427 protein-coding genes, 9 tRNA genes, 1 pseudogene and 1 riboswitch (1 of these 438 cut by a window edge) are annotated in these 461,373 nt (G+C 59.6%); of the genes and pseudogenes, 213 read left to right on the top strand and 224 right to left on the bottom strand.

All coding sequences use genetic code 11. The features are described from left to right. On the bottom strand, positions 1-2,247 hold the 5' portion of the coding sequence (uvrB, locus tag PH547_RS02790; protein WP_285167341.1) for an excinuclease ABC subunit UvrB. It extends 744 nt beyond the left edge of the window; 2,247 of the gene's 2,991 nt are visible here — the first part of the coding sequence; the start codon lies at positions 2,245-2,247; its stop codon lies beyond the left edge, outside the window. Between the two features lie 284 nt (positions 2,248-2,531). Here uvrB and PH547_RS02785 point away from each other — a divergent pair, with 284 nt between their 5' ends. After that, positions 2,532-3,782 carry an MFS transporter gene (locus PH547_RS02785; protein WP_104823343.1) on the top strand — a complete coding sequence of 417 codons (1,251 nt, stop codon included), beginning with the start codon at positions 2,532-2,534 and terminating at the stop codon, positions 3,780-3,782. Positions 3,783-3,836: 54 nt separating this feature from the next. On the opposite strand, the gene PH547_RS02780 is transcribed toward PH547_RS02785, so the two are convergent. After that, complete coding sequence (locus tag PH547_RS02780; RefSeq protein WP_245463839.1) at positions 3,837-4,349, bottom strand: hypothetical protein; 513 nt, start codon at positions 4,347-4,349, stop codon at positions 3,837-3,839. Positions 4,350-4,583: 234 nt separating this feature from the next. Between PH547_RS02780 and PH547_RS02775 the strand changes: the two genes are divergently transcribed. Together PH547_RS02775 and PH547_RS02770 are read left to right on the top strand one after the other, a co-directional pair. Then, positions 4,584-4,937 carry a DMT family protein gene (locus PH547_RS02775; protein WP_104825119.1) on the top strand — a complete coding sequence of 118 codons (354 nt, stop codon included), beginning with the start codon at positions 4,584-4,586 and terminating at the stop codon, positions 4,935-4,937. 109 nt (positions 4,938-5,046) lie between these two features. Then, positions 5,047-5,982 carry a phytanoyl-CoA dioxygenase family protein gene (locus PH547_RS02770; protein ID WP_104823341.1) on the top strand — a complete coding sequence of 312 codons (936 nt, stop codon included), beginning with the start codon at positions 5,047-5,049 and terminating at the stop codon, positions 5,980-5,982. A gap of 16 nt (positions 5,983-5,998) precedes the next feature. On the opposite strand, the gene PH547_RS02765 is transcribed toward PH547_RS02770, so the two are convergent. The 5 genes from PH547_RS02765 to PH547_RS02745 all read right to left on the bottom strand — a co-directional run bounded on the left by PH547_RS02765 (position 5,999) and on the right by PH547_RS02745 (position 10,520). Beyond that, entirely contained in the window at positions 5,999-6,397 is a 399-nt protein-coding gene (locus PH547_RS02765) for a tetratricopeptide repeat protein (RefSeq protein ID WP_104823340.1), read from the bottom strand. An 84-nt stretch (positions 6,398-6,481) separates the two neighbouring features. After that, entirely contained in the window at positions 6,482-7,663 is a 1,182-nt protein-coding gene (locus PH547_RS02760; RefSeq protein ID WP_104823339.1) for an SEL1-like repeat protein, read from the bottom strand. Positions 7,664-7,755: 92 nt separating this feature from the next. Further along, positions 7,756-9,348 carry an SEL1-like repeat protein gene (locus PH547_RS02755; RefSeq protein ID WP_104823338.1) on the bottom strand — a complete coding sequence of 531 codons (1,593 nt, stop codon included), beginning with the start codon at positions 9,346-9,348 and terminating at the stop codon, positions 7,756-7,758. Positions 9,349-9,535: 187 nt separating this feature from the next. Continuing rightward, on the bottom strand, positions 9,536-10,126 hold the full coding sequence (locus PH547_RS02750) for a hypothetical protein (RefSeq protein ID WP_260303883.1): 591 nt from the start codon (positions 10,124-10,126) through the stop codon (positions 9,536-9,538). 4 nt (positions 10,127-10,130) lie between these two features. Further along, complete coding sequence (locus tag PH547_RS02745; RefSeq protein WP_104823336.1) at positions 10,131-10,520, bottom strand: acyl-CoA thioesterase; 390 nt, start codon at positions 10,518-10,520, stop codon at positions 10,131-10,133. A gap of 254 nt (positions 10,521-10,774) precedes the next feature. On the opposite strand from PH547_RS02745, the gene PH547_RS02740 reads away from it, so the two are divergent. The 8 genes from PH547_RS02740 to PH547_RS02705 all read left to right on the top strand — a co-directional run bounded on the left by PH547_RS02740 (position 10,775) and on the right by PH547_RS02705 (position 17,569). After that, positions 10,775-12,034, top strand: a complete 1,260-nt coding sequence (locus PH547_RS02740; RefSeq protein ID WP_104823335.1) for an extensin-like domain-containing protein — start codon at positions 10,775-10,777, stop codon at positions 12,032-12,034. A gap of 109 nt (positions 12,035-12,143) precedes the next feature. Beyond that, a complete protein-coding gene (locus PH547_RS02735) occupies positions 12,144-12,611 on the top strand; it encodes a DUF1801 domain-containing protein (RefSeq protein ID WP_104823334.1) in 468 nt (155 codons plus the stop codon). 45 nt (positions 12,612-12,656) lie between these two features. After that, entirely contained in the window at positions 12,657-13,091 is a 435-nt protein-coding gene (locus PH547_RS02730; protein WP_104823333.1) for a DUF1801 domain-containing protein, read from the top strand. Between the two features lie 149 nt (positions 13,092-13,240). Beyond that, positions 13,241-13,465: a hypothetical protein gene (locus tag PH547_RS02725; protein ID WP_445944994.1), complete on the top strand. Its 225-nt coding sequence runs from the start codon at positions 13,241-13,243 to the stop codon at positions 13,463-13,465. Positions 13,466-13,851: 386 nt separating this feature from the next. Next, positions 13,852-14,778, top strand: coding sequence for an ABC transporter ATP-binding protein (locus PH547_RS02720; protein WP_104823331.1), 927 nt, complete (start codon positions 13,852-13,854; stop codon positions 14,776-14,778). Then, complete coding sequence (locus PH547_RS02715; protein ID WP_283050704.1) at positions 14,775-15,536, top strand: ABC transporter permease; 762 nt, start codon at positions 14,775-14,777, stop codon at positions 15,534-15,536. The genes PH547_RS02720 and PH547_RS02715 overlap by 4 nt, the downstream gene beginning before the upstream one ends. Before the next feature lie 173 nt (positions 15,537-15,709). Beyond that, a complete protein-coding gene (locus PH547_RS02710) occupies positions 15,710-17,038 on the top strand; it encodes a bifunctional folylpolyglutamate synthase/dihydrofolate synthase (protein WP_285167340.1) in 1,329 nt (442 codons plus the stop codon). 6 nt (positions 17,039-17,044) lie between these two features. Continuing rightward, complete coding sequence (locus PH547_RS02705; RefSeq protein ID WP_285167339.1) at positions 17,045-17,569, top strand: GNAT family N-acetyltransferase; 525 nt, start codon at positions 17,045-17,047, stop codon at positions 17,567-17,569. Positions 17,570-17,574: 5 nt separating this feature from the next. On the opposite strand, the gene PH547_RS02700 is transcribed toward PH547_RS02705, so the two are convergent. From PH547_RS02700 to PH547_RS02690, 3 genes are read right to left on the bottom strand one after another with little or no spacing between them, the layout of a single operon-like run. Continuing rightward, positions 17,575-18,276 (bottom strand): TIGR02281 family clan AA aspartic protease, encoded by a 702-nt coding sequence (locus PH547_RS02700; RefSeq protein ID WP_283050698.1) that lies wholly within the window; start codon positions 18,274-18,276, stop codon positions 17,575-17,577. Then, positions 18,273-18,494, bottom strand: a complete 222-nt coding sequence (locus PH547_RS02695) for a DUF1289 domain-containing protein (protein ID WP_285167338.1) — start codon at positions 18,492-18,494, stop codon at positions 18,273-18,275. The genes PH547_RS02700 and PH547_RS02695 overlap by 4 nt, the downstream gene beginning before the upstream one ends. A gap of 21 nt (positions 18,495-18,515) precedes the next feature. Continuing rightward, a complete protein-coding gene (locus tag PH547_RS02690; RefSeq protein ID WP_285167337.1) occupies positions 18,516-19,298 on the bottom strand; it encodes an adenosylcobinamide-GDP ribazoletransferase in 783 nt (260 codons plus the stop codon). 123 nt (positions 19,299-19,421) lie between these two features. Here PH547_RS02690 and cobT point away from each other — a divergent pair, with 123 nt between their 5' ends. Then, positions 19,422-20,438 (top strand): nicotinate-nucleotide--dimethylbenzimidazole phosphoribosyltransferase, encoded by a 1,017-nt coding sequence (cobT, locus tag PH547_RS02685; protein ID WP_104823324.1) that lies wholly within the window; start codon positions 19,422-19,424, stop codon positions 20,436-20,438. A 186-nt stretch (positions 20,439-20,624) separates the two neighbouring features. After that, complete coding sequence (locus tag PH547_RS02680; RefSeq protein WP_104823323.1) at positions 20,625-21,017, top strand: diacylglycerol kinase; 393 nt, start codon at positions 20,625-20,627, stop codon at positions 21,015-21,017. 20 nt (positions 21,018-21,037) lie between these two features. On the opposite strand, the gene PH547_RS02675 is transcribed toward PH547_RS02680, so the two are convergent. Then, a complete protein-coding gene (locus PH547_RS02675) occupies positions 21,038-22,567 on the bottom strand; it encodes a sensor histidine kinase (RefSeq protein WP_285167336.1) in 1,530 nt (509 codons plus the stop codon). Positions 22,568-22,690: 123 nt separating this feature from the next. On the opposite strand from PH547_RS02675, the gene PH547_RS02670 reads away from it, so the two are divergent. The 3 genes from PH547_RS02670 to PH547_RS02660 all read left to right on the top strand — a co-directional run bounded on the left by PH547_RS02670 (position 22,691) and on the right by PH547_RS02660 (position 24,444). Beyond that, positions 22,691-23,257, top strand: a complete 567-nt coding sequence (locus PH547_RS02670; RefSeq protein ID WP_285167335.1) for a thermonuclease family protein — start codon at positions 22,691-22,693, stop codon at positions 23,255-23,257. Then, positions 23,257-23,889, top strand: a complete 633-nt coding sequence (locus PH547_RS02665) for a uracil-DNA glycosylase family protein (RefSeq protein ID WP_285167334.1) — start codon at positions 23,257-23,259, stop codon at positions 23,887-23,889. Before PH547_RS02670 ends, PH547_RS02665 begins: the two co-directional genes overlap by 1 nt. A gap of 66 nt (positions 23,890-23,955) precedes the next feature. Beyond that, the gene (locus tag PH547_RS02660) at positions 23,956-24,444 is read left to right on the top strand and encodes an Lrp/AsnC family transcriptional regulator (protein ID WP_104823319.1); all 489 of its coding nucleotides are present in this window, start codon (positions 23,956-23,958) and stop codon (positions 24,442-24,444) included. A 77-nt stretch (positions 24,445-24,521) separates the two neighbouring features. On the opposite strand, the gene PH547_RS02655 is transcribed toward PH547_RS02660, so the two are convergent. The 7 genes from PH547_RS02655 to PH547_RS02625 form a co-directional block, all read right to left on the bottom strand. Further along, positions 24,522-25,067: a YbhB/YbcL family Raf kinase inhibitor-like protein gene (locus tag PH547_RS02655; RefSeq protein WP_104823318.1), complete on the bottom strand. Its 546-nt coding sequence runs from the start codon at positions 25,065-25,067 to the stop codon at positions 24,522-24,524. Between the two features lie 51 nt (positions 25,068-25,118). Continuing rightward, a complete protein-coding gene (locus tag PH547_RS02650) occupies positions 25,119-25,940 on the bottom strand; it encodes a helix-turn-helix transcriptional regulator (protein WP_158704457.1) in 822 nt (273 codons plus the stop codon). A gap of 244 nt (positions 25,941-26,184) precedes the next feature. Beyond that, entirely contained in the window at positions 26,185-27,057 is an 873-nt protein-coding gene (locus PH547_RS02645) for an NAD(P)-dependent oxidoreductase (protein WP_260303882.1), read from the bottom strand. Positions 27,058-27,194: 137 nt separating this feature from the next. Further along, complete coding sequence (locus tag PH547_RS02640; protein ID WP_104823315.1) at positions 27,195-27,671, bottom strand: SRPBCC family protein; 477 nt, start codon at positions 27,669-27,671, stop codon at positions 27,195-27,197. Next, the gene (locus tag PH547_RS02635; RefSeq protein ID WP_104823314.1) at positions 27,668-28,012 is read right to left on the bottom strand and encodes an ArsR/SmtB family transcription factor; all 345 of its coding nucleotides are present in this window, start codon (positions 28,010-28,012) and stop codon (positions 27,668-27,670) included. Before PH547_RS02635 ends, PH547_RS02640 begins: the two co-directional genes overlap by 4 nt. Beyond that, on the bottom strand, positions 28,005-28,697 hold the full coding sequence (locus PH547_RS02630; RefSeq protein WP_104823313.1) for a glutathione S-transferase family protein: 693 nt from the start codon (positions 28,695-28,697) through the stop codon (positions 28,005-28,007). Before PH547_RS02630 ends, PH547_RS02635 begins: the two co-directional genes overlap by 8 nt. A gap of 131 nt (positions 28,698-28,828) precedes the next feature. After that, on the bottom strand, positions 28,829-29,650 hold the full coding sequence (locus PH547_RS02625) for a class I SAM-dependent methyltransferase (protein WP_104823312.1): 822 nt from the start codon (positions 29,648-29,650) through the stop codon (positions 28,829-28,831). Between the two features lie 147 nt (positions 29,651-29,797). Between PH547_RS02625 and PH547_RS02620 the strand changes: the two genes are divergently transcribed. Further along, positions 29,798-30,523, top strand: a complete 726-nt coding sequence (locus tag PH547_RS02620) for a DUF2270 domain-containing protein (RefSeq protein WP_104825118.1) — start codon at positions 29,798-29,800, stop codon at positions 30,521-30,523. Between the two features lie 122 nt (positions 30,524-30,645). Here the strand turns inward: PH547_RS02620 and PH547_RS02615 are convergent, their stop codons facing one another. The 4 genes from PH547_RS02615 to PH547_RS02600 form a co-directional block, all read right to left on the bottom strand. Beyond that, positions 30,646-30,912 carry an usg protein gene (locus PH547_RS02615; protein ID WP_104823311.1) on the bottom strand — a complete coding sequence of 89 codons (267 nt, stop codon included), beginning with the start codon at positions 30,910-30,912 and terminating at the stop codon, positions 30,646-30,648. Positions 30,913-31,114: 202 nt separating this feature from the next. After that, positions 31,115-31,945, bottom strand: a complete 831-nt coding sequence (locus tag PH547_RS02610) for an ABC transporter permease (protein WP_104823310.1) — start codon at positions 31,943-31,945, stop codon at positions 31,115-31,117. Then, the gene (locus PH547_RS02605; protein ID WP_104823309.1) at positions 31,942-32,745 is read right to left on the bottom strand and encodes an ABC transporter permease; all 804 of its coding nucleotides are present in this window, start codon (positions 32,743-32,745) and stop codon (positions 31,942-31,944) included. Before PH547_RS02605 ends, PH547_RS02610 begins: the two co-directional genes overlap by 4 nt. Before the next feature lie 117 nt (positions 32,746-32,862). Next, entirely contained in the window at positions 32,863-33,645 is a 783-nt protein-coding gene (locus PH547_RS02600) for an ABC transporter substrate-binding protein (RefSeq protein WP_260303881.1), read from the bottom strand. A gap of 371 nt (positions 33,646-34,016) precedes the next feature. On the opposite strand from PH547_RS02600, the gene PH547_RS02595 reads away from it, so the two are divergent. Further along, entirely contained in the window at positions 34,017-36,431 is a 2,415-nt protein-coding gene (locus PH547_RS02595) for an OmpA family protein (protein ID WP_104823307.1), read from the top strand. A 46-nt stretch (positions 36,432-36,477) separates the two neighbouring features. Here the strand turns inward: PH547_RS02595 and mobB are convergent, their stop codons facing one another. From mobB to PH547_RS02580, 3 genes are read right to left on the bottom strand one after another with little or no spacing between them, the layout of a single operon-like run. Further along, positions 36,478-37,011 (bottom strand): molybdopterin-guanine dinucleotide biosynthesis protein B, encoded by a 534-nt coding sequence (gene mobB / locus PH547_RS02590; RefSeq protein ID WP_104823306.1) that lies wholly within the window; start codon positions 37,009-37,011, stop codon positions 36,478-36,480. Further along, positions 37,008-37,658 carry a molybdenum cofactor guanylyltransferase MobA gene (gene mobA, locus PH547_RS02585; protein WP_104823305.1) on the bottom strand — a complete coding sequence of 217 codons (651 nt, stop codon included), beginning with the start codon at positions 37,656-37,658 and terminating at the stop codon, positions 37,008-37,010. Before mobA ends, mobB begins: the two co-directional genes overlap by 4 nt. Positions 37,659-37,669: 11 nt before the next feature. Continuing rightward, positions 37,670-38,581 (bottom strand): DMT family transporter, encoded by a 912-nt coding sequence (locus PH547_RS02580; RefSeq protein WP_104823304.1) that lies wholly within the window; start codon positions 38,579-38,581, stop codon positions 37,670-37,672. 329 nt (positions 38,582-38,910) lie between these two features. On the opposite strand from PH547_RS02580, the gene PH547_RS02575 reads away from it, so the two are divergent. Beyond that, positions 38,911-41,445, top strand: a complete 2,535-nt coding sequence (locus PH547_RS02575; RefSeq protein WP_104823303.1) for a methyl-accepting chemotaxis protein — start codon at positions 38,911-38,913, stop codon at positions 41,443-41,445. 81 nt (positions 41,446-41,526) lie between these two features. Here PH547_RS02575 and moaA read toward each other — a convergent pair whose 3' ends face one another. Continuing rightward, positions 41,527-42,576 carry a GTP 3',8-cyclase MoaA gene (moaA, locus tag PH547_RS02570; protein WP_104825117.1) on the bottom strand — a complete coding sequence of 350 codons (1,050 nt, stop codon included), beginning with the start codon at positions 42,574-42,576 and terminating at the stop codon, positions 41,527-41,529. Positions 42,577-42,711: 135 nt separating this feature from the next. On the opposite strand from moaA, the gene PH547_RS02565 reads away from it, so the two are divergent. Together PH547_RS02565 and PH547_RS02560 are read left to right on the top strand one after the other, a co-directional pair. Then, on the top strand, positions 42,712-43,086 hold the full coding sequence (locus PH547_RS02565; protein WP_104823302.1) for a gamma-butyrobetaine hydroxylase family protein: 375 nt from the start codon (positions 42,712-42,714) through the stop codon (positions 43,084-43,086). 25 nt (positions 43,087-43,111) lie between these two features. Next, the gene (locus PH547_RS02560; protein ID WP_104823301.1) at positions 43,112-44,311 is read left to right on the top strand and encodes a low temperature requirement protein A; all 1,200 of its coding nucleotides are present in this window, start codon (positions 43,112-43,114) and stop codon (positions 44,309-44,311) included. On the opposite strand, the gene PH547_RS02555 is transcribed toward PH547_RS02560, so the two are convergent. Next, positions 44,308-44,790: a MarR family winged helix-turn-helix transcriptional regulator gene (locus PH547_RS02555; protein ID WP_104823300.1), complete on the bottom strand. Its 483-nt coding sequence runs from the start codon at positions 44,788-44,790 to the stop codon at positions 44,308-44,310. The two genes, PH547_RS02560 and PH547_RS02555, sit on opposite strands and share 4 nt — an antisense overlap. 45 nt (positions 44,791-44,835) lie before the next feature. On the opposite strand from PH547_RS02555, the gene PH547_RS02550 reads away from it, so the two are divergent. Both PH547_RS02550 and PH547_RS02545 read left to right on the top strand, forming a co-directional pair. Next, the gene (locus PH547_RS02550) at positions 44,836-45,807 is read left to right on the top strand and encodes an alpha/beta hydrolase (RefSeq protein WP_285167333.1); all 972 of its coding nucleotides are present in this window, start codon (positions 44,836-44,838) and stop codon (positions 45,805-45,807) included. Between the two features lie 58 nt (positions 45,808-45,865). Continuing rightward, positions 45,866-46,474 (top strand): pyridoxamine 5'-phosphate oxidase family protein, encoded by a 609-nt coding sequence (locus PH547_RS02545; protein WP_104823298.1) that lies wholly within the window; start codon positions 45,866-45,868, stop codon positions 46,472-46,474. 67 nt (positions 46,475-46,541) lie between these two features. Here the strand turns inward: PH547_RS02545 and PH547_RS02540 are convergent, their stop codons facing one another. From PH547_RS02540 to PH547_RS02530, 3 genes are all read right to left on the bottom strand, one after another. Then, a complete protein-coding gene (locus tag PH547_RS02540) occupies positions 46,542-47,609 on the bottom strand; it encodes a GGDEF domain-containing protein (protein WP_104823297.1) in 1,068 nt (355 codons plus the stop codon). Positions 47,610-47,800: 191 nt separating this feature from the next. Beyond that, complete coding sequence (locus PH547_RS02535) at positions 47,801-49,408, bottom strand: fumarate hydratase (protein ID WP_285167332.1); 1,608 nt, start codon at positions 49,406-49,408, stop codon at positions 47,801-47,803. A 161-nt stretch (positions 49,409-49,569) separates the two neighbouring features. Next, positions 49,570-50,622, bottom strand: a complete 1,053-nt coding sequence (locus PH547_RS02530; RefSeq protein WP_285167331.1) for an AraC family transcriptional regulator — start codon at positions 50,620-50,622, stop codon at positions 49,570-49,572. 289 nt (positions 50,623-50,911) lie between these two features. On the opposite strand from PH547_RS02530, the gene PH547_RS02525 reads away from it, so the two are divergent. Then, the gene (locus tag PH547_RS02525; RefSeq protein WP_104823294.1) at positions 50,912-51,577 is read left to right on the top strand and encodes a glutathione S-transferase family protein; all 666 of its coding nucleotides are present in this window, start codon (positions 50,912-50,914) and stop codon (positions 51,575-51,577) included. Positions 51,578-51,642: 65 nt separating this feature from the next. On the opposite strand, the gene fumC is transcribed toward PH547_RS02525, so the two are convergent. Further along, the gene (gene fumC, locus PH547_RS02520; protein WP_104823293.1) at positions 51,643-53,034 is read right to left on the bottom strand and encodes a class II fumarate hydratase; all 1,392 of its coding nucleotides are present in this window, start codon (positions 53,032-53,034) and stop codon (positions 51,643-51,645) included. Between the two features lie 417 nt (positions 53,035-53,451). Between fumC and PH547_RS02515 the strand changes: the two genes are divergently transcribed. Further along, positions 53,452-55,353 carry a L,D-transpeptidase family protein gene (locus PH547_RS02515; RefSeq protein WP_104823292.1) on the top strand — a complete coding sequence of 634 codons (1,902 nt, stop codon included), beginning with the start codon at positions 53,452-53,454 and terminating at the stop codon, positions 55,351-55,353. A gap of 184 nt (positions 55,354-55,537) precedes the next feature. On the opposite strand, the gene PH547_RS02510 is transcribed toward PH547_RS02515, so the two are convergent. Together PH547_RS02510 and PH547_RS02505 are read right to left on the bottom strand one after the other, a co-directional pair. Next, complete coding sequence (locus PH547_RS02510; RefSeq protein ID WP_104823291.1) at positions 55,538-56,707, bottom strand: TIGR02281 family clan AA aspartic protease; 1,170 nt, start codon at positions 56,705-56,707, stop codon at positions 55,538-55,540. A 185-nt stretch (positions 56,708-56,892) separates the two neighbouring features. Further along, positions 56,893-57,567 carry an HAD family hydrolase gene (locus PH547_RS02505; protein ID WP_104823290.1) on the bottom strand — a complete coding sequence of 225 codons (675 nt, stop codon included), beginning with the start codon at positions 57,565-57,567 and terminating at the stop codon, positions 56,893-56,895. Between the two features lie 195 nt (positions 57,568-57,762). On the opposite strand from PH547_RS02505, the gene rpiA reads away from it, so the two are divergent. From rpiA to PH547_RS02480, 5 genes are all read left to right on the top strand, one after another. Continuing rightward, positions 57,763-58,464, top strand: coding sequence for a ribose-5-phosphate isomerase RpiA (rpiA, locus tag PH547_RS02500; RefSeq protein WP_104823289.1), 702 nt, complete (start codon positions 57,763-57,765; stop codon positions 58,462-58,464). Between the two features lie 13 nt (positions 58,465-58,477). Then, complete coding sequence (locus tag PH547_RS02495) at positions 58,478-59,047, top strand: DUF2059 domain-containing protein (RefSeq protein ID WP_104823288.1); 570 nt, start codon at positions 58,478-58,480, stop codon at positions 59,045-59,047. Positions 59,048-59,185: 138 nt separating this feature from the next. Next, positions 59,186-60,571: a glutathione-disulfide reductase gene (gene gor / locus PH547_RS02490; RefSeq protein ID WP_104823287.1), complete on the top strand. Its 1,386-nt coding sequence runs from the start codon at positions 59,186-59,188 to the stop codon at positions 60,569-60,571. A gap of 147 nt (positions 60,572-60,718) precedes the next feature. Then, positions 60,719-62,092 (top strand): class II 3-deoxy-7-phosphoheptulonate synthase, encoded by a 1,374-nt coding sequence (locus PH547_RS02485; RefSeq protein WP_283050657.1) that lies wholly within the window; start codon positions 60,719-60,721, stop codon positions 62,090-62,092. A 156-nt stretch (positions 62,093-62,248) separates the two neighbouring features. Then, positions 62,249-62,674 carry a GFA family protein gene (locus tag PH547_RS02480; RefSeq protein WP_285167330.1) on the top strand — a complete coding sequence of 142 codons (426 nt, stop codon included), beginning with the start codon at positions 62,249-62,251 and terminating at the stop codon, positions 62,672-62,674. A 90-nt stretch (positions 62,675-62,764) separates the two neighbouring features. Here PH547_RS02480 and PH547_RS02475 read toward each other — a convergent pair whose 3' ends face one another. Both PH547_RS02475 and PH547_RS02470 read right to left on the bottom strand, forming a co-directional pair. Then, positions 62,765-63,313 (bottom strand): DUF1003 domain-containing protein, encoded by a 549-nt coding sequence (locus PH547_RS02475; RefSeq protein ID WP_104823284.1) that lies wholly within the window; start codon positions 63,311-63,313, stop codon positions 62,765-62,767. 190 nt (positions 63,314-63,503) lie between these two features. Next, positions 63,504-65,432: an LTA synthase family protein gene (locus PH547_RS02470; protein ID WP_285167329.1), complete on the bottom strand. Its 1,929-nt coding sequence runs from the start codon at positions 65,430-65,432 to the stop codon at positions 63,504-63,506. 190 nt (positions 65,433-65,622) lie between these two features. Between PH547_RS02470 and PH547_RS02465 the strand changes: the two genes are divergently transcribed. The 3 genes from PH547_RS02465 (at position 65,623) to PH547_RS02455 (ending at position 70,084) form a co-directional block, all read left to right on the top strand. Continuing rightward, the gene (locus PH547_RS02465) at positions 65,623-67,302 is read left to right on the top strand and encodes an NAD+ synthase (RefSeq protein ID WP_285167328.1); all 1,680 of its coding nucleotides are present in this window, start codon (positions 65,623-65,625) and stop codon (positions 67,300-67,302) included. Between the two features lie 30 nt (positions 67,303-67,332). Next, entirely contained in the window at positions 67,333-68,160 is an 828-nt protein-coding gene (locus tag PH547_RS02460; RefSeq protein WP_285167327.1) for a TolB family protein, read from the top strand. Positions 68,161-68,326: 166 nt separating this feature from the next. Next, positions 68,327-70,084: an ankyrin repeat domain-containing protein gene (locus tag PH547_RS02455; protein WP_285167326.1), complete on the top strand. Its 1,758-nt coding sequence runs from the start codon at positions 68,327-68,329 to the stop codon at positions 70,082-70,084. Here PH547_RS02455 and PH547_RS02450 read toward each other — a convergent pair. Together PH547_RS02450 and PH547_RS02445 are read right to left on the bottom strand one after the other, a co-directional pair. Continuing rightward, on the bottom strand, positions 70,044-70,802 hold the full coding sequence (locus PH547_RS02450) for a hypothetical protein (protein ID WP_285167325.1): 759 nt from the start codon (positions 70,800-70,802) through the stop codon (positions 70,044-70,046). The two genes, PH547_RS02455 and PH547_RS02450, sit on opposite strands and share 41 nt — an antisense overlap. 229 nt (positions 70,803-71,031) lie before the next feature. Next, a complete protein-coding gene (locus PH547_RS02445) occupies positions 71,032-73,344 on the bottom strand; it encodes an NADP-dependent malic enzyme (RefSeq protein ID WP_104823278.1) in 2,313 nt (770 codons plus the stop codon). Between the two features lie 236 nt (positions 73,345-73,580). On the opposite strand from PH547_RS02445, the gene PH547_RS02440 reads away from it, so the two are divergent. The 7 genes from PH547_RS02440 to PH547_RS02410 all read left to right on the top strand — a co-directional run bounded on the left by PH547_RS02440 (position 73,581) and on the right by PH547_RS02410 (position 80,869). After that, the gene (locus PH547_RS02440; RefSeq protein WP_158704456.1) at positions 73,581-74,336 is read left to right on the top strand and encodes a glycerophosphodiester phosphodiesterase; all 756 of its coding nucleotides are present in this window, start codon (positions 73,581-73,583) and stop codon (positions 74,334-74,336) included. Positions 74,337-74,448: 112 nt separating this feature from the next. Next, positions 74,449-75,255, top strand: coding sequence for a UDP-2,3-diacylglucosamine diphosphatase (locus PH547_RS02435; protein ID WP_104823276.1), 807 nt, complete (start codon positions 74,449-74,451; stop codon positions 75,253-75,255). Positions 75,256-75,421: 166 nt separating this feature from the next. After that, positions 75,422-76,642, top strand: coding sequence for an MFS transporter (locus PH547_RS02430; RefSeq protein WP_283050640.1), 1,221 nt, complete (start codon positions 75,422-75,424; stop codon positions 76,640-76,642). 154 nt (positions 76,643-76,796) lie between these two features. Then, a complete protein-coding gene (locus tag PH547_RS02425) occupies positions 76,797-77,957 on the top strand; it encodes an ABC transporter permease (RefSeq protein ID WP_283050639.1) in 1,161 nt (386 codons plus the stop codon). 12 nt (positions 77,958-77,969) lie between these two features. Then, a complete protein-coding gene (locus tag PH547_RS02420; protein WP_104823273.1) occupies positions 77,970-78,833 on the top strand; it encodes an ABC transporter ATP-binding protein in 864 nt (287 codons plus the stop codon). Between the two features lie 9 nt (positions 78,834-78,842). Next, positions 78,843-80,213, top strand: coding sequence for an MlaD family protein (locus PH547_RS02415; RefSeq protein ID WP_104823272.1), 1,371 nt, complete (start codon positions 78,843-78,845; stop codon positions 80,211-80,213). 38 nt (positions 80,214-80,251) lie between these two features. Then, the gene (locus tag PH547_RS02410; RefSeq protein ID WP_285167324.1) at positions 80,252-80,869 is read left to right on the top strand and encodes an ABC-type transport auxiliary lipoprotein family protein; all 618 of its coding nucleotides are present in this window, start codon (positions 80,252-80,254) and stop codon (positions 80,867-80,869) included. A gap of 105 nt (positions 80,870-80,974) precedes the next feature. Here PH547_RS02410 and PH547_RS02405 read toward each other — a convergent pair whose 3' ends face one another. After that, positions 80,975-81,373 (bottom strand): SRPBCC family protein, encoded by a 399-nt coding sequence (locus PH547_RS02405; RefSeq protein ID WP_283050638.1) that lies wholly within the window; start codon positions 81,371-81,373, stop codon positions 80,975-80,977. Positions 81,374-81,672: 299 nt separating this feature from the next. On the opposite strand from PH547_RS02405, the gene gndA reads away from it, so the two are divergent. Beyond that, a complete protein-coding gene (gndA, locus tag PH547_RS02400) occupies positions 81,673-83,100 on the top strand; it encodes an NADP-dependent phosphogluconate dehydrogenase (RefSeq protein WP_104823269.1) in 1,428 nt (475 codons plus the stop codon). 64 nt (positions 83,101-83,164) lie between these two features. Here the strand turns inward: gndA and PH547_RS02395 are convergent, their stop codons facing one another. Next, positions 83,165-84,199: a LacI family transcriptional regulator gene (locus PH547_RS02395; RefSeq protein ID WP_104825116.1), complete on the bottom strand. Its 1,035-nt coding sequence runs from the start codon at positions 84,197-84,199 to the stop codon at positions 83,165-83,167. A gap of 461 nt (positions 84,200-84,660) precedes the next feature. Between PH547_RS02395 and PH547_RS02390 the strand changes: the two genes are divergently transcribed. From PH547_RS02390 to PH547_RS02345, 10 genes are all read left to right on the top strand, one after another. Then, a complete protein-coding gene (locus PH547_RS02390) occupies positions 84,661-85,896 on the top strand; it encodes an ABC transporter substrate-binding protein (RefSeq protein ID WP_104823268.1) in 1,236 nt (411 codons plus the stop codon). Positions 85,897-86,114: 218 nt separating this feature from the next. After that, positions 86,115-87,020, top strand: a complete 906-nt coding sequence (locus PH547_RS02385; protein ID WP_104823267.1) for a carbohydrate ABC transporter permease — start codon at positions 86,115-86,117, stop codon at positions 87,018-87,020. 4 nt (positions 87,021-87,024) lie between these two features. After that, entirely contained in the window at positions 87,025-87,954 is a 930-nt protein-coding gene (locus PH547_RS02380; protein WP_245463980.1) for a carbohydrate ABC transporter permease, read from the top strand. Between the two features lie 3 nt (positions 87,955-87,957). Then, positions 87,958-89,049: an ABC transporter ATP-binding protein gene (locus tag PH547_RS02375; protein WP_104823265.1), complete on the top strand. Its 1,092-nt coding sequence runs from the start codon at positions 87,958-87,960 to the stop codon at positions 89,047-89,049. A gap of 56 nt (positions 89,050-89,105) precedes the next feature. Further along, positions 89,106-91,583 (top strand): beta-mannosidase, encoded by a 2,478-nt coding sequence (locus PH547_RS02370; protein ID WP_104823264.1) that lies wholly within the window; start codon positions 89,106-89,108, stop codon positions 91,581-91,583. An 81-nt stretch (positions 91,584-91,664) separates the two neighbouring features. Then, positions 91,665-92,426 (top strand): sugar phosphate isomerase/epimerase family protein, encoded by a 762-nt coding sequence (locus tag PH547_RS02365; protein ID WP_104823263.1) that lies wholly within the window; start codon positions 91,665-91,667, stop codon positions 92,424-92,426. Positions 92,427-92,436: 10 nt separating this feature from the next. Further along, on the top strand, positions 92,437-93,570 hold the full coding sequence (locus PH547_RS02360) for a Gfo/Idh/MocA family protein (protein ID WP_104823262.1): 1,134 nt from the start codon (positions 92,437-92,439) through the stop codon (positions 93,568-93,570). A gap of 69 nt (positions 93,571-93,639) precedes the next feature. Further along, positions 93,640-94,671: an L-glyceraldehyde 3-phosphate reductase gene (mgrA, locus tag PH547_RS02355; protein ID WP_283050633.1), complete on the top strand. Its 1,032-nt coding sequence runs from the start codon at positions 93,640-93,642 to the stop codon at positions 94,669-94,671. A 135-nt stretch (positions 94,672-94,806) separates the two neighbouring features. Next, complete coding sequence (locus tag PH547_RS02350) at positions 94,807-96,417, top strand: glycoside hydrolase family 43 protein (RefSeq protein WP_285167323.1); 1,611 nt, start codon at positions 94,807-94,809, stop codon at positions 96,415-96,417. 204 nt (positions 96,418-96,621) lie between these two features. Then, complete coding sequence (locus PH547_RS02345) at positions 96,622-96,948, top strand: RcnB family protein (protein WP_285167322.1); 327 nt, start codon at positions 96,622-96,624, stop codon at positions 96,946-96,948. 135 nt (positions 96,949-97,083) lie between these two features. On the opposite strand, the gene PH547_RS02340 is transcribed toward PH547_RS02345, so the two are convergent. Next, positions 97,084-104,190, bottom strand: coding sequence for an apolipoprotein A-IV repeat region-like domain-containing protein (locus tag PH547_RS02340; RefSeq protein ID WP_285167321.1), 7,107 nt, complete (start codon positions 104,188-104,190; stop codon positions 97,084-97,086). A 492-nt stretch (positions 104,191-104,682) separates the two neighbouring features. Here PH547_RS02340 and PH547_RS02335 point away from each other — a divergent pair, with 492 nt between their 5' ends. Continuing rightward, positions 104,683-105,051 (top strand): Hpt domain-containing protein, encoded by a 369-nt coding sequence (locus tag PH547_RS02335; RefSeq protein ID WP_104823257.1) that lies wholly within the window; start codon positions 104,683-104,685, stop codon positions 105,049-105,051. A gap of 151 nt (positions 105,052-105,202) precedes the next feature. Then, positions 105,203-105,523 (top strand): 2Fe-2S iron-sulfur cluster-binding protein, encoded by a 321-nt coding sequence (locus tag PH547_RS02330; RefSeq protein WP_104823256.1) that lies wholly within the window; start codon positions 105,203-105,205, stop codon positions 105,521-105,523. Between the two features lie 425 nt (positions 105,524-105,948). Here the strand turns inward: PH547_RS02330 and PH547_RS02325 are convergent, their stop codons facing one another. Beyond that, positions 105,949-106,569: a DUF922 domain-containing Zn-dependent protease gene (locus PH547_RS02325; RefSeq protein WP_104825115.1), complete on the bottom strand. Its 621-nt coding sequence runs from the start codon at positions 106,567-106,569 to the stop codon at positions 105,949-105,951. Between the two features lie 103 nt (positions 106,570-106,672). Here PH547_RS02325 and folP point away from each other — a divergent pair, with 103 nt between their 5' ends. Genes folP through folK form a run of 3 tightly spaced genes read left to right on the top strand, consistent with a single transcriptional unit; the run spans position 106,673 to position 108,415 of the window. Continuing rightward, complete coding sequence (folP, locus tag PH547_RS02320; RefSeq protein WP_104823255.1) at positions 106,673-107,536, top strand: dihydropteroate synthase; 864 nt, start codon at positions 106,673-106,675, stop codon at positions 107,534-107,536. Between the two features lie 5 nt (positions 107,537-107,541). Further along, a complete protein-coding gene (folB, locus tag PH547_RS02315) occupies positions 107,542-107,904 on the top strand; it encodes a dihydroneopterin aldolase (protein WP_104825114.1) in 363 nt (120 codons plus the stop codon). Continuing rightward, positions 107,888-108,415, top strand: a complete 528-nt coding sequence (folK, locus tag PH547_RS02310) for a 2-amino-4-hydroxy-6-hydroxymethyldihydropteridine diphosphokinase (RefSeq protein ID WP_483315527.1) — start codon at positions 107,888-107,890, stop codon at positions 108,413-108,415. The genes folB and folK overlap by 17 nt, the downstream gene beginning before the upstream one ends. 108 nt (positions 108,416-108,523) lie before the next feature. Here the strand turns inward: folK and PH547_RS02305 are convergent, their stop codons facing one another. The 4 genes from PH547_RS02305 to PH547_RS02290 form a co-directional block, all read right to left on the bottom strand. Beyond that, complete coding sequence (locus tag PH547_RS02305; protein ID WP_104825113.1) at positions 108,524-109,078, bottom strand: hypothetical protein; 555 nt, start codon at positions 109,076-109,078, stop codon at positions 108,524-108,526. 112 nt (positions 109,079-109,190) lie between these two features. Beyond that, entirely contained in the window at positions 109,191-110,279 is a 1,089-nt protein-coding gene (locus PH547_RS02300) for a YcjF family protein (RefSeq protein WP_285167320.1), read from the bottom strand. Next, positions 110,276-111,751, bottom strand: a complete 1,476-nt coding sequence (locus tag PH547_RS02295; RefSeq protein ID WP_104825112.1) for a YcjX family GTP-binding protein — start codon at positions 111,749-111,751, stop codon at positions 110,276-110,278. The genes PH547_RS02300 and PH547_RS02295 overlap by 4 nt, the downstream gene beginning before the upstream one ends. Before the next feature lie 124 nt (positions 111,752-111,875). Beyond that, on the bottom strand, positions 111,876-112,367 hold the full coding sequence (locus PH547_RS02290; RefSeq protein WP_104823252.1) for a SixA phosphatase family protein: 492 nt from the start codon (positions 112,365-112,367) through the stop codon (positions 111,876-111,878). A gap of 280 nt (positions 112,368-112,647) precedes the next feature. Between PH547_RS02290 and dksA the strand changes: the two genes are divergently transcribed. Continuing rightward, positions 112,648-113,067: an RNA polymerase-binding protein DksA gene (gene dksA / locus PH547_RS02285; RefSeq protein ID WP_028753038.1), complete on the top strand. Its 420-nt coding sequence runs from the start codon at positions 112,648-112,650 to the stop codon at positions 113,065-113,067. Between the two features lie 92 nt (positions 113,068-113,159). On the opposite strand, the gene PH547_RS02280 is transcribed toward dksA, so the two are convergent. After that, positions 113,160-114,134: a flagellar biosynthetic protein FliO gene (locus PH547_RS02280; RefSeq protein ID WP_104823251.1), complete on the bottom strand. Its 975-nt coding sequence runs from the start codon at positions 114,132-114,134 to the stop codon at positions 113,160-113,162. A gap of 288 nt (positions 114,135-114,422) precedes the next feature. Here PH547_RS02280 and cckA point away from each other — a divergent pair, with 288 nt between their 5' ends. Beyond that, the gene (gene cckA / locus PH547_RS02275) at positions 114,423-117,041 is read left to right on the top strand and encodes a cell cycle histidine kinase CckA (protein ID WP_104823250.1); all 2,619 of its coding nucleotides are present in this window, start codon (positions 114,423-114,425) and stop codon (positions 117,039-117,041) included. A gap of 304 nt (positions 117,042-117,345) precedes the next feature. Continuing rightward, positions 117,346-118,362 carry a tryptophan--tRNA ligase gene (trpS, locus tag PH547_RS02270; RefSeq protein WP_104823249.1) on the top strand — a complete coding sequence of 339 codons (1,017 nt, stop codon included), beginning with the start codon at positions 117,346-117,348 and terminating at the stop codon, positions 118,360-118,362. Between the two features lie 47 nt (positions 118,363-118,409). Here the strand turns inward: trpS and PH547_RS02265 are convergent, their stop codons facing one another. Both PH547_RS02265 and PH547_RS02260 read right to left on the bottom strand, forming a co-directional pair. Beyond that, positions 118,410-119,336 carry a pseudouridine-5'-phosphate glycosidase gene (locus tag PH547_RS02265; protein WP_285167319.1) on the bottom strand — a complete coding sequence of 309 codons (927 nt, stop codon included), beginning with the start codon at positions 119,334-119,336 and terminating at the stop codon, positions 118,410-118,412. A 46-nt stretch (positions 119,337-119,382) separates the two neighbouring features. Next, positions 119,383-120,327 carry a carbohydrate kinase family protein gene (locus PH547_RS02260; protein ID WP_104823247.1) on the bottom strand — a complete coding sequence of 315 codons (945 nt, stop codon included), beginning with the start codon at positions 120,325-120,327 and terminating at the stop codon, positions 119,383-119,385. Positions 120,328-120,566: 239 nt separating this feature from the next. Here PH547_RS02260 and recA point away from each other — a divergent pair, with 239 nt between their 5' ends. The 3 genes from recA to PH547_RS02245 all read left to right on the top strand — a co-directional run bounded on the left by recA (position 120,567) and on the right by PH547_RS02245 (position 125,554). Beyond that, on the top strand, positions 120,567-121,652 hold the full coding sequence (gene recA / locus PH547_RS02255; RefSeq protein ID WP_104825111.1) for a recombinase RecA: 1,086 nt from the start codon (positions 120,567-120,569) through the stop codon (positions 121,650-121,652). Positions 121,653-121,906: 254 nt separating this feature from the next. Next, on the top strand, positions 121,907-124,567 hold the full coding sequence (alaS, locus tag PH547_RS02250; RefSeq protein WP_104823246.1) for an alanine--tRNA ligase: 2,661 nt from the start codon (positions 121,907-121,909) through the stop codon (positions 124,565-124,567). 135 nt (positions 124,568-124,702) lie between these two features. Further along, the gene (locus tag PH547_RS02245) at positions 124,703-125,554 is read left to right on the top strand and encodes an AraC family transcriptional regulator (RefSeq protein WP_285167318.1); all 852 of its coding nucleotides are present in this window, start codon (positions 124,703-124,705) and stop codon (positions 125,552-125,554) included. Positions 125,555-125,600: 46 nt separating this feature from the next. On the opposite strand, the gene PH547_RS02240 is transcribed toward PH547_RS02245, so the two are convergent. Both PH547_RS02240 and PH547_RS02235 read right to left on the bottom strand, forming a co-directional pair. Next, complete coding sequence (locus tag PH547_RS02240) at positions 125,601-126,227, bottom strand: glutathione S-transferase family protein (protein WP_260303879.1); 627 nt, start codon at positions 126,225-126,227, stop codon at positions 125,601-125,603. A gap of 118 nt (positions 126,228-126,345) precedes the next feature. Next, on the bottom strand, positions 126,346-127,560 hold the full coding sequence (locus PH547_RS02235) for an NADP-dependent isocitrate dehydrogenase (RefSeq protein ID WP_104823243.1): 1,215 nt from the start codon (positions 127,558-127,560) through the stop codon (positions 126,346-126,348). 235 nt (positions 127,561-127,795) lie between these two features. Between PH547_RS02235 and PH547_RS02230 the strand changes: the two genes are divergently transcribed. The 12 genes from PH547_RS02230 (at position 127,796) to PH547_RS02175 (ending at position 139,130) form a co-directional block, all read left to right on the top strand. After that, positions 127,796-128,386 (top strand): hypothetical protein, encoded by a 591-nt coding sequence (locus PH547_RS02230; RefSeq protein WP_285167317.1) that lies wholly within the window; start codon positions 127,796-127,798, stop codon positions 128,384-128,386. Between the two features lie 160 nt (positions 128,387-128,546). Continuing rightward, the gene (locus tag PH547_RS02225) at positions 128,547-129,389 is read left to right on the top strand and encodes an RNA methyltransferase (protein ID WP_104823241.1); all 843 of its coding nucleotides are present in this window, start codon (positions 128,547-128,549) and stop codon (positions 129,387-129,389) included. Then, positions 129,370-130,170 carry a glutamate racemase gene (murI, locus tag PH547_RS02220; protein WP_104823240.1) on the top strand — a complete coding sequence of 267 codons (801 nt, stop codon included), beginning with the start codon at positions 129,370-129,372 and terminating at the stop codon, positions 130,168-130,170. Before PH547_RS02225 ends, murI begins: the two co-directional genes overlap by 20 nt. Positions 130,171-130,172: 2 nt before the next feature. Next, positions 130,173-130,637, top strand: a complete 465-nt coding sequence (locus tag PH547_RS02215; protein WP_104825110.1) for a GNAT family N-acetyltransferase — start codon at positions 130,173-130,175, stop codon at positions 130,635-130,637. A gap of 88 nt (positions 130,638-130,725) precedes the next feature. After that, complete coding sequence (locus PH547_RS02210) at positions 130,726-131,871, top strand: alpha-hydroxy acid oxidase (protein WP_104825109.1); 1,146 nt, start codon at positions 130,726-130,728, stop codon at positions 131,869-131,871. A gap of 128 nt (positions 131,872-131,999) precedes the next feature. Next, positions 132,000-133,517: a helicase HerA domain-containing protein gene (locus PH547_RS02205; RefSeq protein ID WP_104823239.1), complete on the top strand. Its 1,518-nt coding sequence runs from the start codon at positions 132,000-132,002 to the stop codon at positions 133,515-133,517. 232 nt (positions 133,518-133,749) lie between these two features. Then, entirely contained in the window at positions 133,750-134,367 is a 618-nt protein-coding gene (gene rpsD, locus PH547_RS02200; RefSeq protein WP_104823238.1) for a 30S ribosomal protein S4, read from the top strand. A gap of 71 nt (positions 134,368-134,438) precedes the next feature. After that, on the top strand, positions 134,439-135,368 hold the full coding sequence (locus PH547_RS02195; protein ID WP_104823237.1) for a glutaminase: 930 nt from the start codon (positions 134,439-134,441) through the stop codon (positions 135,366-135,368). A gap of 60 nt (positions 135,369-135,428) precedes the next feature. Next, positions 135,429-136,301 carry a tRNA 2-thiocytidine(32) synthetase TtcA gene (gene ttcA / locus PH547_RS02190; RefSeq protein WP_104823236.1) on the top strand — a complete coding sequence of 291 codons (873 nt, stop codon included), beginning with the start codon at positions 135,429-135,431 and terminating at the stop codon, positions 136,299-136,301. Between the two features lie 89 nt (positions 136,302-136,390). After that, complete coding sequence (locus PH547_RS02185; protein WP_285167316.1) at positions 136,391-137,224, top strand: inositol monophosphatase family protein; 834 nt, start codon at positions 136,391-136,393, stop codon at positions 137,222-137,224. A gap of 18 nt (positions 137,225-137,242) precedes the next feature. Beyond that, complete coding sequence (locus PH547_RS02180) at positions 137,243-138,067, top strand: inositol monophosphatase family protein (protein WP_104823234.1); 825 nt, start codon at positions 137,243-137,245, stop codon at positions 138,065-138,067. Positions 138,068-138,209: 142 nt separating this feature from the next. Beyond that, positions 138,210-139,130 carry an adenylate/guanylate cyclase domain-containing protein gene (locus PH547_RS02175; protein ID WP_104823233.1) on the top strand — a complete coding sequence of 307 codons (921 nt, stop codon included), beginning with the start codon at positions 138,210-138,212 and terminating at the stop codon, positions 139,128-139,130. Between the two features lie 23 nt (positions 139,131-139,153). Here PH547_RS02175 and PH547_RS02170 read toward each other — a convergent pair whose 3' ends face one another. From PH547_RS02170 to grxD, 3 genes are all read right to left on the bottom strand, one after another. Continuing rightward, positions 139,154-140,434: a multidrug effflux MFS transporter gene (locus tag PH547_RS02170; RefSeq protein ID WP_285167315.1), complete on the bottom strand. Its 1,281-nt coding sequence runs from the start codon at positions 140,432-140,434 to the stop codon at positions 139,154-139,156. Between the two features lie 13 nt (positions 140,435-140,447). Further along, positions 140,448-141,680, bottom strand: coding sequence for a multidrug effflux MFS transporter (locus PH547_RS02165; RefSeq protein WP_104823231.1), 1,233 nt, complete (start codon positions 141,678-141,680; stop codon positions 140,448-140,450). A 140-nt stretch (positions 141,681-141,820) separates the two neighbouring features. Further along, on the bottom strand, positions 141,821-142,156 hold the full coding sequence (gene grxD, locus PH547_RS02160; RefSeq protein WP_104825108.1) for a Grx4 family monothiol glutaredoxin: 336 nt from the start codon (positions 142,154-142,156) through the stop codon (positions 141,821-141,823). A 375-nt stretch (positions 142,157-142,531) separates the two neighbouring features. Between grxD and PH547_RS02155 the strand changes: the two genes are divergently transcribed. Then, on the top strand, positions 142,532-142,831 hold the full coding sequence (locus PH547_RS02155) for a hypothetical protein (RefSeq protein WP_104823230.1): 300 nt from the start codon (positions 142,532-142,534) through the stop codon (positions 142,829-142,831). 142 nt (positions 142,832-142,973) lie between these two features. Beyond that, on the top strand, positions 142,974-144,179 hold the full coding sequence (locus tag PH547_RS02150) for a hypothetical protein (RefSeq protein WP_285167314.1): 1,206 nt from the start codon (positions 142,974-142,976) through the stop codon (positions 144,177-144,179). Here PH547_RS02150 and PH547_RS02145 read toward each other — a convergent pair. The 4 genes from PH547_RS02145 to PH547_RS02130 all read right to left on the bottom strand — a co-directional run bounded on the left by PH547_RS02145 (position 144,165) and on the right by PH547_RS02130 (position 148,991). Continuing rightward, positions 144,165-144,398, bottom strand: a complete 234-nt coding sequence (locus tag PH547_RS02145; protein WP_004108912.1) for a BolA family protein — start codon at positions 144,396-144,398, stop codon at positions 144,165-144,167. The genes PH547_RS02150 and PH547_RS02145 overlap by 15 nt on opposite strands. Before the next feature lie 17 nt (positions 144,399-144,415). Next, entirely contained in the window at positions 144,416-146,647 is a 2,232-nt protein-coding gene (gene purL, locus PH547_RS02140; RefSeq protein WP_285167313.1) for a phosphoribosylformylglycinamidine synthase subunit PurL, read from the bottom strand. Between the two features lie 155 nt (positions 146,648-146,802). Further along, positions 146,803-147,420, bottom strand: a complete 618-nt coding sequence (locus PH547_RS02135; protein ID WP_199773473.1) for an acyloxyacyl hydrolase — start codon at positions 147,418-147,420, stop codon at positions 146,803-146,805. Between the two features lie 152 nt (positions 147,421-147,572). After that, positions 147,573-148,991, bottom strand: coding sequence for an aminotransferase-like domain-containing protein (locus PH547_RS02130; RefSeq protein ID WP_104823226.1), 1,419 nt, complete (start codon positions 148,989-148,991; stop codon positions 147,573-147,575). A gap of 188 nt (positions 148,992-149,179) precedes the next feature. On the opposite strand from PH547_RS02130, the gene PH547_RS02125 reads away from it, so the two are divergent. Further along, positions 149,180-149,335 carry a DUF1127 domain-containing protein gene (locus tag PH547_RS02125; protein ID WP_445944993.1) on the top strand — a complete coding sequence of 52 codons (156 nt, stop codon included), beginning with the start codon at positions 149,180-149,182 and terminating at the stop codon, positions 149,333-149,335. A gap of 474 nt (positions 149,336-149,809) precedes the next feature. After that, complete coding sequence (locus PH547_RS02120) at positions 149,810-150,736, top strand: TlpA family protein disulfide reductase (RefSeq protein ID WP_158704455.1); 927 nt, start codon at positions 149,810-149,812, stop codon at positions 150,734-150,736. Positions 150,737-150,986: 250 nt separating this feature from the next. Here the strand turns inward: PH547_RS02120 and PH547_RS02115 are convergent, their stop codons facing one another. The 5 genes from PH547_RS02115 to PH547_RS02095 form a co-directional block, all read right to left on the bottom strand. Next, on the bottom strand, positions 150,987-151,391 hold the full coding sequence (locus tag PH547_RS02115) for a hypothetical protein (RefSeq protein ID WP_285167312.1): 405 nt from the start codon (positions 151,389-151,391) through the stop codon (positions 150,987-150,989). Positions 151,392-151,524: 133 nt separating this feature from the next. Continuing rightward, a complete protein-coding gene (purQ, locus tag PH547_RS02110; protein ID WP_104823222.1) occupies positions 151,525-152,196 on the bottom strand; it encodes a phosphoribosylformylglycinamidine synthase subunit PurQ in 672 nt (223 codons plus the stop codon). A 104-nt stretch (positions 152,197-152,300) separates the two neighbouring features. Next, positions 152,301-152,543 carry a phosphoribosylformylglycinamidine synthase subunit PurS gene (purS, locus tag PH547_RS02105; RefSeq protein ID WP_104823221.1) on the bottom strand — a complete coding sequence of 81 codons (243 nt, stop codon included), beginning with the start codon at positions 152,541-152,543 and terminating at the stop codon, positions 152,301-152,303. A 17-nt stretch (positions 152,544-152,560) separates the two neighbouring features. Beyond that, positions 152,561-153,325, bottom strand: coding sequence for a phosphoribosylaminoimidazolesuccinocarboxamide synthase (gene purC / locus PH547_RS02100; protein ID WP_015340039.1), 765 nt, complete (start codon positions 153,323-153,325; stop codon positions 152,561-152,563). Positions 153,326-153,588: 263 nt separating this feature from the next. Beyond that, positions 153,589-154,143, bottom strand: a complete 555-nt coding sequence (locus tag PH547_RS02095; RefSeq protein ID WP_104825107.1) for an RBBP9/YdeN family alpha/beta hydrolase — start codon at positions 154,141-154,143, stop codon at positions 153,589-153,591. Between the two features lie 176 nt (positions 154,144-154,319). Between PH547_RS02095 and PH547_RS02090 the strand changes: the two genes are divergently transcribed. Continuing rightward, positions 154,320-155,126: a DUF2189 domain-containing protein gene (locus tag PH547_RS02090; RefSeq protein ID WP_104823220.1), complete on the top strand. Its 807-nt coding sequence runs from the start codon at positions 154,320-154,322 to the stop codon at positions 155,124-155,126. Between the two features lie 185 nt (positions 155,127-155,311). Continuing rightward, complete coding sequence (locus PH547_RS02085) at positions 155,312-155,782, top strand: low affinity iron permease family protein (RefSeq protein WP_104825106.1); 471 nt, start codon at positions 155,312-155,314, stop codon at positions 155,780-155,782. A 5-nt stretch (positions 155,783-155,787) separates the two neighbouring features. Here PH547_RS02085 and purB read toward each other — a convergent pair whose 3' ends face one another. The 4 genes from purB to PH547_RS02065 all read right to left on the bottom strand — a co-directional run bounded on the left by purB (position 155,788) and on the right by PH547_RS02065 (position 159,561). Next, positions 155,788-157,089: an adenylosuccinate lyase gene (gene purB, locus PH547_RS02080; protein ID WP_104823219.1), complete on the bottom strand. Its 1,302-nt coding sequence runs from the start codon at positions 157,087-157,089 to the stop codon at positions 155,788-155,790. A gap of 101 nt (positions 157,090-157,190) precedes the next feature. Then, the gene (locus tag PH547_RS02075) at positions 157,191-157,712 is read right to left on the bottom strand and encodes a hypothetical protein (RefSeq protein WP_104823218.1); all 522 of its coding nucleotides are present in this window, start codon (positions 157,710-157,712) and stop codon (positions 157,191-157,193) included. Beyond that, positions 157,699-158,385 carry a ribulose-phosphate 3-epimerase gene (gene rpe / locus PH547_RS02070; protein ID WP_104823217.1) on the bottom strand — a complete coding sequence of 229 codons (687 nt, stop codon included), beginning with the start codon at positions 158,383-158,385 and terminating at the stop codon, positions 157,699-157,701. Before rpe ends, PH547_RS02075 begins: the two co-directional genes overlap by 14 nt. Before the next feature lie 93 nt (positions 158,386-158,478). Beyond that, complete coding sequence (locus tag PH547_RS02065; protein ID WP_104825105.1) at positions 158,479-159,561, bottom strand: branched-chain amino acid ABC transporter substrate-binding protein; 1,083 nt, start codon at positions 159,559-159,561, stop codon at positions 158,479-158,481. A gap of 144 nt (positions 159,562-159,705) precedes the next feature. Here PH547_RS02065 and PH547_RS02060 point away from each other — a divergent pair, with 144 nt between their 5' ends. The 7 genes from PH547_RS02060 to PH547_RS02030 are packed head-to-tail and all read left to right on the top strand — an operon-like array spanning position 159,706 to position 165,449. Further along, positions 159,706-160,224, top strand: coding sequence for a flavin reductase (locus tag PH547_RS02060; protein WP_199773472.1), 519 nt, complete (start codon positions 159,706-159,708; stop codon positions 160,222-160,224). A gap of 35 nt (positions 160,225-160,259) precedes the next feature. Continuing rightward, on the top strand, positions 160,260-161,198 hold the full coding sequence (locus PH547_RS02055) for an AAA family ATPase (RefSeq protein ID WP_104823216.1): 939 nt from the start codon (positions 160,260-160,262) through the stop codon (positions 161,196-161,198). A gap of 4 nt (positions 161,199-161,202) precedes the next feature. Then, complete coding sequence (locus PH547_RS02050) at positions 161,203-162,450, top strand: vWA domain-containing protein (RefSeq protein WP_104823215.1); 1,248 nt, start codon at positions 161,203-161,205, stop codon at positions 162,448-162,450. A 7-nt stretch (positions 162,451-162,457) separates the two neighbouring features. Then, on the top strand, positions 162,458-162,787 hold the full coding sequence (locus tag PH547_RS02045) for an XdhC family protein (protein WP_104823214.1): 330 nt from the start codon (positions 162,458-162,460) through the stop codon (positions 162,785-162,787). Beyond that, positions 162,787-163,494 carry an XdhC family protein gene (locus tag PH547_RS02040; RefSeq protein WP_104823213.1) on the top strand — a complete coding sequence of 236 codons (708 nt, stop codon included), beginning with the start codon at positions 162,787-162,789 and terminating at the stop codon, positions 163,492-163,494. Before PH547_RS02045 ends, PH547_RS02040 begins: the two co-directional genes overlap by 1 nt. Further along, positions 163,491-165,125 carry an NTP transferase domain-containing protein gene (locus PH547_RS02035; protein ID WP_104823212.1) on the top strand — a complete coding sequence of 545 codons (1,635 nt, stop codon included), beginning with the start codon at positions 163,491-163,493 and terminating at the stop codon, positions 165,123-165,125. The genes PH547_RS02040 and PH547_RS02035 overlap by 4 nt, the downstream gene beginning before the upstream one ends. A gap of 3 nt (positions 165,126-165,128) precedes the next feature. Next, positions 165,129-165,449: a TfoX/Sxy family protein gene (locus tag PH547_RS02030; protein ID WP_104823211.1), complete on the top strand. Its 321-nt coding sequence runs from the start codon at positions 165,129-165,131 to the stop codon at positions 165,447-165,449. A gap of 3 nt (positions 165,450-165,452) precedes the next feature. On the opposite strand, the gene PH547_RS02025 is transcribed toward PH547_RS02030, so the two are convergent. The 5 genes from PH547_RS02025 to PH547_RS02005 all read right to left on the bottom strand — a co-directional run bounded on the left by PH547_RS02025 (position 165,453) and on the right by PH547_RS02005 (position 170,369). Then, on the bottom strand, positions 165,453-165,875 hold the full coding sequence (locus tag PH547_RS02025; protein WP_285167307.1) for an NUDIX domain-containing protein: 423 nt from the start codon (positions 165,873-165,875) through the stop codon (positions 165,453-165,455). Positions 165,876-165,889: 14 nt separating this feature from the next. Then, complete coding sequence (locus tag PH547_RS02020; protein WP_285167305.1) at positions 165,890-167,410, bottom strand: DEAD/DEAH box helicase; 1,521 nt, start codon at positions 167,408-167,410, stop codon at positions 165,890-165,892. 198 nt (positions 167,411-167,608) lie between these two features. Continuing rightward, positions 167,609-168,940 carry a peptidoglycan DD-metalloendopeptidase family protein gene (locus PH547_RS02015; protein ID WP_285167304.1) on the bottom strand — a complete coding sequence of 444 codons (1,332 nt, stop codon included), beginning with the start codon at positions 168,938-168,940 and terminating at the stop codon, positions 167,609-167,611. A 116-nt stretch (positions 168,941-169,056) separates the two neighbouring features. Then, a complete protein-coding gene (locus tag PH547_RS02010; protein WP_104823207.1) occupies positions 169,057-169,887 on the bottom strand; it encodes a ferritin-like domain-containing protein in 831 nt (276 codons plus the stop codon). Next, positions 169,887-170,369: a peroxiredoxin gene (locus PH547_RS02005; protein ID WP_104823206.1), complete on the bottom strand. Its 483-nt coding sequence runs from the start codon at positions 170,367-170,369 to the stop codon at positions 169,887-169,889. Before PH547_RS02005 ends, PH547_RS02010 begins: the two co-directional genes overlap by 1 nt. Before the next feature lie 130 nt (positions 170,370-170,499). Between PH547_RS02005 and PH547_RS02000 the strand changes: the two genes are divergently transcribed. Beyond that, positions 170,500-173,919, top strand: coding sequence for a YhdP family protein (locus tag PH547_RS02000; RefSeq protein ID WP_104823205.1), 3,420 nt, complete (start codon positions 170,500-170,502; stop codon positions 173,917-173,919). 30 nt (positions 173,920-173,949) lie between these two features. Here PH547_RS02000 and PH547_RS01995 read toward each other — a convergent pair whose 3' ends face one another. Both PH547_RS01995 and tyrS read right to left on the bottom strand, forming a co-directional pair. Beyond that, positions 173,950-174,276: a hypothetical protein gene (locus PH547_RS01995; RefSeq protein WP_104823204.1), complete on the bottom strand. Its 327-nt coding sequence runs from the start codon at positions 174,274-174,276 to the stop codon at positions 173,950-173,952. Positions 174,277-174,424: 148 nt separating this feature from the next. Further along, positions 174,425-175,681 carry a tyrosine--tRNA ligase gene (gene tyrS, locus PH547_RS01990; RefSeq protein ID WP_104823203.1) on the bottom strand — a complete coding sequence of 419 codons (1,257 nt, stop codon included), beginning with the start codon at positions 175,679-175,681 and terminating at the stop codon, positions 174,425-174,427. 155 nt (positions 175,682-175,836) lie between these two features. Between tyrS and PH547_RS01985 the strand changes: the two genes are divergently transcribed. Beyond that, positions 175,837-176,352 carry a GNAT family N-acetyltransferase gene (locus tag PH547_RS01985; protein ID WP_104823202.1) on the top strand — a complete coding sequence of 172 codons (516 nt, stop codon included), beginning with the start codon at positions 175,837-175,839 and terminating at the stop codon, positions 176,350-176,352. A gap of 35 nt (positions 176,353-176,387) precedes the next feature. On the opposite strand, the gene PH547_RS01980 is transcribed toward PH547_RS01985, so the two are convergent. Next, positions 176,388-177,065, bottom strand: coding sequence for an alpha/beta hydrolase (locus PH547_RS01980; RefSeq protein ID WP_104823201.1), 678 nt, complete (start codon positions 177,063-177,065; stop codon positions 176,388-176,390). Positions 177,066-177,298: 233 nt separating this feature from the next. Here PH547_RS01980 and PH547_RS01975 point away from each other — a divergent pair, with 233 nt between their 5' ends. The 7 genes from PH547_RS01975 to sufA all read left to right on the top strand — a co-directional run bounded on the left by PH547_RS01975 (position 177,299) and on the right by sufA (position 184,324). Then, positions 177,299-178,465 (top strand): cysteine desulfurase family protein, encoded by a 1,167-nt coding sequence (locus tag PH547_RS01975; protein ID WP_104823200.1) that lies wholly within the window; start codon positions 177,299-177,301, stop codon positions 178,463-178,465. A gap of 148 nt (positions 178,466-178,613) precedes the next feature. Continuing rightward, on the top strand, positions 178,614-180,083 hold the full coding sequence (gene sufB, locus PH547_RS01970) for a Fe-S cluster assembly protein SufB (protein ID WP_104823199.1): 1,470 nt from the start codon (positions 178,614-178,616) through the stop codon (positions 180,081-180,083). Between the two features lie 74 nt (positions 180,084-180,157). Further along, complete coding sequence (gene sufC, locus PH547_RS01965; protein ID WP_104823198.1) at positions 180,158-180,913, top strand: Fe-S cluster assembly ATPase SufC; 756 nt, start codon at positions 180,158-180,160, stop codon at positions 180,911-180,913. A gap of 22 nt (positions 180,914-180,935) precedes the next feature. Then, complete coding sequence (gene sufD / locus PH547_RS01960; RefSeq protein ID WP_104823197.1) at positions 180,936-182,210, top strand: Fe-S cluster assembly protein SufD; 1,275 nt, start codon at positions 180,936-180,938, stop codon at positions 182,208-182,210. A 14-nt stretch (positions 182,211-182,224) separates the two neighbouring features. Then, a complete protein-coding gene (locus PH547_RS01955) occupies positions 182,225-183,466 on the top strand; it encodes a cysteine desulfurase (protein ID WP_104825103.1) in 1,242 nt (413 codons plus the stop codon). 11 nt (positions 183,467-183,477) lie between these two features. Beyond that, positions 183,478-183,858 (top strand): SUF system Fe-S cluster assembly protein, encoded by a 381-nt coding sequence (locus tag PH547_RS01950; RefSeq protein WP_104823196.1) that lies wholly within the window; start codon positions 183,478-183,480, stop codon positions 183,856-183,858. A 76-nt stretch (positions 183,859-183,934) separates the two neighbouring features. Continuing rightward, complete coding sequence (gene sufA / locus PH547_RS01945) at positions 183,935-184,324, top strand: Fe-S cluster assembly scaffold SufA (RefSeq protein WP_104823195.1); 390 nt, start codon at positions 183,935-183,937, stop codon at positions 184,322-184,324. A 23-nt stretch (positions 184,325-184,347) separates the two neighbouring features. On the opposite strand, the gene PH547_RS01940 is transcribed toward sufA, so the two are convergent. From PH547_RS01940 to gcvT, 4 genes are all read right to left on the bottom strand, one after another. Then, positions 184,348-184,632, bottom strand: coding sequence for an addiction module antidote protein (locus PH547_RS01940; protein WP_104823194.1), 285 nt, complete (start codon positions 184,630-184,632; stop codon positions 184,348-184,350). Positions 184,633-184,872: 240 nt separating this feature from the next. Further along, a complete protein-coding gene (gene gcvP, locus PH547_RS01935) occupies positions 184,873-187,737 on the bottom strand; it encodes an aminomethyl-transferring glycine dehydrogenase (protein WP_104823193.1) in 2,865 nt (954 codons plus the stop codon). Beyond that, a complete protein-coding gene (gene gcvH / locus PH547_RS01930; RefSeq protein WP_104823192.1) occupies positions 187,737-188,099 on the bottom strand; it encodes a glycine cleavage system protein GcvH in 363 nt (120 codons plus the stop codon). Before gcvH ends, gcvP begins: the two co-directional genes overlap by 1 nt. 28 nt (positions 188,100-188,127) lie before the next feature. Continuing rightward, positions 188,128-189,264 (bottom strand): glycine cleavage system aminomethyltransferase GcvT, encoded by a 1,137-nt coding sequence (gene gcvT / locus PH547_RS01925; RefSeq protein WP_104823191.1) that lies wholly within the window; start codon positions 189,262-189,264, stop codon positions 188,128-188,130. Positions 189,265-189,411: 147 nt separating this feature from the next. After that, positions 189,412-189,499: riboswitch (glycine riboswitch) on the bottom strand. Positions 189,500-189,682: 183 nt separating this feature from the next. On the opposite strand from gcvT, the gene PH547_RS01920 reads away from it, so the two are divergent. The 8 genes from PH547_RS01920 (at position 189,683) to PH547_RS01885 (ending at position 196,042) form a co-directional block, all read left to right on the top strand. Further along, entirely contained in the window at positions 189,683-190,216 is a 534-nt protein-coding gene (locus PH547_RS01920) for a copper chaperone PCu(A)C (protein ID WP_104823190.1), read from the top strand. A 206-nt stretch (positions 190,217-190,422) separates the two neighbouring features. Next, the gene (locus tag PH547_RS01915) at positions 190,423-191,421 is read left to right on the top strand and encodes an RluA family pseudouridine synthase (protein WP_104823189.1); all 999 of its coding nucleotides are present in this window, start codon (positions 190,423-190,425) and stop codon (positions 191,419-191,421) included. Then, positions 191,418-192,071: an HAD-IA family hydrolase gene (locus PH547_RS01910; protein ID WP_104823188.1), complete on the top strand. Its 654-nt coding sequence runs from the start codon at positions 191,418-191,420 to the stop codon at positions 192,069-192,071. The genes PH547_RS01915 and PH547_RS01910 overlap by 4 nt, the downstream gene beginning before the upstream one ends. Positions 192,072-192,080: 9 nt before the next feature. After that, positions 192,081-192,866, top strand: coding sequence for an ATP12 family chaperone protein (locus PH547_RS01905; RefSeq protein ID WP_104823187.1), 786 nt, complete (start codon positions 192,081-192,083; stop codon positions 192,864-192,866). 69 nt (positions 192,867-192,935) lie between these two features. After that, positions 192,936-193,412: a hypothetical protein gene (locus PH547_RS01900; RefSeq protein ID WP_104823186.1), complete on the top strand. Its 477-nt coding sequence runs from the start codon at positions 192,936-192,938 to the stop codon at positions 193,410-193,412. A gap of 62 nt (positions 193,413-193,474) precedes the next feature. Beyond that, positions 193,475-195,007 (top strand): acyl-CoA carboxylase subunit beta, encoded by a 1,533-nt coding sequence (locus PH547_RS01895; RefSeq protein ID WP_285167302.1) that lies wholly within the window; start codon positions 193,475-193,477, stop codon positions 195,005-195,007. A 120-nt stretch (positions 195,008-195,127) separates the two neighbouring features. Beyond that, complete coding sequence (locus PH547_RS01890) at positions 195,128-195,520, top strand: DoxX family protein (protein ID WP_104823184.1); 393 nt, start codon at positions 195,128-195,130, stop codon at positions 195,518-195,520. Between the two features lie 138 nt (positions 195,521-195,658). After that, positions 195,659-196,042: a DoxX family protein gene (locus PH547_RS01885; protein ID WP_104823183.1), complete on the top strand. Its 384-nt coding sequence runs from the start codon at positions 195,659-195,661 to the stop codon at positions 196,040-196,042. A 116-nt stretch (positions 196,043-196,158) separates the two neighbouring features. On the opposite strand, the gene PH547_RS01880 is transcribed toward PH547_RS01885, so the two are convergent. From PH547_RS01880 to PH547_RS01845, 8 genes are all read right to left on the bottom strand, one after another. Next, positions 196,159-196,473, bottom strand: coding sequence for a DMT family transporter (locus PH547_RS01880; RefSeq protein ID WP_104823182.1), 315 nt, complete (start codon positions 196,471-196,473; stop codon positions 196,159-196,161). A 151-nt stretch (positions 196,474-196,624) separates the two neighbouring features. Next, the gene (gene fghA, locus PH547_RS01875) at positions 196,625-197,458 is read right to left on the bottom strand and encodes an S-formylglutathione hydrolase (protein WP_104823181.1); all 834 of its coding nucleotides are present in this window, start codon (positions 197,456-197,458) and stop codon (positions 196,625-196,627) included. Then, positions 197,455-197,919, bottom strand: coding sequence for a YaiI/YqxD family protein (locus PH547_RS01870; protein WP_104823180.1), 465 nt, complete (start codon positions 197,917-197,919; stop codon positions 197,455-197,457). The genes fghA and PH547_RS01870 overlap by 4 nt, the downstream gene beginning before the upstream one ends. 89 nt (positions 197,920-198,008) lie before the next feature. Then, entirely contained in the window at positions 198,009-198,584 is a 576-nt protein-coding gene (gene gfa / locus PH547_RS01865) for an S-(hydroxymethyl)glutathione synthase (protein ID WP_104823179.1), read from the bottom strand. A 114-nt stretch (positions 198,585-198,698) separates the two neighbouring features. After that, complete coding sequence (locus PH547_RS01860) at positions 198,699-199,136, bottom strand: VOC family protein (RefSeq protein WP_104823178.1); 438 nt, start codon at positions 199,134-199,136, stop codon at positions 198,699-198,701. A 145-nt stretch (positions 199,137-199,281) separates the two neighbouring features. Beyond that, a complete protein-coding gene (locus PH547_RS01855; RefSeq protein ID WP_104823177.1) occupies positions 199,282-200,409 on the bottom strand; it encodes an S-(hydroxymethyl)glutathione dehydrogenase/class III alcohol dehydrogenase in 1,128 nt (375 codons plus the stop codon). A gap of 101 nt (positions 200,410-200,510) precedes the next feature. Further along, positions 200,511-202,520, bottom strand: a complete 2,010-nt coding sequence (locus PH547_RS01850) for an acetyl-CoA carboxylase biotin carboxylase subunit (RefSeq protein ID WP_104823176.1) — start codon at positions 202,518-202,520, stop codon at positions 200,511-200,513. A gap of 80 nt (positions 202,521-202,600) precedes the next feature. Next, positions 202,601-203,536: a DMT family transporter gene (locus PH547_RS01845; RefSeq protein ID WP_104823175.1), complete on the bottom strand. Its 936-nt coding sequence runs from the start codon at positions 203,534-203,536 to the stop codon at positions 202,601-202,603. A 218-nt stretch (positions 203,537-203,754) separates the two neighbouring features. Here PH547_RS01845 and PH547_RS01840 point away from each other — a divergent pair, with 218 nt between their 5' ends. Then, a complete protein-coding gene (locus PH547_RS01840; RefSeq protein ID WP_104823174.1) occupies positions 203,755-204,177 on the top strand; it encodes a helix-turn-helix domain-containing protein in 423 nt (140 codons plus the stop codon). A 6-nt stretch (positions 204,178-204,183) separates the two neighbouring features. Here the strand turns inward: PH547_RS01840 and lipB are convergent, their stop codons facing one another. Beyond that, on the bottom strand, positions 204,184-204,900 hold the full coding sequence (lipB, locus tag PH547_RS01835; RefSeq protein WP_104823173.1) for a lipoyl(octanoyl) transferase LipB: 717 nt from the start codon (positions 204,898-204,900) through the stop codon (positions 204,184-204,186). Between the two features lie 243 nt (positions 204,901-205,143). Here lipB and PH547_RS01830 point away from each other — a divergent pair. Then, a tRNA-Leu gene (locus PH547_RS01830) sits at positions 205,144-205,228 on the top strand. 559 nt (positions 205,229-205,787) lie between these two features. On the opposite strand, the gene PH547_RS01825 is transcribed toward PH547_RS01830, so the two are convergent. Continuing rightward, positions 205,788-205,937: a hypothetical protein gene (locus PH547_RS01825; RefSeq protein ID WP_158704454.1), complete on the bottom strand. Its 150-nt coding sequence runs from the start codon at positions 205,935-205,937 to the stop codon at positions 205,788-205,790. 187 nt (positions 205,938-206,124) lie between these two features. Here PH547_RS01825 and PH547_RS01820 point away from each other — a divergent pair, with 187 nt between their 5' ends. Next, positions 206,125-206,640 (top strand): hypothetical protein, encoded by a 516-nt coding sequence (locus tag PH547_RS01820; RefSeq protein WP_104823172.1) that lies wholly within the window; start codon positions 206,125-206,127, stop codon positions 206,638-206,640. A gap of 84 nt (positions 206,641-206,724) precedes the next feature. On the opposite strand, the gene PH547_RS01815 is transcribed toward PH547_RS01820, so the two are convergent. After that, positions 206,725-207,219 (bottom strand): peptide deformylase, encoded by a 495-nt coding sequence (locus tag PH547_RS01815; protein WP_285167300.1) that lies wholly within the window; start codon positions 207,217-207,219, stop codon positions 206,725-206,727. Positions 207,220-207,415: 196 nt separating this feature from the next. Here PH547_RS01815 and mgtE point away from each other — a divergent pair, with 196 nt between their 5' ends. The 3 genes from mgtE (at position 207,416) to PH547_RS01800 (ending at position 209,888) form a co-directional block, all read left to right on the top strand. Then, positions 207,416-208,834 (top strand): magnesium transporter, encoded by a 1,419-nt coding sequence (gene mgtE, locus PH547_RS01810; protein WP_285167299.1) that lies wholly within the window; start codon positions 207,416-207,418, stop codon positions 208,832-208,834. A gap of 122 nt (positions 208,835-208,956) precedes the next feature. Continuing rightward, complete coding sequence (locus tag PH547_RS01805) at positions 208,957-209,343, top strand: MerR family transcriptional regulator (RefSeq protein WP_104823169.1); 387 nt, start codon at positions 208,957-208,959, stop codon at positions 209,341-209,343. Positions 209,344-209,438: 95 nt separating this feature from the next. Further along, entirely contained in the window at positions 209,439-209,888 is a 450-nt protein-coding gene (locus PH547_RS01800) for a hypothetical protein (RefSeq protein ID WP_285167297.1), read from the top strand. 26 nt (positions 209,889-209,914) lie between these two features. On the opposite strand, the gene PH547_RS01795 is transcribed toward PH547_RS01800, so the two are convergent. The 3 genes from PH547_RS01795 to PH547_RS01785 form a co-directional block, all read right to left on the bottom strand. Next, positions 209,915-210,388 (bottom strand): methyltransferase family protein, encoded by a 474-nt coding sequence (locus PH547_RS01795; RefSeq protein ID WP_283050483.1) that lies wholly within the window; start codon positions 210,386-210,388, stop codon positions 209,915-209,917. Positions 210,389-210,400: 12 nt separating this feature from the next. Continuing rightward, positions 210,401-211,390, bottom strand: a complete 990-nt coding sequence (locus tag PH547_RS01790; RefSeq protein ID WP_104823166.1) for an acetyltransferase domain-containing protein — start codon at positions 211,388-211,390, stop codon at positions 210,401-210,403. Between the two features lie 67 nt (positions 211,391-211,457). Next, on the bottom strand, positions 211,458-212,150 hold the full coding sequence (locus PH547_RS01785; protein ID WP_104823165.1) for a DUF599 domain-containing protein: 693 nt from the start codon (positions 212,148-212,150) through the stop codon (positions 211,458-211,460). A 199-nt stretch (positions 212,151-212,349) separates the two neighbouring features. On the opposite strand from PH547_RS01785, the gene PH547_RS01780 reads away from it, so the two are divergent. Both PH547_RS01780 and PH547_RS01775 read left to right on the top strand, forming a co-directional pair. Then, a complete protein-coding gene (locus tag PH547_RS01780; protein ID WP_104823164.1) occupies positions 212,350-213,756 on the top strand; it encodes an L-serine ammonia-lyase in 1,407 nt (468 codons plus the stop codon). 59 nt (positions 213,757-213,815) lie between these two features. Continuing rightward, on the top strand, positions 213,816-214,253 hold the full coding sequence (locus PH547_RS01775; RefSeq protein WP_104823163.1) for a DUF1489 family protein: 438 nt from the start codon (positions 213,816-213,818) through the stop codon (positions 214,251-214,253). Positions 214,254-214,307: 54 nt separating this feature from the next. Here the strand turns inward: PH547_RS01775 and PH547_RS01770 are convergent, their stop codons facing one another. The 7 genes from PH547_RS01770 to PH547_RS01740 all read right to left on the bottom strand — a co-directional run bounded on the left by PH547_RS01770 (position 214,308) and on the right by PH547_RS01740 (position 220,958). Then, a complete protein-coding gene (locus PH547_RS01770) occupies positions 214,308-214,583 on the bottom strand; it encodes a hypothetical protein (protein WP_104823162.1) in 276 nt (91 codons plus the stop codon). A 132-nt stretch (positions 214,584-214,715) separates the two neighbouring features. Further along, positions 214,716-216,245, bottom strand: coding sequence for a serine hydrolase (locus PH547_RS01765; protein WP_104823161.1), 1,530 nt, complete (start codon positions 216,243-216,245; stop codon positions 214,716-214,718). A 129-nt stretch (positions 216,246-216,374) separates the two neighbouring features. After that, a complete protein-coding gene (locus PH547_RS01760) occupies positions 216,375-217,133 on the bottom strand; it encodes a hypothetical protein (protein ID WP_104823160.1) in 759 nt (252 codons plus the stop codon). A 440-nt stretch (positions 217,134-217,573) separates the two neighbouring features. Continuing rightward, positions 217,574-218,179, bottom strand: coding sequence for a transglutaminase-like cysteine peptidase (locus PH547_RS01755; protein ID WP_104823159.1), 606 nt, complete (start codon positions 218,177-218,179; stop codon positions 217,574-217,576). A 402-nt stretch (positions 218,180-218,581) separates the two neighbouring features. Further along, positions 218,582-219,544, bottom strand: coding sequence for a prolyl aminopeptidase (gene pip / locus PH547_RS01750; protein WP_285167296.1), 963 nt, complete (start codon positions 219,542-219,544; stop codon positions 218,582-218,584). Positions 219,545-219,614: 70 nt separating this feature from the next. Further along, positions 219,615-220,244: a PilZ domain-containing protein gene (locus PH547_RS01745; protein ID WP_260303875.1), complete on the bottom strand. Its 630-nt coding sequence runs from the start codon at positions 220,242-220,244 to the stop codon at positions 219,615-219,617. A gap of 84 nt (positions 220,245-220,328) precedes the next feature. Next, positions 220,329-220,958, bottom strand: coding sequence for a PAS domain-containing protein (locus PH547_RS01740; protein ID WP_285167295.1), 630 nt, complete (start codon positions 220,956-220,958; stop codon positions 220,329-220,331). Positions 220,959-221,280: 322 nt separating this feature from the next. Here PH547_RS01740 and PH547_RS01735 point away from each other — a divergent pair, with 322 nt between their 5' ends. Together PH547_RS01735 and PH547_RS01730 are read left to right on the top strand one after the other, a co-directional pair. After that, complete coding sequence (locus PH547_RS01735; RefSeq protein WP_104823155.1) at positions 221,281-222,042, top strand: rhomboid family intramembrane serine protease; 762 nt, start codon at positions 221,281-221,283, stop codon at positions 222,040-222,042. 173 nt (positions 222,043-222,215) lie between these two features. Beyond that, entirely contained in the window at positions 222,216-222,650 is a 435-nt protein-coding gene (locus PH547_RS01730; protein WP_285167294.1) for a CBS domain-containing protein, read from the top strand. Between the two features lie 172 nt (positions 222,651-222,822). Here the strand turns inward: PH547_RS01730 and PH547_RS01725 are convergent, their stop codons facing one another. The 3 genes from PH547_RS01725 to folE all read right to left on the bottom strand — a co-directional run bounded on the left by PH547_RS01725 (position 222,823) and on the right by folE (position 224,990). Further along, positions 222,823-223,788, bottom strand: coding sequence for a patatin-like phospholipase family protein (locus PH547_RS01725; RefSeq protein WP_104823153.1), 966 nt, complete (start codon positions 223,786-223,788; stop codon positions 222,823-222,825). A 103-nt stretch (positions 223,789-223,891) separates the two neighbouring features. Further along, the gene (hisI, locus tag PH547_RS01720) at positions 223,892-224,341 is read right to left on the bottom strand and encodes a phosphoribosyl-AMP cyclohydrolase (protein WP_260303873.1); all 450 of its coding nucleotides are present in this window, start codon (positions 224,339-224,341) and stop codon (positions 223,892-223,894) included. A 25-nt stretch (positions 224,342-224,366) separates the two neighbouring features. Further along, positions 224,367-224,990: a GTP cyclohydrolase I FolE gene (gene folE / locus PH547_RS01715; protein WP_104823151.1), complete on the bottom strand. Its 624-nt coding sequence runs from the start codon at positions 224,988-224,990 to the stop codon at positions 224,367-224,369. 293 nt (positions 224,991-225,283) lie between these two features. On the opposite strand from folE, the gene PH547_RS01710 reads away from it, so the two are divergent. From PH547_RS01710 to PH547_RS01690, 5 genes are all read left to right on the top strand, one after another. Continuing rightward, positions 225,284-225,745, top strand: coding sequence for an iron-sulfur cluster assembly scaffold protein (locus tag PH547_RS01710; protein WP_260303872.1), 462 nt, complete (start codon positions 225,284-225,286; stop codon positions 225,743-225,745). Positions 225,746-225,760: 15 nt separating this feature from the next. Next, a complete protein-coding gene (gene yidD, locus PH547_RS01705) occupies positions 225,761-226,198 on the top strand; it encodes a membrane protein insertion efficiency factor YidD (protein ID WP_260303871.1) in 438 nt (145 codons plus the stop codon). After that, on the top strand, positions 226,195-226,722 hold the full coding sequence (locus tag PH547_RS01700; RefSeq protein ID WP_260303870.1) for a DUF1697 domain-containing protein: 528 nt from the start codon (positions 226,195-226,197) through the stop codon (positions 226,720-226,722). Before yidD ends, PH547_RS01700 begins: the two co-directional genes overlap by 4 nt. Positions 226,723-226,848: 126 nt before the next feature. Beyond that, entirely contained in the window at positions 226,849-228,837 is a 1,989-nt protein-coding gene (gene thrS, locus PH547_RS01695) for a threonine--tRNA ligase (protein WP_104823147.1), read from the top strand. Between the two features lie 145 nt (positions 228,838-228,982). Beyond that, on the top strand, positions 228,983-229,822 hold the full coding sequence (locus tag PH547_RS01690; protein WP_104823146.1) for a lysophospholipid acyltransferase family protein: 840 nt from the start codon (positions 228,983-228,985) through the stop codon (positions 229,820-229,822). Positions 229,823-229,857: 35 nt separating this feature from the next. Here the strand turns inward: PH547_RS01690 and PH547_RS01685 are convergent, their stop codons facing one another. Next, on the bottom strand, positions 229,858-230,988 hold the full coding sequence (locus PH547_RS01685) for a hypothetical protein (RefSeq protein WP_104823145.1): 1,131 nt from the start codon (positions 230,986-230,988) through the stop codon (positions 229,858-229,860). 110 nt (positions 230,989-231,098) lie between these two features. Between PH547_RS01685 and PH547_RS01680 the strand changes: the two genes are divergently transcribed. The 4 genes from PH547_RS01680 to PH547_RS01665 all read left to right on the top strand — a co-directional run bounded on the left by PH547_RS01680 (position 231,099) and on the right by PH547_RS01665 (position 234,060). Next, positions 231,099-231,686: a nitroreductase family protein gene (locus PH547_RS01680; protein ID WP_104823144.1), complete on the top strand. Its 588-nt coding sequence runs from the start codon at positions 231,099-231,101 to the stop codon at positions 231,684-231,686. Then, positions 231,686-232,291: a flavin reductase family protein gene (locus PH547_RS01675; protein ID WP_104823143.1), complete on the top strand. Its 606-nt coding sequence runs from the start codon at positions 231,686-231,688 to the stop codon at positions 232,289-232,291. The genes PH547_RS01680 and PH547_RS01675 overlap by 1 nt, the downstream gene beginning before the upstream one ends. Before the next feature lie 130 nt (positions 232,292-232,421). Continuing rightward, complete coding sequence (locus PH547_RS01670) at positions 232,422-233,561, top strand: DUF2336 domain-containing protein (RefSeq protein ID WP_445944990.1); 1,140 nt, start codon at positions 232,422-232,424, stop codon at positions 233,559-233,561. Between the two features lie 34 nt (positions 233,562-233,595). Beyond that, positions 233,596-234,060: a GNAT family N-acetyltransferase gene (locus tag PH547_RS01665; protein ID WP_199773551.1), complete on the top strand. Its 465-nt coding sequence runs from the start codon at positions 233,596-233,598 to the stop codon at positions 234,058-234,060. 64 nt (positions 234,061-234,124) lie between these two features. Here the strand turns inward: PH547_RS01665 and PH547_RS01660 are convergent, their stop codons facing one another. From PH547_RS01660 to parE, 3 genes are all read right to left on the bottom strand, one after another. Continuing rightward, positions 234,125-235,303, bottom strand: coding sequence for an AI-2E family transporter (locus tag PH547_RS01660; protein ID WP_104823141.1), 1,179 nt, complete (start codon positions 235,301-235,303; stop codon positions 234,125-234,127). A gap of 139 nt (positions 235,304-235,442) precedes the next feature. Beyond that, entirely contained in the window at positions 235,443-236,576 is a 1,134-nt protein-coding gene (locus tag PH547_RS01655) for an esterase-like activity of phytase family protein (RefSeq protein ID WP_104823140.1), read from the bottom strand. Positions 236,577-236,724: 148 nt separating this feature from the next. Continuing rightward, a complete protein-coding gene (gene parE / locus PH547_RS01650) occupies positions 236,725-238,788 on the bottom strand; it encodes a DNA topoisomerase IV subunit B (RefSeq protein WP_104823139.1) in 2,064 nt (687 codons plus the stop codon). 200 nt (positions 238,789-238,988) lie between these two features. Between parE and PH547_RS01645 the strand changes: the two genes are divergently transcribed. The 4 genes from PH547_RS01645 to PH547_RS01630 all read left to right on the top strand — a co-directional run bounded on the left by PH547_RS01645 (position 238,989) and on the right by PH547_RS01630 (position 243,240). Beyond that, on the top strand, positions 238,989-239,885 hold the full coding sequence (locus tag PH547_RS01645) for a dienelactone hydrolase family protein (RefSeq protein WP_104823138.1): 897 nt from the start codon (positions 238,989-238,991) through the stop codon (positions 239,883-239,885). A 141-nt stretch (positions 239,886-240,026) separates the two neighbouring features. Further along, a complete protein-coding gene (gene tpiA, locus PH547_RS01640) occupies positions 240,027-240,797 on the top strand; it encodes a triose-phosphate isomerase (RefSeq protein WP_104823137.1) in 771 nt (256 codons plus the stop codon). Positions 240,798-240,912: 115 nt separating this feature from the next. After that, positions 240,913-241,467 carry a preprotein translocase subunit SecG gene (secG, locus tag PH547_RS01635; protein ID WP_104823136.1) on the top strand — a complete coding sequence of 185 codons (555 nt, stop codon included), beginning with the start codon at positions 240,913-240,915 and terminating at the stop codon, positions 241,465-241,467. 144 nt (positions 241,468-241,611) lie between these two features. Further along, the gene (locus PH547_RS01630) at positions 241,612-243,240 is read left to right on the top strand and encodes a CTP synthase (protein ID WP_104823134.1); all 1,629 of its coding nucleotides are present in this window, start codon (positions 241,612-241,614) and stop codon (positions 243,238-243,240) included. Here PH547_RS01630 and ftrA read toward each other — a convergent pair. Beyond that, the gene (ftrA, locus tag PH547_RS01625) at positions 243,203-244,240 is read right to left on the bottom strand and encodes a transcriptional regulator FtrA (RefSeq protein ID WP_104823133.1); all 1,038 of its coding nucleotides are present in this window, start codon (positions 244,238-244,240) and stop codon (positions 243,203-243,205) included. The genes PH547_RS01630 and ftrA overlap by 38 nt on opposite strands. Positions 244,241-244,305: 65 nt before the next feature. Between ftrA and PH547_RS01620 the strand changes: the two genes are divergently transcribed. From PH547_RS01620 to PH547_RS01605, 4 genes are all read left to right on the top strand, one after another. Next, the gene (locus PH547_RS01620; protein ID WP_104823132.1) at positions 244,306-244,698 is read left to right on the top strand and encodes a rhodanese-like domain-containing protein; all 393 of its coding nucleotides are present in this window, start codon (positions 244,306-244,308) and stop codon (positions 244,696-244,698) included. Between the two features lie 142 nt (positions 244,699-244,840). After that, the gene (locus PH547_RS01615) at positions 244,841-245,890 is read left to right on the top strand and encodes a HoxN/HupN/NixA family nickel/cobalt transporter (protein ID WP_104823131.1); all 1,050 of its coding nucleotides are present in this window, start codon (positions 244,841-244,843) and stop codon (positions 245,888-245,890) included. 87 nt (positions 245,891-245,977) lie between these two features. After that, positions 245,978-246,505 carry a FecR domain-containing protein gene (locus tag PH547_RS01610; RefSeq protein ID WP_104823130.1) on the top strand — a complete coding sequence of 176 codons (528 nt, stop codon included), beginning with the start codon at positions 245,978-245,980 and terminating at the stop codon, positions 246,503-246,505. A 13-nt stretch (positions 246,506-246,518) separates the two neighbouring features. Continuing rightward, positions 246,519-248,378 carry a CHASE2 domain-containing protein gene (locus PH547_RS01605; RefSeq protein WP_260303863.1) on the top strand — a complete coding sequence of 620 codons (1,860 nt, stop codon included), beginning with the start codon at positions 246,519-246,521 and terminating at the stop codon, positions 248,376-248,378. 18 nt (positions 248,379-248,396) lie between these two features. On the opposite strand, the gene PH547_RS01600 is transcribed toward PH547_RS01605, so the two are convergent. Beyond that, positions 248,397-250,298 carry a TPR end-of-group domain-containing protein gene (locus PH547_RS01600; protein WP_199773550.1) on the bottom strand — a complete coding sequence of 634 codons (1,902 nt, stop codon included), beginning with the start codon at positions 250,296-250,298 and terminating at the stop codon, positions 248,397-248,399. A 509-nt stretch (positions 250,299-250,807) separates the two neighbouring features. On the opposite strand from PH547_RS01600, the gene PH547_RS01595 reads away from it, so the two are divergent. Continuing rightward, entirely contained in the window at positions 250,808-251,683 is an 876-nt protein-coding gene (locus tag PH547_RS01595) for a LysR family transcriptional regulator (RefSeq protein ID WP_199773549.1), read from the top strand. A 29-nt stretch (positions 251,684-251,712) separates the two neighbouring features. Here PH547_RS01595 and PH547_RS01590 read toward each other — a convergent pair whose 3' ends face one another. Further along, positions 251,713-252,801, bottom strand: a complete 1,089-nt coding sequence (locus PH547_RS01590; protein ID WP_104823127.1) for a citrate synthase/methylcitrate synthase — start codon at positions 252,799-252,801, stop codon at positions 251,713-251,715. A gap of 84 nt (positions 252,802-252,885) precedes the next feature. Here PH547_RS01590 and PH547_RS01585 point away from each other — a divergent pair, with 84 nt between their 5' ends. Then, positions 252,886-254,019 carry a citrate synthase gene (locus PH547_RS01585; protein ID WP_104823126.1) on the top strand — a complete coding sequence of 378 codons (1,134 nt, stop codon included), beginning with the start codon at positions 252,886-252,888 and terminating at the stop codon, positions 254,017-254,019. A 47-nt stretch (positions 254,020-254,066) separates the two neighbouring features. Here PH547_RS01585 and PH547_RS01580 read toward each other — a convergent pair whose 3' ends face one another. Both PH547_RS01580 and tehA read right to left on the bottom strand, forming a co-directional pair. Further along, a complete protein-coding gene (locus tag PH547_RS01580) occupies positions 254,067-254,438 on the bottom strand; it encodes a VOC family protein (protein WP_104823125.1) in 372 nt (123 codons plus the stop codon). A 36-nt stretch (positions 254,439-254,474) separates the two neighbouring features. Further along, positions 254,475-255,476 carry a dicarboxylate transporter/tellurite-resistance protein TehA gene (gene tehA, locus PH547_RS01575; RefSeq protein ID WP_104823124.1) on the bottom strand — a complete coding sequence of 334 codons (1,002 nt, stop codon included), beginning with the start codon at positions 255,474-255,476 and terminating at the stop codon, positions 254,475-254,477. A gap of 385 nt (positions 255,477-255,861) precedes the next feature. Between tehA and gnd the strand changes: the two genes are divergently transcribed. Beyond that, positions 255,862-256,887, top strand: coding sequence for a phosphogluconate dehydrogenase (NAD(+)-dependent, decarboxylating) (gnd, locus tag PH547_RS01570; RefSeq protein ID WP_104823123.1), 1,026 nt, complete (start codon positions 255,862-255,864; stop codon positions 256,885-256,887). Between the two features lie 67 nt (positions 256,888-256,954). Here the strand turns inward: gnd and PH547_RS01565 are convergent, their stop codons facing one another. Genes PH547_RS01565 through PH547_RS01545 form a run of 5 tightly spaced genes read right to left on the bottom strand, consistent with a single transcriptional unit; the run spans position 256,955 to position 262,442 of the window. Then, positions 256,955-258,181 (bottom strand): molybdopterin molybdotransferase MoeA, encoded by a 1,227-nt coding sequence (locus tag PH547_RS01565; RefSeq protein ID WP_285167293.1) that lies wholly within the window; start codon positions 258,179-258,181, stop codon positions 256,955-256,957. A 2-nt stretch (positions 258,182-258,183) separates the two neighbouring features. Then, positions 258,184-258,678, bottom strand: coding sequence for a cyclic pyranopterin monophosphate synthase MoaC (gene moaC / locus PH547_RS01560; protein WP_104823121.1), 495 nt, complete (start codon positions 258,676-258,678; stop codon positions 258,184-258,186). A gap of 1 nt (position 258,679) precedes the next feature. Further along, positions 258,680-259,495, bottom strand: coding sequence for an indole-3-glycerol phosphate synthase TrpC (trpC, locus tag PH547_RS01555; RefSeq protein ID WP_104823120.1), 816 nt, complete (start codon positions 259,493-259,495; stop codon positions 258,680-258,682). A gap of 12 nt (positions 259,496-259,507) precedes the next feature. Further along, positions 259,508-260,524: an anthranilate phosphoribosyltransferase gene (trpD, locus tag PH547_RS01550; RefSeq protein ID WP_104823119.1), complete on the bottom strand. Its 1,017-nt coding sequence runs from the start codon at positions 260,522-260,524 to the stop codon at positions 259,508-259,510. A 25-nt stretch (positions 260,525-260,549) separates the two neighbouring features. Next, positions 260,550-262,442, bottom strand: a complete 1,893-nt coding sequence (locus PH547_RS01545; RefSeq protein WP_104823118.1) for a peptidylprolyl isomerase — start codon at positions 262,440-262,442, stop codon at positions 260,550-260,552. A gap of 180 nt (positions 262,443-262,622) precedes the next feature. Here PH547_RS01545 and PH547_RS01540 point away from each other — a divergent pair, with 180 nt between their 5' ends. Further along, positions 262,623-262,904, top strand: a complete 282-nt coding sequence (locus PH547_RS01540) for a hypothetical protein (RefSeq protein ID WP_104823117.1) — start codon at positions 262,623-262,625, stop codon at positions 262,902-262,904. Positions 262,905-262,935: 31 nt separating this feature from the next. On the opposite strand, the gene PH547_RS01535 is transcribed toward PH547_RS01540, so the two are convergent. The 5 genes from PH547_RS01535 to PH547_RS01515 form a co-directional block, all read right to left on the bottom strand. Beyond that, a complete protein-coding gene (locus tag PH547_RS01535; protein WP_104823116.1) occupies positions 262,936-263,427 on the bottom strand; it encodes a hypothetical protein in 492 nt (163 codons plus the stop codon). Positions 263,428-263,466: 39 nt separating this feature from the next. Beyond that, positions 263,467-264,828: an HlyD family type I secretion periplasmic adaptor subunit gene (locus tag PH547_RS01530; RefSeq protein WP_104825100.1), complete on the bottom strand. Its 1,362-nt coding sequence runs from the start codon at positions 264,826-264,828 to the stop codon at positions 263,467-263,469. A 5-nt stretch (positions 264,829-264,833) separates the two neighbouring features. Next, the gene (locus PH547_RS01525) at positions 264,834-267,176 is read right to left on the bottom strand and encodes a type I secretion system permease/ATPase (RefSeq protein ID WP_104825099.1); all 2,343 of its coding nucleotides are present in this window, start codon (positions 267,174-267,176) and stop codon (positions 264,834-264,836) included. Positions 267,177-267,200: 24 nt separating this feature from the next. Further along, the gene (locus tag PH547_RS01520) at positions 267,201-269,297 is read right to left on the bottom strand and encodes a hypothetical protein (RefSeq protein ID WP_285167292.1); all 2,097 of its coding nucleotides are present in this window, start codon (positions 269,295-269,297) and stop codon (positions 267,201-267,203) included. Positions 269,298-269,382: 85 nt separating this feature from the next. Then, entirely contained in the window at positions 269,383-270,312 is a 930-nt protein-coding gene (locus PH547_RS01515; protein ID WP_104823114.1) for a fibrinogen-binding protein, read from the bottom strand. A 1,046-nt stretch (positions 270,313-271,358) separates the two neighbouring features. Here PH547_RS01515 and PH547_RS01510 point away from each other — a divergent pair. From PH547_RS01510 to PH547_RS01490, 5 genes are all read left to right on the top strand, one after another. Next, entirely contained in the window at positions 271,359-272,153 is a 795-nt protein-coding gene (locus tag PH547_RS01510) for a helix-turn-helix transcriptional regulator (RefSeq protein ID WP_104823113.1), read from the top strand. A 591-nt stretch (positions 272,154-272,744) separates the two neighbouring features. Further along, a complete protein-coding gene (locus tag PH547_RS01505; RefSeq protein ID WP_245463958.1) occupies positions 272,745-274,379 on the top strand; it encodes a glycosyltransferase family 2 protein in 1,635 nt (544 codons plus the stop codon). Positions 274,380-274,540: 161 nt separating this feature from the next. Continuing rightward, positions 274,541-275,005, top strand: a complete 465-nt coding sequence (locus PH547_RS01500; protein WP_104823112.1) for a MarR family winged helix-turn-helix transcriptional regulator — start codon at positions 274,541-274,543, stop codon at positions 275,003-275,005. Continuing rightward, complete coding sequence (locus PH547_RS01495) at positions 274,998-276,236, top strand: HlyD family secretion protein (protein WP_104823111.1); 1,239 nt, start codon at positions 274,998-275,000, stop codon at positions 276,234-276,236. Before PH547_RS01500 ends, PH547_RS01495 begins: the two co-directional genes overlap by 8 nt. Continuing rightward, a complete protein-coding gene (locus tag PH547_RS01490; protein WP_285167291.1) occupies positions 276,229-277,773 on the top strand; it encodes a DHA2 family efflux MFS transporter permease subunit in 1,545 nt (514 codons plus the stop codon). Before PH547_RS01495 ends, PH547_RS01490 begins: the two co-directional genes overlap by 8 nt. A 123-nt stretch (positions 277,774-277,896) precedes the next feature. Here the strand turns inward: PH547_RS01490 and PH547_RS01485 are convergent, their stop codons facing one another. After that, positions 277,897-278,493: a DNA-3-methyladenine glycosylase gene (locus tag PH547_RS01485; RefSeq protein WP_104825097.1), complete on the bottom strand. Its 597-nt coding sequence runs from the start codon at positions 278,491-278,493 to the stop codon at positions 277,897-277,899. A 190-nt stretch (positions 278,494-278,683) separates the two neighbouring features. Between PH547_RS01485 and PH547_RS01480 the strand changes: the two genes are divergently transcribed. Both PH547_RS01480 and PH547_RS01475 read left to right on the top strand, forming a co-directional pair. Continuing rightward, positions 278,684-278,938, top strand: a complete 255-nt coding sequence (locus PH547_RS01480; RefSeq protein ID WP_104823109.1) for a hypothetical protein — start codon at positions 278,684-278,686, stop codon at positions 278,936-278,938. A 123-nt stretch (positions 278,939-279,061) separates the two neighbouring features. After that, positions 279,062-279,151: transfer RNA gene (locus tag PH547_RS01475), tRNA-Ser, on the top strand. Between the two features lie 264 nt (positions 279,152-279,415). On the opposite strand, the gene PH547_RS01470 is transcribed toward PH547_RS01475, so the two are convergent. Continuing rightward, entirely contained in the window at positions 279,416-281,083 is a 1,668-nt protein-coding gene (locus tag PH547_RS01470; protein ID WP_104823085.1) for an arylsulfatase, read from the bottom strand. Positions 281,084-281,362: 279 nt separating this feature from the next. On the opposite strand from PH547_RS01470, the gene PH547_RS01465 reads away from it, so the two are divergent. The 6 genes from PH547_RS01465 (at position 281,363) to PH547_RS01440 (ending at position 287,435) form a co-directional block, all read left to right on the top strand. Then, a complete protein-coding gene (locus PH547_RS01465; RefSeq protein ID WP_104823084.1) occupies positions 281,363-281,986 on the top strand; it encodes a flavodoxin family protein in 624 nt (207 codons plus the stop codon). Then, a complete protein-coding gene (locus PH547_RS01460; protein WP_104823083.1) occupies positions 281,979-282,851 on the top strand; it encodes a sigma-70 family RNA polymerase sigma factor in 873 nt (290 codons plus the stop codon). The genes PH547_RS01465 and PH547_RS01460 overlap by 8 nt, the downstream gene beginning before the upstream one ends. A gap of 248 nt (positions 282,852-283,099) precedes the next feature. Then, positions 283,100-284,278 (top strand): septal ring lytic transglycosylase RlpA family protein, encoded by a 1,179-nt coding sequence (locus tag PH547_RS01455; RefSeq protein WP_283050414.1) that lies wholly within the window; start codon positions 283,100-283,102, stop codon positions 284,276-284,278. A 71-nt stretch (positions 284,279-284,349) separates the two neighbouring features. Beyond that, positions 284,350-285,564, top strand: coding sequence for a D-alanyl-D-alanine carboxypeptidase family protein (locus tag PH547_RS01450; protein ID WP_104823081.1), 1,215 nt, complete (start codon positions 284,350-284,352; stop codon positions 285,562-285,564). 153 nt (positions 285,565-285,717) lie between these two features. Continuing rightward, positions 285,718-286,401: a dTMP kinase gene (gene tmk, locus PH547_RS01445; RefSeq protein WP_104823080.1), complete on the top strand. Its 684-nt coding sequence runs from the start codon at positions 285,718-285,720 to the stop codon at positions 286,399-286,401. Then, a complete protein-coding gene (locus PH547_RS01440; protein WP_104823079.1) occupies positions 286,398-287,435 on the top strand; it encodes a DNA polymerase III subunit delta' in 1,038 nt (345 codons plus the stop codon). The genes tmk and PH547_RS01440 overlap by 4 nt, the downstream gene beginning before the upstream one ends. Here the strand turns inward: PH547_RS01440 and PH547_RS01435 are convergent. Continuing rightward, entirely contained in the window at positions 287,432-288,232 is an 801-nt protein-coding gene (locus tag PH547_RS01435) for a sulfite exporter TauE/SafE family protein (protein WP_104825094.1), read from the bottom strand. The two genes, PH547_RS01440 and PH547_RS01435, sit on opposite strands and share 4 nt — an antisense overlap. 248 nt (positions 288,233-288,480) lie before the next feature. Here PH547_RS01435 and metG point away from each other — a divergent pair, with 248 nt between their 5' ends. The 4 genes from metG to PH547_RS01415 are packed head-to-tail and all read left to right on the top strand — an operon-like array spanning position 288,481 to position 292,152. After that, positions 288,481-290,034 carry a methionine--tRNA ligase gene (gene metG, locus PH547_RS01430; protein ID WP_104823078.1) on the top strand — a complete coding sequence of 518 codons (1,554 nt, stop codon included), beginning with the start codon at positions 288,481-288,483 and terminating at the stop codon, positions 290,032-290,034. 15 nt (positions 290,035-290,049) lie between these two features. Further along, complete coding sequence (locus tag PH547_RS01425; RefSeq protein WP_104823077.1) at positions 290,050-290,832, top strand: TatD family hydrolase; 783 nt, start codon at positions 290,050-290,052, stop codon at positions 290,830-290,832. Positions 290,833-290,836: 4 nt separating this feature from the next. Next, positions 290,837-291,664 (top strand): MBL fold metallo-hydrolase, encoded by an 828-nt coding sequence (locus tag PH547_RS01420; protein ID WP_104823076.1) that lies wholly within the window; start codon positions 290,837-290,839, stop codon positions 291,662-291,664. Next, on the top strand, positions 291,661-292,152 hold the full coding sequence (locus PH547_RS01415) for a YbaK/EbsC family protein (protein WP_104823075.1): 492 nt from the start codon (positions 291,661-291,663) through the stop codon (positions 292,150-292,152). The genes PH547_RS01420 and PH547_RS01415 overlap by 4 nt, the downstream gene beginning before the upstream one ends. 170 nt (positions 292,153-292,322) lie before the next feature. Here the strand turns inward: PH547_RS01415 and PH547_RS01410 are convergent, their stop codons facing one another. Together PH547_RS01410 and PH547_RS01405 are read right to left on the bottom strand one after the other, a co-directional pair. Beyond that, the gene (locus tag PH547_RS01410; protein WP_260303861.1) at positions 292,323-293,399 is read right to left on the bottom strand and encodes a D-alanine--D-alanine ligase family protein; all 1,077 of its coding nucleotides are present in this window, start codon (positions 293,397-293,399) and stop codon (positions 292,323-292,325) included. A 175-nt stretch (positions 293,400-293,574) separates the two neighbouring features. After that, positions 293,575-294,231, bottom strand: coding sequence for a dihydrofolate reductase family protein (locus tag PH547_RS01405; RefSeq protein WP_104823070.1), 657 nt, complete (start codon positions 294,229-294,231; stop codon positions 293,575-293,577). A 294-nt stretch (positions 294,232-294,525) separates the two neighbouring features. Between PH547_RS01405 and PH547_RS01400 the strand changes: the two genes are divergently transcribed. The 6 genes from PH547_RS01400 to PH547_RS01375 all read left to right on the top strand — a co-directional run bounded on the left by PH547_RS01400 (position 294,526) and on the right by PH547_RS01375 (position 301,224). Further along, entirely contained in the window at positions 294,526-296,400 is a 1,875-nt protein-coding gene (locus tag PH547_RS01400; protein ID WP_104823069.1) for an ABC transporter ATP-binding protein, read from the top strand. A 2-nt stretch (positions 296,401-296,402) separates the two neighbouring features. Beyond that, on the top strand, positions 296,403-298,304 hold the full coding sequence (locus tag PH547_RS01395; protein ID WP_104823068.1) for an ABC transporter ATP-binding protein: 1,902 nt from the start codon (positions 296,403-296,405) through the stop codon (positions 298,302-298,304). A gap of 39 nt (positions 298,305-298,343) precedes the next feature. Continuing rightward, a complete protein-coding gene (locus PH547_RS01390; protein ID WP_285167290.1) occupies positions 298,344-298,808 on the top strand; it encodes a hypothetical protein in 465 nt (154 codons plus the stop codon). A 78-nt stretch (positions 298,809-298,886) separates the two neighbouring features. After that, the gene (locus tag PH547_RS01385) at positions 298,887-299,393 is read left to right on the top strand and encodes a winged helix-turn-helix transcriptional regulator (RefSeq protein ID WP_104825093.1); all 507 of its coding nucleotides are present in this window, start codon (positions 298,887-298,889) and stop codon (positions 299,391-299,393) included. Positions 299,394-299,414: 21 nt separating this feature from the next. Beyond that, positions 299,415-300,680, top strand: coding sequence for a beta-ketoacyl-ACP synthase II (gene fabF / locus PH547_RS01380; RefSeq protein ID WP_104823066.1), 1,266 nt, complete (start codon positions 299,415-299,417; stop codon positions 300,678-300,680). A gap of 118 nt (positions 300,681-300,798) precedes the next feature. Further along, complete coding sequence (locus PH547_RS01375) at positions 300,799-301,224, top strand: DUF4864 domain-containing protein (protein WP_283050393.1); 426 nt, start codon at positions 300,799-300,801, stop codon at positions 301,222-301,224. Between the two features lie 21 nt (positions 301,225-301,245). Here PH547_RS01375 and PH547_RS01370 read toward each other — a convergent pair whose 3' ends face one another. The 7 genes from PH547_RS01370 to coaD all read right to left on the bottom strand — a co-directional run bounded on the left by PH547_RS01370 (position 301,246) and on the right by coaD (position 306,878). Continuing rightward, a complete protein-coding gene (locus tag PH547_RS01370) occupies positions 301,246-302,016 on the bottom strand; it encodes a cell wall hydrolase (RefSeq protein WP_104823065.1) in 771 nt (256 codons plus the stop codon). Between the two features lie 231 nt (positions 302,017-302,247). Continuing rightward, a complete protein-coding gene (locus PH547_RS01365) occupies positions 302,248-302,688 on the bottom strand; it encodes a VOC family protein (protein ID WP_104823064.1) in 441 nt (146 codons plus the stop codon). Positions 302,689-302,933: 245 nt separating this feature from the next. After that, positions 302,934-304,064 (bottom strand): tRNA guanosine(34) transglycosylase Tgt, encoded by a 1,131-nt coding sequence (tgt, locus tag PH547_RS01360; protein WP_285167289.1) that lies wholly within the window; start codon positions 304,062-304,064, stop codon positions 302,934-302,936. A 6-nt stretch (positions 304,065-304,070) separates the two neighbouring features. Next, complete coding sequence (gene queA / locus PH547_RS01355) at positions 304,071-305,156, bottom strand: tRNA preQ1(34) S-adenosylmethionine ribosyltransferase-isomerase QueA (RefSeq protein WP_285167288.1); 1,086 nt, start codon at positions 305,154-305,156, stop codon at positions 304,071-304,073. A gap of 73 nt (positions 305,157-305,229) precedes the next feature. Then, positions 305,230-305,739, bottom strand: coding sequence for a peptidylprolyl isomerase (locus PH547_RS01350; protein ID WP_104823061.1), 510 nt, complete (start codon positions 305,737-305,739; stop codon positions 305,230-305,232). A gap of 27 nt (positions 305,740-305,766) precedes the next feature. Beyond that, on the bottom strand, positions 305,767-306,339 hold the full coding sequence (locus PH547_RS01345; protein ID WP_285167287.1) for a peptidylprolyl isomerase: 573 nt from the start codon (positions 306,337-306,339) through the stop codon (positions 305,767-305,769). 35 nt (positions 306,340-306,374) lie between these two features. Next, on the bottom strand, positions 306,375-306,878 hold the full coding sequence (gene coaD / locus PH547_RS01340; protein ID WP_199773545.1) for a pantetheine-phosphate adenylyltransferase: 504 nt from the start codon (positions 306,876-306,878) through the stop codon (positions 306,375-306,377). Here coaD and PH547_RS01335 point away from each other — a divergent pair. The 3 genes and pseudogenes from PH547_RS01335 to PH547_RS01325 all read left to right on the top strand — a co-directional run. Continuing rightward, a complete protein-coding gene (locus PH547_RS01335; RefSeq protein WP_283051470.1) occupies positions 306,828-307,295 on the top strand; it encodes a hypothetical protein in 468 nt (155 codons plus the stop codon). The two genes, coaD and PH547_RS01335, sit on opposite strands and share 51 nt — an antisense overlap. Before the next feature lie 95 nt (positions 307,296-307,390). After that, positions 307,391-307,549 (top strand): hypothetical protein, encoded by a 159-nt coding sequence (locus PH547_RS01330; RefSeq protein WP_162950149.1) that lies wholly within the window; start codon positions 307,391-307,393, stop codon positions 307,547-307,549. A 366-nt stretch (positions 307,550-307,915) separates the two neighbouring features. Beyond that, positions 307,916-308,149: pseudogene (locus tag PH547_RS01325) on the top strand (NAD-dependent epimerase/dehydratase family protein); the annotation flags it as partial. A 68-nt stretch (positions 308,150-308,217) separates the two neighbouring features. Here PH547_RS01325 and gyrA read toward each other — a convergent pair. Continuing rightward, positions 308,218-311,022, bottom strand: a complete 2,805-nt coding sequence (gyrA, locus tag PH547_RS01320) for a DNA gyrase subunit A (RefSeq protein WP_104823058.1) — start codon at positions 311,020-311,022, stop codon at positions 308,218-308,220. Positions 311,023-311,247: 225 nt separating this feature from the next. Between gyrA and PH547_RS01315 the strand changes: the two genes are divergently transcribed. After that, on the top strand, positions 311,248-311,880 hold the full coding sequence (locus tag PH547_RS01315) for a MarC family protein (protein WP_285167286.1): 633 nt from the start codon (positions 311,248-311,250) through the stop codon (positions 311,878-311,880). Positions 311,881-311,955: 75 nt separating this feature from the next. On the opposite strand, the gene PH547_RS01310 is transcribed toward PH547_RS01315, so the two are convergent. Beyond that, positions 311,956-312,516, bottom strand: a complete 561-nt coding sequence (locus PH547_RS01310; protein ID WP_104823056.1) for a single-stranded DNA-binding protein — start codon at positions 312,514-312,516, stop codon at positions 311,956-311,958. Positions 312,517-312,818: 302 nt separating this feature from the next. Here PH547_RS01310 and uvrA point away from each other — a divergent pair, with 302 nt between their 5' ends. Together uvrA and PH547_RS01300 are read left to right on the top strand one after the other, a co-directional pair. Continuing rightward, the gene (gene uvrA, locus PH547_RS01305) at positions 312,819-315,740 is read left to right on the top strand and encodes an excinuclease ABC subunit UvrA (RefSeq protein WP_104823055.1); all 2,922 of its coding nucleotides are present in this window, start codon (positions 312,819-312,821) and stop codon (positions 315,738-315,740) included. Positions 315,741-315,873: 133 nt separating this feature from the next. After that, positions 315,874-316,680, top strand: coding sequence for a DUF72 domain-containing protein (locus PH547_RS01300; RefSeq protein ID WP_104823054.1), 807 nt, complete (start codon positions 315,874-315,876; stop codon positions 316,678-316,680). Positions 316,681-316,686: 6 nt separating this feature from the next. Here PH547_RS01300 and PH547_RS01295 read toward each other — a convergent pair whose 3' ends face one another. Beyond that, the gene (locus tag PH547_RS01295) at positions 316,687-318,162 is read right to left on the bottom strand and encodes an NAD(P)H-hydrate dehydratase (protein WP_104825090.1); all 1,476 of its coding nucleotides are present in this window, start codon (positions 318,160-318,162) and stop codon (positions 316,687-316,689) included. A gap of 350 nt (positions 318,163-318,512) precedes the next feature. Here PH547_RS01295 and PH547_RS01290 point away from each other — a divergent pair, with 350 nt between their 5' ends. From PH547_RS01290 to hspQ, 3 genes are all read left to right on the top strand, one after another. After that, positions 318,513-318,851 carry a P-II family nitrogen regulator gene (locus PH547_RS01290; protein ID WP_003539626.1) on the top strand — a complete coding sequence of 113 codons (339 nt, stop codon included), beginning with the start codon at positions 318,513-318,515 and terminating at the stop codon, positions 318,849-318,851. A 59-nt stretch (positions 318,852-318,910) separates the two neighbouring features. Next, positions 318,911-320,320 carry a type I glutamate--ammonia ligase gene (glnA, locus tag PH547_RS01285; RefSeq protein ID WP_104823053.1) on the top strand — a complete coding sequence of 470 codons (1,410 nt, stop codon included), beginning with the start codon at positions 318,911-318,913 and terminating at the stop codon, positions 320,318-320,320. 234 nt (positions 320,321-320,554) lie between these two features. After that, on the top strand, positions 320,555-320,884 hold the full coding sequence (gene hspQ, locus PH547_RS01280; protein ID WP_104823052.1) for a heat shock protein HspQ: 330 nt from the start codon (positions 320,555-320,557) through the stop codon (positions 320,882-320,884). A 135-nt stretch (positions 320,885-321,019) separates the two neighbouring features. Here hspQ and PH547_RS01275 read toward each other — a convergent pair whose 3' ends face one another. Beyond that, on the bottom strand, positions 321,020-321,679 hold the full coding sequence (locus PH547_RS01275; protein ID WP_104823051.1) for an invasion associated locus B family protein: 660 nt from the start codon (positions 321,677-321,679) through the stop codon (positions 321,020-321,022). Positions 321,680-321,945: 266 nt separating this feature from the next. On the opposite strand from PH547_RS01275, the gene PH547_RS01270 reads away from it, so the two are divergent. The 4 genes from PH547_RS01270 to PH547_RS01255 all read left to right on the top strand — a co-directional run bounded on the left by PH547_RS01270 (position 321,946) and on the right by PH547_RS01255 (position 326,544). Next, complete coding sequence (locus PH547_RS01270) at positions 321,946-323,757, top strand: extracellular solute-binding protein (RefSeq protein WP_104823050.1); 1,812 nt, start codon at positions 321,946-321,948, stop codon at positions 323,755-323,757. 112 nt (positions 323,758-323,869) lie between these two features. Further along, the gene (locus PH547_RS01265) at positions 323,870-324,541 is read left to right on the top strand and encodes a DsbA family oxidoreductase (protein ID WP_104823049.1); all 672 of its coding nucleotides are present in this window, start codon (positions 323,870-323,872) and stop codon (positions 324,539-324,541) included. Positions 324,542-324,681: 140 nt separating this feature from the next. Next, positions 324,682-325,596 carry a 4-hydroxybenzoate octaprenyltransferase gene (gene ubiA, locus PH547_RS01260; protein WP_283050354.1) on the top strand — a complete coding sequence of 305 codons (915 nt, stop codon included), beginning with the start codon at positions 324,682-324,684 and terminating at the stop codon, positions 325,594-325,596. 150 nt (positions 325,597-325,746) lie between these two features. Further along, on the top strand, positions 325,747-326,544 hold the full coding sequence (locus PH547_RS01255; RefSeq protein ID WP_285167285.1) for a class I SAM-dependent methyltransferase: 798 nt from the start codon (positions 325,747-325,749) through the stop codon (positions 326,542-326,544). Positions 326,545-326,556: 12 nt separating this feature from the next. On the opposite strand, the gene mfd is transcribed toward PH547_RS01255, so the two are convergent. Continuing rightward, positions 326,557-330,057: a transcription-repair coupling factor gene (mfd, locus tag PH547_RS01250; RefSeq protein WP_283050351.1), complete on the bottom strand. Its 3,501-nt coding sequence runs from the start codon at positions 330,055-330,057 to the stop codon at positions 326,557-326,559. Continuing rightward, complete coding sequence (locus PH547_RS01245; RefSeq protein ID WP_283050349.1) at positions 330,054-330,368, bottom strand: FAD assembly factor SdhE; 315 nt, start codon at positions 330,366-330,368, stop codon at positions 330,054-330,056. The genes mfd and PH547_RS01245 overlap by 4 nt, the downstream gene beginning before the upstream one ends. Before the next feature lie 172 nt (positions 330,369-330,540). Here PH547_RS01245 and recG point away from each other — a divergent pair, with 172 nt between their 5' ends. Next, positions 330,541-332,646, top strand: a complete 2,106-nt coding sequence (gene recG / locus PH547_RS01240) for an ATP-dependent DNA helicase RecG (RefSeq protein ID WP_285167284.1) — start codon at positions 330,541-330,543, stop codon at positions 332,644-332,646. A gap of 42 nt (positions 332,647-332,688) precedes the next feature. Here recG and PH547_RS01235 read toward each other — a convergent pair whose 3' ends face one another. From PH547_RS01235 to pcsA, 15 genes are all read right to left on the bottom strand, one after another. Then, positions 332,689-334,185: an esterase-like activity of phytase family protein gene (locus PH547_RS01235; protein ID WP_445944989.1), complete on the bottom strand. Its 1,497-nt coding sequence runs from the start codon at positions 334,183-334,185 to the stop codon at positions 332,689-332,691. A 229-nt stretch (positions 334,186-334,414) separates the two neighbouring features. After that, positions 334,415-335,119 carry a DUF502 domain-containing protein gene (locus tag PH547_RS01230; RefSeq protein ID WP_104823043.1) on the bottom strand — a complete coding sequence of 235 codons (705 nt, stop codon included), beginning with the start codon at positions 335,117-335,119 and terminating at the stop codon, positions 334,415-334,417. Between the two features lie 176 nt (positions 335,120-335,295). After that, on the bottom strand, positions 335,296-337,122 hold the full coding sequence (gene glmS, locus PH547_RS01225; RefSeq protein ID WP_104823042.1) for a glutamine--fructose-6-phosphate transaminase (isomerizing): 1,827 nt from the start codon (positions 337,120-337,122) through the stop codon (positions 335,296-335,298). A 219-nt stretch (positions 337,123-337,341) separates the two neighbouring features. After that, positions 337,342-338,703, bottom strand: coding sequence for a bifunctional UDP-N-acetylglucosamine diphosphorylase/glucosamine-1-phosphate N-acetyltransferase GlmU (glmU, locus tag PH547_RS01220; RefSeq protein WP_285167283.1), 1,362 nt, complete (start codon positions 338,701-338,703; stop codon positions 337,342-337,344). 102 nt (positions 338,704-338,805) lie between these two features. Next, the gene (locus PH547_RS01215) at positions 338,806-339,552 is read right to left on the bottom strand and encodes a FadR/GntR family transcriptional regulator (protein ID WP_104823040.1); all 747 of its coding nucleotides are present in this window, start codon (positions 339,550-339,552) and stop codon (positions 338,806-338,808) included. A 15-nt stretch (positions 339,553-339,567) separates the two neighbouring features. Then, positions 339,568-340,536, bottom strand: coding sequence for a galactofuranose ABC transporter, permease protein YjfF (yjfF, locus tag PH547_RS01210; protein WP_104823039.1), 969 nt, complete (start codon positions 340,534-340,536; stop codon positions 339,568-339,570). Beyond that, a complete protein-coding gene (locus PH547_RS01205; RefSeq protein WP_104823038.1) occupies positions 340,533-341,561 on the bottom strand; it encodes an ABC transporter permease in 1,029 nt (342 codons plus the stop codon). Before PH547_RS01205 ends, yjfF begins: the two co-directional genes overlap by 4 nt. Next, positions 341,558-343,081, bottom strand: coding sequence for a galactofuranose ABC transporter, ATP-binding protein YtfR (gene ytfR, locus PH547_RS01200; protein ID WP_260303858.1), 1,524 nt, complete (start codon positions 343,079-343,081; stop codon positions 341,558-341,560). The genes PH547_RS01205 and ytfR overlap by 4 nt, the downstream gene beginning before the upstream one ends. Positions 343,082-343,270: 189 nt before the next feature. Beyond that, positions 343,271-344,233 (bottom strand): galactofuranose ABC transporter, galactofuranose-binding protein YtfQ, encoded by a 963-nt coding sequence (gene ytfQ / locus PH547_RS01195; RefSeq protein ID WP_104823036.1) that lies wholly within the window; start codon positions 344,231-344,233, stop codon positions 343,271-343,273. A 149-nt stretch (positions 344,234-344,382) separates the two neighbouring features. Then, a complete protein-coding gene (locus tag PH547_RS01190) occupies positions 344,383-345,459 on the bottom strand; it encodes a BMP family ABC transporter substrate-binding protein (protein ID WP_260303857.1) in 1,077 nt (358 codons plus the stop codon). A gap of 49 nt (positions 345,460-345,508) precedes the next feature. Beyond that, complete coding sequence (locus tag PH547_RS01185; protein ID WP_285167491.1) at positions 345,509-346,429, bottom strand: ABC transporter permease; 921 nt, start codon at positions 346,427-346,429, stop codon at positions 345,509-345,511. Positions 346,430-346,431: 2 nt separating this feature from the next. Continuing rightward, positions 346,432-347,517, bottom strand: a complete 1,086-nt coding sequence (locus PH547_RS01180; RefSeq protein WP_104823033.1) for an ABC transporter permease — start codon at positions 347,515-347,517, stop codon at positions 346,432-346,434. Continuing rightward, the gene (locus tag PH547_RS01175) at positions 347,507-349,081 is read right to left on the bottom strand and encodes an ABC transporter ATP-binding protein (protein WP_104823032.1); all 1,575 of its coding nucleotides are present in this window, start codon (positions 349,079-349,081) and stop codon (positions 347,507-347,509) included. The genes PH547_RS01180 and PH547_RS01175 overlap by 11 nt, the downstream gene beginning before the upstream one ends. 40 nt (positions 349,082-349,121) lie before the next feature. Then, positions 349,122-350,105, bottom strand: a complete 984-nt coding sequence (locus tag PH547_RS01170; RefSeq protein ID WP_104823031.1) for a quinone oxidoreductase family protein — start codon at positions 350,103-350,105, stop codon at positions 349,122-349,124. Between the two features lie 12 nt (positions 350,106-350,117). Beyond that, positions 350,118-350,843 (bottom strand): phosphatidylcholine synthase, encoded by a 726-nt coding sequence (pcsA, locus tag PH547_RS01165; protein ID WP_104823030.1) that lies wholly within the window; start codon positions 350,841-350,843, stop codon positions 350,118-350,120. Positions 350,844-351,056: 213 nt separating this feature from the next. On the opposite strand from pcsA, the gene PH547_RS01160 reads away from it, so the two are divergent. Next, complete coding sequence (locus PH547_RS01160; protein ID WP_104823029.1) at positions 351,057-352,259, top strand: UbiH/UbiF family hydroxylase; 1,203 nt, start codon at positions 351,057-351,059, stop codon at positions 352,257-352,259. Here PH547_RS01160 and PH547_RS01155 read toward each other — a convergent pair. Beyond that, positions 352,236-353,198 carry an AEC family transporter gene (locus PH547_RS01155; protein ID WP_104823028.1) on the bottom strand — a complete coding sequence of 321 codons (963 nt, stop codon included), beginning with the start codon at positions 353,196-353,198 and terminating at the stop codon, positions 352,236-352,238. The genes PH547_RS01160 and PH547_RS01155 overlap by 24 nt on opposite strands. Before the next feature lie 46 nt (positions 353,199-353,244). Continuing rightward, positions 353,245-353,997 (bottom strand): cytochrome c biogenesis CcdA family protein, encoded by a 753-nt coding sequence (locus PH547_RS01150; protein WP_104823027.1) that lies wholly within the window; start codon positions 353,995-353,997, stop codon positions 353,245-353,247. 285 nt (positions 353,998-354,282) lie between these two features. On the opposite strand from PH547_RS01150, the gene PH547_RS01145 reads away from it, so the two are divergent. Next, positions 354,283-354,516 (top strand): helix-turn-helix domain-containing protein, encoded by a 234-nt coding sequence (locus PH547_RS01145; RefSeq protein WP_104823026.1) that lies wholly within the window; start codon positions 354,283-354,285, stop codon positions 354,514-354,516. 94 nt (positions 354,517-354,610) lie between these two features. Here PH547_RS01145 and PH547_RS01140 read toward each other — a convergent pair. Next, positions 354,611-354,686: transfer RNA gene (locus PH547_RS01140), tRNA-Lys, on the bottom strand. 462 nt (positions 354,687-355,148) lie between these two features. On the opposite strand from PH547_RS01140, the gene PH547_RS01135 reads away from it, so the two are divergent. The 4 genes from PH547_RS01135 (at position 355,149) to PH547_RS01120 (ending at position 357,028) form a co-directional block, all read left to right on the top strand. Further along, positions 355,149-355,355, top strand: a complete 207-nt coding sequence (locus PH547_RS01135; protein ID WP_158704449.1) for a hypothetical protein — start codon at positions 355,149-355,151, stop codon at positions 355,353-355,355. A gap of 136 nt (positions 355,356-355,491) precedes the next feature. Beyond that, positions 355,492-355,749, top strand: a complete 258-nt coding sequence (locus PH547_RS01130; protein ID WP_104823023.1) for a GlsB/YeaQ/YmgE family stress response membrane protein — start codon at positions 355,492-355,494, stop codon at positions 355,747-355,749. A 172-nt stretch (positions 355,750-355,921) separates the two neighbouring features. Continuing rightward, a complete protein-coding gene (locus PH547_RS01125; protein WP_104823022.1) occupies positions 355,922-356,128 on the top strand; it encodes a hypothetical protein in 207 nt (68 codons plus the stop codon). Between the two features lie 285 nt (positions 356,129-356,413). Further along, complete coding sequence (locus PH547_RS01120; protein WP_104823021.1) at positions 356,414-357,028, top strand: GntR family transcriptional regulator; 615 nt, start codon at positions 356,414-356,416, stop codon at positions 357,026-357,028. Between the two features lie 127 nt (positions 357,029-357,155). Here PH547_RS01120 and PH547_RS01115 read toward each other — a convergent pair whose 3' ends face one another. From PH547_RS01115 to cysG, 5 genes are all read right to left on the bottom strand, one after another. Further along, positions 357,156-357,968, bottom strand: coding sequence for a ferredoxin--NADP reductase (locus PH547_RS01115; protein ID WP_104823020.1), 813 nt, complete (start codon positions 357,966-357,968; stop codon positions 357,156-357,158). A 230-nt stretch (positions 357,969-358,198) separates the two neighbouring features. Further along, a complete protein-coding gene (locus tag PH547_RS01110; RefSeq protein WP_104823019.1) occupies positions 358,199-358,711 on the bottom strand; it encodes a DUF934 domain-containing protein in 513 nt (170 codons plus the stop codon). Positions 358,712-358,721: 10 nt separating this feature from the next. Then, complete coding sequence (locus PH547_RS01105; RefSeq protein WP_104823018.1) at positions 358,722-360,395, bottom strand: nitrite/sulfite reductase; 1,674 nt, start codon at positions 360,393-360,395, stop codon at positions 358,722-358,724. A gap of 7 nt (positions 360,396-360,402) precedes the next feature. After that, positions 360,403-360,717, bottom strand: coding sequence for a DUF2849 domain-containing protein (locus PH547_RS01100; protein ID WP_104823017.1), 315 nt, complete (start codon positions 360,715-360,717; stop codon positions 360,403-360,405). A 3-nt stretch (positions 360,718-360,720) separates the two neighbouring features. Next, positions 360,721-362,157 (bottom strand): siroheme synthase CysG, encoded by a 1,437-nt coding sequence (cysG, locus tag PH547_RS01095; RefSeq protein WP_104823016.1) that lies wholly within the window; start codon positions 362,155-362,157, stop codon positions 360,721-360,723. A gap of 294 nt (positions 362,158-362,451) precedes the next feature. Between cysG and PH547_RS01090 the strand changes: the two genes are divergently transcribed. Both PH547_RS01090 and mazG read left to right on the top strand, forming a co-directional pair. Continuing rightward, the gene (locus tag PH547_RS01090; RefSeq protein ID WP_285167282.1) at positions 362,452-363,039 is read left to right on the top strand and encodes a nucleoside deaminase; all 588 of its coding nucleotides are present in this window, start codon (positions 362,452-362,454) and stop codon (positions 363,037-363,039) included. Between the two features lie 25 nt (positions 363,040-363,064). After that, complete coding sequence (gene mazG / locus PH547_RS01085; protein WP_283050311.1) at positions 363,065-363,901, top strand: nucleoside triphosphate pyrophosphohydrolase; 837 nt, start codon at positions 363,065-363,067, stop codon at positions 363,899-363,901. 106 nt (positions 363,902-364,007) lie between these two features. Here the strand turns inward: mazG and hflX are convergent, their stop codons facing one another. The 8 genes from hflX to dusB all read right to left on the bottom strand — a co-directional run bounded on the left by hflX (position 364,008) and on the right by dusB (position 374,252). Further along, complete coding sequence (hflX, locus tag PH547_RS01080; protein WP_199773572.1) at positions 364,008-365,372, bottom strand: GTPase HflX; 1,365 nt, start codon at positions 365,370-365,372, stop codon at positions 364,008-364,010. Positions 365,373-365,420: 48 nt separating this feature from the next. After that, positions 365,421-365,663, bottom strand: a complete 243-nt coding sequence (gene hfq / locus PH547_RS01075) for an RNA chaperone Hfq (RefSeq protein WP_007693481.1) — start codon at positions 365,661-365,663, stop codon at positions 365,421-365,423. Positions 365,664-365,771: 108 nt separating this feature from the next. Next, a complete protein-coding gene (locus PH547_RS01070; protein WP_285167281.1) occupies positions 365,772-366,635 on the bottom strand; it encodes a D-amino-acid transaminase in 864 nt (287 codons plus the stop codon). A 74-nt stretch (positions 366,636-366,709) separates the two neighbouring features. Continuing rightward, positions 366,710-368,074, bottom strand: coding sequence for a nitrogen assimilation response regulator NtrX (gene ntrX / locus PH547_RS01065; protein WP_104823011.1), 1,365 nt, complete (start codon positions 368,072-368,074; stop codon positions 366,710-366,712). Next, the gene (locus PH547_RS01060; RefSeq protein ID WP_104823010.1) at positions 368,064-370,337 is read right to left on the bottom strand and encodes a sensor histidine kinase NtrY-like; all 2,274 of its coding nucleotides are present in this window, start codon (positions 370,335-370,337) and stop codon (positions 368,064-368,066) included. The genes ntrX and PH547_RS01060 overlap by 11 nt, the downstream gene beginning before the upstream one ends. Before the next feature lie 287 nt (positions 370,338-370,624). Next, positions 370,625-372,076, bottom strand: a complete 1,452-nt coding sequence (gene ntrC / locus PH547_RS01055) for a nitrogen regulation protein NR(I) (protein ID WP_104823009.1) — start codon at positions 372,074-372,076, stop codon at positions 370,625-370,627. Further along, a complete protein-coding gene (locus PH547_RS01050; protein ID WP_104823008.1) occupies positions 372,073-373,227 on the bottom strand; it encodes a two-component system sensor histidine kinase NtrB in 1,155 nt (384 codons plus the stop codon). The genes ntrC and PH547_RS01050 overlap by 4 nt, the downstream gene beginning before the upstream one ends. Next, positions 373,224-374,252 carry a tRNA dihydrouridine synthase DusB gene (gene dusB / locus PH547_RS01045; protein ID WP_285167277.1) on the bottom strand — a complete coding sequence of 343 codons (1,029 nt, stop codon included), beginning with the start codon at positions 374,250-374,252 and terminating at the stop codon, positions 373,224-373,226. Before dusB ends, PH547_RS01050 begins: the two co-directional genes overlap by 4 nt. A 220-nt stretch (positions 374,253-374,472) precedes the next feature. Here dusB and PH547_RS01040 point away from each other — a divergent pair, with 220 nt between their 5' ends. Both PH547_RS01040 and PH547_RS01035 read left to right on the top strand, forming a co-directional pair. Then, positions 374,473-375,693 carry a bifunctional 2-C-methyl-D-erythritol 4-phosphate cytidylyltransferase/2-C-methyl-D-erythritol 2,4-cyclodiphosphate synthase gene (locus tag PH547_RS01040; protein ID WP_104823006.1) on the top strand — a complete coding sequence of 407 codons (1,221 nt, stop codon included), beginning with the start codon at positions 374,473-374,475 and terminating at the stop codon, positions 375,691-375,693. Next, complete coding sequence (locus PH547_RS01035) at positions 375,690-376,187, top strand: CinA family protein (RefSeq protein ID WP_104823005.1); 498 nt, start codon at positions 375,690-375,692, stop codon at positions 376,185-376,187. The genes PH547_RS01040 and PH547_RS01035 overlap by 4 nt, the downstream gene beginning before the upstream one ends. A 15-nt stretch (positions 376,188-376,202) precedes the next feature. Here the strand turns inward: PH547_RS01035 and PH547_RS01030 are convergent, their stop codons facing one another. The 14 genes from PH547_RS01030 to PH547_RS00965 all read right to left on the bottom strand — a co-directional run bounded on the left by PH547_RS01030 (position 376,203) and on the right by PH547_RS00965 (position 388,892). Continuing rightward, the gene (locus PH547_RS01030) at positions 376,203-376,649 is read right to left on the bottom strand and encodes a type II toxin-antitoxin system RatA family toxin (protein ID WP_104825088.1); all 447 of its coding nucleotides are present in this window, start codon (positions 376,647-376,649) and stop codon (positions 376,203-376,205) included. A gap of 9 nt (positions 376,650-376,658) precedes the next feature. Further along, positions 376,659-377,252 carry a P-loop NTPase family protein gene (locus tag PH547_RS01025; protein ID WP_445944988.1) on the bottom strand — a complete coding sequence of 198 codons (594 nt, stop codon included), beginning with the start codon at positions 377,250-377,252 and terminating at the stop codon, positions 376,659-376,661. Positions 377,253-377,404: 152 nt separating this feature from the next. Then, positions 377,405-378,376, bottom strand: coding sequence for a lipoyl synthase (gene lipA, locus PH547_RS01020; RefSeq protein WP_104823004.1), 972 nt, complete (start codon positions 378,374-378,376; stop codon positions 377,405-377,407). A gap of 36 nt (positions 378,377-378,412) precedes the next feature. Beyond that, complete coding sequence (locus PH547_RS01015; RefSeq protein ID WP_104823003.1) at positions 378,413-378,661, bottom strand: GlsB/YeaQ/YmgE family stress response membrane protein; 249 nt, start codon at positions 378,659-378,661, stop codon at positions 378,413-378,415. A gap of 13 nt (positions 378,662-378,674) precedes the next feature. Further along, entirely contained in the window at positions 378,675-378,929 is a 255-nt protein-coding gene (locus PH547_RS01010; RefSeq protein WP_104823002.1) for a GlsB/YeaQ/YmgE family stress response membrane protein, read from the bottom strand. A 55-nt stretch (positions 378,930-378,984) separates the two neighbouring features. Continuing rightward, positions 378,985-380,430, bottom strand: coding sequence for a dihydrolipoyl dehydrogenase (gene lpdA, locus PH547_RS01005; protein WP_260303856.1), 1,446 nt, complete (start codon positions 380,428-380,430; stop codon positions 378,985-378,987). 108 nt (positions 380,431-380,538) lie between these two features. Then, a complete protein-coding gene (locus tag PH547_RS01000) occupies positions 380,539-381,180 on the bottom strand; it encodes an SGNH/GDSL hydrolase family protein (RefSeq protein ID WP_104823000.1) in 642 nt (213 codons plus the stop codon). 25 nt (positions 381,181-381,205) lie between these two features. Beyond that, a complete protein-coding gene (locus PH547_RS00995) occupies positions 381,206-382,552 on the bottom strand; it encodes a pyruvate dehydrogenase complex dihydrolipoamide acetyltransferase (protein ID WP_104822999.1) in 1,347 nt (448 codons plus the stop codon). Between the two features lie 15 nt (positions 382,553-382,567). After that, the gene (locus tag PH547_RS00990; RefSeq protein WP_104822998.1) at positions 382,568-383,938 is read right to left on the bottom strand and encodes a pyruvate dehydrogenase complex E1 component subunit beta; all 1,371 of its coding nucleotides are present in this window, start codon (positions 383,936-383,938) and stop codon (positions 382,568-382,570) included. An 18-nt stretch (positions 383,939-383,956) separates the two neighbouring features. After that, entirely contained in the window at positions 383,957-385,000 is a 1,044-nt protein-coding gene (pdhA, locus tag PH547_RS00985) for a pyruvate dehydrogenase (acetyl-transferring) E1 component subunit alpha (RefSeq protein WP_104822997.1), read from the bottom strand. A gap of 157 nt (positions 385,001-385,157) precedes the next feature. Next, the gene (locus PH547_RS00980) at positions 385,158-385,469 is read right to left on the bottom strand and encodes an FtsB family cell division protein (RefSeq protein ID WP_104822996.1); all 312 of its coding nucleotides are present in this window, start codon (positions 385,467-385,469) and stop codon (positions 385,158-385,160) included. A 274-nt stretch (positions 385,470-385,743) separates the two neighbouring features. Next, positions 385,744-387,018 (bottom strand): phosphopyruvate hydratase, encoded by a 1,275-nt coding sequence (gene eno / locus PH547_RS00975; RefSeq protein ID WP_104822995.1) that lies wholly within the window; start codon positions 387,016-387,018, stop codon positions 385,744-385,746. A 150-nt stretch (positions 387,019-387,168) separates the two neighbouring features. Beyond that, positions 387,169-388,008, bottom strand: coding sequence for a 3-deoxy-8-phosphooctulonate synthase (gene kdsA / locus PH547_RS00970; protein ID WP_285167270.1), 840 nt, complete (start codon positions 388,006-388,008; stop codon positions 387,169-387,171). Further along, positions 388,005-388,892 carry a VOC family protein gene (locus tag PH547_RS00965; RefSeq protein WP_285167268.1) on the bottom strand — a complete coding sequence of 296 codons (888 nt, stop codon included), beginning with the start codon at positions 388,890-388,892 and terminating at the stop codon, positions 388,005-388,007. Before PH547_RS00965 ends, kdsA begins: the two co-directional genes overlap by 4 nt. Before the next feature lie 538 nt (positions 388,893-389,430). On the opposite strand from PH547_RS00965, the gene PH547_RS00960 reads away from it, so the two are divergent. From PH547_RS00960 to lexA, 3 genes are all read left to right on the top strand, one after another. Then, a complete protein-coding gene (locus tag PH547_RS00960; protein WP_285167266.1) occupies positions 389,431-391,464 on the top strand; it encodes a mechanosensitive ion channel family protein in 2,034 nt (677 codons plus the stop codon). Positions 391,465-391,570: 106 nt separating this feature from the next. Continuing rightward, a complete protein-coding gene (locus PH547_RS00955) occupies positions 391,571-392,062 on the top strand; it encodes a DUF2721 domain-containing protein (protein WP_285167264.1) in 492 nt (163 codons plus the stop codon). Positions 392,063-392,455: 393 nt separating this feature from the next. Then, a complete protein-coding gene (lexA, locus tag PH547_RS00950; protein ID WP_285167262.1) occupies positions 392,456-393,178 on the top strand; it encodes a transcriptional repressor LexA in 723 nt (240 codons plus the stop codon). Here lexA and PH547_RS00945 read toward each other — a convergent pair. Then, positions 393,159-395,618 carry a ComEC/Rec2 family competence protein gene (locus PH547_RS00945; RefSeq protein ID WP_285167260.1) on the bottom strand — a complete coding sequence of 820 codons (2,460 nt, stop codon included), beginning with the start codon at positions 395,616-395,618 and terminating at the stop codon, positions 393,159-393,161. The two genes, lexA and PH547_RS00945, sit on opposite strands and share 20 nt — an antisense overlap. A gap of 280 nt (positions 395,619-395,898) precedes the next feature. Here PH547_RS00945 and gltA point away from each other — a divergent pair, with 280 nt between their 5' ends. Next, positions 395,899-397,188: a citrate synthase gene (gltA, locus tag PH547_RS00940; protein ID WP_104822989.1), complete on the top strand. Its 1,290-nt coding sequence runs from the start codon at positions 395,899-395,901 to the stop codon at positions 397,186-397,188. 31 nt (positions 397,189-397,219) lie between these two features. Here gltA and lpxB read toward each other — a convergent pair whose 3' ends face one another. The 18 genes from lpxB to PH547_RS00850 all read right to left on the bottom strand — a co-directional run bounded on the left by lpxB (position 397,220) and on the right by PH547_RS00850 (position 416,676). After that, positions 397,220-398,401, bottom strand: a complete 1,182-nt coding sequence (gene lpxB / locus PH547_RS00935) for a lipid-A-disaccharide synthase (protein WP_285167258.1) — start codon at positions 398,399-398,401, stop codon at positions 397,220-397,222. Beyond that, positions 398,398-399,279 (bottom strand): LpxI family protein, encoded by an 882-nt coding sequence (locus PH547_RS00930; protein ID WP_283050276.1) that lies wholly within the window; start codon positions 399,277-399,279, stop codon positions 398,398-398,400. Before PH547_RS00930 ends, lpxB begins: the two co-directional genes overlap by 4 nt. 1 nt (position 399,280) lies before the next feature. Continuing rightward, the gene (gene lpxA / locus PH547_RS00925; protein ID WP_104822986.1) at positions 399,281-400,096 is read right to left on the bottom strand and encodes an acyl-ACP--UDP-N-acetylglucosamine O-acyltransferase; all 816 of its coding nucleotides are present in this window, start codon (positions 400,094-400,096) and stop codon (positions 399,281-399,283) included. After that, entirely contained in the window at positions 400,093-400,566 is a 474-nt protein-coding gene (gene fabZ / locus PH547_RS00920) for a 3-hydroxyacyl-ACP dehydratase FabZ (protein WP_028755031.1), read from the bottom strand. The genes lpxA and fabZ overlap by 4 nt, the downstream gene beginning before the upstream one ends. Then, the gene (lpxD, locus tag PH547_RS00915; RefSeq protein ID WP_285167253.1) at positions 400,559-401,626 is read right to left on the bottom strand and encodes a UDP-3-O-(3-hydroxymyristoyl)glucosamine N-acyltransferase; all 1,068 of its coding nucleotides are present in this window, start codon (positions 401,624-401,626) and stop codon (positions 400,559-400,561) included. Before lpxD ends, fabZ begins: the two co-directional genes overlap by 8 nt. 50 nt (positions 401,627-401,676) lie before the next feature. After that, positions 401,677-404,010 carry an outer membrane protein assembly factor BamA gene (gene bamA / locus PH547_RS00910; RefSeq protein ID WP_104822984.1) on the bottom strand — a complete coding sequence of 778 codons (2,334 nt, stop codon included), beginning with the start codon at positions 404,008-404,010 and terminating at the stop codon, positions 401,677-401,679. A gap of 200 nt (positions 404,011-404,210) precedes the next feature. Continuing rightward, a complete protein-coding gene (rseP, locus tag PH547_RS00905) occupies positions 404,211-405,884 on the bottom strand; it encodes an RIP metalloprotease RseP (protein ID WP_104822983.1) in 1,674 nt (557 codons plus the stop codon). 24 nt (positions 405,885-405,908) lie between these two features. Then, positions 405,909-406,742, bottom strand: coding sequence for a phosphatidate cytidylyltransferase (locus tag PH547_RS00900; RefSeq protein ID WP_104822982.1), 834 nt, complete (start codon positions 406,740-406,742; stop codon positions 405,909-405,911). Further along, entirely contained in the window at positions 406,742-407,488 is a 747-nt protein-coding gene (locus PH547_RS00895) for an isoprenyl transferase (RefSeq protein ID WP_104822981.1), read from the bottom strand. Before PH547_RS00895 ends, PH547_RS00900 begins: the two co-directional genes overlap by 1 nt. A 107-nt stretch (positions 407,489-407,595) precedes the next feature. Beyond that, positions 407,596-408,156 carry a ribosome recycling factor gene (frr, locus tag PH547_RS00890; protein WP_028755025.1) on the bottom strand — a complete coding sequence of 187 codons (561 nt, stop codon included), beginning with the start codon at positions 408,154-408,156 and terminating at the stop codon, positions 407,596-407,598. Between the two features lie 56 nt (positions 408,157-408,212). Then, a complete protein-coding gene (gene pyrH, locus PH547_RS00885) occupies positions 408,213-408,932 on the bottom strand; it encodes a UMP kinase (RefSeq protein ID WP_285167249.1) in 720 nt (239 codons plus the stop codon). 156 nt (positions 408,933-409,088) lie between these two features. Continuing rightward, positions 409,089-410,015: a translation elongation factor Ts gene (tsf, locus tag PH547_RS00880; protein ID WP_104822979.1), complete on the bottom strand. Its 927-nt coding sequence runs from the start codon at positions 410,013-410,015 to the stop codon at positions 409,089-409,091. Between the two features lie 272 nt (positions 410,016-410,287). Then, entirely contained in the window at positions 410,288-411,055 is a 768-nt protein-coding gene (rpsB, locus tag PH547_RS00875; protein ID WP_104822978.1) for a 30S ribosomal protein S2, read from the bottom strand. A 189-nt stretch (positions 411,056-411,244) separates the two neighbouring features. Further along, on the bottom strand, positions 411,245-412,351 hold the full coding sequence (locus PH547_RS00870; RefSeq protein WP_285167246.1) for a substrate-binding domain-containing protein: 1,107 nt from the start codon (positions 412,349-412,351) through the stop codon (positions 411,245-411,247). Then, on the bottom strand, positions 412,351-412,968 hold the full coding sequence (locus PH547_RS00865) for a 5-bromo-4-chloroindolyl phosphate hydrolysis family protein (RefSeq protein WP_285167244.1): 618 nt from the start codon (positions 412,966-412,968) through the stop codon (positions 412,351-412,353). Before PH547_RS00865 ends, PH547_RS00870 begins: the two co-directional genes overlap by 1 nt. Positions 412,969-412,975: 7 nt before the next feature. Then, positions 412,976-414,547, bottom strand: a complete 1,572-nt coding sequence (locus PH547_RS00860; RefSeq protein ID WP_285167488.1) for a substrate-binding domain-containing protein — start codon at positions 414,545-414,547, stop codon at positions 412,976-412,978. Positions 414,548-414,552: 5 nt separating this feature from the next. Next, positions 414,553-415,632, bottom strand: coding sequence for a toxic anion resistance protein (locus tag PH547_RS00855; protein ID WP_285167242.1), 1,080 nt, complete (start codon positions 415,630-415,632; stop codon positions 414,553-414,555). A gap of 219 nt (positions 415,633-415,851) precedes the next feature. Next, the gene (locus PH547_RS00850; protein ID WP_285167241.1) at positions 415,852-416,676 is read right to left on the bottom strand and encodes a cell envelope integrity EipB family protein; all 825 of its coding nucleotides are present in this window, start codon (positions 416,674-416,676) and stop codon (positions 415,852-415,854) included. A 197-nt stretch (positions 416,677-416,873) separates the two neighbouring features. Here PH547_RS00850 and PH547_RS00845 point away from each other — a divergent pair, with 197 nt between their 5' ends. The 4 genes from PH547_RS00845 to PH547_RS00830 are packed head-to-tail and all read left to right on the top strand — an operon-like array spanning position 416,874 to position 419,742. After that, entirely contained in the window at positions 416,874-417,341 is a 468-nt protein-coding gene (locus PH547_RS00845) for a RidA family protein (RefSeq protein ID WP_104822973.1), read from the top strand. Next, complete coding sequence (locus tag PH547_RS00840; RefSeq protein WP_285167238.1) at positions 417,341-418,072, top strand: glycerophosphodiester phosphodiesterase; 732 nt, start codon at positions 417,341-417,343, stop codon at positions 418,070-418,072. The genes PH547_RS00845 and PH547_RS00840 overlap by 1 nt, the downstream gene beginning before the upstream one ends. 12 nt (positions 418,073-418,084) lie before the next feature. Further along, positions 418,085-419,272 carry a GNAT family N-acetyltransferase gene (locus PH547_RS00835; protein ID WP_104822971.1) on the top strand — a complete coding sequence of 396 codons (1,188 nt, stop codon included), beginning with the start codon at positions 418,085-418,087 and terminating at the stop codon, positions 419,270-419,272. 41 nt (positions 419,273-419,313) lie between these two features. Then, complete coding sequence (locus PH547_RS00830; protein ID WP_104822970.1) at positions 419,314-419,742, top strand: HIT family protein; 429 nt, start codon at positions 419,314-419,316, stop codon at positions 419,740-419,742. Positions 419,743-419,857: 115 nt separating this feature from the next. Here the strand turns inward: PH547_RS00830 and clpA are convergent, their stop codons facing one another. The 5 genes from clpA to cysE all read right to left on the bottom strand — a co-directional run bounded on the left by clpA (position 419,858) and on the right by cysE (position 425,012). After that, a complete protein-coding gene (gene clpA / locus PH547_RS00825; protein ID WP_104822969.1) occupies positions 419,858-422,386 on the bottom strand; it encodes an ATP-dependent Clp protease ATP-binding subunit ClpA in 2,529 nt (842 codons plus the stop codon). 10 nt (positions 422,387-422,396) lie between these two features. Further along, positions 422,397-422,750: an ATP-dependent Clp protease adapter ClpS gene (gene clpS, locus PH547_RS00820; protein WP_028755011.1), complete on the bottom strand. Its 354-nt coding sequence runs from the start codon at positions 422,748-422,750 to the stop codon at positions 422,397-422,399. Positions 422,751-423,039: 289 nt separating this feature from the next. Then, complete coding sequence (locus tag PH547_RS00815) at positions 423,040-423,408, bottom strand: phasin family protein (RefSeq protein ID WP_104822968.1); 369 nt, start codon at positions 423,406-423,408, stop codon at positions 423,040-423,042. Between the two features lie 414 nt (positions 423,409-423,822). Continuing rightward, positions 423,823-424,026 (bottom strand): DUF3126 family protein, encoded by a 204-nt coding sequence (locus tag PH547_RS00810; protein ID WP_104822967.1) that lies wholly within the window; start codon positions 424,024-424,026, stop codon positions 423,823-423,825. Between the two features lie 128 nt (positions 424,027-424,154). Next, positions 424,155-425,012 carry a serine O-acetyltransferase gene (cysE, locus tag PH547_RS00805; protein ID WP_104822966.1) on the bottom strand — a complete coding sequence of 286 codons (858 nt, stop codon included), beginning with the start codon at positions 425,010-425,012 and terminating at the stop codon, positions 424,155-424,157. A 76-nt stretch (positions 425,013-425,088) separates the two neighbouring features. Between cysE and PH547_RS00800 the strand changes: the two genes are divergently transcribed. Next, on the top strand, positions 425,089-425,889 hold the full coding sequence (locus PH547_RS00800; RefSeq protein ID WP_104825084.1) for an enoyl-CoA hydratase-related protein: 801 nt from the start codon (positions 425,089-425,091) through the stop codon (positions 425,887-425,889). 9 nt (positions 425,890-425,898) lie between these two features. Here the strand turns inward: PH547_RS00800 and PH547_RS00795 are convergent, their stop codons facing one another. Then, positions 425,899-426,681 carry an alpha/beta fold hydrolase gene (locus PH547_RS00795; protein WP_104822965.1) on the bottom strand — a complete coding sequence of 261 codons (783 nt, stop codon included), beginning with the start codon at positions 426,679-426,681 and terminating at the stop codon, positions 425,899-425,901. A 199-nt stretch (positions 426,682-426,880) separates the two neighbouring features. Between PH547_RS00795 and PH547_RS00790 the strand changes: the two genes are divergently transcribed. Together PH547_RS00790 and PH547_RS00785 are read left to right on the top strand one after the other, a co-directional pair. Continuing rightward, entirely contained in the window at positions 426,881-427,126 is a 246-nt protein-coding gene (locus tag PH547_RS00790; protein WP_028755005.1) for a zinc-finger domain-containing protein, read from the top strand. 29 nt (positions 427,127-427,155) lie between these two features. Then, positions 427,156-428,319 carry an FAD-dependent monooxygenase gene (locus PH547_RS00785; protein WP_104822964.1) on the top strand — a complete coding sequence of 388 codons (1,164 nt, stop codon included), beginning with the start codon at positions 427,156-427,158 and terminating at the stop codon, positions 428,317-428,319. Here the strand turns inward: PH547_RS00785 and PH547_RS00780 are convergent, their stop codons facing one another. Then, positions 428,320-429,510, bottom strand: a complete 1,191-nt coding sequence (locus PH547_RS00780) for a cystathionine beta-lyase (protein WP_104822963.1) — start codon at positions 429,508-429,510, stop codon at positions 428,320-428,322. It lies immediately after the preceding gene. Between the two features lie 370 nt (positions 429,511-429,880). Here PH547_RS00780 and PH547_RS00775 point away from each other — a divergent pair, with 370 nt between their 5' ends. The 8 genes from PH547_RS00775 to PH547_RS00740 all read left to right on the top strand — a co-directional run bounded on the left by PH547_RS00775 (position 429,881) and on the right by PH547_RS00740 (position 438,123). Continuing rightward, positions 429,881-430,906: an amino acid ABC transporter substrate-binding protein gene (locus PH547_RS00775; RefSeq protein WP_104822962.1), complete on the top strand. Its 1,026-nt coding sequence runs from the start codon at positions 429,881-429,883 to the stop codon at positions 430,904-430,906. 93 nt (positions 430,907-430,999) lie between these two features. Then, positions 431,000-432,190 carry an amino acid ABC transporter permease gene (locus PH547_RS00770; protein WP_104822961.1) on the top strand — a complete coding sequence of 397 codons (1,191 nt, stop codon included), beginning with the start codon at positions 431,000-431,002 and terminating at the stop codon, positions 432,188-432,190. A 1-nt stretch (position 432,191) separates the two neighbouring features. Then, positions 432,192-433,346: an amino acid ABC transporter permease gene (locus PH547_RS00765; RefSeq protein WP_104822960.1), complete on the top strand. Its 1,155-nt coding sequence runs from the start codon at positions 432,192-432,194 to the stop codon at positions 433,344-433,346. 17 nt (positions 433,347-433,363) lie between these two features. Then, positions 433,364-434,137: an amino acid ABC transporter ATP-binding protein gene (locus tag PH547_RS00760; protein ID WP_104822959.1), complete on the top strand. Its 774-nt coding sequence runs from the start codon at positions 433,364-433,366 to the stop codon at positions 434,135-434,137. 151 nt (positions 434,138-434,288) lie between these two features. Further along, a complete protein-coding gene (locus PH547_RS00755) occupies positions 434,289-434,528 on the top strand; it encodes a hypothetical protein (protein WP_104822958.1) in 240 nt (79 codons plus the stop codon). 154 nt (positions 434,529-434,682) lie between these two features. Beyond that, positions 434,683-434,847, top strand: coding sequence for a hypothetical protein (locus PH547_RS00750; protein ID WP_199773544.1), 165 nt, complete (start codon positions 434,683-434,685; stop codon positions 434,845-434,847). Positions 434,848-435,024: 177 nt separating this feature from the next. Beyond that, on the top strand, positions 435,025-436,782 hold the full coding sequence (locus tag PH547_RS00745) for an adenylate/guanylate cyclase domain-containing protein (RefSeq protein ID WP_104822957.1): 1,758 nt from the start codon (positions 435,025-435,027) through the stop codon (positions 436,780-436,782). A 153-nt stretch (positions 436,783-436,935) separates the two neighbouring features. Continuing rightward, the gene (locus PH547_RS00740) at positions 436,936-438,123 is read left to right on the top strand and encodes an IS481 family transposase (protein ID WP_104822956.1); all 1,188 of its coding nucleotides are present in this window, start codon (positions 436,936-436,938) and stop codon (positions 438,121-438,123) included. Positions 438,124-438,167: 44 nt separating this feature from the next. On the opposite strand, the gene PH547_RS00735 is transcribed toward PH547_RS00740, so the two are convergent. The 6 genes from PH547_RS00735 to PH547_RS00710 all read right to left on the bottom strand — a co-directional run bounded on the left by PH547_RS00735 (position 438,168) and on the right by PH547_RS00710 (position 441,700). Next, a tRNA-Arg gene (locus PH547_RS00735) sits at positions 438,168-438,244 on the bottom strand. A 94-nt stretch (positions 438,245-438,338) separates the two neighbouring features. Next, entirely contained in the window at positions 438,339-438,644 is a 306-nt protein-coding gene (locus PH547_RS00730) for an ETC complex I subunit (RefSeq protein ID WP_104822955.1), read from the bottom strand. 256 nt (positions 438,645-438,900) lie between these two features. Then, the gene (locus PH547_RS00725) at positions 438,901-439,839 is read right to left on the bottom strand and encodes a hypothetical protein (RefSeq protein WP_104822954.1); all 939 of its coding nucleotides are present in this window, start codon (positions 439,837-439,839) and stop codon (positions 438,901-438,903) included. A 562-nt stretch (positions 439,840-440,401) separates the two neighbouring features. Next, a tRNA-Pro gene (locus PH547_RS00720) sits at positions 440,402-440,478 on the bottom strand. 129 nt (positions 440,479-440,607) lie between these two features. Then, positions 440,608-441,120, bottom strand: a complete 513-nt coding sequence (locus PH547_RS00715) for a DUF192 domain-containing protein (RefSeq protein ID WP_104822953.1) — start codon at positions 441,118-441,120, stop codon at positions 440,608-440,610. Between the two features lies 1 nt (position 441,121). Next, positions 441,122-441,700, bottom strand: coding sequence for a cold-shock protein (locus PH547_RS00710; protein ID WP_028753855.1), 579 nt, complete (start codon positions 441,698-441,700; stop codon positions 441,122-441,124). Positions 441,701-441,896: 196 nt separating this feature from the next. Here PH547_RS00710 and PH547_RS00705 point away from each other — a divergent pair, with 196 nt between their 5' ends. The 5 genes from PH547_RS00705 to PH547_RS00685 all read left to right on the top strand — a co-directional run bounded on the left by PH547_RS00705 (position 441,897) and on the right by PH547_RS00685 (position 443,931). Further along, positions 441,897-442,337, top strand: a complete 441-nt coding sequence (locus PH547_RS00705) for a VOC family protein (protein ID WP_104822952.1) — start codon at positions 441,897-441,899, stop codon at positions 442,335-442,337. 266 nt (positions 442,338-442,603) lie between these two features. Continuing rightward, positions 442,604-443,347 carry a hypothetical protein gene (locus PH547_RS00700; RefSeq protein WP_245463955.1) on the top strand — a complete coding sequence of 248 codons (744 nt, stop codon included), beginning with the start codon at positions 442,604-442,606 and terminating at the stop codon, positions 443,345-443,347. Between the two features lie 157 nt (positions 443,348-443,504). Then, positions 443,505-443,579, top strand: a tRNA-Glu gene (locus tag PH547_RS00695). An 83-nt stretch (positions 443,580-443,662) separates the two neighbouring features. Further along, a tRNA-Glu gene (locus PH547_RS00690) sits at positions 443,663-443,737 on the top strand. Between the two features lie 119 nt (positions 443,738-443,856). After that, a tRNA-Glu gene (locus tag PH547_RS00685) sits at positions 443,857-443,931 on the top strand. A 61-nt stretch (positions 443,932-443,992) separates the two neighbouring features. Here the strand turns inward: PH547_RS00685 and recJ are convergent. From recJ to PH547_RS00665, 4 genes are all read right to left on the bottom strand, one after another. Beyond that, complete coding sequence (gene recJ, locus PH547_RS00680) at positions 443,993-445,798, bottom strand: single-stranded-DNA-specific exonuclease RecJ (protein WP_104822950.1); 1,806 nt, start codon at positions 445,796-445,798, stop codon at positions 443,993-443,995. Positions 445,799-445,856: 58 nt separating this feature from the next. Further along, positions 445,857-447,176, bottom strand: a complete 1,320-nt coding sequence (locus PH547_RS00675) for a homoserine dehydrogenase (RefSeq protein WP_104822949.1) — start codon at positions 447,174-447,176, stop codon at positions 445,857-445,859. Positions 447,177-447,236: 60 nt separating this feature from the next. Next, positions 447,237-448,457: an LL-diaminopimelate aminotransferase gene (locus tag PH547_RS00670; RefSeq protein WP_285167214.1), complete on the bottom strand. Its 1,221-nt coding sequence runs from the start codon at positions 448,455-448,457 to the stop codon at positions 447,237-447,239. Between the two features lie 223 nt (positions 448,458-448,680). Next, entirely contained in the window at positions 448,681-449,142 is a 462-nt protein-coding gene (locus PH547_RS00665; protein WP_104822948.1) for a hypothetical protein, read from the bottom strand. Positions 449,143-449,301: 159 nt separating this feature from the next. Between PH547_RS00665 and phaC the strand changes: the two genes are divergently transcribed. From phaC to sthA, 6 genes are all read left to right on the top strand, one after another. Next, positions 449,302-451,143, top strand: a complete 1,842-nt coding sequence (phaC, locus tag PH547_RS00660) for a class I poly(R)-hydroxyalkanoic acid synthase (RefSeq protein WP_285167211.1) — start codon at positions 449,302-449,304, stop codon at positions 451,141-451,143. Positions 451,144-451,156: 13 nt separating this feature from the next. Next, positions 451,157-451,906, top strand: coding sequence for a DNA/RNA nuclease SfsA (gene sfsA / locus PH547_RS00655; protein WP_260303853.1), 750 nt, complete (start codon positions 451,157-451,159; stop codon positions 451,904-451,906). A 2-nt stretch (positions 451,907-451,908) separates the two neighbouring features. Then, entirely contained in the window at positions 451,909-452,745 is an 837-nt protein-coding gene (map, locus tag PH547_RS00650; protein WP_104822945.1) for a type I methionyl aminopeptidase, read from the top strand. A 3-nt stretch (positions 452,746-452,748) separates the two neighbouring features. Further along, positions 452,749-453,600 (top strand): RadC family protein, encoded by an 852-nt coding sequence (gene radC, locus PH547_RS00645; protein WP_445944987.1) that lies wholly within the window; start codon positions 452,749-452,751, stop codon positions 453,598-453,600. A 260-nt stretch (positions 453,601-453,860) separates the two neighbouring features. Further along, positions 453,861-454,457, top strand: coding sequence for a dual specificity protein phosphatase family protein (locus tag PH547_RS00640; protein WP_104822943.1), 597 nt, complete (start codon positions 453,861-453,863; stop codon positions 454,455-454,457). Between the two features lie 104 nt (positions 454,458-454,561). After that, entirely contained in the window at positions 454,562-455,965 is a 1,404-nt protein-coding gene (gene sthA / locus PH547_RS00635) for a Si-specific NAD(P)(+) transhydrogenase (protein WP_104822942.1), read from the top strand. A 349-nt stretch (positions 455,966-456,314) separates the two neighbouring features. Here sthA and tig read toward each other — a convergent pair whose 3' ends face one another. The 4 genes from tig to PH547_RS00615 all read right to left on the bottom strand — a co-directional run bounded on the left by tig (position 456,315) and on the right by PH547_RS00615 (position 460,086). Then, on the bottom strand, positions 456,315-457,814 hold the full coding sequence (gene tig / locus PH547_RS00630) for a trigger factor (protein ID WP_104825083.1): 1,500 nt from the start codon (positions 457,812-457,814) through the stop codon (positions 456,315-456,317). Between the two features lie 274 nt (positions 457,815-458,088). Continuing rightward, a tRNA-Leu gene (locus PH547_RS00625) sits at positions 458,089-458,173 on the bottom strand. Positions 458,174-458,317: 144 nt separating this feature from the next. Beyond that, positions 458,318-458,935, bottom strand: coding sequence for a GDYXXLXY domain-containing protein (locus tag PH547_RS00620; protein ID WP_104822941.1), 618 nt, complete (start codon positions 458,933-458,935; stop codon positions 458,318-458,320). Continuing rightward, a complete protein-coding gene (locus PH547_RS00615; protein WP_104822940.1) occupies positions 458,932-460,086 on the bottom strand; it encodes a DUF2157 domain-containing protein in 1,155 nt (384 codons plus the stop codon). Before PH547_RS00615 ends, PH547_RS00620 begins: the two co-directional genes overlap by 4 nt. 905 nt (positions 460,087-460,991) lie before the next feature. Between PH547_RS00615 and PH547_RS00610 the strand changes: the two genes are divergently transcribed. Further along, entirely contained in the window at positions 460,992-461,138 is a 147-nt protein-coding gene (locus tag PH547_RS00610) for a DUF1127 domain-containing protein (RefSeq protein ID WP_007690983.1), read from the top strand. Positions 461,139-461,373 lie beyond the last annotated feature (235 nt).

Genomic DNA, 461,373 nt, shown 5'->3' with positions numbered 1-461,373 from the left:
CTCGTAGACGCTGTCGAGGATGTCGGAAATCTTCGCCTTAACCGATTCCGGCGTGATGCCGTTTTCCTCGTTATAGGCCATCTGCTTTTCGCGGCGGCGGCTGGTTTCCTCCATCGCCCGCTGCATCGAGCCGGTAACGGTGTCGGCATAGAGGATGACCTTGCCGTCGACGTTACGCGCGGCGCGGCCGATCGTCTGGATCAGCGACGTTTCCGAGCGCAGGAACCCTTCCTTGTCGGCGTCGAGGATAGCGACGAAGCCGCATTCGGGAATGTCGAGGCCTTCACGCAGCAGATTGATGCCGACGAGCACGTCGAAGGCGCCGAGGCGCAGATCGCGGATGATCTCGATGCGCTCCAGCGTGTCAATATCGGAGTGCATGTAGCGGACGCGCACGCCCTGTTCATGCAGATACTCCGTCAGGTCCTCGGCCATGCGCTTGGTCAGCACGGTGCAGAGGGTACGGTAGCCCTTGGCGGCGGTCTCGCGGATTTCGCCGAGCACGTCGTCGACCTGGGTGCGAGCGGAGCGGACTTCGACCGGCGGGTCGATCAGGCCGGTCGGGCGGATGACCTGTTCGGCGAAGACGCCGCCGGATTGCTCCATCTCCCAGCCGCCCGGCGTTGCCGACACCGCGATCGTGTCCGGGCGCATGGCGTCCCATTCCTCGAAGCGCAGCGGGCGGTTGTCCATGCAGGAGGGCAGGCGGAAGCCGTATTCGGCGAGCGTCGCCTTGCGCCGGAAGTCGCCGCGGTACATGCCGCCGATCTGCGGCACGGTGACGTGGCTTTCGTCGATGAAGATGATGGCGTTGTCGGGAATATATTCGAACAGCGTCGGCGGCGGCTCGCCGGGATTGCGGCCGGTGAGATAGCGCGAATAGTTCTCGATGCCCTGGCAGGAGCCGGTGGCTTCCAGCATCTCGACATCGTAGCGGGTGCGCTGCTCCAGGCGCTGCGCTTCCAACAAACGGCCGGCCTTTTCCAGCTCGGCGAGGCGGAGCTTCAACTCTTCCTTGATCGCCTTGATGGCGCCATTCAACGTCGGCCGGGGTGTAACATAGTGCGAATTGGCGTAGATCTTCACCGATTTCAGGTCGCCGGTCTTCTGGCCGGTCAACGGATCGAATTCGGTGATGGCGTCGATCTCGTCGCCGAACATGGAGATGCGCCAGGCGGCATCCTCCAAGTGGGCCGGGAAGATTTCGATGGTGTCGCCGCGCACGCGGAAGGAGCCGCGGATGAAATCCATGTCGCGGCGCTTGTATTGCTGCGCCACGAGGTCGGCCAGGAGCTGGCGCTGGTCCAGCCGATCGCCCACATTCATCTGGAAGGTCATGGCCGTATAGGTCTCGACCGAGCCGATACCGTAGATGCAGGAGACGGAAGCGACGATGATACAGTCGTCGCGCTCCAGCAGCGAACGCGTCGCCGAGTGGCGCATGCGGTCGATCTGCTCGTTGATCGAGGATTCCTTCTCGATATAGGTGTCCGAGCGCGGCACATAGGCTTCCGGCTGGTAGTAATCGTAGTAGGAGACGAAATACTCGACCGCATTGTCCGGGAAGAAGTTCTTGAACTCGGAATAGAGCTGCGCCGCCAGCGTCTTGTTCGGCGCCAGGATGACGGCCGGACGCTGGGTCTCCTCGATCACCTTCGCCATGGTGAAGGTCTTACCGGAGCCGGTGACGCCGAGCAGCACTTGGCTGCGATCGCCGTTTTCCAGGCCCTCGACGAGGTCGCGGATCGCCGTCGGCTGGTCGCCGGCGGGCTGGTATTCCGAGGCCATGCGGATGCTGATGCCGCCTTCGGATTTTTCCGGCCGAGCAGGGCGGTGCGGCGTCCAGATCTTGCCGTTCTTGTGCAGCGGATTGCCGCTCTCGATCAGCGCCGACAGCGCTTCGACCGTGGCAGTGACGGCCGTGCCGGCATTGACGGCCTCCTCCAGCGTTGTGTCCATGCCGGCCACCGGATTGAGCCCGGCAGCGGCACGTGTTTTCGGGTCGGTCGAACCGCCCATGGAGGTGCCGCGCGCCGATTTCGATGCAGCGATCTCCACCTTCTTCCGGTGCTTGCCTGCCTTGGAGGCGATTTCGCGCTGGCTCTCGACGCTGCTGGCTTCCGCCTCCGCCTCGAGCCGCTTGACCCAATCTGCGACGCTGCCGCTCAACGGCGCACCTTCAAACGGTGCCTGCGGCGCCTCTTCGAAACCGGTCGGGGCGGAGGAATTTTTCGGTGATTTTGCCATGGGCGGAATATGGAGGGAGTCAGCGCCGATGTGAAGGGGGAAAGAGTACAAAAGGGAAACAGACGTCGATTTTTCTACTTCCGATCACACAAAATGTGATGGAACCGAAAGGCGACGAAGGCGTTGGCGGGACGCTGCTCCAGACATCCGCCAGCTAATTTCGTAAGCGCTGGAGGAAAAGCCCGCCGCAGCGTCGAACCGCCCGGCCGGTGCCGGGCTCCCCCTTGCTTCGACGGCATCCGGAATTGCCCGCCTCGCCGCCGCCATCCGGTCGGAGGACCATGATGTCAGCATTGGATAGTTTACGCTCTTTATCCCCGCAACAACGCAACACCGTCATCGCCGCCTATCTCGGCTGGACGCTCGATGCCTTCGATTTCTTCATATTGGTCTTCGTTCTCAAATATATCGCCGAGGAGTTTCATACCGATGTTCCCGCTGTCTCGGTGGCGATCTTCCTGACGCTCGCCATGCGGGCGCTCGGGGCGCTGATCTTCGGGCTTGCCGCCGATCGCTTCGGCCGGCGCGTGACGCTAATGGCGGACGTGCTGCTCTATTCGATCTTCGAGTTCCTGACCGGCTTTTCGACCGGGCTGACGATGTTCCTGATATTGCGGGCATTCTTCGGCATCGCCATGGGCGGTGAATGGGGTGTCGGCGCGTCGCTGACGATGGAGACGGTGCCCGAGGAGTCGCGCGGCATCGTGTCCGGCATTCTGCAGGCGGGCTATCCTTCCGGCTATCTGCTGGCTTCGATCTTGTTCTTCCTGCTCTTCCCGATCATCGGTTGGCGCGGCATGTTCATGGTCGGTGCGCTGCCGGCGCTGCTGGTGCTCTATATTCGCCGCAACGTACAGGAATCGCCGGCCTTCGTGCAGCGGCGGGCGACGCCGCAAAGGCCTTTCGTCACCGTATTGCGCGAGAATATCCCACTGTTCCTGTGGGCTGTGCTGTTGATGACCGCCTTCAACTTCTTCAGCCACGGGACGCAGGATCTCTACCCGACCTTCCTCCAGACACAGCGGCAGTATGACAGCTATACCGTCGGCGCTATCGCTATCGTTTACAATATTGGTGCGATGATTGGCGGCTTGTTTTTCGGGGCCCTGTCGCAGCGCATCGGGCGGCGGCGGGCGATCGTCATCGCTTCGGTGCTGGCAATCCCGGTCGCCCCGTTATGGGTCTATGCGCCCGGACCGGTGCTGCTCGCTGTCGGCGCCTTCCTGATGCAATTCTTCGTGCAGGGCGCCTGGGGCATCGTGCCGGTGCATCTCAACGAGCTGTCGCCCGATGAAGTGCGCGGCACATTCCCCGGCTTCGCCTATCAGCTCGGCAACCTGCTCGCATCCGGCAACGCAACGATTCAGGCGGGCCTGGCGGCACGTTGGAACGGCGACTACGCTTTTGCGTTGTTGATTGTATTGGTGATCGTCGCGGCCGTGGTGGCGCTATTTTCCGGTTTCGGTTTTGAAAAGAAGGATATCCGCTTCGGCGATAAGGGGACGGAGGAACCCCAGAGCGCGATACCGATCTAATCGCCGCGCCCTCGCCGGAGCACGGCCGGCGGCTCAAAGCCGCCGGCCTCCAACCTATTTGCCGCAGATTTCGGAAATTTTCGCCTGCGCAAAGCTGCGGGCAAGCTCCTGTATCCCGCCGACCGAGGATATCAGGTCGCCGATGGGGCCGCTGACGCCGACATGGGAATCGGTGATTTTGCAGGCGCCCACATCGACCGTCACCGAAGCTTCCAACTGGCCTTTGACCGTCGCCTGGACGATGCCATGCGACTTGCAGGCGAGATCGGCGCGGGCGTTGACCTGCACACCGCCGGCCGCGCTGCAGAGGTCAAGCGACTTGACTTCGAATTTCTCCTTGTGATCGAGGCCCGGCAGTTTCTTGCAGGGATCGGCCTCGTTCACCGACTTCTCGATCTGCGGACCGAACTTGCTCTGCAGCAGCGACCAACAGGAGCCGGGCGCGCTCTGGGCCTGCGCGGATGCCATGGGCAAGGGGGACAGCGGCACGGCGAAGGCGATGGCGAATAATCCCATGCGAAGCGACGGAAGGAGCGAGGCGGGCAGTGCAGCGGATGTCTTGATCACGGCGGTCGGTTCCTTGGCAGATAGAATAGGAGAATATGCGCGCACTCTTCCATGTCTCCGGCTGGTGAAGCAATCCCCGCAATCATGTGAACGCACGACTCTCCAGCCGGCCTCAATTCGGCCCATTTCCATATTCACGTGACTGCTGCATTTAGGCGCAGCGCTCCGCTCTTGAATTTTCGGGCCTTGAGGGGTCAAAGGTGTGGGCGATTCATAATGGCCAAAGGATTTACCATGCCCTCCATCCTCAACCCGGCCGCGGTCTGGCCGGTCATCATGCTGTTTGCATCGAATATTTTCATGACCTTCGCCTGGTATGGCCATCTCAAGCACAAGAGCACGGCCATCACGATCGCCGTTCTTGGCAGTTGGGCCATAGCCTTTTTCGAATATTGCCTGGCCGTGCCCGCCAACCGCCTCGGCTCTGGCTATTATTCGACGGCGCAGTTGAAGACCATGCAGGAGGTGATCACGCTGATCGTGTTCTCCGGCTTCTCGGTCTTCTGGCTGGGCGAAAACCTGACCTGGGGCCACGCCATCGGTTTCGCGCTTATCGCTGTCGGCGCCTCCTTCATTTTCCGGGGATGAAGCGGGCATAGGCCGCTAGGCAGCGATCGCCATTCGTCCTATGATTCGCATGCCGGTTCAGTCTTTGAGGAGAGGCTGCCGGCGAGTGGCGTATTTCGGGAGGGCTGAGATGTCGGGTTCGCTGCATTCCGTGCTGGATGAAACGACGCCCGGGCGGGCGCCGCTTGAGGCGAACGGCAAGATTCTGTCGATGGCGCCAGACCGTTTCGGCTATCTCGAACCCACCGATGCCGCGACCGACATTGCGACGCTGCGCGAGCAATATCAGGAGCATGGCTATCTCTGGCTCAAGGGATTTCTGAAGCGCCAGGATGTGCTCGATTTCCGCGCCTGGGTGTTCGCGCATCTGATGGACACCGGGCTTCTGCAGCCCGGCTCGGACCCCATGGTCGGTCTTGCCGCCAAGGCGGAAGCCGACAAGTCGCTGGCCGACCGGCGGTTGATGTCGCTGGTGCGTTCGGTGACCTATGAGGGCTTCTGTACCCAGCCGCGGCTGGCCTCCTTCATGGACGAATTCCTGCAGGGCATCTCCTATCTGCACAAGCGCAAGATCATGCGTTTCACCCGGCCGGGCACCAGCGTCGTCACGCCCGCGCACTATGATCTTGTCTATCTGCGCGGTGGCACGAACCGCATCGTCACTGCCTGGATTCCGATCGGCGATATTCCGGTCGATATGGGCGGCCTCGTCTATCTCGAGGGATCGCACCGGATCGGCGCCGATATGGAGAAGGAGTTCGCGATCAAGAGCGCCTCGCTCTCGCCGGAGGAACGTATCAGCGCCTTCAACAAGAACATGACCGAAGGTGGCTGGGTCTCCAAAGACCTGCCTGACATGGCGGAGCGCTTCAAGACACGCTGGCTCGCCGCCGACTATGAGGCCGGCGATATCATGTTGCACAGTCCCTACATGATCCACGCATCCACGACCAATCGGGATCCGAAGGGCCGTCTGCGCCTGTCGACCGACATCCGGTATCAGAATGTCGAGGACGAAATCGACGTCCGCTGGGGCAATCACTGGAGCTTGGGGGATATGCTCTAAACAGGAGCGCCTCGGCTCACTTCATCTGATCGAGAATGCTCTGTGCCGGCGCATAGCCCTGGGCGGCGGCTTTCCGGAACCAGCCTATCGCCATGTTGCGGTCTCTCGTGACGCCGTCGCCGCGGAGATAAGCATAGCCGAGATGGAATTGCGCCTTGGGCAGGCCTTGATCGGCGGCTTTGGCAAACCAGGCAATGGCCTCGGCGTAATCCTGAGGAACGCCCTTTCCGAGCGCATAGAGGCTGCCGAGGCCATCCTGCGACGCCGCATCGCCTTTGTTCGCCAAAGGCTGCCAATGGGCGAGTGCACCGGCATAATCGCCTTTGTCATAGGCGGCTTGCCCGTCGTCGGCATGGGCCTGAAAGGCGATCGAGAGTGCCAGCGCCAGTCCGAAGCCTATCTGTCTGAGCCGCATCCGGCGATCTCCCATCCATGATTCCCGTTCGGGCAAGAGCTAAGCATAGCGGACCGTCGGCGCAAGGCAGGGGCCTCGGTTATCTCAAATCGGGATGGTCCTATTCTGCGGAGGCGTCTCCTCATTATCACCGGGCTCATTGTCGTTGCGGCCCATGGCTTTGGCCTTGCGGAACCATTCGAAGGATTTTGCCCAATCCACCGGCACGCCGTCGCCGTCACGATACATGACGCCAAGGTTGAAGGCAGCGTCGGCATAGTTCTGTGCGGCCGCCTTTTCGAACCAATCGACGGCTTGGCGGCCATCCTTGGCAACGCCTTCGCCGTCGCGATACATGACGCCGAGATTGTACTCGGCTTCGACGTCATTTTGATCCGCCGCCTTGCGGAACCAGACCATGGCCTCGGCGTCGTCTTCGGCAATTCCGTCGCCGTCCGCATACATGGCGCCGAGATTATATTGTGCCTCGGCATCGCCCTGGTCTGCCGCCTTGCGGAACCATGAGACGGCTTGATTGCCGTCCTTGGGCACACCTTCGCCGTCGCGATACATGACGGCGAGATTGTATTCCGCCTCGATTTTCCCTTGGTCAGCGGACTTGCGATACCAGGCTAAAGCCTGGGCGTCATCTCGGGGCACGCCGTCGCCTTCGTCATACATGATAGCGAGATTGTATTGCGCGTCGGCATTGCCCTGATCGGCGGATTTTCGGTACCAGGCAACAGCCTCGCTCTTGTCCTGATTTACGCCGTCACCGTTGTCGTACATGACCCCGACATTGAACTGCGCATCCGCGTCGCCCTGTTTGGCTGCCTTGCTGTACCAGACGAAAGCTTGCGCGCTGTCCTTCGTCACGCCCTCGCCATTGTCGTACATCAAAGCGAGATTGTATTGCGCATCGCGATAGCCTTGTTCCGCGGCCTTGCGGTACCAGACGGCGGCCTTGGCGTCGTCCGTCGCGACACCTTGGCCTTCGTCATACATGGTGCCGACGTTGAACTCAGCCTCGGCATTACCCTGGTCGGCTGCCTTGCGATACCAGCTCAGCGCCTGCGTGAGATCCTTCGCGACGCCGTCGCCTTCCTCATACATTTCGCCGAGTTTCAGTTGCGCCGCGGCGTCGCCCTTGTTTGCGAGCGGGCGCCAATAGTCAAGCGCCGCCTTGTAGTCGCCTCGGTCGTAGGCGTTCTGCCCGCGATCGGCATGCGCGACGCCGATGGATGCCAACGCAAAAAGCAATCCGACGGCCACCCTCTTGAAACGCACGATCTGCTCCTCAACCTTTGATCTCTTCATGTGTGAATACTAAAAGCGCGACGGGCGAGGGCGCAAGGCGCCTTGCACGTATAAGTTATAAATTATGGCAACAGCGTCGTCAGCAATCGGAGGACAAGCCAGCCCGGCGCTTCGCTCCGGCTGTTCGTCTTGGCGAGTTCTCCACCCTCCGGGCCAACATCCTTGATAAGACCACCGCCGTCGGCTGCCATGTCGCCCAGGCCGTGTTGCGCCTCCGGTAGCCCCTGATCCGCTGCCTTATGGAACCAATCGGAGGCCTGGTTCATATCCTTCGCCACGCCGTAGCCATTGTAATACATATGTCCCAGCCCGTATTGGGCACGGGCGTCGCCTTGCTCGGCGGCCTTGCGGAAAAGGTCAGCGGCTTGGCTATAATCCTGGGGAACACCGTCGCCATTGTAATAGAGGTAGGCAAGGGCATATTGGCCGTCCGCATTGCCCTGGTCAGCGGCTTTGCGGTACCAGGCCACCGCCTCGCTCTTGTCCGGGGCTGTGCCCTGACCATTGTCGTACATATAGCCGAGCGCATATTGCGCATCCGCGCCGCCTTGATCGGCGGACTTGCGGTACCATTGCAAGGCCTTGCCATAATCCTTCGCGAGGCCGCGACCGCAGGCATACATGAAGGCGAGAGCGTATTCGCCTTGGGCGTCGCCTTGATCGGCTGCCTTGCGATACCATTCGACCGCGACGTCATCATTGACCGGAACGCCCTGGCCATTGGCATAGAAGTAGCCGACTGCATATTGCGCATCGGCACGACCCTGGGAGGCCGATTTGCGGTACCATTGCAGCGCCTGCTTATAGTCCTGGGGAACACCGAGGCCATTGGCGAAGCTGTAACCAAGCGCATATTGCGCGTCGGCGCGGCCTTGCTCGGCGGATTTCTTATACCAGGAATAGGCCTGGGCATCGTCCTGATCGACACCGTGGCCGTTGGCATAGGCATAGCCGAGCGCATATTCGCCCTGGGCATCGCCCTGATCTGCTGATTTTTGATACCACTCTATCGCCTGGCTTTGATCTGCGGCTGTGCCGAGGCCGTTATCAAACATATAGCCGAGCGCATATTGTGCATCGCTGCGTCCCTGATCCGCCGACTTGCGATACCAGGCAAGCGCCATCGTATCGTCCTCGTGAACGCCGATGCCGTGTGCATACATATAGCCGAGGGCATACTGCGCCTGGGGTTGGCCGAGTGCGGCGGATTTCTGGTACCAGCCGGCCGCCTGCTCGTTGTCGACATCCAGCCCGCGGCCGTTGGCGAGGGAATAGCCAATGGCATATTGCGCATCCGCATTGCCCTGTTCGGCGGCTTTGCGGTACCAGGCATTTGCCTGTTGCTGGTCTTTGTCGATGCCGCGGCCATTGGAATACATGTAGGCGAGGGCGTATTCAGCCTTGGCATTCCCCTGTGCCGCCGCCTTCTGGTACCATTCGACCGCCTTCGCATCGTCGTGCTCGACGCCCTGGCCGTTGGCGTAGCGATAGCCGAGGCCATATTGGGCGGCCGGATTGCCATCCCGTGCGTATTGTATCCAATATTTCAGCGCGATCGTGGTATCGCCGGGACCTGGCGCGGGATCATCGGCATAAGCAAAGGGAGCGAGCGAAAGAGCTAGCGCCAATCCAAATGCAAGGCTGGTGATCTTCAAAAGCGCGCCTCCCGTCCGCAAGCTAATATTCGGCCGCACTGAACAATGCGGGGTAGTTCTGGTCAAGGGTTGTACAGTATGGAAATGGCAGCCGTTTTACCGACATCGTTCCGGTCGACGCCGTTGCCGTTTTCATGCGTGGTCTGCAACAAAATATCGGCGTCGCTCCCTGCATGGCTGGTGGTTTCTATCCCGGGAGCACGTCATACAGCCGGAAGATCCAGCTAATCTGATAGATCAACCCGACCGACACGAACGCCGCCTGGAAGCGGCGATTGGCAGTGATGGCGGCTACGATGCAGAGGACGATGTAAACGAGATTGCGGATCGGATATTCCCAGCCGAGCGATCTGAAATAGGTCTCGCCCTTCAACAGCGTATCGATGAGATCGACGGCGTAGGTAACGGCAAGAAGGCCGAAAAACCAGCGCCGGCGCGAGATGAAATATTCTTCGAAGCCGCCATAATCCTCGATCGACGGAGGGTTCAGCAGCACGCAGAGGAAATAGAACAGGCAGCAGAAGCAGATGAGGAAAAGATAGACGCCGAAACTGATCTCTGCCACCGACTGCAATCGATATTCCCACCACCAGAAATGAATGATGAAGAGGAACATCGACAGTATCCAGCCGAGATGGACCAGATAGACGCGGTGCTTGCCAGGCGATTGCACGAAGCCGGCGAGGCGCATCAGGAGCTGGGCGAGCGAAAGGCCGATGACCATGCTCATGACCGTCCTGATATAGACGTAAACCTCGGGCGTACGGGCAGCTTCCATCCGATCAGCTTTCCGCTGGAACCGGCTTCGGGGCCCCGGTCTCGTCCAGCGCCACCATGATGAATGTGCCGGCTATCACCTTCTCCAACTTGGCATAGCGAGAACGATGCGCCCATGCTTCGACGATGAGCGTGATCGAGGTACGGCCGACGCGTTCGATATCGGTGTAGACGCTCAACGTGTCGCCGATCTTCACGGGCAGCTCGAATGCCATTTCCTTGACGGCGGCAGTGACGACGCGACCGCGGGCCCGCTCGGCGGCGCGAATGCCGCTCGCCAAGTCCATCTGTGCCATGACCCAGCCGCCGAAGATGTCGCCGGCAGGATTGGCGTCGGCGGGCATGGCCAGCGTGCGCAGGGTCAATTCGCCTCTTGGTTTGACGCTGTCGTTCATTTACTCGCTCCAATCGATAAAGGCTTTGATTCCGGCGTTCAACCTACGCAATCGAATCTCGATGGGAAAGACGTCGTCTGTATTCGACAACAGCTCTGTCGATTGAAGAGGAGCTTTTTAGACATACTTCGCGCCTCTTCAGGCCATTCCGGATGTCCCACTTTCGTGGGGCGGTAAGCATTCATTCACCGTTTTTATTTAAGATTCGTAATAGTTGCCGACCGTGGCTGGGGCAGCAGGAGCGGATCTGGAGTATGGCGTATTTGTCCTTTCTGCGGCGGGCTGTCCTGCCGCTGCTCGTGTCGTCGGCGCTGGTCGCCTGCACGGCTGATAGCCTCATACCACCGTCGAGCATCGACAGCAGCGCCCGCGTCGGTTCGATCAAGCCCCATCGCAGCATGCCGCAGAGGCAGTTCACCTACCAGGGTGACCAAGCGCCCGTTAATTCCGCCTCGGCCAACTACGCCAACAGCTATAATCTCTCTGGCAGCCGGCAGAGCGCCGCGCCGATGCCTGCCTCTGCAGCCGCCAAACAAGGCCGCCTGCCGATGGCTGGTGCCAATGAGGCCGTAACGACCACAGATGTCCAGGAGGGCTTGGCGCAGCAGTCGGATGTGCCTTCTCAGGGCGTCAATATGGACGCGGAACTTGGTGTAGGGCCGAGCGAGGAAGCGCAGTCCGGACCGGTCGTCGGGCTGGCGCAGGAGGAAGGGCAGAACATTGCGGAGGGCGAAACCGATCAGCCCGTTGTCGACGGGATCGGCTCGGACACGCCGGTGCAGGCCAACCGCTCCATCATTCAACGCCCGGCCGCACAGGCTGAACTCAATCAGTCGCCGATCCGCCGCAAGATGCCGAATACACAGGTCGCCATGTTGCCACGCGTTGGCAATCCGATGCCGCGGATCGAACAGCAGGAGGAGGCGCCGCAATCGTCGCCTGGTGGCGCCATGCCTACCTCGGAAATTGCCTGCCGGCAGGAATTGCAGCGTATGGGGGTCGTCTACAACGACAAGCCGCCGATTAACGATGGTCCGGCCTGCCAGGTTCCTTATCCGGTTTCCCTGAGCGGGCTTTCCGGCAACATCGCTGTCAGGCCGGCGGTGACGCTGAACTGTCAGGTAACGCTTGCCTTCGCCAAATGGGTGAAGAACGAATTGGCGCCGGCGGCTCGCACGCGCTATTGGACGGGCGTCGGCACGATCGTGCCGCTCGGTGGCTATTCCTGCCGCCGGATGAACAATAGCCGGCAGCGCTACAATCCGATGTCGGAACATGCCCATGGCAATGCCATCGACGTCGGCACCTTCGTTTTGAAAAACGGCCACGTCATCGATGTGCGCAAAAAGGGGCTGTTCTCCTTCCGTGAAGGCCGGCTGCTGAAGGCAGTGCGCAGCGATAGCTGCAATTATTTCGACACAGTGCTTGGCCCGGGCAGCAACGCCGAGCACTGGAACCATTTCCACTTCGACCTCAGGGATCGCAGGGGCGGGCGTCGTTACTGCAGCCTGTGATGCCGAATTTGCCGAGCGCCAGCGGCGGCAATGTGTTGGCCGGGGAGTAGGTCGACATCACAAAATCAGCTATTCTGATAGTTGTCCGTCTATCCGTGGAGTGAACGCAATGGCTGAAAAGACGCCCGTCACGTCGCCGAAGGTGGCAAAGAAGGGAGCCAAACCGAGCAATGCAGCCCCGACCCTTCTTACGGGTGGCAACCCGCAGATCGCGAAGGGCGATGGCGACGCTCCCGTGCAAGCCTACATCGCGGCCATGCCGGGCTGGAAAAGCGACATCGGCCGCCGCCTTGACGCGCTCATCGTGCGCACGGTTCCCGAGGTCCGCAAGGCGGTCAAATGGAACTCGCCGCTCTATGGGATGGAAGGCGAAGGCTGGTTCCTGGGCATCCACTGCTTCACGAAGTACGTCAAGGTGGCCTTCTTTCGTGGTACGTCGCTGAAGCCAATCCCTTCTGGCGAGTCCAAAAGCAAGGACACGCGCTATCTCAATATCCATGAAGGTGATCCGCTCGACGAAGCTCAGCTTACCGCCTGGATAAAACAAGCCAGCCAATTGCCCGGCGAACGAATGTGAAGGCCAGTGCAGCGCAACTATAACCGTGAAGAAAGCGACACAAGCATGACCGAGAGTGAGCCGAAGGAAGGGCAGACAGAGGACTCTGCCTCTCATCTGATAGATGGGAGAATCAAGGAGCTGAACGATTGGCGGGGCCAGACGCTCGCCCGGATCCGAGCTCTCATCCAGCAGGCCGACCCTGAAGTGATCGAGGAGTGGAAGTGGCGAGGAGTTCCGGTCTGGTCGCATGCCGGGATCATCTGCACCGGCGAGACCTACAAGAATGTCGTGAAGATGACCTTCGCCAAGGGCGCCTCGTTGGAGGACCCCTCGGGCCTTTTCAACTCCAGCCTGGAAGGCAACACCAGGCGCGCCATCGATTTCCATAAGGGTGACAACATCGATGAAGAGGCATTGAAGGCACTCATTCGCGCCGCTGTGGCACTCAATACCGCTGCTCGCCCGGCCCGCTCTCAGAAGAAACCAAAGAGCGCGTAAGGAGCGTCGCGGGAATGAATGCAATGGATCATTGCGGAATCGTGTGAGCAAAAAGTTGCATTTACGCGCTTTCTTGTACTTCCCTATAACTGTGCCAGCCAAGGTGGGAGAGCTGTTCAATGGAAGAAGCCCCGAGAAGGAAGAGAGGGTTGGGGAAGGCCCTGGTTGCCGCTCTCGTTGCGATCGTTCTCGTCATCGGCGGGCGTTGGTACGCCTATGTTGCCTATGCCGATGATCCATTCGATGAGGTCGGCATCGGCCTCAACTCGATGATGCCGGGCGCGATCCGTGAAAAGGGTTGTGCGATGCTGAAGGCGCGCTTCGAAAACAAGACGCTGCCGCCGGCAGGCTGCGGCGTCAACGGCAACTGGTAGTTGGGGATCGATTGCCGGCAAAAGAAAAGCCGGCGCGGGGGCCGGCTGGAGTGGGGCACAGCAACGACAGGGGATCTTTGCTGGCCCCAGAAAAGAAACTTCATGTCGCAATGGCACTGCAATATGGATGTGAAGGCAATCAATCTGCAAATATCATCGGCGCCGACGCTGTCGCCAAGAGGCGTTGGGCGGAGTGCGACAGTCGTTGCTCACCTGGGGAAGATATGACCGAGGAAGGTCACGGTTTAATGACAGCCTGCGGTGTGGTTTCTTTCCCTCAGGCGAACACACTGTTTCATTTAGGCTGGGTGGTAAAAGCCGCTGACCAACTATATTAGCGGGCAAACGCCGCAAAACTAATCAGAAAAGCCGGACTTCGCCTCCATATGGCCCCGATCATTTCTATCCGTAATCTCACCAAAACCTATTCCAATGGGTTTCAGGCACTAAAGGGCATTGATCTCGACGTCGAGCAGGGCGAGATTCTGGCGCTGCTCGGGCCGAATGGCGCGGGCAAGACGACGATGATTTCCATCGTTTGCGGAATCACCAATCCGAGCGGGGGTACAGTGACCGTCGGCGGTCATGACGTCGTCAAGGAGTTTCGCGCCACGCGCACCATGATCGGGCTGGTGCCCCAGGAGCTGACGACCGATCAGTTCGAGACCGTGTGGAACACGGTCAGCTTTTCGCGCGGCCTGCACGGCAAGAAACCGAAGCCCGCGCATATCGAGCAGGTGCTGCGGGACCTGTCGCTCTGGGACAAGCGGGACAATATGCTCCGCCAGCTCTCCGGAGGCATGAAGCGGCGTGTCCTGATCGCCAAGGCGCTGTCGCACGAGCCGCAGATCCTCTTCCTGGACGAGCCGACGGCGGGCGTCGACGTGACGTTGCGGAAAGATATGTGGCATGTCGTTGAGCGGCTGCGGGCTTCCGGCGTCACCATCATCCTGACGACGCATTACATCGAAGAGGCCGAGGAAATCGCCGACCGCGTTGGTGTCATCAATGACGGCAAGCTGCTGCTGGTGGAGAAGAAGAAGGCGTTGATGGCCAAGCTCGGCCGCAAACAGCTCATCCTCGACCTGCTGCAGCCGCTGAACGCCGTTCCGCATTCTCTCGACGGCAATGGCCTGTCGCTGGGGCCGAATGGCACGACGTTGATCTACGATTATGACGCCGAGCACGAGCAGTCGAGCATCGCGGCCCTTTTGTCGCGTCTGGCCGCCGAGGGCATTCACTTCAAGGACCTGTCGACGCGGCAGAGCTCGCTCGAAGACATCTTCGTATCGCTGGTAGGAGAAAATAAATGAACTTCGAGGCGATCAAATCCATCTATGCGTTCGAGATGGCGCGTACGCGCCGCACGCTGCTGCAGAGCGTCGTCTCGCCGGTCATTTCCACCTCGCTTTATTTCATCGTCTTCGGCGCCGCCATCGGCTCGCGCATCCAACTGGTGGAAGGCGTTTCCTACGGCGCGTTCATCACGCCGGGCCTGATCATGCTGACGCTGCTTGGGCAGTGCATCAGTAACGGTTCCTTCGGCATCTATTTCCCGAAGTTTACTGGCACGATCTACGAGGTTCTTTCTGCACCCGTCGCCATGACGGAAATCGTTCTCGGCTATGTCGGCGCTGCCGCGACCAAGGGCATGCTGATCGGGCTGATCATCCTGCTGACGGCGAATTTCTTTGTGCATATCACCATCGAACATCCCTTCATGATGATCCTGTTCTTCGTGTTGACGGCGGTGACCTTCAGCCTGTTCGGCTTCATGATCGGCATCTGGGCGGGGAATTTCGAGCAGCTCAACCTCATTCCCATGCTGGTGGTGCCGCCGCTGACCTTCCTTGGTGGCAGCTTCTATTCCATCAACATGTTGCCGCCCTTCTGGCAGGCCGTCAGTCACCTCAATCCGGTCCTTTATCTTGTCAGCGGCTTCCGCTGGAGCTTCTATGGCATCGCCGACGTCAACCCGGCGCTGAGCCTCGCGATGATCACGCTTTTCCTCTTGATCTGCCTTGGGACCCTCGCGTGGATTTTCAAGACCGGATATCGGTTAAGGAACTGATTGGCTGGCACTTTCCCGCAAATACACCGGTTGCAATCGCTCTCCCTGCGGTTCATACATTCGATGTCCACGCCCCCCGGCCAAGCAAATTGCAAGCCATGGGGAAGCGCGGGTGAGATGACGATCAAGCCGCGCGTCTGGGCGACCGACCCGAGCCTTGTTGCAGGTGTTTCATGCCCACAGTTCCTCAGCCTCGTTCACTGTCCGATGTCCTGTCGCGCCTTGACCTGCTAACCAATTGGGAGCGCAAGCCTCGCGGAGAGATGCGTGTCGGCCTCGATCCGATGCTCGATCTCATGCAGCGGCTCGGCAATCCTCATCGAAGCTTCCGTGTCATCCATGTCGCCGGTACCAAGGGCAAGGGTTCCGTTTCTGCGCTGATCGAAGCGGCCTTGCTGCAGGCGGGGCTGGGGACCGGTCGTTATGGCTCGCCGCATGTCGATCGTGTGAATGAGCGGATCAGCGTTTCAGGCCAAGCGGTCGAAGACGAGGCGCTGGCAAGGGCATTGGAACAGACGCTGGACAGCTACGAGTCGGCAAAGCGGGAGGCGACGGCCGGCGAAGACGCCACCTGGTTCGACATGATAACGGCTGCTGCCTTTCTTGTATTCCAGCACGCCGGTCTCGACTGGGTGGTTGTGGAAGTCGGGCTTGGCGGCCGACTGGACTCCACGAATGTCGTCTTCGGCGAAGTTGCGGTCGTCACGAATATCGAGCTCGAACATACGGAAATCCTCGGCAGTACGCGCGAGGCGATCGCGGGCGAGAAGGTGGGTATATTGAAGTCCGGCGCAACTATCGCGACGACACTTCCGATCTCAGATGCTGCGGGCCGGGTTTTGCAGCAACGCGCAGATGAGCTCGGTTGTCGCGTATTGCGCACCGACTTTCCCGATGACGCCACGATAGCGGACAAGAATGCCGCGTTGGCTGGCTTGGTCCTCGACTATTTGGGACAGCATGGCGAACGTGCGCGCGAGGGTGCTCGAGCAGGCGTCGCGATCGGCGCATGGCTGCTTGACCAGGCGGTCAGGGATAGCGCGCATCTGCCGGGACGGATGGAGCGGCTTACCTTCGAACTGCCCGCAGCGCCAAATACGGCTCCGCGAATGGTGCCAATGGTGATGGACGGCGCGCATGTTCCGTTCAATATCGAGGCCGTTTTGCGGGATATCAGCCGCGACCGCGAGTTCGACAGCGGGTGTATCGCCATTGTTGCACTGGCGTCCGACAAGGATGCGCTCGGGTTCCTGACGGTGCTGTCTCACTACGCTGTCCATACGCTTTTTACGGAAGCGGCTGGCTCCGGCCGGTTTTATCCGGCCGATGAGCTGCAAGCGTTGGGATCATCCATGGGAATGGCCTGTGAAGCCGAACCTGATGTGCAAAAGGCGTTGGACCGTGCCACGGCGATGGCGTCGCAGAACAATGGCTGGGTTTTGGTGACCGGGTCGCTCTATCTCGTCGGAGCGCTGCGAAGCGCCGTGTTGAAAGGTGGCTGATCGAGGATGGATATCAATATTCGATCGGCTCTTCCCGACGATGCGGCGGCCATGGCCAATCTGCATGTTACCGTCTGGCGCGAAACCTATCGAACGCTGGCGTCTCCCGAAGCTTTTCGCAGCCTCGACGAAGCCCATCGGCAAGCCAGATGGGCGGCGACATTGGAGAAGCCCGGTCGTGATCAATTGGTGCTTCTTGCGGAGCAGGGCGATCGGTTGGTCGGCATCGGCTCGGTCGGTGCGCCATCGCAGCCCGTCTTCGAAGGGCGAGGGGAAATACGATCTCTCTACGTCGATCCCTCGCTCAAACGCCAGGGTCTCGGCCGTCGCCTGATGCGGGAACTGGCGTGCCATCTTGCCGATCTCCACTATCCCGGCGCTGCCCTCGGCGTTGTTGTCGGCAACGATCCGGCAATCGCATTTTACCGGTCGCTGGGCGGACGGATATCAGGCCGTTACGTCGATCCCGGCCCGGTTTGGCGATCGGCCAACATCATCTTCGTTTGGGACGATTTGTCGTTGTTGATGTAAAGCCTTCAATCCCGCAGCCGCAGCTCATCCGTCTGCATCTGCATCGAGCCCAGCGTTTCCAGAAAGCTCATGCCGAGCAGGCTCTGGTCGAGTTTGTCATCTTCGGCGACAGTCGCTTGGACATCGCGGCGCAGGATCGGGCCGATGGCGACGGAGCCGAGTTCGACGGGAGCGGCCCTGGCCCTGCCGTTGGCGGTGATGACCGTCATGGAATAGGTGAGGTTTTCCGGATTGATGCCGACGCGCTCGGCGTCTTTTTGCGACAAAGCGATGGTGCTGGCGCCGGTATCGACGAGCATGTCGATAGGCTGGCCGTTGATCATCACCTGTGCCTCGAAATGGCCGTTCAGCAGCTTGTGGAGAATGACTTCCTGGCCACCTTCGCTTGTCGTGACGACGACGGCGTGTCCGGGCACAAGGCCGGCCATCAACCGGTCGCCAACCTGCTGGGCATCGCGGCGGTAAATGTAGCCAGTCGCCAGCGCCATGATGATGACTAGCCAGATCAGCAGATTGCGCAATGATTGGCTCGCCGTATGGCGGCTCGCCCAAATGCCTGCCGCCATGACCAGTGCGAGCGGCACCAGATAGACGATGCCGGCAAAGTCGTCATTGTCGATTCCGAAGGTCGTGCCGCTGCTATTGTTGAAGACGAGGAGCGCGAGACCTATGCCGATAATGGCGAGGGCGACGTTCAGGCGGTTCATACTGCGCCGCGCTCCCGCGCCAGCCGCTGGCGACGGGTTTCGCGACGCGGCTTGCGTTCGACGGTGGCGAGGCGCTCCGGCAGGACCTGCATGATCTCGCGTCGCTCATCGTCACTGTAGGTCGTCCATGCGCCGATTTCTTCGCGCGTGCGTCCGCAGCCGAAGCAATAGCCGGTATTCATATCAATGGAGCAGACAAGAATGCAGGGTGTTAGCATAAGGGCATATATATCGATGCTTCAAACGCACATGGCAAGGGTACAGAGGGCGGCGATCTCGCAAATCTGCTGCGTCGCACCGATGGTGTCGCCGGTGTGACCGGAAAGCCTTTGGCGTACGCGGCGGGTGAGGAGAAATGCCGCGGCTGCGGTGACAAAGAGGTACAGGATAAAGGCGGGAAGCCTGAGGCCAGGCCAGAGCAGAAGAGCCGAAAGCACCAGCGCGGTGATGAGCGCTATTTGCATTGCGCTGTAATCCGGTTTGCCGGCCGCAGCGGCAACGCCGTCCTGCTTCGCGGGGGGCAGGATATACCAGTGCCAGACCATGGCGCCGCGGCTGAGCGCGGCGGAAGCCGGCAGAGCGAGGGCTGCGGCAAAGGGCGTAAGGCCACGGGCGATGGCGGCAAGCGCTGCGGCGCGTAGTCCGAAAGAGAGGATCAGCGCTACAGCGCCGTAGGTGCCGATGCGGCTATCCTTCATGATCGCGAGCGCCTTGTCGCGATCCTTGCCGCCGCCAAGGCCATCTGCCATGTCGCTCAGACCATCCTCATGCAGAGCGCCCGTCGTCATCGTCTGGATTGCAAGTGCCAGCAGCGCCGCCACCAATGGGTCGGCGTGGAAGGCAAGCAGCACGCCGAAGACGATTGCGGCGGGCAGGGCAATCAGCAGGCCGGCGAGGGGAAAGGTGCGCGAGACGCGGGCAAGCTTGCCGTCATAGCTCTCAAAGAAGGACGGCGGCATGGGAATGCGGCTCAAGAAAGCGACGGCGCGCGCGGTGTCGCCTGTGTATTCCCGAATATTCATCCTCTCCCCGATATTCCTGCGACAGCATCGGGCGTTTTTGGAGTTGTTCGCGCCTGTGCCGAAGACTAATAGAGTCGCACGCAAAGAACCTGATTTGAGACCAAAAGACAAGGAACGGCATTCATGAGCGTTACCGGCCTGCCATTCGACGATTTCCGCACGCTGCTGCGCGACCTTCCCGGTCCGGATTCCCGAGCGCTTGTCGCCGCTCGCGAGCGTGACGCCCAGCTCACCAAGCCGCCGGGCGCTCTCGGCCGTCTGGAAGAGATCGCCTTCTGGCTCGCCGCCTGGACGGGCCGTCAGCCGGCCGTCAACCGGCCGCTCGTGGCGATCTTTGCCGGCAATCACGGCGTCACCAAGCAGGGCATCACGCCATTTCCGCCGGCCGTGACGCAGCAGATGGTGGAGAATTTCGCCGCCGGCGGCGCTGCGATCAACCAGATTTGTGTGGCCTACGATCTCGGCCTGAAGGTTTTCGATCTGGCATTGGATTTCCCGACCGCCGACATCACCGAAGAGCCGGCTCTCAGCGAACGCGATTGCGCCGCAACCATGGCCTTCGGCATGGAAGCCATTGCCGGCGGGACGGATCTGCTCTGCGTTGGCGAAATGGGTATCGGCAACACGACGATCGCGGCTGCCATCCACTATGCGCTCTATGGCGGCACGGCGGCGGAGTGGGTTGGACCCGGCACAGGTTCGGAAGGCGAGATGCTGCAGCGCAAGATCGCTGCCGTCGAAAAGGCTGTGGCGCTGCATCGCGACCATCTTTCGGATCCGCTGGAAGTGCTGCGCCGCCTCGGCGGCCGTGAGATCGCGGCCATGGCCGGCGCCATCCTCGCCGCCCGTATGGAGCGCATCCCTGTGATTATCGATGGCTATGTCGCAACTGCCGCCGCTTCGATCCTCAAGGCTGCCAACCCCTCCGCTCTCGATCATTGTCTGATCGGTCACGTCTCGGCTGAGCCGGGGCATCTCAAGGCGATCGATAAGCTCGGCAAGACGCCGCTGCTGGCGCTCGGCATGCGGCTCGGCGAAGGCACGGGTGCAGCGCTCGCTGCTGGCATCGTCAAGGCCGCCGCTGCCTGCCATTCCGGCATGGCGACCTTCGAGAGCGCCGGCGTCGCTAACAAGCATTGACGGATAAAACGGCGGAGCGCCGCGATTAAGCGCTCCGCCTTCAAAATTCCGACCGACTTTCGACCTATGTCATAAAACTGTAATGATTTCTTTGGCCGACGCGGTTGTCGGCTTGCCTTGGGAATAGCGAAACGGTATTCGCAAGGCTGCTAATTTTGCGGTTAAGACGTTGCAAGCGGGGCAGGAATGGCCGAGTTTTCGAAATCAGCGGTAACCAAGGAAACGGGGATCCGGCATTTCTTTGCCGCCGCCGGTTATTCCTGGGGTGGCTTTCAACGCCTGCTGCAAGAATCGGCCTTCCGGCAAGAGCTGTTGTTCGCAGCCGCCGGATTGATCCTGCTCGTCGTCGTCGGGGCAACCCTTGCGGAAATCATGATTGCCGTCGTGCTGTTTCTCGGCGTTTTCGCCGTAGAGGCGATGAATACGGCGGTCGAGGAAGTCATTGACCGGATTTCGCCCGAGATTTCCAACGTCGGCAAGCATGCCAAGGATCTCGGCTCCTTCGCTGTCCTCTGCATGCTGGTCGCTTCCGGCCTTTATCTCCTTTACACGATCGCCAGCCATCTGTTTTTCCGCTGAAGCACCGTCTGGCCTAAGCGTCAGGCAAAGCTCTTCTTGCGACGCTCGACCAAAGGCGCGTCCTCGATAGCCGGCAGGCTTTGCAGCACGCGTTTGGCCGGCAGGATGGCGATGACTTCCGTACCCTCGCGCAACTTGGACTTCAAGATGAACTGGCCGTCGTGCTTGGCGAGGATCGCCTGAACGATCGGCAGGCCGAGGCCGGTACCCTGCTCGGCACTCTTGATGGCAATCGAGCCCTGGCCGAAGGCGGAAAGAACGACCGGTATCTCCTCTTCGGGAATGCCCGGACCATTGTCCTTGATCGCCACGTATTGCCCACCGCCGGCGGTCCAACCAACCTTGACAGTGATCTCTCCGCCTTGCGGCGTGAATTTTACCGCATTCGAGAGAAGATTGAGGATCACCTGGCGCATGGATTTCTCATCGGCCCAGACCGAAGGAAGCTGTGGCTCGAACTGCGACGAAATGGAGATGTTCTTGCCACGTGCGCGCAACTGCACCATGCCGATGCAATCCTCCGACACATCCAGCAGCGAGATTGCTTCCTCGCTCAGCTCATACTTGCCGGCCTCGATGCGGGATAGATCGAGGATCTCGTTGATCAGGTTGAGGAGGTGTTGCCCGGAGCGGTGGATGTCGGTGGTGTATTCGCGATAGGTGGCGTTGTTCAGCGGCCCCATGACCTCCGCCGACATGACCTCGGAGAAGCCGAGGATGGCGTTGAGCGGCGTTCTGAGCTCATGCGACATCGAGGCCAGGAAGCGCGACTTGGCGAGGTTCGCCTCTTCGGCACGCCGTCGCGCTTCATCCGACATGGATTTTGCGACTTCCAGCTCGGCGATCAGATCGTCCTTTTCCGACTGGAACGAAAGAATCTTCAGATTTGATTGAAACATGCGGTTGGTAATGAAGGTGAAGAAGGCGACCGCCACGGCAACGGTTGCGGTCAAGGCAATATCGACCGGATTGCGCGTCAGCGCCGCTTTGACGGCAAGTGCGACGATTGCCGGCGCGAAGGAGAAGGGTACGGCGCGCGGCAGCATGAAATTCGCCATCGCCGTGACGCAGATCCCCACCAGCAGCGTCGCGCCTTTATAAAGCGCGAAGCCGTCGCCGTCGCAGGTCGTGCAGCTCTGCATCGCGAAGTATGCCCAGCAAAAGCCGATGAGGAGTTGACCGAGCAACAGCATTTGGCGCCATTTTCTGGCGCTTTCGGCGGTCATTTCGCGTTTTTTTGCGCGGCGGCCGAGCAGCATGTTGAGGGCATGTGCCGACAGGGTGGGGATCGCCCAGATGAAGATTTGCGCGCCGCCGGCGAGATAGACGCCGAGCGCTGCGACGATGATGACGAAGATCGGCATAACCGAGGCGCCCTGCAAGAGGCTGTCGACATGCATCATCATGGCTTCGCGGTCGAAGCTGCGGTTGTGGCCAGATTGCAGGCGCTCGCGCGTCTGCCGCACCGTCTTCGACACAGCCCGGTTACGGTGACTGCGCGAACGGTCGACGATGATCTTATCTGTCGATGTGCTGACGCCGGTGCTCATAGATACGTTGAATTTTGGCCTGCCGAGGGCTACAGACTAGCGGCCAAACCTTAAGAAGATGCTGCTCAGAAATGATTTGTTTGCCATCTTTGCCAAGGGTTTGTTCTTTAAGGAGGCAAAAGCGTGACGCGGCCTAGCCGTCTTTTTCGTGACGGCGTGACCACATTCGCGCTGCTGGCACTGCTTGGTTTGCTGGCGTTGAAGATGAACAATCGCCCGGAACTCATTCAAACTGGAAACTTTTATGTCGTTGACGGCGATACGCTCGCCCGAAACGGTGATCGTTTGCGCCTGCTTGGTATCGATGCGCCGGAGTATCGGCAGCAATGTCAGCGCGCTCACGTGGATTGGGCCTGCGGCGAAGAGGCGCGCAAGGTTCTTGATAAATTTATGAAGACGGGTCGGGCGGAATGTCGGGGAAGCGAACATGACCGTTACGGTCGGCTGCTGGTGACCTGCAAAGCGGACGGCGTTGACATTAATGGCGCGATGGTGCGCAGCGGCATGGCGGTCTCTTATGGCGGCTATGCGAGCGAAGAGGCGGCCGCGCGTCAGGCGAAGGCAGGGCTTTGGGCGGGTGATTTCGAGCGACCGCGCGACTATCGGCGCGACGAGCATATGGCTCGCAGTGATGATCCGCTGGCCGGGCTCGGCGATTATTTGCGACAGTTTGTCGGATGGGATCGCTGATGGCGTGGAAGGAAGAGTTGCAGGCGCTGGGCAAGGCCATTGCCGCCTGCCGTATCTGCCGGGACGCGCCGCTGCGTGGGGAGGCGGACCGATTGCCGCATGAGCCGCGGCCGGTTGCCGTGTTATCGGCGACGGCGCGTATCCTGATTGCCGGGCAGGCGCCGGGGCTGCGTGTGCATGAGAGCGGCTTGCCGTTCAACGATGCCTCCGGCGACCGCCTGCGGCAATGGTTGGGTGTCAACCGCGATAGTTTCTACAATCCAGATCATTTCGCCATCGTGCCGATGGGGTTCTGCTTTCCCGGCTACGATGCCGCCGGCAGCGATTTGCCGCCGCGCCGGGAATGCGCGCCGCTCTGGCGGCAAAAGACCATCGACGCGATGCCGCAAATCGAGCTTGTCCTTACCGTCGGCCAATATGCTCAGGCGTGGCATCTCGGGCCGGCGCGTATGGCATCGATGACGGAAACCGTTTCGCAATGGCGGCGTTATCTCCTTACCAATCAGTCGCCCGCCGTCTTGCCGTTACCGCATCCGAGCTGGCGCAACAGCGGCTGGCTGAAGCGCAATCCCTGGTTCGAGATGGAGCTGCTGCCCGTGTTGCGAGAACGTGTGAAAATCCTTGTTTCGTGAAACAAGTTTCTTTTCCTCCGGCAAAAATGCGCTATAGAGAGAATATAATTCGAAAGGGCACTCGAAATGGACCGTCTTGACCGCAAAATCCTGCGCCTGCTGCAGGAGGATTCCACTCTGGCCGTGGCCGATCTCGCCAAAAAGGTCGGACTGTCGACGACACCATGCTGGCGCCGCATCCAGAAGATGGAAGAGGATGGCGTCATTCGCCGTCGTGTCGCCCTGCTCGACCCTGAGAAGGTCAACACCAAGGTCACCGTTTTCGTCTCGATCCGCACCAATAGTCACTCGATCGAATGGCTGAAGCGCTTCTCCGAAGTGATCGCCGATTTCCCGGAAGTGGTTGAATTCTATCGCATGAGCGGCGATGTCGATTATCTGCTGCGCGTCGTCGTGCCGGATATCGCCGCTTATGACGCCTTCTACAAGCGCATGATCGCCAAGATCGAAATCCGCGACGTCTCCTCGGCCTTTGCAATGGAGCAGATCAAGTATTCGACGGAGCTACCGCTGGATTACATGATCCTGGAAAACGCGAAATCGAGCGACGATTAATCGACAAGCGATATGTTTGGGCAACGCCCGCTGCGTGAACTTCGCAGTAAGGGCGTTGCGTCTTTGTCAGCGCGCCATCATTGGCCGTAAGTGGCGGTGATGGAAGCGGAGGCGAGGGCGTTTGCCTGCGTCATATAGCCGACGAGCGCCCCGCTGGCATTGCTGTCGAGGCCGAGCTTATCGACTTTCAACGCGGTTACGGTCAGCTTGTAACGATGCGCCGGGCCTGGAGGCGGGCAGGCGCCGCCGAAACCAGAGGTGCCGAAGTCGGTTCTTCCCTGGATGGCTCCGGAAGGCAGACCGGTTCCCCCAGTCGATCCCGCACCCGATGGCAGCGACTTGGCGGATGCGGGGATATCAAATACGGTCCAATGCCACCAGCCGGAGCCTGTGGGCGCATCCGGATCATAGAGCGTTACCACGAAGCTCTTGGTTCCCTCCGGTGCATCTTTCCAGCTTAGCGCGGGAGATACGTTTCCGCCCTTGCAGCCGAATACGTTGGCCACCTGTTCGATCTTGAGCGTGCCGCTGTCCTTCATGTCGGGGCTGGCGAGTTCAAAGGCTGAGGCTTGGCCCGATGCCAGCAACGTGGCAGCCAGGGCCGCGGCGATAGAATATTTCATGACAATCTCCGTTAGAGCGACGCTGTCCGCAGCGTCGACGGCGGGAGATTGTCATTCTGCGGCGATGAGCGCTGCGCTGTTTCGATCAGTCTTTGCGCCGTTTCGATCAACTTCACGCTGATGGCCGCGAATTTCGCTTGGCGCGAAATCGAACCGCGTCCGAAAGCGTGCGGTGAAGCGGGAGGCCGAGTCGTAGCCGACATCCAGAGCGATTTGCGTCACGGACTTCTCGGTCGTTTGCAAAAGGGTGAGTGCAGTCGTCATCCGGATATCAGCCAAAAGCTCAGAAAAGCTCGTTTCCGCCGCTGCCAACTTGCGCCGCAAACTGGCCTCGCTCATGCCGATAGTTTTCGCCAGCTCCGGAGCGCGCCAGGGGTAGGCCGGATCGGAATTGATGATCCGGCGCAGGCGTTCGATCGGGCCAGGGTTCGTGATCGGCGCAAACCGGTGGCCGAGCGCGCCGAGCCACAACAGGATTTCGTTGACACGAGATGCTGCGATGCTGTCCGGCAGGAGAGGGCCGCTTCGGATCGCCTCGATTGCCTTGCCATAAGCTTCTTCGAAAGCCGGCTGCATGCCGGTGAGAACCTGGATCTCCTGCACCGGCCTGGCATCGCCGACTGCGAAATCAGCGATCAAATTTGGCGCGAACTGCAGGGCGAGCGCCTGATAGCCGCCAGAGCCATCGGGCTCGTTGATGATATCGGAGGTGGCGCCTTCGGGGATCAGTACGAGATCGCCGGCGCAAGCCTTCATGTCGGCGACCCGATCGAGAATGATCTTCTGACCTTTTTGAACGAGCACCACGCCCGGAGCAGGCGACGCAAGGCGCTTGCAGAGCAGGCGCGTGCTTTGGATGATACATGCCGTCATTCCGGCTCCGTCGCGTCGGACGATATCGCGTTGGGGAAAGGCGGAATAATTATCCGAAATTTGAAACACCAGGCCTCCGCAACTCTTTTCACCGGCTTGTTCTTGTCAGCCGGCAGCAAAATGCCGCTAAACGTAGCGAAGGTTGCCGGTTTGTGAAACTGCCTTCGATCATCGTTTGCAGGAAGCAGGCGCCGCCTCGTTTGGCGAGCCGGCGGCGTCCCTCATCGAGCTGGACTAGGACGGATTATTTCCGCTCCAGTCGCGCCAACAGCGACGACGTGTCCCAGCGGTTGCCGCCCATGGCCTGGACGTCGCCGTAGAACTGATCGACCAAGGCGGTCAGCGGCAGCTTTGCCTTGTTGCGGCGGGCTTCCGACAATACGATGTCCAGATCCTTGCGCATCCAGTCGACGGCAAAGCCGAAGTCGTATTTTCCGACATTCATGGTCTTGTGGCGGTTTTCCATCTGCCAGGAACCGGCCGCACCCTTGGAGATGACTTCCACCACCTTTTCGATGTCAAGGCCGGCCTGGTTGCCGAAATGGATGCCTTCGGCCAAGCCCTGGACCACACCGGCGATGCAGATCTGGTTGATCATCTTGGTGAGCTGGCCTGCGCCGACGGCACCCATCAGGCCGACCATGCGGGCATAGGCATCGATCACGGGCTTTGCTTTTTCGAACACTGCCTCGTCACCGCCGCACATGACGGTCAGCACACCGTTTTCCGCGCCCGCCTGGCCACCGGAGACGGGAGCGTCGATAAAGTCCACGCCTTTTTCCTTGGCTGCGGCATAAAGTTCTCGGGCGACTTCGGCGCTTGCCGTCGTGTTGTCGATCAGGACTGCGCCCGCCTTCATGCCGGCGAGCACGCCGTCATGGCCGATCGTCACCGCGCGCAGGTCGTCGTCATTGCCGACGCAGGTGAAGACGAAATCGGCGCCTTCGGCCGCAGCGGCGGGGGTTGGGGCGAACTTGCCGTCGAATTGTTTGGCCCAGGCTTCGGCCTTGGCGACGGTGCGGTTATAGACGGTGACGTCATGACCGCCCTTGACCTTCAAATGCCCTGCCATGGGATAGCCCATGACGCCCATGCCGATGAAAGCGACCTTTGCCATTCGCGAGACTCCTTCCAAGAATTTGCCTGAAGGCTTAGCGGAAAGGCGAGGGGGACGAAAGACCGATTTGTCGGCGAGTGGTAGCGGCCGAGCTCGAAAGCCAGTTGTTGGCGACGATCCTGGCTGGCTCGCGCGGGCTAGTTCGGCCTGCTTTCGTCGCCTTCGACATAGAGCCGAAGGTTGTCGAAGCCGATTTCGGTGCCCATCAACCGGGAACCATTGTCGCCATAGCCGTCGAGAAAAACCATTTGCTCGGTAAAGAGCATCGTGGTGCCGCTAGGCTCCGGCGCGAAGGTGACGGTTGCCAGCGATACCGAGATGCGCTTGTCAGCGAGCATCATGTCGAAGGCATAGATGATGCGTTCGTTCGGCACGATATCGATGTAGCGAGCCTGATAGGCGTGTACCACGCCATCCGTCGAGGCGACGCGGTTGCTCTCGCTGCCGCCAGGACGAAAGTCGAGCTGAAATTCCAGCGGCGTCCAATCCCCGTGGCAGGCGAACCATTGGCGCTTGTTTTCGGCCACCGCCCAGGCGCCGAAGACGCGCTGCAGCGGCGCCTTGAAATGACGCTCTATGGTCAGCGTCGTATGTTCCGTCGTTCTCTCGGTCATTTCACCGCCGTCTCCTCGGAATTGTCGGCCAGAAACTGATCGAGCCGGTCGAAGGTCCTGTTCCACCCCGCCCTACGCTCGGCGATCCAGCGTTCGACCTGCTCCAGCGCTTCTTTCCGTAGCTGGTAAGTCCGCACCCGGCCGATCTTTTCCGAGCGCACCAGACCGCTGGTTTCCAAAACATGCAGATGTTTCATCACGGTCGGCAGTGCCATGGCGAACGGCTGGGCCAGTTCCATCACCGAGGCGGGACCGCGGCCGAGGCGGTCGATCATGCCGCGGCGGCTTTGGTCCGACAGGGCCTGGAACATTCGGTCGAGCGCTATGGAATCCTCAACCATCCGATCGTTCCGGGCGGAAACGGGCGGGCAGCTTCTGGCTATAGGGATAGAAATGGAAGTAGGGCATCGCCTCTTCGAGCACGCGTGCAAAGGACGGACGATCGAGCAGGCGTTGATAATATTGCTGCAGCCGGACTTGCTGTTCTCCAAAGGGCACGAGCGTTTCGGCGTAGAACAATGCCGGGGCGGCGGCGCAATCCGCCATCGTCAGGGCGTCACCGGCGATCCAGAGCTTTTCGCCCAGTTGCTGCTCGATCATGCCGTAGGCGGTGCGCAACAATGCCTGCGCCTGCGCGACGGCTTTGGGGTTGCGCTCATCTTCCGGACGGCGAATGTCAGCAACGATCGCCTGCATCGGTTCCTGAACGTAGAGATCGAAGAAGCGATCCCAGAGGCGGACGCAGAGCGCATCCGTCGGATCGAGCGGCAACAGCGGCGTCGCGCCGGGATAATGCCGGTCGAGATATTCGATGATGATGCTGGTTTCGGGAACGGTGCTATCGAGCGCCTCGTCGCGCAGGACAGGGAATTTGCCGATCGGCCAGAGGCGCAGCAGCGATGCGCGGGACTCTTCATTGCCGAGATCGATGACCCGGCTTTCGAAGGGCGTACCGTTCTCATAAAGCGCCATCAGGACCTTATGGCAGAAGGAGGCGAGGGGATGCTGATAAAGGATGAGAGACATACAGCGACCTTTCCTACATCGAGGCGATGCCAAAACTTACCTAAATGGCTAAGTAACAGATCGTGCCAGCGAATGCAATGAATAGTTACCCAATTGGGTAACTATTCGGATTGGCTGCAGGAGAAATCAGATCACGACGCAAGGCGCGCGATAACCAGATGGCCCGGGGTCGGATGACCCTCTTCCATGCGGACATTGATGTCGGTGATTTCGATCAGCTCGAAGCCGGTCGCGGTCAGGCGTTCGCGCACGTAGCTTTCCGAATGGGCGAAACGCTGGTGCGGACCGACCATGTAGGCGCGGCCTGCCATAGCGCTGTCGGGCAGGGTTTCCGAGGAGAAGATGAAGAGGCCGCCCGGCGTCATGTTTTCAGCGGCGCCGAAGAACAACGGCTCCAGCGCGCCGAGATAGGGCAGCACATCGGTGGCGGTGATCAGGTCGAACGGCTCTTCGTCATTATCGTCGAGGAAATCCTCAACCTCGGCGACGAACAGCGTTTCATACAGATCCTTCTCATGGGCGACTTCGACCATGTTTTCGGAAATATCGATACCCGTAATGTCCTCGGCGATGTCTCGCAGCGTACCGCCGGTCAGGCCCGTGCCGCAGCCGAGATCAAGCATGCGCTTGAAGGGGCCGAGACCAAGTGCCTGCAGCCGCTGACGCACGAGAACCGGAACATGATAGCCGAGCTGCTCGACAAGCACGTCTTCGAAAACTTCAGCATGCTGATCGAACAGGGTTTCGACATAGGCGTCCGGCGCCTTAACCGGCGTTTCGCCGCGGCCCATCGAGGCGATGCGCACGGCTGCGCCGCCATGATCCTCGGGATCGATCGCCAGCACATCCTCATAGGCCTTGACCGCGGCGTCGATATCGCCGGCTTTTTCGAGCGCAAGGGCGCGGTTGTAGGCGTCCGCCAGCGCGTCTTCGTCTATCTTTTTCTTTGCCATGAGCGATCAGTCCTTCATTCGTCAAGGAGGCATTAAGGCGCTTGAATGGCTTTTGCAATGGCTGCGTTGAAGGAGCAAAATATTCGTCTGCGGCAGCGGCGGGCCATAAGGCCGTTGCGCAAAAAAAGAGAAATGGAGGAAAAAACCATGGCCACCGAGCTCACCACGTCGCATCTCATCAACAGCGCTACGGATCGGAAGCCGCCGCCTATGCCTTCGACGACGGGGGAGATCACCAACACGTTGACCCATTACTACCGCGGCGAGCTCGCGCGGATGACCAGTTGGCGCGATCGCATCGACCGGACGTCAAACTGGGCGATCACCGTCGTTGCGGCGTTGCTTTCCGTATCGCTGTCGACGCCGACGTCGCATCATGGCGTGTTGCTGTTTGGTATGATGCTGATCACCTTGCTGCTGATGATCGAGGCGCGGCGCTATCGCTTCTTCGACGTCTATCGGGCGCGGGTGCGGCAATTGGAACGCAGCTATTTTGCGCAGATCTTGGCGCCCGAAGCCAATCTCAATCCCGATTGGGCGGTGTCGATTGCCAAAAGCCTGCGCGCACCGCGTTTTCTGCTCAATTATTCCGAAGCGATGCAGCGACGCCTGCGGCGGAATTATTGCTGGATGTATGTGATCCTGCTGCTGGCCTGGGTTTTGAAGATCTCGACGCCGAAACTGCAAGCGAATGGTGCGCCGCAAGAACTGGCGCATTCGTGGAGCTATATTGCCGACAATGCAACGCTCGGACCGATCCCCGGTTGGCCGGTGATCGCAATCGTGGCCGTGTTCTATGCCGTCATTCTCTATAGCGCATTACGTCGCGGGCCGGATGACGGCGATTTCACCCATGGCGAAGCGCATGTCTGATCGTTTGGCAAAGCCAGACTAAAGCATGTCGCGCAAAAGTGCGCAGCGGTTTTGCGATAACGACACGCGCAAAATCAAGGGCCTAAAACGCAAGGAGCGAATCCCAGAGATCGCGATGCGTTTTAGTGCAGGATGAACTCTCCCTTCACTGCCCGCCACTCGGTCGCCGAGATCAGCCGACGGTGAACATAGCGCACCGAATGTAACGGCCCGTCGAGCTTCTCCTGCCAGAATTTCAGGAAGCCGCGCATCTCCGGGAAATTCGGGGCGAGATCATAGTCCTGCCAGATGTAGGTCTGCAGAAATTGCGGATGATCGGGCAGGCGATAGAGGATCTGCGCCGTAGTGAGCCCATAGCCTTGCAACTGCTTTTGCATGTCATTGTGCATGAGGTCTCTCTTTCTGTTCCCATTGTTCTTCGTGACGCGGATGTCACAGGAAAATGGAAACACCTCATGGTAAACCCAAGCTTTACAAAAGTGTTGCAAAAAAGAAATTTCTTCTCGAAAATCAATATGATAGCAGCCTCTATAGGTGAGTGCTGCCAAGGTGCAGGCGGCAGGCGCAAGGAGACGCCTGCCATGGCAAGGGTCAACGCTTCAGATGGCGCGTCAGGTAGCCCTCGATCCAAGCCCAGCGGTTACGCATCAGCTCGACGATGGAAAGATAGAAGATCGCTGCCCAGAGATAGGTCTGGTAGTCGTAGGTCTGCGAGAAGGCATAGCGCGTCTCACCCATCAGATCGTAGACGGTGATGATCGATACGGTCGCCGAGCTCTTGATCAGGAGAATGATCTCGTTGCCGTAAGGCCGCAGCGCCACGATCAACGCTTGCGGCAAGATGATCTTGTAGAAGGTGACGAGCTTATGAAGGCCGAGCGAGGCCGCAGCCTCGCTTTGGCCGTGATGGACGCTCTGGATGGCGCCGCGGACAATCTCGGTCTGATAGGCCGCCGTGTTTAGCGTCATGGCAAACAGACCGCAATTGAAGGGATCGCGGAAGAACCACCAGAGACCGATGCTGTCAATGAAGCCGCGCGCCTGCGGAAAGCCGTAGTAGACCATGAAGATCTGCGCCAGCAGCGGCGTGCCGCGGAAGAGATAGACATAGCCATAGGTCAGGCTCTTCAAAATCCGGTTCTTCGACATTCTCGCAAAGGCGAGCGGAACGGAGAGTATCCCGCCAAGGATGAAGGAAAGCCCGACCAGCTTCACCGTGATCCAGAGGCCGTGCAGAAAGCGTGGACCGAACTTGAAGAATTTTGCGTTGTCCCAATTGGTGATCATCATCGTGATCAGCGCGATGCCTAGCAGCGCCCAGAGGGCCAGGAAGAAATAACCGGCAATGCGGGCCTTGGAGAGGCGCTTCATCGTCTCCGGTGGTGCCGGCTGCGCGGGGATCAAGACTTCTGCATAGCTCATCGGCGAAACTCCGCGCGTTTGGCCCAACGGTCGAGGTAAGACAACCCGGCCGAGGAGATGACGGCGAGCGTCAAATAGAGTCCGCAGGCAACCAAATAGAAGAAGAATGGTTCCTTGGTCGCGCGCACGGCAAGGCCCGTTTGGCGGATGATGTCAGCGAGTCCGATGACGGAAACGTAGGATGTATCCTTCAGCAAGTTCATCCAGAGGTTCCCAAGATTGGGAAGCGAGATGCGGATCAATTGCGGCAGGATGATCAGACGCATGGTGCGGGCCCGGTGAAAGCCAAGAGCGTCGCCCGCTTCATACTGGCCCTTGGGAATCGCCCTGAAGGCCGACAGCAAAACTTCCGAGCAATAGGCGGAAAAAACGATCGACAGGGCGACCATGCCGGCGACGAAGGCGTTGATCTCGACCTGTCCGGTGTAGCCCACGTAAGCGAGGGCCGTTTGCAGCAGAATCTGTATGCCGTAATAGATGATGAACAGCGTCAGGAGCTCCGGCAGGCCGCGAAAGATGGTGGTGAACACGCCGGCTGCCAGCCGCAGCGACTTTTCTTCGGATTGCTGTGCCAGCGCCACCAGAAAGCCGACGACCAAGCCGAGCGGCAATGTCAGGACGGCTACTGTTATCGTGACTTTGAGGCCGCCGGCAATCTCGTCGCCCCAGCCGGTGTCTCCACAGGCAATAGAGGTGTTCTGGAAGAACACGGTGAAGAGCCCGACGGGGCCGCACAGCGGATCGAAAGCGTTATCTATCCAGGCCCACAAGGAACCAAACGCGGAAAACAATCCGCCCATACCGTATTTCCCCTCGCAGCTTTTGCCGCGTTTCTCTTATTCTTATATTATATGTCAAACAAAAACGGCGGAAGAGCAAGCTTCCGCCGTCGTCTTTTCCCAAGGAATCGACGGCGATCACTCGCCGTAGACGTCGAAGTCGAAATACTTGTCCTGGATCTTCTTGTAGGTGCCGTCGGCACGGATCGCGGCAATCGCGGCGTTTAACTTGTCCTTAAGGGCGGTGTCACCCTTGCGGAGGCCAATGCCGGCGCCGACGCCGTTGATTTCCGGATCGACCTTCAGCGTGCCGAGCATCTTGCAGCAATTGCCGGCATCGGACTTGACCCATTCGGAGAGAACCACGACGTCGTCGATGACAGCGTCGATACGGCCGTTAGCGAGGTCGAGCTTATATTCATCCGGCGACGGATAGAGCTTCAGCTCGGCATCCTTCAGATGCGCGGTGGCGTAGTTTGCGTGCGTGGTCGAGGACTGCGCGCCGATGGTCTTGCCCTTCAGGGCCGCATCGGTTGCTTCGGTTATGGTCGAATCCTTCGGCACGGCGATGGCCGGCGGCGTATTGTAGTATTTGTTGGTGAAGTCGATGGTCTTTTGACGCTCCGGCGTGATCGACATGGACGATACGATGGCGTCGAACTTCTTGGCCTGCAGAGCCGGAATGATGCCGTCGAAATCCTGGTTCACGAAGGTGCACTTGACCTTCATCTGATCGCAAAGCGCATTGGCTATATCGATGTCGAAGCCGACGAATTTGCCGGCGGCGTCGAGCGATTCGAACGGCGGATAGGTTGCGTCGGTGCCGATGACGATCGAATCGCCGTCAGCAAGCGCTGCCCCGGCGAAAAGCGACATCGCGGCAAGCGATGCAGCGGCGAAAAGACGAGTGGAGATGCGCATTTTGATCCTCTCTGTTGGCGACCGGCGGCTATTTTTCTTCATTGGCGGCCGGCCAGAATGGAGCGGGTGCGTGGCCCGCCTGCCTTCGATAATCGTACTTTTTTTTCGCAAATTGCAACTGGAATTACGAAGCCGGTTTGCATCGCACACACTATCTCCAAAGCGCTTGCGCGATCCCGCAAAGCTGAACGGAAGCCTTCCGGCGCGTTCAGGCGGGGTTAATTTTCCGTATCTAATTCTTTGGAACATATCACCGTTTGCCGCGATTCAGCCCTATGGACACCGAAAATCGGCCGGGATCATGGGGCATCTGTTCCGCGGGCTGAGATCCGCACCTTGGCGGATAATGATAAGAAAAGGAGATCCCAACTATGGGAAAGCGATCCAGACTATTTGCCAGTGCAGCATTTCCACTGCTGTCTCTATCACTGGCATTTGAGCCGGCTGCCGCCACAGCGCTGCGCGACCAAGCCATCGCACCGTTGAGCAATGCTGCCGCCGGATCGGTCGCCGTCAACGGCAATGCAAGTTTCGAGGTTGCCCAGGAGCAGCCGGCTCCGGACGGGCAGTCCGAAGAGGAGCTGAAAAAGCGCAAGAAGCCAGGCGGTGCGGAACAGGGCGAGCCGCAGGGCCAGAAGCATCAGGCCGCACCAGCACAGCAGGGCGGAGCCGAGCCACAGCGCAAGATGAAGGAAGCCCAGCCCGAAGGGCAGCCTGAACAGCAAAAGCCCGCCAAGCAGCAGCAGGAAACACAGCAGCCCAAGGCGCTGCAGCCGCAGGCGGTACCGGAAACCCAGCAGGCTCAGCCGGAGCAAAAGAAGCACAAGCAGAATGCGGAGCAACAGCCAGCGGCGCAGCCGGAAGTAGCGCCGCAGCCGAAAGCGGCCCAGCAACAGGCTGCCCCTGAAACGCAACCGCAAGGCCAGCCCGAACTCAAGAAACGTCAGAAGAAGCAAGATCAATCGGCTGAACCGGCACAGCAGCCAGCCGAACAGAAGGCCGCGCCCGCGCAGCAACAGGCGCCGGCTGCACAGCCGACTCAGAGCGGACAGGCCCAGCCGGAAACCCCCGCCCAGCCTGAGAAGAAGAAGCATCAGAAGCTGCAGGGCCAATCGGCTGAACCGGCGCAGCAACCGGCGGAACAGAAGGTAGCCCCAGCTCAGCAACCAGCAGAACAGAAGGTAGCACCGGCCCTGCAACAGGCTCCCGCCACAGAGCAGGCCCAACCGAAGACCCAGGTTCAGCCTGGAAATCAGGTCGAGCCCGGCACGCAGCAGGGCCAGAAGCCGGCGACCGGCAAACTGCCGCAGACTGAGCAGGGCGCGCAACAGCCTGCAGCCACTCCCGAACAAAAGCCAGTTCAGAAGAACCTGGGACAGCAGGCTCAGCCGCAGAACGAGGTAGCTCCGCAGGTCGGCAAACAGCAGCAGCCGAATGTCGAAACCGGTGCTCCCGCTCAGGGTAACGCCGTGCAGGCGCCTGCCAATGGTGCCGCGCAGCAGGGCGCCCAGACAGCGGCCCCCGCCGCTGGAGGTGAGCAGGTTTCGCCGCAGGAACTGGAGCGTCGCAAGAAGATCGCTGCAAATCCTGCAGCCAGCAACGAGACGGTTATTCTGCCGGTGCAGAATGGCGCTGCCGTGCTGGATAGCGACAAGGATGCGGCGCGGCGCGGCTTCCGTCAGGGTGGCCAAGCTGCCGGCGGGCAGGCTCAGACTGGTGCCGGTCAGGCTCAGACTGGGCAAGCGCAGAACGCCCCGGTGCAACAGCCGCAGGCCTATGCTAAGGCGCCGACATCCGATGCCGAAGCTCAACGCGCGCTCGCTGGCCAGCAGCAGCAACAGCCTGTGAGGATCGAAGCCATAACCAGCGAGCAGGGGCGTCGCCTCGACCGCAGGCCGGATTTCGCGTCGCCGGAAGGCGTTGCACTCCAGCCGAACGGCAATCAGGGCGGCCGCGTCATCCTGAATATCGACAATACCTACGTCGTTCGTCACGATGATAGCGCGCGCTTCATCCGTGAGGGTGAACGTCCGATCTATGAGCAGCTTCCGCGCGACCGTTACCGCGAAACGATCGATCAGCCGGATGGCGATCGCATTATTACCGTGCGCAATCGCTATGGCGACGTCATTCAGCGCTCGCGCATCGACGCTCGCGGCCGTGAATACGTGCTGTTCTACTCCCCGGAACTGGAGGATCAGCCGGACCGCGACGACTACTTCCGCGATCCGGGCGACGAGTTGCCGCCGATGCGCCTGCGCATTCCGCTGAACCAGTACATCATCGACACGGGCACGGACCGCGAGGCGGATTATTACGACTTCCTGCGCGAACCGCCGGTCGAGCCAGTCGAGCGGGTCTATTCGCTGAACGAAGTGCGTTATTCCGCCCGCATCCGCGACAAGGTGCGCCGTATCGACCTCGATACGATCACCTTCGCGACCGGCAGTGCGGAAATCCCGATGTCGCAGGCGAGTACGCTGCGCGGCGTTGCCGACGCCATGGGCAAGATCGTCAAGAAGGACCCGACCGAGACCTTCATGATCGAAGGCCATACGGATGCCGTCGGCACTCCGGAAAGCAATCTGGTCCTTTCCGATCAGCGTGCCGAATCCGTCGCCAAGGTCCTTAGCGACGTCTATGGCATTCCGCCGGAAAACCTGGTGACCCAGGGTTACGGCGAGCAATATCTCAAGGTGAATACGCAGGGGCCCGAGCAGGAAAACCGTCGCGTTACCATCCGCCGTGTCACGGCGCTGGTGCGTCCGGTCGCTTCAACCCAGTAAGCTTTTCCTGTCTCAAACGCGTAAGGCCGTCGGGAAACCGACGGCCTTATTCTTTTGCCAGTTCGCCGAGGCCAACCGTCGCAGCGATGAAATCGGCGATCGCCAGGGTATCGTCGAGATCGAAGACGGTCAGTGCGCCGGCATCCTCCACCGGATGGTCGGTGGCTATGGCGACGATATGCGGGTCTTGCGGCGCCAAGGGCACGCGGTTGGCCGCCTCGAGGCGACGAGCTTCGATCTTGGGGATCGGCTCGCGCTTGTAGCCTTCGATCAAGACGAGGTCGCAAGGGGCAAGCCGCGCCAGGATTTCCTCGAAGCTCGGCTCCGGCTCGCCGCGTAGTTCGTGCATGATGGCATAGCGCGTGCCGGAAACGATGGTGACTTCATGCGCTCCAGCTTCGCGATGGCGAAAGCTGTCGGCGCCCACCTTGTCGATGTCGAAGTCATGGTGGGCATGTTTGATGGTCGAAATCTTGTAGCCGCGGCGGGTGAATTCGGTGACAAGCCGCACCGCAAGGCCGGTCTTGCCGGAGTTCTTCCAGCCGGCGATGCCGAAGATTTTGGGTCGCTTGGTTGTCATGATGTCTGCTCCAATGCCGCGAGCCATGTTTCTGCGGCGATCAGGTCTTCTGGTGTGTTGACGTTGAAGAAGGGATCGAGGGAACCGATCGGCGTTTGGATCATGGCAAATTCGACCGTTCGGACACTATGACGCGCGAGATAGTCCCTGACGCGTCGCTTGTCATCCTTGACAAGCCAGGTCGCGAGATCGTTGGCAATCGAGACGGGCCACACGCCGAACACCGGATGATCGCGACCCAATGATGTGGCTATCGCGATTTCGTCTCGGTCTTCGATCGTTTCGGCCAGCCGGGCGACCAGATCGATTGGAAAAAACGGGCTGTCGATCGGCGCCGTAGCGATATGCGACGCGTCCGGGTGCCTCATCACCGCATGGCGCATGGCGGTGTGCACGCCCGCCAGCGGGCCGAGCTTGCCGGGGATGGTGTCGGGAACCAACGGCAGCCCTTCCGTATCCGACCAATCGGCATCGGCATTCAACGCAACCGGCTTTCGCTGCTGCTGTCCGATGCGAGCGGCTATACGCGTCAGAAGAGTTTCGCCACCGAGAAGTGCAAGCGCCTTGTTCGCACCCATGCGGCTGGAGCGACCGCCGGCGAGCAGATAGGGCGGGATATCGGCGGGATCGGGGATGAAGCCGGGCATGTTGGGCGACCTCAGGCGGGCACACGCGGCTCGGATTCCTGGGCGACGCGCTCGACCGCTTGCCGTTTGCTCTCCCGGTAGAATGTATAGAGACCGGAGGCGATGACAATGGCGGAGCCGATCATGGTCCAGGCATCCGGCATCTCACTGAAGAACAGCAAGCCAAGCAATGCCGACCAGATGAGGCTTAGATAGCGGAACGGTGCGACGAAGGAGATCTCGCCCGTGCGCATCGCCTGGATCACCGATTGATAGCCAACGAGCACCAGGATCGATGCGAGCAGGATGTGCGAGAACGGGGTGAAAGTGATCGGCTGCCAGCCGCCGAGCGGAGCGATCGACAGGGCGCCGAAGATGGAAATCGAGACAGCGGTACAGACCGTCACCATCAGCGACGGCACATCCTTGCTGACACAACGCGTCGCCAGATCGCGGGCGGCTGTGGCGAACATACTGGCGACCACGAGCAGGGCAGCCGTCGTGAAGCCATCGGGGCCGGGGCGGATGATGATGAGCACGCCGACAAAGCCGACGACGATCGCCGTCCAACGCCGCCAGCCGACCGGTTCCTTCAGGAACAGGGCTGCGCCGAGGGTAACGGCGAGCGGCAATGCCTGCAGGATGGCGGAGGCATTGGCAATCGGCATCATGCCGAGCGCGGTGATATAGGTTGCTGCCGCAATTCCTTCGCAGACGACGCGCAGCGCGATCATCGGCTGCAGAATGACTTTCCATGAGCGCAGGGCTCCCATATTCCAGGCGAGCAGAAAGACGAAGATGCTGGTAAAAAGCCCGCGGAGAAACATGATCTCTCCTGCGTTCATGACCGCGATGACTGATTTGGAAAGTGCGTCGCTGCAGGAAAAGCCGGCCATAGCTGCGGCCATGTAGAGCGCGCCCTGCGTATTCTTCGTCCGCGGCATAAAGCGATTCCCTGGATATATCAGCTCGCTCTACTGCGGTTTTCCGCAAATTGGAATCATTGCCGGTGTAGTCGTGATCAAATTCGATTGTGCGTCGCAATGAAAACGTGAGCTGATGGCGAGTGCAATCACGCCGAAATCGCAAAATCGGGACAGCACTGTCGATTTTTGGGAGATGTGCGATCTTTTACGTTCGTGATTAATCCTTATTCAATCTAATTTCCGGACGCTCGGCTCAGTTTTGCATGAGGCAGAAGCTCTACCGCAGCGCAGCAGGGAATGACGGTCCCGCCTTCGCCGGATACCAACGAATTTCATTGGGGCGTGGCATGTTCTTCATTGATCGTCTTCTGCAAAGCCGCCGGATCGTGACCAAGGTTCTTATCTTCGTCGTACCGCTGGTGGTGCTCATCGCCGGCATCGGCCTGGTTGGCTATCACACGGCCAATATTCTCAACGGCCATATGACCGTGACGCGGGCGACGATCGAAAATATCAGCGACTTCGAGAACTTGCAGGCTGCTTTGCAGGAGTTCACCACGTCGCCATCCGATGAAACGCGCAAGACGCTTGCGGACAAGATCGATGCGCAGGCGGCCGGCGTCCAGCGTCTGAGCGGCCTGCTCAGCAATGATCAACGCGCCAAGATCTCCGCCGTCAGCGATCTGGCCGACAAGATGCGCACGCAGACGGCCGCCCTTTGGAACATCAAGCAAAAGCAGGACAGCGATGTCGACGCGATCCAGAAGGCAGTGTCGGGGCTCGAAGCCAGCGGCAAGGCGGCTGGAAAGCAGATCGACATCATCCGCAAGGAGTTCGGCGACAAGGAAACCTTCGCCAAGGAACTGCTTTACGATGCCGCTGCCTTCAAGGGCCTGTCGGACAAGATGAGCAACCTGCGCATCCAGGTGCAGATGGCCGCGGATTCCAATGAGGAAATCTCCGATGCGCGTACCTATACGGATGCGATCCTCAAGCAGGTCGCCACGTCGAAAGCTCTTGTTTCCAAGCGTGGCGTCGCGCTGGTCAACGGCGCGGCCGATGCTGCCAATAAGCTTGACGCAGTCCTGAAGGGCGGCGACACCGCCGATCTGAAGGTCCAGGCCATGGGACCGATTCTGCAGAGCTTCGTGAAGATCGAAGGGGATATGACCCTGCAATCGGCCAAGAACAGCGATACTGCCGCCGATCGCTTCGTCAGCCTCGACAAGATCATCGACGGCCAGAAAGAATTGTTGGATCACGTCGACCAGGCGCTGGGCATCATCGATCGCCTGACGCTGCATACCGCACGGATGGAGAATGTGCGCGACGCTGCCTCGCGGGACGCCGTCGTTGCCGATCTGAAGGATCTGCAAGACGCCGGCGTAAAGATCTCTGCGTTAGGCCAGACCAATTCTACGATGCGCGATTTTTCTGCTCGTACTCAGCCTTTGATCGACAGCGTGACCAAGGGTTCGGCCGATCTGTTGCAGACTGCGTCCGACTGGAAAAAGACGCGCGTCGATTCCAACAGCTTGCTGGCGGATGCGATGACGTCGCTGCGCAGCTTCGTTGCGCAAGCGCAGGAGATCGGCAAGGAAGACAGCGAGCGCTCCGCCAATGTCTCCGTCATTGCCATGATCCTCGGTACGTTGCTTGCCATCGTCGGCGGTCTAATGCTGGTCGAAACGCTGCGTGGACCTCTGAAGCGGGTTACCGAAATCATGACGCGGCTTGCCAGCGGCGATCTGGAAGTGGCGATCGACGGCCGCAATCGCGGCGACGAGATCGGCGATATGGTGCGTTCCGTCACCGTCTTCCGCGACGCTGCCGTGGAAAATGTCCGCCTGGAGCGGGAGGCCGAGAGCGCACGCGCTTTGTCGGCGGAGGATGCCGCACGCCGCGCCGCCGACCGCGCCCGCATCGAAGCCGAGCAGAAGCAGGCGCTGAATGCGCTGGCAGACGTTCTCTCCAAGCTTGCGGATGGCAATCTGGAAGAGAGCATGCGCGAAGACCTCTCCGCCGATTTCGTCGAAATGGCATTCACCTACAATCACGCTGTCGAAGCCCTGCGCGAGACGTTGACGGATGTCCGCTACACGGCCGAGGAGATCAAGGGCGGTACCGGCAATCTCGCCGCATCCGCCGACGATCTCGCACGCCGCACCGAGCAGCAGGCGGCTGCCCTCGAGGAAAGTTCGCGGGCACTCCACCGTCTGAGCGACGTCGTGCGTTCCACCGCCGACCGCGCTAAGCAGACGGCGGTCTCGGTCAACGAGACCCAGGCTTACGCAACGCAATCCGGCGAAGTCGTCGCCAAGGCCGTCGGCGCCATGAGTGAGATCAACCGCTCGTCGGAAAAGATCGTCACGATCATCGGCGTCATCGACGAAATCGCCTTCCAAACCAACCTGCTGGCGCTGAATGCCGGCGTCGAAGCCGCCCGCGCCGGCGAGGCCGGTCGAGGTTTTGCTGTCGTCGCGCAGGAAGTGCGCGAACTGGCGCAGCGCTGCGCCAACGCGGCAAAGGAGATCAAGGGCCTGATTTCGGCAAGCTCCTCGCAGGTGCAAAATGGCGTCCATCTGGTCGAGCAGACCGGTGCTGCGCTCGCCGAAATCATCGGCCATGTGACCGGCGTGCAGAAGCTCGTCGCCGACATTTCCGCGGCAACGGCCGAGCAGTCGACCGGGATCGAAGAAGTGACGCGAGCGGTCGGCGAAGTCGAGCTGATCACCCAAAGAAATGCGGCGATGGTGGAAGAAAACAACGCCGAGATTCATGGCCTGCGCCAACGCGTCGATATGCTCTCCGACAAGATCGACCGCTTCCGCACGGGCGATGGCGACGGGGCACATGAAGGCTATGGGTATCGCGCCGCCTGAGGCGTTACTTCAGAAAACAACAGCAACCAATAGAAACGCCGGACTTATCGCCCGGCGTTTTCTTGTCTTGGTATGGGAAGATCAGCCGCCGGTGACGCTCATATGGCGGGCGACAGCCGGTCTGTTGTGCGTGCGGTCGATGATAAAATCGTGACCCTTCGGCTTACGGGTGATCGCTTCGTCGATGGCGGCGTAGACGAGCGCGTCATCTTCGGTGGCGCGCAGCGCCGTGCGCAGGTCGGCGGCATCGTTCTGGCCGAGGCACATATAAAGCGTGCCGGTGCAGGTGAGGCGCACGCGGTTGCAGCTCTCGCAGAAATTATGGGTCAGCGGCGTGATGAAGCCGAGGCGGCCATCGGTTTCGGCGACTTCGACATAACGGGCCGGACCGCCGGTCTTATATGGAATGTCGGTCAGCGTGAATTGTTGTTCGAGATCGGCGCGCAATTTGGAGAGCGGCAGGTACCGGTCAGTGCGATCTTCCTCGACCTCACCCATCGGCATCGTCTCGATGACGGTCAGGTCCATGCCGCGGCCATGGGCGAAGCGCAGCAGCTCGGGTATCTCCGCCTCGTTGAAATCCTTGAGCGCCACGGCATTGAGCTTGATCTTCAGGCCCGCCTTCTGCGCGGCGTCGATACCCTCCATCACCTTCGCGAAATCGCCCCAGCGGGTGATGGCGTGGAATTTATTGGGATCGAGCGTGTCGAGCGAAACGTTGATGCGGCGCACGCCGCAATCATAGAGCTCCTCTGCATAGCGCGAGAGCTGCGACCCGTTTGTCGTCAGCGTGAGCTCCTCCAGGCCACCGTCTTGAACGCGTTTGCCGAGCTCGCGCACCAGAAACATGATGTTCTTGCGCACCAGCGGCTCGCCGCCGGTCAGGCGAATCTTACGGACGCCTTTAGCAATGAAGGCGGAACAGAGCCGGTTCAGCTCTTCCAGCGTCAGCAGATCTTTTTTCGGCAGGAAGGTCATGTTTTCCGCCATGCAATAGGTGCAGCGGAAATCGCAGCGGTCGGTCACGGAGACGCGCAGATAGGTGACCGCCCGCCCGAAAGGGTCGATCATCGGTGACGCATCCGCCACCAGCGGCGATCCGTTGCCTATCGTACCGACAATGCTGTTCACGAAAACCTCCGTTGTCATGTTAATGTGTGCATAGGCGATTGTTGCGTCAAGGGAAATGCATTTTCAAATGCACTTGCGCGTTAACGACTGGCGGCCTACTTCTCCGGGTACGCATTGAAACGCATGGGAAAATCGATGAGCGACGTCTGGCCAACCGAACTGAGAGTGTCGAAGGACCGCCATCATCTGGTGGTGAGCTTCAATGACGGCGCAAGCTTCGATCTGTCGGCGGAAATGTTGCGCGTGCTGTCGCCATCGGCCGAAGTGCAGGGACATGGGCCAGGGCAGAAGATCACCGTGCCGGGCAAACGCAATGTCGGGATCATGTCGATGACGCCGACCGGCAACTATGCCGTCCGCATCGGTTTTGACGACATGCATGATACCGGCATTTTTACGTGGGCCTATCTTCGCGAGCTCGGCGAGAAAGGTTCCGAGCTTTTCGCCGCCTATGAGGCCGAACTGAAGGAAAAGGGCTTGAGCCGCGACGTGGCGGGCAAGCCGCACTAGCACTGTCAGCAGCAAGGGGACAGGCATGGCAGGTGGGGATACGGGAAGCTGGCTGCGCGCCAAAGGTAGCAAGAACGAAAGCAAGGTCTCTTTCGTCGAGCTGTTTTTCGATCTCGTCTTCGTCTTCTCGATCTCGCAGCTTTCGCATGCGCTGGCCAGCCATTTCACTCCCCTCGGCGCTCTCGAAGCCGGCATGCTGATTTTTGCCGTCTGGTGGGTATGGATATTCACCGCCTGGGTGACGAACTGGCTCGATCCCGATCGCATGCCGGTGCGCATCATGCTCTTCGTGCTGATGTTTGCCGGGCTGGTTCTCTCAGCGTCCATTCCGGATGCCTTTGCCGGGAAAGCCATTTTCTTCGCCGGCGCCTATGTGTTCATGCAAGTGGGCCGTTCGCTATTTACCGTCTATACCCTAAAAGACGTCAGCCCGGCCAATCATCGCAATTTCGTCCGCATCACCTGCTGGCTGATCGTGTCGGGGATCTTCTGGATTGCCGGCGCCCTGATGGAGGGCGAGACGCGGGTGTCGCTGTGGCTCGCTGCGCTGGCGATCGAATATGCAGCACCCGCCTTCGGTTTCGCCGTGCCCGGCCTTGGCAAGTCGACCGCGGCGGATTGGGATGTTTCCGGTGCGCATCTTGCCGAGCGCTGCGCGCTCTTCATCATCATCTGCCTCGGCGAGGCAATCCTGCAGGCGGGCAAGACATTTGCAGAACAGCCGCTTTCGCCGCTGATCGTTGCGGTATTCGTCACGGTCTTCGTCGGCACCGTCGCCATGTGGTGGATCTATTTCCAGTTCGGCCATGAACGTGCCGCCCATCGCATCGAGCAGGACGAGACGCCCGGCAGCCTAGCGCGACAGGCTTTCACCTATGCGCATATCCCGATCCTGGCGGGCATCATTCTGAGCGTCGTCGGCGACGAATTCTTGTTCTCCCATCCCCATGACCCGGCCGACATACATATGGCGGCGGCGATCCTTGGTGGCCCGGCCGTGTTCCTTGTCGGCAATCTCTGGTTCAAGGGGGCGACGACCGGGCGGCCGCCGCTATCGCATTTCGTCGGCCTCGCCGGGCTGGCGCTGCTGGTTCTCGCGGTTTCCCAGGTCGATGTTTACCAGCTCGGCATCCTCGCCACGGCGGTCCTCATCGTCGTCGCGATATGGGAGTTCGCCTCGCTGAATCGCGCAGTGCCGTTGGCCCGCCCGCCGGGCAATCACTAATCGCCGATTGTTTCCAAAGGCTCGCGTTCTTCCTGCAGCAACAGGCTGACAATGCGTTCCATGTGGGCCGTCATGATTTCGCATTCGTCGAGTGGTGCGTCCGAGAGCATGCGGTCGATGAGGTCGGTCTGGATGGCCATGGCTTCTTCCGTCAAGCGTCGGCCTTCCGTGGTCAGATAAAGCCGCCACACGCGCTTGTCGTGTTTATCGCCGCGACGCTCGATCAGGCCGCGTTTTTCCATCTGCGGCAGGAGCATGCTCATGTTGGAGCGACCGACTAGCAGCTTGTGGGCCAATTCCTGCTGCGAGATGCCTTCGAAGCGGAAGAGATTGACGAGAATGTCGAGATGCGGCGGCTTGATGTCGAGATGCGCAAGTGCCCGGCCGAGCGATTGCTGCATGAGCTGGCAGGCGCGGGCGACGGCAATCCAGCTACGAAAACGCGGATGGTCCCAAGGTAGGGATTGATTTTTGTTCATCGTTGTACTTTATTGTTCATGATTGAACATTATTGGATTCCCACTATGCCATCCTTTGCGCTTAAGGTCACCCGGCTAGGATTGTCCAGCCTTGGCAGGATTTCGCCGCAGCTTGCCGGCAAAGCCGCCTTCAAGCTTTTCTGTCTGACACCGTCGCGCCGGCCGCAGGGCGCCAAGGCGGAGGCTGCGCATTCACAGGGCAGGGCGCGTCTGAATTCTGCCGAGCAGATCATGCTGTCTTTTCGCGGCGGACGGGCGATGGCCTATCGCTTGAACGGCGGGGCCAAGGGCCAGCGGAAACGCTTTCTTGTCGTCCATGGCTGGGGCTCGAGTAGCGAATACATGTCGGAGCTCGCCGTCTTCCTCGCAAATGCGGGTGCCGAAGTGATCTCGCTCGACCTGCCGGGCCATGGCCGCTCGCCGGGGCGCTTCCTCAATGTGCGCCTTGCGGTTTCGGCCATCGTGGCTGCGGCGGAGCGCTTCGGCGCTTTCGACGCGACCATCGGCCATTCGTTCGGCGGTGCTTCCATTGCAATGGCCGCGGCCGGCTTTCTGCCGGGCACAGAGCCGACTCTGACGGATCGCCTGGTGCTGATCGGCGCACCGAGCGCAATGGGCTGGCTGTTCACGGATTTCGGCAGGATGATGCGGCTCGATCCTAAAGTGCAGGCAGCACTTGAAGCGGAGGTCGGTCATGTCACTGGCAGGGCGCTCGATGAGTACGTTGCCGAACACAGCGTTCGCGATCTGGGCAGACCGGTATTGGTCATCCACGCCGAGGATGACAAGGAAGTCAGCGCCGATCATGCCCGCGCCTACGCCAGCGCCGGCGATCATGTTCGCCTCCTCTGGGCCAACGGCTTCGGCCATCGCCGTATCGTCAGCGCCGCTCCCGTGCTGGAGGCGATCGGCGAATTCCTGGCGGAAGCGCCGGCATCTGCTGAAGAAAATGCATTCGAAAGCGACGGCGAAACGGTTATATCCTTTCTTCGGACGTCGGTGCGGCGTGTGTCATAGCAACGTCACGCCTTGCGTCTAACCCGCCAGTATCTGGATCAAAAAGACGTGAGGCAACATGCGGATCATCACTTCCGTTGAAGAACTGAATGAGCTTTATGGCGGCACGAGCGAGGCATCGATCGCCAAGGTGACGACTGCTCTGACGCCGCTTTATCGCCGGATGATCGAGGTATCGCCCTTCATGGCGCTGGCGACGGTCGGCCCGGAGGGGCTGGATTGCTCACCGCGCGGTGATTTGGGCGGCGTCGTGCGCGTGCAGGACGACAAGACGCTGCTGCTTCCCGACTGGCGCGGCAACAATCGCGTCGACTCGCTGGCCAATATCGTCAGGGATCCCCGCATTGCACTGATGTTTCTAATTCCCGGTTCAAACACAACGATGCGCCTTAACGGTCGCGCGGTGGTCTCCATCGAGGAAAGTTTGCTTGCGAGTTTCGAGATGGAGGGCAAGCATCCGCGCAGTGTCGTGGTGATCACCATCGACGAGGTCTATTTTCAATGCGCGCGGGCCGTGATGCGTGCCGAACTCTGGAAGACGGAGACATTCGTCGATCCGGCAAGCCTGCCGACGCCCGGCATGCTACTGAAGGCGGCGAAGGGCGATTTCGATCAGGAGACCTACGATCGCGAATGGCCGGCGCGAGCCGCCAAAAGCATGTGGTAACAAAAAAATCCGCCGGCGCGCTTGGGGAAGCAGCACCGGCGGATAAGACTTTAACTCTGGTCCGATTCTAACTTTTGTAGATGAGCCAGCTCTTCGAGAAGTCTTTCTGCATGCCTTCCTGATAAATATAGCTGGAGTTGCGGCCGCCATTCTTGGCGCAATAGAGCGCAATATCGGCCTTGCTATAGAGTTCGCCGGGATCTCCGGCTTCCGAGGCCATGCAGATGCCGAGCGAGAGGGTGATCGGCCCGTAATTCACTCCTGTGCGGGAGTTCTTGAACGGCGTCGTCTCCAGTGCACGGCGGATACGCTCGCAGACCGCCATAACCTCTTCCGACGTATTGCCTTCCAGGATCAGCGCGAATTCCTCGCCGCCGGTGCGGGCGACGAAGGCGTCGCGACGGACATTGGCGCGGATGAGGGAGGCGACGGTTGCGAGGATCTTGTCGCCGACCGGATGGCCGTATGTGTCGTTGACCTTCTTGAAGTAATCGATATCGGCCAGCACCAGCGCCGTTACGGGCCGGGCCATCTGATTGTCAAAGATGGTGGCCAGGCGATCATCGAAGGCGCGGCGATTGGAGAGGCGCGTCAGAGAGTCGGTATTGGCAATGCGCTTGTATTCGTCCAGTTCCTTGCGCACCTGGTCCATTTCCTGGCTGCGCTGCGCAACATTCTCGACGGTCTTTTCGCCGTGCGCCATCGTGTCGCCGGTCGCTTCCGCCAGGATGTCGATGGCGCTGCGCAGCAGATCGACGCTATTGTTGTTCTTGGACGTGATGCGTTGGCAGGTCTCGCCGAGCAATCGATTGTAGCTTTCAAGCGACGTCTGTTCCTGTCGCAGCGTGCGCAACACGGCATCGAGTTCCGAGATCAGGCGGGCATGGGCGTCATCGAAAACGCGGCCGGCATGGTGGGAGAAATGCTGGGCGCCCAGTGCATCCAATTCTTCTTGCGTGGCGTTGCTGCCGAGTGCGGCAAGCTCGCGAGTCAAGGCAGGATTGGAACCAATATAGGCTTCGTAGAAAAGTTCGTAGTTGCGCGGGATCGGCGCGACCCCCATGGATCGCATGGCATAGGTAATCTGTCCTGCCACGTCGGGAACTTGCGCCTTGGGCGCAACCACCGTACTCATCGGCGAACTCCATTAAATGATTTCATGAAAGCACTATTTTTAGTTAGCCTAAGAATCTTTGAAAAAGATTAAGGCAATGAATGTAAAATCTTATAAGTTCGGACTTGGGTTTAGTTTTATTATAACGTGGAAATACTTACCAGGAAGGCACCGAGACGGTGCCTTCCTTCTTGTCTGACTATTGACAAAGTTCAGCCGAGGTTGAGTTCCTGGAAGAAATCGTTCCCCTTGTTGTCGATGACGATGAAAGCCGGGAAATCTTCGACTTCGATCTTCCAGACTGCTTCCATGCCAAGTTCGGGATATTCCAGCACATCGACTTTCTTGATGCAGTCCTGAGCGAGGCGGGCGGCCGGACCGCCGATCGAGCCGAGATAGAAACCACCATGCGACTTGCAGGCCTCTCGCACGGCGCGCGAGCGGTTCCCCTTGGCGAGCATCACCATGGAGCCGCCGAAGGACTGGAACTGGTCGACATAGCTGTCCATACGTCCGGCCGTCGTCGGGCCGAAGGAACCGGAGGCGTAGCCGGCAGGCGTCTTGGCCGGGCCGGCATAATAAACCGGATGATTCTTGAGGTAATCCGGCATGCCCAGGCCTTTTTCCAGGCGCTCGCGGATTTTTGCGTGCGCCAGGTCGCGGGCGACGATGATAGTGCCGGTCAGCGACAGCCGGGTCTTGACGGGATGCCGCGACAATTCCGCCAGGATCTCGGGCATCGGCCGGTTGAGATCGATGCGGACCATCGATTCGGAAAGCTTGGCCTCGTCGATTTCAGGCATGTATTTCGACGGATCAGTTTCGAGCTGCTCGATGAAGATGCCGTCGCGGGTGATCTTGCCCTTGGCCTGACGATCGGCGGAACAGGAGACGCCGAGGCCGATCGGCAGCGAAGCGCCGTGGCGAGGCAGGCGGATGACGCGGACGTCGTGGCAGAAATATTTGCCGCCGAACTGCGCGCCGACGCCGAGGCTCTGCGTCAGCTTGTGAATTTCCTTTTCCATTTCGATATCCCGGAAGGCATGTCCGCTTTCGGAGCCCTCCGTGGGAAGACAGTCGAGATAGCGTGTCGAGGCCAGCTTGACCGTCTTCAGGTTCATCTCGGCCGAAGTGCCGCCGATGACGATCGCCAGATGGTAGGGAGGACAGGCGGCCGTGCCGAGCGTCAGGATCTTCTCCTTGAGGAAATCCAGCATGCGGTCATGGGTGAGCAGCGACGGCGTGCCCTGATAGAGGAAGGTCTTGTTGGCCGAGCCGCCGCCCTTAGCGACGAAGAGGAATTCGTAGGCGTCGGTGCCTTCCTCATAGATGTCGATCTGCGCCGGCAGATTGTTCTTGGTGTTCTTTTCCTCGAACATCTTGATGGGCGCGAGCTGCGAATAGCGCAGGTTCTTTTTCTCGTAGGCGTCCAGCACGCCCTTTGCCAGAGCCGCGTTGTCGCCGCCTTCGGTCCAGACGCGACGGCCTTTCTTGCCCATGATGATCGCCGTGCCGGTGTCCTGGCACATGGGCAGCACGCCGCCGGCGGCGATATTGGCGTTCTTCAGCAGGTCGTAGGCGACGAAGCGGTCGTTGTCGGTCGCCTCCGGGTCTTCGAGGATGAAAGCGAGCTGCTGCAGGTGGCCTGGACGCAGCAGGTGGTTGATATCGGCAAAGGCGGTTTCGGCGAGCAGCCGGATACCCTCGGGATCGACGGTCAGGATGTCCTGGCCCTTGAACGTGTCGACGGAAACATAGTCTCCGGAAATCTTGCGATAGGGAGTGGCGTCGTCGCCGAGGGGAAAGAGATCGTCAGCCATGCGTGGACCTTTCAATGCCTTGATGTGGCGGAAGAGACGTTTGCGAACGGTCTAAATCCGGCAAGGTCCAAATGCAATTGGCTGGATGCGGCAACTCAATATCCCATAGACAATTGGTGCTCAAACAGGCTCTTGAGATAACGGTCAGCAAGGAGCGCATTTTACATCAGGAGGCCGGGCGAGGTGCCCAATGAGGCTGGCCAGGCCGCAAGCTCGTTGGTCTGCCGCCATCGCATCGGCGTCATACCGGTCCATGCTTTGAACGCCCGATAAAAGGAATTCGTATCTCGATATCCTAGAAACCAAGCTACCTCCTCGACCCTGATCGTGGGGTCGGCCAGCAGTTGAATGCCAAGTTTGTGGCGTGCTTCGTCGAGGAGAGATCGAAACGTCATGCCCTCCGCTGTAATTCGGCGCTGTAGCGTCCGCTTGCTCATGCCCATATCGCGCGCGACATCGTCCACTTCGGGGCGGCCGCTCGCCATAGCGCGCTTCAGCACCGACTTGACCTGATCGACGAAGCTGCTTCCCGACTCCAAATCACGCATTGCCTCCGAAAGCGCTGGCGTCAGCATATGCAATAGCTCAGGATTGTGGTCGATGAACCGGCGGTCGAGGTCGGCTGACGCAAGGATAAGTCGATTTTTGGACGCCTCGAAACGGATCGGACAGCCGAAGAAGGCATCGTGTAAATCGGTGGATGGGCCAGCCCGCTCGAATTCGATCCCGACCGGGCTAAGAGCCTGCCCTGTGCCCCGCCGTCCGAGTTCGATCAGCATCGCAAAGCTGGCGTCGACGGCGAGAGCCGGTTCCGGCTCCGTGCCCGGCGGCCACTCTATAGTGAGAACAGCCCGGCCATTCTTTTCGTCGCAGAGAAGCTCATCGGGACTGCAAAGCAGCTTGAACCGTACAAGCCGCGCAATACCGTCGCGATAGCTCTCTGCGTAGGAAGCGGCGAGGAATGCCAGTTTGTGGGTTGCGGTGCTGGTTTCGCGGACCATCTTGATGCCGAACCCCGCGTCGCCGGACAGCGCTTCGATTGCACGCCAAATCCTGAAAAGTTGTGCTGTGCTGATAATCGCCGTGGGATCGTGGTGAAGCGTGGCGGGAAGGCGCGCTTGTCTCAGTACAGTTGTCGGCTGCAAGCCTAGAAGCTCGACGGCACGCCAGAATGCTTGGGGTAGCCTGCAACGATCCGCGCGAACAACCTTCATCGTTTTCCTATTCAACAAGGGCAGCCTTTGGCTGGTAGTGTCCTGAGCCCAATCATCCATGGGACTTGGTCACTGTCGCCGCCTGGACGGGCATACCTTCTGTTTGGTTTAGGGGCAGATCCCTCCGAAATCGGACACTCGAGCACTTTGGCGTATTTCGCAAGTAAATTGGCACTCTGTGCTGATGCGGCCAAGCGGCCCGGCCTTTATCTCCACTCTACGCACCTTGCTAACTGGCCGAGTGACCGGCAGCGGCAAACATGCGGATCCGTTTCTCAGGAGATCGACCATGTCACTTACATTCTACACCAACCCCAATTCCCGCGGCCGCATCGTTCAATGGATGCTCGAAGAGGTGGGGTGCGAGTACGACACCGTTCTGCTCGATTACGAACGCTCCAGTGCCGCCGACCGATGGGGTGGCGCAGCGCTTGCGCGCCCTGGCGACGCTTCCAGCCAGCGCGGCCGCTTCTTCACGGAGGTGAACCCGATGGGCAAGGTGCCGGCGATCGTTCATGACGGCCGGGTGATAACGGAGAGCGCCGCTATCTGCGTGTACCTCGCCGAGGTCTTCGCCAGCGCCGGATTGGCGCCAACCGCGGACGAGCGGGCGGATTATTACCGGTGGATGTTCTTCGCGGCCGGACCGCTTGAACAAGCTGTGACCAATCATCGGGCCGGCTTCGTTCCCGCGCCGGAGCAGGAGTTCTTTTTCGGGCACGGCAGCTACGAGCGCACCGTGGACCAATTGGAACGCGCGGTGAGCGCGAATCCCTACATCGCAGGAAATCGTTTCACCGCGGCCGACGTCTACGTCGGATCGCATATCGGCTGGGGCCTTGGGCTCGAAACCCTCCCGAAGCGTGACGCATTCTTGGAATATCTGGGTAGGATTACGCAGCGCGACGGCTTTCGAAGGGCTATCGCCAAAGGCGAGACGAAGGTCGCTGCCTGATTGTAATCACCGTAACAGGGCGCGCTTTCGGCAGATGCCGGAAGCGCCTCCCCACTTCGCAGAGTCTACTTCGGCCCAATCATCGTCTCCGGCCGGACGATCGCATCGTAATCTTCCGCCGAAACCAGCCCGCTCGCCAAAGCCTCTTCCTTCAACGTCGTGCCGTTCTTATGCGCCGTCTTGGCGATCTTGGCGGCATTGTCGTAGCCGATCTTCGGGGCAAGTGCGGTCACCAGCATGAGCGAACGTTCGAGGCCAGCCCTGATATTCTCCTCGCGCGCCTCGATGCCGACGACGCAATTGTCGGTGAAGGAGACGGCGGCATCGCCGAGCAACTGCACCGACTGCAGGAAATTGTAGGCCATCATCGGATTGTAGACGTTGAGCTCGAAATGACCCTGGCTGTCGGCAAAGGTCAGCGCGGCATTGTTGCCGAAAATGTGGGCGCAGACCTGCGTCAGGGCTTCGCATTGCGTTGGATTGACTTTGCCCGGCATGATCGACGAGCCCGGCTCGTTTTCCGGCAGCGCCAATTCGCCGAGGCCGGAGCGGGGGCCGGAGCCGAGCAGGCGGATATCGTTGGCGATCTTGAAGAGAGCGGCAGCGGCGGCATTGATGGCACCATGGCTGAAGACCATCGAATCATGGGCCGCCAGCGCTTCGAACTTGTTTGGAGCGGTAACGAAGGGCAGGGCGGTGATTTTGGCGATCTCGTCGGCGACCTTTTCGGCAAAACCGATCGGCGCATTCAGGCCGGTGCCAACCGCGGTGCCGCCTTGGGCGAGTTCGCAAAGGCCGGGCAAGGTCAGCTCGATCCGCTTGATCGAGGACGCGACCTGTGCGGCGTAGCCGGAAAACTCCTGGCCAAGCGTCAGCGGCGTGGCATCCTGCGTGTGGGTGCGGCCGATCTTGATGATGTGGGCGAAGTCGGCGACTTTCTTTTCCAATGCCGCATGCAGATGTTTGAGGCTTGGCAGCAGATGATGAACGATCTGCTCGGCGCAGGCGATATGCATCGCGGTCGGATAGGTGTCGTTCGACGACTGGCTCATATTGACGTGATCGTTCGGATGCACCGGCTTCTTGGAGCCCATGACGCCGCCCAGCATTTCGATCGCGCGGTTCGAGATCACCTCATTGGCATTCATATTCGACTGCGTGCCGGAGCCGGTTTGCCAGACCACCAGCGGGAAATGCTCGTTGAGCTTGCCGTCGATCACTTCCTGGGCGGCCTCGACGATCGCTTTGCCGAGAGCGGGATCCAACTGGCCAAGCTCCATGTTGGCCCGTGCAGCGGCCTGCTTGACGATGCCGAGGGCACGTACGATCGACAGCGGCTGCTTCTCCCAACCGATCTTGAAGTTGCCGAGCGAGCGCTGCGCCTGCGCGCCCCAATAGCGGTCGCTAGCCACTTCGATCGGGCCAAAAGTATCGGTTTCAGTGCGGGTGGAGGTCATTATCCCTGGTCCTGCTTTTCCGTTGAAAAGGATAGTTGTCATATAGGTCCGAATGGTGCCCAAGAAAACAGAGAAGGGGGATTTCATGATAGTCTTCGTCATGTTTTCGACGCGATAAGGAAAGCCGTGTTCTTTTTAACACGCTCGATAGATATTCTTCGTGGCGTCCTTATTGCCACTCAAAAACCACGCGAAAATTCAATAAAAAATTAACTAATAATTTCATAATTTTGTGTGAACTAAATCGCGAATCCTGCTTTCGCTTTTTCACACAAAGTTGAGGCATTGAACGAAAGACGGGGTCTGGCCGTTTTCATTCTAATGGTTAAACGGTGTTTGGAACATCGCGGCCGAGTTGATTGGAAAACAGCACCGTCTGTCTCGAAGATACCGCTTGATACGGGGACTGATTAGAGAATGAAACTTGTCATGAAAGCCGCAGCATCCGTTCTGGCTCTTTCCTGCTGCCTCTCCGCCGCCGGCGCGACATCCGCGAACGCGATGACCCTCATGGATTTCATTCGCGGCGGGCAGGGGCGTCAGCAGAGCACTCAAGTTTCCGCCCCGGTCACTGCCAATCCGGCACAGACTGGTATTGGCGCCACCGCGCCAACACAGGCAAAAGAGCCGCTGCCCAGCGTCAGTGCGCCTAAATATTATACCTACAAGCCCGAGGCTATGCGCCTCGTGGCATCCAACCGTTTTGCCGATCCGGTGGTGACGGGGGCGGTCGCTGATGCGTCTTCGACGCCGGTCGCTGTCGACACCAGCGCTTCGCAGCGTCGCTATCTGACCGAAGCTCGCGTGATGGCGACGAATGATGTCGCCAAGGCGCTCGAGGCCTACTACGCCGATCAGAGCAAGCCGCTCCTTTGGGTTGCCGACAATGTCATCAACGACAAGGCCAAGGCTGCCATGGCGGTTCTGGCCGACGCGGGTTCCGTTGGCCTCGACCCGGCCGATTATGCCGTGCAGGCGCCGAGCTTCGATCCGGCAAGCGTCGACCCGACAATGCGGGACCGCGCGTTGATGCAATTCGAGCTTGCACTTTCCGGCAAGGTGCTGATGTTCGTTCAGGATACGATCCGTGGCCGTCTCGACCCGAACAAGATCTCCGGTTATCACGATTTCAAGCGCAAGGACGTCAACCTGACGCCGGTTCTCGGCCTGCTGCGTGCAAGCCCGGATGTTGCCGCCTATCTCAACAGCCGCAGCCCTTCGAACCAGGAGTTCACGGAGCTGAAGGCTGAGCTTGCCAAGCTTCACGCAGAAAGCGGCAACGACAGCACGCACATCTCCATCTCGCTGAACGGCACCCTGAAGCCGGGCGGCAGCTCGCCGGAGATGGCAAACATCGTCAAGGCTATCCAGCATCGCGGCTCGGATGCGCTGAAGGTCAAGAACGCCGTGACGCTTGCTGCCTACAAAGGCACGCCGGACTATACGCCCGAGCTCGTCTCGTTGGTCGAAGACTTCCAGAAGGAAAAAGGCCTGACGGCAGACGGCGTCATCGGCCAGTCTTCCGTTCGCGCCATGGTCGGTGAAAACAACGATACGAAGGTCCAGAAGCTGGTCATCGCCATGGAGCAGTTGCGCTGGCTGCCGAGTGAACTTGGCCCGCGCTACGTCTTCATCAACCAGCCGGCCTTCATGGTCTACTACCACAACAACAACCATGAACAACTGTCGATGCGCGTCGTCGTCGGCGGCAAGGAACATCAGACCTTCTTCTTTGAGGATCAGGTCCAGACGGTCGAGTTCAACCCGTTCTGGGGCGTTCCGCAGTCGATTATCATCAACGAAATGCTGCCGAAGCTGCGCGCCGATCCGAACTATCTCGACCGTATGGGCTACCAGGTCGAAGTCGGTGGCCATGCCGTCGCGTCATCCAGCGTCGATTGGTACGGTTCGACACAGAATGTCTCCGTGCGCCAGCCGCCGAGCAGCGACAATGCGCTGGGCGAGTTAAAGATCCTCTTCCCGAATTCGCATGCGATCTACATGCATGACACGCCGCAAAAAAGCTTCTTCAAGAAGGATATGCGTGCGCTCAGCCACGGCTGCGTCCGCCTCGCCGATCCGCGCGCCATGGCCGCTGCCGTGCTGAACACGACGGTGGACGACATCGCAAAGCAGATCGCCACCGGCCAGAACAAGGCGGTACCCGTGCCGCAGAAGTTCCCGATCTACATCGCCTATTTCACCGCCTGGCCGAACAAGGACGGCGTCGTGCAGTATTTCAACGATGTCTACGATCGCGATGCGGCAACACAGAAGGCGCTCGACGCGACCACGAAGGCGCGCACCGCACAGATCTGATTGCAGGCTCGTGTTTGAAAAAGAAAAGGCGGTCCATTCGGGCCGCCTTTTTCATGTGCTGACTTTCGTCGTCGTCGGTATGTTGCTCATTTCCGGCGCTAAATAAGGTCTGAGAAGCGCCTGGAATTGCCTCAAGGAAAATCGCGGCCGCAGGCGATGGGTGCTGTTCTTGGCCGATAGCGGATCAGTTTTTCGTCTCGATCCGCCATTCGCGGCTTCCGAATGTTACATCGAAACGTGACAGGAACGACCGACCCAGCAAGCCATCTATGTCGTCTCCCAAGGCCGCCTCGTCGCCGAGAACGATGGTGGTGACGTCGTTGGCCTCCACGTGTCCGACCTTGACCGTTGTGGATGTCGTGCGCGTACCCTGTGAGACGCCATTGGCGGTCTGCAGCGAAATGTCGCCGGCTTCGTCAAGGGGCAGCTTGGCTCGCGCCGCGAATGCCTTGGTGACGGCAATGAAGCTCGCGCCGGTATCGACGATGAATTTGCCGTCCATGCCATTGATGTTGACCTTGGTGACGATCACGTTCTTGCCCTGGGTTGGAAAGCGGTCGCTGCCCGTCGCATAGGTCGTCGCGCATTTTCCTTGCGCGGTATAATTCTTGATGATTCCGCGCACCACCGCAGTGTCGTTATGATCGGGATTGATCGATACCCAGGTCTGAAGTGGCGTGATCGCCGCGCAGTAGTCGCCGAGAGCGCGGTAGCTGTCGGAAATGCCCTGGAACACGAGACTGTTCAAGGTGGCGACGTTATCGGTAAGGCCGATAACGGAATAATAGTCGTCGATGGCATCGCTGTATTTCTTTGCGCCTTGCCGGATCTGTCCGCGCAGAAAATAGAAGTCCGGTATGCCCGGCGTCATCGCAACCAACTCGTCCGAGACCTTCATCGCTTCGCCAAAGTCGCTGAGGCCGAGAAGAATGCTTGCCGCATTTTGGAGCGCGATATTGGAAGGCGTACATTTGCGGGAAAACGCGACCAGCGCTTTCGCGGCTTCGCGGCGATACCCTTGCGTCTGCAATTCAGCGGAAAAATTATAGAGCGCATTCCAGTCGCAGGGCTCCCGGCGCAGCATGTCGAGGTAGTTGGCCATTGATTTGCGGCCGGCAACGACGTTCGGCAGCGGCTCAATTTCGTATTTTTCATAGACGGCGAGCAGTGCTGGGTCGGGCTTCGCGGCGGTTGCTTCTTCGAGATAGCCGACGACGCGGTCGCCATAGATATAGAATGCCAGTGCCGCGCATAGGGCGGCAAAGATTGTAAGTGTGCGAATGATTGGCGCGAGCCATCCTCTGCGAGAGGGCAATCTACCGCCATTGCGGTCTTCAGGATCTGCTACCAGCAAGCGCGCGCTCCGCCATCAAATTGCCCTCTGCGCTTCCTCCTTGGTGCAGACTGCTGGCTGATTTGCGTCGCAATTTCCGGCCGACATCACGTTTGTATTGAAGCGTCGATAAGTTGTGGCGTAGCAGCGTGAATCGCGCAAGGGCCGCTACAACTTTACCAACGGATTGCTGCCGATATCCGGCTCTATGCCGCTAACAGATCGCGTACGAGCGCCGGAGTCAGTTCGTCATAATGCGCGATGACTCGGCTCGGACCGAGCGTGTCGACGCTGACGTCGGAGTAGCCGAAGGGGACGGCGATGGAGGGGACGCCGGCATTGCGGGCAACCAGAATGTCGTTGATGCTGTCGCCGATCATCACCGTCCGGCGAAGGTCGCCGCCGGCGCGCTCGACGGTGCCGATCAGGTGCTCCGCATTCGGTTTGCGAACGGTGAAGGTATCGCCCCCGGTGATGGCCTCGAAATAGTGGGTAAGCCCAAGCCGGTCCAAAAGGGTGCGTGCGAGCGCCTCCATCTTGTTTGTGCAGACGGCGAACTTGTAGCCTTGCGTTTTCAATACCTCTAACGCGGCAAGCAGACCCGGATAGGGTTGCGTCAGGCCGGGCATCGTTTCGGTGTAGTGGGCGATGAATCGCTGCAATAGCGCCGGCAGTTCCTCCGGCTTCAATATATAGCCACGCAGCTTGCAGGCGCGTTCGATCATGACCTGAGCGCCGTTGCCGACGAGATAGGTCAGGTCGCCATAGCTGACCGGCGCCAATTCCAATGCGGCAATCGTGTGGTTGAGGCTTTCGACGAGATCCGCATGGGTATCGAGCAGCGTGCCGTCGAGATCGAATACGACAAGGGGAGATTTCACGAGGAATTGGCCTTTGGGTAAGAAGAAGCGGGTCTTTTGGAGTTAAAAGATCGGGCTGGCAATTGCAACCAAAGCCTCTTTAAGCCCCGCCGAATATGGCCGCGGATTTCTATGAAGCGCCGTTATTTTGGCTTTCGTTTGCAGGGAGAGCCGTGTAAACAGCACTCCAACGTAATAAACGGGAGCATGTGGCGCATGGACGCCCGCCAATTGAAGATCGAAGCTGCAAGAGCGGCTCTGGCCCATGTCGAGAGCGGCATGCGGCTCGGGATCGGCACGGGCAGCACGGCGGAAGAGTTCGTCCGGCTGCTCGCCGAAAAGGTTGTGGCAGGCCTTGTGATTGAAGGCGTTCCGACCTCCGAGCGTACCGCGCGGCTCTGTGTCGAACTCGGCGTGCCGCTGAAGTCGCTCGATGAACTTCCAGAGCTCGACCTCACCATCGACGGTGCAGACGAGGTGGATGGCGCCCTGCGGCTGATCAAAGGCGGCGGCGGTGCGTTGCTGCGCGAAAAAATCGTCGCGGGCTCGTCGGCACGGATGATCGTCATTGCCGACGAGAGCAAGGTCGTCGAGACGCTCGGCGCGTTTCCGCTGCCGATCGAGGTCAATCCCTTCGGCCTCGTTTCCACCCGTATCCAGATCGAGAAGGTGGCGTCCCGCCTCGGCCTTTCCGGCGCGCTCAGCCTGCGCCAGTCGGGTGGCGGCAACTTCGTTACCGACGGCGGGCATTTCATTATCGACGCATCTTTTGGCCGCATTCCTGATGCAGAGGCGCTGTCGATTGAGCTGAATTCGATTCCCGGTGTTGTCGAACACGGGCTCTTCATCAACATGGCGACACTTGCGATCATTGCCGGTCCCGCCGGCGCGCGCACGTTGCAGGCGAACAATACATAGGAGCACTGAACTCATGATCAAAATAGCGGGTCTTGGCCGTTTTGCCGCTGCGACCATCGTTCTTTCAGGCATCGCGCTCGGTTCCGCAAGCGCTCAGGAAGTCACGGAAGAGCAGATCAAGGCCGCACGGGCGGCGATCAACGCGCTTGGCATCACGAACCAGTTCGACAACATCCTGCCGAATCTCGCCGAGCAGTTGAAGAGCACGATGATCCAGGCGAACCCGAACTTCGGTGACGCCATCAATTCGTCCGTCGACGCAACCGCACTGGCTCTGGCGCCGCGCCGCGCCGACCTCGAGCGGGAAGCCGCTGTGACCTACGCAAAGGCTTTCAGCACCGACGAGCTGAAGGCGATCGCCGATTTCTACAACTCCCCGGCTGGCAAGAAGCTTCTCAAGGACGGCCCGATCGCAACGCGCGCGCTCTACAAGGCCGCCGATATCTGGGGTCAGGGCATTTCGCGCGATCTCGCCAACCAGAGCAGCGATGCTCTGCAGAAGGTGGTGAAGGCTCCGATCGTTTCCCCGCCGACGGATGCCACCAACAACGCTCAGCCTGCACCGACGCAGAAGCAGAAGTAAGCCTGATCCTTTCCAGGCCCTCGAATTTCAAAGCCCGGATATCGTTCCGGGCTTTTCTTTTTGCCCTTCGAAATCCTATATCAGTGCCGACCCCTTTTCGGCGCGTCGCGCGCCCTTCCATTTCTGCAGGAGTATTCGATGTCTTCCTTCGATTTCGATCTTTTCGTCATTGGCGGTGGTTCCGGTGGCGTACGCGGCGCGCGCGTCGCCGCGTCCCTCGGGAAGAAGGTCGGCATCGCGGAGGAATATCGTTATGGCGGCACCTGCGTTATCCGCGGCTGCGTTCCGAAGAAGCTCTTCGTCTATGCTTCGCAGTACAGCGAGCATTTTGAGGATGCGGCGGGATTCGGCTGGACGGTAGGCGAAAGCACCTTCGACTGGAAGAAGCTGATCGAAGCGAAGGATAAAGAAATCGCCCGCCTGGAAGGGCTCTATCGCAAGGGGCTCGACAATGCCAAGGCCGAGATCTTCGATACTCGCGCCGAGCTGGTGGATGCCCATACGATCCGTCTGCTGAAAACAGGCAGAACCGTCACCGCCGAAACGATCGTTGTCGCCACCGGCGGTACGCCGAACCTCCATGCGGCGCTGCCCGGCCACGAACTCTGCATCTCTTCCAACGAGGCTTTCCACCTGGAGGAGCTGCCGAAGTCCATCCTGATCGCCGGCGGCGGCTATATCGCCGTGGAATTCGCCAACATCTTCCACGGGCTCGGTGTCGAGACGACGTTGATCTATCGCGGCGCCGAGATCCTTTCGCGCTTCGACCAGGACCTGCGCAAGGGCCTGCATGAGGCAATGGAGGCCAAGGGCATTCGCATCCTCTGCCATGACATCATCGAGAGCGTGACGAAGACGGACGATGGCCTGAGCGTTCTGACGAAGAACGACAAGCGGCTGACGGTGGACACGGTGATGCTGGCGCTGGGTCGCACGCCGAATACGAAGAATATCGGGCTCGAAGCTGCCGGCGTAGCGATCAACGAACTCGGCGCCATCATCGTCGACGAATATTCGCGGACATCGGTGCCGAACATCTATGCGCTTGGCGATGTCACCGATCGGGTACAATTGACGCCGGTGGCGATCCACGAGGCAATGTGCTTCATCGAAACCGTCTACAAGAACAATCCGACCCGTCCGGATCATGAACTGATCCCGACTGCCGTTTTCTCGCAGCCGGAGATCGGCACGGTGGGCCTGACTGAAGAGGAAGCCGCCAAGCGTTATCCGGAACTCGAAGTCTATCGCGCCCAGTTCCGGCCGATGAAGGCGACCTTGTCGGGTCGTAGTGAGAAGATGATCATGAAGCTGATCGTCAATGCCGCCGACCGCAAGGTGATCGGAGCGCATATTCTCGGCCATGACGCCGGCGAGATGGCGCAGTTGCTTGGCATTCCCGTGAAAGCCGGCTGCACCAAGGAAGATTTCGACCGCACCATGGCCGTTCACCCGACGGCCTCCGAAGAGCTGGTGACGATGTACACGCCAAGCTATCGCATCCGCAACGGCGAGCGCGTATAAGGAATAGGCTAGTAATTCCACGGTGCATAAAAGACCTCTCGAAGAGATGGTTCGCCTTTGCAAGCGGCGGGCAAAGGTTTATAAGCGCGCGTTATTTATGGCGACGGGACACTTGGCGAAGACCGGGTGCGGAAACAGGTGAGTGAGATGGCAGACAATTGGACACCGAGCAGTTGGCGGCAAAAACCGATCCAGCAGGTGCCGGAATATCCGGATCAGGCAGCGCTGGAGGCTACCGAAGCGCAGCTTGCAAGCTATCCGCCGCTCGTTTTTGCCGGTGAAGCTCGTCGTCTGAAGGCGCATCTTGCCAACGTCGCCGAAGGCAATGGTTTTCTGCTGCAGGGTGGTGACTGCGCCGAAAGCTTCGCTGAGCATGGCGCCGACACGATCCGCGACTTCTTCCGTGCCTTCCTGCAGATGGCCGTCGTCCTCACGTTTGGTGCGCAACTGCCTGTCGTGAAGGTCGGCCGCATTGCCGGTCAGTTTGCCAAGCCGCGGTCTTCGAACATCGAAACGCAGAATGGTGTTTCGCTGCCGAGCTATCGCGGCGACATCATCAACGGCATCGAGTTCACCGAAGAAGCGCGTATCCCCAATCCGGATCGTCAGATGATGGCCTACCGCCAGTCTGCCGCGACGCTGAATCTGCTGCGTGCTTTTGCCATGGGCGGCTACGCCAACCTGGAAAACGTGCAGAAGTGGATGCTCGGCTTCGTCAAGGACAGCCCGCAGGGCGAGCGCTATCGCAAGCTTGCCGATCGTATCGGCGAGACCATGGATTTCATGAGAGCGATCGGCATCACGGCCGAGAGCAATGCGAGCCTGCGCGAGACCGATTTCTTCACCAGCCATGAGGCGCTGCTTCTGGGCTATGAAGAAGCCTTCACCCGCGTCGATTCCACGACTGGCGACTGGTATGCGACCTCGGGCCATATGCTCTGGATTGGCGACCGCACGCGCCAGGCCGATCATGCCCATGTCGAGTATTTCCGTGGCATCAAGAACCCGATCGGTCTGAAGTGCGGTCCTTCGCTGCAGGCGGACGATCTCATCAACCTGATCGATATTCTGAACCCGCAGAACGAAGCCGGCCGCCTGACGCTGATCTGCCGCTTCGGCCACGACAAGGTTGCCGACAACCTGCCGCGCCTCATCCGTGCCGTCGAGCGCGAGGGCCGCAAAGTCGTATGGTCCTGCGATCCGATGCACGGCAATACGATCACGCTCAACAACTACAAGACGCGTCCGTTCGAACGCATCCTGTCGGAAGTGGAAAGCTTCTTCCAGATCCATCGCGCCGAAGGCACGCATCCGGGCGGCATCCACATCGAGATGACCGGCAAGGATGTGACCGAATGCACGGGCGGCGCCCGCGCCGTCGGCGCCGAGGATCTTCAGGATCGTTACCACACCCATTGCGACCCGCGTCTCAATGCCGACCAGGCCCTGGAACTTGCCTTCCTGCTCGCCGAGCGCATGAAGGGCGGCCGCGACGAAAAGCGTCTGCGCGCACACGGCTGATCGAAGCTGTAAAATCATCATCTGCGAAAAGGGTCGGTTATGCCGGCCCTTTTCTTTTGTGCTCTTGCAATCAATCTCGCTGAATCCTGCTTCATTTCTTTGCATTTGACGCGAACGTCATCATCGTCAAACTTGCTGAAAAAGAGAGGGATCAGCATGAACGACGATCACACCGGTGCCTGCCTTTGCGGCAGCGTACGTTTCAAGACACATGGCCCATTGCGGGAGGTGGTCGGCTGCCACTGCTCGCAATGCCGCAAGCAGACGGGGCTCTATTACGCGGCGACTAATGTCCCCCTCGACAACATCACGATCGAAGGCGAAGACGCGATCACATGGTACCGCGCCAGCTCCTTTGCCCGTCGCGGTTTCTGCCGAACCTGCGGTTCGGCGCTTTTCTGGGTAGCTGACGAGGCCAAGGAAATCTCGATCATGGCCGGCCTCTTCGACAGCCCCAGCGATCTGAAACTGGCCTATCATATCTACTGCGCCGACAAGGGCGATTTTTACGAGATCGACGATGGATTGCCGCAATACAGACAGGGCCGGCCGGGATTGCTGACGGCGGTGCCTTCGGATTAGGTTCTTGTCGGCTGGCGCGACACTTCCAAAGCCTCGCAACTACCGCCTCGACGGGCGATCCAACTATCTGCGGCCCGAAGGTCAGCCAGCTTAGACGATCGACCCGCCGCTACTCTTGTCTTCGATCCTACTGCTCAGCCGTGCGAATTCCTCGCGCAAGGCGGATAGTTCCGTCAGAACGTGCAGGTCGATCTTCTGATGCAGGGAGAGAACTTCCAGTTCCGCCTTGAGATTGACTTCGTAGTCCTTTGCGGCCTCGAAGCGGTCGCGTTCGGCCTGGCGGTTCTGGGACATCATGATGATCGGGGCCTGGATCGCGGCGAGCATGGAGAGGACGAGGTTGAGGAAAATGAAGGGATAGGGGTCGAAGGCGCGGGTCATCAGCACGATGGTGTTGACGACGCACCAGACGACGAGGAACGCCAGGAAGGCGAGTATGAAAGACCAGGAGCCGCCGACGCGGGCAATGCTGTCGGCGAGGCGTGCGCCCGTGGATGCCTCGGCAGAAAAGGCGGCGTTGATGTCGGTGGAAACGATTTTCCGCTCATGCGCCTTTTTCAATACACGCTTTTCGATCTCGCCGAGTTCCTCGGCCGTTTTGTCGAAATGCTGATGAACGAAATTGGGTAGATTATACATGGGAACGCTCCGAAGACTTGGTCGCTTTGGCCGCAAGTATTCGACTGCCCGATGGAATTGCAATGCAAAAAGGGTTGCAGTGTAGAGCGGTTCAGCGTTTCACGGAATCGCTCTCATCCGAGAGGATCGCTTTTGGACGTACCAACAAGCTTGACTAAGACGGATACTTCGCACTTTTCCTGGAATTGCTCTAACTGCCCTGGCTGACCAGCCAGGCATGTGATGGGAAGAAGCGGTCGAGCCCATATTCATGTCCGAACATCATGTCATGCTGTAGAGAGCGGTAGTCGCGTATCAGCGGATCGAGGTTTTGCTCTTTGCGAGCCCAATCCGGAAACGCCTGATTGTCGCGCGTCGCGAGCTGATAGCGATCGATGATCGTGTATTTCTTCTGCAAGCGGCCGAGAAAGCCGGTGTAGAAAGGATGCTCGTAGCCGGCGGTCTTCAGGATATGATAGGGCAGTTGCGACGGGCTGATCGTTCCAACATCCCTGCGCACGCCCTTTTTGCTCGACCAGATGACCAGCGGTGTTTCATGCTGCCGCTTCATCACATCGAGCGACGCTTTTCGGGTCGCCACCTGTTCGGGCATGTAATTCGTATCCGGATAGACCGTGCCAAGCGGCGGCAGATGATCGCCCCAGAGGACGATAATCGTCTCGCGATCGCGCTTCGAAGCCCAATCCATCAGCGTTTTCAAGCTCTGGTCGGCTTCCCGAACGCCTTGCGCATAGGTCGCGAGCGTGTCGCGATCGGCGTCGCTCAGATCGCCTTTGATATCGACCGTATTCTCGGCGTAGCGATGCGCTTCATAGGGACCGTGACCCTGCAGGGTGACGGCGAAGAAGAAAAACGGCCGCTCCATGGCGTCGCCCTCGCGCATGATCTCCTTCATCAGCGAGTCGTCGGAGGCAAAAAGGCCGCGTTTTTCCATAGGCGGCATGGTCTCCTCGGTGCGGAACTCCTCGAAACCAAAAGCCTTGTAGACTTCGTTGCGGTTCCAGAACCAGCCGCTGAACGGATGGATGGAACGCGCTGCATAGCCTTCGCCACGGAAGAAGGTGGCAAGTGAGGGCATCGGCCGGCGGACATATTGCTGATAGGGAATGCTGCCATAGGGCAGGAAGGCGTTGGAGAAGCCGGTCAGTGCCTCGAACTCGACATTGGCGGTCATGCCGCCGAATTCGGGAGAGAAGACATAGCCCGATTGCGCCGCGCGGATGTTCGGCATGGGATCGGGCGTGAAGGTCAGATTGGAAAGCCTGGTCGGATCCCAAAAAGACTCGCTCATCAGCATGATGATGTCGGGCTTTTCGCGTGGGCCGGAAAGATAGCCATAATTGCGGGCGGGTATGGCGTCGATCGCATTTGGTCCATATCCGCCAGGCGCTTTGACGTCCGCCATCGGCAGATTGAGCGAGAAGGCGATGATGAAGCCGTTGTAAGCGTAATTTTCCTTCTGATCCCAGACGATGGGGATGATGCGCAGTTTTTCGCGGATGAACGAATTTTGCGTCGGATCCATCTGCGAGACGAAGACGGTCATGAGCGGCAGGCAGACGGAGAGCCGCGCGACCCTCTCATTGCGCGAAAGCGCTGTCGCATGTCGCCAGGCGTAGCGCCAGAGGAAGGCGAGCGCGACAATCGAGGCGATGATGCCGACGGCAACCGCAGCCGCGGTCCACGGGCGCTCACGCACGATCACCGGCATGAGTTCCAGGATCTGGTGCGCAAAAAGGAAATCCGAAGGATAAAGGGGATCGGAAAGATAATACTGTTTCTGGTTGGAGATAAGGGCCGGAACCAGCACCAGAGGCACAACCACCAAGATCGATTGATGCGCGCGGCCGAACACGGCGTCAAGCGCGAGCATCAGGAGCATGACGATGCCGATCGTAGCGAAGCCGGGATGAATAGGCGAATCGAAATAGCCGGGAAGATCCGTCAGCTCACCACGCGCAATCCACTCGACGGCGATGACGGTGAAGAGCGCAAGCAGGAAGGTCAGCGCAAGGCTCTGAAGCTGGCGTAAAACCGTCGATTGCCGGCTCGCCGCACCAAGCTTTTGCAGAATGGCAAATCTGCCAGCCAACACGGAACTGGGGATCAAGGCGACCAACGGCCCTCTCCAATTGTTACAAAACCGTCACATAATTGTCGCCTCTCTGTCATGAATGGCGGCTGAACCGCAAGGCTTACTTAGTATTTTTTGGTGGCGAAATATGTCCTCTGCGAGCAGCGCCATCTTTGGCGCTTGAAGAGGGCCGAAGGCTGTTGCGGAACGGGGTGGCGCTCGCTAAATATATGGCATGACAGAACAAAGCCCCATCACCCAGACCATCCGGATCGCTGTCGCGCAACTCAACCCGACAGTCGGCGATGTCTCCGGCAACCTTGCCAAGGCGCGGGAAGCGCGGGCCGAGGCGGCGCGCGAGGGCGCGCAGCTCGTGTTGCTGACGGAGCTGTTCATCTCCGGTTATCCGCCAGAGGATCTGGTGTTGAAACCAGCCTTTATCCGCGCCTGCCGGAAAGCTGTGGAGAGCCTTGCTGCGGATACTGCCGATGGCGGCCCGGGCGTTGTCATCGGCTTTCCCCGCCAGGACGACACCGGTCGCTACAATTCGGTCGCTGTGCTCGACGGCGGCAAGATCATCTTCATCAGAGACAAGGTCGATCTGCCGAACTATGGCGAGTTCGACGAGAAGCGGGTCTTCGATGAAGGTACCGTTGCGGGGCCGGTCAATTTTCGGGGTGTTCGCATCGGTCTCCCCATTTGCGAGGAAATCTGGAACGATCTCGGCATCTGCGAAACGCTAGCCGAAAGCGGGGCGGAAATTCTTCTGGTTCCGAACGGCTCGCCCTACTATCGCGGCAAGGTCGATGTCCGTCACCAGGTCGCGTTACGGCAAGTGATCGAGTCGGGTTTGCCGCTCATCTTTGCGGCCCAGGTTGGCGGTCAGGACGAACTGGTTTTCGACGGTGCAAGCTTCGGCTTCAACGCCGACAAAACTCTGGCCTTCCAGATGAGCCAGTTCGAAACCGCGTTGGCGGTGACGACCTGGAAGAAGAACGGCAATGGCTGGCATTGCGCCGAGGGTCCGATGGCGCATATTCCGGAAGGCGAGGAGGCCGATTATCGCGCCTGCCTGCTGGGTTTCCGCGACTATGTGAACAAGAACGGCTTCAAATCGGTCGTGCTTGGTCTTTCCGGCGGCATCGACTCGGCGATCTGCGCTGCGATTGCCGTCGATGCGCTGGGCGAGGAGCGGGTGCGCACCGTCATGCTGCCCTACCGCTATACATCGGAGGATTCCCTGAAGGATGCGGCCGATTGTGCCAAGGCACTCGGCTGCCGCTACGACATCGTGCCAATCGAGGAGCCGGTGACCGGCTTCACCTCGGCGCTTTCCGATCTATTCGAAGGGACCGACAGCGGCATTACCGAGGAAAATCTGCAGAGCCGTGCCCGCGGCACCATTCTCATGGCGATTTCCAACAAATTCGGCTCGATGGTGGTGACCACGGGCAACAAGTCGGAAATGTCTGTTGGATATGCCACGCTCTATGGCGACATGAACGGCGGCTTCAATCCGATCAAGGATCTCTACAAGATGCAGGTCTATGCGTTGTCGCGCTGGCGCAATCTGCATGTGCCGCCGGGAGCGCTTGGCCCATCGGGAGAGGTGATCCCGTTCAACATCATCGACAAGGCGCCGTCTGCCGAGCTGCGGCCGAACCAGACGGACCAGGATTCGCTACCGCCCTATCCGGTGCTCGACGACATCCTCGAGTGCCTGGTGGAAAAGGAAATGGCGGTCGAGGAGATCGTTGCGCGCGGGCATGACGTCGCAACCGTCCACCGCGTCGAGCATCTGCTTTATCTCGCCGAATACAAGCGCCGCCAGTCGGCACCGGGCGTGAAGATCACCAAGAAGAATTTCGGTCGCGATCGGCGCTATCCGATCACCAACCGGTTCCGCGATCGTTGATCGCAACGCCCCGTGGCGAATGGAGAGGCAATGCGCAGCTCGGTCGAGATCTACAATATCCGCACCGGTGAAAACCGCGTCGTCTGGCAGACCGAGCGGCTGGTCGAGGCGCCGAACTTTTCGCCGGATGGGCGCTACCTCCTGCTGAACGGCGATGGCCTGCTTTATCGGCTTCCGCTAGACGGCAAGGCCGAGGCCGTTCAGGTCGATACCGGTTTCGCGACGCTCTGCAACAACGATCACGGCATATCGCCCGACGGTTCGCTGATCGCCATTTCCGACAAGACGGAACACGGCAAGTCTTGCATCTATGTGCTGCCGGCCGAAGGCGGCACCCCGCGGCAAGTGACGCGCAATCTGCCCTCCTATTGGCATGGCTGGTCGCCCGATGGGCGGCGGTTTTCCTATTGCGGCATTCGCGACGATATCTTCGATATCTATACGATCTCGATCGACGGCGACGAAGAGACACGGCTGACGCATGGCGAGGGACGCAATGACGGCCCTGACTATTCCGCCGATGGGCAATGGATCTATTTCAACTCCAGCCGCACTGGCCTGATGCAGATATGGCGCATCCATCCCGATGGGACCGGGCTACAACAGATCACCAACGACAATTATGGCAACTGGTTCGCCCATCCGTCGCCGAAGAACGATAAGGTCGTGCTGATCTCCTACGATCCAGATGTCTTCGACCATCCGCGCGATCTCCATGTCCGGCTGCGGCTGATGGATATGGATGGCGGCAATCTGACGACGCTGTTCGAGCTCTTCGGCGGGCAGGGGACGATCAATGTGCCGAACTGGGCGCCCAATGGCGATGAGTTCGCCTATGTCCGCTACGAGCCGGCCTGATCGCTCTGGACAGGCCAGACGGCTCGCGATAAGTTCCGGATCGTTCGCAGGGCGCATCCGATCCGCGGGAAGGGCAAGGCCCACCTGATGCATAGAACGTAAGACTGCCACACCTCTTTTCAGTCTGTGGGCGCGGATACCGGACGTGAATGAAAGGAGGTCTTTCGTGACCACGCGCTCTCTGGCGGGCAATGCCACCGTCGATTCCCTGAAAAAACAGGCCAAGGCTTTTCTGAAAGCCGTTCATTCCGGTGATTCATCGGCACGCAGTCGCGTCGCACCGTATTTCGCCGATGCGCTCGAAGTCGGGCTTCAGGACATCCAGCTTGTTCTTGCCCGCGAATATGGCTTCTCAAGCTGGACGAAACTCAAGGCGCATCTGGAAAGCGCCAATCGCGAGCAAACTCCCCTAGATCAGCTTGCCAATCAATTCCTGTCGCTGGCGACGGTTTCCTATTTCTCCCATGTTCCGGCAGATCCGGCACGCTTCGAGGAGGCGCTGCAATTGCTGGAGGCTCATCCTGAAATTACCGGGGACAGCATCTACATTGCCGCGGCGCTTGGCGACGCCGCCGGTGTGGCGCGCTGGCTCGATCGCCAGCCACAGCTTCTCGATCGGAAAGGCGGGCCTTACGATTGGCCGCCCTTGCTCTATGCCGCCTATGCTCGTTTGCCCGGTCGGTCCAGCTTGTCGGCGGCGCGAGTCCTTGTCGAGCGTGGGGCCGGTCCCGACGCCTTCTTCCTCGACGGCGGCCAATATCGCTTCACGGCGTTGACCGGCGTCTTCGGAGAGGGCGAAGCCGGCAAGGTCCGGCAGCCGCCACACCCTGATTGGGAGGCTTTCGCGCGCCTATTGCTCGACGCCGGCGCGGAAGTGAATGACAGCCAGGCGCTCTATAACCGGATGTTCGAGCCCGACAATTCCTGCCTGGAATTGCTGCTTGAATACGGGCTTTCCGCCGCCGACAAGAACAATTGGCTGGTGCGCGAAGACGGTCTGATGGTGGCGAATTCGCAGACGGTGTTCGACTATCAACTGGCTTGGGCCTGTGAAAAGCGCATGGGCGCGCGCGTCAGGCTGCTGGTCGAGAATGGGGCTGACGTCAACAAGCCGGTCAATGGCCGAACGCCCTTCGAATGGGCGCGGATCGGTGGCGACAAGGATCTTGCGCTATACCTTGTACAGAAGGGCGCTGTTGCCGTTCGCTTGAAGCAGGAGGATTGGCTTTACCTTCAAATAATGACCGGCGAAATATCGATTGACCAAATGAGACGAATGGTGCCGGACCTCGACATTCCCGCGGCGATGCGGCGAACCCACCCAGCAATGCTGCACGAAGCTGCGGCGGACAATGCCTTCGAGCCCGTCCGCCGCATGCTGGCGCTCGGCCTCGACGTCAACGCCATGACCAGCCGCACGCCGCTGCATGAGGCTGCCTTGCATGGCCACATCGATATGGTGAAGCTGCTGATCGAGCATGGGGCCGACACCACCATCCGCGATGCCTATTACTATTCACCGCCGATCGATTGGGCGGAGTATAACGGCAAGGAGGAGATGGTCGAATTCCTGAAGACACAACCACTCGACATCTTTGCCGCTGCTGCCTTTGGCCAAGTTGAGCAATTGGCAGCACATCTGAATACGCATCCTGAGCGGATGAACATCCGCTTCGGCGATTTCCGTCCACACGGGCAGGCGAGTGCGGACCGCGACTGGTTGACGCCGCTCGGCTTTGCGATCCGCAATGCTCAGGTCGATGCGATGCGCCTTCTGCTGGAGCGCGGCGCGGATCGTTCGGTGAGGGATGCATCCGGCCGCTCATACAGGGATCTGGCGCGGGAGACAGGCAATGAGGCGATCGTCTCGCTGCTCAAAGCGCCTATTGTGCCGGCTGAGGACCAGCCGCCTTTGGATGTTTGAGATCGAGGCTGCCCTGGTCGGTCGCGAGGAATTGCGGCCCGACCTGGCGCACCTTTTTTGCTGAGGGATCGTAAGGCCGGTCCACCGGCATTTGTCTGGGCTGAATTTGGGTAATCGACGGTGCCGGTGTCGCCGGCATCTGCCGTTGTGGGAGTGTCGCGTCTGTCCGGGGCTTCTGCGTCTCGATGGTCGTCACCGAGCTTTCCGGTTCCGCCAGCGACTGTTCTTGTGGCGCATAGGGTTCCGGCTTCAGTCGGGTATTGATAACAGTGTCCGGCTGGGCCGACGCCGGGGCGTTGCAGCCCTGCCCTTGCATGGCAATGAGCAATTGCCGACGCTGTGCCCTTTCAGCGTCGATGCGGGTCAAGCTCAGCTCACGTTCATCCATCAGTGAACCCAGGTCCTGCTCCATGCGGTCCAGCGAGTTCTCCATTTCATCGCAGTCGCCGCTATCGCCTGAGCCGCCGATATTCACCATGCTGCTGTCGTAAGAGCAGCCCTGAATACGCATATCGCTCTTGAGCCGGCGGATCATGGTATTTTGTTGGGCGATGGCGCGCGAAAGCTGCCGTGTCTCAGTGCTGGCGCCGACGACTTCCGTGATATTAGCATACCGGCCATGCAGTTCGTCGCAGATGGTATTCGTCTGTGCAAAAGCCGGCGATGCAGCCAGCAGGGACAGTAAAAGACAAGAGACGTAATTTCTGCCGCGGTTCACGATTTTGCTCTTCGAAAGCGGTTCGACTTTGAAAAACGATACAGCGTGGAGCTTAACAACAAACCTATCAGAAATACGGTTCGGGTGGGAAAATTCTTGCGAAATGATCGCGGATGCGGCTCAGGCCGCCACTTGTCACCGCCTGGTGAGATCGCCAGGCTGTAGTTGAATCCGGCCGCCAATAGCTCGTCGGGGCCGCCTCAGAGGACGGCCGCGACGAGCTATTCGCTCAATTCGGCTGAGAAGCCTCGACCACAGCAAGGGCCGCCATGTTGACGACGCCGCGCGACGTGACGGAGGGCGACAGGATGTGCGCCGGAAGCGCCGTGCCGAGCAGGATCGGGCCGACATGCAGGCCATCGGTCATGGTCTTGACCACACCAAGCGTGATGTTGGCCGCGTCAAGATTTGGGAAGACGAGCAGGTTCGCTTCGCCGGAAAGCGTGCTGTCGGGCATGACGTGGCGGCGCAGGCTTTCGGAAATAGCGCTGTCGCCGTGCATTTCGCCGTCGACTTCCAGCTCCGGTGCCATCTCGCGGACAAGCGCCAGCGCCATGCGCATCTTGGTTGCGCTTTCCGACTCCCGCGAACCGAAGTTCGAATGCGAAACGAGGGCGGCGCGGGGCGAGATGCCGAAACGTTTGATTTCTTCGGCCGCCAGCACCGTTGACTCGGCGATCTCCTCCGCATTCGGATTAAAGTTGACATAGGTGTCGGTGTAGAACGTCGCGCCACGCTGCGAGATCAGCAGGCTGAGCGCCGAGAAGTCGCGAACATCGGAGCGTTTGCCGATGATCTGGCGGACGATGCGCAGATGGCGCTCGTAACGGCCTTCGAGGCCGCAGATCAGCGCGTCGGCTTCGCCGCGCTTTACTGCCAGGGCGCCGATGACCGTGGTGTTGGTGCGTACGATCGTTCGCGCCGCTTCCGGAATGACGCCGCTGCGGCCGACAAGCGAGAAGTAGAGGTCGACATATTCGCGGAAGCGCGGATCGTCTTCCGGATTGATGACGGCGAAATCGGTGTTCGGCCGGATCTTCAAGCCATAGCGCTTCAGACGGGTCTCGATAACGGAGGGACGTCCAATGAGGATCGGAGCAGCGGTGCCCTCTTCGAGAAGAACCTGGGCAGCGCGCAGTACGCGCTCATCCTCGCCTTCGGAGAAGACGACGCGCTTGCGCTCTGCGATCTTCGCGGCGGCGAAGATCGGCTTCATGATGAAGCCCGAGCGGAAGACGAAGCGGTTGAGTTCGTCCATATAGGCGTCGAAGTCGGCGATGGGGCGCAGGGCCACGCCGCTTTCGGCCGCAGCTCTCGCAACGGCAGGCGCAATGCGCAGGATCAGACGCGGATCGAAGGGCGAGGGGATCAGATAATTCGGCCCGAAGACCGGCGTTTCGCCGCTATAGGCGCGGGCGGCGACATCGGACGGCTCCTCGCGGGCAAGCGACGCGATGGCGCGCACTGCGGCCATCTTCATTTCCTCATTGATCGTCTTCGCGCCGCAATCGAGCGCCCCCCGGAAGATGTAGGGGAAACAGAGGACGTTGTTGACCTGGTTCGGAAAATCCGAGCGGCCGGTGCAGATCATCGCGTCCGGCCGGGCGGCACGGGCGAGATCCGGCATGATTTCGGGCGTCGGATTGGCGAGCGCCATGATCAGCGGCTTTTCCGCCATCTGCTCCAGCAGCTCGGGCTTCAGCACGCCGGCGGCGGAGAGGCCCAGAAAGACGTCGGCGCCGGGGATCGACTCAGCAAGCACGCGCTTGTCGCTCTTCTGCGCATAAATGGACTTCCATTCGTCCATCAGCTCGGTACGGCCTTCATAGACGAGGCCCTCGATATCGTGGACCCAGATGTTTTCGCGCTTGGCGCCAAGGATGACCAGCAGGTTGAGGCAGGCGAGCGCGGCGGCGCCAGCGCCCGAGGCGACGATCTTGACCTCCTCGATCTTCTTCCCGGCCAATTCCAGCCCGTTGAGAATAGCGGCGGCAACGATGATGGCAGTGCCGTGCTGGTCGTCGTGGAAGACCGGGATTTCCATCTTCTCACGCAGGCGACGTTCAACGTCGAAGCACTCGGGCGCCTTGATGTCCTCGAGATTGATGCCGCCGAAGGTCGGCTCCAGCGCCGAAATCGTGCTGACCATCTCATCGACGGTAGGCGCGGCGATTTCGACGTCGAAGACGTCGATGCCGGCAAATTTCTTGAAGAGTACGGCCTTGCCTTCCATCACCGGCTTGGAGGCAAGCGGACCGATATTGCCGAGACCGAGGACGGCCGAACCATTGGATATGACCGCGACGAGATTGCCGCGCGAGGTGTAGTCGAAAGCCGTTTCCGGATTGTCGCGGATGGCAAGGCAGGGCGCGGCAACGCCGGGAGAATAGGCAAGCGCCAGGTCACGCTGGTTGCCGAGCGGCTTCGTCGCCTGGATTTCCAGCTTGCCGGGGCGGGGATAGCGATGAAAGAAGAGAGCCTGTTCGTCGAGATTGCCGCTCGCCATGTTCTTGGCTGCCTTCGATGTGTCGTGCGTATCCATCACGCTTCTCCGTTTCTGCTTGCGCACTCGCGCTTTTTGAGTCCCTGCATACATCAATCACTCAGGGTGCACAGTATGCAATTGACGCAGAGGAAAGGTTTTTTGCAGCGCCGTTTTCACAATTGTTTTTCTTGTCCCGCAACGGTGACATTCGAGCCCGATGGTAAGCGAAAAGTGAATGCGTCATAAGGGGTTCATGGCGTGAGCCTATGAGGGCAAAAAACAGAGGAGCCCTCATGACCCTCATCGCTTCCCACCGCGGCGGTTCGCATCTTTGGCCCGAAAACACCCGGCTCGCCTTTTCCGAAACCGCTAAACTCGATGTCGATCTCGTCGAATTCGACGTGCATCAGACGCGTGACGACAAGCTCGTCGTCCATCACGACGCGCTGATCGACCGCATGACGGGCGGCAAGGGCGCGATCGCCGATTTAAGCTATGACGAACTGATGCGCCATATCGTCATCGGCAGCGGCGGCGAGACCATCCCGACACTTGCCGAAACCATCGACATCTTCGGGCCGTCCGCGGTCGACCTTCGGCTGGAGATCAAGACGAGGCTGGACGGCAAACCCTATGCCGGCATGGAAGGCCGTATTGCGGACGAGTTGCTGGCGACCGACATGCTGAAGCGGACAATGGTGACCAGTTTCGCGCTCCCGCGCCTGGAAGCCTTCAGTGCCGCGCTTGAGGAGCGTGGCCTGAATGTCGGCGAGCTTCTCGGCCTCATCTTTCTCTGTTCGCCGCAGACAGCCGCGCAAATCGGCTGGAGAGGTATTCTTGCCGCGCTTGGCCGGTTTGGCGTCCACGAGATTGCCTTGCGGGCCGACACCATCGATGCCGAAGTGATGGACCTTTTTCGGAAAAGCGGCGTGACGGTGCATGGCTGGGCGGCGCATACGAGTGAAGCGGCAAGGGCGATGTTTCGCCTCGGCGTCGCAAGTTTCACAACCGATCGGCCGGATCTCGCCATAGCTGCAAAGCGCGGCTGATCGTCCGCAACAGGCCTCTAGCACAGGATTTGTCATCATCCTGAAACACGAGTCTGATTTTGGAATAGCCAACGTAGGATAGGGCACGGACATTGAGTTCGTGAATGAAAACATGAATGTCAGGCGGTTTCGAACGCTATTCATTTCTGACGTGCACCTGGGCTCGAAAGCAGCCAAGGCGGACTATCTGATCGATTTTCTGCGTCATCACGAAGCGGACACCATCTTCCTTGTCGGTGATATCGTTGACGGCTGGCGGCTGAAGCGCACTTGGTACTGGCCGCAAGATTGCAACGACGTGGTGCAGAAACTGCTGCGCAAGGCGCGCAAGGGCACCCGCATCGTCTATATCCCCGGCAATCACGACGAATTCCTGCGTGATTTCCCCGGCATGCATTTCGGCGGCATCGAAGTGGCCGAGCGGGCGATCCACGAGACCGCCGACGGCAAGAAGTATCTCGTCCTGCATGGCGACGAATTCGACGTCGTCGTTCGCAACGCGCGCCTGCTCGCCTATCTCGGCGATTGGGCCTACGATATGGCCATCCTGATCAATGTCGGCCTTGCCGCCGTTCGCCGCCGCCTGAACATGCCCTATTGGTCGTTCTCGGCCTGGGCGAAGCTTCAGGTCAAGCATGCGGTCAATTTCATCGGCGAGTTCCAGCGTGTCGTGGTCGAAGAGGCCAAGCGCAACGATGCCGACGGCGTCATCTGTGGCCACATCCATCATGCCGTCATCGAGGACTTCGATGGCATCCGCTACATCAACACAGGCGACTGGGTCGAAAGCTGCACGGCGATCGCCGAGCATGAAGACGGCACGTTCGAGCTGATCACCTGGCAGTCGATCACCGAGGCACAGCCGGTCAGCGCCGCTGTCGAGGACGTGTCGGAAGCGCTCGGGGCACAGGCGGCGTAATTTGCGCCGCTTCACGGGTCCGATAACGGCCCGTCACAATTTTTGATCGCTGCAATCTGACGACAGCCTCATATTTTATCCGAAACGTTTCGGTTCGGCTATTTCTCGCCATAGTCGTATTCACGATGGAGTGATAGGGAACAATCAGTTTCCCTTCAGGTCTGTCATGATTCCCGCGACAAAATCTCTCCCGGGCGAGGGCGCGCCTCCGCATTTTCGTCTGCGCACCGCCTTGTCCTATTGTGCTCCGTTGCTCGTCAACGGCATTGCTCTGCCGTTTTTCCCGGTTTGGCTGACGGGACTGAATTTCGGTGACCGCGAGATCGGTCTTATCCTCGCCGTGCCGATGGTGGTGCGCGTTCTCGTCGTGCCCATTGTCGGAATACTTGCCGATCGCGTGGATGAACGCGCGAACGTGTTGTTCTGGTCGGGCGCACTGTCACTGCTGACGGCGATCGCGCTTTATTGGACGAGCGATTTCTGGCCGGTGTTGCTGGTCTACGCCATTCAGGGGGCGACATACGCGCCTTACGTCCCTGTCGTAGAATCGATTGCCATTTCCGGCGTGCGGCGCTGGGGGTTCGATTATGGCTCGATGCGCGTCTGGGGATCGATCGCCTTCATCTTCTCGACCCTTATCGGCGGTCAGATGATCGGCAAATGGGGTGCCACCATGGTTCTGCCCACCATGGTCGGGGGCTTCTTCCTGACAACCATGATGGCTTTCTTCTGTCCGCGCATCGGGCCGACACGCCGGCGCAATCAGCCGATCAACCTGCAGGCGCCGACCGGCGGTGGGCTGCGCTCGCCGCAATTGCTGATCACCATGATCGGTGTGTCGATACAGCAGTCGAGCCATGCCGTGATGTACACGTTTGCATCGATCTATTGGCGCAAACTCGGTTTTTCAGGCACGGAGATCGCCATTCTCTGGAGCGCAGGGGTAACGGCGGAGGTCATGGTTTTCTTCCTGTCGAAAACACTGAGCCGTCGCTTCAGTGCCTGGACGCTGATTTTCTTCGGTTCGAGCGTGTGCGTCCTGCGCTGGATACTGTTTCCGATCAATCTCGGTTTCGCCGGCTATCTCGTGCTGCAATGTCTTCACTCCTGCACCTATGCCTGCGTCCATACCGGCATTCAGCGCCGCATCGTTGCTTCGGTGCGGGAAACTCAGGAAGCATCGGCCCAGGGCTCCTATTTCTTTTATAACGGCATGTTCCTCGGGCTGATGACCCTGGCGTCCGGCTATCTTTACGCGTGGCTCGGTCCTTCCAGCTACTATGTCATGGCCGGTGTTGCCGCCTTCGGCCTCGCTATGGTGATCCTTGCCCGCAATCTTCAACCGCGCAGTTCCGCGTTTGGCGAAAGGGCGGGCGAGGCCTCCTGAGGCCGTGCGAAACGAATTCATTTGGATATCAAAATGCTATGGCCTATTTTGACATCGGCTTGGCATGGAAATCGCGTATGCACTCGGATATTAACCATTTGCGTCGAGCTGGGATTCCTGAGTCGGCGATTGTGACGCAAGACCTGAAAGACGCATGAGTTTGAAAGCAGCCGAACAGAAACCCGATGCACCAAGGATCGATGACGAGCCCGATGGCAACGGGCATCGCTATCGGCTGGAAGGCAATTGGCGCAGCGCCAATGTGCATGGCGTGCTGCGGCAGATCGATCAGCTTACGAAACAGCGCGGCGGCGATCAGGTGGTGATCGATCTTTCCGATCTCTCCGATGTCGATACCGCCGGTGCGCTACTGATCCGGCGCCTGAAGGAGAGCCAGGAAGGGCATGGCGCCAGCGTCAGGATCGAGGGCTCAAACCCCCATATCGATGAGCTGTTGACCGCCTTTACCGAGGAACCGGACAAAGAGGTCGCGGAGCCCAAGCCGAGGAAATCCTTGGCGGAACGGTTTTTTGCGCCGATCGGCGAAAGCGTCTACGAAATCTGGGGCAACCTCATCGCGGCCATGTACATTCTCGGTTCGGCGGTGCGCGGCGCGCAGCTCAAGTTTGGGCGCGGCAGCGGTGTGTCGCCCGCGTCGATCGTCAATCAGATCGACCACATGGCGGTGCGCGCCGTGCCGATCATCCTGCTGATGTCTTTTCTGATCGGCGCCATCATCGCGCAGCAGGGCGCATTCCAGCTTCGCTATTTCGGCGCCGAAATCTTCGTCGTCGATCTCGTCGGCATCCTGCAATTGCGTGAAATCGGCGTGCTTCTGACCGCCATCATGATCGCCGGCCGTTCGGGCAGCGCCATTACTGCCGAAATCGGATCGATGAAGATGCGCGAAGAGGTCGATGCGCTGAAGGTCATGGGTCTCAATCCGGTCGGCGTTCTGATCTTCCCGCGATTGGTGGCGTTGACCGTCGCGCTGCCCTTGCTGACGATCATTGCAAACTTCGCCTCGCTTGGCGGTGCGGCGGTGGTTGCCTGGGCCTATTCCGGTATCACCTTCGCCACTTTCGTTTCGCGCCTGCACGAAGCAATCAGTCTCTCCACCGTCATCTCGGGCATGATCAAGGCGCCGTTCATGGCGCTCGTCATCGGCATCGTTGCTGCGGTCGAAGGGCTGAAGGTGGGTGGCAGCGCCGAGTCTCTCGGTCAGCATGTGACGCAGTCCGTTGTGAAATCGATTTTCGTGGTGATCCTCATGGACGGGCTTTTTGCCATGTTCTATGCAGCGATCGATTTCTGAGGGTTGCCAAGGATGAGCGCGCTTCACTCGGAAATCCCGATGGATAAGGATGAGCAAGGCAGAGACGTCGTGCTATCGGCACGGGATGTCACCGTCGCTTTCGGATCGAAAGTCGTGCTCGATAAATTGAACCTGAATATTTACCGGGGCGAAATTCTGGGCTTCGTCGGTGCTTCCGGCGCGGGCAAATCGGTGCTGCTGCGCACGGTATTGCGGCTGCTGCCACGCCGTTCCGGCGTCATCGAGATTCTCGGCGAGGACTACGACAAGCTCTCGGAGCCGGAACGCAACGGGCTCGATATGCGCCTGGGCGTGCTTTTCCAGCAGGGGGCATTGTTTTCTTCCCTGACCGTGAAGGAAAACATTCAGGTGCCGATGCGGGAATATCTCGATCTGCCGCAGGCGCTGATGGACGAGCTGGCGCATCTGAAAATCCGCATGGTAGGGCTTGCCGCCGATGCCGCCGACAAATACCCGTCCGAGCTTTCCGGCGGCATGATCAAACGTGCCGCCCTCGCCAGGGCCTTGGCGCTCGATCCCGACCTCGTTTTCCTGGATGAGCCGACCTCCGGCCTCGATCCGATCGGCGCGGCGGAGTTCGACGAGCTGATTGCCAAGCTGCGGGATACGCTTGGCCTCACCGTCTATATGGTGACCCACGACCTCGACAGCCTTTTTTCCGTCTGCGACCGTATTGCCGTTCTCGGACAGAAACGGGTATTGGTGGAGGGTACGGTTGAGGACATGCTGGCTTGTGATGACCCGTGGGTGCAGTCCTATTTCCGAGGCAAACGTGCGCGATCAATCGTGCCGCGGGAGGACATCGGGCATCGCAACGACGACAATGGCGCAGGCGCCCACAGCCGCGGGAAGTGACTAGAGACTATGGAAACCAAAGCCAATTATACGATCGTCGGGTTCTTTACGCTGCTGGTTATCGCGGCTGCCTTCGGCTTTGTCTATTGGATGGCGGAATATGGCCGCGGCGGTCCAATGGCCGAGCTGGTCGTTCGCATTCCCGGTTCGGCAAACGGCCTCAGCGTCGGCTCGCCCGTGCGCTTTAACGGCATTCAGGTCGGCTCGGTACAAGGGCTTTCGATCGATGCCGATGATCCGAACTATTCGCTGGCCTTTACCGAGGTGCGCGCCGACGCACCGGTTTATACGTCCACCAAGGCCATTCTAGAAATCCAGGGCCTGACGGGTGCCGCCTATATCGAGCTTTCGGGCGGCCGCAAGGGTGACGAGAACATCCTCAAGCGCTCGATCGAAACCGGTAAGCGGGCGGTATTGCTCGCCGATCAGTCGAGCGTGACAAACCTTCTCACCACCGCCGACAAGATCTTGAACCGCGCCAACGACACGATCGGCGACATACAGGGTTTCATCACTGATTCCCGCGGGCCGCTGACCGATACGGTGCGCAACGCCCAGAAGTTCTCCAAGGCGCTGGCTGACAATTCCGACAATATCGACAAATTCCTCGCCAGCGTCGGACAGCTCTCCGATACCATCAAGAGCGTGTCGCCACGCGTCGAATCGACGCTGGATGCGGTCGAGAAGCTGGTGCGCGCGGTCGACGCCAATAAGATCAATGATGTCGTAAACAATGCCGACAAGATCACCGCCAATGTGGCTGACGCGACGACCGATCTGAAGGCGACGATCGCCTCCTTCAAGCAGACGGCCGATACCTACACCACCTTCGGTCAGAACGCGCAAAAGACCCTCGACCGCGTCGACGCGATCGTGGCGCAAATCGATCCGAACAAGGTGAAGGGGTCGATGGACGATATCGCAGAGGTGACCAAGGACGCCCGGAAGGCCGTCATATCCATTCGCGATGTCGCCAATTCGGTGGCGGCCCATCAGCAAGATATCGACGTGACGATCGCCAATGCCAAGGATATTTCCAACAAGCTGAATTCAGCCTCCAACAAGGTCGACGGCATTCTTACCAAGGTCGATTCGCTGCTCGGCTCCGGTGATACGAAGTCGCTGTTTGCGGAAGCCAGGGACACGCTCCAGTCCTTCAAGACGATGGCGGACAATCTCAACGCCCGGATCGGGCCTATCGCCGATAACCTGCAGAAATTTTCGAGTGGCGGCCTGCGCGACGTGCAGTCTCTCATCAATGATATGCGAGGCACGGTTGACAATCTTAATAACACAATCACTAACTTTGACCGCAATCCGCAGCGCCTGATTTTCGGCGGCGATACCGTCAAGCAATATGATGGCCGGGCGCGGCGTTGATGAATAGCGATTTTTGGGCTGCAGGGGACAGGCGGAATATGGTCGGTTGCGTTTCGCGTGAGCGTTATCATGTGTACCGGAGGGCGGCTTTTATTCTGCCATTGCTTGCAGCCTTGCTGAGCGGCTGCGGCTCTGCCGCAGTCAACGACACATATGATCTCTCCGCTTCGGTCAAGGCGAGCGGCCCCTCGGTCAAGAGCCGGCAAATTCTGATACCGCAGCCGACGGCGCTGCAGGCGCTTGACAGCAACCAGATCGTCATCCGCGTTTCGCCTTCGGAAATCCAGTATCTCAGCAAGTCGCAGTGGAGCGACAAGCTGACCCGGATAGTGCAGTCGAAGCTGGTCGAAGCCTTCGAAAATACCGGCAAGCTCGGCGGCGTCGGCGTGCCGGGGCAGGGGCTGGCGATCGATTATCAGATCGTCACAGACATCCGTTCCTTCGAGATCGATACGGCGGCGGGCCAGAAATCGGCAAGTGTCGAAATCTCGGTCAAAATCCTCAATGACCGCTCGGGCACGGTCAAGACGCAGAGTATCTTCCGCAAAGTCGTGCCGGTCAGTGGCGGCAGCAATACCGATTTCGTTCGAGGGCTCGACACGGCCTTTGCCGGCGTGACGGCAGAGATCGTCGATTGGACGCTACGCTCTATTTAGGGCAGTACCGGGTACGGCAAAAGCCGTTTTCCTGCCGTAGTTACGAGAACAAAAGACGGTGCGATTCTCCGTTCGATAAAAGGCAGAACCGTCCTCTGGGCCTGTCTATCGTTCCATCATGGACTTCAACGTGCCCAGATCCTTCTGTATATGCGCTGCGTCTGCGGCGAATTGCTCGTCAGTCATGCCCGGCAGCTTCAGCAGCAGGAACATGACCTCGCAGCCATCGCCATTCGGTGCGACCCGAAGTGCGTTATGGACCTTCAGGCCGGATTCGATCGTCACGGTATGATCGATGACGCCGAATTCGTTGCGGGGCGTGAAGCTGACGCGGACAGTGCCGAGAATGCCTTTGGCAACCCAATCCTCGCCATCCTGCTCCAATCCGGATGCGAGCCCGGAGGCCCAAAGCGGCATGTTCTCCGGACGGCCGGCAAAGCCATAGACTTCCTTCCAATGGCGATCGATGGAGATATGAACGATCCTTGCGGTCATGGTCGACATGGATGCCTCCTCCTGTATATTCGTGTTTGATGAATTGCAGAATTGGGTCGCAGGCGGCTCAATGGAAAGGCTGCAGTTTTGAAGAATCCTGGGGCATTCTTGCACGGTCCTGCAATGGAGACGATTCGAAGCTGGCAAAGGCTTGCCGTTTCACGCCCGGAGTGCAACAACATCGGACTAACGCCTGACCCAAAAATCGGAGCCGATTTTCGGGTTATGTGTCATTTCAAAGTGTTACTGCGTTCTTTGCTCGTCTCGAGGGTCGTGCAGCGCAGTAAGCAGCTCATTGGAGGATTGTCGTGGAAAAGGCAGAAATCGGACTGATCGGTCTCGCTGTCATGGGATCGAATCTGGCGCTCAACATTGCCGAAAAGGGCAATAAAATCGCGGTATTCAACCGCACGCCGCAAGTTACGGATGAGTTCTATGCGAACGCCGGTGCGCTGAAAGACAAGATCATTCCCTGCAAGACAATCGAGGAGTTCGTCGACGCGATCCGTCCGCCGCGGCCGATCATCATCATGATCAAGGCTGGCGAGCCGGTCGACCAGCAGATGGCGGCGTTGCAGCCGCATCTCGACAAGGGCGACATCATGATCGACGCCGGCAATGCCAATTTCCGCGATACGATTGCGCGTTTCGATCGCCTGAAGGATACCGGCCTGACCTTCATCGGCATGGGTGTCTCGGGTGGTGAGGAAGGCGCGCGCCATGGACCGTCGATCATGGTCGGCGGCACAGAAGAATCCTACAAGCGCGTCGAGAAAGTGCTGACGTCGATCGCCGCCAAGTACAAGGACGATCCGTGCGTCGCCTGGCTCGGCAACGATGGTGCCGGTCATTTCGTCAAGACGATCCATAACGGCATCGAATATGCCGACATGCAGATGATCGCCGAAATCTACGGCATCCTGCGCGACGGCCTCGGCAAGAGCGCGGCCGAGATCAGCGACATCTTCGGTGAATGGAACAAGGGCCGGCTCAACTCCTACCTGATCGAGATCACCGAGAAGGTTCTGGCCGCCAAGGACCCGGCGACTGGCAGCGCCATGCCCGATGTCATCCTCGACAAGGCCGGCCAGAAGGGCACCGGCAAGTGGTCGGCAATCGAGGCACAGAACATGGGCATCCCGGCGACCGCCATCGAAGCTGCCGTCGCAGCCCGCAGCCTATCGGCCATCAAGGGTCAGCGCGAAGCCGCTCAGGAGATTTTCGGCACACCGGACTATAAGTTCCCGATCGGCTTTGGTCCCGATTTGCTGAAAGACCTGGAACTGGCCCTCTTCGCCGCCAAGATCGGTGCCTATGCACAGGGCTTTGCCGTGATGGCGGAGGCCTCGAAGGAGTTCAATTGGTCGCTGCCGATGCCGGTCATCGCCAAGATCTGGCGCGCGGGCTGCATCATCCGTTCGCAGTTCCTTGACGAGATCACCAGCGCCTTCACCAAGGCGCCGGATGCAGCCAATCTGATCGTGACGCCGGCCTTCGCTGGCATGGTCAAGGAATCGATCCCGTCGCTGCGCCGCATTGTTTCGGCGGCCACGGCATCCGGCCTGCCGGTTCCGGCGCTGGCCTCGGCGCTGACCTATTTCGATGCCTATCGCCAGGCCCGCGGCACTGCAAACCTCATCCAGGCGCAGCGCGACTTCTTCGGCGCCCACGGCTTCGATCGCGTCGATGGCAAGGACATCCATCACGGCCCTTGGGGCAGCGGCGCGAACGGCTAATCGTACACTTTCGGATTGACGAGACAAAAGGGCCTGCCGGACATCCCGGTGGGCCTTTTTCCTGTCAGCTCTTCGGCCAGACGGGTGGGCTGATGCTTTGCAGCAATTCGGGCTCGACGCCGTCTATGCGCGCTATGACCGCCTTACCCAATTCCCGACCGGCCTGGCGAAAATCCTCGAGGATCGAGATGATTTCCGGGCGTATCCAGCTCAGCACATCAGTCGATTGCTTGGCGACCATATCGATATCGTGGCCGAGGCGAAGACCCGCCGCTTCGAGGCCGGCATTGACGGCGATGGCGCCGGCGCTGCTGGAGCAGACGAAGCCGTCAGGCGCATGCGAGGAGCGCATCAATTCCTCGACAGTATCCTTGATGTCCGCAAGCGCCGTGTCGGTGCTGGCTCTTAGCGGAACCTCCTGGGCGTTGCATTCACGCAGGCCCGTTTGGAAGCCGATCTGGGTGTGCAGGTAGTAGGTGAGCTTGGCCGGCGGCTGCAAAAGCGCGATGCGCCGTCGTCCCCTGCCGACCAGCGCGCGCACCGCTTCGCGTGCGAAAGCTTCGTTGTCGAAGTCGTGAAAGGGATGGGAAATCCCCATATTCGTCCGTCCATGCGTGGCGAAGGGCATCCCGCGCTCATGCATGAGTTCCACACGCGGATCGTCCGGCTCCGTGCGCGATATGATAACGCCATCGGCCGAGCCGGTGTCGAGAATGTAGCGCACGGGGACCAACGGATCCTTGCTGTGCGAGTGCGGCGTAATGACGAGGTGATATTGCGTGCCGGCCAGAACCTCGGAGATGCCGAAGACCATCTGGCTGGTGAAACCCATGATTTCCTCGTCGATGCTAAGGACCAGCGCGATAACGTTGGTCTTGCCGGTCCTCAGGCGCACGCCGGCGCGATTGGGCTGATAACCCAATTGACGGGCGACCATGCGCACCCGCTCCTTGGTTTCGGCGCCAATATCCGGGGCATCCTTTAGGGCACGCGACACGGTGGTTATTCCGAGCCCGGTCATGAAGGCGATCGTTTTGAGCGTCGGTCGTTCGTGCGTCGATTGTGTAGTGCCGCTGCCGGAAATCTTCTTACTGTCCATGTCGTGCAATGCTGCCTCCCGGCCGCCTCCCGCGACCATCCGCTTATATTGCCTGCAGCGGCGCCGCAAGCATATGCGCGATGTGGTCACTCCTCCTCCGTTTCGAAAATCTGTAACGATACAGTAGAAAAGTCGAGCGCTTTTTCTGACGTCGGGGAGGCCGGAATACCCAGTAGTTGAATCCACAGGCTCTGCCAAAAATTTTTGCAATTGCGAAAGGAGTTTAAGAAATCTTAGCGGAAAATTCTCGATATATGATAATTAAATCAAAGCTTTGTTGATTAGGATTCAGATGATTTAGCCGGTTGAATTGCCGGACATGTTGGCTTCTTCCGAAATGAGAAATGTAATCTGGAGTCGTATATTTGAATTTGCGAAAAAATTTTGCGGGCGAGCGGTTGCGCGTTTAAAATGATTGGACTACGTTTTTCCGGTAACGTTTCAGTGAGGGAGGAGAACTCATGAATATTCGTTTGATGGCTGTCGCATTGGCTGCTTCCGTCGTGTTACCATTTGGTGCGGCCAAGGCGACCGACCTGGAAGTGACCCATTGGTGGACGTCCGGCGGTGAAGCCGCCGCCGTGGCCGAATTGGCAAAGGCATTCGACGCGACCGGCAATCACTGGGTCGATGGTGCGATTGCCGGTTCCGGCAGCACGGCGCGTCCGATCATGATCAGCCGACTTACTGGAGGTGATCCGATGGGCGCCACCCAGTTCAACCATGGCCGCCAGGCCGAAGAGCTTGTGCAGGCCGGCCTCATGCGTGATCTGACCGATGTCGCTACGCAGGAGCATTGGAAGGACATCATTCGCCCATCCAGCCTGCTCGATTCCTGCACGATCGACGGCAAGATCTATTGCGCGCCGGTCAATATCCATTCCTGGCAGTGGCTCTGGCTTTCGAATGCCGCCTTCAAGAAGGCCGGCGTTCCGGTCCCGAAGAACTGGGATGAGTTCGTCGCCGCCGCTCCCGCGCTGGAGAAGGCAGGCATCGTTCCGCTCGCCGTCGGCGGCCAGCCGTGGCAGGCTGCGGGCGCTTTCGACGTCTTGATGGTCGCCATCGCCGGCAAGGACACCTTCCAGAAGGTGTTTAGCGACAAGGATGCGAAAGTGGCCGCCGGACCGGAGATCGCCAAGGTCTTCAAGGCTGCCGACGACGCCCGCAAAATGTCCAAGGGCTCCAACGTTCAGGATTGGAACCAGGCGACGAACATGGTCATCACCGCCAAGGCCGGCGGCCAGATCATGGGCGACTGGGCACAGGGCGAGTTTGCCTTGGCGGGCCAGAAGGCCGGCACGGACTATACCTGCCTCCCGGGTCTCGGCGTCAACGAAGTCATCTCGACGGGCGGTGACGCGTTCTACTTCCCATTGCTGAAGGACGAGGCCAAGTCGAAGGCTCAGGAAGCGCTCGCAAAGACGCTGCTCGATCCGAAGACGCAGGTTGCCTTCAATTTGAAGAAGGGCTCGCTGCCCGTGCGTGGCGACGTGGACCTTGCCTCCGCCAACGACTGCATGAAGAAGGGCCTGGAGATCCTGAAGAAGGGTAACGTGATCCAGGGTACGGACCAGCTTCTTTCTGCCGACAGCCAGAAGCAGAAGGAGGACCTGTTCTCCGAATTCTTCGCCAATCCTTCGATGACGCCGGAAGCGGCTCAGAAGCGCTTCGTCGAGATCATCGCTGCGGCTGATTGATCTCAATCGTCTCGCTGTAGTGATACCGGCCCCCATTATAGCGGGTCCGGTATCACGGCTGGACACATGTTGTGAGCCGGCTAGCTGCAGCGATCCTTATGGGCGGCGAACCTGCACGGATGTGATGTTCGACCGTGGACGAGGAGGGAGTGAGAGGAGCCGCGGCCACTGACCCGGTTCCCGATCACCGAAGCAGTCGCGCTTCAGAAGGAGGTACAATGACGGGTCATGCGAAAGCCGACCGGCCAAATCAATTTCTGCGCAATCTGAATTCGAAGATTGCATCCATTCCGATGATCTTAACGGCTGTCGTCATCTTTATGGGTGGCACGATCTGGACGGTCGTTTATTCCTTCACCAATTCGAAGCTGCTGCCACGTCTGAGCTTCGTCGGACTGGACCAATACTACCGCTTGTGGGCGGCGCCGCGATGGGTCGTATCCATTGAAAACCTTGCCGTTTACGGCATTTTTTCCATGATCTTCAGCCTCGTCATCGGCTTTGTGCTGGCTGCGCTGATGGATCAGAAGATCCGGTTCGAAAACACCTTCCGCACGATCTTCCTTTATCCCTTCGCCCTCTCTTTCATCGTCACCGGCCTTGTCTGGCAGTGGCTGCTCAATCCCGAATTCGGCATCCAGTCGGTGGTGCGTTCGCTGGGTTGGACGACCTTCACTTTCGATCCGCTCTATACGCCGAGCATCGTAATCTACGGCGTGCTGATCGCCGCCCTCTGGCAAGGAACGGGCCTTGTGATGTGTTTGATGCTCGCCGGCCTGCGCGGCATCGATGAAGATATCTGGAAGGCAGCGCGTGTCGATGGGATCCCCATGTGGAAGACCTATCTGTTCATTGTCATTCCGATGATGCGCCCGGTCTTCATCACTACGCTGGTCATCATCGCCAGCGGTATCGTCAAGGTCTATGACCTCGTCGTCGCGCAAACGAGCGGCGGGCCCGGCATCGCTTCGGAGGTCCCGGCGAAATACGTCTACGACTACATGTTCCAGGCGCAGAACCTCGGTCAGGGATTTGCAGCTTCAACCATGATGCTGGTCACTGTCGCGATCGTCATCATCCCTTGGGCCTATCTGGAATTCGGCGGAGGGCGCAAACGTGTCTGATACCATCACTCTCAAGAATGCGAACAGCGGTCTCGCCTCGACTGACCAGACATATTCGGAACCGCAGGGTGCCAAGCCGCGCCGCGTGATTTCCGGCCGCAACATCATGCTCTACGGCACGCTCTTCGTTGCCGCCACCTACTATCTGTTGCCGCTGTATGTGATGATCGTCACCTCACTCAAGGGGATGCCGGAAATCCGGCTTGGCAACATCTTCTCGCCGCCACTGGAGATCACATTCGAACCCTGGGTGAAAGCCTGGGCAACGGCTTGCACCGGTCTCAATTGCGACGGTCTTTCCCGCGGGTTCTGGAATTCCGTCCGCATCACCGTGCCGTCCACGATCTTCTCGATCGCTGTGGCTTCGGTCAACGGCTATGCGCTCGCCAACTGGCGGTTCAAGGGGGCGGACTTCTTCTTCTCGATCCTCATCATCGGCGCGTTCATCCCCTATCAGGTGATGATCTATCCGATCGTCATCGTGCTGCGCGAAATCGGCATCTACGGCACGCTTAGCGGGCTTATCATGGTGCACTGCATCTTCGGCATGCCGATCCTGACCTTGTTGTTCCGCAATTATTTCGCATCGCTGCCGGTGGAGCTCTTCAAGGCTGCGCGTATCGATGGTGCGGGTTTTTGGCAGATTTTCCTGCGCATCATGCTGCCCATGTCGCTGCCGATCTTCGTTGTCGCCATGATCCTGCAGATTACGGGTATCTGGAACGACTTCCTGTTCGGTGTCGTCTTCACCAGGCCGGAGTATTACCCGATGACCGTGCAGCTCAACAATATCGTCAATTCCGTCCAAGGCGTGAAGGAATACAACGTCAACATGGCGGCAACAATCCTCACGGGTCTTGTTCCGCTGGTCGTTTATTTCGTCTCCGGGCGGCTTTTCGTCCGTGGCATCGCCGCCGGCGCAGTGAAGGGGTGATCCATGAACAGCAGCGTTTCCATCAAAGACTTGTCGCTCGATTTCGGCGCGGTCACCGTTCTGAAGAACCTCAACCTTGAGATCAACGACGGTGAGTTCCTCGTGCTGCTCGGCTCGTCCGGCTGCGGCAAGTCGACATTGCTCAACTGCATCGCCGGCCTGCTTGATATCACAGAAGGAAAGATCTTCATCAAGGGCAAGAACGTCACCTGGGAAGAGCCCAAGGACCGCGGCATCGGCATGGTGTTTCAGTCCTATGCGCTTTATCCGCAGATGACGGTCGAAAAGAACCTTTCCTTCGGGCTGCACGTCGCCAAGGTGCCGCAGGCAGAGATCGACAAGCGCATTGCGCGGGCGGCCGAGATTTTGCAGATCCAGCCATTGCTTAAGCGCAAACCGGCGGAGCTTTCCGGCGGCCAGCGCCAGCGTGTGGCGATCGGCCGTGCCCTAGTGCGCGATGTCGACGTGTTCCTGTTCGATGAGCCTTTGTCGAACCTCGATGCTAAGCTGCGATCGGAGTTGCGCGTCGAAATCAAGCGTCTGCACCAGTCGCTGAAGAACACGATGATCTATGTCACCCACGACCAGATCGAGGCGCTGACGCTCGCCGACCGCATCGCCATCATGAAGAGCGGTATCATCCAGCAGCTCGATGATCCGACGACGATCTACAACAAGCCGCGCAATCTTTTCGTTGCCGGCTTCATCGGATCGCCGTCGATGAATTTCCTGCATGGCGAACTGGTGAGCCGGGAGGGCAGGATAGCTTTCGCCACCAACAATGTGATTTTCTCGCTCGGTGGCTATAATGCCGGCGAGGCGTTGGAGCCGGGCCGCAAGGTCATTCTTGGTGTCCGGCCCGAGCATATCAAGGTGAATGAGGATCTGGGTCCCGACACCGAGGTGCACAACGCAACGGTCGATATCGAAGAGCCGATGGGCGCCGACAACCTGCTCTGGCTCAAGCACGCCGGCCATACCATGTCGGTGCGCATCAACGGAGCGCGGCGTTTCAGCCCGGCGACGCCCGTGAAGCTCGGCTTCGATATGTCGCTCGCTTCGCTCTTTGACGCACAAACAGAACTCAGAATATGATCATATGAATGGAGGCGGCACTGTCGCCTCCATCTGCAGCGGGTTCCGGAGGTCCGATGTCGTCTTCATTCAATGGCACTGTTATTATCGATCTGGCTGGTCAGTGGCGGCTTACCTCGCCGGACAGCGATCATTCTCTTTCCATGCCTGTGCCGGGCGATGTCCACACCGCTCTTCATGCCGCAGACGTTATTCCGGATCCTTATTTCGGCCGAAACGAAGAAGTGGTGCAGTGGGTCGCGAAGCAGGATTGGCAAATTGAGCGCCGCTTTACGCTCGATGACGCAGACGGCGACTGGTATCTCGACATCGACTATCTCGACACGGTGGCGAGCGTTTATGTCAACGACACCCTCGTTCTCGAAGGCAATAATTGCTTCCAGCGCTATCGGCCGGATGTCTCGAAAGCCCTGAAGGCAGGCGAGAATACCATCCGCATCGTGTTGCATTCCAGCATCAAGGCGGGTGCCGAACTGCAGGCAAGGCAACCATTCTACATTCCCTACAGCACCGCCAATTCGCCGATCCCCAATGGCAATATGCTGCGCAAGCCGCAATGCCATTTCGGCTGGGACTGGAACATCGCGGTGGCACCGCTCGGCCTCTACGGCACGATCGCGCTGAAGAAGCTCGAGATCGCCCGCATCGAGAATATGGTCACCCGGCAGGAGCACAATGGCGACGGCTCGGTCGATCTCATCGTCACTGTAGCGCTGTTTGCGAAGGGTATTGGCGTTGCTCAGCTTTATTTCTCGCTCGACGACGAGCGTCTGCGGCTTGATGTCGGCGTCAATGCGGGCGAGACCTCGGTGACGCATGTCTTCCATATCGACAGGCCGAAGCTCTGGTGGCCGGCCGGCAGCGGCGAACAGACCCTCTATACTCTCTCTGTCGAGACCAATTCCGAGACTGTGACGCGGCAAATCGGCCTGCGCACCGTCGAGTTGATCACCGACAAGGACGAGGCGGGCAGCCGTTTCGCACTCAAGGTCAACGGGCGCGGGATATTCGCCCGCGGCGCCAACTGGATCCCGGCGGATGCGCTGTTTTCACGTTCGAGCCCGGCCTTGACCGAGGACTTGCTGCAATCGGCCGCGGCAGCGAACATGAACATCATCCGCATCTGGGGCGGCGGTTTTTACGAGCATGACTGGTTCTACGATATCTGCGACCGCCTGGGGCTGATGATCTGGCAGGACTTCATGTTCGCCTGCAATCTCTATCCTTCGACCGCCGATTTCCTCGGGAATGTCGAGGCTGAGGTCGGCTATCAGGTCAAGCGTCTGGCGACGCACCCGTCGATCGTGCTCTGGTGCGGCGACAACGAGCTGGTGGGGGCGCTTACCTGGTTCGAGGAATCCCGCAAAGACCGCGACCGCTATCTCGTCTCCTACGACCGCCTCAACCGGACGATCGAACAGGCCACTAAGAAAGCCGCGCCGGATGCGATCTGGTGGCCGTCGAGCCCGGCCTCCGGCTATCTCAATTTCGGCGATGCCTGGCATGCCGACGGCTCCGGCGACATGCACTACTGGTCGGTCTGGCACGAGAACAAGTCCTTCGACAATTACCGTTCCGTGCGTCCGCGCTTCTGCTCGGAATTCGGCTTCCAGTCTTATACCTCGCTGCCTGTCATCAAGACCTATGCCGACGCCAAGGATATGAATATCGCATCGCCGGTCATGGAGCTGCACCAGAAGAATGCCGGCGGCAACGAGCGCATCGCCGGCACGATGTTCCGCTATTTCCGCTTTCCGAAGGATTTTCCCAACTTCGTCTATCTGAGCCAGGTGCAGCAAGGCCTCGCCATCAAGACCGCGGTCGAATATTGGCGGTCGCTCAAGCCGCATTGCATGGGCACCATCTACTGGCAGCTCAACGACACCTGGCCGGTGGCTTCCTGGTCGAGCCTCGATTACGGCGGGCGCTGGAAGGTGATGCATTATCTGGTGCGTCGTTTCTTCCAGCCGGTTTCTGTCGCCGCCATTCCGTCCGAAGACAACAGGACCATTCGTTTCTCGCTCGTCAACGACACCAATGCGGACGTCACCGCCGACATCGCGGTGTCATTGCTCAAGCTCGATGGCGAGCGAGTCCCGCTGACGACCGCGCATGCGGTCTGCACACCGGATGCAGCCGTCACGGCGCTGTCGATCGATGCGTCCCAGGTGCCGGCCGATTGCCTGTTGGCGTGGCATTTCACCGCATCGAACGGAATGGGCGGCGAGGGGCACTATGTTCACGGCACCTATAAGGCTCTGGAGCTACGGCCTGCGGGTTTGACGGTGCTGCGGGAGGAGATCGAGGAGAACGGCACGTTGGAACTCACCGTGACGGCGAAGGGATTGGCCCTGTTCGTGATGATCGAAAGCGAGACGGAAGGGCGCTACTCCGACAATGCGTTCGATCTCGCCGCCGGCGAGAGCCGCCGCATCGTCTTCACGCCGACAAAGCCGATTGCCGGCAGCGTTCCCGATTTCCGCTTCTACGACTTGCACTCCAGTCAATCGTTGGCCAGCCAATCGGTAGACTGAGATATCCGGCCGCCTTTCGGCGGCGATTTACGGGCCTGAGGCCCAAAACAACAGGCCGCGAGGCCATTGGAGGAAATATCGATGACGAAACTTGGATTCCAGCTTTATAGCGCCCGCAATTTTCAGCCTTATTCGGATATCCTCGTAAAGCTCGGCAAGGCCGGGTATGCGGAAGTCGAAGGTTTTGGCGGCATCTATTCCGATCTGGACGAAGCTGGTTTGAAGAGCCTGCGTGCTGAGCTCGACCAAAATGGCCTTAGCATGACGAGCGGCCATTTCAGCCCGGATTTCCTCGATGGCGAAGTGCAGAAGTCGCTGACCATCGCCAAAATTCTCGGTATGGATTCGATCTATGCGCCGCATATCGGCGCCGATCAGCGCCCGAAGGATGCCGCCGGCTGGCTGGCTTTCGGCAAACGCCTGCATGAGATGAGCAAGCCCTACAAGGATGCCGGCTTCGAGTTCGGGTGGCACAATCACGACTTCGAATTCGTCAAGCAGGCCGACGGTTCGTTGCCGATCGAGCAGATCTTCGAGGGCGCTCCGGAGATATCCTGGGAAGCCGACATCGCCTGGGTGATCCGTGGCGGTGCCGATCCTTTTGCCTGGATCGAAAAGCTCGGTTCGCGCATTTCCTCCGTGCATGTCAAGGACATCGCTGCGCTCGGCGAAAACAAGGATGAAGACGGCTGGGCCGATCTCGGTCATGGGACGGTTCCGTGGCCGAAGCTGATCAAGGCGCTCGCTGGCACCAAGGCAAAGCATTATGTGCTCGAGCACGACAATCCGAGCGATATCGATCGCTTGATCACCCGTTCCATCGCATCCTTCAAGACCTACTGAGGCATCCCACATGACTAAGGAACTTGGCGTCGGCATCATCGGATGCGGCAATATTTCAACCACCTATTTCAAGCTTTCTCCGCTCTTCAAGGGCCTGAAAGTGCTCGCCTGCGCTGATATCAACATGGACGCGGCACGCTTGCGCGCCGAGGAATACAAGGTCAAAGCGCAGACCATCGACGAGTTGCTCGCCAATGATGAGCTCGACGTCATCGTCAATCTGACGATCCCGGACGCGCACTTCGCGGTTTCCAAGCGCATTCTGGAGGCCGGAAAGCACGTCTATTCCGAAAAGCCTCTGGTGCTGACGCTGGAGCAGGGCGAAGAATTGCGCCGCATCGCCAAGGAGAAGGGGCTTGCCGTCGGCTGCGCTCCCGACACCTTCCTCGGCGGCGCCCATCAGCTCGCCCGTAAGTTCGTAGACGACGGTGGCATCGGACGTATCACCTCAGGCGCGTGCTACGTCATGAGCCCAGGCATGGAAATGTGGCATCCGAACCCGGACTTCTTCTTCCTGCCGGGTGGCGGCCCGATCCTCGATCTCGGACCGTACTACATCGCCAATCTCATCAACCTGATCGGCCCGGTCAAGCGCGTCGGCGCCATGACGTCGATGGCGTCGGAAACCCGTACCATCACGAGCGAGCCGCGCAGTGGCGAGGTCATCCCCGTGAAGACGCCGACGACGATCCAGGCGCTCTTGGAATTCGTCAGCGGCGCAACGGTGACATTAACGGCAAGCTGGGATGTCTGGTCGCATCGCCATGCCAACATGGAGCTCTACGGCACCGAAGGTTCCCTCTACGTGCCCGATCCGAACTTCTTTGGCGGCACGGTCGAGGCCAGCGGTCGCAGCAAGGACATCGAGCCGCTCGGCGAATGGGCCCATCCTTTCGGCATTGTCAATCAGGAGAGCCCGAACGGCGCGCGTGCCAACTATCGCACGGCTGGTCTCGCCGACTTGGCGGCGTCGCTGATCGATGGCCGCGATGCTCGCTGCTCGCTCGACCGTACACTGCACGGCGTCGATGTCATGACCTCGATCCTGAAATCGGGTGCGGAGAACCGCTTCGTCGATCTGACCACGACCTGCACGCAGCCGGCTGCTCTCGGCATCGAAGAGGCGCAGGCGCTCTTGAAGTAAGCGCGCGAAAAGCTAGTTTGCGCGCGGGCGAGGAGTCCGCGCGCTTTTCATCTCAGAGGAATTGGAACCATGGCTTGGCAACCGGCATCCGATCGCTATGCGAACATGAAATACAACAGAACCGGCCGCTCCGGTCTGAAGCTGCCGGCGGTTTCGCTGGGGCTTTGGCATAATTTCGGCGGTGATACCCCGCACGACCGCAAGGTCGATATGTGCCGCACTGCCTTCGATCTCGGCATCACCCATTTCGACCTCGCCAACAATTACGGCCCGCCTCCCGGCAGCGCCGAGACCGCTTTCGGCGAGATCCTGCGCACCGAATTCGCCGGTCTGCGCGACGAGCTGATCATCTCTTCCAAGGCAGGCTATGATATGTGGCCGGGTCCCTATGGCGAATGGGGCAGCCGCAAATATCTGATCGCGTCCTGCGACCAGAGCCTGAAGCGCATGGGCCTCGACTATGTCGATATCTTCTATTCGCACCGCTTCGATCCGGACACGCCGCTGGAAGAGACCTGCGGCGCGCTCGACCATATTGTCCGCTCGGGCAGGGCGCTTTATGTCGGTATCTCCTCCTACAATTCGCAGCGCACCCGCGAAGCCGCCGCCATTTTGAAGGATCTCGGCACGCCTTGCCTGATCCACCAGCCGAGCTATTCCATGCTCAACCGCTGGGTCGAGGATGACGGTCTCATTGACACATTGGAAGAGCTCGGCATCGGCTCGATCGTCTTCTCGCCGCTCGCCCAGGGCATGTTGACGACGAAATATCTGAGCGGCATTCCCGAGGACAGCCGCGCCGCCCAGAACCATTTCCTGAAACGCGACTTCATCCGTCCGTCGATCACCGATAATATTCGCAAGCTCAATGGGATCGCTGAGAAGCGCGGCCAGACGCTGGCGCAAATGGCGATCGCATGGGTGTTGCGCGGCGGCCGAGTAACCTCCGCGCTGATCGGCGCCAGCCGCTCGTCGCAGATCGTCGATTGCGTCAAGGCGCTCGACAATCTCGAGTTTACCCCGGAGGAGCTGAAGGAGATCGATGTCTACGCCCGCGAGGCTGACATCAATCTCTGGGCCAAGTCGGCCGAGCGCGAATAAACATTCAAAGACGCCCGGAACCAGGTTCCGGGCGTTTTGCTTGGTCCTCGTCGTGACCGGTGCATCGTTGCCGGTGGCGTTTCCATTGCCGTACGAACGGCGCATATTGACGAGTTCTCTGAAGGAGATGGTCCCATGATCCGCAACCCGATTTTGCCGGGCTTCAACCCCGATCCATCCATCTGCCGCGTCGGCGAGGACTATTACATCGCCACGTCGACCTTCGAATGGTATCCGGGTGTGCAGATACACCATTCACGAGACCTCGTGAACTGGACGCTGGTACGCCGACCGCTGGAGCGGGCCTCGCAGCTCGACATGCGCGGCGAGCCGGATAGCTGCGGCATCTGGGCGCCATGCCTCTCCTATGCCGATGGCCTGTTCTGGCTGGTCTATACCGATGTCAAACGCTACGACGGCAATTTCAAGGATGCGCATAACTACATCGTGACGTCGTCGACGATCGAAGGCGAATGGTCCGAGCCCTCCTATGTCAATTCCTCGGGTTTCGATCCCTCACTCTTCCATGACGATGACGGCCGCAAATGGTTCGTCAACATGCAATGGAACCATCGCACCGAAAGCTACGGCGGCTCGCCGAAGACGCCCGCCTTCGATGGTATCCTGCTGCAGGAGTGGGATCCGGCTACGAAATCGTTGAAGGGGCCGATCAAAAACATCTTTGCAGGCACCGAGCTTGGCTTGGTCGAGGGGCCGCATCTCTTCAAGCGGAACGGTTGGTACTATCTGACGACGGCCGAAGGTGGAACGGGCTACGACCATGCCGTCACCATGGCGCGCTCGCGCAACATCGATGGACCTTATGAGCTGCATCCGAACAAGCATCTCATCACCTCGAAGGATCATCCGGAAGCAGCGTTGCAGCGGGCAGGGCATGGCCAATATGTCGAGACACCGGACGGACAGTTTTATCACACGCATCTCTCCGGCCGGCCGTTGTCGCCGCATCGCCGCTGTACGCTCGGCCGCGAGACCAGCCTGCAGAAATGCGTCTGGAGAGAGGACGGCTGGCTCTATCTCGAAAACGGCACGGTTGTTCCCGATGTCGAAGTACAGGGCCTGCGCAACGCCCTGCCGATCGAGAAGCCACGCCGCAGCGGCTACAATTTCGATGGAGACAAGTTGCCGATGGATTTCCAGTGGTTGCGCACGCCGCAGCCGGAACGCATCTTCAGCCTGACGGAACGGCCCGGGCATCTGCGTCTGTTTGCTCGGGAAAGCATAGGCTCATGGTTCGAACAGGCGCTCGTCGCCCGCCGGCAGGAGCACCACAGCTTTCGCGCCGAAACGGTCGTCGAGTTCCAGCCCGACACCTATCAGCAGGTCGCCGGCCTGACTCATTACTATAACAGGTTCAAACTGCATGCGATTGCCGTCACTTTGCATGAGAAACTCGGCCGCTCAGTCACCATCATGACCTGCGCCGGCGATTATCCGAATGGCCGGCTAAGCTTCCCGATCGGAGGCGGCATCTCCGTTCCGAATGGACGCATCCAGCTCGCCATGGAGATCCGCGACAACAGCCTGCAGTTCTTCTGGCAGGCCGAGGGCATGGGAGCATGGCTAGCTATCGGCCCGGTTCTCGACGCTGGCGTCATTTCGGACGAGGGCGGGCGCGGGGAACATGGCTCCTTCACGGGCGCCTTTGCCGGCATGTTCGCGTTCGATACGTCGGGTCGGACAAAGACGGCCGATTTCGACTGGTTCAATTACGACGAGCTCTGATTGTTTCGACTTTTGATCGATCATTCGCCCGCCATGCTTTGCAAGGCGTGCGAAATTTTTTGAGTTGCCAACTTTAAGCACTCACTCGATTAACAAATGCTCGCAAACATATATTTCTATTACGAAATTGTAACACTATCTTCAGTTTCGTTTCATTGCTTTTGGGGTAATTTGTCCGCAGATATAAATTGAGGAAACACTTCGATGAAAAAGTTCTTCTCGGTCCTGCTCACCGCTTCGGTTTTGGCGACTCCGCTAGCGATGACGCCTGAAGCCAATGCAGCGCCGGCGAACAAGCAGGCTGTCGTCGAGAAAAATGTCGAGAAGAAGAAGATTGTCGTGCGCAAGGGCGGCTGGGTTACCGGTCGCCGGCTATCTACCGCCGATCGTAGCCGGGCTACCCGCGTCGACTATCGTCGTCATCACCTGTCGGCTCCGCCGCGCGGCTATCATTGGGTCCGCATCCACAACAGCTTCCTGCTCGTCGGTATCACCAGCGGCTTGATCTCCAAAGTGCAAGTCGTTCACTGAGTTCAGCCCTATATCGGCAATGAGAAAGGCGGTCCGATGGGCCGCCTTTTGTGACCGATCTTCCTGTATTCCGGCTTGAATCAAAAATCCCCGGCACGATGACTGGGGATTTCTGTTTGCGCAGTATCTAAGTTATCAGCTCAAGCGTCCCGCCGCGTGGGCCAGCATGGTGTAGACCTTGCCGGTATCCGAGGTCAGGTAGGATTGCGTCACGCTGCGGTCGCGGTCGGTGCGGGCGACGTCCGCAAGCAGCTTTTCGAAATCGGCGATATAGCGATCGACAGCGGTGCGGAATTCCGGCTCGCGGTCGTACTTGCGCTTGATCTCGTCAAACGTCTGCTGGCCCTTCAGCGTATAGAGGCGGCGGGTGAAGACATCCCGCTCGCCGCGCTGATAACGGCGCCACAGATCAACCGAAGCATCGTGGTCGATAGCGCGGGCGATATCGACCGAAAGCGAGTTCAGCGATTCGACCACATGCCGCGGATTGCGCGCGACCGGCGCTGCTTCCGTCTGCGGGCGTGGTGCGGTCTGGCGAGCCGGCGGCAGGTCGGCAAGGTCGTCGCGCGATGCGCCGCGCAGGAGATCGCTGATCCAGCCACCACCTGCAGCCGTTTCCTGGCGGGCAGGAGCCGGGGTTTCGGCCGGACGCGGCTGCGGAGCAACCGGACGCTCGGCGAGGGTGCCTCGAAGGCCCAAAGCCTCGATCGGCGGCTGCTGAGGCTGAGACACCGACTGCTGTGGCTGAAGGACCGGCTGTTGCGGCGCTGGCTGCTGTGCCACCTGCTGAACGGGTGGCTGCGGTGCAGGCTGCTGAGGCCGAGGAGCCGGAGCGGGGGCGGCCGCAGCCGGAGCGGGCGCTGCCGGACGGGGACGCGGAGCCGGTTGCGCATCAGCCAGCGCACGGGCGGAAGGTTCGGAGATTTCCAACTGCTGTGTCGAGCGACCGACGATCTGCGAAATGTCCTGCAGAGCCTTGATCTGTTCGGCGACGGCGCGGCGCATGGCGGCCGCGCTTTCCTTGGCCTCTTCCGGCAGATCGAAGGCACCGCGCTTCAGTTCGCTGCGGGTCAGGTCGAGTTCCCTGCGGATATCGCCTGCCGAGCGGCGGATCTCGTCGGTTGCGCCCGAGAAGCGGCCGACGGCATCGTCAACGGCGACGCGCAGCGTCTCGCGCAATTGCTGGGCTGCGCCATCGGACGTCTTGCTAGCTTCCGTCAGCATATTCTCGATGTCGGCGATCGAAGCGGAGAGACCGCCGCGCAGACGGTTCGTCAGCTCGCCCGAGCGACGCTCGGCATTGGCGAAGGTACCGTCGATCGTCTGGTTGGCCTCTTCGCCTGCCTTCTGCAGCGCACTGCGCATGCTTTCTGCCGCCTGTTCAGCGCGGGATTCCGCATCGGAGAGCACGCGGCCGATATCGGCGAAGGAGGATTGAACGCCCTGGCGCAGATTGCCGGTGACCTGGTTGGAGCGCTGTTCGGCGCGGTCGAAGGCGCTTTCCACCATGCTGCCGAGGGCGCGCATGGTGTTCTCGATTTCCTCCGAGCGCTGAACCAGGCCGATGGATAGGTTCTGCAGCGCTGTTTCGCGCTCTTCCAGCGTCGAGACGAGGTTCGATTGCGCGGCACCCAGAAGCTGGGAGGCCTGGGACAGGACCTTGGAATGTTCGTCGAAGCGGCCGATGATGCCGCCGACCTGCGACAATGTCTTGCCGGAAATATCCGAGAGCTTGTCGACCTTGCCTTCGAGAAGCCGCGTCGAGGCGGAAACCATCTCGCCTGCCTTCGATGCGGAGTCGGCAAACCGGGCTGACGTCGCGTTGAGGCGGTTGTCGATGGTGGCGAATTCCTCGGCAGCGCCGCTCAGCATGCCAGCGATTGCAGAGTTGTTTTCCGCCAGTCGCTCGATGATGCCGTTGACGCTGGCAAGCAGATTGTTCTCCAACGCGCTGACTGCGCTGGCGGCATGTTCGGTGCGGGCCGAGATCGCCGCCAGCGTATCGTTGGTACGCGATGCGATCGCGTTGATCAAAGCGGCGTTTTCCGCGCGCAGGCGATCGCTGCTTTCCTGAGCTGCGGCCGAGATCAGCGCTGCCGCTTCCTGGCCGGTGGCCGCGTAGCGGTCGACGATCGGGCGGGCCTTCTCTTCGATCAGGCGTGACAGCTCGCTAGAGCGACCGGCAAGCATGGAGTTCAGCTCACGCGTGCGCTCGTCAAGCGAAGAGCGGATCGAGGTGCCACGGGCCTCAAGAGCCTTGTCGACATCGGCAAGCGTCGCGTTGATCTCGCGAGCGCGATCTTCCAGGCTGGTGCGGATTGCGTTGCTGCGTTCGTCGAGCGTGCGCTCGACCTGCGCCATGGTGGAGGCGATCTGTTCGCTGCCGCCGGCGAGCGTGTTGCGGATGGCAGCACCACGGGCCTCCAGCGACTGCTCTGCGGAGGACAGGGCCTGCGAGATGGCGTTGACCTGATTGCCGACGAGACCCTCGGCCTCGGCGACCTTGTTGACGATCGCGTTGCCAGCCTCCGAGAAAGTCTGAGCGACTGCAGCCGCCTGGCTCGCCAGACGGTTATGTGTTTCCGAGACGCGCGTCACGATCTCTTCGGAACGCTCGTTCATGGAGCGAGTAAAGGCATCGCTGCGATTGCCGAGATCGTCGGCGAATTGCTGGCCGGTGCGGGCGAGTAGGTCTGCCGTGCGGGTCGCCTCGCTGTCCATGCCCTGAGCGGCATCGGCAACGGCAGTGCGTAGCGTCGTGGCGAGGTTGGTGGCCTTGCCTTCGATGGTGCGGTTGACGGCTTCGAGGCCGACATTCAGGGCGCGGTCCATGGTCGACAGGCGCTCTTCGATGTGGGCGCTGCCGCTTTCGAGCGCCTGGCTCAGATTGGCGGTGCGGCTGTCGATCGCCTCTGCCATGGTTGCCAGACGGTTGTCGAGCGCGGCTGCAATGCGGGCTGCAGCGTCGTCGCCGCTGCGGTCGATCTGAGAGATACCGCTCGAAAGCGTGTCGGACAGTCGGTTGCCGGCGGCATCGACCTGGGCGGCAACGCCGCCGACGCCATCATGAATGCGGTTTTCGAGGGCGGACAGGCTGGCTTCGACCCGCGAACCGGTTTCGGCGAAGCGGCTGGTCATGCCGTCGATCGACTGGTTGAGGTTGGTCGAGAAGGTCTCTGCCGAGCGCGTGATATCGCCGGCTGCCTGCTGAATGCGACCGGCAATATCGCCGGCGCCGCCATGCAGCCGCTCTTCGAGCGCTCGCGCGCTGGCGTCGATGGTCTGGCGCAGCGAAACTTCGCGATCTTCGAGCGACATTTCCAGCATGCTGGCGCTGGTGGCGATCGAGGTGCCGATCGCGGTCGCCTGTTCGGTCAACGTGTTGTCGAGCTGGGCATGGGCATCGCGGAGCGTCAGGCTGATGGCGTTGCTGCGATCTTCCAAGGTGTTGCGCATCCGCTCATAGGCGGAGGCAAGGTTTTCATCCATCTGCGACAGGCCGACACCCAGCGTATTTTCGAGCTGGCGCGTGGTGGTGTTGAGCGCATTTTCGATGCGCTCGGCCGAGCCGCCAACGACGTTTTCGATGCGGTTGCTGCTGCTGCCGAGCAGGCCTGAGAGCGCTTCGGTATGGGCGCTGAGCGAGCGATCGAGACGATCCTGGTTTTCGGTATAGGCGGCACGGATTGCATCGGCTTTGTCGCCAAACGCGCCGGCGACGCGGGATTCCGCACCGGATACGCTGTCGAGAAGAGCATCGGCGCGTGCTTCCAGGGCACTTTCGAAACGGCTCTGATTTTCGGCGAGCGTGATGGCGAATGCCATGCTCTTGTCATCGAGCGCATCGGTTAGCGCCGCATGGCCACTGGTAACGGAGTGGGCGATCGCCTCGGCGCTGTTTGCCAGCGTTTCCTCGATGCGAGCCTGATTGTCCGACAGGGCGATGGCAAGCGCCAGCGTCTTGTCGTCGAGGCTGTTGACGATCTTGTCGTGCGTGCCGGCGACCGTCTCGGAGAGCGCGTCCAGTCGGTTGGAAAGCGAATCTTCGAGGCGCGATTGCGTATCGGACAGCGAAATGGCCAAGGCCATCGCCTTTTCGTCCAGCGTATCGGCAAGGGCGGTGTGGCTGCCCGTGAAAGCGTTGGCGATCGCTTCAGCTCGGTTGGAAAGCGTTTCCTCGAGGCGCGCCTGGCCGCTCGTCAATGCTGCCGTGAGAGCCTTGGTCTTGCCCTCCAACGTATCGGCGACGCCTTCGGCGTGGCCAGACAGGGTATCCTCCAGGCGAGACTGGCTCTCGGAGAGCGCAACGGCAAGTGCCATCGTCTTGTCGTCGAGCGTGTCGGCGAGTTTGCTATGGGTATCAGCAATGGCGCTGGTCAGACCTTCGACGCGACCGGAGAGTGTCTCTTCTATGCGAGACTGGCTCTCGGAGAGCGCAACGGCAAGTGCCATCGTCTTGTCGTCGAGCGTGTCAGCAAGTTTGCTATGGGTATCGGCAATCGCGCTTGTCAGGCCTTCGACGCGGCCGGAAAGCGTTTCTTCGATGCGGGACTGGCTGTTGCTGAGTGCGGCGGCCAGCGCTCTCGTCTTGTCATCCAAGGTACTTGCCAGCGCGTTGTGCGTATCGGCAATCGCACCGGTGAAGCCCTCGACGCGACCGGACAATGTGTCTTCCAGGCGCGCTTGGCTGTCGGAGAGAGCAATGGCCAGCGCCATCGTCTTGTCGTCGAGCGTGTCGGTGAGCTTGTTGTGGGTCTCCGCCAGCGCGCTGGTCAGGCTCTCGGCCCGGTCGCTCAAAGTGTCCTCGATGCGCGACTGTCCGTCCGACAGCGCGATGGCGAGCGCCATGACCTTGTCGTCCAGAGTGTCGGCCAGCTTGCTGTGGGTTTCGGCAACCGTGCTGGCAATCGTATCGGCGCGGCTGGCGAGCGTGTTTTCAAGGCGAAGCTGGTTTTCGGCAAGCGAAATGGCCAGCATCGAGGTGCGCTCGTCGAGAGCCGCGGTCAGATGCTCGTGGCTGCCGGTGACGGCGTTGATGATACCCTCGGAGCGATCGGCCAGCGTCTGTTCGAAGCGCGATTGGTTGTCGGAGAGCGCGCCGAACAAGGCGCTGCTGCGCTCGGCCATGACGGCGTCGATGCGCTCATGCGCGGAGCCGAGTGCCTGCGTGATTTCGCCGGTGCGGGCCGACAGCGTATTGTTAATCTCGCTGGCGCGGCCAAGGAAGGTATTGGTCAGCTCGCTCGTGCCCTTGTTCAAGGCGGAGGAGATGTCCGAGGTCGCCGTCTGCAGCGCCTTGCTGAATTCGCCGGAATGTGCCGCAAGCGTGTCCGTAAGTTCGCCGGAGCGGCCGGCAAAAGCTGATGTCAGTTCCTCGGTGCCACTTTGCAGGGCGGCGGAGACATCGCGCGTCACGCCCTGGACCGCGGACGTGAAGCTGCCGGCATGCGAGGCGAGGGCGGAGTTCAGTTCGCTGGTGCCCGAGGTCAGGGCCGAGGTGATCCCGTTTGTTGCCCCTTCGAGAGCGGAGGCGATCTCGCCGGCCTTAGAGCCGATCGCGCTTTCCAGCACTTCCTGGCTGGTGGCAAGCGTCGTCGCCAGAGCAAAGGACTGGTCGGTCAGCGAAGAGCCGAGGCGCTCGATGCTGGAATTCAGGATGCCGTCGATGGCATCCGAGCCGCCGCTCAGCGTTTCATTGATCCGTGTCAGGCTTTCCGACAGCTTGCTGTCCAGCGAGCCGGCGCGCTTGTCGAAAGCGGAGGTGAATTCCGAGACGCGCTCGTCAAAGGCGGTCGAAATCTGCGCCACGGTCGACTGCATACGCTCCTCGAAGAAGCCGGAGCGCAGGTCGATGTCCATAATGGTGTCGTCTGCGGTCGACTGCAGGCTCTGGCGGAAGCTCGCGCCCTTTTCATCGAGGGCGGTGTTGAGCTTGGAGAGTACATCATCGAGCGTGCCGGTGATCGAGCGTTCGCTACCGGTCAAGCTCTCGCTGATTTCACGCGTGCGGGCGACCAGCGTCTCGTTCAACTGACGGGCGCGATCATTGAGTGCGTTATTCAGCTTCTCGGTGTTGGCATCGAGCGTGGAGGCGCGGGTTTCGAACTGCCCCAACAGCTCCTTGCCGCGTTCCGCCAGCGTCGAGGACAGCGATTCAAGACGCGTGTCGAATTCCTGGCTCAACGCAAAGCCGGATGCATTGAGATTTTGCAGCAGGCTATCGGTCTTGGCGGCGAGGAGGGTGCCGAGCGCCTCTACGGCGGTATCCGTTTTCTCCATCAGCGTCGCAGCGCGCGTATCGATCATGGAGGCGAAAGCTTCGCCCGAGGTCGACAGCCGCACGGCAATTTCTTCGGTCGCCAGCGACAGATCTTCCTTGATCTGGTCGTGCACGCCGACGATCGACGAGCGGATGCGTTCGGCGTGGTTGACGATGGCATCGCGTTCGGAGCCGAGCTCATGCACGAGGCCGCGCACGCGCAGTTCGTTGTCGGCGTAGCTGCGCTCCAGCGCGTTGACCTCGGTATGAACGAGCGTCTCGAGTTCGGTGGCGCGAGCAATCGTCCGCTCGATGCCTTCGTTCATGGCCGAGACTTCGCGGCGCACGGCCTGACCGACCGTCATGATGCGCTCGGAAGCGACGGTTTCCGGCTCGGCGAGCCGCAGCGCCACTTCCGCCATCGAACGAGCTGCATTGCGCATATCCTGCGCGCGCGAAATCATTATGCCGAAAGCATAGAACAGAAGGACGGGAACGATGATGCCGATGATGCAGGCGATGACGCCGGGGAGGGCGGCGAGATCGGCGACCGTGCGGATATTCAAGAGTTGCGGGCCGTAAAGCAGGAAAGCGAGGCCGATGCCGCCGACGATCCAGAACAGCGAGAAGATGGTCGCGTTGCGTACGGCGCGGCTCTGAGAACCGCCATCGAGGGATTTCAGGATGCTGGCCGGGCTGACGCGATTGGCGTCATTGGCCGGAGCAAAGATCGGGCTCTTCGGCACTTCGGTCGGTCGAGCCGCTGCGGCGGCGCTCCGCGCAGCGGCTGCCTTGCGTGCCGCATCATCCTGAGTCTGTCTTGCAGGCGGATTCGATGGCTCAGACACTCTTGTCTCCGGGGTGTCAGGCGTTGAACCGCTGCGAGGCTCCAAGTTCTCGTCACTGAAATCGATCTGCAAAGCTTCGTCCAAAGCCTGAAAGGCCTTGTCCTCGATCGACTCGATGTACTTTTTGTTCGCCATACGGTTACGCCTCGTTACAACTCGATCGGGCCTGCCGTGTCTTCTCCGGAAATCCGCCAACGTCCGGAAAAGACGAACCTGCCTCCCGTTAGGTTACCCGCCTTCGGCTGAGACCGGAGATGGATTTCCCATTACATTTCATAGTGGATACCCGCTTTTTCAAACGGATGATATTAAAACATTACCACTATCCACCCCTTGGGCAAAGGCATGCGCCATGAACCCAATTTGCCAGTACCGTAGTGACACATTCCCCCAAGCGTGACAATTAATTCCACGGTTGGGACACTGTCCCATTAAGTCATTGTTAACACTTTTCGTCTGCGCAAATTCCTGAAAACCTAATAATTTAGCCATGTTTAACGCGCGTTAACCATGTCGGCAGATTTAAGGTCCAACTGTCCCAAAATTTAACTCGATCGCCATCGGCAGGCCGCAACCATACGGCAAATCCCAGAGACAGTTATAGATATAAGACGGGAGAGTTGGCATATGGCAGCATTGAATATCGCATTCGAAGCCCCGGACAATTCGCGGGGCGCAGCGCCGTCGCGGGAACGGGCGATCGATCTGGTTCACCTGGCAAAGCAGACGATGGGCGACAAGGCTCTGGAAGTGGAAGTGCTTCAGATGTTTGCCCGGCAGGCACGTTCCTGTCTGCAGGAAATCGGTTGCGGCGACCGCAAGCGCGCGATCGCCGCATCGCATCGGTTGAAGGGTGCGGCAAGTGCCGTCGGCGCGTTCAAGGTGGCCGACGCCGCCAATGCGCTTGAGAGCGATGTCGGTGACGCCGCGCGCATGGCTGCGGTCACGGCCTGCGTCATCGAGGCTGAGAATTTCATTTTGAAGTTGTCGCGTTGAGCTGACGCCGCCCGAAATCACCTAATGTTTGCCCTTGCGCTGCCAAACGGTTTCTGCCGTTTCGGCGGCGCAATTGTTGACTGCCCCCGGGAATTGTTGGAAGAAAAATTCCGGATCCTCCCTTCACTCACGAATACCGGAATTCATTCACATGACCAAACTGACCATCGTTGCTTTCGACGGCACCCGTTTTGATCTCGACGCCGACGAGGGCTCCACCGTGATGGAAAATGCCGTGCGCAATTCCGTGCCGGGCATCGAGGCGGAATGCGGCGGCGCCTGCGCTTGCGCCACCTGTCATGTCTACGTCGATGAGGACTGGGCCGAAAAGGTCGGCGGCCCGGAAGCAATGGAAGAAGACATGCTGGACTTCGCCTTCGATGTCCGTCCGACTTCGCGTCTGTCCTGTCAGATCAAGGTGACGAAGGCACTTGACGGCCTCGTCGTGCATGTTCCGGAGCGCCAGGCCTAAGTCCATCTCCCGGGAATGCGAGCCGTTTGGGACGCGTCCACAAAAAAGAAGCCCCGCTCAGCTTGTCGCAGCGAGCGAGGCAAGGCGGGCGCATCACCAACAGGCAAGGGAGGAAACACCTGCGGCTTCAGGACGCGCCAGGAGAACACTGGGCACACGCGTTAAACACTGAACTCGACAGCGCGGCGGGACGAACGAACCCGTCACGCAAAAACTTTGATCGGTCTTTGCGAAAACCCCTCTGGCTTCCGATAACAATCCGGCTGAGCGGATCGACGCGATATGCAATAGGAAAAACCTATTTCAGATTCTCGTAAAGTTCAAAAATGAGAAGTTGTGAATGATTCACAGGTATAGTGACAGTTTTCACACAGATTGTTGTGATCAGAGCGCCATTTCGCGAAAAAAGATCTGTTAGCGACCTGTCATTCACCAGTTTGCTGGCTGCGATAGGTCATCAGCCTCTGGATGCGGCTCTGAAAATTGATCGCTTCGATTTTGTCGAATCGGGCCTGATCCTCGTCATGCAACTGCGTTTCCTGCGTGGTCACTTCGTTTGCCTGGTCCTGAAGCGTGTCGCAGTCCTTTGCCGAAGGCAGGGCAAGGATCGACTTTTCCATCCGCCGCGCATGTTCGCGCGCAATTTCCGCATGCCGATCCTCGTGGCGGCGGATATCCGCCGAAAGCGTATCCCAAATCATCGATAGCTGCCGGGTCGCATGCCGACGGTCGCGCCAGCGCGGCAGAATGATTTCGGTATCGACCGTGATCTTGACGTCGGAAATATAGCAGCGGCCGTTCCGCTCCGCATATGTCGCATTGCCGCCGAAGCGAACCTTGGTTGCCCCGGGATGGCGGCTGCTGGAACCCATCGTAACCGGTCCGTGCGCATTCAATGCCGCATCGAGCGCATCGGCGCTGTCTCCTTTGATATCGAAATAAGAGACGGATTTGTGAGCAACCACCTCCGCATCGGCGCCGCTGGAAATGCCGCACAGAAGCAACAGGATAAGCGAGACCCGGATCTGTCGGGGTGCAAACGGCATTCGTGCTGCTACCAGGTTGAACTTCGGCGGAGCTTGCGGCATAGCCACTGCAAGCGCAATATCCGGCGCGAGGTTTTTTCATTTTCAATGGGATGGACGGATCGTGACAGAGCTTCGCAGCCATAGCTGGCATGTCGCGCATGGGCGCAGCCTCGATGTCGGCGAACGGAGCGCCATCATGGCGGTCGTCAACGTGACGCCGGATTCCTTTTCCGACGGCGGACACTACGAGGCCGTCGACACCGCGGTCGCACATGCTCTTGCCTGTGTGGAGGAGGGCGCTGCGATCATCGATATCGGCGGGGAATCGACCAAGCCAGACGTTGAGGTAGTCAGCGCCACGGAGGAGCAAGGTCGTGTTCTGCCCGTCATCGAGGCGTTGCGCGGCAAGACGGATGCGCTGATCTCCATCGATACCTATCGTGCCGATACCGCTAGACTGGCGATCAGCGCCGGCGCGCATATCGTCAACGATGTCTTCGGCCTGCAGCGCGAGCCTGAAATCGCGGCATTGGCAGCCAAGACCGGCGCCGGGCTTTGCATTATGCATACCGGCCGCGAACGGGCAAAGCTTCCCGATGTCATCGACGATCAGGTGCTGTTTCTCAGCCGATCGCTCGATATCGCGGCAGCCGCCGGCGTGAACAGGCAGAATATCGTCCTCGACCCCGGTTTCGGTTTCGCCAAGGATGTCGAGGAGAATCTGGAGCTGATGGCGCGCTTCACGGCACTGCTCCGCTTCGAACTGCCTTTGCTGGCCGGCACATCGCGCAAACGATTCATCGGTGCGGTGACCGGACGGGATGCGCCGGATCGGGATGTGGGAACTGCGGCGACCAGCGCTATATTGCGTTTGCAGGGTGCTGCAATTTTTCGGGTACACAATGTCGCAATCAACAGGGATGCCCTGGCGGTTGCCGATGCTATCCTCAGGACACGGGCGAAACTAGGCGGCAGGACGCCATGAGCGATATGATCTACACCATCACCCTTCAGAACTGCGCTTTCTTCGCCCGCCATGGCGTGCACGACGAAGAAGAATTCCTCGGCCAGCGTTTCTTCGTGGATGCCGAGCTCGATGTCGAAGCCGGCGGTGCATTGGAGCAGGATTCGATCGACGATACCGTCAACTACGGCATCGCCTTCAGCGTTATCGAAGAGATCGTCACCGGGCGCCGTCGCTATCTGATCGAGGCGCTGGCCCTCGATGTCGCGAAGGAATTGTGCCGGCGCTTTCCGAGCGTGCGCCGGGCGAAGATCTCGGTGCGCAAACCCAATGCCCCGGTTCCGGGCGTTCTCGATTATGTGCAGGTGAGCGTTGAGCATTTTGCCTGAGACCGGACAAACGCGCGCCACCCTCGGCCTCGGCGGCAACCTCGACAATCCCGTCAAAGCCATGGCGCTTGCCTTGCGCGCGCTTGATGTGCGCACGGACTGCCACGTCGCTGCGGTTTCCCGCCTTTATCGCACGCCACCCTGGGGCAAGACGGACCAATCCTTCTTTTACAATTCGTGCGCAGCGGTCGATACGACGCTGTCGCCGGAGGCGCTGCTCGATGTTTGCCTTGGTATCGAGCGGGATATGAAGCGGGTGCGTATCGAACGCTGGGGGCCGCGGACGATCGATATCGACATCCTAACCTATGGCGATCTTGAACGGGCCGAACCGCTGTTGGAGATCCCGCATCCGCGCATGACGGAACGCGGCTTCGTGCTGATGCCGCTCGCGGATTTCGGGGCCGATCTCGTGGTGAGTGGTCGCAAGGTGGCGGATTGGTTGAGCGAAGCGGATGTGCAGGGAATAGAAGTGGCGGACGAAAGCCGCGATTGGTGGAAACCGGCGTAACGCCAATGCTGCCGTCCCCTGCTCGATGAAGGCGTCTCGGTCGGAAACGAAAAACGCCTCCGCCTGATCACATCAGGCGGAGGCGTCATTGCCGTCAGTGCATAAACGTTACTGGATTGACCCGACAGCCATCTGATCGATATCAGCGGCCCGCTGCAGCGTCACACCGATGACGGGCACCATCTGATCGTTGACCTTGACGGAAATCGTTACGTTCATCGTCTTGTTGTCCGCGACGCGGGCGATCATGGCGCCGTTCAGCTTTTGACGATTGAGGCCGAGGACCACGGTGCCGTCGTTGACGGTGCCCGATGTGACGTCCAGTCCTTTGCCGGCCGCGCCGTCCAGGAATTTCCCGGTATAGCTGCCGCCGTTCTGGGTGATTTCCGCCGTCATCGGCTGCTGGAAGACGCCAACGCGGCAAGTTCCGTCGAGTTTAACACCGGCCGTGCCGCCGTTGAGCGCCTGGCCCGTCAGGTTGCAGGTGAATTTCGTGCCCTTGTACTTGCCGGCGACGATCTCGCCCGGGCCTCGCCATGAGCCGGCGACGGACTGAAAGAAGGCCTTGTCACGGGATGCCGCATCGGCTGAATGCACCCAAGCTCCTGCAGAGAGGGCTGCGGCGGCAAAGCCGCAAACAAGAAGAAATTGGCGCGAAAACATGGACATTCCCTAACGAAGAGGAACCGGAAACTGGTTTCCACTTTTGCCTTAGAATGGTTAATGCTTGGTTTCTTATGGAGGTAAAAGCCGCCTTTACAGGCGTTTGCTGCACTCAGCGGCCGGTCACGTTTGGCGCCAGATCCCCGACGAAATCGCCGATCCCCGGCCGTTTCAGCGCTTTGAACGACAATGGCCGGCAGAGATCCATTGCAGCGATGCCGATGCGCGCCGTCATCATGCCGTTGACAACGCCTTCACCCAGCCGGGCCGAGAGTTTCGAGGCTAAACCGTGGCCGATCAACTGCTGCACGATGCTGTCGCCGACGGCAATGGAGCCGGTAACCGCGAGGTGAGCGAGCACGTCGCGCATTAGCCTGATCATGCCGAGCGTGCCGGGCCTGCCGCCATAGAGCTCTGCCATGGCGCGCACCAGCCTGGCCGATTCGTAGAGCACGTAGAGAATGTCGACCAGCGCACGCGGGCTAACGGCCGTGACAACCGAAACGCGTTTGGACGCGCCGAGAATCAGCGCCCGGGCTCGGCGATCGAGTGGACCCAGCAGTTCCCGTTCAGCGAGGTCGATCAAATGCGGCGCGTCGATGATATCGTTTTCCGCCGCTTTCAACGTCGCGCGGCCCTTCGCCGTTTCCGGATTGGCTTCCAGAAGCGAGCAGAGGCCTTGGACCAGGGCTTTTGCGCGTGCCGGACGTGTTTCCACACTGGCGGCTTCGGCCTCGGCTTTGATCGTCTGCACGGCCGCAAGCCGCATCATGCCCGCAGTCTCGCGAATGACGATGGCGAGGACGGCGAGGATGCCGATGCCGAGCACCGCAAGGGCGGTATAGCCCAACCAGTCGGCGCGGCTGAAGAGATCGCGAATCAACTGATCGGTCCACAGACCGAAGGCGAGCGACACGAGAATGCCGAAGGCGCCGGCGGCGATTTTGCCGAAGGAGAAACCTCTGCGGCGCGGCGCGGCCACTGCGGTTTCAGTATCGGGAGCGGCGAGAGCAGGGTTGAGGAATGGATCTTCCTCATCCGGCGTCAGCACGATTTCCGTATCGAAACTCTGTGGCTTACGGCGGGGCGCCTCTGCTGCCGCTTTTGCAGCCGCATCGCCTTTCGACATTTCCGGCTCGACCGAAAAGGCGGCGGGACGGCGGGAACTGCCTCTGGGATCGTCTGCGGTCGGCTTCGTCATGCGAGGCGGTCTCCGAACAGGAACTGCATGGCGCGGTCGAGGCGGATATGCGGCACGGAAAGTTTAATGCCGGCGCCGGTCTCGTCCAGCTCCGGCGGACGGAAGCGGACGACGCTGACCTCGGGCAGATGGATGCTTGCGGCACCTGGTTCAAGCGCATCGAACAGCCATCGCGGATTTTCCGGGAGGTCGCCGGGGAAAACAGCCGTTTTGCGGTTGCCGTCGAATGTCTCGCCGGCGATGGCCTCACGATCCATCGGCGTGCCGACGATGACGGGAAGCGTATGACCGTCGCGTTTTACCGTGGCCTCACGCGTGGCACGAACAGAGGCGATCGCCATGACCTCGATGCCGGCGCCGGCCATGCCGATCCGTTCGATGGCGCGTTCCACCAGGCGGCGGGTCAGAGCCTCCAGCCGGTCGTGACTTTCGTGATGAAGATGATCGGCCTTGGTTGCGGCGACCAGTACGCGGTCGATGCGGCGGCCGAGCAGCGAGGAGAAAAAGGAATTGCTGCCAGGACGGAAGCAGGCAAGCACATCCGTCAGAGCGCGCTCCAGATCCTGAACCGCTTCCGGGCCACGATTGATGGCCTGCAATGCGTCGACGAGGACGATCTGCCGGTCGAGGCGGGCGAAATGCTCGCGGAAAAAGGGTTTTACGACGACGGACTTATAGGCCTCATAGCGGCGCTCCATCATTGCCCACAGCGAGTTCTTCTGCGCTTTGCCTTCAGGCGGAGGCACCAGCGGCGCGAAGGTCAGTGCCGGTGAACCGTCGAGATCGCCGGGCAGCAGGAAACGGCCGGGGGGCAAGGTGGACAGCGAACGTTCGTCAGATTTGCAGGCTTTGAGATAGCTGGAGAAAGCGGCGGCGAGTTCGCGCGCAATTGTCTCGTCCGCGGATGCGGAAGCATCGGTTGCCTGCGTTATCGCCAGCCATGCACGCGACAGCTCCGCGCGAATACCGGTTTTCGCCAGCATCAGTGTTTCCTCACTGAAGGCGCGGAAGTCCTTGCCGAGCAATGGCAGGTCGAGCAGCCATTCGCCGGGATAATCGACAATGTCGATGGAAAGGCGCCCCGGCGAAAACAGCCGGTTCCAGCCGCTGGCGCTCTGATAGTCCAGCGTGATGCGCAGTTCCGAGATGGCCCGCGTCGAATCCGGCCAGACACGCTCCTTCACCAGCGCGCGGATATGATCCTCATATTGGAAACGTGGGACCGCATCGTCCGGCTGCGGCTCGAGGCGTGCGGCGGAGACCCGGCCGGATTGCACCGGCTCGAACAGCGGCAGGCGACCGCCGTTCAGCAGATTGTGCACCAGGGAGGAAATGAAAACGGTCTTGCCGGAACGGGAAAGGCCGGTAACTCCGAGCCGGATCGTCGGATTGACGAGGCCTGTCGTGCGGTCGACGAGATTATCGAAGGCGATCAGGGCGTCGTCTGTGAAGGAGGTCAGGCTCGGCGGCAAGGCGAAATCCCAGAGTGACAGCGTCACGGTCAATATAGGAAGCAATGCGATAGCAGAAAAGATGATTGGGCTTTGCGGATCACGCCCTCTAAATCGTCGCTCGCCTGATATTTTTCTGCTGAACCTATTTTTTGAAGAAATCCGTGAGGACCCAGCCCGACGGCGTCGAGTCAACAACGGCGAGTCCGGCGGTCGGAAAGCCTTTGGGAATCGCGGAGACCAAGGCGTGATGGCCAATTAGTGCTTGCAGCGTACTTTCAATGATCGGGTTATGGCCGACCAACATGACGGAGTCCTCGGTCACCTGCGATGAGATGATTTCGAGATAGATCTCTGTTGTGGCGTCATACAGCGCGTCGACGTAACGGAACTTGGTAGAGGGGCTCATGGCGTGGCGAATGGCGTCGGCGGTTTGGCGGCATCGCAACGCTGTCGAGGATATCACGAGTTCCGGCTTGTAGCCTTTGTCGACGGCTTTTTTGGCGACAATTTCAGCGGCGGCATAGCCATCACTGCTAAGCGCGCGGTCGAAATCCTTCTGACCAGGAGTTGGCCGCAGGGCCTTGGCATGACGCAACAGGTAAATCCGGGACGGCGGAGGCGTGATGCGGGTCATAGCGGAATTCCCGTGCTCGATTTGCCTTTGACGTACCGCCTGATCCTATATGCCGTCAACTGCGGGGCGAACGGCAATACGGAGGGGTTGGCGGTCATTCACGCGAAGGTTATGGTTCTATCACATTTGCGTCATCGCGAATATATAATGGAAAAATAAACCTTTAGCCAACTTTTATGACAAATTTAAAAATCCATTTACCACGTCTATTTGGCTTGAATCGATACTACCGGTTGGGATATACAGCGCGCCATATGAGATGTTCTTCAGGAGAATCGCGTTGAGTGAGAAGATCGATCTTAGCAATTATGTGCCCTCGGAAGACGAGGAGTTCATGAATGGGAACCAGCGGGCTTACTTTCGCGCAAAGTTAGTCGCCTGGAAAAATGATATCCTAAGAGAAGCGCGCGAAACCCTCGACCACCTGGCCGAAGAAAGCGCAAATCATCCCGATCTCGCTGACCGGGCTTCTTCCGAAACCGACAGAGCCATCGAACTTCGGGCCCGCGACCGTCAGCGCAAGCTTATCTCGAAAATCGACGCCGCGTTGCAGCGCATCGAAGATGGCACCTACGGTTACTGCGAGGAAACCGGCGAGCCGATCGGTCTCAAGCGTCTGGACGCCCGTCCGATCGCGACCCTGTCGATCGAGGCGCAAGAACGCCACGAGCGCCGCGAGAAGGTCTATCGCGACGAATAGGTCTCGGACCCTCCGATTGGAGCGAAAAATTGAGGCACGGCGGAGATTTCCGTCGTGCCTTTTTCATGTTCGCAGGAGCGGTTGGCCGCGCCTCATTTGTCGCGGTTGACGCTCATTTCGCCGAAAATGCGGGCGACCTCTTTCTGAAGCGCGGTATCCGCCCCGGTCATCGGCGGCAGTTCCGGATCGCGGCGCTGCGCCGGGGAGGCCGCAGGCTGCTGAATCTGCCGTTGCGGCACATTCGGGATGATCCGTTCCGCGGTAAGATTGTTTGACATTTCCGCTTCCAATATGCGCTGGAAATCGGCGCCGGGCTCGCGCACTGGCGGCGGTGCCACCACGGGCGGCGCCGAAGCGACTGCGGGCGCAATCGGCTGGCGGATCGGCTGCGGAGAGGCGGCCATGGGCTGGTGGACAGGCTGTGGGGCGGCAGCGACACGCGCCGGCTCTTGCGGTAATACGTGCCGACGAGCGGCATCGAGAATATCGGCGACTTCCGCTTCCCCCAGCATCGCCACCGATTCGGGCGTGCGCTGTTGTGGCGCCAAGGCGGGTTGCGGGCGCTCGGCCGCCGGCGCGACATGAAGATGAGCCGGTTCAACGGCAGCACTGGGTTCCGGCGGCATATGGGCTTCGACCGCAGCTTTCTGGAGGACGGGTGGCTCGGAAGCGGTCGCCGGCAAATGATCGAGGCGCGGGGCCTCCTGCGCCGGTTCCAACCGGCGTTCGTAGGCCAGCGGCGTTCCGACTGGGGTCGGTGCCGGCATGCCTGCTTTGGCGGCATCGGAAATCCCCGACTCAATGACGATATCGGTCGGGCCGCCGATCATGATAAGATGTTCTATGCCATCGCGCCGTACCAGCACCAGCCGGCGGCGAGCGTCGACGGCGGCGGCGTCAAGCACCTGCAGGCGAGGCTGGCGGTTCTTGCCGCCGCGCACGAAGGGCGAGGGCGCTCGGCTGCGGAAGATCCAGAGGATGCAGATCAAGAGGAGGAGGGCAATGCCGACCCCACCGGCTGCAAGGAAGAAGCGACTGCCATAGGCCCCGGCGATTTCGTCCCACATTTCGAGATACTCCGTAATTGTTCCCCAATGCCGCAGCCTTGCCGTTAAAACGACCGGTCCCGCGTCCGCACCTTTGTCTCGATATGAGGCGATCATATGGACAGGTCCGCTCCGGAAACAAGATAGATCGTTCTTTGTCCAGCGCTCTTCCTTGTGAATACAGGCCTTTCTAGCCCCGCAAAGCTTTTTGCTGATGCGGCAAATTGCTAAAGAAGATTCGAAAGTTCCGAATCCGGCGATCCGTCAAGTGCGTGACGTGAGAGGGAAGAGGGCGGAGACGAGGGGTTTATGACGAAGCAGCGTCAGTCCGACGAGTATAGCGTGCCGCTGGTGGATCGCGGGGTTCGTTCGGGCACCGTGCTGCGCATCATCCTGCTCGCCCTGGTGCTGGTGGCCGCCGCCGCTGCTTTTGTCGTTTTCAAGGACCAGCTCGACAATGAAACCGTGCTTGGCGGGCTCGGCATTCTCGCCATGGTCGGCATCTTCTTTCTCGTCTCCTCGATTATCGGTTTCGTGGAAGTCATGCCGCAGACGCAGTCTGACAGCCTGGCGCGCTCATTCCTGAACAGCCATCCGGACGGCACGCTGATCACGGATGAAAAGGGCCGCATCGTCTACGCCAACGGCGCCTATGGCCGGTTGACGGGCGCGGCCAAGGCGACCGACGTCCAATCGCTGGAAACGCTGCTGTCCCGCAATCGCGAATCCAATGAAGCGCTTTATCGCCTTGCCAACGGGCTGCGCGACGGCAAGGAGGGTTCGGAGGAGTTCCGGCTCTTGAAGCCGCTCGGCCCCGGGGAAAGCAATGGCAACGGCGCGCATTGGTATCGCCTAAAGGCGCGTGTGCTGCCGCCTGAGCAGGGGCGCGGCAAAGCGCTACATATCTGGCAGATCACCGACATCACTTCGGAGCGGGATGATCAGGAGCGTTTCTTCAAGGAATTGCAGAACGCCATCGACTATCTTGATCATGCGCCGGCCGGCTTCTTTTCTGCCGGCCGCAAGGGCGAAATCTTCTATCTGAACGCGACGCTCGCTGAATGGCTGGGCTTCGATCTGACCAAATTCACGCCGGGCTCGATGACTATCGGCGATCTCGTGGCCGGCGAGGGTCTGACGCTGATCCAGTCGGTCCAGGCCGAACCCGGCCTGAAAAAGACGGTGACGCTCGATCTCGATCTGCGCCGCGCCAACGGCCAAAGCCTGCCGGTGCAGATCGTCCACAGTGTCACTTCGATGCGTGACGGGGCGCCTGGCGAAAGCCGCACCATCGTGCTGACACGGCAGAATGGAGGCGACAACGATCAGTCGGCCTCCGTTGCGGCGATGCGCTTCAGTCGCTTCTTCAACAACACGCCGATGGCGATCGCCTCCGTGGACGGTGCAGGTCGCATTCTGCGCACTAACGCACCCTTCCTGAAGCTCTTCTCCGATCTCGTTTCGCGCGACGATATCGAGCGTGGCGCCGCCCTCGAGAGCATCGTCTTTGACGCTGACCGGCCGCGGCTGGAACAGGCACTTGCCGCCGCCAAGGATCGGCAGGGCGATATCCCGCCGATCGATTCGCGCAATCCGAAGGACGATACACGGCATTTCCGCTTCTATATCAATGCCGTCATCGATCAGACCGACGAAGCGCCCGAAGAAGCGGCCATCGTCTACGCTGTCGAAGTGACCGAGCAGAAGGCGCTGGAAACGCAGATGGCGCAGACGCAGAAGCTGAATGCAGTCGGCACGCTCGCCGGCGGCATTGCGCATGATTTCAACAATGTGCTGACGGCGATCCTGTTGTCGTCGGATCATCTGCTGCTGCAGGCAAGGCCATCCGACGCGAGCTTCGCCGATCTGATGGAGATCAAGCGCAACGCCAACCGCGCCGCCGTGCTGGTGCGGCAGTTGCTGGCCTTCTCGCGCAAGCAGACGATGCGGCCGACGATCCTCAATCTGACGGATGTGATCGGCGACCTGCGCATGCTGGTGGACCGGCTGCTGTCGGGCACACATGTCAAACTGGATGTCGATTATGGCCGCGATCTCTGGCCGGTGAAGACCGACCTGTCGCAGTTCGAGCAGGTGCTGATCAACCTCTGCGTCAACGCCCGCGATGCCATGCCCGAGGGCGGCACGCTGACGCTGCGCACCCGCAATTTGTCGGCAACGGACGTGGCTGCCTTCAACTATGCCTATCTGCCGCATGAGGAAATGGTGCTGGTCGAGGTCAGCGACACGGGTACGGGGATCGCACCCGACATCATGGACAAGATCTTCGAGCCCTTCTTCACCACAAAGGAAGTGGGCAAGGGCACCGGGCTTGGCCTTGCCATGGTTTACGGCATCATCAAGCAATCGGGCGGCTACATCCACCCGGAATCCGAAGTCGGCAAGGGCACGACCTTCCGCATCTTCCTGCCGCGCCATATCGTCGAAATTCCGACTGTTATCGAAGGCCAGGCCTCCGAAAGCCGGGATATCTCGGCGATGGACCAGAGCGTTGCCGCTGTCGTCCCGCCGCCGGAGGAGCCTGCGGACCTCACCGGCAAATCGGCCGTCGTTCTGCTTGTCGAGGACGAGGAGGCGGTGCGCAGGGGTGGCAAGCGCATGCTCGAGACGCGTGGCTATACCGTCTATGAGGCGGGATCCGGCGTCGAAGCGCTCGATATCATGGATGAACTCGACGGACAGGTGGATGTCGTCGTTTCCGACGTCGTCATGCCGGAGATGGACGGACCGTCGCTGCTGCGTGAATTGCGCAAGAAATATCCCGATATGAAGTTCATCTTCGTATCCGGCTATGCCGAAGATGCCTTTGCCCGCAACCTGCCGGCCGATGCCAAGTTCGGCTTCCTGCCGAAGCCTTTCTCGCTGAAGCAGCTTGCCGTCGTGGTCAGGGAAACGCTGGATCGCTAAGTGAGGGAGGCCGGGTAAAGCGCTGTTTTGATGCGCTTTATCGCTCTGCGAACCAAAGAAATATGCAAGCTTTGGACGATACCGGCGTCACAAGTCCAACGTTCACCATTGCCATTCCAATCTGATCCGTGGCATCAAACCGATATGACCGACCTCGCTAACGCCAGCCTGCGGATGTGGTGGCGCTCCTTCTAGGAGCGGCAGTCGTCATTTCTTGAAATCGACCCTTGCCGCCGTGATCCGGCAGGCATGGTCATTTCCCGGCATCTTTCCGATCGCGGCGGCTCCTTAACGGAGCAACTAAATGTCACCTATCGATAATCGCCCGGTCATTCTCACAGGCGATCGGACTACAGGTCCCCTCCATCTCGGTCACTACGTCGGTTCTCTGAGGAACCGCGTGGCCCTCCAGCATACGCATCGGCAATTCCTGCTTCTGGCGGATATGCAAGCGCTGACCGACAACGCGCATGATCCGGAGAAGATTCGCCGGAACGTGCTGGAAGTCGTCTTCGACTATCTTTCCGTGGGGATCGATCCGGCCGAAACGACAATTTGCCTTCAATCCGCATTGCCGGCGCTGGCCGAACTGACGGTGCTTTATATGAACTTCGTGACCGTCGGACGGCTGGAGCGCAACCCGACCATCAAGACGGAAATTCAGCTTCGCGGCTTTGAGCGTGATGTCCCAGCGGGTTTTCTTTGCTATCCCGTCGCTCAAGCGGCTGACATCACCGCGTTCAAGGCGACGATCGTTCCGGTGGGTGAAGATCAGGCTCCGCTGATCGAGCAAACCAACGAAATCGTGCGTCGTCTCAACCGGCAGGCCGGCCGCGAGGTTCTTGCGGAAGCCAAGGCAATGATCCCGATGATCGGACGCCTGCCGGGCGTCGATGGCAAAGCCAAAATGAGCAAGTCGCAGGGCAATGCCATCCCGCTATCCGCATCGCCGGACGATATTCGGCAAGCCGTGCGCCGGATGTACACCGATCCTGCTCATCTGCGCGCCGCCGATCCGGGAAAGATCGAGGGCAATGTCGTCTTCACCTATCTCGATGCCTTTGCCGAGGATAGGACTTTCGTCGAAGAGCTAAAGGAGCGCTATCGAAGGGGCGGTCTTGGCGACATGGTCGTGAAACAGCATCTTGAAGATATTCTGCAAGCTCTGCTGGCCCCGATCCGCGAGCGCCGTGCCCACTATGCCGCCGATCCCGGTTACGCCCTGGAAGTCCTGCGGCAAGGTACGCTCAGGGCAAGGCAGCGGACGGAGGCAACCCTTGCGGAATTGCGCGCCGCGTTAGGTCTGTTCACATTGACCTAAGGCGGCTGCGCGGGTTGCCATCCGTTATCGACGCGACTCGCTTCCGATCATTCCGCCAGAGCAACGGCGATTTCCGCGGCAAGGCGCGCATTGTTTTCGACCAGCGCGATATTGGTCTTCAGGCTGCGGCCGTCGGTGATGTCGAAGATGGTGCTGAGCAGATAGGGAGTGACCGCCTTGCCGGCGATTTCGTCGCGCTCGGCGCTGTCCAAGGCGCGTTCGATGTAGATTTCCATCTCCTCACGCGGGATTTCATCGGCTTCCGGAACTGGATTGGCGATCAGCATGCCACCGTTGATGCTAAGCTGTTCACGGGTTACCTGGAAGTTGGCGATCGCGGCAGGGCTGTTCAAGGTCAGCGGGCTCGGCAGGCCGGAGGAACGCGACCAGAAGGCGGGGAATTCGGCGCTGTCGTAGGTGACGACGGGCACGCCGCGGGTTTCCAGCACTTCCAGCGTTTTCGGAATATCCAGGATGGCCTTGGCGCCGGCGCAGACCACGATGACGTCAGTGCGGGCGAGCTCTTCCAGGTCGGCCGAGATATCGAAGCTTTCCTCGGCGCCGCGATGCACGCCGCCAATGCCGCCGGTCGCGAAAACCTTGATGCCGGCCCGCGCTGCGGCGATCATCGTCGCGGCAACCGTGGTGGCGCCCGTGCGGCGCTCTGCAATGGCGAAGGCGAGGTCGGCGCGCGAAACCTTCATCGCACCAGTTGTCTGAGCGAGCGCCTCCAGCTCTTCAGGCTGCAGGCCGATATGCAGCACGCCATGAATGACGGCGATTGTCGCCGGCACGGCGCCTTCCTGCCGGATGATCGCCTCGACGCTACGCGCCATCTCGATATTGCCGGGATAGGGCATGCCATGGGTGATGATGGTCGATTCCAATGCCACCAATGGAGCGCCGCGCAATTTTGCTGAAGCAACCTCCTTCGAATAGGAGATCGGCAGCAGGGGTGAAATGGGCTTGGTCATGGTTGTGTCCGATTGGCTGAGTTGGGAAATGCGAAAATCGCGCGCTTCATGACAAAATAGCGGCTTCGGGAACAAGAGCCAGTATTGCCTTCAGAAGGTCGGGCGAAAGATCCTCCGCCGTGGCGAATGGTGATTGCACGGTGATCGCGGCGGCCGCTGCCCCATAGCGCACCGCCTCGCCGAGATCGTGACCGGCAAGCAGGGCGGCCAGAACACCGGCGGCGAGCGAATCGCCGGCACCGGTGACATCGGCAACCTCATCGATAACGGGCGGCTGCAGGCTGACGGCGGCATCGCCGGAAAAAGCGATCAGTTCGCGTTTGCCACGTGTAATGACACCACCCCTGAGGCCGAGTGCCCGCAATCCGGCGATCCAATGGCGCGGATCGTCCGGACGGCTCTCCGTCAGCGCCGCAGCTTCGGCCTCGTTCAGAAAAAGATGGTCGATGCCGGCAAGGCAGGGCTTCAGGCGCACCACTTTGGCCGGCGAAATCGCGATCGCGGCCAATGGCTTGCCGCAATCGGCTGCGCGCATTGCGATGGCGGCCAGCGTTTCGGCGGGTAGATTGGCGTCGCAAAGGATCAGGTCAGTGGCTTCGAAGGCATCGCGGATGGCGCGGATCGTCAGCCGGCGCGGCACGAACAGCTTATAGAGCTCCATGTCGGCGAGGGCGATCACCAGATTGCCGTCGCGTTCGAGGATTGCCGTATAGCTCGGCGTCTTGCGATCGAGAAAAACGAAGGGCTTGTCGTCGACGCCGGCATTGAGCGCCGCTTCCGCCACCATCTCGCCGGCCGCATCGCCGCCACGCGGCGAGATCAGCCGCACATCAAAGCCGAGACGGGCCAGATTGCGTGCCGCGTTGAAGCCGCCACCGCCCGGTTCCTCGAACCATGCGCCCGGGTTGCTGGCCCCCGGCGCCGTCTCGCCGAAGATGCGGCCGCGCCGGTCGATATGGGCACCACCCAAAACGAGAATCTTCTTCGCCATATCGATCTCCTCAGCGCTTCCAAAGGCGAATCGAGCCGGCTGATATCTCACGCAAAATGCCCGGCAAGGACACGTAAGTGCTTGCTATGAAAGAAGAAAACAAATGTAGAACGAAATTCATTTTACCTTTTTCTTTCAATTGCTTGTTGTGCTCTTGCGACATGAGAACAAATAGAGTACACAATTCTCATCAGCGGCGACATTGCTTGAGCGGCTTCAATAACCTAAAGGTGGATCGGATGTCTCAGAATTCTTTGCGGCTTGTAGAGGACAAATCGGTGGATAAAAGCAAGGCACTTGAAGCGGCACTCTCTCAAATTGAGCGGTCGTTCGGCAAGGGCTCGATCATGAAGCTCGGCTCGAACGAGAACGTGGTCGAAATCGAAACAGTTTCCACCGGCTCCCTGAGCCTCGATATCGCTCTCGGCATTGGCGGCTTGCCGAAGGGGCGCATCATCGAGATCTACGGGCCGGAAAGCTCCGGCAAGACGACGCTGGCGCTGCAGACCATCGCCGAATCCCAGAAAAAGGGCGGCATCTGCGCCTTCGTCGACGCCGAACACGCGCTCGATCCGGTCTATGCCCGCAAGCTCGGCGTCGACCTGCAGAACCTCCTGATTTCGCAGCCGGACACCGGCGAACAGGCGCTTGAAATTACCGATACACTGGTGCGTTCCGGCGCCATCGACGTTCTCGTCGTCGACTCCGTTGCCGCGCTGACGCCGCGTGCCGAAATCGAAGGCGAGATGGGCGACAGCCTGCCGGGCATGCAGGCCCGCCTGATGAGCCAGGCGCTGCGCAAGCTTACCGCTTCGATCTCGAAGTCCAACTGCATGGTCATCTTCATCAACCAGATCCGCATGAAGATCGGCGTCATGTTCGGCTCGCCGGAAACGACGACCGGCGGCAATGCGCTGAAGTTCTATGCCTCCGTCCGTCTCGATATTCGCCGTATCGGTTCCGTCAAGGAGCGCGAAGAGGTGGTCGGCAACCAGACCCGCGTCAAGGTCGTCAAGAACAAGATGGCACCGCCCTTCAAGCAGGTGGAATTCGACATCATGTATGGCGAGGGCGTTTCCAAGACTGGTGAGCTGATCGACCTCGGTGTCAAGGCTGGCATCGTCGAGAAGTCCGGCGCCTGGTTCTCCTATAACAGCCAGCGTCTGGGGCAGGGCCGCGAAAACGCAAAGCTCTTCCTGCGCGACAATCCGGATCTTGCTCGCGAGATCGAGCTGTCGCTGCGCCAGAATGCAGGTCTTATTGCCGATCGCTTCCTGCAGAATGGCGGACCAGACGCTGATGACAGCGACGCCGCGGACGCGTAATTTCCGCGACCAAGCTCAGGACTAACCAAGACTAAAATTCAAAACCGGCCGTATTGTCCAAGGGATGTACGGCCGGTTTTGCTTGTGCGGCTGGACAGGGCCGGGAGCGGACGATAAAAGCCACTGGATTTGTTAAATATTGCCAACGCGTGATCCCCAAAAGTGCGAAGCGGTTTTTGGACAAGACCATGCTAGGTGAAGGAACATGAGCGAGATGGGACATCTCGCTCGAGGCAAGGACTGAAGGGCCCAATATGAGCGGTGTGAACGAAATCCGGTCGACCTTTCTCGACTATTTTAAGAAGAACGGCCACGAGATCGTGCCGTCGAGCCCGCTTGTTCCACGCAACGATCCGACGCTGATGTTCACCAATGCCGGCATGGTGCAGTTCAAGAACGTCTTCACCGGCCTGGAGCAGCGCCCCTACAAGACTGCATCGACGGCACAGAAATGCGTGCGCGCCGGCGGCAAGCATAATGACCTCGACAATGTCGGCTATACCGCCCGTCACCATACCTTCTTTGAGATGCTCGGCAATTTCTCGTTCGGCGACTATTTCAAGGAGCGCGCCATCGAGCTTGCCTGGAACCTGATCACCAAGGAATTCGGCCTCGACGCCAAGCGCCTGCTGGTGACGGTCTATCATACCGACGATGTCGCCTATGATCTCTGGAAGAAGATCGCCGGTCTTTCGGACGACAAGATCATCCGCATCGCCACCAGCGACAATTTCTGGGCAATGGGCGATACCGGTCCTTGCGGCCCATGTTCCGAAATCTTCTATGATCACGGCGACCATATCTGGGGCGGCCCTCCCGGCTCGCCGGAAGAGGATGGCGACCGGTTCATCGAGATCTGGAATCTCGTCTTCATGCAGTTCGAGCAGATCACTAAGGAGCAGCGGGTCGACCTGCCGCGTCCGTCGATCGACACGGGCATGGGTCTCGAACGCGTTGCTGCCGTGTTGCAGGGCAAGCATGACAATTACGACATCGACCTGTTCCGCGCATTGATCGAGGCTTCGGAAGAGGCGACCGGAGTCAAGGCCGAGGGCGAACGCCGCGCCAGCCACCGCGTCATCGCCGATCACCTGCGCTCCTCCGCCTTCCTGATCGCCGACGGCGTGCTGCCGTCGAACGAAGGCCGCGGCTATGTGCTTCGCCGCATCATGCGCCGCGCCATGCGCCATGCGCAGTTGCTCGGCGCCAAGGAGCCGCTGGTCTGGAAGCTGTTGCCGACGCTCGTCCAGCAGATGGGCCGCGCCTATCCCGAGCTCGTGCGTGCCGAAGCGCTGATTTCCGAGACGCTGAAGCTGGAAGAGACCCGTTTCCGCAAGACGCTGGAGCGTGGTCTGTCGCTGCTTGCCGATGCAACCTCGACGCTTCACAAGGGCGACAGCCTTGATGGCGAGACCGCGTTCAAGCTTTATGACACCTATGGCTTCCCGCTCGACCTGACGCAGGATGCGCTGCGCGCCCGCGGCATCGGCGTCGACATATCGAGCTTCACCGACGCGATGGAACGGCAGAAGGCCGAAGCCCGCTCGCATTGGGCTGGCTCCGGCGACAAGGCAACCGAAACCATCTGGTTCGAGCTCAAGGAAAAGTTCGGCGCCACCGAATTCCTCGGCTACGACACGGAGGCCGCTGAAGGCGTTATCCAGGCAATCGTCAAGGACGGTGTTGCCGTCGACAGCGCATCTGCCGGCGACAGGGTGCAGATCATCGTCAACCAGACGCCGTTCTACGGCGAATCCGGCGGTCAGATGGGCGATACCGGCGTGGTTTCTAGCGACCACGGCAAGCTCACCGTAAGCGACACGCAGAAGAAGGGCGAAGGCCTTTTCGTTCATAGCTCGGAAGTGTCTGAAGGCAAGATCAAGATCGGCGACGCCGTCGTGCTGACGGTCGATCACAACAGGCGGTCGCGCCTGCGCGCCAACCACTCCGCGACCCATCTGCTGCATGAGGCGTTGCGCGAGGTACTTGGCACCCATGTGGCGCAGAAGGGTTCGCTGGTGGCGCCCGAGCGTCTGCGTTTCGACGTTTCGCATCCGAAGCCGATGTCGGCTGAAGAGCTGAAGGTGGTCGAGGATATGGCTAACGAAATCGTGCTGCAGAACTCGCCGGTCACGACCCGCCTGATGAGCGTCGATGACGCCATTGCCGAGGGCGCCATGGCGCTGTTCGGCGAGAAGTATGGCGACGAAGTCCGCGTCGTGTCCATGGGGCAGGGTGTGCGCGGTGCCAAGGCTGACAAGCCCTATTCCGTCGAACTGTGCGGCGGCACACATGTCTCCGCCACCGGCCAGATCGGCCTTATCCGTGTCCTTGGCGAAAGTGCCGTCGGCGCCGGTGTCCGCCGTATCGAAGCGGTGACCGGCGAATCCGCTCGCGACTATCTGACCGAGCAGGATGAGCGCGTGAAGACGCTGGCCTCGACGCTGAAGGTGCAGCCGGGCGATGTCGTGTCGCGCGTCGAGGCGCTGATGGATGAGCGTCGCAAGCTGGAGCGCGAACTGGCTGACGCCAAGCGCAAGCTCGCCATGGGCGGCGGCCAAGGCGGTTCCGCCGATGCGGTCCGTGACGTCAATGGCGTCAAGTTCCTCGGCAAGGCCATTTCCGGCGTCGACCCGAAGGATCTCAAGGGTCTTGCCGATGACGGCAAAACCAGTCTCGGTTCCGGCGTCGTGGCGCTAATCGGCGTTTCGGAAGACGGCAAGGCCAGCGCCGTCGTTGCCGTCACGGAAGACCTGACCGGCCGCTTCAGCGCTGTCGATCTCGTCCGCATTGCCTCCGCCGCGCTCGGCGGCAAGGGCGGCGGCGGCCGTCCCGACATGGCCCAGGCCGGCGGTCCGGATGGCGCCAAGGCTGATGAAGCGGTTGAGGCAGTTGCTGCCGCACTCGCCGGCTAAGAGTTTTTTATTACACTGATCAGAAGCGGCGGGAGCTGATGGCCCCGCCGCTTTTGTTTTGTCCGCCAAACTCAGCAGGATTTGTCAAATCGAGATATGGTCTTTTGAGGCCGATCGATTTGCAAGGGGTTTGACATGAGTGGCGGAACGGCATGGGCGCTTTACGAGACCCGCCTGCGGCGGGTTTCGGCCCATATCCACGAGCATCTGGATGACGAGCTCGATATGGAAAAGCTTGCCGAGATCGCCTGCATGTCCAGCTATCATTGGCACAGGATCTATCGGGCGATCTATGGCGAGACGGCGGCGGCGACCGTCAAGCGGCTGCGGCTGCACCGTGCCGCCGGCGATCTCGTCAACACCCGTCTATCTGTCAACGACATTGCAAAGCGGTCGGGCTATCCCAACCTCCAGTCGTTCAACCGCATCTTCAAATCCGTCTACGGCACCCCGCCGGCGCGATATCGGAATGAGGGAAGCCACACGATCTTCGAACCCAGTACCCAAGGAAGGATCACGGTCATGTTCGACGTTACGCTTCGCATCCTCTCGCCGATTTCGCTTATCGGTGTCGCCCATCGCGGCTCCTACATGCAGATCGGCCAGGCTTTCGAAATTCTGTTCGGCACCATCTTCGCTCGCGGTCTTGCCAGGCCCGATATGCGGATGATCGGCGTCTATCTGGATGATCCCGACCTGATCGCGGTCGACAAATTGCGCTCCTATGCCTGCGTCAATGCTGGCGACGATATTGCCGCCGAGGCGCCCTTGGAACGGCGGACAATCGACGGTGGCGAGTATGCTGTGTTACGGCACAAAGGGTCGTATGCCGATATGTACAAGGCCTATCAGTGGCTCTATGCCGAATGGCTTCCTGCCTCCGGCCGGCAACTGCGCGATGCGGTGATGTTCGAAGAATATCTCAACAATCCACGCGATGTGCCGCCGACCGAGTTGCTGACGGAAATCCATATGCCGCTGCAATAACCGTATGATGTGCTGAATGAGAAGTTGGCTCTAGTCCATTGTCTTTTCAAGCATTCGCTTGCTTTGGCATCGCCGCATTGTCCAATTCGTTGCCGCGGCGGTAGGCGTCGCGGTCGCTGATGCGGCCCCAATAATCAATGAAAGCCTGACGCTTCTCGATAGTGCCGAAATTGAGGCCCCAGCCGACATGCGAACCGACATAGACGTCGGCGGCCGTGAAACGGTCGCCAGCGATGAAGGGTGAGGCGCTAACCGCCTGTTCCAGAGTGTCGAAGACATGTTCCAGACTGCCGCAACCCGCCATGCGCAGGCGTTCGGGAGGGATTTCGAAGCCCAGCGCGCGGTTGGTCACGGCCATCTCCATCGGGCCGGCAGCAAAGAACATCCAGCGGAAGTAATTGCCGCGTTCGGCTGCTGTCGGCGCAAGACCGACTTCAGGAAAGGTTTCGGCCAAATAGGCGCAGATGGCAGCGCATTCGGTGACGATGGTATCGCCGTGCTTGATGGCAGGCACCTTGCCCATAGGGTTCACTGAGAGGTATTCGGGCGCCTTCATCGTCGTGCCGAAGTCGAGATATTCGGTGCGGTAGGGCTGGCCGATCTCCTCGAGCATCCAGCGGGCAATGCGTCCGCGCGACATCGGGTTGGTATAGAAAACGAGTTCTTCAGCCATCTGTCTCTCCCTTTGTTGGGCGCATTCTAGCCGCCGGTCGGTCAAGGCGGCAAGATTTCGGGCAAAAGAAAACCCGGCACCAAGGCCGGGTTCCCGCAGGTCTCGAAGTCGGCGAGGCTTAGGCAGCCATGGCCTTCTTGAGGTTTTCGTCGATCTTGTCGAGGAAAGCGGTGGTGGAGAGCCACGGCTGGTCGGGGCCGATCAGCAGTGCCAGGTCCTTGGTCATGTAGCCGGCTTCGACGGTGTCGACGCAGACGGTTTCGAGCGTCGCGGCGAACTTCGCGAGTTCGGCATTGTCGTCGAGCTTGGCGCGATGCGCGAGGCCGCGGGTCCAGGCGAAGATCGAGGCGATCGAGTTCGTCGAGGTTTCCTGGCCCTTCTGGTGCTGGCGGTAGTGGCGGGTGACTGTGCCGTGAGCAGCTTCGGCTTCGACCGTTTTGCCGTCCGGTGTCAGCAGAACCGAGGTCATCAGGCCGAGCGAGCCGAAGCCCTGGGCAACCGTGTCGGACTGAACGTCGCCGTCGTAGTTCTTGCAGGCCCAGACGTAGCCGCCGGACCACTTCAGCGCGGAAGCGACCATGTCGTCGATCAGGCGGTGTTCGTAGGTGATGCCGGCTTCGTCGAACTGCGCCTTGAACTCGTTCTGATAGACTTCTTCGAAGATATCCTTGAAGCGGCCGTCATAGGCCTTGAGGATGGTGTTCTTGGTCGACAGGTAGACCGGCCACTTGCGCATCAGGCCGTACATCATCGAAGCGCGGGCAAATTCGCGGATCGATTCGTCGAGGTTGTACATGGCCATGGCAACGCCGGCGCCAGGAGCGTTGAAGACTTCCTTTTCGATCACCGTGCCATCTTCGCCGACGAACTTGATGGTCAGCTTGCCCTTGCCCGGGAATTTGAAGTCGGTGGCGCGATACTGGTCGCCGAAGGCGTGACGGCCGACGACGATCGGCTGCGTCCAGCCCGGAACCAGACGCGGAACGTTCTTGCAGATGATCGGCTCGCGGAAGATGACGCCGCCGAGGATGTTGCGGATCGTGCCGTTCGGGCTCTTCCACATTTCCTTGAGGTTGAATTCCTTCACGCGGGCTTCATCCGGCGTGATCGTGGCGCACTTGATGCCGACGCCGTACTTCTTGATGGCGTTGGCGGCGTCGACGGTCACCTGATCATTGGTGGCGTCGCGGTTTTCGACCGAGAGGTCGTAATAGTCGATATCAATATCGAGGTAGGGGAAGATCAGTTTTTCTTTGATAAGCTGCCAGATGATGCGAGTCATTTCGTCGCCATCGAGATCGGCAACCGGGTTAGCGACCTTGATCTTCTTCATGCTTCTGCCTCGTTTAAGCTGATGGGGACCGGATGTCCCTGTGAGTGATATGAAGTCCCGAGGGCTATAGCACCGCAAGTCTCGAACGCAAAGCCGATAGAGGCGCCGAAACGGCGTTTTTGCCGATCACGTCCCCTTCATCGAGACGCATGCTTTTCAAGATCGAGCCATTGCCAAAGCGCCGGATGCGACTAATGTCGCGCGAATGCTTCGCCGATCATCACGGATTTTTATCATGCAAAAAATTGCCGCTGCCGCGCTTTTCGCCGTTTTCCTTCCGCTCTCGCTGGGCGCCAGCTCGGCCGGGGCGGCCGACGTGATGGCGCCGGTCAAGACGGTGATGGACGCGACCGTTTCCAATTGGGCGGGCGGTGACAGCGATTGGCAGGATATTTTCGACGATAGCAAGCTGAAGGACATCTACAGCAAGGATTTCGTTGCGAAATACCAGGCGGCGGCGCAGTTCCCCGCCGCGGATGAAGATGGCATTTCGCCCTTCGATTACGATGTCATCGTTGGCGGGCAGGATGCATGCCCGCTGCAGGAACTGAATATCGCGCCGCAACCGCCGAAGGGCGATACGACAGAGGTGATTGCCACCTTCAAGAAATCTGTCTGCATGGGCACGGATGCGGACTATCAAAAAACGACCGCTGTGCGCTTCGAAGTCATCCAGGAGGCCGGAAAGCCCGTGATCGACGACATCATCACGGTCGATGATGGCGGCCAGTCCAATTCGCTGAAATCGGTCATGCAGGACATCGTCAAACAGCAGCAACAGCAGCCATCGGATCAAACGCCGCAGCAGGATCAGCCGCAGCAGTGATCGGGTCGTGGCCGGTGGGTTCTTATCTCGCCGGGTATTGCGGCCTGCCGCTATAACCCGATCGATGCCGACAACCGACTTCGCCCTTGCCGATTGAGGCCCGCGCCGCTATTCCGGCCCTCATTAGCGCGGTATGCTTACCGCATGGGGATTTGAGTTCATGGCAGGTACCAACAGCGAGCGTCAACTTCTGGCCGAAGGGCCGGCCATTATTCTGGTCGAGCCGCAGATGGGCGAGAATATCGGCATGGTGGCCCGCGCCATGGCAAATTTCGGCCTGGCGGAATTGCGCCTGGTCAATCCGCGCGACGGCTGGCCAAATGAGAGGGCGCAGGCGACTGCCTCCAAGGCCGATCACATCATCGAGGCAACCAAAGTCTACGACACGCTGGAGCAGGCGATCGCGGATCTCAATTTCGTCTACGCAACGACCGCGCGCGAACGCGATGGCTATAAGCCCGTGCGTTCTCCCGTCGCCGCCGCCGAAACGCTGCGGGCAAAATTCACAGCCGGCGAGGGTACCGGCATTCTCTTCGGCCGCGAGCGCTGGGGTTTGACCAACGAAGAAGTGGCACTCGCCGACGAGATCGTGACCTTTCCCGTCAACCCCGCCTTCGCCTCGCTGAACATCGCACAGGCGGTGCTGCTGATGTCCTACGAATGGATGAAATCCGGCATGGAGGATCTAGCCTCCGTACCCTTCCAGGCGATGGAACAGAGGCCTTCCACCAAGGAGCAGCTCTTCGGCCTGTTCGATCAGCTCGAAGAAGCGCTGGACGCACGCAACTATTTCCATCCTGCCGGGAAAAAGCCGAAAATGGTCGACAATCTGCGCGCGGTCCTCTCGCGCCGGGCGTTTACGGAACAGGAAATCAGCGTCCTGCGCGGGGTGATCTCATCCCTCGACCGCTTCTCGCGCAAATCTCCGCGCGGCAGCGGCTCGCATCCCCGATCCCCTGCCGCGCCCAAGGAAACCACAAACGATGACAGCAACGGCGAATGAGCTGAAACCCATTCTGGTGTTCGACTCGGGCATCGGCGGCCTGACCGTGCTGCGCGAGGCGCGCGTGCTGATGCCGGAGCGCGGCTTTATCTATGTCGCCGACAGTGCCGGCTTTCCCTATGGCGGCTGGGAAGAACAGGCTTTGCGGGAGCGCATTGTCGGCCTTTTCGCGAAGCTGCTGACCGAGCATGATCCCGAAGTCTGCATCATCGCCTGCAACACGGCCTTCACGCTCGCCGGCGCCGATCTGCGCGCCGCCTTTCCGCAGATGACGTTCGTCGGCACCGTGCCGGCAATCAAGCCGGCTGCCGAGCGCACGCGCTCTGGGCTGGTTTCGGTGCTGGCGACGCCAGGCACCGTCAAACGCGCCTATACGCGCGATCTCATCCAGTCCTTTGCGACCCAATGCCATGTCCGCCTAGTCGGTTCCGAGAATCTGGCGCGCATGGCCGAAACCTATATTCGCGGCGATACCGTCTCGGACGATGCCATCCTCTCCGAAATCGCTCAGTGCTTCGTGGAGAAGGAAGGACGCAGGACCGATATCGTCGTGCTCGCCTGCACGCATTATCCTTTCATGGCCAATGTCTTTCGCCGGTTGGCTCCCTGGCCGGTCGATTGGCTCGATCCTGCGGAAGCGATCGCACGCCGCGCCCGCAGCCTGGTGCCGCTGGTGGCCGATGCCGTACATCCGGACAATTTCGATTTCGCCGTCTTCACTTCCGGTACGCCGGATTTTTCGACTCGGCGGCTAATGCAGGGTTTCGGGCTCAAGGCTTGATGATGACTGACAAAGTTTCATTTCGTAAACTCGATCTCGCGGACATGCCGGCGGCTGCGGCCGTCCATCGCGCGTCCTTCAATGAGCGGCTGCCGATGCTTGCCGGGCTTCATACCCCGGAAGAGGATGTCGGCTTCTGGAGCGCGGTGGTTTTCAAAGATTGCCAGATCTGGGGCGCGGAGGAGGGCGGTCGCCTCGTCGGCGTCATCGCCTTTCTCGAGGATTGGATCGATCAGCTCTATGTTCTGCCCGAGGCGCAGCGGCATGGTATCGGCAGCCGCCTACTTGATGTTGCCAAATCGACCTATCCGGTGCTCTCACTCTGGACATTCAAGAGAAATGAGCCCGCGCGCCGCTTTTATGAGAAGCACGGCTTCTTCGTGGTTGACGAGTCTGACGGAGCAGGCAATGAGGAGAAAGAGCCGGATGTGCTTTACAAGTGGGAAGCACGCTTGCATCGGCTGTAGTTCACGATCGGACTGAGCGGCGGGATATTGGGAGGTCGATGTTTGATGTCTTTTGGGAATGATTGCGGTGTCGTTGTCGAGGCAAGCCATGCGTCTGCGTGAATGCCACAACTTCCATGATTTTCGCCTCCTTGCGAAAAAGCGCCTTCCCGGTCCGATCTTCAACTATATCGACGGTGCCGCCGACGATGAGGTGACGCTGCGGCGTAACACGTCAAGCTTCGAAAGCTGCGATCTCGTTCCGAACGTCCTGCGCGGCGTCAGCGAGATCGACATGTCTGTCACCGTCATGGGACAAAAGCTCGCAACTCCCTTCTATTGCTCGCCGACGGCGTTGCAGCGGCTGTTCCATCACCAGGGCGAAAATGCAGTGGCCGCTGCAGCATCCTCGCTCGGCACCATGTTCGGCGTCTCCTCGCTCGGGACCGTCAGCCTTGAGGAAATCCGCAAGAAGTATCCAGGCCCGCAGGTCTACCAGTTCTATTTCCACAGGGATCGCGGGCTGAACCGGGCTATGATGGAGCGGGCGAAGGAAGCCGGCGTCAATGTGATGATGCTGACGGTCGACAGCATTACCGGCGGCAATCGCGAGCGCGATCTTCGCACCGGGTTCTCCATTCCGTTCAAGCTTAATCTGGCCGGTGTCACCCAGTTCGCCATTAAGCCGGCCTGGGCGCTCAACTATCTCACGCACGAGAAATTCCGTCTGCCGCAGCTTGATGAACATGTGGACATGAGCGGCGGCGCTATGTCGATCGGAAAGTATTTCACCGAAATGCTCGATCCGTCGATGAACTGGAACGATGTCGCCGAGATGGTGAAGTACTGGAACGGACAGTTCTGCCTGAAGGGCATCATGTCGGTCGAGGATGCCAAGCGTGCTGTCGACATCGGATGTACCGGCATCGTGCTTTCGAACCATGGCGGCCGGCAATTGGACGGCTCGCGCTCGGCATTCGATCAACTGGCGGAAATCGCTGATGCCGTCGGTGACCGCATCGATGTGATGATGGATGGCGGCATCCAACGCGGCACACATGTGCTGAAGGCCCTCTCGCTCGGCGCCAAGGCTGTCGGTATCGGCCGCTTCTACCTCTATCCGCTGGCCGCTGCCGGTCAGGCAGGTGTGGAGCGCGCATTGCGGCATTTGCGCACCGAGATCGAGCGCGACATGAAGCTGATGGGATGCACCTCCGTCAGCGAGCTGTCGCGGGCCAATCTGCGGTTCAGATAAGCCCCGCAATTGCCTGTGGGTTTTTTCAATCCACGGACGCGAAGCTTGGAAATCTTTGATAGACGGGGACGCCCTGTTTCTGAAAGATGGGCGTCTTCACATTTGAGTCTTGTCAAAGGGGTAGTGCATTGCAGGTCGGCATCGACATGGGAACGGCGTCCGGCGGGACCAGCGCCCAACTCGATATCGAGGAGCTGCTGGCGACCCGTCTCCTTGTGCAGGGCAATTCCGGCTCCGGGAAATCGCATCTGTTGCGGCGTCTGCTGGAGCAGTCGGCGCAGTGGGTACAGCAGGTCATCATCGATCCCGAAGGTGATTTCGTCACGCTGGCCGACAAGTTCGGCCATGTGGTGGTGGACGGCGAGCGCACCGAGGCCGAACTTGCCGGAATCGCCAACCGTATCCGCCAACATCGTGTTTCCTGCGTGCTGACGCTCGAAGGGCTCGATATTGAGCAGCAGATGCGCGCCGCGGCCGCTTTCCTCAACGGTATGTTCGATGCCGATCGCGAATATTGGTATCCGGTGCTCGTCGTCGTCGACGAGGCGCAGATGTTTGCCCCTTCCGTCGGCGGCGACGTCTCCGAAGACGCGCGCAAGATGTCGCTCGGCGCCATGACCAACCTGATGTGCCGTGGCCGTAAGCGCGGGCTTGCCGGCGTCATCGCCACACAACGCCTGGCGAAGCTTGCCAAGAACGTTGCGGCCGAGGCGTCCAACTTCCTGATGGGGCGTACCTTCCTTGATATTGACATGGCCCGCGCCGCCGACCTTCTCGGCATGGACCGCAGGCAGGCGGAAATGTTCCGTGACCTGAAGCGCGGCAATTTCGTCGCGCTCGGTCCGGCTCTGTCGCGCCGGCCGCTGCCGATCACCATCGGCGCGGTTGAAACGTCGGCGCGCTCCTCCAGCCCCAAGCTGATGCCGCTGCCGGATGCGCCGCAGGACGTGGAGGATTTGATCTTCACGCCGGATCCGGAGGAATTCTCACGGCCGGTCGTTCGTCGCGCTGCGCCTGCGCCACGTCCGACGACGGATATCCTGGCGGAGCTCTCCCGCTCCGCGCCTGCGGCCGGCGCCGCGCCGGCTGAACCGAAGGTCAGCCAGCCGGAATTATCGCCTGAGGACCGCGAGGCGCGGGTGAGTGCCGTGCTCTCGGAAATTCTCGATGACTCAGCCTCGGCCTTCCGCACGGATTCGGTGCTCTATCAGGAGTTCCTCGTGCGGCTGCGCATGCGTCGCGTACCGGGTGTGCCGATATCGCTGCCGGAGTTTCGCCGACGCGTCGCGATCGTGCGCTCCGGCGCCGATGAGGCGACGATGGCGACGGATGCCTGGGCAACCGCGCTGTCACTCTCCTCCAGCGTTACCGACGATCTGCAGGGTGTTTTCCTGATGCTTGCCAAGGCGGCCATCTGTGGTGAGCCATGTCCATCCGACGCCCGCATCGCCCGCGCCTACGGCACCCACTCGGCCCGCCGCGCCCGGCGCCTGCTCAGCTATTTCGAAGAACAAGGCAGCGTCGTCGTCCATACGGACTTTTCCGGCAAGCGCATCGTCGCTTTCCCGGATATGGGTTCCCAGACTGCGCCAGGCGACGCCAATGCGCCTGATCTGGATAGCAGCGAACAGGCGGCGGCGGAATAGCTGCTGTAATCTTGCACAAGCGCGTCTGGCGCTGTTGACATTTTCATGACGACCCCTTACAGACCGCGCCAACGCCGGGCAGAAATGTCCGGTGTTTCATTTGACATGTCCCGTGGTCTCGTCCGTTCGCTAACGTGAGAGACCTGTCAGAGCTCGAAAACGGAGTTCAGAGGAGGGCGTGTTTCCTTCGCGGCTTGGCAACGGGCCGCTCAACACTTTGAAAGGAAATGCGATGAGCAAGCGCGAATCGTCCAAGTACAAAATTGACCGCCGTATGGGCGAGAACATCTGGGGCCGTCCGAAGTCCCCGGTTAACCGCCGCGAATACGGCCCGGGCCAGCACGGCCAGCGTCGCAAGGGCAAGCTCTCCGACTTCGGCGTGCAGCTCCGCGCAAAGCAGAAGCTGAAGGGCTATTACGGCGACCTGCGTGAAAAGCAGTTCCGCGCCATCTTCGACGAAGCCAACCGCCGCAAGGGCGACACCTCGGAAAACCTGATCGGCCTTCTCGAATCGCGCCTCGACGCGATCGTCTACCGCGCCAAGTTCGTTCCGACTGTCTTCGCTGCCCGTCAGTTCGTCAACCATGGCCACGTCACCGTAAACGGCGTTCGCGTCAACATCGGTTCCTACCGCTGCAAGGCTGGCGACGTTATCGAAGTTCGCGAAAAGTCCAAGCAGCTCGTCACCGTTCTGGAATCGGTGGCTCTCGCTGAGCGCGACGTTCCGGACTACGTCGAAGCCGACCACAACAAGATGGTTGCGACCTTCGCTCGCGTTCCGGCTCTCGGCGACGTACCGTACCCGGTCGTCATGGAACCGCATCTGGTCGTCGAATTCTATTCGCGTTAATAGGCGGATATCTTTCTTGCGAATGCAAAAGCCGCTCTTTTCGAGCGGCTTTTTTGTCTTTGGAGCGTCCGATGAGCGATTTGCAGGCAATTCTCGACAGCATCCATGCGGAGCTTTTGCCGCGCCTCGGCGAAGGCAAGGTCGCCGACTATATTCCTGAGCTCGCCAAAGTCGATCCGAACCAGTTCGGCATGGCGATTGCGACGGTGGACGGTAATGTCCGCAGCGTCGGCAATGCCGATATTCCCTTTTCCATTCAGAGCATCTCCAAGGTCTTCATGTTGACCTTGGCGTTGGGCAAGGTGGGTGAAGGCCTATGGAAGCGGGTCGGGCGCGAACCGTCCGGTACTGCCTTCAATTCCATCGTCCAGCTCGAGCGTGAGGAGGGAATACCGCGCAATCCCTTCATCAATGCCGGGGCGATCGCCGTCAGCGATATCGTGCTCTCCGGCCATGCGCCGCGAGAGGCGATCGGCGAGCTGTTGCGCTTCGTGCGCTACGTTGCCGATGACGAGTCCATCACCATTGACGACAAGGTGGCGCGCTCGGAGACGCAGACCGGTTTCCGCAACGTCGCGCTCGCCAATTTCATGCGCGCCTACGGCAATCTCGATCATCCCGTCGAGCACGTACTTGGCGTCTATTTCCATCAATGCGCCCTGTCGATGACTTGCGAGCAACTGGCCAAGGCGGGGCTTTATCTCGCGGCCCGCGGCAGCAATCCGATCACCGGCCACTCCGTCGTTTCGCCGAAGCGGGCGCGGCGCATCAATGCGCTGATGCTGACATGCGGCCATTATGACGGTTCCGGTGATTTCGCCTATCATGTCGGCTTGCCCGGTAAGAGCGGCGTCGGCGGCGGCATTCTCGCGGTGGCGCCGGGTATCGGCTCGATTGCCGTCTGGTCGCCGGGGCTGAACAAGGTCGGCAATTCGCAGCTTGGCGCGGTGGCGCTGGAAATGCTCGCCGCCCATACCGGATGGTCGGTCTTCGGTGATTGATATGGTGTCTTCCCGCCGCGCTTTCTGGTATCAGCGTGGCGATGGCCGAGGTATGACAAGATGAATATCGCAACGACAGTGGCAGACGAGCTCGATATCGAAGCTGAGGATGGCGATGTTGCCGTCCATCCACTGTTTGCCAATGCGCCGCGGTCGGTCTCCTTTAACAAGCTGCGCAAGCGCCTGCTGCGCCAGGTGCGTCAGGCGCTCGAAGATTTCCAGATGCTGAAGGGCCAGCGGCGCTGGTTGGTCGGCCTATCCGGCGGCAAGGATTCCTATGGGTTGCTGTCGATCCTGCTCGATCTGAAATGGCGCGGCCTGCTGCCGGTGGAGCTGATCGCCTGCAATCTCGACCAGGGCCAGCCGAATTTTCCGAAGCATGTCCTGCCGGAGTATCTGACAAAAATCGGTGTTCAACACCGGATCGAATATCGCGATACCTATTCGATCGTGAAGGAAAAGGTGCCGGAGGGCGCCACCTATTGCTCACTCTGTTCACGCCTGCGCCGCGGCAATCTCTATCGCATCGCCCGTGAAGAGGGCTGTGATGCCCTGGTGCTCGGTCATCATCGTGAGGACATCCTCGAAACCTTCTTCATGAATTTCTTCCACGGCGGTCGGCTGGCCTCGATGCCGGCGAAGCTCTTGAACGACGAGGGCGACCTGATGGTGCTGCGTCCGCTCGCTTATGCTGCCGAAGACGATCTCGCCAAATTTGCCGCCGCCATGCAGTTCCCGATCATCCCTTGCGATCTCTGCGGCTCGCAGGACGGTCTCCAACGCAATGCGATGAAGGACATGCTGGCCGATATCGAACGCCGCATGCCAGGTCGCAAGGATACGATGCTGCGGGCACTGGCGCATGTGAACCCGTCGCACCTGCTCGACCCCAAGCTTTTCGATTTTGCCGCGTTGATGACGAAAAGCACCTGAGCTGCGGTCGTCGGATTTAATCGGTTTTGCCATATTGGCTTCATCGAATCGGGCATAAGAGGAGGCTTCTCTTCAGACAAAGGCCACCGATGACCTTCTCCGATACAGACTTCGAATTTCTTATGGCGACTGTAGCCGAGGCTGCGGCGCGTGAGATCCTGCCGCGCTTCCGTAATCTTGGCGTCGGCGACATTTCTGAAAAGACCTCGGCCGTCGATCCAGTGACGGAGGCCGATCTGTTGGCGGAGAGGCATATCACGGCTGCGCTGAAAGCGCGCTTTCCCGGCGCGCTCGTGGTGGGCGAGGAGGCCTATGAGGCCGACAGGTCCGTTGTCCCGGCGCTGGCGGATGCGGATTTGGCCTTTGTCATCGATCCCGTGGACGGCACCCTCAATTTCGCATCCGGATTGCCAGCCTTCGGAACGATCCTCGCCGTTGTTGCCAAGGGCGAGACCATTGCCGGGATCATCCATGATCCCGTGCTGGGCGACACGGTGACCGCCATGCGCGGCGCCGGCACTTACGAGCGGCGACGGGGAGGGCAGGTGAGCAGGCTCACGGTTGCGCCGGCAGTACCGTTGAGTGAGATGGTGGGCTCGATATCCTGGAGCTATATGGACGAGCCGGACCGCTCGCGCGTCAGCGCCAATATGGCGAAGGTGCGTATGCCCCGTTCACTGAACTGCTCGGCTTACGAATATTGGCTGGTCGCCTCGGGCAAGATTCACTTCAATGGTCACCCGAAGCTGATGCCCTGGGATCATCTTGCCGGAGTGCTGGTACATCAGGAGGCCGGTGGCTTTACGGCAAAATTCGACGGTACGCCAACGCCCTATCGTCCCGGTGAAACGACTGGCGGCATTATCTCGGCGCCGGATGAGGAAAGCTGGCGGATCATACGCCGCGAGATCATTGGTGGCTGACAGGAAAGGACCCGCATTATGACATCGTCCGTTGACGTTACGACCCTTGCCGACCTTTTGCGCCGTGCGGCGCAGACGGAAATCCTGCCGCGCTTCCGCCGGCTCGGCAGCGAAGATGTTCGCGCCAAGAGCGAGGCGACTGATCTCGTGACCGAAGCAGATGAACAGGCCGAGCGGATGATCAAGGCGGAGGTCAAACAGCTTTGGCCCGACGCGCTTTTCATCGGCGAGGAATCGGTTGCGGCCGATCCAGCGCTGCTCGACAAGATATATGGGGCGGAGTTGGCCATCATCGTCGATCCCGTCGACGGCACATTCAATTTCGCCGCTGGCGTTCCGGCATTCGGCGTCATGGCTTCGGTGATCTCCAAGGGGGAGACGGTCGCCGGCATCATCTTCGATCCGATGGGAGACGATTGGGTGCTGGCGGAAAAGGGCGGCGGAGCCTGGCTCCGGCGGCCGGACGGCGAGGCGCAGCGCCTCTCGGTGGCAACGCCGGTTGCGTTGGAAGAGATGGTCGGCATGGCCTCCACCGGCTACCTCCCGAAGGTCAAACGAGCCGAGATCATGGGCAATCTCGCCAAAGTGCGCTTTCTCACCAACTACCGCTGCGCTGCCCATGAATACCGCACCTTTGCCGGCGGGCACGTTCATTATCTCATGTACAACAAGCTGATGCCTTGGGATCATCTGGCTGGCGTACTGATCTCGGAGGAGGCGGGCGCTTACGCCAGGCGCCTCGACGGCTCGCCCTATCTGCCGCATCATGTCGAGGGCGGCGTATTGGTGACACCGGACAGAGCATCATGGGAACTCTTGAGGCAAGAGGTTTTCACCATTTGAGATAGCGGTTGTCGCAGCGTCAGGCGGATGCCGCGGCGCGGCTTCTACCTGTGATTCCCCTTGGAAAGTCGCGAGCGGAACATTATCTTCACCCACGTTATGCAACCGCCCTTCGGCGGGATTTCCGGCTGGGACAAGCGAGATGACCGAAACGAGCCGCAAGCTGACGACCATCTTTTCCGCCGACGTTCAAGACTATACGCGCTTGATGCGGAACGACGAGGAAGGCACACTCGCAACGCTGAAGCGATATCGCGACGCCATGGCGCGACTGATCGAAGCGCATGGCGGCCGGGTGATCAATACCTGGGGTGACGGGGTGTTTGCCGAATTCCCCAGCGTTGTCGAGGCCTTGCGCGCGGCAATCGACGTCCAAAACGAACTTGCCGGCTATAATGCCAACAGCGACCCCGATACGCAGATGCTTTTCCGCATAGGCCTCAATCTCGGGGACGTCATCGCCGAGGGCAACGATATCTACGGCGACGGCGTCAACATCGCTGCCCGCCTTCAGGCATGTGCGGTGGCCGGCGGCATCGTCATTTCGAATACGGTCTACGACCAGGTCCGCAACAAGGTGGCTGTTGGGTTCGATTTTCTTGGCCAACTCGAGGTCAAGAATGTCGATGGCGGCGTGCCGAGTTATGCGGTGCGGATCGGTGAACCGCAAACCGCCACGGCATCGACAAACCCTCGCAGCGTGCGCGAACAAGTGCCGAGTGCGGCCACGACCATTGTTGGAACCAGGTTACGAGGCGAGCGGAGCTACGGCGTGCTTGCGGTAATCGCTGCAGGTTTGGTCGTGCTCAACATTCTGACATGGCATGGTGAGTTTTGGGCGGCGTGGCCCGTGCTTGGTATAGCTATGGCGGCGGGGCTTCGCTGGGCGCGAACGAACACACAATTCGATCGCCGCCTTGCCATTTTCGCAGTGGTCGGCGCCGGCCTCGTGGGGATCAACCTTCTGTCATGGCACGGCACGCCCTGGGTGATATGGCCGCTCTTGGGCCTGGCAGTTCTTGCCGGTATCCACTGGGTCAAGCGCCAACGCGGCGACATTTGATCGCCGCGTTGAGAGACGGTCACTCAGACGTGACCCATGCCAGGTTCGAGCTGCGGGCTGTCGCCTGGATGGGTAAAGAGCCTGCCCTTTTCTGCCCATAGCGTTGCAACAATCGTCAAGGCACCGAAAACGGTGAAACCGGCAATCAGCGGCTGAACGGTTCCATCGAACATCTGGCCGACGATGCCGCCGAGCACGACGCCGCCGGTGGTGGAAACGGAGCTGGTAATGGCGGCGGCTGTGCCCGCCAGATGCCCCATCGGCTCCAGGCTTATGGCCATGAAATTGGTGGTGATGACCGCAAACATCATCAGCATCACCGAGATCAGCGCATAGGTGAACTGAAAGCTCGGCTGACCGGTCATGCCGACGACATAGCCGAAGGCGCCGAGGAGCGTGAAGATGATCATCGCCGCATGCGAAATGCGCCGCATGCCGAAGCTGCGAACGAAATAGCCGTTAGCGAATTGTGCGACCGCAGTACCCGCCGCCGTCGCGGCAAACGCGATCGGGAACCACTCGCCGAGCCCGTAGACCTCGCCGAATACCTGCTGAACCGACACGACATAGGCGCAGATGACGCCGGTAAAGAGCGTCAGGCCAATCATGTAGCCGCAGGTGATGCGGTCGGTCAGCACAGTCTTAAAGCCGGATATGACCGAAGTGACCGAGAGCGGCAGACGCTCATGGTCAGGCAATGTTTCCCGCATGCGAAAAAACGCGAGGAGAAAGAGAACGGCACTTGCGATACCCAAGGCGATGAAGATCCACTGCCAGTTCGAATGGGCGACGATCAACTGACCGACGGAGGGCGCTACCATCGGCATGATCATGAAAACGATGGTCACATAGGACATGACCCGCGCCATTTCGCGGCCGCCGAAGCAATCGCGCACGATCGCCAAGGTGGTGATACGAACAGCGGCGGCACCGACGCCCTGGATGAAGCGCAACACAAGCAGCGTTGTGAGACTGCCGCTCCAAGCCGCCGCGAACAGCGTTACCGTGTAGAAGATGAGGCCGCCAAGGAGAATATTCCGCCGGCCGTAGGCGTCGGACAGGCTGCCGAAAAATAGCTGGCAGATACCGAAGCCGAGGAAATAGACGCCGATGACCAATTGCGTGTCATTGGGATTGGCGACTGCCAGCGATTGGCCGATATTCGGCAGGGCCGGCAGCATGCTGTCTATGCCCATCGAGATGCTCGCCGTCATCAATGCGATGGTGATGATGAATTCGACGATGCCGAGGCCGATGCGGGCGGAGCCGGATTGCTCCGCAGGCTTGGTTTGGATCGGGTTCATGTCAATGTGCCTATCAATGCAGGGCGAGAGATGAATCGGAAGGCGGCGGTGCATTCTGCGGGCGGAAGAGGCGGCCCTTTTCGGCGACGAGCACGAAGCCGATGCCGATCAGCGAGACCGTGAAATAGCCGACGATCATCGGGGTCGCCGTTCCGTTATAGAGCTGACCGATCGCCGCGCCGATCGAGGCGCCGCCGACCGTGCTCATGAAGCCGAGCACCGAAGACGCCGTGCCGGCGACATGGCCCAATGGTTCCATGGCGAGCGAATTGAAGTTCGAGCCGATCCATCCGAACTGGAACATTGCCAGTGCGAAGAGGATCATGAACAGCGGGAAGGGCATCGGTGCCGGTCCGTTGAGCTGCACCATCAGCCACAGGAACGTGATGGTGGCGAAGCCGAGCAGGGCCGCATGCGACAGCCGTCGCATGCCGAAGCGTCCGACGAGCTGCGAATTTATGAAGGATGACAGTGCCATGAACAGCGCCACGCCGCCAAAGGCAAGGGGTGTGTAGGCGCCGAGCCCGTATATGTCGTTATAGACCTGCTGTGCCGAATTGATGAAACCGAACAGCGCTCCGAACAGGAAGGTGTTGGCAATCGTGTAGCAAAGAGCGACACGGTTCGTCAGAACCATACCGAAGCCGGAAACGACGGATTTTACGGTGAGGGGGCGGACATTCTCCCGCTTGAGCGTTTCCGGCAGCCGGAAGTACATCCAGATGCCGACAAGCGTCGCCATCGTGCCGATGAAGACGAAGATCATGTGCCAGGTGCTCATGAGCATGATGATCTGCCCGCTTCCCGGTGCGATGACGGGAACGATCATGAAGACCATCATGATCAACGACATGACCTCGGCCATCTGACGGCCGCCGAAAACGTCGCGGACGATCGAGATGGTGATGACGCGGGTTGCCGCGGAGCCCAGGCCCTGGATGAAGCGCAGGGCAAGCAGGCCGGCAAAGGACGGGATCAGCGCAATGCCGAAGGCGGAAACGATATAGACGGCAAGGCCGATCAGCAGCGGCACGCGGCGGCCGAATCGGTCAGACAGCGGGCCGTAAAAAAGCTGCGCCGAGCCGAAACCGATCAGATAAGCGGTCACGACATATTGCCGGTGGTTTTCGTTTTCCACGCCGAGACTGGAGCCGATCTGTTGAAGGGCGGGGATCATGATGTCGATGGCCAGCGAATTGACCGCCATCAGGAAGGCCGCGAGCACAATGAACTCGCGTTTGCCCATGGGTAATTGCCCATGGGCCGTAGCCTGGGATGTAGTCGTCACGGTTTTTTTCCCATAAACATATCAAGGCGCCGCCCGGTGGCAGCGCCTTATCAACTGAATTGGACTATGGAAACCGGACGATAGAGCCCGGTGACCGGTCAGGCGGCGCCGCGGACGGCGATACCATGTTCCTGGAAGTGCTGCTGCAACTCGCCCGCCTGGAACATTTCGCGCACGATGTCACAACCGCCGATAAACTCGCCCTTTACGTAGAGCTGGGGAATGGTGGGCCAATTGGAATAGTCCTTGATGCCCTGGCGAATTTCCGAATCGGCCAGAACATTGATGCCCTTATAGTCGACGCCGATATAGTCGAGGATCTGGACGACCTGGCCCGAGAAACCACATTGCGGGAACTGCGGAGTACCCTTCATGAAGAGAACGACGTCGTTGTTCTTCACTTCATTGTCGATAAATTCGTTGATGCCGCTCATGTCTCGTCCTTTCACATGCGGGTTCAAGGTCCGCAGCTTCAAATCTTTTCCTTAAATAGCAAGGTGAAGCTTCGATTTCCAGCCGCAATCATGCACTCGATATGTTTTTCATCGCATGAATGGGCTTTCGCGCAACAATGGTTCCGAATCATGGCGCGACATTGGAATTAGCAACTTTTCTTGAACAGTGCGTTTTGAAATCACTCCTTCAACGTGGAAGCTGAACAACACACATAGGGAATAAACAAGGGACGCTTAGTATCGTGTTGCCGGCCTATTTTTGCCGGTGGCGGGAAGTTTCGAGGCATGCCGCCGAAGGCGGTGTGCGGGTACCAGTCCCTTTTTTTACATTGCATTTTCGAGGGAGTGGGCACCATGAGCCATCATCACTATTCCGACGGCCAGGTCGGCGAAGAGCGCGAGTTTTATGGCGCCAGTGAGACGAGTGAGGGCGAACGGGAATATTACGAGCATGTTCGCACTCCTAGAGCATCGATATTGAACAGCACCATCACGGTCAGCATCATCGTTTTGGTTCTCAGTATCGCTTTCGGCTATCGCGCATCCACCACGCCAGCGCCGGAAGTACAATCTGCGACCGTTCAGAAGATCATGATCGCTCCGTCGAGCGATTCCTGTGCCGAACTTTCGCCGTATGCCCGCAGCGATTGCTGATGTCAGAGATTCCTTAACCATATCGTGGGAGTTTCTCGCACGGCTTTGACGATAAGCTGCCATGAAAAAGCCGACAGGTCATGGTGTCAGCAGCATCCCATGTCTTCGCGACGCCGCCAACCCGCCGGGAATTAAGAACATAATGAATAGCATAAAAAAGAGGGTGGTCCTTCACTTCCCCGGCTTCGAACCATTGGACGCCGCTGCGCACAGGGCGCGTTATCAGCGGTCCGCCAGACAAAGTGCCGCCGCGTGGGATTTTTCGGTCGCCGTCGATACGCTTCGAAATTTCGGTAGAGCGCCGTATTTCGACGTCACTGCCGAGGGAGCGGGCTGGGAAACCCAGAGCCGCATCCACATCCTCGATCATAACGATCTGGTCGCCAAGCTGAACGGCAGGCCTTTTTCCGTGCGGTTGAGGCAGGGTTATCTCGCCGCTGCCAAGGTCGCGCTGTCAGGCGGTCTAACAGGCTACTTTCGGCATGCCTGGCGGTTTGGCCTGTTCTTCATCTTTCCGTTCCTGCTGATGCTGGTCGGGCTGCTCATCAGCCTGTCCATCGCCCTCTCGCCCTTTGCGTTCGGGTTTCCCTCCTGGAGCCATATCGGCAGCATTCCCTTGGCGGTGGCCTTCTTCATCTATGTCTTCCTGCCGCAGGCTGAGCGGCTGCATACGCTGCATCTCTTTGCCGACTGGGAAATGGCCGTCGCCATGGCGGGATTGAACGGTATCGGTGCCGAACAGTGGATCGAAGCCTGCGCCATCAGTGCCCGCCAGGCGCTTGACGAGCCGGCCGACGAATATGTCATCTCGTCCCACAGCATGGGCTCGAGCGTCGCCGCGCATGTGATCGGGCTGCTGCTCGAACGGGAGCCTCAGCTATTCCAAGGCAAGCGCGTCGTGTTCACGACGCTCGGCAGCGCCATCCTGCAATGCGCATTGATGCGGCCCGCCGCCGTGCTGCGCTCGCGCGTTGGCCTATTGGCCCGCTGCCAGGAGATATTCTGGCTCGACGTCCATTGCCTGACCGATGCGATTCATTTCTACAAGACGAAGGTTGCCGTCGTCTGCGGACATGCGGACGGTCTGCAGCCCACGATCATATTCGTCCGCTTCAAGAAGATGCTGACGTCGCAGCATTACGCCAAGATCAAGCGCGATTTCCTGCGGGTGCACAGGCAATATGTGCTCGGACCGGATGTCCGAGCTTCCTTCGATTTCACGCTTTTGACGGCCAGCCCACTGCCGGCTTCCAGCTTTGCAACATTCACCCACGCCAACATGCCAGATCTGACTTTCGGCGCCGGCAATGATGGCGAAAACGCCCGGCTTTCCTCAGTCGGGCGCTGAGGTCTGTAACGCCAGGGCGTGCAGCACGCCGCCCATATTCCCTTTCAACGCGTCATAGACCATCTGGTGTTGCTGTACGCGGCTTTTGCCACGGAAGGCTTCGGCCACGACTTCGGCCGCATAGTGGTCGCCATCCCCGGCCAGGTCGCGAATCGTCACCTTGGCGCCGGGAATGCCGGCCTTGATCATGTCTTCAATATCGCCGGGATTCATTGGCATTAGTGATTTACCTCACTTTATTCGGCAGCGACGAGCGCACTGCCATCCATGAAGGCAGGAAACCACGATTCATGCGCCTCGCGCAACTGCCGAACGGAAACGGACAGCAGTCCGTCGACGGCAAGCGCATCGCCGCCGACCTCGCCGAGGCGACGGAACGGCACGCCGGCGCTTTCCGCATTGATGCAGACGAAATCGGCGACATCGGCCGGCACGGCGACGACGTACCGCGCCTGATCTTCGCCGAAGAGTACGGCGTGCGGCAAGCCCTTGCATTCAGCAAGATCGATGCGCAGACCCTTGTTCGACGCCATCGCCATTTCGGCCAGTGCCAGCGCAAGGCCGCCTGACGAAATGTCGTGGCAGGCGGTGACCTGACCATTGCGGATGGCAGAACGAACGAAATCGCCGTTGCGGCGCTCGGCAAAGAGGTCGACCTCCGGGGCCGGGCCGTCCGTGGAGCCAAGGATATCGCGCAGATAGACGGAAGAGCCGAGATGGCTGCCGTCGACGCCGAACATGATGATCCGATCGCCGTCCGAGGCCGAGCCGATACGCGCCATCGCTTTCCAGTCCGGCAGAAGCCCGACACCGGCAATCGTCGGCGTCGGCAGGATCGCGACGCCGTTGGTCTCGTTGTAAAGCGAGACATTGCCCGAGACGATCGGGAAGTCGAGTGCGCGGCAAGCTTCGCCGATGCCTTTGATGGCGCCGACGAACTGGCCCATGATTTCGGGCTTCTCCGGATTGCCGAAGTTCAGATTGTCGGTCGCGGCCAGCGGCTCGGCGCCGGTTGCCGTGATATTGCGCCAGCATTCGGCCACGGCTTGCTTGCCGCCTTCGAACGGATCGGCTTCGACATAGCGCGGGGTGACGTCGGAGGAGAAGGCGAGGGCCTTGGTCGGGTGGCCCTCGACACGGACGACGCCGGCGTCGCCGCCGGGAAGCTGCAACGAATTGCCCTGGATCAGCGTGTCGTATTGTTCGTACACCCAGCGGCGGCTGGATTGGTTGGCCGAGCCCACGAGTGTCAAAAGGGTCTGGCCATAATCCTCAGGGGCGGCGACGAGATTTGCGGGCAAGTCGGCGCGCTTGTTGGACTCACGCCACGGGCGGTCATATTCCGGCGCCTGGTCACCGAGATCCTTGATCGGCAGGTTGGCGACTTCCTGACCCTGGTGGATGATACGGAAACGCAGGTCGTCCGTGGTCTTGCCGACGATGGCGAAATCCAGTCCCCATTTGACGAAGATCGCCTTGGCGACGGCTTCCTTTTCCGGCTGCAGTACCATGAGCATGCGCTCCTGGCTTTCCGACAGCATCATCTCATAGGCCGACATCTGCTCTTCGCGCACCGGCACCTTATCGAGATCGAGCTCAATCCCGAGGTCGCCCTTGGCGCCCATTTCGACAGCGGAGCAGGTGAGGCCGGCCGCACCCATGTCCTGGATGGCGATGACAGCGCCGGTCTGCATCAATTCCAGGCAGGCTTCCAGCAGGCACTTTTCGGTAAAGGGGTCGCCGACCTGAACGGTCGGGCGCTTTTCCTCGATCGATTCATCGAATTCGGCCGACGCCATTGTCGCGCCGCCGACGCCGTCGCGGCCCGTCTTGGCACCGAGATAGACGACCGGCAGGCCGACGCCCTTGGCTTCCGACAGGAAGATAGCATTGGACTTGGCGAGACCGGCCGCAAAGGCATTGACCAGGATATTGCCGTTGTAACGCGCGTCGAACTCGACTTCGCCGCCAACGGTCGGTACGCCGAAGGAGTTGCCATAGCCGCCGACACCGGCAACGACGCCGGAAACCAGATGGCGGGTTTTCGGATGATCCGGCTCGCCGAAGCGCAGCGCATTCATGGCGGCAATCGGGCGGGCGCCCATGGTAAAGACGTCGCGCAGGATGCCGCCGACGCCGGTCGCCGCACCCTGGTAAGGTTCGATATAAGACGGGTGGTTATGGCTTTCCATCTTGAAGACGACGCAATCGCCGTCATCGATATCGACCACGCCAGCATTTTCGCCCGGGCCCTGGATGACGCGCGGCCCCTTGGTCGGCAAGGTGCGAAGCCATTTCTTCGAAGATTTGTACGAGCAGTGCTCGTTCCACATCGCCGAGAAAATGCCGAGTTCGGTAAAGGTGGGCTCGCGGCCGATCAGATCCAGAATGCGCTGATATTCGTCCGGCTTCAGGCCGTGGGCGGCAATAAGTTCCGGGGTGATCTGGATCGAATTCGAAAGGGTCATGGGCGCTCGATGGTCCTTGCCTGTAAAGGGTTTGAAGGCCGGTCAGGGGATCGAGGTCTCTTTAGCGCATGTGAACCCATCGTGCGACAGGAAAATGCCCGCGATTCACAATGGGTGAAGAGCGGGCATCGCTATTTTCAATTGCTGCCTGGCGATCAGAACTTGTAGCCGACCAGCAGCCCGGCGCGCGTCATGCCGGCATTCGGCCCATCGCAGAGATTGGCATGCGAGGAATGCGCCACTTGCGCCATCAGGCTCCAATGATTGTCGAAATTATAGCCGACCCCGGCATATTCGTGGAAAAGCAGGCGACAGCCGAGCATTGGGCCGTCTTTGGTCCAATCGTCGAGATTCCCGGTATGGACGGTGCCGCCGAAACCGGCTTCGGTGAAGATGCCGTTGCTATGGGTGAGCGTCCAGGACAGGCCGGTAAAGACTTGCGTCGCCGCTGTGTCCGTGGTGCCGATCGAGGTGCCCAAATGGATGCGGGGGCGTAAAAGCTGATCTTTCCAATTGTCCGTCGGATTGTAGCCGAATGGATTGAACAACACCTCGACTTCCGGAAAGACGCCGGCCTCATGGTCATGGCCAGTCTGGATGGAGCCGCTGGCGCCGAAGCGAAGTTCATCGAATATTTTGATCTCCGGGGCTGGTTTTGTGTCCGCAATGTCGGCGGCGGCAGCGGATTCAGCGACGATAACCGAACCAGTCATTGCCAAAGCGGTGATCGCACTCGTCCAAAACCGGCCACCAGAAATAGCGTCAAAAGCCATGCACCCAACCCCCAGATGGCAAGCGATTCGCAGTCGTTAACCAAGTGGTAGCATCCTTAAGGTCGGGGTAAAGTAGGGGTAATTATATGACAGTGCATTTGGCAAAAACTGAAGCGAAAGTGCAACAGTGCCGTCATAAATGGCCGTCAGCCTCATATGTGGCTGTCGTAACCTGCCGATCCGTTTTCCAGAAGGTGACGCAACGTCATGAAGCCGCTTGCGACGTCGTCACGCCGCTGCGGTGAAGAAAAAGCGACGCGAACGCGGTGATAGGCCCTGTCCGTGCGGGCGGCCTTGAACTCGTCCTCGTCATCGACAAGAACGCCCTCGGCGAGGGCGGCATTCTTGAATGTACCCGAAAGCCAGGGTTCCGGCAGTTTCAGCCACAGGAACGGCACGTGCGGATGCGAGGTGAATTCGAAGCCAGACAGGGCTTCCCGCGCCAATTGCTCACGGATGCGGATTTCCTCCACAGCCCGTCGGCGCAGCGTCAGCGCATGGCCGCCAAGCACCAGCCGGGCACAGGTTTCCGCCAAGATGAAGGGCAAGCCGCCAGTCGTCATCTTGTGAGTGACCTTGATGCGTTGGGCGAAATGCTGCGGGCAGGCGACCCAGCCGCCGCGCACGCCCGCGGTCACCGATTTCGACAGGCCGCTGACGAGGAAAGTGCGCTCGGGCGCAATAGCTGCCATCAGCGGATTCTGATCTTCGGTCATCCCCCCATAGAGATCGTCTTCGATCAGCCAGACGCTGTGCCGGCGCGCTATGGCGGCGATTGCCCGGCGACGCGCCTCCGGCATGGTCACCAGGGTTGGATTGTGCGCCGTCGTCATAAGGAAGGCGAGACGCGGATGCTGCTGCTGACAAAGCCGTTCGAAATCGTCAGGGATAATGCCATGCTCATCGGAGTCCACAAGTATGGAGCGGCGGCCGAGAAGACGGGTGGCGCGGCTGACCTGCGTATAGGTCAGGTTCTCGAAGACGATCTTGTCGCCCGGTGAGGTGACGGCGGAGATGACGGCGATAGCGGCGGCGTGAGCGCCGAGGGTGGGCACGATCGTTTCGATCGCCGGCTGCCAGCCGTTGCGGGCAAGCCAGACCTGTCCTGCGCGAAACCAGTTGGCCGGGAAGTTCCGTGAATAAGAGGAAATCTCCGCCCGATGCTCGCGGCTGATATCGGCAAAGAGCTGGCCGATGATCTCGCCCTGGCCAATATCGGGTGCTGCCGTCGTGTCGAAACGAATCTTGTCGCCGGGGACCTCGAGACCGCGGGTGCCAGCAAGCGCCTGCGTGATCGGGTCCACGGGCTCGATCTGCTTGCCGTTGGCGCGCTCGAGCACATAGGTGCCGCGCCCGACCTCACCGGCCACGAGGCCGCGCTCATGCACCAGCGCATAGGCACGACTGACTGTGCCGATCGTCACGCCGATATCGTAGGCGAGATTGCGTTGCGGCGGCAGCTTCGTGCCCGGCGGCAGCACGCCATGCGTAATCGCGTTCTCGATGCTGTCGGCAACGCGAATGTAAACCGGGCCGGTTCCGCTGGATATGTCAGGCAGCCAATTTGTCATAATGACAATTTCTTAGATTGCTTCGCAAAGGGAGTCAATATTATGAGTCAATTTGTGTCGTTTGGCTCGATACATTCCGATTGTCACGATCAAGCGAGCAAGAAATGGATACAATAGATACAATTCACTTCAGCAAGAGTCCCCTAGCTGACGAAAGGTCGCCGAGCATCTCCGCGCGAGTATCGCGCTTGGCGCATCGTCTTGTCGACGCTTTTGCGGTTTGGCTGCAGAAGCGGGAAAGCCGCTGGACTTTGCGGTATCTGACGGATGATGAGCTGCGCGACATCGGCCTGACCCGTGAGGAGGCGATGGACGAGGTGAACAAATCGTTTTTCTGGGACTGAGCGTGCCGGCAAGAGGCGATTGCGACGAGATCTAGCCGAGCGGCGGCGAAGATCATGCCTTCGTTCGCGGTCGGCGACATATATTTCCATTATTTCCATGCCTAGCGCTGCGGAGAGGTCGCAGAGGGTGGGTCAACGCCGATGAATGGTAGGCAGCTTTTCGCGAAGCGCCGCTGATAGTATTATATTAGTGAATACTTGACTAAGTGGGCGGCAGTGGTATCGTTCCCTCACGCGCTCAACTAGCAATGGGGGAGCCAAGTTCGATCGCCGTCTTGGCGTCTGGTCGCATCGATGCAACCGGAGGGAGCGCTGACATCGTTGTGTTTAACGCCGCGCTTCGGTCATTCGTGCGCGGCACATATTATGGCCGCAAGTCCCCCTGTGGCGTAACTCGCATGTTCAATTGACGCTACTCGGACTCGAAACATCCGCTTGTAGATGCCCAATCATTTATTATCGGGGGACACTCAAATGACAGATGCAGTTCCTATTTACGCGCAATCGAAAAGCCAGCAATTTTTCCGGTACGGCACCCAAATGACCGCGGAGAATGGATGGGATCAAAACAAGACCATTGCGTTCTACGCCTACTCTGCCCCGCAGGAAGGGACGATACCTTTTTATCGTCATCGATCGGGGGATCGCTTTGAGATAGATACGATCGAAGGAGCGCACGACGGTTGGACTGGTGGAGAAGATCCATTTTACGCCTATCCGTCGACTCAGCCGAGGACGGGAACGATACCAATCTACGTTCATCCCAACTCGAACGGACAGCGCTTCCAATACAACACCCAGATCCCCGGCGGTGCCGGCTGGGGTACCGGACAGCTGGCATTCTTCGCATTACCAACCCTAGAGGGCTATCGCGTCGGCGACAAAGCCGCTGACATCGTCGGGCAGGATCAGTCCGGCAAAACTGTCCAACTTAGCAAGTATAGCCCGAACAAGGATTGGATTTTGGTCGATATCTGCGCCCAGTGGTGCGGTCCTTGTAATTTTGCGGCTGAAAAAACCCGCGGATTTATTGACAATGTAAACGTCACCAAGGGTACGAAGCTGAAGTTGACACCTTTTACGGTGCTCGTCGATGACCGGAGTTATAGGGCTTCATCGCAGGTAACGGCGCAACAATGGGCGACAAAGTACAACTTCGATCCAAAGGAAGCGGTGGTTCATTGCGGGGGTGACCCGAAATCGGACTTGCGGTGGCTCGTTAACAAGTACACCCTTGCAAACAATATTCCGGAAGCTGCTTACCCAACATACGTGCTTATCGACTCTGACGGAGTTATTCGCCACTTCCAGCAAGGCTTCGACCTTGACCAACTCCAGCTAGATCTTTCCGCGTTGGCGGGGGTGGCATTGACAGGCGGACCTTGGATCGGTCTTACGTGACGCTGCAACTTGTTGTTTTCGCGCTATTCCTGGGAAATCACGGTGTGCTTTCCCAGGAATGTATCCAAAACGTGCCGCGTTTAATTGACCTCATAACCTGCTAAACGGCGTTTAAAGCTAGGAACACATGTGTCATAGCGATGGGACTGGTTCAGTGCGGCACAAGTGGCTGCACTGGCTCCGAAATTGCAGGCCCGTCCTTTCCGGCAACGCTGATTGTCCGCGCTATAATGACGACGTCGCCGCTGCCTCAGCAGCCCTTCGTGCCCGCGGCCCAGCGGTTGACATCCCCGGTGATGCGGCCGCCGGAGGCGCCTGACATCATCGGGCCGAAGGCCTGCAACTGCGCCGGATTGCCTTCCGCCTGAACGACGAGAGACGGCCGGCCGGTCGGGTGCTTCTTGTCAACCACGAGAATGCGCGGGCGGCCGGTGTAGGAATTGAGTTCGGGAGCGAGCTGGTAGCCAGCAAAGACCGGATCGGCCGATTTGAACCAGCAGGCATTGGCATTGAGCATGACGCGCTCCATCGTCGACAGAGCGCTATGCTGCTCAGTGGTGACAGTCGGAGCGCGCGTCGTGCAGGACGTGAAGAGCAGGCCAAGTGCTGCGAGAGTGGCGGCAGAATACAATCCGGTAACGAGGCGAGGGCGCATCAATCTCTCTTCCAATAAATCGGTTGGGCAGCTCTTAGCCGATGATGATGTGAATCGGAACCTTTCCGAGGTTCTGTTCGAGGCAAAACGTCGGCTGGTTTGGCAATCCTAATGTTGGTGCGGACGCATCGCCTCAGGCGGCGATCACGTCGAGGGCGGAGGCGAAGAGACCGCGACCGTCGGCGCCGCCGTGGGCCGCTTCGATCAGGTTCTCCGGATGCGGCATCATGCCAAGCACGTTGCCCTTGCTGTTGATAACACCGGCGATATCGTTGATGGAGCCGTTTGGATTGGTGCCTTCAGCATAGCGGAACACCACCTGACCATTGCCTTCGATCGCCGCCAGCGTTTCCGCGTCGGCAAAATAATTGCCGTCATGGTGGGCGACCGGGCAGCGGATCACCTGACCTTTGGCGTAGGCGCGGCTGAAATCCGTTTCGGCATTGGCGACCTCGAGCTTGATCTCGCGGCAGACGAATTTCAGCGAGGCATTGCGCATCAGCGCGCCGGGCAACATGCCGGCTTCCAGCAGGATCTGGAAGCCATTGCAGACGCCGAGAACCTTGACGCCCTTGTCGGCCTTTTCCTTGATCGCCTGCATGACCGGCATGCGGGCTGCGATCGCGCCGCAGCGCAGATAATCGCCATAGGAAAAGCCACCGGGAATAACGATCAGATCGACATCCGGGATCTCGGTTTCCGTCTGCCAGACCGTGATAGGCGCATTGCCGGAAATCTTGGTCAGCGCCGCGATCATGTCACGGTCGCGATTGAGGCCGGGAAGTTGAACGACTGCTGATTTCATGATTCTGCTCCCGACATAAGCGAAAGATACTGGCTAGGAATGGGATCGAAGAGCCATACTTCATTGTCTTTGACAAAGGAAGAATGGCTCTTGGAAAACGGCAATCAGTCGATCGAAATGCTGAAATTCTCGATCACCGTGTTGGCGAGGAGTTTTTCGCACATGGTTTTCAGCTCGGCTTCGGCTTTGGCCTTGTCGGAGCCGTCAAGCTCCAGGTCGAAAACCTTACCCTGGCGGACCTGATGGACGCCGTCGAAGCCGAGTGCGCCGAGCGCGCCCTCGATTGCCTTGCCCTGCGGATCGAGAACGCCGTTTTTCAGCGTGACGGTTACACGAGCCTTGATCACGATTGTCCTTCCTGCGCTTACTTGACGAGAACCGGGCCCGTGCCGCGCACGGGTTCGTTTTCATTGATGATGCCGAGCCGGCGGGCGACTTCGGAATAGGCTTCCAACAGACCGCCCATGTCGCGGCGGAAGCGATCCTTGTCCATCTTCTCGTGGGTTTCGATATCCCAGAGACGGCAGCTATCCGGCGAAATTTCATCCGCGAGGATGATCCGCATCATGTCGCCTTCGAACAGGCGACCGCATTCGATCTTGAAATCGACGAGCTGGATGCCGACGCCAAGGAAGAGGCCGGTCATGAAGTCGTTGACGCGGATGGCGAGCGCCATGATGTCATCAAGCTCAGCCGGATTGGCCCAGCCGAACGCCGTGATGTGCTCTTCGGAGACCATCGGATCTTCGAGCGCGTCGGACTTGTAGTAGAATTCGATGATCGAGCGCGGCAGCACAACGCCCTCTTCGATACCGAGGCGCTTGGCGAGCGAGCCGGCAGCGACGTTGCGCACGACGATCTCGAGCGGAATCATCTCCACTTCCTTGATCAACTGCTCGCGCATGTTGAGACGACGGATAAAGTGCGTGGGAATGCCGATCTTATTCAGATGGCTGAAAATATATTCGCAAATACGATTGTTCAGAACGCCCTTGCCATCGATAACTTCGTGTTTCTTCTTGTTGAAGGCGGTGGCGTCATCCTTAAAAAACTGGATCAGCGTGCCCGGCTCAGGCCCTTCGTAAAGGATCTTGGCCTTGCCCTCGTAAATACGGCGGCGACGGTTCATCGGTATTGTTCTCTGTCGTTAGCGCTTTGAGATAGCGCAAGTGGATCGATCTGTGGGCGTCCCCATAACGGATAAGAAGCGAATTCACAATCCGCCAGCGCCTCCTTCCTCGGAATTCCGGCTTTGGTTCTATACCAATGCGAGAATCGCGATCCTGTCCTTTCATGTTCTACAGGCTTTTATTTGACGATGGAATGAAAGCCGCCCTGTACTTCACAGGCTAGTGAGCCAGTTTGCGCCATTCTATCACGGCTCGGCCGCAATCACGGCTTGAGGTTGCCGAGAAACTTGGCAAAGACCATCGTGCCTTCCGGCCAGGGACCATGGCCGGAATCGGCGTTGATATGGCCGGCCTCGCCGGCGTCGATCAACAGCGAGCCCCAGCTCCCCGCCATTTCATCGGCATGCTCGTAGCTGCCGAAGGGATCGTTGCGGCTGGCGATGGTGATCGATGGAAAAGGCAGGGGATCGCGCGGGTAAGGACCGAACGTCATCAGATGCTTCGGCCGGATCTTCGGATTGGCGACGTCGGGCGGCGCGACGAAGAAGGCGCCAGCCACCTTGTTGCGGAAATGCGGGATCGCGTGGATCACCGAGGGCACGCCAAGCGAATGCGCCACCAGCACCACGGGCCGGGTCGAGGCGTTCACTTCTTCGGCGATGCGGGCAACCCAATCCTCGCGCACGGGCTTCGACCATTCGGCCTGCTCCACCCGCCGCGCCGTCGAGAGCTTCCGCTCCCAGCGCGTCTGCCAGTGGTCCGGGCCGGAATTGGTGTATCCGGGGATGATGAGAATATCTGCGTCGGAGGCTTTCATGATGGCGCCGATGTGGAAAAGGAAGACCGAGGTGTCAAGGGAAAAGGCGACAATTACGGCAAAATTTGCTAGGATCCCGCCTGCCGGTAGCGAATGATGATGTCGGCGCCTCTTGTTGCCCGACATTTTCGTGCCGCCAGCTAAACGCATTTTGGCTGATGAGGAGGAGGAATACTATGACGGCATTTCATGTCATGGCTGGCGCAAATCACACCTTTACGCGTCCGGCCATCCGCAAGATCGGCATTGCCGATCTCATCGACGCCCTGAAACTGGGGCTGGACGACTTCAGCGAAAAACCATCCCATTACGTATTCCTGTGTCTCATGTATCCGATCGCGGGCATAGCACTAGCGATCTGGAGTTCCGGTGCGAATCTACTGCCATTGCTGTTTCCGCTGATGTCCGGCTTCGCGCTGCTCGGGCCACTGGCAGCGATCGGGCTCTATGAGATCAGCCGGCGGCGGGAGCAAGGGCTGGACACGTCCTGGCGGCATGCTTTTGACGTCCGCTTCTCTCCGGCGTTGCCCTCCATCATTGTGGTCGGCCTTATGCTGTTTGGCTTATTCATCGTCTGGCTTGTCGTCGCGCAGACCATCTATACCGCCTATTTCGGCGATAGCGTCCCGGCAACTCTGTCATCCTTCATCTCGAACGTGCTGACGACGCCGCAGGGCATGAGCATGATGTTCTGGGGCAACCTCACCGGCTTCGTCTTTGCGCTCGTCGTACTGGCAACCACCGTCGTTACCTTCCCGCTGCTGCTCGACCGAGATGTCGGTGCCGTGGCTGCGATCGACGCAAGCATTCGCGCGACACTCATTAATCCGGTGCCGGTGGCAATCTGGGGATTGATCGTGGCGGGGCTTCTTGTTGTCGGTACGATCCCGATCTTTGCGGGGCTTGCAGTGGTCATGCCCATTCTCGGACATGCCACCTGGCATCTCTATCGCAAACTCGTGGCACCGGCCGCATTGAGCTGAATTCAGCCGCGTCATGGTTCCCGTCGCATCGAATGGAACCGGTCGTGACATTGCAACGTTGATCCGCATCAACTCGCCCACCTCTTCCGAATCCTAGCGCATTCGGGAGAGGCGTTGCGAACTAGGCTCAGATCTTCGCATGTCCGTTCCGGACATGCGGCCCTCGGCGGAAGATGTGGATCCATATGGCAAGGCTCAGGCATATTTTCTCCCGTTTTGCCACCATCGTTTCGGAATGGGCTGGAAAACCGGTCGTCTTCATACTGGCTCTGCTGTCAGTGATTGTCTGGGGCATCACCGGACCGGTCTTCGATTTCTCCGAAAACTGGCAACTGGTCATCAACACCAGCACGACCATCATCACCTTTCTGATGGTCTTCCTCTTGCAGAACGCCCAGACGCGCGACACGCGCGCCATTCAAGCCAAGCTCAACGAACTTATCCTGACCAGCGCCGCCGAAAACCGTTTCATCGGCATAGAGAACCTTGACGAAGAAGATTTGAAACATCTCGATCGCCTAGTGGCGAAGGCAGCCAAGCGCGATGGAGACAGGCCTAGCGGCAGCGGAGAAGGGGACGAGACTGCTGGGAAGCCTCCCATAAAACAGAAAGGGCGGCGCATTGTCGGCGCCGCCTCGTCAAATCTCGACCAATAGATTGATCAGCCAAATACACGCTTGAAAATCGTGTCGACATGCTTGGTGTGGTAGCCCAAGTCAAACTTTTCGCGGATATCTTCCTCCGACAGAGCGGCGCGGACTTCCTGGTCGGCAAGCAATTCTTCAAGGAAGTCCTTGCCCTGTTCCCAAACCTTCATGGCGTTGCGCTGGACGAGGCGATAGGAATCCTCGCGGGAAACGCCTGCCTGGGTCAGTGCCAGCAACACGCGCTGCGAATGAACAAGTCCGCGGAACTTATTCATATTCTTCATCATATTGTCCGGATAGACCAAAAGCTTGTCGATGACGCTGGTCAGTCGAGCCAGCGCGAAGTCGAGCGTCACCGTCGCATCCGGGCCGATCATGCGCTCGACGGAAGAGTGGGAAATATCGCGCTCATGCCAGAGCGCCACATTCTCCATCGCCGGCATGGCATAGGAGCGGACCATGCGGGCAAGGCCGGTCAGGTTTTCCGTCAGTACCGGGTTACGCTTGTGCGGCATGGCCGAAGAGCCCTTCTGCCCGGGGGAGAAATATTCCTCGGCCTCCAGCACTTCGGTACGCTGCAGATGACGAATTTCGGTGGCGAGACGTTCGATCGAGGAGGCGACGACGCCGAGCGTGGCGAAGAACATGGCGTGACGGTCGCGCGGGATAACCTGCGTGGACACCGGCTCCGGCTTCAGGCCGAGAGCGGCGGCGACATGTTCTTCGACGCGCGGGTCGATATTGGCGAAGGTGCCGACGGCGCCGGAGATCGCACAGGTGGCAACTTCCTCACGAGCCGCGATCAGGCGCTGCTTGCAGCGCTCGAATTCGGCATAGGCCAGCGCCAGCTTGACGCCGAAGGTGGTCGGTTCGGCATGGATGCCATGCGAGCGGCCGATAGTGACGGTATCCTTGTGCTCGAAGGCGCGGCGCTTCAGGGCTTCCAGCAGCTTGTCGATATCGGCCAGCAGAAGGTCGCTGGCGCGAACGAGCTGGATATTGAAGCAGGTGTCGAGCACGTCGGAGGAGGTCATGCCCTGATGCACGAAGCGGGCATCGGGACCGACGATTTCGGCAAGATGGGTGAGGAAGGCGATGACGTCGTGCTTGGTGACGGCTTCGATCTCGTCGATGCGGGCAACGTCGAAAGTCGCCTTGCCGCCTTTTTCCCAGATGGTTTCGGCCGCCGATTTCGGAATGACACCGAGCGCGGCCAGCGCGTCGCAAGCATGGGCTTCGATCTCGAACCAGATGCGGAATTTGGTTTCGGGCGACCAGATGGCGACCATTTCCGGTCGAGAGTAGCGCGGGATCATGGGCTCAAGCTTTCTTAGGTAAGGGGAAACAAATCCTCGGCGCCCCCATAACAAAGACGGGAGGCAATCTCAACATTTCTTGGCTTATTCTTTCCTTCAACTCAACGCATATGTCTGGCGAGATAAAGGCTCGCCATCACCAGGAAGATGAAGCCGAACGGCAGGAACAGGCCAAGGCCGAGGATGGCGAACTGATAGAGGGCGCTGGCGCTGGTGAAGGCAAATTGAAATGCCCAGACGAGCGTGCCGAAAGGCGCATGCCATCGGGCATAAAACCAGCGATAGTCCAGTGCGAAAAGAAAGGCGGTCATCGCGACGGTGCCCAGCGACAGCGCCAGAAAGAAAGCGGCAAAACGCGCTTCGAGCGGCCGGCGATGCGCGAGTAGACGCGCGAGCGGTAGCGTGAACGGCCAGGCAAGCGCGCCGCCGAAGAAATAGACCGCCATCAGCGCGGGCAAATGGCTCGTCAGAAGACCGTTGCGCAGGTAGAGCACCGATAGCGCCGAACTCGCCATCGCTACGCCCCAGCAGGGCGCCCCGAACAAGAGCTGTCGATAGGACGGAAAGGCGGCCCTCAGCCGCCCGGTAGTCGCGACAGTGCTGGCCGGATTAATTTGATCCAACGCGGCCTCGTTCTGCCGCAGAGCGCAGGTCGGAAACCGTCTGCCGATAGGCCTCGACGGATTCACCCTTGAAGATCGCCGAGCCGGCGACAAGGACATTGGCGCCGGCGGCGGTGACGATCGGAGCCGTATCGACGGTGACGCCGCCGTCGACCTCGAGTTCGATCGGACGGTCCCCGATCAGAAGGCGGGCATTCCGGATCTTGTCCGCCATGGCGGGAATGAACTTTTGGCCGCCGAAACCGGGATTAACCGACATAATCAGGATCAGGTCGATATCATCCAGCACGTTTTCCAGAACGGACAGGGGCGTTGCCGGATTGAGGGTGACGCCGACTTTCTTGCCGAGATGACGGATGGTCTGCAGCGAGCGATGCAGATGCGCGCCGGCTTCGGCGTGAACCGTAATGCGGTCGCAGCCGGCCTTGGCGAAGGCTTCGAGATAGGGATCGGCGGGCGAGATCATCAGATGGCAGTCGAAGGTGGCGTTGGTATAGGAACGCAGCGACTTGATGACATCGGGGCCGAACGAGATATTCGGCACGAAATGTCCATCCATGACGTCGAGATGGATCCAGTCCGCCCCGGCTTCGGTTACATCTTTGACTTCCTGTCCGAGCTTGGCGAAATCGGCCGCGAGGATGGAGGGCGCAATGCGGATCGGCAAGGTCATGAGATGGCTGAACTCCGTCTGATTTTATCGCGCTTGGCTTATCACCGGTTCGGCAGGCAAACAACCTAATCCGCCAGCCTTGCATGGACCATATCAGTTCGACGGCGGTGTCGGTGGCACAAAGGCGTTGCCGCGCCATTCCAACAGCCGGTAGGGATTTTCCATCAATTCGTGGTTCTGACCGAAGGTGATTTGGCCGATCGGCGTCTGAAAGGCCGTGCCGATCAGCTTGTCGGCAATCGATTTGTTTTCCGCTTTGGCACTTTCCGCGGCCTGGTTGGCAATCAGCACGGCGGCCGCCGCCGGCAGAATATAACCATCCGGTTCGATACCCTTGGCACGCATCGCCTGCGCGGTCGTTTGGGCAACGGGCAGGCTGGCGTAATCGGGGAGGGCGATGGCCTCCACGCCGTCTGCCAGAGGCACCGGCTGGTTGGCGGCGCGCATTGCATCACCACCCATCAACGTCAACGGGATATTCTCGCTGTGAGCATCGCGGGCAATGACCGCCACATCGCTGCGGTCGCCGCCGACGAAGACACGGGTGGCGCCGGCCTTCTTCAGCCGGCGGACAAGGGCGATCTGCTGTTCCTGGCCGGGGCGATAGGTGTCGGTGAAGACCGGCTTCAGGCCCTTCTCTTCAAGCGCATTGCGCACCGCTTCCACCAGTTCACGGCCGTGGATCGTGCCGTCTTCGATAAGCGCCATCGGCTCGGCTACCCAGCTCTTCAGGATGGTGTCGACCGCCATGGCAGCTTCGGTGCTGTCGACTGGAGCGAGACGGAAAAACGGCCAGCCGTTCTTGAACGCATCCTCCATCACGATATGGGAACGCACGGAAACGGTGATGACGGGGATACCGGCCTCCTTCAGCCGCGGCAGTGCCCCTTCCAGCGTCTCGCTGCAGAGAAAGCCGATCGCGACTTGCGCCTTGGCCGTGATCAACGACTCGGCCACTGCCCTGCCGCCATCCTCCGTGCAGGGCTCGTCGACGACGGTGGCCGAATCCTGTAGCGCCTGCACCTCAAAATTGGCGCCCGTGGTGATCTGGGCGCCGAGGGGTGCAAAGTTTCCGTTCTGCGGCGCGACGATGCCGATATTGACACCGGCGGCATAGCTGCTGCCCGCTGCCAGAAGCAGCGCAATCAGTAGCGGTGTGCGGCGCAGAACGTTCATCGACATGGTATCCCGGACAATTCTCCTGCCCTTTTATCCGCCTGAAGGTCGTCGTCAAAGAAAAAGCAGCGAAATCTCTCTGATTTCAATAATCCTATTGTAGAAAAGCTAACGTGTGCCCGCCATATTGAATGAAAACGAGAAATGACGAAAACGAGGGAAGCAATCGTGCTAGACAAGCAGCGTATGGATCCGGCTGACTATCGCGACGCCATGAGCCGTTATGCGGGGCATGTGCAGCTAGTGACCACCGCACTTGGCAATGAACGGCGCGGGGTAACGATCACGGCTGCCTGCTCGGTCTCGGACAATCCAGCCACAATCCTGATCTGCCTTAACAACAACAATGCGAAGAACGAAATCTTCTTCAAAAGCGGCATCTTTGCCCTGAACGCTCTCGGCGCCCATCATCAGGCGCTCGCCGATGCCTTCTCCGGCAAGACGAATTTGACCAATGAAGAGCGTTTCGCAACGGGCAAGTTCGATACGCTCGTGACCGGTGCGCCGGTTCTTACCGACGCGCTGGCAGCCTTCGATTGCCGCGTCACCGAAATCAAACGGGCTTCGACGCATAACATCATCTTCGGCGAAGTGGTGGCGGTGCATTTCGATGAAACAAAGCCGGCGCTGCTCTATATGAACAGGGACTATCACACGTTATAACCTCCCTAGCGCATAATCGCTTGGATCGAGAGACTATGCCTGATCATCATCATCATCGTGCACCGTCGCTGCCGAGTTCGATCGACGAAACGATCGACATGCTCGGCACTCACGACTATCTCGCGGGGCGTGCGCTCGGCACAGTGCTGTTTCTGGCGCTGAAAATGAAACGGCCGCTTTTTCTGGAAGGCGAGGCCGGCGTCGGCAAGACCGAGATCGCCAAAGTGCTGTCGAAGGCGCTCGACCGGCCGCTGATCCGCCTGCAATGTTATGAAGGGCTCGACGTTTCCTCCGCCGTCTATGAGTGGAACTATCCGGCGCAGATGCTGGAAATCCGCCTTGCCGAAGCGTCGGGTCTTACCGACCGTGACCGTATCGAGGCCGATATCTTTTCCGAGCGTTATCTCATTCGGCGGCCCGTGCTGCAGGCGCTATCGGGCACGGGAGGGCGTGCGCCGGTATTCCTGATCGATGAACTGGACCGCACCGATGAGGCGTTCGAAGCTTTTCTGCTCGAAGTGCTTTCCGATTTCCAGGTGACCGTCCCCGAGCTCGGCACCATTCGCGCCGCCGAACCGCCCATCGTCATCATCACCACCAACCGCACCCGCGAGGTGCATGATGCTCTGAAGCGGCGTTGCCTCTATCACTGGGTCGATTACCCCGAAGCGGCACAGGAGCTTGACATCATCCGCCGCAAAGTGCCGGGCTGTAACGAGGCGCTGTCGCGCCAGATCGTCGCCTATGTGCAGAAGCTACGCACGCTCGACCTCTTCAAGAATCCCGGCGTCGCCGAAACCATCGACTGGGCGACGGCGCTGACCGAGCTCGACCGGCTGGCGCTCGATCCCGAAACGATTTCCGATACGCTCGGCACCCTTCTGAAATACCAGGACGATATTGCCCGCATCCAGGGCGGCGAAGGCAACCGGGTGCTGGACGAGGTCAAATCCGAACTGCTGGCAACGGGATGAGACGATGGAATCGGCAACGCGAGATGGCGCCATCGTCCCGCCGTCACCGCTCGGTGACGGACGTCTTGCAGATAATATCGTCTTCTTCGCACGAGCTTTACGCAAGGCCGGCCTGAAGATCGGGCCGGCGGCCATTGCCGACGCCATCGAAGCGGTCGAGACGATCGGCATCGGTTCGCGCGAAGAGTTTCACGCGGCATTGTCTTCCATCTTCGTCAAACGGCATGAGGATCTTGCGGTTTTCGACGAAGCATTCCGGCTGTTCTGGCGTTCGCGCGATCTCGTGCAGAAGATGATCGCGATGATGTCGCCGGTCGCGCCCGATAATCGTGAGAAGGAAAAGCCGAAACCGGGCGAAACCCGTGTGAGCGACGCTTTGCTTGGCGACCGCGACGACCGCCGGCCACAGCGCGAGGCGCCGGATATCGAGATCGATGCCCGCTTCACGACATCGGGTAACGAACTCCTGCGCCGCATGGATTTCGCCCAGATGTCGGTTGCGGAAATTGCCGCCGCGAGGAAAGAGCTGGCGAGGCTGGAATTGCCGCTCGACAGCGTCCGCACCCGCCGCTTCGTGCCGTCTCATGTGTCCGCCAAGGTCGATCCACGGGCGACGATGCGGGTGGCACTTCGCACCGGAGGCACGCTGATCTTGCCGCGTTACCGCGAGGCCAAGGAGATGCAGCCGCCCTTGGTGGTGCTTGCCGATATTTCAGGCTCGATGAGCCAGTATACTCGGATATTCCTGCATTTCCTGCATGTGCTGACCGAGAAGCGCAGGCGCGTGCATACGTTCCTGTTCGGCACGCGGCTGACCAATGTTAGCAGGCAGATGCGCCACAAGGACCCGGACGAGGCGCTCGACGAATGCGCCGCCGCCGTCCGCGACTGGTCTGGCGGCACGCGTATCGGCGAGACCCTGAAGGAGTTCAATCGGCTCTGGGCACGGCGGGTGCTGGGGCAGGGCGCGATCGTTCTCCTCATCACCGATGGATTGGAGCGGGAGGGCGTGGAGCTTCTGCAAAGCGAAATGGACAGGCTGCACCGCTCTTGCAGGCGGCTGATCTGGCTCAATCCGCTCTTGCGCTTCGAAGGCTTCGAACCCCGCGCCCGTGGCGTTCGCGCCATGCTGCCGCATGTTGACGAATTCCGTCCGGTTCACAATCTATTATCTCTAGCCGATCTCGTATCAGCCCTGAGCGCCGGTCGTGCCAGCGCCTATGATCCACGCCGTTTTCTCGCCAAGCTGTGAGGCACCCATGACGCATACACCCGAAAGCCTGGATCCGCTTTTTGTCGCGGAGGAATGGGCCGCCGCCGGCCGCAGCGTGGCATTGGCGACCGTCGTTGATACCTGGGGTTCCGCACCGCGCCCGACCGGCAGCCATCTCGTCATCGACGACGAGGGCAATTTTCACGGCTCGGTCTCCGGCGGTTGCGTGGAAGGCGCCGTAATCACCGAGGCACTGGATGTGATCGATAGCGGCAAGGCTCGCATGCTGGAATTCGGCGTCGCGGATGAGACCGCCTGGCGCGTCGGCCTGTCCTGCGGCGGCCGCATTCGCGTCTATGTCGAGAGGCTTGGCTGATGGACCGTCAGATACTGGCGAAACTGAATGCTCTGCGGCGCGCGCGGCAAGCGGCTGTCCTTGTCACCGATCTCTCCGGTGGACCTGATCGGCTGATTGTCGAGGGCGAAGCTCTCGACGGCCCGTTTGCCGACGCGGTGGCTTCCGCCTTCCGCTCGGGAAAATCCTCGGCAGTGGATATCGCAGGGGAAAGCCTCTTCCTCAACGTACATTTGCCGCCCCCGCAAATCGTTGTCATCGGCGCCGTGCATATCAGCCAGGTTTTGGCTGGTATGGCCGAGCTGGCCGGCTTTGACATCCGCATCATTGATCCGCGCACCGCTTTTGCGACACCGGAGCGATTCGATGGCGTCGATCTCGTTGCCGACTGGCCGGTGGATGTTTTGAAGGAGCGCCCGCTAGACGCCTATACGGCGTTGGTCGCTGTCACCCACGATCCTAAGATCGATGATTTCCCGATCGCCGAGGCGCTGAAAGCAGGCTGTTTTTATGTTGGCGCGCTCGGCAGTCGCAAGACGCATGCGAGCCGCGTGGAACGATTGAAGCATGAGGGGCTGACGGACGCCGATCTTGCCCGAATTCATGCCCCAATCGGCCTTCCCATCGGCGCATCGAGCCCGGCGGAAATCGCCGTTGCCATCTTGGCCGAGATCATCGCCGCGCTGCGCGGCCGTGACGTCTCATCACCGAAGGGTGACAGGCGATGATATTCGGTGATTTTGCGACAGCGGAAGCCGAAGGCGCCGTGCTTGCGCATTCCATCCGATTGCCAGACGGCAGTCTCGCCAAGGGCCATGTCCTTGACCGCGCCGATCTCGACCGTCTCATCGCTGCCAATATCTCCCATGTCACCGCCGCCAGAATCGCGCCTGACGATCTCATGGAGGATGAGGCCGCGGCGCAATTGGCGCGGGCGATTGCCCCGGATCATCTGACGTTTTCCGAAGCGGCTACGGGGCGCGTCAATGTCCACAGCGCGGTCGATGGCCTGTTCGTCGCAAACCGCGCCGCCGTAGACCGGCTGAATCGCGTCGATCCGGCCATCACGCTTGCCTGTCTTGCCGATCATGTGCCGGTGCGTCGCGGCGATATGGTAGCGACCTTCAAGATCATTCCGCTGGCAGTTTCAGGTGAGAAGGTTGCTGCGGGCATCGACATCCTGCGGCAGACGACGGTCTTCGAGGTCAAGCCATTCCAGCCGCATGCGGTGTCGCTGATCGCGACCGAATTGCCGTCGCTGAAGACCTCCGTGATGGACAAGACGGCGCGCATCCTTGCGCAGCGGCTTCAGCTTGCCGGCAGCACTTTGGAGCGGGAAGAGCGCGTGGCGCATCGTGCGCCTGCGGTCGCGGAAGCGATCGGCAAGGCACTGCGGGCGGAGGATCAATCGCCAAAACTCGTCATCGTCTTTGGTGCGTCGGCTGTCATCGATGCCGGCGACGTCATTCCTGAGGCAATCCGGCTTGCGGAAGGCCAGGTGATCCAGGTCGGCATGCCAGTCGATCCCGGCAATCTGCTGGTGCTCGGCCGGATCGGCGATGTCTATATCGTGGGCGCGCCCGGCTGCGCTCGCAGCCCGAAAGAGAATGGTTTCGACTGGGTGCTGGATCGTATCCTTGCCGGCGAAAAGCCGACGCCGCATGAGATCAGCGGCATGGGCGTCGGGGGACTTCTCATGGAAATCCAATCGCGGCCAAGACCACGTGATATCGCCGTCAAGCCGGAGGCTCAGATCTCTGTTGCTGTTGTGCTTCTTGCGGCCGGCAAAGCACGCCGCATGGGCGAGGGCGGGCCGCACAAGCTGTTGGCGGAGTTCGATGGCATCCCCCTGGTGCGACGCTCGGCTGCGACGGCTATGGCAAGCGGGGCTTCCGCTGTCATCGTCGTTACCGGCCATCGCCGCGAGGAGATCGAGCAGGCGCTCGCCGGTCTGGCGATCGAGCGCGTGCACAATCCAGACTATGCGTCCGGCATGGCAAGCTCGCTGGTCGCCGGCATCAGCGCGCCGTTCGCGCAACGCGCCGATGGCGCATTGGTCATGCTGGCCGACATGCCGGGTGTCACCAGCGACGACCTGAAGACGCTGATTGCGGCCTTCCGGAAGGCGAACGGTCAGGCGATCGTCCGTGCGGTATCGCGCGGCAAACGTGGCAATCCCGTCATCCTGCCGCGCGCCGTGTTCGACGCTGTGATGCGGCTCGAAGGTGATGTCGGCGCCCGGCATATCATCGAAACTGCGGGGCTTGCCGTCATCGATGTCGACATTGGCGATGCCGCTCATCTCGATGTAGATACGCCCGAAGCCGTATTGGCCGCCGGTGGCATTTTGAAGGGGTAGGGAATGGATAATATCGAGATCGAGGAGATGTTCCAGGCGCTTGGGCCGGTGACGATCAAGCGCATGTTCGGCGGCAAGGGCGTCTACCACATGGGCCGTATCGTCGCCGTCGAAGTAAGCGACGAGATGCTGCTGAAAGCTGACGAAATCAGCGCTCCGGAATTCGAGGCAGCCGGCGCCCGGCGCTGGGCCTATGAAGGCAAGAAAGGCAAACCCGTCAACATGCCCTATTGGTCGATCCCGGACGATGCGTTCGACGATCCGGACATCATGGCGCGCTGGGTGAGACTGGCTTACGAGGCGGCGGTGCGGGCGGAGAAATAGAGTTCAGCGAAAATCGTCTTCGCTCAAATGGGCGATGGTTGCCTTGGCGAAATCGGAAAGTTGAGTCGGCAATTCGTTACGGCCAAACCAGCCGAAATCGGAGAGCTTGTCGGGCTCCATCAGGCGAGGCTCGCCGGAAAAGTCCCTGCAGATATAGATCAGTGAGATCCAGTGCTGGCGGTCGGCCTCGATGATGACTTCTGTCGTGCAGAGATAGTCGATCTTGCCGATGGAGAGACCGCTTTCCTCTTCCGCTTCGCGGACGGCGGCCTTGGCGGCAGGCTCCATATGATCGACCTTGCCGCCGACGATGCTCCATAAGCCGGCTTCGGGCGCCTTCAGGCGCTTATAGAGCAACAGCTTTCCGTCCCGCAAAATTGCGAGACCGGTTCCTAGTCCTGGGAAATCGATACCGGGCTTTCCCATGCGCTGCGGGCCTATCAGCCCTTGGCGTTGGCAACAATTAGCATGAAGGCGGGGATATCGTCGCCGAAGCCGACCGGGGTCGGGCCGTCGTCCTGATCGCGATAGCGATTGCGACGCTCGCGGTTGTCGTCGTTGGCAGCAGGGAAGGGCCGGTGATTGTTACGAGAACCGTTATGGGACTTGTTGTTGTTCTCAGACTTGCGCTCGTTTCTCACGCTTTCGGCCTTTGCTGGTGCTGCTTCTTCGATCACTTCGACGCCATTATCCTCGACGTCGATATCAGATTTATGACTCGAGGCACTCCGGCCCCCGCGGCCACGATCCCGGTCGCGGCCTCTGCTCTTGGAGTCACGGCGACGGGAAGAACGATCGTCGTCCCGGCCTTCTTCGACCGGGGGCAACGACGACAGGTCGCCGTTTAGCCATTCGACATCTTCGCCGATCAGCTTTTCGATCGCATCGGCATGCTTAGTATCGCGCTTTGTGACGATGGTGAAGGCGGAACCCGAGCGACCGGCACGGCCGGTGCGGCCGATGCGGTGGACATAATCTTCCGAATGGATCGGAACATCGAAGTTGAAGACGTGGCCGACATCGGGAAGATCGAGGCCGCGCGCCGCAACGTCGGAAGCGACGAGAAGCTGGATATTGCCGTCGCGGAAGTTCTGCAGCATGGTCGTGCGCGAGCGCTGATCCATATCGCCGTGCAGCGCGCCGACCGAGAAGCCATGGCGTTCCAGCGAGCGGAAGAGATCCGCGACATCTTTCTTGCGGTTGCAGAAGATGATGGCGTTCTTCAAATCGGTCTGGGAGCGGATGAGATCGCGCAACGTCGCGCGCTTCTCATAATCCTTGCCGTGGGAAGCGACGAAACGCTGCGTGACGGTCTTTGCCGTCGAAGCAGGCTTGGCGACTTCGACACGTTCCGGATTTTGCAGGAAGCGATCTGCCAGCTTCTGGATTTCGCCCGGCATGGTGGCCGAGAAGAACAGCGTCTGGCGCGTGAAAGGAATGAGCTTGGCGATGCGCTCGATATCGGGAATGAAGCCCATGTCGAGCATACGGTCGGCTTCATCGATGACGAAGATTTCGACGGCGCTCATCAGCAGCTTGCCGCGCTCGAAATGGTCGAGCAGGCGGCCTGGCGTGCAGATCAGCACATCGGCGCCGCGCTCCAGCTTGCGATCCTGATCTTCGAAAGAAACGCCACCGATCAGCAGGGCGATGTTCAGGCGATGGTTCTTGCCGTACTTCTCGAAATTCTCCGCGACCTGTGCGGCGAGTTCGCGCGTCGGCTCTAGGATCAGCGTGCGCGGCATGCGCGCGCGGGCACGACCCTTTTCGAGGAGCGTCAGCATCGGCAGAACGAAGGAGGCGGTCTTGCCGGTACCCGTCTGGGCGATCCCGCAGATATCGCGACGCTGTAGCGCAAACGGAATTGCGCCGGCTTGGATCGGAGTCGGTGTGGTGTAGCCCGCGTCAGTTACCGCGGATAGGACTTTTTGGCTCAGGCCAAGGTCAGCAAATGTTGTCAAAGGGAAAACTATTTCCGTTCCGGTTCGGTCGAACACTCGTGAGTCGACATGCCCTAGCATGCCGCAATGCAGCGCGACATAGAACCAAATACCCGCGAAGTCAAGGAAAGCAGGTGGTTCAGAAAGCTTCAGACCAATAGATAACGCAATTTTTAGATTAGCGCCACCTTTGTTGCTCGTTTGTCACAATTCTCGCGGTCAGATTGTCCCTAGTCCATTGATATAACTTGCGAGCTTCGTGCCTGCATTGATGAAATACATCGGGTCGATCGCACGGCCGTTTTCGCGCACTTCATAATGAAGATGCGTGCCGGTCGAACGTCCCGTGCTACCGGCAAGACCGAGGGCGTCGCCGGCCTTGACCGTATCGCCGATCTTGACCAGAATTTCTTCCATATGGCCGTAACGCGTCGAAATGCCGTCTCCGTGGTCGATCTCCACCATGTTGCCATAACCACCTGTCCAGCCGGCGGAGACGACCTTGCCAGGCGCCGTCGCCTTGACCTTTTCCCCAGGGCTGAAGTGGAAATCGGTGCCGGTATGAAGTGCCAGCTTGCCGAAGAAGGGATCCTTGCGATTGCCGAAGGGGCTGGTGATTAGCTTGCCCGGCGCCGGATTGCGAAAGGGCAGGCTTTCGGCTGCGCCGCGTACCGTCTCGAGGCGCGTCAATGCCGTGTCGAGATTGGCCATGGACTGATCGAATTGATCGACATTTTCCGGTGCGACATAAGGACCGCCGACGCCGCCATCATCATTTGCGACGCTCTCATCCTTGCTCGCAGCGCTGGCCATCACGGTCGGAACCTTGACGCCGACATTCTGCATGATCGACTGGATCTCATCGGCGGTCTCCGACGCGCCGGTCGTCAGATGGCGTACGCGGGTCAATTGATCCTGTTCGATATGTTTCAGTGACAATGTCACCCTGGAGAACACCCGGTCGGCACGGTCGGCGACGGTTTCAGGGGCGGGAACATAGGCGAGGGTGGAATTGTCGGGGGTCGCATCGGCGGGCTTGCCGCTCGACAGAAGCCTCTCGATCGACTTAAGCCCTCCCGTCAATTCCGCGTGGTCGCCTTTGGCCGCCGCACTGGCATCTCCAGATGCATTCTTGTTCATCAGGCCAGAACTCTCGGCGCGGTCAAGCAGCGCATCGAGCTTGCCGTGGCGCGATGACAAGGCCTGCTGCTGCTCCATCAGCTTGTCGACCTTCTCCTCGACGACCTGCTGGTCGAGAAGCTGGCGGGACGTAACGCGGTCGACTTGAGCGCGCAGCGCCGCAATGCGATCCTCATAGTCATATTGCATGCGCGCCTGCCGGGCCATGGTGGCGCCGATCAGGTCGTCGCGCAGGACGAGATAGGAGGTGGCGAGGAGATATCCGATCGAAAAGATGCCGATGAGGCACACGACAAGCGCCGCCATCCACGGGCGCACGGTCATGTGGCGCACCGTATCGCCGCTCGCCACGATAATGGTGTGCTGTCGTTTTTGTTTGCCGAAAACCCGGTTCTGAGGCTTGGCTGTCACCGAGAATCTCCCAATCGATGCGCATCGGCATCCACTGGAGACTACACGGAATTATGGTTAACGATTGCTTTCCGCCTCACCCCTAGAAAACCAAAAAACTCTTATAGTTTAGTATGTTATGCATTACTTGTAGACGTAAGGGCGCGGTACAAGGAAGGCGTCAGACCGGCCTCGGCGCGGGCGATGTCATTGAACGGCGCCTTCAGCGAACCGCGGAAATTGGCGCGCACCAAATCCTGGAAGGTGCGGGCCGGATCGCGCCTTTCGCGGGCGCAGAGGAAGCGGAACCATTTGGCGCCAACGGCGACATGCCCTTTCTCGTCATTGTAGATGACATCAAGGACGGCAGCGCTCTCCAAGTCGCCCGTTTCGCGCATTTTCGCCTGCAGCGCCGGCGTCACGTCGAGGCCGCGAGCTTCGAGAATGAGCGGAACGACGGCAAGACGTGCAGTGAGGTCGTTGCGGGTTGCGTGCGCGGCCTGCCACAGGCCGTCATGGGCGGGCAGATCGCCATAGTCGGCGCCAAGATCGCGCAGACGCGCCCGCACCATGCGGAAATGCTTGGCTTCTTCGAAAGCAACCTGCATCCAGCCGTCGAAAAAGGAATTGGGCACTGGTTCGGTGGCGAAGCGCGCGACGATGTCGAGCGCCAGATCGATGGCGTTGAGCTCGATATGGGCGATGGCATGCAGCAGCGCAATGCGACCTTTGACCGTGTGCAGCGAGCGCTTCTTCATATGCTTTGGCGGCACCAGCTCCGGCTTTTCCGGCCGGCCGGGACGATCGGCAAGAGCCGGATCGAGCGGCGAGCGCAGCGACAGCGTGCGCGCAAACCAGCGGGTCGCCGATTCCTGGGCAAGCGCCGTCTTGCGATCGAGATCGGCAGAGCAGATAGCGGCTATCGCGCCGCCGCGCAGCGAAGTGATGGTCTCGATTTCCACCGGCATCAGAGTTCCTGGACAGCAGCCAAGACCTCTTCGGCATGGCCGGCCACTTTGACCTTGCTCCAAATCTTGACGATCCTGCCGTCCGCCCCAATCAGGAAAGTCGAACGCACGACGCCCATGTAGGTCCTGCCATACATGCTCTTTTCCCGCCAGACGCCGTAAGCCTCGGCGGCGGTCTTCTCTTCATCGGAAGCGAGGGGGACGGAGAGGGCGTGCTTCTTCACAAATTTGTCATGGCTCCTGACCGAATCCGGCGACATGCCGAGGACGGCCGCGCCCGCCCTTTCGAAGTCGGCGGCAAGCGCTGTGAAGGCGATCGATTCGGTCGTGCAGGCGGTCGTATCGTCCTTGGGATAAAAGAACAGCACCAATGGCTTGCCGGCAAAATCAGCAAGGCTCACACGGCCGCCGCCATCGCGCGGAAGATCGAAATCTGGCGCTCTGTCGCCGATGCCCAATTCAACCAGAGAGATTTCGGTCACGGGAAAACCTTTCTTTTGCCGGGATTTTGGATGACACTAAATACCAGCCATATATACTGCGCCGGTATGCCGTCCACATCGGACGCAGCGTCACCAACAAAATTGCAAAAAAAGAAAGGGACGCACGGGAGTGATCCGAGGCGAAAAGATTATATTCCGCAAGAAGGATCTCGTCTCGCTCGACCACTTGCCTTCCGCTCAGGTCGACGATCCTATGATCGTGCATGTCCCCGAGCGCAAACGGCGCAAGCGCTCGCATGTCTGGCATGTCTGCCGCATCACCCTTGTCTTCATCGCCTTTCTCGCCCTGATCGCCGGCGCCGTCATCGCGACCATCGAGGGCGGCATTTTCGATGAACCCCTGTCGCAGAAGGCACAGCTTGCCCTCGATCGCGCGATCGGGCCTCGCTACAAAGCGGAGGTTGGCTCGACCGTGGTCCGCTTTACGCCCACCCTGCGGCTGGAGCTGGAAGCCCGCAACGTCAATGTGGTCGACCAGGAGAGCGGCAAGCACCTGTCGACCATGTCGGCGGTCAGCATGGTGCTCGATCCGCTGGCGCTTGTCGAAGGCCGTGTCGAAGTGGCCAATGTGGCGGCAGAGGGCATCGCGCTCGACACGTCGCTGCTGCCGCAGGGCGATCCCGTCGACCTGACGATGCTGCGCGTCGATGCGTTACCGCAAGCGCTGAAGTCAGCCTTCGACAATCTCGATTTCCTCGAGCGTTTCGTCGAACGCGGCGGCACGAACTCGGTGCGCATTTCCGGCTTTGCCGTCAAGCTGGCACGACAGGAGGGCGGCGAGCCGATCTCGCTCGTGGTCGACAGCCTCACCTTCGAGCGCAGCGGACCGACATCGCTGCATCTTTATGGACAGGTTGCGGTCAACGGCTCCGTCGCGACGCTGGATGTCACCGCCGATCAACAGGAGGCTGGGCGCAGTTCTTCCCTGACCGCAAAGGTAACCAATCTCGACCTGAAGCCGTTAACGATGGCCTATGATCAGAACGGCACGCCGCGCCAGGGCATCATGAGTTTCGCCGGAATGACGGTGACCGCCATGCGTGGTGGTTCAGGGATAGAACCAAAGCTCAGCGCCTCGATCGATGTCCAACCCGGCACGCTCTACATGGACCGCGACCCGCAGGAGCTGACAAAGGCCAACATCAATCTCGCCTACAACTTCGCCCACCACACGCTTGAGATTGCGCCGTCTAAGGCTCAATTCGTCGGCACTATTGTGCCATTCTCCGGGGCGCTGATCGACCTCGACCATATCGACGCCAATGCCGGCAAGGGCTTCGGCATCGACTTCCTGATTCGTGGCGGCACGGCAGCATCCTCCATTTCGGGCGAACAGCCGGTCAGCTTCGACGGGCAGGCGACGGGGCGTTTCCTGGCGGCGACCAAGGAACTGCAATTCGAAAATCTCGGCATCTCCACGCCGCTGGGCGCGTTGTTTGGCTCCCTGCATCTGAAACTCGGAGACAGCTCGCCGGAGATCAGCTTCGGCGGCCGCGCCGACAAGCTCGATACGACCGCGATCAAGCAGCTCTGGCCGTTCTGGATGGCCTCGAAACCTCGGGTCTGGGTGGAGAAAAACCTCTTCGGCGGCACGGTGACCAATGGGGTCATTTCGGTCTTCATCCCCGCCGGACGACTGGCGGAAGCGGCGAAAACGGGCAAGCTGCAGCTCGGAAAGAACGAATTGCACATCGCCTTCGATATCGATGAGGCGCGCCTCGACGTGCCAGGCGAGATTCCGCCAATCCGGGACACCCAGGCGCATTTCGATCTGACCGGTCCGACGATGAGCGTCGATATTGCGAGCGGCACCTCCTATTTCCCCTCAGGCCGCTCGGTGACGCTGAACGACAGCAATTTCTCGATCCCGTCGGCCTACGACAAGCCATTGATGGCCACCCTCACGCTGGAAATATCCGGCACGGGCGATTCCATCGGCGAGTTGTTGACCTATAAGCCGCTGGAAGTGCTGCAGCGAACCGAGTTCAAACCGGAGAACTTCAACGGCAAGATCGTCGCCAAGGTCGATGCGACAATCGGCCTGATCAGCGATCAGAAGCCGCCGCCGCCGGTCTGGAAGGCGAACTTGCAGCTCGATGACGTCGATCTGCTGAAGCCGATGAACAACCGCAAGATTTCCAATCTTACGGGCGAGATCGACGCCGATCCCCAATCCGTGCATCTGGATGCCCAGGCGCAGATCGACGGCATTCCAGCGCAAATCGATATGGTCGAACCGACGGACGGCAAATCAACGGCCAAACGCAGTCGCGTGATCACTGCCACGCTCACCGATGCCCAACGTAACAGCGTCATACCGGGTCTCAATGACATTATCGATGGCCCGATTAAGATAGAACTCACGCGCATCGACGACGATCGGCAGGGCGTCAAGATCGACCTCGCCAAGGCGGCCTTGACCGTTCCGTGGGTCGGCTGGTCGAAAGGCAGCGGCATTCCAGCCACCGCCCAATTCGAGGCCTCCGGGCCGGACAGCCAGACAGTGCTCAAAAATTTCGTCCTCAAAGGAGATGGCTTCGGTGTCAGCGGCGATCTCGTCGTCAGCAAGGGTGGCCTGTCTTCGGCAAATTTCGATAGCGTCAAGCTTTCCGCGCTCGATGATTTCGCGCTGTCGATCAAGCACGGCAAAAGCGGCAACTACGACATATCCGTCGCCGGCAATTCGGCCGATCTCCGGCCAGTTCTGGCGCGGCTGAAAACAGCATCCAGCGACAAAAGTGACAACAAGGATGATTCGTCCGGTGCAACGATCCGGGCCAATCTCGATAAGGTCGTCGGCTTCAACGATGAGTCGATCGGAAATCTCAAGGGCGTCTATTCCATCGTCGGCGGCCGCACGATAGCTGCGGATTTCTCCGGCCTCACGCACAGCGGCGAGGCCGTCGTCAGCCAGGTGAGCAAGGGCGGAGACGGCGGAACTATTCGCATCACCAGCGGCGATGCGGGCGCAGTGGCGCGTTTTGCCGATCTCTACAAGCATCTGCAAGGCGGCCTGCTCAATCTGTCGCTACGCTCCACGGGAACTGATGCCTGGGACGGTTCGCTCGATATCCGTAACTTCGCCATCATCGACGAAAAGAAGCTTTCGACCATCGTTTCCACACCGAGCGGCAAAAATGGGCGAAGCCTGAATTCGGCCGTCAAACAGAATATCGATACGCGATCCCAGAGTTTCGAGCGCGGTTTCGCGCGCTTGGTGCTGCGTAAGGGGACGCTTGCGGTGGAAAATGGCGTTGTCCGCGGCGTACAGGTGGGCGCGACGTTTCAAGGCACGGTGAAGGACGCGAACGGCAACATGGACCTGACGGGCACGTTCATGCCCGCCTATGGCCTCAACCGGCTGTTCGCCGAAGTGCCGATCGTCGGATTCATCCTTGGCAACGGCAGCGACCGCGGCCTGATCGGCATCACGTTCAGGCTCACCGGAAACTTTGAAAAACCGAACCTGCAGATCAACCCGCTGTCGATCATCGCACCGGGCGTGTTCCGGCAGATCTTCGAGTTCTGAGCTTCACGCCGAGCACGCAGGCCAAACCGATCATCGTTCGTTCGCCAACCGCTCGCGTATGCGTTCAGGTCCGCCGATCATGCGCCGGGCGGAAGGTCGCTCAGGATCGACCACGCGCCAGAACGGGGCAGTGCCGTCTTGACTGATTTGCACCAGATGTCGCTGGACGGTCACGGGGCAGCAGGCATCCGCTCCATATTCCCTGGCGAGCGCCCGTCTTATCTTGGCAATGTCAGATAATTCGCCAGGAGGGGCGGCCCGGAGTGCCCGAGCAACCATGTCCTTGCTGGGAATCAGCATGCTCTGCGTGAGGCTTTTACCTTTACGCCTCGTTTCGATTACCGGCAGTTCGTCCATAACTCGCCTCCAGAGTTGATCTCTACAAAAGACGAACGGAAATGCCATGGTCCGACATGACCGTGCATTAAATTGCTGCGGAGGCGCTGAAAGCGTAAAAAAGCCGGCGGGTTGCGCCGGCTTTCGTGTTTCGGTGTCAGGCAGCCTATTAAGCAGCAGGGCGGATCAGGATGTGCTTCTTCTTGCCGAGCGACAGCTTGATGACGCCATCGGCGGTGACTTCGCCGTTGCCGATCACCTTGCGTTCGTCGCTGATCGCCTGATCATTGATGCGCACGGCGCCGCCCTGGACATGACGGCGGGCTTCGCCGTTCGAGCCGGCGAGACCCGCGCGGACGATCAGCGAGAGCAGCCCGATGCCGGCGTCGAGTTCGGATGCGGGAAGATCGACGGACGGCAGGTTTTCAGAAAGCCCGCCTTCCTCAAAGGTTTTGCGCGCGGTTTCGGCGGCAAGTTCGGCGGCTTGGCGGCCATGCAGGATCGCGGTGACTTCGGTGGCGAGGATCTTCTTGACCTCGTTGATCTCCGAGCCGGCGAGGGCGGAAAGGCGGGCGATCTCGTCCATCGGCAGCGTGGTATAAAGCTTCAGGAAGCGGGAGACGTCCGCATCCTCGGTGTTGCGCCAGTATTGCCAGAAATCATAGGCCGAGAGCAGGTCGGCGTTCAGCCAGATCGCGCCGGAGGCCGACTTGCCCATTTTGGCACCCGAGGAGGTGGTCAACAGTGGCGAGGTCAGAGCAAAAAGCTGCTTGGTCCCCATGCGGTGACCGAGGTCGATACCGTTGACGATATTGCCCCATTGATCCGAACCACCCATTTGCAGGCGGCAGTCGTAACGCTTGGCCAGTTCGACGAAGTCGTAGGCCTGCAGGATCATGTAGTTGAATTCGAGGAAGGACAGCGACTGCTCGCGATCCAGGCGCGTCTTGACGCTATCGAAGGAGAGCATGCGGTTGACCGAGAAATGGCGGCCGACGTCGCGCAGGAATTCCAGGTAGTTGAGCGAACGCAGCCACTCCGCGTTGTTGATCATCAACGCATCTTTGGGGCCTTCGCCGTATGTCAGGTAGTTGGAGAAGACGCGCTTGATCGAGGCGATGTTGCTTTCAATGGTATCGATCGTCATCAACTGACGCGATTCCTCCTTGAAAGAGGGATCGCCGACCATGCCGGTACCGCCACCCATGAGCGAGACGGCACGGTGGCCGGTCGCCTGCAGCCAATGCAACATCATGATCTGGATCAGCGAGCCCGCATGCAGGCTCGGCGCCGTCGGGTCGAAGCCGATATAGGCCGTCACGGTTTCCTTGGCGAAGAGGTCGTCGAGGCCGGCTTCATCGGAAATCTGGTGGATGAAGCCGCGCTCTTGCAAGGTGCGCAGGAAATCGGATTTGAACTCAGCCATGATCTTGGTCTCTCGGGGCGCCGCAGGTGTGCCATGCGGCGAAATCGCTATTGTTGAACCGTCGCGGCGCGTTTAGCACTGATTTATCGGCTCGTCACCATTTTGGTTGACTGCCGCGTGGGAAGTTTGAGCAGGATTGGGAAGCGACGCGACCAATGAGCGACACCATTATATTGGAGACCCCGCGTCTCATTCTGACGATGTGGGACAAGTGCGACGCCGAGCTCATCAGACAATTGCATTCGACGATCGAGACGACTCGCTATCTCTCGGGCGCCGCGCCATGGACTCTTGAGAAGGCCGAGGCGCGCCTCAAAAGCTGGTTTAATGAACAGGCGCGCGATGGCGTGACCAAATACAAGATGCTCAGACGCGACGACGGCCGTTTCATCGGACGGGCTGGCTTTTCCCGGTTTGAGGAGAGCGAACGCGGCGAATTCGAACTCGGTTATTCCATCCGTCGGGAAGCCTGGGGAAATGGTTATGCCACCGAAATTGCAGGGGCGCTTGCGGACTGGTTTTTCCAACGCGGTTTCGCTCGCCAGTTCATCGCCTTCACCCATCCGGAAAACGCCGCGTCGCAGCGGGTTCTCCGTAAAATCGGCATGCAATATCGCGCGCCGATTGTGATCGACGGCGTTTCAGGTCTCAGTTTTCAGATGTCGCGGTAACGGAAAGCCTTCTCCCCGAAGGGAGAAGGGGTAAATCACCTGATCCGCTTGGCTGCCGGTTCTGGCACCAATTCGCCATTCAGACGACGATCGAGATAGTCTTCACATTCGCCGAGCAGCGTATCGACCTGGCCATTGAAGAAATGGTTGGCGCCGGGGACGATCCTGTGGGTGATGAGGATGCCCTTCTGCGTCTTCAGCTTTTCGACGAGGCCGTTGACGTCCTTTTCCGGAGCGACCTTGTCGGAATCACCGTTGATGATCAGGCCCGAGGACGGGCAGGGCGCCAGGAACGAGAAATCATAGATGTTCGGCTGTGGTGCGATCGACATGAAGCCTTCGATTTCCGGTCGGCGCATCAGAAGCTGCATGCCGATCCAGGCGCCGAAGGAATAGCCGGCGACCCAGCAGCTCTTCGAATCCGGGTGCAGGCTCTGCACCCAGTCGAGCGCCGAAGCGGCGTCAGACAATTCGCCGGCGCCATGGTCGAATTCGCCCTGGCTGCGGCCGATACCGCGGAAATTGAAGCGAAGCGTCGTGAAGCCGCGCTTCTGGAACATATAGAAGAGCTGGTAGACGACCTGATTGTTCATCGTGCCGCCGAATTGCGGATGAGGGTGCAGGATAATAGCGATCGGGGCGCTCTTTTCCTTGGATGGCTGATAGCGGCCTTCAAGGCGGCCTGCGGGGCCGTTGAAAATAACTTCGGGCATCGATACTCCGGCTCTTCTTTTTCTGCGTTCAAACTAGGCGGGACGCAGCAAGTTGACTTGACTAATGCGCTCATCTTTTCTAGAACGCAGTTTAGAACAATTCGAAACTTGGCACGATCTTCCATGCGTTGTTTGTGCAACGGTTTGTCGAACGTGTCATAAGGCATGCCCGGCTGAAATTTCAAGGAAAATGAGCCGGGCACAACAAGGCTTCGTCAGGCAGGAAGAAGATTATGGCGGCAACGCGCCTTTATCTCGACTGGAATGCCACCGCACCGCTTCATCCGGCGGCGCGCGACGCTATGTTGCACGCCTTGGACCTCTATGGAAACCCCAATTCTGTTCATGGCGAAGGGCGTGCGACGCGGGCGGCGATCGAAGCTGCGCGCCGGCAGGTCGCAAGTCTGACGGGGGCCGAACCGGCTCATGTCGTCTTTACCAGCGGCGCAACGGAAGCCGCCAACATGGTGCTGACGCCGGAATTCCGCATGGGCCGTACGCCCCTTGCGATCGGCCATCTCTATATATCGGCAATCGAGCATCCAGCCCTCAGGGAGGGTGGCCGATTCCCGAAGGAAAAGATCAGCGAAATACCGGTGACATCGGACGGTGTTGTCGATCTTGCTGCGCTGGAAGCGATGCTTTCGGCCCATGACAAGGCAAGTGGGCTGCCGATGGTGGCGATCATGCTTGCTAACAACGAAACCGGCATTCTCCAGCCCGTGCGCGAAGCGGCTGAGATCGTGCAGGCATTCGGCGGCCTCTTGGTCGTCGACGCCGTGCAGGCGGCAGGCCGGGTTCCGATCGATATCAACGAGATCGGCGCCGACTTCCTCGTCATCTCATCGCATAAGATCGGCGGACCGAAAGGGGCCGGCGCGCTCGTCTCTCGCGGCGAAGTGCTGATGCCGAAGCCGCTGATCCATGGCGGCGGACAGGAAAAAGGGCATCGTTCCGGCACGGAGAACGCATTGGCCGTCGTCGGCTTCGGCGCGGCCGCGGCCGCGGCCGCCGCCGAGTTCGACAGCCGCAATGCGGCCGCTGCGAAACTCCGTGACCGACTGGAGGAGGGCATGCGGCTTGCCGCGCCCGATGTCATCATTCACGGCGAAGGCGGCCCGCGCGTGCCGAATACCAGTTTCTTCACCCTGCCGGGGCTGAAGTCCGAAACCGGACAGATCGCCTTCGATCTCGAAGGGGTGGCGATTTCGGCAGGTTCCGCCTGCTCTTCCGGCAAGGTGGGTGAAAGCCATGTGCTGATGGCGATGGGCTGCGATCCCAAGCTCGGGGCGCTGCGCATTTCGCTTGGATTTACGACGACCGAAGAGGATGTCGAACGCGCGATTGCTGCGTTCGCCCGAATTGCGGGACGGCGTAAACTTGCCGGAGCTGCGGCCTAACGGCCACAATTTTGCGGAAACAGAAATTTCCGCTTGCCAAGCGGGCTGAAAAGTCCCTTTTGGCCGACTACATAGAGGGTAGACATTTCAGTCTGCCGCAACGTTGACAAGCTGCCGGACCTTGGATCCGGCGAGATTGGAGAACGACATGCCTGCAGTCCAGGAAACAGTCGATCAGGTTCGCTTGATCGATGTGGACCAGTATAAGTACGGTTTTGAGACCACCATCGAGGTGGAAAAGGCTCCCAAGGGTCTTTCCGAAGACATTATCCGCTTCATCTCTGCCAAGAAGCAGGAACCGGAATGGATGCTGGAATGGCGCCTCGAGGCTTATCGTCGCTGGTTGACGCTTGAAGAGCCCACATGGGCGCGCGTCGACTATCCGAAGATCGACTTCAACGATATTCACTATTACGCAGCGCCGAAGAAGTTTGCCGGTCCGAAATCGCTCGACGAAGTCGACCCGGAGCTGCTGAAGACCTATGAAAAGCTCGGCATCCCCCTGCGTGAGCAGGAGATCCTTGCTGGCGTCGAGAAGCCGAAGATCGCCGTCGATGCGGTGTTCGATTCGGTCTCGGTGGTCACCACCTTCAAGGAAGAGCTGAAGAAGGCCGGCGTGATCTTCATGTCGATTTCGGAGGCGATCCGCGAGCATCCTGATCTCGTGCGCAAATATCTCGGCTCCGTCGTTCCGACGACCGACAATTTCTATGCGACGCTGAATTCGGCCGTGTTCACCGATGGCTCCTTCGTCTTCGTGCCGAAGGGCGTGCGGTGCCCAATGGAGCTTTCCACCTATTTCCGCATCAACGAGAAGAACACCGGCCAGTTCGAGCGTACGCTGATCATCGCCGAAGAGGGAGCCTATGTCTCCTATCTCGAAGGCTGCACCGCGCCGCAGCGCGACGAAAATCAGCTGCATGCGGCTGTCGTCGAACTGATTGCCCTGGACGACGCAGAGATCAAGTATTCGACCGTTCAGAACTGGTATCCGGGCGACAAGCACGGCAAGGGCGGCATCTATAACTTCGTCACCAAGCGTGGCGATTGCCGCGGCGATCGCTCGAAGATCTCCTGGACCCAGGTCGAGACCGGCTCAGCGATCACCTGGAAATACCCGTCCTGCATCCTGCGCGGCGACGACAGCCGTGGCGAGTTCTACTCGATCGCCGTGTCCAACGGCCACCAGCAGGTCGACAGCGGCACCAAGATGATCCACCTCGGCAAGAACACGTCGAGCCGCATCATTTCGAAGGGCATCGCCGCCGGCGTATCGCAGAACACCTATCGCGGCCAGGTCTCGGCGCATCGCCGCGCGACCAACGCCCGCAACTTCACGCAATGCGACTCGCTGCTGATCGGCGACAAATGCGGTGCGCATACGGTGCCTTATATCGAGGCGAAGAACTCGTCGGCGCATTTCGAGCACGAGGCCACCACGTCGAAGATCTCCGAGGACCAGTTGTTCTATTGCCTGCAGCGCGGCATCCCGGAAGAAGCGGCGATTGCGTTGATCGTCAACGGCTTCGTCAAGGAAGTCCTGCAGGAGTTGCCGATGGAGTTCGCCGTTGAAGCGCAGAAGCTGATCGGCATCTCGCTGGAAGGCAGCGTAGGGTAAAGCCCTCGACAAGAGACATGTTTTTGGCGCGCAAGCGGCGCGCCGCACCTTCATTCCTTCGATAGGATTCTACTATGCTTGAAATCAAGAACCTGCACGCCCGCATCGCCGAAGACGGCACCGAGATCATCCGCGGCCTGGACCTGACGGTGAAGGCTGGCGAAGTGGCTGCCATCATGGGTCCGAACGGCTCCGGCAAGTCGACGCTCTCCTACATTCTTTCCGGCCGCGACGATTACGAAGTCACGGAAGGCGATATCCTCTACAATGGCGAGAGCATTCTGGAACTCGACGCCGCCGAACGCGCCGCCAAGGGCATCTTCCTGGCTTTCCAATATCCGGTCGAAATTCCCGGCGTCGCCACGATGCAGTTCCTGAAGGTGGCGATGAACGAGCAGCGCAAGGCGCGCGGCGAAGCCGAACTGACGACGCCTGACTTCATGCGCCGCGTCAAGGACGCTGCCGGCAAGCTGCAGATCAACACCGAGATGCTGAAGCGCCCGCTGAACGTCGGTTTCTCCGGCGGCGAGAAGAAGCGCGCCGAAATCCTGCAGATGGCACTCCTCGAGCCGCAGCTTTGCGTGCTGGACGAAACCGATTCCGGTCTCGATATCGATGCGCTGAAGATCGTCGCCGACGGCGTCAATGCGCTGCGTTCTCCCGATCGCGCCGTGATCGTCATCACCCACTATCAGCGCCTGCTCGACTATATCATCCCGGACACCGTGCACGTGCTCTACAAGGGCCAGGTGATCAAGTCCGGCGACAAGACGCTGGCGCATGAGCTCGAAGCCAACGGCTATGCCGACATCATCGGGGCTGCGGCCTGATCGGGGCGGAAAGGATACGTCGATGAACATTCAGACGACGAGCCGTCTGACCGCCGCTGAGACGGCGCTGATCGAGGCTTATAACAACCAGTTGGGCGATTTGCCGGGTGATGGCGACGTGCTCGCCGTCCGCGACCGTTTGCTGGACGATCTCAAGACCGCTGGCCTGCCGACGCGGCGTTTCGAAGCCTGGCATTATACCGATTTCAAGACCCTGCTGCGTTCCGTCCCGACAGACATAGGCGCCGGCAGCGTCGAGCCCTTATCGCCGACCGTTCCCGGTTCGGCCGTGCTATCGGTTCTGCAGGGCAGCACGAGCGGCAAAACCTCGGTCGATGGCCTGGTTGTCCGCCGTTATGCCGATAGTCTGGCTGACGGTACCGCCGCCGCTCGGCTGACCGCGCTAGGAAGGGATGACGCCATCGGCCGCATCAACGGCAGCTTCGTGCGCGACGGCTATGTCATCGAATTTCCGGATGGGACTGAGCTTGATGCGCCGCTCGAAATCCAGTTCATCCATGCCGGTGGCCAGATCCATAGCCGTCTGCCGGTCTCGTTCGGCGCCGATGTCAAGGCGACCGTGATCGAACGCCACCAGGCCGTGCCCGGTGCTGCGGCAATGGTCTCCTCGGTCAGCGATATCAAGATCGGCAAGGGTGCCGAAGTGACCTGGATCATCCTGCAGGAGCAGGGAACCGAGGATACGCATCTCGGCCAGATTCGCGTCGACCTCGGCGCGCAGGCTAAGCTGAAGCTGTTCGTCATCAATGCCGGCGGCAAGCTGGTGCGCCAGGAGCTGCATGTAAAAGTCACAGGCGAGGGCTCCGACCTTGTTCTGCGCGGCGTCAATTTGCTCGGTGGCGATACGCATACCGATGTGACGCTGGTGCTTGGCCACGACGTACCGCATACGGGCTCGACGGAGATCATGCGCAACGTGGTGTTCGACCGCGCTCGCGGTGTCTTCCAAGGCATGATCCGGGTCGCTCCGGATGCGCAGAAGACCGATGCCCGCATGGCCTGCAACACGCTGCTGATGTCCGACGATGCCGAGTTCTCGGTCAAGCCGGAGCTGGAAATCTTCGCCGACGATGTGCAGTGCGGCCATGGCGCCACGGTTGCCGATATCGACGAGAACCATCTCTACTACATGATGGCGCGCGGTATCCCCAGGAACAAGGCCCGCGCCATGCTGGTCAATGCCTTCGTGGCCGAGATTATCGAAGAGCTGGAAGACGAAGCCCTGGTCGAGGCGCTGGAAGGCGTTATCTCGGACTGGCTCGAAAATCACGCCTGATTGGAGCAATGCTCGTGGACAAGATCGTACCAGCCACCGCCTATGACGTCGAAGCAATCCGCCGGGATTTTCCGATCCTGTCGACGACCGTCCATGGCAAACCGCTGGTCTATCTTGACAACGGTGCATCAGCACAGAAGCCGCAGGTCGTGATCGACGCGATCTCGCATGCCTATTCTCGCGAATATGCGAACGTGCATCGCGGGCTGCATTTCCTGTCCAATGCGGCCACCGAGGCCTATGAGGCTGCGCGCGAAAAAGTGCGCCGCTTCCTGAATGCGCCGTCGGTGGATGATATCATCTTCACCAAGAATTCCACCGAAGCGATCAATACCGTCGCCTATGGCTGGGGCATGCCCAAGCTGGGCGAGGGCGACGAGATCGTCGTCTCCATTATGGAGCATCACTCCAACATAGTGCCCTGGCATTTCATCCGCGAGCGGCAGGGCGCCAAGTTGGTCTGGGTGCCGGTGGATGACGATGGGGCCTTCCATATCGAGGATTTCGAAAAGAGCCTGACGGAACGTACCAAGCTCGTTGCGATCACCCACATGTCGAATGCGCTTGGCACCATCGTTCCGGTCAAAGAAGTCTGCCGCATCGCGCATGAGCGCGGCATTCCGGTGCTGATCGACGGCTCGCAAGGCGCCGTGCACCTGCCCGTCGACGTGCAGGACATTGATTGCGACTGGTATGTCATGACCGGCCACAAGCTCTACGGCCCTTCGGGGATCGGCGTGCTCTATGGCAAGAAGGACAGGTTGCGCGAGATGCGGCCCTTCCAGGGCGGCGGCGAGATGATCTTCGACGTCACCGAGGATAACGTCACTTACAATGATCCGCCGCATCGTTTCGAAGCCGGCACTCCGCCCATCGTTCAGGCGATCGGACTTGGCGCCGCGCTCGACTATATGGAAAGCGTCGGCCGAGAGGCGATCGCCCGGCACGAGGCCGATCTCGCGGCATATGCGGCGGAGCGGCTGCGGGAGATCAATTCGCTGCGCGTTTTCGGCACGGCACCCGGCAAAGGTGGTATTTTCTCCTTCGAACTCGCGGGTATCCATTCCCACGATGTTTCGATGGTGATCGACCGGCAGGGCGTTGCCGTACGCGCGGGCACACATTGCGCCCAGCCGCTCTTGAAACGCTTCGGCGTGACCTCCACATGCCGTGCATCGTTCGGCATGTACAATACCCGTGCCGAGGTGGATGCCCTGGCCGATGCGCTGGAATATGCGCGAAAATTCTTTGCCTAAGGAGGCAAGCGATGTCACTCGATGAAAGCGAACAGAAGATCGACGTGCGCGAGGGCATCGTGCATTCCAGCATTCCCGAGGCCGAACTGGCGCGCCTCAGCGAGGATGTCATCAGCGCGCTGAAGACGGTCTATGACCCTGAAATTCCTGCCGACATCTTCGAACTCGGTCTCGTCTACAAGATCGACATCGAGGACGATCGCATGGTGAAGATCGTCATGACGCTGACCGCGCCGGGTTGCCCCGTCGCCGGCGAGATGCCTGGCTGGGTCGAAAATGCGGTCGGTGCTGTCGAAGGGGTTTCCGGCGTCGAAGTCAGCATGACCTTCGATCCGCCGTGGACGCCGGATCGCATGTCCGAAGAGGCGCAGGTGGCCGTCGGCTGGTATTGAAGCTTTAAGCCGCCCGCTTTACATTATGACTCGAAGCACCGGATCTTGACCCCGGTTGTGGAAGGAGAATGGGCCCATGGGCTTTGCAGTAATGAGCATGACGGATGACGCGGCAGCGCGCGTCAAGGCGATCGTCGAAAATTCCGGTCCCGATGCCAAGGGCGTTCGCGTCGGCATCAAGAAGGGCGGCTGCGCCGGGATGGAATATACCATCGACCTGGTGACCGAACCGAATGCCAAGGACGACCTGATCGAGCGCAACGGCGCCAAGGTCTGGGTCGAGCCGTCGGCCGTGCTTTATCTCCTTGGCACCGAGATGGGTTTCGAAACCACCACGCTGCGTTCCGGCTTCACCTTCACCAATCCCAACCAGACGTCGGCCTGCGGCTGCGGCGAATCCGTCGAGTTGAAGCCCGCCGATCTCGCGGCCCTGGCTGCGCAGCGTCAGGCCGCTCCGGCGGTCTGAACAAACCTTTCGCCGCCTTAGTATCAGGCAGCGTCCGATTTGCGGTCGGCCACCGGCACCGGCGTCAGTTTCAAGCCAAGTGCTTTCACGACCTTTAGAATCGTCGCAAATTCCGGATTTCCATCGCCACTGAGCGCCCGATAGAGCGCTGAGCGGTTCATGCTGACATCCTTGGCAAGCTTGCTCATGTTGCGCGTTCGCGCCACGGCGCCGAGGGCCCTGGCGATGTGAGAGGGATCGTCGGTTTCGAAAGCGGCTGCAATATAGCCATCCATGGCGTCCATGCTGATGAGCTTTTCCCCATCCATCCCATATGCCTTTCCGTATAAGCCAGTCGCGGATGAGCGCAGCTTCGCTCTCATGTAAGCCATGTCCGCAGGCACACATGGGCGGTGACATCCGCATGGCAGTTCTCAAATTGATTTTTTACGAGCAAAAACGCCGCGCGTCCGATCGGACACGCGGCGCTGTCATAGAGATTTTTCGCGATAGATTTATGTCGGACAGGAGTGAAGCGGCTGAACCGCTTCACTTTTTCGGAAAAGCGCTTACTCGGCAGCTTCGGCGTAGGCCTCGACCGGTGGGCAGGTGCAGATGAGATTCCGATCGCCGAAGACATTGTCCACACGGTTGACGGGCGACCAGTATTTGTCGACCCGGAATGCACCCGGCGGGAAGCAGGCTTGCTCGCGGGAATAGGGCCGGTTCCACTCGCCGACGAGGTCTTCAACCGTGTGCGGCGCATTTTTCAGCGGGTTGTCAGTCTTGTCCATCCGGCCTTCTTCGATGGCGCGGGCCTCCTCGCGGATCGCAAGCATCGCCTCGCAGAACCGGTCGAGTTCGGCCTTGGTCTCCGATTCGGTCGGTTCGATCATCAGCGTGCCGGCAACCGGCCAGCTCATGGTGGGCGCGTGGAAGCCGCAATCGATCAGGCGCTTGGCGACGTCATCGACGGTGACGCCGGCGCTGTCGACCAGCGGGCGCGTGTCGATGATGCATTCATGCGCCACGCGGCCAGTCTTCGACTTGTAGAGCACGTCGTAAGCGCCATTCAGCCGCGCTGCGATATAGTTGGCGTTGAGGATTGCGACCTTCGTCGCCTGCGTCAGCCCTTCGCCGCCCATCATCAGGCAGTAGCTCCAGGAAATCGGCAGGATCGAAGCAGAGCCGAAGGCTGCGGCGGAGACCGCACCGCTGCGGCCGTCCATCTCCGGATGGCCGGGCAGGTGCGCCGCCAGATGCGCCTTGACGCCGATCGGCCCCATGCCGGGGCCGCCGCCGCCGTGCGGAATGCAGAAGGTCTTGTGCAGGTTCAGGTGGCTGACGTCGGAGCCGATGTCGCCGGGACGAGAGAGGCCGACCATGGCGTTCATATTGGCGCCATCGAGATAGACTTGGCCACCGTGCATATGCACGACATCACAAATCTCTTTCACCGTCTCTTCGAAGACGCCGTGCGTCGACGGATAGGTGATCATGCAGCAGGAGAGATTGGCCGCATATTGCTCCGCCTTGGCGCGGAAGTCCGCCATGTCGATATCGCCGTCATCGCTGACCTTGACGACGACCACCTTCATGCCTGCCATCTGTGCAGAAGCCGGATTGGTGCCGTGGGCCGAGGTCGGGATCAGGCAGATGTCGCGATGACCCTGGCCGTTGGCGATGTGATAGTTGCGGATGGTGAGCAGGCCGGCATATTCGCCCTGCGCGCCGGAATTCGGCTGCATGGAGAAGGCGTCATAGCCCGTCACAGCGCAAAGTTTTTCCGTCAGGTCATCGATCATTTCACGATAACCGAGCGCCTGATCGGCCGGGACGAAAGGATGAATATCCGCGAATTCCGGCCAACTTATCGGCAACATCTCAGCCGTTGCATTAAGCTTCATCGTGCAGGAGCCGAGCGGGATCATCGAGCGGTCGAGCGCCAGATCACGATCGGAGAGCCGGCGGATATAGCGGGTCATCTCGCTTTCGGCACGGTTCATATGGAAGATCGGATGCGTCAGATATTCGCTGGTGCGCAGCAGGTTCTTCGGCAATCGATAGCCGGATTCGAAGTCGGCGAGGCGGAAATTGCCGCCGAAGGCACGCCAGACGGCTTCCAGCGTTGCCGGACGGCTTCGCTCGTCAAGGCTCATGCCGATCTTGGTTTCGCCCACCTTGCGCAGATTGACGCCTTCGGCGACAGCCGCGCGCAGGATCAGGCCCTGCATATGGCCGACCTCCACGGTGATCGTATCGAAGAAAGTCTCAGGCTCGATCTTGTAGCCGAGCCTTTCCAGGCCCTTTGCCATCAACACGGCTTTCTGATGCACCTGCTGGGCGATCGCCTTGATGCCCTGGGGGCCGTGGAAGACGGCATACATGGAAGCCATGACGGCGAGCAGCACCTGCGCGGTGCAGATGTTCGACGTCGCCTTTTCACGGCGAATGTGCTGCTCACGAGTCTGCAGCGACAGGCGATAGGCGCGGTTGCCGCGGGCGTCGACGGAAACGCCGACCAAGCGGCCGGGCATGGAGCGCTTATAGGCATCCTTGACGGCCATGTAGGCCGCATGGGGTCCGCCATAGCCGACTGGCACGCCAAAGCGCTGCGATGAGCCGACGGCAATGTCCGCGCCCATTTCGCCGGGCGATTTAAGTAGCGTCAAGGCCAGTGGATCGGCGGCGACCACGGCGATGGCGCCGGTCTGATGCAGCCTTGCAATCAAGCCGGTGAAGTCGTTGATGTGACCATGCGTGCCCGGATATTGGAAGATGGCGCCGAAGACATCGACCGGATCGAGATCGGTGAAGGGATTGCCGACGATGACGGTCCAGCCAAGCGGTTCGGCGCGGGTCTTGATCAATGCGATTGTCTGCGGATGGCAATCGGCATCGACGAAGAAAGCCTTGGCCTTTGATTTCGCCACGCGCTCGGCCATCGCCATGCCTTCGGCGGCAGCGGTTGCTTCGTCGAGCAGCGAGGCGTTGGCAACATCGAGGCCCGTCAGATCGCAGATCATCGTCTGGTAGTTCAGCAGCGCCTCGAGGCGGCCCTGGCTGATTTCCGGCTGATAGGGCGTATAGGCCGTGTACCAGGCGGGATTTTCCAGGATATTGCGCTGGATGACCGGAGGCGTGATCGTGCCGTAATAGCCCTGGCCGATCAGCGAGACGAGGACCTTGTTCTTGTTGGCGGTCTCGCGCAGCTTGTCGAGCGCCTCACGTTCCGTCATCGGCGCAGCCCAGGTGAGCGGCGCCTTCTGGCGGATGGTGGGCGGCAGCGTCGCATTAATCAGCCCGTCGAGGCTGTCATAGCCGATCGCCTTCAGCATATCAGCCATTTCAGACGGAGAGGGACCGATATGGCGGCGATTGGCGAAATCGTAGGGCTGGTAGTCGGTGAATGTGAATTCCGTAGGCGTATTCATTACGCAATGAACTCCTTATATCCGGATTCATCAAGTAAACCATCGGCATCAGCAATATTCTTCAGCTTCAGCTTGAAGAACCAGCCAGCGCCCATCGGATCAGAATTGACGAGCGCCGGATCGGCGGTGATGGCTTCGTTGATCTCGGTGATCTCGCCGTCGAGCGGACAATAGACTTCGGACGCCGCCTTGACGGATTCGACCGTCGCCGCATCGTCTCCCTTGGAGAAGCTGGCGCCGACCTCGGGCAATTCCACGAAAACCAGATCGCCGAGCTGTTCGGCGGCATGCGCCGTGATCCCAACGGTCGCGACATCGCCTTCGATGTTGAGCCACTCATGTTCTTCGGTGAATTTCAGCATGGAAGATCCTCTCTGGAATATGACGTTTTCAGCGTTTGTAGGTGGGAGTGATGAAGGGCAGGGAAGAGACAGCGACGGGCAGGTACTTGCCACGAACCTCGGCAAAGACCTGTGTTCCCGGTGCGGCGAAACCAACTGGCACATAGCCCATGGCAACGGGGCCTTCGACGCTCGGCCCGAAGCCGCCGGAAGTGACTTCACCGATCTCGGTCTTACCCTCGGCGTCGGCATAAAGCTGGGCGTGGCCACGCACCGGCGCCTTGCCTTCCGGCTTCAGACCGACACGGCGGCGCGAGGCACCATTGTCGAATTCAGCAAGGATGCGGCCGGCACCGGGAAAGCCGCCGGCGCGGGCACCGCCGGTCTTGCGGGCTTTCTGGACGGCCCATTCGAGCGCGGCTTCCACCGGCGTCGTCGTCTGATCGATATCGTTGCCATAGAGGCAGAGCCCGGCTTCGAGACGCAGGGAATCGCGGGCGCCGAGGCCGATCGGCTGGACATCGGGATGTTCGAGCAGCCGCTGGGCAATATCCTCAGCCTTGTCGGCCGGTACGGAAATCTCAAAGCCGTCTTCGCCGCTATAGCCGGAGCGGGAGACGAGACAGGAAACGTCATGCAGGCGGCAATGGCGGACATCCATGAATTTCATATGGGCGAGATCCGCCCAGAGTTCGGCAAGCACTGAAACGGCACGCGGCCCCTGCAGCGCGATCAAGGCGCGATCAAGTAAAGTGACTTCGCAGCTATCGCCGATATGATCTTGAAGATGCTTGAGATCTGCATCCTTACAGGCGGCGTTGACGACAACGAAGAGGTAGTCGTCCATGTGGGTGATCATCAGATCGTCGAGAATGCCACCGTTGTCATCGGTGAAGAAACCGTAGCGTTGACGGCCTTCGGCGAGCCCGAGAATATCGACCGGCACTAGGCTTTCCAGTGCAAGCGCCGCATCCTCATATCTTCCGGAACGGGCTCGGATCGTGACCTGACCCATGTGGGAGACGTCGAACACGCCGGCCGATGCGCGGGTCCAGAGATGTTCCTTGAGCACGCCCGCGGGATATTGCACCGGCATGTCATAGCCGGCGAAGGGAACCATACGGGCACCGAGCGACAGATGCAGGGCATGAAGGGGTGTCTTCTTGAGGGCAGCGGTCTCGTCCAAATGACGCCTCCGGGTTTTGCGCTTGGCTAAAAGCGCAGAGCTCAAAATTCAGGCGCGGCTGCGCCTTCGATGAGCCCCCTCTGTCTGTTTGCCTGAGATTGTTATCCCTTCGGCGAGCGCTTGCGCGCTACTCTCCAGAGTTCCGTCTGCCCCATGTTGGTCCTTTGGCCTGAGAGTTTCCGGGGCGGTTGCTCCTTCGGCACCGGCTTGCGCCGGATTCTCCCAACAGGGTTGGGTGCCATTATCTGGTAGTCGCCAGAGATGGCAAGGGGCAAATGTCGCTCTGAAACAAATTTTTGTCGTGGCGACTTGATGAGCGGAGGCCGGTACGCGCGACCGATGGATGCAGGGGACTTTGCAATCGCGCTTCGAGAAGCTATCCCATGGTGCCAATATAGGAGCCGGGCAGGAGACAATGATGAACCGCAAATTCGCCGCCGCATTGCTGATTTCGGCGACCACACTTTCATTCTCGGCTGTCGCCGTCATGGCGCAGCAGAGCGACGACATGAGCAAAATGCCCGGGATGCATATGGATGCCGGCAAAGCGCCGGCGGGTTCGGCTGCAGCCAAGCTCGGCGATCTCGACATCAGCGGCGGCTATGTCCGCGCCATGCTGCCGGGGCAGCCGGTCGGTGGCGGCTACATCACTATTCACAATGGCGGCAGCAGCGACGACAGGTTGACGTCCGTGACCTCAGCGGCCGCCGGCAAGGTGGAGCTGCACGAGATGAAGATGCAGGGCGAGGTCATGCAGATGCGGGAACTCAAAGAGGGTGTTGCCATCCCCGCTGGGGCCACGGTGACGCTTTCGCCCAACAGCCTGCACATGATGTTCAAGAAGGTGAAGACGCCGTTCAAGCAGGGCGGCACGGTGCCGGTGATGCTGATGTTCGATAAGGCGGGAATGGTCGATATCAACCTTCCTGTCGTGGCGCCGAACGCAAAATGAGGTTTACCGGGCACCATTGTCACAAAATTCCCGTCGGGCAGACAATTCAGGTTTCCACTTTTCGTCGAAATGCTCTAAAGCCACCTCAAAAGGCCGGATGACCCGGCCCTGGGGCAAGGCCGCCCCAGTCCTTTGATTTGGCATGATCTTGTCCGAAACCATTTCGCGCTTTTCGGGGTCATGTCGCGGTTCTTGAAAGAAGACGAATGGCCGGGATTGAGCATATAAAGGTCGAGCCCGACGAGGCCGGCATGCGCCTCGACCGCTGGTTCAAGGTGCATTTTCCAGGGCTGGGCTTTGGGCAATTACAGAAGCTGATGCGCTCCGGCCAGGTCCGTGTCGACGGCGGGCGCGTGAAGACAGATGCGCGTGTGCAGCCGGGACAGATGGTGCGCGTGCCGCCGCTGGATGTCGACGCCAAGGGGCCGAAAAGCGGACCGATCGCAGGCAAGGAGCTGAAGCATTCCGGCGACGCCGAGCTGCTGGCGCGCATGCTGCTGCATGAGGACGACAAGGTCTACGTGCTGAACAAGCCGGCCGGCCTCGCCGTGCAGGGCGGCTCCGGCGTCAGCCGCCATATCGACAAGATGCTGGAGGCATGGACCAGCCAGAAGGGTGAAAAGCCGCGCCTAGTGCATCGCCTCGACCGCGATACCTCCGGCGTTCTCGTCGTCGCCCGCACCCGCGGTGCCGCACAGAAGCTGACGGCCGCCTTCCGCGAGCGCGACACCAAGAAGACCTATTGGTCGCTGGTGAAGGGCGTGCCCCGCAAGCACGAGGACAAGATCTCGACCTGGCTGGTGAAGGAAGCCACCGCCGATGGCGACCGGATGCGCATCGCCAAACACGGCGAGGAGGGTGCCGATCACGCTGTCTCCTATTACCGTGTTGTCGAAACCGCCGCCCAGCGTCTCGCCTGGCTGGAAATGGAGCCTTATACCGGCCGCACGCACCAGCTCCGCGTCCATGCGCTGCATATCGGCCATCCGATCATCGGCGATCCCAAATATTTCGAGGACGACCCGAATTGGGACTTTCCCGGCGGCGTTCAGAAGCGGCTGCACCTGCATGCCCGCCATATCGATATCCCGCATCCGAGCGGCGGGCGCCTGCGCATCACCGCGCCGCTGCCGCCGCATATGGTGCAAACCTGGAACCTCCTCGGCTTTGACGAGGCATCGGCCGGGGAGCCGGACGACGAATGAAGCTGGTGCTTTTCGATTGTGACGGAACGCTGGTCGACAGCGTCCGGCTGATCCACGAGGTCATGGCGCGCACCTTCGTCGATTTCGGCCACAAGCGTCCCGATGTCGCCTCCACCAAGTCGATTATCGGTCTCTCACTCGACATCGCGATTGCCCGTATGCAGGGCAAGCCGCATGTCGATGACGAGGCAATTGCCATGACGGCGCACTACAAATCGATCTTCCCCGACGTGCGCGACGAGGGCGATATGCAGACGCCGCTTTTCGACGGGATCAAACCGTTGATCGAGACGCTCGCCGCCCGCGATGAATTGCTGATCGGCGCGGTGACCGGCAAGTCCCGCCGGGGCTTGGAGCATGTTCTTGAAGCGAACGGCTTTACGCCCTATTTCGCCGTTTCGCGCACCGCTGATGATTGCCCTTCCAAGCCGCATCCCGCGATGGTGACGGAATGCTGCAGCGAGACCGGCATGGATCCGCATGATACAATCGTTATCGGCGATGCCGTCTACGACATGCAGATGGCGAAAGCGGCCGGTGCGACCGCGATCGGTGTTGCCTGGGGCTATGCTTCGGTGGAAGAACTGCTGGCGGCAGGTGCCGACACGATTGCCCATCACCCGAACGACTTGTTGAGCCATATTCTCTGAGGTGACGCCATGCGCGACCTGTTGAACGATCTTTCCGAAGACCTGAGCCATCCCGATCCCATTCGCCGGGCTCAGATCCAGATGAAGAAGCCGCTGCCGAAGCGCTTCTACAAGGATGTAAGCGTCCGCGAGAGCGAAGACGGCCACGTGATCGAGCTCGACGGCAAGGTGGTGAAGACGCCTGCGCGCCAATCGCTCGCCGTCCCGACCGAGGCGCTCGCAAAGCTGGTTGCAGCCGAATGGACGCGGCAGGTCGAGGTCATCGATCCTGCGACCATGCCGGTGACGCGGCTGGTCAACACGGCGCTCGACGGTGTGGCGATCGATAGCCAGGCGGTATTCGAGGACATCCTGCGCTTTTCCTCCACAGATATGCTTTGCTATCGCGCCGATGGACCGGAGCGCCTGGTGGAGCGGCAATCGGAGCAGTGGAACCCGCTGATCGACTGGGCCGCAAACGAACTCGGTGCCCGTTTCATCCTGGCCGAAGGCGTCATGCATCAGGAGCAGCCGCGTGAGGCGATCGCCGCCTTTGCCGTGACGTTGCGCAAATACGACACGCCGCTGGAACTCGCCAGCCTGCATACGATCACGACGCTGACGGGTTCGGCGATCCTGGCGCTTGCTTTCGCCGAAGGCCGACTGCCGCTCGATGAAGTCTGGGCGCTCGCCCATCTCGACGAGGATTGGACGATCGAACATTGGGGCCGTGACGAAGAGGCCGAGCAGCGCCGCGCTCAGCGCTTCGAAGAGTTTCAGGCAGCCACCGATGTTTTTTCCGCGCTTCGCAGTTGAATATTGTTGATTTGCAGTCCGTTATATCGAAATCTGCATCTCAAGGGTTGGGAATTCGGGACGCGAATCATGTTGTTGTGGAGGTCGGGTGCGGTATCGGCACTCGTGGGATGTTTGGCGTTGGCTGCATGCACGAGCTGGCCGGGCACGGCGCCGCCTGCACCTCCAGCCTATGACGTGCGCAGCGCCACCGTCGTTGCCGATCAAGCCGTGCCGCCTGTCTCGCCTGTACTGCTTTCGGCGATCAACGAACGCGTCAATGCCGCCATCGCCGTGACCACCCGCGATACAGTGCTGCCGAAGGTGGCACTCACCATCCGCCTGACCGATGTCCGCAAGGCCGGAAGCTTCAACCACGATCGCAATACGGCAAAGATCAATATCGACGTCGATTCGGTCGATACCGGTGCGGTGCTTGCCATCGCCTCCTTCGATACGGCGAATTTCACACCGGACCCGAACGCAGCCGACAATCTGATGGCTGAAGATATCGCCGCCCGCATCCGTTCCATCTTCGTGCTGAAGGCACCGCCGCTGGTGAACTGAGCCTTCGGCTTCAAACTGCTGCTGCGCCATGCTAAGCCGGATAAGCGGAAAAGAGGGCCATCATGAAAGAGATCCTGCAGGAACTGGAACGTCGCCGGGAGATCGCGAGGCTCGGAGGCGGGCAGGCGCGTATCGATGCGCAGCATGCGCGCGGCAAGCTGACCGCGCGCGAGCGCATCGAAATCTTCCTCGATGAAGGCTCCTTCGAGGAATTCGACATGTTCGTCGAACACCGCTCGATCGATTTCGGCATGGACAAGACCAAGATCGCCGGCGACGGCGTGGTCACTGGCTGGGGCACGGTCAACGGCCGCACGGTCTTTCTTTTTGCCAAGGATTTCACGGTCTTCGGCGGCTCGCTTTCAGAAGCGCATGCAGAGAAGATCATGAAGGTTCAGGATATGGCGCTGAAAAACCGCGCCCCCATCATCGGCATCTATGATGCCGGCGGCGCGCGCATCCAGGAAGGCGTGGCGGCGCTTGGCGGCTATGCCGAGGTATTCCAGCGCAACGTGCTCTCTTCCGGCGTTATTCCACAGATCTCGATCATCATGGGTCCCTGCGCCGGCGGCGACGTCTATTCGCCGGCTATGACCGATTTCATCTTCATGGTGCGCGACACGTCCTACATGTTCGTCACCGGCCCGGACGTGGTGAAGACTGTCACCAACGAAACGGTGACGGCGGAGCAGCTTGGCGGTGCCTCGGTGCATACGACGAAATCCTCGATCGCCGATGCCGCCTACGACAACGACATCGATACGCTGCTGCAGGTGCGCCGGCTCATCGATTTCCTGCCTCAGTCGAATACCACTGATCTCCCGGAGATCGAGTGCTATCAATCGGTCACCGATCCCGATTCCTCGCTCGACACGCTAATCCCGGCCAATGCCAACAAGCCCTACGACATCAAGGAGCTGATCCTGAAGGTGGCGGACGAGGGCGATTTCTTCGAAATTCAGGCAAGCTTTGCCAAGAACATCGTCTGTGGCTTCGGCCGCATCGAGGGCGCGACGGTCGGCTTCGTCGCCAATCAGCCGATGGTGCTCGCGGGCGTGCTCGACAGCGACGCCTCACGCAAGGCGGCGCGTTTCGTGCGCTTCTGCGATTGCTTCAATATTCCGCTCGTCACCTTTGTCGACGTACCGGGCTTTCTGCCGGGAACCGCGCAGGAATATGGCGGGTTGATCAAGCATGGCGCCAAGCTGCTCTTTGCCTATGCGGAAGCTACCGTGCCGAAACTCACTGTCATCACTCGCAAAGCCTTCGGCGGCGCCTACGACGTCATGGCGTCGAAACATCTGCGCGGTGACCTGAACTATGCTTGGCCGACCGCGCAGATCGCCGTCATGGGTGCCAAGGGCGCGGTCGAGATCATTTTCCGCAAGGATATCGCCCATCCTGAGAAGATCGCGGCGCATACGAAGATGTATGAGGATCGCTTCCTGTCTCCTTTCGTCGCGGCCGAGCGCGGTTATATTGACGAAGTGATCATGCCGCACTCTACCCGGCGGCGGCTGGCACAGGGGCTCAGGATGCTGCGCAATAAGGATCTGACCAATCCCTGGAAAAAGCACGACAATATTCCGCTTTGAGCATGTGACAACAAGTCACGGATTCTACACGGAAAATTGATTGGGCGTCAGAAGCCGTGTCTTCACCTTCGCGTGCACACAAACTAATGGTGGCTTCAGAAACCAAAACTGGAGTACAAAATGGCACTTTCCGATCGACTGAATCAATATCAGCCTTACGCCCTGGCGGCGCTGCGCATCATGACCGGTCTACTGTTTATGGAGCACGGCACGCAGAAGCTTTTGGCTTTTCCGGCCGGCGGTCATTTCGACGGTCCGCTGCCGACCCTGATCTTGATCCAGGGCATTCTGGAAGCTGTCGGCGGCCTGGCGATTGTTCTCGGCCTGTTTACGCGGATTGTTGCTTTCATCCTTAGCGGCAACATGGCGGTCGCCTATTTCATGGCGCACATGCCGAGGAATTTTTTCCCGGTCAACAATGAAGGCGATGCGGCCATCCTGTACTGCTTTGTCTTCCTGCTGTTGGTTTTCGCAGGCCCAGGCCTCCTGGCCATCGACGGTCGCAGGAAATAATATGCAATCGCCGGGCTTGGATCGATATCCGAGCCCGGCGAATAATTTCGCCGTTCGCGTGTTGACTCCGATATCAGCGGAAAGCGACCATATCTCCTAGAGATACTGGCCGCCTTCTCAGTTAAAACGGAGATTTTCATGCCGGCTTTCGAGCGCCTGTCCCAATATCAGCCCGCCGCCCTTGCGGTTCTCAGAATTGTGACCGCGCTATTGTTCCTAGAGCATGGCACGCAAAAGCTCTTCAATTTTCCCGCCGCGCCCTTTGAAATCTCGACACTGTTTTTCGTCGCCGGGGTGATTGAGCTTGTCGGCAGCATTCTGATCCTGCTCGGGCTCTTCACCCGGCCTGTTGCCTTCATCCTCAGCGGTGAAATGGCCTTCGCCTATTTCCTAGTGCACGCGCAGATGGGCTTCTTTCCAGCCAACAACGAGGGCGACGGCCCGATCTTGTTCTGCTTCATCTTCCTGTTCCTGGTGTTTGCAGGCCCCGGCCTCTGGGCACTGGACAATCGCCAGCGTTAGAGCGGTTCAGCGTTTCACGGAATCGCTTTCCCGCTCTATCTCTTTGTTTTTACGCATTCCTGGCGGAAAACCGCCTCGCACTTTTCCTGGAAGTGCTCTAGTGACGCAAATGAGGTTCAGGCGACGAGCTTGAGCCCGGCAATGCCCGCGACGATCAGGCCGATGCAGAACAGGCGAACGACGGTCGCGGGATCACCCAGCAGCCAGATGCCAAGGAGGACGGTACCGACCGTGCCGATGCCGGTCCACACAGCGTAGGCCGTGCCCATCGGCAAGGTCTCCACCGCAAGGCCGAGCAAGACGAGGCTGACCACCATCGAAATGACGGTGAGACCGGTCGGGATCGGCCGTGTGAAGCCTTCGGTATATTTCAGGCCGACAGCCCAACCGATTTCGAACAAACCTGCGAGGAAAAGCAGGAACCAAGCCATGTTACGCTCCTTTTTAAGAGCGAGGCCGTCCCCGCGGTGCTTGCGGTCGGCAATCTATGCCGGCCGCCGCAGTCGTCTGCGCGGGGAAATATATGCCTCAGCTAAATTGGCTTTTCAAGCTGGGGACTGCATGGCTGCTATGCCACCCGTTTCATGCTAGCCGTTCGGCATGCCACTTCAGGTGATCGTCCATGAAGGTCGAGATGAAATAGTAGGAGTGATCGTAGCGCTCGTGCATGCGCAGCGTCAGGCCGATATCGGTGCCCTTGATCGACTCTTCGAACAACCAGGGCCGCAGACCGGTTTCGAGGAAACCATCGGCTTTGCCTTGGTCGATCAGAAATTCCGGGAAGCGAGCGCCATCCTCGATGAGTGCGCAGGCGTCGTATTGCCGCCAGGCCGCCTTGTCGGCGCCAAGATATTTCTCGAAAGCCGGCGCTGACCAATCGGCCGTCGAGGGCTGCACGATCGGCGCAAAGGCGGAGCAGCTCTTGAAGCGGTCCGGATTCTTCAGCGCAATCGTCATCGCGCCATGGCCGCCCATGGAATGGCCGAAAATGCCTTGCCGGCTCATATCCACGCGGAACTGCCGGCTGACGAGGGCGGGCAATTCCTCCGTGACGTAGGTGTACATCCGATAGTTCTCGGCCCAGGGCTCTTCGGTGGCGTCGAGATAGAAGCCGGCACCTTTGCCCATCTGCCAGTTGGTCAATTCATCGGGGACGTCATTGCCGCGCGGGCTGGTGTCCGGGCAGACCACGATCAGGCCGAGTTCGGCTGCCATGCGACGATATTCGCCTTTTTCCATCACATTGGCATGGGTGCAGGTCAGGCCGGAGAGATACCAGAGGACCGGGCAGGGCTCCTTGATCGCCTGCGGCGGCACGAAGACCGCGAAGGTCATCTCGCATTGGCAGGCCTCGGACTCATGTGAAAAAACACCCTGCATGCCGCCGAAAGCGGTGTTCTGGGAAATGATGTTCAAGGCTGACCTCCAGACGAATTGTGAGCTTTGGCACGCCGGCAAAGGCGATCGAAGGTTTCAAGAAAGGCGGAGCGGTCGCGTGGCGAAAAAGCGGCGTTGTAGCCTTTGCTCTCGCCGGTCTCACGCAGGTGCGCGCCGAGATCGCGCATCGCGGTGACCATGCCGATATTGGTGTTGTCGAAAACACGGCCGGTCGGTCCGGTCACCAGCGCGCCGGAGACGACGCAGCGCCCGGCCAGGGGCACATCGGCCGTCACGACGATATCGCCTGGCCCCGCATGTTCGGCGATCCAGTTGTCAGCGGCGTCGAAAGCATTGGAGACGATGACGTTCTTCACCATCGGATCGCGCGAGGGGCGGAGGCCGGAATTGGCGACCAGTGTCACCTCGATGCCGTGGCGCTCGGCCACTTTCAAAATTTCCGGCTTGACCGGACAGGCATCGGCATCGACATAGATCATAGGAACAGAACGTGCTTCATTGGAGAGCGCTGCGCGTCCGGCCGAACGCGCAGTCGCGGTTTAGCGAAGTCCGCCGTCATGGGCCAGACCTATTCCCTCAATGTGCCTGCCTTTTTCGCGACCCAGGTTGCGAGAACATCCATCAGCGTCGGGTTCAGGCAATCGTAGGGCTCAAGGCGCAGCTCCTTCAACCGGCTGCGAATGGACGCCATGGCTGATGGCGGCGTTCCCGACTCGATGATCGACGAAACGAAAGCTGCGAAGGTGGGTTCGGGCCAGCCGCTTTCCTGAAATCGCTCGGGATGAATGAAATCCAGGCCCTTGAAGGCATGGTCGCGCTCCACCGGCCCATACATGTGCACGCCGCAAGCCTTGCAGGCGTGCCGCTGGATCAGGGCGTCGGGATCCACGACCGCGAGCTTGTCGCCGTTTTCCAGAACCTTGACATTCTCATGCGCGGTGACGGCTACGATCGAAAAGGCAGCACCATTCGGCTTCCAGCATTTCGTGCAGCCACAGGCGTGGTTATGAGCAATCGCGCCGGTGATGGCGACTTTGACGGGGCGATCGGTGCAGGCGCAGACGAGCGTCCCACCACTAAAATTCGCCTGTCCCGCCTTCACTCCGCCGTCGAGCGCCGGGTGTATCGATACTTGACTTGGCATGTTCAGCTTCCTCCTCCTTCTTTGCCCGCGGCCGCCAAACCAGGATCGGTTTGCGAAAAGGCCGCGTGCCATTCAAAGTCGTGCAGCAATCTCCCGTGCCGTCTCGATTTGCGCTCAGCGGAGTTCTTGGGCAAGTCCGATGAGAATCCCTTCAGGCCCACGGATGTAGCAGAGCCGATACGCGTCTTTATACTGGACGACTTCGCCTACGAGCTGCGCGCCGCGCGTGCGGAGCCTTTCAAGCGTCTCGTCGATGTCGTCCACGGTAAACATGACGCGGAGGTAGCCCAGAGCGTTGACCGGGGCGTTCCGGTGATCTGCGACGACCGGCGGCCTGAGGAAGCGGGAGAGCTCAAGCCGGCTGTGGCCATCCGGCGTGCGCATCATGGCAATCTCGACATGCTGATCGCCCAGTCCGGTGACACGTCCGGCCCATTCTCCTTCGATCGTGGCCCGCCCTTCGAGCTCAAGGCCGAGTTCGCGAAAGAAATCAATCGCCCCTTCGAGGTCTTCGACGACGATTCCGACGTTGTCCATCCGCTTGAGCGCCATGTTCCAATCTCCAGGGTGTCGCCTAGTCTAACGGACGCTTGAGTTGCTCCAACACCGACCGCCATCCGGGGCCGATTCGCTGCTGTTCACATCAGAATCCTGAATCATGGACCGCCGCAAACCGCCCCCGTTTTCAAACGGTCTCTCAATAGACCACGACGCCGCGGATGCTTTCGCCCTTGTGCATCATGTCGAAGCCCTTGTTGATGTCCTCGAGCGGCATGGTGTGGGTGATCATCGGGTCGATCTGGATCTTGCCCTGCATGTACCAGTCGACGATCTTTGGAACATCGGTGCGGCCACGGGCGCCGCCGAAGGCCGTGCCCATCCAGTTGCGGCCGGTGACGAGCTGGAACGGACGGGTCGAGATTTCCTGGCCGGCGCCGGCAACGCCGATGATGACCGACTTGCCCCAGCCGCGATGCGACGATTCCAGCGCCTGGCGCATCACCTTGGTGTTGCCGGTGCAGTCGAACGTATAGTCGGCCCCGCCGATGAGGTCGCCATTGCGCTTCGTCAGGTTGACGAGGTAAGGCACGATGTCGTCGCCGACCTCCTTCGGATTGACGAAATGCGTCATGCCGAATTTCTCGCCCCAGGCCTTGCGGTCGTTGTTGATGTCGACACCGATGATCATGTCGGCGCCGGCAAGCTTCAGGCCCTGCAGGACGTTGAGGCCGATGCCGCCAAGACCGAAGACGATCGCCGTCGAGCCGATCTCCACCTTGGCGGTGTTGATGACCGCACCGATGCCGGTGGTGACGCCGCAGCCGATATAGCAGATCTTGTCGAAGGGAGCGTCCGGGTTGACCTTGGCAACGGCAATCTCCGGCAGCACGGTGAAATTGGCGAAGGTCGAGCAGCCCATATAGTGATGGATCTTGTCCTTGCCGATCGAAAAGCGCGAGGTGCCGTCCGGCATCAGGCCCTGGCCTTGCGTGGCGCGGATCGCGGTGCAGAGGTTGGTCTTGCGGCTGAGGCAGGAATAACATTCGCGGCATTCGGGCGTATAAAGCGGAATGACGTGGTCGCCCTTCTTGACCGAGGTCACCCCCGGGCCGACATCGACGACGATGCCGGCGCCCTCATGGCCGAGGATTGCCGGAAACAGGCCCTCCGGATCGGCGCCCGACAGGGTGAAATCGTCGGTGTGGCAGATGCCGGTCGCCTTGACCTCGATCAGCACCTCGCCGGCCTTCGGGCCATCGAGCTGAACGGTCATGACTTCCAGCGGTTTACCGGCGGCAACGGCTACGGCGGCGCGTACGTCCATCGTTTCATCCCTTCTAAATTAATGATTTGGTTAGCGCGACATTGGCATGGCCGCGCCGGATGGCTCAAGCGAAAAATCGAGCGTTTCGTAGCGAATACGGATTAGGCGAATTCCATGATCACCGCGTCGACGGCAAGACTTTCGCCCGGCTTCGCATTGATCTTGCCGACGATCAAGTCGCGCTCAGCGCGCAGGACGTTCTCCATCTTCATCGCCTCGACGATCGCCAGCGTTTCCCCCGCCTTGACCTCCTGGCCTTGCGCAACAGCAATAGCGACGACGAGCCCGGGCATGGGGCAGAGCAACAACTTTGACGTATCCGGCGGCAGTTTGACCGGCATCAGCTTGTCAAGTTCCGCCTGGCGCGGCGTAAATATCCTGGCGCGGACCGAAAGGCCCTGCCAGTCGATGCGCAGCCCGTTGAGGAAAGGACGGATTTGGGCCGTCACCTTCCGCCCACTGACCGTTCCGGCCCAGACGGCGTCGCCCGGGCGCCAATCGGTCGCGACCGCCAAAATCCCGCCGTTGATCTGCATGTCCATCTCGAATGGGATGGTGACGAGCCCGTCCTGCAGCGTCACTGGAACATAGTCCGCGCCGAGCTTGACCACCCACTCCTCACGCAACGGCCCCGTCGCCGGCCGCAACCGGTCGGCATAGCGTTCGCGGCGGTTGGCATCGACAAGGCCGCAGGAGAGTGCGACGGCGGCAAGCACCGCAGATTCGCTTTTGTCCGGCGTCATCGGCGCAAAACCGTCCGGATATTCCTCCGCGATGAAGCCCGTGGAAAGCCGGCCTTCGCGCCAGCGCGGATGCTTCATCAGTGCCGACAGGAACGGCACATTATGTTCGATGCCGTCGACAACAAAACCGTCCAGCGCTTCACCCATGGCCTCAACCGCTTCAAGCCGCGTCGGCGCCCAGGTGCAGAGCTTGGCGATCATCGGGTCATAATACATGGAGATCTCAGCGCCTTCGAAGACGCCGGTGTCGTTGCGGATCACGACATTGCCGCTCTTACCTTCATGCGGCGGACGATAGCGCGTCAGCCGGCCGATCGACGGCAGGAAGTTTCGATAGGGATCTTCGGCATAGAGGCGGCTTTCGATCGCCCAGCCGTTCAGCTTGATATCATCCTGGGCAAAGGGCAGCTCTTCGCCGGCGGCGACGCGGATCATCTGTTCGACAAGATCGATGCCGGTAACAAGTTCCGTAACGGGATGTTCGACCTGCAGGCGGGTATTCATCTCTAGGAAATAGAAATTGCGGTCGCGGTCGACGATGAATTCGACCGTCCCGGCGCTCTGATAGTCGACCGCCTTGGCAAGCGCGACGGACTGTTCGCCCATGGCTTTGCGTGTCACCTCGTCAAGGAAAGGCGAGGGCGCTTCTTCGGCGACCTTCTGATTCCGGCGCTGGATCGAGCATTCACGCTCGCCGAGATAGACGACATTGCCGTGGGAATCCGCCAGCACCTGGATTTCGATGTGCCGCGGATCGACGACGAATTTCTCGATGAAGACGCGATCGTCGCCGAAGGAGCTTTTCGCCTCGGAGCGCGCACGCTCGAAACCGTCGCGCACTTCCTCACTACTCCAGGCGATGCGCATGCCCTTGCCGCCGCCGCCCGCCGAAGCCTTGATCATGACGGGATAGCCGATCTCGGCGGCAATTGTTTCGGCATGGTCGGCATCGTCGATGACGCCGAGATAGCCGGGCACGGTGGAAACCTTGGCGTCATTGGCGAATTTCTTCGATTCGATCTTGTCGCCCATCGCCCTGATCGCCTTCGGCTTCGGACCGATGAAGATGATGCCTTCCTTCTCCAACGCCTCACAAAAAGAGGCGCGCTCGGAGAGAAAGCCATAACCGGGGTGCACCGCTTCGGCGCCGGTCTCCTTGCAGGCGGCGATGATCTTTTCGGCTACGAGATAACTCTCGGCGGCAGGGGCTGCACCGATATGCACGGCCTCATCGGCCATTTCGACGTGCAAGGCGTCACGATCGGCGTCGGAATAGACCGCGACGGTCGAGATCCCCATCCGCCGCGCAGTCTTGATCACACGACAAGCGATCTCGCCCCGGTTGGCGATCAGGATTTTCTTGAACATCAAAACTCCGCCCAATGCATAGCCCTATCAGCGTTTTAGTCATAAATTGCGCCAGCGGTCCATGCGGAAGATGAGCGTACTCAAGCCGATTTCGTCGAACGCGACTGAACGCGCTCGCGCCAGATGATGAAAAGACCCGATCCGACGATGATCAGGATGCCGATCCATTTGGAAACATTTGGAAAGTCCCCGAACAGCGCATAGCCGAGAATGGTAGCCGAAATGATCTCGAAATATTGAAAAGGCGCCAGCAGCGACAGTGGCGCCAGCCGGAAGGCGCGCACGACGAGCATATGCGCATAGCCGGAGATCGAGCCGAGAATCAGCAGCAACACGAGACCGAGCCAGGAAGCGGGCAGGGACGGTACGAAATCGGCAACGCCAGCCGATGCCCCTATCGAAAGCGCACCGGCCATGAAGATCGTGCCGCCGATGCCGGCCATCGTCTGCATGGTCAGTGGCGAATCCGCCTCGCCGACGGCACGGTTCATGAAGAGATAAAGCGCAAAGAGAAAGGCGCAGGCGACCGGCAGCAGCGCTTTCCAGCCGAAAATTTCGAAACTTGGCTGAATGACGATCATCGCGCCGCCGAAGCCGACGACGATGGCAAGCCAGCGCCTCCAGCCGACCTTGTCGCCAAGAAACAGAGCCGAAAGAGCGGCCAGCATGAAAGGTTCGACGAAATAGATGGCGAAGACATCGGCAAGCGGCATGTATTTGACCGCCACGAAAAACAGCAGGCTTGCCGCGCCGTGCAGCGCGCCGCGCAAAAGGTTCACCCAGGGGCGCTTGGCCGAAAGCGCTGCCCATCCAAAGGCGGCAAAGAGCAGCGGCATAGTACAGACGAGTTGAAAGAAGAAGCGGTAGAACGTCACCTGTCCCGGCGACATCGCCTCGAAGGTCGCCATATATTTGGCGATCGCATCCATCACCGGCAGGACGATCATGGCGCTGGCCATGATGGCCATGCCTTGCAGCGGATTCTGATGGGCGGGGACGACTGAGATTTGGGACATGCGGGAGATCAAACACAGGAATCCCGTCCGATCAAGACGGGCATCAACGCCGTTGCCAATTCATCACACCATTTGGCGCAAAAATCGCGGACTTTGCCAATTCAGACAGATCGCGGTGGTGACATGACGCCCCTAGACCTATGTCTGCTTGGAAAATCCGCTAAAAAATAAGCGCGCCGCTCAGAAATTCACCGGCGCAACCAACAAGGATCGCACCGATGTTGAAGACGGAACAAGAGACGACCGTTTTTTCGGATGAAGGCGACGATACCCTGGGCGGACGCCTTTCCATGGCCCGCGACGCCGCCGGCATCAGCCTCGAATCGCTGGCAAGCCAGTTGGGCTTAAGGCAGGAGACGATAATTGCCTGGGAATCGGACCGTTCGGAGCCGCAACCATCCGTTCTGGTCAAATTGGCCGCCATGTTCGCCGTGTCGCCGACTTGGCTGATGACCGGCTCCGGCGATGGACCGGGTGAGGACAGCGACGAACGGGCACTGGAGGCCGTCAAAATCGAGCTTTCGCGCCTACGGTCCGCCCATCAGGAAATCGGCCGGCTGATCGAGACGACAACGCGCCAGATCGAAAGGCTCGACCATCAAATCCGGCTGCGCAATGTCAGCAAGGACGTCGCGCACTAAGCCTCATCAGGGTTCATTGGTGGTTTCGCCGAATATCTCTTCGAAAGCTTCCCGCAGACGGATATCCACATCCGCTATCATCACCGGCAGGCCGAGGTCGACGAGGCTGGTGACCCCATAGGCGGAAATTCCACAGGGCACGATACCGGTGAAATGGCCGAGATCGGGATCGACGTTCAGCGACAGGCCGTGAAACGTCACCCATCTGCGCACGCGAATGCCGAGGGCGGCGATCTTGTCTTCAGCCACGGTCCCATCCGGCAGCAGCGGTTTCTCCGGACGGCGCACCCAGACGCCGACACGATCTTCACGCCGCTCACCGCGAACATTCATCGAATCGAGGGTGCGGATGATGACTTCTTCCAATGCGGCAACGAAGGCGCGGATATCCTGACGCCGGCGCTTCAGATCCAGCATGACATAGGCAACGCGCTGGCCGGGGCCATGATAGGTATATTCGCCGCCTCGCCCGGTGGCGAAGACGGGAAAACGATCGGGCTCGATGAGATCGGCCGCATTGGCGCTGGTGCCTGCTGTATATAAAGGTGGATGCTCGACCAGCCAGACAAGCTCCTGCGCTTGACCCTCGGCAATCGCCGCCACCTCCGCCTCCATGACCGCCACTGCTTCATCATAGGGCACGAGACCATCGGCGATACGCCAACGCACGGGCGGAGAGCCGGCAGGGGGAAACATTTGATGTTGGAGATCGGTGCGTAGCATCAGCCAGTCCTTTGCGCCTGTTCGGCAGACAGCTCCCTTGGAAATTTGGCGCGCCGATAGGTTATCAACATATGGAGGCATTTGGCCAGGAATTCAAACATCTACGAGACGGATGCCGTGAATCCAAAGGCGCGTTTAAGGGAGCTGTGGGCGAATGTTAAAAAAACTGACATATCGCTCTTGTGCCCCCCGAATGCTTTTGCTACATGCAGCCGCGCCGGAGCAATCCGGCCCTACCACGATGCGGTCGTGGCGGAATTGGTAGACGCGCAGCGTTGAGGTCGCTGTGGGGCAACCCGTGGAAGTTCGAGTCTTCTCGACCGCACCAAGTTGATTAAGAAAAGCCCGCCTTTGCGGGCTTTTTCTTTGCCAAGTGTCCGACGTCAGAACAGAGCCTGGGAGACCTTTTCCATCGCTCCAAGGGCAAGCTTCCAGCGTTCCGCTCCACGACTATAAACCTCGCTCGTCTTCGCTTCGGAAATGGCCCAGGATTGCCGTGATATCGTGCTGGCAACCAAGCATGGGGTGCCTTCGATTCGGCAGCCGATCCGGGCCAGCACGATGAGGTCTGTGGCCTTCCAAGGAATCGCACCGCGTCGGTCTTGCGGAGTACGTTCCGCTCCGCAATTAGCAAAATGTTTGCATCTCACTCGACTCGCACGGACACGATAACGGATCAGAGCATGTAGGAGAGCATCTCGTAAGCGTCGTCGAGAGCAGCTTCCTGCGTTCGAAATTTTCTGCTGGGCCGGCTTCTGTCCTCGTTCAAATGAATCACATAGACCCATCGACCGAGTCGCACTTCTTTTGTTTCAATTTTGTATTCGAAAGGAATTTCAATAGGGGGCATTCGTATTCCATCTCTAAGCTTGCAATCGAAAAGATGGTTACTGATCTATTAATGCGCCGGCAATCTGAACCTGCGATAATGGTTGACGGACGAGGTTAACGGGCAGCTCGGCACCAATACCCGTTTTCTTCTCGACCACACCAGAAACCCGCTTCGGCGGTTTTTTCCTTCTGGCGATCGCCGTCACCACATTCCTTTAAAAGTTGCGTCTCAGGCGAAGGTACTCTCTCTGATAGCTGTTTCCGTACAGTTACCGTTCATGTTCTCCCCCATATGGTGTCGTTGCTTGCCCGCGACTCGTGCGTCAATTGACAACCGAAGGGGCGGGGATGATTAATAGTTTCGACATTCGTCATAGAGCGGAGGATTTGCCAATGACCAGTCGTGCCATCCTGTTGATGTCTTTTGCGTCTCTTGCAGTTGTGGGCTCGATGGCCCTCTCATCGCCGGCTTCTGCGCTAACCATGAAAGAGTGCAGCACCAAGTATCAGGCGGCCAAGGCTGCCGGTACCCTGAACGGCCAGACGTGGAATGATTTCCGTGCTTCGCAGTGCGCTGCCGACGCAAGCGCTACCACCACTGCACCGGCAACCACCGCGCCGGCAAAGACCACTGCCACCGCCAAGACGACGGCGGCTGCCGATGAGCCTGATGCCACCAAGCCGCCGGCCAAGGAGCCGCCGAAGGCTACGACCGCAGCGCCGGCCGGCGTGACCTTCCCGAAGGCCGTCGATCCCAAATATTCGAGCGAAACGCCCGGCAAGGGCCGCTTCCACACCTGCGTCGACGCCTATAACGACAACAAGACCAAGAATACCCTTAACGGCCTGAAGTGGATCCAGAAGGGCGGCGGCTACTACAGCCTCTGCAACACCAAGCTGAAGGGCTGATCCGCCGCTTCATGCAGACAAACAGGCGGGCGTCTTCGAGGCGCCCGCATTTTTATGTGCGGACATTTAGACACGCAGGACCGATCACGCCTTCGCTTTTTCCCATTTCTTCACCAGCCGGTCGCGCTTCAATTTCGAGAGGCGCTGCAGCCAGAACAGACCGTCGAGCTGGTCGACTTCGTGCTGGATGCAGATAGCAAGAAAGCCTTCGGCTTCAGTTTCGTGCGCCCGACCGTCCAGATCCTGGTAGCGAAAGCGGATTGCTTTCGGCCTGGCGATCTCGTCCGTGAAACCGGGCATGGAGACACTGCCCTCCATATGCCGCATCGTCTCATCGGAAAACCAGGTGATCTCCGGATTGACATAGGTGTGCACACCATCCTCGCGGCTGAGTTCGATTACGGTTATGCGCTGAAGCACACCGATATGAGCGGCGGTGATTCCGACGCCAGGAGCGGCGCGCATGGTGTCCAGGAGATCGTTGGCGAGCCTGCGCAAGTCGTCGTCAAAGGCGGCGACGGTAGCGCAGGCTGTTTTCAATAATGGGTCGGGGAAGCGGACGATGGGACGGACTGGCACGGCTCTCTCTGTTAACGGAACGACATGTTCGCAGCCTAAGGATAGGGGTAAGACGTCGCCAGCGCCACCGTCTTACAGACACGACACAAAATGTCAGCTTTCCCTCCTATCCAATTGTTGACAATCAGCTTTTTGCCGTCATTCTCCATGACGGAATCCTAGATTTTCATAAGCAGAACGGAATGGGAGGCGGCAAATGACGACGACCGACGAAGACGAACGCGTTCGCAAGGCCTCCGAGAAGACCAATCCCGACATCTACGACGAGGACGGCGTCGTCCGCTCCGATTTCCTCGTTGAGGTCAACGACGCGATCGAGCGGCGTGATATTCCATTCCTGCAACAGAACGTCGCCCGGCTGCACGAATCCGAGCTCGGCGACCTGCTGGAATCGCTGCATCCCGACCAACGTCTGACGCTGGTGCAATTGCTCGGCGACGACTTCGACATGACGGCGCTGACGCAGGTGGACGAAGCGATCCGCATGGAGATCGTCGACCAACTGCCGAACGACCAGATCGCCGCCGCGATCGGCGAACTCGATTCGGACGATGCCGTCTACATTCTCGAAGACCTCGACCAGGAAGACCGCGACGAGATCCTGTCGCAACTGCCGTTCACCGAGCGGGTACGACTGCGGCGCGCCCTTGAATATCCGGAGCAGTCAGCCGGCCGCCGCATGCAGACGGAATTCATTGCCGTGCCGCCGTTCTGGACGGTCGGCCAGACGATCGACTACATGCGCGAAGAGGAGGAATTGCCGGAAGCCTTCACCCAGATCTTCGTCATCGACCCAACCTTCAAGCTGCTCGGCAGCGTCGATCTCGACCGCATTCTGCGCACCAAGCGACAGACGAAGGTCGAGAGCATCATGCGCGAGACCTCGCATCCGATTCCGGCCGTCATGGACCAGGAAGAGGCGGCGCAGGTCTTCGAACAATACGACCTTCTGTCCGCCGCCGTCGTCGATGAAAACGACCGCCTCGTCGGCGTATTGACCATCGACGACGTGGTCGACGTCATCCATGAAGAGGCGGACGAGGACATCAAGCGCCTCGGCGGCGTCGGCGACGAAGAGCTGTCCGACAATATCACCTCCACGGTGCGCTCACGCTTTGTCTGGCTGGCGGTCAATCTGATTACGGCGATACTGGCGTCCAGCATTATCAATGTCTTCGACGGCGCAATCGAGAAAATGGTTGCGCTTGCCGTGCTGATGCCGATCGTCGCTTCGATGGGCGGCAATGCCGGTACGCAGACGATGACGGTTACCGTGCGTGCGCTCGCAACCGGCGACCTCGATATCTACAACGCCTTCCGCGTCATCCGCAGAGAGGCAGGCGTCGGCTTCCTCAATGGCATTCTCTTTGCCATCATCATGGGCGCGATCGCCACCGTCTGGTTCCATGATTTTCAGCTCGGCATCGTCATCGCCGCCGCGATGATCATCAATCTCGTCGCGGCAGCCCTTGGCGGTATCCTGCTGCCACTGGTGCTGCATCGATTCGGCGCCGACCCGGCCATCGCCTCGTCGGCCTTCGTCACCACGGTCACGGATTGCACCGGGTATTTTGCGTTCCTGGGTCTGGCAACCTGGTGGTTTTCCATTCACTAAGGCCGCTAGGCCTTTGAATTCAGCACATCTTTGACGATCGAAAGTCCATCGCTACCCTGCTGAAATTGACTATTACGTAAAAGTCAATATTATAGGCTCTGCACCAGAGAGGCGGACTATTGTTGGACAGGTTTTATAGCATAACGGAGCTCACGCGGGAATTCGGCGTTTCCACCCGGACATTGCGTTTCTACGAGGATGAAGGTCTTATCCATCCCGAGCGCAGAGGCCGCACGCGCCTTTTCCGGCCAGCCGACCGCCGCCTGATCCAGGAAATCCTGCGCGGCCGCCGCATCGGCTTCACCATCGCCGAAATCCGCGAGATCATTCAGGTCTATAAGGAGCCGCCAGGCGAGATCGGCCAGTTGAAGCTCCTGATGAAGCGCGTCGACGAAAAGCGCGAGGAACTGCGCCAGAAGCGCAAGGATATTGAGGACACTCTGACCGAACTCGACAATGTCGAAGAAGCCTGTCTCGGCCGCCTGGCCGAAATCGGCGTGGGGACGTGACTACCACCGTCAAAGTATAAGACGCATCGTAGTCGCCGCAATTCTAACGAGAATGCTTTGTAGAAAAGCCAAGCATTCACAGAGGGTTGTGGCAAATGGCGGCAAGGTTTAGCTTCGTCTTAGCGATAGGGATCGCGCTCGTTCCGTTCAATGTCGGAAAGACTCAAGCGGCCGATAACAACAATACCGATATTCCGGTTGCCTACGCCCTTTTGCTTGACGGCAAGGATGCGATCTACGGCCAACTCAATTGCCAAATTCATGTTCGCTGCCAGCTTATCGACAATCAGGACACTCACGTTCAGCTAAGCGTTACCATCGATTCGAATCGATATTTGGCGGGCGACATCAGCGTTCAGTGCGGCGACCTCGACTGCTCTTTTCTGACCTGGAAAACGTCGACCCGGCTAGAAGGGGTTTCTGATGGGAAAAAAGTTCGTGAATTCGATCTTTATGCCGGTGAAAATGCTACTGTCGTAATGGACCTAGTGCAACGCACGAGGCCGAAGGTCGGTCGGATTTTACTCCTCGCTGAATACCGATAGGCAGCGACTGCGGGCACCTCCCGCTTTCAAATCCAGCGCCGCGTACGCTTGCAATAAAACTCGAATTCACAGCCGAAACGAGAGAGCAGGTGCATTTCCTCGCAACGGATGACCAGTGGCGTGGTCAGCGCCGCCGCTACGGCCGCCATGGCGACGAACCAGAGATTGCCGATCATCAGGCCGAGGCCTGCCGTCAGTAGCGTATATCCGAGATAGGTCGGGTTGCGGCTAAAGCGGAACGGTCCCTTGGTCACCAGATGCGCCGTGCAACGTTGCGTCAGCACGGTCGTGCGGCTTTCGAACAGCGTCTTCACCGCCCAGACATTCAATGTCACCGCGACAACTGTCAAAAGCGAGCCAATGCCCCAGGCGATCAAGGCCCCGAGGTGCGACATGCGCACGGGATAGTCCTGATTCAAATAAAGCGCCGTTATAACTGCAAGACTATAAATTAAAGGCGGCCATGGAAAACTCAGCGACTTGGAACGATAGGCATTCATAGAATAACCCTGTCATTGCGCTTGCTCCGAACACTGTAACGCGATTCGGTTTATTCGCTCATCGCTATCTGCTTTGATTGCACCGGATTCCAGGGGTGAAAACAGGTTTTGCGCTTGCAATTTATCGAGTGTGCACTGGCAGAAGCTGCGGCACATGGTTTCGCTGCCGGAGCGTACGCAGGAGGCTTGGCATTGCCTGATATAGGTGACCGTAGGATCGGGCGCCGGTGCGGGCGCGATCAGCGAAAGAAGATAGACGAGACCGATAAGCACCGGCTGGTGGACGAGGTAGAAAATCAGGCTGTGGCGCCCGACGCGGGCAATCAGATTGCGGCCGGGACCGAGCTTTGCCAATGATCTGAGCCATCCGAGCGTTGTCGTCAGTTGCGCGATGCCGAGGCCGAAAAGGAATGGCGTCAGCCAGGGGAAGACCGGCACGTAATCATTCGAACGCGGAAGGTGCTCCGACAAGCCGAGCCAATAGAGCCATGGCACGTCGAAGACGGCGGAATGCAGCGAAAACGGCGCGATGACATTATCGACGACAATGCCGATGAGGAGCAGGGCAGCGATTAGCAGCGTTGCGAAAGACGGCAGGCGCAGGAAGAGCAGACCGATGATGCTGGCGGCGGCGATAGAGTGCAGGATGCCGAAGAAGATCCAGCCGTCGCGCATGCCGATGAAGGTGACGATGGAAATCGCCGCAGCAGCGGCCACGATCATGCCAAGGCGCTTGAAATAGGGGCGCCAGCGGATTTCGGGCGTGTTGGCCAGCACGAGGCTGAAGCCGGCGAGAAACAGGAAGGTGCTGGCAATGACGCGGGCGTAGATTTTCAGCCAGCCAGTCTCCGCCGTGCCCGGTGCGAGATAGCCGAAGAACTCGAAATCCCAGGTGCAATGATAGCTCGCCATCGCCAGAAGGGCGACACCGCGGGCCGTGTCCAGAATGCCGATGCGGGGCGTTTTCTGCGGCGCATCGATGCTCTCGGCGATAACAGCCATTGGCAGGTCCTTCCAGGCATGAATTCAAATCATCGGCGCCGGTTTGATGACTGCCGACGTGGCGATGTCATGGCACATCGATATCCATGATGGCCAGACGCGCATCGGAAAAAAACTGCCGGCGGATCAGGACGATAATGATGAAGACCGTCGTCGTGATGAAAACATAGGGGCTGAGGAACCAGCCGAGATAGCCGATCGACAGGAAGATCGCTCTCAGACCCGCATTGAAGTTGCGCGCGGCGATGACATTCATGCGGATCACCCGCTCCGCGGCGCGCTCCGCCCGCACAGGGTCGAGCTCGGCATCCGCCAGCATCGGCAAGGAGCCGAAGAGGATGGTGCAATAGTTAAACAGGCGATAGGCCCAGCCGAATTTGAAGAAGGCATAGCCGAACAGGCAGGCAAGTCCCGCCACCTTGATCTCGAAGGCGGTGCGGCCGCTATTGAAGACGAAGGGCATGTCGGAGAAGAAGGCGTTGACCTTGTCAGTGGCACCGAGCAAGGCGAAGCAGCTACCGATGGCGAAGATCGAGGTAGAGGCGAAGAAACCGGTGCCGTTCTGCAGGCCAGATAGAATCTGCGTATCGATCATCTTCAAATCGCGGCGCAGCGAATTGTAAATCCATTCGCGCCGGCGCTCGTTCATGGCCAATGTCAGGCTGGTGCGATTGAAGAAGCGGGCGCTGCTGGTGATCCAGTTCAGCACGACCCAGAGAAAAACGAAGAGGGCGAGGGCGACATAGTCGGCGGTCGTCATAAAGGCAGATTCTCCAAGTCCATATGCCGCCGACTGTAACCTACGGCCATTCGGGCGCAATGGCCTTATGTTTGCGCCGCATCGTGCCTACATATAATGTCGCAGGCATGAAATCCGATGTCGGTTGATCGCCGTGCAGGGCTGTTCCGTTGGCGTAGCCTTGCCATTACGCGATTTGCCGAGGAGGCACCAAAGGTCCATGTTTCTTTCAGTTTTCGATGTTTTCAAAATCGGCGTCGGGCCTTCCAGTTCGCACACGATGGGTCCGATGTCGGCCGCCAATCGTTTCCTGGATCTCCTGCTGTCAAACGAGTGGCCACGCCCGTCCTCGAATGTGCATGTTGCTTCGATCAAGGTCAGCCTGCACGGCTCGCTCGCCCATACTGGCATCGGGCATGGCACGGGCAGGGCGGTTATCCTCGGTTTGATGGGTGAGCGGCCCGATGCGGTCGATCCCGACCGGATGGATGCCGTTATCGATGAGGTGGAGCGCACCGGGCACATCACGCCGCCGGGCCATCCGGCCTATCAATTCCAACCGAAGACCGACCTGATCTTCGACAAGAAGGTGCCGCTGCCCGGCCACGCCAACGGCATGAGCTTTTCCGCCTTCGACAAGGACGATCGCCTGCTCGTCAAGCGCATCTACTATTCCGTCGGCGGCGGCTTCGTCGTCACCGATACCGAGCTCGAGCAGATGCGTGCCGACAAGAAGAAGGCCTCTTCCGGCGAGCGAATTCCGTTCCCCTTCGCCACCGCCAAGCAGATGCTCGATATGGCCGAGCGCTCCGGTCTCTCGATTGCGCAGATGAAGCGCGCCAATGAAGAGACGCGCATGAGCAGCGAAGAGCTCGACGCCGGGCTCGATCGCATCTGGGCGGCGATGAATAGCTGCATCGATCGCGGCTTGAAGGTCGAGGGCATCATGCCGGGCGGCCTGAAGGTGCGCCGCCGGGCGCGCGCCATCCATGACAAGCTGCAGGAAGAATGGCGCAGCAACCGCATCAATCCGCTGCTCGCCAATGATTGGCTGAGCGTCTACGCCATGGCCGTCAACGAGGAAAATGCCGCGGGTGGCCGCGTCGTCACCGCGCCGACCAACGGCGCGGCCGGGGTCATTCCAGCAACGATCCGCTACTACCAGCATTTCCATGAGGATTGGGACCAGGATGGCATCCGCAACTATCTGCTGACCGCGGCTGCCGTCGGCGGCATCATCAAGCACAATGCCTCGATCTCCGGCGCTGAAGTGGGCTGTCAGGGCGAAGTGGGCTCGGCGGCTGCGATGGCGGCCGCGGGGCTTGCCGCCGTCATGGGCGCGACGCCCGAGCAGATCGAAAATGCCGCGGAGATTGCGCTGGAACACCATCTCGGCATGACCTGCGATCCCGTTGCCGGCCTCGTGCAGGTGCCTTGTATCGAGCGCAACGCACTCGGCGCCGTCAAGGCAGTGACGGCTGCATCGCTCGCGATCAAAGGCGACGGCCAGCATTTCGTGCCCCTCGATGCCTGCATCGAGACGATGCGCCAGACCGGCTACGACATGAGCGAGAAATACAAGGAAACCTCAACAGGCGGCCTCGCGGTGAATGTCGTCGAATGCTGAGTGTGGACGCTTGATTCTAAAAGCTTGACGCTGCCGGTCAAAAGGATTTCAACGGCGTCATGGCTTTGCATATCATCAAATTGTGCGTGGGCGCGGATTCGCTTGAGGATCTGCGCGAATGGGTCTCCGAGCGGGCGATGAGCGCCATCGCCGCCGGTCTGGAACCGCACACCACCCATACGACCCGCATGGTGCCGAAGCGCGTGGATGAGCTGCTGGACGGCGGCTCGCTTTACTGGGTGATCAAGGGGCAGGTACAGGCGCGGCAAAAGCTGCTCGGTATCGAGACGTTCACGGATGTCGATGGAATCCACCGCTGCCGGCTTATTCTCGATCCGAGCGTAGTCGAAACCGCCAGCCAGCCGCGTCGCGCCTTCCAGGGCTGGCGCTACTTGCCGCAGGAAGATGTGCCGCGCGATCTCGACAGCCTTGGCGGCGGCGTCAATGAGTTGCCTGCCGATCTGCGTCGCGAGCTTTCCGAATTGGGATTGCTGTAGAGCGGCGGCCGCCTCGGGAGCCGCAGCACCGCTCCATCCTTGCACTTTTCCTGATTAGCGCAGCCGCATCAATACCGGAGCTTGGCCATTCGGCGCGGTAATGTGCAGGTGGATGTGGGCTTCCGGCTGGGAATAGCGCCAGGCGCGGGCTCCGTGGCAAAGCAGGACGGAGATCAGGTCCTTCGTCTTGCTGCGCGAACGCGAACGGCTGAGGCCGAGATCGGCCAACCGCATGGCTGCCTCATGCAGCGGATGAAGAGCAAAGCCCTTCGATTTCATCTTTCCCCCGCCATCGAGCGAGAAACCCGGAAAGTTCTCGTTCATTGCCATTTTCACATCCCCGTAACACATTACAAACTCAGGGCCGGCCTCATGATCATCCAAGGCCGGAAGAACCGGATATCGCTACGCAAAATCCAGTAGATTTCTGAACGATGCGGCACGGAAAGCCGTGTCACATCCTTATTCCAAGCTCGCCCAGCACTTCACGCCGGCCTTCTTGAGAGCCTTGCAGGCGTTGACAGCCGCATTCTGGTCCTCGAAGCCGCCGAAACGGGCGCGGTAACCGCCATCAAAGGCAAGCGTATAGGCCTTGGCCGAGCGCAATGCCTTGCCGCCCTTGCTCTTGGCGGTATCGAGCAGATCGCTGGCGCCGTCCTTGCTGGAGGAGATGCCGATCTGGACGACCCAGCCGGTCGGGCCCGCCTCATCCTTGCTCGCCTTGGTAACCTTCTCAGGCTTTTCAGCCTTTTCCGTTTTCTCGACCTTCTGGGTCTTAATGATCTTGGTATCCGATCTGGAGGTCGAGGCCGTCGTGACGGCGTCGACCTCATCCGTATCGCTTTCATCCGTAGTCGCCGATGTCGGTTCGATGGAAGCCACTTCATCGGATGCGGCGCGTTGCTTCTGCTTGGTCGTGAGCAACGGATTGCTCGACTTCGGCGTGATCGCCGCAAAAGCCGCGGCGCTCGACGGCTGCTGGTCGTCGTCAGCCTCGGCGGTCTCGTCCTTGCTCATCTTCGCGCTGCCGGCAGCCGCCATGCGGGCGCTTGCAGCCTGGACGTTGGGCGTTTCCACCTTCGTCTGGGCGACGACATTGGAGTCGATATGCTTCGTGGATGCCAGCGGCAGGTAAGCGGCGATCAGCTTGCGCATCTGGTTGTCGCGGGCGGGCGTCGAGGCGCCACCGAGAACGACGCCGACGATCGAGCGGCCGTCGACCTTCACCGAAGTGGCAAGATTGTATCCGGCAGCACGCGTGTAACCCGTCTTGATGCCGTCAACACCACGGACCGAACCGAGCAGATGGTTGTGACCCGGGATCACTCTGTTGCCGAGGCGAAAGCTCGTCTCAGAGAAGAAGCCGTAATATTGCGGGAAGTGCTCGCGCAGGGCGACGCCCAGGCGGGCCTGATCGCGCGCCGTCGTCATCTGGGCGGTGTTCGGCAGGCCGTTCGGATTGCGGTAGGTCGTCCGCGTCATTCCAAGCGCACGGGCCTTGTTGTTCATCATGCGGGCGAAATTGTCTTCCGAGCCGCCAAGCATTTCGCCAAGCGCCATCGCCGCATCGTTGGCGGACTTGGTGACGATACCGAGAATCGCCTCGCGAACGGTCACCGAGCGGCCGGTACCGATGCCGAGCTTGGTCGGGGCCTGCGAGGCTGCATTTTTCGAAAAGACGACAGGAGTATCGAGTGTGATCCGACCGGCCTCAAGCGCCTCAAAGGTCAGATAGACGGTCATCATCTTGGTAAGCGAAGCGGGATAGTGAAGCGTATCCGCATTTTCGCTGTAGAGAACATTACCCGTGTTCGCGTCAATAACGATGCCCGCGTATTTCGAGCCTCCGGCTGCATTCGACACATCGACGGTAACGGTCACCGTCGCAGTCGTGATTGCAAAACCGAACAGCACCTTCGCCAAAAACTTGCCGGAGCTTGATGAGGATGCGGAAAAAATTGATCTGGACACTACTTCACTCTCTGCTTGCATTTACGTTCTCAATTATCCGGCCGCCGCCTCCATGAGCGCCCGTTGGCTCTCAAGAGTAGAGGTTTAGCGTTACCAATCGGTTTATGATGAACAGTTGGTTTCAGGATTCCGCATCATTTTAGTCACCACTTACGGAGATTCCGTCGTGCCGGCCGCATCGACAAGGCGTGTCTTCACGAAATTCTGGACAGCGGCATCCATCGTCTGCCAGTCGCCAAGCTGATGACTGGAAAACCGATAAAGCACGCTGAGATCCTTGCCGACCCTGATGTCCCGCTGGCAATCGCCGCTGGTCGCCCCAGCGGGCGAGGAGGGCAAGATGCAGCGCACGACATAATCCGGCTCGCCAGCGCGCGGCGCGGTCAGAAGCACTTCGCCACTATAGCCGGCGTCGGCGCGCAGACGATGGGCCGTCAGCCCATGTGGACCGGCGAAGGCGTCGCCTTCCATCAGATGCGAATAGATCGGCTCCAGCCGGCCGGACATGTCGCGCGACATCGTGCTCTGGCTGAGCTGTAGGAAAATCAGCGAGGAGGATTGGGAAATATCGTCAAAGCGCAAGCGGTCGGCATCGCTATAGCCCTGCATCTGCGGCCAGGTGAGGTAGAGATCGACGCGTTCCGCGACGCCGTTTACGCGTTCGCTCGGGAAACGGATGGTGTTGGCGCCAAGACGCAACGTATCCTCGCCGATCGTCACTGTGATCGGCTTGATATCGGCAGTGTGGCCGGCCAGTGAGATTTTTTCGCCGAGCCAACGGCCACCAATGGTGATGGCAACGGTAAGTGCGGCGAGTACGGCAACGCCGGCCGTGAGACGATAAACGAGGCCGCTCGATATCAGCGGCTGTTCGTCGATCGAGGAGGCGGATGACAGAGGAGGGGTCATGCTCTTGCCTTCGGTTCCATCCCGCCTTGGAAACCGTCGTCAATGACGCGTCCGCCGCGGCTCAAGACCCCTGATGAGTCTCGCTGTGGAATGATTGCCGCCACATTGGTTAATGAGCCGTTAAGAATGCGTCGGCTTGCATATTTATCGGCACAAATACCTTTGCGAAAATCGGGGCGGATTTCGGGCTGAAGGGGTTGATCGTTTCACGAAATCATGGGAGCCGATCTATCTTTTTGCCCCTTCGCAATGCCGGATGAACCGCCGGGCGTTTTTTCGGGCAATTGCCCTGGGCACACCCCGGAAACGAAAAGAGCCGTTCCCGGGACAGCGGGAACGGCTCAGAGGCGCCGGTCAGGACAGAAATGCGGGGACAGACCGGGGCCTTGACTGAGACCACCGGTGCTAGGTCACCGGTGATCACGTGGCGGAAACACGACCTACTTCAAGCTGCCGACTGCAACGGCGCGGCCATCCTGTATCTTGACCCAGCGAGCCGGATCGTCAGCGGACTGACGCTTCAGGAAGGTGTATTCGGTATCCGACCAAAGCTTCACCTTATTGCGCATATTGTCGAGAACGAAGTCGCCGCGATCGGTGCGCACCGTCAGCACGGCATGGCCTTCACCGTTCGGCTGCAGCACGACCGTCATCAGCAGGTCGGAGGCCGAAAAGCCGGCGTCGATCAGCTCCTTGCGCTTCAGCAGAGCGAAATCCTCGCAATCGCCGGCAGTGGTCGGGATCGCCCATTTTTCCTCGACGCCATAGAGATCCATATCGGTCATAGGCTTGATCGTCGTATTGACCGTGTAGTTGATCTTCAGGATGGTCTTCCAACGATCTTCGGTAAGAATAGCGGGACCGGCATCGCCGCCGGCATAGGCGCATTCCCTCGGATTTTCCTTGCAGAACTCATAGTGACCGATCGGCGGCGCGGCATCGCCGGTGATCGTCATATTGGCCGGCGTCGCATGGGCGAAGCCGAGACAGCCAAAGGTAAAAAGAGCCATTGCGGCATAACCGCGAAGAAGGAATTGAAAGCCCATGTCCGTGTCCCTGTTTTATTGGGACCAGAATGACATGCAGGCTTTTATCCGACGCAAAATTACGTAGTCAAATTAAGGACTTAGTTGATTCAAATGCGCGTAGAATTGTCATAAAATGAGCGCAAAACTTGAATCAAATTTTCGGGGAATTCGATTAAAATTCGAATGTTTTTCCGCTTGGGGTTCCGTATGGAGATTCTGCGTATCCGCTTGTTTTTAAATAATTTTGTTTTCGCCCACAAATGTCGGCGAGGAACACCGTTTGCCGGCAGCAGCGCCGAAATAGGACGGTAGCTTCGTCTCGGCACATCGCCCGAACCTCACGAATGTCGGAAATCCCCTCAGGCTGTGCCATTTTGGGAAAAGGCGTGCTCAAAAAAATTTTGAGTTTTTTCGTTGCCATCAGCCGATGACGCGAAATTCGTCCGTCGCTTCGACAATGGCTGCCGCCATCTCCGACGTCGCCGGCGAATGGGCGGAATTGGGAACCACGACCAATCTTGCCGCAGGCCATGCCCGCGACAGCTCCCACGCGGTAATGACGGGTGCCTCCAGATCGAGCCGGCCCTGGATCATCGTGCAGGGGATACCCTCGAGCCGGTTGATGTCCCGCAATATCTGGCTCTCTTCCAGCCAGCCGCGATAATGGAAGTAATGCGTGATGATGCGCGCTCTTGCAGTGAGATATCGGGGATCGGACCAGCGGCTGGGCAAAGTCGCGCTGATATCGATAAGGATCGAAGCCGATTCCCAGTCGTGCCAGTCCTTGGCGGCTTTGGCATGGACGGCCGGATCCAGATTAAGGAGCAAGTGATAATATGCGGCCACCAGATCGCCATTGCGCTCGCTCTCTGGCACGCCAGCACGGAAGCGAGCCCATTCTTCAGGAAAGAAGCGGGCAAGCCCGTTATAGAGCCAATCGATCTCAGATTGCCGCGTCATGGTGACCCCAACGACAATGAGGGCTGCGACGCGTTGCGGATGCGTCTCGGCGTAGATCAGCGCCAGAGTACAGCCCCAGGAATTGCCGTAGACCAGCCAGCGCTCGATGCCGAGGAAGAGCCGAAGCTGCTCGATGTCGCCAACCAGATGCCATGTGGTGTTGGCGGAAAGGTCTGCCTGCAGCTCCGACGCATGCGGCAAGCTTCCGCCGCAGCCGCGTTGGTCGAATTGAATGATGCGATAATGTTCCGGATCGAAAAAGCGGCGAGTACTGGCGGAACTGCCGGAACCCGGACCACCATGCAGGACGACGACTGGAACACCGTTCGGATTGCCCGATTGCGTCCAGCAAATGCGATGCGCATCGCCGACGTCAAGCATGCCCTGATCATAGGGCTCGATTTCAGGATAAAGCGTCTTCATCGGCCGTCACACAGACAGAGGGGCGAAACGCCGCTACTTCACCAGCAGGCGTGACAGCACGATGACAAAATTAGAGGAATTCGCGCAAGGTCTCACGAGATTGCAGCGAGAGAAATTCGATCGCGACGCCTTCCATGAAGTGGCGTACGACACGGCCGCGCATGTTGCCGAGGCGTACCGGCGTGCCGATCGGCGGGCGTGCCTCGACATCGACGGCCGCGCCCGAAAGCGACAGGTCCATGATGCGGCAGACATAGCGCGTGTCGTCTTCCAGCGTCAGTTCGCTGAGGGTGTTGCGCGGTGTCAGACGGTCGTGACGACGATCTTCCGGCAGACCGAGCTCATGCTTGTTGGCCAGCCAAGTGAGCTGAGCGGCGAGCTTCTCGCGCTTGCGGTCGGTGGCGTTGATCGACATGCTGAAGCCGCGCGCGTCGACGGCGACGACATGGCCCTCAACCCGGCCGAGATGGTCGATATAGGCGACGACACGCTCATTGGTGCGTGGGCGGCCCGGGCAGGTGACGTACATGTCGCCGGGCGACATATCCGTGACCAGGCATTCGAATTCTTCGTAGTTGGCCAGCATCAGGCGGCCCTGCATGTTGATCGGAACCCGCTGAAAGGTCCGCTGATCCATGCGAGGCGCATTCCCCGCCAATTGATTTGGCCGCGTCGTCTGGGCTGACTGGAATGAATGCATGAAAAGGCTTCTTCAACCGATTATGTTTCATGCAATCACTAGCCGAAACTTCTTAAGGTAAGGTTGTCTTCTCTGAGGGATAGCTCAGAGAAGACGGTTGAATCTGTATCGCGATGGATCAACCGCTCCTTGATCGCGCCCACCCGCCTTAGGATTCAGCGCGTGATGAGAGGTCAAATCGACGGGATCGAGATGCGGCGGCAATTCGACGCGCCGGGCGGGACGCTCGTACAGCAGGCGGCTGCGGTCGAGCGCCAGGAACTCCAGACGTTCGCCACCGAGCCATGACGCATGGGCAACCGGCGTCAGGCAGCCAAGCAGCCGATCGCAGATATCGCCGGCCGAACGCACCGGCATCAGCACCATTTCGAAGGCTATGTTGCGGCCGCTGATGCTGTAACCTGTCGCGTTGATCAAGGCAGGAACGACATGTGCCATCACGCCGGCGGCGATGCGCACGGGATCGTCAGGCTGGCTTCCCGCCCACAATGCTGCAAAGCTCTCGCCCCGAAGCTCGCGGCCCATGAAGCCGCAGATCGCCGTTCCGGCCAGCCGAAAACGCGGCGCCTCATCCGGCATCGACTCCAGAATGAAGAGCTGTGGCAGAATATGGCGGACCGCTGAAGGCTGTATCAAATTGCGCAGGGGAGCATCCGCGTTGCCGCGAAGCTGCTCCCAATAGGTAAATATCTCTGTGCTGGTTTTCTGCCGCATGACGCGCCTGTGTCCCATTTCAATTCAGATGCCGGGGCATTCATTGCCCTTACGTCATGCCTTGCTTATTTCGTGCCACGGCCGAGCCATTAAGGTTAACAGAGGGTTTCATTTGCCTTGCGGGGCCATGAGTGGGAAGAATAGACCATCACTTCACGAGGGTGACCTTCAGCACAAACTATTCTCGGGCGTGGGACATAACCATTGCGGCACATCCCAGCGAGGAGCGCCCGAACAAGCCGTCCAACGGGGTTGGGCGGCTTTTTTTTTGATATTCGCTGCTGTATGTCTCGAGTCCCTTCTCAAGATATCAGAGCAAATCATGGATGATGCAGAGCCGCCGCGCCACGAGCCCGAGGAAAATCGGCCGCCGAAGCGGGTTCCTGCCTTCAACCTGCCGCCCGTCATCCTCGCAAGCCTCGGCCTGCTCATCGTCGTCTTCGCTATTCAAAACCTGCCCTGGTGGTCGGACGACACGCTGAATTGGTTGTATTTCACCTTCAGCTTCATTCCCGCGCGTTACGCCTTTCCGCTGTCGCAACAGGGGCTGGAATGGCTGTGGACGCCGGTTACCTATTCGCTCCTGCATGGCAGCATCGAGCATATCGTCTTCAACGGGCTGTGGCTTATGGTCTTTGCCGCTCCCGTCGCGCGCCGGATCGGTGTTGTGCGCTACGTGATCTTCTGGGTTCTTTCAGCGGCTGCATCCGCATTCCTACATGCCGCCATCTATTGGGGCGACCAAAGCTTGCTGATCGGCGCATCGGGCGTCGTTTCAGGGCTGATGGGAGCGGCCTGCCGTTTTGCCTTTCCCGCCATGGATGGCCGTCGTGTCGGCATTCGGCAGGCCCATCTCAATCCGCGGCTGTCGATCCTGGCCTCGCTGCGCAGCCGCACGGTCGTCGCCTATATCGTGATGTGGATCGCGGGCAATGCGCTCGTCGCTTTCGGCATCACGATCGTCGGCGACAGCACGCAGCCGGTGGCCTGGGATGCCCATATCGGCGGCTTCCTTTTCGGCTTCCTGCTGTTTTCCCTGTTCGACCGGGAACCCCGCATCGAACTCGAAAACTCGGCTCCATAGGCGGATGAAGCTGTTGCTTTCTTGGCCTCACTAGCGCACCATTGACACTTATCGGCCGCGAAGGGAGGAGACCGGCGCGGATCGATGAAGGTAGCATCGGTCCAGGTCCGGAGGCGATTCGGAACAAATCCGAGGCTCATTTGTTCACTTTGCTTTCGAGATGGGAGGATCGAATGTCTGTTTCCGTTAAAGCCATACTTGATGCCAAAGGTCGCAATGTCGTCACCACCGGAGGAAATACGACCCTCGCAGAAGCCGCCAAAATTCTGAGTGAAAACCGTATCGGCGCCATCGTCGTCGTCGGGATGGCGGGTAAGATTTCCGGCATTTTCACCGAGCGTGATGTCGTCAATGCAGTCGCCAAGCATGGCCAAGACAGCCTCAATCAACCGATTGCTTCGCTGATGACGGCGAGGGTGCACCGCTGCAAGGAAGACTCCACCACCGACGAGCTGATGGAACTGATGACACACCGCCGCTTCCGCCATGTTCCGGTCGAAGACAAAGGCAAGCTCACGGGCATCATCTCAATCGGCGACGTCGTAAAATGGCGCATCCGCGAAATCGAGCTCGAGGCCGAACAGATCAAGGCTTACATCGCCGGGTGAGGAGCGGTTCGGCATCACCGAAGCAATCGACCCAGTGGGTCGATTGCCGCGACGAACGCGCTGAGCCCAAAGCAAGGCCGGATAGCGCGGCATTAGCGGAGCTATCCGGCTCGCCGGAGCCGAAATCGGCTCCGCATCGGCAGCATCCTTTCATTTCCGAATGAGTCATGCCCTATCGGGCAAAGGCTTCCTGCATGCGCCTGATTTCGGCGAGCCGGATGGAGGTCTCTTCATAGCCGCGCTCGATCGCTTCGCCGGCGCGATGAAACTCTGAGAGACCGATGTCGCTGAGGCGCGGATGCAGCGCCAGGTCCGGCGGATCGCCGGCGAGGCGTGCGCGAGAAATCCGATCCTGGATGATGTTGAAAGCCTGCACCATCACCCCGGTCATGCCGAGCTTGGTATAGGGCGCCTCATCCCGGCGTTGCGGCTCGCCATTCAATGGACCGGAATTATGTTTGACGACGGCCGAACGGCCGAAAAGATCGTAATGCAGGTTGACGGCGACCACGAGCGGCTGCTCGTAGGCACGGCAGACGGAAACGGGCACCGGATTGACCAGCGCCCCGTCGACCAGCGTGCGGCTATTGGTGCGCACCGGCTCGAAAATGCCGGGCAGGGCATAGGATGCCCGGAGTGCCGTGATCAGAGAACCGTTTGTGATCCAGACCTCGTGGCCGGTATTTAGTTCCGAAGCGACGGCCACGAAGGGACGGTCCAGATCCTCGATTGCGAAGCCTTCCAGGTGTTCCTGCATGCGCTTTGTGAGCCGCATGCCGCCAAAAAGACCGCTGCCGCCGATCGTGAGATCGAGGAGGCTGGCAATGCGGCGCATGGTCAGTGAGCGGGCAAAACCCTCAAGCTCGTCAAGCTTGCCGGCGAGGTAGCAGCCGCCGACCAGGGCGCCGATTGAGGTGCCAGCGATCATGCCGACCTCGATACCTGCCTCATTGAGGGCACGCAATACGCCGATATGCGCCCAGCCCCGGGCGGCGCCACCGCCGAGTGCCAGCGCGATCTTTACTTTCTTAGGGGGAGCGGGAACAGCGGGTGGAGGGGGTGTGTCCTGTGAGATGGTCGGACCTGAACCGGCAGGAACCTGCCCGGCGCTCTGACGAATCAACCCCCAGTTCAACATGGCTTTCCTCCGAGGCGTATACTTGCCTCTTGCTGAAATACTGTCCCTTTTTTGTTTCCAAATCGTATATTCGGCTGTTGCTGACCAAGCCGTCGGGCGGTGCTTAGTGCCCATAAACCTCGCCGGGATCGAAATGCAGATGATCGTCGACGACGTTCAGCACAGGCTTTCCATCCTCCAGCTCGACCGTGCGATAGAAGCAGGAACGTCGTCCAGTATGGCATGTTGCATCGTGACCGGCGACCTCAACTTTCAGCCAGATAGCATCCTGATCACAATCGGTACGCATCTCCTTCACCGTCTGCAGATTTCCGGAGGTTTCACCCTTTTTCCAGATTTTCCCACGCGAACGGCTGAAGTAATGCGCCGTTTTTGTCTTAATGGTCAGTGCCAGGGCCTCGGCATTCATATGCGCGACCATCAGCAATTCACCGTCATGGGCGTCGGTGACGATCGCGGTGATCAGACCGCGATCATCGAAACGGGGCGTGAAATCGCCCGCATCCTCAAGCTCAGATTTATCTTCAGAAGGCTCGTTGAATACCAGGTTCATCTCGGCTCTTTCGTGGAAAGCCCTATCAGCGGCTCCGGACCATGGTCATGAAGCGGACCTGCTCGGCCGGATCGGCCTTGAAGGCGCCGGTGAAGGTCGTCGTCAACGTCGACGAGCCCTGCTTCTGCACACCACGCATCGCCATGCACATATGCTCGGCTTCGAGCATGACGGCGACGCCGCGCGGGCGCAGCGAGTCATCGATGGCGTTGGCGATCTGGGCGGTCATGGCCTCCTGCGTCTGCAGGCGGCGGCCGAAGATTTCAACGACACGGGCGATCTTCGACAGGCCAAGAACGCGGCCATTCGGGAGATAGGCGACATGCGCCTTACCGATGATCGGTACCATGTGATGTTCGCAATGCGAGAAAAATGGAATGTCGCGCACGAGGACCATGTCATCGTAGCCGGAAACCTCCTCGAAGGTGCGGCCGAGCACGTCCTCGGGGTTCATCTCGTAGCCGGAGAAGAGTTCGCGGTAAGCCTTGGCGACGCGCGTCGGCGTATCGAGCAGGCCTTCGCGCTCCGGATCGTCACCTGCCCAGCGAAGCAGAACGCGGACAGCGTCTTCGGCTTCCTTTTGCGACGGGCGGTCCGATACCGGATTGGATTCAAGCGCTTGCGGAAAGTTCTTTACAATGGCGTCCATTACCTGTGGTCTCCTGATCCGCACCGCGGATCTCATTTTGTCGGACTCGCCACTGGTATCCTCCGGAACGTGGAGAACTATGCACCTTTGGCGGGCTCCGGGGCGTTCTGGCTGGCGGACAAGCCTGCCGTCCTGCACGGTTTCCCATCAAACTTACAGAAGACCATTGCAATTTGATGGCCTTCGAACGACATACATATAGTATGGCATTGTCCCTGTGAAAGTATCCTAACGAGACACGCTGTGTTTTTTGTTATGAAACACAAAACGGGGCGCGTCGGAGCAAAGCGATCATGGACGACATCTACAACAGCAAGATCTTGGAATTTGCCGGCAATATCGAACGCATCGGCAGCCTTTCCGACGCCGATGCAAGCGCTCAGGCCCATTCCAGACTTTGCGGCTCCCGCGTCAAGATCTGGCTCAAAATGGACGGCGACGTCGTGACCGATTTTGCCCACGACGTCAAGGCCTGCGCCCTCGGACAGGCATCTTCCTCTATCATGGCGCGCCATGTCGTCGGCGCTACCGCCTCCGAAGTACGCCAGGCACGCGAAGACATGCTCGCCATGCTGAAGGCGGACGGCGAGGGGCCAACAGGACGCTTCGAGGATATGCGCTATTTGAAGCCGGTTAAGGATTACAAGGCGCGGCATGCCTCGACGATGCTGACCTTCGATGCCGTCGTGGATGCGGTCGGCCAGATCGAGGCGGCGCGCGGCTCCAACGAGGCCATAACGGCCGAAGCCGTTTAATCGGGGCCGCACGGGATGTGCCATCTCTGCTCCATGCAAGATGACGAGGATGACGGAGGGGCGGCTGCGAGCTCCAAAAGGCTACGGCGCGACAAAATACCTCCTCACCACAATGGAAAGCCAAGCCATTCCCGCAATTATTCCGGCCCCTTCCGCAAGACGCCCGACCGGCTCCTCGGCATGGGTCTCATCCGCTTCTATCAACTGACCCTTTCCGGTTTCATCGGCAATTCTTGCCGTCATATCCCGACCTGCTCGGAATACGGCTACGAATCCGTCGCCCGTCACGGTCTATGGGCCGGCGGTTGGATGACGCTCTTCCGAGTGGCGCGCTGCGGGCCAGGAGGCACCAGCGGTCTCGATCCCGTGCCGGAGACGATGGGGACCCGCTATCATTGGTGGATGCCCTGGCGTTACTTTTTCATCGGCCGGAAACCGGCCGGAGCGGCATGAAGACTTACGTCGCATTGCTCCACAGCATCGTGCTCGGTGCCGGACGCAGGGTGGTCATGAGCGATCTCAAGGCAATGGCCGAGGGGCTTGGCTTTTCCAACGCCAGAACGCTTGTTGCGACCGGCAACCTCGTTTTCGAAGCGGAAGAACAGCCGATGGCGGAAATCGAGGCGCGTCTTGAGGCGGGATTTACCAAGGCTTTCGGCAAATCCGTCGACATTATCGGCCGCGATGCCGAGGGATGGCAGAAACTTGCCGCTGGCAATCCGTTCAAGGATGGCGAGGGCAGCGAAGTCATCGTCCGCGTCATGCGCAAGCCGCTCGATGCTTCTGTTATTGCTGGGTTCGATAAGAATCGTGGCACCGAGCGCATCACAATCGTCGATGGCGACCTCTGGATCGACTTTGGCGGCAAGGCAAGCGAGACGCGTCTGCTGCCAGCGCTGACCACCAAACGCCTCGGCGTCGGCACGTTGCGCAACTGGAACACCGTGCGCGGATTGGCCAAGATGATCGGCAAGTAAAGGCTGCTTTTCCTTTACTAAATCGCTAAATATCGCTATCAGGCGACCGCATTCAATCAAGATTGATTGACCGCATCTTTCAAAACCACCCGCATTCGTTGGCGGGACTGGACAAGGAGAATTTCGATGTCCCAATCCGTTTCCCTGACATTTCCCGATGGTTCCGTGCGCAGCTACGATGCTGGCGCAACCGGCCGGGATGTTGCCGAATCCATTTCCAAGTCGCTTGCCAAGAAGGCCGTCGCCGTTGCGATCGACGGCACCGTGCGTGACCTTTCCGATCCGATCACCGAAGGCAAGATCGAGATCATCACCCGCAACGACGACCGAGCGCTGGAACTGATCCGGCATGATGCGGCGCACGTCATGGCGGAAGCGGTGCAGGAACTGTGGCCCGGCACGCAGGTCACCATCGGCCCGGTCATCGAAAACGGCTTCTACTACGACTTTGCCAAGAACGAACCCTTCACGCCCGATGACCTGCCGGTCATCGAGAAGAAGATGCGCGAGATTATCCAGCGCAATGCGCCGTTCACCAAGCAGATCTGGTCGCGCGAAAAGGCAAAGGAAGTCTTCGCCTCCAAGGGCGAGCGCTACAAAGTTGAACTTGTCGATGCCATTCCGGAAGGGCAGGATCTCAAGATCTATTACCAGGGCGATTGGTTCGACCTTTGCCGTGGTCCTCATATGGCTTCCACCGGGCAGATCGGCTCGGCCTTCAAGCTGATGAAGGTGGCGGGCGCCTATTGGCGCGGCGACAGCAACAATCCGATGCTGACCCGCATCTACGGCACGGCCTTCGCCGAGCAGGCCGATCTCGATAACTACCTGCACATTCTTGCGGAAGCCGAGAAGCGCGATCATCGTCGTCTCGGCCGCGAAATGGACCTGTTCCATTTCCAGGAAGAGGGCCCCGGCGTCGTCTTCTGGCACGGCAAGGGCTGGCGGATGTTCCAGACGCTGGTGTCCTATATGCGCCGGCGGTTGCAGGGCGACTATCAGGAAGTCAACGCGCCGCAGGTGCTCGACAAGTCGCTTTGGGAAACCTCGGGTCACTGGGGCTGGTATCGCGACAACATGTTCAAGGTTACCGTCGCCGGTGATGACACCGATGACGATCGCGTCTTCGCGCTGAAGCCGATGAACTGCCCCGGCCACATCCAGATCTTCAAGCATGGCTTGAAGTCCTACCGCGAACTGCCGATACGGCTTGCGGAATTCGGTGCAGTGCATCGCTACGAGCCATCGGGTGCTCTGCATGGCCTGATGCGCGTGCGCGGCTTCACGCAGGACGATGCCCACATCTTCTGCACTGACGAGCAGATGGCCGCCGAGTGCTTGAAGATCAACGACCTCATCCTGTCGGTCTATGAGGACTTCGGCTTCAAGGAGATCGTCGTCAAGCTCTCGACACGCCCGGACAAGCGTGTCGGTTCCGACGACCTCTGGGACCGCGCCGAAAGCGTGATGATGGACGTGCTGAAGACCATCGAGGCGCAGTCCGAAGGACGCATCAAGACCGGCATTCTGCCGGGCGAGGGCGCTTTCTACGGGCCGAAGTTCGAATATACGCTGAAGGACGCAATCGGCCGTGAATGGCAGTGCGGCACGACGCAGGTCGACTTCAACCTGCCGGAACGCTTTGGCGCCTTCTATATCGACCAGCATTCCGAAAAGACGCAGCCGGTGATGATCCATCGCGCCATCTGCGGCTCAATGGAGCGCTTCCTCGGTATTCTGATCGAGAACTTCGCCGGCCATATGCCGCTTTGGGTCTCGCCGCTGCAGGTGGTGGTCGCGACCATCACTTCGGAAGCCGACGAATATGGCAACGAGGTTGCTGAAGCGCTGCGCGACGCCGGGCTCGATGTCGAGACCGATTTCCGCAACGAGAAAATCAACTACAAGATCCGCGAGCATTCGGTGACGAAGGTTCCAGTGATCATCGTCTGCGGTAAGAAGGAAGCCGAGGAGCGCTCGGTCAACATCCGCCGCCTCGGCAGCCAGGCACAGACGGCAATGTCGCTCGACGAAGCCATTGCCTCGCTGGCGCTCGAAGCGACGCCGCCGGATGTCTTGCGCAAACGTGAAGCCAAGCGGGCCAAGGCCGCTTGATATCAGATGTTGTCTGACGGCACCTTCAAGGAGCCGTCAGACAACTGACATGAAACTTTAATATATATGATGAATCAAACTGTTGCGCGCCTTTCCTGACATTCGGCGCAATTGAATTCAAGGAGCGGGGCAGCCCGTCGCGGATTTGGATTTCAAAGAATTATCCTACGCCAATGAACGGGATACGCGCATCAAGCGCTGGTTCATCCGCTCCATCGAGGGCCTTTCGGGGCGCGATCGCTATGCCCGGCTTTACGACATCTGGCGCAGCGATATCGTCGGCAAAAGCGAACGTGTCTTTGGCAAGATGCTCGATCTCATCGATGTGCGCTTGATTGCCAAGGGCGAATGGCCGCCGCAGGACATTCCCGATGCGCCGATCGTCATCGTCGCCAACCATCCCTTCGGTATCGGCGACGGGATCGCCGTCCTGGCACTCGCCGAACAGCTCGGCCGTCCGTTCAAAGTGCTAATCAACAACGAACTGTTGAAAGTGCCTGAGATGAACGACTATTCGCTGCCGGTTTCGTTCGAGGAAACCAAGGAGGCGATGGCGATCAATATGAAGACGCGCCACGAGGCCGTTCGCCTGCTCAAGGAAGGAACGACAATCATCGTTTTTCCCGCCGGCGGCGTCGCAACGGCCAAGAAGGGCTTTGGCCGCGCCGAGGACTTGCCGTGGAAAATCTTTCCGGCAAAGCTCATTCAGGCGGCGCGCGCCAGCGTCATTCCCATCTATTTCGAAGGGCAAAACGGCCGGCTCTTCCATCTTGCCAGCCGCGTCTCGATGACCCTGCGCATCTCGCTGCTGATCCGCGAGTTCCGCCGTCTTTCCGGCAGCACCATCACTGCTCATGTCGGCAGGCTGATGAGCTGGGAGGCACTCAGCGAAGGCAACGACCGCAAGGATTTGTTGTCGAAGCTCTACAGTGCGGTATTTTCCATGGCGCCTCCAAGGCGGGCGCTACGGAAGAAGGCCGTATAAAGACCGGCGCACGCAAATTCGAAGCCCGTCTCGCCTCAGTCCATGCTTTCGCCATCGTCGCCGCCAGCCGACGGTGCCAATTGCTCGTAGGTCGGCAACGGGTGCTGCTGGCCAGAGGCGGCCGGCTTCGTTTGCGGGGCTTGGTTTTGCTGCACCTGTGCCGACGGGATGGGAATCTGCTGCGCGGGCTGCTGCTGATCGTTGGCGTCCTGCGGCTGCTGTTCCTTCATCAGCACTTCAATATCGGTATTCTTGCCGGCCGCGACGGCAAAGTCGCGCTGATAGATCTTGTCCTTGTTGCGGGCAATGGCCGTATATTGGCCCTCCGCAAGTACCATGGTGGGGAAGGCGCTGAGGCTTTCGCCGACGATATCGCCGGAAGAAGTCAGGATCGACCAGGCCGTATCGGCGATCGCCTCACCGCCGGCGTCCGACACCAGCTTGAAGGTGATTTTCGCCGCCTTGTGCTGAATCGTCGCTTCGGTCACCTTGCCGGTTTCCACCTGGATGTCGGCACGGATGACGGCGTTGACGGCACCATATTCGGAGACGACGTGATAGGTGCCGGCGCTGAGGCCCACCAGCGTGTTCGGCTTGACACCGGACATGACGAGACCGCGCTCGCCGTCTTCCTTCGCATCGTTGGAATAGATCGAAAAACTCAGCTCATCCGGCGGGATGCGTACGTCGGAGCCGGAGACGGCGTTCAGCACCATGCCACCGGCGTCGAGGACCATGATCTGCTTCTGCAGCACGCCGCTTTCAGGCACGGTCAACTTCTTGGTGACGCCGGCGCGGCCGAAGGAGACGTTGACGAAATAATCGCCGGGCATGAGATGAAAGGACGCCGAGCCGCCTTTCGAGCTCGCAACCAGCGGCAGCTTGCCGTCGGCACCGGCAAAGGGGCTGAAGACATACCAGGAAAGGCCCTGCAATTGCGGGCCGCTGTCAGGCCCCAGCTTCGCCTCGAGCGAGACGTCGCGCAGCGTTTGAGCGGATGAATTTTCCCCGCCCGGCGCGATGAAGGCGTTGAGCTTCGGCATCTTCACGCTACCGTCGAGCTGCTTGAACTCCTTGAAGGCATCCTGCGCCGACGCAACAGTGCTCAGGCTCGCGAGTATCGCGAAAGCCGTACCCAATCGGCGAGCGGATGAAATGCCTGACATGAGTTCCTAACCGATTGACTTCCGGTAAAACACACGCCACTTCAAGACCAATGCAGTGGCAAATTCAAGACCCACTTCCTCCCGCGCATGAAAATGAAAGCAATCATTCCATGAAAACCGATATCAAGCTGGTCGATTATCTGGCGGTGCGCCGATCCATTCCCGCTTTTCAGATGATGGAACCCGGCCCGGATAAAGCCGAAATCGAAGATATTCTGCGGCTCGCCTCGCGCGTGCCGGATCACGGCAAACTCGCCCCGTGGCGCTTCATCGTCTATCGCGGCGAAGAGCGCGCGCGGATCGGCGAAGAGCTATTGAAGCTCGCGCTCGAAGCTAAGCCGGACTTGTCCGAAGAGATGATCCAGGTCGAGCGTACGCGGTTCACCCGCGCGCCGGTCGTTATTGCAGTCGTCAGCAAGGCGGGGCCGCATTTCAAGATCCCGGAATGGGAACAGTTGATGTCGGCCGGCGCGCTTTGCCTTAACCTGCTGATCGCGGCGAATGCCCATGGCTGGGTTTCGAACTGGCTGACCGAATGGTTCGCCTATGACGAACGTGCCTATCCGCTGCTCGGCGTCCAGCCGGGCGAAAAGGTAGCCGGCTTTATCCATATCGGTTCTTCCACCTTCCCATCTACCGAGCGCCCGCGCCCGGAATTGACCGAGACCGTGACCTGGGTCGGCGGCGAAGACGCGTGATGTTCTACACGACGGACACCAATCGCCATGGCTTGGCCCATGATCCCTTCAAGGCCATCGTTGCGCCGCGGCCCATCGGCTGGATCGGCAGCAAGGGCAGGGACGGTTCGCTCAATCTATCGCCTTACTCCTTCTTCAACGCAGTCAGCGACCGGCCAAAGCTGGTAATGTTCTCGTCGGCGGGCCGGAAGGACAGCGTTCGCAATGTCGAGGAAACCGGCGTTTTCACCGCCAACCTCGTCAGCCGCAACCTCATCGAAAAGATGAACCATTCCTCGATCGCCGTGCCTTACGGTATCAACGAGTTCTCCCTGGCCGGGCTGACTGCCGAACCCGGCAGGCTGGTCGACGCTCCCTATGTCGCCGAAGCCTTTGCCGTGCTCGAATGCCGGGTGACCGAGGTCATGCAGCCTAAGGGGCTGAACGGCGAGCCATCGGAAAATATCATGGTCCTCGGCCAGGTCGTCGGCATCCATATCGATGAGGCAATCATTCGGGACGGCCGGCTGGATATGGCGCTGGCGCGGCCCGTCGCACGCATGGGCTACATGGACTATAGCGAGGGCAGCGATGTCTTCGAACTGCTGCGGCCAAAAGCGCCGTGACATCAGTGCTCTGCCGGGCCTCGCATTAGTGGTTAATAAATAAGGTAAACGGCCCGTAAACCTTTCATCGTTAACGTATCCGATATGAGTTTGCGGGCCGAGAATCGTCCCGCCGATATCGAGGCGTTACGTGATCATAGAAGCATTTCTTCGCTGGGCCGAGACCGCCAAAGCAGAGGGTAGGGCGAGGGCTGCCAATGCACTCGGGCGGGCCTATCTGCAATCGGTGATGCCACGAGAAGAGCGGGCCGCCGCCGAGATGGCGATGACCTATATGCTCGACGATCCATCGCCGCGCGTGCGCCTCTCGCTGGCCGAGGCCGTAGCCCGTTCCCCGGATGCGCCGCGTAACGTCATCCTGTCGCTGGCGGAAGATCAACCCGAGATCGCGGGGCAGGTCATTCTGTTTTCCCCTGTGTTCACCGATGCAGATCTTGTCGACCTCGCGCTGCGCGGTAGCAATGTGACGCGCGTGCTGATCGCCTCGCGCGGACGGGTATCGCGGTCGGTTTCCGCAGCGCTCGCCGAAATCGGCGGTGAGACCGAAATCCTTTGCCTATTGGAAAACGACGGCGCCTCGTTGTCGCGCGCTTCGTTGAAGCGGATCGCCGAGCGCCTTGGCGATCACGCCGACATACGCGGTCTGCTTCTGGATCGAGACGCGCTGCCGTCTGACATCCGTCACCTTCTGATGCGGCATGTCAGCGAGGCGCTGGCGGGCTCAAGTCTCATTCAGGCCACGATCGGCGCGGGCAGGCTTCAGCACCTTACGCGGGAGGCCAGTGAGGCGGCGACGGTTTCCATCGCCGGCACAGTGCAGCATGAGGACATTCCCGATCTGGTCGAGCACCTCAGGCAGTCCGGCTGGTTGACGCCGGCTTTCCTGATGCATGCGCTTTGCTCCGGCAAGGTGGACTTCTTCGCCGGCGCGATCACCAATCTTTCGGCCTGCGACGAGCGGCGCGTGCGCTCCATCCTTTCCACCGGCCGCGTTTATGCCGTCCGCGCGCTTTATGAATCCGCCGGCCTGTCGCGCGATATCAGCCTGGTCTTTGTCGAGGCGACATTGATCTGGCGTGAGGCATCGCGCGCCAATGGCGGCACCATGTTGGAAAATGTTTCGGCGCGGTTGATGCGTAAGTTCCGACTTGCAGAACAATCGCCCATCGCGGCATTGCAATTGCTGGACATGGTGGAGAAGCTTGCCAATGCGGAGCGCCGGCAGACGGCGCGGACATTCGCGGCTCTGGCAGCTCTTGCCGCAGCGTGATAGTCATCGGCTATTGCAGCTTTAGGAATCTATCTTGCCGCTAACAATTGCCGTTGAATCACCGCGCCAAGACGGCGTTATCCGTCTTCTCGACATGTCCAGTGCCTATGCGCAGTCGCTCTATCCGCCGGAGAGCAACCACTTGCTCGATCTGGAATCGCTGGAGAGGCCCGAAGTGACCTTCTGGGTCGCGCGGCTCGATGGCAATGCGGTCGGCTGCTGCGCGCTGGTCGAGGCGGGGGATGGCACCGCGGAGATCAAGCGTATGTTTGTCGATCCGCTTGCCAGGGGACGCAAGGTCGCACAGATGCTGATGGAAGCGCTGGAAGAAAAAGCGACGGAAAGGACGCTGACGGCGCTACGGCTCGAAACCGGCATATATCAGCCGGAGGCAATCAGCCTCTACAGCAAGTTCGGCTATACGGAGATCGGACCGTTCGGCGGCTACGGGCTTGATCCGCTCAGCCTGTTCATGGAGAAGACTTTCCCGCAGGGATAAGACGCCCAGATTCCAGAGATTGGAGCGACCTTTTGCGCGCTCGAATGAACGTACGGCGCCCTAATCAGCCGTCCGAACCGTCCCGGATACGCAATTGCAGTTCCGGCTCCTGAGCGTGCTGTTCCTCGGTCAATTCCGCCTCGCGGATCCATTCGCGCCAGATAGCGACGATGATGGCCATGAGCACCGGGCCGATGAACAGGCCGAGGAAGCCCATGGTCTTGACCCCGCCGACAAGGCCGAAAAAGGTCGGCAGGAAAGGCAGCTTGATCGGGCCGCCGACCAGCTTCGGCCGCAGCGTCTTGTCGACGATGAAGAGTTCGACCGTCCCCCACACGAATAGCCCAGCGCCCGCCCAGGGTGAGCCGCTGGCGAGCAGATAGATGGAGACGAGCGACATGGAGAGCGGCGCGCCGCCAGGCACGAGCGCCATGACCCCCGTCAGAACGCCGAGCGTGACTGCCGATGGCGCGCCCGCGATCCAATAGGCAACGCCCAGCACGACGCCTTCGCCGATGGCGATCAACGTCATGCCCATGACCGTGGAGCTGATCGTTGCCGGGACAACGCGAGAAATGCGCTCCCAACGGTTCGGCAGGATACGTTCGCCCAAAAGATCGACCTGACGGACGAAGCTGGCTCCGTCGCGATAGATGAAAAACAGGGCGATCAGCATGAACAGCAAAGTCAACACGACGTGGAAGGCGCCGCCGCCGGCGGCAAGCACTGCCCGATAGATATTGCCGATATGGGCGCCGCTGACGAGCTGCGCCAATTCGCCGATGGAACCGGGGCTGCCGACATATTGCGTCCACTGATCGCCAAGCCAGGAGCCGATTATCGGCAGCGCCAGGATCCATTGCGGCGGTGGCGCACCATCGCGGTTGACATGTACTGCCCAGGTAAACCATTCGCGCACCTCGCCGACCATATAGATGGCCGAGAGCACGATCGGCAGCACCAGAAAGGTCACGATGAAGGCGATGGCGATGGTTGCCGCAAGCGTCGTGTTGCCGTTGGTGCGGCGCACGAGGTCACTATAAAGCGGCCAGGTGGCGAAACCGATCACCGCCGCGGCCAGCACGGGAACGAGAAAACCGTAGAAGAAATAGATGCCGGCAGCGGCAATCAGGATCAGCAGCCAACGCGCCGCCGAAATCGACGGAATAAGGGCCATGCGCGCGGGCGCGCTCGGCCCCAGCCAACGCGGCTCCCTTGGCTTATGACGTTCGAATACACCCACCGGACTTGCTTCACTCTTTTTATTAGATCAACCGGTTATGGGGTATGATCTAGGCTGTTTCAAGGGCCTCTACTTGAAAGCCTATATATTCCGTTGCCGTGACAGCCGGACGACTACCGACGCGAGAGTAGACCGCCTATTATTGCGGCCGGCGGATGACCTTGAAGGCAAAGAACTGTGTCTTCTGCGTCGGATTGAAATTGTTGTCGGCAACGAAAATCAACACATCCGTACCGTCTTTCGCCTTGCCGAAGGTGATGCCCTCGATGTTGTCAGGCGCAAGGCCGAGCGCGCGCAGATCCATGACCTGGGCCTTGCGCACGGGCACGATACGCTGATCGGTCTTCGCCAAGGACGGGATGTTCGAAACATCGGTTGCGCCTTCGAGATCGAACATATTGATGACGGCCGAATTGCCGACATCCTGCGCATAGCCGCGTTCGATCGACAGCACGTGCCGGTCGTCCAGCGCCACGAAATCCGACATGCCGAAATCATTCCAGCCGCCAGGTTTGCCAGCCGCCTGCGGGATCGGCGAGACCGGATAGACATATTGCGCCTTCTGTTCGCCGGTGGCCGCGTCATAGCGGATCAGGCGGGCAAGCGCGCCGTTGGTCAGCGTCGCTATCGGCCCGTCCTGGTAAAGCGCCGATTCCATGCCGACGAGGAGATCGCCGCCGGAGAGAAAGGTCAGGTCCTCGAAAGCCAGATTGTCGCGGATGCCGGTGCTCTTGTCGGCGGTCGGTGCAAAGCCTGCGGGTAGCGGCAGTTCGCGCACGAAGCTGCCGTCGCGATTGGCAACCCGCACGAAAGGCGGCAGCAGCGCCTTGCCGTCGCCTTCGCTGCTCCAATAGATGCCGTCCTTGCCGATGCGGATCGACTCCGAATCCACCGTGCGGGTAGCGAATGGCTGGCCGTTCTTATCTTTCAGCGTCACGTGATCGAGCACCGTCACGCCCTTGAGGCCGGCGGCGCTGACATCGATATCGAGATCGTAGAAGCGCGCTGGTGCCTTTTCGGAGCGGTCGTCGCTGATGGAGACATAATGGCCGGTCGAAGGGTCGAAATCGATGCCGGAGAGACCGCCGACCTCAACGCCGTTTTCCATGAATCCTGTCGGAATGTCGTATTCGCCGAGATAGGAGAGGCTGATACCCGCCTTGCAGTCACCGAAGGGGCAGGGGACATCGATCGTACCGATGTCGGTGGCCTGGGCAGCGGTGGAACCGAAAAAAAGGGCAGCGGCGGCAGTCATCAAAAAGGGCTTCAACATGGCGATATCGTCACATCCGGATCATGAGTTGGCGGGTTCGCAAAGATGCCGCATCTATGCATCCGCCCGTGACGCTTTCGTTACGGATATCGGTCAGTTCGATAAAAATATCGCGAAGTCGCTTTTGCCGCAGCCGGAGACGCAGCCGCTAAATATCCAGATTCTCCGCAAATGCCGCACGCTCCTGGATAAAGCGGAAACGGGCATCCGCCTTGGTGCCCATGAGATTGTCGACGGCTTCGCGCGTGCCCTCGAAATCCACCTCGTCGATCTCGACACGCAAGAGCGTACGTCTCGCCGGGTCCATCGTCGTTTCCTTGAGCTGGGCAGGAAGCATTTCGCCAAGGCCTTTAAAGCGGCTGATCTCGACCTTACCTTTGCCTTTGAACTCGGTCTCCATCAGCTCCAGCCGATGGGCGTCGTCGCGGGCGTAGATGGATTTCGACCCCTGCGTGATCTTGTAGAGCGGTGGCACGGCCAGGAAAAGGTGGCCTCCACGGATCAGCTCGGGCATTTCCTGATAGAAGAATGTAATTAGCAGCGAGGCGATATGGGCGCCGTCGACGTCGGCATCGGTCATAACGACGATGCGCTGATAACGAAGGTCCTCTTCGCGATATTTCGAGCGCGTGCCGCAGCCGAGCGCCTGGACGAGATCGGCGATCTGCTGGTTGGCGGAGAGCTTCTCGCGGCCGGCGCTGGCGACGTTGAGGATCTTGCCGCGCAGCGGCAGGATCGCCTGGTTCGTGCGGTTGCGCGCCTGCTTGGCGGAGCCGCCAGCCGAATCACCTTCGACGAGGAAGAGTTCGGCGCCTTCGGCGGTATTCTGCGAACAATCGGCGAGCTTGCCCGGCAGGCGCAGCTTGCGCACCGCCGTCTTGCGGTTGACTTCCTTCTCCTTGCGGCGGCGCAGGCGCTCCTCGGAACGCTCGATCACCCATTCCAGCAGCTTTTCGGCTTCGGCCGGATTGTCGGTGAGATAATGATCGAAGGGATCGCGCAATGCATTTTCGACTATGCGCTGCGCCTCGACGGTCGCGAGCCTGTCCTTGGTCTGGCCGACGAATTCCGGTTCGCGAATGAAGATGGAAAGCATGCCGACGCCGGAGATCATCACGTCGTCGGTGGTGATACCCGCCGCGCGCTTGTTCTGCGTCATCTCGGCATAGTTCTTCAGCCCCTTAGTGAGCGCGATGCGCAGGCCCGCTTCATGCGTGCCGCCTTCGGGGGTTGGAATGGTATTGCAATAGGAATGGATCTGCGGGTCGCCGCCGTACCAAGTGATCGCCCACTCCAGCGAACCATGGCCGCTTGCCTTCTCCGACTTGCCGGCGAAAATCTCGCGCGTGACGGTGAACTCGTTGCCCATCGTCGCCTTGAGGTAATCCTTCAGACCGCCGGGGAAGTGGAAGACGGCCTTTTCCGGAACATCGGAGCCTCCATGCACCAATTCCGGATCGCAGCTCCAGCGGATCTCTACGCCGCCGAAAAGATAGGCTTTGGACCGCGCCATACGGAAGACGCGGGCAGGATCGAACTTGGCATGCTCGCCGAAGATCTGCGGATCGGGATGGAAGCGCACGCGGGTGCCGCGACGGTTATGGACATCGCCGAGTTCTTCCAGCCCGCCCTGGGGCAGGCCACGCGAAAAGCGCTGGCGATAGAGCTTGCGATTGCGCGCCACCTCGACTTCGAGATCATCGGACAGCGCATTGACGACAGACACGCCGACGCCGTGCAGACCGCCCGAGGTCTCATAGGCCTTGCCGTCGAATTTACCGCCGGCATGCAGCTTGGTCATGATGACTTCGAGCGTCGACTTGCCCGGCACCTGCGGATGGTTTTCGACCGGAATGCCGCGGCCATTGTCGGTGACGGTCAGATAGCCCTGCTGGTCGAGATACACGTCGATGAAATCGGCATGGCCGGCGACGGCCTCGTCCATGCAATTGTCGATGACTTCGGCGAAGAGATGATGCAACGCCTTCTCGTCCGTGCCGCCGATATACATGCCGGGGCGCATGCGCACCGGCTCCAGCCCTTCGAGAACGCGGATCGAATTCGCCCCATATTCCTCGGCAGTCGAGGTGGCCGGCGCAGGGCGCGGGGCAGGGGCGGCCACAGGCTTTTCAGCCTTGACGACCGGCTTGTCCGCCGCTTCCGGTTTCGGCGAAAGGGGCAGTCCGGAGAAGAGATCGTTGCTGTTATCCATGGAACTGTTCAGATTTGTCCTTGAAGGGGTCATACCCCAAAATCACCGCATTTGCCGTCAGTTTCGCGAATCACCGTGATTCTGCCAGAAACGACGCGCGAGCGCGATGGCACCCCGGTAACGGGGCAAATTCGGAAAAAAGATTTGCGTTGCCGGGCGGCGAATGGCAAGCCCGTGGGCCTATCGAGGGAAGTGTCCGCATGCGAATGTCCACAGCTCATTTGTCGATTTTAGCAGCAATTGCGGCGTTTTTGCCGCTAGCAGCCGCGTCGGGTGCCGCCGCAGAGGCCTTGAAGCCTTTCAAGGATGACCTGTTTTCCAATCAGACGGTCCTCGAAAGCCATGACAATGGTGCTTTCCAGACGATCGACTACCAGGAAATGCGGGACATCAACGGCCGCGACGAGGTGCCGGAACGGCGCGTCAAGCCGGCCTATGTCGCCACCGGCGTGCGATGGAAAGCGCAAGAGGACGAAACTTTGCCGCTCGGCGACCGCAAGCTCGACGTGACCCGCATCGGCCCGGCATCCAAGCAGGCCTTCACAGTGATCTTCATCCACGGCCGCGGCGGCGACCGCAGGCTGGGGTCGAACGACTACACGTTCGGCGGTAATTTCAACCGGCTGAAAAACCTCGCCTATATCAGCGGCGGTACATACTACGCGCCGAGCGTAAAGAGCTTCGACAGCGACGGCGTCGCCGACATCGCGGCCCTGATCCGCTATTCCTACGAGCAATCCGGCGGCAGGCCTGTCATCCTCACCTGCGCCTCCATGGGCAGCTTCATTTGCTGGGGTATCACGCGCGACGCTGAAAGCGTCAAGCGTCTGAAAGGGATGGCGATTTTGAGCGGAGTCACCGATCCGGATTTCGTCAAAAGCGCTTTCTACAAGGCGAAGTTGCCGGTCTGGTTCACCCATGGCAGCAAGGACCCGGTCTACGCCGCTACCGACCAGGAAGCTCTGTTCGAAAAACTCTACAAGACGCATTACCCGACGCGATTCACCCTGTTTGCCACCGGCAACCATGGCACACCGGTACGCATGACCGACTGGCGGAAGGTGCTGAATTGGCTCCTTGATCCACAGCCGTCATAATTTTCTTCGAAAAAATTTCGATTTAATTTCGGAAAAGCGATTTTTTAAACGGTTTGAACTTGTTCCGGCCGCTTTCGACAACTTTTCTTTCTGCCTTAGTTTTGTTAGTGCCACAGAGAGTTGACGGGAGGGAAACGCCGAATGACGCAAAAAATACGACCGCTTCTGGCGGGAAATTGGAAGATGAACGGCACGCGGGCCAGCCTGGACCAGGTCAAGGCTATCGCGGAGGGCGTGAAAGCGCCGCTATCCGAGAAGATCGATACGCTGCTCTGCCCGCCGGCAACCCTTCTCTATGTTGCGACCGCGCTCTGCGACGACAGTCCGCTGGCAATCGGAGCGCAGGATTGCCATCAATTGGTCAGCGGCGCGCATACCGGCGACGTCTCCGCCGCGATGATCGCGGATTGCTTCGGCACACATGTGATCGTCGGCCATTCCGAGCGCCGCAGGAATCACGCTGAAAGCGACGCGCTGGTGCGCGCCAAGACGGAAGCGGCGCTTGCGGCCGAGCTCGTCACTATCATCTGCATCGGCGAAACGGCGGACGAGCGCGACAATGGCCAGACGCTGGATGTGCTCAAGCGTCAGCTTGCCGGTTCCACGCCCGATGGCGCCGTCTCGGAAACGACCGTCATCGCCTATGAGCCCGTCTGGGCGATCGGCACGGGCAAGGTTCCCACCACAGCGGATGTCGAGGAAGCACATGCCTTCATCCGCAAGGAATTGGTGGCGCGCTTCGGCGCCGATGGCGAAAAGTTTCGTCTTCTCTACGGCGGCTCGGTCAACGGCGCGAATGCGGCCGACCTGCTTGCTGTCGCCAATGTCAACGGTTTGCTCGTCGGTGGCCAAAGCTTGAAAGCCGTCGACTTCCTCGCCATTTATGGCGCATTCGAACGGCAGTTCGCCTGAAGGTTTCACTTGCCTGTATTCCGGTCTTAAAAGGACTTGGAATAGGCGAGAGCCTCATGTAAAGAGCCGCGAGCTTTTCTTTTTAATGCCCGCGCCCGCGGGCAGGACTGGACCTATGCAAACCGTACTGCTTGTCATCTATCTCATGGTTGTCATCGCTCTCATCGGCGTGGTGCTGATTCAGCGCTCGGAGGGCGGTGGCCTGGGCATTGGCGGCGGATCGGGCTTCATGTCGGCACGCGGCACGGCCAACGCGTTGACACGGACCACGGCGATCCTGGCGGCGTTGTTCTTCGTTTTGGCGCTCGGCATGAACGTGCTGTCTCGCTTCGAGGGACGTCCGACCGACATTCTCAACCGTATTCCGAGCACGGCGGGCCAGGGCAACGGCATTCTCGATTCGCTCGGCGGCCAGAAGGGCGCAGCACCGGCAGGCGGCCAGTCCCAGCCAGCCAACAATAACGGCGTTCCGAACAGCGGCGCGGTTGCTCCGCAGTCTCAGACGTCGACCCAGCCTGCTCCGACGGCAACCCAACAGGCACCGGCCGCTACGGCGACCCAGCCCACAACTACCACGACGCAGCCTGCTCCGGCCACCGGTCAGCAGACGGCTCCTGCGACGACAACAACGCCGGCCCAGGGTGGCAACGGCGTTCCGACCGGCCAGTAAGCCCGGTCAGCTACGATCATCCTCCGGCAGGTCCTTGGATCTGCCGGTTTTGTTTTGTCAACATTCCGCGTTCTGTGTCCAAAATTCCGGAAACGAATTTTAGGGCTGGCGGAATCATTTGTTAAAAGGTATCCGGTGACTCCCATGGCGCGATATGTATTCATCACTGGCGGCGTGGTTTCTTCCCTCGGAAAAGGAATTGCGGCCGCGGCTCTCGGAGCGTTGTTGCAGGCCCGCGGTTATCGGGTCCGCCTGCGCAAACTCGACCCCTATCTGAACGTGGACCCGGGCACGATGAGCCCGACCCAGCACGGCGAAGTCTTCGTCACCGACGACGGCGCGGAAACCGACCTCGATCTCGGCCATTACGAACGCTTCACCGGTCGTTCGGCCACCAAGACCGACAACATCACGACGGGTCGCATCTACAAGAACATCATCGACAAGGAACGCCGCGGCGACTATCTCGGCGCCACCGTTCAGGTCATTCCGCACGTCACCAACGAGATCAAGGATTTCGTTGTCGAGGGCAATGACGATTATGATTTCGTCATCTGCGAGATCGGCGGCACGGTTGGCGACATCGAAGCGATGCCCTTCATGGAAGCCATCCGCCAGCTCGGTAACGACCTGCCGCGCGGCACGGCGATCTATGTCCACCTGACGCTGATGCCCTACATCCCGGCTGCCGGCGAGCTGAAGACCAAGCCGACGCAGCACTCCGTCAAGGAGCTGCAGGCTCTCGGCATTCATCCGGACATCCTGCTTGTGCGTGCGGATCGCGAGATCCCGGAGGCCGAGCGCCGCAAGCTTTCGCTGTTCTGCAACGTTCGTCCGTCCGCCGTCATCCAGGCGCTCGACGTCGCCAATATCTACGATGTGCCGATGGCCTACCATAAGGAAGGCCTCGACAATGAGGTGCTCGCCGCTTTCGGCATCGAGCCGGCGCCGAAGCCGCGGCTCGAACAATGGGAAGAGGTTTGCAACCGCATCCGCACGCCGGAAGGCGAGGTAACGATCGCCATCGTCGGCAAATATACCGGTCTCAAAGATGCCTATAAGTCGCTGATCGAAGCGCTGCACCACGGCGGTATCGCCAATCGCGTCAAGGTCAAGCTTGAATGGATCGAGTCGGAGGTCTTCGAGAAGGAAGATCCGGCGCCATATCTCGAAAAGGTCCACGGCATTCTCGTACCCGGCGGCTTTGGCGAGCGGGGCTCCGAGGGCAAGATTCATGCGGCCCGCTTCGCGCGCGAGCGGAAGGTGCCGTATTTCGGCATCTGCTTCGGCATGCAGATGGCTGTCATCGAAGCGGCCCGCAATCTCGCCGGTGTCGAACACGCATCCTCCACCGAATTCGGTCCGACCAACGAACCTGTCGTCGGCCTGATGACGGAATGGCTGAAGGGCAACGAACTGCAGAAGCGCACGGCATCCGGCGATCTCGGCGGCACGATGCGGCTTGGCGCCTACAAGGCGGCGCTGAAGAAGGGCACCAAGATTTCCGAAATCTACGGCTCGACCGACATTTCCGAGCGTCATCGCCACCGCTACGAAGTCAACATCGACTACAAGGACAAGCTGGAAGATTGCGGCCTGACCTTCTCGGGCATGTCACCGGATGGCGTCCTGCCGGAAACGATCGAATATGCGGATCATCCGTGGTTCATCGGCGTCCAGTATCACCCGGAACTGAAGTCCCGACCGCTGGAACCGCACCCGCTGTTCTCGAGCTTCATCGAAGCGGCGACGGAACAGAGCCGACTGGTTTAAGGGCGGCAAATCGCTTGCGGTAGTCGCTCGGACTGACCGCAAGCCTCTCCCGAAAATGATGGCGCATGGTGGCAAGCGATCCAAATCCACTCGCCACTGCCACATCGTCAAGCGAAATGGCAGCCTGCTTTTCGAGCAGATCCCGAGCGCGCCGCAGCCTCTCGCTCAATAGCCATTCGCCCGGCGCCATGCCGGTAGTCGCCTCGAAACGACGCTGGAAGGTCCGCACACTCATTCCCGCCCGCGCTGCAAGCACAGCAATGGGCTGATCTTCCTGCAGACGCTCGCGCATCCATTCGAGCAAGGGACCCAAGCGCGCGCCCTCGCGTTGTTTCAGAACCGGGGTCTCGATATATTGCGCCTGACCGCCTTCGCGATGCGGCGGCACCACGAGACGACGGGCGACACTATTGGCTATGTCAGATCCGTAATCCCGGCGCACGACATGTAGGCAGAGATCGATAGCGGCCGCACTGCCGGCGGCGGTCAGCACGCTATCTTCATCGACATAGAGAACATCGGCGTCCACTGATATGTCCGGGTAGCGCGCGGCGATGGAATCTACGTAGCGCCAATGCGTCGTCGCCTTTCGGCCCGCGAGCAATCCGGCGGCGGCAAGGACTGCGACGCCCGAGCATAGTGACATGATCCGCACGCCGCGGCGGCTGGCTGCCTGCAGCTCGGCGAGCAGTGGGGCAGGAACGAGCGTCCCTATGCCGCGCCAACCAGGCACGACGATCAGATCGGCGTCGGCAATGATCTCAAGCCCGTGGTCGACCTGCACCGTCAGCCCGCCGGCGGCACGAAGCGGGCCATCCTCGATTGCACAGGCGGAAAACCGGTACCAGTCGTTGCCCATTTCCGGGCGTGGCAGGCCGAAGATTTCATAAGCGACGCCGAATTCGAACGTGCAAAGCCCGTCATAGACGAGGGTGACGACATGCGGGCCGAAAAGATTGGTGGTGTCTGCATTTGGCATGATGTTGACGCTATATGGCATTTCGGCCAATTTCAACTCTGGGACCGCTCAGGCATGAATGCACCGAACGGAAGAAGGAGCGTTACATGTCCCTAGTCAGTGAAATCCCTGCCGCAGCGCCGAGTGTCGTCGCAGAGCACTATGCCCGGAAGCTTGCTTTCGAAACCGATTGCTCCGACGTCTATCAGGCGATGACATCAGGCAACGCGGACTTTGTCCTGATCGACGTGCGCGGGCCGGCCCTGTTTCAGGAGCAGCATATTCCCGGCGCGATCAACCTCCCGCATGGCAAAATGACCGCGCGGAAGATGAGTGAGTGGCCCGACGAAACGCTGTTTGTCGTCTATTGCGCAGGACCGCATTGCAACGGCACTGACAAGGCGGCGTTACGTCTCGGCACGCTCGGCAAGCGCGTAAAGGTGATGATCGGCGGCATCACAGGCTGGGCGGATGAGGGCAATCCGTTCGAAGTGGGCTGACAAATCGACAAGATAAGCCCGGCCTTCGCCGGGTTTGCTCATTTTTGTGACAGTGCGGAAAAACTTGGCATATACGCTATTTGACTGTCGCGCCGTTTCCCGCTCCGTGGCACTGTGCACATAAGCATAGCGGGAAAAAAGTATGATTCTCAATCCATTTGACGATCGCGCGGAAAGATCCAGAGCCAAGATAGCTTTCACTTTCGTGCTGCTGATCGCATTCAATATTGCCGCATGGATCTGGGCCTGGGCCGCTTTCGCCGACAGGCCGTCGCTGCTGGGCACTGCGTTTCTCGCATATATGTTCGGGCTTCGCCACGCCTTCGATGCCGATCATATCGCCGCGATCGATAACGTCGTGCGCAAGCTGATGCAGGAGCCGAAACAGCCCTATGCGGTCGGTTTCTTTTTCTCGCTGGGCCACTCGACCATCGTCGTGCTTGCATCTGTTGTCATCGCCGCAACGGCGGCCGCCATGCAGAGCCAACTCGATTCCTTCCACGATATTGGCGGCGTCATCGGCACGGCGGTCTCGGCCGCGTTCCTGCTGCTGATCGGCATTGCAAATCTCTTCGTCCTCAAGGGCGTGTGGTCCGCCTTCAGACGAGCGCAAAGGGGCGGGAGGATCGCGGAGGAGGATCTTGATACGCTGCTTGCCGGCGGTGGTTTCCTGGGACGTATCTTCCGCCCGATGTTCAAGGTCGTCACCCGTTCCTGGCATATGTACCCGATCGGCTTTCTCTTCGGTCTCGGTTTCGATACGGCGACCGAGATCGGCCTGCTTGGCATTTCCGCGGCGCAGGCGGCACAGGGCATGTCCTTCTGGACCATTCTCGTCTTCCCGGCGCTTTTCACCGCCGGCATGTCGCTGATGGACACCAGCGACAGCATATTGATGACCGGCGCCTATGGCTGGGCTTTCGTCAAGCCGGTGCGCAAGCTCTGGTACAATCTGACCATCACCGCGGCCTCGGTTGTCGTTGCGATCTTCATTGGCGGTATCGAGGCCCTGGGGCTGATCTCCGACAAGCTCGGTCTTGAGGGCGGCGTCTGGAGCTTCATCGGCGATCTCAACGACAATCTCGCCAACTTCGGCTTCGCGGTCGTAGGCATCTTCCTGCTGAGCTGGCTGGTTTCGACCATCCTCTACAAAGCCAAGGGCTACGACAACTTGCAGATTAACCACTCCTGACGCATCATCACTTCTCACAGATTTATATTGCCGCGGCTGGAATTTAGTGTCCGCGACCACAATCATATTTCGTGAAGGGGCACAATCATGATCCAGACAAACCGTTTTCTCACCGCTGCCGGAATAGCCGTTCTGTGCGTGGCCGGGACCGGCTCGGCCTCTGCACAAACGACCGGCTGTTCGCTGCGAGCGGCGGTGAGTGCCGAGCGCCAGACGCTCAATTGTGAGCCGGGCCTCAGCATTACTATCGAGCGCGGAGCAAGCTACCGGCTTGCCGACCGCAATCGCGACGGCCAGGTGGACGCTGTCGTGCTCAACAGCAAGGCGGCGCTGGTCGATGTCGACAACAGCCGCATCAAGGGTGGGTTCGAAGTGGTAACACCGCAGGCGATCGCTGCGGTGCGCGGCACACGATGGGCGGTCGACGCAGGGCGCGGCAAGACATCCGTACTGGTTTTGCGCGGCCGCGTCGCCGTTAACAAGGTTTCGACCGGGCAAGGAGTTACGCTTGGACGAGGGCAGGGGGTTGATGTCGATCGCAGCCGCGGTCCCCTGCGCGTTACGAATTGGAAGCAACCACGCATAAGCGCGCTGATGGGCCGCCTCGGCCAGTGAGATCCTGATTCCCATGCGCAGACCACCGCTGCAGACGCTGATTGCGCTCGTCTTGACTGCCGTCTGGGGTGCGGGCCTTGGCATCGCTCATCTGCGCGGCGATATTCCCTTTATCGACGGTGCCGAGGCGACGCTGACCAATCTCAGGAACGTGCTCGGCGGTACCCGGCAACCGCCCGATATCGTTACCATCGTCGCCATCGATGACGAGGCGTCCCGTCAAGCGGGCCACTATCCGCTACCCCGTGCCACCCTCGCGAAAGTCGTCGATGCCATCACCGCGCTGAAGCCGAAAGCAATCGGGCTCGACATGCTTTTGGTGGATCCTGGCGCGGAGGCCGACGATGCAGCGCTGGCACAATCGCTGAGAAAGACCAACGCCGTGCTGGCCGTCGCCGGCATCTTTCCCGAAAGTCGCCAGCGTGTTGCCGACTACAGCAAGGAGCCGCTTGCGCGCGTCCCCAGCGCCCTGCAATTCCTGGAGCCGCTGCCTCGGTTTGCGCAGGCAGCGAGCTATGGTGTCGTCAACGTCCAGACCGACAAGACCGGAACGCCGCGTTTCGTGCCCATGCTGTTTCGCAGCGGCGGGCGGATCGAACCATCCTTCTCGCTGCGTGTCGTTTCCGCCGCCACCGGCGAGCCTACGACGGTCATTTCCGACCACATCAAGCTTGGCGATCGTTTGGTGCATACCGATACCGGCTATCTCTTGCCGCTCTCTTTCTACGGTCCGCGTGGCACGATCCGCACCATCGGCGCCAGTGCAGCGCTAACAGGGCAATTGCCGGAGGAGGCGATCAGGGACCACATCGTCGTTATCGGCGCGACCGTTACCGGCGGCGGCGATGTCTTTCCGACGCCTTTCGATCCGGTGCTGCCGGGCGTCGAGGTCATTTCCACTTCAATCACGCATCTGATTGCCGGGGATGGATTGGTCCGCGACCGCGACGTGCGCCTCATTGACCTCGGCTTTGCCATTGGCCTGCCGGTCGTTCTCGTCGGGTTGCTTGCCTGGCGGCGCAACACTATCGGCCTGATCATAGCGCTCTGCGTCATCCTTGCCTGGCTGTCGATCAACATCAGCGCCTTCAAGCATGGCATCTGGCTAAGTGCCGCCGTGCCGATCGCGGCTGCGATACCGCCGGCACTGTTGTTCGGTGCCGTGCAGCTCTGGCTGGGTCGCAAGCAGGCCAGGCATTTCGAGCAGCAGAGCGAACTCCTGCAGCGCATTCAGGCGCCGGGCCTTGCCGAACATCTTGCCCGCGATCCCGGCTTCCTGGCGGACCCGGTGCGCCAGGAAGCGGCCATTGTCTTCATCGATCTCAACGGGTTCACCGGCCTCAGCGAAGCGATCGGCCCAACGGCGGTGCGCGAGCTGCTGAACGGCTTCTACGATCTCGTCGACGAGGAAGTGTCAGCTTGCGGCGGTGCCATCACCAGCTTCATGGGCGATGGTGCCATGATCCTGTTCGGCCTGCCGCAGCCGAAGAGGGATGATCCCGCCAATGCGGCGTGCTGCTGCATTCGCCTGGCCGATCGAATGAGAGGCTGGTTTGGAACCCTGCCGGAGTCCATCGCCTCCCGCATCGGCTTCAAGATCGGCGCGCATTTCGGCACCGTCGTCGCCTCCAGGCTCGGCGGTCACGGCCGCCAGCAGATCACGGCGACCGGCGACACCGTCAATGTCGCCAGCCGCCTGATGGAGGTGGCTGCCCGCAGCAATGCCGAGATTGCGTTCAGCGACGACCTGCTGCAATCTGCCGGACGCGACAGCGAACCCTATACGGAAGGCCAGCTCGATGGTCCGATCGAAGCGAGCCTGCGCGGTCGTGCCGGTTCTCTTGCCGTCTGGTTATGGCGCAGCCGGGCCTGATCCCGGAAGAGTGCAGCTCTAGCAAAGAGCTTCGTCTTCGCTGGATACTCTGTGCTCCTCCGCCGGGGCATGCCCCACATTGAACCTCTCGAACATTTTGTGGAACCGCGGCGAGTCACGCAGCGAATCCAGATCAGAATCATTGCTGAACCAGAGCACCTGATAGGCAGAGCTCATCGGCAGCAATCTTTCGAGCAGGTCCAGCGCTGCTTCGCGATCCCCAAGTACGGCATAGGCGCAGGCAACATTATATTGGGTGCAAACGTCGTCCGGATCGATCGTGAGCGCACGCGCAGCCCATTCCCGGGCTCGCCCGGCCTCGCCAAGATGGGCGAGGGCGATAGCGCCGCGGTGGGCGGGGCCTGAGTTTTCCGGATTGAGATCGAGCGCTCGTTCCGCACGCTCGACGCCAATCCTTGCCCAATGCTCCAGGTCCTCCGTCTTTCCGAGCGAGCGGAAGGCACTGATGAGATGCACGGGCGACAGATAGTCATCGGTGCGGATCGTTGCCGCGCGCTCAAAATAATGCACGGCCTCCTCGAACCGGCCCTGCATGAACAGGAAGCGGCCGTAGTGGAAATTCGCTTCGTAAAGGTTCGGCTGCAGCGCCATGGCCCGAGCGAAGGCGGCCGTCGCTTCCTCGTTCTGGCCGCTTTGATGCAAAGCCAGGCCATGCGAAGCATAGGCCTCGGCCAGATTGGGATCGAGTTCCAGCGCCTTGGCGCTCATCGCCATGATGTTTTCCAGCGGAAACTCGCGCGGGCTCCAGTCCCTCAGCGCCGAGTCGCAATCGGCTATGCCGGCATAGGCGCGGGCGTAATCCGGATCGAGCTCGACGGCCTTCAGGAACATACGCCGCGCCAGCAGCAGGTATGACCGCGTCCAGGCATGCGAGAACTGCCGCCCCCGAAGATAGTAGGTATAGGCTTCGATGTTGGCGGTCGGTTCGCTTTCGATCGCCTTCTTCTCCTCCGGCTGGAGCTTGATCTTCAGTTGGTCGACGATCGCATGAGTAATCTCGTCCTGAATGGTGAAAATATCGGTCAGGTCGCGATCGAAACGGCCGGCCCAGAGATGCGCGCCGTTGCGGGCGTCGATAAGCTGGCCGGTGATACGTACGCGCTGGGCGGCCTTGCGGACGCTGCCCTGCAACACGAAATCGGCGCCTAGTTCCTGCGCTATCTGCTTCACCTTCACCGACTTGCCCTTGTAGGTGAAGACGGTGTTGCGGGCGACGACATTGAGGTCCGAAATCTGCGAGAGATCGGTGATCAGATCCTCGGTAATCCCGTCGGAGAAATATTCCTGCTCCTGATCGTCGCTCATGTTGACGAAAGGCAGCACCGCCACCAGCCGTTTGCGGCCATCCCGCCTCGGCAGAGCGATGACCGATGACGTCGTCGGCGCGCTGAGAGAAACGGTGTAGACGCGAACGCTATGGGCGATGTTCTTCAGGGAATGCTCGCCACGATCTTCGAAGGAAACGCCAAGGCGAGAGCCGACATGATCGCGCACCGAAGCGGAGACGGCGATGCCACCCGGCTCGGCAATGGCTTCTAGGCGGGCCGCCAGATTGACGCCTTCGCCAAAGATGTCGCCATCCTCGACAATGACGTCGCCGAGGTTGATGCCGATACGCAGCTCGATGCGGCGCTCCTGCTGCGCGTTTTCGTTTCGCGTCAGCATATCGCGCTGAATTTCGGCGGCGCAGGCGACTGCATTCACTACGCTCGAAAATTCGACCAGCATGCCATCGCCGGTGTGCTTGACGATGCGCCCCTTATGTTCGGTGATCCTGGGGTCCAGAACTTCGGCACGATGCTGCCTGACCGCTGCCAGCGTGCCGGCCTCGTCCATCCCCATTAAGCGGCTGTAGCCCACGATGTCCACAGCAAGAATGGCAGTCAGTCGGCGCTCCAAGTGCCCCCCGAATTCATCCCGTGGTCTAAGGCTGCAGTTTACGCCGATATTGTCACAATGTCGTGCGTAGCGTTCCATATTGCACCGTGGCAGTTGGAAAACATTTAGGGCGCGCAGATAGCACCATTCCACACCAAGAAGCGAGCGGTCTTTGTGGTTAGTCCCTTTGTGGTAAGGGCTATAGTTTCACCATTTTCGCTAGCCCGAACTACGCAAAATCCCACATATTTGGCGGTATATTCGCCATTTTTGGTTTTATCCGTGCCCCATGGGAATGATGAAAATCACAGGGAGGCAGGCGACGAAAAATTGAGAACGCGCCAAGAACTTTGGGAAGCGTCGCGGCGGTGCCTGGCGTGACAGTCGAGACGAGCGTAAAGAGAATCAGAATAGCAAGGCTTCAATGGTCACGCGGGCTGGTCTCCATTTCCAGTAGAGACATAGGTGCATGGCAGCCATCAGAAAAACGAATGTTGAAGGCCAGATGCATTAGCGTTTATGATGCGGACATGGCCAGAAACTTCGATATCGCCCTTATCAGGACTTTCGCCGCCGTTGCCGATCACAGCAGCATGACAGTTGCCGCCAAAATGCTGCACATGACGCAAGGCGCTGTCAGCCAGCAGATCAAGCGACTGGAGGAGATGCTGGGCTGTGCTCTCTTCGAGCGGGAAAATCGCGGACTGCGATTGACGGATGCGGGAGAGCGGATGCTCGGCAATGCCCGCCGGCTCCTGATCCTCAATGATGATATCTGGGCCGACATGGCGGAAACCACCGTAGAAGGCAGCGTGCGGCTCGGCGTGCCCCATGATCTCGTCGGAACGGTTCTGGCGCCGGTTCTAAGGTCCTATGCGGAACGTCATCCGCAGGTAGAGATTTCTCTGGTCTGTGGCTCATCGCCCGAGTTGATGCAGGCGCTCGACAATGGCGTGATCGATCTCGGCGTCATCGAAGAGCCGCTCGGCACGTCCAAGGGCGAATGCCTGGCGATCGACCGGCTGGTTTGGGTGGGTGCAAAAGCGGGCGGCGCCCATCGGAAGAATCCGCTGCCGATTTCGATGGTGGCCGATACCTGCGCCTTCCGACCGTCGGTATTCGCGGCGCTCCGAGACGACGGGCGACGCTGGCGCACCGTGTTCGAGAACGGCAATATCGAAGCGACGACGGCCACTGTGCGCACCGATCTTGCGATCACCGCCTGGCTTGCCTCTACCGTTCCCGCCGACCTCGATATTCTCGGCGCAGGCGATGGTCTGCCGGACCTGCCGGTCTTTTCCATCAACCTCCATTTGTCTAAAAGCGGAGCGACACCGCCGGCAACCGAACTTGCCCGCCATATCCGCGAAGGGTTGATGCGGCCGCGACAGATGGCGGCCGCTTGAGGATCATTCGGCTCGCCAGCCGCCAAATACTATGCAGCCTTCGGCAAAGGCCCGACATAGCGCGATTGCGGACGGATCAGGCGGCCATCGAGCATCTGCTCGCGCGCATGGGCGATCCAACCCACCGTCCTGCCGATCGCAAAGACGCCGGTGAAAGCGTTACGCGGGAAACCGAGAGCATCGAGCAGCAGGGCGGTATAATATTCGACATTGGTTTCCAGCGGACGGTCGGGCTTGCGCTCCTTCAACAGAGCCAGAGCCGCGGCTTCGATCGCCTCGGCGAGCGCGATGCGGCCAGCATCGGCCTGACCGCTCGCAAAGATCGGCCGCAGCGCCGTCTTCAGTGCATCGGCGCGGGGATCGCGGACGCGGTATATGCGGTGACCGAAGCCCATCAGCCGTTCTCCGTGGTCAAGCGCCTGCGACAGCCATGCGCGGGCATTAGCGGGCTCACCGACCGCATCCAGCATATCGAGCACCGGGCCGGGAGCACCGCCATGCAGCGGTCCCTTGAGAGCGCTGATCGCAGCCAATACCGAGGAGGTCAGGCCGGCATGGGTCGAGGCGATGACGCGAGAGGCGAAGGTGGAAGCATTCAATCCATGATCGGAGATCGTGACCAGATAGGCATCGAGGCCGGCGGTCTGCTGTGGCGTCGGGCGCTTGCCCGTCAGCATGCGCAGGATGTCGGCGGATTGAGATAGGGAGGCATCCGGCCTGACCGGCCGATTGCCGTTTTGAAGGCGCAGCACGGCAGGCAGGAAGACCGCTGGCGCCGCCATCAGGCGGATGACCGCGGCAAAATCATCGCCGTCTCCGATGCGAGCCAGCAGCGCCCGCATGGCTTCCACCGGCGGCAGAGCCAGCAAGACCGCATCAGCCGCTTTCACATGTGCGAACAGTTCCACGCGCGCGGCGCCCAATTGCGCCCTGATGCTTGCGGCATCGACATGTTCCTCGAACAAGCCCTCTAGCAGTAGCGCGGCGACATCCTCGAAGCGGCTGGTCGCGACCAAGTCGTCCAGCGACACACCGCGGATGATCAGGCGGCCGGCAGCACCGTCCACATCGGACAACTTGGTTTCGGCAGCAATGATATCTTCGAGACCACTTTTCATCATTTTTCTCCTTTGACTACCCACTTAGATCAGTCCTATTTTCATTGACGTCAATCTTGATGCAATTGATCAATATGAGGAACCATGAGCTGGCTGACGGCAGAGCAGGCGCTGAACCTCCTGGGCACCAAATCACAGACGCTTTACGCGAATGTCAGCCGTGGCCGCATCCGTGCGAAACCCGATCCAACCGACACGCGGCGAAGCCTTTATTTCGCCGATGACGTCAAGCGGCTGGCGGCGCGCCACGCGGGACGGCGAAAGACCGAGGCCGTTGCAGCCGATGCCATCCAGTGGGGTGATCCTGTGCTGCCTTCGGCCTTGTCGACAATTTCGCATGGCCGGCTGTTCTATCGCGGGCAGGATGCGGCGAAGCTCGCCGAATACGCGACCTTGGAGGAAGTGGCCTGTCTCCTGTGGGACATGAAACGGCCCTTGCGGCTGGAGGGGCAAGGTGGCAATTACGAGTCATCCGCCCTAGCGGCGGTCTTTTCGGCGTTGGCCGAGCGCGCCTCAACCGACCTGCCGTCGCTCGGGCGCTCGCTCCCGGCGCTGCGAAATGAAGCGGAAAGCGTATTCGGTACGGTTGCCGATGCGCTGGCACCGGGCCTATCCCATGTGCCACTGCATCTGCGCCTTGCTGAAGCATGGAACCAGCCTGATGCGGGCGAACTCATTCGCCGTTCTCTCGTGCTCTTAGCCGACCACGAACTCAATGCCTCGACCTTCACAGCGCGGATCACCGCCTCTGCTGGTGCGACACTATCGGCCGCGGCACTTTCCGGCCTGTCAACACTGACCGGGCCGCTGCATGGCGGCGCGTGGCAAAGCGTGCGCTCGCTGATGGACCTTGCTGCTTCAATCGGCGCTGAGGAGGCGGTCCGTAGCTATCTTGCCGAGGGGAGGTCGCTGGCGGCGGTCGGCCACCCGCTCTATCCCGACGGCGATGCGCGCGCCCGGGCGCTGCTTGCCTGCTTTACGCTGCCGCCTTTGTTCGCGAAGGTGCGCAAGGCGGCGGAAGAATTGATCGGCGAACCCGTCAATGTCGATTTTGCCCTGACGGCGATGACATCCGCCTGCTGTCTGCCGCAGGACGCGCCGCTGATCATCTTCGCGCTTGCCCGCACTGTCGGATGGTTGGCGCACGCCATGGAGCAATCCGCGAGCGGTCATCTCATCCGGCCACGCGCCCGTTACGTCGGTCCGCCGGTGGAGTGACCGGCAGGTGCCTCTGCCAGATCCCCGAAATCAATCTGCGGACAGATTTAGCCCACCGCCGAGCGGCAGACAGCCTCGATGTTGTGTCCGTCTGGATCGAGAACAAACGCACCGTAGTAGTCTGGGTGGTAGTGGGATCGGATGCCTGGCGGTCCATTGTCCAGCCCGCCGGCTGCCAGCGCCGCCTCATAAAACTGATCAACAATTGCTCTGCTTTCAGCGGCAAAGGCGACATGAACGCCAGTTTGCGGCGTGTCGCGATGTCCTATCCAGAAGAAGGCTCTCGGCCTGATCCCGTATCCGGCAAAAATCGCACCCTCGCCATATAGACGTTCGATCCCGAGCGGGAGCAAAGCCGCATCGTAGAAGGCCTTCGACCGTTCCACATCGCTAACTCCAATTGTAACGTGATCCAGCATATTCACTCCTGAAACTCTCCGGCAGGCCTCGGCCGGTCAACGCTGTCCGAGAGCGCCGGTGTCCTGACGCGACAGCTCGACCCAGCCGATGGTCAGTTTGCGGTTGGCAATCAGCCAGATCGTCGCGAACGCAATCAATCCCACGGCGATATTGGCGGCGATGAACAGGATCGGCGCAAGTTGTGCGACGGGGCCAATGTCGCCGCGCTCGATCAGGCGCAAGGGTGCAGTCGCCAGCGCCGTCGCACCGAAGGTGAAGGCCCAATAGGCGGGGCTAAAGGCCTCCTTCGTGATCCACGGTAGGAGGCGCAGCATGATCAAGGCCTGCAGGATGCCATAGCCGATCATGGCATGCACGATAAGGTCAGGCGCTCCCTGTGTGACGCTGATATAGGCAATCGCGCCGACGGCCGGCGGTGCAAGTTGAACGCCGAGCGTCGGGCGTAGCGGCGATGATAATGCCGGCGCTGTCAGAAGACGGTGCAGCAGCGCGGATTCGATCGCCAGCCAGGCGAAAAATCCGGCGCCGAAGAAGAGCTGACCCCAATCGGGAAAGCCGAGGGCGGCTGCGACGCTCGCAGTCACGAAACTTCCGGCCACGCTTGGCAGATAAAGCACGGCGGTCGTGGTGGTGACGTCGCGCCCGCCCTGCCAGAGACCGCCGGTGCGCCAGACCGAGAAGGCAAGCGTATATAAGGCGCCGAGGATAAACAGAGATTCGGCGCCAACGCGGGAATAGGGCAGCAAGCCACCGGCGACCAGCATGGTGGCGACCCCGACGAGGCCGATGAAGCAGCATTGCACGGGATGGACCACTTCCCTCGACGCCTCTTCACGGGCCACCGCCCATTTCAGCACGTAAAGCACGATCAGCACTGCCCAGACGGCTATCGAGACGAAGGTGATCGTCTCACCAATTGCCGCCGGCAATTGCCAGACCCGCGCCGCCACACGCCAAGCGTTGGCAAGACCGGAAAGGCCGAGCACCATGCCAAAGAATGCAGCCGGAACGAGCGGCAGTTTTAAGGGAATGGCCATGGTGCCTCCGTTGACGGACGTAACGTTAAACGCCTTCGTAGACGAGCTCTGAAGAAAACCGGATCGATCACGAAACTTACCCCATTTCGCATCGAATTTCGCCTACGCAGCTTACGACAACGAATTGTGATAGTTTTGTTGAATTAGACGTTTCTGTTCAAGCCAGCGAAGCGAAATCGGGCTATCAAAATGGTGCAGATATTCTGGCTTATTGCACCGCGAAAGCAAGGGACAGCGACGGGCAATATCACAGATGCGTGAACGCGGCGTTTTCCGCCCAATCCTGCACGCCTGCATGGCTCGCCCGTCATTTGTTCATTGGCAAAGATTGCGAAATGTCTTTATGGAGTTTTCAAACCGATTAAACTTCCCAGGAGACCGACACATGCAAATCGGAATGATTGGCCTTGGCCGTATGGGCAGCAACATGGTGCAGCGCCTGATGAAGGGCGGCCACAGCGCCGTCGTTTTCGACGCGCGTCCGGAAAGCATCACGGAGCTTGAGAAGCTCGGCGCCACCGGCAGCACGTCGCTCGAAGATTTCGTATCGAAGCTCTCCCGTCCTCGCGCCGTCTGGCTGATGCTGCCGGCTGCGATCGTCGACAAGGAGCTGGCCAAGATCGTTCCGCTGCTTGAAGACGGCGATATCGTCATCGACGGCGGCAACTCCTATTACCACGACGACATCCGCCGCGCCGAAGAGCTGAAGCCGAAAGGCATTCACTATGTCGACGTCGGCACCAGCGGCGGCGTTTTCGGCCTGCAGCGCGGCTATTGCCTGATGATCGGCGGCGAAAAGGCGACGGTGCAACACCTGTCGCCGATCTTCGCGACGCTCGCACCCGGCGTCGGCGATGTCGCTCCGTCGAAAATGCGCTCCGAAGCGGCCTCAAGCGTCAGCACCGCCGAGCAGGGCTACCTGCATTGCGGTCCGTCGGGTGCCGGCCACTTCGTCAAGATGGTTCATAACGGCATCGAATACGGCCTGATGGCCGCTTACGCCGAAGGTTTCAATGTGCTGCGTCATGCCAATGTCGGCCTGCAGACCACCGAAGCCGACGCCGAAACCGCGCCGTTGTCGCATCCGCAATATTATCAGTACAACCTCGACATCGCCGAAATCAGCGAGGTCTGGCGCCGCGGCAGCGTGATCACCTCCTGGCTGCTCGACCTCACCGCCGACGCACTACATGGCGACGCGGCCTTGTCGCAATATGCCGGCCGCGTTTCGGATTCGGGCGAGGGCCGCTGGACCATTTCGGCTGCGATCGACGAAGGCGTACCGACGCCGGTGCTAAGCGCCGCTCTCTACGGCCGTTTCGCCTCGCGCGGTAATGACGATTACGCCAACAAGGTGCTGTCTGCTATGCGCGCAGGCTTCGGCGGCCATCACGAGAAGCCGGCGAAGTAATTTTCCCTTTCGATTGGAAGACATTCGCGCCGGGCGGGTCAAACTGCCCGGCATTTTCATATCCGGCTTAGCTCATCAGCTCCGGACGCAGCAACAGAACCGGGCAGGGAGAGCCGGCCACAAGCTCGGGCGTGCGCGGCGGGCGGATAATGAGGCAATCCGAGCGGGAAAAGACCTTCATCATCGAGGAATCCTGCTTGGAAAAAGGCTCGACCAGCCAGCCGCCATCCGCGGATTTCGTCAGCGTTGCCCGGATATAGTCCTGGCGCTGATCGTTGGCGGCGAGCGTTACGGTGGTCCGCGCCATGGCTTCACGCTTCACGGGCGGCAATAAAGCGAGCTTGCGGATCAGCGGCTCCAGGAACAAGAGGCCGCAGACGAGGCTGGAAACCGGATTGCCTGGCAGCCCAAGGACGTGGGTTTCGCCGAGGCTGCCGACCATCAGCGGCTTGCCGGGACGCATGGCGATGCGCCAGAAATCAAGCTGCATGCCGACCTCGACCATGGTGGCCTGCACCAGATCATGATCACCGACCGAGGCCCCGCCGAGCGTGACGATGACATCGGCCTTCACCACCTGCGCGCGGCCAATCGCGGCGGTGATTTCCGCCTTGTCGTCCGGGACAATGCCAAGATCGAGCACATGAGCGCCGGCGTTGCGGGCGAGAGCGGCAATGCCGAATGTATTTGATGCGATGATCTGTGAGGGACCGGGCTCGCTGCCCGGCGTCACCAGCTCGTCGCCTGTCGCAAGGATCGCCACCAATGGACGCCGATACACATCGAGTGCCGGATGGTTCATGGCGGCGGCAACCGTCAGTCGCGAAAAATCCATCACCGTGTCTTTCGCGAGCACGACTTCACCTTCGGCAAAGTCCTGGCCGCGCGGGCGGATATGCTGCCCCTTACGCAGGGGATAGGTGGTGCGGATGCGGCCGTCTTCCAGCCGTAGCGCGTCCTCCTGCAACAACACAGTATCGGCTCCGGCCGGAACTAGCGCACCGGTGAAGATACGGACCGCTTCGCCCTTGCCGACCACACCCTCGAAAGCGTGACCGGCGGCGGAAGCACCGATCACGGTCAATTCCGCTCCCGGTTCGGCGGCATCCTCGAAACGCAGCGCATAGCCATCCATCGCCGAGGCATCGAAGGGCGGCTGCGTGAGGCGTGCAGCCAGATCCTTGGCGAGAACCCGGCCTTCCGCCATGTCGAGTTCAACGCTTTCGACGCGATGGAGCGGCGTTGCGCTATTCAGCAGACGTTCTTGGGCGTCGACAACGGGTAAAAGACTCATCTTCAGGCCCCTGGATGACGGAAGTCGCCGGATTTGCCGCCGGACTTCTCCAAGAGCCTGATACCGCCGATTTCCATCGTCCGGTCCACGGCCTTGGCCATATCGTAGATCGTCAGGCAGGCAACGGAAACTGCCGTCAGCGCCTCCATCTCGACGCCCGTGCGGCCGGTGAGCTTTGCGGTAGCAGTCACGCGCAGGCCGGGCAGGGCAGCATCTTCGGTGATATCGACCGTGACCTTGGTCAGCATCAGCGGATGGCAGAGCGGGATGAGATTGGCGGTCTGCTTGGCGGCCATGATGCCGGCAAGCCTGGCCGTGCCTATGACATCGCCTTTCTTGGCATTGCCTTCGCGGATCAGCGCCAGCGTCTCCGGCTTCATTTTCACATGGCCTTCAGCGGTGGCGATGCGAACCGTTTCGGCCTTGTCGCCGACATCGACCATATGCGCCTCGCCGGAGGCGCCGATATGGGTCAGGCCGGCTTTCTCCGTGCTCATTTCACTCTGCCGCCAGAACGCCGGTTTCGCCGGTAAGCAGCAGGCGCGTCGCGGACGCCACGTCGTCCTTGCGCATCAGGCTTTCGCCGACGAGGAAGGTGGTGATGCCCACGGCTTCGAGACGCTTGCAGTCGGCATGGGTGAAAATACCGCTTTCGCCGACCAGCAGCCGGCCTTCGGGAACCATGGTGGACAGGGTTTCGCTGACCGTCAGGCTGACCTCGAAGGTGCGCAGATTGCGATTGTTGATGCCGACGAGCGGCGAAGACAGCTTCAATGCCCGCTCCATTTCTTCGGCGTCGTGCACCTCGACCAGTACATCCATGCCGAGGCCGAAGGCTTCGTCCTGGAGGCGCTCGGCATCGCTGTCGGAAAGCGAGGCCATGATCAAGAGAATGCAATCGGCACCCCAGGCGCGAGCCTCATGCACCTGATAGGTTTCGAACATGAAATCCTTGCGCAATGCCGGCAAAGAGCAGGCGGCACGGGCGGCGGTCAGGAATTCCGGTGCGCCTTGGAAGCTTGGGCTGTCCGTCAGCACAGAGAGGCAGGCAGCGCCGCCCAACTCATAGGCCTTGGCAAGGGCGGGCGGATCGAAATCGGGGCGAATGAGCCCCTTGGACGGGCTTGCCTTCTTGATCTCGGCGATCAGGCCGAAGGCGCTGACATCCTTCTTGGCGACCAATGCCTTATGGAAGCCGCGCGGCGCGGACTGGCCGGCCTGCATCGCCTTGAGATCGGCAAGCGAGACCTTGGCCTTCGCGGCGGCGATCTCCTCGCGCTTGTAGGCTTCGATCTTCTGGAGGATATCGGTCATGACGTCCTAATCCTATTCTTCGGCGTTGGAGACGGCGATCAGCTTTTCCAGCGCGGCGGCGGTCGCGCCGCTGTCGAGCGACTGAGCCGCGAGCCTCATGCCATCATGAAGCGTTTCCGCCTTGCCCGCAATCACGAGGGATGCCGCGGCATTGGCGAGCGAAATATCGCGATAAGCGTTCTTCGCACCGCTGAGCACGTCGCGCAGCGCTGCCGCATTGAAGACGCCGTCGCCGCCCTTGAGGTCTGCCAGCGAGGCATGCGGCAGGCCGAAATCGGCAGGCGTCAGCTCGAAGGTGCGGATCTTGCCGTCTTCAAGCGCGGCGACATTCGTCGGGCCGGTGGTGGTGATCTCGTCGATACCGTTGCCGTACACGACCCAGACGCTTTCCGCATTCAGATCCTTCAGCACCTCGGCAAGGGGCACGACCCATTGCGGCGCGAAGACGCCGAGCAGTTGGCGGCGTGCGCCGGCCGGGTTGGACAGCGGCCCTAGCAGATTGAAGATCGTGCGCGTTCCGAGCTCGACGCGCGAAGGGCCGACATGGCGCATTGAGGAATGATGCAGTTGCGCGAACATGAAGCCGATTCCGGCTTCGCGAATGCAGCGAGCGATCGTCTCGGGGCCGACATCGAGCTTGATGCCGAGCACGGACTGCGTGTCGGCCGTGCCAGCCTTGGAGCTTTGGGCGCGATTGCCATGCTTGGCGACCGGCACACCAGCACCGGCCACGATCAGGGCGGCGAGCGTGGAGATATTATAGGTGCCAACACCGTCACCGCCGGTACCCACGATATCCATCGCATCCGCAGGTGCTTCCACCGGCAGCATCTTGGCGCGCATCGTTGTGACGGCGCCGACGATTTCATCGACCGTCTCGCCGCGCACGCGCAGCGCCATCAGGAAAGCGCCGATCTGCGAGGGCGTGGCTTCGCCCGACATCAGGATCTCGAATGCCTGACGGGCCTCATCCCGTGTCAGCACCTCGCGGTTGGCGACCTTGGCGAGGAAAGGTTTCAATTCAGCCATCGGCTATCGATCCTCCCGACCGGGCCTAGCGAGACATCGCCTGTTCGGCGAGGCTCTGGTTGACCGTGACGCTGTATTTGGATTGCAGGTCGCTGACCATCTGGTCAAGAATGTCGTCGCCGGCGGCATTGGCAATCTGAGCTGCCTGCTGATCGGCATTGTTCAGCGCATCCGTCGTCGGATTGTCGTTGACCTCGGTGACCTTCAAGAGGATCTGCGTCGTGTCGTCTGCGCCGACCGCGTTGGCGACCGTGTCGGCCGGACCAGAGAACGAGGCCGCAACGCCACCACGACCGAGAACGGGATCATCCGTCGTGCGGGTCACACCAGACTTGTTTTCGACGGCGATGCCAAGCGGCGCAGCGATGTCGGCAAGCGATTTGCCCTTCTGCGCTTCCTGCTTCAGCTCGGTTGCCTTGGCGGCGAGCGCAACCTTCTGCTGCTCGGCAGTCCAGTCGGCAACGGCCTTGTCATGCACCTCGGAAAGCGGGCGATCGTGATCAGCCGTGATGTTCAGCACATCGTACCAGACGTAACCATTGTTGCCGATGGTCAGAGGTGCAGCATTGCCGCCCTGGTCCGCCTTGAAGACTTCGGCCAGCAATTGCTGCTTGGCAGGCAGGTCCTTGATCTCGTTGCCGCTTGAGTCGAGGCCGGTGGCATCGACCGAATCAACGGTCACCAGCTTCAGTTTCATTTGCTGTGCGGCTTCCTGCAGCGACGCACCCGAGCCGCGCAAGTCTTCGAACTTGTCGTGAGCGCTGGTGATTTCATCGGCGGCATTGTTGAGCGCAATCTGCTTGCGGATGTCTTCCTTGACCTCGTCGAAGCTCTTCGCCGTCTCCGCCTTGACATTGGTTACGCGCAGGATCACCGGGCCGAATGAACCGTCGATGACAGGCGTGGTGCCGCCTTCCTTGATAACGGCAAAGGCAGCCTGGGCGATTGTCTGATCCGGAACCTGATCCTTGGTGAAGGTGCCGAGCAGCACGTCGGCGGGCTTCTTGCCTTGATCGGTGACCAACTGGTCAAATGTCGAGCCCGTCTTCAGCGCGTCGGCGGCAGCGTTGGCGAGGTCCTTGTTGGCGAAAGTGAGCTGCTCGATCGTGCGCGTTGCCGGCGTCGTGAAGCTATCCTTGCGCTTCTCGAACTCGGCGCGAACCGCATCGTCGGTCACGCTCGCGGGATTGGCAACATCTTCGGCCTGCAGCGTCACATAGGCGAACTTGCGGTATTCGGGCGCGCGGTACTTCGGCTTGACGCCATCGAACCATTTCTGCAGCACGTCTTCGGCGGGCGCCTTGATCGGGTCGATATTGGCGTTGGTCAACAGCAGATAATCGATGCTGCGGTTTTCGTCATGATATTGCTTGACGGCATCGACGAGAACCTTCGGCGCAGTAAAGCCGTTGGAGACCGCTTCTACGATCTGACTACGGATCGCAACCTTACTGCGCTCCTTGATGTAGTCGTCGGGATTGATGCTGCTGTTGCGCAGCAAGCTCTCGAATTTCTGCCGGTCGAAGCTGCCGTTCAGCGCCTTGAAGGCGGGATCGTCGCCGATAAGCTGGGCGAGGCGATCCTGCGACAGGCCAAGGTTCATATCGGCGGCAAGCTGGTCAAGCGAAGCGCCGGCAACGAGCTGGGCGACCGTTTGCTGTCCGATGCCGAAGGCGCGCGCCTGCTCCGGCGTGATCTGCATGCGCAGTTGCTGGCTGATGGCCTGGATCTGGCGACGATAGGCGAGGCGGAATTCATTGGTACCAATCTGCTGATCGCCGACCGTCACGACGGTATTGCTTCCGCCGCCGCTGATGAGCGAACGCTCAACCCCCCATATGCCGAAGGCCGCCGCCAAAATAAGCATCAAGCCCTTGGCAACCCAGGTCTGGGCGATTTTTCTCAACACGTCGAACATCGGAAGGCAAACCTCGTCATCAATACAGTCTTCGCCCGCAGGCGAAGCAATCGGAGTTCCTTAGAACAATCCGAACCGGAATTGAAGAGCCAGCAAGGAAATCACCGGGCCTAGCGCTGCAGACCCGGAACCTTTGCCTGGGATTGACGTTGAAAGCTGAGGTAAACAGAGGAGCCGACGATGGCCGAGACGAAATCCGCTTCCGCCCAAACTGCCTCAGCTCAGGTACAAGCTGAAACAGCCGTCGAAGACCTTAACCTGCAGATCGCCGCGCTTCGGGAGGATCTGACGAAACTTTCGCGCAGCATGGCCGCGGTCGGGCAAGGCGCGAAGTCCGTCGTCACCGAGGAGGCTCAGGAAATAACCGATCAACTGCGCGAAAGGGTTCGCCAGGAGCCGATCTTCATGGTCGCGGCAGCCGCCGGCATCGGTTATCTGATCGGCCTGCTCAGCCGTCGCTAGGTCAATGCTCGCTTACGGATAGCGGTTCTTTTCAAAGCTCGTCGTGAAAACGCGGGCTGGCGCGGATGAATGTCCAGAGCGCCTTGCTGATCTCGACAATCTCCTTGATCGAGCTCTCCAGCCGTTCGATTTCGCGCAGATCCAGTTGTTCCACCTTGCCGTATTTGACGTGCCGGTCGTCCTCCACCAGACGCATGAGCTGCGTGCTGGAGATTTCGCCGTTTTCGTCGAAGGAATAGATGCAGTGATTGTATTTGTTGCGCATCTTCGATTCCCGCTTCAAGCGGCTCATCAGCGCCAGCACCGCATGGCTGTCTTCCGCCGGCGTCGAGGATAGTTTTGCCAGACGTTCGACCAAATCAATGCGCGCGCGCGTGGTGTTCAGCGTCAGGAAGACGATGATGGCCGCATCCTTCTCCACCCTCAGCAGATGCGCAATGATGTAGATCAGAAGGCTTTCCGTATTGGTCCAGACATAGTTCAGGCGGCCGACGCGAAGCAGAATATCGGACATTGCAGGCATGGCGCGGTCCTATGCTCAATCAGCCAAAGTACAAATTCATCACCGCTCCCTGAAGGCGCGCGACATGCTGTCGACCACCGGCTTGGAGAGATATTCGAAAAAGGTGCGTTCGGACGTCTGGATCAAAACATCCGCGGGCATGCCAGGTACGGGCTTGAAGCCCGGAATGCGTTTGATCTCCTCACTCGGGATCTGGACGCGAACAACATAGACATCGCGCTGCGTCGAACCGGAATTGTCCTCGATCGAGTCGGCTGAGACGTAGAATACCTTACCGTTCAGCACCGGTGTCGTGCGCCGGTTGAGGGACGACAGGCGGATGGAGGCGGATTCACCTTCGCGCAACTGGTCGATGGAGGTGCGCAGCACCTGTGCCTCGATGATCAAAGGCACGTTGTTCGGCAATATCTCCATGATCGGCTTGCCCGTCGTGATGACGCCGCCGGCGGTATGATAATAGGAACGAATGACCGTGCCGCTGACCGGTGAGCGGATGACGGTGCGGTCGAGCACGCCCGCAGCCTCACGCACCTGCTCGCGCACGCTGTCCAAATCGGATTCGGCCGTTTCCAACGCGTCGAGCGCTGCCTGCTTGTTGGTGTTGATGGCAATGATCGCTTCCTGGCGGTACTTGGCGACCTGGGCTTCGTTCTCGTTCAACTCAGCATCGATGCGGGCAAGGTCGCCCATGGCATCGGCGACCGCGCGCTGCACGGCCAGAAGGTCGGAACGCCTGACAACGCCGATATTCGCAAGCTTCTCTTTCGATGCCTGTTCATCGGTCAAAAGGCCGAGCTGCGTCACGAAGGCCTGCCGCTGGCCCTGATATCCCTGGGTGCGATATTCGAGCGAACGGATGTTCTTTTCGATAAGGTTGAGCTGTTCCTGCAGCTTGGATTGTTTGCTGTGAAAAACCACAACCTGGCTTTGGATCAGAGAGGTCACATCGGGATCGTCGGCCTCCGCCGTGACGATATCGGGGACCTTGAACTCTTCATTGCCCTGGGCCTCGGCTTTCAAACGGGCGACCACAGTTTCCAACCGCAGCCGTCTCAGTTTCAGCGCCCGATCATTGGCGAGAGCCGCCGTCGGATCGAGGGTCAGCAGGATATCCCCCTCCTGCACGACCTGTCCTTCGCTCACCATCAGCTCCTTGATAATGCCGCCCTCGAGATGCTGAACGATCTTATTGTTGCCGGTCGCGACGAAACTGCCTTGAGCGATGACGGCCGAAGCGATCGGCGCGGTGGCGGCCCAATAGCCGAAGCCGCCGAAAGAAGCGAACAGGATCGCCAGACCCGAGACGCTGTAGAGCCTGATCGACCGTGGCACCTCGCTATACCATTCGAGTTGCCCCTGTTCGTTGTCTTCTTTTTTCTTATTCTTGTTTCTCCCGAACATGGCGCTCACCCTTCGATCCTTGCCGGTGGCCGATTGCCGATTTCATTGCTGGGTTTGTTGCTGAGCGTTTTCAGTACCTCGGTACGCTCTCCGAACAGCGCCACCGAGCCGTCCTTCAGAACCAGGATCTTATCGACGCATTGCAGCAGGGCAGGGCGCTGGGTGATCGTCACTGTGGTGATGCCCTGTTTTTTGGCGTGGATGAGCGCCCGGGCCAGCGCCGCCTCGCCGGCGGTGTCGAGATTGGAATTCGGCTCGTCGAGAACGACGAATTTCGGATTGCCGAAGAAGGCACGGGCAAGCGCGATACGCTGCTTCTGGCCGCCGGAAAGCGGCGCGCCATCGGCGGCAACCACCGTCTCATAGCCCTGCGGAAAAGTCGCGATCAGCTCATGCACGTCAGCAAGGACGGCCGCCTCGTAAATCAGCCGGTCTTCGACGTCGTCGCGCATGCGGCAGATATTGGCTTTGATCGTACCCGGAAAGAGCTGCACGTCCTGAGGCAGGTAGCCGATGCTCTCGCCGAATTGCCGCTGATCCCAGTTGCGCAGATCCATCAGATCGAGCCGCACATTACCGGAGGTCGGCAGGATCGAGCCCACCAGCATCTTGCCGAGCGTCGTCTTGCCGGACCCGGAATTGCCGATGACGGCAAGCGATTCCCCCTTCTTCAAGGAAAAGGAGATGCCGTTCAAAACGACCCGTTTCTGCGGCGGCGGGACGAAGAGAATGCGCTCCACATCGAGCCGTCCTTCCGGGTTGGGCAGGCGCAGCCGCGGGAAGTTCAGCGGCGAATTCAGCAATAGCTGCTTGATGCGGCCGTATGCGGCGCGGGAATGATTGAACTGATTCCAGCCCTCAATCGCCCCTTCGACCGGCGCCAATGCTCGGCCGGAGATGATCGAGGCCGCAATCACCATGCCGCCGGTCAACTGGCCGGAGAGCGAGAGATGCGCGCCCCAGCCGAGCAGGGTGACCTGGGTGATCAGGCGGCAAGCCTTGGTGAGACCGGAAAAGACGATATTGCGGTCCTGGGCGGCCACCTGCGATTTCAACGATCCAGCAGTTTCACGGCCCCACATCTTCACGGCTTCGGGGATCATCGCAAGGGCATTGATGATCTGCGAATTACGCGCCATGGAATCCAAATGGAAATTGGCGCGGGTAACGAAGGCGTTGGCTTCGGCAAACTGTTTCGCCGTCATCTTTTGATTGAGATAGGCGATTACGAACAGGACGGCGCAGCACGTCATGACGATCACGCCGAGATGCGGATGCACGAGATAGACAACGACGACGAAGAGCGGCATCAATGGCGCGTCGAGGAAGGCAAGCAGCGTGCCCGAGGTCAAAAAGGACCGGAGTAGCTGCAGATCGGCAAGCGTCTGGTAGTCGCGGCCGTTGCCGTTCAAGGACGCACGGGCAGCCGCGCTCAGGATCGGCGCGCCGAGCTGCACTTCCAATTCGACGGCTGTGCGCATCAGGATGAAACGGCGCACGGAATCCATGATGACCTGCAGGAGAATGGCGCCGACGACAGCGATCGTGAGCATGACCAGCGTATCGATCGAGCGGCTAGTCAGAACGCGGTCGGAAATCTGAAACAGATAGATCGGGATTGCCAGCACCAGGACATTGATGGCCAGGGTGAAGATCATGACGATCAGCATGTTGCGCTGAACGACCGAAATACCCTTGCGCAGACTGGCGGCGAAATTGATCGGCTGGGCGCTGCGTTTGTGGAAGATGCCGCCGTCATTGCCTCCGCCACCTCCGCCTTTGCCGCTCTCGTTATTGCCACCGTGACCGCCACCGCCGGCAAGCGACCGGCGCTCGTTCTCACGCAACGGGCCGGAGTCGTTGTCGATCGTCCGAGGCAAAGGCTGCGATTGATTCACCTTCATCTCAGGCTTTGGCATCTCAGGCCTGGGCATTTCGGGCTTTGGCATTTCCGCTTCCGGCAGCCGGGGCGCCGGTTCGATCACAGGCTCCGGAGCGACCTCTGGAGCGGGCGATATCAGCCGCATCTCGATCTCGGTCGTCGAGGTGGCGGCCCCTTCATCAACCTTCGTCACAACGGAAAACTCCGCAGGGGCGGGAACCGTCTCAGTTTCCACGGCAGCCACAGTCGTCACGTCCAGTATCGACGGTTGGGGAGAAAGGGGGGAGGGAACCACGGCGGCCTTAGGCTCGCGCCGCAACCGTTTCAAGCTTTCCACAGCGTCTTCTATGGCCGCCATATAGGAGGCGGTGTCGCGCTCGGCCGTCCGCTCCTCCTCGCCCGACGCCAGCGACGTGAGGTGCAATGTCCGGCTTTCCGCCATGCTCAGCTTTGAAATCTGGTTCATCAGGAGCATCCCCTATGTCTCTGGCTAAGTGACGGTCTGCATGACGTCGCCGACAGGGCCGTTGTGCCAGGACATGTCGTGGCCGAGATCGATGGTTTCATTCTGCGCGGGCTGTTGATCGTGATCACCGAGGAAAGCGATCGCTTCATTGGCCAGCGGTTGGCTTTGCTGGTTTGCATTGGTCGTATTGGTCTGATCGTGATCGACCAGGCCGCCTTGGATGAGGACGGTATCGGAATAGAGATTGCCGGCGAGATAGGTCGTATGACCGACGCTGTCGTAATCGGTAATATTGGCGATATTGACCAGGGCATTGCTGCCGGTGTCGATCGATACCGTGGCGTTCTGATTGTTCGCCACCACATCGCTTGCGACTTGATGCACGATATCGGAATCGCCGACGATATTGATCTGCTTGATGACGTTGACGTCGAAGAAGTTGCCGGTGATGTAAAGAACATTCAGCGCCTCGTGACCGGCGAAGTTGGAGTCGTGGGCAAGCCCGTCCGGTATCTCGTCGGTGTGGTCCTGGATATTCTTGACCGTGTCGTTGATGAAATCGGGCATCGTCGTGAAACGATCGGACAGCCCGACATTGTTGATCGAGGCGAGGTTCCAGAGCAGGTTGCCGCCGGTCTGAACATGTTCGCCGCCTTGAAGGGTCGACACCACGTCATTGTCGTAGAGCACCGAGATCTGGCTGATCGAATTGATGTCGAACGCGTGGCCGCCGACGATCATCAGATCGTACTGCATGCCAAGACTGAAAAAGGAGGCAAGGTCGACCAATGTATTGCCGCCGGTCAGCAGCATCGTCTCGGCGCCGGTGGTCGTCACCCGCATCGTGTCGTTGTCGGAGAGGAAATTATATTGCTCCGTCCAGTGCAGGAACGAGACGTCGCCCTCGATGACGCTGACGCGCCAGAAGCTCGGGAAAACCGGATTGCCGTCGTCGGTATGGTCTGATGTCGAGCTCACCTGAAACTGGGTGTGCTCGAAAACCGCGATATTCCTGCCGATCGTCAAGGCGCTTTGCGAAGACTGGTCGTTATCGCCTGAGGTGCAATCGACTTTATCGTTGTCGCTGTAAACATAGCTCTGTGAGATCGCGTCGATGGAATGATAGTCGCCCATCACTGCCATCACATGCGCGATCACATTTGTGTCGATGATGTTGACGAGGTTTGCGACGACATTGCCGCCGGCCTCGATGTTGAGGGAGTTCGGCCCTAGTCCCGTCTGATGAACGGTTTCATCCGTTCCTTCGATCACCGCTTTTTGCGCGGCAAGGCCGCGATCGGGCATGGAATCTTCGAGATCCGGGACGCTGCTGACCTGCTCACCGTTGACAAAGATGCCGTCGAGCTGATTGCCGGCAATCGCAAAGTAATGGCTGCCGTCGGGGCCTTGTATGTCGGCGCCGCCGTTCGCCTCGATGGTTTTGATAAATGCGTGCAGATCGTCGCTGAGCTTCATCATCCCCTCGGTGCTCTCCGTCCGCTGGAGGGAGTCAAGGGGCGATAGTTCCTCGGCTTTCACCGTCGCTTGGCCCAGCCAATCGTAGACATCGGAGACATCGCGAACGAGATGATGGGAAGAATTCGTCATGTCCAGCACGTCGTCATCGCGCAAGACATTGGCCTGCACCACATGAGCGGTCTCCGAACCCGGCCCTACGTGGACGTCGAGTTTATACGGCAGAGCAGCAGGCTGGAATTGGATGTCGGAGGGGCGGTGGACGACAGGGATCTCCACCGGCGCAACGCCATCGGGACCGTTTATGCGCACATGGTAGGGATCATCATGCAGGCGTACATAGCCATAACGGAAGTCGTAAGGCGAGGAGATGTATTTCACGTCGGGAGCGTAGTCGACCATCGTCAGCCCCGATGCAAAGTCGTCCTTTGCCAGGGTCGGGTCTGTCTGTTCCGACGGACTGTCCTCCGTCGATGTCCCATCCGTGTAGCCCAGCCGCAGACGCAGATCCTCGATCTGCGTGTCGAAGAGCCCGATAAAGTGGGCTATGATCTCCGATATTTTTTCCGCGTGCATGACGAACCCCCAATTTTCGGAAACGCCTGGTCTATCCGAACCGAAGCCGTCGCTACCGACGGCTGTCATTTCAGCGAAATCCAGGTTCAAGCCACATATGTGCGCCGGCCGGTCCTCCGGACGGCGCACAAAAGGCGTGGCTCTCGCTTCGAAATCAGGTGTCGCCAGTTGTCACGTGATGATCGCCGCCGACAACGGCAATATCCGCAGAGTTGGTGAGCAGGTTCGCCCCCTGTACCACTTCCTGATGGAAGCCGGAGTTGGCGATGATAGCGGAAGAATCCGCCGACGCCGTACCGGTCATGTCGTGGCCCACGCTCGGCACCCCGTTCCAATTCAGGGTCGGGTCGAGATCGAGGCCATCCGCATGGGAATGACCACCGTCTGCTGTCAGGTTAATGCTGGCATCCTGGTTCTGCATCCGCAGATCATAGGCCTGATCCTGGTCGGCGAGATTGTTGGCCTGAACCAGGCTAAAGCCTGTGTCATTGCCGCCGCCGCCCAGCGCATTGTTGAGCACGCCATCGATATTGAGGTTGAAGGAGTAATCGTCTCCGAGATTGAAGGTCAGATCGCCACCGGCTACGCCGAGATTTCCGACATCATGGACATCCTTGATCGTTCCAAAATCGTAATCGGAATGAGTGCTGGAGTCGCTGTAGTTGTCGCGATTGTCACCGTTGTTGTTGGCTTCGGTGTGGACGTCGGTATCCGTCTTGGTAATGGCCTTGTAGTCATAATCGTAACTGTTGTCGCGATTATCGCCATTATCCTTGATGTTGATGTCCGTATCCGTGTCGGTCTTGGTGATTACCTTATTGTCGTAATCCCAGTTATAGCTGTTATCACGATTGTCGCCGTTGTTGGTGTTGTCGCGATTGTCGCCGTTGTTTTTGACGTCGACATCCGTATCGGTGGTGTTGGTATTGTTGCTGTTATTGGTGTTGGCGACGCCGACAAGACCGGTCGAACCGTCATCCACTTCCGTCGAATTGACGGCGCTGGTCGCGAGACCATCCGCCAACGCGCCAACTTTCAGGTCGTCATCGGCGCTGATGTTGGCGATATCAGAATCAGGAGACATCATACATTTCCTCCAAATGAGGAGGCCGTCTCGGGGAATCCCTCTCATCTAAACGGGATTGACTCGCGGCGGCCCCAACTCTGTTAACGTTGCGGCAGGTGTACGCACTACAGGACTACCGTCAAAACCGGCCTGTTGGTTCAGACCTGGCCTCTTGGGATTTGCAGCTACGCAAAACAAAGTACGCAAATCCGCCCTGGCGCTCAGTTAGAGCGTCCAACGCCTTCTGCTTTCTGTTGTCTCTAAGAAGTTAGGGGAGGAGGAGGTTGTCCGGGACGCGAGACAAAGGACCGGAATGCCATTTTCCCCAAGCTCCGCGGTTGGTGCGGAACAGTGGGACTTTGACCGAAAACAACACAAGCTCATAGATACCAATTCGGGCTACCGCCCTGTTTCGGTTTCGTAAATCGGATTTCATCCGATGAGTGCGCAGGATTTAAAGCGCTGTTGTCACTCGTCTTTTCCAGATTTTGTGAGCTATCGACCGCCTGATTGGCATCAATGAGCGTTACCGTTCGCTTACGCAGTCTTAATCCGTCCGACTTAAGGGATCAGAAATTGTGGCGGTGCATCCAAGTAATATATTTCAAAAATCTAACTAAGTCTGCGGTCGTTGCAAAAACGGACCACGTCAATGAAATTTCAAATTGTAATAAAAAGTATATCGACGCTTACTATGCTTTAAGCCAGTCTTCGGCTCACCCGAGTCGGTCTACCGATTTCGGTCGATTTGGGCTATTGTCAGTCGCCAGGTGACCTCCACCTTAGGTTAGCTGATTAAACAGAAATGCCCGGAAATGTGCAAAACTGAGCACAAATACGGCACCCAATTTGGCCAAATTCCCACATTTGTGATAATTTTTAAAGTTTTTGCGGCAAAACTAACCCCTTTGGGCAATTTCCAAGTACGATCGCATGGATTAATATAGTTTTATATTAATTAAGAAGACTGCATAAACAGTCCTATCAGGGCACCGTGCTCATAAAAAACATTCCGGCAAAAAGCGGGTTAACACACATGGCTGCGAGCTTTGGGGGATGCACAAATGTACATCGCAAGCGTAAGAACAGGGGATGCTGAGGACAATCATAACATCATAAACTTGAGAGAGACTATCGTCGTACTGGCGGATGCCGATCTCTTTTCTGAATGCCTGGTGCAGACTTTAGGCACCAGATTTGCAGCATATGACATCATTAGCATTACCGACCCGAAGGCACTTCAGGGCAAAGTTCTGGAGGGCGTTAAACTGATCCTGCTGTACCATCTTCAATCTGAGGAAATGCAGGACACTTTACATGCAATAAGGGCGAATTCGCCCGGAATATCGATCGGGCTGGTCGTTGAAACGATCGATCTGCACGATCCATACGTGGCCAGACTTGTCGAAGGACGGAATATACACGGCGTTCTGCCGCTCAATCTGCGCCTCGACGTGTTCATGGCAGCGATCGACCTGCTGATGAAAGGTGGCGAACACTTCCCCTCGGCGCTTCTACGCCGGCTCTCTGGGGACACGCCGCATCTCAGTCAGCCGCTCTATCAGGCACAGACGCGTTTTGCCACGAGCCATAGACCCTATGAGGATGCTATCGCCATGCGCAACGGCAGTCTGCAGGCACTGACCACGCGCGAGGTCCAAATATTGGATCTCATCTGCAAGGGGACACAGAACAAGATCATAGCGGACCAGCTCAGCCTGTCCGAAAATACGGTCAAGGTTCACGTCCGCAACATCTACAAGAAAATGAATGTCCGCAATCGAACGGAAGCGGCCTCACGCTTCTTCAATTCGGACAACGGGCTGGATCGGGATCCATCGCGTCGCTGGAGAAACTGATCCACGGATAGGAATTGAGAGGGGACGGCCGTTCGCGACATCGTGGGCGGCCGTTTTCTGTCTTCACCGGTTCCGGGCCGAAATATCTTATCGCTCGAAACGAAGGCCCGACCCAGGCCGCCCCGTATTTCCACTGCCGTTGCGTTAATCCCGCCGCTTAGGTCACTCCTGAAAGCGGACTATATTCCATGCACGACGCAGCCAATATCTCACCTGTGAAATAGCTATTTAGTATAGTTTGCCTAATCATTCATCAGATTTCCGTTGACGTAGCGTAAAGTAGTTTTATCATTGTCTCATTCACCAAGTTAACGTCCGATTCGATACTGGTGAAAATTGTAAATATGCACGAATTGTTACTGTAAATAAATTTACGTTACTCCTCTCAATCAATGTATTTTAAGTACAGCATGCGGCCTATAGGAGCCGTTATTTGATACGGGGAGGGAGGTGTAGTGCGTAGATTTGTTCCCATGGATGGCGGTCCTTTCTCCTCAAAAGGGTTGCCATCCACCCTTACACATCAAGCTGAAACGGCTCTTGTCAGCGGCGCAACACCGCCACCCTCTCTTTCGTTCTGAAGGTGACACGATGGGCAAGATCCCTGCCGTCAAAGCCGCTGTAATCCACGCCATGCTTCAGCCTTCCGTCGAACCCGCCGATATTGGTCCGGCGACGGAGCGGGTGTTCGAAGGCAGGATGCGCTTTGCCAATCTGATCGGCATCACCGTCTGGACGGCAACCATGACCTTCTTCTGGCTGTGGTGGCTGCGCAGCGATCACATCATCGGCTGGCCATCCTATCTGCTGGTGACGCTCGTTCTTGCCTGGATCACCGGCTTGCCCGCCTATTTCATCGTCATCGTCCATGATGCGCGGCGGATGCCGCAAGCTGGCGGACCGTTGCCAGCAGGGCGCATCGCCATGGTCGTTACCAGAGCATCATCCGACCCTCTTTCCCTCGTGCAAACGACCTTGCGGGCAATGCTCGATCAAACGGGCTGCGATTTCGATGTCTGGTTGGCGGAGGAAAAACCCAGCCTGGAAATGATGAAATGGTGCATGGAACACGGCGTCTTCACCTCCACGACGCGCGGGAGCGCCGGGGCTGACGCTCCCGATCTTTCGCCGCATTGCAAGCAAGGCAATCTCAGGTCTTTCTACGATCACTTCGGCTATGAAAGATATGATTTCGTCGTGCAAATCGATGCCGGCCATGTGCCCGAAAGGATCTATCTCCGCGAAATTGTTCGGCCATTCCGCGATCCCTCCGTTGGCTATGTGTCGGCGCCGAGTATCTCAGACGCCGATGCGGCATCGAGCTGGGCGGCGAGGGGCAGGCTCTCTGCCGACGCCGGCATTCAGGGGGTGCTGCAGTCCGGCTACAACAATGGCTGGGCACCGCTCTGTATGGGCACGCACTATGCTGTGCGCACCGCGGCTTTGAAGGAAATCGGTGGCCCCGGGCCGGAACCGGCGGAAGATCTTTCGACGACACTGGCGATGAATGCCAGCGGCTGGCGCGGTACCCATGCGCTGGATGCGATCGCCCATGGCGACGGTCCGGCGACCTTCGCAGATCTCATGATGCAGGAATTTGACCGGTCGCGCAGCCGAATGACCACCCTGTTGCGGTATTCGACGGCCTATATGCCGAAACTGCCTGGATGGTTGAAATTCCAGTTGTTATTCTCCGAGCTTTGGTATCCGCTGTTTTCCTTGGGCTTGGCTATCATCTTCATGCTGCCGATCGTCGCGCTTCTGACCGGCCACAGCTTTGCCGATGTCACCTATCCCGCTTTCCTGCTGCATTTCCTGCCGATCGCTGGCGCGATGATCGCGATCGCTTTCATCTGGCGCGCCACCGGTGCATTCCGACCCGCCGATGCCAGGATCATAAGCTGGGAGAGCATGGCATTTCTGCTCCTGCGCTGGCCCTGGTCGCTGATGGGCTGCGCAGCCGCAATTCGCGATCGTCTCACGCGTTCTCCGAGCGATTCCCGCGTCGCGCCCGAGAGGATCGCAGAAGCACGTGCGCTGCCGCTTCGCGTCTTGGCGCCCTATATCGCGATCAGCCTTGCTTCCGCGCTGGCGATGGTCTTTGCTGCGGATCGGGAGGCTGCCCAAGGCCTCTTTATCTTTGCCGCGATCAATACGTTGATCTATGCGGCGCTGATCGGTCTGATCATCGCCCGGCATAGAACGGAAAGCATGCCTTCCCGTTAAGCGCTCGCCTAACCCCGCGAGCCTGCGACATCTTTGCGACACCTCCTGCGACATTTTTGACGATCTGCACAAGATCGTGCGTTGGCCCCTTGTATCGCATGCTTACTTACTATACGTGACAGCATTATAAGGTTGCTTATGAATAGCAGGCTTCTTATCCCATGAATTCGACACCAACTCTCGGCTTTCTCCTGCATGACGTTGCCCGGCTTCTTCGGAAGCGGTTCGAGCAGCGTGCGAAAGATATGGGACTGACGCGTTCGCAGTGGCAAACGCTCGCCTATCTCTCGAACAATGAAGGGATCCACCAGGCGGGTCTTGCCGAGATGTTGGAAATCGAGCCGATCACGCTGGTGCGCATCCTCGACAAGCTGGCCGAACGCGGCCTGGTCGAACGCCGCCAGCACCCGAACGATCGGCGAAGCTGGATGCTTTACATGCGCGAGGAAGCGCGGCCGTTGCTCGACACCATGCGCAGCATAGGCGACCAAACCCGCAAGGAGGCCCTGGATGGGGTCTCTTCCGAAGATCATGAGCGCCTTTATCAGTTGCTCACCCTTATGAAATCGAACCTGGTCCAGGCCTGCCGCGCAACGGTGGGCGACAAAGAGACAAATCATGGCTGACGCATCTTCTTCGCTTCGCGTTCCCGCAAACGTGAACTCCGCCAACGAACAGACCGCAATCGAGCAGAACCAAGCCGCAGTCGCCGAGGCGCCGTCTTCCAATCCCGCTCCGGCACCCGCCGCTGCCGGCACCGCCGCTCCGGTTGCTCCTCCCGAAAAGCCGCGCAAGCGCCGCAGCCCGACGCGGCCGATCCTCTTCGCGCTGCTGCCGGTCGCCCTTGTCATCGGCGGCTATTACTACGTCACCGGCGGGCAGATAATGTCCACCGACAATGCCTATATTCAGGCCGATATGGTCGGTGTTTCCACCGACGTTTCCGGCACGGTGATTTCGGTCGACGTGCATGAAAACGAGGTGGTGAAGAAGGGGCAGGTGCTCTTCCGCCTGAAGCCCGACTCCTTCCGTATTGCGCTGGAAGGCGCTGAGGCGCAGCTTGGCAATGCCCGCAACCAGATCCTGAACCTGCAGGCTAGCTACAAGCAATCGCTGGCGGAAATCGCCCAGGCGCAGGCCGATATTCCCTATTTCCAGACCGAATACGACCGCCAGCAGAACCTGATCAATAGCTCGGTCGCCTCCAAGGCCGCCTATGATCAGGCCAAGCACAATCTCGATGCGGCACAGCAAAAGGTCTCCGTCGCCCAGGCGCAGGCTGCAACCACGCTCGCGCAGCTCGGCGGCAATGCCGACCAGCCGGTGGAGCAGAATCCGGTTTACCTGCAGGCCAAGGCCGCCGTCGACAATGCGCAGCGTGAGCTTGACGACACGGTCGTGCGTGCACCCTTCGACGGTATTACCGCCAATGTTCCGTCGCTCCAGGTCGGCGCCTATCTGACGGCCGCACAGCAGGGCTTCTCGCTGGTCTCCACCACCCATATGTGGATCAATGCCAGCCCGAAGGAAACCGAGCTCACGCATGTCCGGCCCGGTCAGAAGGTCTCGATCTCGGTCGATGCCTATCCGGGCGTGACCTGGAAGGGCACCGTCGCCAGCATCTCGCCGGCCTCGGGCGCGAGCTTCTCGCTGCTGCCGGCGCAGAACACCACCGGCAACTGGGTCAAGGTCGTACAGCGGATTCCGATGATCGTCAGCATCGACGACATGCAGGGCAAGCCGCCGCTGCGTGTCGGCATGAGTGTCGTCGCCGATGTCGATACTGGCCATGCCCGTGGCCTGCCGGACTTCGTTGCAAACCTGTTGGGCCAATCCCACGGTCAGGACCATGAGTAACGCTGCTGCTGCTTCACCCTCCGGCCCGATCGCCAATCGCGGTGCCATTACCGCCTGCGTCATCCTGGCGGTCATCATGCAGGCGCTGGACACCACCATCGCCAACGTCGCTCTGCCCCATATCCAGGGTGACGTTTCAGCGAGCGCCGATCAGATCAACTGGGTTCTGACATCTTATATCGTCGCCGCCGCCATCATGACGCCGCCGTCGGGTTTTCTCTCGGCAAAATTCGGCCGCAAGCGCGTGCTGCTGGTGGCGATCGCCGGTTTCGTCGTCGCCTCCGTTCTCTGCGGCCTGGCGCAGTCGCTGAACCAGATCGTCGGCTTCCGCCTGCTGCAGGGCCTGTTCGGCGCAGCGCTCGTACCGCTGTCGCAGGGGATTCTTCTCGACATCTACAATGTCGAAGAGCGCGGCAAGGCCATGGCATTGTTCGGTGTCTCGGTCATGGTCGGTCCGGTGCTGGGGCCGGTCATCGGCGGCTGGCTGACGGACAATATGAGCTGGCGCTGGGTGTTCTATATCAATGTGCCGATCGGCGCGCTCGCCTTTGCCGGCATCGTCATCTACCTGACGGAAACCAAGCTCGACGCGCTCGCCAAGCTCGATCTCTTCGGCTTCAGCATGCTGTCAATCGCCATTGCCGCCCTGCAGCTTTTCCTCGATCGCGGCGAGCAGCTCGATTGGTTCTATTCAGGCGAAATCATCATCGAGGCTCTGGTTTGCGTCTGCGCTTTCTATCTCTTCCTGGTGCATACGTTTACGGCGGAACGGTCCTTCGTGAACCCGCGATTGTTCCTGGACCAGAATTTCGCCGTCAGCATGCTGTTCATTTTCGTCGTCGGCGTCACCTATCTGGCGTCGCTGGCGCTGATGACGCCCTATCTGCAGACGCTGATGGGCTACCCGGTCGTCACCGCCGGCATCGTCATGGGTCCGCGCGGGCTCGGCACGATGCTGTGCATGTTCGTCGTCGGGCGGCTGATCGGCAAGGTGGATACGCGCTGGCTGCTGTTCTTTGGCCTCGCCCTGACCGCTTGGGCGATGTACGACATGACCGGCTGGACGCCAGATGTTTCGCAATGGACGCTGATTTCAGTCGGTTTCGTCCAGGGGGCGGGGCTCGGCTTCCTGTTCGTGCCGTTAACGACGATCGCCTTTGCGACGCTGCCTGCGCAGATGCGCGGCGAGGGTACCGGCCTCTACAACCTCTCGCGTAACATCGGCTCGAGCGTCGGCATCTCTGTCGTCTCGGCGCTGATCACCGAAAATACCCAGGTCAACCACTCGACTATCGCCGCCTATGTGACGCCGTTCAACCGCTATTTCGATGCCACGGCCGCGCAAGCCATCAGCCCCGTGACCGCTGTCGGCCGCGCAGCACTCGACGGCGTGATTACCACGCAGGCGACGATCATCGCTTATATGGACGATTTCAAACTGCTGATGCTGATGTCGATCTTCGCCATGCCGTTGCTTTTGCTGCTGCGCAAGCCCAAGGCGCCGCCGGCCGTCGACCACAGCATCGCGATGGAGTAGCTGCGTAGTCTTTCCAGTTTCACTACGCGGCAGCATGACCGCCGGGCTCCACCCCGGCGGTCTTTTTCAGAGCAATTTCAGGAAAAGTGCGCAGCGGTTTTTCGTCCGAAATTGCGTGGCGCTCTAAGGAAACCGGCGGCTGACGAAGCGTGAGCCGGCGGCGCCGAAGCGCCATAGCGGATCGACATTTTTAGTAATCCCGATCCGCTTGCCTGCGACCACCGGCACCGGCTCGGCCAAGATGAACTCGAAAGGCGAGGCGTCCAGCGCCAGGCCGTTCAGGCTGATATCCACGCCCAAGGCCTGCGTCAGCTTTCCCGGGCCATTGCAGAGATCGACAAAGTCGGCAACACCGCGCCGCCGGACCATGTCCGCGATGCCGCTTTCCGGCTCCAATGCCCGGATGAGCACGGCGCTGGCGCCTTGGCAGACGAAATTCAGGCACCAGTGAATGCCGTAGGAGCGGTAGATATAGACCCGGCCCGCCGGCCCAAACATCGCCGCCGTGCGCGCCGTCGGTCCGCGAAAGCTATGGGATGCCTCATCATCCGGCCGATAGGCCTCCGTCTCGACGATTCGCCCGCCGGCACCGGCGACCGCGAGGCGCGCGCCGATGAGATCGGACGCTACGGTGACCGCATCGCGGGAGAAAAAGGCGGTGAGGGCGGGGCCAGCCAAAGGCTTGGGGCCGATTGATAAGGGCTGGTCGTCAGGCGTCATGGGCGAGGGCGGTGTCCACTGGTTATTCGAAGCCGAATCTTGCGAAGCTCTCGTCTCGATAATCCCTTTCGCTGAAATCATAGCCGGATGGGATTTCAGCGCATCGATCTGTATCATTTCTTTACGCGGGTTCAGAAACGAAATGTTCTCTGATAGGGAAGGGAGGTTGTGAGACTCGGACTGGAAGAAAATGGCTGCGCGGGATCGATATTCAAGAAAGCTCGAATGCTCTCAGTGTGGCAATAGCGGCTTCGCCGAGGTTTCGGAGGATGACAATCCGCGCCGTGAAAACCCCGGCTTTCTCGTGGACGAAATGCCGGCGGGCTTTTTCGACGAGCGCAAATCGAACGATCCGGCGAAATACATGATCCGCTGCCGCTGCGGCAGTGTCTTCCCATTCAAGCGCAAATCTCACTACGCGCCCGGCGGCGAGCCGAGGGCATAGGGCCCATTGCCTGGCTGCGCCAATTCGTTCGGTGCGGAGTTCAATCAGGCCGGTTGACGCTCCGGCCCGAATAGCTGTAAAGCCAGCCGACCACATTTACTGAGGCAATGCGCTTCAGCGACAGGAAGAGTGTCCGAGTGGTTTAAGGAACCGGTCTTGAAAACCGGCGTGCGGGAAACCGTACCGTGGGTTCGAATCCCACCTCTTCCGCCATCTCTCTCATCTAAATATTTGGAAATTATAGAATTTTTTCGATAAGCGTTGTGACGCTTATATGTTTCTTGCACCTGCACAGCTTTCCCTTCCGTCGCCGAGCAAGCCCTTGCCAAGGCAAGTTAAAATGGCGCAGCACGCACCCGTGCCCGATAAAGATACAATCTCCCATCTTCGATGACCCCGAGCAGCGCCGGCCAGTTAGCGCTCTGTTGGATCTCCTCCAGATCGCCCAGTCTGAGCGGTCTCCGCCCTCAACCGCTTTCAGTTCTTGCCCTCACCGGCCCGTTGCAGCTTCTCCAAAACTTGGTCGAGCGAGAAACTACCCGGCTTCTGCCGTGGCGGGAAGTCCACGTAGGTTTGCAAGTGCTGGGCCACGAAGGCCTGCGCCGGCACGAGGAGATATGTCCGGTCGAGGCGCCAGAAGTCGTATTCGCTCGCTTCATGTTCTGCGCGTTCGAAAGGATCAGCGCGCAGATCGAAAATCTTCGGCAGCCGCAAGGTGTCAAACGGCTCTTGCCACACGTCGAACCCTTCGGCCCGCTGTTCCATGAACAGAACCTTCCAGCGGTCATAGCGAATGGCGGCGAGATTTCCGTCGTCAGTCCAGAAGAAGTACTCCTTGCGCTTGCTCGGGCCGGTTCCGGCCAAGAGCTCGCGCTGATCGTAGCCGTCGAGATGGACCTTGAAGGTTTTGCCAGCCGCATCATAGCCGGTCAAAAGCTTTTGACTTACCTCGGGCTCGCCGGCAGCGGCCACGAGCGTTGGCACCCAATCTTCATGGGACACGATGTCGTTGATCTCGGTGCCTGGCTTAATGACGCCCGGCCAGCGCATCGCGCCTGGAACGCGGTAGCCGCCCTCCCAGCTTGTATTCTTCTCACCGTGGAACGGTGTGGTGCCGCCGTCCGGCCATGAGAATTCTTCTGCGCCGTTGTCGGTGGTCCACAGCACAATCGTATTGTCGGCGATGCCGAGGTCGTCGAGCTGCTTGAGAAGCTGGCCAACCATTCCGTCGAGCTCCGTCATTCCATCTGCCTCAAGGCCAAGGCCTGTCTTGCCGCTAGTCTCAGGTTTGAGGTGCGTGTGGATGTGCATGCGCGTCGAGTTGAACCAGCACAAGAACGGTTTGCCAGCCTTGTGCTGCCGGTCAACGAAGTCCATCGCAGCCGTCAGGAATTCCTCGTCGACGGTCTCCATGCGCTTCTTATTCAGCGGGCCGGTGTCCTCGATCCTCTGCTTTCCCACCCGGCCGAAGCGCGGATCCTCGGTCGGATCGTCCGTTTCGGTGGCAACGCATTTCAGCACGCCACGCGGTCCGAACTTCGCCTTGAAATCCGGGCTCTTCGGATAGTCGATATTCTCCGGCTCCTCCTCGGCATTGAGGTGATAAAGGTTGCCGAAAAACTCGTCGAAGCCGTGGACCGTAGGCAGAAACTCGTTGCGATCGCCGAGGTGGTTCTTGCCGAACTGGCCGGTGGCGTAGCCCTGCGGCTTGAGCAATTCGGCGAGTGTCGGGTCCTTGTCCGACAACCCTTCCTTTGCCGCCGGCAACCCGACCTTGAGCAAGCCCGTGCGGAAACAACTCTGGCCGGTGATGAAGGCGGCGCGTCCGGCTGTGCAGGATTGTTGGGCGTAGAGGTCGGTGAAGATCGCGCCCTCCTTGGCGATGCGATCGATATTGGGCGTGCGATAGCCCATCATGCCGCGATTGTAGGCGCTTATGTTCCAGTAGCCGATGTCGTCGCCGAAGATGACAAGGATGTTCGGCTTACCACCGGCTGGCTGCGCCGACGCAGTCCGGACGCCTTGCGCCGATGAGAGCGCCGCCGTGGCTGCTACGAGCGCGGTGCCGCCGAGTAAGACGGTACGCCGGCTAATGCCTTCGGGGACTTTTGTGTCTGGGCTGTTGGGATGTTCTGCCGTGTTCATGGTTTCCTCCCTCTCGCATGGTCCCAATCTCGCAGTGCACGTCCATGCGAGTAGATGAGATGCGAGAAAGACGTAAAATGGAAGTACGTTACAGTAACAACAGCTCAGACTTGGGAATACGCCGCCATGTCTGCATTGGCCGATGCAAGCAAGCTGCAGATCCTGCGTCTTTTGAGAGGATGGCAAGCCAATTACCGTCAAAAAAGTGCCAAGGCATGTCACAATCAGACCCCATCCCTTGTCATCTCCTTCGCAACACCATGTTCGAAGGAGATGACAATGACCCGGCAGCGTATCGCAATCGTCTATCATAGCGGCTATGGGCACACGGGCCGGCAGGCGGAAGCCGTGAAGGCGGGGGTTGATGAGGTCGAGGGCGTCGAGGCCCTGCTGCTCACGGTGGACAAGGTGGATCGCCACTGGGATGATCTCAATGCCGCGCAGGCAATCATCTTCGGGTCGCCAACCTATATGGGCGCGGTTTCCGCGTCGTTTAAAGCGTTCCAGGAGGCAACGTCGAATGCCGTTCTCGCCAAGGGTTATCTGTGGAAGGACAAGATCGCGGCCGGCTTCACCACCTCAGGGTCACGGTCCGGTGACAAGCTCTCGACGTTGATGCAGATGGTGGTCTTTGCGGCACAGCACGGAATGCATTGGGTTGGTCTCGATCTTCCGCCGGCGAACTGCTCTTCAACCGGCTCCGAAGAGGATATGAACCGTCTCGGCTTCTGGGTAGGTGCGGCGGCACAGGCGAACACGGATGAGGGCCCGGAGACCGCGCCGCCAGCATCCGATCTCGCTACAGCGCGCTATCTCGGGCGGCGTGTGGCGCTGACGACGCTGCAGTTCGTTCGCGGACGCCAAGCCGCGCCCCTCCAATACGCTCTGGCCGCCCATGAGTGAAACGCCCTCCGACCCGATCTTTTCCGAGCTGCGTCCGCGCCTCGTCCGGCTTGCCTATCGAATGCTCGGATCCGTGGCGGATGCGGAGGATATCGTGCAGGATGCTTCGCTGCGCTGGCTGGCGACTGATCGTGCATCGGTGCGTGAGCCGGCTGCGTTTCTTCGCACCATCGTCACCAGACTTTGCCTCAACGAGCTGAAATCGGCGCGTCGCCGCCGGGAGTCCTATGTGGGATCCTGGCTGCCAGAGCCCATCTTCGATCCGGAGGACGGCGATGCCGCTGATGATATCACCTTGCCCCTGATGCTGGCGCTGGAGCGTCTGTCGCCTCTGGAGCGTGCCGCCTTTCTCCTGCATGACGTGTTCGGCATGGATTTCGATGACGTTGCCTCGGCGATCGGCCGCGAAGCTCCCGCTTGCCGCAAGCTCGCAAGCCGGGCGAGGGCGCATGTTGCCGAGACCCGACCACGCTTTGCCGTCGGCAGAGAGCAGGGGCTGAAGCTTGCCACAGCCTTCTTTACGGCGTCGAGAACGGGAGACATGGCGGCTCTTCAAGCCTTGCTTGCCGAGGATGTCGTTGTCTATGCCGATGGCGGCGGCAAGGTACCGACATCGCGGCGGCCACACATCGGTCTCGCGGCCGTCATGCTGCTCCATGAGCAGTTGGCGCGAATTTTCCGCACGCAACCGTCGCAACTGATCCACTATGCCGTCATCGATGGCTTGCCAGGTTTCGTAACGGTAGAAGGCGGCAACGTCGCGCAGACGACCGCTCTACACATCGAGCAGGAAAAGATCGTTGCCATTTATTGCACGCGCAACCCGGACAAGCTGCAGCACATCATCGGCGCCATGGCTCATTAATAGTTGCACTTATCGGTCGATCGGCAACGAAACTGGCATCAAATGCGACCGCAGAAGCTGCCGCATTTTAACCATTCATTAACCATAATTTTCGGAAATACCCACATTCGCTCAAATCCGATCGAAAATTCGACAACATGCAATCATGATTAAAGTACCGTTAGGTGATTGAGGCGTAGCAGGATACCGGTTGAGGGATATGCCGGTGCATGCCTTGCCATAGTAATTTGATTAACGGCGTGGGACAGATGAAATTCGATAATCGTGCGGTGACATACGCAACGGGTATGCGTTGGTTTGCTCTCTCTCTGATGTGCGCCACCGTTACCGCCTGCGGAACCTCTCAGCAGGTTGCGACGAAGCGTCAGCATGGCAAGGAATATTTCTCCGAAAAAGAATACGGCGTTAAGGCGAGCCCGCGCGTTGCCTTCAATGGACCGATCCCGAAGGGCGGCGGTCGTTTCATGGTCGGCAATCCCTACGAGGTCAAGGGCCAATGGTATTATCCCAAGGAAGATTATGCCTATAACAAGGTCGGCATCGCCTCCTGGTACGGCTCGGCCTTTCACGGACGCCTGACCGCAAACGGCGAAGTCTATGACCAGCAGGCGCTCACCGCCGCCCATCCGACCTTTCCGCTGCCGAGCTATGCGCGCGTCACCAATGTCGAAACCGGTTCCTCCATCATCGTGCGCGTGAACGATCGCGGCCCTTATCATCCCGGCCGCATCATCGACCTTTCCAACAAGACGGCGCAGCTCCTCGATCTGCAGCATAGCGGCACCGGCGACGTGCGCGTGCAATATGTCGGCCGCGCCCGCATGGACGGCCACGACGATCCCTATCTGATGGCCTCCTACATTCCGAAGGGCTCGCGCCTGCCGAGCATCAATCCCGGCGGCCAGATCGCAACGGGCGTAATGGTCGCTTCGAATGGCCGCATTACCGCCGACCAACTGCCGGATTCGGACAATATCCGCCAGCCCAGCCGCCAGCAGCGCAGCTTCAACACCGCGAGTGCTGCGCCGGCGCTTGCGCCGATCCCGCAGCAATCGCCTTATTCGGCAACCGCCTTTGCCGGCTCCACGCCGACAGCGTCCTATAATGGCAACAAGCGCAACAATCCGCCGCCGATGACCTGGAACGGCGGCGCCATGCCGTCGGTCGATCCTGCCGAGCCAACGCTGGTCGTATTGCCTACTATTGGCCCCATTCCCTACGAGCGTCCGGATTTCGCACCGGGCATGGCGAGCCTTGATGCGCCGTCGCTCGCCTCCACGGTCGCTGCCTACCAGGAAGCACCGGTCAAGACAGTCTACGTCAATCTCGCTTTCGACGCTGTCATGGTGCGCAATGACGGGCTGACGCAGGAGTCGATCCTCTCCGCCTATCACCGTCAGCATCAAGCTCAAACGCAAGTCGAATAATCGGCGTCATTGCCTGAATCTTCACCCCTGGGCTAATATGATTTCGGGGTCGAACGGATTGGGGAGCCGGCATGTTGAGACGCCTGTTTTTCGCGTTTTCCTTCTTCCTTATCGGAATTGAGTGCCTGCCGGCCGTCGCCCAACAGGCGCCGGCGCCGGCTTTCGACACCAAGGCCGCGCAGGCCTTCATGATCGAAGCCTCCACCGGCACGATCCTGCTTGCCAAGGATGAGAATCAACCGATTTCCCCGGCCTCGCTTGCGAAGCTAATGACCATGGATGTCGTCTTCGATGCAGTCGGGCGAGGGGAGATTTCGCTTGATACGGAATATCCCGTTTCCGAAAACGCCTGGCGCAAGGGCGGTGCACCGTCGCGTGCATCGACCATGTTCGCCGCCCTGAAATCGCGCGTGCGCGTCGGCGATCTGATCCAGGGCGTCGCCGTGCAGCAGGCCAATGACGGCTGCATGATCCTTGCCGAAGGCATGTCCGTGAATGAAAAGGAATTCGCCCGGCGCATGACGGCGCATGCGCGCGAGATCGGCATGCCGAGAGCGGTCTTTACCAATTCGACCGGCCTTCCGGACCCTGACGACCCCAATGACGGCAGCAAGATTTCGGTGCACGAGCTGGTGACGCTGGCACAGGACCTGCAGGAGAAACACGCCGATCTCTACAAATATTTCGGCCAGGCGGATTTTACCTGGAACAAGATCTACCAGCGCAACCGCAATCCGCTGCTCCCCCTGAACATCGGCGTCGACGGCCTCGGCACCGGCTTTACCGAGGGCGAGGGCTATTCGATCGTCGCCTCCATCCAGCGCGGCGGCCGACGGCTGTTCCTGGCGCTCGGCGGCTTGAAAACGGACAAGGAACGCACCGAGGAAACCCGCCGCGTGCTGGAATGGGGCCTCAGCAACTTCAAGAGCCAGCGCATCTTTGCCGATGGCGAGGTGATCGGCGACGCCAGCGTCTATGGCGGCGCGGAGTCGACGGTCGGCCTCATCGCCAAGGTACCGGTCGATGTCTATGTGCCGCTCAACAATCCCGACCGCCTGTCGGCCCGCATCGTCTATCGGTGGCCGCTGACGGCACCGGTCGCCGTCGGCTACGAAGCGGGAACGCTCCGCGTCTTTTCCGGCGCACGGCTGTTGCGCGAATTGCCCCTCTATACAAAGGATGCCGTCGCCCAGGGAACGCTCAGCAGCCGCGCTTTCGATGCTTTCATGGAGCTGACGGAATCGCTGCTGTTCTCCTGGCTTTGGGACACCCCGACGTCGACTTGATTGTTTCCCGCCTCGTGAATTCCCTTGTTTACAGCCTATATAGAATGTCAGGCTCAGATGCTTTGCGTGGTTTCACGAGCGCGCATCTTGAGTTAAACAGGGCACACGTCACGCTACGGCAAAAATGCGGAAAACAAGTGCAGGACATGATCATTGGCTGATGCAACCGGATTGTTCGTGAGCTTTGAAGGCGGGGAAGGGGCCGGTAAATCGACCCAGATTCGCCGCCTGGCGGAACGGTTGCGCGGGCTCGGTCATGACGTCCTGGTGACGCGCGAACCGGGCGGCTCGCCGGGGGCGGAGGCCGTACGCCATGTGCTGCTTTCGGGCGCGGCGGAAATGTTCGGCACGCGCATGGAGGCGATCCTGTTCGCCGCGGCACGCAACGATCATGTCGAAGAGGTCATCCGCCCGGCGCTTGCGCGCGGCACGATCGTGCTTTGCGACCGCTTCATGGATTCCTCGCGCGTTTATCAGGGCATAACAGGAAATCTCGAACCTGATTTCATCGAGGCGCTGCAGCGTGTCGCGGTCAACGGCGTGGTGCCGGACTGTACGCTGATCCTTGATATTCCCGCCAAAATCGGCCTGGAGCGGGCCCGCAAGCGTGCTTCGGCCAGTGCCGCACCGGATCGCTTCGAAAAAGAAGAAATGCAGACGCATGAGAAGCGTCGGGAAGCCTTTCTCGATATTGCCGCGCGCGATCCGGGCCGTTGTCACGTCATCGATGCGCAGCGCTCCGAAGATGCCATTGCCAATGAAATTGCCAGCATAGTCGAAGAACGGCTGACATCGGCAGACGATATGCCGTCCATCAGACCGGAAGTGGCGCAATGAGCGAAGATCGGCCAGGGGTTCTCGATGGTGCGATTCCGCCCCAGGATAACACCCGTCTCTTCGGCCACGAGGAGGCGGAAGCCTTCCTGTCGCAATCCTATCGCTCGGGCAAAGGTCACCATGCCGTCCTGATCGAGGGGCCAGAAGGCATCGGCAAGGCAACGCTTGCCTTTCGTTTTGCCAATCATGTTCTGTCTCATCCCGACCCCGCCATGGCGCCGGAAATGATCGGCGACCCCGATCCGGCTTCCGCCATCAGTCGGCAGATTTCCGGCGGTGCCTCGCACAATCTCTTGCATCTTGCCCGTCCCGTCGACGACAAGACCGGAAAGGTAAAGTCTGCGATCACTGTCGATGAGGTGCGCCGCGCCGGCAAGTTCTTCTCACAGACCTCCGGCACGGGCAATTGGCGTATCGTCATCATCGATCCGGCCGATGATCTCAATCGAAGCGCTGCCAATGCCATATTGAAGATCCTCGAGGAGCCACCGAAGCGGGCACTGTTCCTCGTGCTGTCGCACGCGCCGGGCAAGCTGCTGCCGACCATCCGCTCGCGCTGCCTGCCACTGAGGCTGACGCCGCTGAGCGACGATGCTCTAGGGAACGCGCTTGCGCATCTTGGTATCAGCCTGTCGCCGGGGCAGGGTGCGGACCTGCTTGCCGCGGCCAAGGGGAGCGTCGGCGAGGCTCTGAAACTGCTGAACTATGGCGGTGGCGAAATCGTTGCGGCCTACGAGCAGGTCATCTCAACGGATGGGCCTGCGGCGCGCCGGGCAATGCATCGCCTCGCCGATGCCTTGTCGGCGAAGGAAAGCGACACGATCTTCGGATTCTTCGTGTCCCATATCGGCGACGACATCATGGCGCGGGCGAGGGCGGCGGCGCTGGAGGGACGCCTCACTGTGGCCGAAAGACTCGCTCGCCTCTATTCTGACGTCACCGAGCGGCTCACCGTATCGCAGGCCTACAATCTCGATCGCAAGCAGACGATCATCACGATTCTCGGCGAGCTCAAGCAGCAGCTTTCCATTTAGGGAAAGAGTAATTTCCAGGCGACGATCATCAAGGTGACGGCAAGCACCGTCCTGATTATCCGTTCGTGCAAACGCGGCGCCAGCAGGCTGCCGGCAACGATGCCGGGAACCGAGCCGAGCAGCAGTGCAAACAGCATCGTCCAGTTAATCTCGCCGATGAACCAGTAACCCATGCCGCCGATCAATGTCAGCGGTACGGCATGGACGATATCCGAGCCGACGATCTCGCGCACATCGAGATGCGGATAGAGCACCAGCAGCACGGTGACGCCGAGCGCGCCGGCGCCGACGGAGGTCATGGTGACGAGGGTGCCGAGCACAAAGCCAAGGACGAGCGTCAGCAGCGCGATGCTACGCGGCGAAAGCGTCCCGCGCTCGCCTCGCCATTTCCGGATGGCGCTCAGCACCTGGCCGCGAAAGATCAGCATCAACGACGTCAGAAACAGGAGACAGCCCAGGGACACCGTGATCGTATGGGCAACCGCCGGACTCTCGCGATTGACGCCCGCCATGATCCACAGCATCGCAAGCGCGGCGGGCACACTTCCGGAGGCGAGCAAGCCCACCACTTTCCAGTTCACCCGCCCGTGCATGCCATGAACCGCGGTGCCCGCGGTCTTGGTGATCGCGGCATAAAGGAGGTCCGTGCCAACGGCGGTGGCCGGATGCACACCGAACAACAGAACCAGCAATGGCGTCATCAACGACCCGCCACCGACGCCGGTGATACCCACCAGCATGCCGACGAAGAAACCGGAAAAGGAATAAAGGGGTTGAAACGCGGCCGGAAAAATCAAAGCCACGGCCCCTTCAAGCCGTTGGACAGGCTATTAAAAATGGAAATAGTATTCACGGCGGTCCCTGTCCTGCGCTTTTGTTTTCTGAAGGGGTAAAGCCGGGGCTGGATCGAGTCAAGCGAGGACGTCCACGGAACGTGGAATGCTGCGAGCGCGAAACTTGGTGTTTCACTCCCAGCAAACATGCGCTAAAGCGAGCGAGTGCAAGAATAACAATGACGAAACCGTAAACCGGACCATTGCCTGATATGACCGACAAGACCCCGTTCTACATCACCACTGCGATCGCTTACCCCAACGGCAAGCCGCATATCGGCCATGCCTATGAGCTGATTGCCACCGACGCCATGGCGCGCTTCCAGCGGCTGGACGGGCTCGATGTCTTTTTCCTGACCGGCACGGACGAACACGGCCAGAAGATGCAGCAGACGGCGCGCGCCGAAGGCCTGACGGCACAGCAGCTAGCCGACCGCAATTCGGACGAGTTCCAGGCCATGGGCAAGCTGCTCAATGCCTCGAATGACGACTTCATCCGCACGACGCAGGCCCGCCATCACGAGACCTCGCAGAACATCTGGAACCTGATGGCCGATGCCGGCGACATCTACAAGGATTCCTATGCCGGCTGGTATTCGGTGCGCGACGAGGCCTATTACCAGGAAAATGAGACCGAGCTTCGCGCCGATGGCGTCCGTTACGGGCCTCAGGGCACGCCGGTAGAATGGGTGCAGGAGGAGAGCTACTTCTTCAAGCTCTCGGAATACCAAGACCGACTGCTGAAGCACTACGAGGAGAACCCCGATTTCATCGGTCCGGCCGAGCGCCGCAACGAGGTGATCTCTTTCGTCAAATCAGGCCTCAAGGACCTGTCGATTTCACGCACGACGTTCGACTGGGGCATCAAGGTGCCGAACGATCCCGCCCATGTCATGTATGTCTGGGTCGATGCACTGACGAACTACATCACGGCGACCGGCTATATCGAGGACCGGAACAATCCGCGGGCGAAATACTGGCCGGCCGATGTGCACATCATCGGCAAGGACATCATCCGCTTTCACGCCGTCTACTGGCCGGCTTTCCTGATGTCGGCCAAGCTGCCGCTGCCGAAGCGCGTCTATGCCCATGGCTTCCTGCTCAACAAGGGCGAGAAGATGTCGAAGTCGCTCGGCAACGTCGTCGATCCGGTCAATCTGGTGAACCATTTCGGCCTCGACCAGGTGCGCTATTTCTTCCTGCGCGAAGTCTCCTTCGGCCAGGACGGCAGCTACAGCGAAGAGGCGATCGGCACCCGCATCAACTCCGATCTTGCCAACGGCATCGGCAATCTCGCCAGCCGGTCGCTCTCGATGATCGTCAAGAATTGCGACGGCAAGATCCCAGAATGCGGAGAGCTGACCGACGTGGACAAGGCGCTGCTGGCGCAGGCCGATGCGCTGCTGGCCTCCACGCGCGAGGACATGGGCAAGCAGCTCATCCACCGCGCGCTGGCTTCGATCATCGCCGTCGTCTCCGAAAGCGACCGCTATTTCGCCGGCCAAGAGCCTTGGGCACTGAAGAAGACCGATCCGGCTCGCATGGCGACCGTGCTCTACGTTACCGCCGATGTCGTCCGCCAGATCGGCATTCTCTTGCAGCCCTTCATGCCGGAGTCTTCTGCCAAGCTGCTGGATCTGATCGCTATTCCCGCCGACAAGCGCGATTTCGCGGCGCTCGGCGAGGCCGGCCGCCTTATCCCCGGAACGCCCTTGGAAGCGCCCAAGCCCGTCTTCCCGCGCTATGTGGCGCCGGAAGTCGAATAAGGTTTTTCTACTGCCATGTTGATCGATACGCATTGCCATCTGGATTTTGCCGACTTCGCGGAGGAACGCGACGCGATCGTCGCGCGCGCCCATGAGGTTGGCGTCAAGCAGATGGTCACCATCTCGACCAAGGTCAGAAAGCTCGATGGATTGCTTGCGATAACAGAGCGCTATCCCTCGGTTTTCTGCTCGGTCGGCACGCATCCGAACAGCGCCGACCAGGAACTGGATATCCAGACGGAAGACCTTGTGCGGCTGGCAAACCAGCACGAGAAGATCGTCGCGATCGGCGAGGCGGGTCTCGATTATTTCTACGATACCGTCAAGCCGGAAGATCAGAAGACCGGCTTCCTGCGCCACATCGCGGCCGCACGCGAAACGAAGCTGCCGCTGGTCATTCACAGCCGCAGCGCCGATGAGGACATGGCCGCGATCCTGACTGAGGAAACAGGGAAGGGGGCCTTCCCCTTCATCCTGCATTGCTTCTCCTCCGGCCCGGCCCTCGCCCGCACCGGCGTCGAGCTTGGCGGCTATATTTCCTTCTCCGGTATTCTGACCTTCCCGAAATCGGAAGAGCTGCGCGAGATCGCCAAAACGATCCCGCATGACCGGCTGCTGGTCGAGACGGATGCGCCATACCTTGCGCCGAAGCGCTGGCGCGGCAAACGCAATGAGCCATCCTACGTCGTCAACACAGCCGAGGTGCTGGCGGATACGATCGGCGTCAGCATGGACGAGATCGCAGAGATCACCACCCAGAATGCGTTCCGCTGCTTCTCCCGCATGACGAGGGTCTGACGGCGTGACACACCGGCGGCGCTTCACCATATTGGGCTGCTCGTCGTCGCCGGGGGTGCCGCGCATTACCGGCGATTGGGGCGCCTGCGACCCGAAGAATCCGAAAAACCGGCGCACGCGTGCTGCCTTCATGATCGAGCAGATCGCGCCGGATGGCGGCATCACCACCGTCGTCGTCGATACCGGCCCGGATTTTCGCGAGCAGATGATCCGCGCTGGCGTCGGCTCTGTCGATGCGGTGCTCTATACGCACGCCCATGCCGACCATATTCACGGCATCGACGACCTGCGTGGTTTCTTCCACAATTCGCATGAGCGCATTCCGATCTATGCCGATCAGCCGACCATGGACCGCATCCGCGAGGGCTTCGGCTATTGTCTGGAGACGCCGCCAGGCAGTAACTATCCGCCGATCGTCCGGCCGATCATCATCGAAAGCCTGGACAAGAGTTTCACGGTCGAAGGGCCGGGCGGTCCGATCAGCTTCTGGCCGCACAGGCAGCAGCACGGCGACATCCACTCGCTTGGCTTTCGCATCGGCAGCCTTGCTTATTGCAGCGATATCAGCGACTTCCCAGCGGAATCTGTCGAGAGAGTTCAAGATCTCGACGTCCTGATCATCGATGCGCTGCAATACCGGCCGCATCCAAGCCATCTCTCGCTGGAACAATCGCTCGCCTGGATCGAACGGCTGCAGCCACGCCGCGCGATCCTGACGCATATGCACACACCACTCGACTACGCGACCGTGCTTGCGGAAACACCTGAGAATGTCGAGCCGGCTTACGACCAGATGCGGATCGAACTCGATGTGGAGGATGATGATCTATGAGCGAGGACAGCAAAAAGCTTTCAAGTCTGGAACGCGTCGAACAGGCGGCCCGCGATCTCGGCCTCGACATCGTCATCAAGCGCATGGAGCAATCGACCCGCACAGCCGAAGAAGCGGCCAAGGCGGCCGGCTGCGCCGTCGGCCAGATCGTCAAATCGCTGGTCTTCGTCAATGCGGAGACCCACGGCCTGACGCTGCTCCTTGTTTCCGGCGCCCACAATGCCGATACGGCATATATCGCGACCACTTGCGGGCTGCGCCTCAAGCGCGCCGACATCGACCGCGTCCGCGACGAAACCGGCTTCGCCATCGGCGGCGTCGGCCCGATCGGCCATCGTGTGAAGCTGCCGGTTTTCATCGACGAAAGCCTGTTGGGCTACGACCAGGTTTGGTGCGCAGCAGGACGGCCAGACAGCATCTTTGCTTGCGATCCCAAAACCTTGGCCGAGAAGACCGGAGCCCAGATCATCCGCGTAAAGGCGGCTTGAGGCGAGTTCAGCTCACTCGCCTGATATCGATTTTTGTTCCATAATCTATCTTATCTGACTTTCGTTTGTAGCTGGGAACGTTCCAGTTCGAACTGCAACAACGTTCTTCCCTCCTTAGCTTGCCGCCGCCGCAGAAATTCAGAAATTTCGCAGCGGCGCCGCACTATGACTTATCGCGCGGCGCGTGCCAGCCCGTGCGCCACAAGCCGGTCGATGGTCTCCGCATAGCTGATGCCGCTCGCCGCCATGGCTTTGGAATACATGCTGATATCGGTGAAACCGGGAATCGTGTTGATCTCGTTGACGAGAAACTGCATGTCCGCGGTCACGAAGAAATCGACGCGCGCCATGCCATCGCAGCCAACCGCCCGGAAGGCATTGCCTGCCGTCTCGCGGAGCCGGCGCTCGATCTCCTCCGGCAGCTCAGCCGGCACTTTCAAAGCCGCGCCGTTCTCGTCGATATATTTTGCGTCGTAGCTATAAAAACCATGACTTTCTGCCGGCACGATTTCGCCAGGACGCGAAACGAAGAGATTGCCTGCCGTATCCTCCAGCACGCTGCATTCGATCTCGCGGCCTCGGATGAACTCCTCCGCAAGCAGCTTGCGGTCATGCTTGAAGCCTTCCGCGAGCGCTGCTTCATATTCACTGGCCGTCATAACCTTGCTGACGCCGACCGACGATCCCTGACGCGCCGGCTTGATGAACACGGGCAGTCCGAGCATGCGTTCGAGATCGGCGAAGGAAGGCGCGCCGGTCTCGTGAATGGTGACTCCTCGCGCCGTAGCCAGACCTGCTTGGTTCAGCAGCCGCTTGGCGATGTCCTTGTCCAGCGCAACCGCCGAACCGAGGATACCGCATCCGACAAGCGGCACCCGGGCGACTTCGGCAAGCCCCTGGGACGAGCCATCCTCGCCATGCGGCCCATGCAGGACGGGAAACAGGATATCGATCTTCGGCAGGTCGCGGGGGCTATCGCCAGCCGGAATCGCGATCATCCGTCCGCGCCCACCGGGCACAAGACAGACTTCTGTCCCGCTCTCCGGCGTCGACAGTTTGCCGTCCTCGAAAGAGCTCAGGAGCCACTTTCCCTCGCGGGTGACGAAGATGGGCACGGCATCGTATTTGGCCGGCTGCAGGGCACGCATGACATTCGTCGCAGACAGCACCGAGACGTCGTGCTCGGCGGAACGCCCACCAAAAAGCACGGCGATGCGCAGTTTCGAGGATGCCGCGGCGTCTGTCATAAATGTTCTCCGGAATGGTTCGGGTTGCGAGGTCGGGAGCCAATCGCAACGCCACGATTGGCGAAAATGCGGTGGCGAGCTGCATCCTCATCTCCGATGTTTCCGGCTGAAGTACGGCAAAGTCCGCCATGCCCGACGGACGCGGGTATGGCGGGATGGTGCTATCATCTGCAGGCTATTCCAAGCTCTGACGGCGCCGGATCTCGGCCTCAGACGGGGCCTGCTGGGCAAAGGAACCGGTCTTGACGTCACCGGCTGGCTCGTAAGTCGCCATGATGACGCCGCTCGGGAAGGATTGCGAGCGGATGAGTTTCAGCGCGGCCGGAACCGTTCCCTCGGCGAACAGCTTTTTGCCCTTGCCAAGCAGCACAGGGAAGGTCAGCACCGTATATTCGTCGATCAATCCGTGACGAAGCAGGGTCTGAATAAGGTTGCCGCTCCCCTGGATCAGGAGATCCGGCCCCTCGCCTTTCTTAAGCTCGGTCAGCGCTGCCGTAACGTCAGTTCCGAGCGATTGGCTGTTGTTCCAATCAAGCCTGATATCGCCGCGGGTCGCAACATATTTGGTGACCTTGTTGAACAACACGCCGATAGAGTCATCTTCGCCGGCATAGGGCCAATAAGCAGCAAAGATATCGTAGGTCTTGCGGCCAAGCAGCAGGTCGAAGGGCTTGCCGAATATCTGGCCCAGGGCTGAACCCGTCGCTTCGTCGAAATAGGGAAACGTCCAGCCACCGAACCGAAATCCGCCGGTCGGATCCTCCTCCGGAGCGCCCGGCGCCTGCATGACCCCGTCGAGGCTGATGAATGTGGCTGCGATGATCCTGCGCATGATGTCCTCCTTGAGTTTGGGTTTGTCGATCCGAGGACGTTTCTCTCCAGGTGAAACCGACAGACGCTTGAAATTTTTGTCCGAAGCTTTTCAGGTCCGAGCTCGAATTGCGCCGCGCGACACAGTCGAATACCGCCCATCGCCGAACACGCAATCTAACGCCCAGGTGGCACTTGTGACCATTTGACTCTTGAATGACGGTCCGGAATCGGCGACATTCGTCCTACCAATATTCCCTTTGCGATCCGAACCCGATTTCGGGCCCGCCTCGTTCAAAAATGCCTGGATAAGAGCGTGAGCAGCGATTCATCAAGAAGCGCGGCGAAGCCATTGGCTTCGTTGGCGCATGTCAATGCGGCTGGTTGGGGTCGGGGTCTCTCCACCATCGTGCGGATCACGCATATGACGCTGCGCCATCCCTGGCAGACCGGCTTGGCGATCGGCGCAACATTCGTTGCGGCGACGCTGCAGCTCTCGATCCCGCGCCTGCTCGGCCGCGCGGTCGATCAAACACAAACGGTGGTTGCCGGCGGCGCGGCCGGCCAGCTCGCGGAAAATGCATTGTTGACGACCGCCCTACTCCTGCTGATCGTCAGCATCCTGCGCGGCCTTTTCACGATGGTGCAGAACTATTTCAGCGAAGCCGTCGGACACCACATGGGCTACGAGCTGCGGCTCGCCTGCTATGAAAAGATCCAGCAGCTCTCCTTCAGCTTCCACGACAATGTGCATTCCGGCGATCTGATTACCGTCGGCCTGCTCGATCTCGAAGGCGTGCGCATGTATTTTTCGACGGCGCTGGTGCGCATGGTGCTACTCACCATGCTGATCGGCGTCGGCGCCTACATGCTGCTGTCGACCGATGTCCTGCTCGGGCTCCTGGCGCTGAGCTTCGTGCCCTTCGTTGCCTGGCGTTCCTCCGTGACACAGCTCAGATTGCGTTCGACTTGGCTCGAACTGCAGGAACGGCTATCGGTGCTGACCCGCGTGATGGAGGAAAACCTCGGCGGCATTCGTGTCGTGCGCGCCTTCGCGGCGCAGGCCCACGAACTGATGAAGTTCGATAGGGCCTCGCACAATGCGCTCACCCTTGCTCACAAACGCGTCGGTATCCGCGTCGTCAATACCAGCGCCATGAACTTCTCCTTTTTCGCCGCCATGGGCCTCGTGCTCTGGGTTGGCGGCACCAAGGTGATTGCGGGCGAGATCAGTGTCGGCACCCTCGCCTCGTTCCTGACCTTCATGACCATTCTGCAGATGCCGGTGCGCCAGCTCGGCCTGATGGTCAACGCGTTTGCCCGCGCATCGACCTGCGGCTCGCGGCTGTTCGCCCTGCTCGACCTCGACATCGCCATCAAAGATGCGCCGGACGCCAAGCCGCTTGCCGTTACGGACGGCGTTCTGCGCTTCGAAAGTGTCGGCTTCACCTATCCCGGCTCGGAAAACCGCCCCATCCTCAGGAATGTCAGCTTCGAGGCGAAGCGCGGCGAAACGATCGGCATTGTCGGCCCGCCCGGCAGCGGCAAATCCACCATCGCGCATCTGATCCCGCGCTTCTATGACGTCACATCCGGACGGATCACGATCGACGGCCAGGATATCCGCAAGGCGACGTTGCAGTCGCTGCGCCAGTCGGTGGCCGTCGTGCAGCAGGATTCCTTCCTGTTCACGACCAGCATCGAAAATAATATCGCCTACGGCGATCCCTGGGCGAAGGAACAGCGCATCGAGCGCGCCGCCGAATCCGCCCAACTGCACAACTATATTCTCGGCCTGCCGGCCGGCTATACCACCGTCGTCGGCGAACGCGGCGTGTCGCTTTCCGGCGGCCAGCGCCAGCGTTTGACGATCGCCCGCACGTTGATGCTGAAGCTAGCGGTGATGGTGTTCGATGATTCGACCGCTGCCATTGACGCCGCAACCGAGCAACGCATCCGCAGCGCCATGAAGCGGTTTGCCCGCGATCGGGTGACCCTCGTTGTCGCCCATCGCCTGAGTTCGCTGATGCATGCCGACCAGATCCTGTTTGTCGAAGACGGTGAGATCGTCGAGCGTGGAACCCACGAGCAGCTCCTTGCTGCCGGTGGGCGGTACAAGGCGCTGTACGACCTGCAGGTCCGCCCGGACAGCGATGTCTCCAGGGTCGTAGCGGCGAAAAGGGAGGCCTGACGATGTCGGAAACCATTGAAACCGAACGCAACGACGTGCGCGAAGACGGGCGCCGCCCTCCCCGCGCTGTGGTCGGCTCCCATCGCGTCGAGGAAGAGATTTTCGGCAAGGTCTTCGACGGCAAGATCATCCGCCGCATCTGGGCGTTCGTCAGCCCCTACCGCCGCCAGATCTACATTTCCGTCGGAGCCGTGCTTCTCTTCACCGGGTCGCAGATCGTCATCCCGCTCGTCATCCGCTATGCGATCGATCACGCGATGGCGCCTGGCGCGACCAACTATTCGGCGCTCTGGCTGGCCCTGGCGATCTTCACGGCGGCGATTCTCGTCAATTATGCTGCCAGCTATGTGCAGGAGACCTTTGTCGGCCAGGTCGCGGAGGAAGTGCTCTTCGATATCCGCCGGGCGATGTTTGCGCATCTGCAGCGGGTATCACTCTCCTTCATGGACAAGACCGAAGTCGGCCGGTTGATGTCGCGCCTGCAGGGCGACGTCAACTCCATGCAGGAATTCCTTGAAACATCGGTGCTTTCCGTCGGCGATATTGCCCTGCTCTTCGGCATCGTCATCGTCATTCTCTCGCTCGATTTCCGGCTTGGCCTGCTGACGCTATCGGTCATGCCGATCCTTTTCGTTGTCCGCCTATTCTGGCTTCCGAAGGCACGCGTCGCCTTCATGAACGCGCATGAGACAAACTCCGTCACCAATGGCGCCTTGGCCGAGGCGATCCATGGAGTGCGCGCCGTTCAGGGCATGCACCGGCAGAGCGTCAATTTCGGTCTCTTCGACGATAAGGCATATACCAACCTCAAGGCACATCTGACCGCCGCGAGATACGCACAGATCATGGTGCCGATCGTCGATACGCTGACGGGCATGGCGATGGCCATCGTCATCATCGTGGGCGGTTCGATGGTGCTGAACCACAGGCTCGACGTTGGCGTCATGGTCGCCTTCCTGTTCTACATTCAGCGCTTCTTCGACCCTATCCGCTCGCTCACCATGCAATATTCCGTCATGCAGCGCGCCATGGCCTCCGGCCAGCGGCTGACGGACGTGCTCGACGTGCCCGTCGATATCAAGGATGCGCCGGACGCCAAGGTGCTGTCGGCGGATATGGACGGCTCGGTCGAATTCCGGGACGTCGTCTTCGGTTATGATCCGAAGCATCCGGTGTTGAAGAATGTCAGCTTCAAGGTCAATCCCGGCGAGACTGTAGCTCTGATCGGCCCGACCGGCTCCGGCAAATCGAGCTCCATGGCCTTGATCCATCGTTTCTACGAGGTGCAGCAGGGTCAGGTGCTCGTCGGCGGCCATGATGTGCGCTCCCTCACCCAGGATTCGCTCGGCCGACAGATCGCAATGGTGCTGCAGGAGCCATTCCTGTTCACCGGCACCGTGCTGGAGAACATACGCTACAACAAGGCTGAAGCGACGCGCGAAGAGATCGTCGAGGCCGCAAAGGCGGTGGGTGCGCATGAGTTCATCATGCGGCTTGCCGATGGCTACGATACCGTTCTCGGTGAACGTGGCAGCGGCTTGTCGCTCGGCCAGCGCCAGCTTGTCAGCTTTGCCCGCGCCCTTGTCGCCGACGCGAAGATACTCGTGCTCGACGAGGCAACCGCGAACATCGACAGCTATACCGAAATGCTGATCCAGAAGGCGCTGGTGAAGCTGCTCGAGGGACGCACCGGCCTTGTGATCGCTCACCGCCTCGCCACCATCCGCGAGGCCGATCGCATCATCGTCCTGCAGAACGGCCAATTGATCGAGAGCGGCAATCACCATCAGCTCATGGCCAATGGCAAGCTCTATTCGAAGCTTTATAACCTCAATTATGCGTCCTTCGACGATATTCCGGAGGAGGAAGTGAGTGCTTCGGTGCCAGTGGAATCGCGCACCTAGCAGTTCGCTTTTAAAACTGAAGACCTGGAGACTGAAGCGTTGATCACATTTTTCAGACGCTATGCAAAGGCCTCGTTGTCGATACTGTGGAGAGTTTGTCTGATCGTACTCATCGGAGGCGTGATATTTAACGGCGATCCAGATCAGATCTTTCAACATTTCGTCGAACGCACGGAATTCAGCATAAAGCTCGAACCGGTCTTGCGAGCCACATATTTTGCGCTGATTTTCCTTGTTCTTGCCTTCTGGAGATCCCTTGCCAGAACAATATTGTTCGAGAAAAGCTCATTATTTACGGGCGAGGTGTGGCGTGAAATCTACTTGATGCTTTTTGCGTGGGCATTGGCTTTGGCAGCGCTAGACGCATTCTTAGCCCTGTATGCGTCAACCGACGTATGGGTCGCCATTGTCCGCTCAACACCGTTTCTCTTATTATTGATCTATATTTTTCTCATTTCCTTCAGATACCAAGGAAAACTCAAGCCCTTGGCCGAGCTTCCGTAACGCTGTTTAGCGAGACACCCCGCCATTCAAGCCTAGTGACTTGCATGATGATAGTAACTCATGCTATTCGCCTCGGCCATGCAGAGAACAAGCTTCAGCGCCTTCAAATGTCCTGCCGCCCGTGCGCTCGAAAGCGTCGGCGACTGGTGGAGCATTCTGATCTTGCGCGATGCGCTTCAGGGTCTGACGCGCTTTGATGAATTCCAGAAGAATCTTGGTGTTGCGCCGAATATCCTGACGCGGCGGCTGAAACATCTGACGGACGAGGGCCTGTTCGAACGCCGCCTCTACAATGAGCGGCCGCCACGCTACGAATACGTGCTGACGGAAAAGGGGCGCGACTTCTTTCCCGTTCTCATGGCGCTGTTTACCTGGGGCAACCGGCATTTGCCGCCCGAGGAGGTTGCCATGCGGCTGGTCGACCCGGCGACGGGTGAGGATCGCGATCCCCTTCTCATCGACCGCGTAACCGGCCGCGCTTTTCATCCCGAAGATACGATTCTGGTTCCCGGACCGGCGGCCGACGAGGCCGTGCATGAACGGATCGCGCAGATGAAGGCATGGTTCCTGGGCTTCGACGCCTGATAAAGATAGGAGTACTCCATTATGGATCGAATCGTCGTAACGGGCATGGGACTGGTTTCGCCGCTGGGCGTCGGCGTCAATGCCGCCTGGAAGCGGCTGGTCGAAGGGCGCTCGGGCCTCAGGCTTCTGCCGGAGACGATGGTCGGCGATCTGGCCGCCAAGGTCGGTGGTGTCGTGCCGAGCCTTGAGGAGGATAGCGAAGCCGGGTTCGATGCCGATCGCTACGTGCCGGTGAAGGACCAGAAGAAGATGGATCGCTTCATCCTCTTCGCCATGGCGGCCGCAGAAGAAGCAATCAGGCAAGCCGGCTGGCAGCCGACCGATCCCGCAGAACTCGAACGCACCGCCACGGTCATCGCCTCCGGTATCGGCGGCTTTCCGGCAATTGCCGACGCGGTGCGCACTGCCGAGGCGCGCGGCGTGCGGCGGCTGTCGCCCTTCACCGTCCCCTCATTCCTCGTCAATTTGGCAGCCGGCCAGGTCAGCATTCGCTATGGCTATAAGGGGCCGCTCGGCGCGCCGGTAACCGCTTGTGCGGCAAGTGTCCAGGCGATTGGCGATGCGGCGCGGCTCATCCGTGCCGGTGAAGCCGATGTCGCGATCTGCGGTGGCGCGGAGGCCTGCATCGACAAGGTCAGCCTCGGCGGCTTTGCCGCGGCACGGGCGCTCTCCACCGGCTTCAGCAACCGGCCGGAGGAAGCCTCTCGCCCCTTCGACGCCGGCCGCGACGGTTTTGTCATGGGCGAAGGCGCCGGCATGCTGGTAATCGAGACACTGGACCACGCTCTCGCCCGCGGCGCTACGCCGCTCGCCGAACTCGTCGGCTATGGTACCGCCGCCGATGCCTATCATATGACCGCCGGTCCGGAAGATGGCGACGGGGCGCGCCGGGCGATGCTGGCGGCACTGTCGCAGGCGCGGATTTCTCCCAGTGAGGTCAAGCACCTCAATGCCCACGCCACCTCAACGCCGGTCGGCGACCGTGGCGAAATGGAAGCGATCAAAACGGTATTCGGCCGCGACGGCGGCATCGCCGTCAGCGGCACGAAGGCAGCGACGGGCCATCTTCTTGGCGCTGCCGGCGGCCTGGAAGCGGTCTTCACCATCATGGCGTTGCGCGACCAGATTGCGCCTCCGACCCGCAATCTGCAGGAGGCGGACGCGGCGGCCGACGGTATCGATATTGTTGGCGCAACAGCTCGGCCGATGGCAATGGAATATGCCATCTCCAACGGTTTCGGTTTCGGCGGCGTGAATGCCAGTGCTCTGTTCCGCCGCTGGCAATGATCGGGTTCGGCTTCTCCGGGCTTCGGCGACTACATAGCTGATCCCTGCGATACTCTGCATCCCTTCTGCAAAGGCATAAAGCGCGCTATGCTCTCCTGGATATTGCCGGAGATCGTCCATGCGCGCTTTATCTCTTGCAGCCGCCCTCTGCATTACCCTCGCCCTCGCCCCGGGCGCACGAGCGGAAGACCCCGTGCAATCGGCGCAGACGTTGATTCAGGAACAGATCGAAGCTTTCCTGCACAATGATGCGGATTCGGCCTATTCCTTCGCTGCCCCCGGCATCAAGGCGCTTTTTCCGGACAAGGACAGCTTCTTCGCCATGGTGAAGAAGAGCTATCAGCCGGTCTATCACCCAGGCAACTACGCCTTCGGCAAGAGCCGCGCCATCGACAACGGCGCGGTCGTCTATCAGGAAGTGCTGATCACCGGCACGGACGGCAAGGACTGGACGGCGATCTATCAGATCGCCCGTCAGCCCGATGGCAGTTATAAGATCAACGGCGTGCAGATCCTGCCGAACGCGACAAGCGAGGGAATCTGATCAGAATTCCCCTCGCCTCTTTTAGCCACCTGCCCTGCTGAAACTGACAGGCTGAACCGCCGCATCCAATGCTGGCCGCGGTAAGGGAACAGCTACAGTAGACGTTGGCGTTGCGCTGATGCTTGCAGTCGTCATTGGATCCGGCGCCGGGATCGGAATCTGGTCTGCAGGTGGCAACAAAACCGGAAATTGCGTTGTTGTGACCGTTTGCACAGGCACATAGTTCATCGCAACTTCGTAGGCCGGAAGTGGCGCTGGCGTTTCAAGGGCGCCATCCTGCCCACGCTTCTCATAGAAAGCGTTTCCGCCGGCCACGGCGACATAGTGCATGTTATTGTAAGGGAATTTCAGACCGTCCGTGTGGAAGAACATCGCATCCTTGACACCCGGATGTCGTTCTCCATTGAGAACCTCCGATGCCGCCTGGTTGAGATCAGGTTCGGCCAGGTCGCTGACCACCCTCGTCATCACGCCTGGCGCAAATTGCCTTTTTTGCGCGACGACGCCGCAGATCGACGAGGCGTAGGCACCGGAGGTCAATCTGTTCATCACGACCGATCCCACTGCCATGTATCCATCATGGTCCGAATGCTCGGACTCGAAATACATCGCTCGCTTCAAACAGTCGCGATCTTTTGCGGTGTAATTGTAGGTTACCTTCGTCGGTCGAATGGACTTGGAAGAGTTTTGGCTGGTCGAGGGTGCTTTCGCCACCGTCGTGCAGCCCGTCGCTGCCAATCCGACAAATATGAGTCCGGAAAGACAGGTCCCCAATGCGCGTTGCGCCCTCAACGGCAGGTGCCTCCTATATTATTAGTGAGCCCTTATCGATAAAGTGGAACGCTTTGTAGCCGAAGTTCAAAGGAATTTCAAACGCAAAGCACCAAAATAGTCAGTGGATCTTACCACCGGCTGAAGGATCATTTATTACGATTCGCTGTTTTTGCAAACGCTTTCTTATCGCGCCGTCGTCTCAGGCGGCCTTTCGGAAGAGCCCAGTTAGACCACCTGAAAACGCCTAATTCATGAGACAAAGACTGAGACATAAGCCATTGCGGATATTATATTTTCTAATTGATATTTAGGTTCCGGACGCCAGCCGACTTCGACCAGAATTCGTCCTGGTGCGAAGCAATAAAACAACCAACCGCCCCGCATAGCCGACGGCGGTTTCCAGATTTCGCAGCCGGCCAATTTGGCGCGCTCGAATTGTGCGTCCACAGCCTCGCGCGACGGCAGCATGAAGCCGATGTGATAGGTGTTGCGGCCGACCGATATTGAATCAGCTCCGCCGAACCTCTCGACCGGATGGCTGATGACCAGTTCGAGCCCGGCATCGTCGCGCAGGATGGCGAGGCCGTTCGCTCCACGGGTTTCGATTTCGGTGAAATCAAAGACGGAAACAAAAAAATCCCGCGTCGCGGCGACGTCGGGAACATGTAAATCCAGGTGATTCAGTCGCATGACAGCTCCAAGGGGTCTCCCCGCAGAGGCGTGTCGCTCGAAACGGCCCACACCAACGCGGGGTACTCGGCCACAATGGCCAAGTTCCGCGTCGCGGGCCCTCATGCCTATGGCATGGAGCAGAGCTTCCGGATGGAAGGGATTGGGCCTACCGAAACCAACCCTGCCTTTTTCGACAGGCTTCAATTAGCGCGGAATCGGGACATGTTCAAGAGCAGCGCATCGCCACTCTAACCGTTCGTGCATCACACCGGCTCGAGATCGCCCCTTGCCCAATTCTCCTGAGTCTCTGCCATGAAATCGGCAAAGCGGCCTTCGGCGATCGCCTGGCGAATGCCGTGCATCAGTTCCTGGTAGTAGGCAAGATTATGCCAGGAAAGCAGCATGCCGCCGAGCGCCTCGTTGGCGCGGACGAGATGGTGCAGGTAGGCGCGGGAATAATCGCGCGAGGCCGGGCAGCTCGATTGATCATCGAGCGGGCGCATGTCCTCCGCGTGACGGGCATTGCGGATATTGACCTTGCCCCTACGCGTAAACGCGAGGCCATGACGGCCCGAGCGGGTCGGCATCACGCAATCGAACATATCGATGCCGCGGGCGACGGACTTCAGGATATCGTCCGGCGTGCCGACGCCCATGAGATAACGCGGCTTCTCCGTCGGCAGCTCGGGAAGAGTGATCTCAAGCATGCGTAGCATGACTTCCTGTGGCTCGCCGACGGCAAGACCTCCGACGGCATAGCCCTTGAGGTCCATGCCGCTCAGCGCCTGCGCGGAACGGACGCGAAGCTCCGGAACATCGCCGCCCTGCACGATACCGAACATCGCCTTGCCGGGCTGATTGCCGAAAGCCACCTTGCAGCGTTCGGCCCAGCGCAGCGACATTTCCATGGCGCGCTCGATTTCCTTCGGCGTCGCCGGCAACGCCACGCATTCATCGAGCTGCATCTGGATGTCGGAGCCGAGCAGGCCCTGGATCTCGATCGAGCGCTCCGGCGACATGTGATGCGTGCTGCCGTCGACATGCGACTTGAAGGTGACACCCTTCTCGTCGAGCTTGCGCAGGCCGGAGAGCGACATGACCTGGAAGCCGCCGGAGTCAGTAAGGATCGGATGCTGCCAGCGGATCAGCTCGTGCAGGCCGCCGAGGCGGGCGACACGCTCCGCGGTCGGGCGGAGCATCAGGTGATAGGTATTGCCGAGAATGATGTCGGCGCCGGTCTCGCGTACCTGATCGAGATACATCGCCTTGACGGTACCGACCGTGCCGACCGGCATGAAGGCCGGCGTGCGGATCGTGCCGCGCGGCATGGAAACTTCGCCGAGACGGGCACCGCCATCGGTCTTTTTCAACTGGAACTGAAAGCTCTCGCTCATCTCGTCTTAGTCTTTCCGGTAGAGCAGGCTGCCATCGCCATAGGAATAGAAGCGATAGCCTGTCTCAATAGCATGGGTGTAGGCCGCGCGCATGGTATCAAGGCCGGCAAAGGCCGATACCAGCATGAACAGCGTCGAACGCGGCAGATGGAAATTCGTCATCAAGAGATCGACCGCCTTGAAGCGATAGCCGGGCGTGATGAAGATGCCGGTCGCGCCGTGCCAGGGCTTGATCGTTCCGTCATCGCCGGCGGCACTTTCGATCAGCCGTAGCGAGGTCGTGCCGACGCAGACGATGCGCCCGCCCCTCGCCTTCACCGCATTCAGCTTCGCCGCCGTCGTCGCGTCGACATAGCCGATCTCGAAATGCATCTTGTGGTCTTCAGTGTCGTCGGCCTTTACCGGCAGGAAGGTGCCGGCGCCGACATGCAGCGTCACGAAATGCCGCTCGACGCCGATGGTATCAAGCGCGGCAAACAGCGACGGGGTAAAATGCAGGCCCGCGGTCGGCGCAGCAACGGCGCCCTCCTCACGAGCGTAGATTGTCTGGTAGTCCGTGCGGTCGCGCTCGTCTTCCGGCCGTTTGGCGGCGATATAGGGCGGCAACGGAATATGGCCGACTGCGGCAATCGCCTCATCCAGCGCCGGACCGGAGAGATCGAAGCGCAACGTGATCTCGCCGCCCTCACCCTTCTCCTCGACCACGGCATCAAGAGCCCCAAGGATGCAAACATTTTCGCCATGGCCGAACTGGATGCGATCGCCGATCTTGATGCGCTTGCCCGGCTTGGCGAAAGCTTTCCAGCGGTCGGGCGCGGCGCGCATATGCAGCGTCGCCGACACCTGCTGGCCGGGCGCACCTTCCCGATGACGAACGCCCTCCAACTGGGCCGGGATGACCTTCGTGTCGTTGAAGACGACAGCATCGCCTGCTCGCAGGAAAGACGGCAGATCGCGGATGTGATAATCGCTCAGAGCCGCCTCGCCATTATTCGGATCGACGACGAGCAGGCGCGCGCTGTCACGCGGCTCGGCGGGTCTCAGCGCAATGCGCTCATCCGGCAGGTCGAAATCGAAAAGGTCAACGCGCATTCTGGTAATCTCAGCAAAGCGAAACCCGCCCCCACGCCAAAGCGCGAGAGGCGGGCTTCAGGAATAATCACGATCAGACGTCAGCGGCAACCCGAGCGGATACGATCGAGTCCGGATCCTTCACCGGCTCGCCGCGCTTGATCTGGTCGACAATTTCCATGCCGGAGATAACCTGGCCCCAGACCGAGTACTGCTTGTTCAGCCACGGAGCGTCGGCAAAGCAGATGAAGAACTGCGAGTTGGCCGAGTTCGGGTTCTGCGAACGAGCCATCGAGCAGGTGCCGCGAATGTGCGACGTTGCGGAAAATTCGGCCTTCAGGTCGGGCTTCGAGGAGCCGCCCATGCCGGCACGGCCGGGATTGAAGCTCTCGCTGCCCTGCTTGCCGTATTGCACGTCGCCGGTCTGGGCCATGAAGCCGTCGATGACGCGGTGGAAAACGACGCCATCATAAGCCTTCTCGCGGGCAAGTTCCTTGATGCGGGCGACATGCTCGGGCGCTACCTGCGGCAGCAACTGAATGACGACCTGACCCTTGGTGGTTTCCAGGACGAGGGTGTTTTCGGGATCCTTGATCTCAGCCATTTTTGTTTCCTCTTCTCTTCTCGAATTTTACTTCTTGCCGACCGTGACCTTGACCATGCGGTCGGGGTTGCTCACTTCGCCGTTCTGGCCTTCGCCGCGCTTGATCTTGTCGGCGAATTCCATGCCGGAGACGACCTTGCCGACGACCGTGTACTGGCCATTCAGGAAGTCGCCGTCGGCGAACATGATGAAGAACTGCGAGTTAGCGGAATTCGGATCCTGGGCACGCGCCATGCCGACCGTGCCACGCTTGAACGGAACCTTGGAGAATTCGGCCGGAAGATTGGGCATATCGGAGCCGCCGGTACCGGCCTTCTGAGGATTGTAACCTTTGGTCATGTTGCCGTACTGCACGTCGCCGGTCTGTGCCATGAAGCCGTCGATGACACGATGGAAGGCGACATTGTCATATGCACCCTTCTTCGCCAGCGCTTCGATCTGTGCGACATGCTTCGGAGCAACATCCGGCATCAACTGAATGACGATCGGGCCATCCTTGAGCTGGATCGTCAGAAAATCGTCGGCCGCTGCCGAGAAGGCGCTGCCTGCGAAGGCGGCAAGGCTGAGAAAACCTGCCAATGCGAAATGAAAGAGTTTCATGGGTGCTCCGTTCGGAAAATGATTTCGGCCAGTCTTTATTGGACCGTATCTTTTAGCTTGCCTGTCAGGGCTTCAAGAACCGCTGCGGGCACGAAAGCGCTGACATCGCCGCCCATGGATGCGATCTGCCGCACCAATGTGGCGGTTATAGGCCGCGATGCCGTGCCGGCCGGCAGAAACAGGGTCTGAATATCAGGCGCCATCTGGCGGTTCATGCCGGCCATCTGCATTTCATAGTCAAGATCGGTGCCATCACGCAGGCCGCGCACCAAAAGGCTCGCGCCATGCTTGCGCGCCGCGTCGACCACCAGATTGTCGAAGGCGACAACGGAGATATCCCCAACCTTCTGCGGCAGCGCTTCGGCAAGCGACCGGGTGATCAATTCCGCGCGTTCCTCGAAGGAGAAAAGCGGTTTCTTGCCAGGATGAATGCCGATCGCGACAATAACCTTGGAGGCGACATTCAGCGCCTGCACGAGGACATCCAGATGTCCATTGGTCATCGGATCGAAGGATCCAGGATAAAAGGCTGTCGTCATACCAGACCGGCTCGTTGTTTGCAGCCTTTTGTCACGGATGGGCCGGTATCGCAAGTCATTTACAACCTCTTGGCTGCCTCTGAACAGCAGATGAATGCGACGTTCAAGCCCGTTTCAGATCAACGGTGCTTTATTCGCACCAACATCGAAACGGGCCGCTTTCATCGGCTCATCCGCCTCCGGCTCAGGGAAGATCAGGCCATGTTGGTCCTTATTGTTGCAGTCGCCGTTATCGGCTCTTTCGCTCTTGAATATGCCGTTCATCTTTTCGCGAACAACTACGAAATAGAATGGGCTTCCCCGGCTAACACTACCAATTCTGCTCAAGAAATCGCCAACGCCATGCGCAAAACGCATCGCGAATCTGAACGCCAGATGAACAAGGCATTCAAGGTCGCTTCAGATGGACGTTGGTAAACAGACGCTCAACATCAAGGCGGAACCATTCACCGGCCGCCGCGTTAAAAGCCCGAACCTTAGATTTGCTCATTGCGGTAAGAAGGAAACAGAGTATGCCCGATAAGATCACCCTTATTAACGTCGTTTGGATGACCATGATTTCGGGAATGCTTGCAGCGACAATCGCTCTCTACGATCAAAAGCCTGACCAGTCGAAGATCTACGGTCCCTTTGCTTCGGCTCGTCCCTTCGTTACCACCAGCCAGTATTAAGGGATCTGAACGCTAGTTCCACGAGAGGAAGGGAGCGATCATGTTCACGATATTAACGGTGCTTACGCTCTTCATCAGCAGCATGTTCGTTGTATCCGTCGCGTCCACAATCTCAGCGCTCCACCGCGAAAGCGAGGAGAGCAAGAAGCTGAACAAACACCATAAGGCGCTCTGAACCAAAGGGTGTTGCGATATTTCCTGATCCCGAGTGCGGCCCTCCAATCGCTCGGGTTAATTCGAACCGGACGCTCCCCCAGCGTCCGGTTTTTTTATGCCGTTACGCCCGCGAGCCTTTCCCCGATCCCCGGCGCCACTACGGGGCGCTGCTCTTGCGACAAGTAGCGCGGCAATCGCTTCAATCGTGCTATGGCTATCCAGTCTCATAGAGGGATCGATATGCGCATTGCTCTTACAGGCAGTTCCGGGCGGCTTGGCCGTGCGATCTTTAACGCCTTGGCGACAAATCACGCGGTTGTCGGGATCGATCGTTCGCCGTTTTCGACGACGCATGTCGTCGGAGATTTTGCGGACGCCGTGCTGTTGCGCAAAGTGCTGACGGGTGCGGATGCGATCGTCCATTGCGCGGCTGCCCGAAAACCACGAGATCAACAAAAAACCGGGCAGCCAAGCCGCCCGGTCGTCATTCCATGTGCTGAGTTCACTGAACCTTATTCTTCGGTCGTACCCTCGGCATCGCCGTTCGAGACTTCCGCATCGCCGTTCGCAGCGTCGTCCTCGGCACCATTGTCGCTCGCATCGTCCTCGCCGTCCGGCTCGCTGATACGCTCGACCGAAACGACCTTCTCATCCTTGGCGGTCGAGAAGATGGTGACGCCCTTGGTAGCGCGGCTGGCAATGCGGATGCCGCCGACGGGAACACGGATCAATTGGCCCCCGTCCGACACCAGCATGAGCTGATCACCCTCCTCAACCGGGAAGGCGGCCACAAGCTCGCCGATCTCGCCGGTTTTCGACGTGTCGGTAGCGCGAATACCCTTGCCGCCGCGGCCGGAAATGCGGAAATCGTAGGAAGACGAGCGCTTGCCGAAGCCTTTTTCAGAGACAGTCAGGATGAACTGCTCGAGCGCCTTCAGCTCTTCATAGCGTTCGTCGTTGAGCTGTCCCTCTTCGGTGACTTCTTCGCCAACCAGCGCGATTTCCTCGTCCTCGCCCGTCGCCGAGCGACGCTCGCTGACGGAGCGCTTGAGATAAGCCGCGCGTTCCCAAGGTTCCGCGTCCACATGGCGGACGATGGTCATCGAGATGATGCGGTCGCCGGATGCAAGGCTGATGCCGCGAACGCCGATCGAGTTGCGGCCGGCAAAGACGCGTACGTCCGAAACCGAGAAACGGATACACTGGCCGAGCGCCGTGGTCAGCAGTACGTCGTCATGCTCGGTGCAGGTCTCGACGGAGAGGATTTCGTCGCCCTCTTCCTCCAGCTTCATGGCGATCTTGCCGTTGCGATTGACCTGAACGAAGTCCGACAGCTTGTTGCGGCGCACGGTGCCGCGCGTCGTCGAGAACATGACGTCGAGATTGTCCCAGGTGCTCTCGTCTTCCGGAAGTGGCATGATCGTGGTGATGCGCTCGCCGGGCTCCAGCGGCAGCATGTTGATCAGCGCCTTGCCGCGTGACTGCGGCGTGCCGATGGGCAGGCGCCAGACCTTCTCCTTGTAGACGATACCGTGCGACGAGAAGAAGAGAACCGGCGTATGCGTATTGAGAACAAATAGCCGGGTAACAAAATCCTCGTCACGCGTGGTCATTCCGGAGCGGCCCTTGCCGCCACGGCGCTGGGCGCGATAGGTGGTCAGCGGCACGCGCTTGATGTAGCCAAGGTGGGAAACGGTAACGACCATGTCCTCGCGGGCAATCAGGTCCTCGTCATCCATCTCCAGGCCGCCGTCGACGATTTCGGTGCGGCGCGGCGTGCCGAATTCGTCGCGAACGGCTGCAAGCTCTTCTTTTACAATGGCTTGGATACGAACACGCGACGACAGGATATCGAGATAGTCCTTGATCTCGGCGCCGATCTTATTGAGTTCGTCGCCGATTTCGTCACGGCCAAGTGCCGTCAAACGGGCAAGACGCAGCTCGAGAATGGCGCGCGCCTGCTCTTCCGACAGATTATAGGTGCCGTCTTCGTTGATGCGGTGGCGCGGATCATCGATTAGCCGGATAAGGGATTCGACGTCTGCCGCCGGCCAGCGGCGGGTCATCAGCTCTTCACGCGCCGATTGCGGGTCGGGCGCATGACGGATAACGCGGATCACCTCATCGATATTGGCGACCGCGATGGCGAGACCGACCAAGACGTGGGCGCGTTCGCGCGCCTTGCGCAGCAAATATTTGGTGCGGCGGCTGACCACGTCCTCGCGGAAGGACACAAAGGCCCTCAGCATGTCGAGAAGGGTCAGTTGCTCCGGCTTACCGCCATTCAGCGCCACCACGTTTGCACCGAAAGAGGTCTGCAGCGGCGTATAGCGATAAAGCTGATTGAGGATGACCTCGGCGTTGGCGTCGCGCTTCAGCTCGATCACCACGCGATAGCCCTGGCGGTCGGATTCGTCGCGCAGGTCGGAGATGCCTTCGATACGCTTTTCGCGCACGAGTTCGGCCATCTTCTCGATCATCGACGCCTTGTTCACCTGATAAGGAATCTCGGTGATGATGATCTGTTCGCGGTCGCCACGCATCGGCTCGATCGTCGCGACGCCGCGCATGACGATGGAGCCGCGTCCGGTCTCGTAGGCCGAGCGGATGCCGGCACGGCCGAGAATCTTCGCGCCGGTCGGAAAATCCGGACCCGGGATGATCTGCATGATCTCCGGCAGCTCGATCGCCGGATTGTCGATCAGCGCGATACAGCCGTCGATCACTTCGGAAAGATTGTGCGGCGGAATATTGGTCGCCATGCCGACGGCGATACCGCCGGAGCCGTTGACCAGCAGGTTCGGGAACTTTGCCGGGACGACGACGGGCTCGCTCAATGTGCCGTCATAGTTCTCGCGGAAATCGACCGTTTCCTTGTCGAGATCGTCGAGCAGCGAATGCGCGACCTTCTGCAGGCGGCATTCCGTATAACGTTCGGCCGCCGGCGGATCGCCGTCGACGGAGCCGAAATTGCCCTGACCGTCGATCAGCGGCAGGCGAAGCGACCAGGGCTGCGCCATGCGCGCGAGCGCGTCATAAATCGCCAGGTTGCCGTGCGGATGGTATTTACCCATCACGTCACCGGTGACGCGAGCGCATTTTACGTATTTCTTGTTCCAGTCGATCCCGAGTTCCGACATGCCGTACAGAATGCGCCGATGGACGGGCTTGAGACCATCGCGAACATCGGGAAGTGCGCGGCTGACGATCACGCTCATCGCGTAATCGAGATACGACCGCTGCATTTCCTCCATGATGGAAATCGGCTCGATGCCTGGCGGGAGCTTCCCGCCGCCGGGTGGTGTTTGCTCAGTCAAAACAGATCACGATCTCTTTTAGAATCACTGCGAAATTTATAGCCGAAAGGCCCTGCAAGCGCCAATTTTGACGGGTGCTTTTGAACAGGCTTTTGCCCTCTTAACCCGCTAAATCGAACATTTCCGTGGCAGAACGTTTTGGCGAGCCCGCATTGCGCTTTGCGAAACGTCATTCCTCGCATATCAATGGGCCAACAACAAATAGAAACAAATGCCGGGGATCATATGGCGAGCGCGGACACGCTGATCAATGCCTTCACAACGCTGCTCGTCACAGTCGATCCGCCAGGTCTTGCTCCGCTGTTCATCGGCCTTACGGCTGGCATGAACCGGGCTCAACGCCATCAGGTGGCATTGCGCGGCTCGCTGATCGCATCCTTCATCATGGCGGCCTTTGCCTTGTTCGGCGCCAGCGTGCTTGGCATTCTCGGCATCTCCATCGGTGCGTTCCGTATAGCGGGCGGCCTGCTGCTTTTCTGGATCGCTTTCGAGATGGTGTTCGAGAGACGGCAGGACAGAAAGGAAAAGACGACGGAAGTCGCAATCACCAAGGATCATATCCAGAATATCGCGGTGTTTCCCTTGGCTCTGCCGCTGATCGCGGGTCCTGGCGCCATTTCGGCAACCATCCTGCTGGCCGGTTCGCTTCAGACAATGCTCGACCGAGCTCAATTGATCCTCGTTATCGCGATCAATCTCGGGCTGGTCTATGCGGCATTAGCTATTTCCGAGAGGCTTGACCGTATGCTGGGGTCAACGGGCCGCGCCATCCTCACGCGCCTGCTCGGCGTCATCCTCGCCGCGCTCGCTGCCCAATTCGTCGTGGATGGCGCGAAAGCGGCGCTCAAGCTCACATAAACTTACAGAAAGGCCCGCCGGAAAGACGGGCCGTTCAACTCAACTCGATACGACTTGCCGATCAAAGCGACGGGATCAAAACGGAATATCGTCGTCCAGATCGCGCGAGAAGTTGCTGCCGCCGCCGCTTGCGGCGCCGCCACGGCCACCGCTGGCGCCACGGCCCGACGATTGCGACGAGGGCTGGCCGTAGTCGTCACCACCATAGTCGCCACCATAACCACCGCCAAAGTCACCGCCGCCGCGTCCACCCCGACCGCCTTCGACAGCGCCGCCGCCTTCGCCACGGCCATCCAGCATGGTCAGCGTCGAATTGAAGCCCTGCAACACGATTTCGGTCGAATAACGATCCTGGCCGTTCTGATCCTGCCATTTACGCGTCTGAAGTGCGCCCTCGATATAGACCTTGGCGCCCTTCTTCAAATATTGTTCGGCAACCTTGCAGAGACCTTCATTGAAGATCACGACGCGGTGCCATTCCGTCTTTTCCCGGCGCTCGCCGGAATTGCGGTCGCGCCAGGTTTCCGACGTCGCGATGTTGAGGTTGGCGATCGGACGGCCGTCCTGCGTACGGCGGATTTCCGGGTCCGCCCCGAGATTTCCAACCAGAATTACCTTGTTCACACTACCGGCCATGATTACCTACCCTGCTTGCCGCCCATCGACGGCTCTGAAATTCTATCCACGCACCTTAGACCATTGCCGCCATCAGGCGCTATTTACGTGGCCCCATCTGCTGCGCTCATCCACAGACATTATATGAAATGCGAAATGATACGCGGCCTTGACCCGAAGGCAAATTTGTTCTTTCTTTGTTCTAATTCACCTCTATGATCCTGTCAACCGAATCGAAAACCTGGCGTTGCCCTTCATTTCAGCCTCGACTCGCGGGCGGGCATCACTAAATAAGGGCAGACACCAAGGGACCGCAGACGACGATGAGTGAACTGAAGACTATTTCCATACGTGGCGCGCGCGAGCACAATCTCAAGGGGATCGATCTCGATCTTCCGCGCAACAAGCTGATCGTCATGACCGGCCTTTCTGGCTCGGGCAAATCCTCGCTCGCCTTCGACACGATCTATGCCGAAGGGCAGCGCCGTTATGTCGAGAGCCTGTCGGCCTATGCGCGGCAGTTCCTGGAGATGATGCAAAAGCCGGATGTCGACCAGATCGACGGCCTATCGCCGGCGATTTCGATCGAGCAGAAGACCACGTCGCGCAATCCGCGCTCGACGGTCGGCACCGTTACCGAAATATACGATTACATGCGCCTTCTGTTCGCCCGCGTCGGCGTGCCCTATTCGCCGGCCACAGGCCTGCCGATCGAGAGCCAGACGGTCAGCCAGATGGTCGACCGCGTGCTTGCCTTCGGTGAAGGCACCAGGCTTTATATCCTGGCGCCGCTCGTGCGCGGCCGTAAGGGCGAATACAAGAAGGAACTGGCGGAGCTCATGAAAAAGGGCTTCCAGCGCGTCAAGGTCGACGGGCAGTTCTATGAGATCGCCGATGTGCCGGCGCTCGACAAGAAATACAAGCACGATATCGACGCGGTGGTCGACCGTATCGTCGTCAGGCCCGACGTGTCGGCGCGCCTGGCGGACAGCTTCGAAACCTCGTTGCATCTTGCCGAGGGCCTTGCCATTGCGGAATTCGCCGACAAGCCGTTGCCGCCGGAAGAAACCGCGGCCGGCGGCTCGGCCAACAAATCGTTGAACGAGACGCATGAGCGCGTGCTCTTTTCGGAAAAGTTCGCCTGCCCGGTTTCCGGCTTCACCATTCCGGAAATCGAGCCGCGGCTGTTTTCGTTCAACAATCCCTTTGGCGCCTGCCCTTCCTGCGACGGGCTGGGTTCGCTGCAAAAGATTGATCCGGCGCTGATCGTGCCGGAACCTGAGCGCACGCTGCGCGACGGCGCCGTCGCGCCATGGGCCAAATCGACCTCGCCCTATTATAATCAGACGCTCGAAGCACTCGGCAAGCATTACGGCTTCAAGCTCGGCAGCCGCTGGAGCGACCTGTCCGACACGGCAAAAGATGTCATTTTGAATGGCACCGAGGACAAGATCGAGTTTCACTACGCCGACGGTGCCCGTTCCTATACGACGCATAAGAATTTCGAAGGCATCGTGCCGAACCTCGAGCGGCGCTGGAAGGAAACGGATTCCGCCTGGGCGCGCGAGGAGATCGAACGTTATATGTCGGCCGCGCCCTGCCCTGCCTGCAACGGCTATCGCCTGAAGCCGGAAGCGCTGGCGGTAAAAATCAATAAGCTGCACATCAGCCAGGTGGCTGAAATGTCGATCCGGATTGCCCGCGACTGGTTCAACGCGCTGCCGGAGACGTTCACCGACAAGCAGAACGAGATCGCCGTGCGTATCCTCAAGGAGATCCGTGATCGCCTGCGCTTCCTCAACGATGTCGGCCTTGAATATCTGAGCCTGTCGCGCAATTCCGGCACGCTGTCCGGCGGCGAAAGCCAGCGTATTCGCCTGGCCTCGCAGATAGGCTCAGGCCTGACGGGTGTGCTCTATGTTCTTGACGAACCGTCGATCGGCCTGCATCAACGCGACAATGCCCGCCTGCTGGAAACGCTGAAACATCTGCGCGACATCGGCAATACGGTCATCGTTGTCGAACACGACGAGGATGCCATTCTGACGGCGGATGACGTCGTCGATATCGGCCCGGCCGCCGGCGTGCATGGCGGCGAAGTGGTGGCGCATGGCACGCCGCAGGACATCATGGCCAACCCGAAATCGATGACCGGCAAATATCTCTCCGGCGAGCTCGGCGTGCCAGTCCCCGACGAGCGTCGCAAGGCCAAGAAGGGCAAGGAGATCAAGGTTATCGGCGCGAGAGGCAACAACCTCAAGAACGTGACGGCCTCGATCCCGCTCGGCGTCTTCACTGCAGTCACCGGCGTTTCCGGCGGCGGCAAGTCCACGTTCCTGGTCGAGACGCTGTACAAGTCGGCAGCCCGCCGCGTCATGGGCGCGCGCGAAATCCCGGCCGATCATGACCGCATCGATGGCTTCGAACATATCGACAAGGTGATTGACATTGATCAATCGCCTATCGGCCGCACGCCGCGATCGAACCCGGCAACCTATACCGGCGCCTTCACGCCGATCCGCGATTGGTTCGCCGGTCTGCCGGAAGCCAAGGCGCGCGGCTATCAGCCGGGCCGCTTCTCCTTCAACGTCAAGGGCGGCCGTTGCGAAGCCTGCCAGGGTGACGGCGTCATCAAGATCGAGATGCACTTCCTGCCGGACGTCTACGTTACCTGCGATGTCTGCCACGGCAAGCGCTACAACAGGGAGACCCTGGACGTCACCTTCAAGACCAAGTCGATCGCCGATGTGCTCGACATGACGGTCGAAGAGGGCGTCGATTTCTTCGCGGCCGTTCCTGCCGTGCGCGACAAGCTGCAGTCCCTGAAAGATGTCGGCCTCGGCTATATCAAGGTCGGTCAGCAGGCCAATACGCTTTCGGGCGGCGAAGCGCAGCGTGTCAAGCTGGCCAAGGAATTGTCGAAGCGATCGACTGGTCGCACGCTCTATATCCTAGACGAACCGACCACCGGCCTGCACTTCCACGACGTCGCCAAACTCTTGGAAATGCTGCACGAACTGGTCAACCAGGGCAATTCGGTTGTTGTGATCGAGCACAATCTCGAGGTCATCAAGACGGCCGACTGGATCCTCGACTTCGGTCCCGAAGGCGGAGATGGCGGCGGCGAGATCGTCGCGGCAGGCACGCCGGAGACTGTCGTCAAGGAGAAGCGTTCCTATACCGGTCAGTTCCTGAAGGAATTGCTGGAGCGGCGGCCGATGAAAAAGGTGGTAGCCGCGGAGTGAGCTAGCTTAAAGCGCGTCGCGATCTTTCAGACTCGCTTCTTGCGCTTTAAGTTTTTGGTTTTGTGCATGTCGTTATCGCAAAACCGCTGCACACTTTTGCGCGACATGCACTAGCCGATCAATGGAGGAGAGAATGACCACTGCAGGTACGATCCGAACCGGCATCGGCGGCTGGACCTTTGAGCCCTGGCGCGGGGCATTTTATCCCGACACGCTCAAGCAGAAGGACGAGCTCAATTTCGCCAGCCGCAGGCTGAAGGTGATCGAGGTCAACGGCACCTATTACAGCACGCAGAAGCCGGAGGTTTTTGCGAAATGGGCTGCCGATGTGCCGGATGGTTTCATCTTCTCTCTCAAGGCGACACGTTTCGTCACCAACCGGCGCGTGCTCTCCGAAGCGGGAGAGTCGATGCAGCGCTTCCTCGACTCCGGCATCAGCGAATTGGGCGATCATCTTGGGCCGCTGCTTTGGCAATTCGCACCGACGAAGAAATTCGATCCGGATGACTTCGAGGCATTCCTGAAGTTGCTGCCGGATAAGCAGGACGGCTTGGCGCTGAAACACGTGGTCGAGGTCAGGCATGACTCGTTCAAGGTGCCGGAATTCATCGCTCTGCTCGCCAAATACAATATCGCGCCGGTTTGCGCTGAGCATTTCGAATATCCGATGATCGCGGATGTGACCGCCGATTTCGTCTATGCCCGTCTGCAGAAGGGCTCCGACGATATCAAGACCTGCTATCCGCCGAAAGATTTGAAGGCTTGGGCGAAGCGGTTGCAAACATGGGCCGAAGGCAAGATACCCGATGACCTGCCGTTGATCGATGAGACCCGCAAGGTCAAGGCTGAGCCTCGCGACGTCTTTGCCTTCATGATCCATGAGGGCAAGGTCAATGCTCCGCATGGCGCGATCGCGCTGCAGGAGGAAGTGGCGAAATAGTTGTTTTCAAAAGGGAGCGACACGGGCAACGAGGTCTTCGGCCGTCAGCCCTTTTCCCGCGCGCTGTCCGGCCAGGCCATGCAGCCAAACGCCAGCCGCCGCCGCTTCGAACGCAGACGCGCCCTGTGCCAGAAGTCCGCCGATGATGCCTGCAAGCACGTCGCCGGAGCCGGCGGTGGCAAGCCAGGGCGGCGCATTGGCATTGATCAAGGCTCGGCCGTCGGGAGCGGCAATGACGCTGTCGGCGCCTTTGTAGATGATGGCGGCATGAGCGCGCGCCGCCGCTGCCCTCGCCTTCTCGACCTTGCTCAACGCCTCATCGGCGGCGATATCGGGAAATAAGCGCGCGAACTCCCCCTCATGCGGCGTCAACACCAGCCGCGTCGGGCCATTGGCGAAAGCATCGAACAAGCGTTGGGGTTCATCGCGAAACGACGTGATGCCATCGGCATCCAGGACCAGATGGCGGTCACTCACGGCCAATGCGAATTGCCTGGCTTTCTCGCCGGCGCCGAAGCCAGGGCCGAGGACGAACGTCGAGAGGCGCTGGTCGGTGAGCCAAGCGCGTAACGCAGCTTCATCGTCGACCCCGTGCAGCATGATTGCCGTCAACAGTCCCGCGTTGACCATCAGCGCCTGTTCCGGGGAGGCGATGGTGACGAGCCCTGCCCCCGCCTTAAGCCCCGCCATGGCCGACATGCGCGCTGCGCCCGTAGCGGTCGCTCCGCCGGAAAAGACCACCAGATGGCCACGCTTGTATTTGTGGATATCCGTGGCAGCCGCCGGCAGGTCGGCCTGCCATTGCGCCGGCGTGTTTTCCGCGATCAGGCCGTTCGCATGGGCACGGACAATGCGCGCGGGAATGCCGATGTCGAAAACTTCCAGCACGCCACAAAGATCGCGCCCCGGCATTAGCAGGTGACCAGGCTTACGGGTCATGAACGTGACTGTACGCACGGCGCGAAAAGCGGCACCCAGCACTTGGCCGCTGCGACCATCGAGACCGGAGGGCAAGTCGACGGCAATAACGGGAATATGAGCCTCAGCAATCTCCGCGATGATCGCCGCTACCTCATCGGGGACGGGACGGGAGAGGCCGGCGCCGAAAATGGCGTCGATGACGACGTCTCCCGGGCGCGGCGAATAGCGCCCGAGTGTCTCGCCACCAACCGGACACTCCGCAAAGGCCCGGGCGGCATCGCCTTTCAGCGTTTTGGGATCGCCGAGGTGAAAGAGTTGGACCTCCACGCCGGTTTGCCGCAGGGCACGCGCCGCGACGTAGCCGTCGCCGCCATTGTTGCCGGGGCCGCAGAGCACGATAAATCGCAATGTCTCGGGGAAATGCCGCAGGGCGCTCGCGGCGACCGCCTGGCCTGCTCTTTCCATAAGTCCGTAGGAGTCGATGCCAGACGCGGCGGCCGCTCGATCGACGGCGGCCATATCCTCGGGTGAAAGAAGCAGATCGGCGAGCGGTGACATCATGATGGCCATCATTGAATGCGAAACCTGCCTGAAAAACAACCATGATTTCGAGGCACCATTTGCTCAACCAGAATGCATTTGCATAATAATTACGCAAACGCACTCAAAATGCGCTTGAGGTACAATTGTGAGAAATACAGCACTTTTTTGCAAAATTTTGCTTCATCTCACGCGTTTCGGTGCGAAAACGCTTCCATTTTTCCGAAAAATCCTCATCAATCCGGGGTCTCGGCGCCAATTCGCCGAGATTTTTTACGGCAGGCCTCTGTGAACTGGCATGATACGTGCATCAGGTTGGGCAAGCGGGGAATGGTCCTGCTGTAACGGGAGAAGCGGAGAGACATTTTCTCATGAAAAAGATCGAAGCGATCATTAAGCCTTTCAAGCTGGACGAAGTGAAGGAAGCCCTTCAAGAAGTCGGTCTGCAAGGCATCACTGTCACGGAAGCGAAGGGCTTCGGTCGTCAGAAAGGCCACACGGAGCTTTACCGTGGCGCCGAATACGTCGTCGACTTCCTGCCTAAGGTGAAGGTCGAAGTCGTATTGGCGGACGAGAATGCGGAAGCGGTGATCGACGCCATCCGCAAGGCTGCGCAGACCGGCCGGATCGGCGACGGAAAGATTTTCGTCTCCAATGTGGAAGAGGTCATTCGAATCCGCACCGGAGAAACAGGTATAGACGCCATCTAACCGCCCGGCTGTTGCGGCCAGGCTCGTAATCGTCATCTAAGTCAAGGGAAGTAATTTTAATGACGACCGCAAGCGAAATTCTCAAACAAATTAAGGATAACGACGTCAAGTTCGTTGACCTGCGGTTCACGGATCCCAAGGGCAAGCTGCAGCATGTCACGATGGACGTCGTCTGCGTCGACGAGGACATGTTCGCCGACGGCGTGATGTTCGACGGCTCCTCGATTGGGGGTTGGAAGGCCATCAACGAATCCGACATGGTGCTGATGCCCGATACCGAAACGGTTCACATGGATCCGTTCTTCGCGCAATCCACCATGGTCATCCTCTGCGACATTCTCGATCCGGTCTCGGGCGAAGCCTACAACCGCGATCCGCGCGGCACCGCAAAGAAGGCCGAAGCCTATCTTAAGGCATCCGGCATCGGCGACACCGCCTTCTTCGGTCCGGAAGCCGAATTCTTCGTCTTCGACGACGTCAAGTACAAGGCCGATCCGTACAACACCGGCTTCAAGCTCGACTCCAGCGAATTGCCGTCCAACGACGACACCGATTATGAAACCGGCAACCTCGGCCACCGTCCGCGCGTCAAGGGCGGCTACTTCCCGGTTCCGCCGGTCGACAGTGCCCAGGACATGCGTTCGGAAATGCTGACGGTTCTCGCCGAGATGGGCGTCGTCGTCGAAAAGCATCACCACGAGGTCGCGGCGGCTCAGCACGAACTTGGCATCAAGTTCGACACGCTGGTGCGCAACGCCGACAAGATGCAGATCTACAAGTACGTGGTTCACCAGGTCGCCAATGCCTACGGCAAGACGGCAACCTTCATGCCGAAGCCGATCTTCGGCGACAACGGCTCGGGCATGCACGTTCACCAGTCGATCTGGAAGGGCGGCAAGCCGACCTTCGCGGGCGATGAATATGCAGGCCTCTCCGAGAGCTGCCTCTACTACATCGGCGGCATCATCAAGCATGCCAAGGCGATCAACGCCTTCACCAACCCGTCGACGAACTCTTACAAGCGTCTCGTGCCGGGCTATGAGGCTCCGGTTCTGCTCGCCTATTCGGCCCGCAACCGCTCCGCCTCCTGCCGCATCCCGTTCGGCTCCAACCCCAAGGCAAAGCGCGTCGAAGTCCGCTTCCCCGACCCGACCGCCAACCCCTATCTCGCCTTTGCCGCCATGCTGATGGCCGGCCTCGACGGCATCAAGAACAAGATCCATCCGGGCAAGGCCATGGACAAGGACCTGTACGACCTGCCGCCGAAGGAGCTGAAGAAGATCCCGACGGTCTGCGGCTCGCTGCGCGAAGCGCTCGAAAGCCTGGACAAGGACCGCAAGTTCCTGACCGCCGGCGGCGTCTTTGACGACGACCAGATCGATGCCTTCATCGAACTGAAGATGCAGGAAGTCATGCGCTTCGAAATGACCCCGCATCCGGTCGAATACGACATGTATTACTCGGCATAAGAACCGAGGCGAAAGCCTCGGTCAGCCGGGGCTTTTGCTTGCTGGCAAGCGTGAGGCAGACGTATTTTCGGTCACGGCTGCCTTGCTGGACATTACAATTCGTGTATCGCGCAATCGAACAATGTAGGGCGAACAGCGTTGTTCGAATGTGACAACTGAATGAAGGAATCGGGGCAGAATCCTTGATATCGGCGGTGGAATTCACCACATGATTGCTTGAAAGGAAGTCGCGCCATGAAAGAACGCTACGCAAAATTCAACATAGGCGACGTGGTTCGGCACCGGATGTTTCCCTTCCGCGGTGTCATCTTCGACGTCGACCCGGAATTCGCCAATACTGAAGAATGGTGGAATTCCATTCCGGCAGAAGTGCGGCCCAGCAAGGACCAACCCTTCTACCACCTTCTCGCCGAAAACGACGAGACGGAATATGTCGCATACGTGTCCGAGCAGAACCTGATCAGCGACGAGAGCGGTGTCCCGCTTCGTAACCCGCAGATTGCTCAGATCTTCGATAAAGCGCCTACAGGCGAGTTCAAGCCCAAGATGAGCTTCGCCCACTAAGCGTCAATTTCATGCAAGTTTTCGAAGGGAAGACGCTCCCAACGTCTTCCCTTTCGTGTTTTTGGACTTATGGCCATTACAAAAAAGCCCGGCGCAGAGCCGGGCTTTTTTGTAAAATCTTGAAAGCGCTGCGGCTTACTGCTGCTTTGCGGCCTTCTGAGCGTCTTCCAGCTTCTTGCGGGCTTCTTCGGCCTTCTTCTGCATGCTGTCCTGCAGGCTCTTCTGGCTTTCGGCCAGCTTCGAGTCGGAGATCGCTGCGCCGTCATAGGCAGCGCCGAAGCCGTCGAGCGAGATCTTGATCGGGTTCGGAGCGCGACGGAAGTTGATCGAGGTGAAGGTCACGTCGGTGCCCTTCTTCAGGGCCGCGATCATGGCGTCGGTCAGCGGGACTTCGGCCGTGCACTTGTCCGGAAGGCAGACAGCGTAGTCGATCTTCTGGCCCTTGCCGCCGTCGACCTGCATGGTGATGCCCGGAGCGATCAGACGTGCCGTCGGAACGGAGATCTGCAGGATCTTGCGGTTGACCTTGCCGTCGACCGAGATGAGGCCGACTGCGGTCACCAACTGGCCGTTGTTGGCCATGATCAGGTTCTGAACGATACAGATATCGGCGTCGTCCTGCTTGGTGCAGGTCTTGTACCAGCCGAGGCGCGGCTGGTTGGCGTTGGCGCCGCCGTCAGCGGGAGCTGCATCCGAGGCATCCTGAGCGAAAGCAGCAGCCGGAAGCGCTGCACCGATCATGAGAGCCAGAGCAGAGAGTCCTGCCCGCATTTTGTTGTCAGTCTTGAACGTCATAGCGAAACCGCCTCCTGAAATCCGATGCGGGACGACAGCCTGCCGCCCCATGCCAATCGGGTCAAACCGCCGTCCACCTGTCGAAAGATTAAGGCAAATGCATGACCCGGGAAACCCGGCACTCCTGTTACATCGCACGGGCGCGGATATCCAGCTTTTCTTTGGTCTTTTCTGTCAAGATCCAAGAATTCCGGTGGGCGCGTGTTGGATTCGGCACTCTCATGATAAGGTTCCGCAGAATCATGCCCCTTACCGGAAAGGATGCCATGCAAGCGCTCCGGATCGCTATTTTCCTGTTCTTCTCAGCATTCTGCAGTGCGGCGGCCGCCGAGCCGCTCTATGGCATCGCGATGCATGGAGATCCTGCCTTGCCGGCGGATTATACGCATTTTCCCTACGTCAATCCGAACGTCAAAAAGGGCGGCCATATCAACTATGGCGTCGTCGGCACCTTCGACAATCTCAATCCCTTTATTCTGAAGAGCATGCGCACGACTGCGCGGGGCATGTGGGATCCGGATTTCGGCAATCTCATCTACGAATCGCTGATGCAGCGCTCGCGCGACGAACCCTTCACGCTCTACGGTCTGTTGGCCCAAACGGCCGAATGGGACGACAGCCGAAGCTATATCCGGTTCAACCTCAATCCAAACGCCAAATGGTCGGACGGGCAGCCGGTGACGCCCGAGGATGTGATTTTCACGTTCCAACTGCTGCACGACAAGGGGCGGGTGCCGTTTTCCTCCTGGCTCGACACTGTCGGCAGCGTCGAGAAGGTCGGCGATCATAGCGTGCTGATCCGCTTCAACGACAAGGCCAATCGCGAAACGCCACTGATTATCGCATCATCGCTGCCGATCCTGCCGAAGCACGCGACAGACCCTGACAGTTTCGATCGGACGACGCTCAGCATCCCGATCGGCTCCGGCCCTTACAGGGTCAAGAGCATTGATCCCGGTCAACGCATCGTCTTTGAGCGCAATCCCGATTATTGGGGCAAGGGTATTCCGTCGAAGGTTGGCGTCGACAATTACGACGAGATCGCCGTCAATTATTTCCTGCAGGAGACCACGCTGTTCGAAGCCTTCAAGAAAGGCGATATCGACATCTATCCTGACGGCAGTCCGGGCCATTGGCAGGCGGCCTATGATTTCCCGGCCGTGACTTCAGGCGCTGTCATCAAGGACGTCTTCAGGCCGAAGCTGCCAAGCGGCATGTTCGGCTTTGTCTTCAATACGCGGCGGCCGATTTTTGCCAACAAGAAGATTCGGCAGGGACTGACGCTCGCCTTCGACTTCGAATGGGTGAATCGGAACCTTTCCTCGAGCGCCTATACGCGCAGCGAAAGCTACTGGCAAAACTCCGACCTCTCGTCGTTCGGTGTGCCCGCGGATGCGCATGAACTCGCCATGCTCGGCCCGATCAAGGATCGCATCGATCGCGATGTGCTTGATGGCACCTACAAGCTGCCCGTCAGCGACGGTTCCGGCCGCGACCGGGCTATCCTGCGCAAGGCCGTAAATCTGCTCAAGGAAGGCGGCTACACGATCCAGGGCGAAAAGATGGTCGACAGCGCCGGGCGCCAGCTCAGCTTCGAGATCATGACGCAGAACGCCGACCAGGAGCGCATCGCGATCGCCTACCGTCGGTCGCTGGCGCTGCTTGGCATCGCGGTCACGATCCGCACGGTCGATGATTCGCAGTATCAGCGTCGTACGATCAGCTACGACTATGACATGATCATCAAGTCCTATCCCTCGTCGCTGTCGCCAGGCACCGAACAGCTCGGGCGCTGGAGCTCGATCGCCGCCAAGACCGAAGGCAGCTTCAATTTCGCCGGGGTCGCCGACCCGGATGTCGATACGCTGATGTCGCATTTCCTGACGGCCCACTCGGCCGAGGATTTCCGCGATGCCGTGCGCTCGTTCGACCGCATCCTGATCTCGGGCTATTACCTCGTGCCGCTCTACCATATCGACCAGCAATGGGTGGCGCGGCGCAGCCGCATCGCCCATCCCGATGTCCTGCCGCTCTATGGCTATCAGTTGCCCGTCTGGTGGGATGCGTCGGTGCAATAAAACGCCTTTGCCGGCAGATGTTTACCCGGTTCCTTTTCGGTAACCGGTTGAAGCTGCCAGCCAACCGGCCTAGATGGGACCTTGAAGCCCCATAGAGTGGAAGGATTGAGCCATGGAACGCATCACGATCGATATCGTCTCGGACGTCGTTTGTCCGTGGTGCTATCTCGGCAAGGCCCGGCTGGAGCTGGCAATCGCCGAAGTGCAGGACGAAGTGGGCGTCGATATCAACTGGCGACCGTATCGCCTCAATCCCGACTATCCGCCCGAAGGCGTCGACCAGAAGAAGGCGCTTGAGCAGAAGCTTGGCGGCGCGGAGCGTGTCGCGCAGGGGCACAAGATGTTGACCGATCTCGGCCGCGAAGTGGGCATCAACTTCGATTTCGACGCGATCAAGATCGGCCCAAACACCCTTGACGCCCATCGCCTCATCCAATGGGCGGGAACGGAGGATCGCGAGAAGCAGGAAAAGGTGGTCAGCGCCCTGTTCAAGGCCAATTTCGAGGAAGGCCGCAATGTCGGCGACCATGCCGTGCTGCTGGATATCGCCGAAAAGGCCGGGCTCGACCGCTCCGTCATCGCCACCCTGCTCGCCTCGGATGCGGACCGCGCTCTCATCATCGGCGAAATCGACGCCGCCCAGAAGATCGGCGTCACCGGCGTCCCCTTCTTCATCTTCGATCAGCAATATGCCGTGAGCGGCGCGCAGACACCCGATGTGCTGGTTGGGGCGCTGCGCGATATCGCCAAGATGAAGGCCGAGGCGCGGGCTGGGATGAACTGAGGGAAGATTGGGGCTTTGGCGTTGGGCGGTGGATGTCGTCGGCGATGTCCAGGCCAAATTGGCGCAGGCCGCTTCCGGCTGTTGCAGCATGCGCAAAAGCCTCTATTTTGCGTCCTCAATTTAGCCGCCGGATTTGGATGATGAGCGCTTCTGCCCGCCCCGATTTAAGCGATATAAAGCTAGGCGACTGGGTGGATCGCCTGTTGCCTTCGGCATTGAGACCCTATACGCGGCTCGCACGGCTGGATCGCCCGGTCGGCATATGGCTCACTCTTTTCCCGTGCTGGGCCGCGCTTATCCAAGCCTCGCAAGGCTTTCCGGACCTTCGGCATCTGTTCATCTTCTCGCTCGGCGCATTGCTGATGAGGAGCGCAGGCTCCACGGTCAACGACATTGCGGATCGGAAGTTCGACGGCCATGTGGAACGGACCCGCTTTCGACCTTTGGCGAGCGAGCAGATCGGCGTGCCACAGGCGCTCATGTTTCTTGTAGCGGAACTCGCATTGGCGGCTTCGCTTCTGTTCTTCCTGACGCCCTATACACGCCTCGTCGCAATCTGCGTTTTGCCGCTCGTCTTTGTCTATCCGCTCTGCAAGCGGTTCACATATTGGCCTCAGGCCGTTCTTGGCGCGGCATTCAATTGGGGAATGCTGATGGCGTGGTCGGAGGTCATCGGCAAGATCCCGGCCGGTGCGCTTCTGATGTGGCTCGGAGCTATCGCCTGGCAGATCGGATACGATACCGTTTATGCCTATGTCGATGTTCGCGACGATAGGCGACTAGGCTTGAAATCGACCGCAATCCTGTTTGGTAAGCACGGCAAGGCGTGTATCGGCTTGTTCTACGCCATGACCGTTGCAGCATGGTCGGTTGGTGGATGGATGGTCGGCATGTCATTGCCCTACGTCATCGGGATGCTTGTCATCGCCGCACATCTCTGCTGGCAGACCTGGCGCCTCGATCTTTCGCGCCCCGAGGTGAATTACCGACTGTTTCTGGCGAACATTCTTACAGGCGTATTGCTGGCTGCAGCGGCCTTCGCCGGAACGCTATAATAAGCCAACCATAAAGAGAGTTGGCGTTCAACAGGCGTCTATTGTAGGCTGCGGATCGCAATTGGCGGACCGCTGAGACTTGCATGTTTCGGGGCTGCGCTAAAAGGAAAAACGCGGGATTTTCGGCACCAGATCGGGAGACAACCGGATATGTCGTCGATAACCTCTGTCAATGACAAGCAATATGCGGATAGCAGAAAGCTGGCTGCGCGCGGCCGGCTGAACAGCGAATATGCCGTTGCAGAAATCGGCTGGTTTCCATGGGTCGCCCAGCAGCTTCCGTTGAAATCCGGAGATCGCATTCTCGATATCGGCTGTGGCCCCGCTTGGTTCTGGGCGGCAACGGTCGCGTCACTATCGGCAAATCTGGACCTGACGCTTGCCGATCTTTCTCCCGGCATGATTCAAGAAGCCATGGAGCGATGCAGGGCATTGCCCTTTGCCGGCGTCACTGGTGAGCGGGCCGATGCTGCGGCCCTGCCCTTTGCGGATGGCTCCTTTGATGCCGTCATCGCGATGCATATGTTCTATCACCTGCCGGACCCTTTCAAAGCCATCGCGGAAATGCATCGCGTGCTGAAGCCGGGCGGCTTCCTCGCAGTGACGACCAACGGAGCCGGCAACATGCGCAAGATGTACGAGCTGACCACCGTATTCGGCAGCCCGCCCTATGACCCCGCCGGCGCGGCCTTCGGCTACGATGCCGCTGAACGGCTCATGCAGAGCCAACTCGGAAATGTCAGGATGACCGAGCATCCGGCTCGCCTTCGCGTGACGGAGCCGGAAGACGTGTACCGCGCCCTCACCTCCTATCCTCCCGGCGATGAGGCCGACGAGGCGCAGCTTGCCGAATTTCGCAAGGCAATTGCCGAGGCGTTCGAGGCTGGTAACGGCGTGCTTGAAACCGAGAAGGAAACGGGGCTCTTCATCAGCCGCAAAGGCGACTGATGAGCCTCCCGTCTACTTCGCCAATTCCGCCAACTGCGTCATAACCACAGCCGCGCCCTGCAGCCGCTTTTCCGGCGTCGGAAGATCTCGCGTCAGGAATACGCTCTGGTCGGGGCGGATTTTCGCCATCGTGCCCTGCTTGGCGATATAGCCGACGAGGTTGGCGGGGTTCGGGAATTCCTTGTTGCGGAATTGCACGACCACACCCTTCGGGCCGGCGTCGAGTTTTTCGACATTGGCGACGCGGCAGAGTGACTTGATATAGACGATCTTCAGAAGATGCTGCACTTCGATGGGCATCGGGCCGAAGCGGTCGATCATTTCGGCACCGAAACTGTCGATCTCCTTGATCTCGGTGATCTCGCCGAGACGGCGATAGAGCGCCATGCGCAGGTGCAGGTCCGGCACGTAATCGTCGGGGATCATGACGGGCGTGCCGACGGAAATCTGTGGCGACCAACCGGTATCCTGGATCTCGTCGATGCCCTTGACCTCGGCGACAGCCTCTTCGAGCATCTGCTGATAAAGCTCGAAGCCCACTTCCTTGATATGACCGGACTGTTCCTCGCCCAGCAGATTGCCGGCGCCGCGGATATCGAGGTCGTGGCTTGCAAGCTGGAAGCCGGCGCCGAGCGTATCGAGCGACTGCAGCACCTTCAGGCGGCGCTCCGCCGTCGTCGTCAGCACCTTGTTGACCGGCAGGGTGAACAGGGCGAAGGCGCGCACTTTCGACCGGCCGACGCGGCCACGCAACTGATAGAGCTGCGCTAGGCCGAACATGTCGGCGCGGTGGACGATCAGCGTATTGGCCGTTGGCACGTCGAGACCGGATTCGACGATGGTCGTCGAGAGCAGCACGTCATAGCGCCCTTCATAGAACGCGTTCATAATGTCTTCGAGCTCACCGGCAGGCATCTGGCCATGGGCGACGGCCACTTTCAGCTCCGGCACATCGGACTGCAGGAAGGCGTGGATGTCGGCGAGATCGGCCAGACGCGGGCAGACATAGAAGCTCTGGCCGCCGCGATAGTGCTCGCGCATCAGCGTTTCGCGGATGACTAGCGAATCGAAGGGCGAGATGAAGGTGCGCACCGCCATACGGTCGACCGGCGGCGTAGTGATCAGCGACAGTTCGCGCACGCCCGTCATGGCAAGCTGCAGCGTGCGCGGAATCGGCGTTGCCGACAGCGTCAGCACATGCACGTCGCTCTTCAGCTCCTTCAGGCGCTCCTTATGCTTGACGCCGAAGTGCTGTTCTTCGTCGATGACCAGCAGGCCTAGATTGGCGAATTGGATGCCGGCGCCGAGCAGCGCATGCGTGCCGACGACAATATCGGTCTTGCCGTCGGCCACTTCCTTCTTGGTCAGTGCCAGATCCTTGGCGCCAACGAGGCGCGAAGCCTGCTGCACACGGATCGGCAAACCGCGGAAACGCTCGGAGAAGGTCTTGAAATGCTGACGGGCAAGCAGCGTCGTCGGCACGACGACGGCGACCTGCACGCCGTTCATGGCGGCCACGAAGGCGGCGCGCAGGGCCACTTCCGTCTTGCCGAAACCAACGTCGCCGCAGACGAGGCGATCCATCGGGCGGCCGGCGCCGAGATCGTCGCGCACCGCATCGATGGCGTTCATCTGGTCTTCGGTCTCGTCGTAGGGGAAGCGCGCGGCGAACTCGTCATAGAGCCCTTCCGGCGAGGTCAGCACCGGCGCATGCCGCGTCAGCCGTTCTGCCGCGACGCGGATCAGGGCGCCCGCCATATCCAGCAGGCGCTTCTTGAGCTTGGCCTTGCGCATCTGCCAGGCGCCGCCGCCAAGCTTGTCGAGCTGCGCCTCGGTGCCCTCGCCGCCGTAGCGCGACAGGAGATCGATGTTTTCGACCGGCAGGAACAGCTTGGCCTCGTCCGCATACTGTAGCTCAAGACAGGCATGCGGCGCGCCGGCGGCCTCGATGGTGCGCAGACCGACGAAACGGCCGATGCCGTGCTCGGCGTGAACGACGATCGAGCCCTCGTCGAGACCGGCCACTTCGGAGATGAAATCGGCGGCGCGCTTGCGGCGCTTGGAGCGGCGCACCATGCGGTCGCCGAGAATGTCCTGCTCGCCGATGACGATGAGATCGCCAGCCTCGAAGCCTGCTTCCAGGCTCAGCACGGCCGCAGCCGCCTCGCCTTTCGCCAGGGTGTTGAGGTCCTTGAAAGCCTCGATTGTCTTGACGCGAGCCAGCCCGTGTTCGGCCAACACCTGCAACAGGCGATCGAGCGAACCTTCGGTCCAGGCTGAAATCAGCACCTTGCCGCCCGCAGCCCGCTTGTCGGCAATATGCTTGACGACGGCATCGAAGACGTTGACGCGCTCGCTGTCGGCACTCTCGGTCGCGGACCGCGCCCAGCGAGACCCCTGCCGGGCGTCGACGCTGACGACGCGGCGGGCCTCGCCTTCGTGTTCATTGAAAGGCGAGATGCGCATGGCATCGAAGGCATCGAGCGCCTTGGCGAAGGTGCCGCCGTCAAGATAGAGCTGGCCGGGCGTTACGGGCTTGTAGGGCGTACCCTGCGACATCTGCCCCTTGGCCGCCTGTCCGGAATTCAGACGGGCATCGTAATAGTCGAAAACGAGTTTGGAGCGCTCCTCGGCGGCTTCGCGCACTGTATGGTCGGTGACGAGCCGGAAGCCACGGAGATAATCGAAAACCGTCTCCAGCTTCTCGTAGAACAGCGGTAGCCAGTGTTCCATGCCGGCATAGCGGCGGCCTTCCGAGACGGCGACATAGAGCGCGTCGTCGCGTGTCGCGGCGCCGAAGGCGGAAAGGTAGTTCTTGCGGAAGCGGCTGATCGTATCCGGCGTCAGCGTTACCTCGCTCATCGGATTGAGATCGAGGGAGCGGATCTGGCCGGTGGTGCGCTGGCTGGCGGGATCGAAGCTGCGGATGCTTTCCAGCGTGTCGCCAAAGAAATCAAGGCGCACCGGCTCTTCCGTGCCCGGCACGAAGACATCGAGGATACCGCCGCGCACGGCATATTCGCCAACTTCGCGCACGGTCGCCACGCGATCGAAGCCATTGCGCTCCAGACGGCTAGCGATGTCGTCCATGCGCACCTGATTGCCCGGCCGGGCCGAGAAGGCCAGGCTTTCGATCACATCCTGCGGCGCGACCTTCTGCAGCATAGCATTGACCGTCACCAGGACGATCGCCGCATGCGGCTTGTGATGGTGGGCGATGAGGCCTGAGAGTGCCGCCAGACGGCGGGCTGAGGTATCGGAGCTTGGCGAAACGCGGTCATAGGGAAGGCAGTCCCAGGCGGGCAGCGTCAATACCGGAATTTCGGGCGCGATGAAGCCGAGCATCTGTTCGACATCGGCCATGTGCTGGCCGTCGGACATGACATAGGCAACCGGTTGGCCGGTTCTCGCCAGTTCAGCCAGCAGGAAAGGCTCCAGGCCGGCGGGAACGTGGCCGATCGTCAGCGGCTCGCTTGCCGCGATCAGTTTCTTCGCGTCGAAACCAGGGATCATCTGGTTATCCCAAGCTTTTCGGCGATCTGCTCGAAATCGGGCTTATAGGCGGCAAGGCGCGCAAATAGCGGCGTCCGTAGATGCTCCGGCACCGGCTGCGTTCCGAGTATCCATTTGACGAGATCGTTATCTTCCTCGGCCATGATGCGCTCGAGTTCATCAAGATCGGCCTCGGCAAGCCCGGGCAATTCGTTGTCGGCGAACTGACCGAACACAAGATCCATCTCGCGGATACCGCGATGCCAACAGCGAAACAGAATGCGCCGGCGGCGGGGATCGAGATCGGCACTGCTGAGAGTCAGCCCAGTCATCAAAAACACCTTTATGTTGATGCGTCTCTATAAAACCAGCCTTGAAAGGTGGGAACCGGTTTTTCGGAAAAAAGCATGCGGCGTGCAATTTTCCGGGGAGTGTGCGCCTCGAAAAGGCCAGCATGACCGTCAGGCCTTGCCAAGCCACCCTCCCCGTCGCATTTTGCCGGCCATGCGTCCCGCCGTGCTCGATCCACTCTTTGCTTCCGTCTCTTCGCTGCCCGGCGTTGGGCCGAAGCTTGCCGAACTGCTGGTGAAGCTGCTCGATCGGGAGAGCATAGACGACTGCCGCGTCATCGATCTGCTCTTCCATGCACCGCATTCCATCATCGACCGGCGCGAGCAGCCGGGCATTGCTCGCGCGCCCCAGGGCACGATCGTCACCATCACGGGCCGCGTCGACCGCCATCAGCCGCCGCCGAATCCACGCAGCAATGTGCCCTATCGCGTCTTCCTGCATGACGAAACCGGCGAACTCGGTCTGGTGTTCTTCCGGGGCAAGGCGCAATGGCTGGAAAAGCAACTGCCGATCGATGAGGTGGTGACCGTCAGCGGCAAGGTCGACTGGTTCAACGGCCGCCCGTCGATGGTGCATCCGGACTATATCATGCGCGAAAGCGAGGCGGAGAACCTGCCGCTTGTCGAGCCGGTCTATCCTCTGACCGCCGGGCTCTCGCCGAAATTCCTGCGCAAGACCATCGAAGCGGCGATGACGCGCATGCCGCAACTGCCGGAATGGGACGATGCGGCGCTCACGCAGAAGCAGGGCTTCCCCTCCATCACAGACAGCTTTCACATGCTGCACGCGCCGCGGGATGCCGCCGATATCGACCCGCAGGCGCCTGCCCGCCGCAGGCTTGCCTATGACGAATTCCTGGCCGGGCAATTGTCGCTGTCGCTGGTGCGTCAGCGTCTGCGCAAGGTTGCAGGGCAACCCGTGCGTCCTACAGGAGCAATCAGCCGGAACATATTGGAATCCCTTCCCTTTTCGATGACAAACAGTCAGAGGGAGGCCGTCGCCGATATTCTCAAGGACATGGCCGGAACGGAGCGCATGCTGCGGCTGCTGCAGGGTGATGTCGGTGCGGGCAAGACGCTGGTGGCGCTGATGGCGATTGCCGCCGTCATCGAAAGCGGTGGCCAGGCCGTGTTGATGGCGCCGACCGAAATTTTGGCGCGGCAACATCATGCGACGATCTCGAAATTCGCGGCCGGTGCCAATCTCTCCGTCGAAGTGCTGACCGGGCGCACCAAGGGCCGCGAGCGCGACGCCATCCTGGAACGTATCGCCTCCGGCGAAGCGCAGATCGTCATCGGCACGCATGCGCTGTTTCAGGACAGCGTGACCTACGCCAATCTCATGCTGGCCGTCGTCGACGAGCAGCACCGCTTCGGCGTACACCAGCGCTTGCGGCTGACGGCGAAGGGTATCTCGCCGCATATGCTGGTCATGACGGCAACGCCGATCCCGCGGACGCTTGTGCTCGCCGCCTTCGGCGACATGGATGTCTCCAAGCTCACGGAAAAGCCCGCCGGACGCAAGCCGATCCAGACGATCACCATTCCGACGGAACGAACCGGCGATATCGTTTCACGGCTAAAGAGCGCTTTGTCAGAAGGCAAAAAAGCCTATTGGATATGCCCACTTGTGGAGGAAACCGAAGAATCCGATTTAATGTCAGTCGAGGAGCGGCACGCAAGTTTGACCAAGGCGCTCGGACCCGGGATCGGGCTCATTCACGGCCGCATGAGCGGACCGGAAAAAGATGCAGTGATGATGGCCTTCAAGAATGGCGAGATCCGCCTGCTGGTCGCCACGACTGTCGTCGAAGTCGGCGTCGATGTGCCGGATGCGACCATCATGGTGATCGAGCATGCCGAGCGTTTCGGCCTGGCGCAGTTGCACCAGTTGCGTGGGCGCGTCGGGCGTGGCGACGAGGCGTCTACCTGCATCCTGCTCTATAAAGGCCCGCTCGGCGAAACCGGCCATGCGCGGCTCTCGATCATGCGCGACACCGAGGACGGTTTCCGCATTGCCGAGGAAGACCTGAAGCTGCGTGGCGAGGGTGAGTTGCTTGGCACGCGCCAGTCGGGCACGCCGGGCTTCCGCATCGCCAGCCTCGAAGCCCATGCCGATCTCTTGGAAATCGCTCGCAAGGACGCCGCCTATCTCATTGAGCGCGATCCGGAGCTGACGGGCGAGCGCGGCATGGCGGTGCGCACCCTGCTCTATCTTTTCCGCCGCGACGAGGCGATCCGGTTCCTTAGAGCGGGATAGACGGATGGACGCGGCAATCGCGTCCATCCAAATCGCAGGCCGTTACTTGGCCGACAGGCCGGGGATCGTCACCTGGAACACCTGGAACATGGTGTCGACATCGCCTCCGCCATCGCCCTTATAGGCCGCGCCAACCTGGAAACCGTCCTGGGTGAGGAAGTCGTTGTCATTGGCGACAAACAGGAAATAGTCATCCGGCAGCTTCGGATCCTGGACGCTGACGAGCGACATGGCCTCCCACTTTTCGGAGAGGTTGTTGCGATCGTTCGGCGCGCCATTGTGGAGACCGAAACGAGCCAGATCGGCGCTATCGTTGATATCGATGAACTGGCTGACCGCAGCCGGCTTTACCGACGGATCGAGAACGCCCTTGGGAGCGAGCGCCGTGTCGGCATCGAATTTGCTGCCGGCAATATCCGTGGCCGCCGAGACATCGACGATGTTGATGCTGCGGTAAAGCGACTTATCGCCCTTCACACCGTAACCATTGCCGCTATCGCGAGCGAGCATCAGGAAGTTTGTCGGCGACAGGGCCACGATTTCGCTCTGGGCAGCGACGAGCGTCTTGCCCTTGTCGTCCTTAAAGACCGGCAGCGGCACGACATATTCATGCACGAGCTTCAGATGCGCCAGATCAGCGGCATCGTAGATCAGCGCGCGGGTGTTCTGTCGGGTCGAGCTGGAATCGCCGCCATCCTGGCGGGTTGCCGACTGCAGCACGGCAATCAGGAACTTACCGTCCGGGGTCATCGACATGCCCTCGAGGCCCTGGTTGTTCTGGCGGCCGCTCGTCGGATCCTTCGGATCGGGAGCCGTTTCGCCCGGACCCGGATTGTTGGAAGCGAAGTTCACCGCGCCATTGCGCATCGGCAGCAGTGCAGCCGGCGGCTGGGTGGCAGACATCATTAGGCCCGTAGCGGAGAAGCGGTAGATATAGGGGCCATATTCATCGCTGATGAACATCGTGCCGTCGGACAGACGGGCGATGGCCTCGTTGTCGAGCGAGATCTTGCCGTTCGGCGCTTGAGGCAGCAGCGGCATGCTGCCTTCCGGATGGCGAGTGCCGTTAGCAGGGTCGAGACCGGTCGTATCGGCGCCCTTGTTGTCGGTGAGCAGTATGGTGTCGGCAAGCTTGGCGACGACGCCAGACTGTTCCTTGCCGGCCGGCGGTGTTGCGCCCGGAGCAACCGGCGTCAACTGGATATCGACGGTGTTGAGGCGCGGACGATAGTCGGTAGTGCCGACAGCATTATAGCCACGATCCGGCAGCAGCCACAGCGAACCCTTGTAGGAACCATCGGCATTGCGCACCCAGCTCTTGGTGTCGATGGACATGCCCGAACCGGAGCCGAAGGTCTCGCCGAACTTGTCGCGCTGATTGGCCGGGATGCGCCCGACGGCGACGCGGCCCTTGTTGACCAGCGTGACATTGCCGACGGTAACGGAATTATCGGCGAGGGCTGCGGCCGGCGCAGCAAAAACGAAAGTGGCGAGCGCTACGGAGAGCAGCGGCAAAGTCATTGAATGCACATTTTTCACGGCAATATCCTCCTGATGAAAAAGCCCTTTTGGCTGGAACGGCATTCACCTCCAGACCCGGCCTGAAGCCGCGTCGAACGATACGTCCGGCACTGAGCCCAGACATTCGACAATGAGATGCGCCCGATTGCCTTTCCGGCAGACGGTCTAAGACGGCAACATGATAAGGACATGACAACTCGCCCCAAACGCGTGGGCGATAGAGGGGGAGATCAGGAAATGGCTGGCTCTAAGACAAAGTCTTTGCGGGAACAGGCGCCGGCGGAGGCAGTTCCTTGCCGATCAGCTTTTCCCGATATTCCGGTGAGACCAATCCGCCGGAGATCAGCAGTTTGGCGCCGTCTTCCGGGCTCATGTCGAGAATGGTGATCTTTTCACGCGGAACGAAAACCAGAAAACCGGCTGTCGGCACCGGCGTCGGCGGTAGGAAAACGGCCACCATGTCATGCCCCATAGCGTTAAACTTGGAGGCGATTTCACCCTTGGCATCGGTCGAGATGAACACCATCGACCAGAGGCCGGGGCTCGGATATTCGATTAGGCCAACCTTCTTGAAAGACGTGCCCTGCTCTTTCAGCACGGTTTCGAAAATCTGCTTCACGCTCTTATAGATGGTTCGCACCAGCGGCACACGATGAACGATCGATTCGCCGAAACGGACGATGCTTTGGCCAATGAGGTTTTTGGCGAGGAAACCGACGATCGTGATGAAGATCATCGCGATCACCAAGCCGGTGCCAGGAACCGCGAAGTTCAGATAGCTTTCGGGATCATAGCGGGCCGGAATATAGGGCCTGACCCAGCTATCGGCCCAGTGGACCACAGACCAAGTGAGCCAGAGCGTAATGGCGATCGGCGCGCAGATAATCAGGCCCGCCAGGAAATTATTTCTGATCCGCGTTGCCACAGACACTTTGATGGGTTTTTCCGTCATTCGCCGTTCGAAAACTCCGTTCCGTCGCCACCGCTAACCGGCAAATTCCCCCACCATCTCCTCCGTAAAACGTGCCAGAAATCGGCGCGTCGCACAACCCGGCAGTCATGTCATCAATGGGAATCGGCGCCCCATTCACGACGACGTTATTTTAGGAAAAGAGCGGGGAATACGGCCTATTCTACCGTCACCGACTTGGCGAGATTGCGCGGCTGATCGACGTCCGTGCCCATAAAGACTGCCGTGTGATAGGCGAGCAGTTGGATCGGCAGCGAGAAGATGATCGGTGCGATGATTTCATCGACAACCGGCAGGGTGATCGTCGCCATTGTCGGCAAGGTGGAAGCCGCAGCCCCTGCCTCGTCGGTGATGAAGATGATGCGGCCGCCGCGGGCCGCCACCTCCTGCATGTTGGAGACGGTCTTGTCGAAGAAGCGGTCATAGGGCGCAATGACGATAACAGGCATGTTCTCGTCGATCAACGCGATCGGACCGTGCTTCAGCTCGCCGGCAGCATAGCCTTCGGCGTGGATGTAGGAGATTTCCTTGAGCTTCAGCGCGCCTTCCATGGCGAGCGGGAAGCTGGTGCCGCGTCCGAGATAAAGCACGTCGTTGAACTTTGAGATCTCACGGGCAAGGCTTTCCATCTGCGGCTGGATGATGTTCAGCACCCGGGCCATGATGCGCGGCATCTCAACGAGATGACCCACCATCGCCTGTTCGTCCTCAGCGCTGACCGTACCACGCGCCTTGCCGGCACCGATCGCCAAAGATGCGAGCACAGCAAGCTGGCAGGTGAAGGCCTTGGTAGAGGCAACCCCGATTTCGGGGCCGGCCATGATCGGGAACACCGCATCGGATTCGCGCGCGATGGTCGATTCCTTCACATTGACCACGGCACCGATCTTCAGGCCATGATCCTTGCAGTAGCGCAGCGATGCAAGCGTATCCGCCGTTTCGCCGGATTGCGAGATGAATAGCGCAGCCTGCGAGGGCAATAGCGGCATTTCGCGATAGCGGAATTCGGAAGCCACATCGATCTCGACCGGCAGGCGGGCATAACGCTCGAACCAATATTTGCCGATCAGGCCGGCAAGATACGCCGTGCCGCAGGCTGAAATCGCCAAGCTGGACACCGCGCTGAAATCGATCGCCGACGCATTCGGGCGCACTCGATGACTGGCGAAATCGACATATTGGCTGAGCGCATGGGAGATCACCTCCGGCTGCTCGTAAATTTCCTTTTCCATGAAGTGGCGATGATTGCCCTTGTCGACGACATAGGCAGTCGCCTGCGATATCTGCCGAACGCGGCTGACCTCCTGGCCGCTGAAATCGACAACCGTGGCGCCATCGCGGGTGATGATCGCGCAGTCGCCGTCGACGAGATAGGTAATCTCGTTGGTGAAGGGCGCCAGCGCAATCGCGTCGGAGCCGAGGAATGTCTCGCCATTGCCGAAACCGATGGCGAGCGGCGGGCCGGAGCGGGCCGCCATGAGCGTGTCGGGATCGTTCTGGAACATGACGACCAGTGCATAGGCACCGGTGACGCGGTTCAGCATCTTCAGCATGGCTGCGCGCGGATCGAGGCCCTGGCGGAGATATTTCGCCAGAAGATGCGCAACAACTTCCGTATCGGTCTGTGTGGCAAAGACCCGGCCTTCGGCCTTCAATTCCTCGCGCAGCTCGGAGAAATTCTCGATAATGCCATTGTGAACGACGGCGACGCCTTCGACAAAATGCGGATGGGCGTTGGTTTCGTTGGGAACGCCATGGGTCGCCCAGCGGGTGTGAGCAATGCCGGTGACACCCGGTAGCGGCTCGACATCCAGTCGCTTTTCGAGATTGAAGAGTTTTCCTTCGGCGCGGCGGCGGTCCATGACGCCGTTATGGATGGTGGCAACGCCAGCCGAATCGTAGCCGCGATATTCGAGACGCCGCAAGGCATCCACCAATCGTGCCGCCACAGGCTTCGTTCCGACAATCCCGACAATGCCGCACATGCAATTCTCCGTCTGGCCCAAAATCTTGGCGCAAGTCCTAATGATTCTTATAGTTTTCTCAATTGCCGCGATGGTCACTTTCGGTTTCCGACCGTTACGCGACCCTACTGCAACGCGGATCCAAAGGACGCGTTGAGAACGCAGTAGGACTTTAGAGTAGCGCATATTCCTTTCCTTAAATCGATTCCGATTTAAGGGCTCATGCGCTGGACTTTAGGCTTAGTGGCTGCCCTTCTTCGCTGCCTTGATGGCCAAGGCTCTCTCGCGAATGACCTTGGCACGGCCAGGTTTTACCTCCTGGCGGGCGCGACCGAAGGCAAGCGCATCGGCAGGCACATCCTCGGTGATGACGCTGCCTGAGGCGACATAGGCGTTGTCGCCGATACGCACGGGCGCAACCAGCGACGAGTTCGAGCCGATGAAGCTGTTGGCGCCGATATGCGTCTCGTGCTTGTTGACGCCATCATAGTTGCAGGTGATCGTGCCCGCGCCGATATTGCTGCCGGCGCCGACCGTGGCATCGCCGATATAGGTCAGGTGATTGACCTTCGCGCCCTCGCTGATCTTGCCGTTCTTCACCTCGCAGAAATTACCAACCTTCGAGCCGCCGGCAAGGTCCGCACCCGGACGCAGCCGCGCGAAGGGGCCGACCGTGGCGCCGGCGCTGACATGGGCGCCTTCGATATGCGAAAAGGCATGGATGACCGCGCCGCCATCGATGACGGCGCCGGGGCCGAAGACGACGTTCGGCTCGATCAGCGCGTCCTGGCCAATTACCGTGTCATAGGCAAGAAACACCGTTTCTGGCGCAATCATCGTGACGCCTGAAAGCATCAGCTCATGACGGCGCCGCTCCTGCCAGAGCCGCTCGATAACGGCGAGTTCGGCGCGGTTGTTGCAGCCGGTCATCTCCACTTCGGGCGCATCGACGGCGACCGCGCGGCCGCCGAGAGAGCGGGCGATCTCGACGAGATCGGTCAGATAATATTCGCGCTTGGCATTGTCGTTGCCGATACGGTCGAGCAGATCGAGCGTCTTGCGGCCGTTGATCGCCATCAGGCCGCTATTGCACCAGGTAACCGCAAGCTCGGCGTCGGTCGCGTCCTTTGCCTCACGGATGGCGATCAGCTCGCCGTCCTTGACGAGCAGCCGGCCATAGGCGTTGGGGTTTTCCGTATGAAAGCCGATGACGACGATGTCATTGCCATCGGCTAGCCCCTGACGTGCCGCGCGAAGCGGCGCATCGGTGAGCAGCGGTACGTCGCCATAGGCCACGAGAATATCGTCATACCCTTTGGCGATCGCCTCGCGCGCCGCAAGCACTGCATGGCCGGTGCCGAGACGCTCTTTCTGCAGATAGGCTTCCACCTTGACGCCGCCGACGGCGGCCGCCGCAGTGACCTCCTCCGCGTTGCGGCCGACCACGAGCGCGGCAGCAGAAATATCGGTCTTGGCAATCGCGTCCATCACATGTGCAATCATCGGACGGCCGGCGATTGGGTGCAGCACCTTGGAGATCGACGACTTCATGCGGGTGCTGTCGCCGGCGGCGAGGATGATGGCGAGGCAGGTGCGTTCCATTTCAAGCTCCGAAAGATACGGTCCGATGAGGCCCGAGAGCAGGCCTCATCTCCTCATAGCAACTAGTTGAGCGGTGAACTACGGCGAAATTAGACGTAGACGTCAAGCGTCCGCGAGCGCCGCGAAGGCTTGCTGGACATGCCGGCGGCCGTCGAAAATAACGAATTCCATCGCCTTGTGCGCCGCCAATTCGTCGCCGGCGGCGATAGCGTCGACGATCGCCATATGCGTATCGGCAATATTGCCGAAGCCGTTGCTGGTCGGAGGTGCGCTCATCCGGAACATGCCGACGAGGGCCGCTTCGATCAGGCCGCCGAGCGAACGCATGAAGGGATTGTGGGAGGCTTCCGTGATCGCCAGGTGAAAGTGAAGATCGGCGACGGCGAGACTATCAGGCGTATGTTCCGGCGCGGCCATGGCCATCGCCAGCTTTCGCAACGACTCGATTTCTTCGGGGCTGGCCCGCTTCGCCACGAGGCTGGCGGCAAACGGCTCGAAGGCCAAACGAATGTCGTAGAGGTGGAGAAGGAACTCCTCGTTGACGCCGCTTTCAAAGTGCCAGGTCAGCACCGCGCTGTCGAACATGTTCCAATGGATCTTTTCGGTGACACGGGTTCCGACGCGGGCGCGCGGCACGACCAATCCTTTTGCCGCGAGCGTCTTCATGCTCTCGCGCAGCACGGTGCGCGACACCTTGAACCGCTGCAGAAGATCGCTGTCGCCAGGGAGAATGCTGCCGATGGGAAAGGCGCCGGACACAATCGCTTTTCCAAGATCATCCACGACCTGAGCATGGCTCGTTCGGGATTTTCCTTCGGTTTTCCTGGTTTCAAGCAATCGGCCGCGCAAACACTCTGTCCTTCCCTAAGCGTAACGTCGATTGAAGCGGGAAAGCAGCAGAAGTCCCTTCTGCATCAGAATAAACGCAAAGAGCAGCAGCCCGATTAATATCTTAGTCCACCAACTGGAGAGCGTTCCATCAAAGGTGATATAAGTCTGAATCAAGCCCTGTATGAGAATTCCGATGAGAGTTCCTCCAACGAACCCTGCTCCCCCCGTGAGCAATGTTCCACCTATGACCACGGCGGCAATGGCATCCAGCTCGACCCCAACCGTAGCCAGCGAATATCCTGCCGACGTATAGAGCGAAAAAACGATTCCGGATAGACCGGCGAGAAAGCCGGACAGCGCATAGATCTGGATCGTTGTGCGGCCGACCGGCACACCCATCAACTGAGCCGTCTGCACCCCGCCGCCCAACGCATAGACGTTGGCGCCAAAGCGGGTGCGATGCGCCAGCACAATGCCGCCTGCAAAGACGATCAGCATGATACCGCCGATCAGCGTCAGACGGCCGCCGCCTGGCAGCAATAGATAGAGATCGCTCAGTTGCGAATAGAAATCATGCTCGATCGGGATACTGTCGATCGAGAGGACGAAAGCGATGCCGCGCGCGAGAAACATGCCCGCCAAAGTGACGATGAAGGGCGGCATGCTGAGATAGTGGATGATGGCACCCATGCCCGCGCCGAAGATCGTCGTGATCGCCAGAACAAGCGCGAAGGCGAGCAACGGATGGATCGAGGTATCTCGCAGAATGATAGCCAGGAAGACGCCGGTAAAGGCGATGACCGAACCGATCGACAGATCGATGCCGCCGGAAAGGATGACAAACGTCATGCCGACGGCGGCAATTCCGAGAAAAGCGTTATCCGTCAGCAGATTGCCGACGACGCGCGTCGACAGCATGGTCGGAAACTCCATCACGCAGCCGGTGTAGGCCAGCAGGAAAATGACGATCGTCACGAGCAGAGGAAGATATTTCGAATTCACTTTGCCTGCTCCTCATGGATCATCTGCGCCGCGCCCCGCCGACGCCAGAAAAACGACGAGACGGATTGGAGAGCTGGAGACTGGATGACCAGAATGATGATGACGATGACGGCCTTGATCACCAGATTGAACTCCGGCGGGAAGCCGGACAGCAGAATGCCGGTATTGACCGACTGGATGATCATCGCGCCGATCAGTGAGCCGACGATGCTGAAACGGCCGCCAAGAAGGGAATTGCCACCGACGACGACGGCCAGGATCGCGTCAAGTTCGAGCCAAAGACCGGCATTGTTCGCATCGGCGCCCTTGATATCGGCGGAAACGATGATGCCGGCGATCGAAGCGCACAGGCCGCTCAGCGCATAGACGGCGATCAGCAGCACCGGCGTCTGAATGCCCGACAGCGTGCTGGCCCGCCGGTTGATGCCGATCGCCTCGACGAGCATGCCGAGAGCCGTGCGTCTCACCAGAAGAATAACCGCCAATGCCACCAACAGCCAGATGACGACAGGCATCGGCAGGGAGCCGAAGGACCCGCTTCCCAAGAAGATGAGCCCATCGTCATTGAAGGTCATGATGACGCCTTCGGTGATCAATTGGGCTATCCCGCGGCCGGCGACCATCAGCACCAGCGTGGCGATGATCGGCTGAATATCGAGAACCGCGACGAGGAACCCGTTCCAAAGCCCGCATGCAAGCCCGACGCCGATGGTCAGTATCAGCGTATAGGCGAGAGAATGTCCGGAGACGATGGCGGATGCGGCAACGGCGCCGCAAATTGCAATCACCGCGCCGACCGAGAGATCGATGCCCTTGGTGGCGATGACGAGCGTCATGCCGATGGACAGAAGCGCTACGGGCGCACCGCGATTGAGAACATCGATGATGCTGCCATACAATCTGCCATTTTGCAGTTCCAGATGAAAGAACTGTGGGAACATAATGAAATTCAATAGAAGAATCGCTGACAGCGCAATGAGCTGCGGGGCCAATCGAAGCAACAGGGCCTTGATCTGGGAACTCATGCTTCCTCCCGCTTGCTCTCGCCCGTCGCGATCGAGTCGACGATATGGCTGGCGGTAATCTTGTCGCCTGTCAGTTCGGCAATATGTTCGCGGTCACGCAGCACGATGACGCGGGAACTATAGGCCACGAGTTCCTCCAGCTCGGACGAGATCACGACTAGCGACATTCCCTGCTGGCAAAGATCTTCGATCAGTCGGATGATCTCCGCGTGCGCGCCGACATCGATGCCGCGCGTCGGCTCGTCCAGGATCAGGAAATTGGGATTGGTCGCCAGCCAGCGCGCCAGAATGGCCTTCTGCTGATTGCCGCCGGACAGCAGCCTTATCGGCTTTTCGCGGTCGGTGGTGCGGATATCCAGCGCCTTGATATAACGATCGGCGATCGCGTTCTGCTCGCTGCGCGGTAATGGGCGCGCCCAGCCGCGGCGGGCCTGGAGCGCCATGACTATGTTTTCGCGGATGGAAAGATCGCCGATGATGCCATCCGTCTTGCGGTCTTCGGGGCAAAAGCCGAAGCCGCTCTTGATGGCAGCGCGAGGGCCCGAAAGGGTCACATTCCTGTCCTCGATCTTTGCCTCGCCGCTGTCGGCGCGCTCGACGCCGAAGAGCACTTCCGCGGTTTCCGTGCGTCCTGAGCCCAGCAGACCGGCAATCCCAACCACTTCTCCGACCCGAACCTCCAGGTCGAAGGGCTTAATTTTGCCGCGTTTGCCGAAATTGGTGAAGCGGTATCTGACCGGCCCGCTTTCGCCGACCGCCTGCTTCGCGGTCGCTTCGACCTGCGCGAGTTCGCGGCCCAGCATCATGGCGATCAGGGTTTGCCGGGAAAGGCCCTCCGCATCGCGCGTGCCCACAAGGCGGCCGTTGCGCAGAACGGTTATGCGGTCGCAAATCTGATAGACCTGCTCAAGAAAATGCGTAATGAAAACAATTCCTAATCCGCGCTGCTTCAGATTCTGGATAATACCGAAAAGCATGGCAACTTCGTGCGTATCGAGGCTGGCCGTCGGCTCGTCGAGGATCAGAACCTTGCCAGAGAGATCCACGGCACGTGCGATCGCGATGACTTGCTGAATTGCGACGGAGAAACGGTCGAGCTGACGGCTGACATCGATGTCTATGCCGTATTGCGACAACAGGTCTTTCGCCATGCTGTTCATCGCACGGCTGCTGATCATGCCGAGCCGTCTTGGCTGCCGGCCGAGAAACAGATTTTCCGCTACACTCAAATTCGCAAGGAGGTTCACCTCCTGATAGACCGTTCCGATACCAAGCTTCTGCGCCGCCAGCGTATCGTGCGGGTCGATTTCGGCGCCATCGAGAACAAGGCTGCCTGCGTCGCGGCGATAGGCGCCGGTCATGCACTTGATCAGCGTCGATTTCCCAGCACCATTTTCGCCGAGAAGCGCATGAACCTCGCCCCGCCGCAACGTAAAATCGACATGATCCAGAGCGGTGGAGCCGGGAAAATATTTGCAGAAGCCGGTAGCCGTCAGAAGACGCTCGACATCGTGAGCCATGGAGCAAGAATTTCCTTGAATTGAGCCGGTATGCAAAGGTGCGAAATACGCCGCTCGCTAAAGCGCCGTGCGTACATCTTACTCGCATTCGGGTAGTTCACCTAAATGCGGAAGCTTCCCCGCCCGCAATGCCGCGTAGAAAAGCCCGCATCGGCCGTTTGCCAGCCGATGCGGTTCGCTTTTTTTACATCAATAGCCCTGGTTCTTCTTCTCCTCGTAGACCTTCTGCGGGTCGTCAGACTGTGTGTACAGCTTCGACTCGGTCTGGATCCACTTCGGCGGCTCCTTCTTGGTCTTGAGGTACGCGTCGAGGGCATCGAAGGCGGGGCCGGCCATGTTCGGCGTCAGTTCCACCGTCGCGTTTGCTTCGCCGGCCGCCATGGCCTTGAAGAGGTCCGGAACCGAATCGATGGATACGGTCAGGATATCCTTGCCCGGCTTCAGGCCGGCTTCCTTGATCGCCTGGATAGCGCCAACGGCCATGTCGTCGTTATGAGCGTAGAGCGCGCAGATGTCCTTGCCGCCATTTTCGGCCTTCAGGAAGCTTTCCATGACTTCCTTGCCCTTGGCGCGGGTGAAATCGCCGGTCTGGCTGCGGACGATCTTCAGGTTGTCATGGCCCTTGATGGCTTCTTCGAAGCCCTTCTTGCGGGCGATGGCCGGCGAGGAACCGGTGGTGCCCTGCAGCTCGACGATATTGCACTTCTTGTCGCCGACAGTCTTCACAAGCCAGTCACCGGCAACCTTGCCTTCGTGAATCTGGTCCGAGGTAACGGCGGTCAGATAGAGATCCTTCGGGGCGTTGATCGTGCGGTCAAGCAGGATGACGGGGATCTTGGCTTCCTTGGCTTCCTTCAGAACAGAGTCCCATCCCGTTTCCACGACGGGCGCCAGGAGAATCGCGTCGACACCCTGCGCGATGAAGGAGCGAATCGCCTTGATCTGGTTTTCCTGCTTCTGTTGGGCATCGGCGAATTTGAGGTCGATGCCGCGCTTTTCAGCCTGCTGTTTCGTAACCGTCGTTTCCGCCGCACGCCAGCCGGATTCCGAACCGATTTGCGAAAAGCCGACGACCAAATTCTTTGCCGATGCGGTCGTAAACATGCAAGCAGCAAGAATCGTGGCACTCACCAGTGCAGTCTTAAATTTCATGATGTCCTCCCAATTGGCCAACTCCTACGGCCGAAGGCAAAAAATCATATAGTAATACTTTTGTAAATCGGGATTCTATGACGCACTGCAACAAAAAAGGGCGTCCCTTGGACGCCCTTTTCAACTCAAGCGTTTTCCGCCTGATTTTCTTATTTTGAAGCCGGCAGCTTGTCGTCGACGCCTTCGATATAGAAGTTCATGCCGAGCAGAGTACCGTCATCGGCTTTCTCGCCGGCCTTCAGCCAGGGCGTACCGTCCTGCTTGTTGATCGGGCCGGTAAAGGGCGCGAGTTCGCCGGACTTGATCTTGGCTTCGGTCTCTTCAGCCATCTTCTTCACGTCGTCGGGCATGTTGGTGTACGGCGCCATCTTCAGAATGCCGTCCTTCAGGCCATCCCAGCTCTGTTCGGCCTTCCAGGTGCCGTCAAGCAGCGCATGGACGCGTTTGGAGTAGTAGTTGCCCCAGGTGTCGACGACGGCCGTCAACTGCGCCTTCGGGCCGGAGGCGATCATGTCGGACGCCTGACCGAAGGCATGGATGCCGCGCTCTTCAGCCACCTGCATCGGTGCCGTCGTATCGGTGTGCTGCGTCAAGATATCGACGCCTTGGTCAACCATGGCCTTGGCAGCGTCGGCTTCCTTGCCGGGATCGAACCAGGTGTTGACCCAGACGACCTTGAGCTTGAAGCTCGGATCGACCGAGCGCGCGCCCTGCTCGAAGGAGTTGATGCCCATCACCACTTCCGGGATCGGGAAGGAAGCGATGTAGGCGGCACCGTGATTCTTCGACGTCTTGGCAGCGATCTGACCCAGGATGTAGCGGCCTTCATAGAAGCGCGAGTTGTAGGTGGCGAGATTCGGGCCGCTCTTGAAGCCGGTCGCATGCTCGAACTTAACCTTCGGGAACTTCGCGGCGACCTTGACGGTCGCGTCCATGAAGCCGAACGATGTGGAGAAGATCAGCGAGCAGCCGGAGCGGGCGAGTCGCTCGATGGCGCGTTCGGCGTCCGGGCCTTCCGGTACGTTTTCGAGATAAGGCGTATCGATCTTGTTGCCAAACTCCTTCTGGACCTGCTGACGGCCGAGATCGTGCGCCTGCGAATAACCGCCGTCCGTATGCGAGCCGACATAGACAAAGCAGACCTTGGTCGGAGCCGCTTCGGCCGCAGCGCCGAAGCCGACAATGGCAGCGGCCGTGGTGGCGAGTGCGAGTGCTAGTTTTTTCATGGTTACCCCTGCTGGTTTGATATTTACGAAATCCGTCCGGTTGTTGTTCTTAGCGCTCCGGAACGAAGGCCTTGCCAAGCGACGCTGGCGTGTTGATCAATGTCGCCCGACGATTTTGAGAGATGATGATGAGAACCACAATAGTCGATGCGTAGGGTAGCATCGACAGAAACTGTGAGGGAATGCCGACGCCGAAGCCCTGCGCATGAAACTGCAGGATCGTCACTGCGCCGAAGAGATAGCCGCCGGCCAGGACGCGCATCGGCCGCCACGACGCGAAGACAACAAGGGCCAGTGTCACCCAGCCGCGGCCGGCCGACATGTTCTCGACCCATTGCGGCGTGTAGACCAGGGACAACTGTGCACCAGCGAGCCCGGCGCAGGCGCCGCCGAACATGACGGCGAGATAGCGCGTGCGGATGACGTCGATGCCGAGGGCATGTGCCGAGCCATGACTGTCGCCGATGGCGCGCAGCTTCAGGCCACTGCGGCTGCGGAAGAGGAACCAGTTGACCCCGATGAGCAGCGCGATCGACAGATAGAAAGTCAGATCCTGCTTGAACAGCACCGGCCCGACGAGCGGAATATCGGACAAGACCGGGAAGACGATTTCCCGCAACTGCACTCCGGGCACACTGACATAACCTTCCCCGATCATGCCGGAGAGACCGAGGCCAAGGATGGTCAGCGCCAGACCCGTCGCCACCTGATTGGTCACCAGCGTCAGCGTCAGGAAGCCGAACAACAGCGAAAATAGCGCGCCGCCGGCAATGCCGGCGATGAGGCCCACATAGGGCGATCCGCTCACCTGTGCGCCGACGAAGGCGGCGACAGCACCGATGATCATCATGCCTTCGACGCCAAGATTGAGCACACCGGAGCGTTCCACCACAAGTTCGCCGAGGCCGGCGATAACAAGCGGCGTCGAGGCCGTGATGATGGTGAGGAGGATCGCTTCAAAGACACTCATACTCATGCCGCACCTCCCCGAACCCGCGACCAGACCAGCCGGATCTTATAGTTGATCAGCGTATCGCAGGAGAGCACGAAGAAAAGCAACAACCCCTGGAAGACGCTCGCCGCCTTGGCGGAGATGCCGGGCGATAATTGCGCCGCCTCGCCGCCAAGATAGGTCAGCGCCAGCACGAAGCCGGAAAGGATCGCGCCGAGCGGATTGAGACGCGCCAGGAAAGCAACGATGATGGCGGTAAAGCCGTAGCCCGGCGATATTGCCGGCTGCAGATGGCCGATCGAACCCGCAACCTCGGAAATGCCGGCAAGGCCTGCCAGCGCGCCGGAGAAGAGGAAGCCGAACCAGACCATTTTCTTGGAGGAAAAGCCGGCGAAGCGGCCTGCTCGTTCCGATTGGCCAAGAACGGTTATCTCAAAGCCCTTCAGCGTGTATTTCATCATGAACCAGGCAAGGATCGCCGCGACGATGGCAAAGACGATCCCCCAATGCGCCCGACCGGAGTCCGCCCAGATCGCCGGCAGCACCGCCTCCGGCGGAAAATCGATACTCTGCGGGAAATTATGGCCCTGCGGATCGCGCCAAGGGCCGCGTGAGAGCCAATCCAGGTAGAGCTGCCCGATATAAACGAGCATCAAGCTCGTCAGGATCTCATTGGTGTTGAAATGCGCCTTCAACAACGCCGGAATGGCGGCATAGAGCGCCCCGCCGACAGCGCCGGCGATCAGCATCAGTGGCAGGACCATCGGCGAATGCCAATCGGTGAAGACAATCGGAATGTAGGAGCCGGCGACCGCACCGATGGTAAATTGGCCTTCGGCGCCGATGTTCCAGTTGTTGGACCGATAGCAGACGCAAAGGCCGACCGCGATCAGGATCAGCGGCCCCGCCTTGATCGCCAGTTCGTGCAGCGACCAGACTTCCAGCAGAGGCTCGACGAAGAAAGCGTCCAGCGCTTCCACCGGGTCCTTGCCGAGGACGGCGAACATAATGGTACCGGCAATCAGCGCCAGCGCGAGGGCGAGCAGCGGCGACAGGAAGCCGAACAGTTTCGAAGCCTGCGGGCGCCTTTCAAGTTCAATGCGCATGCATGGGCTCCGGATGCGTCTTTGATTCATGCAGGCCGCCCATTAGGAGACCGATCTTTTCCCGTGTCAGCTCGCCCGCCGGATAAGCCGGCGACAGCCGTCCTTCCGAAATGACGGCAATATCGGTGGCCACCTCGAATATTTCGTCGAGATCCTGGCTGATGACCAGCACGGCCGAGCCGTTGCGGGCAAGATCGACCAGCGCCTGACGAATATGGCTTGCGGCACCCGCGTCGACACCCCAGGTCGGCTGATTGACCACCAGCACCGTCGGCTGCCGGTCCAGCTCACGACCGACGATGAACTTTTGCAGGTTACCGCCAGAGAGCGAGCCCGCAGTCGGGTCCTCGCCGCTTTTGCGCACGTCCATGGCTTCGGAAATGCGCTTGGTCGCCTGTTTGACCGCGCCCCGACGGATCACCTTCAGGAAACCACCGCCGAGGAAGGCCCGGCGGTCCGATTTGCTGCGGGCCAGCACGAGATTGTCTGAAAGCTTCAGCCCCGACACCGCCGCATGGCCATGCCGCTCTTCCGGCACGAAACCGGCACCCAGCAGGCGGCGCGTATTGATACCCTTGGTGCCGACCGCCTGGCCACGCACCAGGATCAAATCGTCTGAAGGCACGGTATGTTCGCCGGAAACGACATCGAACAACTCCCCCTGCCCGTTGCCGGCAACGCCGGCGATCGCCAGAATCTCGCCCGCGCGTACGCGGAGCGAAACATTCTTCAGCGACATGGCAAAGGGCGCGCGCGCGGGCACAGAGAGACCGGCGACCTCGAGCTGGATATCGCCCTTCTTGCCAAGGCCTTCATGCTGCACGCTGGCAACATCGCTGCCGACCATCATGCGGGCGAGCGAGCCGGGCGTTTCCTGCCGTGGGTCACAGGCACCGGTTACCTTGCCATGGCGCAGCACCGTAGCGCGGGAGCAGATGCGTTGCACCTCCTCCAGGCGGTGGCTGATATAGAGCACCGAACGGCCTTCGTCCCGGAGCCGGAAGAGCGTTTCGAACAGGCGGTCGGCTTCCTGCGGTGTCAGCACCGAGGTCGGCTCATCGAGGATGATCAGCTTCGGATTCTGCAGCAGCGCACGGACGATTTCGATACGCTGGCGCTCGCCGACGGAAAGGTCAGCGACATGAGCATGGGGATCCAGCGGCAGGCCATAGGCTTGCGACAGGCTGGCAGCCTCCTCAGCGATCTTGCCGATCGGAATGCTGTCATCAAGGGAAAGGGCGATATTCTCAGCGACCGTCAGCGCCTCAAACAAGGAGAAATGCTGAAACACCATGCCGATGCCAAGCTTGCGTGCTTCGCCCGGCGAGCCAATCGAGACGAGTTGGTTTTGCCAGGCGATTTCGCCCTCGGTCGGCTCCAAAACGCCGAACAGCATCTTCACCAGAGTGGATTTGCCTGCGCCGTTCTCACCGAGCAGAGCGTGAATCTCGCCGGGCTGAATTTCCAGATCAATTCCATTGCAGGCAGCAAAGCTACCGAACAGCTTAGTCAGTTTGCGAACCGACAATAACGCACCGGTTGCCGGCACATCGAATGACGACACGTTCCCCTCATTTCCTTCCCACTGTCCTGCCCTTTCGGATCTATGGGATCAGCAGCGTAGTTCCACTCGTTTTTCTTGTTTCCAGATCCGTGTGCGCGCGCCCCGCATCGCTCAACGGATAGGTCTGGTTCACATTGATACGCACTTTGCTGCTTTGCACAACAGCAAATAATGCTTTCGCGCTGGCTCTCAGCTCCTCAGGCGTTGCGACATAGGCGAAAAGGCTTGGCCGCGTGGCGAAAAGCGAACCCTTCTGATTGAGGATGGCGAGATTGAAGTTCTCGATCGGGCCGGACGATTGACCGAAGGTCACCCACATGCCGCGCGGCTTCAGGCAATCGAGCGAATGTGGGAACGTGTCCTTGCCGACCGAGTCGTAAACGACGTCGACGCCCTTGCCGCCGGTAATCTCGCGGACACGATCGGCAAAGCTCTCCTTACTGTAATCGATGACGTGGTCATAGCCGTGCGCCAATGCCAGTTCGACCTTTTCCGCAGAACCGGCAGTGCCGATGACGGTGCCGGCTCCGAGAGCCTTGGCCCATTGGCCGGCGATCAAGCCGACGCCACCTGCTGCGGCATGAAACAGCAGCGTCGTTCCGGGGCCGACCTTGAAGGTGCGGTTCAAGAGGTATTCGGCCGTCATCCCCTTCAGCATCATCGATGCCGCGGTTTCGAGTGGGATATCGTCAGGCACCTTGACCAGATGGCGGGTTTCTATGTTGCGCTCGATGCTATAGGCGCCGTCGCTGCCGACATAGGCGACACGATCGCCGACGGCGAAATCGGTCACGCCCGGCCCGACTTCCGTGATCGTGCCCGCGGCTTCCTTGCCGAGCGGCAGAGGAAAATAGGGTGCCTTGTAAAGGCCCGAACGGAAATAGACGTCTATGAAATTAAGGCCGATCGCAGCGTGACGGATCTGCACCTCGCCGGCGCCCGGAGACGGCAGATCGACCTCCTCGAACTTCATGACATCAGGACCGCCATTTTCGTGGATGCGAATGGCCTTAGTCTTCTTCATGATGCGCAATCCTCATTGACGCCCGAGGGACGGGAAAAACTGCAGCACGGCGCCGATGCAATAAAGATAGATGCCGCTGACGATAAACAAGACAACAGCCCATTGCGGCATGACGAAATGCATCAGCAATGAATAGATTCCGAGGGCGGACCAAAGCAGGAATATACCAAGATTGAGCGGCCGCAGCCGCCTGACGCGCACCGGATGCAAGAAATTGATCGGCAGGAAGGTCAGGACGACGGAGACGCCCACGAGGACCATGGCGGTTGTTGCGCTAGCGTCGATGACGAAGAGCGTGAAGACCACCATGTTCCAGACGACCGGGAAACCGGAGAAGAAATATTCCTCCGTCTTCATGCCCATATCGGCATAATAAATGGCGCTGGAGACGACGATCATCCCCGCAGCGACGAAGGACCAGGGCTCGCCGATCATGCCTTTTTCGTAAAGCGCGAAAGCGGGCAGAAGCACATAGGTCACGTAGTCGATGATGTTATCCAGCGTATCGCCGGACCAGTTCGGCAACACTTCCTTGACGCTGACCTTGCGGGCGATCGGTCCATCGATGCCATCGACAAGCAGAGCCAGACCGAGCCACCAGAACATATCGACAAAGCGATGTTCCGCCGCCGCGACAACGCCGAGAAAGGCAAGGAACGAGCCGGATGCCGTCAATATATGTACGGAAAAGGCACGGATTTCCGCGTAAGGCACCCGCTTATAATTGAAGATTTTCATCCGCCCCGTTACTCGCCTGCTTATCTACCTGCCCCGGCAGGCGATTTTTCTTGCTAATATGCACCCTTTACGCGGCGCTGCCAGCGCAAAAGCGTCCATGTACCACAGGCTAGCGCGAGTTCTTGTCATTTTCACCCGCTGCGATGTTTCATCCCATGGATTTCAACAGGCTAAGCGTCTATTTTCAGAAAGAAAGATAATTGAGGCATCGATATGAAGCAGGTTGAAGTGGCCGTCATCGGCGGCGGTCTGGCGGGCATGATCGCGGCGATAGCCTTGGCGCGCGGTGGGCGAGCCATTGCCCTCATAGCCCAGCCGCATAACAAGGCCGACCGGCGGACCACGGCGCTGATGGACCAATCGATTCGCTTCCTGGAGCGGCTGGCGCTGTGGGACAGGATTGCGCCTTCGACCGCCCCCCTGACCACCATGCAGATCATCGACGGCACGACGCGGCTGCTGCGTGCGCCGACCGTCGCCTTTCGCGCCTCTGAAATCGGCCTCGACGCCTTCGGCTATAATATACCGAACGCCGCACTGCTCAGCGCCCTCAGCGAAGCCGTAAAAGCGGAGGGCAATATCACGCTTATCGAAATGGCGGCCTCCGAGGTCACTGTCCGCGACGATGGCGTCACCGTCACCCTCGAAGACGGCGAAACGCTCGACACTGCCTTTGTCGTCGGTGCGGATGGGCGCAATTCGATGGTGCGGGAAACGGTCGGGATCAAGGTCAAGACCTGGTCCTACCCGCAATCGGCCATGGTGCTGAACTTTGCGCATTCGCTGCCGCATCAGAACATCTCGACGGAGTTCCACACAGAAAGCGGGCCGTTCACCCAGGTCCCCCTGCCCGGCAATCGCTCCAGCCTCGTCTGGGTACAAAAGCCGGCGGAAGCCGCTGCCAATGCCGAAAAATCGCTGGAAGATCTCGGCCGCCTGATCGAGGACCGCATGCAATCGATGCTCGGCAAGGTTACGGTCGAGGACAGCGTGCAGGTTTGGCCGCTCTCCGGCATGACGGCCTATCGCTTCGGCAAGGGCCGCACCGCGCTGATCGGTGAGGCCGCGCATGTTTTCCCACCGATCGGCGCCCAGGGGCTGAACCTCAGCCTGCGCGATATACTGACGCTCGTCGAAATTCTGGCAAGCCCCACCGGACAGCCGATTTCAGCATCCGCCGGCGGCAGTTTCGACCGCCGTCGCCGCGTCGATATCATTAGCCGCACAGCGAGCGTCGATCTCTTGAACCGCTCTCTGCTTTCGGATTTTCTCCCCGTTCAGATGCTGCGAGCCGCGGGGCTGCACGTCCTTTCGGCCATTCCGCCACTGCGCAACATCGTCATGCGTGAAGGCATCGAGCCGGGCGGCGGCTTACGCGGTTTTCCGTCGATGTTACGGGAAAAGCTGCGCCGGTAGGGCACCGGACTTGATCAAATAAAGCACCAGCGAGACCGTCGCGACTGAACAAGCGGTGGTGATGAGGATCGTCGCGGAGGCCCGCTCCTGCCAGACGCCATATTGTTGGCCGATGACGAATACATTCGTCGCCGTTGGCAGGGCGGCGAGCAATACCGCTGATTCGATCCAGATCGGATCGAAGCCGCCGACTGCCTGCAGCGCGACATAAACGACCAGCGGATGCAGAATGAGTTTGGCCGGAACGATATAGCCGATCTCGGTCGGGACACGCTTCAGCGGCCGCAGCGCCAACGTCACGCCCATGGCGAACAATGCGCAGGGTGCGGCGGCCTGCGCCAGATAGTCGACAAAGTGTTGGAAGGCGACCGGCTGGCCGACCGAAAAAGCAGCGGCGACGAAGCCGAGCGCGGTCGACACAATGAAGGGGTGCAGCAGCACTCTTCTGGCAATGTCGGCGACAAGCCGTCCGGACGATCGCTTGTCGCCGCCCTCGATCGCCATCAGCGCCGGCGCGACGATGAAATGCAGCGCATTTTCAAAGCAGACAATCAGGGCGACAGGAACGGCGGCCTTTTCGCCGAGCGCCAGCAGCGCCAGACCCGGCCCCATATAGCCGATGTTGCCGTAGGCGCCGGCGAAAGCCTGGATCGTGCTGTCGGCCAGCGAATTGCGGCGCAGAAAGCATCCGGCCAGGAACAGCAGCAGGAAGATCAGATAGGTCGCGGCCAGATCGGTGATGATGAAATCGGCGCGCGTCAATTGTTCGATCGGCGTTTGCGAGACGAGCTTGAAAAACAGGGCTGGCAGCGCCGCATAGATGATGAAGGTATTGAGCCAGCCAAGTGCTTCCGCCGGCTGTCTGGTGATGCGCGCGGCGATGTAACCGATTACGATCAGGCCGAAGAACGGCAGCAACAGACCGACAATGTCAGCCATCGGGCATATCCCATTTTGGGTGATTGGAAAGGGAGACTGGAGTTGCTTAGCCGATTTGCGTCAGGATTGGAAAGGTCTGCTGAAACCAGATCGCCATGTCGCTGACATAACCGAATATGAACGCCAGACCGGTGAGCACCAGAAGCCCGCCCATGACCTTCTCCACCGTGCCGAGATGGCGGCGGAAGCGAACAAGGAAGGTCATGAAGGCACCGGAAAAACCGGCAGCGATCCAGAAGGGGATAGCAAGGCCGAGCGAATAGATGGCGAGCAGCCCCGCGCCCGCGCCGATCGTCTCACGCGAAGCCGCAACGCCGAGAATCGCGCCCAGCACCGGACCGATGCAGGGCGTCCAGCCGAAGGCGAAGGCAAGACCCATGATATAGGCGCCTGTCAGCGTCGCCGGTTTGCCGCCGCCCTGGAAACGCGCCTCGCGGGCGAGAATGCCGAGCCGGAAAACGCCGAGGAAATTCAGGCCCATGACGACGATGATCAGGCCGCCTATTTTCGCTAGGATATCGAGATGCTGGCGCAGCAGAATGCCGATCGAGGACGCGCCAGCGCCAAGCGCAATGAACACGGTCGCAAAGCCAAGCGTGAAGAACAGCGCCGAAAACAGGACATTGCCGCGAACGCCTGGCCCGGCCGCGACGGCCGCTCCGCCACCGCGAAATTGCTCGACGGAAATGCCGGCCATATAGCAGAGATAAGGCGGCACCAGCGGCAGCACGCAGGGCGAAAGAAACGAAAGCGCTCCGGCGAGCAAGGCGCTCAGAAGCGAGATATCGGCAAGCGACACGATAGACTCCGGCTATGTCATTCAGCCGTCTTACTAGCGTTGCTGGAGCCGGAAGGCCAATCACCTTTTCGAGGGGCGCGCGAGCGATGCCATTTCATTGATCCTTGGATGAAAAATCGGCCAGGAGGATCCCGCCTGAACCATGGCACTGTGCAGCGGCATATACGGATGGCGGAAGCAGTTCACCAATTAGTGCCTTTTTCACATACTGCTAATATCCGAATTTACCTCGCTCGACATGGGCACCATTGTTCCTAATCGTCCCACGACTGCGAGGAGCGTGTTATGGCGTCTGTTGATATGCAGCATTTCGAAGCCTTAGGGATCGAAAATAGCGGTTCCCTTGGCATGATTCCGGTACACGATTCGTCTGCCGGTGCGATGAGGCATAAAGCCGAGTGCGTGTTGCGGCTAAAAGCCGAAGGAAAGTCGATGGATTGCATCGCCCGCGAGGCTGGCGTCAGTCGATCGACCGTAACCAGAATCATGCGTTATGTAGAGCGCGCATCCGCCGGATAATAAGCCGGCCACGGACCAAGTCGTGATTCTTCGGTGCAGCGAATCATATATCCCGCCGTGCCCACACCTTAAGCTGCTAATTTTACTGAGTTTTTGGTGAGAGCGATGGGATTCGAACCCATGACCTACTGATTAAAAGTCAGTTGCTCTACCGGCTGAGCTACGCTCTCCCCGTCCGCGGATGATTGCACCCCGGCTGGAAGTGCGCGGAACATATGCAGACGCCCTATTGCGGTCAACCCATAAAATCGCGGTTACGACGACGTACAACGCTTTTCCGCATGTCGAAGTGGTGAAAGCTGCCTGTGTCGATGCGCAAATCGGGAAGATCAGCATAGGAAGCCGCGTCTTTCTTCGCGAAAAAAGCAAGGATTGGTCGTTTTGATGATAGGAAACCGCAGAATTCCTCAATTTAAGGATTATCTTATAGGTTATACCTGCCTTTTCGGGAGATTTGCCGCACACCTTTAGAGTGGCAACTACGCTTTTCTCATTCAAATGACTGACTCGGCAATCACTGCCTCAGAATGTTACCACGGTATGATAGGATGATTTTTTGAATGCTTGACGCCTGAATTCTTGAGACATCAGTTCAGAATCAGGTTGAGGCCGGCACTGGGTCGGGGACGCCAATGAAGCAGAAATCCGAACTCGATAAATGGTGCAAGGCACAGGAGCAATTTTTGCGTTTCCATCTGCATTGTCTGAAGCAGGGCCGCATTCGTGTACACGCCGTCGAAAACAACCGGTTCATCGACACGACCGATGAAGTCGCCGAGGAGCTGAGAAAACAGCTTGCCGATCTCAGAGCTTGCTTCGCCACGCCGGAACAACGGTAACATTCTTCCTTAATAATCGGGATCTGCACGCCAGCGGCTCTGATCGCAACCCAGACGCAATTGTTTGCGGCCCGAATCGCTTTTGGTGTATATCGAAATTTATTGGCAACCCGCCGATTCCCTCAGGAGGATTTCTATGGAAGACGCACACGTCGGTTGGATCGCAGCAATCATCATTGGCGGCTTCGCAGGCTGGCTCGCCGAAAAGCTCATGGAAAGCAACATGGGTCTTATCATGAACATCATCCTCGGCATTGTCGGGGCGATTGTTGCTAGCTGGCTCCTGGGGATTCTGCACATCGCATTGCCGTTCAACGCATGGATCAACTATCTGATCACCGGCTTCATCGGCGCCTGCATCCTGATTTTCGTCGGTCGGTTGATCAGACGATAGGCGCCCGCTCAGCGAGCAAAATCCGTCAGGACAGAGATAGTCAAGGGGAAGACGGGGATATCTCGCCTTCCCTTTTTTATTGTATTTATGTGACATTTTGGCTTTCACAACCCTTTTCAACCTCGCCCGCAGCCCTAGCTTTTGTTGGTAGACGGAAGAGGAGGTTGGAAGCATGACCCAAAGCGCCAATCAGACGCCGGGCCGGAAGGTAATACGCGGTCGCCCCTACAGCATCGCCGAATTCGCACGAAAGTATCGCCTCGATGACAAGGAAGCCAAGCGGCTCTTCGACAAGTTCGGACCATCTGCTACGGAACTGGATTTGCTGATGGCTGCCAAGCGGAAGCCGCCCAGCCTTTCTTCCGCAATCGGCTATTGATCCCCTATCACGGCTAGAGAATGCCGGGCTCTCTCGCCCGGCCCTTTGACCGGTTGACTCCACCAAATCAGAACTTCGACAGGTCCGCTCGCCAGCACCTTCCCGATACGGGAAAGACTTTGCTGCGAGTTCGCCCGACTGCAGCAGGCATTCCACGTGAGCACGATCGTTCGACCGGAGTGCAAATAGGCTACGCCTGCATCGCCCTTGCCTGATATATCACAGTCGCTTGCCATCGCGGCAACGACATGCCAACTTTTGATGTATCAATGGAATCATCCGGGAATGCAGAATTCGCAAAGCCACCGCGCCTATCTCGCCCTCGAGCATCGGATCGTTACGCTGGCGCTGAAACCGGGTGCACTGGTCACGGAAAAGCAACTGATCGAATTGGCCGGCCATGGGCGCACGCCGGTGCGCGAGGCAATCCAGAAGCTGGCATGGCAAGGGCTGATCCATGTACGGCCGCGCGTGGGATTGCAGATCGCGGAGATTCGGCTGGCAGACCATATGCATGTCATGCAGGTCAGGCGCGAACTCGAACCGATCGCCGCGTCGCTGGTCGCCAGCCATGCCACTGAGGAACAGCGGGAACAACTGCTCGAATGCGCCCGGCTGATGACCGAGTGCGCCGCAACGCGCGATCTGCCGGGCTTCTTTGCCGCCGACAAGACGTTTGATGAAATTCTCGAGGATGCCTGTCCGAACGGCTTCATCACGGCCGCACTTGGGCCAGTGCAGACCCATTCACGTCGGCTCTGGTATTCGACCGCGACGCCTGACGGCATGGACCGCTCGATCGCATTGCATGTCAGCGTCATCAGGGCGATCCATGGGGGCAACAGCGAAGATGCCCGCAAGACGATGGCGGCTCTGATCGATTATCTCAGCGACAGATGAAAAAGGCGGCCTCGCTGTCGAGACCGCCTTGCCTATTCCGATATCCGAAGGTTCAGAGAGTGGTTCAGCCTTTCATGGGAACGCAGAACCGCTTTATCTTTTTTGCAATCCCGGATGGAAAACGGCCTTAGCCGACGAAGGCGCGTTCGATGACGAATTCGGCCGGCTTGCTGTTGGCGCCCTCGCTAAGACCTGCCTTCTCAAGCAGATCCTTGGTATCCTTCAGCATCGCCGAGGAGCCGCAGATCATGCCGCGGTCGATGGCAGGATCCAATGCGGGGACGCCGAGATCGGTGAAGAGCTTGCCGTTTTCGATGAGATCGGTAATGCGGCCCTTGAAGGGAAACTCTTCGCGGGTGACGGTCGCATAATGGCGCAGCTTGTCGCCGACGACTTCACTCAGGATTTCATCGTTGCGAATTTCCTCGACGAGGTCGAAGCCGTATTTCAGCTCGGCGACATCACGGGTCGTATGGGTGAGGATCACTTCCTCGAACTTCTCGTAGGTCTCAGGGTCGCGGATCAGGCTGGCGAAGGGCGCGATGCCGGTGCCGGTCGAGAACATATAGAGCCTTCTGCCAGGCGTCAGCGCGTCGAGCACCAGCGTACCCGTCGGCTTCTTGCGCATCAGCACCTCGTCGCCCGGCTTGATGTTCTGCAGATGCGAGGTCAGCGGACCGTCCGGAACCTTGATCGAGAAGAATTCAAGCTCGTCGGCCCAGGCGGGGCTCGCGATCGAATAGGCGCGATAAAGCGGCTTGCCGTCGACCATGAGGCCAATCATCGCAAATTCGCCCGAGCGGAAGCGGAAGCCCTGCGGCCGGGTCATCGTAAAGCGAAAGAGCCGGTCGGTATAATGTGTCACGCTCAGTACCTTCTCGGCAAAGACGCCGGCGGGCACTGCGGAAACAAACTCTTCGGTCTTGGCAGGGGCGTTCATTCGGTATCGGATCCCGTATTCGTCGTACACGTCATTCTTGGCAGGCTGCGTTTTGCGAGGCTGATATTATAATATAGCCCCGATTTAAAGGCATTCTATTCCATCCCACGGCGCCGGCATAAAATATGCGTGTTCCGGTCAGGATTCACGCATCATGTGAGCCGTATATACCAAGAATGCGGCAATCCGATGTATTTCGCATTGCCGGCATCCCTGGGCTAGAAGCCGAATTAGGCCGTTTTAGCCGCCTTACGGCGCCAACTAAAGGCTTGGCCATCTTCGGCTTGCCGGGCGGTCGGCTGATAGTGATGCGGAATGCCCGGAAGGCGCTGCTCCGAAAGCCTCTTCAGCGCCGTCTCGTTGGTAACCGCAAAACTGTCGATACCGACACGCAGCATCAACGGAATCTGGTCGATCAGCACATCGCCGACCGCACGCAGCTCATTGGCATAACCAAGGCGCTGACGCAGCAGCGAAGCATGGCTGAAGGCGCGGCCATCGTTGAAAGCCGGAAACGCTACGGCGACGATCTCCAGGCGGGAGAGATAGGGCTCCAGCCGCGTCACATCGTCAGCCGGCTTGATCAATACGCCAAGGCCGACATCGTTGCTTTCCTCGGCCTTGGCAATCAAGGCATCGAGGCCAAGCAGAGGCTTCTGCTCTTCGGTCGCCTTCGGCTCATCGGTCTCGATGATCCAGAGATCGTTTGCGACAAAACCGGTTTCCCGCCAAATCTTCGTCATGGCCATCTCCTTACGCCGCTTCAGCCGCAGCCGAGCCGTAGAGCGCGTCCTTGAAAGGCTGCGGTCCGACGCGGCGGTAGGCGGCGAGGAAGGTTTCGGAGGGTTCCAAGCGCAGGCCGAGATAAGTATCGACGATTGTCTCGATCGCGTCGGTCACCTTGTCCGGCTCAAAGCCGCGGCCGATGATCTCACCGATCGAGGTATGTTCGTCGCCGGAACCGCCAAGCGTGATCTGATAGAGTTCCGCACCCTTCTTCTCGACGCCGAGCAGGCCGATATGGCCGACATGGTGGTGACCGCAGGCGTTGATGCAGCCAGAAATCTTGATCTTCAGCTCACCGATTTCGGCCTGACGCTCGGCCGAACCGAAGCGCTTGGAAATTTCCTGCGCAACCGGGATCGAACGGGCATTGGCGAGAGCGCAATAGTCCAGCCCCGGACAGGCGATAATATCCGTGATCAGGCCGGCATTAGCCGTTTCGAGACCGGCGGCGACCAGACCGCGATAGACGGCCTCGAGATCGGCCAGCGCCACATGCGGCAGGATCAGATTCTGCTCATGGCTGACGCGGATTTCGTCGAAAGCATATTCTTCGGCGATATCGGCGACCACGTCCATCTGCGCATCCGAAGCATCGCCCGGAATACCGCCGATCGGCTTCAGCGAGATCGTCACCATGCCATAATCGGGGTTCTTGTGCGGCTGCACATTCTGCTGCACCCAGCGGGCAAAATCCGGATCGGCTTTTTTCCAGCGGGCAAGGTTTTCCCAGCCTTCGGCACGCTCGGGCAGAGCCGGCGGCGCGAAATAGGTAGCGATCGCCTGAACGTCCGCTTCGGGAAGCTTCAGTTCGGTGTCCTTCAGCTTCACAAACTCGGCCTCGACCTGGCGGGTCAATTCCTCAGCCCCGGTTTCGTGCACGAGGATCTTGATGCGGGCCTTGTATTTGTTGTCGCGGCGGCCGTGCAGATTGTACACGCGCACGATGGCGGTCGTGTAGGACAGCAGGTCTTCTTCCGGCAGGAAGTCGCGGATCAGCTTGGCGACCATCGGCGTACGGCCCTGCCCGCCACCGACGTAGACGGCAAAGCCGATTTCGCCCTTGTCGTTCTTCTTCAGATGCAGGCCGATGTCGTGCACCTGGATGGCGGCGCGGTCGCGCTCGGCGCCGGTGACGGCGATCTTGAACTTGCGCGGCAAGAAGGAGAACTCCGGGTGGACCGAGGACCACTGCCGCAGGATTTCCGCATAGGGACGCGGGTCGGCGACTTCGTCAGCGGCAGCACCGGCAAAATGGTCGGCTGTGACATTGCGAATGCAATTGCCCGACGTCTGGATGGCGTGCATCTCGACGGAAGCGAGGTCGGCAAGCACATCGGGTATATCGGACAGCTTCGGCCAGTTGAACTGCAGATTCTGGCGGGTGGTGAAATGGCCATAACCGCGGTCATAGGTGCGCCCGATATGGGCGAGCATACGCATCTGGCGTGAGCTCAACGTGCCATAAGGAACGGCGATGCGCAGCATGTAAGCATGGAGCTGCAGATAGACGCCATTCATCAGCCGCAGCGGCTTGAACGCATCTTCCGAGAGTTCACCCGAAAGGCGCCGCTGCACCTGATCGCGGAACTGTGCAACCCGTTCCGCAACAAAGGCGTGGTCAAATTCGTCGTAACGATACATGATTTCCTCAGACTGCAATGAATTCCGGATCGGCCGCGGCATAGCCCGGCGCGTATTCCATAGTGGGACCTTCGGCGCGAATGCGCTCGCGCAGGCGCAGCGGCCAGAGCTTGCCGCCGGTTTCCTGGATCTCGATCAGAGCAACATCGACAACCTTGTTGTCGGCATAGGCCTGCTTGCCGATCGCCTCGAGCGCGGCTTCCGCCTCGGCATGACGAGCGACCAGCGCCCCTTGCAGCGAGGTTGCCCACTCACCATTGGCATTCCACCAGACGGCAATGCCGTCGGTCAGCCGGTTTGCGGTCAGAACCTTGTCGACCATGGATCAGCTCCTTGCAAATTCTTGAGCAGCGGTCTCCTGACGGACCAGCGGCTCGGACTGTTCGAAATTGGCGCCGGCGACGGCATCGCCTATGATAACCATGACCGGACCGCTCAGCTCATCGCGATGCTCCAGGTCCGGCAAATCTTTCAATGTGCCGTGCATCAGGCGCCGGTCGCGGCGGCTGGCGTTCTCGATGACGGCAACAGTCGTCTCAGGCGGAAGCCCGGCGTCCATCAGGCGGCCAGCAACGGATGCGGCCACCGTACGGCCCATATAGACGGCGATGGTCGCGCCGGATACGGCAAGGCTTGCCCAATCCGGCAGAACGTCGCCGGTCAGGTCGTGACCAGTGGTGAAGACCAGCGATGAAGCAACGCCGCGCAATGTCAACGGCAGCTCGAAATCGGCAGCCGCAGCAAAGGCCGAGGTGATGCCCGGAACGATCTCATAGGTAACGCCAGCGGCACGCAGGGCAGCCATCTCTTCGCCCGCCCGGCCATAGACCAGCGGATCGCCGGATTTCAGCCGCACAACGCGCTTGCCGTCGCGGCCAAGCTGCACCAGCAGATCGTTGATCTCTTCCTGGGATTTGGTATGGCAGCCCTTGCGCTTGCCGACGGAAAGACGCTCAGCGTCCCGGCGGCCCATATCAACAATGGCCTGCGGGACGAGCGCGTCATAGACGATGACATCAGCTTCCATCATCACGCGCTGGGCGCGCAGGGTCAGCAGATCTTCCGCGCCAGGACCGGCACCGACCAGCCACACATGGCCCTCGACCTTATGCATCGAGCACAGCAAGCTGTCCGCAGCGCGTTCCGCCTGCAGCAAATGGCCCGCACTGACGGCGTCAGCAACCGGACCGGAAAAAAAGCGGCGCCAGAAGACGCGGCGAGCGACGCCGCGCGGCACGAGACGATCGACGGATTTGCGATAGCTCGTCGCCAGTTCAGCGAGCTTGCCGAGCGAGGGCGAGAGTATCTGATCGATCTGCGCGCGGATCATCTGCGCCAGCACGGGGCCGGCGCCTTCGGTACCGATCGCAACGGCCACAGGGGCACGATTGACCAGCGCCGGGGTGTAAAAATCGCAATAGTCCGGCTGATCGACGGCGTTCGCCGGAATTCTTTCGGCGCGGGCGGCATCAACAATAGCGCGATCGGCTTCGGCATCGCCAGTGGCGGCGAACACGAGGGCAGCGCCCTGGACCTGATCCGGCGAAAAGGCTGCACGCACCGTCTCGATGCGGTTGGCAATCAGGAAGGAGTGATAATCGGCCTCCGGCGTCTGCGTATAGGCGACGATCTTCGCCTGCGTGTTCATCAGCAACCGCGTCTTGGCAAAGGCTTCATCACCATTGCCGAAGACAGCCGCGATCCTTCCTTCCACGCGAAAGAAGGCGGGAAACACCGAAAGCTGTTGAGTCCTGGGAGGCATTATCATTCCACTTCGAGATTGCCCGAATATCACCTTACCGGCCAGGAGATTGAAGAAACAGAAATTCTAATGCTCCGCCGAGTCCGTATTCTTTTGCTCGACATCTGTCCGATTTGAGCAAAACTCACCAGTCAGTCAGAATAGCATAAATACAGGAAATCCATAGACTTTTAGGACTTCTTGCTATCACGGATATTCCTATTGCCTGTGGCAAATGGAGTCCATACGTCATTTGCGCATTCCGCAGGGCCGACGATGCCGTTAAGATAGGGAAAAAGTTTCGGAGTGTGCCGCTTGTCCGCCAACACCATCGCCCCTCGCCTCCTCGATGTGATGGAACACGATATCCTGCCATTGACGCAAAGGGGCGTTGCTGCCGGAAACAAGGTGTTTGGCGCCGCGATCCTGCGCAAATCCGACCTGTCGCTGGTCATTGCCGAAACGAACAACGAACTCGAAAATCCGCTTTGGCATGGCGAAGTGCATGCGTTGAAGCGCTTCTACGAACTCGGCGAGAAGCCTGCGACCAAGGAGCTGATCTTCCTCTCTACGCACGAACCTTGCAGCATGTGCATGTCGGCAATCACCTGGGCCGGTTTCGATAATTTCTATTACTTCTTCAGCCATGAGGATTCCCGCGACGCCTTCGCGATCCCGCATGACCTGAAGATCCTGAAAGAAGTCTTCGGACTGGAACCGGGCGGCTATCGCCGGCAGAACGCCTTCTGGAACAGCTTTGCCGTCGCCGATCTCGTCGAAACCGAGGCGGACCCGCTGAAGGCGGCACTCAAGGAACAGACGGCGCGCATCAAGGCCGCCTATAACGCGCTCTCTGATAGCTATCAGGCGACCAAGAGAGACAACGACATTCCACTGAACTGAGATAGACAAGACTATAGAGGCCCCGATGCAAGCATCGAGAGACATATCCCGCCTGATCGAAATCATGGCGGCGCTGCGCAATCCCGAGACCGGTTGCCCCTGGGACATTGTCCAGACCTTCGAGACCATCAAGCCCTATACGATCGAGGAAGCCTACGAGGTTTCCGATGCGATCGAACGCAGGGATATGGACGATCTTTGCGAGGAGCTCGGCGATCTCCTGCTGCAGGTCGTTTTCCACGCTCGCATGGCCGAGGAAGCGGGCGAGTTCTCCTTTGGCGATGTGGTGGAAGCCATTACCCGCAAGATGATCCGCCGGCACCCGCATGTCTTTGCCGTCTCCGGCGCCGACACGCCCGACGCTGTGAAGCTGCAATGGGAGGAGATCAAGGCGGAAGAGAAGCGCGAGCGCGCCGAGCGGCGGGCGCGGCGGGGTATTGCCGAAGATTTCAAAACCGGTTTCCTCGGCTCGGTGCAGCGCACATTCCCCGCTTTGACCGAGGCCCTGAAATTGCAGGAACGCGCCGCCAAAGTCGGATTCGACTGGTCAGCACCCGAGCCGATCCTCGACAAGATCGAGGAGGAGATCGATGAATTGCGGGTGGCGCTTGCGAGCGGCGACAAGGCCAAGGTCAGCGACGAACTGGGCGACCTGATCTTCGCCGTCGTCAACATCGGGCGGCATGTGAAGGCAGATCCGGAGCAGTCATTGCGCGGCACCAACACGAAGTTCCGCCGCCGTTTCAATCACATCGAAACGACACTTGCCGCCGAAGGGGAAACCCTGGACGGCGCTTCTCTGGAACGGATGGAAGATATCTGGCAGGCGGCGAAGGCGATCGAGCGTCAGCTCGCCGAGTAGAGCAATCCAGGAAAAGTGCGAAGCGATTTTCCGTCCGGAATTGCGAAAAAACAAAAGGATAGAGCGGTTCTGCCATTCCGTGAAAAGCTGAACCGCTCGAGGACGCCTATTCCCAATCCTCACGCTGCGGCTTCGGGCCGTTGCCCATGCGCCGTTCCAGCTCCGCGGCTTCCGTCTCAGTCAAGCGCAGATCCAACGTGATCGTGCCGTCCTCGTTGTCTTCCCGGTTATCGACGATGGCGTGATTGTAAAGCCAGGGCAACAATGCCAGCTTGTCGACAGGCAGCGTGATCGTCGTCTCGGTCAGGACACCGGAAAGCCGGCGGCTGATTTCGTTCATCAGGCGATCGACGCCCTCGCCGCTCCTTGCCGAGACCGCGATCACGTTTTCGGCGGTTGATGCCTTCTGGACGATGGCATCGTGCGCCTCCGGCTCCAGTCGATCGATCTTGTTCCAGACCTCGAGGATGCGCTCCGCCCCTTCCGCCTCGCCAATGCCGAGATCGCCGAGGATGCGCATGACATCGGCGCTCTGCGCTGGGTTGTCGTCATCCGAAAGATCGCGCACATGCAGGATCAGGTCGGCTTCCAGGACTTCTTCCAGCGTAGCGCGAAAAGCGGCCACCAGATGGGTCGGCAGGTCGGAAATGAAGCCGACGGTATCGGAGAGGATCACGGTGCGGCCATGCGGCAGCTTCATGCGCCGAAGCGTCGGATCGAGCGTCGCAAACAGCATGTCCTCGGCCAGGACGCCGGCGCCGGTAATTCGGTTGAACAGCGTCGATTTGCCGGCATTGGTATAGCCCACCAATGCCACGATCGGGTGCGGCACCTTCTTGCGCTTGGCACGGTGAAGCTGACGGGTGCGCACCACTTGTTCCAGTTCGCGCTCGAGCCGGATGATCCGCTCCTGCAGCATGCGCCGGTCGGCCTCGATCTGGGTTTCACCGGGGCCGCCCATGAAGCCCGCACCGCCGCGCTGGCGCTCAAGGTGGGTCCAGCTTCGAACCAGCCGGCCTTTTTGGTAATTCAAATGTGCGAGATCGACCTGCAGCGTGCCTTCCTTGGTGGAGGCGCGGCGGCCGAAGATTTCGAGAATGAGACCCGTGCGGTCGATGACCTTGGCGTTCCATTCCTTCTCGAGGTTGCGCTGCTGTACCGGCGTCAGCGGATGATCGACGATCACCAGGCCGGCGTTAAATTCATCGAGCAGCGCGCGGATTTCCTCGATCTTGCCTGTGCCGAGAAGCGTCGCTGGACGCGGATCGCTGATCGGCACGATCGAGCCATTGACAACGTCCAGGTCGATGGCAAGCGCCAGACCCTTGGCTTCTTCGAGCCGGCTTTCGGGGGAACGTGTAGTCGTCGTCGCACCATCTGCCTGCGCGGTGCGCGATGCGCGCGCCTGCTTCAGGACAGGCACAATGACGACAGCATGCGTATCATCCCGATGCTTTGCTGTTTCCGGGATGATGGAATCGTTTTTCGTATCGCGTGTCGTGATAACGGCAAATCCTAGTTAGGATGCGACTTCTTCGCTCTCGAACATCTGCATCGGTTGGCCAGGCATGATCGTCGAGATCGCATGCTTGTAGACGAGCTGAGAATGGCCGTCTCGGCGCAGCAGGACGCAGAAATTGTCAAAAGACGTAACAACGCCCGTGAGCTTTACGCCATTGATCAAAAAGATTGTGAGTGAAATCTTTTGCTTGCGAACAGTATTGAGAAATAGGTCCTGCAAGTTCTGAGAACGTTCCGCCATCGCGCCGCTTCTTTCTTTTTTGCCGGCCTAAGCCGGTGAAATATCAAGGTATACTGAGACCCCGGACAGGAGATACCCTCATTCTCCCCTCTCCAGCGAATGTTGGTATCAAATCGCAGTCTTTTCCGCAACGTCGAAAAAGGCTTCGCGAATTTTCTGCGAAACGCTTCCCGGATGACCGTTGGCGATCGTCTCGCCATCGATGGCGACCACGGGAAAACAAATGCTTGTGGCCGCCGTGATGAACACTTCGCGCGCCGCCATCATCTCCTCGACGGAGAAAAACCGCTCGACGATGGGAAGCTCCAATTTCGCGGCAACGTCGATCAGCGTCGTGCGCGTGATGCCGCGCAGAATGCCGTGCTCGGCCGGACGCGTGACCAGGTTGCCATCGGAATCGACGATCCAGACGTTGGTCGCTGCCCCCTCCTTCACCATGCCGTTGTGGTCGATATAGATGGCTTCCTGCGCGCCGGCTTCCTTGGCCTGCTGGCGAGCCAGCGCGTTCGACAGAAGCCCGACCGACTTGATGTCGACCCGATCCCAACGGTTGTCGCGCACGGTAATCGCCTTGATGCCATTGGCATTTTTCTTGGCGATGATGGACGGATCGGTGCTCTTTGCGGTGACGACGATCGAGGACGGCGTCCCTGGGGCCGGGAAAACATGATCACGCCGGGCAACACCGCGCGTGACCTGCAGATAGAAAAGGCCGTAGCGGACATGATTGCGGCGCAGAGTCTCGCGAATCACATGGATCAATGCCGCGCGGCTCATTGGCCAGGCGATGCGCAGCTCACCGAGGGAGCGGTTGAGACGGTCGAGATGCCGGGTCAGATCGACGATCAGGCCGTGACGGACCTCGCAAACCTCGTAGACGCCGTCGGCGAATTGATAACCGCGATCCTCCACATGGACCATCGCGTCGCTGTGCTTGACGTAACGGCCGTTCACATAAGCTATTCTCGGCATGGCGGACCCTGAGCAGAGTTTTATAAGGACATGAAGGAGTTGCGCGGCAGGTCGTCACCGCCGCGCAAATGATTTCAGACGCCGAGCGACTTCAGCTTGCGATGCAGCGCGGAACGCTCCATGCCGACGAACTCGGCCGTGCGCGAAATATTGCCGCCAAAGCGGTTGATCTGGGCAATCAGATAGTCGCGCTCGAACATTTCACGCGCTTCGCGCAACGGCAACGTCATGATGTGATAGTCGTTCTTGGCGGAGACCTTCGGCAGCATGTCGCCAAGATCGGTCGGCAACATCTCCGCCGTAATCGGCGTATCCGGGCCATCGGTGCGCGCCAGGATCATCAGGCGTTCGATATTGTTGCGAAGCTGGCGAATATTGCCCGGCCAATCATGCGCCTGCAGCACCGCCATGGCGTCGTCGCCGATCCGGCGCGAGCGGATGCCGGCCTGCTCGGAAATCTGCCGCATCAACTGGTCGACAAGGAATGGAATATCCTCGCGCCGCTCGGCGAGAGCAGGCACCCGCACCGGCACCACGGCCAGGCGATGATAGAGATCTTCGCGGAACAGGCTTTCGGCGATCCGGCTCTCCAGATTGTAGGCCGTCGACGATATGATGCGCACATCGACTTTTACCCGCTTCGAGCCGCCGACGCGCTCGAATTGCTGATCGACCAGCACGCGCAGGATCTTGTTCTGCGTCTCGCGCGGCATCTCGCCGACTTCGTCGAGATAGAGGATGCCCCGATGCGCCTCTTCCAGCGCGCCGATCTTGCGTGGCTGGCCGGGCGAACCCTCGGTCCCGAACAGGGCGATCTCCATGCGTTCGGGCGTGATCGTTGCGGCATTCAAGGCGACGAAAGGACCATTGGCGCGCGACGACTTCTTGTGAATCATACGGGCCACCAGCTCCTTGCCGGAACCGGAGGGGCCGAAGATCATCACGCGGCTATTGGTGGGAGAGACCTTGTCGATGGTCTGGCGAAGCTGCGAAACGGCAACCGACGTGCCGATCAGCTCGACGGCATCACCGGTGCGGCGCTTGAGCTCCGAGACCTCGCGCTTCAGCTTGGAATTTTCCAGCGCCCGTTCGGCGATCAGGATCAGCCGGTCTGCCTTGAACGGCTTCTCGATGAAATCGAAGGCGCCGCGCTTGATGGCGGAGACGGCGGTTTCGATGTTGCCGTGGCCGGAGATCATCACGACAGGCAGCTCCGGATGCCGTGTCTTGATCTCATCCAGCAGCGACAGGCCGTCGAGCTTGCTGCCCTGCATCCAGATATCGAGGAAGATCAGCCGCGGCGCGCGGTCGGAGATCGCCGCCAAAGCGCTGTCACTATCAAACGCAGTGCGAGTCTCATGCCCCTCATCTGAAAGAATTCCCGAAACGATTTCGCGGATATCTTCCTCATCATCCACCACGAGAATATCAGATGCCATATACGCTTTCCTTGTCACTTGCTGTCTGGGCGACGGCGGCCTGCTCACGACGCGGCAAATGCACGCGGATCATGGCACCCCTGCCCTGGTCGAAATCGGCGGGAGCATCATGCAATTCGAGCTGCCCGCCATGGTCTTCAATGATCTTCTTGACGATCGCGAGACCGAGGCCCGTCCCCTTCTCGCGCATCGTCATGTAAGGTTCGAGAATGCTGTGCCGATTCTCGACCGGCAGGCCGCGGCCATTGTCGATGACGTCGACCGTAAAGCGATCGCGCTCAGCATCCAGGGATGAACGTACAAGGACCTTAGGCTCCTCGCGGGTCTCGCCGCTCGGCACGCCCTCGATCGCCTCGACGGCGTTCTTTATGAGATTGCCGAAAGCCTGACCCAGCATGCGCGTGTCAAACATGCCTTCCAGTCGCTCGTCCCCGAGTTCGCGCTCGAACTTGACGTGATTGTTGCCCATTTCGCGTAGGAACACCGCGTCGCGCAGGATGTCGCGCAGATCGCTCGGTTCCATCGTCGGTTTCGGCATGCGGGCAAATGACGAGAATTCATCGACCATGCGACCGATATCGCCCACCTGGCGGATGATCGTGTCGGTACATTGATCAAAGACCGGGCGATCGGCCTCGGCGATATTCTTGCCGAAGCGGCGGCGGATGCGTTCGGCGGAAAGCTGGATCGGCGTCAGCGGGTTCTTGATCTCATGCGCGATACGGCGGGCGACATCGGCCCAAGCGGTCGAGCGCTGGGCGATGACCAGATCGGTGATGTCGTCGAGCGTGATGACGTAGGATTCATTCGCGTCGCGCGACTCCTCGCGCGTCACCTGGACGCTCAGCGTCCGCACCGTACCGCCGCGCACCAGGCTGATCTGCTTGCGGAAATCATTGCGATGCCGGGTCGTCGCTTCCGTCACCACCTGCTCGACCTCAGGGGCTATCTCCGCCAGGTTCTTGCCGACAAGCTCATCGCTCTTCAGGGTCAGCAGCTCTTCGGCAGATGTGTTGGCAATGGTGATGCGCCGGTCGTGTTCGACGCCGATCACGGCCGCAGTGACGCCGGAGAGCACCGCTTCGATGAAGCGGCGGCGGTCATCCACCTCGTCCTTGGCTTCAAGAATCTCGTCGCGTTGGGTGCGTATCTCCGCGATCATCTTGTTGAAGGTGCGCGACAGGCTGCCGACGTCGCCATCGGCCGCGCGCACCGGCACCAGCACATTCATGTTGCCGGAGGCGACATTGTCGGCTGCACTGATCAAAAGCCGGATCGGCCGAACGATGCGGTCGGCAACCGCGATCGCGGTCCAGATCGCCGCCAGAAGCACGATCAGCGCAAAGCCGATATAGAGCACGGCAAAGGCGATCTGCAGGGACATGCGTCCTGCTTCCATCGCCTTGTATTCGGCCGTGTTGTCTTCGACCATGCGCATCGCGTTCATGACGCGCGGATCGACGGCCCGGACGGTATAGAGGAAGGAGCCGGGAATCTCGTCCAGTTTGAGGATGGCGCCGACGAGGTTGGTCACTCCGGGCGGTATGAGCGTCGGCTGGCCGTCCGCGGAGGCGTCGAGCGCATCCTTCGGAATGGCCGGCAGCGGACGCTCAGTCTTGATGTCGGCCTGAACGATCGCGCTGCCGTCACGGCGCACCAGAAACGCGCCCAGCAAACCGCGGCCCTTGGCCTGGCGGGTCATCAGATCGGCAAAACCGGTGCGGTCGAGGCTGTAGAGCGTGCGATTGCGCTCCAGATCGTTCGCCATGGAAACGGTCTGGCCCTGCAGGTAGCTGGCGTTCTCCATCAGGTAGGCTTGGGCGACATTCTGCGAGGAACTGATGATCTGCTGCGTGCGCAGCGCAAACCAGCGGTCTAGGCCGACATTCAGCGTCAAGCTGGCGACAATGGCCACGAGGATCGCCGGGGTGATCGCAACGATGGAAAAGAGAACGACGATGCGGATATGCAGACGCGCCGCCGCGCGGCCGCGACTGCGCGCTTTCACAAGGCGCGCAACTTCGCGTGCGATCAGGGCGATCAGCCCCAGAACGAACAGGCCGTTGATCACAACGGAGGTGAAGACGACAGAGGATGTAGGGGCAATCGGTGTCAGCCCCAGAAGCATCAGAAGCGTCGCAATCGCGCACAAAAGCGCGCCGCCGGCCAAGATCAGGCCAGGGAGGGCGAAGGATGCTCGACGGTCCGTCACTTTGACGACCGCCTCGTCGCTCGCTTGCGGCGACACCGCGTCCTGCTTCATTCCCATCGTCTCCGGGCCCAGGCGGCGGTCGGCGCCTTGGCCAAAATTGCATCAGCACCGTTTTGGCAGCAGCAGGAGTGACAGGCAAAGGTGGGAACCGTCATCCGGCCTCGCGCTCGACGCAAAACCTCCGCTTCAAATCATTGGAACAATGAACTGAAACTGCTGAACAATTTCCCCTTGCGCGGGAACACACCCGACGAATCATGACCATTAAAACAGTGAACCGGCTGCGTGACCTTTAAGCAACGCATTGTGGCGAAAATGCAACGCATCCGATCACATTGTCAAGCCGTCCGGGAGCTTCGATAGACGGAAACACCCAGTTCTCTGATCTTTTTGCGCAGTGTATTGCGGTTGAGACCGAGCAGATCGGCGGCTTTGATCTGATTGCCGCGGGTTGCGGTCAATGCCGCAAGGATCAGCGGATATTCCATTTCGGTGAGGATGCGATCATAGAGCCCGGGCGGCGGCAGATTGTCGCCGAAGCTCGCGAAATAGGTGCGCATATTCTCCTCGACCGCCTGGGCGATGGTCATATTCCCCGTGCGGACCGGGCCTTTTTCGATCGGACTGTCGGGCACATCAGCCCGCAGCTCGGCATCGATGATCTCCTTGGTGATGACATCCTGCGGATAGAGCGCCATCAGCCGACGGATAAGATTTTCCAGCTCACGCACGTTGCCAGGCCAGGGATAGGCCTTCATCAGTTCCAGAGCTTCCTGGTCGAAACGCTTGGAGCCCAGCCCCTCTTTCTCAGCCTGCTGAACGAAATGGCGGACGAGATCGGGAATATCCTCAGCACGATCGCGCAGCGGCGGCAGGCGCAGCGGCACGACGTTGAGGCGGTAATAGAGGTCCTCGCGGAAGAGGCCCTGATTAATCGCCTGCTTCAAATCCTTGTTGGTGGCGGCAACGATACGGACGTCGGTGCGGATCGGCGTACGGCCGCCAACGGTCGTATATTCGCCCTGCTGCAGGACGCGCAGCAGACGGGTCTGAGCGTCCATCGGCATATCGCCGATTTCGTCGAGAAACAGCGTGCCGCCCTCGGCCTGCTCGAAGCGACCGGTCGAGCGCGTCTGCGCGCCGGTGAAGGCGCCCTTCTCATGACCGAACAATTCCGATTCGATCAGGTCGCGCGGGATTGCCGCCATGTTGATGGCGACGAAGGGGCCATTGCGGCGCTTGCCGTAATCATGCAGCGCGCGGGCGACGAGCTCCTTGCCGGTGCCGGATTCGCCGGTGATCATCAGCGTCAGATCGGTCTGCATCAGACGCGCCAGCACACGGTAGATTTCCTGCATGGCGGCAGAGCGGCCGACCAGCGGCATTCCGTCCTGTATGTCGTCGTCGAGCTTGGCGGGCTTGCGCTTCGGTTCGGACAAAGCGCGGCCGATAATGGCGATCAGCTCCGTCAGGTCGAAGGGCTTCGGCAGATAATCATAAGCGCCCTTTTCAGAGGCCTTGATCGCCGTCATGAAGGTATTCTGCGCACTCATGACCAGAACGGGCAGCTCCGGCCTCGCCTTCTTGATACGCGGCAACAGATCGAAGGCGTTTTCGTCAGGCATCACGACGTCGGTTACAACGAGGTCGCCTTCGCCGGCGGAAACCCAACGCCAGAGCGTGGCGGCATTGGATGTGATGCGCACATCATAACCCGCGCGGCTCAAGGCTTGATTGAGCACGGTGCGGATGGCCGCATCGTCATCGGCGACAAGGATCGTAGCTGTCATCGAGTAGTCCCTGTGGAGTTCGGAAGAGGAGCATCTTCAAGCGTGATGCCTTTGGAGGCCGGCATCAGGACGCGGAAAGTGGTGCGGTGATTCTGGCTATCGCATTCGACGATGCCGCCATGATCGCCGATGATCTTGGCGACCAGCGCGAGGCCGAGGCCGGTCCCGTTCGTCTTCGTCGTGATGAACGGATCGAAGAGATGCGGCAGAAGATCGGAGGGCACGCCCGGGCCGTTGTCGATCACGCAGAATTCCAGCGGCAGCGAAATCTTTTCGCGCGTGCCGGCCACGGAAAGGCGGATACCCGGGCGATAGGCCGTCGTCAGCATGATCTCGCCATCCGGCCGATCGCCGATGGCTTCGGCAGCATTCTTCACCAGATTGAGAAAGACCTGCACGAGCTGGTCTCTATTGGCATAAACAGCCGGCAATGACGGGTCATAATTCTCGGTGACTTTGATATTGCGCGCAAAACCGGCCTTGGCGACCGCCTTCACGTGATCAAGGACGGAATGGATGTTGACCGGCACACGGTCGATCGGACGCTCATCGGAAAAGACCTCCATGCGGTCGACCAGCGAGACGATGCGATCGGTCTCGTCGCAGATGAGGCGCGTCAACCCGCGATCATCATCCTCCACCGATTGTTCGAGCAATTGGGCCGCACCGCGGATGCCGGAAAGCGGGTTTTTGATCTCATGCGCCAGCATCGACGCAAGACCAGTTACCGAACGGGCGGCGGCACGGTGCGTCAATTGCCGGTCGATCTTGTCGGCCATCGACCGTTCCTGAAAGACGATCACCACAGAGCCGGGTTCGCTCGAAACCGGCGCGACATAAATGTCCACGAGCTTGTCCTGGCCGAGACGCGGCGAGCTGAGATCGACGCGATATTCGTTGACCGGGCCGCGGCGTTCGCGCACCTGATCGATCAGCGCCAGCAGCGGACTGCCGAAGGGAATGAAGGTGGAAATCTCATAGCGCGACAGATGAGAGGCGCTGGCGCCGAAAAAGGCTTCGGCCTCCCAGTTAGCAAAGGCGATCAGGCCGGCCTCGTTGACCATCACGACCGGGTTCTGGATCGCGTTGAGAACGGCCATGGCCACGCTGCCCATGTGATCCGCGGCTCCGGAATCGGATTTGGAACTCATGCGGCCTCCTGGACGCCTTGGGCGAGATCGGACGCGGTCCGCAGAGCCGCATGGAACAATGCCGCCACTTCCCGGCTGTCTTTCGAAGTCATGATCCCTGCCTTTTCAGCGCCTGTTATGGTGGGAGCGTAACGGTCCAGATACCAGCCGAGATGTTTACGGGCATGGCGAATGCCAACGGCTTCGCCATAGAACGCGAGCATCATCTGATAATGCTCCAAGGCGATATCGGCGATCTCGCTGCGGTCCGGGTGGCGATGGCCGGCAAGCACGCCCGCGTGCCACGGCCGCCCCTGACAGCCGCGACCGACCATGACCGCATCAGCGCCGGAGCGGCGAAGTATCTCAAGCACATCCTCAGACGTGTCGACATCGCCGTTGGCGACCAGTGGAATGGAGACGACATCGCGAACGGCGCGGATCGCATCCCAATCCGCCCTGCCCTCGTAGAACTGCATGCGCGTGCGACCGTGGATGGTCACGAGCTGGATTCCAGCTTCCTCGGCTCGGCGGGCGATATGCGGCGCGTTGATGGTATTTTCGTCCCAGCCGAGCCGCATCTTCAGCGTCACAGGAATATCGACCGCCTTAACCGTCGCCTCGACCAGGCTCAGCGCGTGATCCGGATCGCGCATCAGCGCCGAGCCGGAATAGCCGCCGATGACCTTCTTGGCCGGGCATCCCATATTGATGTCGATGATGTCAGCGCCATTGTCGGCGGCAATTTTCGCCGCCTCGGCCATCCAATGCGCCTCGCGGCCGGCCAGTTGCACCATATGCGGCTTCAGGCCGGCACTTCTCAGGCGCGCCCAGGATTCCGCCGTGTCCTGCACCAATTCACGGCTGGCGACCATTTCCGTCACGACCAGGCCGGCCCCATAGCGCAAGGCGAGCTGCCGGAAAGGCAAATCGGTGACCCCCGACATCGGCGCGAGGATCACGCGATTGCGGATGGGCACTGGGCCGATGGAAAATGGGGCTGCAAGCTCGGACGGAAACAAATGATTATCTTTCAGGCACACCATATATTTGCACTATTTTTAGACAGTCTTGCGAAGCTTGCCAAGAGGTTTCGGAGAACGCCGATATTTTTTGGGCAAATGCTGGAAAATACCCATTCGAGGCGATAGACCCTGCTGGAGCGAGATCCCGCTTTGGCGATCTGCTTATCATGATCCTACCCAAGAACCGCTTCACACTTTTGGGGATCATGCCGGAGCGAAAGCCTTTCATCCCTGGGGGTTTATGACGCAAATGCACTCATTGCAACCGATGTCGATCGGAATCGTGATCGTTGCAGCCGGACGTGGCGAGCGGGCGGGATCGCCCGAAGAAGGTCCGAAGCAATATCGCCCGATCGGCGGCCGGTCGGTTATTGCGCATACGCTTGAAAAATTCGTGACATGGCCGCAGGCGGCAAAGATCGTGGTTGTCATTCATCGCGACGACGAGACATTGCTCCAAGCCGCGCTGCAACAGGCTGCCGATTCGTCCGAGGTCGAGATTGCTTTTGGCGGCGTGTCCCGTCAGCAATCGGTGCTTGCGGGGTTGCGGAAACTGGAAAATGCCGGCGTCACGCATGTCATGATCCATGATGCCGTACGCCCCTTCTTCGACCATGATCTGCTCGATCGCGTCGCCGCCGCGCTGGCTGCCGGTGCACCTGCCGTGCTGCCTGCCATGCCCGTGACGGATACGCTGAAACGGGCCGATGCGGCTGGACTAGTAACCGAAACCGTACCCCGCTCGGGCCTTTACGCCGCGCAGACACCGCAGTCTTTCCGATACGCCGATATTCTAGCGGCGCATGAAAAAGCCGCCGCCGAGAATAAGACGGATTTCACCGACGATGCCGCGATCGCCGAATGGAACGGCCTGCCGGTGACGCTCGTTGCCGGCAGTTCGGACAATGTGAAATTGACGATCAAAAGGGATATCGCCATGGCCGATGAAAAGCTTTCCGCAGGCCTGCTGCCGGATGTGCGCACTGGCAACGGCTACGATGTCCACCAGCTCGAGCCGGGCGACGGCGTAACACTTTGCGGCGTCTTCATTTCGCATGACCAAAAGCTGAAGGGCCATTCCGACGCCGATGTCGCCCTGCACGCGCTGACGGACGCCTTGCTCGCCACCTGTGGCGCCGGCGATATAGGCGACCATTTTCCGCCCTCCGATCCGCAATGGAAGGGCGCCCCCTCCCGCATCTTCATCGAACATGCGGCAAAGATCGTGCGCGATCACGGCGGCACCATCATGAATGCCGATATCTCGTTGATTGCCGAAGCGCCGAAGGTCGGACCGCACCGTGAGGCGATGCGCGCGAAACTCGCCGAGTTCCTGGGAATCAGCCTGGAGCGCTGCTCGGTGAAGGCGACCACAAACGAAAAGATCGGCTTCGTTGGCCGCCGCGAGGGCATCGCAGCTATCGCGACGGCAACGGTGGTTTATCGCGGAGGCAAGGCATGACGCATTTTCCCGACGATATTCTCGCGCTCGCCCAGGGCATCATCACCGATTTCGCCGCCAAAGGCTGGATGGTCGCCACGGCGGAATCCTGCACCGGCGGGCTGATCGCGGGCGCTTTGACGGAAATTCCCGGTTCCTCAGCCGTCGTCGACCGCGGCTTCGTGACCTATACGAATACGGCGAAGATGGACATGCTCGGCGTGCAGGAGCAGACGCTCGTGCAGTTCGGTGCTGTTTCCAGGGAGACGGCGCTGCAGATGGTGCATGGCGCCCTTTTCCGCTCCCGGGCTGACTTTGCCGTCGCAGTCACCGGTGTTGCCGGACCCGCTGGCGGCTCTGCGGAAAAGCCCGTGGGGCTGGTCCACCTCGCCGCCAAGGCGCGTAACGGCGCACTCATCCATCATGAAATGCGCTATGGCGATATCGGCCGCGACAAGGTTCGGCTCGCCACCTTGAAGACCGCATTGGAAATGCTGATCACTCTCGGCAAGTAATGCCTAACTCCCGCCTCAGGCGTAGATCTTCTTCGCGCGTGTCTCGAAGGCATCCGTGAACATACGGAAAGCGCGATCGAACATCGACCCCATCAGGGCGCCGAGGATGCGGCTCTTGAACTCATAGTCGATGAAGAAATCAATGCTGCAGCCGCCGTTTTCCGATGGCGTGAAGCGCCAGCGATTGTCGAGATATTTGAACGGCCCGTCGATATATTTCACGTCGATCGCCCGTTCCGGCTTGTTGAGCAGCACCTGCGTCGTAAAGGTCTCGCGGATCGCCTTGTAGCCGACAGTCATATCGGCAATCAGCAGGATCTTGCCGTCGCGCTCCTTGCGATTGCGGACAATCAGCGCCTCGCAAAGCGGCAGGAATTCCGGATAGCGCTCGACATCGGCGACGAGGTCGAACATCTGTTCAGGCGAGTGTGGGACGGGGCGGTGCGTTTCGAACTGAGGCATGAGCGGCAATTAAGCAGGACGGTTCAGAAGATCAAGAAGCTGACGCATTTCGCCGCGGGATTTTAGCTGCAGAACAGGCACATCGGGGCCGTGTTCGATGAGGCCCGCGAGCACTTTCGGCGCAAATTTCCGCTCCCAATCCCATATGTAACGCAGGAACTCCCAATCGATGCGCTCTGGACAACCCGGCGCCATATCGGGGCGCGACCGTCCCAGCCATCGCAACGCTCTCGATAGAGCCCCCCACATACATAGCCAGCGCGGCATACGCACCCAAAGAACAAGCTCGGTCCGCGGTAATCTCAGATCGAAGCTTGACGGCCCTGTCCCATCAATCAGCCAGCGATCCTCTGCGACTTTCCCCGCAATTAGATTGCGCTCTTCCGCTTTGTCTCTCTTCATCCAGCCAGGCAGCCAGAAAAACTCCCGATCCATTGAGACGTAAGGCAAGTCCAGGCAAACAACGATCTTCTGCGCCAGCGTCGACTTGCCTCCACCGGAACAGCCGATGACGAGAATCCGGTTGGCACTTCTGAGAATAGACACTGCCGTCTCTATATCGACGGCATAAGGGAGCGCCTGCGGCGCGACGATCTGCTCCACGGTCCAGCTCCATAGTCGATTCTAAAGCGCCGAAACCGGTAACAAACGGCGGCGTGTCCCTTAGGCCGCTCCAATGACGAACAGGTGACGGCGCGAACGAAAAACCGCGGCACAATCGCCGCGGTTCGTTCAAAAGGCAAGAGACTTGTATTTTACTCTGCGGCCAGCAGAACCTTCTTCTCGCGGGCAGCCCGCAGCCGGGCGAAATCGTCGCCGGCGTGATGGGAAGAGCGGGTGAGCGGGCTGGAGGCGACCATGAGGAAGCCCTTGGTATAGGCAACCGTCTCGTAGGACTTGAATTCATCCGGCGTGACGAAGCTCATGACCTGATGATGCTTGCGTGTCGGCTGCAGATACTGGCCGATGGTCAGGAAGTCGACATCGGCCGTCCTGAGATCATCCATCAACTGCAGCACTTCATTGCGCTCTTCACCGAGACCGACCATGATGCCGGACTTGGTAAACATGGTCGGATCGAGTTCCTTGACCCGCTGCAGCAGGCGGATCGAGTGGAAATAGCGGGCGCCGGGACGTACGGTCAGATAGTTGCCGGCGACGGTTTCCATATTGTGATTGAAGACGTCCGGCTTGGCGGCGACGACGCGCTCCAATGCGCCCGGCTTCTTCAGGAAGTCCGGCGTCAAGATTTCGATTGTCGTTGTCGGCGAAGCGGCGCGGATCGCCCAGATCACCTTTTCGAAGTGCTCGGCGCCGCCGTCTTCCAGATCGTCGCGATCGACGGAGGTGATGACGACGTGGCTGAGGCCCATTTCCTTGACGGCCTTGGCGACGTTTTCAGGCTCGGCCATATCGAGCGCGTTCGGCTTGCCGGTAGAGACGTTGCAGAAGGCACAAGCGCGGGTACAGATCTCGCCCATGATCATGAAGGTGGCGTGCTTCTTGTCCCAACATTCGCCGATGTTCGGGCAGCCGGCCTCTTCGCAAACCGTGACGAGCTTGTGTTCCTTCACGATCGAGCGGGTCTCGGCATAGCCCTTCGATGTCGGCGCCTTGACACGGATCCAATCCGGCTTGCGCAGGACTTCCGTATCCGGCCGATGCGCCTTTTCCGGATGCCTGACCCGCTTTGCGTCTGGATTGATCGTGTCGAGAATCGTGACCATGAAATGTCTACTTTCCGCCGCTCAGTCGCGGCCCATTCATCGCCGGACGAGTTTGGCGAGAAATATCAGAATGCACGCACCAATGAAACCGGTGACGAAATAGCCGATCCGGCCGCCGGGCACGCCGACATGCAATTGCACCAAAATGGCAGCGGCAACGACCGAGCCGGCAATGCCAAGCACGATGTTGAGGATGATGCCGTAGCGCACCTCCATCAGCTTTCCCGCAAGCCAGCCCGCGAGACCGCCGATGATGACCAGACCCAGCCAGCCGACACTTTCCATCACATCCCCGATCTCAGGCGATTAATCTCGCCAATAGCACCACGATGATCGCACCGACGGTGGCATGGATGATTTCCACCACCAGTGCATTTTCAATGCCGAGCGAAATCCCAAAATAATGGAACAGGAAACCGCCCACGAAAGCACCAATCACGCCGCTCACCAGGCAACTGATGAGCCCGCCTCCACCGACGACCAGGCTCGCGAGAAAGCCCGCGACCAGACCGATAAGAAGAAAGACGACCCAACCTTCCGTAGTGATAGACATATTGATTTCCTTTCCTGTTTTCCACCCTCTGGATAAAGGGCGAGCCAGGAGATTATCAAGCGTTGAGCACGCGTCCGTAAGCGTCCAGCACGGCTTCCTTCATCGTTTCCGAAACGGTCGGATGCGGGAAGATCGTGTGCATCAGTTCCTCTTCCGTCGTCTCCAGGTTCATGGCGACGACGAAGCCCTGGATCAGTTCGGTGACTTCGGCGCCGACCATATGCGCGCCGAGCAGTTCGCCGGTCTTCTTGTCGAAGATGACCTTGCAGAGGCCCTGGTCCTCGCCAAGCGCGATCGCCTTGCCGTTGGCGGTGAACGGGAAGCGGCCGACGCGAATGTCGCGGCCGAGTTCTTTTGCCTTGGCTTCCGTCAGGCCGACAGAGGCGACCTGCGGCTGGCAATAGGTGCAGCCCGGCACCTTGCTCTTGTCGGTCGGATGCACGTTCGGCAGGCCGGCGATCTTCTCGATGCAGACCACGCCCTCATGCTCGGCCTTGTGCGCCAGCATCGGCGGACCGGCGACGTCGCCGATCGCATAGATGCCCGGCACATTGGTCTTGCCGTAGCCGTCGATGACGACGCAACCGCGATCGGTCTTCACGCCGAGCGCTTCCAGGCCAAGATTTTCGATGTTGCCCTGCACGCCGACGGCGGAGATCATGCGGTCAGCCGTGATCTGCTGTACCTTGCCGTCCTCGGTCTCGATGTGCGCGGTGATGCTGTTCGCAGCCTTGTCGACCTTGGTGACTTTCGTCTTGGTGAAGATCTTCAGGCCGCGCTTTTCCAACTGCTTGCGGGCGATGCCGGAGACTTCGGCGTCTTCGACTGGCATGATGGTCGGCATGATTTCGACGACGGTGACATCGACACCCATCGAGCGATAGAAGCTCGCAAATTCGATGCCGATCGCGCCGGAACCCATGACCACCAGCGACTTCGGCAGGAAATCCGGCTTCAGTGCCTCAAAATAGGTCCAGATCAGCTTGCCATCCGGCTCGATGCCGGGCAGCGCGCGCGGGCGGGCGCCCGTGGCGACGATGATGTGCTTGGCGGTATAGGTGCCCTCGCCCTTGACGTTCTTCGGCAGCGGATGCTGCGGCTCGACAACCGGCTTGGTCGACTTGCCGACGACGATTTCGCCGGGCTTGGTGATTTTGGCTTCGCCCCAGATCACATCGACCTTGTTCTTCTTCATCAGGAAGCCAACACCCGTGTTGAGGCGGGCGGAAACACCGCGCGAACGGGCGACGACCGCCTTGACATCCGGCGTTACCTTGCCTTCGAGGACAAGACCGTAGTCCTTCAGATGATTGGAATGATCGAGGATTTCGGCCGAACGCAGCAGCGCCTTGGTCGGAATGCAGCCCCAGTTCAGGCAGATGCCGCCCAGGTGCTCGCGTTCGACGATCGCCGTCTTCAGGCCAAGCTGGCCGGCGCGCACGGCGGCGACATAGCCGCCAGGGCCAGAGCCGATGATGATGACGTCGTAATTCTCAGCCATATGTTTCCTGCCTTTGGTTGGCGGCCGATCGAAGCGCAGCCTGCCTTAATTTTCCCGAAGCACGATGCCGAACCGAAGCGGCGAGCAAGATCGTGCTCAATCAAATAGTTAAAGTCCAAGCATCATTCGCACGATCGGCTCGAGGCCACGACCGAGCGCCCGGGTGTTTTCCGCATCGAGATGCACCCCGTCGAGCGGCGTCGTCACGGCAACCGTGCCTGCATCGAAAAAACCGCAGCCAAGCTCGTCGGCCAGATCGCGGTAGAGCGTCGCAAGCTTCGCCGACTCCTTGATCGCGCCGAGGTAATGAGCGGCGAAAGCCGGATTGGCGGTCTCGGTGATGACGGGAGGCGCGACGATCAGAATGTCGGGGACATCATATTCGAACGCCCATGTATGATTGCGTATGAGCTGAATCAACCGGCTGATGCCCTGCAAGGCAGCAAAGGCCGAACCGGCGATCACCGGCTTCATGTCGTTGGTGCCCAGCATGATGATGACGAGATCGAGCGGCGCATGCGTCTGCAGGATCGTCGGCAATACCTTCGCGCCGTTACGGTCGCAATCGGCGAGATGGTCATCGAAAGCCGTGGTGCGGCCGTTCAGCCCTTCCGGAATCATCCGGACCTGATCGCCGAGCGCCTTTTGCAGCACGCTCGGCCACCGATCTTCGAAAGCATGACGACCGATCGTTTCGGCGCTATAGCCCCATGTCAGCGAGTCGCCATAACACAGAACGGTCTTGGTCATGCATGCCTCCGTTTGACGACAAGGCTCAGACGAGCATCCCCATCGGATTTTCGATGTAGCCCTTGAAGGCCGCCAGCAGTTCCGCACCAAGCGCACCGTCGACGGCGCGATGGTCGGTCGACAGCGTGACGGTCATCATGGTGGCGATGGCCATCTCGCCCTTCTTGACGATCACACGCTGCTCGCCCGCGCCAACGGCCAAGATGGTCGCATGCGGCGGGTTGACGACGGCGGCGAAGTTCTTGACGCCCATCATGCCCATGTTGGACACGGCCGTCGTACCGCCCTGATACTCCTCGGGCTTCAGCTTGCGTTCCTTGGCGCGCTTGCCGTAGTCCTTCATCTCGTTGGAGATGGCCGAGAGGGTCTTCAGTTCGGCGCTGCGGATGATCGGCGTGATCAGGCCGCCCGGAATGGAAACGGCAACGCCGACATCGGCATGCTTGTGCTTGACCATGCTGCTGTCGGTCCACGACACATTGGCATCCGGAACGTCGCGCAGCGCCAGCGCCAGGGCCTTGATGACCATGTCGTTGACCGAGAGCTTGTAGGCCGGCGCACCGTCCTTCGACTTCGGTGCCGAATCGTTGAGCTGCGTGCGCAGCGCCAGCAGCGCGTCGAGTTCGCAATCGACCGAGACGTAGAAGTGCGGGATCGTCTGCTTGGATTCCTGCAGGCGCTTGGCGATCGTCTTGCGCATGCCGTCATGCGGCACGAGCTCGTAGGAACCGGGCTCGAACAGCTTGAGGACGGCATCGTCCGACATGCCCTTCGGCGCGGCTGCGGCCGGAGCCTGTGCAGCAGCGGCCGGCTGGGCGGCGGGAGCAGCCGCCGGAGCGGCTTTGCCAACACCGCCGGAGACGGCGGCTTCGATGTCCTTCTTGACCACACGGCCATGCGGGCCGGAGCCGACGAGCGCAGTCAGATCGATGCCGGATTCCTTAGCAAGACGCCGAGCGAGCGGCGATGCGAAGGTGCGATGACCATCCGTCGAGAGAGCCGCAGGCGCGGCCGGCGCCGGCTGAGCGGCCGGTGCGGACTGGGCTGGAGCCGTGTCTGCCTTCGGCGCAGGTGCAGGTGCCGCAGCAGCCGGAGCAGCGGCGCCCGAGGCAGCGGCAGAGACATCCTCGCCTTCGCCAGCCAGAACCGCGATCAGCGCATTGACCTTGACGCCTTCGGTGCCGGCGGGAACGACGATCTTGGCAACGGTGCCTTCATCGACGGCCTCGACTTCCATCGTCGCCTTATCGGTCTCGATCTCGGCGATGACGTCACCGGACTTGATCTTATCGCCTTCCTTGACCAGCCATTTGGCGAGGTTGCCCTCTTCCATGGTCGGCGAGAGGGCAGGCATGGTGATGTTGATAGGCATCGAAGAGCCCTCCCCTTATTTGTAGCAAACGGCTTTCACCGCATCGACCACTTCACCGACATTCGGAAGCGCCAGCTTCTCGAGATTGGCGGCGTAGGGCATGGGCACATCCTTGCCAGCGATCGTCAGGATCGGCGCATCGAGATAGTCGAAGGCCTGCTGCATGACGCGGGTTGCGATTTCCGTGCCGACGGAGGACTGCGGATAGCCTTCCTCGACGGTCACCAGGCGACCGGTCTTCTTGACCGATTCGATGACGGTCGGCAGGTCCATCGGGCGGATGGTACGAAGGTCGATTAGCTCGACATCGATGCCCTGGGCTTCGAGCTCGGCAACCGCCTTGGTGGCATAGGTCATGCCGATGCCGAAGGAGACGACCGTTGCGTCCTTGCCGGAGCGATGGATGCGGGCCTTGCCGATCGGCACAACGAAATTGTCGAGCTTCGGCACATCGAAGTGCTGACCGTAGAGAATTTCGTTTTCAAGGAAGATGACCGGGTTCGGATCGCGGATCGCGGCCTTCAGCAGGCCCTTGGCGTCGGCTGCCGTATAGGGCATGACGACCTTGAGGCCCGGAATTTGGCTGTACCAGGCCGCATAGTCCTGGCTGTGCTGAGCGGCGACGCGGGCTGCCGCGCCGTTCGGGCCGCGGAAGACGATCGGAGCGCCCATCTGGCCGCCGGACATGTAGAGCGTCTTGGCAGCGGAATTGATGATGTGGTCAATCGCCTGCATGGCGAAGTTGAAGGTCATGAACTCGACGATCGGGCGAAGGCCGGCCATGGCAGCACCGACGCCGACACCGGCAAAGCCGTGCTCGGTGATCGGGGTATCGACAACGCGGCGGGGGCCGAATTCCTGCAGCAGGCCCTGGGTAACCTTGTAGGCGCCCTGGTATTCGGCAACTTCTTCGCCCATGACGAAGACGTCCGGATCGGCGCGCATTTCTTCGGCCATGGCATCGCGCAGCGCTTCACGCACTGTCATCGACACCATTTCCGTGCCGGCCGGAATTTCCGGATCGGCAGGGGCGGCTTTCGGCTGTGCCGGAACGGGCGCCGGGGCAGCGGCGGCGGGCGCTTCGGTCTTGACCGGTTCGGCGGCCGGAGCGGCCTTCGCCGTCGAGATGTCCGAAGCGGATTCGCCGTCCTGCAACAGGATCGCGATCTTGGTGTTGACCTTGACGCCTTCGGTGCCGGCTTCGATCAGCAGCTTGCCGATCGTGCCTTCGTCGACGGCTTCCACTTCCATCGTGGCCTTGTCGGTCTCGATTTCGGCAATGACGTCGCCGGAGGTGACCTTGTCACCTTCCTGCTTGAGCCACTTGGAAAGGGTGCCCTCTTCCATCGTCGGAGAGAGGGCAGGCATGAGAATATCGATGGGCATGGATCGTCCCTCCCCGATTTAGAGCAGAATGTCGGTGTAGAGCTCGGAAGCATCCGGCTCCGGATCGTTCTGGGCGAAATCGGCACTGTCGGCGACGATATCGCGGACATCCTTGTCGATCGCCTTCAGATCGTCTTCCGACGCCCAGCCCTTTTCCAGAAGGCGGGCGCGAACCTGCTCGATCGGGTCATGCTCGGAGCGCATCTTCTGCACTTCGTCCTTGGACCGATACTTGGCCGGGTCCGACATGGAATGGCCGCGGTAGCGATAGGTCAGCATTTCCAGAATGATCGGGCCCTTGCCGGACCGGCAATATTCGACAGCTTCGTCGGCAGCGGCCTTGACGGCGCGGACATCCATGCCGTCGACCTGAATGCCGGGAATGCCGAAGGAGGAGCCGCGCTTGGAGAAGTCCGCCTGCGCGGTGGCGCGCGCCGTCGACGTGCCCATGGCGTAACGGTTGTTCTCGATCACGTAGATCACCGGCAGCTTCCAGAGCTGCGCCATGTTGAAGCTTTCGGAGACCTGGCCCTGGTTGGCGGCGCCATCGCCGAAATAGGCGACGCTGACATTGTCATTGCCGCGGTACCAGTTGGCGAAGCCGAGGCCCGTGCCGAGCGCGACCTGCGCGCCGACGATGCCGTGGCCGCCGTAGAAGTTCTTTTCCTTGGAGAACATGTGCATGGAGCCACCCTTCCCTCGGGAATAGCCGCCCCGGCGTCCGGTAAGCTCGGCCATAACGCCGCGGGCGCTCATGCCGGTTGCCAGCATGTGACCGTGGTCGCGGTAGCCGGTGATGACCTGATCGCCTTCCTTCAGCGCCAGTTGCATGCCGACGACGACAGCTTCCTGGCCAATGTAAAGGTGACAGAAACCGCCGATGAAGCCCATGCCGTAGAGCTGGCCGGCCTTCTCTTCGAAGCGGCGGATCAGGAGCATCTCACGATAGGCCTTGAGCTCCTCATCGCGGTCGAAATCCGCGATCGCACCACCATTGGTGTCTTTGACAGGCTTGGATGTTGTCTTACGGCTGGAAACGGACGCGGTTTTTCGCGGCGCCATTCAACCCTCCCTATGTGAGTAGCCTCGTTTTGTAGTGCCGCGTAACATAGGGAAGATTGCTCGCCACAGCAATGCTATAATTGCATGGCTCATATTCTTTGCAAGCGATTGATATGCTTACAAAAAAGGCAATTAATCGAAATTCGGTTAATTGCGGCTATTTGTTGAAAATAACGATCTCGTCGGCTTTGGAATAGGTCAGTTGATAGCGCGCATATTGGTCGAGCATATCCTTGTCCAGCGAGCCATCGCTGAGCAAAGCTACTTCCTTTTCAAGGTGTTCGCGCCTGGCGACGAGATCGGCAAGCTCCTTGCCGCGGTCGATGCGCTGCTTCTCGAAAACCTCGGTTGCCTTCAGACCGTAGTCGCCGTGAACGCAGTGGTAGCCGAAATAGCTCACGAAGGCGACCGTGATAGCGGGGAGAACGAAACGGCCGAACTTTCTCTTCTTATGATATTTTGTCCACATACTCGCTTGCTCAAAAGGCTCTACCGAGAATGATCCCGACCTCAGGTCCGCACAACGGGTTTCCGGATAAGATCATGCTAAATCAAACATCTACGACAACACTAGCCGCCAGAGATTAACCATCCGTTGACTCTGCCATTTTTCCAACAAAAAACCGCGCCCTAAGGCGCGGTTCAAGAGCTGGAAATTATTGGCTTATAAGGCGACTCGGATTGTTACCCGACGCAGAATAGGCCTTTGCGAAAATCCCTCGGATTTTCAGGGGTATGCATTATCAGCCGCGAAGGATGGAACGGCCGGCATATTGTGCCTGCGGGCCGAGCGCTTCTTCGATGCGGATGAGCTGGTTGTACTTGGCAAGACGATCCGAACGCGACAGCGAGCCGGTCTTGATCTGACCGCAGTTGGTGGCAACAGCGAGATCGGCAATGGTCGAATCTTCGGTTTCGCCGGAACGGTGCGACATGACGGCCGTGTAGTTGGCCTTGTGCGCGGTTTCGACGGCGTCGAGGGTCTCGGTCAGCGAGCCAATCTGGTTGACCTTGACGAGGATCGAGTTGGCGACACCCATGCGGATACCATCGCGCAGACGAGCCGAGTTGGTGACGAACAGGTCGTCGCCGACGAGCTGCGTCTTCTTGCCGGTCAGTTCGGTCAGGATCTTCCAGCCTTCCCAATCGTCTTCGGCCATGCCGTCTTCGATCGAGATGATCGGATATTTGGCGGCGAGTTCGGCGAGGTACTCGGCCATGGCGCCGGATTCCAGCGTGCGGCCTTCACCTTCCAGAACGTACTTGCCGTCCTTGAAGAATTCCGTCGAAGCGCAGTCGAGGCCGAGAGCGATTTCTTCGCCGGGCTTGTAGCCGGCCTTTTCGATGGACTTCATGATGAAGTCGAGGGCAGCCGGCGCGCTGGAAAGGCCGGGCGCGAAACCGCCTTCGTCGCCGACATTGGTGTTGTGGCCCTGCGATGCCAGTTCCTTCTTGAGGACGTGGAAGATTTCCGAGCCCATGCGGACGGCGTCGCGAAGGGTATCTGCGCCGACCGGCAGGATCATGAATTCCTGGAAGTCGATCGGGTTATCGGCATGAGCGCCGCCGTTGATGATGTTCATCATCGGAACCGGCAGCAGACGGGCGTGAGCGCCGCCGACGTAACGGTAGAGCGGCAGGTTGGCGCTCTGGGCGGCAGCCTTGGCGGTTGCGAGCGATACGCCGAGGATGGCGTTGGCACCGAGGCGCGACTTATTCGGCGTGCCGTCGAGCTCGATCATGATGTTGTCGATCTGGATCTGGTTTTCCGCGTCAATGCCGCCGATCGCGTCGAAGATCTCGGTGTTGACGGCTTCGACGGCCTTCTCGACACCCTTGCCATGATAACGCTTGCCTCCGTCGCGAACTTCGACGGCTTCATGCGCGCCGGTCGAAGCGCCCGACGGAACCGCAGCGCGGCCCATGCTGCCGTCTTCCAGGTACACATCGACTTCGACGGTGGGATTGCCACGGCTGTCGAGAATCTCGCGGGCGATAATGTCGGTGATTGCGGTCATGATAGCTTCCTGCTCGCTGGGTTATAAATCGATTGAAATCTGTCTAAGTCGAAGATGCGGAAATTACAATGCCGCCCCGCATCCTCGATTGAAGCGCCTACAGGCCGCATAGCGCAAGTTCATGTCAGCCTGTTGAACGCCTCCCATTTTTCAGGCCTTGGCGATCGCGTCGAAGGCAAGCAGCTTTTCCAGAAGCCGCGGCATGTCCTTCAGATACACCATGTTCGGACCGTCCGAAGGGGCATTGTCCGGATCCTCATGCGTCTCGACGAAGAGGCCGGCGACGCCGACAGCGACCGCTGCGCGCGCCAGGGTTTCGACGAATCGGCGGTCGCCGCCCGTCGAACCACCCTGTCCGCCCGGCTGCTGCACCGAATGCGTCGCATCGAAAATCACCGGCGCGCCCATCGCCGCCATGATCGGCAGCGAGCGCATGTCGGAAACGAGCGTATTGTAACCGAAAGACGCGCCGCGCTCGCACAGAAGCACATTGGGATTGCCGCTCTCATTCAGCTTGGCGAGCACGTTCTTCATGTCCCAGGGCGCGAGGAACTGACCCTTCTTGACGTTGACGACGCGGCCGGTCTTGGCGGCTGCGACGAGAAGATCGGTCTGGCGCGACAGAAAGGCCGGGATTTGCAGAATATCGACCGTCTTGGCGACAATGGCGCACTGTTCTTCCGTATGGATGTCGGTCAAGACTGGAAAGCCATATTCCTTCTTGAGATCGGCAAAGACCTCCAATGCCTTTTCCAGCCCGATGCCGCGCTTGCCAGAGAGCGACGTGCGGTTCGCCTTGTCGAAGGACGACTTGTAGACAAGACCGATACCGAGCTTATCGCAGAGTTCCTTCAACACGCCGGCGATCATGAAGGCATGATCGCGGCTTTCCATCTGGCAGGGGCCGGCGATCAGCGACAGCTTGGCGCTATTGGAAAACAGAACCTTGGATGCGCCCTCGCCGACGATCACTTCGGAATTGGTGCTCATGCTATCTCCTCGAAGGCGAACAACGCGCCCTGTCCGGGGGCGGGCTTTGCCAAAATACGATTGTTCTTACGCGTATATGTGACGCCGTTAGCAGCCAAATGCGACGATGTCACGGAAAGATCGCGCGTCTTGAAAAGGATTGCCCGTGCGCGAAGGCCGGGATCGTCCCCCGACAAGGATAGATCGTAGAAGGCTTCCATGCCTTCTGGGGTCAGAACCTCGATCCCGGTATTGGCCGCGTGGATCGTCAGGCCGAAGGAATGATCCGATATCTTTGGCCTATCGACGACCTGCTCGAAAAAGCCACGGTACGCAGCCGGCTTCGGCGCCGAGACGGCAACCCTTGCTATGCCGGTCACGCCATTGGCATGCCGCTCCAGGGCGCCGCGATCGGCCGGCAATGGATTGATGCGCTGGCAGCAGAAGGTGAAGAAATCCGGCGAACGCAAATCGGCTGCGAAAGCAAGACGGAAACCTGCCGTCACCTCCGAGCCATCCGGCATACGCATCGGCCGGGCAAAATCCAGCATGTTTCCGGCTGATATGGTGTTGACCCGGAATCGTTCGTCATCGGCGACCGCATCGTCCGTGCCGAAAACGACGGCCGAAAACCCCTCATCGCCGATGCGAAAACGGTAGGCTTGGTCGCGGGCGACGAAAACATTGCCCTCCCCCACGCTCGCCTCGCACTGCTCCTGCGATGCAACACCCAAGGGCTCCAGATAGGTCCTGTCAGCAAAGAAAACGCAGGCATTCTCCGTGCCGAAGGGATGTCGGGCATCGGACGCTACGGTGAAACCAAGCTTGCCCAGCCGCTCCCGCGCCAAGGCGATATTGACCGTCGGCAGAACGAGATGATCCAGCGGATGCGGCGATGAGGTCATGGTCTCCCCCTTCATTCGTCGGCAGGTTTGCGCCCATCTGCCGCTCAATTCAAGATCAAAGCGTCGGAGCAGACGACAGAAGAGCGCTCCCGCAAAAATCCGCACGCGAACTAGCCGAATTATATATGTGCTGGCACCAAACTCTCCCTTGTGAGAGGGCAATAATTCGAGCAATATCCGCATCATACTGCAATAAATGATCTGTAGCGCGGCAACAGGTAAGTGATACGGGTGAGGATAGCGCCGAAAGGTCCGTTTCCCGGCAGCAAGACGAAGACGCGCATTCTTCAGTTCGGATTGTCCAACGGCAACGCAATTCACCATCCGATCTCGGAAAGGCAGAAGAGCGGCCTGTCGTTACTTCTATCTTTGCAGCAGTACTCAATCTGATTGTCGGGTGCTTGGGGGAGACATGCGCTTGATGCTCGTCGAGGGGGCGCCCATACGCCCGGTCTTACATTTGACGGCTTCTCTTTGTCTGGCCTTGGTGGGGCACGTCCGAAGGTTCACGAATTCTGTCGCCCGCTTGATTTCCCTTATGCCCAGCGGCTTGGTCGCCGTTGCACTTATCCTTGTTTTCACGGCTATTGCGCCGCAACTGTGCCACGCGCAGACCCCCGAAACGGCCCCCACAGCACCGCCTGCAAAGCTATCGGAATTGCTGCGTCTGATGAATGATCCGGAGCTGCGCCAATGGCTGGAAAAGCGGCAAGCAGCCGAGCAACAGCCGGCACCTTCGGCGACGGCGACGCTGGTCGAAACCGGAGAGGCCCGCGCTCGCGCCCGATATAAGGCGCTGCGGTCGGCGATTCCCAATGTACCGGGGCAGCTCGCCGCTGCAGCGAGTAGGGTGCGTGAGCAGGCAAGGAACAACGGCTTTGCGCCTGCCGTCGTCATGTTCGCCGCATTGGTCTGCGTCGGTCTCGCTGCGGAATGGTTTTTCAAGAAAACCGTCCTGAAAGCCCAGTTTCCAAATCCTCTTGTCGCACATACGATCGGAGAATTAGGACCGTGGATCACTTTCACCCTCGTCAGCTCCGCCATTTTCCTAGCCATAGACTGGCCGCCGCTACTGCATGTGGTGATCCTGTTTTATCTGACGGCATTCATTGCCGCTCGCCTCGCATTTGCCGTCTGCAGACTATCGATGGACGCGGGCTCTCTGTCGGCCTTCGGCTATCGCAGGGCTTGTCTCTTCATTGCCGTTTTGGCGATAGCCGGCGCCACGACGTCGCTGACCAGACCGCTCTCCATCGACGGAGATGTCGGCACCGTCGTCTCCCACGGGTTCTCCATTCTCCTATTGCTGATCACGCTCGAAGCCGTGTGGCGGCGACCGGCCAAGGAAACCGCTGCCCGACAGTTAACGCTTATGAACATCCTTTATTCACTCTACGTTGCCTGCCTCTGGCTTCTTTGGGTGGCCAACTTCGTCGGCCTTTTCTGGCTTGGCATCTATGTCGTTGTTCTTCCGGGGCTATTGACTGCCGTCGGACGGACGGCCGAAGCATTCGCAAAGGGACGCTGGCCTAGTGACAACAAGAACAGTGCGCGCATGGTGCTGGCCGTCCGCGGTGCGCGCGCGCTCGTCATCGTAGCCGCGGTCGCCTGGATTACCGTCGTCTGGCACTATGATCCCAACATCCTCGCACGAGAAAATCCGGCGATCGACGCCGCTGTTCGCGGTGCGCTGAAGAGCGTCGTCGTTCTGATTTTGGCCGATCTCTGCTGGCAATTGTCGAGGGCATTCATTGACGAGAAATTGAGCGCCGCCGACAGCAGTGCCTCCTCGCCATCGGCGGAAGCCGCGCGCGCGGGCCGCCTTCGCACCCTGTTGCCGATCTTCCGCAACGCGCTGGCAGCCATCGTTATCGCAGCCGCCGTCCTCACCGTGCTGTCCGAAATGGGCGTGCAGATCGGGCCGTTGATTGCGGGGGCCGGCATATTCGGCGTGGCGATCGGCTTCGGCTCGCAAACGCTCGTCAAGGATATCGTCAGCGGCATTTTCTACCTGATGGACGATGCCTTCCGCGTCGGCGAATACGTTCAAAGCGGCAGCTACAAGGGAACCGTGGAATCTTTCAGCCTGCGTTCCGTCAGGCTTCGACATCATCATGGTCCGGTGTTCACAGTTCCCTTCGGCGAACTCGGCGCCGTTCAGAACATGAGCCGCGACTGGGCGATCGATAAATTCCTGCTACGGGTTCCGTTCAATACCGACGTCACCAAGGCGAAAAGGATCGTCAAGCAAATCGGAGAGCAGTTGAAAGAAGATCCGGAAATCGGACCGCAGATTCTTGAAACCCTGAAAATGAAGGGGGTGGAGCAAATTGGCGACTTCGGTATCGAACTGAGTTTTGCCTTTACCGCCCTCCCCGGTCGGCAAACCTACATACGGCGCCAGGCCTATACCATGATCCGCGACGCATTCATGGAAAACGGCATCGACTTCGCTCAGCCGACAGTGCAGGTGGGTGGCGAGGAAAAATCCGATGCCGCGATCGCAGCCATGACACTGCAGAGAAAGAAGATCGCTGAGCAAATGACGCAATCGGCAGCGCCGCCGACCTGAACGTTCGCGCGAGATCAGTAACCAGCCTCATCTCCGCGCGCTTCTTTGGCAAGGCGACACCTCTGGGGCGGATACCGGATGACGTTGGACAGAAAGGAGATCCAATGTGCTGAACGACCATCTGACGTCTATTGCCGCGCACGTTATTCAGATAGCGCTGACAGCGGTCTTTCTGCTGGCGGGCACTGCCGGGTGCCTCAATGTCTTTTCGGCCAGGCTCGCCCGCGTCTCCGACCGGGTCAACAGCCTTTTCGAACGGGTGACCTCTGAGGACCCGGATGAAACACGGTTGCTGCAGCTCTACTATCTGCGGCGGCGAACATTGGCGCTGGAGATCGCAGTTCTGCTCGGCACGACATCGGGCGTGTTCACATGCCTTGCGACGCTCGGCCTCATGGGCGGTGCGATTCGCCAGCAGTTTCGCGAGCAATTGCTGCTCTGGCTCTTTGGGCTTGCCGTCTTCGCACTCATGGGCGCCTTTGTGGCCTTTCTCGTCGAGATGATTCTGGCCGGGCGCAGCATGCTAAGGCAGATCGCCAACGACCGTACCTTGCTCGAGCACCGGCACGGGAGTTCGAGGAAAAGTTCAACCTATTGATATCCCGTCGAATATTACTACGGATGGCACCAATCCCGGCCCCTCAGAAATCCGGATTCCCAGTCAGATCCATAGCTTGCTCTCCATGGTTCGGAGAGTGTCGTCCTCCAAAGAGCTTATAGAACGAAGAACATGGCTTTTCGCCGCCTTGGAGATAATCAGTTTTGGGATCGTCCGAAATTTTGCTTCGCCCGATTCCGCATATATTTCTGCTATTTAGTTTGAAGGTGCCGGGAAAAAATCATCTGCCCGGGACCTGTTATGTTCCCCATTTATTTGATGCACCTACAAAATGTTCACCGAAATTTAAGGGCTTGCGGAACACATATGGAACATATAGTGTCCGTTCTGGATTTGTTTCACGACACCTTCTCAGTCCCGAGGTTCAAAACGATGTTGACGCGCAAGCAGCAGGAACTGCTTCTCTTCATTCACGAACGAATGAAGGAGTCCGGTGTTCCGCCATCTTTCGACGAGATGAAGGATGCGCTGGACCTTGCGTCCAAATCCGGTATTCACCGTCTCATCACGGCTTTGGAAGAGCGCGGCTTCATCCGTCGCCTGCCGAACCGAGCCCGAGCGCTGGAGGTCATCAAGCTGCCGGAGGCCTATAGCCCGAGCCTGCAGCCTCGCCGCGGCTTTTCGCCAAGCGTCATCGAGGGTAGCCTTGGCAAGCCGCAACTTGTGCCGCCGCCCGCACCCGCAAAGCCGGTGAGTGAGGACAACAACAGTTCGGTTTCGGTACCCGTCATGGGCCGCATTGCCGCCGGCGTTCCGATCTCGGCCATCCAGAACAATACTCACGACATCACCGTTCCCGCCGACATGCTCGGCTCCGGCGAGCATTATGCGCTGGAGGTCAAGGGCGACTCGATGATCGATGCCGGCATCTTTGATGGCGATACCGTCATCATCCGCAACGCCACGACCGCCAATCCCGGCGACATCGTCGTCGCTCTCGTCGATGATGAAGAGGCGACATTGAAGCGCTTCCGCCGCAAGGGAGCCTCGATCGCGCTTGAAGCGGCAAACCCTGCTTACGAAACCCGCATCTTCGGGCCGGATCGAGTGAAGGTACAAGGCAAGCTCGTCGGTCTCATTCGCCGCTATCACTGACCGGTGACGCCGGCTTGAGCGGCGCGCCAAAAGTGTCTGTTCGCCAGTCGTAGGAGCGATGCAGGCTCCATGGCCGCGAAAGGTTTTCAAACGCTGCCGTCATTATCGGTTTATCGGTGCTAAGGCTCATTTCGATGGACCCTGTGCGGCGCAATGTTGCACCTGTGAAGAGCGTGGCGCCAGAGCGGCAGCGATCAAGACGCAGCCGTACGGAGGTGATGACGATATTGGCCGTGTCGCAGGCCGGAGCGAGATAGGCGGCATCTTCAATGGTGACAAGCATGTCGCCATTATCCAGCATTGCCACGCACCATGCACCTTTTTGGCAGGCGAAACCGCCCGGCCCGGCCGCGTCTAATGCCGCATCCATCGCCTTTCGAACGGTGCTCTGTTCTTCGGAATTCAGGCGACGATGCTTGTCTGATTTGCTGATTTTGGGGAGCTGACTATCCGGCGGAAGCATCGTTGGCGGTTGCTGCTCGGTGATCGCCAATGCTCTTTGCCACTGCTCGAAGATGAAATCCGGCGGTTTTTCGCGGTTTGTCGTCAGCGCACCGTTGCGCAACAAGGCGACCAGCGTGCCGTCCTCGGAGATCATGAGATCAGGCTTCAGGACACCGGGGCCGAGCGCCACGACTGCGACCGAACCGGTGATCAAGAGCGCACCTGCATGTCGCAGCCATGTTCTCAGCAAGGTCATCAGCAAGAAGCCGGCTATGACCGTCGGGAACAGCCAGACCGGCAGCCGGCCGAAGGGAATATTACCGCCCCAGGCGGCAACCGTTTTGGCAATGACGATGACGACATCAAGTCCCCAGCCGGTTATCTGCCAGAAAGGGGCATCAACGCCAAATGGCATCAGTAGCGTCGCCGCCATGCCAAACGGCATGACGACAAAGGAGACGACCGGCATAGCCGCCAGATTGGCAACGAGGCCATATGTCGCCAACCGGTGAAAATGTTCTATCGAGAAGATTGCCGTCGATGCGCCGCCTATAAAAGAGGTCGACAATATGCTTCCGAAGAAACGGGAAACGAAGAGCAGCGGACGCATGACCCGGAACCGGGAGAGAACGCTCTCCCGATGCGGCCTCCTCGCCCAGAGCGAATAGCCGGACACCAACGCCAGGGTCGCGGCGTAAGACATCTGAAAACTTGGTCCGAGCGCCTGCGAAGGCGACAGTATGAGAATGACTATCGCCGATAGCGCCACGTTGCGCAGGCTGATGGATGGCCGGTCGAAGAGCACGGCGATCAGCATGATCGCCATCATGATGAAGGCACGCTCCGCGGATACCCCGAAGCCGGAAATGAGGTAATAAGCCGTCACTGTGACCAGCGCGCCGAAGGCCGCAATCTTCTTCGTTGGCCAAGCCTGTGCCACGCCGAAAAACAGACTGAGGGCATAGCGTAAACCGACATAAAAGATGCCCGCGGAGAGCGCCATGTTTAGGCCGGAGATGGCGATGATATGCGCAAGACCCGAGGTCCGCAGCGCTTCGGTCGTGTCGTCTGAGATCGCTCGTCTCTCATCGGTGACAAGCGAAGCCGCAAAGGCGCCGGTGTCTCCGGGCAAAAGCGTCCTGATTCTATCGCCGATATGGCTGCGCAAACCGGCAAGCCAGATATCCGCCTTGTCGAGGACCGATCCCTGAACTACATCACTAGTCGGTGACAATAGTGTCGGCGTTCCATAGGCAAAGCCATTCGCGCCGGTGCCATCGAAATAGGCGCTGAAGGCGAAATCGTTGAGGCCGGGCAAGGCAGGTCCGGCCGGCGGCGTCAACCGCGCTCTACCCTGAATGCGGTCGCCGAGTTCGAAGGGCTGGAGCTGTTTGCGCACGAAAATGGTGATCTGCGCCGGCGGCCTGCGAATGGTCGGTTTTTCCGTTGCCTCCAGGGCGACGACATAGCGCCAATGGCCCTTGTCGTCGGCTTCACGCCGTTCGATCCGCCCGGTGATGGTGGTCGTCACCGCAGAGTCGAGCATCACCGTCGATGCGCGCCAGGTTTCGCATTGCGCCAGAGCCATGCCGGAGCACATCAGCATGCCGGCAAACAATATGTGCCGTAGCACTCGCCCCGCGTGCTGCTGGCGGAAGAATGCGACAGCGAAGATAAGGAGGGCCGCAAAAACAGCTTGCGGCGGCGGATCGGCTCCGACCGAGAACCAGACGATCGCGCCGGCGCCGATGTAGACCGGCGCAAATAGCATCGCGCGACCGTGCGCCGCCTCTTCTTCGGCTAAATGGTAAATGCCGGGTCGGATGCTGCCCGCCGCGAGGCGAAGGCGGGCAATAAGCGCGGCATGGTCCTGTGTCCGCTCCGGCCGCGACGCTTTGGCACGAGAAATAACGGCGCCCACGCCCTCCTCGCGCACGGCAACCGCAGCCAATTCCCGACTATCCACCTGCGGATCCGGTGCCTCTAAATTAGGCATATACTCCAGCGCCCACGCAAAACTACAGCTATAGCGAGAGTTTTGCCGTCACCGGCCAGTGATTTCAACTGAAATCGGCGTCATCGCCGACAAATGACGCTAATTCACGCTTGCGCAAAATGGTCCCTTCTACCGCAGTGCCCAAAAGTTGATACCGCAATGCACAAATAGGCGTAAGGATAACTTGGCATTAGGCTCTGGATCATATAGCTAATCGTTAGTCGCTTAACCCTTTGGCGCTTTTTAAGGCGCCAATCCCGCCAAATCTTGGAGGATCAGCATGACGGAACAAAGCGCGAAACTAACTTGGGGTGAAAAGACGGTGGATTTGCCGGTTAAGTCCGGAACCATCGGCCCAAGTGTCATTGATATTGGTGCCCTTTATAAGAACACCTCCACTTTCACCTACGATCCTGGCTTCACTTCGACTGCGTCGTGCGAATCCAGCATCACCTTTATTGATGGCGACGAAGGCGTTCTGCTGCATCGCGGTTATCCGATCGAACAGCTTGCCGAACACGGCGACTTCCTCGAAGTCTGTTACCTGCTGCTCTACGGCGAATTGCCGACCGCAGCCCAGAAGAAGGACTTCGATTACCGGGTCGTGCACCACACCATGGTGCATGAACAGATGTCTCGCTTCTTCACCGGCTTCCGTCGCGATGCGCATCCGATGGCCGTCATGTGCGGCTGCGTCGGCGCTCTGTCGGCCTTCTATCACGACTCCACCGACATCACCGATCCGCACCAGCGCATGGTCGCAAGCCTGCGCATGATCGCCAAGATGCCGACGCTTGCCGCCATGGCTTACAAGTACCATATCGGCCAGCCCTTCGTTTACCCGAAGAACGACCTCGATTATGCGTCGAACTTCCTGCGCATGTGCTTTGCCGTGCCCTGCGAAGAATATGTGGTCAACCCGGTGCTTGCCCGCGCCATGGACCGCATCTTCATCCTGCACGCCGATCACGAGCAGAATGCGTCGACATCGACGGTTCGCCTCGCGGGCTCTTCCGGTGCCAACCCCTTTGCTTGCGTCGCCGCCGGCATCGCCTGCCTCTGGGGTCCCGCTCACGGCGGCGCCAACGAAGCGGCGCTCAACATGCTGACGGAAATCGGCACGGTTGACCGCATTCCGGAATATATCGCCCGCGCCAAGGACAAGAACGATCCGTTCCGGCTGATGGGCTTCGGTCATCGCGTCTACAAGAACTACGATCCGCGCGCCAAGATCATGCAGAAGACGGCGCACGAGGTTCTCGGCGAACTCGGCATCAAGGACGATCCGCTGCTCGACATCGCGATCGAACTGGAGCGTATCGCGCTGACCGATGACTATTTCATCGAGAAGAAGCTTTACCCGAATGTCGACTTCTACTCCGGCATCACGCTGAAGGCTCTCGGCTTCCCCACGACCATGTTCACGGTGCTGTTTGCGCTTGCCCGCACCGTCGGCTGGATCGCCCAGTGGAACGAGATGATCGAAGATCCGGAACAGCGTATCGGCCGCCCGCGCCAGCTCTATACCGGCGAACCGCAGCGCGAATACGTTCCGGTTTCCAAGCGTTAAGCCGAAGAAGCGAGACAACAAAAAAACCCGGTCAGAAATGGCCGGGTTTTTTCTTGGACAGGACATCGAGAACGATCGCCGCCGCCTTTTCGCCGGGCGGCTCCTCGGTCTGCATCCGCTGCCAGACCAGATCGTAACCCTGAAGCATGGCTGCACGCTCGGGCGTATCGCTCGATAGCCGCTCCATATAGCGCGCCAGCAGACCGGGACGCAGCACGTCATTAATCAGCTCGGGCACGACGGCATAATCGGCAATCAGGTTCGGCAGAGCTGCTGTCCAGGTCTTGATGCGCGAGAGTACGAATCGGGCAAGCCACTCCGTCTTGTAGGCCGAGACGACGGGAACGCCCGCAAGGCCCAATTCCAGCACCACGGTGCCGGAAGCCGCCATCGCCGCATCCGCTTCCGCGAAAGCGTTCCATTTGGCATCCTGGCCGACAAAGACATCCGGCTTGACGCGCCAGTTTTCAAGGAGGGAGCGCACCAATGCCTCTTGTCGCGGAACGGTCGGCAACACGTAACGAACGCGATCGTTTCGCCGGCTAAGCTCCGTCACCGCCTGCTCGAAAACCGGCAGAAGCTGGCGGATTTCCGAGGAACGCGAACCGGGAAGCAACAGGATCGTCTTCTCTCCGTCAGGCGCGCCGAGAGGGCGAAGCGCACGCCGGCGGCGGGTTTCGACCAAGCTCGAATCCACCGTCAGCCGATGGCCGACATAGGTCGTGGCCGGCCCCGCCAAGCGCTGCATCGCTGCCGGCTCGAACGGCAGGATGGCGAGGACATGATCGACATAGGCGAGCATTTTCTGCGCGCGATATTCTTTCCACGCCCACACGCTCGGGCAGACATAGTCGACGACCGGCAAGTCCGGCAGCGCCGCGCGCACCTTCTTGGCAACGCGATGGGTGAAATCCGGGCTATCGATGATCAGGAGCACGTCCGGCTTGGCTGCGATGATGGCGTCCGCCGTCTGGCGGATGCGGGCAAGCAGTTTCGGCAGTCGCTTGATGACCTGCGCAAAACCCATAATCGACAGTTCGGAATAATCGAAAAGCGAACGCAGACCCTGCGCTTCCAGGGCATCGCCACCAACGCCGATCAGTTCGACGGCGCCATCGTAACGTTGCTTCAATGCCGCGACGAGATCGCCGCCGAGCAGATCGCCGGAGACCTCGCCGGCTACGACAGCAAGCTTTAACGGCGCATCGCTCACATAAAACCCTCCGCGCTAAGGCCGCGATCGATGCCGCAGACGAAAAGCCCAGCTTCGTCGGCAGCCGCAATGACCGCTTCGCGCTCCAGCACCAGCGCCCTGCCCGCCTCGACGGCGACGCCGGCAAGGCCGGCCTTCTTTGCGTTGAACACGGTCGAAACCCCGATCGACGGAAGGTCGGCGCGCACATCCTGCTGCGGCTTGCAGAGCTTCACCAATACGCCCCGGCGACGCGCCGATATGCGCCCTTCGGCCCGCAAACCGGCGACGCGCTCGATCATCTTGTCTGTGCCCTCGGCGCCCTCCAGCGCCACGACACGGCCGCCGACGCTGACGGCACCCTGCCCGACATCCAGCAATCCAAGGGCAATGGCTGCCTTCGCTCCCTGCGCGATATCGCGCAGATCCTCTTCCGATGGCGAGAAACGGCCGAGCGGCCCGGTGGTCGCCAGCAGATCCGGCGCGATCTCATGCGCGCCGACGACGCGGACACCGCCGGCCTCGATCAAACGGATAACCATCTGCAGCACAGCATTGTCGCCGCCGGAAAGAAGGGTGCGGATGGTCGACGGCAATTCCTTGATCACGCGCCAAGTCGGACGCACATCGCGCCAGGGCGGACGACGCGCGACAGCGCCGGACATGACGACCCGGTCGACTCCATAGCGGCGAAACATGGCCTCCAGGCCGGCAAAATTGCCGACGCCGAGATTGGCATGATCGAAAGCGGACCAGTCGCGATCCGCCTCATCCGTCAGCGCAATGATAACGGGATTTTCGCCTGCCTGCCGGGCGGCATCGGCAACATAGGCCGGCAAAAAGCCGCTGCCTGCGATGATCGCCAGCCTGCCCGCATGGTTTTGACCGCTCGCGGCCACCTCAGCCCTTACCGCGATTGGGCGACGACAATGCGCGATCGCTTTCGGCGGCGATGAAATCGAGGATCTCGATCACTTCCTTACAATCGGCATATTCTTCGCGGATCGCCGCCGCATTGTCGCGGATCGAGCCCTCGCCTTCGAAAATGCTCTTATAGGCGCGGCGAACCGTATGGATGACCGAACGCTCAATTCCGGCGCGCGTCATGCCGACAATATTGAGACCCGAGAGTACGCCTGGATTTCCGTTCAGCATGCCATAGGGAATGACGTCATAGCTGGCGGCCGAAAGACCGCCGATGAAGGCTTGACGGCCGATGCGGGTGAATTGATGCACCGCGCAGCCGCCGCCGAGGATGGCGCGGTCTTCGACGGTGACATGCCCGGCCAGCATGACATTGTTCGACATGATGACGTTGTTGCCGACGCGGCAATCATGGGCGACGTGGGAATTGGCAAGGAACAGGTTGTTGTTGCCGATGATGGTCTTGCCGCCGTAGTCGGCGGTACCGGTATTGATCGTCACGCCTTCGCGGATCGTGCAATTCTCGCCGACGTCCAGCGTCGTCTCTTCGCCGCCGTGATGCACGCTTTGCGGATCGCCACCGACGACCGCCATCGGGAATATCTTCGTGCCCTTGCCGATCGTCGTCCGGCCGGTCACAACCACATGCGTCAAGAGCTGAACAGCATCATGCAACACGACCTTGGGGCCGACATGGCAGAACGGGCCGACGACGACATTCTCGCCGATGACCGCTCCATCCTCAACGACCGCGAGCTTATGAATGCGCGCGCTTTTTGCAATACTGCTCATGCCTGCTCTTGGTCCTTCCGTACGATCATCGCGCCGATATCGGCCTCGGCAACCAGCGAGCCATCGACCTTGGCGTCGCAATGGAACTTCCAGATCGTACCGCGCTGCTTCAGCTTGACAACGTGGAATTCAACACGATCGCCAGGTACGACCGGCTTGCGGAAGCGGGCATTGTCGATCGTCATGAAGTAGACGAGATTGCCGCCGATTCCGTCCTTGCGGGCGCAGATCGCGCCTGCCGTCTGCGCCATACCTTCGATGAGCAGAACGCCCGGCATGATTGGCGATCCCGGGAAGTGGCCGGTAAACTGCGGTTCGTTTGCGGTGACGTTCTTGATGCCGATCGCGGAATTATCGCTATCGATCTCGATGATCTTGTCGACCATCAGGAAGGGATAGCGATGCGGCAAAAGCTTCATGATCTCGATGACGTCTGCCGACGACAGCGACGTCTTGGCTTCTTCAGTCATGCTCCGCACTCCCGTCCTTCTTTTCTCTGGCTCCTGACCGTTTTGCGATCTCCGCCGACTCTCTTAGAAAATCCCACAATGGCCGTGCCGGAAGGCCCGCATAGCGCTCGCCCGCCGGAATGCTGTTCATCACGCCGCTTTTGGCACCGATCTGAACACCGTCGCCGATATGAATATGGCCGTTCAAGCCCGCCTGACCACCGATCTGCACACCGTCGCCGATCACCGTGCTGCCGGCAATGCCGACCTGGCTGACGATCGCGCAGTGGCGGCCGATGCGGACGTTATGTCCGATCTGCACCTGATTGTCGATCTTGGTGCCCTCGCCGATGACAGTGTCATCCATGGTGCCGCGATCGATCGTGGTATTGGCGCCGATCTCGACATTGTCCTGAATGATGACACGGCCGATCTGCACGATCTTCACCATACCACGCGGGCTTGGCGCATATCCAAAACCATCCTGGCCGATACGCGCGCCATTGTGAATGATGACGCCATTACCGAGGTAGGAGCAAAGCACGCTGGCGCCGCCGCCGATCGTGCAATTGCGCCCGATCTTGACACCCGGCCCGATCATCGCGCCGGCTCCGATGCGCGTACCCTCCCCGATCTCAGCACCCGGTCCGATAACCGCGCACGGCTCAACGCCGACGTCAGCCTCAAGCTTGGCGGTCGGATCGATGAAGGCCGCCGGCGAAATCAGCGTTGGCGCAGAGGTCAGTGCAACCGGACGCATGGCTTGCGGATGCAGCAGAGCGCCCGCCAGCGCGAAATCCGTGTGCGGCTTTCTGGAAAGGAGAACCGGGATATGCGCGGGAACGAAAGACTTCAGCGCCGGCAAGCAAATGATCGCCGAAGCCCGACAGGTCTCCAGTTCCGCACGATTCTTCCGGGAGAGAATGTAGCAAACGTCGCCTTCGCCCGCCCGGTAGACGGGAGCGATGGACTTGATGACGACGCCGGCAAAGGCCTCGTCAGCAAGTTCCGCCCCAAGATGCTCGGCCAGCGCACGGAGGCTGACGCCATCATGGGGCGGGAAAAAATCGATATGTTCCATAAGCACCAGCTCCAGAACGGTGTTAAGCCCGCAGTTCTGGGCTGCCGATATCAGAACTGGTTGGCGATGCCAAACCGGAAATTCTCAGTCTTGTCGTAGTCTTCCTTGAGAACCGGCACGGCATAGTCAACTCGGATGACGCCGAAGGGCGACGACCAGATCAGGCCCGCACCCAACGAAGCACGGATCGAGCTGTCGTTGTGCAGTACGTCACCGAAGAGGTCAGCCTTGTTGCCGTAGAGCGTACCCGCATCGGCAAAGGCTGCGACGCGCAGACCGATATCCTGCGGAACGCCCGGCATAGGCATGCTTGCTTCAGCGGAAGCCGTGAAGTAGGTCGTGCCGCCCAGCGCATCGCCATGCGACGAACGCGGACCGATACCGGCATTCTCGAAGCCGCGGATTTCACGGCCACCGAGCGTGAACTGATCGAAGACGTTCAGGTGATCGCCTGTCGGCATGACATAACCGGCGCCAACCGTCAGCGAGCCGATGATGTCCGCTTCGTCGCTGATCATCTTGTAGTAACGCGCCTTGCCGCTCAGCTTGTAGAAGTCGGAGTCGCCGCCCAGACCCGCATATTCATGCGTGAATTTGGCGATGATACCTTCGCGCGGCAGGTTCTGATCGTCGAGCGTGTTGTAGGTAAAGGTCTGCGAAATCGTCGACTGCACCCACGGGCTGTTGTTCACGAGATTCAGATACGGAGCCGACAGATTGTTCTCCCAATCGTCGGTGCCATCATACTGAAGACGCTTGTAGTTGTAGCGCAGGGTCGTCGCCAGGTTCTCGGTGATCGGCGCGGTGACGCGCAGCGAGAAGCCTTCTTCCGAATAATCGTAGAAATCGTCGCTCGAGGTCTGGTTCCTGAAGATGTCAAAGCCGGCAGCCAGACGATAGCCGAGGAAATAGGGCTCGGTGAACGAGATGTTATAGGTACGGTTGCCTTCCGTGCCGGCACCTGCGGCGATACGGATGTACTGGCCACGGCCGAGGAAGTTCTTTTCTTCGACCGAAGCTTCGAGCAGCAGACCGCCGTTGTTGCCGACGGCGTAACCAGCACCGATACCAAACGAACCGGTCGGCTGGTCTTCGACGTTGACGATCACGACGACGCGATCCGGAGCGCTGCCCTGGGCCGTGCTAATGTCAACCTTGGTGAAGTAGCCGAGGGCGTCGAGACGACGCTTGGCGCGGGTGATCATTTCCTGGTTGAAGGCATCGCCTTCATTGAGATCGAACTCACGGCGAATGACGTAATCGCGCGTGCGGGTGTTGCCGCGGATTTCGATGCGCTCGACATAGGCGCGTTCGCCCTGATCGACCAGATATTCAATACCGATCGTGTGGCCGGTGAGGTCACGATTGCCGCGCGGCGTGATGCGGGCGAACGGATAGCCGGCCGCAGCAACGCGCTTGGAAATGTTCTCGATCGAGGTCTGGATATCCTTGGCGCTGTAGACATCGCCCTTGTGGGTGATGACCAGGCTCTTCAGGTCGTCCGCATTGATGCCCTCGACCGTCGACACCACGTTGATGTCGCCATAGGTGTAGCGCGGACCTTCATCGACGTTGAAGTTCAGCGTGTATTCGTTGTTCTGCTCGTTCAGCGTCGCATCGGCACTGACGATGCGGAAGTCGGCATAACCGTGATTGTAGTAGAACTGACGCAGCGCATCCTGGTCCGCCTGCTGGCGCTCGGCGCTATAAACGTCCTTGCGGGTCAGGAACGACAGGAAGTTCGACTTCTTGGTGCTGATCACCGAAGCAAGACGGCCGCTGCTGTAAGCCTGGTTGCCCGAGAAATTGATCTTGTCGATCTTGGTGCGGTCACCTTCGTTGATGACGAAGGCCACGTTGATGCGGCCCTCAGCGACCGGAACGGTCTGCGTCGTCACCTGGACTTCATTACGGCCAATTGCGGCGTAAGCGTCCTTGATGGTCTTGATGTCGGCCTGGACCTGGGTTTCGCTGTAAGGACCGGCGGCATGGGTCTGAACGATGCCCTGGAGCTTGTCGTCCTTGATCTTATGGTTGCCGTTGAAAACCACGGCATTGATCAACTGGTTTTCCTTGACGGCAATGACCAGCGTGCTGCCAGAGACAGTCATGTTTACATCGGAGAAGTATCCGGTGGCATAAAGTTGCTTTACCGAATTGTCGATGTCGGCTGGCGAAAAGCTCTTGCCGGGCTTGATCGTGATATTGTCGCGAACAGCCTCTGCACCAACGCGTCCAGCTCCCCTGACATCGACCCGCTGTATGACAGCGGCTTCTGCGACTGAGGCAGAAGCAAGGGTGATAACACCAGCGCCCGACGCAACAACACCTGCAGACAGCGCTACCGCCGACACTGCGTTCAATAATCTTGAACCAGCCTTCATTTTCACTTCTTACCTTTTTATCAGTCGTCCCCAGCCCCGAGCGAACCCGATTCCGGCCACGTGTGTCGTTTTACCCGCTTTTGACATACAAGCAAGGGAGCAAGTTAATTTCTGTTTACTTCATTTCAAACCGTGGCTCATTCGCCACTACAGCTTTGAAACATCGTAAATAAATCGTAATTTCCTCTCTAAATGCCCCATCAGCCTATCCTGGAGCTGATGTCATTCCATGTCGCAAACACCATGAGTGACAGCACCATCGCAAAACCAATTCGGAAAGCGATGTCTTGTGCCCGAGCACCCAATGGTTTTCCCCTCACGGCTTCAATCGCATAGAACATCAAGTGCCCGCCATCAAGTACCGGCACCGGCATCAAATTTAATAACCCAATGGAAACAGAAAGTATGGCGGCGAATTGGAGCACCGCCGAAAAGCCCAGGGTTGCCATTTGGCCGGAAAGCTGAGCCACCCGAATGGGGCCGCCGAGCTGATCCGCCTTCATGTAACCGCCGATGACATTGCCGAGATATTCGAAGGTGCCGGACACGATGCTGCCGGTCTGCCTGACGCCTTCGCCCAGCGCCTGAAACGGGCCATATGCCTCATAACGGAGCTTGAAGGGCTTCTGGCCGTCGGTAATCCCGATGCTGTTGATCTCCATCTCGTTGCCGAAGGCATCCGGCTCTTCGGTCTTCTTCGGAGTGACCTGGACGTCAAGTGTCCCGCCGCTACGCTTGACGGACAACGTCACGGGCTTGTCCTGACGGGACGCCACATAACGCTGCACTTCGCCGATGGAATCGATCACACGCCCGTCCACGGAGAGGATACGGTCGCCAAGCGCGATGCCAGCCTCTTGCGCTGGGCTATCCGGTGCGATTGAAGCGACGAGCGGGTCGATCGGCGAAATGCCGATGCTGCCGACGTCCTTCTTCTTTCCGGAAGCGTCTGTCGCGGTCAATGTTTCCGGCACCATCGGAAAATCGCGCGTCTGGCCGTTGCGTTCGACCGTCAAAACGAGGTTTTTTCCAGCGCGATCGGTGACATAGCGGGCGATATCATAATAGGTCGCGACATTATTGCCGTCGACGGCGATCAGGCGATCGCCCGCCTGCACGCCCGCCTTCGCTGCCGGTCCGCCCGGCTCGATCGCCGTTACCAGCGGATCGACGAGCGCGATGCCGATGCGCCCCATTTCCATCTTGTTGCCGAACTGATCGGTGTCTTCCACGAGTTTCGGCACGATGCGGAAGTCGCGCTTCTGACCGTCGCGTTCGACGGTCAGAACGATATTGCGACCGGGCCGCAGGCCGACATAACGCTGCACCTCGTCGAACGTCGTCACCTTGGTGCCGTCGATCGCGACGAGACGGTCGCCGCGTTCGATCCCCGCTTCAGCGGCGGCACCGCCGCGCATGACCACGGCCACGACCGGATCGGCGACGGTACGACCATAGACGCCGAAGAGAACGGCGAAGATTGCGATGGCGAGAATGAAGTTGGCGATCGGACCTGCCGCGACAGTTGCGGCTCGCTTCCACAGCTTGGCGCCGGCGAAAGACCGGGCGCGCTCCTCTTCCGTCATGGCCGAGAGCTGATCGACATCGGTCTTGCTGGAGGCATCCTCGTCGCCGAAGAAGCGGACATAGCCGCCGAGCGGAATGACCGATAGCTTCCAGCGCGTGCCGTGGCGGTCAGTGAAGCCGGCGACTTCCGGACCGAAGCCAATCGAAAAGGCCATAATACGGATGCCGGACCAGCGCCCGACCAGATAATGACCCATTTCGTGCACGAAGACGAGCAATGACAGAACGAAAACAAACGTGATGACGTTGTTCGTCAAGAAGCCGATGATGCCTGCCACGCTACCCATGCAACGATCCTGTTCGCGTTGATTTCAGACACCGAGCAGAACGCCGCCCAATGACATAGTCTCGCCGCTCATTGTCAGTGATATTACGATAGCCAACAAAAACGCCGCAAAACAAGCAAAAATTAGTCCATCGACCCTGTCCATGACGCCGCCATGGCCGGGAATCAGATGGCTGGAGTCCTTGACGCCGAAGCGGCGCTTGATGAAAGACTCGAATAAATCGCCAATTTGACTGCAGATTGACAAAACCAGCGTAAGCGCAGGAATCCATAAACCATCTGCCGAGAAAAAGCTCCAGACGACCGCTGTTCCGGCCACCACCGCGGCGATGGCGCCGCCGATGGCGCCCGACCAGGTCTTGCCAGGCGATATGCGCGGCGCAAGCTTGGCGCCGCCGATGGCGCGACCGACGAAATAGGCAAAGATATCCGTTGCCCAAACGGTGGCGAAAATGAACAGCATCAGCACGAAGCCGCGCAGATCGTCATCCCGAATCTCGGCAAGGGCGATCGCCGTCAGTCCCGCATAGAATATTCCACCGGGCAACCACCAGCTTTTATGGCGCACGGCAACCATGATCGCCGTCACCGCCACAAAGATGACCAAAACCTCGAGGGAATAGACGGATTCCGCCATCAGCGTCGCGCCGGCTATGAGCACCAGGCCCAGCCAGCCAAGCGCATTGCCCTGCGGATCGCGGCCATGCAGGTCCGTTATCGTCGACCATTCGTAATAGACGAGCAGGCCGATCGCCGCCGCCAGAATACGAAAGCTCAGACCGCCATACCAGGTGGCAGCTAGAACGACTACGGCAAGAACGATGCCGGAAATGATGCGCAGCCTGAGTTCGCGGCTCATCAGGACCCCACGGCCGCCGCTTGTTTGGCGGAAAGACCGCCAAAGCGTCGATCACGCGCAGCGTATTTTTCCAGCGCGGAGAAGAACAGGTCGCGGCTGAAGTCCGGCCAATATTCCGGCATGAACATGAATTCCGAATAGGCGGCCTGCCAGAGCAGGAAATTCGACAGCCGTTCTTCGCCGCTGGTGCGGATGATGAGATCGGGATCGGGAATTCCGGCGGTATCCAGCCGTGCATCGATCAATTCGGGACGGATGTCCTGCGGGCGCAGGCGCCCGGTCTCGACATCCTTGGCGAGGCTGACGAAAGCACGGGTGATCTCATCGCGGGAGCCGTAATTGAAGGCGATTACCAGCGTCAGCGCCGTGTTGTCCTTGGTGGTCTCTTCAGCTTCGATCAACAACGGCAGGATATCGCTGCGCAGATTGTAGCGGTCGCCAATCACGCGGATGCGAACATTCTGGCGATGCAGTTCTGCAAGATCCCGGCGAATGAACGCCTTGAGCAGACCGAGGAGATCGCTCACCTCGGTTTCCGGACGACGCCAATTCTCCGAGGAAAAGGCAAAGAGCGTCAGATATTTTATACCGACATCGCCCGCCGCCCGTACGGTTTCGCGCACAGCCTCCACGCCCTTGCGGTGGCCCATGGTGCGCGGCAGACTGCGCGCGTTGGCCCAACGCCCGTTGCCATCCATAATAATGGCCACGTGATCAGGTATGGCAGAGAACGTGGGAACTGTCATATGGATCCGGTTTCGTTCGGCAGGAAAATGCTCTAGGGCTTCAAATCTAGCGCACCCTCGCCGCTTTCAATATTTCCCCATTGAAAGCGGGATGCTCTAGCGTGCAATCAGACCTGCATGATTTCCTTTTCTTTGTCGGCTAGCAAGCGGTCGATGTCGGAAATCGTATCGTCCGTCATCTTCTGTACACGCTCGGACTGGGCACGGCTTTCGTCCTGACCGATTACACCGTCCTTTTCGGCCTTTTTGAGACCGTCCATGCCATCGCGGCGGACATGGCGAATCGCCACCTTCGCCTTCTCGGCATATTCATGGGCGACCTTGACCAGAGAACGGCGGCGCTCCTCGTTGAGTTCCGGCAACGGAATACGCAGATTTTGGCCATCGACGATCGGGTTGAGGCCGAGATTGGATTCGCGGATCGAGCGCTCGACGGCGCCGACCATCGACTTGTCCCAAACGGAGACGGTCAGCATGCGCGGCTCGGGCACGGTGATGTTGGCAACTTGGTTCAGCGGCATGCGCGAACCATAGGCTTCAACTGTGACCGGATCGAGAATGTTGGCGGACGCGCGCCCGGTGCGCAGCGAGGCGATATCGCTCTTGAATGCCGCGATGGCGCCGTCCATGCGGCGCTTCAGTTCCTTGAGGTCGGTGCCTTCACTCATGTTTTTATACTCCCGTGTAATAGGCGGCGCCGGGAAGGCCCGGTGCCACAGGAACGTCAATTGTCGGATACGATGGTCTTACGACCGCCGCCGGTCAAGATTTCTGCGAAACCGCCCTTTTCATGAATGGAAAAGACGATGATCGGAATTGAATTTTCCCGTGCAAGCGCCACGGCGGCCACATCCATGACGGCGAGGCCCTTTTCCAGCACTTGGCTGTGGGTCAAACGTTCGAAACGCTCGGCGTCCGGGAACTTCTTCGGATCGGCGGAATAGATGCCATCGACCTGCGTTCCCTTGAAGATCGCTTCCGCACCCATTTCGGCGGCACGCAGCGCTGCGGCGGAATCGGTGGTGAAGAAGGGATTGCCGGTGCCGCCAGCAAAGATCACCACGCGGCCGAGCGACAGATGATAGAGCGTCGCACGCTGCGAGAAACTCTCGCAGATCTCCGGCATGGAAATGGCTGAGAGCACCACTGTATCGATATCCAGCTTGCGCAGCGAGGTGGCCAGCGCCAGAGCATTGATGACGGTGCCGAGCATGCCCATGTGGTCGCCGGTCACGCGGTCTCCGCCCTTGGAGGCCACGGCAACGCCACGGAAGATATTGCCGCCGCCGACGACGACGCCGACCTCGACACCCATTTCGCGCGCTGCGGCAATATCGGATGCAATGCGGTCAGCGACGGTAACGTCGATACCGAACCCCTGGCTGCCCATCAGAGCTTCGCCGGAGGCCTTGAGCAATACGCGCTTGTAGATCGGCTGGGACATTGTCGCTCCTTGAAGTGATCGCGGGGTAATAATTGTGAATGCCGGATACACGAAGGGCACCGCGTTGTCACGCGATGCCCACGGGTTTCCCCTGATATGGTTTCACCTATCTGGGATATGGTTTCGTTTCGTCAACAGACGAAATGAATTCGTTGATCAGCCCTTGGCGGCAGCGGCGACTTCGGCAGCGAAGTCGGTCTCTTCCTTCTCGACGCCTTCGCCGAGAAGCAGACGAGCCATGCCGGTGATTTCGATCGGCGCGCCGGCGGTCTTTTCAGCTTCCTTGAGGGCAGCGGCGACGGTCAGGTCCGGATTAATGACGAAAGCCTGCGACAGAAGAGCGACTTCTTCGAAGAACTTGCGCATGCGGCCTTCGACCATCTTTTCGATGATGTTGTCCGGCTTGCCGGAGGCGCGGGACTGCTCGATGAAGACGTTACGTTCGCGTTCGGCGACGGCAGCGTCAACTTCTTCCGGACGGATGGCGAGCGGGTTCGTAGCAGCAATGTGCATGGCAACCTGGCGGCCGATCGACGTCAGAACGGCCTTGTCACCGACCGACTTCAGGGCAACCAGAACGCCCAGCTTGCCGATACCGTCGCCAGCAGCGTTGTGAATGTAGGTCGCCACGACGCCGTGCTCAACTTCCAACTTGACCGCACGACGAAGCGCCATGTTTTCGCCGATGGTTGCGATCGCGTCCTTGATGGTGTCGGCGACCGGCTTGCCGGAGGCGGGATAGGTCGCAGCCGAAACGGCTTCGACAGTGCCGTTGGTGGACAGCGCAACTTCGGCGATGCCGCGAGCAAGATCCTGGAAGGCATCGTTACGGGCAACGAAGTCAGTTTCAGAGTTGAGCTCGACGACGACGGCCTTGTGACCGGCGCCGGCAATGGCGACCAAGCCTTCAGCGGCGGTGCGGCCGGACTTCTTGTCGGCCTTGGAGATGCCCTTGGCGCGCAGCCAGTCGATCGCGGCTTCGATATCCCCGTTCGTCTCGGTCAGCGCCTTCTTGCAGTCCATCATGCCTGCGCCAGACTTTTCGCGCAGTTCTTTCACCAGTGCAGCCGTAATCTCGGTCATAAGCTTCCTCTTGTCGGTTCATACGGTGCGGCAAACGGCTTTAAGCCGAAGCGGCACCGATTTGAGGGACGAAATGTACCCGTAAGTATGACAGCGTTATGAAGCAGCGTCATACTGTGGAATTCTGTTTGGAACATGCCTGGATTTTCCGCCCAGGCGAGGCGTTACCAAAAACGCGATAAGGCCGCTCGAACTCCTTGAAGTCGCAAACGGCCTTATCCCGGATATCAATACGCTCGGGCGGACAAGCTTTTGTCCGCCACAAGACGCGATCAGGCTTCGGTGCCGTCCACCAGAGTCGGCTCGACCGGAGCTTCGACGGAAGCGCCAAGGTCGCGGCCGGATGCGCTCTGCTGGCGGGCGATGCCGTCGATGGCAGCGCGCGAGATCAGGTCGCAGTAGAGAGCGATCGCGCGCGAAGCGTCGTCGTTGCCCGGGATCGGATAGTCGATCAGGTCCGGATCGCAGTTCGAGTCGATGATGGCGACGACCGGAATGCCGAGGCGCTTGGCTTCGTCGATCGCGATCTTTTCCTTGTTGGTGTCGATGATGAACATCAGGTCCGGAGTGCCGCCCATATCGCGGATACCGCCGAGAGCCTTGTCCAGCTTTTCGCGCTCGCGCTCAAGGTTCAGACGTTCCTTCTTGGTGAAGCCCTGGGCTTCGCCGTTGAGGATTTCGTCGAGCTTGCGCAGACGCTGAATGGAATTCGAAATCGTCTTCCAGTTGGTCATCATGCCGCCGAGCCAGCGGGCGTTGACGTAGTACTGAGCCGAGCGCTTGGCGCTGTCGGCGATCAGTTCGGACGCCTGGCGCTTGGTGCCGACGAACAGGACGCGGCCGCCACGGGCAACGGTGTCGCTGACAACCTGCAGAGCGCGGCTCAGCAACGGAACCGTCTGGGCGAGGTCGATGATGTGGATGTTGTTACGATCGCCGAAGATGTACGGCTTCATCTTCGGGTTCCAGCGATGCGTCTGGTGGCCGAAGTGAACACCAGCTTCCAGAAGCTGACGCATAGAAAAATCAGGCAATGCCATGCCTTTGACTCCTTTTCCGGTTGAACCTCCGCAAGGCGAACAGCCTCCTCTTCGAGGAAGCCACCGGGCGGAACGATCCGGATTTCTCCCGGACAATCCCATGCCTTACGTGTGGAATGCGGCTGCCCATACATTCGATTTACCGAGAATGCAAGGCTTACGCAGAAAAAATGCGACAGACCCCTGCCCTCAGCTCGCGACCTTATTGAGCAGCGCCAGCATGACGTTGGCGTCCGGCATGGGCAAGACCGCGTCGATTTCATCCGGCAGCAGGCCCGCAATGGCCTCATGTGCATTTCCGGTCGCCGTGCCCAATGGTCCACGGAAACCGTGCTTGATCCAGGCAAGTTCCTGCAGCTTCGGGCTTGTCAGCGCATCCATCAGCCGGTTGGCGGTCTCGTCGACGACGATCAGAGGATGCGAGGAATAGACGGTCGGATGCGGGTAAAGGACGACGGGCTTTGCCGTCGAGCTCGCTTGAACGCGCTTCCAGCGTTCGGGATCGGCGATGATCCATTCGACCAACTGATTCTCGTAGCCGACGATCATCGGTTCGCCACCAAGGCCGCCGGCCAGATATTGATCGAAAAGCTTGCCGGATGACGGCGACTTGAAGCCCATGTTGCGAAAGATCGTCTGTGCCTTGTCGCCGGACTGTGTGAGATCGGCGGCAGTCGCGACGTTGCCGGCAAATAGGCTCAGCACCAATCCGGCAAACATGAAGCCGGAATTGGAGCGATTCGGATCGGTCGAAACGATACGCGCCTGCCCGTAGAGCGAGGCGACCCCGAGCTTGGACCAGTGCGTTCCCGCAAGGACGGCATCGAGCAATGCCTTCAGATCAAGCTGATGCTGTCCCGCGGGTGTCACGGTAACCAGCCCGGATTTCATCAATCCGTCGACCACCGGCTGCCAGGTGTAGACAACCACCGGCGTATTCAGCACGACACGGTCGTTGCGGATCTTGATGCCGTTCTGCCGGGCCATATCGACCATGATCGAGGAGGATGGCCAGAGGAAAGCGGGGTTCTGCTGCAGAAGCGCCTGCTCGCGCACCATCTCGACGGAGCCGGCCACACGCGTATCTATATCCAGTCCGTAGCCCCGCAGAGCGCCGACGACATCCTCGTCAGCCAGAAACGCTTCCTTCTCTCCGCCGATGAAGCCGAAGAGTTTCGTGCGGTTGCCGAGTAGCCCCTGGAACTCCGGCCGGTCCTTCGCGGCAAAATAGCCGCCGGTGCCGGCGACGCCGGCAGCAAGAAGTCCCACTCCAAAGGCGCGGCGAGAAATGGCCATCAGCGTCCGATATCCTCTTTGAGCGAAGCCTGTATGAGGCGCAGTTCCGTGTCCAACGTGTCGAGCCTGTCGTCGACGAGGCTATCCGAATAGTGCACGAAGGCGTCCTCAAGCTTGGTGAGCACCAGCTCCACATCCTGCAATCGCTTCTGGTCGGGCACGCGTTTGGCCTCGAGGGTGGCGAAACCCTCGGCGACTTCAGCCGCGCGCGGCAGATAGTAACTGAGGAACCGCCGTACGGTGCCGGCGCTTTCCGGGCTCGCCTCCACCTTGGCAAAGACATCTGCGGCGATTTCGGCCAGATGCCGCACGCGCTTTGCCGTCACCTTGTTGGTAATGTGGTCCGCCGAGGCTTCCAGCCTTTGCGCCGCCGGTGCAGCCGCATTCAAGAGATCACGCGCGAAATCGAGACGTCCCCTACCGGTGGCTTTGGCATCCAGACCTTCGAAAAGCCGGCGCGGCGACAGGGTGAAGACAAGACCTGCAAAGACGAGCAGACCGATGACGGCCGCGATCCACAATGGCATCTTCGCAAAGAAGCTCAAGACGGGAACGACGATCGCAGCGGCAAGCCCCGCCACGATCCAATTCCAGTCATTGCCGAACCAGTTACGCATTGCTGTCCTAGTTGTAACCACGCACAGCGCGGAACGCGCTGACGAGATCGCCGCGGCCATCGAATACACGCCCCGATGTCGCCTTGGTCAAGGCATCAAGCTGCGACTTGTCGGCGTCGCCAAAGGTGATGCCGAAGACCGGCACATGCGGGTTGGTTGCCGTCCACTCGCTCAGAAAATCGCGGCTTGCATCCTCGGACTTTCCATCGGTCATGATGACGATCGCCGGCAGATAGGACGACAGATTTGGGGTATCCTTCATGCGATCAAGCGCTCGGCTTGCGCAGGCGTACATATCGGTACCGCCATCGGCATGCTGCAGCGACACCTTCTCGACAAGGCTCTTCTGTTGCGCCGGGTCGCCCGTCGCCAAAAGGGTCGTCCGCACGCGGCTGTCGAAAGGAATGACCATGATGCGATCCGCCGGCGTCCATTGCGCCAGCACCTTGCCAGTTTCATTTGGATTGAACAGAAACTGCATGGCCGCCTGCAATTGCTGTTCGCCCTTGCCTCCCATCGAACCGGAGAAGTCGAGACAAAGAGCCGTCAGCGAAGGCTTACGCAAAGCGCCCTGGTAGAGATCGAGCGCCTGGCGAATCACAGCCGGCTCCGGCATGCGGATCGCCGTTACGAGCCGGGTCGGATCGAAATTCCAATTCGGGTCCGCTTTGGCGGCGACGTCTCCCAACGGAATGCGGCGGCCGGTATCGGCAATACGCTTCTGCACAGGCGCGGAACGCAGATAGGCAACGAGTTCGTTGAAGAAGGTCTCGACCTCAGGACCGCGTCCATGATCGATAAAGCCGATCGGTGAATCCGCAATCGCCACACCGTCGGCCGGATAGATCGCATAGAGCGGCTCCTTGCCCATGCCGACAAGCTTGTCGTTGGTCTCCTTCAGCACCGCCTCGTAATTCCACATGGCATCGTAGAGCACGCCCTTGCCAGCGGAGTCCGTGTAGAGGTCCGCGAGCCAGCCGGAGGACCCGGACGAGCGTTCGACCCCAGCAAGCAACGCCCTGACGGTGCCTTGGAGGTCGGGCTTGTCGAGATCGCCCGGCTCGATGACGGGTTTATTGCCAAGCGCGCTGGAGAGCATAGCCAAATAGGCGCTCGCGCCTGAATTGGACTGGGTTGCCGAGGTCATGAGAAACTTCAGCGAGCCGCTCTTCACTGCCGCCAATATGTCCTTCATGAAGACCGGCTTGCCGATCCAGCCGAGCGCCTGTGCCTTGGATTTGCGCACGCCGAGGATGACCGGTGTCTGCGCAACCGAGGTCAGTGACTTCACGCGGCGTTTGGTGTCGAACATGTCAACCCAGACGCTCGATGCCGGCCAGACCGCGTCCTGCTCGACACCCTCATTGCTTTGCAGCGCAAGGCCGATATCCAGCGTGCCTTCGTAGGTGAAGCTGCAGGTCGCGCTCTTCTGCTTGCAGAATTCTTCGACGATCGGCTGGATGACGGTGTTTTCCGAGCCGGAGACGATCGAAAACTTCGGTCCCGCGCCGGAATTGCAGCCCGTCAGGGCTAGAGCTGCCGTCAGGGCCATGCCGATGAGGAGTGTGCGGATCATCATGCCGCTCATCGCGCCTCGATCATCGCTTTCTTAAGATCGATGGTCATTTTCTCCATCTGCTGCTCGGCTTCGGCGCGCTTCCTGCGGCCTTCTTCCTGCACCTTCAGGACACCGTTGATCGTATCGATCAGGTCACGGTTGGCGGCAGCGAGCGTATCGATATCGACGATACCGCGCTGCGACTGCTGTTCGATGGCAATCGCCTGGTCCTTCATCATCTCGGATGCCTGGCGGATCATATCGTTGGTGGCGTCGGTCACGGTCTTCTGCAGCTCAAGCGCTGATTTCTGCCTCGACAGCCCGAGCAGGATCACCATCTTCTGCTTCCAGGCCGGCACCGTCAGCGCCGACGTCGCCTGCAGGTTCTCGATCAGCGTCTCGTCACCGGCCTGCACGATGCGGATTTGCGGCAATTGCTGAATGCCGAGCTGGCGCGCCTGCTGCAGGTAGAACACCCGCTTCTCCAACCGATCGAGGGCCTGCAAGCTGTCCTGATAGGTCTGAGCCTCCAGCATACCGCCGCCGGGATTGGCGGCCGCAGCGTCGGCGGCACTTTTCAGCTTCGGCAGTTCGACACTGCGAAAACGCTCTGCGAAAGTCTTGCCAGCCTGCACATAGGCGTCGAGCTGCAGGATGGACTGCTTCGTCTCCTCGTGAAGATCGTCGAGAAGTGCGATGTCGCGGCGCAGCGTATCCTTATGCCGGTCGAGCTCGAGGCCAATGCGGTCGATCTGGCCGGCCACATCCTCGAATTCCTCCTTGAAGCGCTCCAGGCGGGCCTTGAACGACGAGAATATTTTGGAAAGAAAGCCCTCATCCTTCAGCGATGCCGGGTCGAGCTTCTTCGACTTGATGATGATATCGGTCAGCAACTTGCCGACTTCGCCGAGATCCCGATTGCGGACCTCGCGGAGAATCCGGTCAGAATAGTCGGAGACAGACTGCTGGGCGCGGTCGCCATAAACAGAAATTCCGGCGCGGTCGGTCAGATCGATGGTGTCGCCGATGCGGGCGATTTCCGCCGGATCGGCGGCAACGACCGGCAAAGTGGTACTTGCGGTCGGGGCGAGATCAGTATTGGCCATAGCTCGTGCTTTCTCGTCTATCAACACGGACCTGGACTACGGAACATCTGCCGATCATTCTTCAATAACCGGCTCGGCCCGCATGGCCCGCTACAATTTCAGATCGGCACTGCGGAACTGAGACTCACTCAAGGGCGTGCCGAATGCTTCCCAGAATAGTGAAGCTTCGGACACAGTTTTATGACGAAGATTTGCCTTGTGGCCTGCGCCTCGCAAAGCCTATTGGCAGGCCTTGGTGTCGAGCACTTCAAGCTTGGAGAGCTTGCCGGTCAGAACGAAATCACCATAGTCCATGGTGAGGTCGCGGGTGATGCCGTTTTCATAGAGCTTGAACGACATGCGATAGACCGGAATGGCGTCGCCCTTGGATTTGTCGTTGAAATAGGCGACGGTAACCGGCCAGAACGGTGTCTTGGCGAAGGCGCCGGCCTTTTCGGCATCGGGGTCATCGGTTGCAGGAGTCGCCTGCTTACCGACGACGGTTGTTGCGATCAACGACTTATCCCCATCATCGGAGCCGTCGAAAACCTCGGCCTCGAAGAAATTCCTGCCCAGCTTGGCATTATGGATGATGTCGAGCATATGCTCTGTCGGAAAGCGGCTCTGGATGAGTTCGATCTGCTTCGCTTTTGGCTGGGTCAGATCGACCTTAATCCCCTTCTGATCGTCGGCCGCCGCGCCGCGCACGTCCTTGTCGAGTTGATCGTCCGTATAGGATTTGGTCTCGAAGCGGAAAGTGCGCTTGACGAGATCCTCGAATGTGGTCGTCTGCTGGTCGCTGACGCGCGTTGAATCACCTGTGTCGATCTGTGTGACGAAACGGAAATTGGTAGTGAAACCGGTGCAATCGGAGCCGTCGAACTCATAGACCATACGGCCGAACATGCCGGCGATGCCCGATCGGTCTGAGGCGTCCTTCAGTTCGAGATCGTAGACGGCGCGATGCGCGATCAACCCAGTCGGACCCGCCGCAGCGGCGGAGGCGCCCAGAGACGCGACGCCTAAACTCGAAACGATAACAGCGGCAAGACTCGAGCGGAACATTCATTATCTCCTGTTGGACTCGCACGCGATGCTATAAGAACGCTTCGGCTAGAGTGAGGCGGCCCGTCATCAATTCGTCATCTCGCTCTGCCTTTTGATTTGGCGTTATCTCGTCCAAGATCGCCTCGCGCCCGGCAAAGGGAATCTAAGCTTGATGCCGGATTTTTGAAGATTTTACAACAAAACGGGAGATGAAAATGTCCGACGCTATCGAGAGCCGTCTGAAGGAGCTTGGCATCGTCCTGCCTCAGGCCGCTGCGCCGGCCGCAAACTATGTACCCTATGTCATCAGCGGCAATCTTCTTTATTTGTCCGGGCAGTTGCCGATGGAAAACGGCAAGCTCGGCGTCACCGGCCTTCTCGGCAAGGATGTCGACGTTGCCGGCGGCCAACGCGCCGCCGAGCTTTGCGCCATCAATATCCTCGCCCAGGCGAAGGCGGCCTTGGATGGCGATCTCGGCCGCATCAAGCGCATCATCAAGCTGAACGGTTTCGTCGCTTCAGTACCCGAATTCGTCGAACAACATCTTGTGATCAACGGCGCCTCCAATCTTCTGGCAAATGTACTTGGCGATGCTGGCAAGCATGCGCGCGCTGCGGTCGGCATGGCAGCACTGCCGCTGAATGCCGCCGTCGAAATCGATGCCATCATGGAAATTGCATAATGAACAAGATTGCCTGGCTTACCGAACGTCCTGTCGCCCATCGCGGCTATCACGACATGAACAAGCAGGTTTGGGAAAACACGCTGTCGGCCTTTGGCCGGGCAATCGAGGCGGTTTTTTCCATTGAATGCGATCTGCACTATGCAGCCGACGGCGTTCCTGTCGTCTTTCATGACGACGACCTGCAGCGCGTCTGCAATCTCCCCGGCCAGCTTCGCGACCGTACCTCTGCCGAACTCGGCCTGCTTTCGGTCGGCGGCACCAACGACAAGATCCCGACGCTGAAACAGCTCCTCAGGCTCTGCGACGGCAAGGTGCCTTTGGTGCTGGAGCTTAAGGGCCGCGAAGGCGACGATGAGGGCTTTGCGGAATCCGTGCTGGAAGTGCTTGAAGGCTATAAAGGCCCTGTCGCGCTGATGAGCTTCGACCATTGGCTGCTCAAGGATCTGAAGGCGCTCAACGCACCCTACCCTGTCGGCCTGACGGCGGATGGAAACGAGCCCGAGACATTTTTTAAGCATGACGAAGCCATGCAGCTTGGGCTAGACTTCATCTCATATTTCTATGGCCACCTGCCGAACCCCTTCATCACGGCGCAGCGCCAGCGCGGCATCCCGGTCATCACCTGGACCGTGCGCGACGAAGCGGCCCGTAAACACACATTCGCCAACGCAGACCAAATGACCTTCGAAGGGTTCGACCCAAGGGAGAGCCCTGCCCTTTCTTCGTAACAGACGAATTTGATGACAGACGAATTATCCATTCGAGTCGAGCGTTCCTTCAAAAACATTGCTCCGGAGGGCTGGTCCAAGCTCGCCGGGGCATCGAGAGCGGGTACGGTGCTGCCGTATAATCCGTTTGTCTCGCATGCTTTTCTGTCCTCACTGGAGGAGTCAGGCTCCGCCACTGATAAAACCGGCTGGCTCGGCAATCACCTGCTGCTCGAAACCGATAGCGGCGAGTTGATCGGCGCCGTGCCCGGCTACCTCAAGAATCACAGCCAGGGTGAATATGTCTTCGATCACGGCTGGGCTGATGCCTTTGAGCGCGCGGGCGGTCGTTATTACCCGAAGCTGCAGTGCTCCATTCCCTTCACGCCGGCAACCGGTCCGCGCCTGCTTGTTGCCGAGGGGCAGGATCGCACTGTGATCCAGCCGGCACTCGCCGAAAGCCTGAAGGAGGTAACCCGGCAGCTTGGCGTTTCCTCCGCCCACATTACCTTCCTGCCGGAAGAAGAGATTTCCGTCTTCGAAGGCGATGGCTATCTGCATCGTACCGACCAGCAGTTCCACTTCATCAACGATGGCTATGCCGATCACGACGCCTTCCTGGAAACGCTGGCGTCGCGCAAGCGCAAGGCGCTGAAAAAGGAGCGTCGCACCGCCCTTGAAGGCGGCATCAGCATCGAGTGGCTGACCGGCAGCGATCTCACCGAGCGGATCTGGGACCAGTTCTTCACTTTCTATATGGATACCGGCAGCCGCAAATGGGGCCGGCCCTATCTCACCCGCAAGTTCTACTCGCTGATCGGCGAGCGGATGGCCGACGATATCCTGCTGGTGATGGCCAAACGCGAGGGCCGCTATATCGCCGGGGCGATCAATTTCATCGGCGGCGAAACGCTCTATGGGCGGCATTGGGGCTGCATCGAAGATCATCCCTTCCTGCACTTTGAAGTCTGCTATCATCAGGCGATCGATTTCGCGCTGGCTAAGGGGCTGAAGCGCGTCGAAGCCGGCGCACAGGGCGAACACAAGCTCGCCCGCGGCTATCTGCCGGTCATTACGCATTCGGCGCATTATATCGGCCATCAGGGCTTGCGCCGCGCGGTTGCCGACTATCTCAAGCACGAGCGCGAGCAAGTGGAGGAGATGAGTGAAATTCTGGCCGAGCACAGCCCCTTCCGCAAAGGCGAGCGGCAAGATATCTAGCTGCTCTGGACAATTGTAATCGGAAGACGAGGAGACCCTGGATGACCAGCCCCGCCTATGACGCCAACAATATTTTCGCGAAGATCCTGAAAGACGAGATCCCGTCCTATCGTGTCTACGAGGATGAACACACGGTCGCCTTTATGGATGTCATGCCACAGGCGCCCGGCCATACGCTGGTGCTGCCGAAGTCCCCTTCGCGCAATCTTCTCGACGCCGATCCGAGCACCCTGCCTCATCTGATAACCACGGTCCAGAAAGTCGCCATCGCGATTCAGGAGGCTTTCGATGCGGATGGCGTCTATATCGCCCAGTTCAACGAGCCGGCCGCCGGTCAGACGGTGTTCCACCTGCATTTCCACATCATCCCGCGCCATGAGGGCATCGCCCTGAAGCCGCATTCGGGCAAAATGGAAGATGGTGCGGTTCTAGCGGAGAATGCCAAGAAGATCATCGAACTCCTGCACTGATCGAAAGGCGCCGATCTTCTTAAATCTTTTTATGAGATATAGTTTATAAACATATGAAAATGGCTGCATTGTCGCCAATGCAGCCATTCTATTTTTTCGGTCGACCAATCGCCGGTTACTTGCGCGGCACCTTCGGCACCGTGCTGCCCTTGCGCAACGACTTGTTATCCGACTCGCCATCGCTGGCAGAGGACGGCGTCTTCGGCGAGCGGCGAGCGTCGGAAGCGCTGCCAGCCTTGCCGACGCGGCTTCTGGTCTTGACGGTGTCTCCGTCATCCTCTTCCACATCGACCACGGAGTCGACCACTTCGGCTTCCGGCTTCGGCCGGATCGGCGCGGTATCTGCGATGGAGTCGAGCAGGATGCCGGTCGTACCGTCTTCCTTCTTACCGACGGTGACCTTGACGACGCCGCCCTTCTTCAGCTTGCCGAAGAGGATTTCGTTCGCCAGCGGCTTCTTGATGTGTTCCTGGATGACGCGTGCCAGCGGGCGGGCACCCATCTTGTCGTCGTAACCCTTCTCGGACAGCCAGGCGATCGCGTCCTCGTGCAGATCGAAGGTAACGTTCCGTTCGGAAAGCTGAGCCTCGAGCTGCATGATGAACTTCTGCACGACCTTGTGGATGACCGTGGTCGGCAGCGCTGCAAACGGAATGGTCGCATCCAGACGGTTGCGGAATTCCGGGGTGAAGAGCCGGTTGAGAGCCTCTTCATCCTCGCCCGTACGCTTGGACGAACCGAAACCGATGGCGGACTTGGCCATTTCCGATGCGCCCGCATTGGTCGTCATGATCAGGATGACGTTGCGGAAGTCGATCTTCTTGCCATTGTGGTCGGTCAGCGCGCCATGGTCCATGACCTGCAGCAGGATATTGAAAATATCCGGATGCGCCTTCTCGATTTCGTCGAGCAGGACGACGCTGTGAGGATGCTGGTCGACGCCGTCGGTCAGCAGACCACCCTGATCAAAGCCGACATAGCCGGGAGGTGCGCCGAGCAGACGGGAAACCGTGTGACGCTCCATATATTCCGACATGTCGAAGCGCAGCAGCTCGACGCCGAGCGAGGAAGCAAGCTGCTTGGCGACTTCCGTCTTGCCGACACCGGTGGGGCCAGAGAAGACGTAGCAGCCGATCGGCTTGTTCGGTTCGCGCAAGCCGGCACGGGCGAGCTTGATCGAGGTCGAAAGCGCTTCGATTGCCGTATCCTGACCGTAGACGACCGAACGCAGTTCCTGCTCGAGGTTGGCGAGAACCATCTCGTCATCCTTTGAAACCGTCTTCGGCGGAATGCGGGCCATGGTCGCGATCGTCGCTTCGATCTCCTTTTCGGTGATCAGCTTGCGGCGCTTCGACGGCGGCAGCAGCATTTGCGCAGCACCCGTTTCGTCGATCACGTCGATCGCCTTGTCCGGCAGCTTGCGGTCGGAGATATAGCGAGCCGACAGCTCGACCGCCGTCTTGATGGCGTCGTTCGAGTAGCGAAGGTGATGATACTCTTCGAAATAGGGCTTCAGGCCCTTCATGATTTCGATAGCATCCTCAATGGTCGGCTCGTTGACGTCGATCTTCTGGAAGCGGCGGACGAGTGCCCGGTCCTTTTCGAAGAACTGACGGTATTCCTTATAGGTGGTCGAACCGATGCAGCGGATCGCACCGGAAGACAGGGCCGGCTTCAGCAGGTTCGATGCATCCATAGCGCCGCCGGAGGTAGCACCGGCGCCGATGACGGTATGGATCTCATCGATGAACAGCACGGCGCCCGGATATTCTTCCAGCTCCTTGACCACCTGCTTCAGGCGCTCTTCGAAGTCACCGCGATAGCGGGTACCGGCAAGCAACGTGCCCATGTCGAGCGAGAAGATGGTGGCGTCGGCCAAAGCTTCGGGCACCTTGCCCTCGACAATCCGCTTGGCAAGACCTTCGGCGATGGCGGTCTTGCCGACGCCGGGGTCGCCGACGTAGAGCGGGTTGTTCTTCGAACGGCGGCACAGCACCTGGATGGTGCGGCTGACTTCGGAGTTGCGGCCGATCAGCGGGTCGATCTTGCCGCTTTTCGCCTTCTCGTTGAGATTGACGCAATAGGCCTTCAGAGCATCCTGCTGCTTCTTGTTGTTACCTTCCTCCTGCTCGCCGCGGGAGGTCGGCTTGCTTTCGGATTCGGTATCCTCGGCGCCGCGCGGTGTCCGGGTCTGGGAGGACCCCGGCCGCTTGCCGATGCCGTGGGAGATGTAGTTGACCGCATCGTAGCGGGTCATTTCCTGCTCCTGCAGGAAGAAGGCCGCATGGCTTTCCCGTTCCGCAAAGATCGCGACGAGAACGTTGGCACCCGTTACTTCCTCGCGGCCCGAGGATTGAACATGGATGACGGCGCGCTGGATGACGCGCTGGAAACCGGACGTCGGCTTCGAATCCTCGTCATAACCGGTGATCAAATTTGAAAGTTCATTATCGACGTATTCAGTCAGCGTCTTACGGAGCGCGTCGAGATCAACATTGCACGCGCCCATGACAGCCGCGGCATCGGCGTCGTCCACCAAAGCCAAAAGCAGATGTTCCAGCGTGGCATATTCGTGATGCCGCTCGTTCGCGTAGGTCAGTGCCTGATGCAGCGCCTTCTCAAGACTAGGCGAAAATGTTGGCACGTTCAGATCCTCACTTCTTTTCCATAACACATTGCAGCGGATGCTGGTGCTGCCGGGCAAAATCCATCACCTGGCTCACCTTCGTTTCAGCTACTTCATATGTATATATCCCGCATTCGCCGACGCCGTGATTGTGGACATGAAGCATGATGCGGGTGGCACTCTCTCGATCCTTTTGGAAGAAACGCTCCAGGATATGGATCACAAATTCCATGGGCGTGTAGTCGTCGTTCAGAAGCAGCACGCGGTACAGGTTGGGTTTCTTGGTTTTGGGCTTGGTGCGCGTGATCACCGAGGTCCCGCGATTTCCGTTGTCCCCGTTCCTTTCGCTGTCGTTTTGCATCCGGATCGGCTCAGCGATCATTTCATTCATTCCTCAAATCATCCGGCAGAAGCTATCGCATTCCGACTTGGCAAACTGGATTGGGTAACTGACTCTGTCGGGCCGGATATCCGAACCCCTAACTTAGTTCATATTGGTGCGATTTTAAGCCCCCTACCGGACACTGCAATCAGAATTCGTTGCCAAAGTGGGTCATGATCAAAAAAGTCGCGGCGACGATCGGGCCAAGATCGGAAATCGGCAACGCAAAAGACCGGCCGCGGGTTGCGCAGCCGGTCTTTCGTAAATTCACTGTGCTTAAGCGAGGTGCTTATGCAGCAGGTGCAACCGAAGCGGGGGTTTTGCCGGCAGCCTTGGTGGCGGCGGCAACCGGAGCTTCGTACGGCTTGTACACGGTCTTGGCGAGATCGGCGTACATTTCGCCCAGCTTGGTCGCTTCGGCAACGAAGTTTTCATAGGAAGACTTTACGAAGCCGGTCTGCAGTTCGAAAGCAGCCTCGAAGCTCTTGACGCCGGCCAGCGTTTCGAAATGCGCAACGCCGTCCTGGAAGGACTTCTTGGAGTATTCGGCGGCTTCAGCAGCAATCGCCTGGAAACCCTTGGTGACATCGGAATAGCTCTTCAGCGCCGTGTCCATGGCTTCCTTGCCCTTCTTGTTCGCTTCATCGAAATTGAACATACTTCTCCGTCCCTTTGTTGGTTTGGCCGACGGCCGGGTTACGGGAAAAAATCTAAATGCGACGCACAAATAGTCAAGTAGTCTTGTGCGGCGCAATATCGACTCAAGATTGCATTTCCAATGACAAAGCAATGACCGTAGGAGCGCGTGGAAGGCATCCTTCTGTTTTTGCTAATATATATCAAACGAGCTACAACTTAAGGCTTAGGCAGAAATATTCGATTTCGATGAAAAAAAGAATTTCGGCAGGCAATCGACTAAATTCGATCGCAAATGAGTAGCGTTTAGCCTACTGCAGGGTGATTTTTCAAAAAAAGAACCGCATTTCAGTGAAATGCGGTTCTCTGATACCAGCTTTGTTGGAAACCGCGGGATCGACCAGAGGTCGAGCGCGCCAAACGGCCACGCTGTCGATTAGAGATCGACGTCCAGGATGGCCATGGAAAAATTGTAGGAACGGTCGCCGTCTTCGTCGTCGATGTAGACAACGCCCAAGAACTCTTCGCCAAGATAGACTTCTGCGGAATCGTTCTTGCGCGGGCGGGCTTTGACCACCATCTGCGGATTGAACGTGCGTTTGAAGTAGGTGTCGAGCTTCTTGATTTCGTCAGGCTTCACAATTCATCTCCGTGAGGATTCTCAGCTTGGCCGCTTCTTGCATAGGAAAAGCGGCGGTGTAAAGACCGGAAGCGCGCCTTCAGCCTTTGCCGGCAGCGCAAAACCCTGACATTCAGGTGGGATTTCCGTTAGATTCCGGCACCCATGATTTGGTCGACCTGCTCGGCTAGGAGTTGATCCATAGAGCGGGATGGCTCCGAACAGCCGGCTTCACCGACCACCTTGGCCGGCACGCCGGCCACCGTCGTCTTCGGCGGCACTTCCTTCAGCACCACCGAGCCGGCAGCGATGCGTGAGCAATGGCCGATCTGGATATTGCCGAGGATCTTGGCGCCGGCGCCGATCAGCACTCCATGAGCGATCTTCGGATGACGGTCGCTGCCTTCCTTGCCGGTGCCACCGAGAGTGACGCCGTGCAGGATCGAGACGTTATCGCCGATAACGGCCGTTTCGCCGACCACCAGGCCGGTCGCATGATCAAGGAAGATGCCCTTGCCGATGCGCGCAGCCGGGTTGATATCGGTCTGGAAAACGCTGGAGGAGCGGCTCTGCAGATAGAGCGCAAAATCCCGGCGACCGCGATTGAGCAGCCAATGGGCCAGACGATGCGTCTGCAGGGCGTGGAAGCCCTTGAAATAGAGGACCGGCTCCATGAAGCGCAGGCAAGCCGGATCGCGGTCGTAGACGGCCTGAATATCGACGCGCAGGATCGAGCCCCATTCCGGCCAATCGGCCAGCATTTCCTCAAAGGTCTGGCGCAGCAGGATGCCCTGCATGTCCGGATGGTCGAGACGTTCGCAGATGCGATAGATGACGCATTCTTCAAGCGACCGGTGATTGATGATCGTGGAATAGAGGAAGGCGGCCAGAAGCGGATCCCGCTCGGCGGCCGCGCGTGCTTCCTCGCGCACGCTGCCCCAGATGGGATCGACGACCTTTACCGGCCCCACGCCTTCAACCTGGCGAATGTCCGTTGCTGCGACCATTGACGGTCTCCTGATTTCCTGTCGGTGAAACATTATATAGAGTAAAACTCCGGCAACATAAATGGGTTCGGCGCGCATGAGTTTTGAGCATGATTTTGCTGGCGGTTTCCTGCGCGCTACGTGCAGCGACGCCATTGGCACTCTCACCATCGATAATCCCGACCGCAAGAACGCCCTCACTGCGGCGATGTGGCGCGCCATACCCCAGGCCATTCGCCTTTTGACCGACAAGGCACATGCGCATGTGATCGTCATCCGCGGCGCGGCGCAGGATTTTTCGACCGGCGCCGATATCAGCGAATTCGACAGCCTGCGCAAGGATGCCGAAACTGCTGTCGCCTACGAGGCGCTGAACAGCGCCGCCTTCACCGCGATCCGCCATTGCCGAGTACCGACGATCGCGGCGATCCGCGGCATCTGTTACGGCGGCGGCTTTGGCATTGCCGCCGCCTGCGATCTGCGTGTCGCCGAGGAAGGCGCGCGTTTCTCGGTGCCAGCCGTGCGCCTCGGCATCGCCTACCCTGCGGACGCGGTGCAAGACATCGTCAACGCGCTCGGACCGCAGATGGCCAAGGTCACGCTTTTCACCGGCGCACCGATGTCGGCCGGCAAGATGGTCGCGGCCGGCTTTCTGTTGGAAGAGATCGCAGTCGACGCATTCGACGGCGAAGTTTCGGCTCTCGCCCGCGCGATTGCCGCCAATGCGCCGATCGCACTGCATGCCTCGAAGCTCGCGGTTCGTGCCGTGCTCGAACAGGATAGCGACCTGCTGCGCGAGGCGGAGGTGATCGGTGCCGAGACCTTCGACAGCGCCGACTATGCCGAGGGCCGCGCAGCCTTTGCCGCGCGGCGAAAACCGCATTTCACCGGGAAGTGACTTAATCCATCAATTCGCCAGGCGTTGGTAGAATTCCAGGACAGCCTGTTTGAATACCTTGTCGCCGACGGCGAGCATGTGGTCCCGGTTCGGGATATCCAGCGCCTCGGCATGCGGCATCAGCGCCGCGAGTTCCTGCGGCGAACCGGCAATGTCATCTTTGGTGCCGACGCCGATTAGGGTCGGCGCCTTAATCTTTGCCGCATCTTCCTTGGCGACCAGATCACGCGAGCCTCTGATACAGGCGGCAAGCGCCTCACGGTCGCTCTTGTTCTGATCGGCGAAGGCGCGGAACATGCGGCCGCGCAGATGCGTGACATCGTCAACCGATGGCGCCAATAGCGCATCGGCGATCGGATCCCAATCACCGACACCATCGATCATGCCGATGCCCAACCCGCCGAATACGAGCGAGCGGACACGATCGGGATGGGCCATCGCCAGGAAAGCCGAGATGCGCGCGCCCATGGAATATCCCATGATATGGGCCTGCGGGATGCCGAGATGATCGAGCAGCGCAACCGCGTCTTCCGCCATGACCCAAGGACGATAGGCCTCGGCATCATAGGCTTTGTCGCTCAAGCCGTGGCCCCTGTTGTCGATGGCGATGACGCGGTAACCAGCCTCGCCCAGCGATTTCAGCCAGCCCGGATTGACCCAATTGGCAATCGCGGTCGAGGCAAAACCATGAATCAACAAGACCGGCGCGCCATTCGGATCGCCCTCGTCGAAATAGGCCAGCTTGAGCCCGTCATTGGTGAAATAGGAAAAGGCAGGACTATTCAAATTCATGGCAAGATCTTCGTGAACATCGTCTCTTTGCTGCGGACCTTATTTTATCGACAATATCAGGTGAACCCCGCGCTTGCGAAAATCTGTGCGCCGAGCCGGACTTTCGCACTACACAATCGGCGAGAAGGATTATAAAGAGGGGCAATCAAGTCTGGCGCAACATTCATGCCATCTAGGCAAGACGCATTCGGAGATCATCATGGCCGGCCACAATATTCCCCACTTCCAGAACGACGGCGGACACCGCGTTATCGAGATCGGCGTGAAGGAATTCATGTGCACCGGCGCCTCGGTCCCCTACGACCATCCGCATATCTTCATCGACATGGGCGATGAAAGCGAGAAGGTCTGCTCCTACTGCTCGACGCTCTATCGCTACAATCCGTCGCTGAAAGCGGACGAAACCAATCCGGCCGGCTGCGTCTTCCACTTCAAGGCCGCTTGATATCCCGAGAGCGGATCGGACATAGCTGAATGCCGATCAAGACCGCCGCGATCATCGGTGCCGGAATAGCCGGCCTTACCGCGGCGCTGGCGCTGGCGAGGCACGGCATTCGTGCCGCTATTTTCGAACAGGCCGAAGCACTGACCGAGGTCGGCGCCGGCCTGCAAATTTCTCCCAATGCATCCCGCATCCTCGACACGCTCGGCGTGCTCGATACTCTCCAGCCTGTCTGGCTGGAACCGACGGAAGTGCGGCTGGTCTCCGGCTCATCCTTGCGGCTGATCGCATCCGTACCCTGCGGCACCTTCGCCAGGAAGCGCTGGGGCTCTCCCTATGGCGCCGTTCATCGCGCGACGCTGCAAAAGGCGCTTCTCGATGCGGTGACAGCCAATCCGCTTTGCACGCTGCATCTCGGCCACGATATCGATAGGATAGACGAAAACGGATTGAACGAGATCGGTGGCATGGACGTGGATCTGATCGTCGGTGCCGATGGCGTCTGGTCGAAGACGCGCGCATTGGTGCCCGGTGGCCCTTCGCCGCATTTCTCCGGTAATATCGCCTGGCGTTTCATCATCCCCGAGGCATCCGCCCCAAGCGTACTCGACAGATCGAGCGTGACGGCGTTTCTCGGTCCTTCGGCACACCTCGTCTGCTATCCGATCAAGGAACATGCCGCCTTCAATATCGTGGCGAACATCTCCGGAAGCACTTCGGGCCATGATTGGAGCGCCGCCGGCACCAAGGCGCAACGCGAGCATCTTCTGCAGCGCTTCTCAGGCTGGAACGATGCCATCACGGCAATGCTCGAACGCCAGGAGCAAGCCACCTTTTGGCCGCTCTACGAAGCGAGCGTCGGCCGCTGGCACAATGGCAAGGATGTCATATTAATCGGCGATGCGGCGCATGCGATGATGCCCTTTGCGGCCCAAGGTGCCGCCATGGCAATCGAGGATGCCTTCGAACTTGCCGGCATGGTGGCCTCACGCCCCCTCGCCGAAGCGCTCGATCTTTTCGAAAAGCACCGTATGCCGCGCATTGCGCGCCTGCGCCAGCGCGCCGCCTTCAACCAATTTGCCTATCATGCTCGCGGACCGGTGCGACTAGCCCGTGATTTTGTTCTCTCCATGCGTCCGCCGCAAAGTCTCGCGGCGGACCTGGATTGGATCTACGGCTATCGCGCTATCGGCTGATCAGGCCTCTTTCGCTGCAGCGAGACCCTTTTCGATATCGGCCTTGATATCGGCGACATCCTCAAGACCGATCTGCAGGCGCAGGACCGGCCCTTCCGGCGGCGCCTTGCTAATGCGCCGGTCGTTGAGATTGACGTGCAGTGCGAGGCTCTCGAAGCCGCCCCAGGAATAACCCAGACCGAAAATCCGCAGCGCGTCGAGGAAGGCGTGCGCCTTGGCCCTGAATTTCTCCGGACGGTCGACGGCCAACACAAAGGAGAAGATGCCGCTCGATCCCTTGAAGTCGCGCTTCCAAAGTTCATGACTTGGGAAGCTTGGCAATGCCGGATGCAGCACGCGCGCGATGTCCTCGCGGCTCTCGAGCCACTGCGCTATGGCGAGCGCGCTTTCCTGATGCCGTTCCAGGCGCACGCCCATGGTGCGCAGGCCCCGCAGCACTTGATAGGCATCGTCCGGCGCGCCGCAGATGCCGAGCTGGATATTGGCTTCCCTCAACTGGTCCCAATGGGCCGCATTGGCGGATACCGTTCCCAGCAGAATATCGGAGTGCCCAGCCGGATATTTCGTTGCCGCATGAATGGAGATATCGACCCCATGATCCAGCGGCTTGAAATAAAGGGGCGTTGCCCAGGTATTGTCCATGGTGACGACGCAGCCATGGCGATGAGCGACGGCCGAGATCGCGGGAATATCCTGCATTTCAAAGGTATTGGAGCCCGGCGCTTCGGTGTGCACCAGCCTGGTGTTCGGCTTGATCAGTTGCTCGATGCCGGCGCCGACCAACGGGTCGTAATATTGGACCTCGACGCCGAGACGCTTCAGCATGGTATCGCAGAAGATACGCGTCGGCCCATAAACCGAATCGACGATCAGGGCGTGGTCGCCTGCGGAGAGAAAGCCAAGGAAAGGCACGGTGATCGCCGCAAGCCCGGAGGGCACCAGGATCGTTCCCGCTGATCCCTCCAGCGCATCGATAGCGTCGCAAAGCGCATCGGTCGTCGGCGTGCCGCGCGTGCCATAGGTATATTTCTGATCGCGCGTCTCCATGGTTCGCGCATTCGGAAACAGTACCGTCGAGGCATGCACGACCGGCGGATTGACGAAACCATGGAAATCGGAGGGCGAATTGCCGATGTGGGACAAACGCGTGTTGATGCCGGCGTTTTGCAGCAATGTGTCTTTGTCTTTCATGTCTGGGTATGCCTTTGGCGCTGTGGGGACTTCGATTAGTGGCTGCCAAGCCCGGCGGGGTCAACCCCGAGCGATCCAGCGAATCCTAATATTAGGTATTAGCTAAAATACCGGAATGGCGGAATAAATACGTCATTTCCGCGCAGTTTTTTGGCAAAATGCTGCCCAAATAGAAGCCAACCGCTCGCTTTCGAGCCGAAACAGATGAAAACTCCGAATTATTTCTCAATAATTTAGGCGGCGTCTTGACCGGAAATGCATTTGCGACTGTGATAGAACCACTCGCACCGGGAGAGTGAGGAACACGGTTCTCCGAGAGCCTGCTTCGGGAGCGATACGCTTTAACTATAATAGACAAAGGTTGGGAAAGATGAAAAAGATTGCTCTGTCCGTATTCCTCGGAGCGGCAGCCTTGGCATACACCGCTTCTGGCGCGTCGGCTTCGACGCTCAGCGATGTGAAGGCCAAGGGCTTTGTTCAATGCGGCGTGAATAGCGCCCTTCTTGGCTTCTCGCAGCCCGATGCCTCTGGCAACTATGCCGGTTTCGACGTCGATCTTTGCAAGGCCGTCGCTGCGGCTGTCTTTGGCGACGTAACCAAGGTAAAATACACCCCTCTTAGCGCGAAAGACCGCTTCACTGCACTGCAGTCCGGTGAAATCGACCTGCTTTCTCGCAACACCACCTGGACGATCAACCGCGATACCGCGCTCGGCCTCAACTTCCGTCCGGTTACCTACTATGACGGCCAGGGCTTCATGGTTCGTAAGGAACTTAACGTGAAGTCGGCTCTGGAACTCTCCGGCGCGGCCGTTTGCGTTCAATCCGGTACGACGACCGAGCTCAACCTCGCCGACTACTTCAAGACCAACAATCTTCAGTACAATCCGGTGGTCTTCGACAAGCTCGAAGAAGTCAACGCCGCTTACGACTCCGGCCGTTGCGACGTTTACACCACCGACCAGTCCGGCCTCTATGCCCTGCGCCTGACCCTGAAGAACCCTGACGACAACGTCGTTCTGCCGGAAATCATTTCCAAGGAGCCGCTTGGACCGGCCGTTCGCCAGGGCGACGACCAGTGGTTCGATATCGTAAGCTGGACCGCTTATGCTCTGATCAATGCCGAGGAATTCGGCATTACGCAGAAGAACGTCGACGAGATGAAGAGCTCGGCCAATCCGGACATCAAGCGCTTCCTCGGCGTCGAGCAGGGCTCGACCATCGGCACCGACCTCGGCCTGACCAACGACTGGGCCTACAACGTCATCAAGGGCGTCGGCAACTATGGCGAAGTCTTCGACCGCAACATCGGCGCCGGCAGCCCGCTGAAGATTCAGCGTGGCCTGAACGCCCTCTGGAACAAAGGTGGCATTCAGTACGCACCGCCGATTCGCTGAACCGTGATCGTATGACATTGGGAAAGGCGGCTCGCCGCCTTTCCTCCCTTAAGAAAACAAGCCCGAAACGGGCATAGAGGGGAAAAAGTCTGCATGGCAATTACAATAAATTCGCCCGAAGGCGAACGCTCGTCCGGATCAGCGATCAATAATCCCAAAGTCCGAGGCCTGGTTTACCAGGTTCTTACCGTCATAATTCTGTTGGCACTCGTCGGGTTCATCATTCACAACACCGTCGAAAATCTGCGTGCGTCGAACCAGCCTTTTGGATTTGCTTTTCTCGGCGGACGCGCCGGTTTCAATCTCGGCCAAGCGCTGATTCCATTTTCGAGCGATTCCACCAACATCCAAGCGCTCATCGTCGGCCTGCTCAATACCGTTCTCATCGCAGTATCAGGTATCATTGCGGCGACAATCATCGGCTTCATCGTCGGCATCGGCCGGCTTTCGCACAACTGGCTGATCGCGAAGCTTTGCCAGGCCTATGTCGAGCTGTTCCGCAATATCCCGCCGCTGCTCGTCATCTTCTTCTGGTATAGCGGCGTTCTGGTGCTGCTGCCACAGGCGCGCGAGGCTGTGCATCTACCGTTCTCGAGCTATCTCAGCAATCGCGGCCTTGCCTTTCCGAGCCCGATTTTCGCTAGCGGCATGTGGGCTGTCGGCATCGCGATTGTGGTCGCCATCGTGGCCATATTCTTCATGGCCCGCTGGGCGCACAAGCGCCAGGCGGCGACTGGTCAACAGTTTCACACCATCTGGGTGTCTGTGGCCATATTCATCGCCTTGCCGCTCCTGACCTTCTTCGCAGCCGGCATGCCGCTGTCCTTTGACTATCCGGTCGCTGGCAAGTTCAATCTGACCGGCGGCTCTGTCATTGGGCCGGAATTCATCTCGCTGTTCCTCGCGCTTTCCTTCTACACCGCCTCCTACATCGCCGAAATCGTTCGCGGCGGCATTCGCGCCGTGGCCAAGGGGCAATCGGAAGCGGCCGGCGCGCTAGGGCTTCGCGCCCCAGCCATCACCCGGCTCATCGTCATTCCCCAGGCAATGCGCATCATCATTCCGCCGTTGACGAGCCAGTATCTCAACCTGACGAAGAACTCCTCGCTCGCGATTGCGATCGGCTATGCCGATCTGGTCGCCGTCGGTGGCGTCATTCTCAACCAGTCCGGCCGCGCGATCGAAGTCTTTGTGATCTGGATGGTCATCTACCTTGCGCTGAGCATAGCGACCTCCCTGTTCATGAATTGGTTCAACGCCAAGATGGCTTTGGTGGAGAGATAAGATGTCCAACGGAAGCCAAAGCTTTGTAAGCAAAACAATCCTTCCGCAACTGCCGGCTCCATCGAGCGAAAAAGGCGTCGTACACTGGCTCAGAAAAAATCTGCTGGCGACGCCGAAAGACGTGGTTCTGACCATCCTTGCGATAGCCTTCCTCGCTTGGGCCGTTCCGCATATTGTCAACTGGCTGTTCATCCAAGCCGCCTGGAGCGGTGCCGATCGCACCTTCTGTGCGACCACCGTGCAAGGCGGAACACAACCGGATGGCTGGAGCGGCGCTTGCTGGGCGTTCGTCCGGGCGAAGTTCACCATCTTCATGGTCGGTCTTTACCCGCCGGAAGAACGTTGGCGGCCGGCTCTCGTTGCGATTATCACCATCATCCTGTTTGTGCCGATGCTGATACCGTCGGTGCCGAGAAAAGGATTGAATGCCATCCTGGCATTCATCGTGCTGCCGATCGTCGCATTTTTCCTGCTTTACGGTGGCTTTGGTCTGGAGGTCGTGGAAACGCAGAAATGGGGCGGCCTCATGGTGACGCTGGTCCTTTCCTTTGTTGCGATCGTAGTCTCCTTTCCGCTCGGCATTATGCTTGCACTCGGACGGCGTTCGAAGATGCCCGTCATCCGAATGCTGTCAGTGCTCTACATCGAAATCATCCGTGGCATTCCGCTGATCACGGTATTGTTCATGGCCAGCGTCATGCTGCCGCTCTTCCTTCCGCAGGGCTGGACGGTGGACAAATTGCTGCGCGCCGTGGTCGGTGTCTCGATGTTTACCTCGGCCTACATCGCCGAAGTTATCCGCGGCGGTCTTCAGGCTGTGCCGAAGGGCCAATTCGAAGGTGCCGATTCGCTTGGTCTCGGCTACTGGCAGAAGATGCGCTTGATTGTTCTGCCGCAGGCGATCAAGCTGGTGATACCCGGGATCGTCAACACCTACATCGGCATGTTCAAGGACACGTCGCTGGTGTCGATCATCAGCATGTTCGATCTGCTCGGTATCGTTCGTCAGAACTTTTCCGACCCGAACTGGGCAAGCGCCGTGACGCCGATTACGGGACTGGTGTTTGCCGGTTTCATATTTTGGCTGTTCTGCTTCAGCATGTCGCGCTATTCAGGCTTCATGGAACGCCATCTCGATACTGGCCACAAACGATAAAAACCGAGGGAAAAAATATGGCTGACGCCCAACCAAAAAAACTGACCATTTCCGACACGGAAGTCGCGGTTGAAATGATCAACATGAACAAGTGGTACGGCGATTTCCACGTACTGCGCGACATCAACCTGAAGGTCATGCGCGGCGAGCGCATCGTTATTGCCGGGCCTTCCGGCTCGGGCAAGTCGACGATGATCCGCTGCATCAACCGCCTTGAGGAGCATCAGAAGGGCCAGATCATCGTCGATGGCGTGGAACTCACCAACGATCTGAAGAAGATCGACGAAGTGCGCCGCGAAGTCGGCATGGTGTTCCAGCACTTCAACCTCTTTCCGCATCTAACGATCCTGGAAAACTGCACGCTGGCGCCGATCTGGGTGCGCAAGATGCCGAAGAAGCAGGCGGAAGAAATCGCCATGCACTTCCTCACCCGCGTCAAGATTCCGGAACAGGCAAAGAAATATCCTGGCCAGCTTTCCGGCGGTCAGCAGCAGCGTGTGGCGATCGCCCGTTCGCTCTGCATGAACCCGAAGATCATGCTGTTTGACGAGCCGACCTCGGCGCTCGACCCGGAAATGATCAAGGAAGTGCTGGATACCATGGTGGGTCTGGCCGAAGAAGGCATGACCATGCTCTGTGTCACCCACGAAATGGGCTTCGCCCGTCAGGTTGCGAACCGCGTGATCTTCATGGACCAGGGCCAGATCGTCGAACAGAACTCACCGAAGGAATTCTTCGAAAACCCGCAGCACGAACGTACCAAGCTGTTCCTGAGCCAGATCCTGCACTAAGCGGACCATGCGATGATCAAAAACCCGTCGGCTGTGACGCAGCCGGCGGGTTTTTCAATATGTAGGTCGGAATTGCGACGGCGGTTACGATTAACCATATTGACACTCCACGCAAACCAGAACATTGTGTGAACAAATCAGGGCGAGCACAATGGCATCCGGCGAAAAGTTTATTATCCTTCCCTATAAGAAGAACCGCGGAAATCTGGTGCCGGGAGAAATGCGGCAGGCGTCAAGCGCCGCCAGTGCCGAAAAGATCGCCCTTTCCATGGCCGCGCGTTTCGTCGGCGTTGCCGCCTATGCGGTCATGGTCGACGAAGAGACCGGCGACATGACGTCCCCTCGCCTCCTGGCACGGCACGGCGAGATCGCCGACCTGAACGCCGCCTGACCGAATCATCGTCCCGAAGGCGTCCTGTCTCAAGCGCGCTTAACGCAAAGGTCGGCGACCTGAATATAGCCGTAGCGCCCCACTATAAACCCGATATACTGCCGCCGGCTGCGTGGGGATGCAGTTTGTAGTCATTGGGGGGACGAGACGGGACGTGAAGAAAAGCGACAGGATAATCGCTGCGCTGGCGTTTCTCGGCGCGGCAATCATCGTCGTAAGAGTGATCGGTGCAGTGGCCGGTTATGACCTCATCGACATGGCAGTGAATGCAACCAGACCGGCGGATGCTGGCGGTTGGCCAATGGAGACGCGTTTCTAATCACGACCTGGCAGACCACTGTTAATCTTTATCTATCGTGTGCCTTACAGAACAGATTGTTACTCGTCTTAGCTCGCCGCCCGACATATTTTAGCATTCACTCCAATAGCAACCCTGTCGTTTGATTACGGATTGGCGCATATTGGTCATGAAAGTGATCTGTCGCGGGGGCGTACTGTGGATAGAAAGCTTGCAGCCATCCTTTCGGCTGACGTTGTCGGCTTCAGCCGTATGATGGCGTTTGACGAAGAGGGGACGATACGGGCGCTGGACAAGTGTCGCGAAAAGATCGACAGCCTTGTGAAAGAACACGGCGGCCGCATTTTCGGCTTGGCCGGTGACGGTATCATGGCCGAGTTTCCAAGTGCCGTTCAGGCGGTTCGCTGTTCGGTGGAAATTCAACGCAACCTCGCAGATCGAACTAACGATGTTGTAGATGACCGCCCGCTGGAATTCCGTATTGGCATCAATCTCGGCGATGTCGTGGTAGCGGGAGACGATCTGCTGGGTGACGGCGTCAATGTGGCTGCGCGATTGCAAGGGATCGCAGTCGCGTCAGGGATATACATTTCCGGATCAGTCCGAGAGCATATTGACGGCAAGGTGCCGTTTAGGCTGACTAGCCTCGGCAAGTATGCTTTGAAGAACCTTCCCAAGGCCATTCCCGTTTTTCAGGTGAATTGGGATACGGCGGGGTTGGCAAGGAGTGGCATTCCGTCTCGGTCGTCGGTCGCCAAAGATATCTCTGGGCCACCGATTATCGCCGTGCTCCCGTTCGACAATCTGAGTGCAGACGACCGATGGGAACGGCTTGCCGCCGGAATATCCGCTGACATCATTGCCGACCTCGCGCGATATCCCGACCTTGCGGTGATTTCCCGTCAAACCATGGCTTTGTACAAAGGGGGACAGAACGACTTCCGATCAATCAGGTGCGACCTGAAAGCTGACTACGTTCTTGAGGGAAACCTGCAAGCAGCCGGACAGCACGTCCGGATTTCAGTACAGCTTGTCGATGCCTGCAGTGGAGCTAGCCTCTGGACGGCTCGATACGATCAATCGGCCGATGACCTGTTTACGATGCAGGACATGGTCACCGAGAACGTGGTCAACGTTCTTGGTACCTGTTGCGGTAAACTTCTGGGATTTCGACGGGATGTTGTCCGGCGTAAGAAACCAGCCAGCCTGCAAGCATATGATTGCTACCTCCTCGGCCACGAACAACACGACCTGTTCACGCGCGCGTCTAACGCTGAAGCAATCCGTTTTCTGTCCCGCGCAGTCGAACTCGATCCAACACTCGCAAGAGCCTGGACCATCTTGGGGCTCGCATATTCCTCAGGGGTCTATAACGGTTTTGCTAGAGATAATTCAGCCTGGATACAACGCTTTGAAAGCTGCATCGAACAAGCCTTGGCGCTCGATCCGGATGACACCGCGGCTCGGCTTTGCCGCGCCAGCTTCCGAGCTTTGCAAGGGAACTTCGAAGCCGCGTTGGACGAGCATAGCCTCGTCTTACAGGCATACCCAAATGATGCCGACACCCTTGCGCTGCTGGCCGGAAACTTAGCCCTAGTGGCCGGTAGTCCGGAGCAGGCCTGCGAACTCTCGCGGAGAGCCATCCGCTTGAACCCCCACATTCCCTGGTATTACGGTATGCTCGGCCGCTGCTGCTTTATCGCCGGATTCTACAGAGAGAGTGTGGCGGCACTCCATCACGCTCCACCACAAGCGCCTGCCACACTCCTGTTTTTGTCTATGGCCTTCGCGATGTTAGAGCAGAAATCTGAATCGGCAAGGTTTTCCGCCTGTCTGCATGACAGCGCTCCCGGCTTTTCTGCCGAGATATTCATAGAGGGATATCCGGTCACCAATCCTCCGGCGCTTGCAGCAATCAGAAATGGTGCATTTCGCGCGGGATTAGCCATTCAGTAGCCGTGCCATATCGTCGCACACAGCGTCGTAAAATAGGTTGAAACCCACCAAAAATCACATAACGCATTGTTTAATGAATGCCCGACCTGAGAGATAGGTGACGTTTTGTACCGGAGACATGGGTGACACTTTTCGCTTTGGCGGGAGGTGTTGATGCCGTGGAGAGAGACTTCGGTTATGGAGGAACGTCTTCGATTTGTCGCCCGTCTGCTTGAGGGCGAAGGCATGAGCGATGTGTGCCGTGCGTTCGGCATCTCGCGCAAGACCGGTTACAAGATCTTCAACCGTTACAAGGACGAGGGGTTGGAGGCACTGACGGATCGGTCACGTCGGCCGGTGCGCTATGCCAATCAGTTGCCCGAGCCGGTCGAGGCGATGATCGTGCGGCTCAAGAAGGACAAGCCGCATTGGGGTGCGCGTAAGATCCGCGAGTTATTGGTCAGGAAGCTTGCCGGCGATATACGTGTGCCCGCCAAAAGCACGGTGCATGCCATTCTCGACCGGCACGGGCTGGTCGCTCATGCCCGCAAGCGGCAACGCCATCGAGCCGAGGGAACGGCCTTATCCCAGGCGCTCATGCCGAACGATCTGTGGTGCGCCGACTTCAAGGGCGAGTTCAAACTTGGCAATGGCGGATACTGTTACCCGCTGACGGTGACCGACCAGGCCTCGCGTTTCCTTCTTGCCTGCGAAGCCTTTGAATCAACGCGCGAGCAGGGCGTGTTCGAGGCCTTCTGCCGGCTGTTTGCCGAGCGCGGCCTGCCGCTCGCCATCCGCAGCGACAACGGCTTGCCGTTTGCCTCGCCCAACGGCCTCTACAATCTGTCCAAGCTGTCCGTTTGGTGGCTGAGACTCGGCATCGTGCTCGAACGCATCAGGCCAGGCCATCCGCAAGACAACGGCCGGCACGAGCGTATGCACCTGACGCTGAAGAAAGAGGCTACCCGTCCGCCCGGCAGAAACATCCTGCAGCAGCAGGCCCGCTTCGATGCATTCGTCAGCGAATTCAATACCGAACGGCCGCACGAGGCACTGAACATGAGAACGCCGGGCAGCCTCTATGTCTCATCATCGAGATCCTATGAGGGCCTGCCGGAGATCAATTACCCCTTCCACGACAGGGATGCGCTCGTCACCAACTGCGGCCGCATCTGCATGCACCGCAAGAAGATCAATATCTCGACCGTTATGGCAGGACAAAAACTCGGCATCAAAGAAGTCGACGACGGCATTTGGCTCGTCAGCTTCATGCATTATGATCTGGGATATATCGACCTGGAACAGAGGACCTTGCAAACCATCGACAACCCGTTCGGCACGAGGTTGTCACCCATCTCTTAGGGACAAACTGTTACCTATCTCTTCGGTATGGACAAGAAGGTTTTTGGCGACCCCTGCAGGATTCGAACCTGCGACCACCTGCTTAGAAGGCAGGTGCTCTATCCAGCTGAGCTAAGGGGCCTGAAAGCCAAGCCGCCGCGAACTGCCCGCGGCTGGCAACACATGCCTGAAACTTCCGTCAAACTCAATAGGCAGCGAATTCGACGTGTGCCGGATCAATGGGTCCAGGGCTGGATGCGATTGAAACGGAAGTTATCGGTATAGGAAACCACCTGGCGGTTGGCGTCCTTGGGAGCGAGAACGCGGTATTCGATGCTGTTGCGCTGGGCATAGGCCTCGGCCTGCTCCTGCGTCTCGAAAGTCAGCTTGAGCTGCTGGCGCGTATCGGCCGACGATGTATAGCCCATGATCGGATCGATCTTGCGCGGGATTTCCTGGTCGAATTCCAGAACCCACAGATGGGTCTTGGCCTTGCCGGATTGCATGGCGGTTTTTGCGGGACGGTAAATCTTGGCAGGCATCGCTGCAGCGCCTCCGGATAAGCGGGACAGTCCCGCCTTTGCTTCTCTCGTCTTCGCCCGGCCCCATGAAGGCTGAGCATTGTGGGATTTGCTTAGCCGCGAATCCCTTTGTTTTCAAGCAAAAAGGCGGGCTGCCCAAGCTTCACTTAGGCGACACCGTCGCGTTCGACTTGTGACCGCGGACAATCCTGCTTGGAATCGGAGATGGATCGGCATGCTGATATCAGCATGCCGATCCCAGTCTCTACAGATCTGATCAAACCGCGTTTCTCAGCGGAGATTCACGCGTCTGCTGTGTAGCGATTGCGGAAGCCGAAGCGCCGGACATGTTCTCGAAGCAGAGATCAAAACCATACATGTATTCGATCTCGACCCCAGGCCACCAGATTCCACCGCCGTCAAAGGTGCTTATGATTAGAGTTCCCCCATTATCGAGATTGCACGTCAAGACGGGTTCGTCCCCCGGGGTCAGTTGCCAAGTTCCCGACTGAGACATGTTATTGCCGTCAAGTGGATACCCGGTCATCTTTATCGTGACCGAGCAAGTTACTGGCGTTAACGAGATCTGGATGTAAATGTCGCCCGTTCCAGACCCGATAACGGGGGCTTCCCACTGAAAGCCGCCCGAGAATGTCAAGGTATCGCTGCTTAGCGAAACTGTTGGGATCGATCCATTGTCACCTTCGTTGTTGAGACTGTGCCAGGCAACGTCCCTCCAGTCGAACCGGCCGGTAGCGCCGTTCGCTAACGTCGGCACCATCGGCGGCATGTAGACTTGGGTGTTTGACGTCCAGATCACGCCCTTGGACGTGTCATAGTAAACGAGGTTAGCGTCGGCCTGCACCGCAAGGTACGCTGGTGAGGAGCTCTGCGTGTTTGGACTCCACATCACTTGGCGCGGATTAACGGATTCGTTGTAGATCACGAGATTGCCGTCGGTCTGAATAGCGAAGACAAATGGGATGTCATCGTCTGTATTCGACGACCATATCGCGTAGCCCTGGAAAGTTGAATTTGGCTTCGGCGGCGCGCCATCGACCTGGTAAAGCACCAGATTGCCGTCGGTCTGCATTATCAACACGTACAGATTATTTGGGCTTATCGCCCATTGGTTCAATTGCATGGTGGTGCCGGCAGGTATCTCACCATTGGGAGCCGCGATCTGACCCGCGACTGGAACAGTCACTGCGTTCATCGAAATATCCTCCTTTAGATGCGCGAGTGAGGAATGCACCAACGCGTTCAATTTTGGCCGCACTCACGCGCCATCCCTGGCGACTGAGCGCTTCCTTCTCTCTCCTGATTGAATGGTTGGAATCATCATCTCGACCGAGGCCGAGCATTCAAAAACACGCCTGATAAGCACTATTCATTAGCAATGCGAATACAACATAATACTAATTAGCTATTTGACAACCCAGAGTTTTTAATTTTCTCGGTTGGCATCATATCTTCTGCGAAGATAACTCATTCGAGCACGCTATGTGGAAAGCTGTTATCATTTGGCATTTACCTACAAGAAATGCAGGAAAATGATTTTCAAGGATTCGCGTCAGCGCTCATTAAGAAGGGACGCAAATCTGGACGGCGCGCCGATGCACACGGGTCGACATACAAAGAATGTCGCGTAGAAAGTGCGCATTTCGTCCTTGTACTCTCATCCGCAACAGGCATGAGATCTTGCATCACAACGGAATCGAATTCGAACCGCTGCGGCTCGCCAAACAAAGAGGCACAGGTATTTCACAGGGAAAACATGGTCGGAGTGGAGAGATTCGAACTCCCGACCCTCTGGTCCCAAACCAGATGCGCTACCAGACTGCGCTACACTCCGTACCCTCACGCATAATCTCTTTGAGGAGACCGCGTCGTCCCGCTTTGCAGAACGAGTGCGGAGATACACGGTTCATCCTCGTGCTGCAACAGCTAAAATGGCGTTGAAGCTCCGATCCCCGGGGAAAATCTACTTGCCGAGTTTTGCGGAAATCGTAGCGCTCGTCACCTTGTCGCCGACGGCAAGGCCGAGTTTTCTTGCGATGCCGCCGTTCAGCTCGATGACGTAAAGCACTGACCCGCCGGAGCTGATGATCGTTTCAGAATAGGGTACGGCGTTTTCCTGAATGTGCGTGACGACGCCACTCCTGTCCAGGAAAAGCATATCGAGCGGTAGCACGGTATTCTTCATCCACATCATGACCGGGCGCGGCGCACCGAAATCGAAAAGCATGCCGTGATCGTCCGGCATGCTCTTGCGATACATCAGGCCGAACTCGAGCTGCGGCTCGGTCAATGCCAATTCCACGGTGAACTTGTGCGTTACGCCCTTGGCCGTTTTGATCGATAGCGGCTCCGAATCGAACGCCATCGATTTTTCGCTGGCCGCTTGCGCGGCAAAGGCGGGAGCGGATGCCCCGACAAGAAAAAGCGCCACGATGGCGCTCTTCAAAACAGCAGAAAACATAACTCTGGTGGTCATATCAATGCGGCCGCGTCACCGGGCTTGGCGCATCCGGATGGATCTCTGCCGCCATCAGGCCCTTCTCACCCGGCCCGAAACGGACAAGGACTACCTGTCCCGGCCGCAACTCCGCCAGACCGAAACGACGCAGCGTTTCCATGTGCACGAAGATGTCCTCTGTGCCCTCACCGCGCGTCAGGAAACCAAAGCCCTTGGTGCGGTTGAACCACTTGACCAAGGCGCGCTCGAGGCCGCTTGTCGCAGTGACCTGGACATGGGTGCGCACCGGCGGCATCTGCGACGGGTGCACGGCGGTCGACTGGTCCATCGAGAGGATTTTGAAAGCCTGATAGCCACGTTCACGGCGCTGAATCAGCGCGACGATGCGCGTGCCCTCGAGAATGGTCTGATAACCGTCGCGGCGCAGGCATGTCACATGCAACAAAACGTCCTGCATGCCGTTATCCGGAACGATGAAGCCAAAACCCTTGGCGACATCGAACCATTTGACGACGCCGGAGATTTCGATGAGCTCGACGGCTTCGCCCGACATCTCTCCGAAGTCGACGATACCCTTCGATGAAATTCTGTCACCCATCTTAGCCAACCCTCGATTACGCGTCACACTGTTACAGTTAACTGATTCCTTGAAATCAAGATTAACATCTTGGTAACGGAAAAGCGCAAGTCCTAGTTTTCGTTTATTCCCATCCGTAGATTAGCGCGCCGAGTCTTGCCTGAAGCTGGTGTCTCGTTTCAGATCGTCTCAGCACAAACATTAGAGAGGAAACAGAATGCGTTATCTTCACACCATGGTCCGCGTTACCGATCTCGACGCCTCACTACACTTTTATAGCACTCTCTTCGGCCTCACCGAAACCCGTCGCTACGAAAACGAGAAAGGCCGTTTCACTCTCGTTTTCCTTGCTGCCAGCGAGGATGTAGACGCATCCCGAAGCAGCGGCGCGCCCAGTCTGGAACTCACCTACAACTGGGACCCTGAAGAGTATACCGGAGGACGGAACTTCGGTCACCTCGCCTATGAGGTCGATGACATCTACGCAATCTGCCAGAAACTTATGGACAATGGCATTACTATCAACCGGCCGCCCCGCGATGGTCACATGGCTTTCGTGCGGTCTCCGGACGGCATTTCCATCGAGATCCTGCAGAAGGGTGCCGACCTTGCTTCGGCCGAGCCCTGGGCTTCGATGCCCAATACCGGCGCCTGGTGAGGCGCTAGCTTTCGCGAGGCTTACGGCGCGCGCGGAGCCACCGGTTTCGCGCTTGCCGGCCGCACCCGCTCTCCGGCATGCTTGGACGACTCGAAGCATCATGCATCGGATTTCGCGCGGTCATCGTTCCCAGTAGGAAGCCGCTCGACATCATCGTCCCTCGCAAGAGGCCGTTCCGGTGCCAACTTTTAAGCGGGGAACGTCCTTTGTGCGATCGGCAGATTCTATCCGGCAATAAAAAGCTCGCAAGCACTATTGCCATCGCCATGTCATTTTTGATGCTCGCCGGCTGCGCGACGACAGGCAGCAAGCCGAAACAGGCAGCCGAGGTCGAGCCGAAGCCCAATGCTGCCGAAGAGCTCGCCGACGCTCTCAACACCAAAGCCGACGCGAAACGGCAAAAGGGCGACGCCTATCGCGATCCGCTGGTACACAGCGTTCACGGCGCGCATCCGCAGATGGTAGCTGAAGCCACGGGCAATCAATCCTTTTTCCCGCCGGCACCCGCCGGGGCAGCGCCTGTGGCAACAGACGCGCCGGCCGGCATGGCCGGCCTGGTGACGCAGCCGACCGCGGTCAATGCCAATAGAAGCAGCATCTATTCGACGCCCGCGCCGATTGCCGTCAATCCGGATGGAACGCTGGCCACCCAGCCGGGTGGCGGACAGCCGCAGGGACCTAGTCCGATCATGCGCAGCGTCTACAGTATGCCGCCCAGTGCGACGCAGAATGTCACGCCACAACAGGGCAATGGCGGCATGCCCGTCGACCAGACATCCGAGGCGGTCATCCCTCCGCCCGTCATCCGCAACGCCGCCAACGCGTCGGGAAGCCCGATGAGGCCGACAGCGGACGCCACGCCCTCGAAAATTTTGCCCGCCCGCGGCTCCAGTGCCCGCAGAATCGACAGCAAGGAAGCACTGATGCTGGCGCATATCGTTGCGTCGAAGGGCCAGGGCCAGGATGGCAAGCCGCTGATAACCCAGCCGCAGAGCGGATCGGGGTTCTAAACCGGTCCCATCTGCAAACTCCCGCAACATGCTGTTAAGGCGAGCTTATTCAAGCTTCGATGCGCCGTTACGCTTCTGTCATTTTTTCCAAGAAAAAGCGAAATAGACGCTTGCGGGAATGAAATCACCCCGCTATAAGCGCGCCACACAACAGCACGCGCCCTTCGTCTATCGGTTAGGACGACAGATTTTCATTCTGTAAAGAGGGGTTCGACTCCCCTAGGGCGTGCCACTGTTCTTCCTCTCCTACAACAATGAGCTACCTTCCGCTTGCGGTGGCTTTGCGCTATTCCTATATGGTCGCAAGCGCAGCCTGCGCCCTTCGTCTATCGGTTAGGACGACAGATTCTCATTCTGTAAAGAGGGGTTCGACTCCCCTAGGGCGTACCAATCGGACCCACCACGAACTTTTCCACAAGTACCTCGAAAAATTCGCCCTTACCCGTAGATTTTTCTCGATTTTCCGCTTGCGGGAACAAAAGGTGCTGACTATAAGGGCGCCACAGCACGCGCCCTTCGTCTATCGGTTAGGACGACAGATTTTCATTCTGTAAAGAGGGGTTCGACTCCCCTAGGGCGTGCCACTGTTTCCCTTCCCTAAAGCTCTGATTCTTCATCATTAACGCGACAGTTTCCGTGCGCAGCTCATGGCGCCTTGGCGGCATCCATGACACGCAACTGGACACGCCTTGCGCCCTGCCAATGGTCGGCGCCGAGGGTGCCGGCGATGTGGATCTGGGATCCGCGGGAGGAGAGCAGCAGCTCGCCAAGGGGCGTTTCAACGGCGCGGAAGGCGATGCCGTCGAGGCGGCCACCGTCCTGGGCCTCCAGGGTGATCTTGATATGGGATTGGCCGACCAAGCGCGAATCGCGCAGGCGGTGGCTCGGAAGAGCGAAGATCGGCTGCGGATGGCCGGAACCGTAGGGGCCGGCAGTTTCAAGCTGATCGACCAGCTCCACCGTCGCGCCGCCAGCACCGAGAGCACCGTCTATCTTCAGCGTTTCGTTGGCGACGAGGCCGGCGACTTGTCTCTCCGCCTTCTCCGTGAAGAAGGCCCGGAGTTTGCCGAGATTGGCGCGCTCGACCGTCAGACCCGCCGCCATGGCATGACCGCCGCCCTTGACGAGCAGGCCAGCATCGACGGCAGCGCGCACCATGCGGCCCATGTCGAAACCGTTGATCGAGCGACCGGAGCCAGTGCCTCGCCCCATCGAATCAAAGGCAATGGCAAAGGCGGGGCGGCGGAACTTATCCTTCAGCCGAGAGGCAATCAGGCCAACGATGCCGGGATGCCAGCTTTCCCGTGCCGTGACGATAACGGAGGCTCCGTCGCCGTTGCCGTATTCGGCCAGCGCTTCAGCTTCAGCCTCCTGCAACATGGCGGCTTCCATCGCCTGGCGTTCGCGGTTGAGCTCGTCCAGCCTCTCCGCGATCGTCTCGGCCTCGGAGGCAACGTCGAGCGTCAGCAGCCGGGCGCCAAGCGCGGCATCACCGATACGCCCGCCGGCGTTGATGCGCGGGCCGATCATGAAACCAAAGTGATACGGGCTCACAGGGCCGCCGAGCCCAGCTTTTCGAAATAGGGCGGCCAGGCCGGGATTGCCCTGATGGCGCGCGGCGATCAGGCCCTTGACGACGTAAGCACGATTCAGCCCTTTCAGCGGCACGACATCGCAGACAGTTGCCAGCGCGACGATATCGAGCCAGGCAAGCAGGTCGATGGAGCGCACACGGGCATCGCCAGCCTCGCGCAACTGCCGCAGGGCCGCGACCAGAACCATAAAGACAACGCCGGCAGCACAGAGATGTCCCTGCCCCGATAGATCGTCCTCTCGATTCGGATTGACCAGCGCATGGCAAGGCGGCAGCTCATGCGCAACCTGGTGATGATCGATGACGACGACGTCGATATTGCGGGCCTTCGCCGCTTCCAGCGATTCGAAGCTGGTGGAACCGCAATCGACGGTAACGATCAGCGTTGCGCCATTATCGATGAGCTGGTTGATGGCAGTGGGATTCGGGCCGTAGCCTTCGAAGATGCGGTCTGGGATATAGATGCTGGCCGGCACGCCGAAATGGGTGAGAAAGCGGTAGAGCAGCGCCGAGGATGCCGCGCCGTCGACGTCGTAGTCACCAAAGATCGCAACCGTCTCGCCCGCCTTAACGGCGCGCAGGAGACGTTGTGCTGCCTTCTCGCAGTCGGTCAGCAGATGGGGGTCTGGCATCAGGCTGCGGATCGTGGGGTCGAGGAAGGCCATGGCCTCTTCGAGGCCGACGCCGCGGCCGGCGAGAACGCGGGCAATCAGATCCGGCAGCCCGTGCGTTTGCGCGATGGCCAGCGCCCGATTCTGGCCGGCCTGGTCGAGCCGGGAAATCCAGCGATTGCCGGAGACGGAGCGTTCGACGCCCAGAAATGCCCGCTGCACAGGATCTGCCGGCTGTTCCACCATCTCTCCCAGAATTGGAAGACCCGTTCCGATTTACCGGAGCGGGCCTTAGTCGTCGGAATTATTCCTTCGGCCGCTCGATGCGGATGACCTGCGGCTCGCCGACAAGATAGCCCTCGGTCTTGATCGCGGCGACAGCCTTGCGCACCGAATCCTCCGTCGTCGCATGGGTGACGAGGATGATCGTCTGATGATGGGCCGGCGCCAGATGCTGCGTCGCGCGCTGCACGATCGATTCCAGCGAAATGTGGTTTTCCGCCATGCGGGTCGCGACGCTGGCGAAAACGCCGGTGCGGTCGAGAACGGTCAGGCGGATGAAATAGCCGCCTTCGTGGCTCTGCATCTGCGCCTTGCGATAGGGTTCCAGCGCCTTGGCAGGGTGACCGAGCACCGGCACGCGCTGCGCACCCGGCTGGCTCTTGGCGATGTCGGCAATATCGCCGAGTACGGAGGAAGCCGTCGCGTTGCCGCCGGCGCCGGGGCCGACCATCAGCAGTTCGCCGAGAATGTCCGATTCGATCGCGACGGCATTGGTGACGCCATCGACCTGGGCGATGACCGATTCGAGCGGCACCATGGTCGGGTGAACGCGCTGTTCGATGCCTGTTTCGGTGCGCTGGGCGACGCCGAGCAGCTTGATGCGGTAGCCAAGGTCGGCTGCGGCGCGGATGTCCTCGATGGAGATATTGGTGATCCCCTCGAGATAGATATCATCGGCCGCGATGCGGTTGCCGAAGGCAAGCGTCGTCAGGATGGCGAGCTTGTGTGCCGTGTCGTTGCCCTCGATGTCGAAGGCCGGATCAGCTTCGGCATAGCCGAGACGCTGGGCTTCCTTCAGGCAATCGGTAAAGGACAGGCCCTCCTTCTCCATCCGGGTCAGGATGTAGTTGCAGGTGCCGTTCATGATGCCGTAGACGCGCGAGATCGTGTTGCCGGTCAGGGATTCACGCAATGCCTTGATGACGGGAATGCCACCGGCGACGGCCGCTTCGAAGTTGAGCAGTGCGCCTTTCTCCTCGGCAATCTCGGCAAGTTCGACGCCGTGATAGGCGAGCAGCGCCTTATTGGCGGTGACGACATGCAGACCACGGGCAAGAGCCGCACGCACGGCGGCGTTGGCCGCGCCTTCGGCACCGCCGATCAGCTCGACAAAGACGTCGATGTCGGCCTTCTGCGCCAGGTCGACCGGGCCGCCGAACCATTCGATGCCGGTGAGGTCGATGCCACGATCCTTGGTGCGATCGCGGGCGGTTACGGCGACGATCTTGACGGGGCGGCCGCAGGTGACGGCAAGCTCGTTGGCGCGGCTCTGAATGATACGGACGAGCGAGGCACCAACGGTGCCCAAGCCCGCAATGCCGATTTTGAGGGCATCTGCCATGAACAATTCCTGATCAATGTCTTGGGACACGGCAGCCGCGGGAACGGCTGCCGTGAGAAATTAAGAGCGGTGAGCGTTCAGTGAAATCACGTTATGCATGGTCTCATCCGCTGTGGAGAGGAAGCGCTTCAGATTGCGCGCTGCCTGGCGGATGCGATGCTCGTTCTCGACCAGCGCGATGCGGACGTAGTCGTCGCCCTGCTCGCCGAAGCCGATGCCGGGCGCCACCGCGATGTCGGCCTTCTCGACGAGAAGCTTCGAGAACTCCAGCGAGCCGAGATGACGGAATTTTTCCGGGACTTTCGCCCAGGCAAACATCGTCGCTGCCGGCGGCGGCACGTCGAAGCCGGCCTTGCCGAAGCTGTCGACCAGCACGTCACGGCGGCGCTTGTAGATGTTGCGAACTTCCGCAATATCGGAGCCGTCACCGTTCAGCGCATGCGTTGCCGCCACCTGGATCGGCGTGAAGGCACCGTAATCGAGGTAGGACTTCACGCGTGTCAGCGCCGCGATCAGGCGCTCGTTGCCGACTGCAAAGCCCATGCGCCAGCCAGGCATGGAGAAGGTCTTCGACATCGAGGTGAACTCGACGGTGACATCCATCGCGCCCGGAACTTCCAGAACGGACGGCGGCGGATCGTCGTTGAAATAGATTTCCGAATAGGCCAGATCCGAGAGCACGATGATGTCGTGCTTCTTGGCGAAAGCGATGACTTCCTTGTAGAAATCGAGCGTCGCGACATAGGCCGTCGGGTTCGACGGATAGTTGAGGATCAAGGCCAGCGGCTTCGGGATAGAGTGGCGCACGGCCCGTTCCAGCGGCGGGAAGAAGCTGTCGTCCGGCTCGACCTGCATCGAGCGGATGACGCCGCCTGCCATCAGGAAGCCGAAGGCATGGATCGGATAGGTCGGGTTCGGGCAAAGGATTACATCACCCGGCGCCGTAATCGCCTGCGCCATGTTGGCGAAGCCTTCCTTGGAGCCGAGGGTGGCGACCACCTGCGTATCCGGATTGAGCTTGACGCCGAAGCGACGGGCATAATAGGCGGCCTGCGCACGGCGCAGTCCCGGAATGCCCTTGGACGAGGAATAGCGATGCGTGCGCGGGTCCTGGACCACTTCGCACAGCTTATCGACGATGGCCTTGGGGGTCGGAAGGTCCGGATTGCCCATGCCGAGGTCGATGATGTCGGCCCCGCCCGCTCGCGCGCTGGCCTTCAAACGGTTGACCTGTTCGAAGACGTAGGGCGGCAAGCGCCGGACTTTATGAAACTCTTCCATTTCTTTCCCCATGGGACAGCGGCCCTCACAACCGCAATGAAGTTCGTCAATCTCCCGGTGAGCCGCGATACGAACTCCGGAATCGCGGCGCCGCAACTATACTGACGCGAAGGATACGGTGAATCTTTGGCGGTTATAGACGCAATGCACTATCAACCCAGGAAGAAACATCGAAATTCAGCCTAGCTGAACGCTTTGCGTCCAAATCGCCTGAAACGCAAGGCTAATTCTGCGTCGGCGCGGGCGTCTGGCTGGGCTCGGCGCTCTGCTGCTGGATTTGCGACAGCGTATCCTGGCCGTGTTCGGCCGCGAGCTTGCGCATCTCGGCGACACGTTTCTGATATTCCGCTTCCGAAATCGTGCCGGCCTTGCGCTGCGCACCGAGCGCCGTCAATTGCTTGCCGATATCGGCCGCCTGCTGGTCGTTGATCTGCACATTCGCCGCCGTCGGAGGAGCGTTGAAGGAGGGGTAACCGTCCTTGTAGTGCTGCTGCGTGTTGCCTTCATCGACCGGCTTGCCTTCAGCGGACTTGACGACCACAGCTTGCGGCGCCTGCTTGCTCTTGGCAAAGGCTGCCTTTTCCGCAGGCGTCGAGCAGCCGGCAAGCGCCAGCGCGAGACAGGCGCACAAAGCACCGCAGAGTACGGAATACCGGTTGAGTCTTGCCACCATGCCGCCGCCCATATTGTCCGTCCTGCCCTATTGCCTTGCCGTGGGTTGCGACTGTTAAATTTGTCGCAGCAGCAAAGCAAGAGCAGGGTTGCGTTTCATTCGACTTGTATTCCTTTTCCCGCAAGATGTACAAATGGAAAACAAAGAGAGCTGCCGCCGGGAGGATGATGCGTGACCGACAGCAAGCGGGACCATAGTGAAGGCAACGGCGCCTTTGCCGGCTTCGACCCTAAGTCAGTCGAGCCTTACATCGTTAGGGATCCCGAGGCGATGGCCGTCAACTTTGCCCGCGCGTTGGAAAATCTCGGCAAGGCCGCTTCCGCATGGCTTGCGCCGCGCGAGCGCGGCGAGAAGGTCGACACCGTCGCCGATCCGATGACCGATATCGTCAAGACGCTTTCCAAGGTCAGCGAATACTGGCTTTCCGATCCGCGCCGGACATTGGAGGCACAGACCTATCTGCTATCCGGCTATTTCGGCCTATGGACGAAAACCATGCAGCGCCTCACCGGTGATTCGGCACCCGAGCCTGAACCGGTCAAAGACAGGCGCTTCGCCGACGAGGATTGGCAGAAAAATCCCTTCTTCGATTTCCTGCGTCAAACCTATCTGTTGACCGCCGGTTGGGCGGACAAGATGGTCACCGACGCCGAAGGGCTGGACGAACACACACGCCACAAGGCCTCCTTCTACACCAAGCAGATCACCGCGGCGCTATCGCCGGCCAATTTCGTCGCCACCAATCCGCAGCTTTATCGCGAGACTGTCGCTTCCAACGCTGAAAACCTCGTGCGCGGCATGAAAATGTTTGCCGAGGATATCAGCGCCGGTCGCGGCGAATTGCGGTTGCGCCAGACCGACATGACGAAATTCGCTGTTGGCCGAGACATGGCATTGACGCCCGGCAAGGTGATTGCGCAGAGCGATGTCTGCCAGGTCATTCAATATGAAGCGGCAACGGATAAAGTGTTGAAGCGGCCGCTGCTGATCTGCCCGCCCTGGATCAACAAATTCTACATTCTCGATCTCAACCCGCAGAAATCCTTCATCAAATGGTGTGTCGAACAGGGGCACACGGTCTTCGTCATCTCCTGGGTGAACCCGGATAAGCGCCACGCGGCGAAGGACTGGACGTCCTATGCGCGCGAAGGCATCGATTTCGCGCTCGATAAGATTGAGAAGGCAACCGGCGAGAAAGAGGTCAATGCCGTCGGTTATTGCGTCGGCGGTACGCTGCTGGCGGCAACGCTTGCTTTGCATGCCAAGGAAAAGAACAAACGCATCCGCACCGTCACCTTCCTGACCACGCAGGTCGATTTCACCTTTGCCGGCGATCTCAAGGTTTTCGTCGATGAAGAGCAGATCTCGGCGCTGGAAGAGCAGATGAAGGCGGTCGGCTATCTCGAGGGCTCGAAAATGGCGACAGCCTTCAACATGCTGCGCGCCTCGGAGCTGATCTGGCCCTATTTCGTCAACAGCTATCTGAAGGGCCAGGAACCCCTACCCTTCGATCTTCTGTTCTGGAACGCCGATTCCACGCGAATGGCGGCCGCCAACCATTCATTTTATCTGCGCAATTGCTATCTCGACAATGCTTTGAGCCAGGGCAAGATGGTGCTCGACGGCAAAAAGCTGTCGCTGAAGGACGTCAAGATACCCGTCTATAATCTGGCAACACGTGAGGATCACATCGCACCGGCGAAATCCGTCTTCATCGGCAGTCAGTTCTTCGGCGGGCCAGTGGAATTCGTGGTGACTGGCTCCGGTCATATCGCCGGCGTCGTCAATCCGCCGGACAAGCACAAATATCAGTTCTGGACCGGCGGCCCGGTCAAGGGCGATTACGATCATTGGCTGGGCGAAGCCAAGGAGACGCCGGGCTCCTGGTGGCCGCATTGGCTTGAATGGATCAAAGGCAACGACAGCCGCATGGTTCCCGCCCGCAAGCCAGGTGGCGCGGCGCTGAACGCCATTGAGGAAGCACCCGGCAGCTTCGTCATGGAACGCGCCTAAGCGGCGACCATTCATGCTGTTCGACCCGCCCCTCGTCCCCGCACGGCTGATCGCCCGCTATAAACGCTTCCTTTTCGATGCCGAACTGGAGAGCGGCGAGATCATCACCGGCTCCTGCCCAAACACCGGCTCGATGCAGGGCCTGACAACACCCGGTTCGCGCATCTGGCTTTCAGAACACGACAGTCCGAAGCGTAAATATCGGCACGTTTTCGAATTGATCGAAGCAGATGGCACCACGGTCGGCGTCAACACCGCCATGCCGAACCGGTTGGCGGCGGAGGCAATCGCGCTCAGGCAGATTTCCGATCTCGGCGACTACACGACCGTTCGGCGTGAGCAAAATTACGGCCGCAATTCCCGCATCGACCTGCTCTTGACCGATCCCTTGAGGACAACCACCTATGTCGAAGTCAAGAATGTGCATTTCATGCGCCAGCCGGGCCTTGCCGAATTTCCCGATACGGTGACAGCCCGTGGCGCCAAGCATCTCGAAGAACTCGGCGATATGGCGCAAGCGGGATACCGCGCCGTCATGCTATTCGTGATCCAGCGGCACGACTGCCGGCGCTTTCGCGTCTGTGGCGATCTCGATACCGTCTACGCCGCGGCGTTTGAGCGAGCTTTGAAGCGCGGCGTCGAAGTCTATGCTGTCAAATGCAAGGTCTCGCCGACGGAAATAACGCCCGCAGGGTTGATCCCGATAGACGAACCCGGCATAGCTGCATTAAATACCAGTATAAAGATTTCTGCTGAAGGCTGATCATGGTGAATTACATCGAAGCGGCAACGGCGCCGTCGAAAAACACAGGCGCCATCCGCCTCTACGGCCCCGACGCTTTCGCAGGAATGCGCAAGGCATGCCAGTTGACCGCTCGTTGCCTCGACGAACTGGCCGCCATCGTCGGGCCTGGCGTACCGACTGATGTCATCGATCGCTTCGTCTTCGAATTCGGCATGGATCATGGCGCCTACCCGGCGACATTGAATTATCGCGGTTATATGAAATCCTCCTGCACGTCGATCAATCACGTCGTCTGCCACGGCATTCCCAACGACAAGCCGCTGCGCGACGGCGATATCGTCAATATCGACGTGACCTACGTGCTCGACGGCTGGCACGGCGATTCCAGCCGCATGTATCCCGTCGGCGAGATCAAGCGCTCGGCGGAGCGGCTGCTGGAAGTGACCTACGAATCGCTAATGCGCGGCATCGCCGCCGTGCGTCCCGGTGCTCGCACCGGCGCAATCGGCGAAGCGATCCAGGCCTATGCCGAAGCGGAGCGCTGCTCCGTCGTGCGCGATTTCTGCGGCCACGGCGTCGGCAGCCTCTTCCATGATTCCCCGAACATCCTGCATTACGGCCGCGCCAGCGAGGGCCCGGAACTGCGTGAAGGCATGATTTTCACCATCGAGCCGATGATCAATCTCGGACGACCGCATGTGAAAGTGCTTGGCGACGGCTGGACGGCAGTCACCCGAGATCGCTCGCTATCTGCGCAGTATGAGCACACCGTCGGTGTCACTGCCACCGGCTGCGAGATCTTCACCCTGTCGCCCGGCGGCCTCGACCGTCCCGGCCTGCCACCGCTGCAGGGGTAATGCATGGCGAAGCGCCCCGCTTCTTCCTCCGGACATGGCGACATGCCCATCGATAGCGGCGGCGCGACGGATAGCCTTGAAGAAGCTCCGCTTTTCGACGAGCGGCTGTTTTTCGCCCATCAATCCACCAAAACCGCGCTGCGCGACAAACCGGCGAAGCCGCCGAGCGTGCCGGCCAATGCCGAGGCTCATTATCACGGTCACCGGGAACGCCTGCGCAATCGCTATCGCGATGGGGGCAATGCGGCGCTTGCCGATTACGAAATCCTCGAACTCCTGCTGTTTCGGCTGATTCCGCGCCGCGACACCAAGCCGATCGCCAAGGCGCTGCTTGCTCGCTTCGGCACGCTCGGCGGCGTCTTCGGCGCGCCGGCCAATCTGCTGCAGGAAATCAGCGGCGTCGGCGAAGCCGTGGCGCTCGATCTGAAGCTGGTGGCAAGCGTGGCGCAGCGCATGCTGAAAAGCGAGCTGACGGGCAAGCCGGTGCTCTCCTCCTGGAAGGCTCTGATCGACTATTGCCACACCGCAATGGCGCATGAGACGCGCGAACAATTTCGAATCCTGTTTCTCGACAAGCGCAATGCCCTGATCGCGGATGAGGTGCAGGGTTTGGGAACGATCGACCATACGCCGGTCTATCCGCGCGAGGTGGTCAGACGTGCGCTCGAACTCTCGGCCACGGCCGTGATTCTCGTGCACAACCATCCTTCCGGCGACCCTACACCCTCGCGCGCCGATATCGACATGACAAAGACGATCATCGACACGGCCGGCCCTTTGGGTATCACCGTTCACGATCATATTATCATCGGCAAGAACGGCCATGTCAGCTTCAGGGCGTTGCGGCTAGTCTGAATCGACACCTCTGGATAGATTGCAACATCAGAATACCCGCATAATAATTTGTTTTTATTATACTTTACGACATAAGCAATACCGTTGAATTCTGACCTATCGATAGTTTCCTGCCTCAGCACCTCCCCTTGCGCTTTTCAGGTATTTGTCAGGATGTTCTGACACAAGGATAACGCCTCCAGATCGGTGCGTTTGCACACGGAAGCGATTGTTTTGTTTGCGCCTTATCCGCTCGAGCTGCGGCGTACCCCGGAGACTACATGCCGAAGACGTCATTGCTGCTTTCTGGTCGTCTGCGCCGCATCGGTCGTGGTGTCCTTCTTGCATTTTCTCCTTTTGCGCTGATTGCCGGCGGCTTCTACGCCCATATGCTGTGGACGACGAATTTCCATCCCGTCATCGCAGGCGAGGTCTACCGCTCTTCTCAGCCATCGCCGGCGACGATCGCGGAACTGCAGAAGCAATATGGTATCAAGACCATCATCAACTTGCGCGGCGACAATAGCGGCCGCACCTGGTACGACAACGAAGTCGCCCAGGCGAAGGAACTCAATATCAATCATATTGATTTTCGCATGTCCTCCGGCCACGAGCTGACCCAGGAGCAGGCAGCGCGGCTTGTTGAGATCATGCGCGATGCGCCGAAGCCGTTGTTGATCCATTGCCAGGCCGGCGCAGATCGCACGGGGCTTGCCTCGGCCCTCTATCTCGCTGCTATCGCCAAAGCCGGCGAAGCGGCCGCGGAAGATCAGATGTCGATCATCTACGGACATCTGCCGCTTTCCTTCACCCATGCCTATGCCATGGACCGGACTTTCGAAAAGCTGGAGCCTTGGCTCGGCCTTTCCAGCTCCTGATCATTTCCTGTTAGATAATCTGTAACATTGAGCCGCTACCGGTTGACGGACAGCATGTTGCGTTGCGACATTGATTCCATAAATCCAATCACCCGAGGCTTCCGATGGACCAATTCGATCTCATAGTCGTGGGCAGCGGCCCCGCAGGCCGCAGAGGCGCCATTCAGGCCGCCAAGCTCGGCAAGAGGGTGCTGGTGATCGAACAGGGCAAGCGTGTCGGGGGTGTCTCCGTCCATACCGGCACCATTCCGTCGAAGACGCTGCGCGAGACCGCGCTCAATCTCTCCGGCTGGCGCGAACGCGGCTTCTACGGCCGCGCCTATCGCGTGAAGCAGGAAATCAGCGCCGCGGACCTGCGTCGCCGCCTGTTGATCACTCTCGACCATGAAGTCGAAGTTCTGGAGCATCAATTCGCTCGCAACCGGGTACAGCATATACGCGGCAAGGCGAGCTTCGTCGATCCGCAGACCATGCAGGTGGTCAAGGACGACGGCGAAGTCGTCCATGTCACGGGCGCCAGCATTCTGCTCGCGGTCGGCACCAAGCCCTTCCGTCCCGACTATATGCCCTTCGATGGCAAGACCGTTCTCGACAGCGACGAATTGCTGGAGATCGAGGATTTGCCGCGTTCGATGGTCGTCATCGGCGCCGGCGTCATCGGAATCGAATATGCGACGATCTTCAGCGCGCTCGACACGCAGGTGACGCTGATCGATCCGAAATCGACGATGCTCGACTTCATCGACAAGGAAATCGTCGAGGATTTCATCTATCAGCTACGCGACCGCAACATGAAGCTGCTGCTGGGGCAAAAGGCCGAAAAGGTCACCCGCCAGGACGGCAAGGTGGAACTGTTGCTGGACAATGGTCGCCGCATCATCACCGACATGGTGCTGTTTGCCGCCGGCCGCATGGGTGCCACCGACACGCTCAATCTGGCTGCTGCCGGCCTCGAGGCGGACAATCGCGGCCGCCTCAGCGTCAATCCCGAAACCTTTGCCACCAACGTCCCGCATATCTTTGCGGCTGGCGACGTCGTCGGCTTTCCGAGCCTTGCTTCAACCTCGATGGAACAAGGCCGCATCGCCGCCCGCGTCGCCGTCGGTGCCATCGCCAAGGAGCCACCGAAATACTTCCCCTACGGCATCTATGCCGTGCCGGAAATCTCCACCTGCGGTCTTTCCGAAGAAGAGGTCAAGGAACGCCACATTCCCTACGAGTGCGGCATCGCCCGTTTCCGCGAGACGTCGCGCGGCCATATCATGGGCCTCGACACCGGCCTCCTGAAGATGATCTTCTCGCTGAAGACCCGCCGCCTTCTCGGCGTCCACATCGTCGGCGAAGGCGCGACCGAACTCGTCCATATCGGCCAGGCGGTATTGAACCTCAAAGGCACGGTGGAATATTTCGTCGAAAACACCTTCAACTACCCGACGCTCGCCGAAGCCTACAAAATCGCCGGCCTGGATGCATGGAACCGCATGGGCGATATCAAGTCGGAGCTTTGAGTAGAGGCTGTGCAAGCGCGACGGATCGAGGGGGAGTCCCTCTCCCCGCCTGCGAGGAGAGGGTTAGGGTGAGAGGCTTTCCGCGGGGACCGTCAATTGCGTGGCCCGAAATCTGAGATAACCCAACGTGCCCGTGTTCTGCGCCAATCGGACAATGACGCTGAAGCGTCTGACCTGCGCTTCGCGCCTGCTCCCAAATCCTAGATTTCAGTCTTCGCGGATAGTTTGTTGCCCCGCACCCCAGCCCCTCTCCCGTTTTGACGGGGAGAGGGAGTTTTTCCCTGATCTGCACAAAAAAAAGCCCCGCCGCGAACGGCAGGGCTCTGATCAGTTCCGGAGCAAATCCGAATTATTCGGCGCTGTCTTCAGCAGCCTTCTTCTTCGGAGCGGCCTTCTTCTTCGGAGCGGCGGCAGCTTCTTCGCCTTCGGTGGCGACTTCGATTGCTTCAGCCTTGGCAGCAGCCTTCTTCTTCGGAGCAGCCTTCTTGGCGGCCGGCTTGTCTTCCGTTTCAGCTTCGTCGTCAGCCAGCAGCGCTTCCTTGGAAACGGTCTTGTCGGTGACGTCGACTTCGGTCAGCAGGTGGTCGATGACCTTTTCTTCGAAGATCGGCGCGCGCAGGTTGGCGGAAGCGCCGGGGGTGTTGCGGAAGAAGTTCAGGATTTCCTTTTCCTGGCCCGGGAACTGCTGGAGCTGCGCATAGAGCGCACGCTGCATTTCGTCTTCGCTCACTTCGACGCCGGCCTTTTCGCCGATTTCGGAGAGAACGAGGCCAAGGCGGACACGGCGCTCGGCAAGCTTGCGATATTCTTCGCGTGCCTTTTCTTCGGTCGTGTCTTCGTCTTCGAAGGTCTTGCCCGATTCATCGAGATCGGTCTGGATCTGACGCCAGATGCTGGCGAATTCTGCTTCAACCAGCTTCTGAGGGGTGTCGAACTGGTACATCTCGTCGAGCTGGTCGAGGAGCTGACGCTTGACCTTCTGGCGGGTGACGGAGCCGTACTGGCTTTCGATCTGGCCGCGGACGATTTCCTTCAGGCGGTCGGCGGATTCGATGCCGAGCTTGGAGGCGAGTTCGTCGTTGATTTCGATATCGCCGGGAGCTGCGACTTCCTTCACCTTGATGTCGAAGGTGGCTTCCTTGCCGGCAAGGTTCTTGGCCGGGTAGTCGGCCGGGAACGTCACGGTAATGGTCTTTTCATCGTCCGCCTTGACGCCGACGAGCTGCTCTTCGAAGCCCGGGATGAAGCGGTTGGAGCCGAGGACGAGCTGAGCGTCTTCGTCCTTGCCGCCGTCGAAGGCTTCGCCGTCAACCTTGCCGAGGTAGTCTATGGTGACGCGGTCGCCGTTGGCGGCCTTGCCCTTCTTCGTCTCGTAGCTGCGGGCGCTTTCAGCGATCTTGAGGATCTGCTCGGTGACTTCGTCCTCGCCGATTTCGGCAACTTCGCGGGTAACCTTGATGCCCTTGACCGACTTCAGCTCGATTGCCGGGATGACTTCATAAGAGAGCGTGAATTCGAAATCGGCCTGAGCGGCGAGGATCTTTTCAGCCTCGTCCTTGTCCTCGGTCATGGCGATTTCCGGCTGGGTTGCCGACTTTTCGCCGCGCTCGGTCAGGATTGCCGGCGGCTGGTCACGAACGATCTCGTTGACGAGGTCGGCCATGATCGACTTGCCATAGACCTTCTTCAGATGCGCAACCGGCACTTTGCCCGGACGGAAACCGTTGATACGGACCTTGTCCTTGACCTCGGCCAGGCGCTCGTTCATGCGAACTTCCATGTCCTTGGCCGGGATGACCACCTTGATTTCGCGCTTCAGCCCTTCAGCGAGCGTTTCGATAACCTGCATTGTCCTACCTTCATTCATGGCGGCCGTGCCCAGACAGCCGTTCGTTTCGATGAGCACGACGCCGGAAAATCCCGAGCGTGGCTTGGATGCAATTCCTCATCATTTTGCTAGAGCGCCGCGCGTTCGAACGAATGCGCAAAGGTCGCTCTTCCTCTCGGAATCTAGGGCATCTTGTCCACTTTCCATCAGAAAGCGGGATGCTCTAGGCAAAATGGCGCGTCCACCGCGGGTCAGGAGACAGACCGTTAAGCCTCTCCCGTCCACAAGGCAGCCTTGGTGCGGGTAGAGAGACTTGAACTCCCACGCCTTGCGGCACCAGAACCTAAATCTGGCGTGTCTACCAATTTCACCATACCCGCGTTCCCAAAACCGCACGGCAATGCCTGCCCATGGGGCCTTCCGGAGCGCGGCGTCTCTATATCACCCGTTTTCAACCACGCAAAGGAAAAATGACGGTTCTACGACCGTCCATGAACCTTGTTTGGTTTTATAGGGAAACGCTGTCAGTAAAGCGGCTCTTCGTAGACGGCTTTGCCATCGAGAAGCAGGCTTCTGATATGCGCCGCGCCATCGGACGAAACGCGGGCGGCAATCGCGACGCGGTCGTGATTGCGCGCATCCTCGATGGTACGACCGTCGCCTTCAGGCACATAATAGCGTTCGATACCGTAGGTGACCCAGATCGTCGCGTGCGACGGCGCGCTATCGCTGTAAGAAAAATAGTCGAAAGGCAGGCTTTTGAGAACGACCGTGTCCGGTTTCGGCTCCAGTGCCCCGAAGGACGATTCGATGATGCCCCAATAGTCGTCATCCTGCTTCTTCAGGCGGACGGACAAAATCTGGTTTTTCCGATTTTCCGTCGGCACTCCGCCGATCACGGTCGACACCGGCACTCGCGAAATATCGTAGTTCAGCGTCACATAGTCGCCGCGCAGCAAATCGCGCGGATCGATCGGGGCGGTTTTCAACAGAACCTCGACGCCGCTCCGCAGGCCCCAAGCCCGCTCGCCAACCATATAGCCGAGGATGGCCGTCTGCAGCGCTGCGACGATCATAGCGGCAATCCACATGCGGCGGCTGACATTGCGTACAACGGTGCCCGGCTCGGCTGTCATCGTCATGCCCGCGCCCCCTGCCTGTCACTCTCAGCGCCGTCATGATGGGAAAATCGCCGCTCCAACCGGATGACCAGCCAGGCGGCGATCGCGACCAATACACCGCAGATCAGGAAGAATCCCGATGTGCCTATGATCGAACCGACCGTCTCGCCGGCGAGATAGAGGATTTCACCGGCAAAGACGACATAAGCGAGATAGCGCACAGCACCGTTATCGCGGCCGCTCAGAATGATGGCAACGATCGCACTTGCGAGCGTCGCGAAAGCGATCACGATGAGAGGCAGCTTGTTTGCAACCCATATATTATTCTCAAAAACGCCGTCGCTGATCTCTCCATGAATTGCGAAGAGACCGATGGCAGCGATGAGGAAGCTGTAGAAGGCCGGCGCTGCCCCGGCAGTGCGTGCGATCCGCGTCAATGGCGAGATCTGGAGGCTGGCGGCCAGGAAGGCAATCATGCCGGCAGTAGCAAGCAGGATAGCCGCATGCAGGCTCTCATACTGTGCGAAAATCCAAGTCAGCCAGCCAACAAGCATCAGATAGGCAAGATGCCGGGATCTTGGCGCATCGACGTATCGGACAAGGGCGATCAGCACGGCCGCCATAACCGGCGGCGCCCAGGGCATGATGCCGTACCAAACGTCGAAATGATCCCAAAGATAGAAGCCGCAAAAGCCCCAAGCGAGGAAGCCGGCAAGTGCCACCTGCCCGCTCGAGCGAAACAATACGGCAGCGACGGCGGCAACCGCGAACCAGACGATCATCATCGTCAGCTCGTCGCCGGATAGATTATACATCTGGCCGACAAGCGACATGGCGCCGCCGAAACTCATCGTACCGAGAATCAGCACCGCCGAGCCGAGAACCGGGTGGCCGCGCGCGAATGAATAGGCGCCGCCAAGATAAAAGGCCCAGATCAGCGCTATAAGCCCTAAGAGCCTGACGATCCTTGGAATCGCCTCCCAATTCGAGGCGACGAACAACAGGATCGCGGCGCCGACTAACAGCGCCGCCATGACGGCGAGCACGCGGCCAAGGCTGAAGCTTGCCGGGCGGCTGTCATATTCATTGAGAATCGCTGCCGCTGCCGGCCCATCGACCAACCCCTTATTCACCCAGACCTTAAGATCACGCTCCAGCCTAGCCCGGTACATCGCGCCCCTGACAGCGATTCCAACATCCCTGAGTGTCTTATCACAAAATGGGTGCGATCGAGGTCGCTCTTTCGCGTTTCAAAACAGGCCGAGCTTCGCGCAAGGCCGCACCGTGTTAATGCAGAGTTAAGGCTTACTTCGCATAATGGTCGTTTGCGGTATTGATGCGCGTCAACGTATGCATATGAAGCATACCTCCTATGAAATTATTGCGCTGCACAAAAATCAAAAGTCATACTATTTTATGAGCATCGAAGGACGGCGTGGCGCGCCGCTTCGGCGAAAGCCGGAAAGAGCCTGAGGATGAATTCCTCATATAGAATTCGGAGCCGCACACTCCTCCTCCCAGTGCGCTCCGATGGATTGACGACACTCCTCCTCCCAGTCGTCAATCACCACAAATGACGCCCACCGCATCCTCCTCCCGCGGTGGGCGTTATTTTTTATCTCCCATTAAATCGGTTATTGCCCTACGAATCGGCGGAGATCGTTTGCGCGCCCCTTTTAGGCGGCTCAAGGATTTGGAAGAGCGCAAAGCATGCGGCAACGGGAATTTTCTCGTGCGCTCAATCTCTAGCGATCTACAATCCGTTACGGGCTCGCAGGATGATATGGATCCGACCGCGGATGGGCGGCGCCCGATCAATTGCTCATGATTTGAGCTAAAGTTCGCAAATTCAACCAATTGCATGCCAAATGGCTGCTTTCGCGCAACTCCGTTATGCACAAAAAGCGGTCACCGCGTTAACCAACCCCCCCTATTGGATTGCATCTTGCGCATAGGTGGCATGTAGCAATCGCTCTTTTTGATTTTCGCAGTGCAGCATATATTCGCATTCATCAGATCGAGGACGGAACCAATCGCGGAACCGACGAGATCTCCAAATCCTCGAAAGGGATATAAAATGAACCTGACCCGCTCTTTCAACAACTGGCGCAAGTACCGTCAGACCGTTACCGAACTCGGCCGCATGAGCACTCGCGAACTGCACGACCTCGGCATCGACCGTTCGGACATCCATCGCGTAGCTCGCGAAGCCACCGGCCGCTAACTGCCGGATTGGCTTCGCTAAAATAGCGACAGCCTACACAACGCCCGTTGCGGACAACCGCGGCGGGCGTTCTTTTTTGCGCGTCATTTGTGCACGCCGTTTGCCCTCGCAAGCAATCACTGCCACGCTTCAAGTCATACGCTCTAACATGTCATATAAAATTTGGGCAGTGATGGCTTTTTGGGCGTCATATTGCACAAATGCATAGCAGACGCTTTTTATTTGCACTGCAAAA

The sequence above is a fragment of the Rhizobium cerradonense genome (assembly GCF_030182455.1).
Lineage (GTDB): Bacteria > Pseudomonadota > Alphaproteobacteria > Rhizobiales > Rhizobiaceae > Rhizobium.
The sequence above is the reverse complement of the archived record's forward strand: the minus strand, read 5'-3'. Positions and strand labels throughout refer to the sequence as shown.

Coding starts and splice junctions, on each gene's coding strand:
- PH547_RS01350 (WP_104823061.1), bottom strand. CDS start 305,739: ATGGCTGAGATCAAGGATCCCGAAAACACCCTCGTCCTGGAAACCACC.
- sufA (WP_104823195.1), top strand. CDS start 183,935: ATGGGCTTTGCAGTAATGAGCATGACGGATGACGCGGCAGCGCGCGTC.
- pdhA (WP_104822997.1), bottom strand. CDS start 385,000: ATGGCGCCGCGAAAAACCGCGTCCGTTTCCAGCCGTAAGACAACATCC.
- PH547_RS00730 (WP_104822955.1), bottom strand. CDS start 438,644: ATGCCTGCCAAGATTTACCGTCCCGCAAAAACCGCCATGCAATCCGGC.
- PH547_RS01050 (WP_104823008.1), bottom strand. CDS start 373,227: ATGAGTTCCAAATCCGATTCCGGAGCCGCGGATCACATGGGCAGCGTG.
- PH547_RS00610 (WP_007690983.1), top strand. CDS start 460,992: ATGAACCTGACCCGCTCTTTCAACAACTGGCGCAAGTACCGTCAGACC.
- PH547_RS00895 (WP_104822981.1), bottom strand. CDS start 407,488: ATGACAGTTCCCACGTTCTCTGCCATACCTGATCACGTGGCCATTATT.
- trpC (WP_104823120.1), bottom strand. CDS start 259,495: ATGACCGATATCCTCCAGAAGATCGAAGCCTACAAGCGCGAGGAGATC.
- fabZ (WP_028755031.1), bottom strand. CDS start 400,566: ATGACTGAAGAAGCCAAGACGTCGCTGTCGTCGGCAGACGTCATCGAG.
- PH547_RS01255 (WP_285167285.1), top strand. CDS start 325,747: ATGTCGTCGATAACCTCTGTCAATGACAAGCAATATGCGGATAGCAGA.
- PH547_RS02700 (WP_283050698.1), bottom strand. CDS start 18,276: ATGAACCGCCTGAACGTCGCCCTCGCCATTATCGGCATAGGTCTCGCG.
- PH547_RS02615 (WP_104823311.1), bottom strand. CDS start 30,912: ATGCACAATGACATGCAAAAGCAGTTGCAAGGCTATGGGCTCACTACG.
- PH547_RS02635 (WP_104823314.1), bottom strand. CDS start 28,012: ATGGTTGAGGATTCCATAGCGCTCGACCGAATGTTCCAGGCCCTGTCG.
- lexA (WP_285167262.1), top strand. CDS start 392,456: ATGTTGACGCGCAAGCAGCAGGAACTGCTTCTCTTCATTCACGAACGA.
- ttcA (WP_104823236.1), top strand. CDS start 135,429: ATGAATATCGCAACGACAGTGGCAGACGAGCTCGATATCGAAGCTGAG.
- PH547_RS00700 (WP_245463955.1), top strand. CDS start 442,604: ATGTCATTTTTGATGCTCGCCGGCTGCGCGACGACAGGCAGCAAGCCG.
- PH547_RS02090 (WP_104823220.1), top strand. CDS start 154,320: ATGACGGCATTTCATGTCATGGCTGGCGCAAATCACACCTTTACGCGT.
- PH547_RS01610 (WP_104823130.1), top strand. CDS start 245,978: ATGATCCAGACAAACCGTTTTCTCACCGCTGCCGGAATAGCCGTTCTG.
- PH547_RS01685 (WP_104823145.1), bottom strand. CDS start 230,988: ATGTCAGGCATTTCATCCGCTCGCCGATTGGGTACGGCTTTCGCGATA.
- PH547_RS02325 (WP_104825115.1), bottom strand. CDS start 106,569: ATGCCGTTTGCACCCCGACAGATCCGGGTCTCGCTTATCCTGTTGCTT.
- PH547_RS01710 (WP_260303872.1), top strand. CDS start 225,284: ATGGACGACATCTACAACAGCAAGATCTTGGAATTTGCCGGCAATATC.
- PH547_RS02035 (WP_104823212.1), top strand. CDS start 163,491: ATGATATTCGGTGATTTTGCGACAGCGGAAGCCGAAGGCGCCGTGCTT.
- metG (WP_104823078.1), top strand. CDS start 288,481: ATGACCGACAAGACCCCGTTCTACATCACCACTGCGATCGCTTACCCC.
- PH547_RS01655 (WP_104823140.1), bottom strand. CDS start 236,576: ATGTTGAAGCCCTTTTTGATGACTGCCGCCGCTGCCCTTTTTTTCGGT.
- pip (WP_285167296.1), bottom strand. CDS start 219,544: ATGAAGACGCTTTATCCTGAAATCGAGCCCTATGATCAGGGCATGCTT.
- PH547_RS01905 (WP_104823187.1), top strand. CDS start 192,081: ATGCGCGACCTGTTGAACGATCTTTCCGAAGACCTGAGCCATCCCGAT.
- PH547_RS02630 (WP_104823313.1), bottom strand. CDS start 28,697: ATGTCTCTCATCCTTTATCAGCATCCCCTCGCCTCCTTCTGCCATAAG.
- PH547_RS02770 (WP_104823341.1), top strand. CDS start 5,047: ATGTCGGGTTCGCTGCATTCCGTGCTGGATGAAACGACGCCCGGGCGG.
- coaD (WP_199773545.1), bottom strand. CDS start 306,878: ATGACGACAGCCTTTTATCCTGGATCCTTCGATCCGATGACCAATGGA.
- PH547_RS01740 (WP_285167295.1), bottom strand. CDS start 220,958: ATGCGGCAGAAAACCAGCACAGAGATATTTACCTATTGGGAGCAGCTT.
- PH547_RS00835 (WP_104822971.1), top strand. CDS start 418,085: ATGACAGACGAATTATCCATTCGAGTCGAGCGTTCCTTCAAAAACATT.
- PH547_RS00815 (WP_104822968.1), bottom strand. CDS start 423,408: ATGTTCAATTTCGATGAAGCGAACAAGAAGGGCAAGGAAGCCATGGAC.
- PH547_RS01725 (WP_104823153.1), bottom strand. CDS start 223,788: ATGTTGAACTGGGGGTTGATTCGTCAGAGCGCCGGGCAGGTTCCTGCC.
- PH547_RS00765 (WP_104822960.1), top strand. CDS start 432,192: ATGTCCAACGGAAGCCAAAGCTTTGTAAGCAAAACAATCCTTCCGCAA.
- PH547_RS02660 (WP_104823319.1), top strand. CDS start 23,956: ATGGACCGTCTTGACCGCAAAATCCTGCGCCTGCTGCAGGAGGATTCC.
- PH547_RS02280 (WP_104823251.1), bottom strand. CDS start 114,134: ATGTGGGACGAAATCGCCGGGGCCTATGGCAGTCGCTTCTTCCTTGCA.
- fumC (WP_104823293.1), bottom strand. CDS start 53,034: ATGACCTCCACCCGCACTGAAACCGATACTTTTGGCCCGATCGAAGTG.
- PH547_RS01275 (WP_104823051.1), bottom strand. CDS start 321,679: ATGACGTTCAAGACTGACAACAAAATGCGGGCAGGACTCTCTGCTCTG.
- PH547_RS00800 (WP_104825084.1), top strand. CDS start 425,089: ATGAGTTTTGAGCATGATTTTGCTGGCGGTTTCCTGCGCGCTACGTGC.
- PH547_RS02340 (WP_285167321.1), bottom strand. CDS start 104,190: ATGGCGAACAAAAAGTACATCGAGTCGATCGAGGACAAGGCCTTTCAG.
- map (WP_104822945.1), top strand. CDS start 451,909: ATGGTGAATTACATCGAAGCGGCAACGGCGCCGTCGAAAAACACAGGC.
- queA (WP_285167288.1), bottom strand. CDS start 305,156: ATGCGCGTTGACCTTTTCGATTTCGACCTGCCGGATGAGCGCATTGCG.
- PH547_RS02555 (WP_104823300.1), bottom strand. CDS start 44,790: ATGAACAAAAATCAATCCCTACCTTGGGACCATCCGCGTTTTCGTAGC.
- PH547_RS01765 (WP_104823161.1), bottom strand. CDS start 216,245: ATGCAAGCAGAGAGTGAAGTAGTGTCCAGATCAATTTTTTCCGCATCC.
- PH547_RS01170 (WP_104823031.1), bottom strand. CDS start 350,105: ATGAAGAAGACTAAGGCCATTCGCATCCACGAAAATGGCGGTCCTGAT.
- PH547_RS01505 (WP_245463958.1), top strand. CDS start 272,745: ATGGGCAAGATCCCTGCCGTCAAAGCCGCTGTAATCCACGCCATGCTT.
- PH547_RS00865 (WP_285167244.1), bottom strand. CDS start 412,968: ATGCGTAACTGGTTCGGCAATGACTGGAATTGGATCGTGGCGGGGCTT.
- PH547_RS00795 (WP_104822965.1), bottom strand. CDS start 426,681: ATGAATTTGAATAGTCCTGCCTTTTCCTATTTCACCAATGACGGGCTC.
- PH547_RS00715 (WP_104822953.1), bottom strand. CDS start 441,120: ATGACCACCAGAGTTATGTTTTCTGCTGTTTTGAAGAGCGCCATCGTG.
- PH547_RS00900 (WP_104822982.1), bottom strand. CDS start 406,742: ATGAGCCGCGAACTCAGGCTGCGCATCATTTCCGGCATCGTTCTTGCC.
- lipA (WP_104823004.1), bottom strand. CDS start 378,376: ATGGTCACGATTCTCGACACGATCAATCCAGACGCAAAGCGGGTCAGG.
- PH547_RS01105 (WP_104823018.1), bottom strand. CDS start 360,395: ATGTATCGTTACGACGAATTTGACCACGCCTTTGTTGCGGAACGGGTT.
- PH547_RS00620 (WP_104822941.1), bottom strand. CDS start 458,935: ATGACGATGACAGCCGAGCCGGGCACCGTTGTACGCAATGTCAGCCGC.
- PH547_RS02575 (WP_104823303.1), top strand. CDS start 38,911: ATGTTCTTCATTGATCGTCTTCTGCAAAGCCGCCGGATCGTGACCAAG.
- PH547_RS02745 (WP_104823336.1), bottom strand. CDS start 10,520: ATGAACGACAGCGTCAAACCAAGAGGCGAATTGACCCTGCGCACGCTG.
- PH547_RS02385 (WP_104823267.1), top strand. CDS start 86,115: ATGACGGGTCATGCGAAAGCCGACCGGCCAAATCAATTTCTGCGCAAT.
- PH547_RS02695 (WP_285167338.1), bottom strand. CDS start 18,494: ATGCTAACACCCTGCATTCTTGTCTGCTCCATTGATATGAATACCGGC.
- PH547_RS01185 (WP_285167491.1), bottom strand. CDS start 346,429: ATGAGTGTCTTTGAAGCGATCCTCCTCACCATCATCACGGCCTCGACG.
- ubiA (WP_283050354.1), top strand. CDS start 324,682: ATGAGCGCTTCTGCCCGCCCCGATTTAAGCGATATAAAGCTAGGCGAC.
- ftrA (WP_104823133.1), bottom strand. CDS start 244,240: ATGCCATATAGCGTCAACATCATGCCAAATGCAGACACCACCAATCTT.
- PH547_RS02305 (WP_104825113.1), bottom strand. CDS start 109,078: ATGTTTTCGCGCCAATTTCTTCTTGTTTGCGGCTTTGCCGCCGCAGCC.
- PH547_RS02180 (WP_104823234.1), top strand. CDS start 137,243: ATGACATCGTCCGTTGACGTTACGACCCTTGCCGACCTTTTGCGCCGT.
- PH547_RS01180 (WP_104823033.1), bottom strand. CDS start 347,517: ATGCGCATTGAACTTGAAAGGCGCCCGCAGGCTTCGAAACTGTTCGGC.
- PH547_RS02145 (WP_004108912.1), bottom strand. CDS start 144,398: ATGCCAATGAATCCCGGCGATATTGAAGACATGATCAAGGCCGGCATT.
- PH547_RS01870 (WP_104823180.1), bottom strand. CDS start 197,919: ATGATCTATGTCGATGCCGATGCCTGTCCGGTCAAGCCGGAAATTTTG.
- PH547_RS01510 (WP_104823113.1), top strand. CDS start 271,359: ATGTACATCGCAAGCGTAAGAACAGGGGATGCTGAGGACAATCATAAC.
- PH547_RS01410 (WP_260303861.1), bottom strand. CDS start 293,399: ATGACAGACGCCGCGGCATCCTCGAAACTGCGCATCGCCGTGCTTTTT.
- PH547_RS02625 (WP_104823312.1), bottom strand. CDS start 29,650: ATGGCAAAGAAAAAGATAGACGAAGACGCGCTGGCGGACGCCTACAAC.
- moaC (WP_104823121.1), bottom strand. CDS start 258,678: ATGAGCACGGAGAAAGCCGGCCTGACCCATATCGGCGCCTCCGGCGAG.
- PH547_RS02535 (WP_285167332.1), bottom strand. CDS start 49,408: ATGGCTGACGATCTCTTTCCCCTCGGCGACGACGCCACTCCCTATCGC.
- PH547_RS01860 (WP_104823178.1), bottom strand. CDS start 199,136: ATGGCGCTCAAGCGGATGGACAACGTCGGAATCGTCGTCGAAGACCTC.
- PH547_RS02030 (WP_104823211.1), top strand. CDS start 165,129: ATGGATAATATCGAGATCGAGGAGATGTTCCAGGCGCTTGGGCCGGTG.
- PH547_RS02420 (WP_104823273.1), top strand. CDS start 77,970: ATGAGCGCGCTTCACTCGGAAATCCCGATGGATAAGGATGAGCAAGGC.
- PH547_RS01395 (WP_104823068.1), top strand. CDS start 296,403: ATGTCGGAAACCATTGAAACCGAACGCAACGACGTGCGCGAAGACGGG.
- sufC (WP_104823198.1), top strand. CDS start 180,158: ATGCTTGAAATCAAGAACCTGCACGCCCGCATCGCCGAAGACGGCACC.
- PH547_RS02240 (WP_260303879.1), bottom strand. CDS start 126,227: ATGGCTGAAGAACTCGTTTTCTATACCAACCCGATGTCGCGCGGACGC.
- PH547_RS02740 (WP_104823335.1), top strand. CDS start 10,775: ATGGCGTATTTGTCCTTTCTGCGGCGGGCTGTCCTGCCGCTGCTCGTG.
- PH547_RS02525 (WP_104823294.1), top strand. CDS start 50,912: ATGTCACTTACATTCTACACCAACCCCAATTCCCGCGGCCGCATCGTT.
- PH547_RS02175 (WP_104823233.1), top strand. CDS start 138,210: ATGACCGAAACGAGCCGCAAGCTGACGACCATCTTTTCCGCCGACGTT.
- PH547_RS00790 (WP_028755005.1), top strand. CDS start 426,881: ATGGCCGGCCACAATATTCCCCACTTCCAGAACGACGGCGGACACCGC.
- PH547_RS00965 (WP_285167268.1), bottom strand. CDS start 388,892: ATGACCTCATCGCCGCATCCGCTGGATCATCTCGTTCTGCCGACGGTC.
- PH547_RS01580 (WP_104823125.1), bottom strand. CDS start 254,438: ATGCTGGATCACGTTACAATTGGAGTTAGCGATGTGGAACGGTCGAAG.
- grxD (WP_104825108.1), bottom strand. CDS start 142,156: ATGAGCGGCATCAACGAATTTATCGACAATGAAGTGAAGAACAACGAC.
- gfa (WP_104823179.1), bottom strand. CDS start 198,584: ATGCCAAGTCAAGTATCGATACACCCGGCGCTCGACGGCGGAGTGAAG.
- PH547_RS01790 (WP_104823166.1), bottom strand. CDS start 211,390: ATGGCTGTTATCGCCGAGAGCATCGATGCGCCGCAGAAAACGCCCCGC.
- PH547_RS02565 (WP_104823302.1), top strand. CDS start 42,712: ATGAGCGACGTCTGGCCAACCGAACTGAGAGTGTCGAAGGACCGCCAT.
- recA (WP_104825111.1), top strand. CDS start 120,567: ATGTCTCAGAATTCTTTGCGGCTTGTAGAGGACAAATCGGTGGATAAA.
- PH547_RS01840 (WP_104823174.1), top strand. CDS start 203,755: ATGTTGAAGACGGAACAAGAGACGACCGTTTTTTCGGATGAAGGCGAC.
- PH547_RS01545 (WP_104823118.1), bottom strand. CDS start 262,442: ATGTTCGACGTGTTGAGAAAAATCGCCCAGACCTGGGTTGCCAAGGGC.
- PH547_RS01885 (WP_104823183.1), top strand. CDS start 195,659: ATGCCGGCTTTCGAGCGCCTGTCCCAATATCAGCCCGCCGCCCTTGCG.
- ntrC (WP_104823009.1), bottom strand. CDS start 372,076: ATGACAGCTACGATCCTTGTCGCCGATGACGATGCGGCCATCCGCACC.
- PH547_RS01820 (WP_104823172.1), top strand. CDS start 206,125: ATGACCAGTCGTGCCATCCTGTTGATGTCTTTTGCGTCTCTTGCAGTT.
- PH547_RS02460 (WP_285167327.1), top strand. CDS start 67,333: ATGCGCAGCTCGGTCGAGATCTACAATATCCGCACCGGTGAAAACCGC.
- PH547_RS01460 (WP_104823083.1), top strand. CDS start 281,979: ATGAGTGAAACGCCCTCCGACCCGATCTTTTCCGAGCTGCGTCCGCGC.
- PH547_RS01910 (WP_104823188.1), top strand. CDS start 191,418: ATGAAGCTGGTGCTTTTCGATTGTGACGGAACGCTGGTCGACAGCGTC.
- PH547_RS02375 (WP_104823265.1), top strand. CDS start 87,958: ATGAACAGCAGCGTTTCCATCAAAGACTTGTCGCTCGATTTCGGCGCG.
- rpe (WP_104823217.1), bottom strand. CDS start 158,385: ATGACCTTGCCGATCCGCATTGCGCCCTCCATCCTCGCGGCCGATTTC.
- uvrA (WP_104823055.1), top strand. CDS start 312,819: ATGAGTGAACTGAAGACTATTTCCATACGTGGCGCGCGCGAGCACAAT.
- PH547_RS02045 (WP_104823214.1), top strand. CDS start 162,458: ATGACGCATACACCCGAAAGCCTGGATCCGCTTTTTGTCGCGGAGGAA.
- PH547_RS01375 (WP_283050393.1), top strand. CDS start 300,799: ATGCGCGCTTTATCTCTTGCAGCCGCCCTCTGCATTACCCTCGCCCTC.
- fabF (WP_104823066.1), top strand. CDS start 299,415: ATGGATCGAATCGTCGTAACGGGCATGGGACTGGTTTCGCCGCTGGGC.
- gltA (WP_104822989.1), top strand. CDS start 395,899: ATGACGGAACAAAGCGCGAAACTAACTTGGGGTGAAAAGACGGTGGAT.
- PH547_RS01365 (WP_104823064.1), bottom strand. CDS start 302,688: ATGCGACTGAATCACCTGGATTTACATGTTCCCGACGTCGCCGCGACG.
- PH547_RS02775 (WP_104825119.1), top strand. CDS start 4,584: ATGCCCTCCATCCTCAACCCGGCCGCGGTCTGGCCGGTCATCATGCTG.
- PH547_RS02235 (WP_104823243.1), bottom strand. CDS start 127,560: ATGAAGAAGATCAAGGTCGCTAACCCGGTTGCCGATCTCGATGGCGAC.
- PH547_RS02290 (WP_104823252.1), bottom strand. CDS start 112,367: ATGACCCGCATCACGCCTCCGCCGTCCCGGATTTACCTGTTGCGTCAT.
- PH547_RS02720 (WP_104823331.1), top strand. CDS start 13,852: ATGGCCCCGATCATTTCTATCCGTAATCTCACCAAAACCTATTCCAAT.
- PH547_RS00780 (WP_104822963.1), bottom strand. CDS start 429,510: ATGAAAGACAAAGACACATTGCTGCAAAACGCCGGCATCAACACGCGT.
- hisI (WP_260303873.1), bottom strand. CDS start 224,341: ATGAACCTGGTATTCAACGAGCCTTCTGAAGATAAATCTGAGCTTGAG.
- PH547_RS01035 (WP_104823005.1), top strand. CDS start 375,690: ATGACGCATTTTCCCGACGATATTCTCGCGCTCGCCCAGGGCATCATC.
- PH547_RS02715 (WP_283050704.1), top strand. CDS start 14,775: ATGAACTTCGAGGCGATCAAATCCATCTATGCGTTCGAGATGGCGCGT.
- PH547_RS02165 (WP_104823231.1), bottom strand. CDS start 141,680: ATGGGCAAACGCGAGTTCATTGTGCTCGCGGCCTTCCTGATGGCGGTC.
- dusB (WP_285167277.1), bottom strand. CDS start 374,252: ATGGTGTGCCTGAAAGATAATCATTTGTTTCCGTCCGAGCTTGCAGCC.
- PH547_RS01850 (WP_104823176.1), bottom strand. CDS start 202,520: ATGTTCAAGAAAATCCTGATCGCCAACCGGGGCGAGATCGCTTGTCGT.
- PH547_RS02600 (WP_260303881.1), bottom strand. CDS start 33,645: ATGCGCATCTCCACTCGTCTTTTCGCCGCTGCATCGCTTGCCGCGATG.
- mobB (WP_104823306.1), bottom strand. CDS start 37,011: ATGACAACCAAGCGACCCAAAATCTTCGGCATCGCCGGCTGGAAGAAC.
- PH547_RS02650 (WP_158704457.1), bottom strand. CDS start 25,940: ATGACGGCATGTATCATCCAAAGCACGCGCCTGCTCTGCAAGCGCCTT.
- PH547_RS02475 (WP_104823284.1), bottom strand. CDS start 63,313: ATGTATAATCTACCCAATTTCGTTCATCAGCATTTCGACAAAACGGCC.
- PH547_RS00855 (WP_285167242.1), bottom strand. CDS start 415,632: ATGGCCAATACTGATCTCGCCCCGACCGCAAGTACCACTTTGCCGGTC.
- PH547_RS02730 (WP_104823333.1), top strand. CDS start 12,657: ATGACCGAGAGTGAGCCGAAGGAAGGGCAGACAGAGGACTCTGCCTCT.
- PH547_RS01855 (WP_104823177.1), bottom strand. CDS start 200,409: ATGGACGTACGCGCCGCCGTAGCCGTTGCCGCCGGTAAACCGCTGGAA.
- murI (WP_104823240.1), top strand. CDS start 129,370: ATGACAGCAACGGCGAATGAGCTGAAACCCATTCTGGTGTTCGACTCG.
- PH547_RS01070 (WP_285167281.1), bottom strand. CDS start 366,635: ATGCCGAGAATAGCTTATGTGAACGGCCGTTACGTCAAGCACAGCGAC.
- pyrH (WP_285167249.1), bottom strand. CDS start 408,932: ATGTCCCAGCCGATCTACAAGCGCGTATTGCTCAAGGCCTCCGGCGAA.
- PH547_RS01995 (WP_104823204.1), bottom strand. CDS start 174,276: ATGGACGAACTGCCGGTAATCGAAACGAGGCGTAAAGGTAAAAGCCTC.
- PH547_RS02580 (WP_104823304.1), bottom strand. CDS start 38,581: ATGCCGCGGACGAAGAATACGCAGGGCGCGCTCTACATGGCCGCAGCT.
- PH547_RS02610 (WP_104823310.1), bottom strand. CDS start 31,945: ATGAGCTATGCAGAAGTCTTGATCCCCGCGCAGCCGGCACCACCGGAG.
- PH547_RS01300 (WP_104823054.1), top strand. CDS start 315,874: ATGACCACTGCAGGTACGATCCGAACCGGCATCGGCGGCTGGACCTTT.
- PH547_RS01745 (WP_260303875.1), bottom strand. CDS start 220,244: ATGCATTCATTCCAGTCAGCCCAGACGACGCGGCCAAATCAATTGGCG.
- PH547_RS01595 (WP_199773549.1), top strand. CDS start 250,808: ATGGCCAGAAACTTCGATATCGCCCTTATCAGGACTTTCGCCGCCGTT.
- PH547_RS01890 (WP_104823184.1), top strand. CDS start 195,128: ATGGCACTTTCCGATCGACTGAATCAATATCAGCCTTACGCCCTGGCG.
- pcsA (WP_104823030.1), bottom strand. CDS start 350,843: ATGAAAATCTTCAATTATAAGCGGGTGCCTTACGCGGAAATCCGTGCC.
- recJ (WP_104822950.1), bottom strand. CDS start 445,798: ATGGTGGAACAGCCGGCAGATCCTGTGCAGCGGGCATTTCTGGGCGTC.
- PH547_RS01295 (WP_104825090.1), bottom strand. CDS start 318,162: ATGATGTCACCGCTCGCCGATCTGCTTCTTTCACCCGAGGATATGGCC.
- PH547_RS01985 (WP_104823202.1), top strand. CDS start 175,837: ATGAGCGACACCATTATATTGGAGACCCCGCGTCTCATTCTGACGATG.
- gcvH (WP_104823192.1), bottom strand. CDS start 188,099: ATGCTGAAATTCACCGAAGAACATGAGTGGCTCAACATCGAAGGCGAT.
- PH547_RS02195 (WP_104823237.1), top strand. CDS start 134,439: ATGAGCGATTTGCAGGCAATTCTCGACAGCATCCATGCGGAGCTTTTG.
- purB (WP_104823219.1), bottom strand. CDS start 157,089: ATGATCCCGCGCTACTCTCGACCGGAAATGGTCGCCATCTGGTCGCCC.
- PH547_RS01775 (WP_104823163.1), top strand. CDS start 213,816: ATGGCTTTGCATATCATCAAATTGTGCGTGGGCGCGGATTCGCTTGAG.
- PH547_RS02155 (WP_104823230.1), top strand. CDS start 142,532: ATGAGCCATCATCACTATTCCGACGGCCAGGTCGGCGAAGAGCGCGAG.
- PH547_RS01975 (WP_104823200.1), top strand. CDS start 177,299: ATGGCGGCAACGCGCCTTTATCTCGACTGGAATGCCACCGCACCGCTT.
- PH547_RS00830 (WP_104822970.1), top strand. CDS start 419,314: ATGACCAGCCCCGCCTATGACGCCAACAATATTTTCGCGAAGATCCTG.
- trpD (WP_104823119.1), bottom strand. CDS start 260,524: ATGGCTGAATTGAAACCTTTCCTCGCCAAGGTCGCCAACCGCGAGGTG.
- PH547_RS01455 (WP_283050414.1), top strand. CDS start 283,100: ATGAAATTCGATAATCGTGCGGTGACATACGCAACGGGTATGCGTTGG.
- PH547_RS01205 (WP_104823038.1), bottom strand. CDS start 341,561: ATGAGTTCCCAGATCAAGGCCCTGTTGCTTCGATTGGCCCCGCAGCTC.
- PH547_RS02135 (WP_199773473.1), bottom strand. CDS start 147,420: ATGGCTTTTGACGCTATTTCTGGTGGCCGGTTTTGGACGAGTGCGATC.
- tig (WP_104825083.1), bottom strand. CDS start 457,814: ATGCAGGTTATCGAAACGCTCGCTGAAGGGCTGAAGCGCGAAATCAAG.
- PH547_RS02210 (WP_104825109.1), top strand. CDS start 130,726: ATGCGTCTGCGTGAATGCCACAACTTCCATGATTTTCGCCTCCTTGCG.
- PH547_RS01730 (WP_285167294.1), top strand. CDS start 222,216: ATGTCTGTTTCCGTTAAAGCCATACTTGATGCCAAAGGTCGCAATGTC.
- PH547_RS02345 (WP_285167322.1), top strand. CDS start 96,622: ATGAAAAAGTTCTTCTCGGTCCTGCTCACCGCTTCGGTTTTGGCGACT.
- secG (WP_104823136.1), top strand. CDS start 240,913: ATGCAAACCGTACTGCTTGTCATCTATCTCATGGTTGTCATCGCTCTC.
- mobA (WP_104823305.1), bottom strand. CDS start 37,658: ATGCCCGGCTTCATCCCCGATCCCGCCGATATCCCGCCCTATCTGCTC.
- PH547_RS02480 (WP_285167330.1), top strand. CDS start 62,249: ATGAACGACGATCACACCGGTGCCTGCCTTTGCGGCAGCGTACGTTTC.
- PH547_RS01230 (WP_104823043.1), bottom strand. CDS start 335,119: ATGACGGAAAAACCCATCAAAGTGTCTGTGGCAACGCGGATCAGAAAT.
- PH547_RS01770 (WP_104823162.1), bottom strand. CDS start 214,583: ATGGCAATGAACGAGAACTTTCCGGGTTTCTCGCTCGATGGCGGGGGA.
- PH547_RS01895 (WP_285167302.1), top strand. CDS start 193,475: ATGAAAGAGATCCTGCAGGAACTGGAACGTCGCCGGGAGATCGCGAGG.
- PH547_RS01405 (WP_104823070.1), bottom strand. CDS start 294,231: ATGCGCAGGATCATCGCAGCCACATTCATCAGCCTCGACGGGGTCATG.
- clpS (WP_028755011.1), bottom strand. CDS start 422,750: ATGATCGCTGAGCCGATCCGGATGCAAAACGACAGCGAAAGGAACGGG.
- PH547_RS00840 (WP_285167238.1), top strand. CDS start 417,341: ATGAACAAGATTGCCTGGCTTACCGAACGTCCTGTCGCCCATCGCGGC.
- PH547_RS01135 (WP_158704449.1), top strand. CDS start 355,149: ATGAAGCAGAAATCCGAACTCGATAAATGGTGCAAGGCACAGGAGCAA.
- thrS (WP_104823147.1), top strand. CDS start 226,849: ATGTCCCAATCCGTTTCCCTGACATTTCCCGATGGTTCCGTGCGCAGC.
- PH547_RS01645 (WP_104823138.1), top strand. CDS start 238,989: ATGCGAATGTCCACAGCTCATTTGTCGATTTTAGCAGCAATTGCGGCG.
- PH547_RS01845 (WP_104823175.1), bottom strand. CDS start 203,536: ATGTCCCAAATCTCAGTCGTCCCCGCCCATCAGAATCCGCTGCAAGGC.
- PH547_RS01000 (WP_104823000.1), bottom strand. CDS start 381,180: ATGACCAAGACCGTTCTGTGTTATGGCGACTCGCTGACATGGGGCTAT.
- bamA (WP_104822984.1), bottom strand. CDS start 404,010: ATGAAGGCTGGTTCAAGATTATTGAACGCAGTGTCGGCGGTAGCGCTG.
- glmU (WP_285167283.1), bottom strand. CDS start 338,703: ATGGAACGCACCTGCCTCGCCATCATCCTCGCCGCCGGCGACAGCACC.
- PH547_RS01540 (WP_104823117.1), top strand. CDS start 262,623: ATGGCCGAGACGAAATCCGCTTCCGCCCAAACTGCCTCAGCTCAGGTA.
- tyrS (WP_104823203.1), bottom strand. CDS start 175,681: ATGGCTGAGTTCAAATCCGATTTCCTGCGCACCTTGCAAGAGCGCGGC.
- sufD (WP_104823197.1), top strand. CDS start 180,936: ATGAACATTCAGACGACGAGCCGTCTGACCGCCGCTGAGACGGCGCTG.
- PH547_RS02120 (WP_158704455.1), top strand. CDS start 149,810: ATGACAGATGCAGTTCCTATTTACGCGCAATCGAAAAGCCAGCAATTT.
- tpiA (WP_104823137.1), top strand. CDS start 240,027: ATGACGCAAAAAATACGACCGCTTCTGGCGGGAAATTGGAAGATGAAC.
- PH547_RS00785 (WP_104822964.1), top strand. CDS start 427,156: ATGCCGATCAAGACCGCCGCGATCATCGGTGCCGGAATAGCCGGCCTT.
- tehA (WP_104823124.1), bottom strand. CDS start 255,476: ATGGCCATTCCCTTAAAACTGCCGCTCGTTCCGGCTGCATTCTTTGGC.
- gor (WP_104823287.1), top strand. CDS start 59,186: ATGTCTTCCTTCGATTTCGATCTTTTCGTCATTGGCGGTGGTTCCGGT.
- PH547_RS02410 (WP_285167324.1), top strand. CDS start 80,252: ATGGTCGGTTGCGTTTCGCGTGAGCGTTATCATGTGTACCGGAGGGCG.
- purQ (WP_104823222.1), bottom strand. CDS start 152,196: ATGAAATCAGCAGTCGTTCAACTTCCCGGCCTCAATCGCGACCGTGAC.
- PH547_RS01125 (WP_104823022.1), top strand. CDS start 355,922: ATGACCCAAAGCGCCAATCAGACGCCGGGCCGGAAGGTAATACGCGGT.
- PH547_RS01450 (WP_104823081.1), top strand. CDS start 284,350: ATGTTGAGACGCCTGTTTTTCGCGTTTTCCTTCTTCCTTATCGGAATT.
- PH547_RS00845 (WP_104822973.1), top strand. CDS start 416,874: ATGTCCGACGCTATCGAGAGCCGTCTGAAGGAGCTTGGCATCGTCCTG.
- PH547_RS01335 (WP_283051470.1), top strand. CDS start 306,828: ATGTCCATTGGTCATCGGATCGAAGGATCCAGGATAAAAGGCTGTCGT.
- PH547_RS02390 (WP_104823268.1), top strand. CDS start 84,661: ATGAATATTCGTTTGATGGCTGTCGCATTGGCTGCTTCCGTCGTGTTA.
- PH547_RS02395 (WP_104825116.1), bottom strand. CDS start 84,199: ATGGACAGTAAGAAGATTTCCGGCAGCGGCACTACACAATCGACGCAC.
- PH547_RS01980 (WP_104823201.1), bottom strand. CDS start 177,065: ATGCCCGAAGTTATTTTCAACGGCCCCGCAGGCCGCCTTGAAGGCCGC.
- PH547_RS01345 (WP_285167287.1), bottom strand. CDS start 306,339: ATGAAACTCTTTCATTTCGCATTGGCAGGTTTTCTCAGCCTTGCCGCC.
- PH547_RS02735 (WP_104823334.1), top strand. CDS start 12,144: ATGGCTGAAAAGACGCCCGTCACGTCGCCGAAGGTGGCAAAGAAGGGA.
- lpdA (WP_260303856.1), bottom strand. CDS start 380,430: ATGGCTGAGAATTACGACGTCATCATCATCGGCTCTGGCCCTGGCGGC.
- PH547_RS01535 (WP_104823116.1), bottom strand. CDS start 263,427: ATGCCTGCAATGTCCGATATTCTGCTTCGCGTCGGCCGCCTGAACTAT.
- PH547_RS01525 (WP_104825099.1), bottom strand. CDS start 267,176: ATGAACCAGATTTCAAAGCTGAGCATGGCGGAAAGCCGGACATTGCAC.
- PH547_RS02445 (WP_104823278.1), bottom strand. CDS start 73,344: ATGGATACGCACGACACATCGAAGGCAGCCAAGAACATGGCGAGCGGC.
- PH547_RS01590 (WP_104823127.1), bottom strand. CDS start 252,801: ATGAAAAGTGGTCTCGAAGATATCATTGCTGCCGAAACCAAGTTGTCC.
- recG (WP_285167284.1), top strand. CDS start 330,541: ATGCGTCCCGCCGTGCTCGATCCACTCTTTGCTTCCGTCTCTTCGCTG.
- PH547_RS02230 (WP_285167317.1), top strand. CDS start 127,796: ATGCAAAAAATTGCCGCTGCCGCGCTTTTCGCCGTTTTCCTTCCGCTC.
- PH547_RS01015 (WP_104823003.1), bottom strand. CDS start 378,661: ATGGAAAGTGTCGGCTGGCTGGGTCTGGTCATCATCGGCGGTCTCGCG.
- PH547_RS01290 (WP_003539626.1), top strand. CDS start 318,513: ATGAAAAAGATCGAAGCGATCATTAAGCCTTTCAAGCTGGACGAAGTG.
- PH547_RS01900 (WP_104823186.1), top strand. CDS start 192,936: ATGTTGTTGTGGAGGTCGGGTGCGGTATCGGCACTCGTGGGATGTTTG.
- PH547_RS02665 (WP_285167334.1), top strand. CDS start 23,257: ATGGCGTGGAAGGAAGAGTTGCAGGCGCTGGGCAAGGCCATTGCCGCC.
- trpS (WP_104823249.1), top strand. CDS start 117,346: ATGTCACCTATCGATAATCGCCCGGTCATTCTCACAGGCGATCGGACT.
- PH547_RS02300 (WP_285167320.1), bottom strand. CDS start 110,279: ATGACGAAGCCGACCGCAGACGATCCCAGAGGCAGTTCCCGCCGTCCC.
- PH547_RS01100 (WP_104823017.1), bottom strand. CDS start 360,717: ATGGTCGACAAGGTTCTGACCGCAAACCGGCTGACCGACGGCATTGCC.
- PH547_RS01040 (WP_104823006.1), top strand. CDS start 374,473: ATGACGCAAATGCACTCATTGCAACCGATGTCGATCGGAATCGTGATC.
- PH547_RS01620 (WP_104823132.1), top strand. CDS start 244,306: ATGTCCCTAGTCAGTGAAATCCCTGCCGCAGCGCCGAGTGTCGTCGCA.
- PH547_RS02435 (WP_104823276.1), top strand. CDS start 74,449: ATGAATGTCAGGCGGTTTCGAACGCTATTCATTTCTGACGTGCACCTG.
- PH547_RS02360 (WP_104823262.1), top strand. CDS start 92,437: ATGACTAAGGAACTTGGCGTCGGCATCATCGGATGCGGCAATATTTCA.
- rpsB (WP_104822978.1), bottom strand. CDS start 411,055: ATGGCATTGCCTGATTTTTCTATGCGTCAGCTTCTGGAAGCTGGTGTT.
- PH547_RS02550 (WP_285167333.1), top strand. CDS start 44,836: ATGCCATCCTTTGCGCTTAAGGTCACCCGGCTAGGATTGTCCAGCCTT.
- PH547_RS01485 (WP_104825097.1), bottom strand. CDS start 278,493: ATGACGCCTGACGACCAGCCCTTATCAATCGGCCCCAAGCCTTTGGCT.
- PH547_RS01465 (WP_104823084.1), top strand. CDS start 281,363: ATGACCCGGCAGCGTATCGCAATCGTCTATCATAGCGGCTATGGGCAC.
- PH547_RS02065 (WP_104825105.1), bottom strand. CDS start 159,561: ATGAACGTTCTGCGCCGCACACCGCTACTGATTGCGCTGCTTCTGGCA.
- PH547_RS01030 (WP_104825088.1), bottom strand. CDS start 376,649: ATGCCTCAGTTCGAAACGCACCGCCCCGTCCCACACTCGCCTGAACAG.
- PH547_RS01605 (WP_260303863.1), top strand. CDS start 246,519: ATGCGCAGACCACCGCTGCAGACGCTGATTGCGCTCGTCTTGACTGCC.
- PH547_RS02095 (WP_104825107.1), bottom strand. CDS start 154,143: ATGAAAGCCTCCGACGCAGATATTCTCATCATCCCCGGATACACCAAT.
- PH547_RS01675 (WP_104823143.1), top strand. CDS start 231,686: ATGTTCTACACGACGGACACCAATCGCCATGGCTTGGCCCATGATCCC.
- lpxA (WP_104822986.1), bottom strand. CDS start 400,096: ATGAGCAGTATTGCAAAAAGCGCGCGCATTCATAAGCTCGCGGTCGTT.
- cysG (WP_104823016.1), bottom strand. CDS start 362,157: ATGCCTCCCAGGACTCAACAGCTTTCGGTGTTTCCCGCCTTCTTTCGC.
- PH547_RS00980 (WP_104822996.1), bottom strand. CDS start 385,469: ATGTGGACAAAATATCATAAGAAGAGAAAGTTCGGCCGTTTCGTTCTC.
- PH547_RS02655 (WP_104823318.1), bottom strand. CDS start 25,067: ATGAAATATTCTATCGCCGCGGCCCTGGCTGCCACGTTGCTGGCATCG.
- purL (WP_285167313.1), bottom strand. CDS start 146,647: ATGACCCTTTCGAATTCGATCCAGATCACCCCGGAACTTATTGCCGCC.
- PH547_RS01270 (WP_104823050.1), top strand. CDS start 321,946: ATGCAAGCGCTCCGGATCGCTATTTTCCTGTTCTTCTCAGCATTCTGC.
- cckA (WP_104823250.1), top strand. CDS start 114,423: ATGACGAAGCAGCGTCAGTCCGACGAGTATAGCGTGCCGCTGGTGGAT.
- PH547_RS01415 (WP_104823075.1), top strand. CDS start 291,661: ATGAGCGAGGACAGCAAAAAGCTTTCAAGTCTGGAACGCGTCGAACAG.
- folE (WP_104823151.1), bottom strand. CDS start 224,990: ATGGACGCCATTGTAAAGAACTTTCCGCAAGCGCTTGAATCCAATCCG.
- gnd (WP_104823123.1), top strand. CDS start 255,862: ATGCAAATCGGAATGATTGGCCTTGGCCGTATGGGCAGCAACATGGTG.
- PH547_RS02605 (WP_104823309.1), bottom strand. CDS start 32,745: ATGGGCGGATTGTTTTCCGCGTTTGGTTCCTTGTGGGCCTGGATAGAT.
- purC (WP_015340039.1), bottom strand. CDS start 153,325: ATGAACCGTCGCCGCCGTATTTACGAGGGCAAGGCCAAGATCCTTTAC.
- PH547_RS01115 (WP_104823020.1), bottom strand. CDS start 357,968: ATGAACGCCCCTGCCAAGACCGAAGAGTTTGTTTCCGCAGTGCCCGCC.
- sufB (WP_104823199.1), top strand. CDS start 178,614: ATGCCTGCAGTCCAGGAAACAGTCGATCAGGTTCGCTTGATCGATGTG.
- PH547_RS02640 (WP_104823315.1), bottom strand. CDS start 27,671: ATGACCGAGAGAACGACGGAACATACGACGCTGACCATAGAGCGTCAT.
- rpsD (WP_104823238.1), top strand. CDS start 133,750: ATGAGCAAGCGCGAATCGTCCAAGTACAAAATTGACCGCCGTATGGGC.
- PH547_RS02495 (WP_104823288.1), top strand. CDS start 58,478: ATGATCAAAATAGCGGGTCTTGGCCGTTTTGCCGCTGCGACCATCGTT.
- PH547_RS01585 (WP_104823126.1), top strand. CDS start 252,886: ATGAGCTGGCTGACGGCAGAGCAGGCGCTGAACCTCCTGGGCACCAAA.
- radC (WP_445944987.1), top strand. CDS start 452,749: ATGGCGAAGCGCCCCGCTTCTTCCTCCGGACATGGCGACATGCCCATC.
- gcvP (WP_104823193.1), bottom strand. CDS start 187,737: ATGAATACGCCTACGGAATTCACATTCACCGACTACCAGCCCTACGAT.
- PH547_RS02645 (WP_260303882.1), bottom strand. CDS start 27,057: ATGGCAAAGGTCGCTTTCATCGGCATGGGCGTCATGGGCTATCCCATG.
- PH547_RS02215 (WP_104825110.1), top strand. CDS start 130,173: ATGACTGACAAAGTTTCATTTCGTAAACTCGATCTCGCGGACATGCCG.
- PH547_RS00665 (WP_104822948.1), bottom strand. CDS start 449,142: ATGGGCGGCGGCATGGTGGCAAGACTCAACCGGTATTCCGTACTCTGC.
- hfq (WP_007693481.1), bottom strand. CDS start 365,663: ATGGCGGAACGTTCTCAGAACTTGCAGGACCTATTTCTCAATACTGTT.
- PH547_RS01265 (WP_104823049.1), top strand. CDS start 323,870: ATGGAACGCATCACGATCGATATCGTCTCGGACGTCGTTTGTCCGTGG.
- PH547_RS02485 (WP_283050657.1), top strand. CDS start 60,719: ATGGCAGACAATTGGACACCGAGCAGTTGGCGGCAAAAACCGATCCAG.
- eno (WP_104822995.1), bottom strand. CDS start 387,018: ATGACCGCAATCACCGACATTATCGCCCGCGAGATTCTCGACAGCCGT.
- PH547_RS02545 (WP_104823298.1), top strand. CDS start 45,866: ATGCGGATCATCACTTCCGTTGAAGAACTGAATGAGCTTTATGGCGGC.
- PH547_RS00770 (WP_104822961.1), top strand. CDS start 431,000: ATGGCAATTACAATAAATTCGCCCGAAGGCGAACGCTCGTCCGGATCA.
- glnA (WP_104823053.1), top strand. CDS start 318,911: ATGACGACCGCAAGCGAAATTCTCAAACAAATTAAGGATAACGACGTC.
- PH547_RS02245 (WP_285167318.1), top strand. CDS start 124,703: ATGAGTGGCGGAACGGCATGGGCGCTTTACGAGACCCGCCTGCGGCGG.
- PH547_RS01315 (WP_285167286.1), top strand. CDS start 311,248: ATGGCGAGCGCGGACACGCTGATCAATGCCTTCACAACGCTGCTCGTC.
- PH547_RS01735 (WP_104823155.1), top strand. CDS start 221,281: ATGGATGATGCAGAGCCGCCGCGCCACGAGCCCGAGGAAAATCGGCCG.
- PH547_RS00870 (WP_285167246.1), bottom strand. CDS start 412,351: ATGGCCATTTCTCGCCGCGCCTTTGGAGTGGGACTTCTTGCTGCCGGC.
- PH547_RS02405 (WP_283050638.1), bottom strand. CDS start 81,373: ATGTCGACCATGACCGCAAGGATCGTTCATATCTCCATCGATCGCCAT.
- PH547_RS02515 (WP_104823292.1), top strand. CDS start 53,452: ATGAAACTTGTCATGAAAGCCGCAGCATCCGTTCTGGCTCTTTCCTGC.
- PH547_RS01950 (WP_104823196.1), top strand. CDS start 183,478: ATGTCACTCGATGAAAGCGAACAGAAGATCGACGTGCGCGAGGGCATC.
- parE (WP_104823139.1), bottom strand. CDS start 238,788: ATGGATAACAGCAACGATCTCTTCTCCGGACTGCCCCTTTCGCCGAAA.
- PH547_RS01490 (WP_285167291.1), top strand. CDS start 276,229: ATGAGTAACGCTGCTGCTGCTTCACCCTCCGGCCCGATCGCCAATCGC.
- PH547_RS02530 (WP_285167331.1), bottom strand. CDS start 50,622: ATGAAGGTTGTTCGCGCGGATCGTTGCAGGCTACCCCAAGCATTCTGG.
- PH547_RS02060 (WP_199773472.1), top strand. CDS start 159,706: ATGACGAAAACGAGGGAAGCAATCGTGCTAGACAAGCAGCGTATGGAT.
- yidD (WP_260303871.1), top strand. CDS start 225,761: ATGTGCCATCTCTGCTCCATGCAAGATGACGAGGATGACGGAGGGGCG.
- PH547_RS02415 (WP_104823272.1), top strand. CDS start 78,843: ATGGAAACCAAAGCCAATTATACGATCGTCGGGTTCTTTACGCTGCTG.
- PH547_RS02690 (WP_285167337.1), bottom strand. CDS start 19,298: ATGAATATTCGGGAATACACAGGCGACACCGCGCGCGCCGTCGCTTTC.
- PH547_RS02710 (WP_285167340.1), top strand. CDS start 15,710: ATGCCCACAGTTCCTCAGCCTCGTTCACTGTCCGATGTCCTGTCGCGC.
- folB (WP_104825114.1), top strand. CDS start 107,542: ATGATCTACACCATCACCCTTCAGAACTGCGCTTTCTTCGCCCGCCAT.
- PH547_RS02130 (WP_104823226.1), bottom strand. CDS start 148,991: ATGACAAATTGGCTGCCTGACATATCCAGCGGAACCGGCCCGGTTTAC.
- PH547_RS00705 (WP_104822952.1), top strand. CDS start 441,897: ATGCGTTATCTTCACACCATGGTCCGCGTTACCGATCTCGACGCCTCA.
- PH547_RS00860 (WP_285167488.1), bottom strand. CDS start 414,547: ATGATGATCCGCACACTCCTCATCGGCATGGCCCTGACGGCAGCTCTA.
- PH547_RS01940 (WP_104823194.1), bottom strand. CDS start 184,632: ATGGATGGGGAAAAGCTCATCAGCATGGACGCCATGGATGGCTATATT.
- PH547_RS00670 (WP_285167214.1), bottom strand. CDS start 448,457: ATGGAAGAGTTTCATAAAGTCCGGCGCTTGCCGCCCTACGTCTTCGAA.
- PH547_RS00725 (WP_104822954.1), bottom strand. CDS start 439,839: ATGAACGCAGTGACTGTTCCAGTCGCGGGTCAGATCGCGGCTCCCAAT.
- sfsA (WP_260303853.1), top strand. CDS start 451,157: ATGCTGTTCGACCCGCCCCTCGTCCCCGCACGGCTGATCGCCCGCTAT.
- sthA (WP_104822942.1), top strand. CDS start 454,562: ATGGACCAATTCGATCTCATAGTCGTGGGCAGCGGCCCCGCAGGCCGC.
- PH547_RS01800 (WP_285167297.1), top strand. CDS start 209,439: ATGGCGGCAAGGTTTAGCTTCGTCTTAGCGATAGGGATCGCGCTCGTT.
- PH547_RS01310 (WP_104823056.1), bottom strand. CDS start 312,516: ATGGCCGGTAGTGTGAACAAGGTAATTCTGGTTGGAAATCTCGGGGCG.
- PH547_RS02025 (WP_285167307.1), bottom strand. CDS start 165,875: ATGGGAAAGCCCGGTATCGATTTCCCAGGACTAGGAACCGGTCTCGCA.
- PH547_RS00615 (WP_104822940.1), bottom strand. CDS start 460,086: ATGTACCGGGCTAGGCTGGAGCGTGATCTTAAGGTCTGGGTGAATAAG.
- PH547_RS02260 (WP_104823247.1), bottom strand. CDS start 120,327: ATGGCGAAGAAGATTCTCGTTTTGGGTGGTGCCCATATCGACCGGCGC.
- PH547_RS01700 (WP_260303870.1), top strand. CDS start 226,195: ATGAAGACTTACGTCGCATTGCTCCACAGCATCGTGCTCGGTGCCGGA.
- PH547_RS01615 (WP_104823131.1), top strand. CDS start 244,841: ATGATTCTCAATCCATTTGACGATCGCGCGGAAAGATCCAGAGCCAAG.
- PH547_RS00990 (WP_104822998.1), bottom strand. CDS start 383,938: ATGCCCATCGATATTCTCATGCCTGCCCTCTCTCCGACGATGGAAGAG.
- PH547_RS00710 (WP_028753855.1), bottom strand. CDS start 441,700: ATGGGTGACAGAATTTCATCGAAGGGTATCGTCGACTTCGGAGAGATG.
- PH547_RS02440 (WP_158704456.1), top strand. CDS start 73,581: ATGACCCTCATCGCTTCCCACCGCGGCGGTTCGCATCTTTGGCCCGAA.
- PH547_RS01245 (WP_283050349.1), bottom strand. CDS start 330,368: ATGACTGGGCTGACTCTCAGCAGTGCCGATCTCGATCCCCGCCGCCGG.
- ytfR (WP_260303858.1), bottom strand. CDS start 343,081: ATGGCTCACGATGTCGAGCGTCTTCTGACGGCTACCGGCTTCTGCAAA.
- PH547_RS01160 (WP_104823029.1), top strand. CDS start 351,057: ATGAAGCAGGTTGAAGTGGCCGTCATCGGCGGCGGTCTGGCGGGCATG.
- PH547_RS01785 (WP_104823165.1), bottom strand. CDS start 212,150: ATGACGACCGCCGACTATGTCGCCCTCGCCCTCTTCGTTTTTCTCTGG.
- cysE (WP_104822966.1), bottom strand. CDS start 425,012: ATGGTCGCAGCAACGGACATTCGCCAGGTTGAAGGCGTGGGGCCGGTA.
- tsf (WP_104822979.1), bottom strand. CDS start 410,015: ATGACCGAGATTACGGCTGCACTGGTGAAAGAACTGCGCGAAAAGTCT.
- PH547_RS01760 (WP_104823160.1), bottom strand. CDS start 217,133: ATGACCCCTCCTCTGTCATCCGCCTCCTCGATCGACGAACAGCCGCTG.
- tgt (WP_285167289.1), bottom strand. CDS start 304,064: ATGAGCGAGAGCTTTCAGTTCCAGTTGAAAAAGACCGATGGCGGTGCC.
- cobT (WP_104823324.1), top strand. CDS start 19,422: ATGAGCGTTACCGGCCTGCCATTCGACGATTTCCGCACGCTGCTGCGC.
- PH547_RS02055 (WP_104823216.1), top strand. CDS start 160,260: ATGCCTGATCATCATCATCATCGTGCACCGTCGCTGCCGAGTTCGATC.
- PH547_RS00850 (WP_285167241.1), bottom strand. CDS start 416,676: ATGTTCCGCTCGAGTCTTGCCGCTGTTATCGTTTCGAGTTTAGGCGTC.
- PH547_RS00945 (WP_285167260.1), bottom strand. CDS start 395,618: ATGCCTAATTTAGAGGCACCGGATCCGCAGGTGGATAGTCGGGAATTG.
- PH547_RS01880 (WP_104823182.1), bottom strand. CDS start 196,473: ATGGCTTGGTTCCTGCTTTTCCTCGCAGGTTTGTTCGAAATCGGTTGG.
- rpiA (WP_104823289.1), top strand. CDS start 57,763: ATGGACGCCCGCCAATTGAAGATCGAAGCTGCAAGAGCGGCTCTGGCC.
- PH547_RS01120 (WP_104823021.1), top strand. CDS start 356,414: ATGCAGAATTCGCAAAGCCACCGCGCCTATCTCGCCCTCGAGCATCGG.
- PH547_RS01495 (WP_104823111.1), top strand. CDS start 274,998: ATGGCTGACGCATCTTCTTCGCTTCGCGTTCCCGCAAACGTGAACTCC.
- PH547_RS01440 (WP_104823079.1), top strand. CDS start 286,398: ATGAGCGAAGATCGGCCAGGGGTTCTCGATGGTGCGATTCCGCCCCAG.
- PH547_RS00760 (WP_104822959.1), top strand. CDS start 433,364: ATGGCTGACGCCCAACCAAAAAAACTGACCATTTCCGACACGGAAGTC.
- PH547_RS02265 (WP_285167319.1), bottom strand. CDS start 119,336: ATGACCAAGCCCATTTCACCCCTGCTGCCGATCTCCTATTCGAAGGAG.
- PH547_RS01060 (WP_104823010.1), bottom strand. CDS start 370,337: ATGAAGCAGGACGCGGTGTCGCCGCAAGCGAGCGACGAGGCGGTCGTC.
- PH547_RS02150 (WP_285167314.1), top strand. CDS start 142,974: ATGAATAGCATAAAAAAGAGGGTGGTCCTTCACTTCCCCGGCTTCGAA.
- PH547_RS01385 (WP_104825093.1), top strand. CDS start 298,887: ATGCAGAGAACAAGCTTCAGCGCCTTCAAATGTCCTGCCGCCCGTGCG.
- frr (WP_028755025.1), bottom strand. CDS start 408,156: ATGAGTGAAGGCACCGACCTCAAGGAACTGAAGCGCCGCATGGACGGC.
- hspQ (WP_104823052.1), top strand. CDS start 320,555: ATGAAAGAACGCTACGCAAAATTCAACATAGGCGACGTGGTTCGGCAC.
- PH547_RS01010 (WP_104823002.1), bottom strand. CDS start 378,929: ATGTCTATCACTACGGAAGGTTGGGTCGTCTTTCTTCTTATCGGTCTG.
- PH547_RS02085 (WP_104825106.1), top strand. CDS start 155,312: ATGGCAAGGCTCAGGCATATTTTCTCCCGTTTTGCCACCATCGTTTCG.
- PH547_RS00775 (WP_104822962.1), top strand. CDS start 429,881: ATGAAAAAGATTGCTCTGTCCGTATTCCTCGGAGCGGCAGCCTTGGCA.
- lipB (WP_104823173.1), bottom strand. CDS start 204,900: ATGCTACGCACCGATCTCCAACATCAAATGTTTCCCCCTGCCGGCTCT.
- PH547_RS01780 (WP_104823164.1), top strand. CDS start 212,350: ATGTTTCTTTCAGTTTTCGATGTTTTCAAAATCGGCGTCGGGCCTTCC.
- PH547_RS02785 (WP_104823343.1), top strand. CDS start 2,532: ATGTCAGCATTGGATAGTTTACGCTCTTTATCCCCGCAACAACGCAAC.
- PH547_RS02425 (WP_283050639.1), top strand. CDS start 76,797: ATGAGTTTGAAAGCAGCCGAACAGAAACCCGATGCACCAAGGATCGAT.
- alaS (WP_104823246.1), top strand. CDS start 121,907: ATGAGCGGTGTGAACGAAATCCGGTCGACCTTTCTCGACTATTTTAAG.
- PH547_RS02185 (WP_285167316.1), top strand. CDS start 136,391: ATGACCTTCTCCGATACAGACTTCGAATTTCTTATGGCGACTGTAGCC.
- PH547_RS02225 (WP_104823241.1), top strand. CDS start 128,547: ATGGCAGGTACCAACAGCGAGCGTCAACTTCTGGCCGAAGGGCCGGCC.
- PH547_RS00675 (WP_104822949.1), bottom strand. CDS start 447,176: ATGGCAGATGCCCTCAAAATCGGCATTGCGGGCTTGGGCACCGTTGGT.
- PH547_RS02370 (WP_104823264.1), top strand. CDS start 89,106: ATGTCGTCTTCATTCAATGGCACTGTTATTATCGATCTGGCTGGTCAG.
- PH547_RS01520 (WP_285167292.1), bottom strand. CDS start 269,297: ATGACAGCCGTCGGTAGCGACGGCTTCGGTTCGGATAGACCAGGCGTT.
- PH547_RS02540 (WP_104823297.1), bottom strand. CDS start 47,609: ATGAGTACGGTGGTTGCGCCCAAGGCGCAAGTTCCCGACGTGGCAGGA.
- PH547_RS02365 (WP_104823263.1), top strand. CDS start 91,665: ATGACGAAACTTGGATTCCAGCTTTATAGCGCCCGCAATTTTCAGCCT.
- PH547_RS02750 (WP_260303883.1), bottom strand. CDS start 10,126: ATGGAAGCTGCCCGTACGCCCGAGGTTTACGTCTATATCAGGACGGTC.
- PH547_RS02170 (WP_285167315.1), bottom strand. CDS start 140,434: ATGAACCCGATCCAAACCAAGCCTGCGGAGCAATCCGGCTCCGCCCGC.
- mgtE (WP_285167299.1), top strand. CDS start 207,416: ATGACGACGACCGACGAAGACGAACGCGTTCGCAAGGCCTCCGAGAAG.
- PH547_RS01190 (WP_260303857.1), bottom strand. CDS start 345,459: ATGAAAAAACTAGCACTCGCACTCGCCACCACGGCCGCTGCCATTGTC.
- PH547_RS01500 (WP_104823112.1), top strand. CDS start 274,541: ATGAATTCGACACCAACTCTCGGCTTTCTCCTGCATGACGTTGCCCGG.
- lpxD (WP_285167253.1), bottom strand. CDS start 401,626: ATGGAACATATCGATTTTTTCCCGCCCCATGATGGCGTCAGCCTCCGT.
- mgrA (WP_283050633.1), top strand. CDS start 93,640: ATGGCTTGGCAACCGGCATCCGATCGCTATGCGAACATGAAATACAAC.
- PH547_RS01795 (WP_283050483.1), bottom strand. CDS start 210,388: ATGAATGCCTATCGTTCCAAGTCGCTGAGTTTTCCATGGCCGCCTTTA.
- ytfQ (WP_104823036.1), bottom strand. CDS start 344,233: ATGAAATTTAAGACTGCACTGGTGAGTGCCACGATTCTTGCTGCTTGC.
- PH547_RS02620 (WP_104825118.1), top strand. CDS start 29,798: ATGGCCACCGAGCTCACCACGTCGCATCTCATCAACAGCGCTACGGAT.
- PH547_RS02765 (WP_104823340.1), bottom strand. CDS start 6,397: ATGCGGCTCAGACAGATAGGCTTCGGACTGGCGCTGGCACTCTCGATC.
- mfd (WP_283050351.1), bottom strand. CDS start 330,057: ATGATCCCTGGTTTCGACGCGAAGAAACTGATCGCGGCAAGCGAGCCG.
- PH547_RS01145 (WP_104823026.1), top strand. CDS start 354,283: ATGGCGTCTGTTGATATGCAGCATTTCGAAGCCTTAGGGATCGAAAAT.
- rseP (WP_104822983.1), bottom strand. CDS start 405,884: ATGGGTAGCGTGGCAGGCATCATCGGCTTCTTGACGAACAACGTCATC.
- PH547_RS02595 (WP_104823307.1), top strand. CDS start 34,017: ATGGGAAAGCGATCCAGACTATTTGCCAGTGCAGCATTTCCACTGCTG.
- PH547_RS02335 (WP_104823257.1), top strand. CDS start 104,683: ATGGCAGCATTGAATATCGCATTCGAAGCCCCGGACAATTCGCGGGGC.
- PH547_RS02705 (WP_285167339.1), top strand. CDS start 17,045: ATGGATATCAATATTCGATCGGCTCTTCCCGACGATGCGGCGGCCATG.
- PH547_RS01110 (WP_104823019.1), bottom strand. CDS start 358,711: ATGACGAAGATTTGGCGGGAAACCGGTTTTGTCGCAAACGATCTCTGG.
- PH547_RS02115 (WP_285167312.1), bottom strand. CDS start 151,391: ATGCGCCCTCGCCTCGTTACCGGATTGTATTCTGCCGCCACTCTCGCA.
- glmS (WP_104823042.1), bottom strand. CDS start 337,122: ATGTGCGGCATTGTCGGGATTGTCGGAACGAAGCCTGTGGCGGCACGA.
- PH547_RS01630 (WP_104823134.1), top strand. CDS start 241,612: ATGGCGCGATATGTATTCATCACTGGCGGCGTGGTTTCTTCCCTCGGA.
- PH547_RS02675 (WP_285167336.1), bottom strand. CDS start 22,567: ATGAGCACCGGCGTCAGCACATCGACAGATAAGATCATCGTCGACCGT.
- mazG (WP_283050311.1), top strand. CDS start 363,065: ATGCAAGCATCGAGAGACATATCCCGCCTGATCGAAATCATGGCGGCG.
- PH547_RS02040 (WP_104823213.1), top strand. CDS start 162,787: ATGGACCGTCAGATACTGGCGAAACTGAATGCTCTGCGGCGCGCGCGG.
- PH547_RS00995 (WP_104822999.1), bottom strand. CDS start 382,552: ATGCCTATCAACATCACCATGCCTGCCCTCTCGCCGACCATGGAAGAG.
- PH547_RS00640 (WP_104822943.1), top strand. CDS start 453,861: ATGCCGAAGACGTCATTGCTGCTTTCTGGTCGTCTGCGCCGCATCGGT.
- PH547_RS01530 (WP_104825100.1), bottom strand. CDS start 264,828: ATGTTCGGGAGAAACAAGAATAAGAAAAAAGAAGACAACGAACAGGGG.
- PH547_RS00960 (WP_285167266.1), top strand. CDS start 389,431: ATGCCCAGCGGCTTGGTCGCCGTTGCACTTATCCTTGTTTTCACGGCT.
- PH547_RS02010 (WP_104823207.1), bottom strand. CDS start 169,887: ATGCCGGTGGAAATCGAGACCATCACTTCGCTGCGCGGCGGCGCGATA.
- ntrX (WP_104823011.1), bottom strand. CDS start 368,074: ATGGCATCTGATATTCTCGTGGTGGATGATGAGGAAGATATCCGCGAA.
- PH547_RS01480 (WP_104823109.1), top strand. CDS start 278,684: ATGGCTGCGCGGGATCGATATTCAAGAAAGCTCGAATGCTCTCAGTGT.
- PH547_RS01330 (WP_162950149.1), top strand. CDS start 307,391: ATGCCCGATAAGATCACCCTTATTAACGTCGTTTGGATGACCATGATT.
- PH547_RS01155 (WP_104823028.1), bottom strand. CDS start 353,198: ATGGCTGACATTGTCGGTCTGTTGCTGCCGTTCTTCGGCCTGATCGTA.
- PH547_RS01515 (WP_104823114.1), bottom strand. CDS start 270,312: ATGTCTCCTGATTCTGATATCGCCAACATCAGCGCCGATGACGACCTG.
- PH547_RS01130 (WP_104823023.1), top strand. CDS start 355,492: ATGGAAGACGCACACGTCGGTTGGATCGCAGCAATCATCATTGGCGGC.
- PH547_RS01680 (WP_104823144.1), top strand. CDS start 231,099: ATGAAAACCGATATCAAGCTGGTCGATTATCTGGCGGTGCGCCGATCC.
- PH547_RS02560 (WP_104823301.1), top strand. CDS start 43,112: ATGGCAGGTGGGGATACGGGAAGCTGGCTGCGCGCCAAAGGTAGCAAG.
- PH547_RS02330 (WP_104823256.1), top strand. CDS start 105,203: ATGACCAAACTGACCATCGTTGCTTTCGACGGCACCCGTTTTGATCTC.
- PH547_RS02050 (WP_104823215.1), top strand. CDS start 161,203: ATGGAATCGGCAACGCGAGATGGCGCCATCGTCCCGCCGTCACCGCTC.
- PH547_RS02465 (WP_285167328.1), top strand. CDS start 65,623: ATGACAGAACAAAGCCCCATCACCCAGACCATCCGGATCGCTGTCGCG.
- PH547_RS02680 (WP_104823323.1), top strand. CDS start 20,625: ATGGCCGAGTTTTCGAAATCAGCGGTAACCAAGGAAACGGGGATCCGG.
- PH547_RS02350 (WP_285167323.1), top strand. CDS start 94,807: ATGATCCGCAACCCGATTTTGCCGGGCTTCAACCCCGATCCATCCATC.
- PH547_RS01755 (WP_104823159.1), bottom strand. CDS start 218,179: ATGGGCTTTCAATTCCTTCTTCGCGGTTATGCCGCAATGGCTCTTTTT.
- PH547_RS01565 (WP_285167293.1), bottom strand. CDS start 258,181: ATGAGTCTTTTACCCGTTGTCGACGCCCAAGAACGTCTGCTGAATAGC.
- kdsA (WP_285167270.1), bottom strand. CDS start 388,008: ATGAGCACCAATTCCGAAGTGATCGTCGGCGAGGGCGCATCCAAGGTT.
- PH547_RS02430 (WP_283050640.1), top strand. CDS start 75,422: ATGATTCCCGCGACAAAATCTCTCCCGGGCGAGGGCGCGCCTCCGCAT.
- PH547_RS01470 (WP_104823085.1), bottom strand. CDS start 281,083: ATGAACACGGCAGAACATCCCAACAGCCCAGACACAAAAGTCCCCGAA.
- PH547_RS00740 (WP_104822956.1), top strand. CDS start 436,936: ATGCCGTGGAGAGAGACTTCGGTTATGGAGGAACGTCTTCGATTTGTC.
- PH547_RS01425 (WP_104823077.1), top strand. CDS start 290,050: ATGTTGATCGATACGCATTGCCATCTGGATTTTGCCGACTTCGCGGAG.
- PH547_RS00755 (WP_104822958.1), top strand. CDS start 434,289: ATGGCATCCGGCGAAAAGTTTATTATCCTTCCCTATAAGAAGAACCGC.
- PH547_RS01915 (WP_104823189.1), top strand. CDS start 190,423: ATGGCCGGGATTGAGCATATAAAGGTCGAGCCCGACGAGGCCGGCATG.
- PH547_RS01920 (WP_104823190.1), top strand. CDS start 189,683: ATGAACCGCAAATTCGCCGCCGCATTGCTGATTTCGGCGACCACACTT.